The sequence below is a fragment of the Micromonospora sp. NPDC047740 genome, from assembly GCF_043204735.1.
In the GTDB taxonomy this organism is placed as follows: Bacteria; Actinomycetota; Actinomycetes; order Mycobacteriales; family Micromonosporaceae; genus Micromonospora.
Genome location: NZ_JBIDCT010000001.1, coordinates 571,027 through 1,032,399 on the forward strand (window position 1 = coordinate 571,027; position 461,373 = coordinate 1,032,399).

General features: G+C 70.9%; 345 protein-coding genes and 5 pseudogenes (2 of these 350 cut by a window edge). 198 read left to right on the forward strand and 152 right to left on the reverse strand.

Features of this window, described 5'->3' with window-relative positions; all coding sequences use genetic code 11:
- Positions 1 to 482, reverse strand: partial view of an extracellular solute-binding protein gene (locus ACGF4F_RS02510; protein WP_393074108.1) — the start only. It extends 838 nt beyond the left edge of the window; the window shows 482 of its 1,320 coding nt (coding positions 1-482); it begins with the start codon at positions 480 to 482; its stop codon lies off the left edge, out of view.
- Positions 483 to 600: 118 nt separating this feature from the next.
- Here ACGF4F_RS02510 and ACGF4F_RS02515 point away from each other — a divergent pair, with 118 nt between their 5' ends.
- Complete coding sequence (locus ACGF4F_RS02515; RefSeq protein ID WP_357435339.1) at positions 601 to 1,773, forward strand: ROK family transcriptional regulator; 1,173 nt, start codon at positions 601 to 603, stop codon at positions 1,771 to 1,773.
- A gap of 93 nt (positions 1,774 to 1,866) precedes the next feature.
- Here the strand turns inward: ACGF4F_RS02515 and ACGF4F_RS02520 are convergent, their stop codons facing one another.
- A complete protein-coding gene (locus ACGF4F_RS02520; protein WP_357435336.1) occupies positions 1,867 to 2,898 on the reverse strand; it encodes a hypothetical protein in 1,032 nt (343 codons plus the stop codon).
- Between the two features lie 163 nt (positions 2,899 to 3,061).
- Positions 3,062 to 4,393 (reverse strand): MFS transporter, encoded by a 1,332-nt coding sequence (locus ACGF4F_RS02525; protein WP_393074113.1) that lies wholly within the window; start codon positions 4,391 to 4,393, stop codon positions 3,062 to 3,064.
- Between the two features lie 338 nt (positions 4,394 to 4,731).
- On the opposite strand from ACGF4F_RS02525, the gene ACGF4F_RS02530 reads away from it, so the two are divergent.
- Entirely contained in the window at positions 4,732 to 5,523 is a 792-nt protein-coding gene (locus ACGF4F_RS02530) for a serine protease (protein ID WP_357435333.1), read from the forward strand.
- A gap of 114 nt (positions 5,524 to 5,637) precedes the next feature.
- On the opposite strand, the gene ACGF4F_RS02535 is transcribed toward ACGF4F_RS02530, so the two are convergent.
- Both ACGF4F_RS02535 and ACGF4F_RS02540 read right to left on the reverse strand, forming a co-directional pair.
- Complete coding sequence (locus ACGF4F_RS02535; protein WP_393074116.1) at positions 5,638 to 6,294, reverse strand: DUF305 domain-containing protein; 657 nt, start codon at positions 6,292 to 6,294, stop codon at positions 5,638 to 5,640.
- A gap of 290 nt (positions 6,295 to 6,584) precedes the next feature.
- The gene (locus ACGF4F_RS02540) at positions 6,585 to 8,354 is read right to left on the reverse strand and encodes an LVIVD repeat-containing protein (RefSeq protein WP_393074119.1); all 1,770 of its coding nucleotides are present in this window, start codon (positions 8,352 to 8,354) and stop codon (positions 6,585 to 6,587) included.
- A 571-nt stretch (positions 8,355 to 8,925) separates the two neighbouring features.
- Between ACGF4F_RS02540 and ACGF4F_RS02545 the strand changes: the two genes are divergently transcribed.
- Complete coding sequence (locus ACGF4F_RS02545) at positions 8,926 to 11,568, forward strand: M36 family metallopeptidase (protein WP_393074122.1); 2,643 nt, start codon at positions 8,926 to 8,928, stop codon at positions 11,566 to 11,568.
- 75 nt (positions 11,569 to 11,643) lie between these two features.
- On the opposite strand, the gene ACGF4F_RS02550 is transcribed toward ACGF4F_RS02545, so the two are convergent.
- The 3 genes from ACGF4F_RS02550 to ACGF4F_RS02560 form a co-directional block, all read right to left on the reverse strand.
- Positions 11,644 to 12,669, reverse strand: a complete 1,026-nt coding sequence (locus ACGF4F_RS02550; RefSeq protein ID WP_393074124.1) for an alpha/beta hydrolase — start codon at positions 12,667 to 12,669, stop codon at positions 11,644 to 11,646.
- A 226-nt stretch (positions 12,670 to 12,895) separates the two neighbouring features.
- Positions 12,896 to 13,339, reverse strand: coding sequence for an MmcQ/YjbR family DNA-binding protein (locus tag ACGF4F_RS02555; RefSeq protein ID WP_357442808.1), 444 nt, complete (start codon positions 13,337 to 13,339; stop codon positions 12,896 to 12,898).
- 48 nt (positions 13,340 to 13,387) lie between these two features.
- Entirely contained in the window at positions 13,388 to 13,777 is a 390-nt protein-coding gene (locus ACGF4F_RS02560) for an MmcQ/YjbR family DNA-binding protein (RefSeq protein ID WP_357442811.1), read from the reverse strand.
- A 553-nt stretch (positions 13,778 to 14,330) separates the two neighbouring features.
- Between ACGF4F_RS02560 and ACGF4F_RS02565 the strand changes: the two genes are divergently transcribed.
- From ACGF4F_RS02565 to ACGF4F_RS02610, 10 genes are all read left to right on the forward strand, one after another.
- Positions 14,331 to 15,968, forward strand: a complete 1,638-nt coding sequence (locus tag ACGF4F_RS02565; protein WP_393074128.1) for a TIGR04028 family ABC transporter substrate-binding protein — start codon at positions 14,331 to 14,333, stop codon at positions 15,966 to 15,968.
- A 15-nt stretch (positions 15,969 to 15,983) separates the two neighbouring features.
- Positions 15,984 to 16,928: an ABC transporter permease gene (locus ACGF4F_RS02570; protein ID WP_393074131.1), complete on the forward strand. Its 945-nt coding sequence runs from the start codon at positions 15,984 to 15,986 to the stop codon at positions 16,926 to 16,928.
- A complete protein-coding gene (locus tag ACGF4F_RS02575; RefSeq protein ID WP_357442821.1) occupies positions 16,925 to 17,776 on the forward strand; it encodes an ABC transporter permease in 852 nt (283 codons plus the stop codon). Before ACGF4F_RS02570 ends, ACGF4F_RS02575 begins: the two co-directional genes overlap by 4 nt.
- A complete protein-coding gene (locus ACGF4F_RS02580; protein ID WP_393074135.1) occupies positions 17,773 to 19,392 on the forward strand; it encodes a dipeptide ABC transporter ATP-binding protein in 1,620 nt (539 codons plus the stop codon). The genes ACGF4F_RS02575 and ACGF4F_RS02580 overlap by 4 nt, the downstream gene beginning before the upstream one ends.
- Positions 19,389 to 20,423: a putative FMN-dependent luciferase-like monooxygenase gene (locus ACGF4F_RS02585; RefSeq protein WP_393074138.1), complete on the forward strand. Its 1,035-nt coding sequence runs from the start codon at positions 19,389 to 19,391 to the stop codon at positions 20,421 to 20,423. Before ACGF4F_RS02580 ends, ACGF4F_RS02585 begins: the two co-directional genes overlap by 4 nt.
- The gene (locus ACGF4F_RS02590) at positions 20,420 to 20,935 is read left to right on the forward strand and encodes a CMD domain protein (RefSeq protein WP_393074141.1); all 516 of its coding nucleotides are present in this window, start codon (positions 20,420 to 20,422) and stop codon (positions 20,933 to 20,935) included. The genes ACGF4F_RS02585 and ACGF4F_RS02590 overlap by 4 nt, the downstream gene beginning before the upstream one ends.
- 83 nt (positions 20,936 to 21,018) lie before the next feature.
- Positions 21,019 to 21,627: an alkylhydroperoxidase domain protein gene (locus tag ACGF4F_RS02595; RefSeq protein ID WP_357442833.1), complete on the forward strand. Its 609-nt coding sequence runs from the start codon at positions 21,019 to 21,021 to the stop codon at positions 21,625 to 21,627.
- Positions 21,628 to 21,649: 22 nt separating this feature from the next.
- On the forward strand, positions 21,650 to 22,276 hold the full coding sequence (locus ACGF4F_RS02600) for a VOC family protein (RefSeq protein WP_357442835.1): 627 nt from the start codon (positions 21,650 to 21,652) through the stop codon (positions 22,274 to 22,276).
- Positions 22,277 to 22,290: 14 nt separating this feature from the next.
- Complete coding sequence (locus ACGF4F_RS02605) at positions 22,291 to 22,830, forward strand: OsmC family protein (protein ID WP_357442837.1); 540 nt, start codon at positions 22,291 to 22,293, stop codon at positions 22,828 to 22,830.
- A gap of 134 nt (positions 22,831 to 22,964) precedes the next feature.
- Positions 22,965 to 23,339 (forward strand): VOC family protein, encoded by a 375-nt coding sequence (locus ACGF4F_RS02610; RefSeq protein WP_357442839.1) that lies wholly within the window; start codon positions 22,965 to 22,967, stop codon positions 23,337 to 23,339.
- 61 nt (positions 23,340 to 23,400) lie between these two features.
- On the opposite strand, the gene ACGF4F_RS02615 is transcribed toward ACGF4F_RS02610, so the two are convergent.
- The gene (locus tag ACGF4F_RS02615; protein ID WP_393074146.1) at positions 23,401 to 24,687 is read right to left on the reverse strand and encodes an MFS transporter; all 1,287 of its coding nucleotides are present in this window, start codon (positions 24,685 to 24,687) and stop codon (positions 23,401 to 23,403) included.
- Between the two features lie 41 nt (positions 24,688 to 24,728).
- Positions 24,729 to 24,887: a hypothetical protein gene (locus ACGF4F_RS02620; protein WP_357442843.1), complete on the reverse strand. Its 159-nt coding sequence runs from the start codon at positions 24,885 to 24,887 to the stop codon at positions 24,729 to 24,731.
- A 74-nt stretch (positions 24,888 to 24,961) separates the two neighbouring features.
- Here ACGF4F_RS02620 and ACGF4F_RS02625 point away from each other — a divergent pair, with 74 nt between their 5' ends.
- A complete protein-coding gene (locus ACGF4F_RS02625) occupies positions 24,962 to 26,623 on the forward strand; it encodes a carboxylesterase/lipase family protein (protein ID WP_393074150.1) in 1,662 nt (553 codons plus the stop codon).
- Positions 26,624 to 26,790: 167 nt separating this feature from the next.
- Here the strand turns inward: ACGF4F_RS02625 and ACGF4F_RS02630 are convergent, their stop codons facing one another.
- On the reverse strand, positions 26,791 to 28,083 hold the full coding sequence (locus tag ACGF4F_RS02630) for an exo-beta-N-acetylmuramidase NamZ domain-containing protein (RefSeq protein WP_393074153.1): 1,293 nt from the start codon (positions 28,081 to 28,083) through the stop codon (positions 26,791 to 26,793).
- A gap of 151 nt (positions 28,084 to 28,234) precedes the next feature.
- On the opposite strand from ACGF4F_RS02630, the gene ACGF4F_RS02635 reads away from it, so the two are divergent.
- On the forward strand, positions 28,235 to 29,878 hold the full coding sequence (locus ACGF4F_RS02635; RefSeq protein WP_393074156.1) for a RecQ family ATP-dependent DNA helicase: 1,644 nt from the start codon (positions 28,235 to 28,237) through the stop codon (positions 29,876 to 29,878).
- A 53-nt stretch (positions 29,879 to 29,931) separates the two neighbouring features.
- Here ACGF4F_RS02635 and ACGF4F_RS02640 read toward each other — a convergent pair whose 3' ends face one another.
- Both ACGF4F_RS02640 and ACGF4F_RS02645 read right to left on the reverse strand, forming a co-directional pair.
- Positions 29,932 to 30,567, reverse strand: a complete 636-nt coding sequence (locus ACGF4F_RS02640; RefSeq protein WP_393074159.1) for a hypothetical protein — start codon at positions 30,565 to 30,567, stop codon at positions 29,932 to 29,934.
- Positions 30,568 to 30,695: 128 nt separating this feature from the next.
- Positions 30,696 to 30,992 carry a hypothetical protein gene (locus tag ACGF4F_RS02645; protein WP_393074162.1) on the reverse strand — a complete coding sequence of 99 codons (297 nt, stop codon included), beginning with the start codon at positions 30,990 to 30,992 and terminating at the stop codon, positions 30,696 to 30,698.
- A gap of 201 nt (positions 30,993 to 31,193) precedes the next feature.
- Here ACGF4F_RS02645 and ACGF4F_RS02650 point away from each other — a divergent pair, with 201 nt between their 5' ends.
- Together ACGF4F_RS02650 and ACGF4F_RS02655 are read left to right on the forward strand one after the other, a co-directional pair.
- Positions 31,194 to 31,847 carry a GNAT family N-acetyltransferase gene (locus ACGF4F_RS02650; protein ID WP_393074165.1) on the forward strand — a complete coding sequence of 218 codons (654 nt, stop codon included), beginning with the start codon at positions 31,194 to 31,196 and terminating at the stop codon, positions 31,845 to 31,847.
- 364 nt (positions 31,848 to 32,211) lie between these two features.
- Positions 32,212 to 33,006, forward strand: a complete 795-nt coding sequence (locus tag ACGF4F_RS02655; RefSeq protein WP_357442858.1) for an SCO2525 family SAM-dependent methyltransferase — start codon at positions 32,212 to 32,214, stop codon at positions 33,004 to 33,006.
- A gap of 47 nt (positions 33,007 to 33,053) precedes the next feature.
- Here the strand turns inward: ACGF4F_RS02655 and ACGF4F_RS02660 are convergent, their stop codons facing one another.
- A complete protein-coding gene (locus ACGF4F_RS02660; protein WP_393074169.1) occupies positions 33,054 to 35,060 on the reverse strand; it encodes a beta-propeller domain-containing protein in 2,007 nt (668 codons plus the stop codon).
- Positions 35,061 to 35,453: 393 nt separating this feature from the next.
- Positions 35,454 to 38,849, reverse strand: coding sequence for a family 43 glycosylhydrolase (locus tag ACGF4F_RS02665; protein ID WP_393074778.1), 3,396 nt, complete (start codon positions 38,847 to 38,849; stop codon positions 35,454 to 35,456).
- A gap of 538 nt (positions 38,850 to 39,387) precedes the next feature.
- On the opposite strand from ACGF4F_RS02665, the gene ACGF4F_RS02670 reads away from it, so the two are divergent.
- The 12 genes from ACGF4F_RS02670 (at position 39,388) to ACGF4F_RS02725 (ending at position 60,192) form a co-directional block, all read left to right on the forward strand.
- On the forward strand, positions 39,388 to 40,419 hold the full coding sequence (locus ACGF4F_RS02670; RefSeq protein WP_393074172.1) for a LacI family DNA-binding transcriptional regulator: 1,032 nt from the start codon (positions 39,388 to 39,390) through the stop codon (positions 40,417 to 40,419).
- A 134-nt stretch (positions 40,420 to 40,553) separates the two neighbouring features.
- Positions 40,554 to 40,751, forward strand: a complete 198-nt coding sequence (locus ACGF4F_RS02675; RefSeq protein ID WP_357442866.1) for a hypothetical protein — start codon at positions 40,554 to 40,556, stop codon at positions 40,749 to 40,751.
- Positions 40,745 to 41,785 carry a LacI family DNA-binding transcriptional regulator gene (locus ACGF4F_RS02680; protein WP_357442869.1) on the forward strand — a complete coding sequence of 347 codons (1,041 nt, stop codon included), beginning with the start codon at positions 40,745 to 40,747 and terminating at the stop codon, positions 41,783 to 41,785. The genes ACGF4F_RS02675 and ACGF4F_RS02680 overlap by 7 nt, the downstream gene beginning before the upstream one ends.
- A 144-nt stretch (positions 41,786 to 41,929) precedes the next feature.
- On the forward strand, positions 41,930 to 43,612 hold the full coding sequence (araB, locus tag ACGF4F_RS02685; protein ID WP_393074177.1) for a ribulokinase: 1,683 nt from the start codon (positions 41,930 to 41,932) through the stop codon (positions 43,610 to 43,612).
- Positions 43,609 to 44,310, forward strand: coding sequence for an L-ribulose-5-phosphate 4-epimerase (locus ACGF4F_RS02690; RefSeq protein ID WP_357442875.1), 702 nt, complete (start codon positions 43,609 to 43,611; stop codon positions 44,308 to 44,310). The genes araB (ACGF4F_RS02685) and ACGF4F_RS02690 overlap by 4 nt, the downstream gene beginning before the upstream one ends.
- A 5-nt stretch (positions 44,311 to 44,315) precedes the next feature.
- Positions 44,316 to 45,824: an L-arabinose isomerase gene (gene araA, locus ACGF4F_RS02695; protein ID WP_357442878.1), complete on the forward strand. Its 1,509-nt coding sequence runs from the start codon at positions 44,316 to 44,318 to the stop codon at positions 45,822 to 45,824.
- Positions 45,825 to 45,976: 152 nt separating this feature from the next.
- Positions 45,977 to 47,275 (forward strand): sugar ABC transporter substrate-binding protein, encoded by a 1,299-nt coding sequence (locus ACGF4F_RS02700; protein ID WP_357442881.1) that lies wholly within the window; start codon positions 45,977 to 45,979, stop codon positions 47,273 to 47,275.
- A gap of 107 nt (positions 47,276 to 47,382) precedes the next feature.
- Positions 47,383 to 48,294, forward strand: coding sequence for a sugar ABC transporter permease (locus tag ACGF4F_RS02705; protein ID WP_357442883.1), 912 nt, complete (start codon positions 47,383 to 47,385; stop codon positions 48,292 to 48,294).
- A gap of 4 nt (positions 48,295 to 48,298) precedes the next feature.
- Positions 48,299 to 49,219, forward strand: a complete 921-nt coding sequence (locus ACGF4F_RS02710; RefSeq protein ID WP_393074183.1) for a carbohydrate ABC transporter permease — start codon at positions 48,299 to 48,301, stop codon at positions 49,217 to 49,219.
- Between the two features lie 2 nt (positions 49,220 to 49,221).
- On the forward strand, positions 49,222 to 51,144 hold the full coding sequence (locus ACGF4F_RS02715; protein WP_393074186.1) for a glycoside hydrolase family 127 protein: 1,923 nt from the start codon (positions 49,222 to 49,224) through the stop codon (positions 51,142 to 51,144).
- A 506-nt stretch (positions 51,145 to 51,650) separates the two neighbouring features.
- Positions 51,651 to 56,915: a PxKF domain-containing protein gene (locus tag ACGF4F_RS02720; RefSeq protein WP_393074189.1), complete on the forward strand. Its 5,265-nt coding sequence runs from the start codon at positions 51,651 to 51,653 to the stop codon at positions 56,913 to 56,915.
- Positions 56,916 to 57,270: 355 nt separating this feature from the next.
- Positions 57,271 to 60,192 (forward strand): beta-L-arabinofuranosidase domain-containing protein, encoded by a 2,922-nt coding sequence (locus ACGF4F_RS02725; protein ID WP_393074192.1) that lies wholly within the window; start codon positions 57,271 to 57,273, stop codon positions 60,190 to 60,192.
- 145 nt (positions 60,193 to 60,337) lie between these two features.
- On the opposite strand, the gene ACGF4F_RS02730 is transcribed toward ACGF4F_RS02725, so the two are convergent.
- The 9 genes from ACGF4F_RS02730 to ACGF4F_RS02770 form a co-directional block, all read right to left on the reverse strand.
- Positions 60,338 to 61,357, reverse strand: a complete 1,020-nt coding sequence (locus ACGF4F_RS02730) for a LacI family DNA-binding transcriptional regulator (RefSeq protein WP_357442898.1) — start codon at positions 61,355 to 61,357, stop codon at positions 60,338 to 60,340.
- A gap of 181 nt (positions 61,358 to 61,538) precedes the next feature.
- A complete protein-coding gene (gene araA, locus ACGF4F_RS02735; protein ID WP_357442901.1) occupies positions 61,539 to 63,044 on the reverse strand; it encodes an L-arabinose isomerase in 1,506 nt (501 codons plus the stop codon).
- 32 nt (positions 63,045 to 63,076) lie between these two features.
- A complete protein-coding gene (gene yjfF / locus ACGF4F_RS02740; protein ID WP_357442904.1) occupies positions 63,077 to 64,072 on the reverse strand; it encodes a galactofuranose ABC transporter, permease protein YjfF in 996 nt (331 codons plus the stop codon).
- The gene (locus ACGF4F_RS02745; RefSeq protein ID WP_357442907.1) at positions 64,072 to 65,142 is read right to left on the reverse strand and encodes an ABC transporter permease; all 1,071 of its coding nucleotides are present in this window, start codon (positions 65,140 to 65,142) and stop codon (positions 64,072 to 64,074) included. The genes yjfF and ACGF4F_RS02745 overlap by 1 nt, the downstream gene beginning before the upstream one ends.
- Positions 65,139 to 66,686 carry a sugar ABC transporter ATP-binding protein gene (locus tag ACGF4F_RS02750; RefSeq protein ID WP_393074198.1) on the reverse strand — a complete coding sequence of 516 codons (1,548 nt, stop codon included), beginning with the start codon at positions 66,684 to 66,686 and terminating at the stop codon, positions 65,139 to 65,141. Before ACGF4F_RS02750 ends, ACGF4F_RS02745 begins: the two co-directional genes overlap by 4 nt.
- A 180-nt stretch (positions 66,687 to 66,866) precedes the next feature.
- Positions 66,867 to 67,871 carry an ABC transporter substrate-binding protein gene (locus tag ACGF4F_RS02755; RefSeq protein ID WP_393074200.1) on the reverse strand — a complete coding sequence of 335 codons (1,005 nt, stop codon included), beginning with the start codon at positions 67,869 to 67,871 and terminating at the stop codon, positions 66,867 to 66,869.
- A gap of 132 nt (positions 67,872 to 68,003) precedes the next feature.
- On the reverse strand, positions 68,004 to 68,702 hold the full coding sequence (locus ACGF4F_RS02760) for an L-ribulose-5-phosphate 4-epimerase (protein WP_393074203.1): 699 nt from the start codon (positions 68,700 to 68,702) through the stop codon (positions 68,004 to 68,006).
- Positions 68,699 to 70,396, reverse strand: coding sequence for a ribulokinase (gene araB, locus ACGF4F_RS02765; protein ID WP_393074205.1), 1,698 nt, complete (start codon positions 70,394 to 70,396; stop codon positions 68,699 to 68,701). The genes ACGF4F_RS02760 and araB (ACGF4F_RS02765) overlap by 4 nt, the downstream gene beginning before the upstream one ends.
- 391 nt (positions 70,397 to 70,787) lie before the next feature.
- Positions 70,788 to 73,823, reverse strand: a complete 3,036-nt coding sequence (locus ACGF4F_RS02770; protein WP_393074208.1) for a beta-L-arabinofuranosidase domain-containing protein — start codon at positions 73,821 to 73,823, stop codon at positions 70,788 to 70,790.
- Positions 73,824 to 74,546: 723 nt separating this feature from the next.
- Here ACGF4F_RS02770 and ACGF4F_RS02775 point away from each other — a divergent pair.
- The 3 genes from ACGF4F_RS02775 (at position 74,547) to ACGF4F_RS02785 (ending at position 80,542) form a co-directional block, all read left to right on the forward strand.
- Positions 74,547 to 75,731: a cytochrome P450 gene (locus ACGF4F_RS02775; protein WP_393074211.1), complete on the forward strand. Its 1,185-nt coding sequence runs from the start codon at positions 74,547 to 74,549 to the stop codon at positions 75,729 to 75,731.
- A gap of 296 nt (positions 75,732 to 76,027) precedes the next feature.
- Positions 76,028 to 78,115, forward strand: a complete 2,088-nt coding sequence (locus tag ACGF4F_RS02780) for an OmpL47-type beta-barrel domain-containing protein (protein ID WP_357442925.1) — start codon at positions 76,028 to 76,030, stop codon at positions 78,113 to 78,115.
- 300 nt (positions 78,116 to 78,415) lie between these two features.
- Positions 78,416 to 80,542, forward strand: coding sequence for a peptidase M6 (locus tag ACGF4F_RS02785; protein ID WP_357442926.1), 2,127 nt, complete (start codon positions 78,416 to 78,418; stop codon positions 80,540 to 80,542).
- A 124-nt stretch (positions 80,543 to 80,666) separates the two neighbouring features.
- On the opposite strand, the gene ACGF4F_RS02790 is transcribed toward ACGF4F_RS02785, so the two are convergent.
- The 3 genes from ACGF4F_RS02790 to ACGF4F_RS02800 all read right to left on the reverse strand — a co-directional run bounded on the left by ACGF4F_RS02790 (position 80,667) and on the right by ACGF4F_RS02800 (position 83,838).
- On the reverse strand, positions 80,667 to 81,227 hold the full coding sequence (locus ACGF4F_RS02790; RefSeq protein ID WP_393074215.1) for a TlpA family protein disulfide reductase: 561 nt from the start codon (positions 81,225 to 81,227) through the stop codon (positions 80,667 to 80,669).
- Positions 81,224 to 81,664 (reverse strand): hypothetical protein, encoded by a 441-nt coding sequence (locus ACGF4F_RS02795; protein WP_393074218.1) that lies wholly within the window; start codon positions 81,662 to 81,664, stop codon positions 81,224 to 81,226. The genes ACGF4F_RS02790 and ACGF4F_RS02795 overlap by 4 nt, the downstream gene beginning before the upstream one ends.
- A gap of 74 nt (positions 81,665 to 81,738) precedes the next feature.
- Positions 81,739 to 83,838, reverse strand: a complete 2,100-nt coding sequence (locus ACGF4F_RS02800; protein ID WP_393074221.1) for an immune inhibitor A domain-containing protein — start codon at positions 83,836 to 83,838, stop codon at positions 81,739 to 81,741.
- Between the two features lie 402 nt (positions 83,839 to 84,240).
- Here ACGF4F_RS02800 and ACGF4F_RS02805 point away from each other — a divergent pair, with 402 nt between their 5' ends.
- From ACGF4F_RS02805 to ACGF4F_RS02855, 11 genes are all read left to right on the forward strand, one after another.
- The gene (locus ACGF4F_RS02805) at positions 84,241 to 85,899 is read left to right on the forward strand and encodes an ABC transporter substrate-binding protein (RefSeq protein WP_393074224.1); all 1,659 of its coding nucleotides are present in this window, start codon (positions 84,241 to 84,243) and stop codon (positions 85,897 to 85,899) included.
- Positions 85,900 to 85,906: 7 nt separating this feature from the next.
- A complete protein-coding gene (locus ACGF4F_RS02810; RefSeq protein WP_357442938.1) occupies positions 85,907 to 86,911 on the forward strand; it encodes an ABC transporter permease in 1,005 nt (334 codons plus the stop codon).
- Positions 86,908 to 87,849, forward strand: coding sequence for an ABC transporter permease (locus ACGF4F_RS02815; protein ID WP_393074228.1), 942 nt, complete (start codon positions 86,908 to 86,910; stop codon positions 87,847 to 87,849). Before ACGF4F_RS02810 ends, ACGF4F_RS02815 begins: the two co-directional genes overlap by 4 nt.
- Before the next feature lie 5 nt (positions 87,850 to 87,854).
- Complete coding sequence (locus ACGF4F_RS02820; RefSeq protein ID WP_393074231.1) at positions 87,855 to 88,877, forward strand: ABC transporter ATP-binding protein; 1,023 nt, start codon at positions 87,855 to 87,857, stop codon at positions 88,875 to 88,877.
- The gene (locus tag ACGF4F_RS02825) at positions 88,874 to 89,983 is read left to right on the forward strand and encodes an ABC transporter ATP-binding protein (protein WP_393074234.1); all 1,110 of its coding nucleotides are present in this window, start codon (positions 88,874 to 88,876) and stop codon (positions 89,981 to 89,983) included. The genes ACGF4F_RS02820 and ACGF4F_RS02825 overlap by 4 nt, the downstream gene beginning before the upstream one ends.
- Positions 89,973 to 92,129, forward strand: a complete 2,157-nt coding sequence (locus tag ACGF4F_RS02830) for an alpha-galactosidase (protein WP_393074237.1) — start codon at positions 89,973 to 89,975, stop codon at positions 92,127 to 92,129. The genes ACGF4F_RS02825 and ACGF4F_RS02830 overlap by 11 nt, the downstream gene beginning before the upstream one ends.
- Before the next feature lie 604 nt (positions 92,130 to 92,733).
- Positions 92,734 to 93,630 carry a dihydrodipicolinate synthase family protein gene (locus ACGF4F_RS02835; protein WP_393074240.1) on the forward strand — a complete coding sequence of 299 codons (897 nt, stop codon included), beginning with the start codon at positions 92,734 to 92,736 and terminating at the stop codon, positions 93,628 to 93,630.
- Positions 93,631 to 93,923: 293 nt separating this feature from the next.
- Positions 93,924 to 94,619 (forward strand): GntR family transcriptional regulator, encoded by a 696-nt coding sequence (locus ACGF4F_RS02840; RefSeq protein ID WP_357442951.1) that lies wholly within the window; start codon positions 93,924 to 93,926, stop codon positions 94,617 to 94,619.
- Between the two features lie 373 nt (positions 94,620 to 94,992).
- Positions 94,993 to 96,834, forward strand: coding sequence for an SCO2524 family protein (locus ACGF4F_RS02845; RefSeq protein WP_357442953.1), 1,842 nt, complete (start codon positions 94,993 to 94,995; stop codon positions 96,832 to 96,834).
- Positions 96,835 to 97,764 carry an SCO2523 family variant P-loop protein gene (locus ACGF4F_RS02850; RefSeq protein ID WP_073837225.1) on the forward strand — a complete coding sequence of 310 codons (930 nt, stop codon included), beginning with the start codon at positions 96,835 to 96,837 and terminating at the stop codon, positions 97,762 to 97,764.
- A complete protein-coding gene (locus ACGF4F_RS02855; RefSeq protein ID WP_393074245.1) occupies positions 97,761 to 98,726 on the forward strand; it encodes an SCO2522 family protein in 966 nt (321 codons plus the stop codon). The genes ACGF4F_RS02850 and ACGF4F_RS02855 overlap by 4 nt, the downstream gene beginning before the upstream one ends.
- 6 nt (positions 98,727 to 98,732) lie before the next feature.
- Here ACGF4F_RS02855 and ACGF4F_RS02860 read toward each other — a convergent pair whose 3' ends face one another.
- A complete protein-coding gene (locus ACGF4F_RS02860; protein ID WP_357442959.1) occupies positions 98,733 to 99,689 on the reverse strand; it encodes an SCO2521 family protein in 957 nt (318 codons plus the stop codon).
- A 302-nt stretch (positions 99,690 to 99,991) separates the two neighbouring features.
- Here ACGF4F_RS02860 and ACGF4F_RS02865 point away from each other — a divergent pair, with 302 nt between their 5' ends.
- From ACGF4F_RS02865 to ACGF4F_RS02880, 4 genes and pseudogenes are all read left to right on the forward strand, one after another.
- Complete coding sequence (locus ACGF4F_RS02865) at positions 99,992 to 104,206, forward strand: HEAT repeat domain-containing protein (protein WP_393074249.1); 4,215 nt, start codon at positions 99,992 to 99,994, stop codon at positions 104,204 to 104,206.
- A 288-nt stretch (positions 104,207 to 104,494) separates the two neighbouring features.
- On the forward strand, positions 104,495 to 105,934 hold the full coding sequence (locus tag ACGF4F_RS02870; RefSeq protein WP_393074251.1) for a glycosyl hydrolase family 28 protein: 1,440 nt from the start codon (positions 104,495 to 104,497) through the stop codon (positions 105,932 to 105,934).
- A 39-nt stretch (positions 105,935 to 105,973) separates the two neighbouring features.
- Positions 105,974 to 106,990: a LacI family DNA-binding transcriptional regulator gene (locus ACGF4F_RS02875; protein ID WP_393074254.1), complete on the forward strand. Its 1,017-nt coding sequence runs from the start codon at positions 105,974 to 105,976 to the stop codon at positions 106,988 to 106,990.
- Between the two features lie 41 nt (positions 106,991 to 107,031).
- Positions 107,032 to 107,180, forward strand: a pseudogene (locus tag ACGF4F_RS02880) (transposase); the annotation flags it as partial.
- Between the two features lie 45 nt (positions 107,181 to 107,225).
- On the opposite strand, the gene ACGF4F_RS02885 reads toward ACGF4F_RS02880, so the two are convergent.
- Both ACGF4F_RS02885 and ACGF4F_RS02890 read right to left on the reverse strand, forming a co-directional pair.
- A complete protein-coding gene (locus ACGF4F_RS02885) occupies positions 107,226 to 107,801 on the reverse strand; it encodes a DinB family protein (RefSeq protein ID WP_393074257.1) in 576 nt (191 codons plus the stop codon).
- A gap of 83 nt (positions 107,802 to 107,884) precedes the next feature.
- On the reverse strand, positions 107,885 to 108,931 hold the full coding sequence (locus ACGF4F_RS02890) for a LacI family DNA-binding transcriptional regulator (protein WP_357442971.1): 1,047 nt from the start codon (positions 108,929 to 108,931) through the stop codon (positions 107,885 to 107,887).
- A gap of 364 nt (positions 108,932 to 109,295) precedes the next feature.
- On the opposite strand from ACGF4F_RS02890, the gene ACGF4F_RS02895 reads away from it, so the two are divergent.
- Positions 109,296 to 110,723: a glycoside hydrolase family 28 protein gene (locus ACGF4F_RS02895; RefSeq protein WP_393074261.1), complete on the forward strand. Its 1,428-nt coding sequence runs from the start codon at positions 109,296 to 109,298 to the stop codon at positions 110,721 to 110,723.
- Positions 110,724 to 110,930: 207 nt separating this feature from the next.
- Here the strand turns inward: ACGF4F_RS02895 and ACGF4F_RS02900 are convergent, their stop codons facing one another.
- From ACGF4F_RS02900 to ACGF4F_RS02910, 3 genes and pseudogenes are all read right to left on the reverse strand, one after another.
- Entirely contained in the window at positions 110,931 to 111,689 is a 759-nt protein-coding gene (locus ACGF4F_RS02900) for an SGNH/GDSL hydrolase family protein (protein WP_393074264.1), read from the reverse strand.
- Positions 111,689 to 112,921: a phosphatidylglycerol lysyltransferase domain-containing protein gene (locus ACGF4F_RS02905; protein WP_393074267.1), complete on the reverse strand. Its 1,233-nt coding sequence runs from the start codon at positions 112,919 to 112,921 to the stop codon at positions 111,689 to 111,691. The genes ACGF4F_RS02900 and ACGF4F_RS02905 overlap by 1 nt, the downstream gene beginning before the upstream one ends.
- Positions 112,843 to 113,463: pseudogene (locus ACGF4F_RS02910) on the reverse strand (hypothetical protein); the annotation flags it as partial. The pseudogene ACGF4F_RS02910 and the gene ACGF4F_RS02905, both read right to left, overlap by 79 nt.
- A 145-nt stretch (positions 113,464 to 113,608) precedes the next feature.
- On the opposite strand from ACGF4F_RS02910, the gene ACGF4F_RS02915 reads away from it, so the two are divergent.
- Positions 113,609 to 114,652 carry a hypothetical protein gene (locus ACGF4F_RS02915; protein WP_393074270.1) on the forward strand — a complete coding sequence of 348 codons (1,044 nt, stop codon included), beginning with the start codon at positions 113,609 to 113,611 and terminating at the stop codon, positions 114,650 to 114,652.
- A gap of 9 nt (positions 114,653 to 114,661) precedes the next feature.
- Positions 114,662 to 115,699 carry an alpha/beta hydrolase-fold protein gene (locus ACGF4F_RS02920; protein ID WP_357442983.1) on the forward strand — a complete coding sequence of 346 codons (1,038 nt, stop codon included), beginning with the start codon at positions 114,662 to 114,664 and terminating at the stop codon, positions 115,697 to 115,699.
- 85 nt (positions 115,700 to 115,784) lie between these two features.
- On the opposite strand, the gene ACGF4F_RS02925 is transcribed toward ACGF4F_RS02920, so the two are convergent.
- On the reverse strand, positions 115,785 to 118,205 hold the full coding sequence (locus tag ACGF4F_RS02925) for a beta-galactosidase (RefSeq protein WP_393074274.1): 2,421 nt from the start codon (positions 118,203 to 118,205) through the stop codon (positions 115,785 to 115,787).
- A 119-nt stretch (positions 118,206 to 118,324) separates the two neighbouring features.
- Here ACGF4F_RS02925 and ACGF4F_RS02930 point away from each other — a divergent pair, with 119 nt between their 5' ends.
- The 5 genes from ACGF4F_RS02930 to ACGF4F_RS02950 are packed head-to-tail and all read left to right on the forward strand — an operon-like array spanning position 118,325 to position 124,057.
- On the forward strand, positions 118,325 to 119,356 hold the full coding sequence (locus ACGF4F_RS02930) for a LacI family DNA-binding transcriptional regulator (protein WP_393074277.1): 1,032 nt from the start codon (positions 118,325 to 118,327) through the stop codon (positions 119,354 to 119,356).
- A 43-nt stretch (positions 119,357 to 119,399) separates the two neighbouring features.
- Complete coding sequence (locus ACGF4F_RS02935) at positions 119,400 to 120,668, forward strand: sugar ABC transporter substrate-binding protein (RefSeq protein WP_393074280.1); 1,269 nt, start codon at positions 119,400 to 119,402, stop codon at positions 120,666 to 120,668.
- A 1-nt stretch (position 120,669) separates the two neighbouring features.
- Positions 120,670 to 121,632, forward strand: a complete 963-nt coding sequence (locus tag ACGF4F_RS02940) for a sugar ABC transporter permease (RefSeq protein WP_357442994.1) — start codon at positions 120,670 to 120,672, stop codon at positions 121,630 to 121,632.
- A gap of 2 nt (positions 121,633 to 121,634) precedes the next feature.
- Positions 121,635 to 122,483 carry a carbohydrate ABC transporter permease gene (locus ACGF4F_RS02945; protein ID WP_357442996.1) on the forward strand — a complete coding sequence of 283 codons (849 nt, stop codon included), beginning with the start codon at positions 121,635 to 121,637 and terminating at the stop codon, positions 122,481 to 122,483.
- Between the two features lie 29 nt (positions 122,484 to 122,512).
- The gene (locus ACGF4F_RS02950; RefSeq protein ID WP_357442999.1) at positions 122,513 to 124,057 is read left to right on the forward strand and encodes a glucoamylase family protein; all 1,545 of its coding nucleotides are present in this window, start codon (positions 122,513 to 122,515) and stop codon (positions 124,055 to 124,057) included.
- A gap of 155 nt (positions 124,058 to 124,212) precedes the next feature.
- Here the strand turns inward: ACGF4F_RS02950 and ACGF4F_RS02955 are convergent, their stop codons facing one another.
- The 10 genes from ACGF4F_RS02955 to ACGF4F_RS03000 all read right to left on the reverse strand — a co-directional run bounded on the left by ACGF4F_RS02955 (position 124,213) and on the right by ACGF4F_RS03000 (position 136,153).
- Positions 124,213 to 126,066: a xylan 1,4-beta-xylosidase gene (locus tag ACGF4F_RS02955; RefSeq protein WP_393074286.1), complete on the reverse strand. Its 1,854-nt coding sequence runs from the start codon at positions 126,064 to 126,066 to the stop codon at positions 124,213 to 124,215.
- Positions 126,067 to 126,280: 214 nt separating this feature from the next.
- Positions 126,281 to 127,774, reverse strand: coding sequence for a mannitol dehydrogenase family protein (locus tag ACGF4F_RS02960; protein ID WP_393074289.1), 1,494 nt, complete (start codon positions 127,772 to 127,774; stop codon positions 126,281 to 126,283).
- Positions 127,771 to 129,291, reverse strand: coding sequence for an altronate dehydratase family protein (locus tag ACGF4F_RS02965; RefSeq protein WP_357443006.1), 1,521 nt, complete (start codon positions 129,289 to 129,291; stop codon positions 127,771 to 127,773). Before ACGF4F_RS02965 ends, ACGF4F_RS02960 begins: the two co-directional genes overlap by 4 nt.
- The gene (locus ACGF4F_RS02970) at positions 129,288 to 130,241 is read right to left on the reverse strand and encodes a sugar kinase (protein WP_357443009.1); all 954 of its coding nucleotides are present in this window, start codon (positions 130,239 to 130,241) and stop codon (positions 129,288 to 129,290) included. The genes ACGF4F_RS02965 and ACGF4F_RS02970 overlap by 4 nt, the downstream gene beginning before the upstream one ends.
- A 67-nt stretch (positions 130,242 to 130,308) precedes the next feature.
- Entirely contained in the window at positions 130,309 to 130,923 is a 615-nt protein-coding gene (locus tag ACGF4F_RS02975) for an aldolase (RefSeq protein ID WP_357443012.1), read from the reverse strand.
- Positions 130,920 to 131,813, reverse strand: coding sequence for an ABC transporter permease subunit (locus tag ACGF4F_RS02980; protein WP_357443014.1), 894 nt, complete (start codon positions 131,811 to 131,813; stop codon positions 130,920 to 130,922). Before ACGF4F_RS02980 ends, ACGF4F_RS02975 begins: the two co-directional genes overlap by 4 nt.
- Positions 131,813 to 132,739: a sugar ABC transporter permease gene (locus ACGF4F_RS02985; RefSeq protein WP_357443016.1), complete on the reverse strand. Its 927-nt coding sequence runs from the start codon at positions 132,737 to 132,739 to the stop codon at positions 131,813 to 131,815. The genes ACGF4F_RS02980 and ACGF4F_RS02985 overlap by 1 nt, the downstream gene beginning before the upstream one ends.
- On the reverse strand, positions 132,736 to 133,881 hold the full coding sequence (locus ACGF4F_RS02990; RefSeq protein WP_393074296.1) for an ABC transporter ATP-binding protein: 1,146 nt from the start codon (positions 133,879 to 133,881) through the stop codon (positions 132,736 to 132,738). Before ACGF4F_RS02990 ends, ACGF4F_RS02985 begins: the two co-directional genes overlap by 4 nt.
- Positions 133,878 to 135,098: an ABC transporter substrate-binding protein gene (locus tag ACGF4F_RS02995; protein WP_393074299.1), complete on the reverse strand. Its 1,221-nt coding sequence runs from the start codon at positions 135,096 to 135,098 to the stop codon at positions 133,878 to 133,880. Before ACGF4F_RS02995 ends, ACGF4F_RS02990 begins: the two co-directional genes overlap by 4 nt.
- A gap of 65 nt (positions 135,099 to 135,163) precedes the next feature.
- Complete coding sequence (locus tag ACGF4F_RS03000) at positions 135,164 to 136,153, reverse strand: LacI family DNA-binding transcriptional regulator (protein WP_357443024.1); 990 nt, start codon at positions 136,151 to 136,153, stop codon at positions 135,164 to 135,166.
- A gap of 176 nt (positions 136,154 to 136,329) precedes the next feature.
- On the opposite strand from ACGF4F_RS03000, the gene uxaC reads away from it, so the two are divergent.
- From uxaC to ACGF4F_RS03015, 3 genes are all read left to right on the forward strand, one after another.
- Positions 136,330 to 137,751, forward strand: a complete 1,422-nt coding sequence (gene uxaC / locus ACGF4F_RS03005; RefSeq protein WP_393074302.1) for a glucuronate isomerase — start codon at positions 136,330 to 136,332, stop codon at positions 137,749 to 137,751.
- A gap of 143 nt (positions 137,752 to 137,894) precedes the next feature.
- Positions 137,895 to 138,179 (forward strand): hypothetical protein, encoded by a 285-nt coding sequence (locus tag ACGF4F_RS03010; RefSeq protein ID WP_357443030.1) that lies wholly within the window; start codon positions 137,895 to 137,897, stop codon positions 138,177 to 138,179.
- Positions 138,180 to 138,435: 256 nt separating this feature from the next.
- Positions 138,436 to 138,990: a hypothetical protein gene (locus ACGF4F_RS03015; RefSeq protein ID WP_357443033.1), complete on the forward strand. Its 555-nt coding sequence runs from the start codon at positions 138,436 to 138,438 to the stop codon at positions 138,988 to 138,990.
- A 25-nt stretch (positions 138,991 to 139,015) separates the two neighbouring features.
- Here ACGF4F_RS03015 and ACGF4F_RS03020 read toward each other — a convergent pair whose 3' ends face one another.
- The 3 genes from ACGF4F_RS03020 to ACGF4F_RS03030 all read right to left on the reverse strand — a co-directional run bounded on the left by ACGF4F_RS03020 (position 139,016) and on the right by ACGF4F_RS03030 (position 141,309).
- A complete protein-coding gene (locus tag ACGF4F_RS03020) occupies positions 139,016 to 140,059 on the reverse strand; it encodes a winged helix DNA-binding domain-containing protein (protein WP_393074307.1) in 1,044 nt (347 codons plus the stop codon).
- Positions 140,060 to 140,217: 158 nt separating this feature from the next.
- On the reverse strand, positions 140,218 to 140,526 hold the full coding sequence (locus ACGF4F_RS03025; RefSeq protein WP_357443038.1) for a hypothetical protein: 309 nt from the start codon (positions 140,524 to 140,526) through the stop codon (positions 140,218 to 140,220).
- Between the two features lie 180 nt (positions 140,527 to 140,706).
- Positions 140,707 to 141,309, reverse strand: a complete 603-nt coding sequence (locus ACGF4F_RS03030; protein ID WP_393074310.1) for a dihydrofolate reductase family protein — start codon at positions 141,307 to 141,309, stop codon at positions 140,707 to 140,709.
- A gap of 139 nt (positions 141,310 to 141,448) precedes the next feature.
- Between ACGF4F_RS03030 and ACGF4F_RS03035 the strand changes: the two genes are divergently transcribed.
- The 6 genes from ACGF4F_RS03035 (at position 141,449) to ACGF4F_RS03060 (ending at position 145,429) form a co-directional block, all read left to right on the forward strand.
- A complete protein-coding gene (locus ACGF4F_RS03035; protein WP_393074313.1) occupies positions 141,449 to 142,312 on the forward strand; it encodes a protein phosphatase 2C domain-containing protein in 864 nt (287 codons plus the stop codon).
- A 150-nt stretch (positions 142,313 to 142,462) separates the two neighbouring features.
- On the forward strand, positions 142,463 to 142,837 hold the full coding sequence (locus tag ACGF4F_RS03040) for an MmcQ/YjbR family DNA-binding protein (protein WP_357435990.1): 375 nt from the start codon (positions 142,463 to 142,465) through the stop codon (positions 142,835 to 142,837).
- Between the two features lie 149 nt (positions 142,838 to 142,986).
- Positions 142,987 to 143,448 carry an SRPBCC family protein gene (locus tag ACGF4F_RS03045; RefSeq protein WP_357435991.1) on the forward strand — a complete coding sequence of 154 codons (462 nt, stop codon included), beginning with the start codon at positions 142,987 to 142,989 and terminating at the stop codon, positions 143,446 to 143,448.
- Complete coding sequence (locus tag ACGF4F_RS03050) at positions 143,445 to 143,795, forward strand: metalloregulator ArsR/SmtB family transcription factor (RefSeq protein WP_357435993.1); 351 nt, start codon at positions 143,445 to 143,447, stop codon at positions 143,793 to 143,795. Before ACGF4F_RS03045 ends, ACGF4F_RS03050 begins: the two co-directional genes overlap by 4 nt.
- 32 nt (positions 143,796 to 143,827) lie before the next feature.
- Positions 143,828 to 144,271, forward strand: a complete 444-nt coding sequence (locus ACGF4F_RS03055; RefSeq protein WP_357435994.1) for an SRPBCC domain-containing protein — start codon at positions 143,828 to 143,830, stop codon at positions 144,269 to 144,271.
- Between the two features lie 207 nt (positions 144,272 to 144,478).
- Complete coding sequence (locus tag ACGF4F_RS03060; RefSeq protein ID WP_393074319.1) at positions 144,479 to 145,429, forward strand: methyltransferase; 951 nt, start codon at positions 144,479 to 144,481, stop codon at positions 145,427 to 145,429.
- Here ACGF4F_RS03060 and ACGF4F_RS03065 read toward each other — a convergent pair.
- Both ACGF4F_RS03065 and ACGF4F_RS03070 read right to left on the reverse strand, forming a co-directional pair.
- A complete protein-coding gene (locus ACGF4F_RS03065; protein ID WP_393074322.1) occupies positions 145,404 to 146,486 on the reverse strand; it encodes a PQQ-binding-like beta-propeller repeat protein in 1,083 nt (360 codons plus the stop codon). The two genes, ACGF4F_RS03060 and ACGF4F_RS03065, sit on opposite strands and share 26 nt — an antisense overlap.
- Positions 146,483 to 147,481: a LysR family transcriptional regulator gene (locus tag ACGF4F_RS03070; protein WP_393074325.1), complete on the reverse strand. Its 999-nt coding sequence runs from the start codon at positions 147,479 to 147,481 to the stop codon at positions 146,483 to 146,485. Before ACGF4F_RS03070 ends, ACGF4F_RS03065 begins: the two co-directional genes overlap by 4 nt.
- Positions 147,482 to 147,576: 95 nt before the next feature.
- Here ACGF4F_RS03070 and ACGF4F_RS03075 point away from each other — a divergent pair, with 95 nt between their 5' ends.
- The 3 genes from ACGF4F_RS03075 to ACGF4F_RS03085 all read left to right on the forward strand — a co-directional run bounded on the left by ACGF4F_RS03075 (position 147,577) and on the right by ACGF4F_RS03085 (position 153,599).
- Positions 147,577 to 150,909: a S8 family serine peptidase gene (locus ACGF4F_RS03075; protein ID WP_393074328.1), complete on the forward strand. Its 3,333-nt coding sequence runs from the start codon at positions 147,577 to 147,579 to the stop codon at positions 150,907 to 150,909.
- A gap of 251 nt (positions 150,910 to 151,160) precedes the next feature.
- A complete protein-coding gene (locus ACGF4F_RS03080) occupies positions 151,161 to 151,733 on the forward strand; it encodes a LemA family protein (RefSeq protein WP_357436480.1) in 573 nt (190 codons plus the stop codon).
- Positions 151,734 to 151,736: 3 nt separating this feature from the next.
- Positions 151,737 to 153,599: a DUF2207 family protein gene (locus ACGF4F_RS03085; protein WP_393074331.1), complete on the forward strand. Its 1,863-nt coding sequence runs from the start codon at positions 151,737 to 151,739 to the stop codon at positions 153,597 to 153,599.
- 130 nt (positions 153,600 to 153,729) lie between these two features.
- Here ACGF4F_RS03085 and ACGF4F_RS03090 read toward each other — a convergent pair whose 3' ends face one another.
- A complete protein-coding gene (locus ACGF4F_RS03090; protein ID WP_393074334.1) occupies positions 153,730 to 155,133 on the reverse strand; it encodes a PQQ-dependent sugar dehydrogenase in 1,404 nt (467 codons plus the stop codon).
- 653 nt (positions 155,134 to 155,786) lie between these two features.
- Between ACGF4F_RS03090 and ACGF4F_RS03095 the strand changes: the two genes are divergently transcribed.
- Positions 155,787 to 156,302: a hypothetical protein gene (locus ACGF4F_RS03095; protein WP_357436008.1), complete on the forward strand. Its 516-nt coding sequence runs from the start codon at positions 155,787 to 155,789 to the stop codon at positions 156,300 to 156,302.
- A 26-nt stretch (positions 156,303 to 156,328) separates the two neighbouring features.
- On the opposite strand, the gene ACGF4F_RS03100 is transcribed toward ACGF4F_RS03095, so the two are convergent.
- Both ACGF4F_RS03100 and ACGF4F_RS03105 read right to left on the reverse strand, forming a co-directional pair.
- The gene (locus ACGF4F_RS03100; protein ID WP_073834032.1) at positions 156,329 to 156,979 is read right to left on the reverse strand and encodes a response regulator transcription factor; all 651 of its coding nucleotides are present in this window, start codon (positions 156,977 to 156,979) and stop codon (positions 156,329 to 156,331) included.
- On the reverse strand, positions 156,976 to 158,088 hold the full coding sequence (locus tag ACGF4F_RS03105) for a sensor histidine kinase (protein WP_393074339.1): 1,113 nt from the start codon (positions 158,086 to 158,088) through the stop codon (positions 156,976 to 156,978). Before ACGF4F_RS03105 ends, ACGF4F_RS03100 begins: the two co-directional genes overlap by 4 nt.
- A gap of 154 nt (positions 158,089 to 158,242) precedes the next feature.
- Here ACGF4F_RS03105 and ACGF4F_RS03110 point away from each other — a divergent pair, with 154 nt between their 5' ends.
- On the forward strand, positions 158,243 to 159,187 hold the full coding sequence (locus ACGF4F_RS03110; protein ID WP_357436011.1) for a hypothetical protein: 945 nt from the start codon (positions 158,243 to 158,245) through the stop codon (positions 159,185 to 159,187).
- Between the two features lie 150 nt (positions 159,188 to 159,337).
- Here ACGF4F_RS03110 and ACGF4F_RS03115 read toward each other — a convergent pair whose 3' ends face one another.
- From ACGF4F_RS03115 to ACGF4F_RS03140, 6 genes are all read right to left on the reverse strand, one after another.
- Complete coding sequence (locus tag ACGF4F_RS03115; RefSeq protein WP_357436013.1) at positions 159,338 to 159,733, reverse strand: DUF1232 domain-containing protein; 396 nt, start codon at positions 159,731 to 159,733, stop codon at positions 159,338 to 159,340.
- On the reverse strand, positions 159,726 to 160,295 hold the full coding sequence (locus ACGF4F_RS03120) for a Chromate resistance protein ChrB (protein ID WP_393074343.1): 570 nt from the start codon (positions 160,293 to 160,295) through the stop codon (positions 159,726 to 159,728). Before ACGF4F_RS03120 ends, ACGF4F_RS03115 begins: the two co-directional genes overlap by 8 nt.
- 52 nt (positions 160,296 to 160,347) lie before the next feature.
- Positions 160,348 to 160,692 (reverse strand): DUF3703 domain-containing protein, encoded by a 345-nt coding sequence (locus tag ACGF4F_RS03125; RefSeq protein ID WP_393074346.1) that lies wholly within the window; start codon positions 160,690 to 160,692, stop codon positions 160,348 to 160,350.
- Positions 160,689 to 161,423 carry a cation transporter gene (locus ACGF4F_RS03130; protein WP_357436015.1) on the reverse strand — a complete coding sequence of 245 codons (735 nt, stop codon included), beginning with the start codon at positions 161,421 to 161,423 and terminating at the stop codon, positions 160,689 to 160,691. The genes ACGF4F_RS03125 and ACGF4F_RS03130 overlap by 4 nt, the downstream gene beginning before the upstream one ends.
- The gene (locus tag ACGF4F_RS03135; RefSeq protein WP_393074353.1) at positions 161,423 to 161,752 is read right to left on the reverse strand and encodes an ArsR/SmtB family transcription factor; all 330 of its coding nucleotides are present in this window, start codon (positions 161,750 to 161,752) and stop codon (positions 161,423 to 161,425) included. Before ACGF4F_RS03135 ends, ACGF4F_RS03130 begins: the two co-directional genes overlap by 1 nt.
- Positions 161,753 to 162,312: 560 nt before the next feature.
- Positions 162,313 to 163,584, reverse strand: coding sequence for an FAD-dependent oxidoreductase (locus ACGF4F_RS03140; RefSeq protein WP_393074356.1), 1,272 nt, complete (start codon positions 163,582 to 163,584; stop codon positions 162,313 to 162,315).
- Between the two features lie 65 nt (positions 163,585 to 163,649).
- Here ACGF4F_RS03140 and ACGF4F_RS03145 point away from each other — a divergent pair, with 65 nt between their 5' ends.
- Complete coding sequence (locus ACGF4F_RS03145; RefSeq protein ID WP_393074359.1) at positions 163,650 to 164,264, forward strand: TetR/AcrR family transcriptional regulator; 615 nt, start codon at positions 163,650 to 163,652, stop codon at positions 164,262 to 164,264.
- 39 nt (positions 164,265 to 164,303) lie between these two features.
- Positions 164,304 to 164,951 carry a CatB-related O-acetyltransferase gene (locus ACGF4F_RS03150; RefSeq protein ID WP_357436019.1) on the forward strand — a complete coding sequence of 216 codons (648 nt, stop codon included), beginning with the start codon at positions 164,304 to 164,306 and terminating at the stop codon, positions 164,949 to 164,951.
- A 103-nt stretch (positions 164,952 to 165,054) separates the two neighbouring features.
- On the opposite strand, the gene ACGF4F_RS03155 is transcribed toward ACGF4F_RS03150, so the two are convergent.
- On the reverse strand, positions 165,055 to 167,205 hold the full coding sequence (locus tag ACGF4F_RS03155) for a sialate O-acetylesterase (RefSeq protein WP_393074362.1): 2,151 nt from the start codon (positions 167,203 to 167,205) through the stop codon (positions 165,055 to 165,057).
- Between the two features lie 361 nt (positions 167,206 to 167,566).
- Between ACGF4F_RS03155 and ACGF4F_RS03160 the strand changes: the two genes are divergently transcribed.
- On the forward strand, positions 167,567 to 168,943 hold the full coding sequence (locus ACGF4F_RS03160) for an FAD-dependent oxidoreductase (RefSeq protein WP_393074365.1): 1,377 nt from the start codon (positions 167,567 to 167,569) through the stop codon (positions 168,941 to 168,943).
- A gap of 10 nt (positions 168,944 to 168,953) precedes the next feature.
- On the opposite strand, the gene ACGF4F_RS03165 is transcribed toward ACGF4F_RS03160, so the two are convergent.
- From ACGF4F_RS03165 to ACGF4F_RS03190, 6 genes are all read right to left on the reverse strand, one after another.
- Positions 168,954 to 170,129, reverse strand: a complete 1,176-nt coding sequence (locus tag ACGF4F_RS03165; RefSeq protein WP_393074368.1) for a trans-sulfuration enzyme family protein — start codon at positions 170,127 to 170,129, stop codon at positions 168,954 to 168,956.
- Positions 170,130 to 170,203: 74 nt separating this feature from the next.
- Positions 170,204 to 175,510, reverse strand: a complete 5,307-nt coding sequence (locus ACGF4F_RS03170; protein WP_393074371.1) for an amino acid adenylation domain-containing protein — start codon at positions 175,508 to 175,510, stop codon at positions 170,204 to 170,206.
- Positions 175,507 to 176,523 carry a TauD/TfdA family dioxygenase gene (locus ACGF4F_RS03175; RefSeq protein ID WP_393074374.1) on the reverse strand — a complete coding sequence of 339 codons (1,017 nt, stop codon included), beginning with the start codon at positions 176,521 to 176,523 and terminating at the stop codon, positions 175,507 to 175,509. The genes ACGF4F_RS03170 and ACGF4F_RS03175 overlap by 4 nt, the downstream gene beginning before the upstream one ends.
- A gap of 163 nt (positions 176,524 to 176,686) precedes the next feature.
- On the reverse strand, positions 176,687 to 177,766 hold the full coding sequence (locus tag ACGF4F_RS03180; protein WP_393074377.1) for a TauD/TfdA family dioxygenase: 1,080 nt from the start codon (positions 177,764 to 177,766) through the stop codon (positions 176,687 to 176,689).
- The gene (locus tag ACGF4F_RS03185; protein ID WP_393074380.1) at positions 177,759 to 180,932 is read right to left on the reverse strand and encodes an amino acid adenylation domain-containing protein; all 3,174 of its coding nucleotides are present in this window, start codon (positions 180,930 to 180,932) and stop codon (positions 177,759 to 177,761) included. The genes ACGF4F_RS03180 and ACGF4F_RS03185 overlap by 8 nt, the downstream gene beginning before the upstream one ends.
- Entirely contained in the window at positions 180,929 to 192,907 is an 11,979-nt protein-coding gene (locus ACGF4F_RS03190; RefSeq protein ID WP_393074383.1) for an amino acid adenylation domain-containing protein, read from the reverse strand. The genes ACGF4F_RS03185 and ACGF4F_RS03190 overlap by 4 nt, the downstream gene beginning before the upstream one ends.
- A gap of 421 nt (positions 192,908 to 193,328) precedes the next feature.
- Here ACGF4F_RS03190 and ACGF4F_RS03195 point away from each other — a divergent pair, with 421 nt between their 5' ends.
- Both ACGF4F_RS03195 and ACGF4F_RS03200 read left to right on the forward strand, forming a co-directional pair.
- Positions 193,329 to 194,987 carry an FAD-dependent oxidoreductase gene (locus ACGF4F_RS03195; protein WP_357436031.1) on the forward strand — a complete coding sequence of 553 codons (1,659 nt, stop codon included), beginning with the start codon at positions 193,329 to 193,331 and terminating at the stop codon, positions 194,985 to 194,987.
- Positions 194,984 to 196,408: an ATP-binding protein gene (locus ACGF4F_RS03200; RefSeq protein ID WP_393074387.1), complete on the forward strand. Its 1,425-nt coding sequence runs from the start codon at positions 194,984 to 194,986 to the stop codon at positions 196,406 to 196,408. The genes ACGF4F_RS03195 and ACGF4F_RS03200 overlap by 4 nt, the downstream gene beginning before the upstream one ends.
- A 90-nt stretch (positions 196,409 to 196,498) precedes the next feature.
- Here the strand turns inward: ACGF4F_RS03200 and ACGF4F_RS03205 are convergent, their stop codons facing one another.
- The 8 genes from ACGF4F_RS03205 to ACGF4F_RS03240 form a co-directional block, all read right to left on the reverse strand.
- Positions 196,499 to 200,245 (reverse strand): NPCBM/NEW2 domain-containing protein, encoded by a 3,747-nt coding sequence (locus ACGF4F_RS03205; RefSeq protein WP_393074390.1) that lies wholly within the window; start codon positions 200,243 to 200,245, stop codon positions 196,499 to 196,501.
- A gap of 195 nt (positions 200,246 to 200,440) precedes the next feature.
- The gene (locus tag ACGF4F_RS03210) at positions 200,441 to 201,274 is read right to left on the reverse strand and encodes a DeoR/GlpR family DNA-binding transcription regulator (protein ID WP_357436034.1); all 834 of its coding nucleotides are present in this window, start codon (positions 201,272 to 201,274) and stop codon (positions 200,441 to 200,443) included.
- On the reverse strand, positions 201,271 to 202,179 hold the full coding sequence (locus ACGF4F_RS03215; RefSeq protein WP_393074393.1) for a carbohydrate ABC transporter permease: 909 nt from the start codon (positions 202,177 to 202,179) through the stop codon (positions 201,271 to 201,273). The genes ACGF4F_RS03210 and ACGF4F_RS03215 overlap by 4 nt, the downstream gene beginning before the upstream one ends.
- A 2-nt stretch (positions 202,180 to 202,181) precedes the next feature.
- A complete protein-coding gene (locus ACGF4F_RS03220; protein WP_357436037.1) occupies positions 202,182 to 203,108 on the reverse strand; it encodes a sugar ABC transporter permease in 927 nt (308 codons plus the stop codon).
- A gap of 33 nt (positions 203,109 to 203,141) precedes the next feature.
- Positions 203,142 to 204,374, reverse strand: coding sequence for an extracellular solute-binding protein (locus tag ACGF4F_RS03225; protein WP_357436039.1), 1,233 nt, complete (start codon positions 204,372 to 204,374; stop codon positions 203,142 to 203,144).
- Between the two features lie 149 nt (positions 204,375 to 204,523).
- Positions 204,524 to 205,414: a class II fructose-bisphosphate aldolase gene (locus tag ACGF4F_RS03230; protein WP_357436040.1), complete on the reverse strand. Its 891-nt coding sequence runs from the start codon at positions 205,412 to 205,414 to the stop codon at positions 204,524 to 204,526.
- Positions 205,414 to 206,328 carry a 1-phosphofructokinase family hexose kinase gene (locus ACGF4F_RS03235; RefSeq protein WP_393074397.1) on the reverse strand — a complete coding sequence of 305 codons (915 nt, stop codon included), beginning with the start codon at positions 206,326 to 206,328 and terminating at the stop codon, positions 205,414 to 205,416. Before ACGF4F_RS03235 ends, ACGF4F_RS03230 begins: the two co-directional genes overlap by 1 nt.
- Positions 206,325 to 207,236, reverse strand: a complete 912-nt coding sequence (locus tag ACGF4F_RS03240) for an SIS domain-containing protein (RefSeq protein WP_393074400.1) — start codon at positions 207,234 to 207,236, stop codon at positions 206,325 to 206,327. Before ACGF4F_RS03240 ends, ACGF4F_RS03235 begins: the two co-directional genes overlap by 4 nt.
- A gap of 238 nt (positions 207,237 to 207,474) precedes the next feature.
- Between ACGF4F_RS03240 and ACGF4F_RS03245 the strand changes: the two genes are divergently transcribed.
- Entirely contained in the window at positions 207,475 to 208,926 is a 1,452-nt protein-coding gene (locus ACGF4F_RS03245; protein WP_393074403.1) for a Gfo/Idh/MocA family oxidoreductase, read from the forward strand.
- Positions 208,927 to 208,991: 65 nt separating this feature from the next.
- Here the strand turns inward: ACGF4F_RS03245 and ACGF4F_RS03250 are convergent, their stop codons facing one another.
- Positions 208,992 to 210,980 carry an NPCBM/NEW2 domain-containing protein gene (locus tag ACGF4F_RS03250; RefSeq protein WP_393074406.1) on the reverse strand — a complete coding sequence of 663 codons (1,989 nt, stop codon included), beginning with the start codon at positions 210,978 to 210,980 and terminating at the stop codon, positions 208,992 to 208,994.
- Positions 210,981 to 211,235: 255 nt separating this feature from the next.
- Positions 211,236 to 211,763 carry a CGNR zinc finger domain-containing protein gene (locus ACGF4F_RS03255; RefSeq protein ID WP_357436046.1) on the reverse strand — a complete coding sequence of 176 codons (528 nt, stop codon included), beginning with the start codon at positions 211,761 to 211,763 and terminating at the stop codon, positions 211,236 to 211,238.
- Positions 211,764 to 211,788: 25 nt separating this feature from the next.
- Between ACGF4F_RS03255 and ACGF4F_RS03260 the strand changes: the two genes are divergently transcribed.
- From ACGF4F_RS03260 to ACGF4F_RS03330, 15 genes are all read left to right on the forward strand, one after another.
- Positions 211,789 to 211,959, forward strand: a complete 171-nt coding sequence (locus ACGF4F_RS03260) for a hypothetical protein (protein ID WP_357436047.1) — start codon at positions 211,789 to 211,791, stop codon at positions 211,957 to 211,959.
- A 386-nt stretch (positions 211,960 to 212,345) separates the two neighbouring features.
- Positions 212,346 to 214,472, forward strand: a complete 2,127-nt coding sequence (locus tag ACGF4F_RS03265) for a Xaa-Pro dipeptidyl-peptidase (RefSeq protein ID WP_393074411.1) — start codon at positions 212,346 to 212,348, stop codon at positions 214,470 to 214,472.
- Between the two features lie 159 nt (positions 214,473 to 214,631).
- A complete protein-coding gene (locus ACGF4F_RS03270; RefSeq protein WP_393074414.1) occupies positions 214,632 to 217,229 on the forward strand; it encodes a M64 family metallopeptidase in 2,598 nt (865 codons plus the stop codon).
- A gap of 389 nt (positions 217,230 to 217,618) precedes the next feature.
- The gene (locus tag ACGF4F_RS03275; protein ID WP_393074417.1) at positions 217,619 to 218,983 is read left to right on the forward strand and encodes an alpha/beta fold hydrolase; all 1,365 of its coding nucleotides are present in this window, start codon (positions 217,619 to 217,621) and stop codon (positions 218,981 to 218,983) included.
- The gene (locus ACGF4F_RS03280) at positions 218,976 to 220,301 is read left to right on the forward strand and encodes an aminopeptidase P family protein (RefSeq protein WP_393074420.1); all 1,326 of its coding nucleotides are present in this window, start codon (positions 218,976 to 218,978) and stop codon (positions 220,299 to 220,301) included. The genes ACGF4F_RS03275 and ACGF4F_RS03280 overlap by 8 nt, the downstream gene beginning before the upstream one ends.
- Positions 220,302 to 220,348: 47 nt before the next feature.
- Positions 220,349 to 221,254: a dihydrodipicolinate synthase family protein gene (locus ACGF4F_RS03285; RefSeq protein WP_393074423.1), complete on the forward strand. Its 906-nt coding sequence runs from the start codon at positions 220,349 to 220,351 to the stop codon at positions 221,252 to 221,254.
- Positions 221,251 to 222,252, forward strand: coding sequence for a proline racemase family protein (locus tag ACGF4F_RS03290; RefSeq protein WP_393074426.1), 1,002 nt, complete (start codon positions 221,251 to 221,253; stop codon positions 222,250 to 222,252). The genes ACGF4F_RS03285 and ACGF4F_RS03290 overlap by 4 nt, the downstream gene beginning before the upstream one ends.
- Positions 222,249 to 222,932 carry a GntR family transcriptional regulator gene (locus tag ACGF4F_RS03295; RefSeq protein WP_393074429.1) on the forward strand — a complete coding sequence of 228 codons (684 nt, stop codon included), beginning with the start codon at positions 222,249 to 222,251 and terminating at the stop codon, positions 222,930 to 222,932. The genes ACGF4F_RS03290 and ACGF4F_RS03295 overlap by 4 nt, the downstream gene beginning before the upstream one ends.
- Entirely contained in the window at positions 222,929 to 224,089 is a 1,161-nt protein-coding gene (locus ACGF4F_RS03300; protein WP_393074432.1) for an NAD(P)/FAD-dependent oxidoreductase, read from the forward strand. The genes ACGF4F_RS03295 and ACGF4F_RS03300 overlap by 4 nt, the downstream gene beginning before the upstream one ends.
- Positions 224,086 to 224,391 carry a (2Fe-2S)-binding protein gene (locus ACGF4F_RS03305; protein WP_357436062.1) on the forward strand — a complete coding sequence of 102 codons (306 nt, stop codon included), beginning with the start codon at positions 224,086 to 224,088 and terminating at the stop codon, positions 224,389 to 224,391. Before ACGF4F_RS03300 ends, ACGF4F_RS03305 begins: the two co-directional genes overlap by 4 nt.
- On the forward strand, positions 224,375 to 225,868 hold the full coding sequence (locus ACGF4F_RS03310; protein WP_393074434.1) for an NAD(P)/FAD-dependent oxidoreductase: 1,494 nt from the start codon (positions 224,375 to 224,377) through the stop codon (positions 225,866 to 225,868). The genes ACGF4F_RS03305 and ACGF4F_RS03310 overlap by 17 nt, the downstream gene beginning before the upstream one ends.
- A complete protein-coding gene (locus ACGF4F_RS03315) occupies positions 225,861 to 227,390 on the forward strand; it encodes an aldehyde dehydrogenase (NADP(+)) (protein WP_357436064.1) in 1,530 nt (509 codons plus the stop codon). Before ACGF4F_RS03310 ends, ACGF4F_RS03315 begins: the two co-directional genes overlap by 8 nt.
- A 341-nt stretch (positions 227,391 to 227,731) precedes the next feature.
- Complete coding sequence (locus tag ACGF4F_RS03320) at positions 227,732 to 228,274, forward strand: 2'-5' RNA ligase family protein (RefSeq protein ID WP_357436066.1); 543 nt, start codon at positions 227,732 to 227,734, stop codon at positions 228,272 to 228,274.
- Positions 228,275 to 228,436: 162 nt separating this feature from the next.
- On the forward strand, positions 228,437 to 228,715 hold the full coding sequence (locus ACGF4F_RS03325) for a TIM-barrel domain-containing protein (protein ID WP_357436067.1): 279 nt from the start codon (positions 228,437 to 228,439) through the stop codon (positions 228,713 to 228,715).
- The gene (locus ACGF4F_RS03330) at positions 228,715 to 229,014 is read left to right on the forward strand and encodes a hypothetical protein (protein ID WP_357436068.1); all 300 of its coding nucleotides are present in this window, start codon (positions 228,715 to 228,717) and stop codon (positions 229,012 to 229,014) included. The genes ACGF4F_RS03325 and ACGF4F_RS03330 overlap by 1 nt, the downstream gene beginning before the upstream one ends.
- 102 nt (positions 229,015 to 229,116) lie before the next feature.
- Here the strand turns inward: ACGF4F_RS03330 and ACGF4F_RS03335 are convergent, their stop codons facing one another.
- Complete coding sequence (locus ACGF4F_RS03335; RefSeq protein WP_357436070.1) at positions 229,117 to 230,487, reverse strand: DNRLRE domain-containing protein; 1,371 nt, start codon at positions 230,485 to 230,487, stop codon at positions 229,117 to 229,119.
- 336 nt (positions 230,488 to 230,823) lie between these two features.
- On the opposite strand from ACGF4F_RS03335, the gene ACGF4F_RS03340 reads away from it, so the two are divergent.
- Positions 230,824 to 231,669, forward strand: coding sequence for an SGNH/GDSL hydrolase family protein (locus tag ACGF4F_RS03340; RefSeq protein WP_357436072.1), 846 nt, complete (start codon positions 230,824 to 230,826; stop codon positions 231,667 to 231,669).
- Between the two features lie 156 nt (positions 231,670 to 231,825).
- Entirely contained in the window at positions 231,826 to 232,833 is a 1,008-nt protein-coding gene (locus ACGF4F_RS03345) for a serine hydrolase (RefSeq protein ID WP_393074441.1), read from the forward strand.
- Between the two features lie 54 nt (positions 232,834 to 232,887).
- Here the strand turns inward: ACGF4F_RS03345 and ACGF4F_RS03350 are convergent, their stop codons facing one another.
- Positions 232,888 to 234,060: an ROK family transcriptional regulator gene (locus ACGF4F_RS03350; RefSeq protein ID WP_357436076.1), complete on the reverse strand. Its 1,173-nt coding sequence runs from the start codon at positions 234,058 to 234,060 to the stop codon at positions 232,888 to 232,890.
- A 132-nt stretch (positions 234,061 to 234,192) separates the two neighbouring features.
- On the opposite strand from ACGF4F_RS03350, the gene ACGF4F_RS03355 reads away from it, so the two are divergent.
- From ACGF4F_RS03355 to ACGF4F_RS03385, 7 genes are all read left to right on the forward strand, one after another.
- Positions 234,193 to 235,323 carry a Gfo/Idh/MocA family protein gene (locus ACGF4F_RS03355; protein ID WP_393074444.1) on the forward strand — a complete coding sequence of 377 codons (1,131 nt, stop codon included), beginning with the start codon at positions 234,193 to 234,195 and terminating at the stop codon, positions 235,321 to 235,323.
- Positions 235,320 to 236,822, forward strand: coding sequence for a sugar ABC transporter ATP-binding protein (locus ACGF4F_RS03360; protein WP_393074447.1), 1,503 nt, complete (start codon positions 235,320 to 235,322; stop codon positions 236,820 to 236,822). The genes ACGF4F_RS03355 and ACGF4F_RS03360 overlap by 4 nt, the downstream gene beginning before the upstream one ends.
- A complete protein-coding gene (locus tag ACGF4F_RS03365) occupies positions 236,819 to 237,844 on the forward strand; it encodes an ABC transporter permease (protein WP_357436082.1) in 1,026 nt (341 codons plus the stop codon). Before ACGF4F_RS03360 ends, ACGF4F_RS03365 begins: the two co-directional genes overlap by 4 nt.
- Entirely contained in the window at positions 237,841 to 238,854 is a 1,014-nt protein-coding gene (locus ACGF4F_RS03370) for an ABC transporter permease (protein WP_393074450.1), read from the forward strand. The genes ACGF4F_RS03365 and ACGF4F_RS03370 overlap by 4 nt, the downstream gene beginning before the upstream one ends.
- Before the next feature lie 32 nt (positions 238,855 to 238,886).
- Positions 238,887 to 240,062 (forward strand): substrate-binding domain-containing protein, encoded by a 1,176-nt coding sequence (locus tag ACGF4F_RS03375; protein ID WP_387422161.1) that lies wholly within the window; start codon positions 238,887 to 238,889, stop codon positions 240,060 to 240,062.
- Complete coding sequence (locus tag ACGF4F_RS03380) at positions 240,059 to 240,910, forward strand: sugar phosphate isomerase/epimerase family protein (RefSeq protein ID WP_393074454.1); 852 nt, start codon at positions 240,059 to 240,061, stop codon at positions 240,908 to 240,910. The genes ACGF4F_RS03375 and ACGF4F_RS03380 overlap by 4 nt, the downstream gene beginning before the upstream one ends.
- 99 nt (positions 240,911 to 241,009) lie before the next feature.
- Complete coding sequence (locus ACGF4F_RS03385) at positions 241,010 to 247,021, forward strand: ThuA domain-containing protein (RefSeq protein WP_393074458.1); 6,012 nt, start codon at positions 241,010 to 241,012, stop codon at positions 247,019 to 247,021.
- An 80-nt stretch (positions 247,022 to 247,101) separates the two neighbouring features.
- Here the strand turns inward: ACGF4F_RS03385 and ACGF4F_RS03390 are convergent, their stop codons facing one another.
- Together ACGF4F_RS03390 and ACGF4F_RS03395 are read right to left on the reverse strand one after the other, a co-directional pair.
- The gene (locus tag ACGF4F_RS03390; protein ID WP_357436092.1) at positions 247,102 to 247,461 is read right to left on the reverse strand and encodes a VOC family protein; all 360 of its coding nucleotides are present in this window, start codon (positions 247,459 to 247,461) and stop codon (positions 247,102 to 247,104) included.
- A 64-nt stretch (positions 247,462 to 247,525) separates the two neighbouring features.
- Complete coding sequence (locus ACGF4F_RS03395; protein ID WP_393074461.1) at positions 247,526 to 248,560, reverse strand: sigma-70 family RNA polymerase sigma factor; 1,035 nt, start codon at positions 248,558 to 248,560, stop codon at positions 247,526 to 247,528.
- 117 nt (positions 248,561 to 248,677) lie between these two features.
- On the opposite strand from ACGF4F_RS03395, the gene ACGF4F_RS03400 reads away from it, so the two are divergent.
- The 4 genes from ACGF4F_RS03400 (at position 248,678) to ACGF4F_RS03415 (ending at position 253,401) form a co-directional block, all read left to right on the forward strand.
- The gene (locus tag ACGF4F_RS03400) at positions 248,678 to 249,298 is read left to right on the forward strand and encodes a maleylpyruvate isomerase family mycothiol-dependent enzyme (RefSeq protein ID WP_357436096.1); all 621 of its coding nucleotides are present in this window, start codon (positions 248,678 to 248,680) and stop codon (positions 249,296 to 249,298) included.
- Between the two features lie 101 nt (positions 249,299 to 249,399).
- A complete protein-coding gene (locus tag ACGF4F_RS03405) occupies positions 249,400 to 250,527 on the forward strand; it encodes an SPFH domain-containing protein (protein ID WP_393074464.1) in 1,128 nt (375 codons plus the stop codon).
- 51 nt (positions 250,528 to 250,578) lie between these two features.
- Positions 250,579 to 251,673 (forward strand): hypothetical protein, encoded by a 1,095-nt coding sequence (locus ACGF4F_RS03410; RefSeq protein WP_357436100.1) that lies wholly within the window; start codon positions 250,579 to 250,581, stop codon positions 251,671 to 251,673.
- Positions 251,674 to 251,853: 180 nt separating this feature from the next.
- Positions 251,854 to 253,401: an alkaline phosphatase D family protein gene (locus ACGF4F_RS03415; RefSeq protein WP_357436101.1), complete on the forward strand. Its 1,548-nt coding sequence runs from the start codon at positions 251,854 to 251,856 to the stop codon at positions 253,399 to 253,401.
- Between the two features lie 94 nt (positions 253,402 to 253,495).
- Here ACGF4F_RS03415 and katG read toward each other — a convergent pair whose 3' ends face one another.
- The 3 genes from katG to ACGF4F_RS03430 form a co-directional block, all read right to left on the reverse strand.
- The gene (katG, locus tag ACGF4F_RS03420) at positions 253,496 to 255,691 is read right to left on the reverse strand and encodes a catalase/peroxidase HPI (RefSeq protein ID WP_357436102.1); all 2,196 of its coding nucleotides are present in this window, start codon (positions 255,689 to 255,691) and stop codon (positions 253,496 to 253,498) included.
- Between the two features lie 388 nt (positions 255,692 to 256,079).
- Positions 256,080 to 257,585 (reverse strand): sugar ABC transporter ATP-binding protein, encoded by a 1,506-nt coding sequence (locus tag ACGF4F_RS03425; RefSeq protein WP_393074469.1) that lies wholly within the window; start codon positions 257,583 to 257,585, stop codon positions 256,080 to 256,082.
- Between the two features lie 73 nt (positions 257,586 to 257,658).
- Positions 257,659 to 258,495 (reverse strand): DeoR/GlpR family DNA-binding transcription regulator, encoded by an 837-nt coding sequence (locus ACGF4F_RS03430; RefSeq protein WP_357436105.1) that lies wholly within the window; start codon positions 258,493 to 258,495, stop codon positions 257,659 to 257,661.
- Between the two features lie 259 nt (positions 258,496 to 258,754).
- Here ACGF4F_RS03430 and ACGF4F_RS03435 point away from each other — a divergent pair, with 259 nt between their 5' ends.
- The 6 genes from ACGF4F_RS03435 (at position 258,755) to ACGF4F_RS03460 (ending at position 268,398) form a co-directional block, all read left to right on the forward strand.
- Complete coding sequence (locus ACGF4F_RS03435) at positions 258,755 to 261,241, forward strand: LamG-like jellyroll fold domain-containing protein (protein ID WP_357436106.1); 2,487 nt, start codon at positions 258,755 to 258,757, stop codon at positions 261,239 to 261,241.
- A 106-nt stretch (positions 261,242 to 261,347) separates the two neighbouring features.
- The gene (locus ACGF4F_RS03440; RefSeq protein WP_357436108.1) at positions 261,348 to 262,412 is read left to right on the forward strand and encodes an ABC transporter substrate-binding protein; all 1,065 of its coding nucleotides are present in this window, start codon (positions 261,348 to 261,350) and stop codon (positions 262,410 to 262,412) included.
- Positions 262,412 to 263,938 carry a sugar ABC transporter ATP-binding protein gene (locus ACGF4F_RS03445; protein WP_357436109.1) on the forward strand — a complete coding sequence of 509 codons (1,527 nt, stop codon included), beginning with the start codon at positions 262,412 to 262,414 and terminating at the stop codon, positions 263,936 to 263,938. The genes ACGF4F_RS03440 and ACGF4F_RS03445 overlap by 1 nt, the downstream gene beginning before the upstream one ends.
- Positions 263,931 to 264,893, forward strand: coding sequence for an ABC transporter permease (locus ACGF4F_RS03450; protein ID WP_357436110.1), 963 nt, complete (start codon positions 263,931 to 263,933; stop codon positions 264,891 to 264,893). Before ACGF4F_RS03445 ends, ACGF4F_RS03450 begins: the two co-directional genes overlap by 8 nt.
- Positions 264,890 to 265,915, forward strand: coding sequence for an ABC transporter permease (locus tag ACGF4F_RS03455; protein WP_393074475.1), 1,026 nt, complete (start codon positions 264,890 to 264,892; stop codon positions 265,913 to 265,915). The genes ACGF4F_RS03450 and ACGF4F_RS03455 overlap by 4 nt, the downstream gene beginning before the upstream one ends.
- Positions 265,916 to 266,151: 236 nt before the next feature.
- Positions 266,152 to 268,398 (forward strand): penicillin acylase family protein, encoded by a 2,247-nt coding sequence (locus ACGF4F_RS03460; protein WP_357436114.1) that lies wholly within the window; start codon positions 266,152 to 266,154, stop codon positions 268,396 to 268,398.
- On the opposite strand, the gene ACGF4F_RS03465 is transcribed toward ACGF4F_RS03460, so the two are convergent.
- Positions 268,380 to 268,601, reverse strand: a complete 222-nt coding sequence (locus ACGF4F_RS03465) for a hypothetical protein (RefSeq protein WP_357436116.1) — start codon at positions 268,599 to 268,601, stop codon at positions 268,380 to 268,382. The two genes, ACGF4F_RS03460 and ACGF4F_RS03465, sit on opposite strands and share 19 nt — an antisense overlap.
- A gap of 99 nt (positions 268,602 to 268,700) precedes the next feature.
- Between ACGF4F_RS03465 and pdxY the strand changes: the two genes are divergently transcribed.
- From pdxY to ACGF4F_RS03480, 3 genes are all read left to right on the forward strand, one after another.
- Positions 268,701 to 269,552, forward strand: coding sequence for a pyridoxal kinase PdxY (pdxY, locus tag ACGF4F_RS03470; protein WP_357436118.1), 852 nt, complete (start codon positions 268,701 to 268,703; stop codon positions 269,550 to 269,552).
- Positions 269,553 to 269,652: 100 nt separating this feature from the next.
- Complete coding sequence (locus ACGF4F_RS03475) at positions 269,653 to 271,161, forward strand: pyridoxal phosphate-dependent decarboxylase family protein (RefSeq protein ID WP_393074478.1); 1,509 nt, start codon at positions 269,653 to 269,655, stop codon at positions 271,159 to 271,161.
- Positions 271,162 to 271,458: 297 nt separating this feature from the next.
- Positions 271,459 to 272,784, forward strand: coding sequence for a phospholipase D-like domain-containing protein (locus ACGF4F_RS03480; RefSeq protein ID WP_357436122.1), 1,326 nt, complete (start codon positions 271,459 to 271,461; stop codon positions 272,782 to 272,784).
- A 417-nt stretch (positions 272,785 to 273,201) separates the two neighbouring features.
- Here ACGF4F_RS03480 and ACGF4F_RS03485 read toward each other — a convergent pair whose 3' ends face one another.
- Positions 273,202 to 274,203: a WYL domain-containing protein gene (locus ACGF4F_RS03485; protein ID WP_357436124.1), complete on the reverse strand. Its 1,002-nt coding sequence runs from the start codon at positions 274,201 to 274,203 to the stop codon at positions 273,202 to 273,204.
- Between the two features lie 70 nt (positions 274,204 to 274,273).
- On the opposite strand from ACGF4F_RS03485, the gene ACGF4F_RS03490 reads away from it, so the two are divergent.
- The 7 genes from ACGF4F_RS03490 (at position 274,274) to ACGF4F_RS03520 (ending at position 279,443) form a co-directional block, all read left to right on the forward strand.
- Positions 274,274 to 275,074 (forward strand): DinB family protein, encoded by an 801-nt coding sequence (locus ACGF4F_RS03490; protein ID WP_357436126.1) that lies wholly within the window; start codon positions 274,274 to 274,276, stop codon positions 275,072 to 275,074.
- A 2-nt stretch (positions 275,075 to 275,076) separates the two neighbouring features.
- Positions 275,077 to 275,763, forward strand: coding sequence for an alpha/beta hydrolase (locus ACGF4F_RS03495; protein ID WP_357436128.1), 687 nt, complete (start codon positions 275,077 to 275,079; stop codon positions 275,761 to 275,763).
- Between the two features lie 152 nt (positions 275,764 to 275,915).
- On the forward strand, positions 275,916 to 276,482 hold the full coding sequence (locus ACGF4F_RS03500) for a GNAT family N-acetyltransferase (protein ID WP_357436130.1): 567 nt from the start codon (positions 275,916 to 275,918) through the stop codon (positions 276,480 to 276,482).
- Between the two features lie 178 nt (positions 276,483 to 276,660).
- A complete protein-coding gene (locus ACGF4F_RS03505; RefSeq protein WP_357436131.1) occupies positions 276,661 to 277,308 on the forward strand; it encodes a hypothetical protein in 648 nt (215 codons plus the stop codon).
- Between the two features lie 244 nt (positions 277,309 to 277,552).
- A complete protein-coding gene (locus ACGF4F_RS03510; RefSeq protein ID WP_357436132.1) occupies positions 277,553 to 278,413 on the forward strand; it encodes an aldo/keto reductase family oxidoreductase in 861 nt (286 codons plus the stop codon).
- 170 nt (positions 278,414 to 278,583) lie between these two features.
- Positions 278,584 to 278,871 (forward strand): DUF2277 domain-containing protein, encoded by a 288-nt coding sequence (locus ACGF4F_RS03515; RefSeq protein WP_073838320.1) that lies wholly within the window; start codon positions 278,584 to 278,586, stop codon positions 278,869 to 278,871.
- Between the two features lie 107 nt (positions 278,872 to 278,978).
- The gene (locus ACGF4F_RS03520; RefSeq protein ID WP_357436134.1) at positions 278,979 to 279,443 is read left to right on the forward strand and encodes a hypothetical protein; all 465 of its coding nucleotides are present in this window, start codon (positions 278,979 to 278,981) and stop codon (positions 279,441 to 279,443) included.
- Positions 279,444 to 279,532: 89 nt separating this feature from the next.
- Here ACGF4F_RS03520 and ACGF4F_RS03525 read toward each other — a convergent pair whose 3' ends face one another.
- From ACGF4F_RS03525 to ACGF4F_RS03550, 6 genes and pseudogenes are all read right to left on the reverse strand, one after another.
- Complete coding sequence (locus tag ACGF4F_RS03525) at positions 279,533 to 281,344, reverse strand: glycoside hydrolase family 15 protein (protein ID WP_357436136.1); 1,812 nt, start codon at positions 281,342 to 281,344, stop codon at positions 279,533 to 279,535.
- Between the two features lies 1 nt (position 281,345).
- The gene (locus ACGF4F_RS03530; protein WP_357436137.1) at positions 281,346 to 281,822 is read right to left on the reverse strand and encodes a hypothetical protein; all 477 of its coding nucleotides are present in this window, start codon (positions 281,820 to 281,822) and stop codon (positions 281,346 to 281,348) included.
- Positions 281,823 to 282,190: 368 nt separating this feature from the next.
- The gene (locus tag ACGF4F_RS03535) at positions 282,191 to 282,925 is read right to left on the reverse strand and encodes a M20/M25/M40 family metallo-hydrolase (RefSeq protein WP_393074781.1); all 735 of its coding nucleotides are present in this window, start codon (positions 282,923 to 282,925) and stop codon (positions 282,191 to 282,193) included.
- Positions 282,922 to 283,374 (reverse strand): annotated as a pseudogene (locus tag ACGF4F_RS03540) (M20/M25/M40 family metallo-hydrolase); the annotation flags it as partial. The gene ACGF4F_RS03535 and the pseudogene ACGF4F_RS03540, both read right to left, overlap by 4 nt.
- Positions 283,375 to 283,507: 133 nt before the next feature.
- Entirely contained in the window at positions 283,508 to 284,782 is a 1,275-nt protein-coding gene (locus ACGF4F_RS03545; protein WP_357436139.1) for a Zn-dependent hydrolase, read from the reverse strand.
- An 81-nt stretch (positions 284,783 to 284,863) separates the two neighbouring features.
- Positions 284,864 to 285,979: a diaminopropionate ammonia-lyase gene (locus tag ACGF4F_RS03550; protein ID WP_357436140.1), complete on the reverse strand. Its 1,116-nt coding sequence runs from the start codon at positions 285,977 to 285,979 to the stop codon at positions 284,864 to 284,866.
- A 111-nt stretch (positions 285,980 to 286,090) separates the two neighbouring features.
- Between ACGF4F_RS03550 and ACGF4F_RS03555 the strand changes: the two genes are divergently transcribed.
- Positions 286,091 to 287,017 carry a LysR family transcriptional regulator gene (locus tag ACGF4F_RS03555; protein ID WP_357436143.1) on the forward strand — a complete coding sequence of 309 codons (927 nt, stop codon included), beginning with the start codon at positions 286,091 to 286,093 and terminating at the stop codon, positions 287,015 to 287,017.
- A 148-nt stretch (positions 287,018 to 287,165) separates the two neighbouring features.
- Here the strand turns inward: ACGF4F_RS03555 and ACGF4F_RS03560 are convergent, their stop codons facing one another.
- From ACGF4F_RS03560 to ACGF4F_RS03570, 3 genes are read right to left on the reverse strand one after another with little or no spacing between them, the layout of a single operon-like run.
- The gene (locus ACGF4F_RS03560) at positions 287,166 to 288,131 is read right to left on the reverse strand and encodes an ROK family protein (RefSeq protein WP_357436145.1); all 966 of its coding nucleotides are present in this window, start codon (positions 288,129 to 288,131) and stop codon (positions 287,166 to 287,168) included.
- 4 nt (positions 288,132 to 288,135) lie between these two features.
- Positions 288,136 to 289,605, reverse strand: a complete 1,470-nt coding sequence (locus tag ACGF4F_RS03565; RefSeq protein WP_357436146.1) for a M81 family metallopeptidase — start codon at positions 289,603 to 289,605, stop codon at positions 288,136 to 288,138.
- Positions 289,606 to 289,617: 12 nt separating this feature from the next.
- Positions 289,618 to 290,763, reverse strand: coding sequence for an ROK family transcriptional regulator (locus tag ACGF4F_RS03570; protein ID WP_393074489.1), 1,146 nt, complete (start codon positions 290,761 to 290,763; stop codon positions 289,618 to 289,620).
- A 294-nt stretch (positions 290,764 to 291,057) separates the two neighbouring features.
- Between ACGF4F_RS03570 and ACGF4F_RS03575 the strand changes: the two genes are divergently transcribed.
- From ACGF4F_RS03575 to ACGF4F_RS03595, 5 genes are all read left to right on the forward strand, one after another.
- A complete protein-coding gene (locus ACGF4F_RS03575; protein ID WP_357436150.1) occupies positions 291,058 to 292,863 on the forward strand; it encodes a peptide ABC transporter substrate-binding protein in 1,806 nt (601 codons plus the stop codon).
- A gap of 77 nt (positions 292,864 to 292,940) precedes the next feature.
- Positions 292,941 to 293,900 (forward strand): ABC transporter permease, encoded by a 960-nt coding sequence (locus ACGF4F_RS03580; RefSeq protein WP_357436151.1) that lies wholly within the window; start codon positions 292,941 to 292,943, stop codon positions 293,898 to 293,900.
- Positions 293,897 to 294,820, forward strand: coding sequence for an ABC transporter permease (locus ACGF4F_RS03585; RefSeq protein WP_357436153.1), 924 nt, complete (start codon positions 293,897 to 293,899; stop codon positions 294,818 to 294,820). Before ACGF4F_RS03580 ends, ACGF4F_RS03585 begins: the two co-directional genes overlap by 4 nt.
- Before the next feature lie 12 nt (positions 294,821 to 294,832).
- Entirely contained in the window at positions 294,833 to 296,953 is a 2,121-nt protein-coding gene (locus ACGF4F_RS03590; protein WP_357436154.1) for an ABC transporter ATP-binding protein, read from the forward strand.
- 22 nt (positions 296,954 to 296,975) lie between these two features.
- Positions 296,976 to 297,689 (forward strand): copper homeostasis protein CutC, encoded by a 714-nt coding sequence (locus ACGF4F_RS03595; RefSeq protein WP_357436156.1) that lies wholly within the window; start codon positions 296,976 to 296,978, stop codon positions 297,687 to 297,689.
- Positions 297,690 to 297,706: 17 nt separating this feature from the next.
- On the opposite strand, the gene ACGF4F_RS03600 is transcribed toward ACGF4F_RS03595, so the two are convergent.
- The 5 genes from ACGF4F_RS03600 to ACGF4F_RS03620 all read right to left on the reverse strand — a co-directional run bounded on the left by ACGF4F_RS03600 (position 297,707) and on the right by ACGF4F_RS03620 (position 304,242).
- Positions 297,707 to 299,758 carry a glycogen debranching N-terminal domain-containing protein gene (locus ACGF4F_RS03600; RefSeq protein ID WP_357436158.1) on the reverse strand — a complete coding sequence of 684 codons (2,052 nt, stop codon included), beginning with the start codon at positions 299,756 to 299,758 and terminating at the stop codon, positions 297,707 to 297,709.
- 2 nt (positions 299,759 to 299,760) lie between these two features.
- Positions 299,761 to 300,123, reverse strand: a complete 363-nt coding sequence (locus ACGF4F_RS03605; RefSeq protein ID WP_357436160.1) for an SCP2 sterol-binding domain-containing protein — start codon at positions 300,121 to 300,123, stop codon at positions 299,761 to 299,763.
- A gap of 105 nt (positions 300,124 to 300,228) precedes the next feature.
- Positions 300,229 to 302,682 carry a pyruvate dehydrogenase gene (locus ACGF4F_RS03610; RefSeq protein ID WP_393074496.1) on the reverse strand — a complete coding sequence of 818 codons (2,454 nt, stop codon included), beginning with the start codon at positions 302,680 to 302,682 and terminating at the stop codon, positions 300,229 to 300,231.
- Positions 302,679 to 303,356, reverse strand: a complete 678-nt coding sequence (locus ACGF4F_RS03615; protein ID WP_357436164.1) for a phosphoribosylanthranilate isomerase — start codon at positions 303,354 to 303,356, stop codon at positions 302,679 to 302,681. Before ACGF4F_RS03615 ends, ACGF4F_RS03610 begins: the two co-directional genes overlap by 4 nt.
- Positions 303,357 to 303,384: 28 nt before the next feature.
- Positions 303,385 to 304,242 (reverse strand): MurR/RpiR family transcriptional regulator, encoded by an 858-nt coding sequence (locus ACGF4F_RS03620; protein ID WP_357436166.1) that lies wholly within the window; start codon positions 304,240 to 304,242, stop codon positions 303,385 to 303,387.
- Between the two features lie 106 nt (positions 304,243 to 304,348).
- Between ACGF4F_RS03620 and ACGF4F_RS03625 the strand changes: the two genes are divergently transcribed.
- The 12 genes from ACGF4F_RS03625 to ACGF4F_RS03680 all read left to right on the forward strand — a co-directional run bounded on the left by ACGF4F_RS03625 (position 304,349) and on the right by ACGF4F_RS03680 (position 315,879).
- The gene (locus ACGF4F_RS03625) at positions 304,349 to 305,644 is read left to right on the forward strand and encodes an extracellular solute-binding protein (RefSeq protein ID WP_357436168.1); all 1,296 of its coding nucleotides are present in this window, start codon (positions 304,349 to 304,351) and stop codon (positions 305,642 to 305,644) included.
- Positions 305,645 to 305,712: 68 nt separating this feature from the next.
- Entirely contained in the window at positions 305,713 to 306,618 is a 906-nt protein-coding gene (locus ACGF4F_RS03630; protein ID WP_073838336.1) for a carbohydrate ABC transporter permease, read from the forward strand.
- Positions 306,615 to 307,511 (forward strand): carbohydrate ABC transporter permease, encoded by an 897-nt coding sequence (locus ACGF4F_RS03635; RefSeq protein ID WP_357436170.1) that lies wholly within the window; start codon positions 306,615 to 306,617, stop codon positions 307,509 to 307,511. The genes ACGF4F_RS03630 and ACGF4F_RS03635 overlap by 4 nt, the downstream gene beginning before the upstream one ends.
- 38 nt (positions 307,512 to 307,549) lie before the next feature.
- Complete coding sequence (locus tag ACGF4F_RS03640) at positions 307,550 to 308,728, forward strand: aminotransferase class I/II-fold pyridoxal phosphate-dependent enzyme (protein WP_357436171.1); 1,179 nt, start codon at positions 307,550 to 307,552, stop codon at positions 308,726 to 308,728.
- Between the two features lie 76 nt (positions 308,729 to 308,804).
- On the forward strand, positions 308,805 to 309,743 hold the full coding sequence (locus ACGF4F_RS03645; protein ID WP_357436173.1) for a pseudouridine-5'-phosphate glycosidase: 939 nt from the start codon (positions 308,805 to 308,807) through the stop codon (positions 309,741 to 309,743).
- A 14-nt stretch (positions 309,744 to 309,757) separates the two neighbouring features.
- A complete protein-coding gene (locus tag ACGF4F_RS03650) occupies positions 309,758 to 310,738 on the forward strand; it encodes a carbohydrate kinase family protein (protein ID WP_357436174.1) in 981 nt (326 codons plus the stop codon).
- Between the two features lie 223 nt (positions 310,739 to 310,961).
- Entirely contained in the window at positions 310,962 to 311,360 is a 399-nt protein-coding gene (locus tag ACGF4F_RS03655; RefSeq protein ID WP_357436175.1) for a hypothetical protein, read from the forward strand.
- Between the two features lie 127 nt (positions 311,361 to 311,487).
- Positions 311,488 to 312,429, forward strand: a complete 942-nt coding sequence (locus tag ACGF4F_RS03660) for a DUF817 domain-containing protein (protein WP_393074784.1) — start codon at positions 311,488 to 311,490, stop codon at positions 312,427 to 312,429.
- Between the two features lie 131 nt (positions 312,430 to 312,560).
- Positions 312,561 to 312,803: a hypothetical protein gene (locus ACGF4F_RS03665; protein ID WP_357436176.1), complete on the forward strand. Its 243-nt coding sequence runs from the start codon at positions 312,561 to 312,563 to the stop codon at positions 312,801 to 312,803.
- 123 nt (positions 312,804 to 312,926) lie between these two features.
- On the forward strand, positions 312,927 to 313,733 hold the full coding sequence (locus ACGF4F_RS03670; protein ID WP_393074503.1) for a tryptophan 2,3-dioxygenase family protein: 807 nt from the start codon (positions 312,927 to 312,929) through the stop codon (positions 313,731 to 313,733).
- Positions 313,730 to 314,860: an aminotransferase class V-fold PLP-dependent enzyme gene (locus ACGF4F_RS03675; RefSeq protein WP_393074505.1), complete on the forward strand. Its 1,131-nt coding sequence runs from the start codon at positions 313,730 to 313,732 to the stop codon at positions 314,858 to 314,860. Before ACGF4F_RS03670 ends, ACGF4F_RS03675 begins: the two co-directional genes overlap by 4 nt.
- Positions 314,857 to 315,879, forward strand: a complete 1,023-nt coding sequence (locus ACGF4F_RS03680; protein WP_357436181.1) for a methyltransferase — start codon at positions 314,857 to 314,859, stop codon at positions 315,877 to 315,879. Before ACGF4F_RS03675 ends, ACGF4F_RS03680 begins: the two co-directional genes overlap by 4 nt.
- A gap of 7 nt (positions 315,880 to 315,886) precedes the next feature.
- On the opposite strand, the gene ACGF4F_RS03685 is transcribed toward ACGF4F_RS03680, so the two are convergent.
- From ACGF4F_RS03685 to ACGF4F_RS03720, 8 genes are read right to left on the reverse strand one after another with little or no spacing between them, the layout of a single operon-like run.
- A complete protein-coding gene (locus ACGF4F_RS03685) occupies positions 315,887 to 316,612 on the reverse strand; it encodes an aspartate/glutamate racemase family protein (protein WP_393074508.1) in 726 nt (241 codons plus the stop codon).
- Positions 316,609 to 317,886, reverse strand: coding sequence for an NAD(P)/FAD-dependent oxidoreductase (locus ACGF4F_RS03690; protein ID WP_393074511.1), 1,278 nt, complete (start codon positions 317,884 to 317,886; stop codon positions 316,609 to 316,611). The genes ACGF4F_RS03685 and ACGF4F_RS03690 overlap by 4 nt, the downstream gene beginning before the upstream one ends.
- A gap of 15 nt (positions 317,887 to 317,901) precedes the next feature.
- Entirely contained in the window at positions 317,902 to 318,777 is an 876-nt protein-coding gene (locus tag ACGF4F_RS03695; RefSeq protein WP_393074514.1) for a family 3 encapsulin nanocompartment shell protein, read from the reverse strand.
- Positions 318,778 to 318,795: 18 nt separating this feature from the next.
- On the reverse strand, positions 318,796 to 319,635 hold the full coding sequence (locus tag ACGF4F_RS03700) for a class I SAM-dependent methyltransferase (RefSeq protein WP_393074517.1): 840 nt from the start codon (positions 319,633 to 319,635) through the stop codon (positions 318,796 to 318,798).
- 22 nt (positions 319,636 to 319,657) lie between these two features.
- Positions 319,658 to 320,488, reverse strand: coding sequence for an SDR family oxidoreductase (locus tag ACGF4F_RS03705; RefSeq protein ID WP_357436192.1), 831 nt, complete (start codon positions 320,486 to 320,488; stop codon positions 319,658 to 319,660).
- 5 nt (positions 320,489 to 320,493) lie between these two features.
- Positions 320,494 to 321,468 (reverse strand): sulfotransferase, encoded by a 975-nt coding sequence (locus ACGF4F_RS03710; RefSeq protein WP_393074520.1) that lies wholly within the window; start codon positions 321,466 to 321,468, stop codon positions 320,494 to 320,496.
- A complete protein-coding gene (locus tag ACGF4F_RS03715; RefSeq protein ID WP_393074523.1) occupies positions 321,465 to 322,637 on the reverse strand; it encodes an MFS transporter in 1,173 nt (390 codons plus the stop codon). Before ACGF4F_RS03715 ends, ACGF4F_RS03710 begins: the two co-directional genes overlap by 4 nt.
- Positions 322,634 to 323,959, reverse strand: coding sequence for a DegT/DnrJ/EryC1/StrS family aminotransferase (locus tag ACGF4F_RS03720; RefSeq protein WP_393074526.1), 1,326 nt, complete (start codon positions 323,957 to 323,959; stop codon positions 322,634 to 322,636). The genes ACGF4F_RS03715 and ACGF4F_RS03720 overlap by 4 nt, the downstream gene beginning before the upstream one ends.
- A 640-nt stretch (positions 323,960 to 324,599) precedes the next feature.
- Here ACGF4F_RS03720 and ACGF4F_RS03725 point away from each other — a divergent pair.
- Entirely contained in the window at positions 324,600 to 327,842 is a 3,243-nt protein-coding gene (locus ACGF4F_RS03725) for a S8 family serine peptidase (RefSeq protein ID WP_393074528.1), read from the forward strand.
- Positions 327,843 to 327,904: 62 nt separating this feature from the next.
- Here the strand turns inward: ACGF4F_RS03725 and ACGF4F_RS03730 are convergent, their stop codons facing one another.
- Both ACGF4F_RS03730 and ACGF4F_RS03735 read right to left on the reverse strand, forming a co-directional pair.
- Complete coding sequence (locus tag ACGF4F_RS03730; RefSeq protein WP_393074530.1) at positions 327,905 to 328,960, reverse strand: S8 family peptidase; 1,056 nt, start codon at positions 328,958 to 328,960, stop codon at positions 327,905 to 327,907.
- Positions 328,961 to 329,375: 415 nt separating this feature from the next.
- Positions 329,376 to 329,948, reverse strand: coding sequence for a histidine phosphatase family protein (locus ACGF4F_RS03735; protein WP_357436203.1), 573 nt, complete (start codon positions 329,946 to 329,948; stop codon positions 329,376 to 329,378).
- Positions 329,949 to 330,116: 168 nt separating this feature from the next.
- Between ACGF4F_RS03735 and ACGF4F_RS03740 the strand changes: the two genes are divergently transcribed.
- Positions 330,117 to 330,848: a hypothetical protein gene (locus ACGF4F_RS03740; RefSeq protein WP_393074534.1), complete on the forward strand. Its 732-nt coding sequence runs from the start codon at positions 330,117 to 330,119 to the stop codon at positions 330,846 to 330,848.
- Here ACGF4F_RS03740 and ACGF4F_RS03745 read toward each other — a convergent pair.
- The 4 genes from ACGF4F_RS03745 to ACGF4F_RS03760 form a co-directional block, all read right to left on the reverse strand.
- Complete coding sequence (locus ACGF4F_RS03745) at positions 330,845 to 331,570, reverse strand: phosphotransferase (RefSeq protein ID WP_357436206.1); 726 nt, start codon at positions 331,568 to 331,570, stop codon at positions 330,845 to 330,847. The genes ACGF4F_RS03740 and ACGF4F_RS03745 overlap by 4 nt on opposite strands.
- A 75-nt stretch (positions 331,571 to 331,645) precedes the next feature.
- Positions 331,646 to 332,548, reverse strand: a complete 903-nt coding sequence (locus tag ACGF4F_RS03750; RefSeq protein WP_393074538.1) for a carbohydrate ABC transporter permease — start codon at positions 332,546 to 332,548, stop codon at positions 331,646 to 331,648.
- Positions 332,545 to 333,387: a carbohydrate ABC transporter permease gene (locus ACGF4F_RS03755; RefSeq protein ID WP_393074787.1), complete on the reverse strand. Its 843-nt coding sequence runs from the start codon at positions 333,385 to 333,387 to the stop codon at positions 332,545 to 332,547. Before ACGF4F_RS03755 ends, ACGF4F_RS03750 begins: the two co-directional genes overlap by 4 nt.
- Positions 333,388 to 333,569: 182 nt before the next feature.
- Positions 333,570 to 334,835 (reverse strand): ABC transporter substrate-binding protein, encoded by a 1,266-nt coding sequence (locus tag ACGF4F_RS03760; RefSeq protein ID WP_393074541.1) that lies wholly within the window; start codon positions 334,833 to 334,835, stop codon positions 333,570 to 333,572.
- Between the two features lie 273 nt (positions 334,836 to 335,108).
- On the opposite strand from ACGF4F_RS03760, the gene ACGF4F_RS03765 reads away from it, so the two are divergent.
- On the forward strand, positions 335,109 to 336,275 hold the full coding sequence (locus tag ACGF4F_RS03765; RefSeq protein ID WP_393074544.1) for an ROK family protein: 1,167 nt from the start codon (positions 335,109 to 335,111) through the stop codon (positions 336,273 to 336,275).
- Between the two features lie 6 nt (positions 336,276 to 336,281).
- Here ACGF4F_RS03765 and msrB read toward each other — a convergent pair whose 3' ends face one another.
- Complete coding sequence (msrB, locus tag ACGF4F_RS03770; protein WP_357436214.1) at positions 336,282 to 336,725, reverse strand: peptide-methionine (R)-S-oxide reductase MsrB; 444 nt, start codon at positions 336,723 to 336,725, stop codon at positions 336,282 to 336,284.
- A gap of 250 nt (positions 336,726 to 336,975) precedes the next feature.
- Between msrB and ACGF4F_RS03775 the strand changes: the two genes are divergently transcribed.
- Both ACGF4F_RS03775 and ACGF4F_RS03780 read left to right on the forward strand, forming a co-directional pair.
- Positions 336,976 to 337,638 carry a class I SAM-dependent methyltransferase gene (locus ACGF4F_RS03775; RefSeq protein WP_393074547.1) on the forward strand — a complete coding sequence of 221 codons (663 nt, stop codon included), beginning with the start codon at positions 336,976 to 336,978 and terminating at the stop codon, positions 337,636 to 337,638.
- A gap of 212 nt (positions 337,639 to 337,850) precedes the next feature.
- The gene (locus ACGF4F_RS03780; RefSeq protein WP_393074550.1) at positions 337,851 to 339,017 is read left to right on the forward strand and encodes a hypothetical protein; all 1,167 of its coding nucleotides are present in this window, start codon (positions 337,851 to 337,853) and stop codon (positions 339,015 to 339,017) included.
- A gap of 103 nt (positions 339,018 to 339,120) precedes the next feature.
- Here the strand turns inward: ACGF4F_RS03780 and ACGF4F_RS03785 are convergent, their stop codons facing one another.
- From ACGF4F_RS03785 to ACGF4F_RS03805, 5 genes are all read right to left on the reverse strand, one after another.
- A complete protein-coding gene (locus ACGF4F_RS03785; protein ID WP_393074553.1) occupies positions 339,121 to 339,696 on the reverse strand; it encodes a hypothetical protein in 576 nt (191 codons plus the stop codon).
- A gap of 56 nt (positions 339,697 to 339,752) precedes the next feature.
- On the reverse strand, positions 339,753 to 340,409 hold the full coding sequence (locus ACGF4F_RS03790; protein ID WP_393074556.1) for a response regulator: 657 nt from the start codon (positions 340,407 to 340,409) through the stop codon (positions 339,753 to 339,755).
- Positions 340,406 to 341,488 (reverse strand): sensor histidine kinase, encoded by a 1,083-nt coding sequence (locus ACGF4F_RS03795; protein ID WP_393074559.1) that lies wholly within the window; start codon positions 341,486 to 341,488, stop codon positions 340,406 to 340,408. Before ACGF4F_RS03795 ends, ACGF4F_RS03790 begins: the two co-directional genes overlap by 4 nt.
- A gap of 55 nt (positions 341,489 to 341,543) precedes the next feature.
- Positions 341,544 to 344,735 carry a patatin-like protein gene (locus ACGF4F_RS03800; RefSeq protein ID WP_393074562.1) on the reverse strand — a complete coding sequence of 1,064 codons (3,192 nt, stop codon included), beginning with the start codon at positions 344,733 to 344,735 and terminating at the stop codon, positions 341,544 to 341,546.
- Between the two features lie 126 nt (positions 344,736 to 344,861).
- Complete coding sequence (locus tag ACGF4F_RS03805; protein WP_393074565.1) at positions 344,862 to 346,838, reverse strand: BTAD domain-containing putative transcriptional regulator; 1,977 nt, start codon at positions 346,836 to 346,838, stop codon at positions 344,862 to 344,864.
- Positions 346,839 to 346,936: 98 nt separating this feature from the next.
- Here ACGF4F_RS03805 and ACGF4F_RS03810 point away from each other — a divergent pair, with 98 nt between their 5' ends.
- The 5 genes from ACGF4F_RS03810 to ACGF4F_RS03830 all read left to right on the forward strand — a co-directional run bounded on the left by ACGF4F_RS03810 (position 346,937) and on the right by ACGF4F_RS03830 (position 351,627).
- On the forward strand, positions 346,937 to 347,815 hold the full coding sequence (locus ACGF4F_RS03810; RefSeq protein WP_357436223.1) for an alpha/beta fold hydrolase: 879 nt from the start codon (positions 346,937 to 346,939) through the stop codon (positions 347,813 to 347,815).
- A 65-nt stretch (positions 347,816 to 347,880) separates the two neighbouring features.
- Positions 347,881 to 348,330: a helix-turn-helix transcriptional regulator gene (locus tag ACGF4F_RS03815; protein ID WP_073838364.1), complete on the forward strand. Its 450-nt coding sequence runs from the start codon at positions 347,881 to 347,883 to the stop codon at positions 348,328 to 348,330.
- A gap of 33 nt (positions 348,331 to 348,363) precedes the next feature.
- Complete coding sequence (locus ACGF4F_RS03820) at positions 348,364 to 348,714, forward strand: VOC family protein (protein WP_357436226.1); 351 nt, start codon at positions 348,364 to 348,366, stop codon at positions 348,712 to 348,714.
- The gene (locus ACGF4F_RS03825) at positions 348,711 to 349,163 is read left to right on the forward strand and encodes a pyridoxamine 5'-phosphate oxidase family protein (RefSeq protein WP_393074570.1); all 453 of its coding nucleotides are present in this window, start codon (positions 348,711 to 348,713) and stop codon (positions 349,161 to 349,163) included. The genes ACGF4F_RS03820 and ACGF4F_RS03825 overlap by 4 nt, the downstream gene beginning before the upstream one ends.
- A gap of 64 nt (positions 349,164 to 349,227) precedes the next feature.
- A complete protein-coding gene (locus ACGF4F_RS03830) occupies positions 349,228 to 351,627 on the forward strand; it encodes an ATP-binding cassette domain-containing protein (RefSeq protein ID WP_393074573.1) in 2,400 nt (799 codons plus the stop codon).
- A 63-nt stretch (positions 351,628 to 351,690) separates the two neighbouring features.
- Here the strand turns inward: ACGF4F_RS03830 and ACGF4F_RS03835 are convergent, their stop codons facing one another.
- Positions 351,691 to 352,821 (reverse strand): FAD-dependent oxidoreductase, encoded by a 1,131-nt coding sequence (locus tag ACGF4F_RS03835; RefSeq protein WP_393074576.1) that lies wholly within the window; start codon positions 352,819 to 352,821, stop codon positions 351,691 to 351,693.
- 24 nt (positions 352,822 to 352,845) lie between these two features.
- Here ACGF4F_RS03835 and ACGF4F_RS03840 point away from each other — a divergent pair, with 24 nt between their 5' ends.
- From ACGF4F_RS03840 to ACGF4F_RS03850, 3 genes are all read left to right on the forward strand, one after another.
- On the forward strand, positions 352,846 to 353,571 hold the full coding sequence (locus tag ACGF4F_RS03840) for a TetR/AcrR family transcriptional regulator (protein ID WP_357436234.1): 726 nt from the start codon (positions 352,846 to 352,848) through the stop codon (positions 353,569 to 353,571).
- Positions 353,572 to 353,985: 414 nt separating this feature from the next.
- Positions 353,986 to 355,410, forward strand: coding sequence for a rifampin monooxygenase (rox, locus tag ACGF4F_RS03845; RefSeq protein WP_357436484.1), 1,425 nt, complete (start codon positions 353,986 to 353,988; stop codon positions 355,408 to 355,410).
- Between the two features lie 184 nt (positions 355,411 to 355,594).
- A complete protein-coding gene (locus ACGF4F_RS03850) occupies positions 355,595 to 356,443 on the forward strand; it encodes a GNAT family N-acetyltransferase (protein ID WP_357436236.1) in 849 nt (282 codons plus the stop codon).
- Between the two features lie 13 nt (positions 356,444 to 356,456).
- Here the strand turns inward: ACGF4F_RS03850 and ACGF4F_RS03855 are convergent, their stop codons facing one another.
- Positions 356,457 to 359,063: an AMP-binding protein gene (locus tag ACGF4F_RS03855; protein ID WP_393074580.1), complete on the reverse strand. Its 2,607-nt coding sequence runs from the start codon at positions 359,061 to 359,063 to the stop codon at positions 356,457 to 356,459.
- Positions 359,064 to 359,146: 83 nt separating this feature from the next.
- Here ACGF4F_RS03855 and ACGF4F_RS03860 point away from each other — a divergent pair, with 83 nt between their 5' ends.
- From ACGF4F_RS03860 to ACGF4F_RS03870, 3 genes are read left to right on the forward strand one after another with little or no spacing between them, the layout of a single operon-like run.
- A complete protein-coding gene (locus ACGF4F_RS03860) occupies positions 359,147 to 360,184 on the forward strand; it encodes an iron ABC transporter substrate-binding protein (RefSeq protein WP_393074583.1) in 1,038 nt (345 codons plus the stop codon).
- A gap of 53 nt (positions 360,185 to 360,237) precedes the next feature.
- Positions 360,238 to 361,758 carry an iron ABC transporter permease gene (locus tag ACGF4F_RS03865; RefSeq protein WP_357436488.1) on the forward strand — a complete coding sequence of 507 codons (1,521 nt, stop codon included), beginning with the start codon at positions 360,238 to 360,240 and terminating at the stop codon, positions 361,756 to 361,758.
- Complete coding sequence (locus ACGF4F_RS03870; protein ID WP_357436239.1) at positions 361,755 to 362,783, forward strand: ABC transporter ATP-binding protein; 1,029 nt, start codon at positions 361,755 to 361,757, stop codon at positions 362,781 to 362,783. The genes ACGF4F_RS03865 and ACGF4F_RS03870 overlap by 4 nt, the downstream gene beginning before the upstream one ends.
- Positions 362,784 to 362,810: 27 nt before the next feature.
- Here the strand turns inward: ACGF4F_RS03870 and ACGF4F_RS03875 are convergent, their stop codons facing one another.
- Together ACGF4F_RS03875 and ACGF4F_RS03880 are read right to left on the reverse strand one after the other, a co-directional pair.
- A complete protein-coding gene (locus ACGF4F_RS03875; protein WP_357436241.1) occupies positions 362,811 to 362,963 on the reverse strand; it encodes a contact-dependent growth inhibition system immunity protein in 153 nt (50 codons plus the stop codon).
- 140 nt (positions 362,964 to 363,103) lie between these two features.
- A complete protein-coding gene (locus tag ACGF4F_RS03880; RefSeq protein ID WP_393074587.1) occupies positions 363,104 to 368,641 on the reverse strand; it encodes a carboxyl transferase domain-containing protein in 5,538 nt (1,845 codons plus the stop codon).
- A 329-nt stretch (positions 368,642 to 368,970) separates the two neighbouring features.
- On the opposite strand from ACGF4F_RS03880, the gene ACGF4F_RS03885 reads away from it, so the two are divergent.
- Positions 368,971 to 369,531: a GNAT family N-acetyltransferase gene (locus ACGF4F_RS03885; RefSeq protein WP_357436245.1), complete on the forward strand. Its 561-nt coding sequence runs from the start codon at positions 368,971 to 368,973 to the stop codon at positions 369,529 to 369,531.
- A 13-nt stretch (positions 369,532 to 369,544) separates the two neighbouring features.
- On the opposite strand, the gene ACGF4F_RS03890 is transcribed toward ACGF4F_RS03885, so the two are convergent.
- Entirely contained in the window at positions 369,545 to 370,402 is an 858-nt protein-coding gene (locus ACGF4F_RS03890; protein ID WP_357436246.1) for a hypothetical protein, read from the reverse strand.
- 142 nt (positions 370,403 to 370,544) lie between these two features.
- Here ACGF4F_RS03890 and ACGF4F_RS03895 point away from each other — a divergent pair.
- From ACGF4F_RS03895 to ACGF4F_RS03915, 5 genes and pseudogenes are all read left to right on the forward strand, one after another.
- Positions 370,545 to 371,321, forward strand: a pseudogene (locus ACGF4F_RS03895) (ThuA domain-containing protein); the annotation flags it as partial.
- 199 nt (positions 371,322 to 371,520) lie between these two features.
- On the forward strand, positions 371,521 to 371,871 hold the full coding sequence (locus ACGF4F_RS03900) for a YciI family protein (RefSeq protein WP_393074591.1): 351 nt from the start codon (positions 371,521 to 371,523) through the stop codon (positions 371,869 to 371,871).
- 23 nt (positions 371,872 to 371,894) lie between these two features.
- Positions 371,895 to 373,148 (forward strand): RNA polymerase sigma factor, encoded by a 1,254-nt coding sequence (locus tag ACGF4F_RS03905; protein ID WP_393074791.1) that lies wholly within the window; start codon positions 371,895 to 371,897, stop codon positions 373,146 to 373,148.
- Positions 373,149 to 373,152: 4 nt separating this feature from the next.
- A complete protein-coding gene (locus ACGF4F_RS03910) occupies positions 373,153 to 374,286 on the forward strand; it encodes a P1 family peptidase (RefSeq protein ID WP_357436250.1) in 1,134 nt (377 codons plus the stop codon).
- A 117-nt stretch (positions 374,287 to 374,403) separates the two neighbouring features.
- A complete protein-coding gene (locus tag ACGF4F_RS03915; protein ID WP_393074594.1) occupies positions 374,404 to 375,156 on the forward strand; it encodes an alpha/beta hydrolase in 753 nt (250 codons plus the stop codon).
- Between the two features lie 79 nt (positions 375,157 to 375,235).
- On the opposite strand, the gene ACGF4F_RS03920 is transcribed toward ACGF4F_RS03915, so the two are convergent.
- On the reverse strand, positions 375,236 to 375,784 hold the full coding sequence (locus tag ACGF4F_RS03920) for an alpha/beta hydrolase (RefSeq protein ID WP_357436254.1): 549 nt from the start codon (positions 375,782 to 375,784) through the stop codon (positions 375,236 to 375,238).
- A gap of 255 nt (positions 375,785 to 376,039) precedes the next feature.
- On the opposite strand from ACGF4F_RS03920, the gene ACGF4F_RS03925 reads away from it, so the two are divergent.
- On the forward strand, positions 376,040 to 377,443 hold the full coding sequence (locus ACGF4F_RS03925; RefSeq protein WP_357436255.1) for an N-acetylmuramoyl-L-alanine amidase: 1,404 nt from the start codon (positions 376,040 to 376,042) through the stop codon (positions 377,441 to 377,443).
- Positions 377,444 to 377,522: 79 nt separating this feature from the next.
- Here the strand turns inward: ACGF4F_RS03925 and rho are convergent.
- Both rho and ACGF4F_RS03935 read right to left on the reverse strand, forming a co-directional pair.
- Positions 377,523 to 378,707: pseudogene (gene rho, locus ACGF4F_RS03930) on the reverse strand (transcription termination factor Rho); the annotation flags it as partial.
- Positions 378,708 to 379,377: 670 nt separating this feature from the next.
- The gene (locus ACGF4F_RS03935; protein WP_357436257.1) at positions 379,378 to 380,082 is read right to left on the reverse strand and encodes an SH3 domain-containing protein; all 705 of its coding nucleotides are present in this window, start codon (positions 380,080 to 380,082) and stop codon (positions 379,378 to 379,380) included.
- 109 nt (positions 380,083 to 380,191) lie between these two features.
- Between ACGF4F_RS03935 and ACGF4F_RS03940 the strand changes: the two genes are divergently transcribed.
- The 3 genes from ACGF4F_RS03940 to ACGF4F_RS03950 all read left to right on the forward strand — a co-directional run bounded on the left by ACGF4F_RS03940 (position 380,192) and on the right by ACGF4F_RS03950 (position 384,775).
- Positions 380,192 to 380,920, forward strand: a complete 729-nt coding sequence (locus ACGF4F_RS03940; RefSeq protein WP_357436492.1) for an NBR1-Ig-like domain-containing protein — start codon at positions 380,192 to 380,194, stop codon at positions 380,918 to 380,920.
- 383 nt (positions 380,921 to 381,303) lie between these two features.
- Positions 381,304 to 382,689 (forward strand): FAD-dependent oxidoreductase, encoded by a 1,386-nt coding sequence (locus ACGF4F_RS03945; protein ID WP_393074599.1) that lies wholly within the window; start codon positions 381,304 to 381,306, stop codon positions 382,687 to 382,689.
- A 226-nt stretch (positions 382,690 to 382,915) separates the two neighbouring features.
- Positions 382,916 to 384,775 carry a potassium transporter Kup gene (locus ACGF4F_RS03950; RefSeq protein ID WP_357436260.1) on the forward strand — a complete coding sequence of 620 codons (1,860 nt, stop codon included), beginning with the start codon at positions 382,916 to 382,918 and terminating at the stop codon, positions 384,773 to 384,775.
- A gap of 122 nt (positions 384,776 to 384,897) precedes the next feature.
- Here ACGF4F_RS03950 and ACGF4F_RS03955 read toward each other — a convergent pair whose 3' ends face one another.
- The gene (locus ACGF4F_RS03955) at positions 384,898 to 385,986 is read right to left on the reverse strand and encodes a trypsin-like serine peptidase (protein WP_393074602.1); all 1,089 of its coding nucleotides are present in this window, start codon (positions 385,984 to 385,986) and stop codon (positions 384,898 to 384,900) included.
- Positions 385,987 to 386,441: 455 nt separating this feature from the next.
- Here ACGF4F_RS03955 and ACGF4F_RS03960 point away from each other — a divergent pair, with 455 nt between their 5' ends.
- From ACGF4F_RS03960 to ACGF4F_RS03970, 3 genes are all read left to right on the forward strand, one after another.
- Positions 386,442 to 386,780 (forward strand): hypothetical protein, encoded by a 339-nt coding sequence (locus ACGF4F_RS03960; protein ID WP_393074605.1) that lies wholly within the window; start codon positions 386,442 to 386,444, stop codon positions 386,778 to 386,780.
- Positions 386,777 to 388,417, forward strand: a complete 1,641-nt coding sequence (locus ACGF4F_RS03965; RefSeq protein WP_393074608.1) for an amidase — start codon at positions 386,777 to 386,779, stop codon at positions 388,415 to 388,417. The genes ACGF4F_RS03960 and ACGF4F_RS03965 overlap by 4 nt, the downstream gene beginning before the upstream one ends.
- Positions 388,418 to 388,882: 465 nt before the next feature.
- Positions 388,883 to 391,366, forward strand: coding sequence for a M14 metallopeptidase family protein (locus tag ACGF4F_RS03970; RefSeq protein WP_357436267.1), 2,484 nt, complete (start codon positions 388,883 to 388,885; stop codon positions 391,364 to 391,366).
- Between the two features lie 70 nt (positions 391,367 to 391,436).
- On the opposite strand, the gene ACGF4F_RS03975 is transcribed toward ACGF4F_RS03970, so the two are convergent.
- Positions 391,437 to 391,871 (reverse strand): methyltransferase domain-containing protein, encoded by a 435-nt coding sequence (locus ACGF4F_RS03975; RefSeq protein WP_357436268.1) that lies wholly within the window; start codon positions 391,869 to 391,871, stop codon positions 391,437 to 391,439.
- A gap of 97 nt (positions 391,872 to 391,968) precedes the next feature.
- Complete coding sequence (locus tag ACGF4F_RS03980) at positions 391,969 to 392,841, reverse strand: LLM class F420-dependent oxidoreductase (RefSeq protein ID WP_357436270.1); 873 nt, start codon at positions 392,839 to 392,841, stop codon at positions 391,969 to 391,971.
- Between the two features lie 166 nt (positions 392,842 to 393,007).
- Here ACGF4F_RS03980 and ACGF4F_RS03985 point away from each other — a divergent pair, with 166 nt between their 5' ends.
- Positions 393,008 to 394,384, forward strand: coding sequence for a transaminase (locus tag ACGF4F_RS03985; RefSeq protein WP_393074612.1), 1,377 nt, complete (start codon positions 393,008 to 393,010; stop codon positions 394,382 to 394,384).
- Between the two features lie 112 nt (positions 394,385 to 394,496).
- A complete protein-coding gene (locus tag ACGF4F_RS03990; protein ID WP_357436272.1) occupies positions 394,497 to 394,859 on the forward strand; it encodes a nuclear transport factor 2 family protein in 363 nt (120 codons plus the stop codon).
- A 51-nt stretch (positions 394,860 to 394,910) separates the two neighbouring features.
- On the opposite strand, the gene ACGF4F_RS03995 is transcribed toward ACGF4F_RS03990, so the two are convergent.
- The 3 genes from ACGF4F_RS03995 to ACGF4F_RS04005 all read right to left on the reverse strand — a co-directional run bounded on the left by ACGF4F_RS03995 (position 394,911) and on the right by ACGF4F_RS04005 (position 399,084).
- Positions 394,911 to 396,257 (reverse strand): epoxide hydrolase family protein, encoded by a 1,347-nt coding sequence (locus tag ACGF4F_RS03995; RefSeq protein WP_393074615.1) that lies wholly within the window; start codon positions 396,255 to 396,257, stop codon positions 394,911 to 394,913.
- A gap of 168 nt (positions 396,258 to 396,425) precedes the next feature.
- Positions 396,426 to 397,337 (reverse strand): GNAT family N-acetyltransferase, encoded by a 912-nt coding sequence (locus ACGF4F_RS04000; protein WP_357436276.1) that lies wholly within the window; start codon positions 397,335 to 397,337, stop codon positions 396,426 to 396,428.
- Between the two features lie 55 nt (positions 397,338 to 397,392).
- Positions 397,393 to 399,084 carry a right-handed parallel beta-helix repeat-containing protein gene (locus ACGF4F_RS04005; protein WP_357436277.1) on the reverse strand — a complete coding sequence of 564 codons (1,692 nt, stop codon included), beginning with the start codon at positions 399,082 to 399,084 and terminating at the stop codon, positions 397,393 to 397,395.
- 356 nt (positions 399,085 to 399,440) lie between these two features.
- On the opposite strand from ACGF4F_RS04005, the gene ACGF4F_RS04010 reads away from it, so the two are divergent.
- The 3 genes from ACGF4F_RS04010 (at position 399,441) to ACGF4F_RS04020 (ending at position 404,734) form a co-directional block, all read left to right on the forward strand.
- The gene (locus ACGF4F_RS04010) at positions 399,441 to 399,623 is read left to right on the forward strand and encodes a hypothetical protein (RefSeq protein WP_393074618.1); all 183 of its coding nucleotides are present in this window, start codon (positions 399,441 to 399,443) and stop codon (positions 399,621 to 399,623) included.
- 246 nt (positions 399,624 to 399,869) lie between these two features.
- The gene (locus ACGF4F_RS04015; RefSeq protein ID WP_357436281.1) at positions 399,870 to 401,639 is read left to right on the forward strand and encodes a thiamine pyrophosphate-dependent enzyme; all 1,770 of its coding nucleotides are present in this window, start codon (positions 399,870 to 399,872) and stop codon (positions 401,637 to 401,639) included.
- Positions 401,636 to 404,734: an FAD-binding and (Fe-S)-binding domain-containing protein gene (locus ACGF4F_RS04020; protein WP_393074621.1), complete on the forward strand. Its 3,099-nt coding sequence runs from the start codon at positions 401,636 to 401,638 to the stop codon at positions 404,732 to 404,734. The genes ACGF4F_RS04015 and ACGF4F_RS04020 overlap by 4 nt, the downstream gene beginning before the upstream one ends.
- A 43-nt stretch (positions 404,735 to 404,777) precedes the next feature.
- On the opposite strand, the gene ACGF4F_RS04025 is transcribed toward ACGF4F_RS04020, so the two are convergent.
- A complete protein-coding gene (locus ACGF4F_RS04025) occupies positions 404,778 to 406,571 on the reverse strand; it encodes a glycoside hydrolase family 15 protein (protein ID WP_357436285.1) in 1,794 nt (597 codons plus the stop codon).
- A 130-nt stretch (positions 406,572 to 406,701) separates the two neighbouring features.
- Here ACGF4F_RS04025 and ACGF4F_RS04030 point away from each other — a divergent pair, with 130 nt between their 5' ends.
- The gene (locus tag ACGF4F_RS04030; protein WP_357436286.1) at positions 406,702 to 407,721 is read left to right on the forward strand and encodes an SDR family oxidoreductase; all 1,020 of its coding nucleotides are present in this window, start codon (positions 406,702 to 406,704) and stop codon (positions 407,719 to 407,721) included.
- Between the two features lie 252 nt (positions 407,722 to 407,973).
- Here the strand turns inward: ACGF4F_RS04030 and ACGF4F_RS04035 are convergent, their stop codons facing one another.
- On the reverse strand, positions 407,974 to 408,705 hold the full coding sequence (locus tag ACGF4F_RS04035; protein ID WP_357436288.1) for a methyltransferase domain-containing protein: 732 nt from the start codon (positions 408,703 to 408,705) through the stop codon (positions 407,974 to 407,976).
- Between the two features lie 185 nt (positions 408,706 to 408,890).
- On the opposite strand from ACGF4F_RS04035, the gene ACGF4F_RS04040 reads away from it, so the two are divergent.
- The gene (locus ACGF4F_RS04040) at positions 408,891 to 410,012 is read left to right on the forward strand and encodes a DUF3103 family protein (protein WP_357436289.1); all 1,122 of its coding nucleotides are present in this window, start codon (positions 408,891 to 408,893) and stop codon (positions 410,010 to 410,012) included.
- Between the two features lie 171 nt (positions 410,013 to 410,183).
- Here the strand turns inward: ACGF4F_RS04040 and ACGF4F_RS04045 are convergent, their stop codons facing one another.
- Together ACGF4F_RS04045 and ACGF4F_RS04050 are read right to left on the reverse strand one after the other, a co-directional pair.
- Positions 410,184 to 410,744 carry a snapalysin family zinc-dependent metalloprotease gene (locus ACGF4F_RS04045; RefSeq protein ID WP_357436291.1) on the reverse strand — a complete coding sequence of 187 codons (561 nt, stop codon included), beginning with the start codon at positions 410,742 to 410,744 and terminating at the stop codon, positions 410,184 to 410,186.
- A gap of 66 nt (positions 410,745 to 410,810) precedes the next feature.
- Complete coding sequence (locus ACGF4F_RS04050; protein ID WP_393074627.1) at positions 410,811 to 411,734, reverse strand: phosphotransferase family protein; 924 nt, start codon at positions 411,732 to 411,734, stop codon at positions 410,811 to 410,813.
- A 218-nt stretch (positions 411,735 to 411,952) separates the two neighbouring features.
- Between ACGF4F_RS04050 and ACGF4F_RS04055 the strand changes: the two genes are divergently transcribed.
- Genes ACGF4F_RS04055 through ACGF4F_RS04065 form a run of 3 tightly spaced genes read left to right on the forward strand, consistent with a single transcriptional unit; the run spans position 411,953 to position 413,561 of the window.
- Entirely contained in the window at positions 411,953 to 412,381 is a 429-nt protein-coding gene (locus tag ACGF4F_RS04055) for a hypothetical protein (protein WP_357436295.1), read from the forward strand.
- A gap of 11 nt (positions 412,382 to 412,392) precedes the next feature.
- On the forward strand, positions 412,393 to 412,599 hold the full coding sequence (locus ACGF4F_RS04060) for a helix-turn-helix transcriptional regulator (RefSeq protein WP_357436493.1): 207 nt from the start codon (positions 412,393 to 412,395) through the stop codon (positions 412,597 to 412,599).
- Complete coding sequence (locus ACGF4F_RS04065) at positions 412,596 to 413,561, forward strand: NAD(P)-dependent alcohol dehydrogenase (RefSeq protein ID WP_393074630.1); 966 nt, start codon at positions 412,596 to 412,598, stop codon at positions 413,559 to 413,561. Before ACGF4F_RS04060 ends, ACGF4F_RS04065 begins: the two co-directional genes overlap by 4 nt.
- Positions 413,562 to 413,606: 45 nt before the next feature.
- Here ACGF4F_RS04065 and ACGF4F_RS04070 read toward each other — a convergent pair whose 3' ends face one another.
- A complete protein-coding gene (locus tag ACGF4F_RS04070; protein WP_357436298.1) occupies positions 413,607 to 414,227 on the reverse strand; it encodes a maleylpyruvate isomerase family mycothiol-dependent enzyme in 621 nt (206 codons plus the stop codon).
- Between the two features lie 222 nt (positions 414,228 to 414,449).
- Between ACGF4F_RS04070 and ACGF4F_RS04075 the strand changes: the two genes are divergently transcribed.
- From ACGF4F_RS04075 to ACGF4F_RS04085, 3 genes are read left to right on the forward strand one after another with little or no spacing between them, the layout of a single operon-like run.
- Positions 414,450 to 414,764 carry a hypothetical protein gene (locus ACGF4F_RS04075; RefSeq protein ID WP_393074633.1) on the forward strand — a complete coding sequence of 105 codons (315 nt, stop codon included), beginning with the start codon at positions 414,450 to 414,452 and terminating at the stop codon, positions 414,762 to 414,764.
- A gap of 10 nt (positions 414,765 to 414,774) precedes the next feature.
- Positions 414,775 to 414,978, forward strand: coding sequence for a rhodanese-like domain-containing protein (locus ACGF4F_RS04080; RefSeq protein WP_357436301.1), 204 nt, complete (start codon positions 414,775 to 414,777; stop codon positions 414,976 to 414,978).
- A gap of 3 nt (positions 414,979 to 414,981) precedes the next feature.
- Positions 414,982 to 415,470 carry a CBS domain-containing protein gene (locus ACGF4F_RS04085; RefSeq protein ID WP_357436303.1) on the forward strand — a complete coding sequence of 163 codons (489 nt, stop codon included), beginning with the start codon at positions 414,982 to 414,984 and terminating at the stop codon, positions 415,468 to 415,470.
- A gap of 41 nt (positions 415,471 to 415,511) precedes the next feature.
- Here the strand turns inward: ACGF4F_RS04085 and ACGF4F_RS04090 are convergent, their stop codons facing one another.
- The gene (locus ACGF4F_RS04090; protein ID WP_357436305.1) at positions 415,512 to 415,847 is read right to left on the reverse strand and encodes a TraR/DksA C4-type zinc finger protein; all 336 of its coding nucleotides are present in this window, start codon (positions 415,845 to 415,847) and stop codon (positions 415,512 to 415,514) included.
- Positions 415,848 to 416,037: 190 nt separating this feature from the next.
- Positions 416,038 to 417,300 carry an FAD-dependent oxidoreductase gene (locus tag ACGF4F_RS04095; RefSeq protein ID WP_357436307.1) on the reverse strand — a complete coding sequence of 421 codons (1,263 nt, stop codon included), beginning with the start codon at positions 417,298 to 417,300 and terminating at the stop codon, positions 416,038 to 416,040.
- A 134-nt stretch (positions 417,301 to 417,434) separates the two neighbouring features.
- On the opposite strand from ACGF4F_RS04095, the gene ACGF4F_RS04100 reads away from it, so the two are divergent.
- The gene (locus tag ACGF4F_RS04100; protein WP_357436308.1) at positions 417,435 to 418,991 is read left to right on the forward strand and encodes a helix-turn-helix domain-containing protein; all 1,557 of its coding nucleotides are present in this window, start codon (positions 417,435 to 417,437) and stop codon (positions 418,989 to 418,991) included.
- A gap of 115 nt (positions 418,992 to 419,106) precedes the next feature.
- Here ACGF4F_RS04100 and ACGF4F_RS04105 read toward each other — a convergent pair whose 3' ends face one another.
- From ACGF4F_RS04105 to ACGF4F_RS04140, 8 genes are all read right to left on the reverse strand, one after another.
- Positions 419,107 to 419,916 (reverse strand): rod shape-determining protein, encoded by an 810-nt coding sequence (locus tag ACGF4F_RS04105; protein ID WP_357436310.1) that lies wholly within the window; start codon positions 419,914 to 419,916, stop codon positions 419,107 to 419,109.
- Between the two features lie 232 nt (positions 419,917 to 420,148).
- The gene (locus ACGF4F_RS04110) at positions 420,149 to 420,463 is read right to left on the reverse strand and encodes a hypothetical protein (protein WP_357436311.1); all 315 of its coding nucleotides are present in this window, start codon (positions 420,461 to 420,463) and stop codon (positions 420,149 to 420,151) included.
- A gap of 9 nt (positions 420,464 to 420,472) precedes the next feature.
- The gene (locus ACGF4F_RS04115; RefSeq protein ID WP_393074639.1) at positions 420,473 to 421,924 is read right to left on the reverse strand and encodes an alpha/beta hydrolase; all 1,452 of its coding nucleotides are present in this window, start codon (positions 421,922 to 421,924) and stop codon (positions 420,473 to 420,475) included.
- 155 nt (positions 421,925 to 422,079) lie between these two features.
- On the reverse strand, positions 422,080 to 422,433 hold the full coding sequence (locus ACGF4F_RS04120; protein ID WP_357436312.1) for a hypothetical protein: 354 nt from the start codon (positions 422,431 to 422,433) through the stop codon (positions 422,080 to 422,082).
- Between the two features lie 26 nt (positions 422,434 to 422,459).
- Positions 422,460 to 423,695 carry a Cmx/CmrA family chloramphenicol efflux MFS transporter gene (locus ACGF4F_RS04125; protein WP_357436314.1) on the reverse strand — a complete coding sequence of 412 codons (1,236 nt, stop codon included), beginning with the start codon at positions 423,693 to 423,695 and terminating at the stop codon, positions 422,460 to 422,462.
- A gap of 283 nt (positions 423,696 to 423,978) precedes the next feature.
- Complete coding sequence (locus ACGF4F_RS04130) at positions 423,979 to 425,385, reverse strand: aminobutyraldehyde dehydrogenase (protein WP_357436316.1); 1,407 nt, start codon at positions 425,383 to 425,385, stop codon at positions 423,979 to 423,981.
- A 9-nt stretch (positions 425,386 to 425,394) separates the two neighbouring features.
- Positions 425,395 to 426,834 carry an NAD(P)/FAD-dependent oxidoreductase gene (locus tag ACGF4F_RS04135; RefSeq protein ID WP_393074644.1) on the reverse strand — a complete coding sequence of 480 codons (1,440 nt, stop codon included), beginning with the start codon at positions 426,832 to 426,834 and terminating at the stop codon, positions 425,395 to 425,397.
- Positions 426,831 to 428,126, reverse strand: coding sequence for a glycosyltransferase (locus tag ACGF4F_RS04140; protein WP_393074647.1), 1,296 nt, complete (start codon positions 428,124 to 428,126; stop codon positions 426,831 to 426,833). The genes ACGF4F_RS04135 and ACGF4F_RS04140 overlap by 4 nt, the downstream gene beginning before the upstream one ends.
- 117 nt (positions 428,127 to 428,243) lie before the next feature.
- Between ACGF4F_RS04140 and ACGF4F_RS04145 the strand changes: the two genes are divergently transcribed.
- On the forward strand, positions 428,244 to 428,894 hold the full coding sequence (locus ACGF4F_RS04145; RefSeq protein WP_357436495.1) for a TetR family transcriptional regulator: 651 nt from the start codon (positions 428,244 to 428,246) through the stop codon (positions 428,892 to 428,894).
- 24 nt (positions 428,895 to 428,918) lie between these two features.
- On the opposite strand, the gene ACGF4F_RS04150 is transcribed toward ACGF4F_RS04145, so the two are convergent.
- The 4 genes from ACGF4F_RS04150 to ACGF4F_RS04165 are packed head-to-tail and all read right to left on the reverse strand — an operon-like array spanning position 428,919 to position 432,781.
- Positions 428,919 to 429,986, reverse strand: coding sequence for an ABC transporter ATP-binding protein (locus tag ACGF4F_RS04150; RefSeq protein ID WP_393074650.1), 1,068 nt, complete (start codon positions 429,984 to 429,986; stop codon positions 428,919 to 428,921).
- On the reverse strand, positions 429,983 to 430,753 hold the full coding sequence (locus tag ACGF4F_RS04155) for an ABC transporter permease (protein ID WP_357436324.1): 771 nt from the start codon (positions 430,751 to 430,753) through the stop codon (positions 429,983 to 429,985). The genes ACGF4F_RS04150 and ACGF4F_RS04155 overlap by 4 nt, the downstream gene beginning before the upstream one ends.
- On the reverse strand, positions 430,746 to 431,669 hold the full coding sequence (locus tag ACGF4F_RS04160; protein WP_393074653.1) for an ABC transporter permease: 924 nt from the start codon (positions 431,667 to 431,669) through the stop codon (positions 430,746 to 430,748). The genes ACGF4F_RS04155 and ACGF4F_RS04160 overlap by 8 nt, the downstream gene beginning before the upstream one ends.
- A complete protein-coding gene (locus ACGF4F_RS04165) occupies positions 431,666 to 432,781 on the reverse strand; it encodes a spermidine/putrescine ABC transporter substrate-binding protein (RefSeq protein WP_393074656.1) in 1,116 nt (371 codons plus the stop codon). Before ACGF4F_RS04165 ends, ACGF4F_RS04160 begins: the two co-directional genes overlap by 4 nt.
- A gap of 112 nt (positions 432,782 to 432,893) precedes the next feature.
- On the opposite strand from ACGF4F_RS04165, the gene ACGF4F_RS04170 reads away from it, so the two are divergent.
- The 6 genes from ACGF4F_RS04170 (at position 432,894) to ACGF4F_RS04195 (ending at position 448,389) form a co-directional block, all read left to right on the forward strand.
- Positions 432,894 to 433,982 carry a hypothetical protein gene (locus ACGF4F_RS04170; protein ID WP_393074659.1) on the forward strand — a complete coding sequence of 363 codons (1,089 nt, stop codon included), beginning with the start codon at positions 432,894 to 432,896 and terminating at the stop codon, positions 433,980 to 433,982.
- 14 nt (positions 433,983 to 433,996) lie between these two features.
- On the forward strand, positions 433,997 to 434,974 hold the full coding sequence (locus ACGF4F_RS04175; protein ID WP_357436330.1) for an SIS domain-containing protein: 978 nt from the start codon (positions 433,997 to 433,999) through the stop codon (positions 434,972 to 434,974).
- 121 nt (positions 434,975 to 435,095) lie between these two features.
- Entirely contained in the window at positions 435,096 to 436,706 is a 1,611-nt protein-coding gene (locus ACGF4F_RS04180; protein ID WP_357436332.1) for an FAD-dependent oxidoreductase, read from the forward strand.
- Between the two features lie 269 nt (positions 436,707 to 436,975).
- Complete coding sequence (locus tag ACGF4F_RS04185; RefSeq protein WP_357436334.1) at positions 436,976 to 439,783, forward strand: family 78 glycoside hydrolase catalytic domain; 2,808 nt, start codon at positions 436,976 to 436,978, stop codon at positions 439,781 to 439,783.
- 77 nt (positions 439,784 to 439,860) lie between these two features.
- Positions 439,861 to 444,519, forward strand: coding sequence for a family 78 glycoside hydrolase catalytic domain (locus tag ACGF4F_RS04190; RefSeq protein WP_393074663.1), 4,659 nt, complete (start codon positions 439,861 to 439,863; stop codon positions 444,517 to 444,519).
- Positions 444,520 to 444,540: 21 nt separating this feature from the next.
- Entirely contained in the window at positions 444,541 to 448,389 is a 3,849-nt protein-coding gene (locus ACGF4F_RS04195) for a family 78 glycoside hydrolase catalytic domain (protein WP_357436338.1), read from the forward strand.
- 136 nt (positions 448,390 to 448,525) lie between these two features.
- Here ACGF4F_RS04195 and ACGF4F_RS04200 read toward each other — a convergent pair whose 3' ends face one another.
- Positions 448,526 to 449,554, reverse strand: a complete 1,029-nt coding sequence (locus tag ACGF4F_RS04200; protein ID WP_357436339.1) for a LacI family DNA-binding transcriptional regulator — start codon at positions 449,552 to 449,554, stop codon at positions 448,526 to 448,528.
- Between the two features lie 326 nt (positions 449,555 to 449,880).
- On the opposite strand from ACGF4F_RS04200, the gene ACGF4F_RS04205 reads away from it, so the two are divergent.
- The 11 genes from ACGF4F_RS04205 to ACGF4F_RS04255 form a co-directional block, all read left to right on the forward strand.
- A complete protein-coding gene (locus ACGF4F_RS04205; protein ID WP_357436341.1) occupies positions 449,881 to 451,404 on the forward strand; it encodes a sugar ABC transporter ATP-binding protein in 1,524 nt (507 codons plus the stop codon).
- Complete coding sequence (locus ACGF4F_RS04210; RefSeq protein WP_357436343.1) at positions 451,401 to 452,462, forward strand: ABC transporter permease; 1,062 nt, start codon at positions 451,401 to 451,403, stop codon at positions 452,460 to 452,462. The genes ACGF4F_RS04205 and ACGF4F_RS04210 overlap by 4 nt, the downstream gene beginning before the upstream one ends.
- Positions 452,452 to 453,513, forward strand: coding sequence for an ABC transporter permease (locus ACGF4F_RS04215; protein WP_357436345.1), 1,062 nt, complete (start codon positions 452,452 to 452,454; stop codon positions 453,511 to 453,513). The genes ACGF4F_RS04210 and ACGF4F_RS04215 overlap by 11 nt, the downstream gene beginning before the upstream one ends.
- 35 nt (positions 453,514 to 453,548) lie before the next feature.
- Positions 453,549 to 454,631: a rhamnose ABC transporter substrate-binding protein gene (gene rhaS / locus ACGF4F_RS04220; RefSeq protein ID WP_073838427.1), complete on the forward strand. Its 1,083-nt coding sequence runs from the start codon at positions 453,549 to 453,551 to the stop codon at positions 454,629 to 454,631.
- A gap of 64 nt (positions 454,632 to 454,695) precedes the next feature.
- Positions 454,696 to 455,049, forward strand: coding sequence for an L-rhamnose mutarotase (locus tag ACGF4F_RS04225; protein WP_357436346.1), 354 nt, complete (start codon positions 454,696 to 454,698; stop codon positions 455,047 to 455,049).
- On the forward strand, positions 455,046 to 456,227 hold the full coding sequence (gene rhaI, locus ACGF4F_RS04230) for an L-rhamnose isomerase (RefSeq protein ID WP_357436347.1): 1,182 nt from the start codon (positions 455,046 to 455,048) through the stop codon (positions 456,225 to 456,227). Before ACGF4F_RS04225 ends, rhaI begins: the two co-directional genes overlap by 4 nt.
- 27 nt (positions 456,228 to 456,254) lie before the next feature.
- Positions 456,255 to 458,297, forward strand: coding sequence for a bifunctional aldolase/short-chain dehydrogenase (locus ACGF4F_RS04235; protein WP_393074669.1), 2,043 nt, complete (start codon positions 456,255 to 456,257; stop codon positions 458,295 to 458,297).
- Positions 458,298 to 458,314: 17 nt separating this feature from the next.
- Positions 458,315 to 458,533, forward strand: coding sequence for a helix-turn-helix domain-containing protein (locus ACGF4F_RS04240; RefSeq protein WP_393074672.1), 219 nt, complete (start codon positions 458,315 to 458,317; stop codon positions 458,531 to 458,533).
- A complete protein-coding gene (locus ACGF4F_RS04245; protein ID WP_357436352.1) occupies positions 458,530 to 459,960 on the forward strand; it encodes a rhamnulokinase family protein in 1,431 nt (476 codons plus the stop codon). Before ACGF4F_RS04240 ends, ACGF4F_RS04245 begins: the two co-directional genes overlap by 4 nt.
- Positions 459,961 to 459,962: 2 nt before the next feature.
- A complete protein-coding gene (locus tag ACGF4F_RS04250; protein ID WP_357436497.1) occupies positions 459,963 to 460,736 on the forward strand; it encodes a (Fe-S)-binding protein in 774 nt (257 codons plus the stop codon).
- A 17-nt stretch (positions 460,737 to 460,753) separates the two neighbouring features.
- Positions 460,754 to 461,373: the start of a lactate utilization protein B gene (locus tag ACGF4F_RS04255; RefSeq protein WP_357436498.1), read on the forward strand. The gene runs 781 nt beyond the window's last position; 620 of the gene's 1,401 nt are visible here — the first part of the coding sequence; the start codon lies at positions 460,754 to 460,756; the stop codon falls past the right edge of the window.

A 461,373-nucleotide genomic window follows, 5' to 3' on the forward strand; every position in this document is an offset into this window, starting at 1 on the left:
ATCCACGGCACGCCGTAGTAGCGGTCGCGGTAGGCGGCGGTGGCGAGGGCGCCGCCGAGCATGTCGCTCTTCCACTCCGCCGGGAACTGGTCGGTCACGTCGGTGACGATGCGTTTGCTGCCGAACTCGGCCGGCCAGATCACGTCGATCAGCACCACGTCGAAGGTGCTGGCGGGGGCCGCCGCGACGATCTTGTCGTGCAGCGCCTCGTAGGCGACGAAGGACGGCTCGACCTTGATCTTCGGATACTTCTTCTGGAACTCGTCGGTCATCGCACGGATGTCGTCTTCGGAGTAGCCGGCCTGCTTCATGAACAGGGCCTTGATCTGGCCTTCGCCGTTGCCTGCCGCGCCGCTGTCAGCGCCGCTGCCGGTGTCGCTGCCTCCGCCCACGTCGCAGGCGGCGAGAAGGAGGCCCGCGCCGGTGACAGCCGTCAGTTGGAGAAGTCTTCGCCTGGACAGCTCGCTCATGTTCTCCGACATGATCGCCCTCCTGGGGCATTAGGTAGGCTGCTTAACAAAAACTTGTACTCGGTTCGCGATCACCGGTCAAGACCGTCGTCGCAGCATCCGGGTCAACCGGCGAAGGGGTGGTTTCCCGTTGGTCTCCGTCGACCCGTCCGGCCGGGCGGTACTGGCCGCGCTGCTCGACAGTGTGCCGATGACCCGGCCGGAACTCGCCCGCCTGACCAGCCTGTCCCGGCCCACCATCTCCGAGGTGGTCCGTCGGCTGGTCGACAGTGGCCTGATCGTCGACGCCGGCGTGCGGCGCGGCCGACCCGGCCGGGTGCCGACCTACTACCGGCTGGCGCCGACCGCCGGATACGTGGTGGCAGTCGACGTCGGTGGGGACAACCTCCGCGTCGCGGCGGCGGACATGAGCGGGGCGCTCTGCTACGAACAGCGGCAGCCGACCCGAGCCACCGGGGCGAGCCGGGTCGCCGCGAAGGTGGCCCGGATGATCGGATCCGCGACGGAGGCGGTGGGCGACCAGCTCGGGCCGCTTCGCCGGGTCGGGGTGTCGGCACCGGGGGTCATCCACGCCGACGGCCGCACCATGTCGGTCGCCCGCAACCTCGGTGAGGAGGGTTCCTTCGACCTGATCACGCCGATCGAGGCGCGCGTCGACGCGCCCGTCGTCCTGGAGAACAACGTCAACCTCGCGGCGCTCGGCGAGCGCTGGCGAGGGCACGCCCGCGACGTCGCCACTTTCGCGTTCCTGGCCGTCGGTGCCGGCATCGGCATGGGGCTGGTTCACAACGGTGAGCTGGTCCGCGGGGCGCACGGCGCCGCCGGTGAGGTGGCCTACCTGCCGCTGCCGGGCTCCGTCCCACCCGAGCAGCGGGGCGGGCGGGGCAGAGAGCAGTTGGCGGACGAGGCGGGGGCCTACGGCGTACTCGCGGCACTGAAGGCCCGCCCGACCTGGCCGGGAACCCGTCCGTCGTCGGTGGAGGAGCTGTTCGCCCAGGCCGCCACGGGAGTGCCCGCCGCGCGGGACCTGGTGGAGGCGGAGGCGCGGCAACTCGGCCTCACGATCGCCAGCGCCTGCGCGGTCTTCGACCCCGAACTCGTCGTACTCGGTGGGGGTGTGGGCCGCAACCCGCTGCTGCTGCCGACGGTCCGGGAGACGGTCAACGCGTACGCGCCGTTCCCGCCGCGGATCGAGACCAGCGCGCTGGGCGAGGCGGCATCGCTCACGGGGGCGCTGTTCGTCGCACTGGAGGCCGCGCGTGCCGAACTGCTGCGCAGCGTCAGCGGCGCCGACGGTGGCTGACCGGGGGCCGGTCGGCGTATCCGGTGGCGGGACCGGCCACCGGATACGCCGGGATCAGGGAGACGCTGTGCCGCGACGCCCGCGCGGCACGGCCTAACCGCAGGTGCCGCCGACGACGAACCAGCAGGCCGTGTGGGGTGAGGTCTTGAAGAAGCGCAGCAAGAGGCTCGCCACCTTCTGCCGCCCCGAGTTGGACGGATGCGTACCGTCCGAGCCGAAGTCCGACCGGTCCCAGACGAGCCCGTCGGAGCGGGGCTGCAGGCCGTTGGCCCAGAGGTAGGGGCCCCAGGCCGCCCACGCGGTGGTGTTGTTGTAGTCCAGGTTGCCGGCCCGAGGATCGGTGCCACCGCCCGACATCTGGGTGATCTGCGCCTGGATCACCCACTTGACGCCGAAGCCCGTCTCGTAGGCGTACGGCTCGGGGTTCAGGCTGGTGGTGGCGTACCCGGCGTAGATCCGGCTGGAGAAGAAGACCTGCTGCAGGTTGGGATAGCGCTTCTTCAACGCCCGGAGGATGTTGCCCTGCTGGGTCACGAGTTGGTAGGCGTCGGCGTTGGTCGCGGGCAGGGACACCGACGGATTGGCGTTGGCGACCTTGACCCAGGCGACTTGGACCTGCCGTTCGGTCAGGCCGAGAGGCGCCAGTCTGGTGTCCCGGACCCGGTCGTAGTTGGCGTCGGTCGGCGCGTCCCAGGTGCCGGCGGTCTGGCCGCCCGCGGCGCCGTCGACAATGACCAGCTTGTCGTGGTTGACCTGCGGGTCTGCGGCGGCCTGACCGATGAGGGAGAACGGCGCGCACTTTCCGCTGGCATCTCCCGAGCAGAACTCCTGGGTGGTGTTGGACATGCCGATGGAGAGCAGGACGTACTTGCCGTTGGCGCTCGGCGCGCCGGTGGTGTCGAGCGGGCGTACGCGCAGGGCTCTGGTGACTCCGGCCGTGCGATGAGCGTCCGGCATGGTGTTCCGGCCCGCCGGATACAGGCCGCCTTGGAAGCCGAGGTAGCTGCCGGTGCCGAGGTCGTTGATGGGCTGGACGGCGGCGGCGACCGCATCGGGCATGCCGACGACAGTGGCCATCACGAAGGCGGCCAGCATCGCCAGAAGTCGCCGAACATTGATAATCATGACGATCAACCTAGGAAATAAAGCGATGATCGTCAATTCCGACCGCGTCGGCTTTTCCTGGACCGACGGCTCCCTGATCGGCTTCTCAAAATCCGGTGTGGATTCTCAAGGACGAACCACGCCACGGCATCCCTGCCGAGCGCCGGGGCAGCTACGGCTGGGCTCAGTAGCGGGTCTCCGCGCCCCGGGTGGCGCCGCCGTCAGAGGCGACGCCATCCGGAGGGCCTGCCGAGGGCGGATCGCCACCAGGTGGGAGCGGTTTGCGGGCCCGGATGGTGAGCCCTGCGGCGACGAGGCCGAGGACGATGGTCGCCACGGCGCACACGAGCAGTGCCTGCCGGGCTCCGACGGCGGTCGTCAGCGGGCCGCCGAGCATGGTGCCCAGCGGCACCGCCAGGACGGTGACGGCGCCGTTGGCCGCCAGGACCTGCGGGAGTGTGGTCGTGGTGGTGCTGCGTTGGAACAGCGCCATCGACGTGGACCGGTACGGAGCCCAGATGAGGCCGGCGAGGGCGAAGGCCGGTAGCGACAGGCCGATCGGTGCGTTCAGGCCGAGGGGCAGCATGGCGGCGCCGAAGCCGATGACGATGCCGACTGTGGTGGGCCACAACGACCAGCGGTGCAGGTATCCGGTGGCGAGCCCGCCGACGAGGGCGCCGACTCCGAACGCGGTGTAGTAGATCCCGAGCGTCGGGGCGGCGGCGTGCAGATCCTCCACGACATGGATCGGCATGGCCACGTAGAACGGCCCGAAGAGGAAGAAGAACCCGAAGGTCAGGGCCAGCAGGCCGAGCAGCGCCCGGTCGTGGCGGATGACGGCGAACCCGGCGGTGCGGGAGGAGCCACGGTCTTCCGGAGCTGCCCGGCCGGTGGGCGAAATCGCGAGGCGGTACGTGAGGGCCAGGACGGCGAAGCTCACCGCGTCGATGGCGATGACCCACACCGGACCGGCCCAGCTGATGAGGATGGCCGCCAGTGGCGGTCCGGCGATGGTCGCGACCTGGCCGATGATCGAGAGCACCGCGTTGGCGGGCAGGTGGTGCCGTCGGGGGAGCAGTTCGGCGATCAGGGTGAAGCGCCCGGCGGAGCCCCACGAGTGCAGCAGCGACGACGCGGCGAGCAGCATCACGTACCACCCGATGCTGAGCACCCCGAACAGGTGGGCGGCGGGGATGGCCGCGAGTGCGGCGGCGCGCAGGATCGCGTCCCAGCCGGCGAGCTGGGCGCCGTTTCGGCCGCTCAGCAGCTGGCCGAAGATCACGGTTCCGGCCGCGCTGGGCAGGGTGTAGGCCGCCACCGCGACCGCAACCCAGGTCCCGCGCTGCCCGTGCGGCGCGAGCTGGATCGCCAACCAGGTCACCGCGATCAACGACATGCCGTCGCCGAGGGCGGACACCGCCAGCCCGGGCAGGACGCGTCGCAGCAGGGGATGGCTGAGCACCGGCCAGTACGGCGACGACCGGAGAAGCCGGGGCGGCACGGTGTGGGGCGGCATGCTGCTACCTGACCCGGTGCAGGGCGCTCGTGCCAAGGAAATCGGCTGTGGGCAGAAGGCCGGGTGCCCCGGAGGCTGGCGGGATCAGTCGGCCATCGGGCATGCTGCCCAGCGCATGATGCAGGCCGTCACCGGGGTGACGTTGTTGTGCCTCGGGGTGGCCGTCGCAGCCAGTGCCTGACCCGCCAACCGGACGGTGCCGGCGCGGGTCTGGTTCCATAACGCGCGGATAGGACCCAGAGGGTATGTCGCGGCTCATCCATTGATCTCAATATGATGTCCGCAATCTCGAATCAGGTGCGCTCACGAGGCGTGCCAGTCCTGATGCGGAGGAACACATGGTTCGCTGGCGCACCCTCACCGGCCTGCTGGCCGCCGCGCTCGCCGCGGTGACCGCAGGCAGCCTCACTCTCGCGGCACCCGCCGCGGCCGACCGCACCGTCTCGCCGTACGTCGTCGGCGGCACCCGGGCCGCCCAGGGCGAGTTCCCGTTCATGGTGCGGCTCTCGATGGGCTGCGGCGGCGCCCTCTACAGCCCGCGGCTGGTGCTCACCGCCGCGCACTGCGTCGGTGCTACGGGCACCAACACCAGCATCACCGCGACCCTCGGCGTGGTCGATCTCCAGTCACCGAGCCGGATCACCGTGAAGTCGAACTACGTCTACCGCGCCCCGGGATACAACGGCAACGGTAAGGACTGGGCCCTGATCCGACTGGCCACGCCGGTCACCGGGCTGAGCACGCTGAAGATCGCCAACACCACCGCGTACGACAACGGCACCTTCACGGTAGCCGGCTGGGGCGCCCCGTACGAGGGCGGCCCGCAGCAGCGGTACCTGCTCAAGGCGACCGTGCCGTTCGTCAGCGACTCCACCTGCAACTCCTACTACGGCGGCCAGATCATCGCCGCCGAGGAGATCTGCGCCGGCTACGCCAGCGGCGGCGTGGACACCTGTCAAGGCGACTCGGGCGGCCCGATGTTCCGTCGCGACGCCAGCAACGCCTGGATCCAGGTCGGCATCGTCAGCTGGGGCAACGGCTGCGCCCGGCCCAACTACCCGGGCGTCTACACCCAGGTGAGCTACTTCGCCTCGGCGATCGCCTCGGCCGCCGCGAGCCTCGGCGGCTAACTGTACGACCCGATCGGGCGGCCCGGCTGGTGACCAGCCGGGCCGCCGTCTTTTCGGCGCGTGGCGGCGACCAGGGGCGGCCGGCGGATGCCCGCCAGCCAGGTCGCAGGGATATCAACCCATCTTGGCCAACATCTCCTGCATTCGCTGGATCTCGATGCTCTGGTCGGCGTTGACCTCACGGGCGAACTGGTCGCTCGCCGGTTCGAGCCCGCCGCCGGTCGCGTAGAGCTCCTCCACCATCGCCAACGCGCCCTGATGGTGGCGGATCATGAAGGTGAGGAAGAGACGGTCGAACTCCGCGCCGCGCGCCTGCTTGAGCTGGTCGAGCTGCTCGGCGGTGAGCATCCCCGGCATGAGCTTGTCGTGCCCGGCGTGGCCTCCGTTCGGCCCCGTGCTCGGCACGTTCCGCTCCGTGAGCCACCGCTGCATCCGCGCGATCTCGTCCGTCTGCGACACGTCGATCCGCTTGGCGAGCAGGGTCACGTCCGGGTTGGTGGTGCGTCCCTGCAGGAGGGCGGTCATCTCCAGGGCCTGTGCGTGGTGCGGGATCATCCCCTGGATGAAGAGGCTGTCCGCCGCGGTGAATCCCGGCGGCGAGACCTGCGACAGGTCGGTCCCGGACAGCGACTTGCCCGGTTGGCCCGGTGCCCCCGGCTGCACCACGTGCGCGCTCGGCGGACGGTACCCCGGATCATCGCCATTCGCCCAGAGGGCGGCACCCACCCCCGAGCCGACGACGACCGTGGCGATCACGGCGGAGATGACCACGCGACGAGAGAGGTGCATGATTCACGTACCAATCCGGGCTTGAGCTGCGCATAAGTGAAGGCCATGGTGCCTCATGTCGGTCGCCCTCACCAGATCACGAAACGGCTACCGGTACCAAGGGCCGATCATTACGAGTGACGTTGGGAGGCGCTTTCCACGGCCGAGGGTGGGTCGAGACATCGGAGCTGGGATGGCTGGTGTGCGCCTCCAGCGTGTCGTCGATGCACGACTGGTGAAGGGCACCTCGGCTCGAAGGCTTCGAGCCGAGGTGCCCTTCGGTCAGGGACCGGTCAGAGCGAGCCCGCCAGGTCCAGGATCGCCTGCTTCAGCTTCTGCTGGTCCGAAGCGGTCAGCTTGCCGGCGATCTCCTGCAGCTGGGACACCGCGGCGTCCCGCTGGCCGTTGGCGGAGAACCGCTCGGCCCGCTGGAGGAACATGTCGACCTGGGACTTCAGCGGGTGACCGAGGGCCTCGGCACGGACGAGCTGGTCGTAGTGCGCGCGGGCGACCGCGAAGCTCGGCGTCCAGCTGACCTTCGGCTGACCCTGGGCGTTGAACTGGCCGAGCCGCACCTCGGAGGCCGCCTGGATCTCCGCCTTCGACAGGTGCTGGCTGGGGGTCAGCTTGAACGCGTCGAAGCCACGGGCGATCTCGTTGCCGTAGAGGCTGCCGTTGTACCAGTACGCCGACCAGAACCCACCGAGCACGAGCGAGTTCGGGTTGACCGGACCCCGGTCGAAGAACGCGATCTCGTGCGGGTTCTTCGAGTCGGTGAAGTCGAACACCGAGATGCCGCCCTGGTACCAGGCCTGCATCATGATGTCGCGGCCCGGCACCGGGATCAGCGACCCGTTGTGCGCGACGCAGTTCTCCTGCAGCGTCTGCGGAACCGGCAGCTTGTAGTAGCTGGCGAACTTCATCTTCTTGTCGACGATGTCGAAGATGGCGTTGGCGCCCCACTCCGGCAGGTCGGTGTCGCGGCAGCGGGCACCGCTACCGCCACCCCACTCGTCGGTGAAGATCACCTTGGTGCCGTCGTTGTTGAACGTCGCCGAGTGCCAGTACGCGAAGTTCGGGTCGGACACCTCATCGATCCGGCGGGGGTTCGCCGGGTCCGAGATGTCGATCAGGATGCCGTTGCCCTGGCAGGCGCCGGCGGCCAGCCCGATCTCCGGGTACGCGGTGATGTCGTGGCAGGCGTTGGTGTTCGGCGACGGCGACCAGGTGCTGCCGGACGGGTGCCGAGGCGTCTGCGGACCGTTCTGCAGGCCGTCGATCCGGCCCGTCTGCGGGTCCTGGAACAGCCGCGGCTGGTTCACGACGGCGGCCTGCTGAGGCGCCGCGAGCGGCACCTTGATGACGTCGATCCGCCACCGCGACGGGTTCTCACCGTCCGCGGCGTTGTTGTTGCACCCCTCCATCGTCGTAGCCGGCCGCACCGAGGTGGTGCCGGAGACGTAGATGTAGATGTTGTTGGGGTCCTTGGGGTCGGTCACCACGGTGTGCGTGTGCGAGCCGCGGCAGAGCTGAACGCCCGCGACCTGCACCGGGTTGCGCACGTCGCTGATGTCGAAGATCCGGACGCCCTGGAACCGGGTGCCGACGCTGGCGTTGGTGCCACAGTCGACCCGCCCGCGCGACTCCTCCACCGACATGAAGACCAGGTTGCCGTAGGCGGACAGGTCGCCCTGCCCGCCGGGGCACACCACGCTGGTGACCACAGTCGGGTCGGTGGGCTTGGAGACGTCGATGATGTTGAACCCGTTGTAGTTGCCCGACAACGCGTACTTGCCGCTGAAGGCGAGGTCCGAGTTGTAGAACCCGCCGTTACCCGGGTTCGCCGGGTCGACGAAGCCCGCCGGCTTGTCGCGGTGCGCGACGTGCTCCAGGTTGCTGATCGCCGACTGCGCGTCGAGCCAGCCGGCGCCGAGGCCGACGCGCGGATCGGGCTCCGCTGCCGACGCCGTGCCGGGCACCGAGGCGGCCATGAGCAGCCCCGCGGCCATGAGGCCGAGCGCCTGCCGGCCTCTGCGTGATCTAGTGGTTGGTTGGTGGGTCATGTGCCGCCTTCCGATCGAAGGACCTGACGCGCGACGTCCAAATGCTGGGAGGACGCGTCGTGTGAGTAAGGACCGTACCGTCGATCAGTCGTTGGTCAAGGAGCCCGCGCGAGGTATGGGCATATTTGCGCCCACGACTTTGAGTCTTTACCTTCGCGTGATCCTGCAGGTCACGACAGGCGTAGGACCTGCCGCTCCAATATTTCGCCACTCGTCGGATGATCGGCTGGTAAAGGGCACCGTAGCGTCGATGCAATTCACCTCGCACGGGTCTGGTTACTGAACGTGAAGGCCGGGCGAGCGCCGCGGATGGGCGTGGCGGGCCGCCCGGTGGCGGTGGTGGATCGGCGCTCCGTGCTGTCTTTTCCAACCCCCGAAAGGAGCAGCGGTGCCTCTGCATTGGCGTCCGTCCCGTGGTCGTCGCAACGCCGCGTTGTTGCTGTCCACGACCCTGGTCGCGGCTACGACGTCGTTGACCGCGGGACCGGCTTGGGCTGAGCCTGATGGGCCTGGTCCGAAGAATCCGATTTTCCTGACCGGCCCGAACGAAGGCGCGGCGAAGGACATCGCCATGGCCTATCTGCGGGCTCATCCCGACGACTTCAAGGTCGCCGCCGGTGACCTGTCCGACCTCGTGGTGGCGTCGAGCTCCACCAGCCGCCACAACGGGGTCACCCACGTCAACCTGGCTCAGCGGTACAAGGACCTCGACGTGTTCGGGGCCGTGACGACGGTGAGCATCGCCCGGGACGGCAGTGTCGTCTTCGTCGGTGGCGCTGGCACTCTGGTGTCCGGCCTGTCGGAAAAGGCCTCCGGCGCCGTCTCCCTGGACGCGGTCGAGGCCGTGCAGGCCGCGGCCGACGGCCTCGATCTCGCGGATCCGGCCAACCCGAAGGTGATGAGCAGCAGCGGCGGCGCGGCGCAGCGGACGGTGGTGTCCGGCAGCGGCATCTCCGACCAGCCGATCCCGGCCAAGCTCGGTTGGCAGCCGACCGACGAGGGGTTGCGCCTGGCCTGGCAGCTGGTCATCGACGACTCCTCCGACACCCACCTGTGGAACGCCAGCGTCGACGCCCAGACCGGCAAACTGCTCGACGCCGAGGACTGGACCACCCACGAGGACACGGCGGAGATCGCCAACAACCTGGGCCGCACCGCGACGTCGGCGCCGCCGCTCAGCGCCGCGAACCCCAGCTCGCCGAACCCCGTCCAGGACGGGTCGAGCTACCGGGTGTTCAACGCCCCGAAGGAGAGCCCGAACGACGGCCCGCGGACCCTGGTGACCAACCCGGCGGACGGCGACGCGTCCCCGCACGGCTGGCACGACACCAACGGCGCCGCCGGCGCCGAGCACACCACCACCCAGGGCAACAACGTCCACGCCTACCAGGACCAGGACAACAACAACGCGCCGGACGCCGGCAGCAGCCCGGACGGCGGGGCGAACCTGACCTTCGACTTCCCGCTGGACCTGGGCGAGCACGCGCAGAACTACCGGGAGGCGGCGACCGCCAACCTCTTCTACTGGAACAACATCGTCCACGACATCTCCCACCGCTACGGCTTCGACGAGGCGTCGGGGAACTTCCAGGCCAACAACTACGGCCGGGGCGGCACGGGCGGCGACTACGTCCGCGCCGAGGCGGCCGACGGCGGCGGCACCAACAACGCCAACTTCTCCACCCCGGCCATGGACGGCGGCACCCCCCGGATGCAGATGTACCTGTGGCCGGGCACCCAGTTCGGCAGCCCGAACCAGGTCGTCGTGGACGGTGTGGGCTCGTTCGACGCGTCGTGGTCGCGGTTCACGCCGGCGCCCACCAAGGCTGGCCTGGCCGGGCACCAGCTCGTCTACGCCGGCACCGGCTGCACCGCCGCGGCGTACCCCGCCACGCTGCCTTCCGGCGGCTGGATCAGCGTGGTCGACGGCGGCACCACCGCCTGCACCTACCTCCAGCGCGCCCAGGTCGCCCAGGCCGCCGGAGCCAAGGCGCTCGTCGTCGCCCACAACGCGACGGGTACCGCGCCGGTGCTCACCGGCGCCATGACGACCGCGCCGGTCACCATCCCGGCGGTCGCCGTGACCCAGGCCGACGGCGCCACCATCAAGGCCGCCATCGCCGCCGGCACCGCCACCGGTTCGGTGCGTATGCACCCGAACCACCCGGGCATCCGGGACGGCGACCTCGACGCCGGGGTCATCATCCACGAGTACACCCACGGCATCTCCAACCGGCTCACCGGTGGCCCGACGGTCAACTGCCTGACCGGCAACGAGCAGATGGGCGAGGGCTGGAGCGACTACGTCGCGCTCACCATGCTGCTCGACCCGAAGTTCGACACGGCCGACGGGCAGCGCGGCATGGGCCCGTACGTGCTGTTCCAGGACGACCGGCACGGCGGCGGCATCCGGCCGCGGCCGTACTCGCGGAACATGGACATCCAGCCGTTCACCTACGACAGCATCAAGACCGGCGGCTGGCTCAACGGCACCTCGCTGGCCGCGCCGCACGGCATCGGCCACGGCTGGACCTCCGTCCTGTGGGACATGACCTGGAACCTGATCGACCGCCACGGCTTCAACCCGAACATCTACGACGGGTGGAACACCGGCGGTAACAACCTGGCGCTGCAGCTGGTCATCGACGGGCTGAAGCTCCAGGGTTGCGGCCCGGGCTTCGTGACCGGCCGCAACGCGATCATCGCCGCCGACGCCGCCCTCACCGGCGGGGAGAACGCCTGCATCCTCTGGGGCTCCTTCGCCCGCCGTGGCCTGGGCTACAGCGCGGTGCAGGGCACCACCGCCCGGGACGACAACAGCGAGGCGTTCGACACCCACCCGTCCTGCCGCGGTGACTTCGTCGGCCGCTCGGCGCAGCCGGCGCTGAACACCGTCGTCGCCGGCGACGCGGCACCGATGAAGTTCAAGCTCGCCGCCGACCGGGGCCTGAACATCCTCGCCAGCGGCTCGCCGTACTCGCGGCTGGTCGACTGCGACACCCTCAAGACCGTCAACCCGAGCGGGGCGACCACCCCGCGGCCGACCCCGGTCGCGGCCCGCAACCCCGGCGGATCCTCGCTGTCGGTCAGCACGCCCGGTCAGTACAACTACCCGTGGAAGACCGACCCGTCCTGGGCCGGCACCTGCCGCGAGTTCGTCCTGACCCTCGACAACGGATTCCAGTACCGCGCCTACTTCAAGTTCATCAGCTAGCCGGTAACACCCGCTGAAACCGGAGGGAGCGTTCCGATCGGAACGCTCCCTCCGGCCGTTGCAGGCCGACCGACCTCAGTGCTGAGGGGCGTGGGTCAGCACGCCGCGCCCCGTCTCCAGCGCGGCGAGCAGCATCGGGAGCGACCGGTGCAGCTCCCGCTGCCAGTACGGCCAGCTGTGGCTGCCGGGACCGTAGAAGTCGGTCGTGACGGAGACACCCTGCTCGCGTAGCTGCTCGACGAAGTCGACGTTCTCCTGGTGGATCAGCGCCTCCAGGCCGTCGGTCCGCTCCGGCGCGTCGAACGGCCCGCCCGCGGTGCCGTCGCCGGTGGCCACGAAGAGCGCCGTGTGCCGCAGCCGCTTGGCCAGGTAGTACGGGTCGTGGTCCTGCCAGATGTCCAGCTGCGCCACCGGGTCGCCCCAGAGCGCGTACGGGTCCAGCCCGGTGCGCGCGAAGAACGGCAGCCAGGACGACACGTCGCGCAACGGGTGCACGACGCCGCTGAAGGACGCCGCCGCCCGGAACATGCCCGGGTTGCGGGCGGCGTAGGACATCGCCCCGAAGCCGCCCATCGACAGGCCCGCCACCACCCGCTTCGGGCCCGCCCCGTAGCCGCGCTCGATGATCTGGCGCACCTCGCTCAGGTGGAACGTCTCCCACGCCGGGGAGCCGCCGCGGCCTCCGTTCCACCAGTCGCTGTACCAGCCGGCGGCACCGGCTTCCGGCATGACGACCAGGACGTCCCTGAGCTCGGGGATGCTGGCGACATCCGTGGAGCGGGTCCAGCTGACGTACGAGTCGCAGCAGCCGTGCAAGAGGTAGAGCACGGGCCAGTGGTCCCCGCGCGCCCGTTGCTCCCAGCCGTCGGGCGTCAGCAGGCGCACGGTGGCGGCCCGGCCGAGCGCCGGCGACTGGATCGTGAGATCGACCAGGCGCGGGCCGACGACCATCTCCTGCGCCACGTACGCGCCGTCGGAGGCCTGGGCAGGGGCGGCGACGGCGGGTGTCGCCGCCGCGACCGCCGGGTTTGCCGGCACGGACAGCCCGGCGAGCGCGAGCCCGACCGCGACGGCGATGCCGAGAGCCGATGATCTCTTCATTGGTTGTCCTCCTGACCGTGACAGGTCCGCGAACGTTCCTGCTCGACGCGGAACGATCCTGATCGTTGCCTGTCGATGGCGTGGGGCGAAGGACTTCACCGCGGACGAGCGGTCAGGGCGCAGGCGCGAGCGGTGACCGGCCGATCTCGCGCGACGAGTGGCCCTGGAGAACCGGGGGAGACCCGCCCGGGCGTACCCCGGGATGGGTGATCGCCGGGCGCCTCGGTCAGCCGCGAGCGGGTCGGCCGGGAGCCGGCTGTTCGGCCGGAGCGGCCACCTGGGCCACCAGTTTCTTGGGCGCCAGCAGGCAGTAGCTCTCGGTGAGCAACTCGCCGACCTCGTCCCAGTCGGTCGCCTCCTCGACGACCATGCCGAGGACGTCGGCGCCCCAGTCGGGCTTGAAGAACGGGTCGCCGTGGGCGACGAGGGCGTGCACCTCGTCGACCGGCGACCGGAAGGTCAGGACGCAGACGGGCTCGTCGGTGCCCGCCGCTCGGGCGTAGGCCATCTGGTGGTCGGGGTCGACGGTGAGCACGTGGGCGAAGGTGCGCTGGCGGATGCGCCAGCGCACGCCCACCCAGGCCGGCTCCTCGTAGGCCTGCGGCAGCGCGAGACAGATGGGCCGCAGCCGGTCGAGGAGTTCGGACGGTACGTCGCCAGGGCTGGTCACGGGAGAAACGGTAGCGGCGCCCTCCGACATTTCCCGCCGCGAGCGTCGCTAGCCGGTCGCCGGGCGATTGTCCAGCTCGGCGAGCAGTCGCTTGGGCGCTGTCGCCCGGTACGCCTCCTCGCAGGCCTCCGCCACCTCGGCCCAGTCCACGTCCTGGTCCAGCCGCACCCCGATCCAGCCGCGGTGCCCCACGTAGGGCGGCCGGAAGTAGACCTGCGGGTTGGCGGCCATGAGTTCCTGTTGGGCGCCGGGCGGCGCGGCGCACCACAGGTGGGGGAAGACGTTGTGGTGATGCCCGTCCGCCCACAGCATGACGAAGGACGTCTTGTCGCGGATGAACCAGGTCGGCGCGCCGTGGCTGGGGCGCTCGGTCACGCTCGGGAAGGCCGCGCAGATCCGGCGGATCTCATCGAGCAGGCTTTCCTCGTCGATGGCCACGATGCCTCCGGAGCGGTCGGATGGGGTGGCTTCAGCTTACGAGAGCACGGCCGGGCGGCGGGGGATGCGGGATCCGGTGGTGCGTCGGCGGTGCGGGCTCGCGGATACGGGGAGCTGCCCGGCTGAGGCGGGGCTCAGTGGCGGGGCCGGTTACCTGGAGTTTCCCGCGTCTCAGGATGCGAGCAGGACTTGTTTCCTACTAACCCTATGGGATAACTTCCTGACCGTGATCCGTAGCAGCCACCAGGTGACCGGGAAGCACACCGTGACTTCCCTGGTCGCGCGGCGCTACGTCGACCATCAGCGCACCTGCAGCGCGCTGTGTCCGCGCTGATCGCCTAGCCAGCAAGCCGCTCGCGCAGTCGGTCCCGCCGGTCCCTGCATGAGCGGCAGTCGCCGCGCCCGTCGCCCGGCGGCTGCCAGCTCCTGGTCTCTGCCGGCTTTCCCCCAGGGCACACCACACCGGGCGGCCCCGGTGCGAGCCGTTGCCCAGCGTCTGAATCCGCCATCCCGCTCCGCGCATCCTCTCTGCCTGCACGAAAGGCCATTACGCATGTCACGATCCAGGTTCCGGTCCGTCACGGCGGCCGGGGCTGCCGCCCTCGCCGTGGCCGGGCTGCTCACCGCCTGCTCCGACCGGGGCCCGCTCGGCGATGTGAATGCCGCCGGCGACCCCGTCCACGGTGGCACGCTCGTCTACCTCGAACACCAGCCGCCGAGTTGCCTCTACCTGCCGGCCGCGGGCTTCTACCCGAACGGGGGCGTGCTCAATCAGCTCACCGACAAACTCACCTGGCAGGACCCGAAGACGCTCAAGATCGAGCCGTGGATCGCGAAGTCGTGGGAGATCAACACCGACGCGACCGAATACACCTTCCACCTGCGTGAGGGGGTGACCTTCAGCGACGGCAGCCCGCTGGACGCGGAGACCGTGGCGGCGAACTACGACGTCTACGGCCTCGGTGACCAGGAACGGAAGCTTCCAGTGGCCGAGTTCGTCAACAACTACGAGCGCAGCGAGGTCGTCGACAAGGGCACGGTGAAGTTCCACTTCAACAAGCCGTCGCCCGGATTCCTGCAGGGCACCTCGGTGATCGGCGCGGGCCTGGTGTCGAAGAAGACCATCTCACTGCCGTACGAGGAGCAGTGCCAGCTCAAGAACGTCATCGGCTCGGGACCGTTCACCGTGGCGAACCAGGTCATCGACAAGGAGATCGACCTGGTCGCCCGCCCGGACTACAACTGGGCGCCCCCGTCCTTCCCGCATCAGGGCCGCGCCTACCTCGACCGGATCAAGATCGTCGTGACGCCGGAGGACAACGTCCGGGTGGGGGCGCTGACCTCGGGGCAGGCCGACTACGTGCGCTACGTGCAGGCGTACGACGAGGCGACGGTGAAGGCCGCCGGCTACCGCATCTACGCCGAACCGACCCGTGGCGTCAACAACGGGCTCTACCTGCGGCCGGCCAACAGCATCTTGCAGGACGTCAACGTCCGTAAGGCGCTGCAGGCGGGCACCAGCGCCAAGGAGGTCGTCGAGACGCTGTTCACCGACAGCTACCCGGTGGCGACCTCCGTGCTCAGCCACCTCGCCGCGGGGTACGTGGACCTGTCCGCGCAGCTCGCCTACGACCCTGCCAAGGCCAACGCGCTGCTCGACCAGGCGGGCTGGGTCCGGGGCGGCGACGGCGTCCGCGCGAAGAACGGCCGCAAGCTCGAGCTGAGCGTCTTCGTCTCCGGCCCGCAGCCGCTGTCGAAGCAGACCCTCGAACTGGTCGCCCAGCAGTGGACCCGGATCGGGGTGAAGCTCGACGTCCGACCGGCGGACTCCGGCACCCAGGCGGCGGAGCTCAAGAACGCCGAGAAGACCCCGATCACCCACTCGATGGTGGGCCGGGCGGACCAGGACGTCATCAAGAGCCACTTCCACACCAAGAACCGGGACGTGCTGCTGTCCAACGACGCGAAGCTCGACCGGCTGCTGGAGGAGGAGTCCGCCCTCGTCGACGAGAACGCGCGCAACGCGAAGGTCGCCGAGATCCAGCGGTACGTGGTGGAGCAGGGCTACGCGATCCCGCTGTTCGAGGAGCCGCAGGTGTACGGTGCCGCGCCGTACGTGCACGGCGTCAGCTTCGAGGCGGTCGCGCGGCCCAGCTTCTACAACGTGTGGCTGTCGAAGAAGGACAAGTAGGGCGGACGGCGGCTCATGACCAAGTATCTCGCCCTCCGGGTCGGGCAGGCGGTGCTCGTGCTGTGGGCCGCCTTCACCGCGGGCTTCGTGCTGCTGCAACTACTGCCGGGCGACGCGATCCTGATCAAGTTCCAGAACCCCGAACTGGGGCTCTCGCCCGAGCAGATCGCGCAGATCCGCCAGCTGTACGGCAGCGACGAGCCGGCCCTCGCCCGGTACCTGCACACGCTGCACGGCTTCCTGCACGCTGACTTCGGCTTCTCGATCGACATCGGCACCCCGGTGCTCGACCGACTGGCCGAGGGCCTGCCGGCGACGGCCAAGCTCGCCACTCTCGGCTTCGCCGTCGCCGTGCTGCTCGCCGTCACGGTCGCCTTCGTGTCGAGCCACAGCCGGCTCGCCTGGATCCGTGGCGCGCTGCTGGCGCTGCCGCCCCTGTTCATCTCGATCCCCACCTTCTGGCTGGGCATCGTGCTGATCCAGGTGTTCTCGTTCCAGCTCAAACTCGTGCCCGTCATCGGCGGCACCGAGTTCGAGCAGCTGATCCTGCCCGTGCTGACCCTCGCCGTACCGATCTCGGCGCCGCTGGCCCAGGTGCTGGCCCGCAGCCTCGATCAGGTGCAGGCGCAGCCGTTCGTCGCGGTGGTGGCCGCCAAGGGCGCATCGCGGCGGTGGATCCTCTGGCGGCACGTCGCCCGCCACGCGCTGCTGCCCACGCTCACCATCGCCGGGGTCACCTTCGGCGAACTCATCGCCGGGTCGGTCGTGACCGAGACCGTCTTCGGCCGCAACGGCATCGGCCGCCTCACCGAGCAGGCGGTCGCCGCCCAGGACACTCCGGTGATGCTGGCCGTCGTGGTGCTCTCGGCGACCGTATTCGTGCTGGTCAACCTCGTGGTCGACCTGCTGTACCCGGTCCTGGACCCGCGGCTGACGGCGAAGGTCGGGGTCACCGGATGACCGCCGAACCCGCCGTTCTCCGGCCCGCCGCAGCCCGTGCCCGCCGGACTGTGCCGCTGCCTCCCGCGGGGCTGGCGCTCGCCTGGCTCGCCATCGCCGTCGTCGTGCTGTGGGCGATCGTGCCGGACCTGTTCACCGGGCACGACCCGATCAACGGGGTACCGGTGGAGAAGCTGCAGGCGCCGAGCGCGGCGCACCTGTTCGGCACCGACGCGCTGGGCCGGGACCTGTTCGCCCGCGTCGTGCACGGCTCCGCCCGCTCCCTGTCCGGCGGGTTCGTCGCCGTCGCGGTGGGGCTCGTGGTGGGCACGCTGCTCGGTCTGCTCGCAGGCTCGGTCGGCGGCCTCCTCGACGAGCTGGTGATGCGGGTGGTCGACGTGCTGCTCGCGGTCCCGGGGCTGCTGCTCGCGTTGACGGCCATCATCCTGCTCGGCTCCGGCACCATCAACGTGGCGATCGCCGTCGGTATCGGCTCGGTGGCGGCCTTCGCCCGGCTGGCCCGAGCAGAGGTGGTACGGGTCCGGCGCACCGACTACGTCGAGGCCGCCTTCGGCAGCGGCGGCCGCTTCTCCAGCGTCCTGTGGCGGCACGTGCTCCCCAACTCGCTCGGTCCCGTCGTGGCGCTCGCCGCGGTGCAGTTCGGCTCCGCGATCCTGGCCATCTCCACGTTCAGCTTCCTCGGCTACGGCGCGAAGCCACCGGACCCGGAGTGGGGACTGCTCATCTCGGAGGGCCGCAACTACCTGGCCACCTCGTGGTGGCTGACCACCCTGCCGGGCGTGGTCGTCGTCCTGGTCGTGCTCGCCGCCGGCCGGATCAGCCGCTCGATCGGCCGGGAGGACAGATGAGTCTGCTTGAGGTACGCGGCCTGACCGTCTCCTACCGGACCCACAACCAGGTCCACCGGGCGGTCAACGGCATCTCCCTCACTGTCGAGCCGGGCCAGGTGCTCGCGATCGTCGGCGAGTCCGGGTCCGGCAAGTCGACCACCGCACACGCGATCATCGGGCTGCTGCCGGCGAACGGGTCCGTCGACACCGGCCAGATCCTGCTCAACGGCACCGACATCGCCGGCTGGTCGTCGAAGCGTCTGGAGTCGGTCCGCGGCGCTCAGGTCGGCCTGATCCCGCAGGATCCGACGAGTTCGCTGAACCCGGTCAAGACGATCGGCGCGCAGGTCGGCGAGGTGCTGCGCATCCACCGGCACGGCGACCGGCGCACGATCTCGCGGCGGGTCGTCGAACTGCTCACCCGGGTCGGGCTGCCCGATCCCGAGCTACGCGCCCGGCAGTATCCGCACGAGCTGTCCGGAGGGATGCGCCAGCGGGTGCTCATCGCCATCGCCGTCGCCAGGCAACCGCAGCTGATCATCGCGGACGAGCCGACCAGCGCGCTCGACGTCACCGTGCAGCGGCGCATCCTCGACCTCATCGACGACCTTCGGGCGGAGTTCGGCACCGCCTTGCTCCTCGTGACCCACGACCTCGGTGTCGCCGCCGAGCGGTCGAACCGGCTCGTCGTCATGCGCGGCGGGCGCATCGAGGAGCAGGGCGAGACCCGCGCCGTGCTGGCCCACCCCGAAGCCGAATACACCCGGCAGCTGCTCCGGGACGCCCCGTCGCTGACGCCCCGGCCCTTCCGTTCGCCGGCCCGGGCCGCCGACGCCGGCAGCTCCACCGCCACGTCGTACGCCATCATCGTCCGGGACCTCGTCAAGGAGTTCCAGATCGGACGCACACCGTTCCGGGCCGTCGACGGGGTGTCGTTCGAGGTACAGCGGGGGAGCACGCACGCCCTGGTCGGCGAGTCGGGGTCCGGGAAGACGACGACGGCGCGCATGGTCGCCCGCTTCGCCACGCCGACCTCCGGGTCGGTGACCATCGACGGCACCGACGTGGCGCGGCCGCGCGGCGAGGAACTCCGCCAGCTGCGCCGCCGCGTGCAGCTGGTGTACCAGAACCCGGCCGGCTCGCTCGATCCCCGGCAGTCGATCGAGGACATCGTGGCCGAGCCGCTGCGCAACTTCCGGCTCACCGACCGGGCCGGCCGCGGCAGACGGGTACGCGACCTCATCGACCGGGTGGCCCTGCCGCAGACGGTGCTCGACCGCAAGCCTCGTGAGCTGTCCGGCGGTCAACGCCAACGCGTCGCGATCGCCCGGGCGCTGGCCGTGGACCCGCAGGTGCTGGTGCTCGACGAGGCGGTGTCCGCGCTCGACGTGACCGTGCAGGCGCAGATCCTCGACCTGCTCGACGGGCTGCAGCGCGAACTCGGGCTGACCTACCTGTTCATCTCGCACGACCTCTCGGTGGTGCGGCAGGTCTCCGACACCGTGTCGGTCATGAGGAAAGGGCACATCGTGGAAACCGGAACCACCCAGCAGGTCTTCCAGACCCCGCGGCACGACTACACCCGCGAACTGCTGGCCGCCGTACCCGGCATCGTCGCGGACCTCGTGGCATGAGCCGGCCCCGACTCGGGTTTTTCACCCGGCTGCTCGACGACGCTCCCGCGGACGCGCGCTACCGGCTGGCCGCCGAGCAGATCAGGCACGCCGAGGCGTACGGATTCGACTCGGCCTGGGTGGCCCAGCACCACTTCGACGAGGCCGAAGGTGGGCTGCCGGCGCCGCTGGTGTTCCTCAGCCACATCGCCGCACAGACCCACCGGATCCGCCTCGGCACCGGCATCATCACCCTGCCGCTGGAGAACCCGGTACGCGTCGCCGAGGACGCCGCGGTGCTCGACCTGCTCAGCGGCGGCCGGCTCGAAGTCGGCGTCGGCAACGGCGGCACCCCGTCGTCGTTCAGCGCCTTCGGACAGGACAGCGCCAACCGCTCCGCCGTCTACGCCGAGCACCTCGGGGTGCTCGTCGACGCCTGGTCGGGGCGCCCCCTCAGCGACGGAGCCAACCACCTCTACCCGGCGGCGCCGCGCCTGCTCGGCGCCATCTGGGAAGCGACCTTCTCGGTGAGTGGAGGAGCGCGCGCCGGGAAGGCCGGCAACGGGCTCATGCTCTCGCGGACCCAGCCACGGACCGAGGACGCCCCGCACGCGACGCTCGCGGAGATCCAGCGCCCGATCGTCGACGCCTACCACGAAAACCTGCCCCCGGGCGTGCTGCCACGGATCATGGCGTCGCGTACGGCGTTCGTCGCCGACAGCCGCGCCGAGGCGCTGCGCCTGGCCGAGGCCGGACTCGGCCGCGCCGCTCGGCAGTTCAAGGCGAAGGGCCACCCGGTACCCGACGGAGGCGTCGAGCAGCTCATCGCCGCGTTCGACGTGCACGTCGGCACCCCGGACGACGTTCTCGCCAGCCTGCAGGCCGACCCGACCCTCCAACGGGCGACCGACCTGGTCTTCCAGGTGCACTCAGTCGACCCGCCGCACCCATTCGTCCTCCGCTCCATCGAGCTGCTCGCGACCGAGGTCGCGCCCGCACTCGGCTGGGCACCATCCATCCCGGACCCGTCAACAGAACTGAGCAGAACATGAGCCCTACCGACGTCATCGACCACCTCGCCGGCATCGAGCCCGGATCCCACCTCGACCAGATACGCCACCAGCGGCCCGAAGCCCGCACGAACGCGCAGGCGAGCTACGAGGCACTCTTCTCGCCGCGCCTGCCCGGCGACGTCAGCACCACCGAACGGCTCGCCGTCGCCGCGTTCGTCACCGGCCTGCACCAGGACGCCCCGACCGCCGACTTCTACGCCACCAGACTCGCGGAGCACACCCCGAGCCTGGCCGCGGTGATCGCCAACGAGATCGACGCCGCCCGCACCAGCGGCCCGTACGGCGCCTATCCCGCGCCAGGTCCGCACGCCGCGGAGAGCGTGGCAGGGCCCGTCTACCAAGCGGTGGACCGCGAGGGACTCGACGCGCGCCTCGCCGCCGCGCTGGAACACGCCCACCTGCTCGTGTTCCGACCACGCGAGGCGAGCCGCGAGGCATTGCAGGCACTCCTCGACGCCGGCTGGAGCACCACCGACGTGGTGACGTTGTAGCAGCTCATCGCCTTCCTCAGCTTCCAGGTACGCGTGGTCACCGGCCTCCGGCTGCTGGCCGCGCCCGGGAAAGGACCCCAATCGTGACCGACACCGTGCTCGACCGTCCCACCACCGAGCAGCCACTCGCCTTCACCCAGGACCAGCTCGGCTGGACCCCGTGGCTCGCCCCGCTCACCGAAGCCGAGCTCACCGACGTCCACCGGGCGGCCCTGGTCGACAAGGCCCGTGCCCGCTCGCCGTACTTCCTGCTGCTCGCCCGGGACCCGGAGATCCTGCAGGCCCGGACGAAGACCGACCAGGACATCTTCTACAACGCCAGCGGCGGACTGCCGCGGGCGGAGCGGGAACTCGCCGCGACGGCCACCTCGCGCCGCAACGGCTGCGTCTTCTGCGCCTCCGTGCACGCCCGGTTCGCCTCCCACTACTCGCACCGCCCGCAGGACGTGCAGCGCCTGCTCGACCAGGGCGTCGACGCACCCCAGGACGAGCGCTGGCGGGCACTCGTCGATGCCGCGGCGGCGCTCACGGCCACACCGAGCGCGCTGGGTGTCGAGCACATCGAGGCGCTGCGCGCGGTCGGCCTCGACGACCTGGCGATCAGCGATCTGCTGCACGCGGCCGCCTTCTTCAACTGGGCCAACCGGCTCATGCTCTCCCTCGGGGAGCCCACTCCACCGCCGACCGCGTGACAGCGACCTGAGAGGCAACGACATGACCGAACCCCTGCTCGACCATCTCGTCTACGCGGTGCCCGACCTCGCCGCCGGCGTCGCCCAGTTCACGGCACGCACCGGAATCTCCCCGGTGCCTGGCGGCCGGCACCCCAGCGGCACCGCCAACTACCTCGTCGGGTTCGGACCGACCTCGTACCTCGAGATCATCGGCCCGGACCCGGACGCCGACCCTGCCGAACCGCCCCGATCCTTCGGCTTGGACCGGCTGACCGAGCCGCGTCTCGTGACCTGGGCGGTGCACCCGGACGACCTCGACAAGACCGTCACCGAGGCCCGCGAACGGGGGTACGACCCGGGGGAGATCCACCCGCTGTCGCGCCGCCGGCCCGACGGGGTCCTGCTGTCCTGGCGGCTCACCCGGCAGGCGGCCCCAGCCGCGGACGGGCTGGTGCCGTTCCTGATCGACTGGACCGGCACCGAGCACCCCGCCCGGGCCGCGCTGCCGCAACTGCGCCTCACCTCATTCACCGCCACCCATCCGGACCCACCGGCCGTCCAGCGTGACCTCGCCGCCCTCAGCGTCACCCTCGAGGTGACCGCCGGGCCCGAGAACGGGCTGCGGGCCCTGCTGGACACACCGCGCGGTCCCGTGACACTGCGCTGACAAGAAAGCAGACCATGAGCAACCTGCGTGAGTACCTGTCCCAGAAGCGGGCGGCGTTGACCGCCCGACGCGAGTCCGCGAACACCGGCCCGGTCCCACTGCGGGCGCGAGTCACCGCCGAAGGACGCAGCGGCGTGCGCCGCATCCGGATCCGTGACTTCCAGATCATCAGCGACAGTCGCCCCGACCTCGCCGGATACGACCTCGGCCCCGGCTCGCCGGAACTGCAGGCCGGCGTGCTCGGCAGCTGCGTCACCCACATCTTCCTCATCAAGGCGGCCGAGCTGAAGATCCCCCTCGACTCGCTCGCCGTCGACGTGCAGGCCGAGTACGACCCACGTGGCCAGGCGCCCGACAACGTCGACGCGCCCGTCTATCCCTACAACTTCCGCTACCAGGTGCAGGTCGCCTCGCCCGCCACGGACGAGGACCTGGCCCGGCTGCACGCCGAGGTGCAACGGGTGTGCCCGATTCTCAACCTGCTCCGCAACCCGCAGGAGATCAACGGCTCGGTGGCCCGGGTGAGTCCGGCCGCCGAGGAACTCGCCGCCTGAGCTAGGGATAGCTTCACGAGCACCGCGGGGTCAGCCGACCGTGCCCGGCCTTGGACATCCCCGGGGCCGGGCACATCCGTCGTCGTCAACTCGGGCAACTCACCTGCTATGCCTGCCCAGCTAAGGTTGGCGGCATGATCCTCCGCCATGTGACCGTCGACTGTGCCGAGCCGTATGGCCTCGCGACGTTCTGGAGCGACGTCACCGGGTGGCCGGTGTCGGACCTGGACGAGCCGGGTGACGCCGAGGTCCTCATCGAGGCGCCCTCACCCGTTCCCGGCCTCCTGTTCATCCAGGTGCCCGAGGGCAAGACAGCGAAGAATCGGATCCACTTCGACTGGATGCCGACCGAGCGGACCCGCGACGACGAGGTGGAGCGCATCGTCGCCCTCGGGGCGAAGATCTACGAGGACCACCGCACCGCTGATGGACGCGGCTGGGTCACTCTGCTCGACCCTGAGGGCAACGAGTTCTGCATCGAACGGGGCGAGGCCGAGCGCGGCACCTAGCTGACCGGCCGCACCATGCCGGATGCCGAACGCCCTCCGGCGGCGGCTTTCGCCGGACCATTCAACCGGCAGCTTTCTCGGGCCAGCTCACGGCCTCCCCGCCCACCGTTTCCCGTTGCCCCGCAACCGCCACCTCAGTCATGACGCGGGACGGTAGTAGCCGCACGGCCACTACCGCGCTGACGGCGAGAACGACGATGACCAGCCAGACCGCCAGGGTGAGGGGTAGCTGTTGCCCGGCCACACTGCCGATCGCGCCGCCGGCCACCGTCGCGGCCATCTCCGCCGCGGAGAAGGCCGAACTGACCCGGCCGAGCTGCCGGTCTGGTGTCTGCCGTTGCACCTGCACCTGAGCCAGCATCAGCAGTGCACCACCGGGCACACCGGCCAGCGCGATGAACACCACCGCGGCAGCGAAGTGGGGGACGAGGAACAGCCCGGCGAAGCAGCCGGCGATCGCCAGCAGGCACCCCGTGACCGATGCCCGGAGCCGCCCGCTGCGCGACAGGACGTTCCCGGCGTACGCACTGGCCAGGAAGCCCGCACCCAGCGCGGCCATGAGGACACCGACATCACCGGCGTCGCCGCCGAGCACGCTGATGACGTACGGCACGAGGAGCACATTCAGAGCGGCGTTGGCCAGCAGGAACAGGCTGGAGACGACCAGCGTCCCGCGAAGCACACGGTGTCCGAGGAGAAAGGCCAGACCGTCCCGGACCTGGCCCCGGAACGTAACCAGCCAGGACGAGACCGCCTTCTGCTCGTGGTCTCGCTCGTCCGCCCGCAGGCGACCCATGCCGAAGATCAACACGGCGGAGACCACGTACGTCGCGGAGTCGATCAGCACCAGCCCGTCGAAGCCCACGATCGCGTAGAGCGCGCCGCCGACAGGCGCGCCGGCGAGGCGGACGATCCCACCCGCGACGGTGTTCCAGGCGTTTGCCGCCTCGAGGTCCCGGCCCCGGCCCACGATGGTGGGGACGACGGCCCGGGCTGCGGGCTGGAAGAAGTGCCCGACGGCGCTCTCAGCGAACATCGCCGCGTAGAGCAGCCAGAGCATGCCGGGATCGTCGACCAGGAGCAGCGCCAGGACGATGACCATGCGCAGCAGGTCCGCGCCGACCATGACGAAGCGACGGTCCCACCGGTCGACCAGCACCCCGGCCAGCGGGGCGAAGGCGACCGCGGGCAGCGTCTGGGCAACGAAGGCCAGGCCGCTGCTCATCGTCGAGCCGGTCATCGTGTATGCGTAGACCGGCACCGCGACGACCATCAGCCAGTTACCCAGGTTGGACAGCAGAGTGCTGCACCACAGCAGGCCGAACCGACGATTCCTGGCAACGATCATCCGCCTCGCCCCTCACCCCTCGTGCCACGGCGCTTGCTGGATCACACCACCCCGACCGGGCGCTGGTGGGCCCCGGTGATGTCGGTGCCGGCGAGGTAGGGCGTGGACCCGGTAACGAAGAGCCGGTATGCGTCGTGGTAGCCGAGGTAGGAGCCGCGCGGCCAGTGGTGCTGGCACCACCAGTGCTGAGGTGCTGACACTCCTGAGCGGCCGGCCGGCGCCGGGTTGGATCGACGGTATGACGAACATGATCCACTCGCCTGAGCCGGTTTGGGTGCGACGTCGGTCATCGCGGCTGGCGCGCGGCGCGCTGATCGCGGTCACCGCTCTCAGCGCACTGGCCGCCGCTGCCATCGCGCTCGCGCCGCCTTCGACCGCAGGCCCCACGACGGGCAGCGGCGCCTCCGCCGTCGTCGTGACAGACAGCGGCCCGATCAGGGGCGTGGTCACCGGCGGTTACCGGTCTTTCCAGGGGATTCCGTACGCGGCGGCGCCGGTCGGCGAGCTGCGTTGGGCCTCACCGCAGCCTCCCACGCCGTGGACGGAGGTGCGCGACGCCACGAATCCGGGCAACGCGTGCGCCCAGCCCGCCGGCATACCGATGGGCCGGCCGAGCACCACAGAGGACTGCCTGTTCCTGAACGTGACCACACCACGTGGCGGTGGCGCCCGGCTGCGGCCGGTGATGGTGTGGCTGCACGGCGGCAGCCTCACCTACGGAGCAGGCGACATCTACACCCCGACGGCTCTGGTGACCCGCGGCGATGTCGTCGTCGTGACCGTCAACTACCGGCTCGGCGCACTCGGTTTCCTCGCCCATCAGGCCTTCGACGCCGGCGCGGCCAGATCGGGCAACTTCGGCCTGGAGGACCAGCAGGCCGCCCTTCGCTGGGTGCGCCACAACGCCGCGGCCTTCGGTGGCGACCCGCGCAACGTGACCCTGTTCGGGCAGTCCGCTGGCAGCTTCAGCAGCTGCGCGCACCTGGCCTCACCGGCGTCGGCGGGACTGTTCGACAAGGTGATCATGCAGAGCGGGCCGTGCACCGCAGGGTGGACCCCGGCCACCACGTCATCGCCGCGACCGCGGGCGGTGGCACAGCAGGAAGGGCTGGCACTGGCAAGGTCGCTCGGCTGCTCAGACGTGGCCACCGCCGCGGCGTGCCTGCGGGCAACGCCGGTCGACGAGCTGCTGACGGCGACGGCGTCGCTACCCGACCTCGGACCCGTGCTGGGCGGCCCGATCCTGCCGACCGACCCGGCCGAGGCGCTGGCCACGGGCCGGTTCCACCGGGTACCCGTGATCCACGGCTACAACCGGGACGAGGAGCGGCTACGCGTGTGGGGCCTGGAGGTGTCCGGGGCGAGCTGCGGCCCGGGGGTGCCGACCCTGCCCGGCCGGCCGCAGGAGTGCCCGCTGACCGACACCCAGTACCTCGACCAGCTCCGTCAGGAGTGGCACCGCAATGCGGGAAAGGTCGCGGCCCGCTATCCGAGCGGCAGGTACCCGTCACCGAGGGAGGCTCTGGGCGCCGCGCTCACCGATGCCGTCTGGGTCCGGTCCACCCTGGACACCGCTGCCGCGTTGGCCCGTCATACCCCGACATACGTGTACGAGTTCGGCGACGGGCACGCGCCGTTCTTCGTCGGTGCGAACCCGCCCAGCTTTCCGCTCGGCGCCTTCCACACCGCGGAACTGCCGTACCTGTTCACCGTCGGCTACGCCCAGCCGCTGTCCGTCGCCCAGCAGGCGCTGGCCGAGCAGATGATCGCCTACTGGACGCGATTCGCGTACACCGGCGACCCGACGACTCCGGGCGCACCGATCTGGGCTCGGTATGACGGGCGGCATGTGCTGTCCCTGAGCCCGGATGCCGTCCGGCCCATCGACGCCAAAGGCACCCACCACTACGACTTCTGGCAGTCGCTGTACGGCTGAGGATCTGGAAGCGCGGGGTTGGCGCAGATCTCGCCGACCCCGCGCCACCCGCGCCCGCCAGCGGTTGCGCCAGGTCATTGCGCGCGACATCCACGGCGATTGCCCTGCTGCCGGGTGGAGACCTGTCTCCCGTCGATCAATCGGGGCGACGATCGTGACTGGCTCGATCAGTAGAGCAGGTAGGGCCGGCGCTGCCGGTCGAAGGCGGCCAGCTCGTCGGCCCACGCGCCCACCACGTCGTCCACGTCAGCACCCGCGTCGATCATCGTGCGCAGCCGGGGCGATCCGGTGAGCTTGTCGATCCAGTACGGCCGTTGTGCGTCCCACGCGTCCTGCCGCCAGGCGAAGGCCGGATACTTCCGCGCCTCGACCAGCAGCGCCACCCCGGTGCGAATCGGGTCGTAGGCGGCCCGGTCCACGACCTTCACCTCAACGCCGGCGCAGAGCTTGTTGAGCAGCGCCGGCTTCTGGCCGGCGGCCGTCGGCGAGAAGTACGCCTCCCGGAACTCGACTCCGGGCAGGTCACGAGCGTTGAGGCGGTCACTCCAGTGGTAGTCGAAGTCGGTGGCGAGCCCGCCGATCAGCTCGAACGGCCGGCAGGTGCCCCGGCCTTCGGTGATCGACGCGACGCCCTCGAAGAGGCAGGTGCCCGGGTAGACGAGCGCCGTGTCCGTGGTGGGCATGTTGGGGCTGGGCATGACCCAGGGCAGGTCGGTGTCGGCCGCCAGCATGCTCCGCTTCCAGTGCCGGCACTGCACCACGTGCAGGTCGACCTGCCGTCCCACCTCGGCGGGCAGGAACTCGGCGTTGAAGAAGCGGGCCAGTTCGCCGACGGTCATGCCGTGCTGCTGAACGATTTCCTTCAGCCCCACACCAGAGGTGTAGCTGGGGGTCATCATCGGGCCGTACGCCCGGCCGCCGATCGGGTTGGGCCGGTCGAGCACGACGTACCGCTTGCCGACGCGAGCCGCGGCGAGCATGGAGGTGTACATGGTCCAGATGTAGGTGTAGAAACGCGCGCCGACATCCTGGATGTCGAACACCACGGTGTCCATCCCGGACTGGGTGAACATGGCCTCCCACTTGGCCTGCGAGGCGCCGTACGCGTCATAGACAGTGATGCCGGTCCGCGCGTCGGTGCCGGTGCCCTCACTACCGCCTGCCTGGGCCGAGCCCCGAAAGCCGTGCTCCGGGCCGAACGCCGCGACCACGTCGACCTGGCCCGAGCCGTGCATCAGGTCGACGAGGTGACGGTAGGCGGAGTCGACGCCCGTCGGGTTGGAGATCACTCCCACCTGCTGCCCGCGCAGCTCCGCAAAGCCGGAGCGCACCAGCACGTCCAGGCCCGTCTCGATCCGGCGGATCCCCGGGTCGGCGCTGCCGGGTGCGCTGGCCAAGGTCCCGGCGAGGGCGCCACCGGCGACCGCCCCGGCTCCGGTGAGGAAGGTCCTGCGCTCCATAGGGTGCCTCCAAGCAGCTCAGTTCATCGAAACTTAGCTACAGCACCACGGTCAGTCAAGGAAGGATACCTACAATCCTGCGCCGCGGTGGTGTAGCCGGATGTGCACCCGCCACCAGCCGCAGCGGATCGACGACCTAACATGCGCGGCAATGATGTTCATGTTTCGCGCCCTGCGGCTACGCCGCGCCGCCCGCAGGCACTTCGGCTGGCAGAAGCTACGCCCGGCGCAGCTACGCGCGATGCGGGCGCTGCTGGCGGGCCGCGACGCGCTCGTCGTCCTGCCCACCGGCGGCGGAAAGTCGGCCATCTACCAAGTTCCGGCGACGCTGCTGCGCGGTCCCACCGTGGTGATCTCACCGCTGCTGGCGCTGCAACAGGACCAGATCGGCAACCTCAACGAGCGCGACGATCCGGCGTTGCGCGCGGTTCGAATCAGCTCCGCGGAGAGCCCCGGCAAACAGGCCGCCGCCCTGGCGGAGCTGCGCTCGGGTGCCGCGACCTTCCTGTTCATCACCCCGGAGCAGCTCAGCTCGCCGGAGCGGCTGGCCGAGGTCCGCGCGCTGCGTCCGGCACTGGTGGCGGTGGACGAGGCGCACTGCATCTCGTCGTGGGGGCACGACTTCCGCCCCGACTACCTGAGCATCGGCCACCTCATCCGCGAGCTGGGGCGACCGCCGGTCGTGGCGTTGACCGCCACCGCGTCGCCGCCGGTACGCGACGACATCACCGCGCGCCTCGGCATGCGCAAGCCGCGAGTTGTTCTCGGCGGGCTGGACCGGCCGAACCTTTTCGTGACCGCCACGCACTGCCCCAGCGAGGACTACCGCTGGCGCAGGCTTCTCGCCTTCCTCAAGGAGACCGACCCGCCGGGCATCGTGTACGTGCCGACCCGGCGCGCCGCCGAGGAACTCGCCGAGCGGCTCTCCGACGCGGGTTTCCCCGCCGAGGCGTACCACGGGGGGATGGCGGCGGGAGTGCGTCACCGCCGCCACGAGGACTTCCTCGCCGACCGGGTGCCGATCATGGTCGCCACGTCGGCGTTCGGTATGGGCATCGACAAGCAGAACATCCGTTGGGTGGCGCACGTGGCGCTGCCCGACTCACCCGACAGCTACCTGCAGGAGATCGGCCGGGCAGGGCGGGACGGCGAAGCAGCCCGGGCGCTGCTGCTCTACCGGCCACCTGAGGACGTCGCCCTGCAGCGCTTCTTCACCGGCGGCGCACCCGACCTGCCCGAGCTACGAGCGGTCGCAGCAGCCCTGCACGGCGGCCCGATGACGCGCACCGCGCTGGCGGCGGCAACCGGCCTGGGCGCCCGCAAGCTCGCCAGCCACCTCAGTCTGCTGGAGCAGGTCGGCGCGGTGGCGACCGGCCTCAGGGGACAGCTCACCGTCCCTCGGTACGCGCCCCTGCCCGATGAGGCGGCGCGGCAGGCGGTGGCCGAATACGCCCGCTATCAGGTCGGGCAGCGTTCCCGCACCGACATGATGCGCCGCTTCGCGGAGATTCCCGGCTGCCGGATGCAATCGCTGCTGGGCTACTTCGGGGAGCAGTTGAGCCTGCCCTGCGGGCATTGCGACAACTGTGCCGGCGGCACGTCCGAGGTGATCCCGGACGACGGCCCGTACCCGCTGCACAGCACGGTGCGGCACGCCAAGTGGGGACCCGGCGTGGTGCTCGGGTACGAGAAGGACCGCATGACCGTGCTCTTCGACGATGTCGGCTACAAGACTCTGTCGGTGTCGGTCGTGCAGACCCAGGGCCTGCTCGAGCTCGAGGTGAGCCGCCGCTGAGTCCACTGGCTGTTCGCCGCGGCGAACCGGGTTGACCGTTGGGTGGACCCGCCTCAGCGCGGCCTGACGGACGGCGCCAGAATCCCACGACGACCCCTCGCTCGGATGATCAACACAGTGGCTACCGCCGCCGATGCCCAAACGGTCAGCCGCACCGGCTGAGCCATCAAGCTCTCCGGCGGAGGCGGCAGTATCACCATCTGCAGAGCGGCGCCGGCCGGCGCCAGTAGGGCGGCGAGCGTCCCGGCCGGACCGGGTCGCCCGATCAACGCGCCGGCAACCCCGAGCGCAGGGCCGAGCACCACCCTGCTGATCAGCCAGTACCGGGTCGCCATGCCCCACCAGGGGTCGCCGTCGAAGAGCACGTCCATGCCGTAGTAAGCGGTGGTGGCGAACGCCAACGTGAGGCCCCCGGCTACCGCCCCACGCAGCAACCCCGCAACGGGTCGGGTGTGCCCGCTCACCAACCAGCCCACCAGCACCGCCGTCGCGGCCCACGCCCATCCGGCGTCGAGAACGAGACTCGCGAACTCTGCGGTCTGCGACCAGCCACCACGCTCGGCGCGCGCAGTGCCGACTTCGCCAAGCCAGATCGGCACATGGTTCACCACCGAGTCGACGGCACCCAACGCCATCCCGACGACCGGTCCAGCCGCCACCCACCACACGCGATCATGCCCCCGCACCATGGCAAGCATTGTGCGCGATGCCAGTCGATCAACCCGGCTGCCTGGTCGGCGGATCGGAGCCACGACGAGACCGCTCGGTCTTCCCCGGCGTGCGAGCGCTTGCCGCGGTGGTGCCCAGTTCAGGGCAACTACCGAGGACTATCGATGGCCAGTGGGGTGCGTGGGAACACCCGATTGACGGCGATGCGAGCGAGCCAACCGAGAGCGGCGGTGAAGAGCGGCGGCCACACGATCGGCCCGAAGGTGTAGGCGACCAGCACCACGAGCGGAATCCACACCCGGTGCACGGCCTGGTAGAGCAGCCCGGGCGCACGAAGGCCGGCGAGCCGCGCCAGGTCGGGCAGCGCGAAGAACGCCAGGGCAGCGGCTGTGGTCGCCAGGCCGTACTTGAGGCTTTCGAAGATTGCGAACGCGACGAGGAACACCGCGAGCGCCGCCCAGCCAACCCGTCTCGGTCCACTGCGGGCTCTGGGGAGGGACTGCGAAACCGGACGGCGAGTTCCCTCAGTAGTCACCTGCGAAGCGTAGCTTCGGAATTATCACTGGCCCCTTACGCCGGTACCGCGGTCCGGAGGATCGTCCACTGGCCTGCGGACACTCGGTAGCGTGGCGTCGGCCCAGTCGTCATGATCGGGTCCGTGCTTGCTGACCTGTGGCCCCAGTACGGCCTGACCATCTACACGCCACGACTCGAACTCCGCCTGCCCCATGAGGAGGAACTCGCGGCACTCGCTCGGCTGGCAGCCGACGGCGTGCACCGGGCCGACGAGCGTCCGTTCCTGACCCCGTGGACCGACGGCAGTCCCGAGGATCGGGCGCGGTTCGTGCTGCAGGGACATTGGGACCAGCTCGCCGGGTGGAGCGTGGCAGCGTGGCGCCTCGGGCTCGCCGTCTTTCACGACGGGAACCCGCTCGGCGTGGTCACCCTTCGAGCACGCGATTTCGTGGTTGTTCGGGAGGTCACCACGTCCTCGTGGCTGGGGATCGAACACCAGGGCAAGGGTTACGGAACCGAGGCTCGGGTCGGTCTGCTTACGCTGGCCTTCGATCACCTCGACGCACGTGCGGCGCTGACCGAGGTGTTCCAGGACAACCACGCCTCACAACGAGTGTCCCGCAAGCTCGGCTACGAGGCCGACGGCATCTCGGTCGACGCCCGCGGCGGCGAGGCCGTCGTGTCGGACCGCCTACGGCTCACCAGGCAGAGGTGGCTTCAGCAGGAGCGGCCCGAGGTAAGAGTTGACGGCATGGCAGCTTGTCGCCCCATGTTCGGCCTTTGATGGCATCCGCTCAGAGCCGCCGCCCGCGTGCTCGACGTCGGTCGGCCGGACGAAGGCCTGGATTGTCGGACGACCTGTCGGACAAGCACTGCCGCGAACGGCCGGCGGCGGCCCGTGCGAGCCGGGACCGGGGGAGCAGGGTTGGGATCGGCGCTGTCGCCGTCGCGGCGGTGCTCGCGCTGTCGGTAATCTGACCGATTCCCGTGGACCGGCAATCGGATTCCTAGTCGGATGTCGCCCCCCGGTGGGTGATGTCGTCCGTCCACTTGCCAGTCGGTACCACCTTCGATACACAATGGGCGGTGGGCTGAGCGCGCCGGGGCGACGACCAGAGTGATCCGCCGACACCGATGGAGGCATATCCATGGCGTTGACGCCGGCAGTTGGCAGTGGCTGCGGCGCGTCGTCAACCCCACCGCCACCAACCCAGTCCGAGCGGCCGGCCAATTCCGAGGTCGAGTGGGACAGCTTCGATTCCCACGCCTATCTTCGGCACAACTATTCGGCGCTGCGCGCCGATGACCGCGAAATTCTCTGCCGTACCAGAGATTTCTTTGCCGATGCGGAACTCTCCGACGTGCGCTGCGTGGATGTGGGGTCGGGGGCCAATCTCTACCCGGCGCTGTCGCTTCTGCCGTTCGCGCGTGTCATGGACCTGTGTGAATGGTCGGCGTCGAACGTGGGCTGGCTGCGCACGCAGATCGACGGCTACGACGAGCTGTGGGATCCGTACTGGCAGGTCTGCGCGGAGCACCCGACGTATTCCGCGCTGGCCGACCCGCGGGGCCGCCTGGCGCAGGTGGGCCGGGTACGGAAAACGAGCGTCTTCGACCTGCCGAGGCGCACCTGGGACGCGGGCACCATGTTCTTCGTGGCCTGCTCGATATCGGCCGACCGGGCGGAATTCCAGCACGCCGTGGGCCGATTTCTCAGTGCCCTGCAGCCCGGCTCGCCGTTCGCCGTGGCGTTCATGCTCGGCTCCCGCGGCTACCACGTCGGCCAACGCTGGTTCCCGGCCGTGGAACTGCAGCGCGTCGACGTGGTGGCGAGCATCGCCGCCGGCGCGTACGACCTGAACGTCCACGAGGTGCCGCCCACGCCGCCGCTGCGGGACGGGTACCTGAGCATGCTGCTGGCCACGGGTCGTACCCGCGGCTGAAGCAGTGCGGAGCTTCGGATGAGGTAGCGCGTGGGCCGCGGCGACCGTCACGCCGTCCGCAGCCAGCCGAGGGTCTTCATCGTGGAGATGTCGGTGGCCTTGAGGCCGGCGTCGGAGACGGTCCAGAGCGCTCCGTCGACCATCAGTGACCGACGGATCGGCATCAGATCCTCGGGGCGCCCCGTGCCCAGCGGGTGGTCGACCGTGCCGACCTCGGTGAATCCGCCGTCGCCGACCCGCAGCGCCAGCGCCACGTTGGTCGGCGGACCCGGCCTTCCGGCGGCACTCTGGCCGTTGGCCGTGCCAGGCCGCACGGCGCCTCCGTAGACGGTCAGTGGGACCACGACCAGGCGTTCGGGCGGCCAGTAGAGGAACGCGTGCGGGTCGAACTCCGCCTCGGAGTTCCCCTGCTTGACGTGGTACTGGGCGGTTCGGGTCGGCTTGGCCGGATCGGAGACGTCGAAGAGTGACAGCTGGGTGCCCTGGACCCGGCCCTGGTCCGTCGCCTCCTGCCCGACGCCGAGGAGTTGCCCTTCGCCGGCCGGGTGCAGGTACGCCGAATACCCGTTAATCTTCAGTTCGCCGCTCACCTTCGGCGCTGTCGGATCCCGCAGGTCGACGGTGTAGAGCGGGTCGGTCTGCCGGAAGGTGACGACGTACCCGGCGTCGCCGACGAACCTCACCGCGTGGATACGTTCGCCCTTGCCCAGTCCGGTGACCTTGCCGACCTGGGTCAACGTCGTGCCGTCCGTGCGCAGGACGTACACGCTGGAGGTCGAGTCTGGCTTGTCGCCCCAGGTGCGGCCGTTGGTGGTGGCCACCCGCAGGTGCCCGTCCCACTCCGACATGGCGTACTGGTTGATCAGCCAGCCTGGCACGGTCGCGGCGGCGAGGTACCGCGGGGCGCCCTCGCCCGAGGTGTCGAACTGGTAGATCTCGGTGGTCTCGTCCTTGGGATCGGGGGCGGTGTTCCGCCTGGTCAGCATCGGCAGCACGCGCCAGCGCTGATCGTTGGCGACGTACAGCCGCTGCTCGTTGCTGTAGACGGTGTCGCCATCGGCCAGCACGGTGACCGGGTCGCCGGCGCCGAGCGTGGCCGCACCCAGGTCGAAGCTGAGCACGGTCACCAGCGACGTGCCGGAGTAGCTGGCCGGCCGGCTCACCCGATCGCAGCCGACCCGCCCGGTGCTGGTCCGCCCGCCGGCGGTGATCTCGTACCGGGGCAGCCAGTCGTCGGCGGTGGCGTTGTCGATGGTCTCTCGGTTGGCGGCGGTGCGCTGCGCGTCGGTGACCTTTTCGCGGTACGGGAAGGCCAGCCGAGGCGCGGAGCGGACCACGACACGAACCGTCGTGCCCACCTGGCGGGCGTCCACCAGGCTCCCGTCGATCCGGTATTCGCCGATGATCTTCGGCGCGCCGGAGAGGTCAACCATGATCAGCCGTGGGCCGACGAGGTCCTCCGACGTCGGGACGGGACGCCCGTCCGCTGGCGCCGTGCGGCCGCCCGCAGCGGCGGCGGGTTTCGCCGTCCAGGCCCACCCCTCGCGGAGCAGTACCAGCGCCCGGTCGCCCTGGAGCAGCAGGCTGTCCTCGGCGCCACCGAACCCGTCGGCGCCGGGCACCAGTTCCAGTTCGCCGGTCAGCCGGCGGGCGGCCGGATCGATCACGTACAGCTTGCCCCGGTTGACGGTGACGATCCGCTTGCCGTCGGTCTTGACCAGGTCCGGCTCGTCGACTCCGGCCTCGTGGGTGTTGGTGCCCGAGTAGCCGGGGGCGCCAGCCCCGGGCGCCGGGTTCGCCTGCTTCGCTGTGGCGGGCGCCCCGGCCCGTTCCGCACCGTTCGCGGCACGCAGGTCCCCGTTCGGGCCGAACCCCCAGGGCCCGACGTACGCCTTGGCAGCTGTCTTGAGCTGCCGCAGCGCCTCCGCGCAGGAGTCGAAGGCAACGAGCCGGAAACCGCCGGCCGGCACTGCCCGGTCACGTGGTGGCGCGGCGGCCGGTTCCGCCGTGCAGCCGGCGACCAGGGACAGGCTGACGACCAGGATCGCTCGCATGGCCCGGGCTTGAGCCATGCCTCGGAGGACGCCGGTGGCGGCGGTTCGATGGGGGACGTGGACGCTGCTACCCGTCATGTGGCCTATGACGTGTCCGCCCCGGGCCGGGTTCCTAGCGAACCGCCCGCGCGTGGAGGTTTACCCGATCGATGACGCCGGGGAGCCTCGACTCACCGTCGGGCCGCGCGGGACTTGAGGTCGATCAGGGCGGCTCGGCTAGGGGCGGCCCGGCTGAGCTCGACGGCCATGCGTCAGCCCCGTGACCTTCAGGGCGCCCGTCTGACCAAGGCCGCCCCTCGATGTCCACTCCGACGGCTCGGCGTTCGGTCGGTGGTTCGGGGCGGCGCCGGTGGGTCCTGCGCCGCCCCGAGCCGAGGCGGGACTGTTTTCCGTTTAGCGTGTGGCGAGGAATTCGTTGATGGCGATGGTGACCTGCTGGCCGGTGGTGTGGCTGCGCACGATCGACATCACGTGGTCGTGTAGGTCGGTGGTGCCGGTGCGGTCGTAGGTGTCGGAGATGACCAGGTCGAGCCAGGGTCGTTTGATCGGTTCCGGTTTGCCTTGGATGGGTGTGGCGAAGAAGTCGGCGAGGGCGTCGGCGAGGCGGCGTTTCGCTGTGGCGAGTTGCTGTGGCAGGTCGCCCTGCCGGTCGGTGGGTATCTGTTCCAGGGTCGCGGTGGCGTCGGTGAGATCGGTGACGGCGGCGTCGAGTTGTGCGGGGGTGGTGAGTTCGGTTGCGGCGATGCGGTTGAGCAGGTCGCGGGTGTGGACGAGGTGTTTCACGACGGTCAGTCGTTGGTTCAGGGCGGTGACCTGGGTGGCGTCGGTGACCTTGGCGATGGCCGTTTCGGCGGTCGTGATCGTGTCCGCCGACGGGTTGGTCTCGGCGGCGGCGACCGCGTCCTGCGCCGCCTTCAGCAACTGGGCCGCGACCCCCGGGTCGTCGGCGAAGATCCGCCACTCGGTGATCGCCACCGCGGAGTAGGTGGTGCCGTTGCCGTTGGCCTGGACCGTGGCCCGTACCCGGGGCGTGGTGACGGGGTCGAAGGTGACGGTGTTGAACGCGGTGGTGCTGGTGCCGTAGGCGGCAGCGCCGGTCACGTCGCGCCAGGCGGAGGCCGCCTCGTCCCAGTATTGCAGCACCCACCCGTCGGGCTGGGCCACCCCGTCGCCGGTGCCGCGGTTGGAGTCCCGCCAGAACTTCAGCTCCGTGCCGACGAGCCGTACCGGGCGAGACCAGTCGTACTGGACCCACTGGGTGGCCGGGCGGGTGCCGGACCAGGTGCCCCAGATCTGCGCCTGGCTCGGGCTGGGCGGATCGGCGTTGTCATTGAGCGCGGTGAGGCTGTTCCAGCTCGCGGTGTAGGAGGCGGACGGGGTCGCGATCGGTCCGATGTTGTCGGTGAGCGGCCCGTACAGGTCCGCCGGGATGGTGACCGTCTTGGCGGTCTCCAGGTTCCCGGCCAGGTCGATCGCGCGGAACGACACGGTGTGCTTGTTCGCGTCGGGTGCCGCGATCGCGTCGCTGTAGGTGGTCCACGCCCCGGTGTCGATGGCGTACTCGATGCGGGCGACTCCGGAGGTCGTGTCCCTCGCGGTCACCGTGACCCCTCGGGTGGTGCCGTCCACGGTGGCGGCGCTGACCGGTGCTGTCGCGTCGATGCGTACGGCGAGGCTCGCGGGTGCCGATGCGTTGCCCGCCCGGTCGGTCGCGGTCGCCGTGACGGTGTGCTGCCCGTCCCCGGAGACGTTGACGTCCACGTGCCGTACGTCGGTGGCGACCACCGGCTGGCCGGCGTTCACCCGCGACTCGATGGTGAGCCGGCCGCCGCGGTCGTCGACACCGGCGACACGCACCCGCACGGCGGACCGGAACCAGCCGGCGGCGCCGGCGCTGCCGCTGGGCGTGAGCGTCACGGTCGGCGGGGTCACATCGCCCTCGGTGTCGTCGGGTGAAATGACGTTGACCTGCGCGGAGACCCGGCCGCCGGCGTAGCCGAGCACGGTGCCCTGGATCGTGACCGTGCCCGGCTTGGTGACCTGCTCCGGCGTGAGTGGGTCCCAGAAGACCGGAATCTGCAGCGTTTCGTCGCCGAACGCCACGGGGAGGGTGTCGGGCAGCTCGACCTCACCCACTTCGACCGTCATGGACGGCGCGGTGACGGATGCCGGCTGCGCGGCGAGGATCTTCCACTCCTCGACCGCCACCGCCGAGTAGGTGCTGCCGTTGGTCGACGCGTCGAACAGCGCGCGGACCTGGGTGGTGGTCACCGGGTCGAACGTGGTGTTCTGGAAGCCCTGCGTGCCGGTTGGGTAACCGCTCGGGTTCGGCACGTCCGTCCATTGGCCGGTGGCGAGGTTCCAGTACTGGATGCGCCAGCGGGCAGGCGCGGCGACGCCGACGCCGGTGCCCTGCGGCTGGTCGTTCCAGAAGTCGATCTGCGAACCGGAGATCCGCATCGGCTGGTTCCACGTGTACTGCACCCACTGCTGGGGCGGGTTGTTGCCGGTCCAGGTGCCCCACATGTCCGGGGGCAGGGGGTTCGACCGGACGATCTCGTCGTTGAGCGCCTTGACCCAGTACTGCGTGGGCACCGGCTCGTTGGAGACGGTCACCTTCGCCTCCTGGGCGATGTTCGCCCGGGGCGTGAGGTCGCGTCCCTTGACCGGGGTCGGCGTGACCGTCTTCATCCGTGGCGGGGTCTGGGTGTCGTCCCACTCGACCCGGTCGAGCGCCACGGAACGGCGGAAGTGCCCGCCGCCTACGGCGTCGGCGGTGTGGTACGCGATGTACCACTGGCCGTTGAACTCCAGGATGCCCGGGTGGCTCGTGGTCGATGACACCGGCGGGAGCACCGTGCCCCGGTAGGTCCACGGTCCGGTGGGCGACGACGCGGTCGCGTAGGCGATGCAGGCGTGGTAGTTCGCCGGGGTGCACGACGAGGTCGGGCCGGCGTTGTTCCCGGCGTACGCCAGGTAGTAGGTGCTGTTGCGCTTGAAGATCCAAGGTGCCTCGAAGTAGCCGGTCAGGCCGGTGATGGTGCGCTGGGTGCCGACGGGCGTTTTCATGTCCTGCTGGTACTCGAGCATCCGCAGCTGGCCGAACGTGCCCCAGTAGACGTACACCCGCTGGTTGGGGGCTTCGCCGTCGATGAGGATCGTCGGGTCGATGTTCTGGATGGTGTTCGTCGTGGGCACCCGCTGGGAGATCAGCGGTCCGCCCACGTAGTCGCTCCACGGCCCGGTCGGCGTGTCGGAGACGGCCAACCCGATGGCGAACTTGTCCGACGCCGTGCTGTTCCGCTCGGAGACCGGAACGTACCAGTAGTAGCGGCCGTCCACGCCCTGGATCATCTGGCCCGCGTACGCGCGTCCTGGCGTCGCCCAGGCGAAGACCGTCTCCGGGCGCATCAGCGACGGGTAGTGGGTCCACTGCCCCGACGCGACGTCGGTGGTCCGGAACGCGCCCCACTCGTTCATGATGAAGTCGTTGGTGGACGGCCCGGCCTGATCGCGGCCGGTGTAGATGTAGAGCTGGTCCCGGCCGCTGTCGTTGCCGGGGGCGCCGGCCGGCACGACGACCGGCGCCGGGTCGGCCGAGTAGTAGCTGCCGTCGCCGAGGATGGGATTGCGGGTGTTGGTGAAGGTGTACGAGTCGGCGGCGTAGGCGGGTGCGGCGACCCCGACCAGGCCGCCGGCGACGAGCCCGGCGACCGCCACCGCGGCGGCCGCCCGACGGAACCGCCGCAACGGCCGGCGGGTTGGTGGCGCGGCACCGCGCCCCAGCATGGTGTTCACGGTTCGGATCTCCTCACTGTTGGTGTGGGGGAGCGGTGTCGGCGCCGATGGGGCTAGGGCCGCCGGACCGAGCGGACGAATCGTGGCGTCAGGAGCGCACCCCACTCGCCGGTCGCTCGGCGGCCCGGATCGCAAAGGGTTTCGGAGGGGCCTGTCACGCCGGCTCCTAGCCCACGATCAAGGGAGGCGCCGATGTTAGCGCTAACATTCGAGGCCCCGCCGATGGAAGTTATGGATCTTCACGTGCTCTCCCTGGAGCTGGTAAGACCGGCGGACCAGCGCGCCGACGCCGTGAGTAGCGCGTCGGGACGCGGGTCGCGGTCGCTTCCTTGGCGCGTGGGGTGGCTGACTTTGCGGTGTAATGTTCAGCGCGACCGACGCTGGCGGAGGTCGCCGGGCTGTGCTCGTGCCGAAACATTGACGAAAAGGTTTAAGGAATGTACTGCCGCCCGGAAGTGGCCGTCAAGGCACCTTCGGCGGTCCGTCATGGTGCGGCGCGCAGGTGCCGATCGCGCGGAGGGAGCGTGAGATGACCACTGAGCGCGAGGCCCTCGCCAACCGCGCGCCGACGCTGACCGATGTCGCCAAGCTCGCCGGGGTGTCGGTCGCCACCGCGTCCAAGGCGATCAACGGGCGAGGCGAGGTGAAGGCGGCCACGAGGGCGCGTGTGCTGGAGGCCGCGGAGGTGCTGTCCTTCGCGCCGAACGCCCTCGCCCGTGGACTGCTCAGTGGTCGGACCGGCACCGTCGGACTGCTGACCAGCGACCTGGAGGGTCGCTTCTCGATTCCCATTCTGATGGGAGCGGAGGACGCCTTCGGCGCGGGGCAGGTCTCGGTCTTCCTGTGTGACGCGCGCGGCGACGCGATCCGGGAGCTGCACCACGTCCGGGCGCTGCTGTCTCGGCGCGTGGACGGCCTGATCGTGGTGGGATCCCGCACCGATCCCCGCCCCCCGCTGACCGGCAACATCCCGGTCCCGGTCGTCTACGTCTACGCCCCCTCCGCGAACCCGGACGACATCTCGATCACCGTCGACAACGTGGGTGGTGGGCGGCTCGCCGTCGACCACCTGCTGTCCTGCGGCCGGCGCAACATCGCCCAGATCACGGGTGAAGCCAGCTTCCAGGCGGCCCGGGACCGTGCCGAGGGCGCCGTCGCGGCGCTCGCCGCCGCCGGCCTGGCCCTGGTCGGCGACCGGCCGTACTTCGGGTCGTGGGATGAGTCCTGGGGGCGCGCCGCGGCACGCCTGGTCGTCGGGCAGCACCCCGAGGTCGACGCGATATTCTGCGGCAGCGATCAGATCGCGCGCGGTGTCCTGGACACCCTGCGCGACCTCGGTCGCGACGTGCCGGGCAGCATCTCGGTGATCGGCTTTGACAACTGGGAAGCCATCGCCGCGCACTCCCGCCCCCGCCTGACCAGCATCGACATGAATCTCCAACGCCTCGGTGCGGTCGCCGGCCAGCGGCTCTTCGCGGCCATCGACGGCGTCGCCATGGCCAGCTCGGAGGAATTCCCCGGCCGCGTCGTGTTGCGCGAGTCGACCGTGCCCTTCGGCTGAGGCGCACGGGCGGGTCGGGCGCGACGCCGCCGTGCGGGCACCGGAGCGGGGTTGCGGAGTGTCACTGGACGAGGCAACATTTCGGTCCTCCGCCAAAATGTTACCGTTAACGTTCCGCGTCGGGGAGGGGTTCCATGGCCGACTCGACCATGAAGGTGGCCAGGCTGCACGGGCCGGGTGAGGTCCGGCTGCATGATGAGGTCCTGCCGGGCGTGGTGGGGGTCGACGACTCGTTGGTCAAGTTGACCGCTGCGTCCGATCGAGCTGGCCACCCGCGGGAAGGCTTCCCTGGCGCCGCTCGGAAATCGAGGATGATGAGCCTCAAATGGTGAAGGAACCATCAGAAGTGAATGCGCCGAGGGGCCGCCGGTTGCCGGTCATGGGGGACGTCGCGCGCCTGGCAGGCGTGTCGCACATGACCGTGTCCCGCGTCCTCAACGAGCCCGAGTCGGTGCGCCCGAAGACCCGCGAGCGGGTTCTGCTGGCCATCGAGCAGCTCGGCTACCGACGCAACAGCGCCGCGCGGAGCCTGGTCACCCGGCGTTCGCAGACGCTCGGCGTCGTCTGCTTCGACACCACGCTCTATGGTCCGGCTTCGATGCTCAACGGCATCGAGCATGCCGCCGAGGACGCGGGATACGCGGTGAGCGTGGCGAGCCTGCGCCGGCCCACTGCTGAGGCGGCGACCCAGGCCGTCCAGCGTCTCGTGGGCCAGTCGGTGGACGGGCTCGTCCTGATCGCTCCGCAGGCTGCCGAGGCGATGGCGTTCGTCCGCGCGTTGCCGACTGACGTTCCGGTCGTGGCGGTGGAGAACGCGTTGCCGAACGTCACCAGTGTCTCGGTCGACCAGGTCCTGGGTGCCCGCATGCTCACCGAGCACCTGCTGTCCCTGGGCCATGAGACCGTTCACCACGTGCGGGGGCCGTCGGACTGGAGCGAGGCGAACGGGCGTGTCGACGGCTGGTTGGCCGCGCTCGAGGAGAACGGGCGAACGGTGCCGCGAGAGCTCGTTGGCGACTGGAGCGCCAAGTCCGGGTACGTTGCCGGCCAGAAGTTGGCCCGGGATCGTCGGGCCACCGCGGTGTTCGCGGCCAACGACTCGATGGCCCTGGGCGTGCTGCGGGGGCTGCACGAGGCAGGGGTGCGGGTGCCGGAGGACGTCAGCGTGGTGGGGTTTGACGACATCCCCGAAGCCGCGTTCATGACGCCGCCGCTGACCACGGTCAGCCAGCCGTTCCGGGATGTCGGGCGGCGCAGCATCGAGATCCTGTTGAGCGAGATCGAGGGGGGCGAGGAGCCTGGGGCTTCGTCGCTCATCCCACCTGAGCTCGTGGTTCGCAACAGCACGTCGCACCGTCGCCGGTAGGGCGCCCTCGACGACCGCGCGCAACCTGCTCGAAACAATCTCTTCTTCGAGTCTTGACGCCGCCGAAGTTAACGCTAACATCTCGGGTGACTCCGCTCACACGCCTACGCCGCGATTGCGCACGTACCTGGTTGGAGGAACCCGATGTTGCCGCGCTCCGTTATCGCTCACGCCTCCGGGTACGTGGTGGGTGTCGACTTTGGCACGTTGTCCGGCCGGGCAGTGGTGGTCCGCGTCCGCGACGGCGCGGTGGTCGGCTCCGCGGTCCACGAGTACGCGCACGGCGTCATGGACGAGTTCCTGGCTGCCAGCGGTGAGCGGCTGCCGCCCGACTGGGCGCTCCAGGTCCCCGCGGACTACCTCGACGTGCTGCGCCACGCGGTGCCCGAGGCGGTCAACGCAGCCGGCATCGCCGCCGACGAGGTCATCGGCATCGGCACCGACTTCACGTCCTGCACCGTGCTGCCCACCCTCGCGGACGGCACACCGCTGTGCGAGCTGCCCGAGCTGACGGGCCGGCCGCACGCGTACGTCAAGCTCTGGAAGCACCACGCGGCCCAGCGCCACGCCGACCGGATCAACCAGTTGGCCCACGAGCGCGGTGAGCCCTGGATCAGTCGCTACGGCGGTCGGATCTCCTCGGAGTGGGAGTTCGCCAAGGGCCTTCAGCTCCTCGCGGAGGACCCCGAGGTCTATGCCCGGACCGACCGCTGGGTCGAGGCCGCCGACTGGATCGTCTGGCAGCTGACCGGCACCTACGTCCGCAACGCCTGCGCGACCGGCTACAAGGCGATCTACCAGGACGGCCGCTACCCCGCCGAGGACTTCCTCGCGGCGCTGCACCCGGGCTTCACCGACTTCGTCAGCCGCAAGCTCGCCGGCCCGATCGCGGCGCTCGGCACCCGAGCCGGCAGCCTGACGCCCGCGGCCGCGGCGCTGACCGGTCTCCCGGCGGGAATCGCCGTCTGCACCGGCAACGTCGACGCCCACGTGACCGCGCCCGCGGCCGGGGCCGTCGAGCCCGGCCAGCTCGTCGCCATCATGGGCACCTCGACCTGCCACGTGGTCAGTGCCGAGGTGCTGACCGAGGTGCCCGGCATCTGCGGGGTGGTCCATGGCGGAATCGTCGCGGGGCTCTGGGGGTACGAGGCCGGCCAGAGCGGCGTCGGGGACATCTTCGCCTGGTTCACCGAGCGGAACACCCCTCCGGCTTACGTCGACGAGGCACGCGCCCGAGGCATCTCGGTGCACGACCTGCTCACCGAGAAGGCAGCCCTGCAACCGGTCGGCGCGCACGGCCTGGTCGCGCTCGACTGGCACAGCGGGAACCGGTCCGTCCTGGTCGACCATGAACTCTCCGGTCTCGTCGTCGGGCTGACCCTGGCGACCCGGCCCGAGGACATCTACCGGGCGCTGCTGGAGGCGACCGCGTTCGGCACCCGCGCCATCGTCGACGCCCTGCGCGCGGGACGCGTGCCGGTCACCGAACTCGTCGTCGCGGGAGGCCTGGTCAAGAACCGGTTCCTGATGCAGCTCTACAGCGATGTGACCAGGCTGCCCATCAGCATCGTGGGTTCCGTGCACGCACCCGCGGTCGGCTCGGCGATCCACGCCGCGGTCGCCGCCGGCGCGTACCCGAGCGTGCCGGACGCGGCGGCGGCCATGGGCCGGCGCGACGTCGCGGTCTACCAGCCGGACGAGAAGCGCGCCGCGGCCTACGACGCGCTCTACGCGCAGTACCTGAGGCTGCATGACTACTTCGGCCGCGGCGGCAACGACGTGATGCACGAGCTGCGCCGGATCCGGCGGGAGGCGGAGACCCGATGACGATGTACGAGACGACGCTCACCGAAGCGGTGCGAACGATCCGGGAGGCGGTTGCGGCGCTTCATGCGCAGCTGACCGCGTACCGCCTCGTGGCCTGGACGGCGGGCAACGTGTCCGGCCGGGTGCCGGGTCGCGATCTGATGGTCATCAAGCCGAGCGGGGTGGACTACGCCGACCTGACGGCGGACTCGATCGTCGTCTGCGACCTGGACGGCAACCTGGTCGAGGGTGACCTCAACCCGTCGAGCGACACCGCGGCCCACGCGTACGTCTACCGGCACCGGCCCGACGTCGGCGGTGTCGTCCACACCCACTCGACGTACGCCTCGGCGTGGGCAGCTCGCGGCGAGCCCATCCCGTGCGTGCTCACCGCGATGGCCGACGAGTTCGGCGGCGAGATCCCGGTCGGACCGTTCGCCATGATCGGCGATGACTCCATCGGCCGGGGCATTGTGGAGACGCTCTCCGGGCACCGATCGCCCGCCGTGCTCATGCGCAACCACGGCGTGTTCACGATCGGGTCGACGCCCCGCGACGCGGTGAAGGCGGCGGTCATGTGCGAGGACGTCGCGCGGACCGTCCACCTCGCACGGCAGCTCGGCACACCGCGGGCGATCGATCCGGTCGACGTGGACCGGCTCTACGCGCGCTACCAGAACGTGTACGGCCAGCCCGGCCGGTCCGATGGAACGGAGTGACACTCGTGCCGACAGTAGATGAACCCGGTGAGATCTGGTTCCTGACGGGAAGCCAGGCACTGTACGGCGAGAGCGTGCTCGAACAGGTCGCGGCGCAGTCCCGCGAGGTGTGCCAGGCGCTCGCCGGCGGCCTGCGCGTTAACGCTCGCCTGGTGTGGAAGCCCGTGCTGACGACCGCCGACGCGATCCGCCGCACCTGCCTGGACGCCACAGCCGACGATGCCGTGGTCGGCGTCATCGCCTGGATGCACACGTTCTCACCGGCGAAGGCCTGGATCGCCGGCCTGTCCGCGCTGGGCAAGCCGCTGCTGCACCTGCACACCCAGGCCAACCGGTCGCTGCCGTGGGCCGAGCTGGACATGGACTTCATGAACCTCAACCAGGCCGCACACGGCGACCGCGAGTTTGGGTACGTGCAGTCGCGGCTGGGGGTGGCCCGCAAGACCGTCGCGGGCTATGCCGGCGATCCGGGCGTCGCGGACCGGGTCAGCGCGTGGGCCCGCGCGGCGACCGGCTGGCGGGCGGCTCGGTCGCTGCGGATGGCCCGCTTCGGCGACAACATGCGCGACGTCGCCGTCACCGAAGGCGACAAGGTCGGGGCGCAGGCGACCCTGGGTGTCTCGGTCAACGCCTACGGGGTGAACGCGCTCGTCGCGGCCGTCGACGAGGCGGGTGACGCTGACGTCGACAAGCTCGTCGTCGAGTACGAGGAGCGCTACGACGTGGCACTTGAGCTGCGTCGCGGCGGCGAGCGGCACGAGTCCCTGCGCTACGGCGCCCGGATCGAACTCGGCCTCCGCCAGTTCCTCGAGGCCGGTGGCTTTGACGCCTTCACGACGAACTTCGAGGACCTTGGCGGTCTGCGGCAACTCCCCGGTCTCGCCGTGCAGCGCCTGATGGCCGACGGCTACGGGTTCGGCGGTGAGGGGGACTGGAAGACGGCGGCGCTGCTGCGCATCCTGAAGGTGGTGGCCGGAGACGAGCCCGGCGGCACCTCGTTCATGGAGGACTACACGTACCACTGGGGGCCGGGCGAGCCGAAGATCCTGGGCGCGCACATGCTTGAGGTCTGCCCGAGCATCGCCGACGGCCGGCCGAGCCTGCAGATCCACCCGTTGTCGATCGGAGATCGCGAGGACCCGGTTCGCCTGGTCTTCACCGCCGCGCCCGGCCCCGGTCTCGTGGTCGGCCTGGCCGATCTGGGTGGCCGGCTCCGACTGACCGCCAACGAGATCGACCTGGTGGAGCCGGATGAGCCGCTGCCGCGGCTGCCGGTCGCCCGTGCGGTATGGAAACCACACCCCGATCTCGCCACGTCGGCCGAGTGCTGGCTGCTCGCGGGGGGTCCGCACCACACCGTGCTCAGCACCGCGGTCGGCCGGGAAGCCCTTGCCGATTTCGCCGACATGGCCGGTGTCGAGCTGCTCATGATCGACGCCGCGACCGACCCCCGGTCGTTCGCCGATCGAATCCGCTGGAACAGCACGTACCACCGCCTGGCCCAGCGACCGTAATCCCGCCTGCCGGCCGGCCGGGCGGACCGGGCCCGTGGGATCTCCGACGCCAACGGAGTCCTGCGGGCGTGCGGACCGACGCACCACACGTAGAAATTTCCAGCCTCGCCGGGACCGCGGCGCGGATCGAACGATGAGCCTAGGAGAAGGATATGAGACGAACCTCGCGCGGGCGAGTTGGCCTGCGCTCGCTGGCAGGAGTCCTCGTGGCGGCGCTGGCCCTCGGCGCGGCCGCGTGCGGCAAGGACGACTCGAAGGGGTCGGCAGCGGTGCAGGCCGGGCCCGATGGCACCGATGACGGCAGTGAGCTGACCCTCTGGACCCGCGCACCGCTGGAGAAGCAGGCGAAGCTCCTCGTCGAGGCGTACAACTCCAGCCACAAGAACAAGGTCAAGCTGACCGTCGTCCCGAACGACGACTACGTGGCGAAGGTGGGTGCGGCGGCCGGCTCGGGCGGGCTTCCCGACCTGTTCGCCGCGGACATCGTCTACGTGCCGAACTGGGTGCAGCAGGGGCTGTTCAAGGACCTCAGCTCGAACATCAACGGCCTCGGCTTCAAGGACTCCATCAACAAGGGGCACCTCGCGGCCGGCACGCGCGAGGGCAAGTCGTACGTGCTGCCCTTCGTGCTGGACCTGTCGATGATGTTCTGGAACAAGCAGCTGTTCAAGGACGCCGGCCTGGACCCGGAGAAGGCCCCGGCGACGCTGGAGGAGTACGCCGCCGCCGCCAAGGCGATCCAGGCGTTGAAGAAGGATGGCGTCTACGGCACGGCAACCGGTCTGAACTGCGGCGGGTGCCTGGTCTTCACCTGGTTCCCCACCATCTGGGCCAGCGGCGGTGAGGTGCTCAGCGAGGACGGCGCCAAGTCCAAGCTCGCGGACGACACCGCCCAGAAGGTCTACAGCACCTGGCGGGACCTGTGGAAGTCCGGTGCCGTGCTCCCGTCGTCGAAGGACGAGGCGGGCCCGACCTGGACGGCCGGGTTCACCCAGGGCAAGGTGGGCCTGATGTTCTACCCGGCGACGCTGCTCTCCTCGACGCCGTTCGATGTCGGGGTCGCCGGCATCCCCGGCCCGAACGGTGGCGCCTCCACCTTCGTCGGTGGCGACGGCATCGGTGTCTCCAAAGACTCGAAGAAGGCCGCGCAGGCCTGGAACTTCCTGAACTGGATGATGTCCGAGGAGGCCCAGGTCGAGGTCCTGGCCAAGAACAAGGACGTGGTGTCGCGCTCCGACCTGGCGAACAACAAGTACGCCGCCCAGGACCCGCGGCTGGTCACCATCAACGAGGTGGCCGGCAAGGGTGACACGCCGGTCGCGTTGAACTTCCAGCAGGCGTTCAACGCGCCGAACAGCCCGTGGCTGACCCTCGTGCGCAACCAGGTGCTGGGTGAGGGCGGCAATCTCCAGAAGGACAACGACGAGATCTCTGCCGTGCTAGGGCAGTAGCCGTTCGCCGTGGGCGTGTGCCGGGCCGCCGGTCCGGCACACCCTCGCGGCACGACACCGACCCGGCACGCGGCAGCTGCCCGCCGGCCAATGAACGAGAGGTTTCCATGAGAGTCAACGCACCTCCATCCGGTGCGGCGATTCGACGCGTCGCCCGTCGCAGCAGCCGTCGAGCCCTGCTCGGCTGGCTCTACGCCACACCGACCGCGGTCTTCGTGGCGGCGCTGTTCGCTGTTCCGCTGCTGCTTGTGATCCGGATGTCGGCGTCGAGATGGCCGCTGCTGGCCGGCGACCAGGGAATCAACTTCCCCGACAACTTCGTGAAGGCGGTGAACCACCGGTTCTTCACCTCATCGGTGGTGTTCACCATCAAGTACACGGTGCTCGCGACCGTGTTGCTGCTGCTGCTCGGGCTGGGCCTAGCCCTGCTCGTGCAGGAGTCGAGCCGATGGAACAACCTGGTCCGCGCCTCGTTCCTGGTGCCCAGCGCGCTCGGGCTGGCCTCCGCATCGCTGCTGTTCTACGTGCTCTACTCGCCGTACGCCAGCCCGGTGGCACCCCTGATGGAGCGCTGGGGCTTCACCTTCCTCGGTTCACCGAACGCGGCGCTCTTCTCCACGATCTTCCTCATCGTCTGGCGCTACGCCGGCTTCTACATGGTGCTCATGCTCGTCGGCTTGCAGGGCATCTCGGCGGACGTGTACGAAGCTGCGCGGATGGACGGCGCCAGCCGTTGGCAGACGTTCTGGAAGGTCACCCTGCCGCTGCTGCGTCCGACACTGGCGCTGACCACCGTGCTCTGCGTGACCGGCTCCCTGCTCGCCTTCGAGCAGTTCTACATCCTCACCAAGGGCGGCCCGGACAACAGCACGATCTCCGTGGTTCAGCTCATCTACTCGGTGGCGTTCCAGGGCCAGAACGACCTCGGGGTGGCGGCGGCCCTCTCCATCATCGCGCTGGTGGCCCTGGTCATCATCAACGCGCTGCAGATGCGCGCCTTCCGGTCCGAGGAGAGCTGACGCGATGCCCACCGGTTCCCCGTCCACCGCCACCGCGATCAGCGAACGGCCGTCGACGCCTACGACGGCCCCGGCCGCACCAGGCAGTTCGGGTGGTACCACCACCCTCGCCGGCGTCGCACTGCGGACGCCCTACTGGGTACTGACCGGGGCGTTGGCCCTGATCTTCCTGTTTCCGCTCGTCTGGACGGCCGTCGCCTCCGTCGCGCCGCAGGCCGGCACGAACCAGACGCACGGCTGGGGGTTCGGCAACTACGAGACGTTGACCAACTACCAGGCCGGCATCTGGCGCTACCTCGCGAACTCGGCGTTCGTGTCCGCGCTGACGGTCGCCCTGACCCTGCTGATCTCCCTGCTCGGCGGGTACGCGTTCGCGCGGTTCCGGTTCCCCGGCAAGAACGTGCTGTTCCTGATCACGCTGGCCATCCTCATGGTCCCGTACGCGACGTTGCTCATCCCGCTGTACGTGCTGCTCAACGAGGTGGGACTGCAGAACTCCCTGGTCGGCGTGGCCCTCGTGCTCACGGTGTTCCAGCTGCCGTTCTCCACCTTCCTGATGCGCATCTCTTTCGAGGCGGTGCCGCGGGAGCTCGACGAGGCCGCACTGGTCGACGGATGCTCGTCCTTCGGCGCGCTCTGGCGCGTACTCGTGCCCGCGGTGAAGCCGGGCATGATCACTGTCGCGCTCTTCGCGTTCCTCGCCGCGTGGAACGACTTCATGGCGCCGCTGATCCTCATCAACGACTCCGAGCGGATGACCCTGCCCCTCGCCGTGTCCAACCTTCGTGGCCAGGTCCAGGGCGTCGTCGACTACGGCGCGACCGAGGCGGGCGTGGTCGTCCTCGCGCTTCCGTGCATGGTCCTGTTCCTGCTGCTTCAACGACACTACGTGCGCGGCTTCATGTCCGGCGCCCTGAAAGGATGACCATGATCGGCACCGCACCCACGGCCGCACCTGTCATGGCGAGCCGCGGCCGGCTCCGGCCGCTCGGACTGGGCGACGTCCGGATCACGGGCGGATTCTGGGCCGAGCGCCAATCGGTCAACGCTGCGGCGACCCTCGAGCACATCCAGCACTGGCTCGAGCGGGAAGGCTGGATCCGAAACTTCGACCTCGCCGCCGAGAAGGGCGACCTGGCTCGCGAGCGGCGCGGACGTGAGTTCTCCGACTCTGAGGTCTACAAGTTCCTCGAAGCGATGGCGTGGGAGATCGGCCGGACGGGCGACGCGGGCCTGGAGTCGCGGTTCCGCGCCGTCGTTCGGCGGGTGGCCGAGGCGCAGGAGCCGGACGGGTACCTCAACACCAAGTTCGGCCGGCCGGGCCAGGCGCCCCGCTGGTCCGACCTGGAGTGGGGGCATGAGCTCTACTGCACCGGTCACCTCCTGCAGGCGGCGGTCGCCCGCGCGCGGACCCGTCCGGACGCCGACGACGGGCTGCTCGCGGTCGCTCGCCGTGCCGCCGACAACGTCTGCGAAACGTTCGGACCGGACGGCATCGACGGCGTCTGCGGCCACCCGGAGATCGAGACGGCGCTGGTCGAGTTCGCCCGGGTCACCGGCGATGACCGTTACCTCGCCCAGGCCGCTCTCTTCGTCGAACGGAGGGGCCACGGCCGGCTCCGCGACGTGGAATGGGGCCGGGAGTACTTCCAGGACGAGATCCCGGTGCGCCAGGCGACAGTGCTGCGCGGGCACGCGGTGCGGGCGAACTACCTCTCCGCCGGCGCCGTCGACGTCGCGGTCGAGACGGACGACGCGAGCCTGCTGGCGGCGGTGCGTCGGCAGTGGCAGAACACGGTAGCGCGGCGCACGTACCTCACGGGCGGGCAGGGCTCCCGCCACCAGGATGAGGCGTTCGGCGACGACTGGGTGCTGCCGCCCGACCGCGCGTACTCCGAGACCTGCGCCGGCGTCGGCTCGGTGATGCTCGCCTGGCGGCTGCTGCTCGCCTCCGGCGACCCCCGGTACGCCGACCTCATCGAACGGACGCTGTTCAACGTGGTGTCGACGTCGCCGTCGGCCGACGGCCGGAGCTTCTTCTACACCAACACCCTGCACCGCCGGGAACTCGGCACCGTCCCGGACACCGACCGGCCCAGCCTTCGGGCCGCCGCCTCGCTGCGCGCGCCCTGGTTCGAGGTGTCCTGCTGCCCGACCAACGTGGCACGGACCATGGCCAGCCTGGCGGCGTACGTCGCCACTGCGGACGACGAGGGTCTGCAGCTCCACCAGTACCTGCCCGGCACCGTCACGCACCGCCTGGCCGACGGGCGTGACCTGTGCGTCACCGTCGCGACCGACTACCCCCACGACGGCCATGTCCGGGTGCGGGTCGACAGCGACGACGACCGCCCCTGGTCGCTGTCGTTGCGCGTTCCTAGCTGGGCCGTCGAGGGCGCGACGCTGACCGTTGACGGAACCACCCTCCCGGTCGGCCCGGGCGTCTTCACCGAGCGACGGACGTGGCGACGCGGCGACAAGGTCGTCCTGTACCTGCCGATGGCACCCCGCTTCACGTACCCGGATGCCCGCATCGACGCGGTCCGCGGCTGTGTCGCGGTGGAGCGCGGCCCGCTCGTGCTGGCCCTGGAATCCGTCGACGTGACCGGCGTCGAGACCGTTGACGAGCTGCGCGTCGACCCGAGCGAGCCGCCTCGCCTGGTCGACGGCAGGGTCGTCGTGCGCTGCCGGCGCGTGCGCCCGCAGGACCACGACTGGCCCTACCGGAGCGCCGGGGCCGAGTCGGCACCCGGAGCGGGGGAGGAGTTCGCCGAGGTGGCCCTGGTGGAGTACCACGCCTGGGCCAACCGGGGGCCCTCCACGATGCGCGTCTGGCTTCCCACGGGCTGACGGTCGGCGGTGCCCGAGATGGACCGGAGGAGACCAGCGGGTCGGCCCCGGCGTGTCTGCTCGTGCGACGGGCGGCCGCCGGGTCGGCTCGTCCCCGGATCCGATCCAGCTCGGGCCGCCGCTTCAGCGCGAGCCTCGGCCCTGGCCGGTGACCAGCCCTCAGCCCGGCCCGCCGAAGTGAGCGCTAACGCTGTGCCCCGCCGGTGTGGACTTCGAGAAAGAAAAGCCAGGTCGAGGATTGACGGCACTAATGTTAGCGCTCACACTCGGGTCTCATGTGGCCTCGCTCACAGGAGCGCACCTCGGGCGGCCGCGACGGGCGACCGCCCCAGCGCTGCCGTTCATTCGCGACGAGGCCGGTGTCGAGGCCCGAAAGGCCACCGCGGGTTCGGGATACCCGGCAGCCGCACGCAATGCCCCGAAACACCACCACCACCACCACCAAGGTGCGGACCTGGTAGCGCCCCCGATGGCCAGCCGCACCGATATCAAGGAGGAAACGCACGATGACTAGACGCGTGAGGAGGACGCCCCTCTGGGCGGCGCTGGCCGCGCTGGTCGTGGGCGGGGTCGTCGGCCTGCCGTCCCCGGCCCACGCCGCCAGCCCGATCCTGCCCGGCAACGAGGGCGACGTGGGGGTCTACACCAACGGGCAGAATCACGTCATGGAGATCGGGGACCCGGTCTACAACAACGTCGCCGAGGTCGCCGCGCAGCTCAAGCCCGGCGTGCCCTTCACCGCCTCGAACATGCACCAGTCGATCTTCGACAAGGACCTCGCCGCCGGCGGCACGGACTACTACCTCGACCGCGTGCTGGGCGTCCGTGGGACGCTCGGGTCCGCGGTGCTGATGACCAGGGGCCGCTCCCTCTACATGCGCGGCGCGAGCACCAACAACTTCACCACCATGGGCTTTGCCGGCAGCACCTACGTCGGCGGTCCCAACAACCTCGGCAACCTCTACACCGTCACCGTGCCCGGGCAGACCGTCACCGAGGTCAGCGCGAACCGGTTCAACGCGCCGAGCCACGCCAAGGGCCGCTACACGATCGGCACCACCGGCGTCACCGCCGACCTGACCAAGTTCATCACCTACGACAACGTCGCCGTCACGGCCATCGACTTCACCAACCCCGGCGGCTCGCCGGCGACTTTCACCGTCCGCGCCGCCTCGCCGCTGGCCACCCAGGCCGGCAAGAGCGCCGCCGAGCTCACCGGCACCCGCACCATCACCAGCGGCGCCAACAACGGGCTCGTCGACACCCCGTGGAACACCGTCACGATCGACCTCACCGGTGCCGGCTTCACCCGTAGCGGCACCAACCTCGACCGGCAGATCACCGTGCCCGCCGGCGGCGCGGTGTCGCTGTCGGTCGTCGGCGCCGTCTCCTCGGCCACGCTGCCAAAGACGGTGGAGAGCTACCAGGAGTACGCCGCGATGGCACCGGCCCAGGCCGTGCGCACCGGCATCACCGAGTTCAACCGCCGCTGGGCCCAGGACGTCCCCTACATCAACGTCCCCGACCCCGCCCTCGAAAAGGCCATCGTCTACCGCTGGTGGGGCGAGCGCTACAACAGCCTCGACGCCAACGCGCCCGGCTACGCCTACCAGTACCCCACCACGGTCGAGGGGTCGAACCTCTACCAGAACGCCATCGCGCTGACCCAGCCGATGCACCTGCAGGACACCAAGTGGCTGCGTACGCCCTACCTGCCGTACGGCCAGATCCTCAACATCGGCGAGCTGTCCGGCTCCTCCGCCTTCCTGGACAGCCCCGGTCACACCAGCTGGAACAACCACTACTCGCAGTACATCGGCACGGCCGGCCTCGAGGCGTACAACGTGCACGGCGGCGGCAAGGACATCGCACGCAAGTTCGCCCAGTACTTCGAGGGCGACGGCGTCGGCCAGCTCGAGCACTACGACGGCAACAAGAACAAGCTCATCGCCTACGACACCAACTACATGCCGGGCAACGACGCCGACGCCATCTCCTTCGGCTTCCCGAAGTCCAACGCCGGCGCTCCCGGCGCGCGCACGATCGAACGCCCCGAATCGGCGTACGTGTGGGGCGCCCTCGACGCCGCCAGGCAGCTCTACCAGATCTCCGGCGCCGACCAGGCCAAGGTCAACGAGATGGCAACCGCCGCCAACGGCACCCGCGACGCGATCCTCAGCCAGCTGTGGAGCCCCGACATGCGGATGTTCCTGGCCCGCACGTCGTACGGAGCCACCAGCGCGGCCAGCTCCAACGGCAAGGCCAACCCGCTGCCCGCGTCCGCCCGTGCCCTGATCCCGGCCAAGGAGTCGAACCTCTACGACGTCTACGCCGAGAACCTCATCCCGTTCGACCAGTGGCAGAACTACGTCGACGGGTACCGCTTCCTGACCTACGGCGACAACTTCCCGATCTTCCCGTTCTACACCGCCAACCAGTACGACCGGGCGGCCTACGGGATCGGCGGCTCGAACAACTTCTCCAACATCAACTTCACCGTGCAGTACCGCGGTGTCCGCTCGGCGCTGCGCCACTACGACCCGCAGCAGAAGTACGTCACCCCCGAGTACGCCAAGCGGCTGCTGGACTGGATGGCCTGGAGCATCTACCCGGGTGCGGACGTGCGGGCCCCGAACCAGGCGGAGTACTACTCCAACTGGAACGCGACCGCGAAGACCTACAACCGCAACAACCCGAACCACGTGATGCTCGGGAACATGAACTACATCTTCGTCGAGGACATGGCGGGCCTCCAGCCACGGTCCGACGACAAGATCGAGCTGTGGCCGATCAAGTTCGGCTACGACCACTTCATGGCCAACAACCTGCGCTACCACGGGCACGACGTGACGATCGTCTGGGACCCCGACGGCAGCAAGTACGGCCTGGGCGCCGGCTACAGCCTGTTCCTGGACGGCGAGAAGAAGGTCAGCACCGACAAGCTCGGCAAGCTCACTTACGACCCGAACACCAACCAGGTCCAGGCCGAGGACGGCGTGACGGTCACCTTCACCGCGGGGAGCCGGAGTAACTTCCCGAGCGCGGTGAACACCACGATCAAGGACGACCGCGTCGTCGAGTACCTCAAGACGGCCGGCATCGACCTCAGCCAGAACGCGCCGAACCTGGCGACGGGCGCCGCGCTGAGCTCGTCGTACACCCAGCAGGGCGCGCGGCCGACGCCGTGGCGGCAGTTCCACACGCCGGGCTGGAGCACCACCTCGATGAACTACACGCCCGGGGCGATCGCGGAGCCCGAGCGGCCGGTGTCGCTGGCCGCCGTGACCGACGGCGTCACCGCGAACGAGCCGTTCTGGGGCAACTACGGCACCACCGAGAAGAACGGCTACGTCGAGCTCGACCTGGGGTCGGCCAAGTCCTTCGACAACGTGAAGGTGACCTTCGTCAGCGACCGGCAGGCCGGCGGCTACCACGAGCCCGCGCGCTGGTGGGTCCAGGTGCCCAACGACAGCGGCGGCTGGAAGGAGGTGTCGGACCAGTTCAAGAACCCGACGGTCCCGGCGGCCAAGTTCAACGAGGCGCTCTTCAAGACCGTCACGTCGAACAAGGTGCGCATCGCGTTCACGAACAGCCCGACCTACTACACGGCGATCGCCGAGGTCCAGGTGTTCAACTCCGGGCGCGACGTGCCCGCCGTCTCCAACCAGGCGCCCGTCGTCACCGCCACGCGCGACGGCTCGGCGGACGGCAACCTGTCCACCAAACTGGTCGGCACGGCGTCCGACGACGGCATCCCGTACGACAACGAGCTCAGCTTCGGCTGGGAGACCGTCTCCGCGCCGCAGGGTGCGGGCGTCATCTTCGCCGACCCAAAGGCGCTGGCGACTCGGGTGACCGGCACGATCGCCGGTGACTACGTGTTCCGGTTCGTCGCCGACGACGGCGCCAAGCAGTCCGAGGCAACCGTTGCGGTGACCCTCGCCAAGCGGGCGGTGACCGCGGAGTTCGGCTCCTCGGCGACGGTCACCACCAGCGGTACGGCGTCGTGGGAGAACCACCAGCGGGTCAACGAAGCCAGCAACCCGAGCAGCTCGAACCCGGGCGCCGGCAACGGCTGGGGCAACTGGGGCCAGACACAGAACGGCACCAGCACCGCCCGGGAGGCGTGGATCCAGTACAGCTGGACCTCGCCGGTGCGGCTGTCGTCGACCGACATCTACTGGTACGACGACAATGGCGGCACCCGCCGGCCCAACGGCACGACCTACGCCATCGAGACCTCCTCGGACGGCACCACGTGGACGCCCGTCACCCTCACCAAGGGGTCGACGTACGCCAACGGGGTGGCCATCAACGCCTACAACCACTTCGACTTCGAACCGATCACGACGAGCCGGTTGCGCATCCGCATCTGGGGCGTTCAGGGCAGCGGCGCGGGCACAGGCGTGCTGCGCTGGCGCGCCAACGGCGAGACGGTCGACTCGGTGCGTTCGCCGGTGCTGATCCGGACCGGCGTGGGCGAGGTGCCCATCCTGCCGAGTGAGCTCGACGGGATCTACGCCAGCGGCGCCCGCGGCAAGGTCGGATTCAAGTGGCAGGAGATCACGCCGGCGATGGTCGCGGAGCCCAACGTCGACCCGTTCGTGGTCTACGGCACGAACGACGCCTACGGCCTGATCGCTGAGGCCCGCATCTACGTGCGGCCCGAGATGTCCCAGGGCGGCATCTCGATCCAGGGTGCCGAGACGTTCGAACAGACCGTGGACGTGGGTGAGCAGCCCTACCTGCCCAACAAGGTGGAGGTGTCCTACAACGACGGATCCCGGGACAACCAGGCCATCGGCGTCGACTGGCGCTTTGACGGGAACATCGTCAACACCCCGGGCCGGTACGTGGTCATCGGCGATCTGATCCTGCCCGACTACGTCAGCCAGGCCGGTGCCACGCAGACCACGCTGACCCTCACCGTCGGCACGGACACGGTGGCCCCGACGACGACGCTGACCTGGTCGCCGGCGGAGCCGAACGGCGACAACGGGTGGTACAAGGCGGTCCCGTCCTTCACGCTTCAGGCGAAGGACGCGTTCGCCGTGGCCAGTACGCAGTACCGGCTCGACGGCGGGGACTGGACGGCCTACGGGGACGGACCGGTCCTCGTCGACCAGCAGGGGACCCACCGGGTGGAGTTCCGTTCGACCGACACCAGCGGCAACGTCGAGGAATTGAAGGCGGCCACGGTCAAGGTCGACACGGTCGCGCCGAGGGCGGAGTTCTCCGCCACGGTCGGCATCGTGTACTTCGGCGCGGTGCCGGCCGCCCCCGCGTGCACCGCGAGCGACGCCACCTCTGGTCCGGCGGGTTGCGTCGTCAGTGGCTACCGCACCGATGTGGGCACGCACACCCTCACCGCGACGGCGACCGACGCCGCGGGCAACGTGGGTACCGCCACCCAGACGTACACCGTGCTGCCGTGGACGGTGAAGGGCTTCTCCAGCCCGGTCGACATGGGCGGGGTGCTCAACACCGTCAAGGGTGGCAGCACCGTGCCCATGAAGTTCCAGGTCTTCTCGGGTGACACCGAGTTGACCGACACCGCACTGGTCACGATGGACGCCAAGCAGGTCACCTGCGCGGCTGGCGCCCCGACGGCCGACATCGAGGTGCTCGGCAGTGGTGCCACCTCGTTGAAGTACGCGGACGGCCAGTTCCAGTACAACTGGAAGACGCCGGCCACCCCCGGCGCCTGCTACGCGGTCACCGCGACGACCCGTGACGGGTCGAGCCTGACCGCGCTGTTCAAGCTCCGATGACGGGGAACTGAGGTACGCGGAGGGGCTGCTGTCAGGCAGCCCCTCCGCTGCTTTATCGGCAGTGGGCGTGTCGGCCGGAAACGGTGGGCGGGTCGCGCCGGACTGCGCAGCTCCATTGACAACGCTGATGTGAGCGGTAACACTTGAACCGCCTTAACCTGCGCGGTTACCTGCAGGTTGTACTCAGGCAACGGCCTTGAGCGCGCTCACATGCCCGGCTCGCCCGCGACGGTGGACGACCACGTGCCGAGGCCACCACCTCCGGACACCCGCCTGCGCCTGTCCTGCGATGGCGGCTTCCGGTGAATCCCTCGTCAGCGGGCCCCGACCACGGGCCAAACCAAGGGAGTGAGAAGTGGGCAAGCAGTTCTCCCGCCGAAATCTGCTCCGGGTGGGCGTGTTGGCCTCCGCCGCCCCCGCCGCGATGACCATCGCGTCGGCCACGGGAGTCTCGGCGGCCAGCGCCAACGGCGGCGGCGCCGGAACCGGGAATACTCCCGTGCAGCTCGGCCGCACCACAGCCAAGCCGTTCGACCTCGGCCAGGTGGCCCTACACGAGGGGATCTTCCAGCAGAAGCGCGACCGGATGCTCAACTACGCCAGGAACTACCCGGGCACGGCCAACATCCTTGACGGACCGGACCGGATGCTGCACCTGTTCCGGGCCAACGCCGGCCTGCCTGCCCCCGGCACCTGGCCGGGCGGCTGGGACACGCCGAACCACCTGCTACGCGGGCACTTCACCGGGCACTACATGACGCTCCTGTCCCAGGCCTACGCCGCCACCGGCGAGGAGGTCTTCCTCGACAAGCTCGACTACCTGGTCGAGGAGCTGGGCAAGTGCCAGCGCGCGCTGGACGGGCGGGAGGTCGGCCGGGTCGCCGGCCGGTCCGGCAGGGCGGTACGGCTCAGCGACCCGCACCCGAACCAGTACGTCCTGCTGCCCGCGGGGCTTCTCGCCGGCGTCAGCGACGTGACGATCGCGGTCTGGATCAAGCTCGCCACCACCCAGACCAACGCCAAGATCTTCACCTTCGGCGCCAGTTCGAGCACCTACATGACGCTGTCGCCGTGGGTCTCGGCCAACCTGGGCCCGCGGTTCGCGATCACCACCAGCGGCAGCGGCAACGAGCAGCGTATCGACGGCGCGAGCAACTCGGTCCCGGTCGGCGAGTGGGCCCACGTGGCGGTGACGATCTCCACCGCGGACGCCACTGGCCGGCTCTACGTCAACGGGATCGAGGTCGGGGCGAACACGATCCGACTGACCCCGGCCAACCTGGGCTCGACCACCAACAACTGGATCGGGCGGTCGCAGAGCGCCAACGACCCCTATCTCAACGCGACGGTGGACGACTTCCGGGTCTACGGCCGCGCCCTGACCTCAGCCGAGGTGCAGGCACTCGCCAATGACCCGGCGCCGGAGTCGCCGGACCGCACCGGCATGGTGGCCTGGTACCGCTTCGAGGAGGAGGGAGAGACCGCCGTCGACCACTCGGGCAACGGCCGCGACGCCACCATCATCGGCACGAGCTATCCCGGCTTCCTCGCCGCCTTCCCCGAGGGGCAGTTCAGCCGGCTCGAACCACCGACACTCCAGCCGAACAGCGGCGCCAACGCGGTCTGGGCGCCGTGGTACACCTGCCACAAGATCATGAGGGGGCTGCTCAACGCCTACCACCTGACCGGAAACGAGGAGGCGCTGGACATCGCCTTCCGCATGGGGGACTGGGCCTACCACCGGCTCAGCCGGTACAGCCAGGCCGAGCTGGATCGGATGTGGAACATCTACAGCGCTGGCGAGGCCGGCTCGATGAACGAGGTCATGGCCGAACTCTCGGCGCTCGCCCCGGACGCCGAAGCGTCGGCTCGGTACCTTCAAGCCGCCAAGGCGTTCACCTTCACCACGCTGTTCGACGCCTCGCTCGCCGAGCGCGACGAGTTGAACGGGCGGCACGCCAACCAGTACATGGCCCCGAACATCGGCTACCTGCGGATCTTCGAGCAGACCGGCGTCGAGGAGTACCACACCGCCGCCAGGAACTTCTGGGCGATGGTCGTCCCACACCGCACCTTCAGCAACGGCGGCGCCGGCCGCAGCGAGCACTTCGGGGTACGCGGGATCATCACCTCCGGATTCACCTCGTCCTCGGACCCGCGGCACGCCGAAACCTGCTGCGCCTACAACATGCTCCGGCTGACGCGGAATCTGTTCTTCCACGATCAGAATCCGGCCTACATGGACTTCTACGAGAAGGCGCTGCACAACCAGATCCTCAGCTCACGCCGGGACGTTGACAGCGTCACCGCCACCGAGGTGACCTACCACCAGAACATGTGGCCCGGCCGCTCGCGGAGGATCGGCAGCACCATCGAATACAGCCGGTACGGCGGAAACGGTAGCTGTTGCAACGGCACCGGCCTAGAGAGCCACACCAAGTACCAGGAGTCGATCTACTTCCAGTCGGCGGACGAGTCGACGCTTTACGTCAACCTCTTCATCGCCTCGACGTTGACCTGGCCCGGCCGCGGGTTCGTCATCACCCAGGAGACGCAGTACCCGACCGAAGGGGCCAGCCGGCTACGGATCGACCAGGGCAGCGGCCGGCTGAAGATCAGCCTCCGGGTGCCGTCGTGGGCCGTGAAGGGCTACACGGTCCGGATCAACGGCCTTCGCCAGCAGTTGACCGCGGCACCCGGCAGCTACGTGACCCTCGACCGGCACTGGTCCCGCGGCGACACGATCGACATCTCGATGCCGTTCAGCTTCCGCGTGGAAAAGGCGCTCGACAACAAGTCGATCCAGTCCATTCTCTACGGCCCCACCCTCATGGTCGTCCGCGACGACACGCCCAGCTACCGGGAGTTCACCTTCTTCAAGGACCTGAAGCTGGACGGCGACCTGGCCGGTGCCATCCAGCCGACGAATGTCCCGATGCATTTCACGACGCACGGATACACCCTGGCGCCGTACTACATCTCCGACCCGGTGCCTGGGCAGTTCAATGCCTACCATCCGTATGTCAAGCGGGTCGAACCCGAGGTCGTCTTCGGGTCGGCCGCCACCGGCGTACCGAACGACGGCATTCGGGACGAGGGCGGCGAGACGTTCCTCGACCGGGTCTGGGAGACGGCGCCCTTCCGCAACCACGGACAGTTCCTTCAGCGGGTGATGGTGGTCTCGGACGAATGGGTCACCGCCGGGCGGCACACCGAATCGCAGCGGCAGGCCATCTTCCTCGCGGCCGCCAAGTCCGAGCGGGATCTGGCCCCGTGACCGTTCCTGTCTGCCGGGGGTCGATCGGGGCCGGGCCGCGCCGGGCCATGGATGGCTGGCGAGCCCTCCGGTAGGTGGCTCAAGCGGCGTGTGGAACGGACGGCCCGGCGGAGAACGATTCCGCCGGGCCGTTCGGGGTCTTTGCTCAGGACTTCCGGCTGCCGCTGCTGTCCCGGACCACGAGCGTGGGTGCCACCGGGGGTGGGTTCGCCTGTCCGAGGGACGGGTCGGCGGTCATCAGCTCCAGCAGTGCGGCGACGCACCGGCGGCCGACTTCGTCGAAGTCCTGGCGGATGGTGGTCAGCGGCGGGGAGAAGTACGCGGCCTCCGGAATGTCGTCGAATCCGACCACGCTGACGTCGTCCGGAACCCGCACGCCCCGCTGGTGCAGGGCGCGGAGCAGGCCGAGCGCCTGGTGGTCGTTGGCGCAGAAGATCGCGGTGATGTCCGGGCGGTCGACCAGGGTCTGGCCGATCTCGTAGCCGGACCGCGGGCTCCAGTCTCCGGCGATGACGGGCGGGACGCGGCGGCCGGCCGTCTCCAGGGCAAGCCGCCACCCGTCGGTGCGGTCGCGGGCCTCCAGCCAGTCGCGCGGCCCGGCGATGTGCCACACGGTCTCGTGCCCGAGCTCGAGGAGGTGCTCGACGGCGAGGCGGGCGCCGGCAACCTGGTCGACCGCGACGTTGGGCAACTCGCCGTCGCCGCCGGGCTCGACCACCACCGCGGGTACGCCGGTGGGCAGGCCGTGCACCGCGGCACTGACCATCGGGGCGATGAGCACGACCCCGGCCACGGACTGCTCGGCCAGGGCGTCGATCGCGGAGGTCACCCCGGACCGGTCGAGCCGTTCCAGGGTGACGATGCTGATGCCGTAGCCGGCGGCGCGGGCTGCGCGCTCGATGCCGAGCAGGGTGGCGGCCGGGCCGTAGAGGATCGTGTCGAAGCTGACCACGCCGATGACGTGGGAGCGCCGTGAGGCCAGCCCGCGGGCCAGGGCGTTGGGTCGGTAGTTGAGCTGATGCACGGCCCGGAGCACCCGTTCCCGGGTTTCCTGCCGGACGCTCGGATGATTGTTCAGCACTCGGGAGACGGTTTGATGGGAGACGCCGGCAAGACGTGCGACATCGCTCATGACTGCGGCGCGCACGGCCGGCTGTTGAATCATGGCACCTCCCTGTCGAGGTCATCGTAGTCCTGCCGCTTTCGGCGGGGAGAGGCGCACGCCCTCCCCGGCGATAGCGGTGGGGAGGGCCGTGCGGCGCTCGGTTGCGGATGGGCGTGCCGGTGCGTTTCCGGCACCGGGTCGCGTCGATTGTTAGTCGATTCTCGCCAATTGTGATTCCGGCTCAGAATCCTCTGGCCAGTCGGAAATAGGCCTGATTCGAGCGGATCTCGTGGGCGAACCGCCGAGGGGTGGTTTCGGCGTCGATGACGACAAGTTCGGTGCCGGTCATTTCGGCGAGGTCGTGCAGTTCCTCGGTCCCGACGGCCTGGGACAGGACCGTGTGGTGCGGTGCGCCCGCGGTGAGCCAGGCCTCCGCGGAGGCGGCGAGGTTCGGGCGGGGCCGCCACACCGCCCGGGCGACCGGCAGCTTGGGCAGCGGCTGCGGTGGGGCGACCACGTCGATCTCGTTGGCCACCAGCCGGAACCGCTCGCCGATGTCCGCCAGCCCCAGGACCACCGCCGGACCGGGCCGGGCGTCGAAAACCAACCGCACGGGGTCCTCGCGCCCGCCGATGCTCAACGGGTGGATCTCCACGGTCGGCGTCGCGTCGGCGATGCTCGGGCAGACCTCCAGCATGTGCGCGCCGAGGACGAGTTCCCGCCCAGGGGTGAGGTCGTAGGTGTAGTCCTCCATGAAGGACGTGCCGCCGCCGCTCCCCACCGACATGGCCTTGAGCGTGCGCACCAGTACGGAGGTCTTCCAGTCGCCTTCCCCGCCGAAGCCGTAGCCGTCGGCCATCAGCCGCTGCACGGCGATGCCGGGCAGTTGCCGCAGCCCGCCGAGGTCCTCGAAATTCGTGGTGAAGGCGCCGAACCCGCCGGCCTCGAGGAAGTCCCGCAACCCGGCCTCGATACGGGCGGCGTAGCGCAGGGAGTCGTGGCGCTCACCGTCGGGGCGCAGCGTCGGGTCCAGCCGGTAGCTGTCGTCGTACTCCTTGACCAGCTCGTCGATCCGTGAGTCGGCGACGGCGTCGACGGACTGGACCAGGTCGTTCACCCCGTAGGTGTTGACGGAGACCCCGAACCTCAGCTCAGCCTCGACCTTGTCGCCCTCGGTGACGGCCACGTCGCGCATGTTGTCGCCGAAGCGGACCAGCCGCAGCGACCGCATCTCCGAGTAGCCGATCGCGGCTTGGGTCCACGCCGCGATTCGGGCGGTGACCTGCGGGTTGCTGACGTGCCCGGCGACCGTCTTGCGGGCGACGCCGAGGCGGGTCTGCGCGTATCCGAACTCCCGGTCGCCGTGGGCGGCCTGGTTGAGGTTCATGAAGTCCATGTCGATCTCGGACCACGGCAGCGCCACGTTCGCCTGGGTGTGCAGGTGCAGCAGCGGGGTACGCAACGCGTCCAGGCCGGAGATCCACATCTTCGCCGGGGAGAAGGTGTGCATCCACGCGATGATCCCCACGACCCCCTGTACGGCGGCGTCGCGGCAGACGGCCAGGATCTCGGAGCTGGAGGTGAGTACGGGCTTCCAGACCACCCGGGCGGGGATGGCGGGATCGGCATCGAGTCGCGCGGCGATCTGCTGGGACTGATCGGCCACCTGACGCAGGGTCTCGGGGCCGTAGAGGCCCTGGCTGCCGGTGAGGAACCAGACCTCGGCGGCCGGGGATGGGCTAGTCATGGGGGGTTGCCTTCCGATGTGCGGGTCGTGGGTTACTTCTTGCCGATGGCGATGAGGCGTTGGAGCAGGATGAACGCGAACAGCAGCCCGCCGATTACGATCTTGGTCCACCAGGAGTTGAGCGTGCCGTCGAAGGTGATCAGTGTCTGGATGACGCCGAGCACGAGCACACCCAGCACGGTGCCCAGGATGTAGCCGGCTCCGCCGGTGAGCAGGGTGCCGCCGATGACCACTGCGGCGATCGCGTCCAGCTCCATGCCCACGGCGATCAGTGGGGCGCCCGACAGGGTGTAGAAGGACAGCAGAATGCCCCCGATCGCCGAGCAGAGACCGCTGATCGTGTAGACGGCGATCCGGGTGCGGCCGACCGGCAGGCCCATCAACAGCGCCGACTGCGGGTTGCCGCCGATGGCGTACACGTCGCGGCCCAGTCGGGTGTAGGCCAGCGTGTACGCGGCCAGGCCGACCACCACGACCGTGACGAGGACGCTGACGGTCACGAAGTTGTCGCCGATCCTGATCCGCTCCTGTGCCGCAGCGGTCCAGAAGCCGTCGGAGATGGGAACGGATACCGAACTGATCCAGGTGCACAGGCCGCGGGCGAAGAACATTCCGGCCAGGGTGACGATGAACGGCTGGATGTCGAAGAAATGGATGATGCAGCCCATCACGAACCCGAGCGTGGGGCCGATCAACAGCGCGATCAGCAGCACCAGCGCGGACGGCAGGCCCTCACGCAGCAGTGCGGCCGACACCATCGCGGTCATCGCGACCACCGAGCCGACCGACAGGTCGATGCCGCCGGTGAGGATCACGAAGGTCATCCCGACTGCGACGACGAGCAGGAACCCGTTGTCGATGAAGACGTTGAAGATGACCTGGATGTTGGAGAAGGCACGGTACTGCGAGACGCCGATGCCGTACATGACGAGCAGCAGACCGAGGCTGACCAGTACCGGGACCTGCCGCCGGGGCAGGCGCCACCACGTCGGTCGGCCCAGCCGCGCGGTCAATTGCGTGGTGCTCATCAGGCTGCCACCTGCTCCTTCTTCTGCTCGACCGGGACCGACGGTGGCGCCCCGGCCACTCGCCGCCGGCGGAACCTGGCGCGGAACGCCGGTGCCTGGATGAGGCAGACCGCGATCACCACCATCGCCTTGAACAGCAGGGAGGTCTGCGGGTCGATGTTCATGGCGTACACGGAAGTGGTCAGGGTCTGGATGATCAGCGCGCCGACGACGGTGCCGCTGAGGTAGAAACGGCCGCCGGTCAGCGCCGTGCCGCCGATGACCACGGCGAGAATCGCGTCGAGTTCCACCCACAGGCCGGCGGAGTTGCCGTCGGCGCTGGACACGTTCGCGGTCATCATGAACCCGGCCACGGCGGCGCAGGCAGCGCTGACGATGTAGACGAGGAGCTTGATGCGTCGCGCACGGATGCCCGCCAGCCGGCTGGCCTCGGCGTTGCCGCCGACCGCCTCGATGATCATCCCGAGTGCGGTGCGGCGGGTGAGTACCGCCACGATCAGGGTCACGGCCAGGGCGATGATGATCGCGAACGGCAGGGTGAGGAGGTGTCCGACCCCGATCATCCGGTAGGGACTGCTGTTGATGGTGATGATCTGGCCGGAGGTGATCAACTGGGCCAGGCCGCGTCCGGCGACCATCAGGATCAGGGTGGCGATGATCGGCTGGATGCCGATCACGGCGACCAGCACCCCGTTCCAGGCGCCGAGGAGCAGCGCGACCCCGCACGCGATGAGCAGGGCGGCCAGTACGGTGCCGACGCTGCTCTGGTCCGGCTGGCGACTGATGTAGAGGCAGGCCACGGCGCCGCTGACGGCTACCACGGACCCCACGGAGAGGTCGATCCCACCGGTGGCGATCACGAGGGTCATGCCCAGGGCGACCAGGATCAGCGGGGCGCTGAGCCGGACGATGTCGATCAGGCTGCCGTACAGGTGCCCGTCCTTGACCTCGACGGCCAGGAAACTCGGCCGATAGACGGCGTTCGCCGCCAGCAACGCCACGAGCACCACGACCGGCCAGAACAGCCGGTGACCGGTGGCACCCGACAGGCGTGTCTTCCAGGTGGTCATGCGGCGTCCTGCCCTTTCTGCTGCTCGGCTCCGCTGGCGATGACGCGCATGACGCGTTCGGCATCGAGGCTGTCGTCGTTGGCCAGCTGGGTGACCAGCTGCCGGTCGCGCATCACGGCGACCTTGTGGCTGAGCCGCAGCACCTCCTCCAGTTCGGCGGAGATGAACAGCACCGCCATCCCGCCGTCGGAGAGTTGCACCACGAGGCGCTGGATCTCGGTCTTCGCGCCGATGTCGATTCCGCGGGTCGGCTCGTCGAGGATCAGCAGCCGCGGCTCGGTGATCAGCCAGCGGGCGAGCAGGACCTTCTGCTGGTTGCCCCCGGAAAGGTTGCGCACCGGCATGTCCGGGTCGGCCGGGCGGATGCTCAGCGTCTCGATGTAGCGGCGGACCAGCTCGTCCTGGCGGCGTCGGGGCACCTGCCGCAGCCAGCCGCGGGCCGCCTGCATGGCCAGGATGATGTTCTCCCGCACCGACAGGTCGCCCACCAGGCCCTCGGTGCGGCGGTTTTCGGAACAGAACGCGATGTTCTGTTCGATGGCGGCGACCGGTCCCCGGATGGTGACGGGGCGGCCGTCCATGGCGAGCTGGCCCCGGTCGGCCCGATCGGCTCCGAAGAACAGCCGGGCGACCTCGGTGCGGCCCGATCCGAGCAGGCCTGCCATGCCGACCACCTCACCCTGGTGGATGGTGAGGCTGAACGGGGCCACGGAGCCGGTTCGGGCAAGCCCGGTCGCCTCGACGACCGGGGTGCCCGTCTCGACGGCCGCCAGGTCGCGCCCGGCCTGCTCGTCGAGCCGCTCCAGGGTGTCGAGTTCCTTGCCGATCATCTTTTCCACCAGGGCGAACTGCGGTAGCTCCGGGGTCGGGTACTCGCCGACGAGGCGGCCGTTTCGCAGGACGGTGATGCGGTCGGCGATCTCGTAGACCTGGTCGAGGAAGTGCGTGACGAAGAGGATCGCGATGCCCTCGTCACGCAGCTGGCGCATGATGCGCATCAGCTGCGTCACCTCGTCGGCGTCGAGACTGGATGTGGGTTCGTCGAGGATCAGGACCCGGGCGCGTACGTCGACGGCGCGGGCGATCGCCACCATCTGCTGTACGGCCAGGGAGTAGCTGCCCAGCAGCTCGCTGACGTCGATGTCCAGGTCGAGGCGGGCCAGCAGAGCCGTCGCGCGGCGGCGCATCTCGCGCCAGTTCACGGTCCCGAACCGCCGCGGCTGGCGCCCGATGAAGATGTTCTCCGCCACGGACAGGTTCGGGCAGAGGTTCACCTCCTGGTAGACGGTGCTCACCCCGGCTGCCGTGGCCTGCCTGGGGCCGGTGAAGGCGACCGGGGCGCCGTCGAGCGTGATGGTTCCGGCGTCGCTGGCGTACACCCCGGTCAACACCTTGATCAAGGTGGACTTGCCGGCGCCGTTCTCGCCCATCAGGGCGTGCACCTCGCCAGGGAACATCCGGAAGTCGACGCCGTCGAGGGCGCGGACTCCGGGGAAGAACTTGCTGATCGCGGTCATCGTCAGGACCGGATGCCTATCCGACATCCCACCAGACCTTTCGTGATTGTCGTCAGGTGCCCTGCCGCCGCGACCGTGCACGGCGGTCCCGGCCCGTCGGCTCACGGTGCGGGAGAGTGGTCGGGGCCGGCGGTGTGGTCCACCGCCGGCCCGTTCGGTGCGCCGACGGGCATCGCGGCGCAGGCGCTGTGCCGGTGCCCCGGCCCGTCAGTACTTGCGGTTCGGCAGGGCCTCCTTGGCCTGCTCCTGGGTGAAGGTGGTCTCCTCGGTCTCGATCCGGGTCGGCACCGTCTCGCCGGCGTGGACCTTCTTCGCCAGGTCCATCAGCTGGGGACCGAGCAGCGGGCTGCACTCGGCGATGAAGTTGAACTTCCCGTCGGCCAAGGCCTGCATGCCGTCCTTGACCGCGTCGACGGTGATGATGGTGATGTCCTTGCCCGGCACCTTGCCCGCGGCGGTGATGGCTTCCAGCGCGCCCAGGCCCATGTCGTCGTTGTGCGCGAACAGCACGTCGATCTTCGGGTTGGCCTTGAGGAACTGCTCCATGACCTGCTTGCCGCCGGCGCGGGTGAAGTCACCGCTCTGCGACGCGATGATCTTCAGGTTGGGGTTGGAGGCGATCGCCTCCGCGAAGCCCTTCTTGCGGTCGTTGGCGGGTGCCGATCCGGTGGTGCCCTGCAGCTCCACGATGTTCACCGGTCCGGTCGCGGACTTGGTCTGCTCGACCAGCCACTCGCCGGAGAGTCGGCCCTCCTTGACGAAGTCGGAGCCGAGGAAGGTCTTGTAGAGCGACTTGTCGGCCGAGTCGACGGCCCGGTCGGTCAGGATCACCGGGATCCCGGCGTCCTTGGCCTCCTTGAGCACGGTGTCCCAGCCCGACTCCACGACCGGCGAGAAGGCGATGACGTCGACCTTCTGCTGGATGTAGTTGCGGATCGCCTTGATCTGGTTCTCCTGCTTCTGCTGGGCGTCGTCGAACTTCAGCTCGATGCCCGCGGCGCCGGCGGCCTCCTTGATGGAGTTGGTGTTCGCGGTACGCCAGCCGCTCTCGGCACCGACCTGCGAGAACCCGAGCACGATCTTGCCGTCGGCCTTCTTGCCGCCGTCGCCACCGGTGTCGCTGTTGGAGCAGGCGGTCAGCCCGGTGGCGAGCAGCCCGGCCGCCAGCATGGTGGCGAACCCGCGGCGGCTGATCGAATTGCCGGTGTTCATGTGATGACTCCTTACGGGGTGTGGTGGGGTACCTGGCTTTGCCTGGCCGCGCCGGAAGGCCTGGCCATGGACGATGCGCGCTGTTCAGGTTGGCGAGTTCAGTCGTGAGATGCCGGCAGGCACCGGCTTGCGCTACCGGTTGGTGGACGGAACCGGGGCCTGCCCGTAGACGTTCTGGTAGCGCTCGTAGAGCGAGTCGATGTCCTCGGCGGCGATGGGTACCGGCTGGCCGAGCGCCCTGGCCAGGTGTGCGGTGCGGGCCACGTCCTCGCACATCACCGCGGCCTTGACCGCCGCCCTCGCGTCCGGGCCGATGGTGAAGACCCCGTGGTTGGCCATCAGCACCGCGGGGGAGCGGTGCCCGGAGAGGGTGGCGACGATGCCCTTGCCGATGTCGTCACCGCCGATGCGGGCGAACGGGCCGACCGGGATCTCACCGCCGAACTCGTCGGCCTGTGCGGTGAGGTGGCAGGGGATGGGCTCGCCCCGCGCGGCCCACGCCGTCGCGTAGCTGCTGTGGGTGTGCACGACGCCACCGACGTCGGGCATCGACCGGTAGACGTAGGCGTGCGCGGCGGTGTCGCTCGACGGCGAGAGGTCACCCTCCACCACGATCCCGTCGAGGTCACAGACGACCATGTTGTCGGGCCGCAGGTCGTCGTAGGACACCCCGCTCGGTTTGATCACCATCAGGTTCCGTCCCGGCACCCTGGCCGAGACGTTGCCGGCGGTCCAGGCCACCAGGCCGTACCGGACGAGTTCGGCGTGCAGGGCGGCCACCGTCTCGCACAGCTGTGCCACCTCGGCGCCTGTGCTGAACTGCTTGCTCATGCCATGACCTTCGCGGGGAGCGGGGCCTCGTCGGCCCGCGTGTGGTTGACCGCCGACCGGGCAGCGTTACGAATGGCGCGTAGGCGCAGCAGCACGTCGTCGCCGCCGCGGCCGAAGTGATCGTGTAGCCGCCGGTACTCGGCGTACAGCGCGTCGTAGGCACGGGCCCGTCCGGGATCGGGCAGATAGGCGTCGCGGTCGACCCGGCCCATCGCCGTGGCGGCCGCGAACACGTCGGGGTAGGCGCCCGCCGCGACCGCCGCGTGGATCGCCGAGCCCAGCGCTGGCCCTTGGGCCGAGCCGATGATGCCCAGCGGCCGGTTGGTGACGTCGGCGTAGATCTGCATCAGCAGCGGGTTGCTGGTCAGTCCACCGGCGACGATCAGCTCGTTCACCGGCACCCGCGCATCGGCGAACGCCTCGATGATCATGCGGGTCCCGTACGCGGTGGATTCCAGCAGCGCGCGGTAGATGTCGGCCGGCCGGGTGGCCAGGGTCAGCCCGACGATCACCCCGCTCAGGTCGTGGTTGACCAGCAGCGACCGGTTGCCGTTCCACCAGTCCAGCGCCACCAGCCCGTGGGCGCCCACGGGCTGGGCGGCCGCCTGTTCGGTCAGCAGCTCGTGGGAGGCGAACCCGTCGGGCGCGGCGTGCTCGACGTACCAGCCGAAGATGTCGCCGACCCCGCTCTGGCCGGCTTCGTACCCCCAGAGGCCGGCGCTGATGCCCCCGTCGACCACGCCGCACATGCCAGCCACCTCGGCCAACTCCGTGCCGTTGACGACGTGGCAGGTGGAGGTGCCCATGATGGCGACCAGCCGGCCCGGTTCGAGGGCCTGCGCGGCGGCGGCGGTGACATGGGCGTCCACGTTGCCGACCGCCACGGCGATGCCCGCGGGCAGGCCGGTCCACGCCGCGGCCTGGGCGGTCAGTCCGCCGGCGCGCGCACCCAGGGCGGCCAGCGGGCCGTCGATCTTCTCGACGAAGTCGGCGAACCCCGGGTTCAGCGCGGCCAGGTAGTCCCGGGACGGGTAGCGGCCGTCCTGGCGGATGCCCTTGTACCCGGCGGTGCACACGTTGCGGGTTTCGGCGCCGCACAACTGCCAGACGATCCAGTCGGCGGCCTCGATCCACCGCTCGGCCCGGGCGTAGATCTCGGGGTCTTCCTCCAGCAGTTGCAGGGCCTTGGCGTACTGCCACTCGGCGGAGATCTTGCCGCCGTAGCGGCCGATCCAGGCCTCCCCGCGCTCGTGGGCCAGGGCGTTGATGCGGTCGGCCTGCTGCTGGGCGGCGTGGTGCTTCCACAGCTTCACGTAGGCGTGCGGGCGGGTACGCAGGTCGGGCAGCTCGCACAGCGGGGTGCCGTCGGCCAGGGTGGGCAGCACGGTGCAGGCCGTGAAGTCGATGCCGATACCGATGACCTGCTGCGCGGCGACACCGCTCGCGGCGAGTGCGGCGGGCACCGCGTGTCGCAGCACGTCCCGGTAGTCGTCGGGGTCCTGTAGGGCCCAGTCGGCCGGCAGCGGCTGCCCGTCGGCGGCCAGCACGGAGTCCATGACGCCGTGCCGGTAGGCGTGGACGGCCGTGCCCAGTTCGGCGCCGTCGCGAACCCGTACCACCAGTGCCCGCCCGGACAACGTGCCGAAGTCGACGCCGACGACGACCTGGTCGCCGGGCCCAGCCGAAGCAGTCATGACATCCTCCCCGTTCACCTTCTCGCCACAGTGTTAGCGCTCACATTGGATCCGTCAAGAGCTCTCCGGAAACCTGCTCGCAATGCTGTTCCCGCGCCTGTGGGGCTTCGGACCTTCATCGGATGCGTGCCCGCTGGACCCGCATGGGAGTGCCGCCCTGTGCACGCTCACATTCACGGTGGTGGCACGTCGTGTCGTCCGCCGCCTCCGTGGCACCGGCCCTTCGGCAAGGAGCCGGCCGATGCGTGGTTCGGCGGACCAGATCGGCAGCGACACGCGTTTCCTGCTCAGCTGACGGTCGGCGCACCCATCGGAACCGCCGCGGCCCGGTCGACTCAACTCGGCCGGGCCGCGGCCGTTCACTCGGTGGGCGGACAGCCGCCGGCGTCACCTACGGGGCGAGTTCGTTCTTCGCGTGGGCCGCGCTCGAGACGACGAGGTCCTTCTCCGCTTGGGTGAAGATGCCGGCCGCGAGGAACGCGTCGGCGGTACGGGCGACCGCCGACTGGAAGCCGCCGTGGTTGGTGAAGGGCGCCTGGTCCCACACCAGGTCGAGGAACGTCAGGCCGTCGGTGCCCGGTGAGGGGATGCCCGTCACCGGAACGTCGTAGTTCGGCAGGCCGTCGTTGCGCTTGTAGTTGGGCACACCGGTGTCGATGGACCCGAACACGATCGTCGGCTCGACCCGACGGAAGTACGACGAGGCGGCCTGCGAGTCGCTGATGTAGTACGGCCGCAGGGTGAAGCCGTGGGTGGTGAAGAGCATGTCACCCGCCGCGGTGGTGCTCGCGTGGGTGATGGCCGAGCGGGCGTAGTCACCGTCCCGCTTCAGGTGGCGGTAGAGGGACAACTCGCGGTAGGTGCCACCGCCCGGGTTGCCGAGGATCTGCATGAGCAGGGGACCCCAGAAGATCGCCTGGGTGTCGGGGCGGTCCAGCGCCCGCTCGATCCGGATGCTGAACGGCATCCTGATCTCGATGGTGTCGCCCGGCTGCCAGGTCCGGCTCAGCGTGACGTAGGTCCCCGGCTTGGCGTTGACCTGGGCGTCGGCTCCGTTGATCGTGACGAAGAAGCCCCGCTGCACCCAGCCCGGTACCCGCAGCTTGATGTCGAGCTGGCCGCTGCCGTCGACGACCAGCTTCGTCCGGTCGTCGCGGGGGTAGCTCGTCTCCTGGGTGATGGTGAAGCCCTTCTCGGCCCAGGTCAGCGTGGACGGTACGAACAGGTTGACCCACAGCGTGCTGCCGTCGGCCGACTTGAAGTAGATCGTCTCCTGGTACTTGGTGTGGTTCTCCACTCCCGTCCCGCCGCAGCAGGTGCCGGTGTTGCCGTAGCTGCGGCTGGTGCCCGGGGTCAACGGCTGGAAGTAGGTGACCTGCGGGTTGCTGACGCTCGTGCTGTCGGCGCGCGAGCCGACGATCATGTTGAGCAGGCCCCGCTCGTAGTAGTCCAGGTACGCCGGGTCGTGCTCGTGCAGGAACAGGTTCCGGGCCAGCTTGATCATGTTGTAGGTGGTGCATGTCTCCGCGCCGCCCTGGGCGATCGCGTTCGCGATGTTGTCCCGGTTCTGGAACATCTCGATGTTGTTGTTGGAACCGGGGTAGTTGCCGCCCGTCCCGCCGTGGGCGAACATGCGGTGCGGGACGACCATGCCGAAGAAGTTCTTCGCGGCCTGGAAGTACTCCCGGTCGCCGCTGTGCTCGTAGACGCGCAGGTACCCGACGAACTGCGGCACGTGCGAGTTGGCGTGCAGCCGGTCCGGGCGGCGCCGGCCGGGCCGGTTCTGCGGCGTCACCACGAGGATGTCCCGGTTCTCGACGCAGGCGTCGAACAACGACTCGCGGTTGTCGAAGAACTTGGCGGTCTCCAGGTGCTTTCCGTCGCCGGTCAGCGCGTAGATCTCGGGGAAGACCTCGCCTGCCCCGCCCGTCTCGCCGGCGATGTAGAGGTCCCACATGTAGTTCAGGTTGTCCCGCGTGATGGGGCCCGTGTAGTTGGGGTGGTTCTTGTCCCCGACGGTCAGCGCGAGGTGCGCCCAGTTCGCCATCTTGACGACGACGTCGCGCGCCTGCTCGTTGTCGGTGTGGTAGTAGGCGTCGAGCAGGCCGCGCATGATCTTGTGCTGGGTGTACCAGGGAGCCCAGGTGTTGGTGTTCGCGTTGCCGCCGTAGACGGCCCAGCGCGGCGGCCCGAGCCGGAGCACCGCGTCCTCCGGGATCGCGCCGAGGTAGCCGGGGTGGGTCGGGGTCCACAGGGTGCTGCCGCTGTCCTGGGCCGGCACGATGCCGGCGTCGCGGCCGTTGGGCGAGGCGTCCTTGAGGGTGGTGCCGCCGTCCTCGTCGAACCGGTACCAGGCGATGGTCCCGCCGTTGGTGCTCCCGGCCGGCGAGTCGAGCAGGGACTGGACCTCCTGCTGGCTCAGGGCGCGGTCGAAGATGTGGAACTCGTCGATGGTCGCGTCGAGGAATGGGTCGCCGTACTGCGATCGCCCGATCCACCGGTTCCCGGGGTTTCCGAGGTTGGCCGGGCTGAGGGTCATGTTCGTGTTCTGGCCGGCCTGCTGACCGTTCACGTACAGCGTGCCGGTGTTCTGCGACAGCGTGACGGCCAGGTGCACCCACTGGTTGGTCGGCAGCGCCGCGTTGCCGTTGATCTGCTGTTCCTGTCCCGAACCGCCGACCGTGATGGCGAATCTCGGCGCGTTGCCGGTGACGCCGGCGCGCGGGGTGAGGAACATGTTGACCGTGGTGTTCTGACCGAAGTCGAACAGCCGGCTCCAGTTCTGGGTGGAGGCGAGGTTCACCCAGGTGGCGATGGTGAAGCTGGTGAGCTGACTGATGGCTTCCTGAGGAAGGGTGATGTGCTGCGCCTTGCTCGGTCCATTCAGGCGCAGCCCGTTGCCGAAGCGGCCGGACACCCGGCCGATCTGCGGTTGCTGCGGATCCCCGCCGCCGGGGCCGCCGGTGCCCATCCGCGCGGTGATCGCTGCCTGGCACGCCGCGAGCTCGTTGACCATCCAGTCGAGCTTGCTCTTGAAGATCGGCTCGCCCTGGTCGGCGTAGCTCTGCGCGAGAGCCGTCATGAAGTGGCCGGCCCAGTGGCCGCTGAGCAGTCCGCCGTCCTCCCAGCCGCCGGGGACCGAGACGCCCGCCGGGTTCGGCCGACCGGCCTGGTTGTTGAACAGGACGAGGAAGCGCCGCTCGTCGAACTGGCGAAGGTAGTTCTTCGTGCGGTCGCGCTTCTCCTGCAACAGGCCGTTGCCCAGCTTCACCTCCCGCAGCTGGAAGGGCCTGACCGGCGCGGTCCCGCCGGGACCGAGGTCCGGTGGGGTCGAGCCGAGCGCGGTCGGGCCGGTTACCGGCTCGGTGGTTGTCGCCGCCGCGGCAGCGGTCGCCGGGAGAACGCTGGCGCCGGCGACCGCAGCCACACCGATGGCTGATGCCTGAAGAATCTGACGTCGATTGACGGAGGGCTTGTCGGATTGAGTCACTGAGGATCGTCCTTCCATGTGGGTGTGGGCTGACCGCACGGCCAGGCTCCTGCTCGCTGTATCTGGATCGAGAACCGCTGGATGGAATCGCCCCGGCCAGGTGGACGCTGCTCCTCCCGTACCGCCCGTGACCAGCAGAGACCGGGCACGCCGGACGCCGCCCCGTCCGCAGGCGGGGATGACCGGCGTTCGGACGGCGACGGGTGCGTCCGTCGGCGCCACGGCATGCCACCGCGCCGGCAGGTGCACGGAGCGGTTCGCTGTCCCGTGAGGTGCGCGGTCCAGTGCGTGCCGGTTGCCCTCAGGCCGGGACGAGGCTCATCGTCAGGTCGGACCTAATTCATCGATCGTCCTCCATTGCGCCGGACCGCGGGAGTCGGTGTCCGTGGCCGCCACGAAAGGGGGCTGGGGCATCGGCTGCGGAGCCCCTGATGACAGGCAGTGTGAGCGCTAACTCACGGCGTCGTCAATCCCTACGTACCAGTAAACCCAACGATTGACACCTGCCGGAAACCTATCTATGTTAGCGCTCAACTTGAATTGGCCCGGCACCGGCAGCCGTGCCGCAGCGGGGCTCACGACGTGGCGGCCAGGTGGGCGTCGGCGGGGTGCGCAGGGGCGACGGCAGCGCACAGTGGACTTCCTGCTCGAGGAGGCAGCGTGGCCGCCGAGTTCGGCATCTCGGAGCTGTGGGATCCGGCGGTTCGCCGTGACCCGCACCGGTTCTACGACCGGGTACGCGACAGTGGTGGGCCGGTGCTGCAGGTCGATCCCGCGGGCAACCGCTTCTGGGTGATCGCCGGACACGCCGACGTGCTGGCGGGGCTGCGTCACCCGGCGATCGGACACGAGGTTCACCGGCTGTGCCCCGGCATGCAGCAGCCAGCCCCACGACAACTGTCGGAGGCGGCGAGAATCGAGGCTCGCCAGCTCATCAACCTCGACCCGCCCGACCACACCCGCCTGCGAGGGCTGGTCAGCGGCGGCTTCACGGCGCGAGCGGTGGCCCGGTTGGAGCCCTGGATCACCGACCTCGCGGATCAGCTGGTCGCGCGGGCACGCGAGCGGGGACACATCGACGGGGTGAGCGACCTCGCTGACCCGGTGCCGGTCAACGTCATCGCGGAGCTGGTCGGCATCCCCGAGCCGGACCGACCACGGTTCCGGGCCTGGTCGGCCGCGATCGTGTCAGCCAGCATCGACGGCCCGGCGGCGACGGTCGAATTCGCGGCCTACCTCGACAAGCTGGCGGCCCAGCGCCGGGCGGCTCCGGCCGACGACCTGATGTCGCAGCTGGTGGCGGAGCGAGGTGAACCACTCGACCGCGATGAGCTGGTGGCGCTGGTGCAGCTGCTGCTCGTCGCCGGTCAGGAGACCACGGTCGACCTGATCGTCAACGGCATTCGTCTCCTGCTCACCCACCCCGAACAGTGGCAGGCGCTACGAGACGACCCGTCGCTGGCGGCGGCGGTGGTCGAGGAGACCCTCAGGTACCGGGGCCCGGTCGAGATCGTGCCACCCCGATTCGCCCTCCAGGAGCTGGAGATAGCCGGTGGTCGGATCCCCGCGTTCGATCGGGTGGCGATGTCGTTGTGGGGAGCCAACCGTGACCCCGCGGTGTTCGACCGGCCGCACGTGTTCGACATCCACCGACCCGACGTTCGCAAGCACATCGCCTTCGGGCACGGGATCCACTTCTGTCTCGGCGCTCACCTGGCCCGGCTGGAGAGCCGAATCATGTTCGAACGGATCGCGCAACAGCTTCCCGGCCTCCGCCTCGCGGTCGATCCTGCCGACCTCGACGGTTTCCGTCTTCATCAGGACGGACTGCCGCTGCAGGTTTGACGGGGGCGTTCAATCTGGCCGGACGCCAGATGGGGCAACGGCACAGCCCCGACAGCCGACACCAATATGCGTGCCAAGCCCTGGTCGCACCATGCCAGAAATCGTTTTGCGAGACAGCGGAGAACGGTTCGTTGCGACATCGGTTCGATCCACAGTCGAGAACACGCGACGATTGTAGATAGTTACCGCAGTGAATGAGCAAATACAGTTCTGGACAAGATTCCTGTCGCGGTGGCGGCCGTCATGCGGCGGGCACCATCGCAGGTCTACAGCGTCCAGAAACGGAGGAAGTCGCTATGGTCAGGCGTTTCTCGGCCGCCATCGCGCTCGGTGCACTCGTCGTGCCCGGCGCCTTGGCCGTCGAGCCAGCGTACGCGAACGAGTCGGTAGCAGGGCGGGTCGACCTCGCCGTCGGGCTGTCCGACCACATCAATTTGGCCGGAACCGGGTTGGTGCCGGCGATCGTGCGGAGTACCCCAACTTTCGACGCCACCGCCGTCGACGCCGACAGCGTCCTGCTCGGTGCGCCCGGGGTCAGTGGTGCATCGCCCGCGAAATGGGCGGACGGTGCGGCGATGGCGACGAAAAGAGATGCCGACGGCGACGGCCGTACGGATCTCGTGCTGCATTTCGACAAGGCGGACCTCACCAGCTCCGGCGGGCTCGGCCCGGACAGTACCGAATTGAACTTGTCCGGTCGAATGTCCGACGGCCGCGAGATCACCGGGACCGACCAGGTCGACACCGAGTTCGCATTCGAGATCAAGTTTGCCGAGTCGCTGGCGATCCGCGGTGCGAACGCCGGCCTGCACAGCGCACGCGGCCAGAGCCTGAGGCGGGTCGAGAGCGTGCTCGACCGGCACGGCCAAGTCCGGGACCTCGTGCCCATGCTGCAGAGCGTCTCGTCCGCCGAGCTGACCGAACTCGCCGGTGAGGCGGAGGAGCGCACCGGCGGGGAGGTGCCCGACATGTCGTCGTGGTACCGCCTCACCATGCCGTCCGGGGTGAACGCCGAGGCCGTCATGGCCGAGCTCGCGGCGCTGCCAGAGGTCGCGCACGTCTATCCGGTACCGGAGCCGGTGCCACCGCCGTCGACCACGCCGGACTTCACCGGCCGGCAGGGATACCTCCGCCCGGCACCGACCGGGATCGACGCCGACTTCAGCCGGCGAGACCCGCGACTGCGCGGCGCGGGGATCAAGGTCGCCGACCTTGAGTACGACTGGAACCCGTTCCACGAGGATCTGCAGTTGGACTGGTCGAGCGACCTGGGCGGCGACGCCTTCCCGCGCTACACGGGCTTCGCCGACCAGCACGGCACGGCCGTTTTCGGCATCATGGCCGGTCGTGACAACGAGTACGGGGTCACCGGTGGGGTTCCCGACGCCCAGTTCTACGGCATCTCGCCGAACGAGCGGCTGCCCTCCGGTCGCACCTCGTGGAACCCCGGGCCGGCGCTGGTCTACCTGGCCGCCAACGGCGGCCTGCGACCCGGCGATGTCGTGCTGCTGGAGCAGCAGACCTCCAGCCCACTCGGCGGCACCCGGTACGCACCGCTGGAATGGATCCCGGCGGTGTTCGACGCGATCAAGCTGCTGACCGCGCTGGGCGTCACCGTGGTCTCGACCGGCGGTAACGGCAACACCAACTCCGACGACCCGATGTACACCCGCAACGGCATCCGCTGGTTCGACCCGGCCGTGCAGCACTCCGGCTCGATCATGGTCGGCGCGGGTAGCAGCACCGACCACGAGCGGCTCAGCTTCTCCAACTACGGCACCCGGTTCGACCTGCAGGGCTGGGGGCAGAACATCACCACCACGGGGAGTAACGGAAACCTGCAGGGTGGCACGAACCCCGCCAACCTCAACGTCCGCTACACGCAGTCGTTCGGCGGCACGTCGGGCGCCGGGCCGATCGTGACGAACGCCGTCGTGGCCATCCAGTCGTACCTCAAGGCCACCGGCCAGAAGCCCTGGACCGCCCAGCAGATCGTCGAGGTCCTGAGGGCCACCGGCACGCCGCAGGGTGCGAACACGGCGGGTCAGCAGATCGGGCCGCTGCCCAACCTGGAGGCCGCCCTCAAGATGATCGAGGTCGACGCGCCGGTTTCGACCATCGCCCTGAGCCATCACGCCAACAGCGACGTGGACCCGGTGGCCAACCCGCTGGTGACCCTGAGGGCCGACGACGGTTGGGGCGTCGGTGTCGCTCGCATCGAGTACCGCATCGACGGCGGGCCGTGGACGGCGTACCAGGCGCCGTTCCGGGTGAAGGGACCGGGCCAACGCACGATCGAGTACCGGGCAACCGACACCAAGGGCAACGTCGAGAAGGCCAACACGCTGACCTTCAACAACCCGCAGGTGCCGGTGCAACAGTAGTCACCTCCCGGCCCACCTCGGTCAGCTTGCCGAGGTGGGCCCGGCTGCTGACCGCATCCATCGCGCTGCCCGCCGGCCATTATGGACGCGATTCGAGGGTCTGGGGAGTTAAGTTCTTGACCACCTCGCCCTGCTGCGGTGTGATAGTGCAATAGCACTCTGCTTGCTTGCTCGGGTCCCACAACGTCCACAGGTCGTCGTGGCCCGGCTCTCGGGTGCCCGACCGGGTTGTACCTCCGGCGCAATGATCCGAAGTTCTCCCGGATGTCACGCACGAGCGTCACACAGAAAGGGGACGTTGTGACAGAACAGCTCATCCCAAGACGAACGCCCTGGCGGCGGAAATGGCGGCACCTGGTCGCCGCGGCGGGTGCCGTCGTCCTCCTGCTCGCCACCCCGATCCAGCCCGGGTACGCCGCACCCACCGCGGACGGCTCGGGCAAACTCCAGCCCGTCGACCCGCAGAACTGGAAAAACCAGTACGACATGACGTGGGCGGACTGGAAGGACATCCCGAACACGAAGTGGAACGACCCGAACGTCAAGCCGTCCGTGCGGGGACTGAAGATCGCCCTGGTCGCGGTCGACTTCCCCGACCAACCCTTCGTGATCACCCAGCCGAAGAAGAGCGACCTGTTCGGCAACCCCCAGATCGACCCGATCAGCCGCGATGAGGTCCCCGAGTTCTACCGCCAGTACTACATGGAGCCCAACGAGCTCAATCACGGGCGCACCATTCACGAGTACTGGATGGAGCAGAGCCGTGGTCAGTTCGGGGTCGCCCAGCTCGACGCGTTCGGCCCCTACAAGATGCCGCGCAACCTCTTCGAGTACGGGCTGAACGAGTTCAACCAGCAGCCCGCCTGCCCGAAGGGCTACACGTGTAACGGCAACCTCAACAACGACGCGGCCAACGCGTGGCGGACCGCGCGCGGCTGCACGGGCAACTGCGGGTACGACGTGATCCTGCGCGTCTACGCCGGTTACGACGAGACCAGCATCTGGCAGGAATTCGGCGAGATGATGTTCCAGAACAAGGAGGACATCCCCGACGAGTGGGGCCCGCCGGCCGAGTTCAACAAGGACGGCAGCCTCCCGAACTGGGCGCCGACCCGCTACGTCGAATGGACCTCGTGGAAGGCGGCGGCCCAGCAGTGGGGCCAGTCGTCGATCCGCCAGGGCGAGAGCTCCGGCACCATCACCCACGAAATGGGCCACTTCTTCTTCAGCATCGGCGACAACAACAACAACCCGTTCTCCCACCGGGAGAACCCCCCGTCGCCCTTCCACCGGGTCGGCTCAGCCCCGTGGGACATGATGGACCGCGGCTCGTTCAACGGCCCCGGCGGCCATCACATGCGCTGGGTCGTACCGCCGAACCAGGGCGGCTGGAGCCCGGCCGGCCTCATGCTGCGGAACAAGATAGCGATGAACATCGTGCCGGCGGACAACGTGCTCCGGATCAGCCGGCAGGCACTGGCGGACTCCGGCGTCGTCGTCGCCAAGGTGACCGCGCGGGCGGTCGATCCGGGGGCGCAGGGCATCTCGGGCATCCGGGTCGCGCTGGACGGTCCGGGGCGTCCTGACCGGACCCCTGACTGCAGCATCAACACGGATCCGTTCTGCCACGGCAACACCGGCTGGGACGATTACACCGTCGAGGTCGTGGACCGGATGGGCTTCGACTCGTTCACGCCGGACAACGGGGTGCTGATCGCGAAGAACAAGACCCGTGAGGGCAACACCTGCGGCTACAACTGTTTCGACTGGGTGATCGACGCCAACCCGCAGGACATCGAAATGGTCGACTACTACTCGCCGGACGGCACTCCGGTGATGGCCACCATCGCCGATCACCGGCAGCTCAACGATGCCCTGTTCCACGCGGGGACCGACTCGGGTTCCAAGTACGAGTACGTCGACCAGGCCAACCGGCTGCACATCTACGTGCTGGACGTGCAGCGCGACGCCGAGGGCATCCTGTCGTACACGGTGGCCATCCGGTCGCTGGACGGGTCCGGGCCCAACGCCCGCGGTGTGGCGCTGGGACAGCCGGTGAAGCAGGGTGTCGAGCCGTCGCGGACCGCGCAGTGCACGTTCCCGCTGAGCAACACCGGCGCGGCGGGCGTCACGGCGGGCCACCCGCGTGACGTGACGACGTTCGTCGGCTCCGACGTCTACCGTCTCTCGGCGGACTCCGCAGGCGCGGGCTGGACGACCTGGATGCCGTACGAGGTCGTCGCGGCGAACGCGGGCGGCACGGTCGAGGTGCCGGTCTACGCGTCCCGCACGCCGGGATCGGCCAACCAGGCCACGGTCACCCTCACCGCGACCTCGGAGAGCGACCCGAGCAAGTCGACGAGCGTGACCTGCCAGGTCCACGTCAAGGACACCACCCCCGGCGCCGGCCAGGGCGAGGGACGATGATCTAGAGGTAGCTCGCTAGACGCGACCGGCGGCAGCCCGAACGGGCTGCCGCCGGTCGCGTTACCAGAATCGTGGCGGGTGCGTCGGGAACCGCCAGGGAGATCTCGGCACCTGCGGGGACGGGCTACCTGGCCACGAGGTCGTTGATCTGCGCGCCCAGCGTGTCGGTTCCGCCGGGCCAGCCGCGCAGCAGCTTGCCTCCCTTGCTCACCAGCGCGACCAGCGGTGGCTCTTCCACCCGGTACGTCCGCCAGACCTGTCCGGTTCGATCGATGCCCACCGGATGTTTGATCTTGTTGTCGCGGACGTACTGGCTCATGCGCTCGACGGTCGAGTCGGTGCCTACGCCGACGAAGAGGACCACGTCCCGGTACTCCTCAGCGAGCCGGTTGATCTCCTTCTGCTGGTCGGCGCAGAGCGTGCACCAGGGTTCGAGGAAGACCAGGACGACCGGCCGGCGGTCCCACTGTTCGGCCATGTTCAGGACCGTGCCGTCGAGCAGTTCCACGGTGAACCCGGGTGCCCGCGGGGCGTTGGTCGGCGGGGCGACGAAGGTGACGCCCTTGGGTACCGGGCCGGGGAGGGCCGCCGGCGGGGGCTGGTCGGCCTGGTCCGTCGAGCCGGTGCAGCCGGCGAGGGCCATGGCGAGGACGAGCAACGCCGGAAGACAATTGCGGAGCCTCATGACACCACCACCTCGCCCGCGATGTCCGCGGCGTCGCTCTTCTTGATGGGTACGCCCGGGCGATCCTCGAGGACCAGGACGTGTCCCTCGACTTGTTCCTTCGCCTCGACCTTGAGCAGCATCACGCAGAGCGTCGGCTCGCGCTTGACCTTGCTGAAGTCGACGTCCATCGCCTTTTCGGAAGTCCCAGTGGGGAGCTTGCCCCGCGCGACCTCGCGGCCGTTGCCGTCCTTGATGACGAACGGCGCCTCGGCGTGGGCGAAGCGGTAGGGCCCGGCCCCGGCGCAACTGGTGCCGGGCGGGCGCAGGTTCCAGTCGGGCACGGTCAGGCGGATGACCTGGGTCTTGACGGACGCGGCGGGCGGGTCGGAGCAACCGCCGGCGAATGTTGCGGTCAGTATGGCGGTGCCGAGCAGGAGCGCTCGTGGTGGGTTCATCGGTTCCCTCTCAGTGCCGGGGCCGGCCGACGGGTGGGTGGCAGGCCCGCCACCCACCCGTCAGCTTCCGGCGGTCAGGCGTGGCGGCCGGTGTCCGCGGGGGTGACTGTGCAGGTGCTGGTCGACCGAGCGGTCGGATCGCTTTCGGATACGGCGCTCAGTGTCACGGTGGTGTTGTTCGCCGCCCCCGGGACGCGGGTGACGTAGACCGGCACGGTCACGCTCTGCCCGAACTGCGCGGTGGCGAGTTCGTTGTAGAGTTCCGCGCGCCAGCCTGACGCGGACGACTCGACCGACAGCCGGTAGACGTCGCCGCGCACCTTGTCGCTGACGTCGCTGGGGTGCACCGTGCGGTCGATGTCGGCTGCCTGGCCGGTGTTGTTCAGCTGGAAGGTGCAGGTGGCGGCCTTTCCGGGGGTGTGCCGTCCGGCCTCGCCGGCGTCGATTCGGACGCCTCGCTGGTGCGGCCCGGCGCCGTCGAGGGAGCGTATGCCCACGGTGTAGGTCCGGATGCCGTCGGCGTCGACCGAGAGGTCGATGATGTAGAAGTGCAGCCGGTTGTCCCGGTCGACCCACTCGTACTCGGTTCCGGAGTTGGTTCCCGCGTTGAAGGTGGCGTCGTTGAGCTGTCGCGGGTCACCCGGCACCACCATGCGTGGCGTGCCGTCCGGTTGATAGAAGTCCACCATGTTGATGTCCTCGGGCCTGGGGTCGACGGTCCAGGCGAAGCACGTGGCGGTGCCGCAGCTGGTGGCCTGCGGCTTCGTCTTGTTGATGATCACCCCGTTGCCGGGGATGAAGGAGTCGACGCCGATCTGCTGCACCGTCTCGATGGTGTAGGCGGTGTAGTCGCTGTTTCCTGCGCAGTTCAGCCCGCCCGTGGACGGGTGACATGAGGGTGTCCGGTCGACCGGACGCGCACCGTCGAGCGTGATCCGTACGCCGAGTAGTTCGTCGGCCAGTGGGCCGACGGCCCGGGCCCTGACCTTGGCGATCACGACTCCCGACTTCGCCAGTCCGTCCCGGCTGAGGTCGACGATGTCCTTCGTGGTGATCATGCCAAGTTGCAGCTTGTTGCGGAGGTTGTGGTGGGGGCCGACGGTTGATCCTCCGTCGGCGGGCACCTTCCAGCGGGTGTGCATGCCGGTGGGGCCGTTCCAGGACCCCTGGCTCATCATGTCCCATTGTCCCGTGAAGGTCCGCTGCGCGGGTACCGCGAACGCGCCGTTGTAGTTGTCGCCGATGCCGAGCAGGTGGCTGAACTCGTGCGCGTAACCGGCGGTGCCGGACGACTCCGCCATGTTGGCGGACCGGTTGCCGGCGCTGGCCCAGGTGAACGAGCCGGCCGCCCAGGAGGTCCACGGGATGTACCGGGTCGGCATCCAGTTCTTCATGGTGCCGTCCGGGTCGAACTCCCGCGGTGGCCCGAACTCGTCCGGCACGTCCTCGGGGGACTGGAACATCATTTCGCCGAACACCTGCCAGGCGGTCGACTCGTCGAGGCCGGCACCCATGTAGAAGACCTGGTCGTAGGAGTTGGCGACGGCCCGGCCGACGTCGGCGATCCAGGCGTTGCGGGCGTCCTGGGTGAAGTTTCCGTTGCAGGTGAACTTGGGCGGGCAGCTGCTCGCGTTGCCGTACGGGGAGTTGCCGTACTCGAAGTGGTTGCGGGGCAGCCGGTAGGAGCCGAAGGCGTCGAGGTCGATGCCGTACTTGCCGTACGAGACTTCCATCCAGTAGGAGTTCAGCGTCTGCCCGTGGTTCAGTGGTCCGGGCTTGTTGAGCAGGTCGCGGTAGAACTCCGCGACGTCGTCGCGTGGCACGTTGCCGACGCCGATCGGGTTGCCGAAGACCGTCGAGCCCGGTGCCTGGCTGATCTGGAACGGCATGTTGGGGTAGTCGAGGACGACGAGTGCGGCCTTCCACCTCTTTACCGAGGGCTGGCGGGCGGGATCGCTCCAGTCCGTCCCGGGGACGGGGACGAAGTCGTCCCAGGTGAGGTCGTACTGGTTGTCCCAGTTCTGCGGGTCGAGCGGAACGATCGCCGGCGCGCCGGCTGCAGCCGGTGGTGGCGTGGCGCCGGCCGTCTGCGGCGCGACAAGGGTGCCGGCAGTGAGTGCGGCCAGGACGATAGTCGTCCAGCGCCGTCGGGTTGGTCGTGGTCTCCAGGACACGGCGGTCCTCCCTGCGGTGGCTCGGTGGGTCCCGGCGCACCAGCGTTGGCGGCCGGGGTCGCTCATGGACGGGAGTGGTCGCACGGGGGGCTTGTCGCTTGTGGCGATCGACGGGGGTGCGACCCCGGAGTTCGGGGTCACGATTGAGAAACGAGGTTGCAATTGTACATTGCACCAGCCGGATTCGGTGACTAGTCTCCGTGGCAAAGCTCAGCCCCAGAAGGTGCTCCGCACCCTCGACATGTTCGCGGTGACCACCCGTCCGCCACGCCTCACGCCCGCCCGGACCTCGGGATCCCGCGTCGGGCGACAACCGTCCCGGCACGAGCGCTCTCTGCTGTTCCACAGGGGAGGTCCGAGCGTGCCCAGCGGCCCGCGCGACGGACAGCCAAGGAGGAGATAATGCGTGTGTACGGCAAGGTCGGGCGGATAGTCGCCCTGTCGGCAAGCGTGGGGCTGCTCGCCGCAGTCACCGCGTGCAATGGGGCCAAATCGACCGGGGACGGAGCTCGCAAGACCTTCGTCTTCGGCGCTTCCGAGGACCCCAAGACCCTGGACGCGGCGTACGTGTCCGACGGCGAGTCCTTCCGCGTCATCTTCCAGGTCTACGAGACGCTGGTGGCTCTGAAGCCGGGCACGACCGAGGTCGTCCCGTCGCTGGCCACCGACTGGAAGGTCAGCGACGACGGGTTGAGCTACACCTTCAACCTGGCCAAGGGCGTCACGTTCCACGATGGTGAGCCGTTCAACGCCAAGGCGGTCTGTTACAACTTCGACCGCTGGTACCACTTCAAGGGCGCCCAGCAGAACGGCGACATCTCGTACTACTGGCAGACGATCTTCGGCGGCTTCGCCACCCAGGACAACGAAGCCGCGCCGAAGACCAGCCGCTACGGCTCCTGCGAGGCCACCGAGGACTCGGTGGCGACGCTGCGCCTGAAGGAGCCGTCCTCGGCACTGCTGTCCGGCCTGGTGCTGCCGGCCTTCTCCATCGCCAGCCCCAAGGCGATCGAGCAGGGCGGGACCGACCTCGCCGTCAGCGGTGACTCGATCGCCTACACCGGCGGCTTCGGCACCAAGGTGGTCGCCGGTACCGGACCGTTCAAGTTCGTGAGCTGGGACCGTGGCGAGCGGCTGGTCCTGGCGGCCAACGAGAACTACCGCGAGGGCAAGCCGGCGCTGGACGAGATCATCTTCCGGCCGATCGCCGACGCCACCGCGCGGATGCAGGCGCTGCAGGCTGGCGAGATCGACGCCTACGAGGGCGTCGCGGCGGCCGACATCCAGGCGGTCAAGGACGTCGGCCAGGTGGTCGAGCGCCCGGCCTTCAACGTCGGGTACATCGGCATGAGCCAAAAGGTGCCGCTGCTGAAGAACCACAAAATCCGCGAGGCGATCGCGCACGCCGTGAACCGCCAGGGACTGCTGTCCGCGGCGTACCCCGAGGGCGCCGAGGTGGCCAACCAGTTCCTGCCGCCGTCGCAGTGGGGCTACAACAAGAGCATCAAGGGCTACGAGTACGACCCGGACAAGGCCAAGCAGCTCATCGCCGAGTCGGGGGAGAAGGACCTGAAGCTGGAGTTCTGGTACCCGGCCAACGTGTCGCGTCCGTACATGCCGAACCCGCAGGCGGTCTACGAGTCATTCGCCGCGGACCTGGAGAAGGTCGGCTTCACGATCGTCCCGAAGACGGTCCCGTGGACGCCGGACTACCTGCAGAACATTCAGGCGGACGGGAAGGGGCAGCTCTTCCTGCTCGGTTGGAGCGGCGACTACGCCGACCCGGACAACTTTGTGGGCACCTTCTTCCGCGAGACCACCCCGCAGTTCAACCTGACCGAGCCCAACATCCAGGGGCTGCTCAAGAAGGCGTTGACGGAGACCGACCAGGCCGCTCGCCAGAAGCTGTACGAGGAGGCCAACCAGCTCATCTTCGACTACATCCCCGGTGTGCCGTTCGTGCACAACCGGCCGCTGCTGGCCCTGGGCAAGAACGTGACCGGCTACCAGCCGTCACCGGTGAGCCTCGAGTACTTCAAGCTCGTGAAGATCGAAGGCTGATGATCTCGTGCTTCGCTTTGTCGTTCGACGGCTGCTTCAGCTGATCCCGATCCTGCTGGGGTTGTCGATCCTGCTGTTCGCCTGGGTCCGCGCGCTCCCGGGTGGGCCTGCCCAGGCCCTGCTCGGGGAGAAGGCGACACCGGCGGCCATCGAACAGATCGAGGCGCAGCTCGGCCTGGACCGCCCGCTCTGGGAACAGTACCTCCAGTTCCTCGGGCGGGCGGTCCGGCTGGACTTCGGCGCGTCCCTGCAGACCGGGCGGCCGGTCATCGAGGAGATGGCGCGCCGATTCCCGGCCACGATCGAGCTCGCCGTCGCCGCGCTCGTCATCGCCGTCGCGGTGGGCATTCCGCTGGGCTACATGGCCGCTCGCCGGTACGGGACCTGGCTGGACAACGTGCTGGTCTCGGGGTCGCTGCTCGGGGTGACCGTCCCGATTTTCTTCCTGGCGTACCTGCTCAAGCTCGTCTTCGCCGTCCAGCTCGGCTGGCTGCCGACGGCGGGCCGGGCGGATCCGCGCGCCAGCGCTGATCATCCCACCGGCTTCTACGTCCTTGACGGCATCCTCACCGGCAACCTGCCGGCGAGCGGGGATGCCCTGATCCACCTGATCCTGCCAGCGATCGCGTTGGCCTCGATCCCGCTCGCCGTGATCGTCCGGATGACCCGCGCCTCGGTGGTCAACGTCCTGCACGAGGACTACGTGCGCACGGCCGAGGCGAAGGGCCTGCTGCCCGGCACGGTGACCCGCCGGCACGTCCTGCGGAACTCGATGCTGCCGGTGACCACCGTCATCGGCCTGCAGATGGGTGTCCTGCTCGCCGGAGCCGTCCTCACCGAGACGGTGTTCGCCTTCTCCGGCGTCGGGAAGTTCATGGCTGACGGCATCGTCGCACGCGATTTCCCGACCATTCAGGGTTTCATCTTGGTGATTGCCGTGAGTTACGTACTCATCAACATGATCGTTGATCTTGTTTACGGACTGCTCGATCCGCGGGTGAGGGTGTCGTGAGCGTCGTGGAGCAAGCTCGCCCCGGGGATCCGGCCGGGCCGGCGGGCGTGGACGCGGTGGTCGGCGAGCCCACCCCGGCGCGTGGCCTGCGCGGTGAGGCCCTGCGCCGGCTGGTGCGGAATCCGATGGCGATGGTCGGGTTCGCGCTGATCCTGGTGTTTGTCGCGGTCGCCGTCTTCGCGCCGTGGATCGCGCCGTACTCGCCGAAGGACAACTCGTGGCTGTCCCAGGTCCGGCCCGGCGCATACCCCGGGCCCTCGGCCGAGCACTGGCTGGGCATCGACCCGCTGGGCCGGGACGTCTTCTCCCGGCTCGTCCACGGGGCTCGACAGTCGCTGCTGATCGGCGTGGTGTCACTGGCGATCGGCGCCACCGTCGGGGTGTTCCTGGGGCTGCTCGCGGGCGCCTTCGGCGGCTGGGTCGACGTGCTGGTCATGCGGCTGGTCGACATCATGCTCTCCGTACCGGGCCTGCTCTTCGCCATCGCGGTCGCCGCGCTGCTCGGGCAGAGCCTGACCTCGGTGATGATCGCCATCGCGGTGGTCAACGTGCCGATCTTCGCGCGGCTGCTGCGCGGTGAGATGCTCGGGCAACGCGCCGCCGACTACGTGCTGGCGGCGCGCTCACTCGGCATCTCCCGGGCCGGCATCGTCTTCCGCCACGTGCTGCCGAACTCGTTCACCCCGGTGATCGTCCAGGGCACCCTGACCCTCGCGTTGGCCATCGTCGAGGCAGCGGGCCTGGCCTTCCTCGGTCTGTCCGGCAGCGACCCGTCGGCGCCGGAATGGGGACGCATGTTGACCGACGCCCAGGTCGCGCTGACCTCCGCCCCGCAACTGGCGCTGTACCCGGGGCTGGCGATCGTATTCGCCGCGCTCGGCTTCACTCTCGTCGGCGAGTCGCTGCGCGAAGCACTCGACCCCAAGCTACGGCGGTGAACAGGATGAGCTTCCTGCGCGTACGGGACCTCACGGTCACCTTCACCCGGCCCGGACATCCGCCGGTGCGGGCCGTCGACGGCGTGACCTTCGACGTCGAGGCGGGGCAGTCGGTGGGGATCGTCGGCGAGTCCGGCTCCGGCAAGTCCGTCACGTCACTGGCCATCATGCGGTTGCTGCCGGCGCGGAACGTGCGGGTGACCGGCAGCATCATGCTCGGTGACCAGGACCTGCTGTCCCTGTCCGCCTGGCAGATGCGCGACGTCCGGGGCCGGGACGTGGCCATGATCTTCCAGGACCCGATGACGTCGCTCAACCCGGTGGTCACCGTGGGGCGGCAACTCGTCGAGGTGATCGTCCGGCACGGTGACAGGTCGGCCGCCGAGGCCAGAGAAGATGCCCAGGCCCTGTTCGACCGGGTCGGCATCCCGGACCCGGCGCGCCGGCTTCGGGAGTACCCACACCAACTGTCCGGCGGGATGCGGCAGCGGGTCATGATCGCTATGGCGATCGCCTGCCGACCTCGGCTGCTCATCGCCGACGAGCCCACCACGGCGCTCGACGTGACCATCCAGGCGCAGATCCTCGACCTGCTGCGTGACCTCGTCGAGGAGAGCGGCTCGGCGCTGGTGATGATCACGCATGACCTGGGGGTCGTGGCCGGACTGTGCGAGCGGGTGCACGTGATGTACTCGGGCCGGATCGTGGAATCCGCCCCGGCCGGCGGCCTGTTCGGGCAGCCCGCCCACCCGTACACCGACGGTCTGCTGCGCTCGATACCCCGGATGGACGGCGAGCGGGGCGGCCTGTTGCACACCATCCGCGGCTCGGTGCGGGACGTCGTGCCCTGGGATCGCGGTTGCGCGTTCCAACCCCGCTGCGACCATGCCGTCGACGCGTGCCTGGGCGCGGCACCGCCGGTGCAGGAGCTCAGCCTCTTCCCGCCGCGCGAGGTCCGCTGTCCACGCCCGCTGCAGCCGGCGGCACACCCCGCCGCCGCGGGACGTCACGAGGGAGGCGCCGAATGAGCCTGCTTCAGGTACGCGATCTCAAGGTCCACTTCCCGATCCGCGGCGGAACACTTTTCCGCCGCCAGCACGGCTCCGTGAAGGCCGTGGACGGCGTGGACCTGGACGTAGCGGCCGGGACCACGTTCGGCCTGGTGGGAGAGTCCGGCTGCGGCAAGTCCACCCTCGCACGCGCCGTCACCCGGCTCATCGAACCGACCAGCGGCACCGTCACCCTCGACGGCGAGGACCTCCTCGGGCTCAGCGAACGGCGGCTGCGCTCGTCACGGCGGAACTTCCAGCTGGTCTTCCAGGATCCGATGGCCAGTCTGGACCCTCGGCAGAGCGTCGAGTCACTGCTCACCGAGCCGCTGCGCGCCCACAAGATCCCAGGCGGATCAACGGAACACGCGCGACGCATCCGGCACCTGCTGGACGTGGTGGGACTGCCGGCGACCGCACTCAACCGCTACCCGCACGAGTTCTCCGGCGGTCAGCGCCAGCGGATCGGGATCGCCCGGGCCCTGGCGCTGAACCCCAAGCTGGTCGTCGCCGACGAGCCGGTGTCCGCGCTGGACGTCTCCGTCCAGGCACAGGTGATCAACCTGCTCAAGCAACTGCAGGAGACGTTCTCGCTGACCTATCTGGTCATCGCCCACGACCTCGCAGTGGTCAGGCACATCAGCGACACGGTGGCGGTGATGTACCTGGGATCGATCATCGAGCAAGCGCCGTCCGAGGCGCTCTACCGGAAGCCGACCCACCCCTACACCAAGGCCCTCATGGGCGCGGTGCCGGTGCCGGACCCAGCGGTCGAAGTGGCCCGCACCCGGATCCTGCTGCGGGGCGACCTGCCGTCGCCGGCCAATCCGCCCGCCGGGTGCCGATTTCACACCCGCTGCCCGTGGCGCCAGCCCACTCGCTGCGCCGACGAGCGGCCGGCCCTGCACATGGTCGCGCCGGGGCATCAGGTTGCCTGCCACTACGCGAAGGACATCGAGGCCGGCCGGATCCAGCCGGCGGCGACCGCCACGCCGAGGTCCGGGGCGACAGCCCCGAAACAGCCGCAGCCCGCTGCGGCGCGCACCGCGGAGCTCCTGACTGGCCGGCAGTCCCATGGGCGGTGACCTCAAGCCGGAGGTCGTGCACCTGCGCGGCGGCGCCGTCAGCATTGTCATCGACGCCAGCGGACCGGGGCTGCCGGTGCTGCGGTACTGGGGTCCGGAGCTGAGCGAGGCGGACGCGCGCAGCCTCGGTCTCGGCTTCGGCGAGGCACTGCCGGTGAACTCGCCCGACCCGGTGGTGCCGCTGGCGATGCTGCCCGAGGCGGCCACCGGACACATGGGTCGCCCCGGTCTGCGCGGGCACCGCACGGGAACATGCTGGTCGTCGGCCTTCGCACTGACCGACGTTGCGGTCACCGGCGGTACGAGCCGGTTCACCGCAGTCGATCACCGCGCCGACCTGGAGCTGGTGACCGAGGTGGAGTTGGCGCCGTCGGGGTTGGCGCGGGTGCGTCACGAGCTGACCAACCGCGGCACCACGGCGTACGTGTTGGAGGGGCTGGAGGTTGCCCTTCCGGTGCCGCCGCACGCCGACGAGCTGCTCGACTTCACCGGCCGGTGGGCACGCGAACGCCACCCGCAGCGTCGGGCGTTCGACCGGGGTGCGTGGGTTCGGGAGAGCCGACACGGCCGTACCGGCCACGACGCGACCATCGGCCTGGTGGCCGGCACCCGAGGCTTCGGGTTCCGCAGCGGCGAGGTGTGGGGCATCCATGTTGCGTGGAGCGGCAACCATCTCACCTACGCACAGCGTCTGCCCGACGGCCGATCCACGCTCGGCGGCGGTGAGTTGCTGCTCAGCGGCGAGGTGATCCTGGCCGCGGGGGAGGCGTACCGGTCACCCTGGATCTACGCCGCCTACAGCCCCTCCGGTCTCGACGGCCTGAGCGCGGTGTTTCATCGGTGGCTACGGTCGCGGCCGCAGCACCCGGTGCCGGACCGGCCGCGACCGGTCGTGCTGAACACCTGGGAGGCCGTCTACTTCGATCATGACCACGCCCGGCTGCGCGCGCTGGCGGAGGCGGCCGCCGACGTCGGCGTGGAACGGTTCGTCCTCGACGACGGCTGGTTCGCCGGGCGCCGGCACAGCAGCGCCGGCCTGGGGGACTGGTTCGTCGATCCGGACGTCTGGCCCGACGGCCTGGGGCCGTTGATCGACCACGTCGAGGCGTTGGGCATGGAGTTCGGGCTCTGGGTCGAACCGGAGATGATCAACCCGGACTCCGACCTGTTCCGGTCGCACCCGGACTGGGTCCTCGGCCCGGCGCCGGGCGTGCTGCCGGTCACGATTCGCCGACAGCAGGTCCTCAACCTGGCGCATCCGGCGGCGTACCGGTACATCCTCGACCGGCTCGACAGCTTGTTGCGGGACCACAACATCAGGTATCTCAAATGGGATCACAACCGCGACCTGGTCGACGCCGGCCAGGACGGCCTGGCATCGGTACACGACCAGACGCTCGCCGTGTACCGGTTGCTCGCCGAGTTGCGCCGGCGACACCCCGGGGTGGAGATAGAGAGTTGCTCCTCGGGCGGGGCACGGATCGACCTGCAGATGCTGGAGTACACCGACCGGGTGTGGGCGAGCGACTGCAACGACGCGCTGGAGCGCCAGGCGATCCAGCGTTGGACGGGGCTGTTCCTGCCCCCGGAACTGATCGGTTCGCACGTCGGACCGTCGCGTTCACACACCACCTCGCGTACCCACGACCTGTCCTTCCGCCTGGCGACCGCGATCTTCGGCCATCTCGGCCTGGAATGGGACGTCTCCACCGCCACCGACGAGGAGCGACGGCAGTTGCGCCGGGCGATCGTCACCTATCGGGGGCTCCGCCCGCTGCTGCACGGGGGAACCGTCGTCCGCGTCGACCACCCGGACCCGTCAGCCTGGGTGCACGGGGTGGTGTCGGCGGACCGCTCGGCCGCGGTGTTCGCCTACGTGCAGCTGGCCACGTCCGTGGACGCCGTGCCCGCCCCTTGGCGGATGCCGGACCTTGATCCGGACCGCTCGTACCGGGTCACCCTCCTCGATCAGATCGGCCCGCCCGCCACGGCTGGTCGATCCGACCCTGCCTGGTTCGAATCGGGTTCGGTCGACGTGGGCGGTCGGGTGCTCGGGGTGCTGGGGCTGCCGCCACCACTGCTGGCACCCGAGCAGGCCGTGCTGGTGCGGCTCGACGCCGTCGGGGAGCCGCACCGCCAACGGTGAAGCGCCGGCGCGACGTGGGGCGGGCGTACGCGAACCGGCCACGATCGTGGGCGCCCGGGCACGACGGACGGCGCGCTGGTCGTCCACCACGCGGCCGAACGTCGTGTCGTCGCGCGGCTGGTCGGCCAGGACGCGCCGCTGCTGATCGGACAGCAGCGCGAGGTCGTTCCGGGCCGGGCCCCTCGGGTCGGAGACGAGGAGGTTCTCGCTGCCGGCTCCGATGGGCCCGCCGGTGATCGGAGATCGGTCCAGGCCGGTGACCGGCAAACCGGTTCGGGTGGCGTCATCGGCGTTGGCGGTGTCTGCGATTCGCGCTCTTGATGACGACCAGGTCGGGGTGGCGGCGTTGGTCGTGCGGCGGTCGGGTCCGGTCACGAGGCGGCTGCCGGTGCTCCGCCGGCGCGGCAGCGTACCGTCACGCCGCCGGGTGCGGGGAGGCGGTCGGGCAGGTGCACCTTATGCGACGTTACGGCTGGAGTCTTTCTTCTGCGCTGTTGTACTGTGACATTGTACGCTCCTCCGTTGTGGTGGTGCCTTCAGCGACGGCGACGGGATCCAGGCCGGGTTCGGTCGGACGGATGCGACACAAGACAGGGAGTACGGGATGCACGCGCGATTGAAGCCATGGCACGGGGTGCTGGTCGCCACGGCGCTGCCCTTCGACGACCGGCTGCAGGTCGATCTCGATCGGTTCGCGGAGCACGTCCGGTGGCTGGCCGCCGAGGGCTGCGACGGCGTGACCCCGAACGGGTCGCTGGGGGAGTACCAGACGTTGACCGAGCAGGAGCGACGCGCCGTGGTGCGTACGGCGGTCGACGCCGCTCCGGACGGCTTCACCGTGATGCCCGGCATCGCCGCGTACGGTGCGTTGGAGGCGCGCAGATGGGCCGAGGACGCCGCTGAGGCCGGTTGCGCGGCGGTCATGCTGCTGCCCCCGAACGCCTACCGGGCCGACGAGCAGGCCGTCGTCGAGCACTACCGCGAGGTGGCGAAGGTCGGCATACCTGTGGTGGCGTACAACAATCCGATCGACACCAAGGTCAATCTCACCCCGGCCCTGCTCGCCCAACTGTGCGGCGAGGGCCTGATCGTGGGCGTCAAGGAGTTCTCCGGCGACGTCCGGCGCAGCTACGAGATCGCCGAGCTGGCCCCGGACCTCGACGTGTTGGTCGGCGCTGACGATGTGGCATTGGAGATGTGCCTCGCCGGAGCGCGGGGCTGGGTCGCGGGCTACGTCAACGCGCTGCCGCGGGCGAGTGTGCAGCTGTTCAACGCCGCCGCCAACGGCGACCTGGCCACCGCCCTGCCGCTCTATCGGATGCTGCATCAGCTGCTGCGCTGGGATTCCAAGACGGAGTTCGTCCAGGCGATCAAGCTGTCGATGGACGTCGTCGGGCGGTATGGCGGGCCGTGCCGGCCGCCGCGGGTTCCGCTCACCGCCGAGCAGCAGCGCGCCGTGCGGGAGGCCACCGAGAAGTCGACCGCCGCCGGGTGCCGGTAGCGGAAGGGCGGTAGAGACGTGCGCGGCAAGCGGCTGTTCCACGCGATCTGCTCACACACCGGGGGCATGCCGAACGACGTCCTCCCGCTCGGTGGACAGCGGGCTTCCCGCATCGGCCACCGGGAGCAGGGGCGGGCCGCGCCGGGGTTCTACACTGCGCTGCACCCGGTCCCCATGGCGGTCGCACCGAGATGGGGATGCGACACGATCCGGGTGGTGCGAGGCGGTGGATCCGGTCCAACTATCCTCCAAGCGGAGGGGGTGCAGTAATGGCGCAGTCGTTACATTTGCCGATGCTCGAGGCGCGGCGCAGCGTGCGGGGCCAGGTCGCCCACGCCCTGCGTGCGGCCCTCGTGGCCGGTGAAATGCGCCCCGGGGAGATCTACTCCGCGCCCGCCCTCGCCGCGCAGTTCGGCGTGTCGCCCACGCCGGTGCGGGAGGCGATGCTGGACCTGGTCAAGGAGGGCCTGGTCGAGACGGTGCCCAACAAGGGTTTCCGGCCGACCGAACTCTCCGACGAGGAACTGGACAACATCACCGAGATCCGGCAGCTTCTCGAGGTTCCGATGACCATCCGGGCGGCTGGCGTCGCAGGCGCCGATGACCTGGCCCGCCTGCGGCCGATCGCGCAACGGATCGTCGAGGCGGCGCAGGAGAAAGATCTGATCGCGTACATCGAGCAGGATCGGGTGTTCCACCTGGAGCTGCTCGCACTGGCGGGCAACGCGAACCTGGTCTCGCTCGTCGGCGAGTTGCGCTCCCGGACGAGGTTGTACGGCCTCACCCGGCTCGCCGCCAACGGCGAGTTGGCCTCGTCGGCCGCGGAACACCTCCAGATGCTCGATCTCATCGCCGCGAACGACCGGCGTGGCCTCGAGCGCCTGATCAAGGCGCACATCGGCCACGTGCGCGGCAGTTGGGCCGGCCGGGAGGAACGCCCGCGCAGGCAGCGGTCACGAGCTGCGGCAGCCGAGAAGAACGGGCACTGATCTCGGCCGGGCTGGCCGAGGGCTTGATCCACGTCCGCGGCGGCGTGATCGTTGCGGTGCCGCGTGGCTGGGTCGATGCGCTGCGTTGCGCCGTTCAGGGCCACTTCCGATGAAGACGGCTCGCTTTCATCTCGGGTCCAACGGGGATGGCGCCGAAAGTGGACTCACATCTTGCCGTGGACTGTTCCGCCGGATCAGGGCGCGAGTCGCACCTGGACGACCGGTTCCCGTTGCCGACACGCGGCCATCGAAGCCGCTCTAGCGGTACTCGACGCGACCGATACGATGTGGTGGCACACACCATCGTGGATCTTCGTGCGCACGGCAACACCAGCAGTTTCGAGTCGACGACTACAGCAGACGGCGGTGGATCATGCGGATACAGCCGCGCCAGGAGATCCTCGACATCTGGCGGGCCACGGTACGCAGTTGCTGGCAGGACGGTGAATGGCACTGGGGTGGCCGCAGCGGCAGCAACTCCATCAGCGACGCGGAGCAACTGCTGACTCTGCTGCTCCCGGCGGCCAAGGTCCCGGTGCTGTCGCTGGACGACCCGGACCGCACCGACGAAGAGGTCATCGAGGCACTCGGCCCGATCGGCGGTGCGATCGAGATTCCCCGTCGGCTGGTCGGCGTGATGATCGACTACTACACCCGGTACACCGACGACACCGGGACCCCGCTGTTCGATGGTGGCAGCTACCTCAACCCGTTGGAGGGTGGCCCGGACCTCACCGACGAGCAGCGCTCCCAGGACATCGTCGACTCGTTCGCGGTGTCTGTCACGCTCACCCTGGCGACGATCGGTTTCGTCAAGGTCTACCGGGGCTCCACCCAGCGGCGCGACCTGCTGGCGCAACTGGACAACCTCGAGGCGATGGCCAGCGCACGCCTCACGGCGGCCATGGTGGGGCTGCTGCGCAGCTTCAGTACCTTCGTCTTCACCGCCACCGACGAGTACGGCGTTCGGCTGTGCGACATGGTCAACCAGGACGAGCTGCCCCGCCGCGAACTCGTGGCGGCGCTGCGCGAGCAGCTGCGGGACACCATGGCCAGCCTGCGCAGCGTGGTGATCGGGTCCGGTCGGGTGACCGAGGACCTGGACAACAGCGAGATGCTGTTCGAGTGCGGCTGGTCGTGGGGGACCATCGCCGGTGCCGAGGAGGTCCCGACCACCGAACCGATCGGCCAGCAGCGCGAGGGTTCGGCGGAGAACGCTCCCTACCTCTACTTCACGGTCATCGCGATGGACGCCATCGAAGACCTGAACTCCGAGCGCACCCGCCTGCTCGGGTTGCTCAACGAGGAGCAGCAGCGGCTGTCCCGGGCACTGCAACTGCGCTGGGAGCTGACCCGCACCTACTGGGCGACGGTGGCGACCTTCGGCAACCGGCGGCGGTGGCCCATCGAGGACATCCCGTGGCGGACGACTGACGGTGACCGCACCGACTACTACACCCTGCAGGCCACGTCGCTGGCGGTGAAGGGACTGCTCGCCGGTGGGCGCGGCGCCGACGAGGAGCTCGGGCGGATCGCCGCGGTGCTCGTGGAGCTGGCGCAGCGGTCGCGGATCACCCGGCGTGCCTCGCCCGACGAGCCGGCGTTGATCGTGCATGCGCCGGGCAAGCGGGTGACGCTGAACGACGACACGTCGAAGCCGATCATGACGTGGAACGTCAACGAGTTCTCCACGGTGCTGCTGCAGCGGGCGGCCACCGTCGCCGGTCTGCTGAGCAACGCCCGGCAGCGCAGCGAGCTGCTCGAACTTGCCGACGAGGTGTGGGAGCACCTGCTGCTGCGGCGTATCCCGGACGGCCGTCACCGCGGGCTGTGGGACCACGCCGGCGGTGCCTTCCCCGGGCTGGCGCCGAAGCCGGACGCACCCTCCTGGTATCTGACCGAGCGGGTGGTGCAGGCCCTGGTCAGCGCCGGTCAGCTGCTCTGGGAGCGGCCGTTCCCACGAGCCGGCCGGCTCGCCGCGTACGCGCAGGATCTCATCGACGAGGCCGAGTACCTGTTCGACCGCGAGTTGATGCGCGGCACGTTCGCCGGTGAGGCGATGCAGCGCAGCATGCGCAGCATCCGGGCCAGCCTGCGCCGGGCGCAGACGCTGGTGGACGAACGGCCCGGCACGGCGGCCGCTCTGGCGAACACCCTGCTGCTGCTGCTCAACGACATCACCACCGGGCAGCAGAAAGCCAGCGAGGGGATCTGAATGCTGGTCTTCGTCACGTCGCACAAGGGCGGCACCGGGCGTTCGGTGACCGCGGCGAACATCGCCTACCGCAGTGCGTTGTCCGGCCGCCCCACCTGCTACCTGGACTACGACTTCGGTTCGCCGACGGCCGGCATCACGTTCCAGATCCCGCAGGCGGTCAACGGGGTGGAGGGCGCCGGGCCGAACGGCGGCGGCCTGCATCGGTACCTGCGCGGGGAGATCCCGTCGCCGGAGCAGCTGGACGTGTGGGGCACCTCGGAGCGGGCCAGCCTGCGGCAGCGGCCCATCGGGTCCGGTCCGCTGGTGCTGCTGCCCGGACAGCGCAACGGCAGCGAGTTCGGCTTCACCAACGACATCGCCAAGCGCTGCGCCGAGCTCTTCCTCCGGTTGGAGGAGGAGTTCGACCTGACGCTGGTGGACCTCAGCGCCGGCCGGTCCTACGCCAGCCAGATCGCGCTGGCGGCCACCGCCACGCCCACCCTGCGGAAGGTGACCGTTCGTTGGTTGGTCTTCCACCGGTGGACCCCCCAGCACGTCACGGCGGCCGCGGACCTGGCCTTCGAGGCCGGCGGGATCCTGGCCATGGGCAAGGAGTACGGCCACGAGCCGGAGCGGCTGCGTGAGTCGTTGCGGTTCATCCGCACCGCGGTGATCGATTCGCGCGGTCCCGAGGTCGGGCACCTCGACCTCGCGCAGCAGGCCTTTCTGCGCAAGTGCGACGCGGAACTGTCGGAGCTGGCCCGACGGCGGGGCGTCGGGCGCACCACACTGCTCGGTGCGGTGCCGCTGGATCCCCTGCTGCAGTGGCGTGAGCAGCTCATCTCGGACCACGACGTGCAGACCAAGATCGCGAACGCCAAGACCGTGGACGCCTTCGTGGATCTGACCGAGAAGCTCTTCGACGAAACGGCATGGGAGACCGCGTGATCGGCGTGGATGTCAGGTTCCAGGAGGCGGCTGCGGTGCGTCGTACGGAGAGCGTGGCGTACTCGCATCTGTCGGTGGAGTTGGGGCACTTCTACGCGGAGGACTTCGGCGACGGGTGCCACGAGCTGCGGCGCAAGTTCGAGCGGATCGCGGACTGGGCGGGGGCGATCCCGGCGCTGGCCCGACGAGGACTGCCGCCGAACCGGCAGCCCCGGATCAGCACCTGCTTCCTGGTGGACGACTACTTCCACCGGTTCGGCACCCCGCGCGAGGTGATCCCGCAGGTGCAGAGCGCCGCGGCGGAGCACGGCCTGACGGTGGACTACGTGGCCCGGGAGTCCAGCTTCGCCCGGCACGACGGAGTCGAGCTGGCCCAACTGGTGGTCGACACCCTGGTGGTGGAGCCGCCCCGGCACACCAACGGGAGCCGCCCGCCGCTGAGCGAGTCGGGCTGGCTGTCCAACGGTAAGCGCTCGCCCGGGCACGTCGACGCGCCGGCGATGACCCTGCCACTGCCGTGGTCCCCGCCGGTGCAGTCCGGCGACCCCCAGCACTCCATCTTCGTCGACGTCGAGCTGTGGTCCGACGAGCCGAACACGCGGGTGTGGGCCTGCGCGCTGCTCGCCTCGGTCTGGCAGATGACTCGGCTGGGCGTGCTACGGCACCGGGGTGAGACGATCACGCAGCCGTGCCGGCTTGCCGGCGAACTGCCCACCGACTGGGACGAGCTGCCGTCGGTCGTCCAGCTGAACCCGGTCGCCGCGCCGTTCTGCGCGTATCGCACGCTGACCCTGATGGACACCCGGTACCTGCCGGTGGAGCTCGCCGTGCGGACCATCCTCGGTCAGGTCGCGGTGCCCCCGCCGGTCGCCCGGCAGATCGCCAAGCGGGCCGGCGGGGAGGGCCTGCAGCTGCCCAGCGAGCTGGTCGACCGGTTGAGCTACGTGTTCATCGGCGAGTGAGCGCCGTCAGCGTGGGCACGGCTGGTTGACCGCCACCCGGCCGGCCAGGTCGCGCAGCAGGGCCTGGTTGCTCACGCTGATCTGATCCCGGATCCAGTTGACCGACGACTTCCACTGCCGGCTGAACCCGGGCACCTGCTCCAGCCGGTCCCAGATCGGCCGTAGCCGCGGGTCCACCCGTGCGCCGGGCAGCCACAGGTGCAGCAGGTGCTCCAGCACCGGCCGCAGCCGCTCGATGTGCTCCTGCCCGGAGACCGATCGGGTCACCGCGGCCTCCACGACGGCGGACAGCATGGTGAGCAGCCAGTCGTGCAGGGCGAGATCCTCGCAGAGGCCGGCCACGGCGGCCGGCACATCCTGCGGGCCGACCACGAGTTCGACCGTGCGCAGCGTCGGGGAGTCCACGGTGACCACCGCCGAGGAGACCTGGTCCGGTCGTTCGGCGACCCGCGCGGTCCAGCGCAGCCGGGTGCGCGCCGCGCGCAGGGGCGGGCGCCGGTCCAGCAGGTCGGACATCTGTACGCCGTCGAGCACCCGGCCGGTGATCGCCTCCAGGTTCAGCACGTCGGCGGCGTTGCCGTGCAGGAAGCCCGCCGCCAGGTCCGCGGCGTCCAGCTTCCCGACCGTCTCCAGGACGCCGGGACTGGCCAGGTAGTGCGACCACGGTTGGCGGCGCTCCCCGGGGACGACCTGGATGACCGAGGACGCCTGCCCGATCCGGCCGCCGGTGATGATGGCCCGGGTGACCACCGCGCCCACGCCGCGTAGCTGGCGCTTCTTGGCGCTGGGCAGCCAACAGTCCACGCCGGTGCGCACGTCGGGCGACACCGCGTAGAGCGACGGGCGCCGCGACGTCAGCACGGCCTCGCCCTCGACCAGGCTGAGCACCTCGGCGCTCTGCTCCTGTGCCAGCGCAGTGCTGTGCTGCAGCAGGCTGGTGTGCACCTCACCCACCGTGAGCATGGCTTCCTCCGCATCGCCGCCACCGGTCCGCGGTCGCCCGCGGAATGCGGTCCCATGGTGATTGACGTACGCCGCCGTGACCCGCACCGACACGGACCCGTGCGGGAAATGCCGAAACACCCGTGGGCACGGGATTCCGCCCGTTCCGGGCCCGTATCTGTCCAGTGGCCATCATAAGCCCCCCGCTGGCGGGAATCCCATGTGTGGCGGGGGTTGCCGGGCGTTCGCGGGTCGGAGGGATGTGACGTCGGCTGATATTTTCAATGGTGCGGTCCCCAGCCACCCCCTGGAGTTTGCCGTTCATGAAGGTTTACATTTCGGCCACCCAAAAGGACCTGCTGGAATATCGCGCTGCCGTGCACGCCGTGGCACGTCGCCTCGAGATCGAGGACGTGGCCATGGAGGCGTACGGCGCCGACATCAGGCCACCCCTGGAACGCTGCCTGGCCGACGTACGCCGCTGCGACCTCTACGTGGGGCTGTTCGCCTGGCGGTACGGGTTCCGGCCGCCCGGCCAGGAATCCTCCATCACCGAACTGGAATACCGCGAGGCCCTCGCGGCCGGGAAACCCTGCCTGATCTTCCTGCTCGCCGAGGACACGCCGTGGCCGGTGGACATGATCGACCGGGACGCCGACTGGCAGCAGGTCGTCGCGCTGCGCCGGGAACTCAAGGAACGCCACCTGTGCGCCTTCTTCTCCAGTGTGGACGACCTGTCCGCCAAGGTCACCGTGGCGCTGGCCGACGTGCGCAGCGGCCGCTCCCCGGCCCGCGAACCCGCCGACCCCGACACCCACCTGCCAGAGGCCGTACGCAACCACTACTACAAGCAGTTGGCGTTGCGCTACCAGGCGGTGCCCCTGGACGGGGTGTCGCCACGACCCACCATCGGATACCTCACGGTCGGCCTGCCGAAGGTGTTCGTGGAACCGCGGGTACACGAGGACGCCCGACCGGAAATGCCTCTCGCGTGGTGGCGCTGGGCCGGCTCCACACCGGACGGTGACCCGGGCGGCCTGCCTGGCGTGGTGGACCCGGAGGAAGTGGAGCGGCTCTGGGAGGAGTACGCGGCCAAGGACGCACTCGCCCTGTTTGACGTGGTGTGCGATCCGAGCCGGCGGGCCATCGTGCTGCTCGGCGACCCCGGCTCCGGCAAGTCAGCGACCGCACGCTATCTGGCGCTGGCACTGGCCGGCGCTTGCGTCGAGCCCCGACTGGCCGCGCTGGACCGCTACCTGCCAGTCCTGATCGAGCTGCGCTCGTACGCCGTGCACTGCGGGGACGGCCGGTGCGACGGCCTGCTCGACTACGTCGGCCACCGCCACCAGCAGGGACTCGCCGGGATCGACCAGGACGTGCTGGAGTCGTACCTGCGCCAGGGCGGCCAGGCACTGTTCCTGTTCGACGGCCTCGACGAGGTGTTCGACCCGGCCCAGCGCGAGGAGGTCGCCGCACAGATCGCCACGTTCGCCAACGAATACCCCGGCGTCCGGACGGTGGTCACCTCACGGGCAGCCGGATACCTGCGACACACCTTCGCCAACGCCGGCTTCGACCACTTCACCCTTGAGGACCTCGACGACGAACGGATCGCCCGCTTCCTCGGCAACTGGTACCGCTACGTCATGCCCACCCCGCCGGCCGAGGCGGACCGGCAGCGGCGGCAGATCCTCGACGTGGTGCGCAGATCCCGAGCCATGCACGAGATCGCCGGCAACCCGCTGTTGCTGATGCTCATGGCGATCGTCGGCCGGGGCCACCCACTGCCACGCAACCGGCGCCGGCTCTACGCCCACGTCACCGACGTGCTGATCTCCGAATGGGACGTGACCAAACAACTGCGGGAAAGCCACGGCGACGTACCGCCGCTGGACCCGCAGGCGAAGCGGCGGCTGCTGCGCCACCTGGCGTTCCGGATGCAGTTCCGGGAGTCCGGACCGGCAGGAAACTACATCGAATCCGACGAACTGGCGCGCATCTTCCGGGACCACCTGGTCGACTTCTACGGATTCGAGAACGAGCGGGCGCTCGCCATGGCCTACTCGATGATCGACAAGTTGCGCCAGCGAAGCTTCATCCTGGAACGGTACGGCCTGCGACTTTTCGGGTTCGTGCACCGCACGTTCCTGGAGTTCTTCTGTGCCGAGGAGATCGTGGACAGGTTCGAGCACGATCCGGACGCCTGGGGCCTCGACCAGCTGCGCGCGCTGTTCCGCGAGCACTGGGCCGACCCGTCCTGGCGGGAGGTGCTCCGACTGGTCGCCAGCGCGCTGCCCGCCCCGACCGCCAACGAGCTGGTCACCCTCCTCGCCACCGAGGTCAACCAACCCTGGCCGCCGCTGAACCTCACCGGCCCACCATGGAACCTGGTGCTGGCCGCGCAGTGCGTGGCGGAAGCGCCACAGCCGGCCGAGCTGGCCGGCGCGGGTGACGCCGTGCTGGGCCAGATCGTGCTGCTGGTCGAACACGGCATCTCCGCCGACGACCCCAACCTGGTGGAACTCACCGAACAGGAACTGCTGTCCTCCATCCGGGCGCTCGGCCCGCACTGGCCCGGCCGGGCTGCCTTCCTGCACTGGTACCGCCGCCGCGGAGTGCGCACCAGCTGGCGCTCCGGCTCCGCGTTCGCGACCCGGATCGCCGCGGTGCTGTCCACCGCCGAGGAACAGCTGGAGGAACTGCTGGTCCGGGAACTCGGGCAGGGCCGCGAACGGCAGGCCCACCTCACCATGGTCGCCGGGCTGGCCGAGGCCGCCGGCCGGCTGGACACCACCAGCCCCAGCCGCCGCCGCTGCCGGGACCTGCTCCTCGCCCAGGCACAGGCGGAAGTGTCGACCGCCGTACGGCAGGCCGCCGTCCGGGCTCTGGTCGCACACTTCAGCGCCGACCCCGAGCTCGTCGACGTGCTGCGCGACCTCACCGAATCACCCGACCCCGCGGTACGCGCGCTCGCCGTGCAGTCCCTCGGCGGCCGGGCCGAGCTGTCCGAGGACGTCCGCCAGATGCTGGCGAGGACCACCGAAGACCCCGCCACCACCGTGCGGCGCGCCGCCGTGGGAGTCCTCGCCGCCCGCTGCGCCGACCTGCCCGACGTACCCGCGACGCTGCAGCGACTACTGGACACCGACACCGACCCCGCAGTGGTCCAGTCCGCGCTGGAAGGCCTGCTCGCACTGCCCGAGCACGCCGACACGGCCCGCACACGGGCGCTGGAGCGGGTCGCCAGCGACGCCCCGGACGAGGTGCGGCGCAGCCTGGTCACCGAACTGCTGCCCGGCGGGCCCAGCCCCGACGGCACCGAACTGCTGCTGAAACTGGCCTGCTCGGCCTCCTCCGCACGGCTGCGCGCGGTTGCCGTGCAGCGACTGGCGCTCGTACCCGATCCGGAGGGGCGCTGCCGAGCCCGGCTGGTCGACCAGATCGAGCAGGACGAGGACGCGTCCGTGCGGGCCGCAGCGGTCACCGCACTGCTCGACCAGGACCGCGCGGACGACACCGGATGGACCGTAGCGGCGTACGCCGCGCGCGCCGACGACGACGCGACCGTGCGCCTCGCCGCGGTGCGTGCCCTGGCCGAGGCCTACCCGGACCACCGCACCGGGGAACTGCTGCTGGAACGAGCCCGCCGGGACCCGACCGCGAGCGTCCGGCTCGCCGCGGTCGACCTGCTCACCGGCCGGCCGCTGTTCGGCCACGCCACTCGCGACCTGCTCATCAGCCGGGCCTCCCAGGAGCGGGACCCGATCGTCCGGCTGCGGGTCACCCGCAGCCTGACCCACCTCGGCGAGCCACCGGACCCCGAGGTGCGCGAATGCCTCGCCGAGCAGGTCAGCCGCGACCCCGACCCGAACGTGCTGCGCGCCGCCGCGCAGGCACTCGCCCGTCACGGCCAAGCCGACGGCCTGCTGGAGACGCTGTGCCGGCGGGCCCGCCGAGACAGCTACGCCGGCATCCGGCTGGCCGCCGTGCAGGCCCTGTGCGCGTACGGCAGCCCCGACGTGGTGACCGACGTGCTGCTGGAATGCGTCGAGTCGGACACCGACCCGGCCGTGTTCGACGCGGCGGTGCGCTGCCTGACCGAACGGGGCTCGGCGTCCATGGCGGTGACGCTGCGGCTGATGCGCCGCCTGGCCGACCAGGACCCGGCGATCCGCGCCCGCATCGCCGCTGCGCTCGGCGAGCACTTCGGGGCCGATCCGGAGGTCCGGGTACTGCTGGTGGGGCTGGTCCGCGACGACCCGGACCTGGAGGTCCGGCGCCGGGCCGTGGAACAGCTGGGAGCCACGCTGGCCGACCGGATGGGGGTACGGGAACTGCTGCTGCGGCTGGCGGACGACGACGACTGGGAGATCCGCCGCACCGCGCTGCTCGCGTTGACCCGTCACTACCGGGGGGACAGCCGGACCCGGGAGGTGCTCGTCCGGCTCGCCCACCAGGAGGACGACGGCACGGTGCGGCGGCTGGCCGCCCAGCTGCTGGCTTCGCTGCCGGACACCAAGCCCGACGACTTCCCGTGACTCGCGGCTGGACTGGGCCCCGCCCGGTGCCCAATGGCCGGCGGAAGCCTCGTACCTGACCCGGCAGGGCGGCGGTGACCGGCAAGGTTCCGGTGCGCGCCAGGGCACTCCTTGGTCGTAGGTGGCGGGGTGGTGATGTCCGGGCGCACGTGGCAGCCGAACGTTAGGCGAAGCACTCCCGCACCATCGTCGCAGAGCCAGTCCCATCCGCCAATCCGTTGACGCCGATGCGTTTGGCCGGTAGGAAAAGCTTTACCTACCGGTTCCGGCCAGACCAGGAGAGCTTTCATGACGACCGAGCACAGCAGACGTGACTTCCTCCGATGGGCCGGGGTGACCGCCTCCGCCGCAGCCTTCGCGCCGCTGGTCGCCGGCCGGGCAAGCGCCGATCCCACGCCTCCCGGCAACCCCTGGGCCCGCGCCGAGTACATCAGCGCGAAGGTACGCCGCCCGCACTTCCCCAACCGCTGGTTCGACATCCGGCAGTACGGCGCCGTCGGTGACGGCGCTACCGACTGCACGGAGGCGATCAGGCAGGCGATCGCCGCCTGTCACGTCGCCGGGGGAGGGCACGTGCTGGTTCCGGCCGGCCGGTTCCTCACCGGGCCGATCCACCTGCTCAGCAACGTCGACCTGCACGTCACCGCCGAGGCGGTGGTGCTGTTCAGCCAACGCCCCGCCGACTACCTGCCAGCCGTGCTGACCCGGTTCGAGGGCGTCGAGCTTTACAACTATTCACCGCTGATCTACGCCTTCGAGCAGGAGAACATCGGGATCACCGGTGCAGGGGTGCTCGACGGTCAGGCGGACAACGAGCACTGGTGGCCGTGGAAGGGCAAGGCCGAGTACGGCTGGAAGAAGGGCGACCCGAAGCAGGATGCCGCCCGGGCCCGGCTGTTCGCCATGGCCGAGCAGGGCGTGCCGGTCGAGCAGCGGGTGTTCGGCGAGGGCGACTGTCTGCGCTCGTCCTTCATCGAACCCTACCGTTGCCGCAATGTGCTCATCGAGGGGGTCACGATCGTCCGCTCCCCGATGTGGGAGATCCACCCGACCCTGTCCGAGAACGTGCTGGTGCAGAACGTCACCGTCAACTCCCACGGCCCGAACAACGACGGCTGCGACCCCGAATCCAGCCGCATGGTCGTCATCCGCGGCTGCACCTTTGACACCGGCGACGACTGCATCGCGATCAAGGCCGGGCGAAACGCCGACGGGCGCCGGGTCAACGTCCCGAGCGAGGACATCCTCATCGAGGACTGCCTGATGCGCGACGGCCACGGCGGAGTGACCATCGGCAGCGAGATGTCCGGCGGGGTGCGCAACGTCTTCGCCCGCAACTGCGAAATGTCCAGCCCCAACCTGGACATCGCCCTGCGGTTCAAGACGAACTCCGTCCGCGGCGGGTTCATCACCGACGTCTACGCGCGCGACATCCGCATCGGCGAGGTCGCCGGCGCCGTCATCGACGTCAACTTCTACTACGAGGAGGGCCCCGGCTACGGGTTCAACCCGGTGGTGCGCAACATCGACGTGCGGGACCTGACCGTCGGCCAGGCCGGGCGCGCCCTCAACCTTCGCGGCTACGCCGACGACCACATCACCGACGTGACCCTCACGAACGTGGACTTCGGCACCACGGGTAAGCCGGGCGTCGTGGAGTACGTCGACAACCTCGTGCTACGCAACGTCGTCGAGAACGGGCAACCGCTCGTGCTCGCCACGGCCTGAGTGTCCGAAGCCCCGGCGGCCGCATGGTCAAATGTGGCGGTGCAGCGAACGCCCCGCAGCTCACCGACCCGGTCGACCATCCACGACGTGGCCCGACTCGCGCAGGTGTCCACCGCGACCGTCTCCCGGGTGCTGACCGGCGCCAAGCCGGTCTCGGCCGACCTGGCCCAACGGGTACGCGACGCCGCGGCGCACCTGGACTACCGGCCAAACCCCGCGGCGCAGGTATTGCTCAGCGGACGCTCGCACACCGTCGGCGTCGTCGTCCCGGACCTCGCGAATCCCTACTTCGCCGAGGTCCTCAAGGGCGCGACGCCGGCGGCCGCCGAGCGCGGCTGGCGCACTCTGGTCGCCGACACCGACGAGGATCCCGAGGTCGAATACCGGGCCGCCGCCGAACTGGGCCGCTGGGTGGACGGCGTCATGCTGTGCTCACCCCGCATGAGCACGCTCCGACTCCGGGAGCTGGCCACCAAGCTCCCAGCCCTCGTCCTGGTCAACCGACTGGTACGACACCCGTCGGTGGCGGCGGTGCTGGTGGACTACCACCAGGGGATGACACAGCTGTGCGCCCACCTCGCGTCGCTCGGGCACCGCCGTCTCGTCTACCTGCAGGGGCCGCCCCACGCCTGGTCCGACGGGCAGCGCCGGCGCGCCCTGCGCACCGCCGCCGGCCGAGGACTCGACGTCGTGCAGATCCCGTGCGGCTCGACGGCGCCGGACGGCCACCGGGCGGCCGAGGAGGCACTGGGACACAAGCCGACCGCGATCGTCGCCTTCAACGACTACGTCGCGCTGGGCGTCCTGAGCCGGCTCACCGAACTCGGCGTCGCGGTGCCGGGCGACGTCTCGGTGACCGGTTTCGACGACATCCCGCTCAGCGCCCTCACCCCGCCCGGGCTCACTACGGTAGCCGTGCCCAAGCGGGCGGTCGGCCGGCTGGCCTGGCAGCGGCTCGCCACCGAGGGAACCGGACCGTCGCTGACAGCGACCAGGGTGCCGGTCGAGCTCGCCGTCCGCGGCTCCACCGCCCCACCCCGTCAGGAGCGTAGCTAGGGCATGTCCTGCCGATCTTCTAGTGGTTGATCGTTGACGATGTGCCAGAGGTACGTCGTGGTGGGTTGACCGATGAGGCGCGGGCGGTGATCGCGTTGCTGCTGCCCGAGCGGGCAGTGCGCGGGGGCGGTGGCGGGATCACCGCCAGGTCATCAACGGGATCCTGTGGAAGCTGCGCACGGGTGCGCCGGTACTCATCGCCGCCATCATCTGGCTTCCATGATCGACAGAAAACCTAGTTGCTGCGTTTGTGGGCGTCGAGGGCGGCCTGCTCCACTCGCTGGCGGTAGTCCAGCCACCATGACTCGTCGGCGGCGGGCTGGTTGTCGTTGCTGGGCAGCAGCCCGGCCGCGCCGTCGATGAGTTCGCGCACGATGTCAACGTGGCCGGCGTGCCGTTGCGTTTCCGCGATGACGTGGACCAGGACGTGGTGCAACGTGACCGCTGCATCGCCCCACCACGGCACACGGCCGACCTCATCCAGTGCAAGGGCTTCAATGGTGGTGTCGGCGTGGGCGATCGCGCGACGGTAAAGAGCGACGATCTCCTCGCGGGTCTCATCGGCAGTCGCCCACATGTCGGCATTGGTCTCCGCTCCGTCGCCGACGTACGGCAGCTCCTGCTCGAACGGTCGGCCGAACACGACGCCGAAGTAGAGGATCTCCATGGCCGCCGAGTGCTTCACCAGACCGAGCAAGTTGGTGGCGGTCCGGGTCAACGGACGTCGAATATCGTATTCGCTGAGCCCGTCGAGCTTCCACAGCAGCGCGTCACGGCCGCCCTTCAAGTAGCTGTATAGGTCTGCCTTCATGGCGGCACTATGGCATCCGGTTGGGTGTCGGCGCTGCCCCGGACGACCCACGGAGCCCATGATCGGCAGGACACGCCCTGGTCTCAGGCGGGATCGGCCTCGCCGTTCTCCAAGGGGCGCCCGGTGCTGGCGCGGACGATCAGCGTCGGGGTGAGCATGACCGGCTGTGGCCACTGGTCACCGGCCAGGCGCGCCGACAGGTGATCCCAGGCCAGCCGGCCGAGCTGTGCGCGCTGGTTGCGCAGCGAGGTCAGCGGCGGTCGCGCGTACGCCGCGATGGGGATGTCGTCGTACGAGGTCACCGACACCGCGCCGGGCACCTCGACGCCGGTGTCGTGCAACCAGCTCAGCAGCCCGATCGCGACCAGGTCGTTGAAGGTGATCACCGCCGTGGCGCCGATGCCCAGCACCTCCGGCCCGGCGTCGTACCCGTGGTCGCCGGACCAGCCCCCGGTGATCTCCGCCAGTTGCATGCCCATCTTCCGGGTCAGGGTGCGCAACGTGCGGCGACGCTGCCCGTCCGACCAGGAAGCAGGTGGCCCACCCACGTACGCGATCCGCCGGTGGCCGAGGTTCGCGAGGTGGTCCAGCAGTTGCCGGCTGCCGGAGCGGTAATCGACGCAGACCACCCCCGCCTGTTTCGCCGTTCGGTTGACGCAGACGACCGGGATCGGCCCGTCGAGGATCCTGGCGAGGTGTTTTGGTCGCAGCCGCGAGCTGCACAGCACCAGGGCACTCGCGTGGCTGGTCAACTCCTCCGCCAGCCGCAGTTCCTCGTCAGGGTCCTCCCCACTCTCGCTGATCAGCAGTCGGTGGCCCGCCGCGCGCGCCCCGGCGCCGAGGCCCTTGAGCACCTCGGGAAAGAACGGGTTGGCCAGATCGGGCACAGTCACCCCGATGGTGCGGACCTGGCCGAGCTTGAGCTCCTTCGCCGCGCCGTCGGCCCGGTAACCCAGTCGCGCGGCGACCGAGCGGACGTGGTTGCTCACCTCGAACGAGATCTGCTCCGAGCCGTTGAGGACCCGGGAGACTGTCGACACCGACGTGCCCGCTTCGCGTGCGACGTCGACGAGACGAACCCGCCTTCCGCCCGTCACACCGCACCTCCTGATCCGATTGCTGGTCGCCACTGTACGACCGGGGCGATCGATGCGCGGACCACCTCAGCCGCCATTCGGTGCAAACGTTTGATCGGAGCAGCTCGGGCGTCCGACGCGGGTCTGGAGCGTCGCATGCCTCAGCACCGGGGCGGTCGACCCTGATCTGCGCTTACCGGCGGATCTGTTGCCTCAGGGCCGTTGACAAGGAGCGGTGATGGTCGAAATAATCCATGCAAACGTTTGCATGGCTGATCGTCGGTGGACGGTCACCTCCGGGCTTCCGACGCCCCACAATGCGCAGACCCCGACCGGGTTTCTGCGGGGGACCGACGCCGTACGAGCCAACGCACCACCGTCACCACCTGTCCGTTCCCCCGAACCGAAAGGGAATGCCGTGACGACGCAACTGCCGGAACCGAAGCGAGCATCACGAGGCCGACGCCGTCCCCGTGCCGTCCTCGTCCTGCTGGCCCTGGCTCTCGCTTCGACAGTCACCGCGGCCGCCGGAGCCGACGCGAGCCCCAGAGCCAGCGCCAACGCCGACTCGGCGATGATCCAGCGGATCGTCGACAAGATCGAGACGCCCGCCATCCCGAAGCGGGACTATGTGGTCACCGACTTTGGTGCCGTGGGCGACGGCAGCGCCGACGCGCGTCCGGCCATCATGGCCGCCATCAAGCGCGCCTCCCAGGATGGTGGTGGGCGGGTGATCCTGCCCGCCGGCCGCTGGTTCAGCAAGGGGCCGATCCATCTGGCCAGCCGAATCGACCTGCACGTGTCCGAGGGAGCCACGCTGCTGTTCAGTCCGGCCGCCAAGGACTACCTGCCCGTCGTGCGCACCCGCTGGGAGGGCACCGAGCTGTTCGGCTACTCACCGCTGATTTACGCCAATGACGTGCACGACGTGGCAATCACCGGCAAGGGCGTCATCGACGGCAACGAGCAGCACGAGTTCCACAGCTGGACGGGAAAGCAGCAGGGCGACCAGCTGCGGCTGCGTCAGATGGGTTTCACCGGCGTGCCGGTCGAGCAGCGGATCTTTGGAGCCGGCACCTACCTGCGGCCCAGCGCTGTCCAGTTCTTCCACGCCACGCGGGTGCTCCTGCAGGACTACACGATCCACAACTCCCCGTTCTGGATCAACCACCTCGTCTACACGGACGACGCCATCGTGCGCAACCTCGTGGTGGACAGCCACCGGGCGAACAACGACGGCGTGGACGTCGACTCGAGCACCCACGTGCTCATCGAGAAGAACACCTTCCGCACCGGCGACGACTCCGTGGTGGTGAAGTCGGGCCGAGACCTCGACGGGCGGACCATCGGCCGGCCGAGTGAATACATCGTCGTGCGCAACAACGACATGGGTGGCGAGGACGGCATCGCCCTCGGCAGTGAGATGTCGGGCGACATCCGCCACGTCTACTTCACCGACAACGTGCTGCGCACCGGCGCCTCCGCCATCCGGTTCAAGGGCAACCTCGACCGGGGCGGCACGGTCGAGCATATCCGCGTGCGGAACATGACAGTCGAGTCCTTCGACACCTTCATCTGGTTCCAGCTGAACTACCCCGGTGAACTGGGCGGCAACTTCCCGCCGGTGTATCGCGACATCGTGTTCTCCGACATCACCGTCGAGGCCGCCGGTCAGGTGCTCGAAGTCCACGGTTCGCAGGCCGCGCCGCTGCGGGACGTCCTGCTCAAGGACATCGTGGTGAAGAAGGCGGACAAGCCGTTCGTCCTCGAGAACGTCGAGCGACTCCGCTTCGACAACCTCATGATCAACGGCGACCGGGTCGACGGCGATCTCGACTGGAAGTAGGCGCCGCACTTTGCTCACCACCTCCGCCGTCGGGACCTGCTGGCCGTGACCGGCCTCGCCCTGACGGCAGGCACACCCATGGAGGGGTAGGTCTCGGTCAGCAGGTGGCGGAGCGTCCGCGAGCGAACGCCTACGCGGAAAGGTTGGTCCGCACCGTCGTCCTGGGCCACGTGTTCGTCGGCCCGGCGATGGCGGTGGCGGCCATGGCTATCTGGTGGCAGCTACGGCGGCGTTCGCCGCGCGGGCAATGAGTTCGTGGCCCACCGCGTTGGGGTGATCGCCGTCGTCAGCGAGCAGGTCGGTGGGGTCCTGGTCGCCGGCGACGCCCTTGAACGCCGGGTAGGTGGGCACGTAGAGTGCGGCCGTCTCAGCGGCCGCGTCGTGCAGAGCCTGGTTGACGTACCGGGTGGCGGTAGCCGACTGCGCCATGCCGGCATCACCGTACTCGACAAGCCCCACGGAGCCGTCCTTGACGACGTTCCAGTAGCCGAGCACGAGCACCGTGACGGGACCGTCGTGCAACTCGCGGATCCGGACAATCGTGGCGGCCACGTTGGCGCCGACTCGCGCCGCGACTCGCCGATAGGTTGCGTCGTCGCCGTCGGCGTCGAACGCGGCGGCCAGATCGTTCGCGCCAACCATGATCATGATGACGCCAGCCTCGCGCAGGTCCTCGTCCGTATCAGGGGACTCGAGCTGCGCCCACACATCGTCGGAGCTGAAGCCGCCGCGCGCGAGGTTGACGGAGGGGACGGCGGGCACCTGCATGCGGGCGTACAGGTCCGGGAAGGGCACGCAGTCGCAGGCCGACCCGGCCGGCACGGAGTCGCCGAGCGCGACCACCGCACCCGCGGCGGGCCCGGCTGCGGGCGGCGGCGGTTCGCCGCCGCTGATCGCAGTCGACAGGAGCATGGCGATCGCAGCGGCGCGTCGCAGGGCGGTGCGTCGCCGCGCCCCTTCTGCCATCACCTCACCCCGAGCGGTTCGAGGGATGGCGCGCAGGCGTCGCCGTCTGCGCGCCGCGCCCGGCGCCACCCGGTCGGCAGGAACGCCTCCGCCTTCAGTACGGCCATGGCGATCCGGGGCAGGTCGCGGGCAGTGGGGAAGCACAGGTAACGCGGCTGCCACGCCGGCTGGTACTTGGCGTTCGCCCGGTACAGCGACTCGATCTGCCAGAACCGGGAGGCCAGCCGCAGTAGCCGGTGCCAGATCCGCAGGATCGGCCCGGCCCCCAGCCCCTCGGCGCGGGCGAAGACCGAGCGCAGCACGGCGAAGTTCAGCGAGAGCCGTCCCACGCCCAGGCCGGGCGCTGCTTCGATCGCGCTGACCACCATGAGTTCCATCACGCCGTTGACCGCCGAGCGGTCGCCACGCATGAGGTCCAGCGACAGCCCGTCGTTTCCCCATGGTACGAACTGCAGCACGCCACGCAGCCGAGCGGTGCCGTCGCGGCAGAGCACGAGCACGCAGTCGCCGTCCTGCGGTTCGCCGAGGCGGGACAGTGCCATCGAAAAGCCGCGCTCCACCGGTCCGTCCCGGAACTGGCTGGCCGCACGTACCGCCTCCGCCAGTGCGGCCGGCGACAGGTCGCGCTGGCGGATCACCTCGCTGGTGTACCCGGCGCGCTTCGCGCGAGCAACCGCCTGGCGCACGGCGCGCATCGGCCGGCCCTCGAGGCTGAATCCGGCTGCGTCCACCACGGCCTCGTCGCCGAGCTCCACCACGTCCAGGCCGCTGCGGCGGTACGACCGTCCGCCGGACGGGCCGCAGCCGAGCACCGCCGGGGTCCACCCATGCCGGGCGCTGTCGGCCAGCCACGCGTCGATCGCCTGCGACCACGCATCCTGGTCCCCGATCGGGTCACCGGTGGCGAGGCTGACCCCGTCGATGACGCGATACGGCACGGCAGCTTTCCCGATGGCGCCCACATCAGCAGCTTGTCCCGACGCAGGGCGAAGTAGCCCAGCGAGTCGGCCGCGCTGTACCCGCGCAGCAGCTCGCGTAGCCGGTGGTCCTGTTCCGCGGTCCGCTCGTCGGCATCGCGCCGGGCGTGGCGCAGCAGCAGCACCGTGGCGGCGCCGACCGCGAGCAGCCCGAACGCGCCGGTGGTGAGACTGACCGCCTCGGCGCCCAGCGGGTGCCGGAATCGCAGCGGGCCGGGTGCGCCGACCAGACCGAGCGCGGCGTGCTCCGCCCACAGCCGCACGCCCGGCGTGCCGACCAGGCGGTTCGGCCGTAGGGCTATCTCCAGCATGCCGAGCGTGAAGCCGGCGCCCGCAAAGCCGGCGAACGCCGCCAGCGCGCGCCACGGACTGCGCGGATCGGCGACCACCCGGAACTGGCCGTGCACCGCGACCAGCATGGCCAGCAGTGCGCCCGAGACCGCCGCCGCGTCAAAATCGAGCCCCTTGGCGATGTGCAGGACCATGCCGACGCTGGCCAGGAAGACGGCCAACCGCCAGGCGCTGCGCTTGCCTCGCCGCAGCCCCGCACCCAGGTAGACCAGCAGCACCCCGCTGACCGCCGTGGCTGCGCGGGCGGTGAGGACGCCGGTCATCGGCAGGTACTCCGCCAGGACCTCCAGCCCGCCACGACGCGGCGGCAGGAGCCAGGTGAGGATGGTGAACACGCCGGCCACCTGCACAAGCCGGGCCACGCCGGCCCGCGTCAGCGGCGGGCGTGGCCGCCAGGGCTCGCCGACGAATGCTGTGCCTCCTTGCGGCGCCATGCGGGTCATCATCGGCCGCCTCGCTGAGCCCCATCAGCGTGCGCGCTGTGAGTGAGCTGAGCAGCCCACACCGCCGCGTTCAGCGATCCTCCAGCAAATGTTGCAGCCTCTCTCAGCGACCGGGTGGACCATCAGCCCTACCGGCACGGTTCAGGGCGTGGAGGTGCACATGGCACTGACCGGCATTTCGTTGCTCGTCCTGGCGGGGCTGGCTGCCGTAGGGGCGGCCGCCGCAACCGTTGTCGGCTGGCGGCGGTTCGGCCGGCTCCGCATCCCGGTACGGGTGGTGGGCGTGCTGCTGACCCAGGCCCTGGTGCTGTTGGCCGTGGGGCTGGCGGTGAACCGTTCCGCGCAGTTCTACACGAACTGGGACGACCTGCTGACTCAGGCCATCGCTGGCGGCCGTCACAATGCCAGCACGCCGGGCCAGCTGGACCAGTGGGTGCGCCAGCACGACCACAGCGACTCCGCGCAGCCGTTCGCCTTCGAGTGGCGACCGGACGGGTGGGCGGACTGGCACCTGGCCGCCCCACCGACCGTCACCGTACCCGCCGACTACCTGCGCAACCCCGGCTGGCGATACCCGGCGGTGCTGGTCCTCAGCAGCGCGGGGGACGGGTGGGGCAATGCGGCCGCGACTGGTTTGGCCCGCTCGGCGCAGACGGCGGCAGGACCGGCCGTGCTGATCTTCGCCCACACCACCCCGGCAGCGTCGGTACCGGCGCTGGCCATGACGTTGCCCGCCCAACTGAGCCGGGACCTGCGCGTCACCGGGCACAGCTGGGCCCTGGTGTCGTCAGCGGGGCAGGAGCCGCTGGCCCGCCAGGTGGTGCTGGCCGCGCCCGGCCGCTATCCGGCGCTGGCGGTGGTTCCCGTCGGGGCGGGGCGCGGCCGGCCCGCTGGCGCGGCCGCACCGAAAGGGCTGCCGGTGGGCGTGACGGTGGCCGTGCTGGGCACTCCGGCGCGTACCGCCACCGGCGGCCCGGCCGTAGTGCCCCATGCCGGCTCCACCCGGCCGTCCAGCTTGGACGCGCTGCGGGCGGCGCTGATCTGGGCGATCCGGCAGCTGCCCGCCCCGCTGCCCGAGCCCGCGCCACTGGTGCGGCAGGTGCGTACCCCGCACGGCCAGCCCAGCCTGGTGCCGCCGCGCCGCATCGCCCCGGTGCAGCCGCCCGTCGGCACTGCCAACACGTCCGCTTAGGAGGGGAAGATGGCGCCGGACAGCCTCGCGCTCCTGTTGCTCGCCGTCGCGGCGGCCGTCGTCGCCGCCGTCGCGTTGGCGCTGGCCTGGGAGCGTGGCAGCGGATGGTGGCGGGTGGCGCTGCGGGCCGGCAGCGCCAGCCTCTGCGTGGCGACCGCCCTCGCCGCCGCCCTGGTATGGGTCAACCGTCAGGTCGAGACCTACACCTCGTGGTCCGATCTGACGGGCGCACCACCGGCCGCAGCTGCGCTTTCGGATCCGCCGCCGCCCGGCAGCGGATCCGGCGGACGCCTGGTCAACCTCACCGTCCCCGGTAAGGCCAGCGGCCTCTCGCTGCCGATGATGGCGTACCTGCCGGCCGCCTACGACGCGCGCCCCGCCGCCCGCTTCCCGGTCATCGAGGCCCTGCACGGCTACCCGTCGTCACCGATGGGATGGACAAAAACCCTGCACGCGCCCGAGTACCTGGACCGGGAGATTGCCGCCGGTCGGATGGCACCGACCGTGGTGCTGTTCCCGTACATAACGCCGGACCGGCTGCTAGACACCGAGTGCACCAACCTCAGCCACGGACCGCAGGCCGAGACGTACCTGACCGTCGACGTGCCGGCGGCCGTCAAGAGCCAACTGCGCGTACGGACCGACCGGGCCGGCTGGGGACTGATCGGCTATTCGGCCGGCGCCTTCTGTGCGGCCAACCTGGCCCTGCGCCACCCGACCGGATACGCAGCCGCAGCCAGCCTCTCCGGCTACACCACCCCAGGCATCACCGTCGGGGACGGCTCCGAGAACACGCTGAACAACGATGCCTGGCGCTTGCAGCACCTACCGCCACCCGCCATCGCTCTTTATCTTGGCTCCGCCCGCGCGGACCACTCGTCGCTGCGCAGCACCACCACCCTGGCCCGGCTGGCCCGCGCGCCGATGAGCGTCACCACCGCGTACATCAACGGCGGCGGCCACAACGCCGGTACCTGGCTGGCGATGGAGCCAACCGCGTTCGACTGGCTCTCCAGTTGGCTGGCCCGACCACTGGCGGCGGGCTGACGCCACGTGCCCACCCGCCGGGGTGTTGCAGCGGCCGCTGCGCACGTCGATCGGGATCGACGCCCTGACCACCGGGGAGCGGCGGTCAGCCGATTCTGACCCGGACCGGTTCGCCATCCGTGGCCCGGACGGTCAGGGTGGTTCGACCCTCGGCGACGGTCACCTCGCCCCGGTCGGCGTGTACCGGCCGGTCGGTGGCGAAGACCGCGACATCCTCGGTCTGGGTCGGCCGGAGCAGTACCTCCGAGCCGTTGCGGGCCACCAGTTCGCAACTGCTCTCCAGCAGAGTGGCCGGTCCGACGCGGACCCCGGCGGGCAGCATCAGCCCGGCGCGGGCGCCGATCCGCAGCCGCCGGCCGGACAGTACCGGCTCGTCCCGGTGCCACAGGCTGAACTCGATCGCCGACGGCGCGACGTTGATCAGGTGACGCAGCCGCTGGCCGGATCGGTCCACGGTCGAGGTGAGGAGCAGCCCGGGTTCGCCCGCGTCGTGCCGGAGCCGGGGCCGCACCCCGAGCCGGTCCAGCGCTGACCGCCAGAAGTCCAGGTGGCACGGGTAGTCGGTGGCGATCAGCACGGCCCGGCCGGCGCCCACGGTAACCTCGACGCCGCACGCCCGGCCGGAGCCGACCTCGGTGAGCAGCCGGTCACCCGACCCGGTGAGCAGTTGGGCGTAGCCGACCCGGACCTCGGCGGGGCGGGCCGCCCAGGCGTGGCCCACCACCGATGGGAAGTAGTGTGGGCCGCCCTCCAGCCAGCCGTCCGTCCGCACCCCGAGCGCGTCGGCCAGCAGGGTGCACGGCGCGCCGTCGTGGTCGCGGGTGGGCAGGGGTCCGTGCAGCAACAGCCGGCCGCCGGCCCGCAGATGGTCGACCAGCCGCTGCTGGACGTCCGAGCCGAGGGTGGGGGCGGTGGCCAGCACCAGCACGGGCGGTGTGCCGCCCGGGCCCTGTGCTGCGCCGCCCGCCGGAGCCTGCAGGTTCACTGCGGGGAACGAGTAGCCGGCGAGCAGCAGCGCCCGCGCCAATACGTCCCGCGCGCCCATGCCGCGGAACCGTTCCAGCTCGGCGACCTGCTCGGACCGGTTGGTGGACGCCGGGTGGTGGTACTCGGTCAGGTAGTGGTCGGGTACGAAACCGAGGGCGAGTTCGTCGTGTTCCTCGTCGCCGTCGGCGAGCAGGTCGGCCACCCCGCGTACGGCGTGCAGCGCCCGCCGGGCCGCGGGATACGTCGGGTTTAGCTGCCCCTCCGGGCCGACCGGGGCGGCGAAGCCGTGCCGCTCGCCGGTGAACGCGATCCGGTCGTTGCCGTCGCCGACCGGTTCGGCCAGCGGCGGGTTGTGGCCGCCGGCGAACAGGTAGAGGTTGAGCAGCCGGTTGCCTTGCGCCACGCAGATGCGGGTCTTCAGGTCGATCGCCTCGGGCGGGTAACGCGTCGACAGGTCCTCGCCGTAGTCGCCGTTGCCGGCCTCGAACTCCAGGCAGGTCAGTGGCTGGTCGCTGTCGTGCGCGGCGGCCAGGAAGGCGTTGGACACGTACAGGTCGGCGACGTTGGTGACGGTGAGGTCGCCGAGGTAGTAGTCCGAGCCGGAGGTGAGCTGCGGCTGCCCGCGGTACGACTCCATGAGCTGGCTGATCCCGATCGGGAAGGTGCGTCCCCTCCCGCCGCCGGTGCCGTGCACGTTGACCAGGAACGGCACCCCGGTCACTCCGTATCGCTCGGCGCTGGCTCGCAGCGCCGCCACGTACCGGCGGTAGCGGTCCCGCATGTAGCGCCCGAGGTCGTCGTGCAGTGCCAGGGAGCGTTCCTCGACCGGGGTGCGCAGGGTGGCCGCCCATGCCGGCGGGTCGGCCGGGTCGGCGCCGGTGCGCGCCGCGGCGGTGTCCTTGCCGTACCGTTCGACGGCCCAGCGTGCCAGGTCGGCGCAGAGGGCGTCGGTGAGGTCGGGGGAGTTGGTCACCCAGGACAGCATCCCGATCTCGTTGTCGAGTTGGACCGCCACCACGGGGCCGCCGCGCGGCGCGAGGCGCTCCGCGATCAGTGGCATCACCTGGGCGTACCAGCCGTCGGCCGCGGCGAGGAACTCCGGCGCCAGGTAGTCGATGGTGCGGGTGCTGATCGGCGCGCCGTCCCAGGTGGTGGGCAGCAGGTGCGGGTGTTCGTCGTACACCCGGTAGGGGATGCCCTCGTTCTTGACCTCGGCCATGATGAACGGGCCGGGGCGGACCACGGCCCGCAGCCCATGCTGGTGTGCGAGGTCGAGGAAGCCGGCCAGGTCGCGTTGCTCGTGGGTACGTCCGGTCAGGTCGACCGAGCCGTCGGGGAGTTCGTGCCACAGCCACGGCACGTAGGTGGCGACGGTGTCGGCGCCGCAGTCGCGGAGCAGGTCGAGCCGGTCCGCCCAGTCGACCCGGGCGAGGCGGAAGTAGTGCACCTCACCGGCGAGCAGCAGCTCGGGCCGGCCGTTGATGAGGATCCTGCGATCCCGGAGCAGCACTTCTGTCATATGGGGCAGAGCTCCTCACACGGGAGATTGTGGATCAGAGACTTGTGAACTTCGTCTCGGCTGCCTATGGTCGGCTGAAACCGGTTTCTGTTAACCGCACGTTACGGATCGAGGGAGCGATGAGCAACAGCCGCATGACGGTTCGCGAGATCGCAAAGCTCGTCGGCGTCTCCGTGGCCACCGTCTCCCGGGTCTCCAACGGCACCGGCCAGGTCTCCGAGGAGATGCGCCGCCGGGTGCTGGACGCGATCGAGAAGCACGGATATCGCCCCGACCACCTCGGTCGGGCCCTGGCCGCGGGCCGGCACGGCGCCCTCGGCCTGGTCTTCCCCGGCCTGTCCGGCCCCTACTTCACCGAACTGATCCAAGGCTTCGAGTCCGAGGCGGTGCCGTCCCGGGCCAGCGTCCACATCCTCTGCACGCACCTGCGCTCCGACTCCGACGACCAGGTGCTGGAGATGGGCCGCCGGGTGGACGGTGTCGCCGTCATGGGCGGCACCATCTCCGACGAGGCGCTGCTCCGGCTCGCCAAGATGGTCCCCGTGGTGGTGGTCGCCGGCGAGGGTCCCGGCGACATTCCCTCGGTACGCGCCGACAACGCCGGCAGCATGCTGGCGCTCACCCGACACCTGCTCGCCGACCACGACCTGCGCGATCTGGTCTTCGTCGGCAACCCGGCGGGCTCGCCCGACGTCAGTGAACGCTGGGCCGCCTTCCGGCAGGCGCACCACGACCTCGGCATCGAGCCGCCCGCCGAGCCGGTCGCGGTCAGTATGCAGCAGGCCGACGGGGTGCTCGCCGCCGACCAGTTGCTGGGCGGCGAAACACCCCGGCCCGCCGGGGTGGTCTGCGCCAACGACGAGACCGCCCTCGGCGTGCTGGTCGGCGCCCTCGGCCGGGGCCTGCGGGTGCCGCAGGACCTGATCATCACCGGCTTCGACGACATGCCGGCCGCCGCTCTCGTCACCCCCGCCCTGACCACCGTCCGGCAACCCGTCCGCGAGCTCACCGCCGAAGCGGCCCGGCTGATCCTGCGTGCCGCCGGCCAGCCCGGCGACGCCCCTGCGGGCGGTCTCGTGCTGCCCACCGAACTCGTCCTGCGCCGCAGTTGCGGCTGCCCGGCGCCCCCGACCGGAGGCACCGGCAGGTGAACAGCTCACCCCCTGGAAACCACCAACCCCCTGGAGGTACGACATGAGAAGTAGGCGGTTAGCCGCCGCGGCTGGGGTCGTCTTGGCCGCGTCGGTCGCGTTGGCCGGTTGTGGCCGTGACTCGGGCGGCGGCCAGGAAGAGGCGAAGTCGGTCGGCGCGGGCAAGGCGAGCGGGGACATCACCGTCTGGGCGATGGGCACCGAAGGCGAGAAGCTTGCCGAGTTCGCGAAGGAGTTCTCCACCGAGAACCCCGACGCCAAGGTCTCCGTGACGGCGGTGCCCTGGGACGCGGCGCACCAGAAGATCGCGAGCGCCATCGCCGCGAAGCAGACGCCGGACGTGTCGATGATCGGTACCACCTGGCAGGGCGAGTTCGCCAAGACCGGCGCGCTCGACCCGACCCCGTCGGATCTGATCAAGAAAGACGACTTCTTCCCCGGCGCCTGGGACACCACGATCGTCGACAGCACCTCGTACGGCGTCCCGTGGTACGTCGAGACCCGGCTGATCTACTACCGCAAGGACCTGGCCGCCAAGGCCGGGTTCCCGGACGGCCCGAAGACGTGGGACGACCTCAAGGCCATGGCCAAGGGCATGAAGGAGAAGTCCGGCGCCAAGTGGGGCCTCAACCTCCAGCCCGGCAAGACCGGCAGTTGGCAGTCGGTCCTGCCGTTCGCCTGGTCCAACGGCGCCGACGTGGCCAGCGCGGACAAGCTGAGCTTCGACACCCCGGAGATGACCGAGGCGCTTGCCTACTACCAGTCCTTCTTCAAGGAGGGCCTGTCCCCGACCGCGCTGCCGGAGGGCTCGCTCGAGCCCGGCTTCGTCAAGGGTGAGATCGGCGCGTTCATCTCCGGCCCGTGGCACATGGGCATCGTCGAGGAGCAGGGCGGCGCCGGCTTCAAGGACAAGTACGCGGTCGCGCAGATGCCGACGAAGAAGTCGTCGACCTCGTTCATCGGCGGCAGCAACCTCGCGGTCTTCAAGGACGCCAAGAACCGTGACGGTGGCTGGAAGTTCGTGCAGTGGCTGAGCAAGCCCGAGGTGCAGGTCAAGTGGTACCAGGCGGTCAAGGACCTGCCCGCCGTGCAGTCGGCCTGGAACGATTCGGCACTTACCGGCGACACGTTCCTGACCGCGTTCGGCCAGCAGCTCAAGAGTGCCAAGGCGCCGCCGGCGATCACGACCTGGGAGCAGATCGCGGCCGCGTTCGACCTCGAGGTCGAGAAGCTGTGCAAGCAGAACGTCGACCCGGCCGCGACGGCGAAGGCGATCCAGCAGCAGGCGAGCGCCATCGGGACCGGGAGCTGACATGACCGGCGCCTCCGCGGCGACGGCACCGGCGCGACCGGCCGGGGCGACCAGCCCCGACCGGCCCGCCGGGTCGGTCCGGCGGCGTCAACGCCTGCGGCGGGCGCTGACCGGCTGGGCCTTCTCCGCGCCCTTCACCGTGTTGTTCCTCGTGTTCATGGCGCTGCCGGTGGTGGCGTCGCTGGTCATGAGCTTCACCGATCTGCGCTCCACCGATCTGCGCAACCCGCTCGCCGTCAACGCCGTCGGCATCGACAACTACACCCGCCTGTTCTCCGACGACCTGTTCCTGCGGTCGTCGGTCAACACGCTGGCCTTCGTCGTCGTCGGGGTGCCGCTGACCATGGTGCTGGCACTGGCCGCGGCGACGGCGCTCAACTCCGGGCTCGTACGCTTCCGCGCGCTGTTCCGGGTCGGTTTCTACCTGCCGGTCGTAACCAGCATCGTGGCGATCGCGGTGGTCTGGCGCTTCCTGCTCGACCCCGAGATCGGGCTGGTCAACAACCTGCTGCGACTGGTCGGGGTCGACGGGCCGAGCTGGCTGTTCGACACCAGGCTCGCGCTGCCGTCACTGATCGTCATGGCGGCGTGGCGCAACTTCGGCTTCCTGATGGTGATCTTCCTGGCCGGGCTCCAAGCGGTGCCGGCCGACCTCTACGAGGCGGCGACGCTCGACGGCGCGACGCGGTGGCAGCAGTTCCGCAACGTCACCCTGCCGATGCTGCGGCCGACGCTGCTCTTCGGCGGGGTGATCACCGGCATCGGCTACCTCCAGCTCTTCGAGGAGCCGTTCGTCATGACGCAGGGCGGTCCGCTCTCCTCGACATTGTCGGTGTCGTTCCACATCTACAACCAGTTCGGCTTCGGCAACTACGGCTACGCGGCCGCCGCCAGCTACGTGCTCTTCCTGGCGATCGTGGCGCTGTCGGTCGTGCAGTTCCGCCTGCTGGGGGAGAGGAACTGACGATGGTCGCAAAGGACACCGCCTTGCGTACCCGTGACCGGGTCGCCAAGACCGTGCTCTACGTCGTCCTGGTCCTCGGGCTGCTTGCCGTGGCCGGACCGTTCGTCTGGATGGCGCTCTCGTCGGTCAAGCCGGAACGGGAGATCCGCCAGGTGCCGCCGACCTGGTGGCCCGAGACGTTCACGCTCGACAACTTCCGCGAGCTGTTCTCCCGGCTGGACTTCCCGCTCTACTTCTTCAACTCGGCCCTGGTCGCGGCGCTGGTCACGGTCGGTAACCTGCTGTTCTGCTCGCTCGTCGGGTACGCGCTGGCGAAGCTGCGGTATCCCGGTAAGCGAGTGCTCTTCCTGGCCGTGCTCGGCATGCTCATGGTGCCTGGCATGGTGACCTTCGTCCCGCAGTTCGTGCTGGTCAGCAACATGGGCCTGACCAACACGTACGCCGGCCTGATCCTGCCGTTCCTCGTCGGACCGTTCGGCGTGTTCCTCATGCGGCAGTTTCTCCAGTCGATCCCCGACGACCTCATCGAGGCGGCCCGGGTCGACGGTGCCGGCGAGTTCCGGATCTTCTGGCGGGTGGTGCTTCCGCTGTGCCGGCCGGCACTGGCCACCCTCGGGATCCTGACGTTCCTCGGTTCCTGGAACAACTTCCTGTGGCCCCTCGTGGTCGCCACCACGGAGGACAAGTACACGTTGCCGGTCGCCCTCGCGCTCTACAGCGTCGGCCAGAACCGCACCGACTACGGTCTGCTTCTCTCGGGAGCGGTCGTCGTCGTGCTTCCGGTGCTCATCGTGTTCCTGCTCCTCCAGCGGCATTTCCTGCGCGGCATCGCGACCACTGGAATCAAATAGTCCATCCCCGGAACGAGACAAGGAGACCCATGCGACGTCTTTTCGCACCGCTCCTCGCGCTGGCGCTCGTGCTGGCAGGCGGCTCGGCCGCCGTCGCGGCGCCCGACGAGCGCGGCGCCGACCGGGCCCTGCTCGGCTATGCCAAGGACACATGGCGGTCGATGGTCGCCATGACCGATCCCGGCACCGGCCTGGTCGCCGACAACATCACCGGTGACCTGGCCGCCGGCGGCCGCTCCACCTACACGTCCCCCACCAACATCGGCGGCTACATGTGGTCCGCGGTGGTCGCCCGCGAGCTCGGCATCATCTCCAAGGCGGAAGCCCGCGACCGGATCGCCAAGACCCTCGACACGCTCGCCCGGCTCAAGCACCACACCGCGTCGGGCATGTACTACAACTGGTACGACCCGCGGGACGGCTCGGTCGTCACGGTCTGGCCCGACAACGGCAGCACCGTCTACCCGTTCCTGTCCAGCGTGGACAACGGCTGGCTCGCGGCCGCGCTCAACGTGGTCAAGGGCGCCGTGCCGGAGCTGCGCGGCAAGGCCGACGCGATCCTGCGGAAGATGAACTTCGGCTTCTACTACAACCCGGCGGCGGCGACCCCGTTCGGGGCCAGCGGCCTGATCGCCGGCGGCTTCTGGGACGCGCCGCCCCCGGGATGCTCACGGCAGCGCGACGGCGTCTGGTTCACCTGCAACCACTACGACATCACGGTCACCGAACCGCGCATCGCGACGTACCTCGGCATCGCGATGGGCCAGATCCCGCCAAAGGCCTACTACAACACGATGCGCACCCTGCCGGCCACCTGCGACTGGAGCTGGCACGAGATGCAGCCGGTCGGCTTCAACACCACCTACGAGGGCGTTCCGGTGTACGAGGGCGCGTACCAGTACCGCGGCATCCAGTTCGTACCCAGCTGGGGCGGCGACATGTTCGAGGCGCTGATGCCCGACCTGTTCGTGCCCGAAGCACGGTGGGCACCCAACAGCTGGGGCCGCAACCACCCCGCGACGGTCGCCGGCCAGATCGAGCACGGGATGAATGACGCCGGGTACGGCTACTGGGGCTTCTCCCCAGCCAGCGACCCGGCCGGCGGTTACATGGCCTGGGGTGTCGACGCGATGGGCATGGACACCGACGGCTACCCGTCCGACATGGAGCGCTCGAAGTACGACGCGGGGTTCGGCGACTGCCGCCCGGCCGGCCCGGACCCCGACTACGGCGACGGCGTGGTGACCCCGCACGCGGCGTTCCTCGCTCTCCCGTACGCCAAGGCAGCGGTCGTCGACAACCTCGCCCGGCTCAAGGCCAACTTCGACTCGTACGGCCCCGGCGGCTTCTACGACGCGATCGCGGTCGGCAGCGGCACCGTGGCCAAGCGGCACCTCTCGCTCGACCAGGCCATGATCATGGGGGCGCTCGGCAACGAGCTCGCCGACGACCTCGTCCGCCGCGCGTTCGTCTCGCCGCAGTTCGAAGGCCGGATCCGTCCACTGATCGCACAGGAGACGTTCAACGTTCCGGCCAACCAGGACCTTCCGCAGCTGCGCCGGGCCGCTTCCTGACGACGAGTGACATCGCGGCACAGGTGTAGCACCTGTCCAACCCGTGGATCGTGCCAAAGGGGCGTGCGTCGTTCGGTTAGCAAATGCCCTGGTCACGCTTGATCCAGGAAGTAGGCCCTCAGCCACCGGCTGAGGGCCTACTTCCCGGGCCCGCCTCAGGCCTCGAAGACCTCGACCAGCACCGCCCCGGGCTGCGGCAGGTCCAGCTCGATCACCGCGGCCCCGGCCTCGGCGACCGGCTGCACCTTCTCCACCGGGAGCTGGTCAGCGGCGTGCAGCGCGGCCCACTGCTCGTCGGTCGGCCAGTCGGCGACGCCCAACCGGTCCGCGAGGGTGGTGATGTCGCCGTGCTCCCGGTCGAGCCGGGAGACCACGGCGGGCCGGCCGGCAGCGTGGTCGATGACCAGCCGGATCCGCCGGGCCAGGGCCGGATCACCATCCCGCTTGTCCTGGTCGAGGGTGGCCACCCAGACCAGGATCGCCAGGCTGCCGTCAGCGCGCCGGCTGGCCCAGGTCTGCACCAGGCCGTCGGCGCCGTCGCCGGCGGCCCGCACCGGCAGTTCGGTCTCGCCGAGCTGGGCGAGCATGTGCAGGGCGTGGTAGCGCGGCTTGGCGATGCCGCCGACGGTGAGCAGGCCGAACCCGCCGTGCAGCAGCCTCGGCGGCCGGCCGAGTTCCTCGAAGTGGTCGCTGGCTACCCAGTAGGACAGTGCGTCGACCCGGCCGGCGGCCGACCGCATGCCGGTGAGCAGGAAGGTGGCGGCTGCGGTGCCGTCGTTGATCGGGTGGAAGTGGGTGGGGGTGACGCCCCACTCGGTCCACAGGATCCGCGCGTCGGGGAAGCCGAGCCGGGCCAGGGTGGGCCGCAGGTCCAGCGGCGGGCTGCCGTACGTGTGGGTGGAGACGAAGTCCACCGGCGCCCCGGACCGGGCGGCGTGCTCCAGCAACGCGTCCACCCAACCGGCGGCGGCCGACGAGGGGCCGCCCACCGGGATCCGCGGGTCGACGTCCTTGACCGCGCGGGCGGTCACGTCGTACAGCCGCATCCATTCTTCGCGGCTGCCGGACCAGAAGACCTCCAGGTTGGCCTCGTTCCACACCTCGAAGTCCCAACCGAGCACCTGCTCGCCGTACCGGTTCAGCAGGTGGGCCACCAGCGCCCGGACCAGCCCGGACCACCGGTCCCAGTCGCGCGGCGGGGAGATGATGCCGCGGTAGGTGAAGACGGTGCGGTCCGGGTCGCTGGCCAGGTCGCGGGGCATGAACCCGATCTCCACCACCGGCGTCATGCCGATGCCCAGCAGCAGGTCGTAGACCTGGTCCACCCGGCTGAAGTCGTACACCGGCTCGCCGTCGACCTCGCGATAGACGCCGAGGTCGTCGTGCAGGATCGAGTGCGCCCGCACGGTGGTCACACCGATCTCGTCGCGTACCCGGCGGAGCGCGGCCAGCAGTTCGGCGCCGATCTCCCGGCCGCCGGAGCGGTCCCGGCAGAGCAGTTGGGACAGCCGCTCGCTGCCGATCATCGGCTGCCAGGGCCGGTGCAGGGTGGTGCCCGCGGCGTCCGCGTCGAGGTGCAGCGTGACGGTGGGCGGCTCACCGCCGGCCGGCAGGGCGGCCGCCGGGACCGGGCCGCTCAGCGCGCCGGTCACGGTCACCTCGGGTACGGCGGCCACCGCATACGCGTACCGCTCGCCCGGGATACCGGTGGTGTCGACGTACCAGGTGTCGGGCACGGAGAGCACGTCTCCGCCGAGGTGGTCCACCGGGGTGAACGGCCCGGACACCCGGTCGCCGTCCAGCGGTGCACGGTGCACCAGGTAGCCGACCGCGCCGTCGACGGGCTGCCAGGAGAGGCGGACGTGTCCGTGGCCCGGGGTGGCGGTGAGCCCGGCAGGCGGGGGCAGGTCGGGTAGCGCGGCCGTGCCGCCTTCGTCGCTGCGGCGCGCTATGCGGGCTTCCCAATCGGTCCGGGCGTCGGACGGCCGGGTTCCGCTGGCGTTCGTCACCGGGTGCCTCCTGGCGGTCGTGGTTGATCCGGTTTCGAGGACTGTAACCGGTTACCGTTGTCCGCGCGATCCCGCCGACGTACGGATGTGGTCCCCTCGCAGGCTGCGGCGGCGGCCGCTGCTCACCCCACGAGGGCTTCCTCCCCGCCAGCTCCTTGATGGCCTGGACAACCGACGGCGGCGCTGACCCGCAGGGGACAGCGCCGCCGTCGGGTCAGACCGGCTCGCCCTTCAGCAACCGCGCGACGTGGTCGATCAGCGCCGCCCGGAAGCCGTCGTGCTCGGCAAGGTCCGCGCCGAAGATCTCCGGTACACCCAGCAGCGAGTCGACGAGACGGTGCGGGTCACCGTCGGCCGGCGCCGCCGCGGCACGCAGCCGGTCAGCCAGGGGATCGTCCAGCGGCAGCTCTCGCCCCCGCATGTCGCGGCCCCGCGCGACGTACACCATCCAGGCCGCGACCGCGAGCGTCGCGTGCCGTGGCACCTCCCCGGCGGACAGGCGGTCCCGAACCGTGCCGAGCAGCCGCACCGGCAGTTTCTGCGACCCGTCCATCGCGACCTGCACCGTGCGGTGCCGCAGCGCCGGGTTGGCGAAGCGGGTCAGCACCTGACGGCGGTAGTCGTCGAGATCAAGCCCGTCCGGCACCCGCAGGGTGGGCGCCACGTCCTGCACCATCAGCGCTTCGGCAGCCGCCACGAGCCGGTCGTCGGACAGCGCGCCCGCGATCGTGTCGTGTCCCGACAGGGCGCCCAGGTAGGCGAGCAGCGAGTGGCTCGCGTTGAGCATGCGCAGCTTCACTGCCTCCCACCCGGCGACGTCCCTGGTCAGGACCGCGCCGGCGCGTTCCCAGGCGGGTCGGTCGGCGGCGAAGTCGTCCTCGATGACCCACTGGCTGAACGGTTCGGCGACCACCACGCCCCGGTCCTCGAGGCCGAGCATCCGGCGGACGTCCGCGCGGTCCTGCTCCGTGGTGGCCGGCACGATCCGGTCGACCATGCAGGACGGGAACCGTACCGACGTCGCGATCCAGTCGGCGAGCCCCGCCGCCTGCGACGGCGGCAGCCCGTCCACGAAATCGTCCACCAGTGCGCGCAGCACCTGCCCGTTTCCGGTCAGGTTGTCGCAGGACAGGATGGTGATCGGTGCACCGCTTCGCGACCAGCGGTGCTGCAGCCCGCGCACCAGCTGGCCGACGGCCGTTGCGGGCGGCTGGCCGGCGAGATCGGCCGCGACCTGCGGATCGGCGCGGTCCAGGCCGCCGGCACCGTCGCGCCGGTATCCCTTCTCGGTCACGGTCAGCGTGACCACGCGGACGGCCGGGTCGGCGATCCGGTCGACCACCGCCGCCGGGTCGGCGCCGCCGAAGACGACCTCCCGCACGCTGCCGATGACGCGCAGCGATGCCGCGTCGGCGGCCCGTTCGAGCACCGAGTAGAGGCCGTCCTGCGGCGTCAGTTGCTCCCGCACGGACGCCGACCGCTGGGTGACGCCGGTGATGCCCCAGTCGTCGCGGCCCGTCGCCGCGGCGGCCAGTTCGGTGAAGACGGCCTGGTGGGCCCGGTGGAACGCGCCGATCCCCAGGTGCACGATCCCGACGCGCAGCGCGCGCGGATCGACCTGCGGGCCGCGCCAGCCCTGGCCTGGCCCGGTGATCCGCTCCAGCGTGTCGAGGCGCAGCCGCTGCCCGGTTCCCGTCCCGTCGGTCACAGCACCGCTCCCAGCTGCCACGGCACGATCTCCTCGCCGCCCAGGCCCAGCTCCTCGCTGGCCGTGCGCCGGCCCGACGCCACGTCGAGCAGCAGGTCGTACACCCGGCGGCCCATCTCCGGCAGCGGTACGCCCTGCTCGACCACCGCCGAGCAGTCCAGGTCGATGTCGCCGGCCATCCGGGTGGCCAGCTCAGCGTTGGTGGCCAGCTTGACCGTCGGCACGGGGCGGCTGCCGAAGACGGAACCGCGGCCGGTGGTGAAGCAGATCAGATTCGCCCCGCCGGCGACCATGCCGGTCACCGAGACCGGGTCGTAGCCGGGGGTGTCCATGAACACCAGGCCCGGCCGGGGAATCTGCTCGCCGTACTCCCGGACGGCCGCCAGCGGGCTGTGGCCTGCCTTGGCGACCGCGCCCAGCGACTTCTCGAGGATGGTGGTGATGCCACCGGCCTTGTTACCCGGTGAGGGATTCGCGTCCAGCGTCGTGCCCTGCTGCCGGGTGTACTCCTCCCACCAGCGGATGCGCGCCATCAGCGCGTCGGCCACCGCCGGGTCGGTGGCCCGGGCGGCCAGCAGATGCTCCGCGCCGTACACCTCCGGCGTCTCACCCAGGACGCTGGTCGCGCCGGCGGCGACCAGCAGGTCCGAGGCGACGCCCAGGGCCGGGTTCGCGGTCAGGCCGGACCAGCCGTCGGACCCCCCGCACTGCAGGCCGAGGACGAGCTCCGCCACGTCGACCTGGGTGCGGGCCGCGCCGGCCAGGTCGTCGATCATGCCCCGGACCAGTTCCACGCCGCGTCGCACCGCCGACGACGTGCCGCCCAGATCCTGGATGGTGTACGACGACACCGGTACGTGGTCGGGCACGCCGAGGTCCGCCATCAGGCCGGTCACCGTGTTGACCTCGCAGCCGAGCCCGACGACGACCAGCCCACTGATGTTCGGGTTGCGTGCGTAGCCGGCCAGGGTGCGGCGCAGCAGTTCCCAGCCGTCACCCTGCGCGGCCATGCCGCACCCGGTGCCGTGGGTCAGGGCGACCACCCCGTCGACTCCGTCGACCTCCTCGGCCAGGTCCTCGGTGAGCCGGGCGACCTTGCGCGCCACGGTCGCCGAACAGTTGACGGTGGTCAGGACCCCGACGTAGTTGCGGGTGGCCACCCGGCCGTCCGGCCGGCGGTAGCCGTGGAATGTCCGCCGCAGGTCGGCGGGCAGCGGCGGGGCCGGCGCCGGTTGTCCCTGCGCCGTCCGGGCGGCGGTGTCCTGCGGCATGCCGAGGTTGTGCCCGTGCACGTGCTCCCCGGCACGGACCTCGGCGAGGGTACGCCCGATCACCTGGCCGTACTTGCGCACCAGCGCCCCGACGGGCAGGTCCCGCAGGGCGACCTTGTGCCCGGCGGGCAGGTCACCGTGCAGCGTCACCTCACCCGCCCCGCGGACCGCGACGGACGTCCCGTCCGGCATCGCGGTGGTCGCCACCGCGACGTCGTCGCCCTCGTGCAACACCACCAGGCTCATCCCGGCACCTCCACTTCGGTTTGCGCGACCAGTCGGCGGGTCTCGTCGAGCGCCGGCAGGTATCCCGTGCCGCCGTGGCCGCGCAGCGACAGCGCCGCCGCGGCCGCGCCCAGCCGTATCGCCTCGGGCAGGGTGTCGCCGAGGGCGAGCCGGGCGGCGACGGTGCCGGCCAGCACGTCCCCGGCGCCGGTCTGGTCGACGATCCGTTCGGCGGGATACGCGGGCACCTCGGTCTGCTGCCGGCCGTCGTCCAGCAGCACGCCGTCGGTGCCCCGGGTGAGGGCGACCGCTGCCGCCCCGAGCGCGCGGAACGCGGCGCACGCCGCCGCGGGGTCCGTTACCGCGGCGCCGAGCAGCGCCGCGGCCTCGCGGGGCCACGCCGGTGTGACCAGCCGGGCGTGCGGGGCCAGTGCCCGCAGGTGGCCGGCGGCGGTGTCCGCATCGACGAGTCGTGGCCGCCAGTTCGGGTCGTAGACGAAGCAGTTCGCCGCGCGTGCGGCCACCTGCACCGCCTCGAACGTCGTGGTCGAGATCGCGCAGGCGACGCCGCTGGAGAGCACCACGCCCGCGCGTTCGGCGAGGTCGGGCGGCACGTCGGCGGGGGACAGGCAGGAGCCGGCGCTGCCGCGTCGGACGTAGACGAACTCCCGTTGCCCGGACGGGTCGGCGTGCTGCAGGTAGAGGCCGTGCTGCCCGGGGGTGCGGATCAGGCACGACGGGTCGATGCCGAGCGCGCCCACCCGGGCCACCAACTCGTCGCCGAGTTCGTCGTCGGGCACCCGGGCGAGCAGGCAGGTGTGCGCGCCGGCCGCGGCGGCCGCGGCGGCGGCGTTCAGCGCGTCTCCGGAGAATCCCAAACGCAGCGCCGCGCCGTCGCGCAGCGGTTCCAGCGCGGTCAGTTCGACGAGGATCTCGCCGAGGACGAGGACGTCCGGGGCGGTCCTCACCATGGGTGCACCGTGCCGTCCTCGAGCCGGTTCACCGGCAGGTACGCGATCACCCGAGCGTCGGCGATCTTCATCGGGTCTCCTCTGTCGGGTCCTCGAACGCTGCCAGCAGCGACCGCAGCCGGTCCGCCGCGCCCGGGCGCAGCAGGTCGCTGCCGACGCCCACCGCACACGCGCCCGCCCGTAGCCACTCCGGCACCGCCCCGAGCGCGACCCCACCGGTCGGTACGAGGTCCGCGTCCGGAAGCAGTTGCCGCAGGCTGGCCAGGAAGACCGGGCCACCCACATGGGCCGGGAACACCTTCACCGGCCCCCGCGCGGCGGCGGCCGCCACCTCACCGGGAGTGAAGGCGCCCTCCAGGAACGGCAGCCCGGCGCTCGCCGCGACCGCCCGCACGTCGGGCGCCGGCCACGGGCTGACCAGGAACTGTGCGCCCGCCTCCACCGCCTGCGCCGCCAGCGCCCCACTGGTGACGGTGCCGAGGCCGACCAGCGTGCCGTCGGGCGCCCCGCGGCGCGCGTCGCGCACCGCGCTGGCCCAGTCCGGTGTCGTCGCGGTCAACTCGACCACGCGCAGGCCGTGACCGAACATGGCGGCGGTGGCGGCCGTGGCCTCGGCCGCCGTCGGCAGCCGCAGCACCGGCAGGACCCGCTGCCCGCGCAGCAGCGTGATCAGGTCGCTCACGAGTCCGGCTCCTCCTTGACCCGGGCGACCAGCTGCGTCGGGTTGACGTAGCGCAGGCTGACCACGAGCAGCACCAACATCATGGACGTGTAGATCACGGCCATGGCGTCCACCGACTGCTGCGCCCGGATACCCGCCGCGGACATGGAGTAGTACAGGGCGACCACCAGCGTCTGCGAGTCCGGGCCGGCGGTGAGGAACGTCAGCTCGAACATCCCGACGGTGCGCACCAGGACGAGGATGGCCGAGGCGAGCATCCCGGGCAGCAGCAGCGGCGACAGCACCCGGAGGAACACCGACCACAGCCCGGCGCCGCACATCCGGGCGGCACTTTCGATCCGCGGGTCGATCTGCTCGATGAACGGCGTCATTGTGAGGATCACGAACGGCACCGACGGCACGAGGTTCGCCAGCACGACGCCGGAGAGGTGACCGGCCAGGCCGAACTTGTAGAGCACCGTCGCCAGTGGAATGCCGTAGGTGATCGGCGGCATCAGGATCGGCAGCAGGAAGACCAGCAACGCCAGCCGTTTGCCGGGGAAGTTGCGCCGGGCCAGCACGTACGCTGCCGGCACCCCGACCACCAGCGACAGCGCCACGACCAGCAGGGAGACCTGCAGGGTGACCACGATGACGTCGAAGAGCGCGAACTCGTGCCACGCCTCCCCGTACCACTTGGCGGTGTAGCCGTCGGGGAGCCAGGTGTCGAACCAGCGCTGGCCGAAGGAGCTGACCAGGACCGATCCGACGACACCGAGCAGGTTGAGGAAGAAGAAAACCACCACGCCCCAGACCAGCCAGGCGGCGGGGCGCGCGACGATCCGCCGTCGCGGTCGAGGGTCGCCGGCGGCGATGGCGTCGCCGCGGCGGATGCCGGTGACGGTGCTCATCAGCCCTTTCCTCCCGTCGATCCGGTGTAGAGGCGGGTGCGGGCCAGCAGCACCACCGAGATGACGACCAGCTCGATCAGGCCCATGATCATGGCGATCGCGGACGCGTACGGGTAGTCGTACTGCTCGTAGGCCGCCTGGTACGCGGCGATGGAGATGACCCGGGTTTCGCCGGCCGGGTTGCCGACCAGCACGGCGGACGGGAACACGCTGAAGGCCAGCACGAACGTCAGACAGAACGTGGTGGCGAGCCCCGGCGCCAGCAGCGGCAGGGTGACCATGCGGAACCGCTGCCACCAACCCGCGCCGAGCGTGGCCGCCGCGCGTTCCAGCGTCGGGTCGATGCCGGTGAGGTAGGAGAGCACGAGCAGGAAGGCGAACGGGAACCCGGTGATGACCAGGGAGAAGAAGACGCCCCAGTAGTTGTGCACCAGCCGTACCGGCTCATCGGTGAGGTGCAGCGCGAGCAGCACGCGGTTGAACCAGCCGGTGGGACCGAGGAAGTTGAGCAGGCCCTGGGCGGTCAGCACGGTCCCGAGCGTGATGGGTACGACCAGCAGGATGGTGACCAACCGCTTGCCCCGGAACCGCCCCCGCATCCGGTAGGCGATGGGCACCGAGGCGAGCACGTTCAGCAGGGCCGCCGGCAGGGCGAGGCGCAGCGTGATCCACATGGTGTCCCGCTGGTAGGCGTCGCCGAAAAACCGCGCGTAGTCGCTGAACGGGCCACCCTCGGTGGGTTGGAAGGACAGGCCGAGCCCGTAGAAGAACGGGTACAGGAACAGCAGGACGACGAAGAGCACTGCCGGCGCGAGCAGCCACAACTGCGCATCGACGCCCCGTTCGGCCAGGCGGTGCCGCCAGTGTGCCCGAGGAGACTGGGGCGCACCGGCGGGCGGCGCGGGGCGGGTTGCCGTGGCACTCATCCGACGAGCCTCGATTCCTCGACCACCGCGTCCGCCGGATCGATGGGGGCGGATGGGGCCTGCTCGGATGAGTCGGTTGGGAAGACCAGCAGCCGGTGCGGTGTCACGCGCAACGAGACCGCGTCGCCGGGGGCGAGGCGCTGCTCGGTGCGGACGTGGACCTGCAGGCCGGAGGCGGTGCGGGCTTCGGCCGCGAGTTCCCGGCCCTGGTACTCGACCACCTCGATCTCGGCGGGCACGCCGTCCGGCGCGCCCGGCTCGGCGACCCGGACGTCCTCCGGGCGGACCCCAGCGATCACCGCGTCACCCGGCGAGATGTCACCGACCGGGTCGCCGACCAGCCGCAGGCCGTCGGCCTCCACCGTGACCAGGCCGTCCCGTACGGACTGGGCCCGCATCGGCCACAGGTTGCGGTAGCCCATGAAGTCCGCGACGTGCCAGTTGCCCGGTCGGGTGTGCAGCTGCTCGGGCGACCCGATCTGCTGCACCCGGCCGCCCCGGAGCACGACCAGGCGGTCGGCCAGTGACAGCGCCTCCTCCTGGTCGTGCGTCACGTAGACGGTGGTCAGTCCCAGCGACAGGTGCAGTCGGCGGATCTCGGTACGCATCTCCAGGCGCAGCTTCGCGTCCAGGTTGCTCAGCGGCTCGTCCATGAGCACCAGCGACGGTTCGAGCACGACGGCGCGGGCGATCGCCACCCGCTGCTGCTGTCCGCCGGACAGTTGCCCGGGCAGCTTGTCGGCGTGCTCCTCCAGACGGACGAGGCGGATCGCCTCCGCCGTACGTCGCCGGATTTCGTCCTTCGGCAGCCGCCGCATCCGCAGACCGAAGGCGATGTTGCCGCGGACGGACATGTGCGGGAACAGCGCGTAGCTCTGGAACACCATCCCGAACCCGCGGCGTTCCGGCGGCAGGGTGTCGACCCGGCGCTCGTCCTGCCAGATGCTGCCCGCGGTCAACGGCAGCAACCCGGCGAGACAGTTCAGCGCGGTGGACTTGCCGCAGCCGGAGGGGCCGAGCAGGGCGATGAACTCGCCCGCCCGGATGGTCAGGTCGAGGTCGCTGAGCGCGTCCTGGCTTCCGAAGCGGCGGGACACACCGTCCAGCCGCAGCTCGGAGAAGCCTGAGGTCGCGGTGCTCATCCCTGCTTCACCTTTCCGCTGCCGATCTCGCGGTCCCAGCGGTCGAACGCCGCGACGAGCGCCTTCGCGTCCAGCGGAACCTCGGTCGGGTTGTTGGCGATGAGCTGCTCGTACTCCGGGCGGCCGAACTCCTTGATGGCGTCCTGGCTCTTCTGCGGCGCCATCGACAGGTCGACGCCCTTCACGGCCGGCCCGGGGTAGAAGTAGCCCTGGTCGAACGCCTTGGCCTGCTGCTCGGGGGTGAGCATGAACTTCAGCAGGGCCAGTACGGCGGCCTGGGTGTCGGTGGAGACACCCTTGGGGACGACGGCGTAGTGGGCGTCGGTCACCCAGTGGAAGCCCTGCAGCGAGCTGACCTTCGCCTCCTTGGGCACCGTGCCGAGCACCCGCGGGTTGATGTCCCACCCGGTGGTCGAGGCGATCACCTCGACGGACCCGTTGGCGAGGTTCTTCATCGTCTCGGTCGTGCCGCTGGGGTAGTACTCGACGTACTGGTTGAGCTCCTTGAGGTAGGCCCAGGTCTTGTCCCACCCGTTCACCGGGTCCTTGGGGTCCTTGTCGCCGAGGATGTAGGGCAGTCCCATCAGGAAGGTCCGGGCCGGGCCGGAGTTGGCCGGGCGGGCGTACTGGACCTTGCCCGGGTGCGCCTTCGCGAACGCGAGAAGCTGCTCGGCGCTGGTCGGCGGGTTGGACACCTTCGCCGGCAGGTATTCCAGCAGGGGACCGGACGGGTAGTAGGTGACCGTCACGCCCGCGTTGCCGGCCAACTTCTGCATCGCGGCGGCCGGTTCCTGGTAGTCCTTCATCCCCGGCAGCCGGTCCGCGTAGGTGGGCAGCAGGTCCGTCCACAGATTCTGGTCGATGCCGGCGGCGAGGCCGTCGACGCCGGTCAGGACCAGGCCGATGTCGACGCGGTTGGCGTTCTGCTGCGCCTTGATCTTGCCGGCCAGCTCCGGGGCGGGCGACTTGGAGTAGGTGACCCGCGAGATGATGTCGGGGTTCTTCTGCACGAACTCGTCGATCATCCCCTGCGTCAGCTGCAGGTTGCCCGCCACGTCCAGGACGTTGAGCGTGACGGCCTTCTTCGGCTTGTCGGGCACGGGTCCGCTGCTGTCGCCGCTGTCCGAGCCGGGGCTGCTCGGCGCCCCGCAGCCGACGGCGAACGTGAGTACGGATGATGCGGTGGCAATCAAGGCACTGCGCCGGGTGATACCCATGGAACATCCCTTCCTCGGTCACCCCGAAGGTCGCGGCCGTGGGCCGGCGGTGGGGGAGGTGGTGGTCAGGTGGTTCGCGCAACTCCGGTGGAGCCGCGCACGAGAAGTTGAGCGGGCAGTTCCCGACGCGTGTTGCGCACGCTGTCGGGCTGCAACAGCAGGGCGAGCAACAGGTCGACTGCGGCTCGGCCCGCTTGTTCCTTGACGAGCGAGACGGTGGTGAGGGCCGGCGAGGACATCGCCGACATCTGGATGTTGTCGATGCCGATCACGCTGATGTCGTGCGGCACGTCGACGCCACGGTCCCGCAGCCGGCTGAGCAGACCGAGTGCCATGACGTCGTTGTAGGCGATGACCGACGTGACGCCGGAGGCGATGACGAGGTCGGCCGCCGCGACCCCGCCCTCGAAGTAGGGCGGGAAGTGACCGGCCACGTACAGTTCCATGCCGGCGGCTCCGGTCGCGGCGCGCATGGCGCGCATCCGGTCCCGGGTGGACCACGAGGTCCGCGGCCCGCCGACCCAGGCGACCCGCTGGTGACCGAGCGCCTGGAGATGGGCGATCGCCTGCCGCACGCCCTCCGCGTTGTCGAAGACGACGGACGGAAGGTTGCCGAAGCGGCGGTTGACCATGACGAGTGTCGTGTGCTCGGTCAGCTCGCGGATCTCCTCCTCCGGGGCCCGGGGGGAGCAGAGGATGAGGCCGTCCACCTGCTTGGCGAGGACCCGCACGAGTCCGATCTCGGCGGCCGGGTCCTCGTCGGTGTCGGCGAGGAAGACGGCGTAGTCCGCTTCCCGCGCCTTGGCCTGCACCCCCTTGACCACGCTGGGGAAGAAGGGGTTGGTCAGGTCCGGGACGATCAGTCCCAGGTTGCCGGTGCGGCCGGTGATCAGACCACGGGCAGCGCGGTTGGGCGCGTAGCCCAGTCGTTCGGCTGCTCGTAGGACCCGCTCCCGGGTGGCGTCGTTGACCATCTCGGGCGTCGACAACGCCCGCGACACCGTCGACGCCGAGACACCCGCCTCGCGGGCCACCTCGCGGATCGTCGCTCGCACGGCTCACCTCCCTGCTCCGTGGCGTGCCTCGCAGTCTGAAACCGATTGCAGTTCTGTGTCAATACTCGGTTACGTGAATGTTTCCGGGAGACGGACGCAGCTTCCCCTTGTAGGCGGGCGAGGTCGATGCAATCCTTTGCAGGAGTTGTTCAGCCCTAGCCGGCAAGGAGATTTGCGTGGCCCAGCTGCGTCTGCACCCCGACCGAGCCCTGCCAGCCGGAGACGACATCCGCACCGTCGCCCGCCGGATCTACCAGGCGACGCAGGCGCTGCCGCTGCTGTGCATGCACGGACACGTCGACGCCGCCGTCTTCGCCGACGACAACCGGTTCGCCGACCCGGCGCAGCTGCTGGTGGTGCCGGACCACTACGTGACCCGGATGCTCGTGTCCCAGGGCGTTCCGCTGGAGAGCCTCGGCGTCCCCAGGGCCGACGGGGGTGCGGTCGAGACCGACCCTCGACAGATCTGGCGGCGCTTCTGCGCCCACTGGCACCTCTTCCGCGGCACGCCCAGCCGCTACTGGCTCGAACACGAGATCGTCGAGATCCTCAAGATCGACGTAGCTCCCGGCCCGGACACCGCCGACCTGCTGTACGACCTGATCGAGGCCCGCCTGGCCGAACCCGGTTTCCGGCCGCAGGCGCTGCTCGACACCTTCAACATCGAGCTGATCTCCACTACCGATCCGGCCACCTCGACGCTCGAGGACCACGCCCGGCTCGCGGCGGCGGGCCTCGGCGCCCGGGTGATACCGACGTTCCGTCCGGACGCCCTGACCCACGTCGGCTCCACCGGCTGGGCCCGGCGGCTCCAGCAGCTGCAGGAGCTCTCCGGAGTGGACACCGGCGACTACGACGGCTTCCTCGCCGCACTGCGCAACCGCCGCGAAGCCTTCGCGCAGGCCGGAGCGCGGGCCACCGACCACGGTCACCTCACCGCCGCCGCCGAGCCCCTGCCGCAGGCGGAGGCGAGGCGGATCTACGCCGAGGCGCGCGACGGCGGCGTGCGCGACGACGACGCGGCCGCCTTCGCCGGTCACATGCTGTTCGAGATGGCGCGAATGTCGTGCGACGACGGCCTGGTCATGCAGATTCACCCCGGGGTGCTTCGCGACCACGACACCGCCATCCACACCGCCTTCGGCGCAGACAAGGGATTCGACATCCCGGTCAGCGCCGAGTTCACCCGCGCGCTGCGGCCGGTACTCAACGCGTTCGGGCGCGACCCGAACTTCCGGCTCATCCTGTTCACCGTCGACGAAACCGTCTACTCCCGCGAACTCGCCCCGATCGCCGGCGTCTACCCCTCCGTGCGGCTCGGGGCGCCATGGTGGTTCCTGGACAGCCCCGACGGGATGCGCCGCTTCCGTGAGCTGGTGACCGAGACCGCGGGCTTCTACAACACCTCCGGCTTCGTCGACGACACCCGCGCGTTCCTCTCGATCCCCGCCCGCCACGACCTCGCCCGCCGCATCGACGCCGGCTACCTGGCCCGGCTCGTGCTGGAGCACCGGCTGTCGGAGGACGAGGCCGTGGAGACCGCGATCGACCTGGCATACCGGCTGCCGCAGCAGGCGTACGCCCCCGCCGCCGGCTGAGCCCCGGGGAATAGCCACCCGCGCCCTGACAGCCACTCAACGACGCGCGGCCCGGCTCATGCGAATCCCGTGAGCCGGGCGGTGCGCGGCACCGCGAGCGAAGGGGCGGCGGCAGACTGGGCGTCCTACCCGCCCGTGACCCGATGCAGACCCTGTACGCCAACCTGATGGGATCGGTCGTGGTCGTCTGGGCCCTCCTGCGCATCGTCCAGGCGCAGCCCGTACACGGACTGCTCGACGGCGTCGCGCGCACCCTGTTCGCGACGTGGCAGACGTACGCGCTGGCTCACGGTGCCACCCGGCTGCTGTGGCTGTTCCTCGTCGTCGAGGTGGCATTCGGCCCCGTTCAACTCCTGCCCTGGTGGCGGAATGGACGCACCAACCGCCGGAACGAGGTCACGACCAGCCGCTGGCCGCTGATGACGTGACTGGGCGGCCACCGCCTCCCGGATGCGTGGCGGGCAGGGTCGGACTGGAGATGCGCAGCGCCGCCGACGGCGGGCCACCTACGCCAGGTAGGCCGACGCCGGCGCCCCGCAGTCCCAGACATCAAATAGAGTGTGGCTAATGGAACAAACCGTCGCAGGTGCGGCCAGGCGTGCGCCAGAACGCGGCCGCCACCGGGCTCACAGTTCAGCCCCGTCCGGCCGGCACCGCAGGCGTTTGCCCACCTACTTTTGGCTGGTGTTGATCGGCGTCCTCGGCGGCGGCCTGCTCTTCACCTTCCTGCCCGGCTCGTCCGGCACCGACCCGAGCCAGCAGGCCATCGCCCCGGGCCCGGCGATCGGCCTGCCGCAGGAGACCTTCCCGATCGAACTGACCGAACAGCGACCGACTCCGACGGCAGCGCCTCCAACGGACGAACCCGAGGCGTCGGCATCACCGTCTCCGACGCCCACACCGACCCTCTCCCCGACACCTACCCCCACTCCCACCGCATCGTCGCCGCCCAGCCGGTCGCCGACCCCTGGAGCCACCGCCCGGCCGGAGCTGCTCGGCCCTGCCAACGACGGCGAACTGGCGAACATGGTGCAACGCTATTGCGACCGGCACGTCTCCGGGTCCGGCTCAGCCAGCGCACGGTCGGACGGCCGGTGGGAATGCCGCCGGTTTCTGGCGTCACCGCGGATCGTCAACATGGACACCGCCTGCCGCGACCGGTACGGAGCCGACGCGTACGCGCAGAACTCGACCAGCGACGCGTATGGCTGGCGCTGCTACCGCATCCAGTCCGGGTGACCCCAGCACTGCCCAGGTTCGATGGTCACTCGATGAAGGCGACCTTGGCCAGTTGGACCTGCCGGTGCGCCGCCAACCGGTCGGCCTGCTCTGCTATCGCCGCCCGGGTGCGGGCCGGCACGCTCGACCATAGTTGCACCTGCACGGTCAGCTTCTTTCCGGACTGGCGGGGGCGCCAGTTGCCGGCGATCTCGCCGTTCGCAACCACCGCACCAGGCCGGCCGAGCACCGGCCAGAGGGCCTTGGCCTGGGCCGGGGCTTCGACCAGCAGCGGACGGTCCTTTGCCTGCAGGAACAGGTCGAACGGCCCGAGCAGCCGGACGAGCCGTGGTCGCGGCGCATCGAACCGGTCGGCGTCGCTGGAGAGCACCCACCGGGTCTCGCCGGCGACGGACACCTCGACGCTGTCGGACGGCCAGTGGGCCTTGACGTCCTTGACCGGTGCGTCAAGGTAGTCGGCGACGTGCTTCGGGGTGGCCGGGCCGAGCAGCCGCAGGTAGGCGCGGATCAGGTCAAACCTCGGTGGAACGTCATGCGCCGGCCGGTGGCCGGGGATGGGTTGCAGCACCGGCGGAGAGGTGCCGGCCCGCAGTTCCAGACCGGCGCGCAGCGCCGCGAGCCGGAACGGCATCTCGTAGAGGTGCGTGGCGTTGCACGGCCGGCAGAACCGCAGGTAGGGGGAATCCATCTGACCGGCCACCACGGCGGAAACCTCGCCCTTGACCAGCGGCGTGGTCACCACTGACCGCATGACGGCCGCGATGGCGTCCAACGCGGCGAGGTTGCCGATGCCAGCCGCCTTCAACGGCTTGGCCGCGTCATAGATGCGCTTGCCGGCGTCCGCATCGGAGAACGGTTCGACGGCGGCGGCGACCTGCGGCACGTCCTCGCGACGGTACAGGTGTGGGGCGCCGCGCACAGTCCAGAGCGTGGCCAGGTCGCGCTCGCGGAGCGCCGAGCCGTCAAGGCCGCGGTTGCGCAGGGCCCACAATCCGCCATCTGGCCCGGTGTCCTGCACACCGATGTCGAGCACGGCGGTGTCGGCCAACGCGCCGGCTGGGCGGTCCAACTGCTGGGCACACACCCGAAACCCAAGCACTTGGAGGCGATCGATCGAAGCCACCACGGGCGCCAGCCTACGACCCGCCACCGACATGGTGGGCGGAATGACGGGCGGCGCGAGACAGGCGGGATCAGGGACGGTGGTGACCGCCCAACGGCCTGCGCTCAGAGGGCGAATCCTTGGACGGGGTGTCGGGAGCCGTCGGGGAGGAGGATGTGTGCGGAGTTGGCGGCCCAGCCGATGGCGGCCGTCCACGCCCGTCGTGCCGGTCCGTGACCGCGGAGGTTGACCTGGGAGCCGGTGCCGAACACGACCGATCTCTGGAATGGGCGGTGGTCTACTTGCTCTCGCTGTCGTACTTCGACCTGCCAGCCGGTGCAGTCGGCGTCGCTGTCATCGATGATCAGGTGACGCACGCCGTCGGCGTCGCTGGCGAAGTGGTATGTCGGCAGTGGGCGTGCGGGCCAGTCCACCCGGCGAGTCTGGCGCACCTGCTGTGGTGGGGCAGCTGCGGGGTCCGTTGTCGCATGCGACCACTGCCGCGCGATGTGCCGGCCGCTGGCCGGTGTGATCCGCCGACACGAATGATGTGAATGCCGGTGCCCCAGGTCGCCGTCACACCCGGAGCACCGGCACTGATCGCAGGCGGAGGGTCACCCTGCCTGGCGTACGCGGTAGGCGAGGTGGGTGACGCCGTTGCCCTCGACGACACTCGTCGGCCCGCCCAGCTGGACCGGAGTGATCTTCAGACCGGCGAAGAAGGGGATGCCGTCGCCGAGCAGGACCGGTACGAGGTCGACATGGACCTCGTCGAGCAGGCCGGCCTCGAGGACCTGCGCCGCGATCGTGCCGCCGTTGACGCCGACCTGCTTGTCGCCGGCGATGGCCTTGGCGGTGTCGATCGCGTGCTCGATGCCGTCGGTGACGAACACGAACGAGTCGTTCTCGCGCTCCCAGCCGTCGGGGACGGTGTGGGTGACGACGACCACGGGTACGTCCATGGGGTGTCGGCCGCCCCAGCCGTGGGTCATGTCGAACAGCCGTCGGCCGACCACCAGCGCTCCCGTCCGTTCGGTCAGGTCGCGCAGGTGCTTGGCGCTCGCCGCGGAGGTGCGCAGCGTCATGCCGGGTGTGGCCGTCGGCGTCTCGACGTCGCCGTTGTTGTACCACTGGAAGAGGTACTCGAACCCGCCGTGCGACGCGTCGGCGATGTAGCCGTCCAACGACATGGTCGCCCCGGTCGTAACCTTCGTCATCGATCCGCTCCTTGGTCCTCGCCAGCCTGCCCGTAACCGGGCCTGTCTTTCACCCAGGGGTCGATCCTGGCGACGCCAGTTCGACATCCCCCCAAAGAAAATTTCGCGCCGTACGGCTCGAAGAGGAGACCCGCCCAGCGTGGGCTCAGGGCATCGGCGGTTGTTAAAGTCGACGCCTCGATCGGCGGGAGGGCTGCGGCACGGCATGCGGGTGACGATGACGAGCGCCGCGGCAGGGACCGGCCGAGCAAACGAGGACTTCGTCGGCGCCGTACCGACGGCGGCGGTGCTGATCGACGGAGCCGGCGGCATCTCCGGCAGCGAATCGGTCTGCCGGCACGGCGTGGCCTGGTACGCCAGCCGCCTGGGCAGCAGGCTCCTCAGCGTCTTGTCACTCGTGTCGGACCGCAGCCTTTCGGCGCTGCTCGCCGAGGCCATCGAGCAGGTGACGGATGATCACCGGCACACCTGCGACGTCGCCGATCCCATCAGTCCGTCGGCGACCGTAGCCATCCTGCGCCGGTCCGAGGGCTTGATCGAGCACCTGGTGCTCGGTGACTCGGTCCTCGTGCTCGACCGTGCAGACGATGCGCCGCTCGTCGTCTCCGATCCCCGGGAGGTGGTCATCAGCCGGTCGTACCAGTCCGCACTCGCGGCCGTCGCCGAGGGTAGCGAGGAGTACCACCGGCTCCTCCGAGACCTGCGCGCCAACCGGAACCGGCCGGGCGGCTTCTGGGTGGCCAAGGACGACCCGCGGGCGGCGGACGAGGCGATCACCGGAAGTTGTCCGGTCTCCGAGCTGGCCGGTGCCGTCCTGCTCAGCAATGGAGCCAGCCGCGTCGTGGACCGGTTCCGGCTCACCGACTGGCCAGGGGTCATGGCCGTCCTGGCATCGAGCGGACCCGCCGAGATCATCCATCGCGTCCGGCAGGCGGAGGTGCGCCACGCGGTGGTGGCGGACGACGCGACGATCGCACACTGCACCGACCTCGGCGAGGCCTGACCGTCGCCAGGCCCGCCCGGTCGCCTGGCCTGGCAGGACCACAGTGGCAGGTGTCGCTGTCGCCACCAGCGGGCCGTCTCGCCGGCGAGGCGGAGCTGCGGGGTGGTTAAGCTGTACGGATGCGCAGGGCGGTCTGCTGGAGCGACCTCGATGGCTGACGCCGACGATGTCCGTCAGCTGGCGCTGGCGCTGCCGCACGTGGTCGAGATCGACAGTGAAGGCTTCGACTTCCGGGTCGCCGGCAAGGGATTCGTCTGGTCCTACCCAGAGCGCAGACCTGGTGCGTCGCGCCTCATCCGGACCGACATCGCGGTGCTGTACGTCGGCGACGAGGCGGAGAAGCAGGCGTTGCTCCTCGGCGAGCCCGGGGCTTTCTTCACCACGCCCGCATATGACGGGATGCCCCTGGTCATGTTGCGGCTGACGCAGGTGAGCGTCGATCGCCTGAAGGAACTCGTCACCGACGCGTGGCGCATGCGTGCCCCGGACTCGCTCGTCGGTGACCTCGACGGCACCGGCTCGTGAGCCCAGATCTGAGCAGAGCTGATCAGTAGGCCGATGTAGCGCTCCTCCCTGCCACGGGTGTACGCGATGCTTTCGAGGCGCAACCGATGGTTGCGAAACGTCGGCCTCCCGGCTAGCCTGACATGCAACCAAACGTTGCGGGAGGGGCCATGGAGTTCGGAACCATCGAGCGGGAGATCTACGTCGAGGCGTCGCCCGAGATCGTCTTCGAGGTGGTGAGCAGTCCCGACCACCTCAAGGAGTGGTGGCCGGACGACGCCCGGTACGAGCCGACGCCCGGGTCGACGGGCGAGATCGTCTTCGGCGACCCCGACGCCGGCGGGGCAGTCGTGCCGTTCACCGTCGTCGACGCGCGACCGCCGCGGAGGTTCTCGTTCCGCTGGACGTACCCGGCCGACCAGGTCGCGGCGGAGGGCAACTCGCTGCTGGTCACCTTCGAGCTGACCCCGTCAGGCGGCGGGACGCTGCTCAAGATGACCGAGACCGGCTTCCGCGAGATGGGCTGGGAGATCGCCGTCCTCGAGCAGCAGTACCAGGAGCACGTCACCGGCTGGAACTTCTATCTACCGCGGCTCGCGCCGTACGTCGCGACGCTGCGGGTGCGGCCGTGAGCGCCGCTGTGGCCGAGAAAGTCGACGACGACCTCTGGTCCGCGATCGGGGACCCGACCCGGCGCCGGATGCTCGACCTGCTGCTCATCGAGGGCGACGGCACCGCGACCACACTGAGTCAGCAGCTGCCGGTCACCCGTCAGGCGGTGGCCAAGCACCTCGGCATCCTCGACCGGGTCGGCCTGGTCCGGGCGACGCCGGCGGGCCGGGAGAAGCGGTACCGGGTGGACGACGCCCAACTCGCCCGCGCGGTGGCCCAACTCGCATCCGTCGGCTCGGCATGGGACGCCCGGCTGCAGCGGATCAAGCGGATCGCCGAGGCGATCCAGCGCACCCGACAGGACTGACATCGAGTCTGACGAGACCAAGGAGAGTCGAGATGGTGGACATTCTGCACCGGGTCGGGGTCAAGACCCCGACACCGGAAAAGGTGTACGACGCACTGACGACCGTCGAGGGCCTCGCCGGCTGGTGGACCGACGACACGAAGGGCAGCGGCGACCTCGGCGGTGTCCTCGAGTTCCGGTTCCCTGTCGGTGGCTTCGACATGGAGGTCGTCGAGCTACGGCCGTCCGAGCGGGTGGCCTGGCGGGTGGTCGACGGCCCCGAGGAGTGGATCGGGACCACGATCGACTGGGACCTCCGCCAGGACGGCGACTACACGATCGTGCTGTTCAAGCACCAGGGCTGGCAGGAGCCGGTGGAGTTCATGCACCACTGCAGCACCAAGTGGGGCTCATTCCTGATGAGCCTGAAGTCGCTGGTGGAGACCGGCGAGGGTGCACCGGCGCCGCGGGACGTGCAGATCAGCGACTGGCACTGAGCCGGCCGGCGGCCGGCCCTGTGCGGCGAGCGGCGAGGCCGCTGGCGGTTCCGGGGTGACCCAGCCCGGGCGCCGGAGATAGCGTTCCGGGGGGCGATGTTGTCCGACCGGGCGAGCCAGGCAACCGACGAGCAAGGAGGCGCCATGGCAGAGGAGGCGACCGGCTGGGGCGGGAGGTTGTGGGCGGCCGCTGACCTGGTCACCCCGATGGCCATCCGGGTGGCGGCGACGCTGCGGTTGGCCGACCACATCGCCGCTGGCACGCGGACGATCGAGGCGCTGGCCGCAGCGGTGGACGCTGACCGGGACGCGCTGGGCCGACTGTTGCGCCATCTGGTGACCGCCGGTGTGCTGTCTCATGCGGGGACCGGCACCTACCACCTGACGGCCCTGGGTGAGCAGCTCCGTGACGATGATCCAGAAGGCGTGCGGCCCTGGCTCGATCTGGAGGGTGCTGTCGGGCGCGCCGATCTGTGCTTTGTCCAGCTCTTGCACACCGTGCGTACCGGCGAGCCCGCGTTTGCGCGCCAGTTCGGCCGCTCGTTCTGGGACGACCTGTCGGCCGACGCCCGGCTGGGAGCGTCGTTTGACGCGCTGATGGGAGCCCGGCTGGTGGCGGACGCGCCCGCGGTAGCTGCTGCCTACCCGTGGGGCACACTTGGTCACGTCGTCGACGTGGGTGGCGGCAACGCCAGCTTGCTGATCGCCATCCTTCGTGCCCATCCCGACCTGCTCGGGACGGTGATCGACCTGGCCGGCCCGGTGGCCCGCGCCGCACAAGCCATCGCCTCAGCGGGCCTGGGCCCCCGGGCCGGCACTCAGGTCGGCAGCTTCTTCGATGCCCTTCCCGCCGGCGCGGGCGGCTACCTGCTCTCGGGTGTCCTCCACGACTGGGATGACGAGGACGCCGTCCGCATCCTGCAACGGTGCGCCGACGCAGCCTCCGAGAGGGGAAAGATATTCGTCGTCGACCACATCGGCGATGCCCAAGGCGACACCTCGGACACCGAGGGAGACCTGCGCATGCTCTGCTACGTCCGCGGACGGGAACGCACCCTCGACCAGTTGGGCGAGCTGGCCAGGTCAACCGGCCTGCGGGTCAGCTCGGTCCGGCCAGCCGGCTCACGCTCGATCATCGAGTTGCGTCCGCCTCACTGAGCCATCCGCTTGCCGGCGGGATATCGAGCGTGACGAGATGGCCTTCGCCGATCGCGTGCATCAAATTGTTGGCGCCGGGGACCAGCCGGTCAATGCGCGCCGACAGCCGGAGTCGAGCGCCGACGTTGCCAGCACGGTCGATGGTGACCAGCGATCTGTCCGCAAAGGCGAACAGCACACCGCCGGACACCAGGGCCGCGGCGCGGACGGCGCCGTGCGGTAGGGGCCGTATCGCGGTGACCACACGTCGGCTCAGGTCGATGACCGCAATGCCCGCGTCCTCGACGAGCCACAGCGTATCGCCGCGGAGGATCGCCGCTTGTGGGCGCAGATCGCGCTCGTGTTGCCACAGCACCTGCACACCGTTCACCGGATGGAAGGTCATGACCGTACGCCGACCACTGAGGAAGGTCAGCCGGCCATCGCTGCTGACCCCGTAGCCGCCGCCGGTATCAGTGATGACCACCGGCGCCGGCAGTGACCACTCCGCGAGAACGGCCCCGGAGGTGGCGATCACCAGTAGTTTTGGCAGATCGGTGCCCGTGATGAGCAGCCCATCGGCCGTCGAGTCGCGTTCGGGCTTCCAACGAACCGGCTGCGGCCAGGCAAGTGGACCGGCTCCGGCGAACGCAGCGCCGTCGAACGGCAGGCACTTGCCGTCGGCAAGGGCTACCCGCATCAGAGGGTGGTAACCGCGCCACCCTCCCAGCAGCACATCAGAGCCGCTGACGCTGACGTGATGTCTCAGTCTCATGCCCGGCGTCGACCACAACCGTTGCCCGTTGTCCAGGTCGAAGCAGTGCAGAACTCCTGCTCGGCTCAGGTAAAGGCAGTGCCCGCCCGCGATTACGGTCGTGCCCCAGCAATCCTCGACGCGTTGTTCCCAGCGCTGCAGCCCGCTGCGCGGGTCCAGCCGGACCAGGCGCGAGTGCCGCTCCGCAACGACGAGGGAACCGGGCGCCACGGCCATCGCCAGCGAGCCCGACCTCAGATGCAAAGGCCGCGACCACAATACGCGGACCGGCTGACCCACCACGCCAGCATGATCCGTCGTCATCGCGGATGAGGGCTCGCGGCCGTGCCCCGGACGCCAGGCCCGCCCGGCATCGGGGTGCGGCGGTCGAGCCAGTCGCGGTAAACCGGGGATCTCCGCGCTTCCGCCCAGTACGCCTCGGTGAGCGCGTCCCGTAGCGGGTGCGCGTGCGGTGCGAGCGGCCCGTGGGAGGGCCAGATGAGTCGTTGGCGTGCCCACATCGGATCGCCGGCCAGCGGTCGGATCAGGACGCCTGGGCGGGCCGGGGTCAACGCGTGGGTGAGCGCTACCCCGTGGCCCTGGCCGATGAGCGGGAAGATGACGGCGGCGTTCATCCGCTGTACCCGACGCGGGGTGAAGCCGGCACGCCGGCAGGCGGCCCGGAACAGGCTGCGCATCCGCACGTCCTTGCCCTCGCCGGCGAGCCATTGCTCGGTGGCGAGGTCGGCGAGTGCCACCTCTGGCTGCCCGGCCAACGAGTGTCCTGCGGAGAGCAGGACGAAAATGGGCTCCACTGCGAGTACGGCGTCGTCGAGCTCGGGCGGCAACGCGAGCTCGTATCCGGGATAGTCCAGGCCCAGCCCGAATTCCAGGCGCCCGCCGGCCAGCAGGTCGAGGAGTTCCTCCTCGGTGTCGGCCACGTGCAGGGAGGTGTCGGCCCGGGGGAACAGCGTCCGGGCGGCGGTCATCAGCAGCGCGGTGAGCGGACCGGGTATCGAGCCGAGTCGCAGCGTGTCGAGGTCGGTGTCGCCGGGCCCGCGCTGGCGTACGTCGCGGAGCAGGTCGTCGTAGAGGGTCAGGACACCGGTGGAGTGGTTCAGGACGATGCTGCCGAGCGTGGTGGGCCGGGTGCCGCGGCGACCGCGCTCGAACAGCGGGCCGCCCAGGGCGCGTTCGATCCGTTGCAGCTGCGCGGTGAGCGCCGGTTGGGTGTACCCGAGAGCGGCGGCGGCCCGGCTGATGCTGCCGGCCTCGGCGATCGCAGTCACCATGCGCAGATGACGGATCTCCAGGTCCATAACCCGATGCTATGACCGGCTGGGATTTCCCGGTAGTTCATGCCGGTCGGGACAGTAACCCGGGCCTGATCAGCAGTGTTCGGCAGGAGGCGCAGGTGCGGGAGAGACGGTTCTACAAGCTGGCAACATTGATGTCGGCGGTGCTGGTCGCGGGTGCCGTCTCGGCGCTGCCGGCGGCCGCCGCGCCGGTGCCATCCGGCACGTCCGGCAGGTCCGACTGGAAGGTGGGCGTTTCCGCCCGTCCCGATGATGGGCACTGGGTCACGCTGGTGACCGGCGACCGCGTCTACCTGGCCGACAAGCGGGTCGCGATGACTGCGGGTGCCGGGCGGGAAAACATCGGCTTCAGTCAGTTCACTGAGGACGGCCACCAGTACGTTGTGCCGAACGATGCCCTGCGGCTGGTCTCCGCCGGGCAGGTGGACCGCCGGCTGTTCGACATCACCGGCCTGGTCGCGGCGGGCTACGACGACGCGCAGGTGAGCGAGGTGCCGACCATCGTCGCGTACCCCGCCGGGGCCGCCGGCCGGGCGCGGCAGCGCGCGGACGGTGCATCCCGGGTGACTCGGACGCTGCCCAGCGTGCGCGGCTCGGCGGTACGGGTGAACAAGCAGCGGGCCGCGACCTTCTGGGCCGATGTCACCGACAAGGGCTCGGGGATCGGCAAGCTCTGGCTGGACGCCAAGCGCGCGGTCAGCCTCGATCAGAGCGTGCCGCAGATCGGCGCGCCGCAGGCATGGTCGGCCGGGTACGACGGAACCGGGGTCACCGTCGCTGTCCTGGACACCGGGGTCGACGACACCCACCCGGACCTGGTCGGCCGGATCGCGGAGAAGCAGAATTTCACCACTGCCGCCGACGCCAGCGACCCGGTCGGACACGGTACCCACGTGGCGGCCACCATCGCGGGCACCGGGGCGGGCTCCAACGGCAAGTACCGCGGTGTCGCGCCCGGCGTCTCGCTGCTGATCGGCAAGGTCTGCGAGACCAGGAACTGCGCCGAGTCGGCGATTCTCGCCGGCATGGAGTGGGCGGCGCCACGCGCGAAGGTCATCAACATGAGTCTCGGCGGGCCGGACGAGGGCGACGACCCGTTGAAGGCGGCGGTGAACACGCTGACCGCCCAGACCGGGGCCTTGTTCGTCATCGCGGCCGGCAACGACGGCCGCGACGGAGGCGTCTCCTCGCCGGCCACCGCCGACGCCGCGCTCGCCGTCGGTGCGGTGGACAAGCAGGAGAATCTGGCGTCCTTCTCCAACCGGGGACCGCGCTCCGACGGTGCCATCAAGCCGGAGATCACCGCGCCCGGCGTCGGGATCGTCGCGGCGCTTTCCAAGGACAGCGACTATCCGGAGTACGCCCCCGGGTACACCCAGCTGAACGGCACTTCGATGGCCACCCCACACGTGGCCGGGGCCGCCGCGTTGCTGGCCGAGCAGCACCCGGGTTGGACCGCCGGCGCACTGAAGGCGCAGCTGATCGCGTCGGCCAAGCCGAACCCCGCGCTGAACGCGTTCCAGCAGGGCGCCGGCCGGGTGGATGTGGGCCGCGCCATCAAGCAGGCGGTGCTGCCCAGCCCGACCAGTCTGGCACTGGGCACCCAGGCGTACCCAGCTGACGACGACGTCCCGGTGGAGCGGACCGTGCGCTACCGCAACGACGGTCCGGCCGCGGTAACCCTGAACCTGACCGCACCGGCGACCGGGCCGGACGGCTCGGCGGCGCCGGACGGCATGTTCACGGTGAACCCGAGCCAGCTGACCATACCGGCCGGCGGCACCGCCGAGGCTACGCTGACCGCCAACACCCGGGTGAACAGCGCGACCGGCCTGTTCAGCGGCGCTGTGGTGGCCAGTTCCCCGGACGGTACGGTGTCGGCCCGGGTGCCGGTGGCCATCACCAAGGAACACGAGTCGCGCAAGCTCACCGTCAAGCTCATCGACCGCAACGGCGCGCCGGCCAGCGACTACTCGCTCAGCGTCGTGGGCGTCGACTTCGCCGTCTACAAGGTGCCCTACCACGCCTCGGGCACCGTCACGACCTCGGTTCGGGTCGGCCGGTACGCCGTACAGGCGACGATCCTCACGGACGAGCCCGACGGTGCCAGCTCGACGCTGCTGACCCAGCCGGTCTACCCGGTCACCTCCGGCGGCGACGCCGAACTGATGCTGGACGCCCGCAAGGGAACCTCGGCCTCGGTCACCGTGCCGCGTGAGGGGGCCGCCAGCCGCAGCGCCCACCTCGGCTTCTTCCGGACGCTGCCGTCCGGGTACGTGCTGGACAACCGGGTCAGCGGGACCAGCTTCGCCAAACTCTACGCGGCGAACCTGGGCGGCCCGGTCCCGGCGGACGCGGGCACGCTCACCGGCGAGGTGCGTACGGTCTGGGCGCAGCAGAATGCCGACGGCAGCTTCAACAACTCGCCCTACGAGTACGACCTCGTCTGGTTCCGGCGCGGCGACCTGTTCACCAACTTCCGACACACCGTCCGACAGGGTGAGCTGGCCACCGTGGTCAACCGGTTCCACTCGGTCGGCCCGGTCGACCGGACCGGGTACATGCACAACTGGGGCTTCCCGGCGGACGGCGGCAGCGCGATCTCCGCGCCCATCCCGTTCACCATCCCCGGCGAGCGCATCATCTACTACTCGGCCGACGGAGTGATGTGGCGGAACAGATGGGAACCGCAGGGGCCGTACGGGGCGCAGTTCTGGACGGGTGACCTGACGTACGAGCCGGGCCGGCGGTACGTGGTGGACTGGCAGAAGGGGCCGTCCGCGCCCATCTTCAACGGGGACCGGGTGTTCTTCACCCGGCAGGGCAACCACATGGCCCTCAACGTGCCGGTGTTCGGGGACCAGGCCGGGCACACCGGGTACTCGTGGCTGGACACCGGCCGGATGGCGCTCTACAAGGATGATCAGCTGCTCGCCAACATGCCCACGTACTTCTACGACGCGAGCGGCTCCGTTCCCGCGGCGGAAAGCACCTACCGGCTGGAGTACGCGGTGACCCGCGGCGCGAACGGTTCGATGGACAACAGCACGTCGATCAGCGGCAAGTGGACGTTCCGCTCCGCCGAGACGCCCGGCGACAAGCCGACCGCCCTGCCGCTCGCTTCGGTCGCGTTCCGGCCGGAGCTGGACGTCGACAACAGCGCGCGCGGCGGACGCGTGTTCCCGGTCCCGCTCAGCATCGAGCGCCAGCCGGGTGCGGCCGCCTCCGACCTGAAGACGGTCGACGTCGAGGTGTCGTACGACGAGGGCGCGACCTGGCAGCGGGTGTCCCTGCAGAAGACCGGCAAGGACGCCTTCCTGGCTCTGCTTCACCAGCCGGCGCAGGGGTACGTGTCGCTGCGCGCCAGCGCGGCGTACGCGGACGGTGCCACCGTCGACTACACCGTCATCAAGGCGTACCGGTTGCGGTAGCCGCGACTGCGCTCAGCGCCTGATGGCCAGCCGGGCCGCCGCCATCCGCGGCGGCCCGGCGTGTTCCTCCTGCGGTACTTGCCGTCCAGATCAGGCCTGCGACCGGCGACGGCGGTGGCCTCGTCAGCGCCGAGGTCCGCCCGGTCCGCGGCGGCGACCACACCGAACGTTCGATGCCGCGGTTGCGCGGGGATGACACACTCCCGGCGATGCCCCATGGACCTTCGTGGAAGGGAGTCCCCGTGGCGGAGATGGGCGGACTCATCGCGATCATGGGCGGCCTGGTGTGCCTGCTGGTCGTCGGCGTACTCGCGTGGCTGATCATGACCTACAACCGCCTCGTGCGACTGCGCAATCAGGTCGCCGCTTCGTGGGCGCAGATCGATGTGCAGCTCAAGCGGCGTTCGGACCTGATCCCGAACCTGGTGGAGACCGTCAAGGGCTATGCCGCACACGAGAGCGCCACGCTCGCGGCGGTGACCGCGGCGCGTACCGGGGTGGTCGCGGCGGCGGGTGCCGAACCGGCCGCGCGGGCCCAGGCGGAGAACGCGCTCACCCAGAGCCTCGGCCGGCTCTTCGCCGTCGCGGAGGCGTACCCGGACCTCAAAGCCAGCCAGAACTTCGCGGCCCTGCAGGCCGAGCTCGCCACGACCGAGAACAAGATCGCGTACGCGCGGCAGTTCTACAACTCGGCCGTCCAGACGCACAACAACGCCGGGCAGACCTTCCCGACCATGCTGATCGCCGGCCTCGCCGGATTCAGGGCGCGGGAGTTCTTCGAGACGGCCGAGGGTGAGCGCGGCCCGGTGCAGGTGCGGTTCTGAGCCATGAGCCCCGCCGTCCTCGAGTTGGGTGCCGTCGGCGCGTCCCTCGCGCTCTTCTTCGGCGCGTACGCGTTGCTGCTGTCGATCACCAGGCCGCGCGGCATCCACGCCGCGCCGCCCTCGCCGGATCTGCCCGAGGAACCGCCCGCCGTGGCGAGCCTGCTCGGCACCGGCTGGCAGGTCACCGAGGACGCCGCCGAGGCGACGCTGCTGGATCTGGGGGCTCGCGGCTACCTCGAATTCCGCCAGCCCGACAACGACCCGCACCACACGACGGTCCACCTGACGGGCACCGTCCCGACCGGGCTGACCGCGTACGAGAAGCGGGTCTACGAGCGCGTCGTGAAGCTGGCCGTGGACGGCGTGGTGCCCCTGACCGCCATGACGTTCCGCGACGAGAAGGCGGCGAAGTCCTGGTGGAAGGCGCTGCGCAGGGAGGTCGTCGCGGACAGTCGGGCGCGTGGCCTGTCGCGCCGCCGCTTCGGTCCGGCGATCGTCGTCCTCCTGGTGATCGTGGCGGCTGTCGCCGCGGCCGGGATCACCTACGGCTTCGGTCATTTCGCCATCCGCACGCCGGACAAGCGCGGCAACGACATCGGGGCGACCATCGGGGCGTACGTGATCAGCTTCGCGTTGCTGGCGACGTTCGCCGGCCGCTACAACGGGGAGCGGGACACCGCCACGGGACGGCAGGCCGCGAGCCGATGGATGGGCGTGCGTGACTGGCTGCGCGGGCACGAGGCGTTCGCCGATCTGCCCCCGGCCGCCGTTGGACTCTGGGATCGCTACCTCGCCTATGGCGCCGCGCTCGGGGCGACCCGCACGGCGAGCACCGTCATCGACATGGGCATGGGCGACCGCACCCGGGTCTGGTCCACCTTCGGCGGCTCGTGGCACCGGGTACGGGTGCGGTATCCGCGCAGCGGACGGTACGGGGAGACCGCGCCGAGGCTGCTGTTGCGCGGCGTCCTGCTGGCCGTCATCGGCTACGCCATCGCCCGCTATGGTCACGTCGTCGTGGACATCGCGATGCAGATCGACGCGGTGTCGGCCAGCGCCTTCGCCTCGTTCGCCGGCCTCACCTCGGCCCTCATCACCCTCACCGGTGCGCTGCTGGTCGTCAACGGCTGCTACACCGTCGTGCGTACGATCATCGACCTCGCCACACCGAAGACGATCACCGGTCAGGTCCTCTGGATCGACCTGTGGCGGACGCAGAACTCCAGCAGCGACAACAGCAGCCCACAGCCGATTCTGTACTACCTCGCTGTCGATGACGGCACCAGCGACCGCACCGTGGCGTGGGGGTTGCCGCTGGCGCTGGCGAACAGTTGCGCGACCGGCGACACCATCCAGCTGACCGTCCGGCCCTGGTCCCGGCGCGTCACGGCGATAGGCGTCGTCGAGCGGGGGAGTGGGCACGGTCCTCAGCCGGAGGTACCGACCGACAACCTGGTGCTCGCGGCGCTCAACCAGCCCCGCCAGGGCGGCGGCGCGGCCCCGGCCTTGATCCGCAACCGCTCGTTGCTGCAAGCCGAGGAGGTCGCCAGCGCCCTGCAGTGGCCGTCGCCGGTCACCGCCAGGGCAATGATGGGGCCGGGCGGGATCATCGAGTTCTGCGCTCCGGAGGGCCCGATCCTCATGCTGGTCACGGCGCACGGTGTGCTCGGCTCGATGGCGTGGCGGACGGCGAGCCAGGGAACACCACTGCCCGGCGTCGGCGATGCCGCGTTCACCCGCGGGCCGGCGGCGGCCGCCCGCGTCGACGGCAGCACGGTGCAGGTGGCCCTGCTCCCAGCCGCCAGCGGCCGCGATGCCGCACTGCCCGGCCTGCTCAAGCTCGCGGTGGGACGGTTGCGGGCATGAGCGAACCGCGTTCCGCGCGCCGACTTCCTTGATCGCGTTCTCGGCCAGGTCGAAGGCCTCGGCACGACGAGAGGGTGACCCGCCCGTCCGGCACGGCGGACAGGCGGGCCACCGTCGGGTTTGCTGATCGTCAGCGCCGGTAGATCGTGTAGACCGCGCCGTTGGTCAGCGAAAGGACGGCCAGATTGCCGTCCGGGCTGGTCTCGATGTCCGTGACGACGCCGAAGTCCCGGCCGATCAGGAGGCTTTCGCTTTCCGTGATCTCGTGCTTGGCGAGGTTGTCCGCCACCCGGTCTTCCAGCCGAGGATCGTCGACGGCGATCTTCTGACGGTTGCCGGTCAGGTTGAAGTGGAAGAGGTAGCCCCCGTTGAGGGCGGCCGTCGCGGCACCCATGAACAGATCACCCTGGAACTCCGGCCCGAGCGCACGGCTGTTGAGGAAGCCCATTCCGCCAGGGGCGACCTCCCACCTCCAGCTGAACTCGGGATCGCTGTAGTGCGCCCCGGGAAGCATGAAGAGCCTGCCGAGCGCCTCCTGCGGGCTGTCCGCGATGTTGCTCGGCGGCCACCGCAGTTGCTGCAGGTTCCGCCCGCCGAACGTCGTCTCGATCTCCTTGAACTGGGCGACCCGCTGCACCGGCCCGGCGATCTGGACCCAGCCGCCGTTCATGCCCGGCTCGAGCCGGTTGATCTCGCTGAAGCTGTCGTCGCCGTTCTCCTGCATCCACACACTTCCGGAGGCGGGATCGACGGCCATACCGAATCCGTTGCGGTGGCCGTACGAGAAGATCTTCTGCACGGTGGTGCCGACCTCGCCGCCCATGGCCGCGCCAGGCCCGAAGAAGGGGTTGTCGGTCGGCGCCGTGCCGTCGTCGTTGAGGCGCAGGACGACGCCGCTGAGGTGGGCGTCGTCCGGTGCCGGCCCGCCGAACTGGTCGTCGGGCACGGTCGGCCCCGGGCAGGCGGCGGTCGGGCCGCAGGTGAGGTTTTGCAGCTGGCCACGCCGACCAAGGTCGCCCGTGAAGGTGTACAGCTTCCCGTCACGGCCAAAGCTGATCACTCCGCCGTTGTGGTTGGCGCGGGCGGGCTGGCCGGCGTCCTCTTGACGGGCGCGGATCCGGATCAGGTTGCGGTCGAAGGTGAGTGTGCTGCCGTTCCACACGAACCGGTCGACCCGGTTGCCGAGCAGCGGGGTTTCGCTGAGGACGGTGGAATCGCCGCCGGTCGTGCTCTCCGTCCAGTACAGGTAGACCCCAGGATTGGCCGGGAAGTCCGGGTGCAGCGCGATCCCGAGCAGGCCTCGCTCGGAGCCGGAATTGACGGCGAGGTCCAGTGGCGTGCTGGTGATGGCTCCGTTGACGACGCGCTGGACCCGCCCGGTCGTCTTCTCGAGCACGAACATGTCGTCGTCGCCGATGAAAGCCAGGCCGGTGGGGCTGACCAACCCCGTGGCGGCCGTGCGCACCGCCAGCTTCCGGTCGAGCATCGTCGGTCCACCCGGCTCGGCGTTCGCTGGGGCACCGACCGCGGTCATGGACAGTCCTGATGCGGCCAGGGTCAGCATGGCGATGATCGCTCGCGGTTGGCGGCGGGCGCGTGCCGGTGCCATTGCCCCGCCGGGTGATCCATTCGGTGCTTCCATGGTCTGGCGACGTGGGACGACGGTGCGACGAGGTCGTGCGTGCATGCCAGGTTCCCTTCTTGCCCGAGTGGCGAAGACTGTTCCGCGACGGCGTCGGCCGGCCGCGAAGCCCGACTGCCGCCGCATGGTGTCGTTCGGTGCAGTGACCCCCTTTGGCCAACGGCGGTGCGGGCGGGCCGTTACGTCTGGACGAACCCGCTGGTGACGACCAGGCTTCGCGACCACTGGACGCCCGGCTCGGCCCGAGGCCGGCACTGCTCACCGACAGGTCGCCGGAGAAGCCCATGCCGGGACCTCGGGTCCCACCGGAATGCACGCGCCCCGGGTGCGCTCGGTTCACTCTCAATCGAAAAATTGAAGTTTGGCTGCTGAGGCACACAAGTCGCGGCCTTGCCCGTCCTGTGCTTCACTTCGACCGTGCCCCAGGGCAGCCGGGTGGCTCATTCGACCGGGGGAGGCGGCCGGCGTACCCGCCGTCGTTGGTCGCATCCGGCGGCGCTCGGCGAGCGATGTGCCACTGCGCCATGCCGCCTAGCGTCGTTCCCATGACTGGTAACGATTTTGACCGAAGGCACCTCCTCCGGCGTACGGCCGGCATGACCGCCGGCGTTGGGGCGCTGGCCATCGGCGGAGCCCTGGGCATCACTGACGCGGCTGTCGCGGGTGAACGGCCGTCCGTCCACCAGCCGGGCCACCACCCGGTCGTCGGCACCTGGCGCGGCCTGGTGACGCTGCCGCACGAGGTCGAAGTGGGGCTGTTCACCTTCCTCCCGGGCGGCTTCTTCCTGTCGTTCGCCGACGGTGTCCACGTCGCGACCGGCCGTTGGGTGGCCGCCGGACGGAGTACCGCAAGGTTCGCCCTGTGGCAGGTGCTGCCGGAAGATCTGACCGGGCCGCCACATGGATACCACGGGGAGGTCCAGGCAAAGCACGAGGCTCATGTGAACGGTGACACGCTGACTAGCGCCGGTACGTGGCGAGGCCTCGACATCGACGGGAACGAGACCGGGCGCGGGCCGGTCTACACCAGGGCAACCCGCTTCGGGGTCGAGCCCTTCTGACGGCAACGCGCCGTCGTCGGGTGCGGTCAGCGCACCAGGCCAGCGTGGTGCGCCAGGATCGCCGCCTGGACCCGGTTTGTCAGTTGCAGCTTGGCCAGCACCCGGCTGACGTGGCTCTTTACGGTGGCCTCACTGAGGTGCAGCCGCTTGCCAATGTCACCGTTCGACAACCCTTCGCCGACGGCGGCCAGGACGTCCCGTTCCCGGTCCGTGAGGACGTCGATGCGGCGCAGCGCGTCGCGCCGGTGTGGGCTGCTCGGTTCCGCGAAACGGTGCAACAGGCGGCGGGTGACCCGGGGCGACAGCATCGCCTCGCCTGCGGCGGCGCTGCGTATCGCTGCGGCCATCTGGTCCGCGGTGGCGTCCTTGAGCAGAAAGCCCACCGCGCCGTGGCGCAGCGCCGTCTCCACGTACTCGTCCAGTTCGAACGTGGTCAGCACGACCACCTTCGGCGGGTCCGGGAAGCGGGCGAGCGCCGCGGCGGCGGCGAGGCCGTCGGCGCGCGGCATTCGGATGTCCATCAACACCACATCCGGCTGGTGGATTCGTGCCTCGCGGACCGCCTGGTCGCCGTCCTCGGCTTCGCCGACGACCTCGATGTCGTCGTAGGCCGAAAAGATGGTCAGCAGCGCGGCCCGGACCAGCCATTCGTCGTCGACGACCAGCAGGCGGATCACCGCTCCATCTCCCATGCCTCCCTCGCGACCGGGATCCGGACCAGCACCTCGAAGCCGCCGTCCGGCTGCCGACGGGTGCTCAGCGTGCCACCGACCAGCCGAACCCGCTCGCTGATCCCGAGCAGGCCGTGCCCGCCGCGGGGGGCGGCAGTGGCGGCCACCGCACTGGCGCCGTTACGGACGGCGAGGGTGACGCCGTCATCGTCGGATGCCACGACCACCGTGGTCCGCGCGGTGCGCGCGTGCCTGTGCACGTTCGTCAAGGCCTCCTGCACCACCCGGTACACCGCCTGCTCGACCAGCGCTGGTGCACGTAGGCCGTCCTCGACCGACAGCTCGACCGTCAGCCCGAGGGCACGGGACGCGTCCACCAGCTCCGCCAGGTCCGCGACTCCCGGCTGCGGTCGCAACGGCGCGTCGCCGCCGTCGCGGAGCACACCCACCAATGTACGGAGTTCCTCCAGCGCGGCCCGGCCGATGATCTGGATCTGGCCCGCGACCTCCACCGCGCCCCGTCCCTCCGCCGACGCCAACGCGGTGGCGTGCAACACCATGAGCGACACCCGATGGGTGACGACGTCGTGCATGTCCCGTGCGATCTGTGCCCGCTCCTCGGCGCGCGCCTGGTCGACGAGCAGCTGCTCCTGCGCTCGCCGCGAGGCCAAGAACAGGCCGGCCAGGGTCGGCAGGATGCACATGGCCAGACTGATCGGAAGGCTGGCGTCGGCCCCGTACGCCAGCCACATCGGCATCGACACGGCCGCCACCATCGCGACGGTGAGCACCACCCGTAGCCGCAGCGATCGGAGGTATGCCCCCACCGCGTATTGCGCCACAGGCACGGCCGGCCAGGCGCCCGCGACGAGCCAGCACGCCACGGCACCGGCGTACAGCAGTAGCGGTCGGCTCCGGCGGTCGAACACGGCCACGCCGGTGGCCAAGCCCAACGTCACCGTGATCCCCAGCGGTGCCGGGCGATTGACGATCGGGGAGCCGTTGAACAGGCCGGACTGCAGGTCTTGCCACACCCCTGGCAGGACACACGCCGTGGCGAGCACACCGTCCACCGCCCGGCCCGGACGCAGCCATGGGGCCCGGCGGATGACCATCGCCTGAGTCTATCCAGGACAGCCGATTCGGGCTTCCGCCGATCGATGTAGTCGAAAGGTGTGTCCCCGCTGGGGAGCCCGTCGACCATCGGTGCGCGACTCCGGGCACATCGCGCGATGCCGACCTGATCAGCCAAACCTAGCGTCGGGGGGCATGGAACCCAGATACCGCGACCTCGCCCGCCCGCTGCAGTGGGCCTTCGTCGCCTTCGCCACCCTGAACATCGGATTGCTCCTCCACGGCTCGGACGCGGGCGTCTTCCGACTGATGGCGTTCGTCGGATATGGCGTCGGGGCGATCCTCTCCGTCGTCGCCGCGCTGCGGTGGCACCGCCTGGGCCGTCGGCTGGCGATCGGCTTGCACCTGGCGCTGGCGCCGCTGCAGTTCGTCTTCAGCATCGCCGAGTCGGTCGCGCTTGTCGGCATCCTGCTCTCGCTAGTGATCCTCGCCCGATGCAGGCCGCGCTTCCCGCTGCTGTCGCCGCGGGCCCGCCGGGTCTGGTTGACCCTGCATGTGGGGTTCAGCGTGGGGTGGCTCGGCGTCGCGCTCACGATGACCGCCCTGGCCGTCATCGGTTGGGCCGCGGACTCCCACCCCATGCGACACGGCGCGTACGAGGTGTTGCATGTGATCGACCTGGCCGTCGCGATTCCGTCGATGGCGCTGTCGATCATCACGGGCCTGGTCGTGTCGCTCGGCACCAAGTGGGGGCTCGTCCGGTACCGGTGGGTGTTGACCAAGTTCGCCATCGCGGTGACCATCCCGCTGGTTGCCGGCACCGTCGAGAGCGCGCTGGCCGACGAACTCGCCCTTCGTACCATCGATCCGGCCGGCCAGCCCGGTGCCACCGGCATCGCACTGACGGCCTGCCTGGGCAGCTTCACTGTCGCGCTGTGGATCTCGACCGTGCTGTCGGTCGTCAAGCCCTGGGGCCGAACCCGCTGGGGGCGGCGGGCAGTGGCCGTGCGGGCGGACTCTCCATCCTCGCCACGTCGCCCACTGACGCTTCCGCCACCCCCGAGGCCCGATGCCGGCACCGACCGAATCGCCGGCGCGATGGCGACCGCCCAGCCAGCGCCGACGGTCATCAGGCGGTGACGACCATCGACCTGACGGGCCGGTATCGGCCGTTCTTCGACTTCCAGGTCGACGGGAGGGTGCACATCAACTTCTCCGGCTGGCCTCGCTCGCGTGGTGGGCCGCCGACAGCGCGGGCTCGTGTGGCGAGTCGTGAAGGACTGCTCCGGGTCAGGCAGACTGCTGGCCGAGAAGTCGTTCGATGAGTCGTGGTTCGCCGGGCCAGGCGGCCAGGAGCACGTCGCGGGGGACCTGCCGGCCCGCGTAGCGCAGGGCCAGAGCGACTACGACGATGTCGTCGAGGGGGCCGATGACGGGCAGGAACTCGGGAATGAGGTCGATGGGGCTGGCCACCCAGAGCCCGGCGATCAGGATGGCAATCTTCGCCCGGCGGGGGACGCGCGGATCCTTGCGGAGTCGTCGGACGGTGGTGATGCAGTCGGGGATGAAGGCGGCGAGGTCGCGCAGCGTGCCCGGTGGGAGCCGGCGGGCCAGCAGGATGAGCAGCGCCCACGAGGCGAGCAGGAGCGCGATCGCGGTGGCCAGGGCGAGCAGCCAGTCATGCACGGGGGGATTCCTGTCCGAGCGGGGCGTGTACGGCTTGGTAGACGTCGGCGGCGTAGCTGTCGAGCGCCTCGGCGCAGCGTTTGAGGCCATCTTCGGCCTGGACGCCGGCGGCGACGCCGAAGATGTCGCGGGCCTTGAGTTCGCGGAACCAGCGGCGTAGCCGGTCCAGGCTCTGCTCTTCCTCGTCGAGTTCGGCGACGGTGAGCTTGCCGATGCGTCTCTCCTTGGCGATCTCGGCTTCGTACTTGTCGCACTCGGAGGTGAATTCGGTCCACTCGTCGGCGCGCGCGGTGTTGAACTCGTCGGACAGGCTGCTCCGGCTGTCATCGTCGTGCGGGGTGGTGTCGAGCATGAGCATCCGGCCGTCCGCCCGGCGGACCAACTCGGCGACGCGGTCCAGGCCGGTCGCGAACACGGGAGCCGCCGGTGCTGCCCAGACGCCGCCGCTGACCGGGACGGCGCCGACCCGGCGCAGCTCTCGCCAGACCGCTACCCGGTGTCGGGACGGGCCGGCCGGTAGCCGGATCACGGCGACCAGCCAGCCAAGAGAATCGCTCGCCACGCCGGCGAGTGTAACAGCCGCTACATCAACCGAGTCGCCCTCGGTCGCGTGCTCACCTCGCGAGCAGCGCGGCCAGGTCGTCGGGCACCGGCATGGGCTGGGTCAGCGGCACTCGGGCTCGGCCCGTGTTGCCCTCCGGGTAACGGCCGGTGGCGGACCCGGGGCCGGCGACGGCGAGCCGGATGACCTGACCGACCGCCTCTACCACGTCGCGCTCGCGCAGCGCGCGGCGCAGCATGACGGCGTGCACGACCGTGTGCGGCCAGGGCCACGGCTGGGAGAGGATGTGCGCCCGTTCCGCCGCCCGCCACGCGACCGCCTGGTCGGTGGCGGTGCGGGCCGTGGCCAGTTCGGCGTCGAAGGCGGCCCGGACCGCCGCCGGCATCGTCCGCCTCACCGGTCGCCGCCAGAGCAGCAGGAGCAGCCGGGCCGGCAGCCGCAGGCATCGCCATCCTCGGAAGGCGCGGCAGCCGCGGACGCGGCGGCCCCCGGGATGGCGCAGCAGGTGTCCCCGCGCCAGGCTTCGCGGCCTTCCTTGAGGGCGACGGCGGCGATGACGAGTGCGGCGACCGGGTCGGCCCAGGACCAGCCGAGCAGGCTGTTGAGGGCGAGTCCGACGAGCAGGACCGCGGACAGGTAGGTGCACAGCAGGGTCTGTTTGGAGTCGGCGACCGCGGTGCGGGAGCCGAGTTCCCGGCCGGCGCGGCGCTGGGCGTACGACAGGCCGGGCATGACGGCCAGGGACAGCGCGGCCAGCACGAGGCCGACGGGGGAGTGGTCGGCGTCGGCGCCGCCGAGCAGGGCGCGGACCGACTCGACGGTGACGTACGCGGCGAGGGCGAAGAACGACACCGCGATGATGCGCAGGGCGGTCTTCTCCCGGGCCTCGGGGTCGCGGCCGGCGAACTGCCAGGCCACTGCCGCGGCGGAGGAGACCTCGATGACCGAGTCGAGGCCGAAGCCGATCAGCGCGGTCGACGAGGCGACCGTGCCGGCGCTGATCGCCACGACCGCCTCGACCACGTTGTAGGTGATGGTGGCGGCGACGAGCAGTCGCACGCGGCGGGCCAGGACCGCCCGCCGGGCCGGCGAGGGGACGGCCGGGGTCTGGATCAGCGGCAGGGTCATCAGCAGCAGCCCGTCGCGTCGGCGTCGGGGCAGGCGGCCGGATCCACGGCGAGCACCAGACCAAGGAGGTCGCCGAAGGCGTGCGCGAGCCGGGGGTCCGCAAGCTCATATCGGGTACGCCGGCCCTCGGGAGCGGCCACGACCAGGCCGCAGCCGCGCAGGCAGGCCAGGTGGTTGGACAGATTCTGCCGGGTCGTGCCGAGCAGGTCGGCGAGCTGGGCCGGGTAGCCGGGGCCATCGCGCAGGGCCAGCAGCAGCCGTGCCCGGGTCGGATCGGACAGGGCGTGGCCGAACCGCGCCAGCACCTGCCCGTGGGTCAGTGTCTCCACGCCACCGATAGTACATCCAACGCTGTATCAAATGGCTGGGTCACCGGGCCAGCATCACGGGGCCGTACCCGGGTGGCGGGTCACCCGGACGATCTGTGCGGGGCGCCGTGTACCGCTGTGGTGGACGCGGTATGCGCGGGCTTGCCGCTGACGGTCACGACCAGCACGGCGAGGCAGCCGATGAGTAGGGTGAACCCGCCGACCAGCAGGTAGGCCCACCGCCGATCGGCGCGGCGTGGCTCGACGGATGGGCGGCGGGGGAGGCTCCCTTCCCGCACTCGTCTGGGCACCGAGGGGGAGTTCAGCACCGGCCATTTCGGTGGTGGATTCTGCGATCGGGACGCCATGCTGCCTCCGCGTAAGTCGCCGCCGAGACCGGACGACTCGTCGGGGAAGGGATCGACGAGCCGTCCGGGCGGAAAGACGCGTCGGCCGCGGCCCTCCACTCCTACCAGGCGATGCATCACCGGGCCGCATTACATGGAGCGTCGGCTGCCCACCTTGCGACGCGTGCTGCGATGCGACCACGGGTATTCGCCGCTCCCGGGAACGCGGCGAGGTCAGCGGCCCAGGCTGGCGGCCATGCGGCGGCGCATGGGTGCGATCGCCGCGGTCAGACGCAGGATCGTGCGGAAGGTTGCCCGGCCGAGCGGGGTCGAGTTCGCGGCGTTCTGGGCGTTGCGCAGGGACTGCTTGACGGCGGCGAAGCCGTAGCGCAGCATCTCGCGCTCGTACCCGGAGATCGCGGCCAGAAGTGGGAGCTCGCCGGCGCGGGCGGCGATCAGCTTGCGTCGGAGCAGGTCGGCGTCGCGCAGCGCGGTGTTCGCGCCGATGCCGGCCATCGGGGTCATGTTGTGGATGGCGTCGCCGAGCAGCGTGACGCGGCCGGTCGTCCAGGGTGTGACCGGGGTGGCGCTCTTCACCCGGATCGCGTGGAGGGTGGCCGGGTCGCTTCCGGCGATGAGCCGGTGGAACGCGGGCGACCAGCCGCGGATCCGGTCGGTGACGACCTGCTGCAGCGATGCGCCGTCCTGCTGCTCCACGTCCGGTGGGAACCGGTCGGTAGCGTCGGCGAAACCCCAGAACGCGTAGTCGGTGTCGTCGTACGGCGGCGTGCCGGAGCGCCCGGCGGCCGCCCGATCGATGCGATCGTGCTGCCAGACGGCGGTGAAGAGCGAGCCGCGGCCACGGGGGACGACGATGTTGGCCCGGGTACGCAGGGCGGGCGGCAGGTCGGACGCCCGTTCGGGGGTCAACGGATACTTGCCGGCCACCGCGAGCACGCCGGTGTCAAGGCGCTGCGCGTGCGGGAGGAGCTGGCCGCGTACGCGGGAATTGGCGCCGTCCGCGCCGATCAGGAGATCGGCGGTCGCGGTGGTGCCGTCGGCGAAGTGGGCGGTGACCCGGTCGCCGTCGAGCCTATAGCGGTGGAAGTTCCTGCCCAGGTGTACGACGTCGTCGAGCTGGTCGAGCAGGATCTCGCGGAGCCGGATCCGGCTGACGCCGTAGTGGCGGCTGGTGGGGCCGGTGGACGGGTTGATCTCGGCCTCGGTCAACCCGAGTAGCTCCGTGCATTGGTCGGTGAGAAAGCCGAAGCCGCTGTCCCCGGTCGAGACGGTGGCCAGGAACGACCGCCACGCGTCCGGGGGAAGGCAGTTGTGCAGGGCGTGCGCGCCGGCCGGGTTGATGTGGATCCGGTAGCCCTGCAGCCAGTCCGTGCGTTCGAGGGTGCGCTCGTAGACGTTGACCTCGATGCCGGCTCGGCGCAGGCCGTGGGCCAGGGCCAGTCCGCCGATCCCGCCGCCGATGATCATCACCGAAAAGCTCGTCATGCCTCCCAGAGTCACCCTTGCGTCTGACTCTGTCAACCATCCGTTTGATTGATAGGATCAGGAGCATGCCTGAGGAGTCGAGACCTCGTCGTTCCCCGTCCGGTCCGGAGCGGAAACGCGACGCCGAGCGCACCCGGGAGCGGATTCTCGACGCCGCGCTGGTGGAGTTCGGTGAGCACGGCTACGCCGGCGCGCGGGTCACCGCCATCGCCCGCCGGGCCGGCGTCAACCAGCAGTTGATCTCGTACTACTTCGACGGCAAGGAAGGGCTGTATCGCGCCCTCATCGAACGCTGGCGTGCGTTGAGCGGTGAGCTGAACCGACCGGACGCTCCGCTGGACGAGGTGGTTGCCGCGTTCCTCCACGCCGGAACGGCACAGCGGCACTGGGTCCGGCTATTGATCTGGCAGGCCCTGGAAGGCGACCGCGAAGAGGGCGCGGAGCAGTATCGCCGGTCCATGGTCGACGACCTGCGCCAACGTCAGGCCGCCGGTGAGATCGCCCAGGACCTCGATCCGGCCTACCTGCAACTGGCCCTCTTCGGCGCAGCGCTCGCGCCCACACTGCTGGCCCACTTCGCCGAAGACTTCACCGGTCTGCCCGTCGACTCTCCCGAGTTTCTCGCCGGGTACGGCGAAGAGCTCAAACGCCTCGTCGCGCGGCTGGCCAAGCCCCTGTGACCGATCCGCAAAAGGCCGTAGCCGATGAGGAAGCGAACCATGGCTGACACCCTTCCCGATCCGAGCGTTGTGCATCCGATCCCCGAGCAGCCGCGTGTGGTGCTGCTGAAGCCGTTGGTGACGTCTCCGCTGATCGAGGTCGGAGAGTTCTCCTACTACGACGACCCGGAGGACCCGACCGCCTTCGAGACCCGTAACGTGCTGTATCACTACGGGCCGGAGAAGCTGGTCATCGGGAAGTTCTGCGCGCTGGGCACGGGCGTGCGGTTCATCATGAACGGCGCCAACCACCGGATGGACGGTGCGTCGACCTTTCCTTTCCCCATCATGGGCGGTTCCTGGGCCGAGCACTTCGACCTGATCACCGGCCTGCCCGGACGGGGCGACACCGTGGTGGGCAACGACGTGTGGTTCGGCTACCGCGCCACGGTGATGCCCGGCGTCCGGATCGGCAACGGAGCGATCATCGCCTCCGGTTCGGTGGTGGTGGACGACGTGCCCGACTACGGCATCGTCGGCGGCAACCCGGCCAGGCTCATCCGTCGCCGCTATGCCGAGGAGGACGTCGCCCGCCTGCTGGCCCTGGCCTGGTGGGACTGGCCGATCGAGCACATCACCGAGCACCTCCGCACGATCATGGCCGGCAGCCTCGACGATCTGGAAGCCGCGAACCCCGGACAGCGGTAGCGGCACGCCGAGGAGGTCAGCTCGACCGGCGCCTATGGTTCCACGGTGGCAAGCAGGCGGGACGCGGTCGCCGGCGGCCACGTCCCGCCCGCCTGGCGGCCGGTCAGGTGATCGGCAGGTTGTGGAAGGTCAGCAGACCACTGCCGGTCGCGTTGACGATCCAGGGTCCGGCCCGCAGATGGCTGAGGTAGCTCACGCCCGTCGCGCCGTCGGCGGGCGCGGAGAGGGTCAGCCTCAGCTGGCCGCCGGCGACGTACTCGACATCGGTCACGGTGACCGCGGTCCCGTTGACCCGGAAGTCCGCCGCCGCACCCGGCTCGACCGTCAGCGGGTCGTCGCTGCGCAACTGGATGGTGATCTCCGTGCGCTCGGGGTTCGAGAACGCCGCGGTGCTCGGATTCGGCGGGGCGACCCCCTCACCAGGTCCGTGGTAGAGGTCGCGCGCCACCACCGCGAACGTGTGGTCGCCCATCTCCCGGTAGCCCTGCTCCCAGGCGTAGTGGCAGCCGTCGTGACCCGAGAGGCCGTTGGTCGACAGCAAGGTCACGCCGAGCGTGTCGCCCATCTGCCGCTGCGCCTCCCGCAGCGCGCCGGTGGTGCTGTTGCTGCACGGCGAGGTGCGCACCTGATACACGAAGTACCGGGTCCCCTCGGCGATGTCGGCTCCCAGCTCAGCTCGCCAGTCGTCGAGCAGCGCGGTGAAGCCGGTGACGTGTACGGCCGCTTGGTCGTTGTCGGATTCGCCCTGATACCAGAGCAGCCCGCGGACGTCGCCCAGCACCCCGGCGCCCACCAGGCGTTGCCGCAGCCGGCCGTAGTTGGTGCGGATGTCGTCCGGGTCCGCGTCATTGCGCTGGAAGAACGAGATCGGCTGGCCGCCGTGGGCGCCGTTGAGGATGGCCACCGGGACCTGATAGGTGTCCACGATGCGCCGGGCCATGCGGATGCCCCACTGCCCGATCGAGCCGGGCTGGTTGGTGACCTCACTGCCGGCGTAGTTCCAGCGGCGGTCCGCCGCCGACAGGACAGGATCGGCCGTGGGAGACCCGTAGCTGCGGATGAACGGCGACTCCTCGCCGGCGGAGGAGCCCTTGTAGGTCGCCGCCACGGCATTGGACTGGCCCTGGATGACGTAGACGTCGCCGGCCAGGATGCCTTCCCATACGGCCACCCGGCGGGTCACCTGGGCGCCCAGCGCGCGCAGCGCGAACCGGTAGTCGCGCAAGGTGGCGTCGATGCGGGGGCGGAACGAGAAGTCGCGCCGGTCGGTGACCGGGGCCGTGTAGGTCCACTCGTCTTCGCCGCTGGTCACCGTGAGCTGAACCGCCTTGACCCGCGGGTCGGTGACTGCGCCGGACACCGGCACGGTGGCGCCGTTCGCGGCGTCCCGGGGATACAACTGGCGGTCCTGCGGGTGCTGATCCAGGGTCAGCACGGAGGAACGGGCGTACACGGTCAGCCGCCGTTGGGTGAACGTGCCGGCGTTCCCGGCGAACGTCCAGTCCGGGTGACCGGTTGGCGCGGAGCCGATGCCGAGCGAGAGCGCCGCGCCGGTGGACGTGAAGGTGTTGACCGCCAGTACCGTACGCGGCGCGTCCGGCGAGGGGCGGCTGGCGCCGACCTGGTGCACCTGGAATGAACCGTACCCGCCGGAGGCGTTGACGGTGTCGTCGGCGTCGTAGTTGGTGGACGAGGCACCGGAGATCTGCCGGGACGAGCCCGTGCTGTAGGTGTTGGGCCACATCTCCAGATAGCCGGCCTGGCCGGTGCCCGTGGTGACGCCAGGAACGTTGGAGGCCACGTCCAGGTCGTTCACCCGCTGACGGGTGATCTCCCCGGTGCGGGTCGGCAGGCCGAGGCGGTGCGCGTCCGCGGTGAAGGGCTCCATGGCCGTCCAGACCCACTGCGGGCCCGTCACGCCGTCCAGCTCGAGGCAGTAGCCGACCCGGTCGAAGCCGGCGGCCACCGCGTCGGTGCGGTCGAAGGTGTACGGCGGGGTCTGGTTGAGCCAGGTCGCCCGGGTCGGCAGGTCGATCGAGAGGACCGGGGTGAAAGCGGCCATGCCGTCGACGTTCGCGGCGCAGGCCGTGTCGTCGACCGGCCGGTCGACAGCGAGCGTCGGGCTGGCGGCGGCCGCCGGCCCGGACACCACCGCGATCGAGGACAGCAGCAGCAGGCCGGCCGCAGCGAGGGCGACGCCGCGCAGTCGTGGCGCCGCATCGCGGAGCCCGGGGGAGAAGTGTGGACGGGGCATGACTCGTACCTCCAGCAAGGTCGTAGTTCGCGCCGCCGGAACGACGTGCCCCATGACTAACAGTGGACATTCACGCATCACAATGTGATTGCGGCGAATGGTCGGATCCTCGCGACGGAGGCACGCTCTGGGGCGACCAGCGGGCGACCGGCTACGTCCACAGGGGCCCGGCTTGCCCGGATGGCGCTATCCCGAGAGCGTTCCCGCGATCTGCTGCCGCTTTGGACGCGATGGCCGCTGCCTCGGCGCTTGTGCAACGATCGTCGGGCGTCATGCCGACCGGCCGTCCGGCCGGTTGGCCCACGTGCGGCCTTCCGCTGGCACGGGAAGGTGCCACATCTCGTATCCCTTGGAGAGCTTGATGTTCCGCTCCCCGGCTCGGGTGTTCGCCGCGCTGAACGCGGCGCGACCACCCGATCAGGTGGTCCCGATCATGGGCAAGGCGGTCGTGCTCGGTGGCAGTGTCGCCGGGTTGCTGGCCGCCCGGGTGTTGTCCGATCATGCGGAGAGCGTCGTCATCATCGACCGGGACGACCTGCAGGTGTCCGGCGAGCGGCCCGGTGTGCCGCAGGGGACGCAACTGCACGCGCTGCTGCCCGGCGGCTTCCTCCAGCTCGAGCGCCTGTTCCCGGGATTCCGCGAACAGGCGCTGGCCCAAGGCGCGATCGAGGCTCCACCCGCGGCCAGGCGCAACTACCTCGACGGCCGCCGGAAGGTTGTCGTACCCGACGACGCCGACAGCTTGGCGGGGAGCAGGCCGCTGCTGGAAGGGCTGATCCGCCAGCAGGTGCTGCGACTGCCCAACGTCAAGACGGTCACCGCCCGCGCCACGGGCCTCGTCTGCGACGGTGCCGTGACCACCGGGGTCCATTGCGACGTCGGCGGGCTGGCGGGTGTCGAGTCCGGTGATCTCGTGGTGGACGCCATGGGGCGGTCGAGCAGGCTGTCCGATTGGCTGGAGCAGGCCGGCTGGGAACGGCCCGTCGCGCGGCGGATGCCCGTGCACCTGAACTACGCCACCGCCCTGTTCCGACGCCGGGAGACGAACCCGGAACTCGCGGTCGTCCTGGCGCTGCACAGTCCGGGGATGTCGTCGGACGTGGCCGGCGCGGCGTTCTTCGCGGTCGAGGATGGCCGGTGGATGGCCATGATGGCCGGTTACGGGGAGAACCGTCCGGGGCGGACCGCGGACGACTTCGTACACCGGCTGCGAGAGCAGTTCCCACCGGAGTTCGGCGAGGTCGCCGGGGGCGAACTGCTCGGCGACGTCCAGACCTACCGTCATGCGGACAGCCGGCGACGGGACTTTCACACGCTGAAGCGGTTTCCGGCCGGGCTCGTCAGCGTCGGCGACGCGGTCGCGTCGTTCAACCCGGTGTACGGGCAGGGGATGACGGCGGCGGCCCTGCACGCTGCCTGCCTGTCGGCGTACCTGCGGTCTGGCCCGGATCTGGGCGCTCCCGCGCGCCGGTTCTTCGCCCTGCAGAAGGTGGTGGTCGACGCCGCCTGGTCGACGTCGACCTCCGCCGACCTGGCGCTGCCGCACGTCAACGGGCCCTACCCGCGCGGGTACCGGGTCGCCAGCTGGGTGAGCCGGCAGATCGTCGCGGCGACCGTCACGGACGTGACGACCGCGCGGCGGTTCAACGAGGTCGTGTCCATGCGGGCACACCCACGGTCGCTGGCCACACCCGGCGTGATACTCGGTGCCCTGCGCGCCAACCGGCGGGCACGTTGATCCGGTCCGGCTAAAGCTCGGCCGCCTTGTCCAACGCCGTCAGGAAGTCGTCCACCAGGTCGGCCGTGTCCTCGATGCCGGTGGAGACGCGGACCAGCCCGTCCCCGATACCGCTGGCGGCCAACTGCTCGGCGTCCACGATTCCCGCCCACATCGACCTCGGGTGCACCAGCAGGGTGCTGACGCTGCCCAGGCTGGCCGCGCGCTTGGCCAGCCCCAGCCCGGCCAGCAGCGCGGCGGCGCCCGCCCGGCCAGCCTTCAGGTCGACGCTGAGCACCCCGCCGAAGCCGGTCATCTGCCGGCGGGCCAGCGCGTGCTGGGGATGCGACGGCAGTCCCGGGTAGCGGACCCGGGCCACCGCCGGGTGACCCTCCAGGGCCCGGGCCAGGGCGGCGGCGTTGCTGTTGTGCCGCTCCACCCGCAGCGGCAGCGTACGGATGCCGCGTAGCAGGAGCCAGGCGTCGACCGGGCCGAGGGTGCTGCCCGTGACGATCGCGGTCTGCCACACCCGCTCGATCAGTTCGGCGGCACCGACGACCACCCCCGCCGAGACGTCGGAGTGGCCGCCGAGGAACTTGGTGCCGCTGTGCCAGACCAGGTCCGCTCCGGCGCTCATCGGACGCTGGTTCACCGGCGTGGCGAAGGTGTTGTCGACCACCACGAGCGCGCCCGCCGCATGGGCCAACTCCGCGACGGCCGTCAGGTCGGTCAGCTCCAGCAGCGGATTGCTGGGCGTCTCCACCAGCACCAGCCGGGTCTGCGGGCGCATGGCTCGTTCGAACGCCCCGAGGTCGGTCTGGTCGACCTGGGTGCAGGAGACCCCGAAGCGGGGCAGCAGTCCGGTGGCGAGTGAGGTGGTGCCGCCGTATGTGCTGCGCTGCACCACCACGTGGTCGCCGGCGGAGAGCAGGGCCAGCGCGACGGTGCTGATCGCGCCCATTCCCGAGGCGGTGACCAGGCCCGTCTCCGCGCCTTCCAGTTCGGCGACCACGGCGGCCACCTGGGCGTGGTTGGGGTTGCCGTACCGGGTGTAGAAGGTGCTGCCCCGGGTCTCGGTGGCGATCGCGGTGAACCGCTCGTCGGACTCGGCGCTGAAGGTCGCGCTCTGCACGATCGGCGGCGCCACCGCCCCACCAGGGTTCAGGCCGTCGTCGCCGTGCACGGCGGTGGTGCTGAGGCCGGTCAACGCTGCTCCTCTCGATAGCTGAGAACGGCCGACCGGGCCGGCGCGGGCCGGCCCGGTCGGCCGCTGGTCAGGGGTCAGGCGGAACGGGCCACCCGGTCCACCAGCGCACCGTAGCTGCCCAGCGTCACGAACTCGGGCAGGGTGAGGTCGCTGCCGTGGCGCTGCCGCAGCATGGTGACCAGCCGCAGGGCGCGCAGCGAGTCCCCACCGGCGGCCAGGAAGTCGGTCCCCGGGTCGCTCGGCGCGACGCCGAGCACCTCCTGCCAGGCCGCCGCCACCCGGGCCGCCCACCTGGTCCGCGCGTCGTCGTCGAGCGCTGGCCCGAGCGGGGCGACGGCGGGTAGCGGTGCGATCGGGTCCGCGGCCAGCAGCCGGCGGAAGCCGTCGGCGAAGGCGTCGACACGGTCCGCGGGGACGTGCCGGTGGTCGTACTGGACGGTGAGAGCGAGGCGGCCGGTGTCGGCGTCCAGTTCGGCGTCGACGGCGAGGCTGAACGCCACGTCCACCGTGATGCCCCGACTGTCCACGATGCGGCTGCCGCCGTCGGCCGGCCCGTTCGGGAAGTGGGTCCAGTTGAAGAAGTGGTCGAAGCGGGGGCCGGCCCCGCCGGCGCGGACTATCTCGGCGAGCGGGAAGCGGTGGTGCGCCATCAGCTCCCGCTCGGCCCGCCACACCTCGGCGGCCAGGTCGGCCAGGGACCGGGCGCCCAGCTGCACGCTCACCGGCAGGGTGTTGAGGAACAGGCCGAGGGTGGCGTCGCTGCCGTCCCCCTCCGGCCGGCCACCGACCACCAGGCCGCTGACCACGTCGTTGCGGCCGGACAGCTCGCCGATCAGGCGCAGGTGGATGGCGAGCAGCCAGGACTTCACCGGCACGCCGGCCGCCCGCGAGGCCTCGGTGACCACGTCGGTCGTGCCGGCCCTGACCGGCACCCGCCGGGTGGTGGTGGTCCGCGGATCCGGGCCGCCGAGCAGCAGCGGCGGCACCGCGCCGGGGCCGTCCAGCCAGAACCGGCGGGTGACCGGGTCCGCCAGGGCGTCCCGCTCGGCCGCCACGTACTCCCGGAACGGCAGGCCGGGGCGGGCCGGTCGGGCGCTGCCGGCCCGCTCCCGGTCGTACGCGGCGAGCAGGTCGGTGAGGAACAGGTGCAGGCTCCAGCCGTCGAGGATGGCGTGGTACTCGGCGACGATCAGGGTGAACCCGTCGGCGTCCTCGCGGACGGCGTGCAGCCGCAGCAGCGGCGGGCGGGCCCAGTCGAAGGGGCGTACCCGCTCTTCCGCCACCAGCTTGTCGACCCGCTCGCGGCGGGCCTGCGGGTCGGCGTCGGCCAGGTCCGTCACCGGCACCTCGACCGGCACGTCCGCGTGTACGAGCTGCAACGGCTCCGAGTACGCGCCCAGCGCGAACCCGGTCCGCAGCACCGGGTGGGCGGCCACCAGGCCGGCCAGCGCGCGGCGCAGTGCCGCCGCGTCCAGCGGCGCCGCGATCCGGTGCGCGGTGACGTTGTGGTACATCGCCGGGTCGCCGGTCAGCTCGCAGTGGTAGACCATGCCCTGCTGCAGGGCGGTCATCGGGTACGCGTCGGTGAGCCCGGCGGGCAGCAGCTCCCGGTCGGCGGCGGAGACCAGTGCGAAGCGCTCCGCTTCCTCGGCCCCGCCGGAAGCCGTGGGCTCGGCGGAAGCACCGTCGAGGGTGATCTGCCCGTGCGTGACGAGCTCCCGGATCGACTGGTAGGTGAAGATGTCGCCGAGCCGGAAGGACAGCCCCCGCTTGTTCGCCGCGACCTGCATCTGGATGCTGCGGATGGAGTCGCCGCCGAGAGCGAAGAAACTGTCGGTCACGCCGAAGCTCGCCACCCCGAGGACCTCACGCCACGCCTCGACCAGGATCTCCTCGGCCCGGTTGGCGGGCGTCACCGCCGCGCTGTCGCGAGGCCGGTCGAGGCGGGGCGCGGGCAGCGCTGCCCGGTCGAGCTTGCCGTTGCGGGTCAGCGGTAGCTCGTCGAGGAGCACCACGGCGGTCGGGAGCAGGTGGGTCGGCAGCCGGTCGGCCAGCCAGCCGGTCAGGCGCTCCGCCAGCGGGCCGGCCGCCGGCCCAGCCGGGACGACCACCGGCGGGCGCGGATCGGCGGCGTACTCCGGGCGCACGGCGTGCAGGGTGTGCCGGTCGGTGCCGACGAGCAGGTCGTCCTGCCGGGTGACCACGTCGAAGCCGTGGCCCTCGAAGAACGCGACCAGCTCGGCCAGCCGGCCGTCGGTCTCGGTGCCGGCCGCGTCGTGGACCTCCATGGCGACCTGCGCGATCAGCGGCCAGTGCCGGTCCGCCAGCCCGGCGAGCACGTCCGCCTCGGCGCGCTGCACGTCGATCTTCAGCAGGTCGATCCGCTGCGGGCCGATCTCGTCGAGCACGGCCGACAGCGGCCGGACCGGCACGGTGAGCTCCCGGCCGGCGAAGCGTTCCGCCAGCAGTTCGTCGACCCGGCCGAGCAAGACGTCCCGCTCGTCGGCGCCGGCGTCCCGCTCGTTGGCGAGGTACCGCTTGATCACCGACACCTCGGCGGCCGGGTCGGCGTACGCGGCGTGGCCGGACATCATCGAGTAGCCCGGGTAGTAGGTGAAGGACACCTCCCCGGCCGTCCGGGACAGTCCGAACCCGTGCACCGTGGCCGGTACGCCGAACTCGGCGACGTTGCGCCGCAGCACGTCGGCGACCGACGGCACCGGTTCGAACGCGTGGATCGTCGCGTCCGGGCAGACAGCGTGGACGAACAGCGAGAACATGCCGATGTTCGCGCCCACGTCGAGCACGGTCGCCCCGGGCCGCAGCACGATGCCGTCGCGCAGGTAGACCTGCTGGACGAAGATCTCGTCGTACAGGTAGCGAGTCTCGTGCGGATTGATCCCGGCGATCCGCTCGACGTCGACGGCAGCGGTCCCGGCGGTGCGGCCCGGCCGGACGTAGGCGACGAGCCGGTGGCCGTGCCCGTCGTCGTCGCGGGCGACCACGGCGGCGTCGGCGACCTCCGGGTGCTCGCGCAGGACGGTGGCGATCTCGCCCGGCTCCACCCGGAAACCGTGGATCTTCACCTGGTCGTCCAGGCGGCCCAGGTAGCGCAGCCGCCGGTCGGCGTCGAAGCGGACCCGGTCGCCGGTGCGGTACACCCGTTCGGTCCGGCCGGACGGCAGCGCCACCGGCACGAACCGCTGCGCGGTGGTGTCCGCGTCGCCGAGGTACCCGTCGGCGAGCTGCGGCCCGCTGACGCAGAGTTCCCCGGCCGCGCCCGGCGGCACCGGCCGCAGCTGCCCGTCGAGCACCCAGACCGCGACGCCGGGCAGCGGCCGGCCGATGGTCGGGGCGTCCCCGGCGCGGATCTGCGCCGCGCTGGTGTCCACCGTGCACTCGGTCGGGCCGTACAGGTTGACCGCGCGGACGTCGGGCAGCGCCGCCACCGTCTCCCACAGGTCCGGTGCGATGGCCTCCCCACCGAGCAGCAGCAGGCCGGGCAGTCGGGTGTCGCCCGCCCCGGCGAGCAGGATGCGCAGCTGGGCGGGGGTCAGGTCGAGCACGTCGACGTGGTGGTCGGCAAGCGCGGCGGCCAGCGCCGCCCCGTCCCGCCGGACGTCCTCGGGGACCAGGTAGAGGCTGCGGCCGTGGCCGAGCTGCACGAGCTGCTTGATCGAGGCGTCGAAGGTGAGCGGAGCGTTCACCGCCACCCGCAGCCCCGGGCGGCTGCCCGCGTACACCGTCAGCTCGAGGGCATCGGCCAGGTGCGCGCCAGCGCCGTGCGAGACCTGCACCGGGCGGGGCGTGCCGGTGGAGCCGGAGGTGAAGATCACGTACGCCGGGTCGGCCGGGGCCGGCACGGTGGTGGGCGGCTGGCCGCCGGCCGCGACGAGCTCGTCGACCGGCACGGTGGCCGGGCTGCCGACGCCGACGACGACCTGTGCGCCGACCGCGCGGACCTGGGCGGCGAGGCGCTGCGCCGGGGCGTCCGGGTCCAGCGGGACGAACACCGCCCCGGCCCGCAGCACGCCGAGGAACGCCACGACGGTGTCCCGCGACCGGGCGGCCAGCACCCCGACCGGGGTGCCGGACAGTCCCCGAGCGGCCAGCGCGCCGGCCACCCGCGTGGCCCGTTCGTGCAGCTCACCGACGGTGTACGCGCCGTCCGCGGCGACCACCGCCACGGCGTCGGGGTCCATGCCAGCCAGGCCCGCGTCGAGCAGGTCGACGAGGGTTCGTCCCGGCGTCTCGGCGGTGCTCCCGGCCGCTTCGGCCAGCCAGCGGGCCTCCCCGTCGCCGAGCACGGCCAGTGGGGCGGCGGCGGTGAGCGCGGCGGGCAGGGTCCGCAGGATCGCCAGCAGTGCGTCGAGCAGCCACTGCCCGCCGACCACCCGCAGGGTGACCTGGTCGCCGTCGGTCCGGGCGGTGAGCTGCGGGCCGCCGGCCGGCGGCGGGTCGGCCACCGCCACGGCGGCGCCGTCGAGGCCGGCCACGGTGGCCGGGTCCACGGTGGGCAGCACCGCGAACCCGGCGACCGCCTCGGACTGCTCGTCCACCGGTTCGACCAGGTGGAACGCGTCGTCGGCGGCGGTCTCGGCGGCGTGGACGCAGGTCAGCAGGTCGGCGGGGGCGGCGGGCAGCGGCAGGGCCAGCCGGAGCGGGCCGTAGCCGCCCAGCGGTCCGACCACTTCGGCAGTGCCGGCGGCCTGGCGGCCGTCGCTCCACCGGGCCAGCACCAGGTCCGCCTCATCGGCCCCGTCCGGCGCCTCGGCACGGCGGGAGACCGCCAGGGCCCAGGCGGCGAGGAGCGCGGTGGCCGGCTCGACATTCGCGGACCGGGCGGCGTCGGCCAGGGTGGCGGCGGGCACCGTCGCGGTGACCACTGCGGTCGGGTCGTCGCCGTGCGGGGTGACCAGCCGCGCGGCCGGGGTGGTGGGCGCGGCGGCCGGGTTCTGCTCCCGTTCCTCGAGTTGCCACTCGGCGACGTCGAGGAACTGCAGGGCCTCCGGGTCGTCCGGCAGCGTCTCGCCGGCGTAGGCCCGGGCCAGGTCGGCGAGGACCAGGCGAAGGCTGGCCGGGTCGGCGATCAGCGGGGTAGCGGTCAACTCCAGGGCGTCGTCGGTGAGGGTGACCGACAGCTCGCCCTGGGCGCCGATCACCACGGAGCGGTTGTCGTCCACGTCCTGCAACGGCACCCGCAGGCCGGGGTGGTGCATCAGGGTCAGCCGTAGCGCCTCGTGCCGGGCCACCACCGTGTCGACGGCGGCCTGCAACCGCGCCCGGTCCAGCGGCCGGTGCAGCCGGACCCGGGCCCGGATCAGGTCCTGCTTCCCGGACCAGGCCAGGCGCTGGATCGGCGACAGACGGTATCCGTTCACAACTCGCTCCGGTTGACGTAGAGGTCGGACATGGCGACGAGGATCTCCCGGTCGCCGCTGAAGGATTCCCGGCCGTGGGTGGCCAGGAAGTTGTCCACGACCAGCACGTCGCCGCGCTGCCAGGGCACCGAGACGGCGTGCTGCCGGTACAGCTCGCGGATGCCGGTGACCACCTCGTCGGGGATCGGCTCGCCGTCGCCGTAGTACGCGTTGCGGGGCAGCCCGTCCGGGCCGTACTCGCGCAGCAGCGCGCCCGACACCTCCGCCGGCATGTTGGACACGTGGAACAGGTGGGCGTGGTTGAACCAGACCGTCTCCCCGGTACGCGGATGCGTGGCGACCGCCTGCCGCCGGGCCCGGGTGCGCAGCCCGTCCCCACCCAGCCAGGTGAACTCCGTCGCCGAGGCGGTGCAGTACGCCTCCACCTCCGCCCGGTCGGTGGTCTGGAACGCCTCCTGCCAGGGCAGGTCCAGGTGCGGGCCGTAGTTGCGCACGTAGCAGACGCCGGAGCGCAGGAACCGCTCCCGCACGTCGGCCGGGATCAGCGGGGTGATGACCCGCTCGCTGGCCAGCGGGGTGGCCCCGCCGTCGCAGGTGGCCGGCTGCGCGCACCAGAAGTAGAGGTAGGTGGGCCAGTTGTGCGAGTACGACATCTCGTGGTGCAGCGGGATCCACTGCTCGGCGTTGAACTCGGTGGAGGTGAACACCCGGTCGGCGACCTCGTGGCGGGGGGCGGCCCGCTCCAGGTAGCCGAGCAGGTCCGGGCTGACCGCCCGTGCGGCCTGACTGAATTCGTCGGCGGTGCCCACCTCGAAGCCGCGGAAGAACACGGCCCCGTAGCGGTCCAGGTCCTGCAGCAGCTCCTCGCGCCGGCCGGCAAGCCAGCCGGCCAGGTCGAGGTCGGGCACGGTGGCCTCGACGAGCAGCACGAACTCCTCGTCCACGAGCACCCGCCGGGACACCGGCGAGGTGACCGGACCGGTACCGCGCCGACGCGGCCCCGGCCCGCTCACAGCAGCACCTTTCGTTCGCGGCTGCGGGGCTCGCAGGCCCGGCTCACTCTTCGCGCTCACGGCGCCACCTTTCGTTCGCGGCTGCGGGGCTCCCAGGCCCGGCTCACTCCTCGCGCTCACGGCGCCACCTTTCGTTCGCGACTGCGGGGCTCGCAGACCCGGCTCACTCCTCGCGCTCACGGCCGGTCTCCGTCGGGGCTGTGCCGGAGCGGAGCGCCTCGGTCAGCTCGGGCGCGGCGACCGGGTCGGACATCGCGGTGAGGATCCGTCGGGGCGGGGTGAACGGCTCCCGGGCGTGCGCGGCGAGCATGTTCTCCACTAGCAGCACGTCGCCGCGCCGCCACTCGAAGGAGCGGGTCTCGGCGGCGTACGCCGCCCGCAGCTCGGCCAGCACCTCGTCGGGGATGGGCGTGCCGTCCCCGTACGCGGTCTGGTAGGGCAGGTCCTCCTCGTCGAGGGCGGCCCGCAGGCCGGCGCTGACGTCCTCGGGCAGGGAGGTGACGTGGAAGAACAGCGCGTGGTTGAACCAGGTCCGCTCTCCGGTGACCGGGTGGCGGCGTATCGCCGGGCGGACCTGCCGGGTGCGCAGCTGCTGGTCGCTGACCCATTCCACGTCGATCAGCGCCCGGGCGCAGTACGCCTCGACGTCCTCGCGCCGCTCGGTCTGGAACGCGGTCTGCCAGGAGAGGCTGATGCCGGGCAGGTAGTTGCGCCGGTAGAGCACCCCGCGCCGCTCGAACTCGGCGACCGTCTCCGGACGGAGCCGGGCGAGCACCCGGCGGCTGTCGGCCAGCGGAGTGCGCCCGCCGGCGGCCGGCGCCACCTCGCAGTGGAAGACGATGCGCAGCGGCCAGTTCACCGTGTACGACTGCTCGTTGTGCAGCACGATCGGCTGGTCGGCGGGGTGCTCGGTGGAGGTGTACACCCCCTCGGTGACCTGGCTGCGCGGCGAGGAGCGTTCGCCGTAGGAGAGCACGTCGCCGGAGACGGCGGCCATCACGGTGCGGAAGTCGTCCGGGCCGGCCACGGCGAAGCCGCGGAACAGCACGGCTCCGGCCCGGCGGGCCAGTTCGTCGACGTCGTCGCGGTGGCCGGCCAGCCAGCCGGCCAGGTCGATGTCGGGCACGTTGGCCTGCACCAGCGCCGGCAGCGGGCCACCGGGCCAGTCGGGCCGCACGTCCACCAGGTTCCGGTCGCGGCCGCGACGGGGGATGGTCCGCGCGACCCGGGTCTGCTCACTCATCTTTCGCTCCAAAGGTGTCGGCGCAGTCGGCCAGACTGCGCCGGGGGTCGGCGGCGGCGGTACGCAGCAGCGCGGTGAACCGCCGGTGCCACGCGACCACTCCGTCGTGGTCGAACAGGTCGGTGCGGTAGGTCCAGAGCGCCTCCAGCCCGTCCCGCCGCTCGTCGAGCCAGAGGGTCAGGTCGAGCCGGGCGGTGTCCGGGGTCAGTTCCACGCCGGTGAACTCCCCGGCCGCGCCGTGATGCCGGGCCGGCGGGGCGTTCTGCACGCCGAAGGCGACCTGGACGAGGGGGTTGCGGTGCGGCCGGCGGGTGGGCCGCAGCCGCTCCACCAGCAGGTCGAACGGGACGTCCTGGTGGGCCGCGGCGAACAGGGTGACCCGGCGGGCCTCGTCGAGCAGGTCGGCGAAGCGGCGGTCGAGGGCGGGCCGCAGCCGCAGCGGCAGGGTGTTGACGTAGCAGCCGACGCTCTGCTCGGCGGCGACGCTGGTCCGGCCGGCGAACGCGACGCCGACCAGCAGGTCGTGCCGGCCGGTGGCGGTGCCGAGCAGGGCGGCGAAGGCGGCCAGCCCGACCATGTGCAGGCTGACCCGCTCGGCCCGGGCCAGGTCCCGCGCGGCCGCGGCGGTGTCGGCGTCCACCCGGGTCCGCAGCGCGGCACCGGACGCGGCGTGCTGGCCCGGACGCGCGACGGGCGGCGCGGGCTGACCCGGCCGGGGCGGGGCCGCGGGCAGGTCGAGCAGGTCGGGCGCGCCGCGCAGCTCGTCGAGCACGTCGGCCACCGCCTGCCGTCCGGCCGGCCCGGCCAGCCAGTTCCGTTCGGCCAGGGCGAGCGCCGCCGGGCCGACCGCCGGGGGTTGCCGGACCGCCGCGTCGGCTGCCTCGGCGTCGTACGCGCGGGCCAGGTCCCGCACGATCACGCCGAAGGACCAGTCGTCGCAGACGATGTGGTGGACGACCAGCAGCAGCGCCACCGCGTGGCCGGTGTCGTCCGATACCAGCTGGGCGCGCAGCAGCGGGCCGCTGGCCAGGTCCATCGGTGACCGGGTGGCTGCGGCGGCGAGCCGGGTGAGCCGGTCGTCGAGCGGCGTGCCCGCCTCGGGCGGCGTGACGACCGGTGCCACGTCCGGGGTGGGGTGGAGGTGCTGCACCGGCCCGTCGGGTCCGGAGGGGAACGTCGTGCGCAGGGCCGGATGCCGGTCGACCACTCGACGCAGCGCCCGGGCCAGCCGGTCCGGGTCCAGCGGCGTGGCGAACCGGATCGCGAAGGCGAGCAGGTAGGAGGTGTCGTCCGGGTCGAGTTGGTGCAGGAACCAGAGCCGGGTCTGCGCGGCGGACAGCGGGGCGGGGCCGGCCGGCGCCGGGGCGGGCGGCGCGCTGACCGGCGGCGGGTCGGTGGTCAGCCCGTCGAGGTGGGCGGCCAGCGCGGCGAGGGTCGGGTGGGTGAAGAGGTCGGCGGGTCGGACCGGCCGGCCGGTCGCGGCGGCGAGCCGGGTGGCGCAGCGGACCGCGAGCAGGGAGTCGCCGCCGAGGGCGAGGAAGTCGCTGTCGGCGCCGGGGACGGGTACGCCGAGCACCTCGCGCCACACGGCGGCCACCGCGCCGGCCGTCCCGGGCAGCGGTCCGGCGTCGGGTGCGGTGTCGTTGCCGAGGGTGGGGGCGGGCAGGGCTGCGCGGTTCACCTTGCCGTTGGGCAGGGTGGGCAGCCGGTCCAGCCAGACCAGGGTTGCGGGGACCAGGGGCGCGGGCAGCACCTCGGCCAGCCGGGCGCGTACGTCGTCGCGTCGCTCACCGACCAGGTAGCCGACGAGCAGCGGATCACCGCTCGGTCCCTCCCGTACGGCGGCGGTCGCTTCGCGGACCCCGGGCAGGCCGGCGAGGCGGGCGGAGACCTCGCCCAGCTCGATCCGGTAGCCCCGCAGCTTCACCTGGTCGTCGAGCCGACCCAGGTAGGCCAGCTGCCCGTCCGGTCGCAGCCGGACCCGGTCGCCGGTGCGGTACATCCGCTCGCCGGGCCGGAACGGGTCGGGCAGGAACCGGGCCTGGGTCTCCTCCGGCCGGTCGAGGTAGCCGCGGGCCAGGCCCGCCCCGGCCAGGTAGAGCTCGCCCGGATCGCCCGGCGGGACCGGCTGCCCGTCCGGGTCGAGGACGTAGGCGCGGGTCTGCGGCAGGGGGCGGCCGATCGGCGGGTCTCCGCTGTCCGGTGGCACCTCCGCCCAGGTGGAGTAGGTGGTGTCCTCGGACGGGCCGTAGAGGTTGCACAACCGGCGTACGTGCGGGCGGGACCACACCCGGGCGGCCAGCGCGGCGGTGAGCGGCTCGCCGGCCAGGCAGACGGTGCGCACGCTCCGCGGTAGGGCGCCGGCGGTGAGCAGTTCGCCCATCGCGGAGGGGACGGTGTTGACCAGGGTGACGGGCAGCCGGTCCGCCCCGGGGGCGGCGAGGGCCAGCACGTTGTCGACGAGCAGCACCCGGCCGCCCCAGCAGAGCGGGGCGAAGATCTCGAAGATGGACAGGTCGAAGCAGACGGAGGTGGCGGCGAGCAAGCCGCCCAGTTCGGCGTCGTCGAAGGCCTGCCGGGCCCAGTGCATGAGCAGCGAGGCCGACCGGTGTTCGATGGCCACGCCCTTGGGTCGCCCGGTGGAGCCGGAGGTGTAGATGACGTACGCCAGGTCCGCCGGCGTGGCCGGCACCGCCGGGTCGGTGCTGTCCTCGGCCGGGTCGAGCCGGTCGACCAGGATCGCGGTGTCGGGGAACCGGTCGGCGAGGTCGGAGTGGGTCAGCACCAGCCGCACGCCGGAGTCGGCGGTCATGAACGCCACCCGGGCCGGCGGGTAGGCCGGGTCCAGCGGGACGTAGCAGGCGCCGGCCTTGAGCACGGCGAGCAGGGCGACCACCAGCTCGGGCGTGCGCGGCAGGCAGACGCCGACGCGTTCCTCCCGGGTCACCCCGCGCTGCAGCAGCACCCGGGCCAGCCGGTTCGCGGTGTCGTCGAGCTCCCGGCAGGACAGCGTACGGTCGGTGTGCCGTACCGCCTCCGCGTCGGGGGTGCGTGCGGCCTGCGCCGCCACCATCCGGTGCAGGCAGTCCGCGGCAGGCGCCGCGCCGCTCGGGCGCCGGCCCGCGGCCCGGCGGGTGGGGCCGGCGGGTCGGGTGGGTGCGCTCACCGGCGTGGACCTCCGCTCTGGTGCAGCGCGAGCTGGCGGTCGGCGGCCTCCTGCAGGCGGTCCTTGTCGGCGAGGATGACGGCGCCGGGGTCGTTGTCGGGCAGTTCGTCCTCGACGTTGCGGATCGGTCGGTAGGCGATGCCGACGGCGGCGAGGGCGAGGGAACAGAGTCCGGCCACGATTGCCGCGACGGCCATGCCGCGACCCGGTCCGGTGCCGACCACGGCGGCCAGCGCACCGTCGGGCGACACCATCGGGGCGAAGACGTGCTCCGCGAGCGGGCCGGCGGTGAGGAAACCGGCCGGCACCATCAGCCAGGACAGCATCTGGCCCATGGACAGGACCCGTCCCTGCAGCTCCAGCCCCACCTTGGCCTGCACGATGGCCAGCCAGTGCGTGTTCACCAGCGCGGTGGCCAGGCCCATGCCGAACAGGCCGAGGGTCGGGAACAGTGGGCTCGGGTGCAGGCCGACGGTGAGCAGTGACGCGCCGAGAAGCACGACGCTGGCCAGGATGCCGGTGGTACGCCGAGCCGTGCCGCCCCACACGCCCATGAGGACCGAGCCGACGAGCATGCCGACCCCGCTCGCGGCGAGTACCCGGCCCAGTACGGCCGGGTCGCCGAACGACAGGGTCAGCGGGGTGACCAGGACCTCGACCATCGAGAAGAAGTAGTTCAGCGACGCGGTCAGCACGACCAGCGCCACCAGGCCGTGCCGGCGGATGATGAACCGCCAGCCGCCGAGGATCTCCCGCAGGAACGGCTCCTCGCGCCGGACGAAGAGGGTGTCCGGGAAGCGGACCGACAGGGTGACGGTGACCGCGACGGCGAAGGTGAGCAGGTCGATGACGACGATCCCGCGCAGCCCGACGGCGATCACCAGCGCGCCGCCGACCAGCGGCGCCAGCACGGTGCTCGTCGCCGTGCCGAGGGAGACGATGCCGTTGGCGCGCCCGTAGTACCGCTTCGGTACGAGTTGGGTGACGGCCGCCAGGTAGGCGGGTTGCTGGAAGGCGGTCGCCACCGCGGTGACGGTGATGGCGGTGAACACGTGCCACAGCTGGAGTTGCCCCAACCACAGCAGGAGGGCGAGGCTCACGGTGCCGGCGGCGGCCAGGGAATCCGCGAGGACCATGATCCGCCGTCGGTCCCACCGGTCCGCCAGCGCGCCGGCGATGGGGGAGAGGACCACGGCGGGCAGCAGCGCCAGGACGGTGGCCGTGGCGAACAGCGAGACCGACCGGGTGTGCTGGTAGACCCACAGGCTCATGCCGAAGCCGGTCAGTCCGCTGCCGATGAGCGAGACGAGTTGACCGATCGCGATCAGGTAGAACACCGTCAGGCTGGGCATCGTCCGGCGCGCGACGGGCCGGTGGGCGGGCGGTGCGGCCGAGACAGCAGCGACGTGTTCCGGCTGCTCGGGTAGCGGCGGGGGCGCGGCGTCGGTTTCCGGGGCGTCGCCCCGCGGCGGAGCTGCCGCGGTCGACGCGTCGCAGCTCGCCAGGATGATGCTCGCCAGCTCACCGGGCTGGTGCTTGGCGAAGTAGTGGCCGGCGCCGTCGATGACCTCCAGCGACACCCGGTCGGAGAAGAACTCCCACTCCAGGTACCGCTCCTGGTACAGCTCGGTGGCGCGGTCGCCGCTGCCGACGACGCAGACGAGCGGGGCCGACAGTTTCCGGGGCAGGCCGTTGGCGTAGACGTCGGTGTAGTAGTCCTCGCCGGCCGCGGAGTCGGCCAGGACCACGCGCATGACGAAGTCCTTCTCGTTCTCGTCGAAGACCTCGGTGAAGAAGCCCATGGCGCGCAGCGCTTCCAGGGTCCGCCGCTTCGACGTCCAGCGTTCCAGCGGGAACCACCGGCGCAGCCAGGTGAACAGCCGGCCGGGCAGTCTCGGGGCGGGGAAGTGGGCGCCGATGACCACCCCGGTCAGGTCGACGCCGGCTGCTTCGAGCCGGCGGGCCAGCTCCACCGCTTCGGCGCCGCCTACGCAGTGCCCGTACACCGCCACCGGGCCCTTGATGCCGTCGAGGACCTCGGTTACGCAGCGGTCCACCAGTTCGTCCAGGCCCAGCAGGGGTTCGTCCGGGCGGTTCAGGTCGTGGCCGGGCCGTTCCAGCGCGTACAGGGACACCCCCGGTGGGAGGGCGTCGGCGAGGGGCTGGAAGGTGATCGCGCTGCCGCCGCCGAACGGTACGCACAGCAGCGTCAGCTGCGTCGGCGTCGCCGGTCGGGACGGGGTCAGCTCGTGCAGCAGCCGCCCGGCGGAGCCGCCGGTCGCGTCCAGGTGCTCGGTCAGCGACCGGATCGTCGGGTAGCGGAACAGGTCGAGGACGCTGATCGCCGGGTCGTTCCCCGCCAGCGCCTTGATGGCCTTGAAGGAGTCGCCGCCGAGGTCGAAGAAGTCGTCGTCGATGCCGACGCTGTCGTAGCCGAGCACCGCCGCCCACCGTTCGGCCAGGGCCTTCCGCAGCGGGGTGTCCGGTGGGGTGGCGCCGACGGTGGCGCTGCCGCGTCGGGGCGCGGGCAGGGCCGCGCGGTCGACCTTGCGGTTGGCGTTGAGCGGCATGCGGTCGAGCACCACGAAGGCGGACGGCACCATGTAGTCCGGCAGGTAGGTGCGGGCGAAGGCCCGCCACGGCGCCGGGTCGGCGTCGAAGTCGGCGGTGACGTCCGACGTCGCCCCCTGAGTCGCGTCCGGGTCGGGTTCCGCTGCGGTGGTCAGGGTCAGGTAGGCCGTGATCGTCTTCTCACCCTCGTCCTCGCGGACCACGACGGCGGTGTCGCGTACCGACGGGTGGCGGCGCAGCACCGCCTCGATCTCGCCGAGTTCGATGCGGAATCCGCGCACCTTAACCTGCGAGTCGCTGCGACCGACGAACTCGATGCGGCCGTCGGCCAGGTAGCGGCCGAGGTCGCCGGTGCGGTACAGCCGGCCGCCGCCGTTCGGGTCCGGCACGAACCGCTGCGCGGTCAGCGCCGGGTCGCCGTGGTAGTCGCGGGCCAGTCCCGTCCCGCCGAGGTACAGCTCACCGAGGACGCCCACGGGGGCGGGGGACAGCTGCGGGTCGAGTACGTAGATCCGCATGTTGCCGATCGGGCGGCCGATGGTGAGGTGCGTGCAGCCGGGCTCGATGCGTTCCATGGTGGACCAGACGGCGGCCTCGGTCGGACCGTAGAGGTTCCACAGCGCGCCGACCCGTTCGGCCAGTTGTCGGGCCAGCGGCGCGGACACCGCCTCGCCGCCGCACCCGGCCGTCAGGCCGGGCAGTCCGGTCCAGCCGGACTCGATCAGCAGCCGCCAGGTGGCCGGGGTGCCCTGAGCCAGGGTGACCCGTTCCGTGGCGAGCAGCTCGGCCAGTCGGGTCGCGTCGTAGGCGACGTCGCGGCCCACCATCAGCATCCGGGCGCCGACCACGAGGGGCAGGAACAGCTCCGGCACGGACATGTCGAAGGCGAAGCTGGCCATCGCGAGCATGGTGCCGTCGGCGGTCAGACCCGGCCGTTCACGCATGGCGGCCAGCGTGTTGACGACGGCGCCGTGCGTCACCCGTACGCCCTTGGGGCGCCCCGTCGACCCGGACGTGTAGATCACGTACGCGAGGTCGTCCGGACCGGCGAGGGGCTCGGGGTCGGTGTCCGGCTCGGTGGCCAGGGACGCTTGGCCGCTGGGCAGCACCTCGCCGGCGTACCCGGCGAACCGGTCGGCGAGGTCCGCCTCGGTGACCAGGACCGGGGCGGAGCTGTGCGTCAGCACGTACCGCTGCCGCTCGATCGGGTAGTCGGGGTCCACCGGGACGTACGCGCCGCCGGCCTTGAGCACGCCGACCAGGGTGACCGGCAGCTCGGGCGTGCGATTGAGGCAGACGGCGACGGTGACGTCCGGGCCGACGCCGGCGCGGCGCAGCCGGTGGGCGAGCCGGTTGGCCCGGGCGTTGAGTTCGGCGTAGGTGAGCGTGGTCGTCCCGAACGTCACGGCGGGCCGGTCGGGGTTCGCCGCGGCCTGGTGTTCGATCAGCTCGACGAGGGTCGGTGTCTTCCCGTCGCGCCCCCGCGTGGCCCAGCCGAGCGGGGTGGCCGTGTCGTTCCATTCGGCGACGCGGGCCAGCTCGGCGGGGGTGAGGACGGCCATTTCCGCGAGCCGGACGCCGGGGTCGGCGACGGCGGCGGCGAGCAGCATCTCCAGGTGCCCCATCATCCGCTCGGCGGTCGCCGCGTCGAACAGGTCGGTGTTGTACTCCAGCCGGAACCGCAGCCCCTCGGCCACCTCGTACGCGTACAGGGCGAGGTCCTGCTGGGCGATGCCCGGCTCGACAGCGAACTGGACGATCCGCAGCCCGGTGGTCCGCAGGTCCTGTTCGGGCACGTTCAGCATGTTGAACATCACCTGGAACAGGGGATTCCGGCTGAGGTCGCGGGGCGCGTCGACGAGGTCGACGAGGCGCTCGAACGGCACCTCCTGGTGGTCGTACGCGCCCAGCGCCGTGCGCCGCACCTGCGTGAGCAGCTCGTCGAAGGTCCAGTCGCCGTCGACGACGGTGCGCAACGGCAGCATGTTGACGAAGAAGCCCACCATCGGTTCGAGCTCGGCGCGGACCCGCCCGGCGACCGGGGTGCCGACACAGATGTCGGCTTGACCGGTGTAGCGCCAGAGCAGGGCCTTCAGCGCGGCCAGCACGGTCATCGCCAGCGTGGCGCCTCGGGCCTGGCTGAAGCGGCGCAGTTCGTCGGCCGTCTGCGGGGGCAGGATGAGGGTGCTGACCGCGCCGTCGAACGTCTGCACGGGCGGCCGCGGCCGGTCGGTGGGCACCTCCAGGACGCTGGCCACGCCGTCGAGTTGCCGGCGCCAGTACCGCATGTCGTCGCTGTCGGTGTCCGCCATCCGGTTGCGCTGCCAGCGCGCGTAGTCGCCGTACTGGATGGCCAGTTCGGGCAGCGGCGAGGGGCGGCCGTCGAGGACGGCGTCGTAGAGCGTGGCCAGCTCGCCGGCGATGATGCCGAGGGACCACCCGTCGGAGACGTTGTGGTGCATGGTCAGCGACAGCACGTGCCGGTCGTCGGCGATGCGGAGCAGCACGGCCCGGAACAGCGGCCCGCGGGCCAGCTCGAACGGACGTCTGACGTCGGCGGCGAGAGCCTGGTGCACCCACGGCGGCACCGCGTCGGCGACCGCGGACTCCACGATGCTGCGGGTACCCCCGAGCGGGTCCGTCTCCGCGCCGGCCGGCGCGGACCTGATCGGCAGCTCGACCGGGCCGGGCGGCAGCACCTCCTGAACCGGGTCGCCGTCGGGGCCGAGCGGGAAGACGGTACGCAGCGACTCGTGCCGCCGGACCAGCTCCGCGAGGGCGCCGCGCAGCGCGCCGACGTCGAGGGTGCCGTCCAGCAGCAGCGTGGTGCTGACGGTGTAGGCGTTCTGGTGGTACGCCTGGTCGAGGAACCACAGCCGGTGCTGCCCGGAGGACAGCGGCGCCGGACCGGTGCCGGGGTCGGTGCGGGGGATGGCCGGCGGGGCCGGCGCGGCGGCGGGCTGCTCGGCGGGAACGTCCACGGGACGGGCGGGTGCGGTGCCGGTCGCCGGCAGCGCCGCCGCGAGCTGCGCGACGGTCGGCTGCGCGAAGACCGTCTCGAGCGGCAGCGCCACGCCGAGCTGGGCCCGCAACCGTACGACGAGTTGGGTGGCGAGCAGCGAATGCCCGCCCAGCTCGAAGAAGTTGTCGAGCGCCCCGACCGGCCGGATGCCGAGCAGCTCGCTCCAGATCTCCGCCACGCACTCCTGCGTGGGCGTGTTCGGGGCGACGTAGGCAGTGCTGAGGACCGGCCGGTTGCCGGCATCGACGGGCTCGGGCGCGTCCGGCGTGGCCGGGGCGGTGGCCACCAGGGCAGGTGCGGGGTCCGCAGCGATCGTGCGCGGCACGGCGTCCACCCAGTGCCGGTGCCGTTCGAACGGGTAGCCGGGCAGGGCCAGCCGCCGGCGCGGGCCGTGGAACCGGCTCCAGTCGACCGGTACGCTGGCCAGCCACATCCGGCCGACCGCGTCGAGCATGGTGGTGACGTCGTCGGCGTCGCTGCGCGGATGCCGCATCGCCGCCACCACCTGACCGGGCTTCAGGCCCGCCAACCGGGCCAGCCCACCGAGGGCGTGCCCGGGGCCCAGCTCGGCGAGGACCACGTCCTGCTCGGCGAGCAGCGCGGCCGACTCGGCGAACCGCACCGGTTCCCGCAGGTGCCGCACCCAGTAGCCGGGATCGGTGACCTGGCCGGGGGTGACCGGGCCGCCGGTCAGGTTGGCCAGGTAGGGGTGCTCGGGTTCGGCGTAGGTGACCCGGCGGGCGTGGTCGGCGAACTCGTCGAGCACCGGGTCGAGCAGGGCGGAGTGGTAGCCGCGGGTGACCCGCAGCGGCCGGCAGTCGATGCCGTCAGCCGTCAGCCGCAGGCGAAGCTGCCCGATCGCCTCCGGGGCGCCGGACAGCACGCACAGCTCGGGGGCGTTGACGGCGGCGAGCGACACCCGGTCGTCGAGCAGCCCGGCCACCGCCGTCTCGGGCAGGCTCACCGCGAGCATCGCCCCGGCCGGGGTCCGCTCGACCAGCTCACCGCGGGCGGCCACCAGGCGCAACGCGTCGGCCAGGGAGAAGACGCCGGCGAGGCACGCGGCGACGTACTCGCCGAGGCTGTGCCCCACCATCAGGTCCCGGGTCACGCCCCGGGCGAGCAGCGCCCGGGCGAGGGCGTACTCGGTGACGAACAGCGCGGGCTGGATGAGCCGGGGCTGCGCGAGCAGCCGCTCGGCCTGCTCGGGTGCGTCGGGCGCCGGGTAGAGCAGGGTACGCAGGTCCAGCCGCAGGTCATCGCGGAGCAGCTCGGCGCACTCGTCCACCACGGCCCGGTAGGTCGGCTCCGCGCGGTACAGGCCGGCGCCCATCGCCACGTGCTGGGCGCCGTGGCCCGGGAAGGCGAACACCAGCGGTCGCCGCCCGCCCGCGTGGACGCCGGTGAACTGCCGCTGCGGCGAGTCGAGCGCGGCCAGCGCGTCGGCGCGGTCCGCCGCGACGAGGAAGCGCCGCTGACTCATCGACTGCCGCCGGCCCAGGTTGGCCGCCACGTCGGCGAGGTCCACCGCCGGGTGTGCGTCCAGCCAGTCGCGGACCTGCCCCGTCTGCCGGTCCAGCGACTCCGTCGTACGGGCCGACACAACCAGCAGCTGCGGCCCAGCGGCCGGCGTCTCCGGCGGCCCGGCGGGCGGCGTGGCGGGCGGCTCCTCCAGCACGACGTGGGCGTTCGTGCCGCCCATGCCGAACGAGCTGACCCCCGCCCGGCGAGGGCCGTCGCCGGGCCATGGGCGGGCGGTGTCGTTGAGGTAGAACGGGCTGCTCGCGAAGTCGATCGCCGGGTTGGGTCGGCTGACGTTGATCGTCGGGGGGAGCGTCCGGCGGTACAGCGCCATGACCGTCTTGATCAGGCCGGCGACACCGGCGGCGGCGTCGGTGTGCCCGATGTTGGCCTTGACGGAGCCGAGGGCGCAGAAGCCGCGGTCGTCGGTGCCGGCCCGGAACGCCTCGGTCAGCGCGGTCACCTCGATGGGGTCGCCGAGGCTGGTGCCCGTCCCGTGGGCCTCCACGTAGCTCAGCGAACGGGGGTCCACGCCGGCCGTCGCGAGGGCGCTGCTGATCACCTCGACCTGGCCGTCGACTGCCGGCGCCGTGTACCCGGTGCGGCGCGCCCCGTCGTTGTTGATGGCGGAACCGCGGATCACCGCGTAGACGGTGTCGTTGTCCGCGACGGCGTCCTCGAGTCGCTTGAGTGCGACGATCCCGACGCCACTGGATTCGATGCTGCCGCGCGCGTCCGCGCTGAACGGGCGGCAGTGCCCGTCGGGGGAGTAGATCCCACCGTCGTGGTAGAGGTAGCCGCGTCGCTGCGCGGGGAAGATGCTGACGCCACCGGCCAGGACCAGGTCGGATTCGCCGGTCAGCAGGCTCTGCCGGCCGAGGTGCACGGCCACCAGCGAGGTCGAGCAGGCGGTGGCGACGGTGACGGCGGGACCGGTGAGGTCGAGCTTGTAGGCGACCCGGCTGAGCAGGAAGTCCTTGTCGTTGCCGAGGGACAGTTGGTGCTCGCCGAGAGCGCTCATCAGCTCGGGGTGGCTGCTCAGATGGTCGAGCAGGTAGCTGCTGCGACCCGACCCGGCGAACAGGCCGATCCGGCCGGGGTGGCCGGATGGGTCGTAGCCGGCGTGCTCCAGCGCGTGCCAGGCGCATTCCAGCAGGAGCCGGTGTTGCGGGTCGAGGGTCTGCGCCTCGCGGGGCGTGATGCCGAAGAAGGCCGCGTCGAACTGGTCGATGCCGGGCAGGTAGGTGCCGGCCCGGACGTACGCCGGGTCGTCGAGCCGGGTCGGGTCCGCGCCGTCGGCCAGCATCTCCTCGACGGTGAACTCCTGGACCGACTCCACGCCGGTCCGGATGTTGTGCCAGTACTCGTCGAGGCTCCGGGCGCCGGGGAAGCGGCAGGCCATGCCGACGACGGCGATCAGGCCGCTGGGCTGCCCGGTGTCGTCGCTCGCGCCGGCGTGTGCGACGCGGGCCGGCGCGGGGCGTGGGGCGGCCGGGGCGGTCGCCGTCCCGGTGGTGGCGTTGGTGAGGAACACCGCCAGCGACTCGACGGTGGGGTTCCGGAACAGGTCGGTGACCGTGACGACGTCGCCGAGCCGTGCGCGCAGCCGCTCGAGGACGGCCAGCAGGCGCATCGAGTGGCCGCCGAGGTCGAAGAAGTTGTCCCGCACCCCGACCCGGTCGACCCCGAGCACGTCGCGCCACACGTCCACGACCAGCCGTTCGAGGCGGATCCGGGTGGCGTCCCACTGGACCGGGCCGGGGCCGGCAGGCGCAGGTCGTTCGGCTGTGCCCGGCTGGTCCTGCTGAGGCGCGAGGCGCTGTCGCGGCAGGTCCGGTGCGCGACCGGGGGCGGGCAGTGCGGCCGTGTCCACCTTGCCGTTGCCCGTCAGCGGCAGCGCGTCGAGGAAGACGAACGCGGCGGGAACCATGTATGACGGCAGGTCGGCGGCGAGGGCCGCCCGGAGGACCCCGGTGTCGTGGCCGGTGTTCGCGACGCCCGCCACGTACGCGACGAGCTGCGGGTCGTCGGGGTCGTCCCGGCGCAGCTGCACCGTCACGTCGCTGTCCGGCAGGTGCCGCCGGACGGCCGCCTCGATCTCGCCGCACTCGATGCGGTAGCCACGCAGCTTGACCTGGTTGTCGGTGCGGCCCAGGTATTCGAGGTTCCCGTCCGGGCGCATGCGCACCAGGTCGCCGGTGCGGTACAGCCGCGCGCCCGGGACGGACGAGTACGGGTCCGGGACGAACCGCTCGGCGGTCAGCTTCGGCTGGTGCAGGTAGCCGCGCGCCACGCCGGCTCCGCCGACGTGCAGCTCGCCGACCACGCCCGCCGGGACCGGGTTCCCCCACGTGTCGAGCACGTACAGCTCGGTGTTGGCGATCGGCCGGCCGATGGGGACCGAGCCGTCGCCCGGGGTGGCCGGGTCGACCTCGTACGCGGCGCAGCCAACCACGGTCTCCGTCGGCCCGTACTCGTTGACCAGCGCGGTGCCGGGGGCGTGGGCCCGCCAGGGCGCCACCTGGTCGGCGCGCAGGTTCTCCCCGCCGATGACGAAGCACCGGGTGCGGCCGGCCAGCTCGGCGGGGCGGAGCTGGTGGTTGACCAGGTCGAGCTGCGCCGGGGTGATCTTGACCAGCCCGAACGGCGTCCGCTGCCGGCGCAGCGCCTCGCCCAGCGCCTCCGGGCCGAGGTGTTCGCCGATCATCAGGACGGTGGCGCCGCTGGTCAGCGGGACCAGCAGGCTCGTGACGGTCAGGTCGAACCCGATCGACGAGTGCAGCGGCACGGTGTCCCCGGGCTGCAGCCGGTAGGCCTGGGCCGCCCAGCGTACGTAGTTGCAGACGCCGCGGTGGGTGACCATGACGCCCTTGGGGCGGCCGGTGGACCCGGAGGTGTAGATGACGTACGCGAGGTCGTCCGCCGACTGCTTCGGCCGTCGCCGCGGCCGCCGCTTCGGCCCACCGCCCGACCTGCCGTTGCCACGACCAGGCTCGGGCTGCGTAGCCGGGGTGTCCAGAGCCGGCACCAGCAGCGCCGTGTCGTCGGGCACCAGGTGCGCCAGCTCGGCGCAGGTGAGGACGACCGGGGCGGCCGTGTCGGCGAGCAGATAGCGCAGCCGGGCGGGCGGGTTGCCCGGATCCATGGGCACGTAGGCCGCGCCGGTCTTCAGCACGGCGAGGACCGCCACGGCGAACGGGACCGCGCGTGGCAGCAGCACGCCCACCAGGCCGCCGATGCCGACGCCCCGCTGGCGCAACGTCTCCGCCAGTGCCTCGGCCCGCGTGTGCAGCTCGTGATAGGTCAGCGCGGTGTCGCCGTCGGTCACCGCCACGCCGTCGGGGGTCCGGCGCGCCTGCTGCTCGATCAGCACGTGGACCAGGTCGTCCGGCTCGGCGGGGGTGGCGGTGCGGTTCCACTCCGCGACGAGCTGCCGGGACTCGCCCGGGGTGAGCATCGCGGCCGCGCCGACCGGCGCGCCCGGGTCGGCCACCAGCGACCGCAGCAGCGTCTGGAAGTGTCCGGCGAGGCGGACCATGGCGTCGTCGTCGAACAGCTCGGTGCGGTACTCCAGCACGGTCCGCACGCCGTCGGCGTTCTCCCGTACCGAGACGGTGAGGTCGAACTTGGCCGTCGTGCCGGGCACCTCGAGCGGGGTGACCTCGAGGCCGTCGAGGCGCGGGGGTGCGGCCTCGCGGCCGTACACGAACATCACCTGGAACAGCGGGGTGAAGCCGGGCCGGCGGGCCGGTCGCAGCGACTCGAGCAGCGCCTCGAAGGGAAGCGCCTCGTTGCTCAGGCCCTCGAGGACCGCGGTACGCACCCGGTCGAGCAGCGTCTCGAACGACGGGTTGTCGTCCAGCCGGGCGCGGATGGCGACGGTGTTCAGCAGCAGCCCGACGAGTTTCTGCGCCTCGGGCCGCTGCCGGTTGGCCGTCGGCGTGCCCACCACGATGTCGCGCTGCCCCGTCCAGCGGGCCAGCAGCACCTGCACCACGGCGAGCATGACCATGTACGGGGAGACGCCCAGCCGGTGGCACAGCGCCATCAGCGCCTCGGTGGGCACGTCCAGCGGGACCGACAGGGTGGACCCCGCGCTGGACGGCACGGCGGGCCGTGGCCCGCGGGTGGGCAGTTCGAGGACGGCGGGCGCGTCCGCGAGCTGGTCGCGCCAGTATGCGCGCTGGGCGGCCGCCTCCGCACCGCCGAGCCAGTCGTGCTGCCACGCCGCGTGGTCGTGGTAGTCGACGTCGACCGGGTCGAGGTCCGCCGGCTGCCCGGTGCGGTGTGCGGTGTAGAGCCGTTCCCACTCGTCGTGGAGGATGCTCACCGACCACTCGTCGACGGCGACGTGGTGCAGCGTCAGCAGGAGCACGTGCTCCTCCGGCGCGCAGCGCAGCAGGCTGGCCCGCAGTACCGGACCGTGTTCCAGGTCGAGCGGGATGCGCGCCTCGGCGTCGAGCCGGGCCCGCAGCTCCTGGTCGCGTTGCCACGTGGGCAGCCCGCTCAGGTCGTGCACCCGCAACAGCCCCGGGCGCGGGTCGTGGACCACCTGGCGCACGCGCTGCACGGCATCGTCCGGACCCGGCGACGCGGCCGCCGCCGGCGTGAGAGTGGTGCGCAGCGCGGCGTGCCGGGCCACCAACCCGTCGAGCGTTGCCGACAGAGCCGCCACGTCCAGCGCCCCGTGCAGCCGGTACGCCAGCGGCACCAGGTAGGTGGCCGCCTCCGGGTCGAGCCGGCTCAGATACCACATCTGGCGTTGCGCGTACGAGGCCGCGATCGGGCCAACGGGGCGCTCGGAGTCGACCCGGGGCCGCGCGACGTGCGTCGCTTGCCGGGACCTCAGGACGTCGGTCATCGAGTGTGCCTTCTCTGTGCCAGCACCGGCCGGAGGAGCGCCGCCAACGCGCCGGCCCGTTCCACCAGTTGCTCGTAGTCGGGTAGGGCGAACCTGTCCATGCCGGCCGGTTGACGTGGGATGCCAGCCCTCGTGATCAGCATGTTCATGTGACAGATGTAGATCCTTGATAGGAGAAGCCCGTTTGACATCATGGCACTGATGATCTTGATTGGGGGATCCCCGGATTGTGTCGGCTGTCGATGCTTTCGGTGCCGAGGCCGTTGCACGTTCGTCTATTTTTTCGCCGGCGGCAAAGTCTCTGACTCAGAAGCTGTCGCGCGGACGATTGACCGAGTCGGGCGGCGGCCGCGGACGCGGGCAGATCGACGCCGGGCTTCCCGCTCAGGCCTACCTCGCGAGAAGTGCTTTAGTTGGGGCCATGCCCAACCCCGCGATCCTCACCGTCGACGACGACCCGGCCGTCTCCCGGGCGGTCGCCCGCGACATCCGCCGCCGCTACGGCGACCGCTACCGGGTGGTACGAGCCGACTCCGCGGAGACGGCGCTGGAGGCGCTGCGCGAGCTGAAACTGCGCGGTGAGCAGGTCGCCGTGCTGATCGCCGACTACCGGATGCCCCAGCTGACCGGCATCGAGTTCCTCGAGGCCGCCATGGATCTCTTCCCGGCGGCGCGCCGGGTGCTGCTGACCGCGTACGCCGACACCGACGCGGCGATCAACGCGATCAACGTGGTCGACCTCGATCATTACCTGCTCAAGCCCTGGCATCCGCCGGAAGAGAAGCTCTATCCGGTGCTGGACTCGCTGCTCGAGGCGTGGCAGGCCACCGCAGCGGCGCCCACCACCGACCTGCGGGTGGTCGGGCACCGCTGGTCGGCCCCCTCGTTCAAGGCGCGCGATTTCCTGGCCCGCAACCTGGTGCCGTTCCGCTGGGTGCTCGCCGACGAACCCGAGGGCGCCGAATTGCTGGCGGCGGCGGGGGTGACCGCGAACGACGTACCCCTGATCGTCACGACCGATGGCAAGTCGCTGGTGCAGCCAACCGAGGCCGACCTGGCCGCGCACGTGGGGCTGACCACGGCGCCGGCCGCGGACTTCTACGACCTGGTGGTCGTCGGGGCCGGCCCGGCCGGGCTCGGCGCCGCCGTCTACGGCGCCTCGGAGGGGCTGCGGACCGTGCTGGTCGAGCGGCGGGCCACCGGCGGGCAGGCCGGGCAGAGCAGCCGGATCGAGAACTACCTCGGTTTCCCCGATGGCGTCTCCGGTGCCCAACTGACCGACCGGGCCCGCCGGCAGGCGCTGCGGTTCGGCGCCGAACTGCTCAGCGCCCGCGAGGTGGTGGCCCTGGAGGACGCCGGGGCGGCACGCGTGCTGCGGTTCGCCGACGGCAGCAGCATCGCCACCCACACCGTCGTGCTCGCCACCGGTGTCTCGTACCGGATGCTCCCCGCGCCCGGGCTGGCGGAGCTGACCGGCCGCGGCTGCTTCTACGGCTCCGTGGCGAGCGAGGCGCCGAGCTGCTCCGGGCAGGACGTCTACATCGTGGGCGGGGCGAACTCCGCCGGCCAGGCCGCCGTGCACTTCTCCCGGTACGCCCGACGGGTGCACCTGCTGATCCGTGGCGCCGACCTGACCCGGTCGATGTCCAGCTACCTGATCGAGCAGATCGCACAGATCGACAACATCGAAGTCCACCCGAACACGGAGGTGGTCGGCGGGGCCGGCCAGGAACACCTCGAGGAGGTGACCCTGCGCGACATCCGCAGCGGCGAGGTCCGCCGTGTCGACACCTCGTGGCTGTTCGTGTTCATCGGCGCGGAGCCCCGCACCGACTGGCTCGACGGCGCGGTGGCCCGTGACCCGCGCGGGTTCGTCCTCACCGGCCCCGACCTGACGAGGGGTGGCCGCCGGCCGTCAGGCTGGAGCCTGCCGCGCGACCCGTACCACCTGGAGTCCAGCATGCCCGGGGTCTTCGCCGCCGGCGACGTACGGGCCGAATCGGTGAAGCGGGTGGCCTCGGCTGTCGGCGAGGGTGCGATGGCCGTGTCGCTCGTGCACCGCTACCTGGAGGCACAGTGACCAGCGAACCCGGGCGGCTCACCCCCGACGAGCTTCGTGGCCTCTTCCTCTTCGAGGCGCTCACCCCGCAGCAGTTGGCGCACCTGGCCGAACACGGCCGGGTCGAACAGCGCCCCGCCGGCGAGGCTGTTTACGTCGAGGGCGAGCCGGCGAGCTGCTTCTACGTGCTGCTCGCCGGCACGGTGGCGATGCGCCGCCGGGTGCAGGGCGACGACGTCGAGGTCAGCCGGACCAGCCAGCGCGGCGTGTACGGCGGGGCGATGCAGGCGTACGTCGGTGACCTGGCCGAGCAGCGGTACGCCAACAGCCTCGTCGCGGTGACCGACTGCGAGGTGTTCGCGCTGCCCGCCGAGATCATCGCCGAGGCGATGCGTACCTGGTTCCCGATGGCCACCCATCTCCTGGAGGGGCTGTTCATCGGGATGCGCAACACGCAGACCATCGTCGGCGAACGGGAGCGGCTGCTGGCGCTGGGCGCCCTCTCGGCGGGGCTGACCCACGAGCTCAACAATCCGGCGGCGGCTGCGGTCCGGGCCACTTCCGCGCTGCGCGGCCGGGTCGCGAAGATGCGCCACAAGCTCGCGCTGATCGCCGACGGTCGACTCGACGGCCGGCGCCTGCACGACCTCGTCGCCCTGCAGGAGGAGGCGGTGAAGCGGGCCGCCACCGCGCCGCCGCTGACCCCCCTCGCGGCCAGCGACGCCGAGGACGAGCTCGCCGACTGGCTCGACGACCACGGCGTCCGGGGGGCCTGGGAGGTCGCCCCGACGCTGGTCGCCGGCGGCATCGACGCGGGGTGGTTGAGCCAGGTCGACGCCGCCGTCGGCGCCGACGACCTGGAGTCGGCGATCCACTGGATCACGTACACCATCGACACCGAGCTGCTGATGGGCGAGATCGACGACGCCGTCGGCCGGATCTCCGGGCTCGTCGGGGCCGCGAAGCAGTACTCCCAGCTGGACCGCGCGCCCTACCAGACGGTCGACGTCCACGACCTGCTCGACGCCACCCTGGTCATGCTCCAGGCCAAGATCCCGTCCGGGGTGCAGGTGGTGAAGGAGTACGACGAGAACCTGCCGGCCATCCCGGCGTACGCCGCCGAGCTGAACCAGGTGTGGACCAACCTGGTCGACAACGCGCTCGGCGCGATGGGCGAAACCGGCACGCTGACGGTCAGGACCGGCCGGAAGGAGGACCGGCTGATCGTCGAGATCCGCGACACCGGCAGCGGTATTCCGCCGGAGATCCGGCCGCGCATCTTCGAACCGTTCTACACGACGAAGCCGGTCGGCGAAGGCACCGGCCTCGGCTTGGACATCTCCTACCGGATCATCGTCAACAAACACCACGGGGACATCCGGGTGCAGTCCCAGCCCGGCGACACCCGGTTCATCGTGCTGCTACCGATGAACCCGGCATAGCGTGACGTGCCGCGCGCCGCCGGCACCCATCGAAACGTGGTGCCGGCGGCGTAGCGGTTGCGGGAATCAACCCGGGAACGGCCCGGCGGCTTACGGATTGCAGGACAGCTTGGCCTCGGCCCAGTCGCCGTGGTCGCTGCCGACGCCGTCGCCACCGTCGGTGATCAGCAGGTCGAGCGCCTTCCCCGCGGTCACGTCGACGTCGACGCTCGCGGTCTCGGCGGTTCCAGTCAGGACCAGAGAGTCGTACTTCGCCGTACCGTCGACCAGCACGTGGAAGGCGATTGAGCCGCGGTTTGCCATCTCGTCGTCCACGCCCACCTTCGCGGTGAATCGGGTGCACCGGCCGTCGAGGTTGACCTTGACCGACGAGGGTGCGTGGGCGCCGAGGCCCTTGGCATAGACGACCCCGTTCAGGGTGATCGGGTTGCCGTCGCCGGCCGCGCTCTCGCCGTTGCTGTGGTCGCGCTCGACGGGTCCCCAGCCGTTCGTCGAATCGATCCACTCCAGGTCGCTGACCCACGCCTCGCCCTTCGGCGCCGGCGGCAACGGCTTGTCCGCCACGGTGGCGGCGAAGAACCCGAACGGGCCACCCGGCAGGCGGATCGCGCGGACCGTCTTGCCCGGCGTGATTGGCAGCGCGTTGTAGGACACCCGGTAGTCCGTCGTGGTGTTGGCCAGGCCCGCCGGGGTGTAACGACCCTTGACCGTGACCGCGGGCTTGGCTCCGCCGGTGGCCGGATCCTGGCAGCACCAGTTCGGCAACTCCAGCGGATGCTGGGACTGGGTGCCGTCGGTGTAGAGGACTGTCACGGTTCCACGGGCATTCAGGCTGGCGCCGGCGCCGAGCAGGTGAAGGTGACTGCCTCTGCCGCTCACCAGGATCGGCGCGGTGATGTCCTTCGCCACGTTCGGTGTGCCGGGGGCGCCAGCCGGCAGGCTGAACTCGACCCCGTTGACGGTGATCGTCGTGCCGGAGCGGAATCCCGCGGCGGCCAGCGCCTCCCCGTGGAAGCTGTTACCGGCGCCGTCGAAGTTGCCCTTTGCGAATGTCTGGGCGTCGGTGATGCCGACCACGTTCGCCGCGGCGGATATCGAGGCGTGGGGAAGCTCCGCTGTGGTGACGGCGCTGGAGCGGTACGGCGTGTTCCGGGCGGTGTAGGCGGCGGCAAGCTGGAGCGTGTACGAGGCCGGCCGGATGTCGTGTCCCGGGGTGACGCTCAGCGGTGCGGTGACGGTCTCGCCGGGTTCGACCCGTGGGAAGTCGATGTGGCCGCTCGATGTCCAGCCGGCCACCGGGGCGACGGACAGCCGCACGTTCGTCATCGCGTGCGTGCCGTCGTTACGGAAGGTCGCGGTGAGCTCGGTCGGCTGGCCCGGCGGGTTCCACAGCTTCGGGCCGGTCAGTTCGACCGTGCCGAGCGCGTCGGCCGGCTTGGCGCCGCCTACGGAGCTGCTGCCGGCGAGGGTGACCGTGGTGCTGGCGCTGGTAGAGATCGCGGGGGTCTTCACCCACACCATGCCAGCGCGGTCGCCGGGCGCGTAGTACCAGCCGGTGGTTGCCGAGTCGTACGCCGCCTTGTCGCCCAGTTCTCGCAGCGGCTGGTCGCCGACCTTGACCACCTGCGGCTTGGTGCTGGTGTGCGCGGTCACCTGGTAGGGCCGCTGCGCGGGCTTGCCGGTGTAGGAGCCGGTGCTCGCGCCGATGGTGAGGACGACATCGCCGCGGTCGTCGACCGGCGCCTTGACGTCGAACCGCTGGGTCGCGGACCTGCCGGTGCGGTGCTCGCGTGTGACCCGGTCGTCCTCGTAGAGCAGGAACGAGGAGCTGCCATGGGGGTAGACGTCGAGCGTCAGCCGGTCGCCCGGTGCCTGCTCGGCTTGCCGGTTGATGCCAGCCTTCCACATCGGCACGACGGCACCGGCCTTGACGAACAGCGGCAACGTGTCGAGCGGCGCGTGGTAGCCGTTCAGCGTGGTGGGCCCGCGGTGGATTTGGCCGGTCCAGTAGTCGACCCAGGTGCCCGTCGGCAGGTAGATGCCGCTCTTGGTCTCGTCCGCGCCCCACATCGGCGCGACGAGGAACTCTCGACCGGCGAGAAATTCGTACCTGGCGGCGTCGGTGTACGCGGTCGGGTCGTCCGGGTACTCGATCGGCAGTGACCGGTTGATCGGCGTGCCGGTGCGGTGAGCCTCCGCGGCGTACGAGTAGAGGAACGGCAGGAGCCGCTCGCGCAGCTGCAGGTACCGGCGGTTGATCGAGGTGTACGGTTCGCCGTACGCCCATGGTTGCTTGAACGCCGGTGTGGCCCAGCCGCTCATCGTCATGAGTGCCGGCGTGAAGACCTTCCACTGCATGTCCCGCACGTAGCTTCGGGCGGAGCCACCGAAGATTCCGTCGACGTCACCGGCGGTGTAGGCGATACCGGAGTTGCCGGATCCGTGGATCGCCGGGATCTGCCAGCGGATCGCGTCGAGGCTGCCGCTGTGGTCGCCGGTCCACTGCACCGCGCAGCGCTGCGCGCCGGCCCAGCCCTCGACCATCCAGGCGTAGCCGCGGGCGTTGCTGTACTGCTCGATGCCGTCATGCGCGGTGTCGCAGGCGGTGAGCGCGTGCCGGTAGCCCGGGCCGACCCAGGCCACGTCCAGCTTGCGGACGCGGACACCGGCCTCACCGACCTCCGCGGGTTGCCGGTCGAGCGCGGACTGGGTCCACAGCCCCATCTCGATGTTGCGGTTGCGTAGCTCGTCACCGGTCTGCCGCAACGGGCTGATCTCTCGCTTGCCCCAGTACGTGCCGTCGACGAGCTCGTGGCCCAGGTCGTCGGAGTAGCCACAACCGTAGTCGTCATTGACTAGCATCCAGCCACCCGGCATGTCGTCGTCAACGAACTTCTGCGCGATCTTTACCGCGTCCGGCGTGGTCTGCTTGTCGGGGTGGTTCTTCCAGTCGTTGCCCGGGTCGGGGTCCACTCCGTAGTGGCCGCGGTTGTAGCAGTCCGAGTCGCCGTATTCGAGGCCGTAGATCGGCGGCAGGAACGGCCGCCCGGTGAGTTCGGTGTACCGGTTGAGCGCGGCCTTGAAGTCACCGACGAAGTAGTAGGCGTCGAAGCGCTTCTCGGTGTGGGTGGAAACCACGGGGTCGTTGAAGGCGTACGTACCTGGTGTAAAGGTGTTGCGTAGCACCCCGTAGCCGGCGGAGCTCATGTAGTACGGCGAGGAGTTCGGGTTGCCGCCGTCCTCCCAGTTGAAATTCCGGGCGACCTGGATCGTTGTGCCGCGGTGGCTGAACCGGCCGTTCTGCATGCCGCCGCCGAGGAACTGCTCGGTCGCGCCGCGGCTCAACGTCTGGGACGTGGTGGTGTCGGTCCACCGGAGCGGCTGGGTCTCCGACCACACGGTGCTGCCGTCGGCCCGGTGCAGAGCGAAACGCAACGGCGACTTGTACGCCCGGACCTCGATCGTCCTGGTGCGTAGCGAGTAGTAGCCGCCGGCGTCGGACCACGTCGTCTGCCGAGTCGGGTAGTCGGTCTTCACCACGATGTTGGCGTCAGGTGCCTTTGGGTCGTCGGGTGGGGTGTTGGCCGGGTCGGTGAACTGTCCGTCCGGCGCGAGCCAGATCCGGAACACGTCGTCGGCGAGGAACGCCACCCGGACCCGGGCGTCGCCCGCGGTGAGCGTGTAGGTCGTCTGGTCGGCGTGGAAGCCGGTCACCGCCCCGAGCTCCTGAGGCCCGGCGGCCATCGCCGGCGTGTTGGCCAGGACGCTGGCGGCAAGCATCAGCGCGGCCGTGATCGCGGCAGCTGAACGTCGGATCGAGCGAACAGATATGAGCATTTGCCCCTCATCTCGATCAGGAATGGTCAGGCATGATATTCATATCCCACGATGGCCTGTCTGTCACGAGGGTGGCCGCGCCGCTTCGAAGTGACCGGCGAATCCGGGTTTGAGCTGGGCAGACAGCTGCGTACCCCCGGTGACCCCGGCGGGTCACTGGGCCGTGATGTTTGGTGCTGGTCGGTCAGCGGGCAGTCAGGCCAGGAGCACCGTTACGCCGGCGGCCCGCAGATCGGCGACAACTTTCTCGTCGGCGGCGTCGTCGGTGACCAGGGTGTGCACGGCCGACGCGGCACAGATCTTGGCGAAGGAGTGGCGGCCGAGCTTCTCCGAGCCGGCCACCACGACCACCTGGCGGGCCCGGCTGACCATCAAGGCGTCGATGCCCGCCTCGCTCTCGTCGTGGCACGACGTTCCCTCGATGGAGAATCCGTCGACGCCGAGAATGAGGGTGTCCAGCCACAGGGACTGCATGACCATGCTGGTCAGCGGCCCGGTCAGCTCGTACGACTGGGGCAGGGCGACCCCGCCGAGGATGACCGTGCGCAGCGACGGTCGCAGCACCATCTCGGTGGCGATGTTCAGCGCGTTCGTCACTACCGTCAGGGCCGGCCGGTGGGTGGCCTGCGCCAGGTCGGGTCGCGCCGCGATGTGCCGGGCGGTGGCCGAGGTGGTGGTGCCTCCGTTCAACCCCACCACGCTGCCCGGTTCGATGAGCCCGGCGGCGGTGGCGGCGATGCGTTCCTTGGTGCTGTGGTCGCCGCGGTGGCGGTAGCGGACCGGCAGATCGTAGGCGACCGAGCTGGCCACGATGCCACCATGGGTGCGGGTCACCAGGTGCTGTTCGGCCAGGGCGGTGAAATCACGGCGGACGGTCGCTTCGGAAACCTGCAAGGCGGTGGCGGCCTCGAGGACGGAGAGCCGGCCGCCCCGCTCGGCCAGGATCTCCAGCAGAGCCTGTAGCCGGCGAGCGCGATCGGCCAACCCGCCGCCCGCGGCGGCCCCCGTCGCGGTCTCGGTCGAGGTCATTTCACGGCTCCCGCCGTCAGACCCGCAACCAGGCGCTTCTCTACCAGCGCGAAGAGGATGACCACGGGCACGATGCTAACTATTGAGACGGCGAACACGTAATGCCAGGCGGAGTCGTACTGGCCGACGAACTTCGTGATCGCCACCGACAGCGGTTGGTTTTCCGCGGTGGTGAGGATGACCAGGCTCGCCGCGAACTCGTTCCAGCAGGCGATGAAGGTGAAGATGATGGCGGTGACGATGCCGGGCCAGACCAGCGGCAGGGTCACATGGCGTAGCGTCTGGAGCTTGCTGGCGCCGTCGACCAGCGCTGCCTCGTCGATCTCCTTCGGCAGGCCGGCGAAGAAGCTGTGCATGATCCACACGGCGAAGCTGAGGTTGAAGGCGGCGTTGACGAGAGTCATCGCCAGCCAGGTGTCGTCGATGCCGAGCGCCAGGAACTGCCGGAACAGTCCGGGTGCCAGCACGGTCGGCTGGAGCATCTGGGTGGCCAGCACGAGCAGCAGGAACACCCCGCGGCCGGGAAACCGGTGCTTGGCCGTGTAGTAGGCGGCGGGTACGGCGACCGCGAGCACCAGCACGGTCCCGCAGAGCGAGATGATCAGGGTGGAGGCCAGGTTGTACGGCAGTGGCGCCTCGGGCGTGGACCACATGGTGAGGTAGTTGGACGGGATCCACTCCGTCGGCAGGTACGTGGGCGGAATGCGCAGGATCTCCGCGTGCTTCTTGAAGGACCCGATGAGCATCACCAGGTACGGCGCCAGGAACACCAGCGCCACCACCACGCCGGCGGCCGTCTTCGTCCAGCGCCGGCCGTGGCGGCTGCCCAGTCGGGGGCCTCGCTGGCCGTACGCCGCGCTCGCGCCTACCCGCCCGCCGGTCGTCTCGGGGGTCGTCGTAACCACTGCTACTCGTCTCTCATCGGTCGGAGAGCCGCCAGGTAGATCCCGATCACCGCGAGAACGATCAGGAAGTTCACCACGCTGAGCGCGCTGGCGAGATCGACCTGCCGGTCCTGCTGGACGTACTTGAAGATCAACGTGGTCGTGGTGTCGGCGTCGTACCCGGGGATGCTGCCGGTCATCGTGCGCAGGATGGGCAGGGAGTTGAAGACGTTGATGATGTTGATGAGGACCGCGACGGCGATCGCAGGCCGCAGGATGGGCAGCACGATTCTGCGATAGATGCGCCCGGGCCCGGCGCCGTCCATCCGGGCCGCCTCGACGATGTCGTCCGGCACCGTCTGCAGGCCCGCGAGGATGGTGTAGGTGGTGAACGGAAGGGACACGAACACCGCCACCACCATGGACACCACGAACGCGGGCACCGGTCGGCGGGTGAAGCCGAACCCGGCGTCGAGGATGCCGAGGTCGACCAGGAACTGGTTGAACACGCCGTAGAAGGGGTCGAGCGCGTAGTAGAAGACGGTCGAGGTCATCACGACGCTGGCTGCCCATGGCACGATCACCGCCAGCCGGACCAGGCGCCGGCCGGGGAAGGCCTGGTTCAGCAACTGCGCCAGAGCCAGGGAGATCAGCAGCGTCACGAGGACCACGCCGACGACCCAGATGATCGTGTTGGTGAACACCCTGCCCAGCGCGGGGAAGTTCAGCAGTGCCACGAAGTTGTCGAGTCCCGCCGAGCCGCGGTCGACGCCGGCCTGTGACACGTCCCGGGAGGATGTCCACACCATGTAGGCGGCGGGAAACAGGACGATCGTGAGGATCAGGGTCAGCGCTGGCAGCAGCCAGGGCAGGGCCCGCACCAGCTCCCGGCGCGCCGGTGGTGCGGACCTGCCGGGCGGCAGCTGCACCTGGGTGGTCTGCTCGCTCATCGTGTCCTCGATGGGTGAGTGCGACGGCCGCTGCTAAGCGTCGGCCTTGGCCTGGATGCCGGCGAGCACCGCCTTGGGTTGCTTGCCCTGCCCGATCTGGCCGATCTGCCCCTGGAGCGCGCCCTGAGTGGCCGCCCAGCGGGGGTTGGTGCTCGGGTAGAACTTGGCGCCCGGCAGGACCTCCAGGAAGCTGGCGATCTCCTTCTTGTCCTTCAGCGCCTCCGCCCCGGACTTCGTGGTGGGCAGGAAGCCCTCCGTGTCGACGAACTTCCGGTAGACCTCGGCGCTGAAGAAGTAGTCCAGGAAGGCCTTGATCGCCTCCTGCTTGCTGCCGTCGTTCTTGAACGCCATGAGATGGTCGGCCACCCCGAGGGTCATCGGCTGCCCGTCCTTGGTGGGAATCGGGGCGGTCCCGTACTTGAGCTGGGGGTTCTTCTGCGCGATCTGCCCCACCGTCGGAGGCAGGCCAACAGCCATGGCGATCTTGCCCTGGATGAACACGTCCAGCATGGGCGTGCGGTCGCTCGCTCCCGGGTCGGGCTGGGTCAGCCCGGCGTCGATCATCCGCTTCATGAACTGCACCGCTTCGACGTTGCGCGGGTTGTCGACGGTGATCTTGTCGCCCTCGTGCCAGGAGCCGCCGTTGCCAAAGATCCAGATCGAGGTCTCCGCCTGGGCCTCCTCGCTGCCCAGCGGCATGCCGTAGCCGTAGACACCCGCGTTGAGGTTCTTGATCTTCTGTGCGGCGTCGTACAGCTCCTGCCAGGTTGCCGGGGGCTTGGTCACGCCCGCCTTGTCGAGCAGCTCCTGGTTGTAGAAGAGGGTGCGGGCCGAGGCGATCATCGGCAGGCCGTACATCGTGCCGTCGATCGAGGCGTTCTTGGCGAAGGAATCCTGGAAGTCGGCCAGGGTGTCGCGGGAGACCACGTCGGCGGCGGGGTAGAGCAGGTCGTCGGAGGCGAAGCCGGAGAAGGCGTCGATGTTGAGGATGTCCGGCGTCGCCTTCGCCTGCACCTTGGTGCGGATGACGTCGTTGATGTTGTCCCAGGACTGGATCTCGAGGTTGACGGTGATGTCCGAGTGCTTCGCCTGGAAGTCGGCGATGATGCCCTCCCAGAGGGCCTTGGTGCCGTTGCTGTAGCTGGGGACCAGCAGCGACAGCTTCCTGCTGTCGCCGCTCGCGTTGTCGCCGCCACTGAATCCGCAGGCGGTGAGGGTCAGGCTGGCGATCACGAACGCCGCCGACCAGCGCAGGAACCGTTTCATCTTCGCCTCCATCATGGATGGACCATGAACAGCCGTGATCAGATCCGGGTTTCGCTGATTGTTCTTGACCGACTAATGCGCTAATCATTCATGATCGCGCCGCTCTTGCGATTCTGTGATGCCGGTCGATCGACGTCAAGACCAACCGCTCACGATTCGGTCACGGTCGGCGCTCGTCCGGCCATCGATGCCTGCGGGTTGGCCTCGCCGGACACGAGTCGGCAGAAATGGGCCACCCTCTCGGCCATCGCCTCCCGGGCCGGCGCCAGATACCGGCGCGGGTCGACCAGCTCGGGGTGCGTGGCCAGGGTGCCGCGGACGGTGCCGGTGAAGGCCACGTTCAGCGCCGTACCGATGTTCACCTTGGCGATGCCACCGCGCACGGCCCGGCCCAGCTCCTCGTCGGGCACGCCGGACGAGCCGTGCAGCACCAGCGGCACCGCGATCTCGGCCCGCAGCCGCCCGATCAGGGTGTGGTCCAGCACGGCGCTGCGGGTGGTCATGGCGTGTGTGGAGCCGACCGCGACGGCGAGGGCGTCCACACCGGTCCGCGCCACGTACGACGCCGCCTCCGTCGGATCGGTGCGGGAACCGGGGGCGTGCGGGTCCACCGGCGGCTCGCCGTCCTTCCCACCGATCGTGCCCAACTCGGCCTCGACCCACAGTCCCCGGGCGTGGGCGAATTCGGCAACCGCCCGGGTCGTCGCGACGTTCTCCCGGTACGGCAGCCTCGACGCGTCGACCATGATCGAGCCGAAGCCGTGCTCCGCGGCCTGGCGCCACAGGTCGGGGGAGACGACATGGTCGAGGTGCAGTGCCACGTCGACCGTGGCCGCCGCCGCGACGGCCCGGGTCGCGGCGGCGATCGGGGCGAGCCGAGAGTCGTGGAACCGTACGGCGTTCTCGCTGATCTGGAGGATCACCGGTCGCGCCGCGGCCTCCGCGCCGGCGACGATCGCCTCGGCATGCTCCAGGCTGATCACGTTGAACGCGCAGACCGGCCCGGCGGCGACGATCTGCTCGGTCGGTACCAGCGCCATCACAGCTCCTTGAGGGTCACAGCCCGGCGCAGCCGCCGGTAGTCGAACAGGTCCACGCTTCCCGCCACCGGCGCCCGCACCGCCGCTGCGGACAGCGCCACCGCGTCGGTGAGCCGGTCCGGCCAGGGCCGACGGTGGATCATGCCGTGGGCCAGGGCGGCGACGCAGGCGTCCCCCGCCCCGGTCGGGTTGCCGGCGACTGGATGCGGCAGGAACGCGTGCCAGTTGCCCTGTCCGGTCCGAGCGAGTAGTCCCGCCGGGCCGAACGAGGCCACGACGGTACGCGCTTCGAGCGCGTGTACCGCGGTGACGGCCGCAGCCGGTCGGGGGAGCGCCTGCCCGACGAGGTCGGCCAGCTCCTCGGCATTCGGCTTGACCAGATCGGGCCGCGCGCTCAGGCCGTGCCGCAACGGCTCACCGCTGCTGTCCAGCACCGTCCGGGCGTTGGCGTCGCGGGCCGCCCCGATCAGCGCACGGTACGCATCGGCTGGTACCCCTGGCGGCAGGGAGCCGGAGAGCACGACCACCGCCGCGCCGCGTACCAGATCGGCGAACTGGCTGAGGAAGGCGCTCCACTCGTCCGGGGCGACCCTCGGCCCGGGTTCCCACAGCCCGGTCGCCGCGTCCGGTTCGGCCACGACCACCGTGCGCCGGGACTCGGCCGCGATCGGCACGAACGCCTCCCGTACTCCTTCGGCGGCGAGCAGGGACCGGATCCGCGCGCCGCAGGCACCGCCGGCCAGCCCGGTCGCGACGACCGGGTCGCCGAGGGCACGCAGTACACGGGCCACGTTGACGCCTTTGCCGCCCGCCCGCTCGGCGACCTCCGCGACCCGGTGGGTGCTGCCCGGCACGAGGGCGGGGACGCGGTACGTCACGTCGAGCGCGGCGTTCAGCGTGACGGTGAGGATCATCCGTCGAGCCCCGCACCGGCGGTCTCGCCACCGGTCAGGATCACCGAGCGGTTCAGGTGGCGTGGCGCGTCCGGGTCGAGTCGCCGGTGGCGGGCCAGGGCGACGGCCAGCCGCTGCGCGAGGATCAGCTCGGCCATCGGGTCGCGTACGGAGTGGACGAAGGTGGCGCCGGTGCCGGCCACCTCCTCCGGCAGCCCCGCCGGCACGGCCCCGAACGCCCACACCGCCCGGTCAGGGCCGGCAACGGCGATCGGGCCATGCCGGTAGTCCATGGCCGGGTACGCCTCCGCCCAGAAGCGGGCGGCTTCACGGCACTTGAGCGCTGCCTCGTGGGCGAGGCCGACCGTCCAGTCCCGGCCGACGAACGTGACCTGTTCCAGCGTTGTGGGGTCCAGCGGGAGCGGTGCCGTCAGGGCCTCCGCCGCGTCGCGGACCGCCTGGTCGAGGCTCTCACCGAGAGGCGCGCGGAGCACCGCCAGCGCGGTCGTGGCGAACCGGGTCTGCACCACGGACTTCTCGTCGGCGAACGGCAGGCAGACCGGATCGTCCACAAGGGCCACGGCCGGGGAACTCGGGTCGCCGATGATGCCCGTGCTGCGGGTGTCGCCGGCGATGGCGCGCAGGACGTCGAGCACCTCGCTCGTCGTGCCGGACCGGCTGATCACCACCACCCGGTCGTAGCGGCGCTGCCGCGGGAACTCCGACGCCGCGAACGCGTCCGTCTCGCCGAGGCCGGCCCGTTCGCGCAGTCCGGCGTACGCCATCGCCATGAACCAGGACGTGCCGCAGCCGACGACGGCGACCCGCTCGCCGCGCCGGGGCAACTGTTCAGCGAGTGAGCCCGCGAGCGCGATGGCTCGTTGCCAGCACTCGGGCTGGCTGGCGATTTCCTCATCGACGTGTGTCATGACACTCCGACCTGCTGCTCACGACGGACTCCTCGGAGCGCGCGAAACCGCGCGGTTCGGCAGCGATCCGAGCGTAAATCGACGACAGCCACTTGGGCAATCCGTCACGCGGCATTCCCCAGTGGCCGAGGCTCTTGCGGCGCAGGCTCTTGTCATCGATGAGCTTTTGAACGACACTGCTCGATATCAAGAGCAACTTGGCAGGTTCGATCAGTCTCCGTCACAGAGGAGTGATCACATGGCCCCATCCGCTCACTTCAATCCGTCCCGTCGTGACCTGCTCCGGTCCGGTGTCGTGCTGGGGGCCGCCGCCGGCCTGAGCGGCGCGGTGGGCGCCCCCGCAGCCGCCGACGACTCCACCGGCACCGAACCGCGCCGCGGCAGCGACGAGAAGAGCATGACCAACGTGCCGTTCGAAGGCTTCGATCGAGTCCGCATCGGGCTCATCGGCCTCGGCAACCGCGGCGGCGACCAGGACCGACGGTTCGGCGCGGTCGGCACGGTCACCGCGGTCTGCGACATCCGGCCCGAACGGGTAAACCGCACCATCGGCCGGATCATGCAGCAGGGCTTCCAGGACACACCGCCGGCCGGCTACTCGGCGGGGGAGGAGGACTACCTCAACCTGGTCCGCCGCGACGACATCGACCTCATCTACATCGCCACCCCCTGGGAGTGGCACTACCCCATGGCCAAGGCCGCCATGGAGCACGGCAAGCACGTCGCCGTGGAGTTGCCGATCGCGCCGTACCTCGATCAGATCTGGGATCTGGTGCGCACCTCGGAGCGGACCAGGAAGCACTGCCTGCTGCTGGAGAACGTCAACTACTTCCGCCCCGAGATGGCGATGTTCAACATGGCCCGGCAGGGGATCTTCGGCGACCTGCAGCACGCCTCCGGCGGCTACGTCCACGACCTGCGCTGGCCGTACACGTTCGGCGGCGCCTACTACCCCGAGCATTGGCGGCGCCGCTGGCAGACCAGGATGAACGCCTCGCACTACCCCACCCACGGCCTGGGGCCGGTGTCGGCCACCCTGGGCATCAACCGCGGCGACCGGTTCGAGGAACTGATCTCCGTAGCGTCCCTGCCCAAGGCGCTGGCGCTCTTCCGCGCCGAGGACCCCCGGGTCGGCGCCGACCACCCGTCCTGGGATGACGAGCCCTACATCTCCGGCGACCGGCACACCTGCTTCGTCACCACGACCAGCGGCCGGTTCATCCGGGTCGAGCACGACGTGAACTCCCCGCACCCGTACAGCAGGGAGACCACGCTCACCGGCACCCGAGGGACGATCGAGCTCGACAACGCCCGGGTCTACCTCGAGTCGCTCGGGCACAGCAACCACAGCTGGCGGACCGGCAACGAGTACAACACGATCCTGCGGCAGCACGACCACTGGTTGTGGCCGACGCTGGAGAGCCTGGCCGGCCAGTACGGCGGCCACGGCGGCGGGGACTTCATCGCCATCTGGCGTCTCGTCCAGACCATGCGCCTCGGGATGACCCCCGACATCGACGTCTACGACTCGGCCGCGTGGTGCTCGGTGATCCCGCTCAGCCACGAGTCGTTGAAGACCGGCCGGATGCATCCGGTCAAGGTGCCCGACTTCACCCGCGGCCACTGGCAGGCGGCGCGACCCACGTTCGACCGGCCGAAGCCCGCGGACCCGGTGTTGGACAACAACTGAGGCAGGCCGGGCAAGCACGTGCCGACGGCAGGCTCCCCGGCGTGCGGAGCCTGCCGTCGGACCGATCAAGGGGTGCAGGTGATCATCGGGGCCGTCCAGTCGGCGTGGTCGTAGTTGGGGCCGTCGAGGGTGTCCGTCCGAAGTTCGATGACGTCCACCCCGCTGACCGCGAGGTCCAGCGGTACGCCGGCGCCCGCTCCGGTGGCCTCGGCACCGGCGAGCTTGACGCCGTCGCCCCACACCTCGAAGCCGACCCGGCCCCGGTCACCGACCTCGTCGTCGATCCCGACGGTGACGGTGAACCGGCTGCAGCGCGAGCCGAGGAAGTAGCCGATCCGGCCCGGCGCGTGGGTGCCGAGGCCCTTCGGGTAGACGGTGCCCGCGATCGTCAACGGCTTACCGTCCCCGGGGGCCGTCTCGCCGTTGCTCCGGTCCTTCTCGACCGGGCCCCAGCCGTTCTCGGCGTACAGCCAGGCCAGGTCGGACAGGTGCGACGAGCCGGCCGGGGGTGCGGTCGCCACGGTGAACCGTCCGGCTGCCGTGCCGCTGTACACCTGGTTGCGCGAGGTCCAACTGGCGCTTGCGGTCAGGTCCACCGGACCGAGGTCGGGTCGGTCCGCGGTGAGCGACCAGGTGGCCGTACCGGTCGTGCCGGGACCGATCGAGCCGACCTGGGTCGGCCCGGTCGCCGTCGCGGCCCACCCCTCCGGCGCGGTCAGCAGCAGCCGGGCCCTCGTGACGGCGGTCGTGCCGTCGTTGTGGACCTTCACCGTGACCGGGTTCGCCTCGGCGCCGTCGACGTACGGCTTCCCCGGCGTGGCCTCGACCACGACCATCGGCGGCAGGCCCTTCCCGCCGGGGTTGACCCGCAGCATCACCGCATCGTGCCCCGGCACCTGGGCGCGGATCGTGCCTCCGGAGACGGACGTGGTGTTGGTCCACAGGTTCCGCACCGCGTACCCGGTGTCGGCCGGCGGCAGCCCGAGCTCGGCCGCGGTGGTGCCGAGCACGGCCGGCGTCGAGGCCCGGTTGAGCAGGACGACGGCGACCGAACCGTCCGACATCTTCTTGGTCCACACCTCGGTGTCGCCGGAGTCCCGCAGCTTCGCGCCCTGGCGCCCGCTCCAGTCCTGGTTGACCGCGAGCACGTCCGGGTCGGTCAGCTGGTTGCGCGCCCACGCCGGCATCGAGCGGATGTCGTTGCCTGCGATCAGCGGCGCGTTCAGCAACGCCCAGAGGCTCATGTGCGCGCGGCTCTCGCCCTGCGTCAGGCCAGGATTGCCCACCTCGAGCATGTCCGGGTCGTTCCAGGCGCCCGGACCGGAGTACGCCTCCAGCCCGACCTGTTGGTCGAGGATCGACATCACGCTCGGCCAGGAGTCGGTGATGTCGCCGGTGGTCCGCCACAGGTCGCCACCGACCGAGTCACCCCACAGCCACGGCTGGTTGGCGCCCCACTCGCAGATGCTGTACACGATCGGCCGGCCGGTCTTCTTCAGCGCGTCACCCATCGCCTGGTACCGCTGTTGCGCGGGGACGCCCTGGTTGTTGCAGTTGTCGTACTTGAGGTAGTCGACGCCCCAGTCGGCGAACGTCTGGGCGTCCAGTTCCTCGTGACCGAGGCTGCCCGGCATCGTGCGGGCGCAGGTCTCGGTGCCGGCGCTGGTGTAGATGCCGAGCTTGAGCCCCTTGGCATGGACATAGTCCGCCAGCGCCTTGATGCCGCTGGGGAACCGTTCGTGATGGGCGACGTACTTCCCGGTCGCCGGGTCGCGCTCCTTCTCGGCCCAGCAGTCGTCGATGTTGACGTACCGGTAGCCGGCCGCGGCCATCCCGGACGAGACCATCGCGTCGGCGGTGTCGCGGATCAGCTTCTCGTTGATGTCGCAGGCGAAGGTGTTCCAGCTGTTCCAACCGAGCGGTGGCGTCGCCGCCAGGATCGGCTCGGCCGCCGGCGCTGCGGTCACGTCGTGGACCGACGTTGCGGCGGACGCCGGGACGGTGACGGTCAGGGCGAGGGTGAGAGCGAGGGTGGTGGTGGCAACTGTTCGCATGGCGGCTCCTGAGGGGCGGCTGGTGCGATGCAGATCTATGTAAGAACGTAAATGTATCTGTGCGGTTACGTCAACACGTGTGCGAAAATGTTTGACGCCCCGACGAGTGCCCCGGCGCCCAGTCGCAGACTTGCGGGGATCCCGCACAGCGGACACTGGCCGATGTACGCCAACCCGGTCGCGATGTGGGACCGGATCGCCGCGTTCCTGCCTCAGGGCCACGCCCGTTGAGGTCGATTGGGCGGGACGCCCGGCTCAACGCACCGGACCGCTCCGGGCCCGGTGGCGGCGTACCGCGTCACGGTTGGCGCACCGGGGCGAGCAGTAGCGCTGCTTGCCGGTCCGGGACAGGTCGGCGTAGATCGTCCGGCATCCATCCCGGGCGCATCGGCCCAGCCGGTCCATGCCGCGACCGGTCAGGTGCAGGGCGGTGCCGACACTGATCAGGGCGCGGAGGACGGCCGACAACGGCACGCCGTCGTCCCGGTAGTGCAGGTGCCAGAGCCCGTCCGTGTGGTTGGTGAGCCGGGGGTATGTCGAGGCGCTGGCCAGCATCCGGTTGAGCAGCTCCGCCCGCTCGTCCGCCGAGGCGGCGTCGACGATCTCGGACCACTCCTCGATTAACCGGACGGTGACCGTGAGGTCGTCGTCCCGCACCGCCATGTCCATCACCACCCCGGCCGTCCGGCATCGGCGGGCCAGCTCCAACACCGATCGGGGCGGGTCGTTGGCCAGTTCGACGGCCAGCCGTACCGGGTCGGCGCCGTAAGGGTTGAGATGCATAATGCCATTACAGCAGGCTGTGACCATGAGCGACAGCGACGGGCATGTCTGGCGGACCCGGTCCCGGCACCGGACGAGCGACGGGATCATCTACTACCAGTCCTGCCACTGCGGGCGGTGGCGGATCCGTGCCGGTCGACAGGCCGGAATCCCGGTCGAGACCCGGCCCCTCTCGACGTACCGGCCACATCGCTGAGCCCGATCCGGCGACGGGGCTGCCCCACCCCGTTGCGACGTTGGATGGCTGGAACCCCACAGAAGTTTCGTCAGCTGTCTGGTGATCCCACTCCGAGCTGCCAGCTACGGTCTTGTGGCCGGCAGAGAGATCGGTGAATGAAGGCGGCGGAGGCGGTCGCCTGCCGGCAGGCGACCGACGGGTTCCGGCGATGCCTGGGGAGCGGTATGCCCCGGCAAGGAGGGACGGCGTTGGTCGGACGGCTGGCTACCTCAGCCATGGCACGAAACCGGATCAGACCGAGCACGCCTCACTGCTCACGTCGACACGAGCCGGGTCGAACTACCGACTGTGGCGGGCGGCCCGGGCCCTTCGGGATCGCCGGCTGACGATAGAAGGGACTCTTGATGGCGCGACGAAAGCTGCGCCCGCGGGCGGTCGGCCTCACTGCCGTGGCCGCCGCGGTGACGCTGGCTCTTTCGCTAGGGGTTGCGGGACCGGCCGCGGCCAGCCCGGACGAGGTCGGGCCGGTCTTCGTCGACGGGCAGGCTCAGATCGTCCCGGAGTTTGCGAACTCCAGCAGCTGGATCCGGCAGCGGTTGTGGGTGGAGACCGAGTTTGACTCTGACGGCGACGGCAAGCTCGACCGCATGCACGTGGACGTCACCAGGCCGGCGCAGACCGAGCAGGGGTTGAAGGTCCCGGTTGTCTACGAGAGCAGCCCTTACTACGCCGGTACGGCGTCCAGCCAGTCGCAGTACTTCTGGAACGTGCGACACGAGCTCGGTGAGCAACCGCCGGCCCGGCTCTCACCGCCACTGATCGCCCACCAGCCGGGTCGGACCTCGGTGTCCACCAGCGAGGTCAGCACCTGGGTGCCGCGCGGGTTCGCCGTGGTCCACTCCGATTCTCCGGGTACCGGGCTGTCGCAGGGCTGCCCGACGGTCGGCGGACCCAACGAGTCGCTGGCGCCGAAGGCGGTGATCGACTGGTTGAACGGTCGCGCGAAGGGCTACACCAGTGTCACCGGGGATCAGGAGGTCTCGGCGACCGGTTGGGCGACCGGCAAGGTCGGCATGACCGGCACGTCGTACAACGGGACTCTGCCGCTCGCCGCCGCGACCACCGGAGTCGACGGTCTTGAGGCGATCATCCCGATCGCGCCGAACACCTCGTACTACCACTACTACCGCTCCAACGGGCTGGTCCGGAATCCCGGCGGTTGGGTCGGCGAGGACATCGACTACCTGTTCGACTACATCAACAGCGGCTATCCGGAGCGCCGGGCGTACTGCATCGACACGATCCGGGTCGGCGAGATGAACCGCAACCAGGACCGGGCGAACGGAGACTACAACGACTTCTGGGCCGGTCGGGACTATCTCCACGCCGTCGGGACCGTCAAGGCCGCCACCCTGATGGCGCACGGGTTCAACGACTGGAACGTGGTGCCTGAGCACAGCGTGCGGATCCTCGAGGCGCTGAAGGCGCAGGGGACGCCGGTGCAGGCGTACTACCACCAGGGCGGGCACGGCGGTGCCCCGCCGCTGGACATGCGCAACCGGTGGTTCACCCGCTACCTGTACGGCGTCCAGAACGGGGTCGAGAACGATGCCCGGGCCTGGGTGGTGCGTAACGAGACCGGTGCCAGCCAGCTCACCCCGTACGCGGACTACCCCAACCCGGCCGCGGCGCCTGTCACCCTGGTGCTGAAGCCGGGCGGTAACACCACCGGCGAGCTGACCTCGTTGGCTCGGCCCGGCAAGGGTGTGGAGTCGCTGGTTGATGCCGGCAACACCGCGTGCAATGCCGGCGCGCTGGCTACCACGGTGTCCGACCATCGGCTGCTCTACGTGACGCCGGAACTCACCGCGCCGGTGCACATCTCCGGTACGGCGCAGGTGACGCTCCGGATGAGCGCGAGCAAGCCGGCGGCCAACCTGTCGGTGGCGCTGGTGCGGCTGCCGTGGACCGGCGGATCGGGTTGCGAGTCGAGCACCCGGGGCACCACGACGAGCATCATCACCCGGGGCTGGGCGGACCCGCAGAACCGCCACTCGCTCACCCGGAGCGAGCCGCTCGTGCCCGGCGAGTTCGTCGACGTGACCGTACCGCTGCAGCCGGATGACCAGGTCATCCCGGCCGGCTACCGGATCGGCCTGATGGTCTTCTCCACCGACCACGAGTTCACGCTGCACCCGGCCCCGGGCACCGTGCTCAACGTCGACCTGGCCGCAACGGCCCTGCGGCTGCCCGTGGTCGGCGGCCCGCTGGCGATGCCGGTCTGCGCGAGCACCGACGCCCGGACGACGGTGGTGGTCGGCGGCGTCGACAGCGGTGTGTCCAACCACCCGCTGGCCGGCAACTGCACGATCAACGACCACCTCCTCGACGGGGAGCAGTGGTCGAACCACGGCCAGTTCGTGACCCACGTCAACCAGGTCGCGGACCAGCTGGTCGCGGCTGGGGTGGTCACCTCGGGGCAGCGCGGGTCCATCGTGTCGGCGGCCGCCCGGTCGCGCGTCGGCAAGTGACGAAGTAGCACGGAGGCTTCCGTGGGCGCCGCATGTAGACGTTGGACGGGCGGCGCCCACGGAAGTTCTGTCAGGTGTCCGGTGATTCTCGCTCGGTGCCGGAGGCAGCTTCCGGTGGCCGGAGGGAACGCCGGCGGATGAAGGTGAGGTGGAGAGCGAGTGAGACTGAAGGTCGCGACCCTCGCGGCGCTAGCCTTGGTGGCCGGCTTGCTGACCGGCGCCGGCCCGGCGAGCGGCGCTCCGGCGGACGGCCCGCCGATGCCATTGCCCAGCCCGAAGGTCCATCCGATTCAAGTCACCGGCCCGGCGGCCGAGCGGTTGAATCTGATCATCCTCGGCGACGGCTACCAGTGGGACCAGCAGGGGATTTTCCTGAAGGATGTGGACCGCAACCTGGCCATCATGTGGGCCACGGAGCCGTTCCGGACCTACCGCGACTACATCAACGTGTACGCGGTGGAGATCGCCTCGATCGACTACGGCGTCCGGTGCGACCCGGACGGCCGGGTACGCAACCCGGACGGCACGATCCGGGACACCGGCCAGCGTGAGGGCCCGATCGACGCCAAGAACACCGCGCTGCGCATGATCTACCAGAACGGCTGTAATGACCCGCTGTCGCGCGGCACCGTCTACGGTGGGGCTCCGGTGAACTGTCAGAACTACGCCGCCTACTACCCAGCGGGTGTGAACCCGTGCGAGACCGGGAACCAGGCGCACAACCGGATCATCGACAACTACGTCGCGCCGGTCCTGGGTATCCCGCGCACGGCGCAGAACCTGCAGACCCTGGCGATCTTCAACACGTTCACCTACGGCGGGATCGGCGGCACCCAGGCGACGACCTCGGGCGGCTCCCCGCAGGGCCCGCTGATCTCGCTGCACGAGATCGGCCACTCGCTCGGCACGTTGGTCGACGAGTACCCGTACTCCTCCCGTGACGTGGTGCGGCCCTGCTACACCGGCGGCGAGCCCAGCAGCTTCCACCACACCATCTACAGCGACCCCCAGAAGATGGTCGAGGACCAGAAGAAGTGGTGGCGCTGGGTCGGCGAGGAGAGCCTGTCCGGCGGCACGATCGGGACGCACGAGGGCGGCGGCATGTACCCGTGCGGCCAGCGCCGGCCGAGCGAGCACTCGATGATGCGCTGGATCGGGTTCGACTTCGACCAGATCGGCCTTGAGCACATGGTCGCCCGGGTGACCGGCATGCGGAACTCCGGGCAGATGAACGTCCGGCACACCCCGTTGGGCACGGTGGCCTCCGACAGCGTGCTGTGGGTCGAGCCCGGCCAGCCGCGCTACCACGAGCTGCAGGTCACGTGGCGCGTCGGCGGCCCGAACGGCACCGTGCTCGACACCCACAACAGCAGCAACCTCGACCTCGGCGAGCTGGACCTGCCCGCCGGGACGGTGGTGCACGTCGAGGTGCGGGATCCGGTGGGGCCGGACGGTGTCGACTGGGTCCGTAACCCGTCGACCAACAACACGGCCACCGATTCGGGCTACAACGGCGCGCGGTTCGTGCAGACCCGGCAGTGGACGGTGGGCGCCACCAAGGCCACGCTGTCGTCGCCCGCCGCGACCGTCACCGGCTCCACGCCGAACACCCAGCCGGTCGCCGGCGACGAGGTGGTCTACGTGCGGACCAACCACCCGGCCGACCGGATCCTCGACGTGGTCTGGTCGCTGGACGGCAAGACGCTGCCGAACCCGCACAACAGCCGCAACCTCGACCTCGGCGCGTTGAAGCTGGCGCCGGGCACCCACCAGCTGGCCGCCACGGTGACCGACCCGACGGATCCGGGTGGCGTCTCCGACCGGATCGAGTGGACCGTCGACAACGCGATGCCGACCGCGCCGCGTACCCTGTCGGAGCCGCTGACCCGGCTCGCCGGCAGCATGGAGCACCCGGTGTACTTCAACGGTTGGGACATGTGGCTGGACCCGCAGGACGACCACACCGGCTATGCCGAGGACCGCTACGTCGTCGGTCAGCTCCGGCTGGACAAGGACGGGTGGTTCAACTACTTCGGGTTCCCCGAGCAGCCGATGCCCGAGTCGCCGTTCCAGTTCCGTCACTCGGGCACGAACATCAAGGCCCTGACGTACGGCAACCTCGGTACCGGCGGCCTGTCAAAGGCGGCGTTCGAGCAGACCCTGCCCGACGACCACCCGGGCGGCGGGTTCGTGCCGGGGTTCGGCACGCACCTGGTCGAGCACCGGGCCATCGACGCGGCCGGCAACGTCGGCGAGCCGAGCGCCTACCGGGCCACGGTGCTGCCGGGCTCGTCGCCCGACTGCACGAGGACCCTGACCGGCCAGCAGCCACGGGTCGTGGTCAGCGAGGGGGTGACCTGCCTCAAGGGTGCTCAGGTGAACGGTGGGGTGTCGGTGCGTCCGGGCGCTTCGCTGGTGGTCAGTGACAGCTCGATCGACGGCGGGTTGACGGCGACCGGCGCTCAGGCGGTGCAGCTGTTCGGCAGCACGGTGAACGGCCTCGCCCGGATCACCGGAGCCACCCGGGACGTGACCGTCGCGGGCAGCACCTTCAACGGCTCGCTCACCCTGTCGGACAACGTCCAGATGACGGCCAACGACCGGTTCAGCCGGCTGGCCGGCGCCTACGGGCCGATCCTGGTCGGTAGCCGGGTCAACGGCCCGTTGAGCTGCACCGGCAACAGCGCGGCGGTGAAGGACTTCGGCGCGCCGAACACGGTGACCGGTGCCAAGGGCGGTGACTGCGCGGCTCTGTAGCGCGCCGTTGCTGCGGACAGGAACATCTGGTGGGCCGGCAGTCGCCGGCCCACCAGTCTCTTACCGTTGCTGCCCTGCGCTGGATCGACCGGCCGAGTGCAATGTTACTGGGGAGGCGTTCGGTGCCTCTTATGGCTATCTACCCGCTTTCGGGGCCGAGGCGCTCCGGCGAGCGGGGCCAGCCTGGGCGTCACGTCACCCCGCCCACGGCGATTCCCGGTCGGGGTTGCGGCGGCCAGCCTTCGCTTGGCGGGCCGCGCTCGGTTGCCCCCTCTATGCAGTGTTCGCGGCTGCGTCTAGGATCAGTGCAATGGCACACCTTACTGGGGGGCGTTGATGGCATCTGGGCGGCGCAGCCCCGAGCGCATCCGGCAGGAGAAGTGGGCCCGATGACCGTTACCGCGAGTTACACGATCCCCGGCATGCGGGTCCGCGATCACGTGACCGACGTGCCGCTGGACTGGTCCGACCCGGCGCGCGGCACCATCCAGCTCTTCGCCCGTGAGATCGTCGATCCGGTACGGGCCGGTGAGGATCTGCCGTGCCTGGTCTACCTGCAGGGCGGACCGGGCGGGAAGGGCCCCCGTCCGCTCGACCGGTCCGGCTGGCTCGGCCAGGCACTGCGCGACTACCGCGTCGTCCTGGTGGATCAGCGCGGCACCGGCCGCAGCACCCGCGTCGACGGTCGCCGGATGAGCGGGTTCGCGTCGGCCGAGGAGGCCGCCGGCTTTCTCGCGTGCTTCCGGGCCGACTCGATCGTCGCCGACCACGAGCACCTGCGGAAGACCGTCTTCGGCGGCCGGCGCTGGTCCACCGTCGGGCAGTCCTACGGCGGCTTCCTCACGCTGACCTACCTGTCGAAGGCCCCGGAAGGCCTGAGTGCCTGCTACGTCACCGGCGGACTGCCCGGTCTCGACCCGTCGGCGGCCGAGGTCTACCGGCGCACCTATCCCCGCGTCGAGGCGAAGAACCGGGCGTTCTACCGGCGCTACCCGCACCAGGTGGCACAGGTGAGCCGGATCGCCGACCGGCTGGCCGAGGGCGATGTGCTGCTGCCCGACGGCGACGTGCTCACGGTCCGGCGGTTGCAGTCGCTCGGCATCGACTTTGGTATGAAGCCCGGATACGAGCGCATGCACTGGCTGCTCGACGAGGCGTTCTCGGGGACCGAGCTGTCGACGACCTTTCTGCACCAGGTGCTGGCCAGGACCTCGTACAGCGAGAACCCCCTGTTCGCGGCCCTGCAGGAGAGCATCTACGGCCACGGCTCTGCCGCCACCGCCTGGGCGGCGCAGGCCGAACGGGTGCGGCACCCGCAGTTCGCCGAGGAAGCCAGGCCGCTGCTGTTCACCGGCGAGATGATCTATCCCTGGATGTTCGAGGAGATCGCCGAACTGCGCCCGTTCCGCGGCGCCGTCGAGCTGCTGGCCGCCCGAGCGCAGTGGCCGCAGCTCTACGACCTCGACCGGCTGGCCGGCAACGAGATCCCGGTGGCCGCCGCCGTCTACTACGACGACATGTACGTGGACGCCGGCCTGCAACTGGACACCGCGTCCCGGGTCGGCAACGTCCAGACCTGGGTCACCAACGAGTACGAGCACGACGGCATCGGCGACGACCGGGTCTTCACCCGGCTGACCGAGCTGGTCCGGGAACTGGGCGGAGGAGTCACCGAAGCGTACGGACCCGCGACCCGAGCCGACGGAGGACCGGGCCGGCCGGTCGGCCAGACAGGAGGAGTCGCAGTTGCGTGAAGGTAAGCCGCCGAAGCTGTCCGAGATCGCGGCGTTCGCGGAATACATGAACACCGGATGGGGCGTGCCGGACCGCACCCCGTCGGTCGTCCCCGGCGCCGCCGACGCAGCCGCCGCCCACCGGGCCCGGCTGGCCGAGGCGCTCCCGGGCCGGACGATCGTGCTGGCGGCGGGGGAGGCGCCCGTGCGCAGCAACGACACGACGTACGACTTCCGCCCGGACAGCGACTTCGTCTGGGTGACCGGCTGCGGGATCGAGCACGCCGTGGTGGTGCTGCGCGAAGGCGACGCCACGCTCTACCTGCCACCGCCCGCTGTCCCCGGCGACTCCGGGTTCTGGACCGACGCCCGTTACGGCGAGCTGTGGGTCGGGGCCGCTCCGGGACCGGCCGACTGGGCGCGAGCGCTGGGCGTCGAGGTCCGGCCGCTCGCGGAGCTCACCGAGGACGTGACCCGGGACGAGGAGGTGGGCCGGACCATCGCCGAACTGCGCATGTACAAGGACGAGTGGGAGATCGGGCAGCTCCGCGAGGCCGTGGACCGCACGGTCGAGGGCTTCGCCGCGGTCGTCCGCGAGATCCCCACCGCGATCGCCGGGCCCGGGGAGCGGTGGCTGCAGGGCACCTTCGACCGGTACGCCAGGGCGTACGGCAATGCCCCCGGCTACGCCACGATCGTCGGCAGTGGCCGCCACGCGCCCACGTTGCACTGGGTGCGCTGCGACGGCCCGGTGCTGCCCGACGAGGTGCTCCTGCTCGACATGGGCGTCGAGGCCAGGAGCTTCTACACCGCCGACGTCACCCGCACGTTCCCCGCCTCCGGCCAGTTCTCTCCCGCCCAGCGGCAGGTGCACGACCTGGTGGAACAGGCCCACCGGGCCGGGCTGGCGGCGGTCGGCCCCGGCCGCCGGTTCACCGATTTCCACCATGCAGCGATGGAGGTGATCGCGCGGGGACTGGCGGACTGGGGACTGCTGCCGGTCTCCGTGGACGAGGCGCTCTCCGACACCGGCCAGCACCACCGGCGCTATCTGGTGTGCGGCATCGGCCATCACCTGGGGCTGGACGTGCACGACTGCGGCCGGGCCGCGGCGGAGGCCTATCAGGACGCCGTCATGGCACCCGGCATGGTGCTCACCGTCGAGCCCGGCCTGTACTTCCACGCGCACGACCTGACCGTGCCTCCGGAGCTGCGCGGGATCGGCGTGCGCATCGAGGACGACCTCCTCGTCACGCCGGACGGCATGGAGGTGCTGTCCCGCGCGTTGCCGCTGGAGGCCGACGGTCTGGAGAAGTGGATGGCGGCTCAGATCATGTGAGATAGCGCGCTGTCAGACTTCTCGATCCGACCACCAAGGAGACCCCAATGACCACCCCTGCCAAGCCGTGGCGCGGCGTCAACGTCGCGACGGCACTGCCCTTCCATGACGACCTGTCCGTCGACTACGACTCGTTCGCCGAGCACGTGCGGTTCCTCGCCGCCGGCGGCTGCGACGGGGTGACGCCCAACGGCTCGCTCGGCGAATACCAGACGCTGACCCCGGAGGAACGGGCCCGCGTTGTCGAGGTGGCCGTCCAGGCCGCCCCCGCCGGCTTCGGTGTGATGCCCGGCGTCGCCGCCTACGGCGCGCTCGAGGCCCGCCGCTGGACCGAGCAGGCCGCCGCGGCCGGGGCCACCTCCGTCCTGCTGCTGCCGCCGAACGCCTACCGCGCCGACCGGGCGGCCGTCGTCGAGCACTACCGCGAGGTCGCCCGGGCCGGGCTGCCGGTCGTCGCCTACAACAACCCCATCGACACCAAGGTCGACCTCACTCCCTCGCTGCTCGCCGAACTGTTCCACGAGGGCCTGATCGTCGGCGTGAAGGAGTTCACCGGCGACGTCCGCAGGGCGTACGAGATCGCGGAGCTGGCACCTGGCCTGGACCTCCTGGTCGGTGCCGACGACGTGTTGCTCGAGTTGGGCCTCGCCGGAGCCGTCGGCTGGATCGCCGGCTATCCGAACGCGATCCCGGAGAGCACCGTGGAGCTCTACCGGCTGGCCACCTCGGGCGACCCCGCCGACATCGCCAAGGCGGTGCCGATCTACCGCGACCTGCATCCGCTGCTGCGCTGGGACTCCAAGACCGAGTTCGTCCAGTCGATCAAGCTGTCGATGGACGTCGCCGGCCGCAAGGGCGGGGTCTGCCGTCCGCCGCGACTGCCGCTTCCGTCCGAGCTGGCGGCCCGGATCACCGCCGACACCGAAGCCGTCCTGAGCAAGGGCTACCGATGAGGTCCCGCCGCACGTTCCATGCCGTCGACTCGCACACGGAGGGCATGCCCACCCGAGTCGTCGTCGGCGGCATGGGCACGATCCCCGGGGCGACCATGGCCGAGCGCAGGCTGTGGTTCATGGAGCACAGCGACGACATCCGCACCCTGCTGATGTACGAGCCGCGCGGCCACAGCGCGATGAGCGGAGCGATCCTGCAGCCGCCGACCCGTCCCGACGCCGACTACGGCGTGCTCTTCATCGAGGTCTCCGGGCTGCTGCCGATGTGCGGCCACGGCACCATCGGGGTGGCGACGGTGCTCGTCGAGACCGGGATGGTGCCCGTCGTCGAACCGGTGACCACGATCCGGCTCGACACCCCCGCCGGGCTCGTCGTCGCGTCCGTGGCGGTGCGCAACGGCGCGGCCGAGTCGGTCACCATCCAGAACGTCCCGTCGTTCTCGTACGCGCTGGACCGGAAGGTGCAGGTGCCGGGCTTCGGGAACGTCGGGTACGACATGGCCTTCGGCGGGAACTTCTACGCGATCGTCGAGCTGGCGGAGCTGGGGTTGCCCTTCGACCGGTCCCGCGCCGGTGACCTGCTGGCCGCCGGCTTGGCGATCATGGAGGCGGTGAACGAGCAGGACCCGCCGATCCACCCCGAACGCGACGACATCAGGGGCTGTCACCACGTCTATCTGAAGGCCCCCGGCTCCACCGCCTCGTTGTCCCGGCACGCCATGGCCATCCATCCCGGTTGGTTCGACCGTTCCCCCTGCGGCACGGGCACGAGCGCCCGGATGGCCCAGCTGCACGCGCGCGGCGAACTGGGCCTCGGTGCGGACTTCGTCAACGAGTCGTTCATCGGCACCCGCTTCACCGGCCGGCTGCTCGGCGAGACCACGGTCGGGTCGCTGCCCGCCGTGCTGCCCTCGATCACCGGGCGGGCGTGGGTCACCGCGACCTCGCAGTTCCACCTCGACCCCACCGACCCGTTCCCGGCGGGGTTCCTGCTGTGAGCCCCGCGCGCGTCCCGGATCTGCCCGGCGTCGGCCGCAGGGAGAATCTCCGCGACCGGATCAGGGAGGCCCTGCGCGCCGCGATCATCTCCGGCAAGCTCGAGCCCGGCGTGGTCTACTCGGCGCCCGCGCTGGGCGCGCAGCTCGGCGTCTCGCCCACCCCGGTACGGGAGGCGATGCTCGACCTGGTGAAGGGAGGCCTGGTCGTCCCCCACCCGAACAAGGGCTTCCGGATCACCGAGGTGTCCGAGGAGGACCTCGACAACCTGGCGGCCGTGCGGCTGCTCATCGAGCCGCCGACCGTGCGGGACGTGGTGGCGGTGATCCCGAAGGAGGACATCCCCGAACTCCGGACGCTCGCGCAGGCCATCGTCGACGCGGCGGAGCGGGGCGATCTGGTCGGCTACATCGAGGCCGACCACGTCTTCCACCTGACCCTGCTCGGCTACAGCCGCAACCGGTTCCTGGTCGACGTCGTCGCCGACCTGCGCTCGCAGACCCGGCTGCTCGGCCTGACCCCGCTGCTGGAGAGCGGCAGCCTGGGCCGCTCAGCCGCCGAGCACCACGAGATCCTGGACTTCATCGAAGCCCGCGACCCGTCCGGGGCCGAGTTGCTGATGCACCGGCACATCGGGCACGTGCGAGGTCTGTGGGCAGGTGGCGCCAAGGACGCCACATGACCAGCGCGGATCTTGTGGTGGTCGGGGCGGGGGTCGTGGGCGCTGCCAGCGCTTACTTCGCGTCGCTGGCCGGGGTGCGGGTGGTCGTCGTCGATCGCGGCGCGATCGCCGGGGGCACCTCCAGCGCCGGCGAGGGCAACGTGCTGGTGTCCGACAAGGAGGCCGGCCCCGAGCTCGACCTGGCGTTGTACTCGCAGCGGGTCTGGCGCGAGGAGCTCGCGGAACACGCCGACCTGTGGGAGTTCGAGGCCAAGGGCGGCCTGATCGTCGCGGCGTCGGAGCAGAGCGTCGCATCGCTGCGCGAACTCGCCGTCCGGCAGCGCCGGTGCGGTGTCGAGGTCCGCGACGTCGCGCGGACCGAGTTGCGCGACTACGAGCCGCACCTTTCCCCGGCGCTCGCCGGCGGCGCCTTCTATCCGCAGGACGCCCAGGTTCAGCCCATGCTGGTCGCGGCGCAGCTGCTGCGGCTGGCTCGCGAGCGAGGGGCACAGGTGCATACCCGCACCGAGGTGACGGCGTTCCTGCGCGACCGTACCCGGGTGACGGGCGTGCGGACCACCGGGGGCGACATCTCCGCCGGGGCGGTGCTCAACGCCGCCGGCACGTGGGCCGGCGGGGTCGCCGGCCTCGCCGGGGTGCGCGTCCCGGTGCTGCCCCGCCGAGGCTTCGTCCTGGTCACCCAGCCGATGCCGCCCCGCACGATCCGCCACAAGGTGTACGCCGCCGAGTACGTCGGCGACGTGGCCAGCTCCGACGCGGCCCTGCAGACCTCGCCCGTCGTCGAGGGGACCGCCAGCGGCACTATCCTCGTCGGCGCGTCGCGCGAGCGCGTCGGGTTCGACCGGACCGTTTCCGTCACCGCGATCAGCACGCTCGCGGCCAAGGCGATCGCGCTGTTTCCGATGCTTCGCGAGGTCCGCGCGATGCGCACCTACCTCGGCTTCCGCCCTTACTGCCCCGATCACCTGCCCGTCATCGGTCCCGACCCCCGCGTGCCCGGTCTCTGGCACGCGTGCGGCCACGAGGGCGCCGGCATCGGCCTGTCCGCCGGCACCGGCAGGCTGATCGCGCAGGCGCTCGTGGGGGAGCGGCCGGACCTGGACCTCACGCCGTTCGCCCCGGACCGATTCGCGGACGCCGAGGAGGAACCCCGATGACTCACCAGATGACCTTCCGCGGCGTCACCGTTGCGGCGGAGCCCGGCCAGAGCGTCGCCGCCGCGCTGGTCGCCGCCGGAATCCACGACTGGCGCACCACCCGTAAGGGCGGCCGGCGGCGAGGACTGTTCTGCGGCATCGGCGTCTGCTTCGACTGCCTGATCACCGTCGACGGCGTCCCCGACCAGCGCGCCTGCCTGGTCGCCGCCGCCGAGGGCATGACCCTCGGCGACGAAGGCGAGGCCGGCGCCGACCGCGAGGACGACGGAGACCGGAGGAACGCCGATGCCGCAGGTGCCTGACGTCGCCGTGGTCGGCGCGGGCCCGGCCGGCCTCGCCGCCGCCGTCGAGGCCGCCGAGGCCGGGCTCGGCGTCGCCCTGATCGACACCGCCGGGCAGCCCGGCGGGCAGTACTGGCGGCACTACGACGAGAAGCATGCCCGCCCCGACGATTCCGCCGGCCATCACGGCTGGGCGGTCTTCACCCGGCTGCGGGACCGCATGTACGCCCTCCGGGCCGCCGGCCGGATCCGCTACCTCCCCAGCCACCAGGTCTGGCTCGTCACCCGCGACGACAGCGGCGCGTTCACCCTCCGGATGACGGCCACCACCGCCACGGCCGGCGGGACGGACCGCACACTCGTCACGCGGGCACTGATCCTGTGCGCCGGGGGATACGACCGGCAGCTGCCCATCCCCGGCTGGGACCTGCCCGGCGTGATGACCGCGGGCGGGGTGCAGGCCCTGCTCAAGGGGCACCGCACCACGGCGGGACGGCGAGCTGTCGTCGCCGGCACCGGCCCGTTCCTGCTTCCGGTGGCCACCGGCCTCGCGCGGGCCGGGGTGACCGTCGCGGCCGTCGTCGAGGCCAACGCCACGCTCGGTTGGCTGCGCGACCCGGTCGGCGCGATCTCCGCGCCGGGCAAGGGCGTCGAGGCACTGCAGTACGCGGCACTCATGGCCCGACACCGCATCCCGTACAAGACCAGAACGGTGATCCGGGAGATCCTCGGAAGTGACCGGGTCGAGGCGGTCCGGCTCGCCAGGGTGGACCGTGACGGCCGCCCGACCGGCCCGGACGAGGAGCTGCCCGCCGACGTCGTGGCCCTCGGCTGGGGCTTCACCCCGTCGCTCGAGCTGCCGCTCATGCTCGGCGCGCAGACGGGGAAGGACGTCGACGGATCTCTCGTCGTGGTCGTTGACGACCGCCAGCGCAGCAGCGTTGAAGGGCTGTACGTCGCCGGCGAGGCGACCGGCGTGGGCGGCGCGGCCCTGGCTGTCCAGGAAGGACGGTTGAGTGCGTTGGCTCTCGCCGACGCACTGGGCCGTTCGGCCGATCCGGCCGCGATAAGGCGACTCGGCCGCGCCGTCCGGCGCGGGCGCCGCTTCGCCATTGCCATGCACCGGACCTATCCGGTGCCGCCCGCGTGGCCGCAGTGGCTGTCGGAGACGACCCCGGTCTGCCGCTGCGAGGAGGTCTCGTACGGTGACCTGCGGCGGGCGCACGACGACCTCGGCGCGGAGGACGCGCGCACCTTGAAGATGCTCGCCCGGCCGGGGATGGGCTGGTGCCAGGGGCGGGTGTGCGGCTTCGCCACGGCCGGGATCGCGGCCTGCCTGAGCAGGCGCGAGACCACGTCCGAGGACCTGCGCAGCCTGGCCACGCGCAGCCTCGCCGTACCGGTGCCCCTGGGCGAGCTCGCCGCCCTGACCGAAGACACGAGGCCCATCGAGGCGGCCGGAGAACCGACGGAACAGAGAGGACGAGACGGTGAGTGACGTGCTGAGCATCGACCCGCGTACCGGAGCCCCGCGAGGACGCGCGGCGACCGAGTCGACGGCGGAGGACGTGGACGAGGCGGTGCGGGCCGCTGCCGCTGCCGCCCCGGCACTCAGGGACCGCGCCGCGCGGGCCGACCTGCTACGCACAGCGGCCGCGCTCCTGGAGAAGAACGGTGAGGAGATCATCGCGGCCGCCGATGCGGAGTCGGCGCTCGGCCGGGTACGGCTCACCGGCGAGCTCGCCCGCACCTGCTACCAGCTCCGCGCGTTCGGGGACGTGGTCGAGGAGGGCGGCTACCTGGACGTGATCATCGACCACGCCGACCCGCAGGCCGCGCCCGCGCCCCGCCCCGACCTGCGGCGCTACAAGGTGCCGTTGGGCGTGGTCGCGGTCTTCGCGGCGAGCAACTTCCCGCTGGCCTTCAGCGTGCCGGGCGGCGACACCGCGAGTGCGCTGGCCGCGGGATGCCCGGTCGTGGTCAAGGCGCACCCGGACCATCCGGCCACCTCCGTCCTGTGTGCCCAGATCCTCCGCTCCGCGGCGGCCGAGGTCGGGCTGCCCGAGGACGTTGTCCGCCTGGTCCACGGTTTCGACGCGGGCCCGGAACTCGTCCGCCACCCACTGACCGCGGCCGTCGGGTTCACCGGCTCGGTGCGCGGCGGCCGCGCGTTGTTCGACATCGCGTCCTCCCGGCCGCGGCCGATCCCGTTCCACGGCGAGTTGGGCAGCCTCAACCCGGTCGTGGTGACCACGCGGGCGGCCGAGACCAGAGCGGACGAGATCGGAGCGGGGCTTGCCGCCTCGTACACCCAGGGTCTGGGCCAGTTCTGTGTCAAGCCGGGCCTCGTCCTGCTCCCGGCGGGACCGGCGGGCGACGCGGTCATCCGGGCGGTCGTCGCGGCGGCGGTCCCGTCCGGGCCGCTGCTCGACCCGCGCATGCGTGAGGCGTTCCTCGCCGGAGTCCGCTCCCGCGCGGCGCTCCCAGGCGTCGCGGAGCCGCTCGGGGCGGGGGAGGCCGGCGACGACGAGACGCCTCTGGCGGTCCGGCCGGGGTTGCTGACCGTCGCGGCGTCGCGGCTCGCCGAGGGCGGGCCGTACCGGGAACTGCTGGAGGAGTGCTTCGGGCCGGTGACCGTGCTGGTCCGCTACGGCTCGACGGTCGAGCGGGACGCGGTGCTCGGCGCCCTGCCGGGCAACCTCACCGCGACCGTGCACCTGGCCGCCGACGAGCGGGACGCCGGGGCGGCGGAACTGGTCGCCGGGCTGAGCGGGATCGCGGGGCGGGTCGTCGTGGACGGCTGGCCCACCGGGGTGACGGTCGCCCCCGCCATGCAGCACGGCGGTCCGTACCCCGCCTCCACCAGCGGCTCGACCTCGGTGGGAAGCACTGCGATCGAGCGCTGGCTGCGCCCGGTCTGCTACCAGAACACTCCGGACCCGCTGCTCCCACCGGAGCTGCGCGAGGCCAACCCGCTCGGCCTTCCCCGCCTGGTCGACGGGATCCGTACGACCTCGTAGCGGCTCGGGTGCGGGCGCGGTGGGCCGCAGGTTCGCGTGATGATGAGGAGAGCTAGTCGCCGGAGGGCGGAGTGAACGTGGCAGGTGACGACGACATCTCCGGGTGAGATCCCGGATCGGCCGCGGGCGGGCGCGTGATCGCGCCCGTCGCCGCGGCCATCTCGTCGTCCCCTGTTCCCGCCGGGCGTCCGCCGTGTGTGCTCCCGGGAGCACCTGCAAAGGAAAGACGATGCCGTGGGCGCCGGTGTCGAGGTAGGCCAGCCAGCAGGGCTGGTCGAGGGTGTGGGTGATGCCGCTATGTCGAGTCGCAGGATCCGCGTGACGAGATCTAGGATCGCGCCATGGGGGCGGTGTTGCGTCGAAGTGCCCTGGTGGTCGAGGTCCCGGAGGCCGAAGCGGCGGTGGGGTGCCACCGTGATGTCCTCGACGCCAGCGCCCGGTTAGGAGTCCCGGCGCACATCACCGTGCTGTTTCCGTTTGTGCCTCCAGCTCAGATCGACGCGATGGTCGTAGCTGAGCTGCAACGGATCTTCGCCGGTACGGCCGCGTTCGACTTCCGGCTGACCCGTACCGCATGGTTTGGCGACGAGGTCCTGTGGCTCGCGCCGGAGGATTCCCAGCCGTTCCGGATGCTCACCGGGCTCGTGCATGCGGCCTTCCCGGCTTTCCCGCCGTACGAGGGGCAGTTTGACGACGTCGTTCCGCACCTGACGGTGGCTGATGGCTGCGACCTGGCGGACATGCAAGCTGCAGAACGGGCTGTCGAGCAGCATCTGCCACTCCGGGGACTTGCCCGGAGGGTGTCGCTCCTGGCTCAGATCGATGACAGCGGCACGTGGACCAGACATACCAGCTTCCCGTTGGCCGAGCCAGGCAGGAGTTGAAGGTCCTTGCATGCCGCTCGGCCCGGTCCCGCCCGGTCCCGACCGGCATACCGCTCATCCACCGCCGGAACACCCAGGACGGCGGCACGGTGGGCGGCCCGGTCTCGCCGAGGAACTGCCGGACCACCGCCGCCGGCTCTCCGGCGTAAAGCCGGTCGGACTGTGACCGCCACCCCGGAGGTGACCGCTGTCGACGTCGAGCACGGCGACGGCACCCGGGTGAGCGCCGACCGGGTCGACCCGGCCACCGTGACCCTCGACTTCGGCTGGTGGTTCCCCGGCGCGCTGCTGCCCGACTGGACCGACCCGCAGACCCGGCAGTGGTGGCAGGACAAGCGCCGCTACCTGGTCGAGGACCTCGGTGTCGACGGCTTCAAGACCGACGGCGGCACGCCGAGCTCTACCTGCGCTCGGCCGCCACCGCGTGTTTCGCCCCGCTGATGCAGTACCACTCGGAGTTCAACCACCACCGCGAGCCGTCGGTGGACCGCACGCCGTGGAACATCGCCGAGCGGACCGGCGAGCCGCGCGTGCTGGAGGTGTTCCGGCGCTTCGCCCGGCTGCGCGAGGACCTCGTGCCCTACCTGGTGGAGCAGGCGGAACGGTCGGTACGGACCGGCAAGCCGCTGATGCGGCCACTGTTCTTCGATCACCCCGGCGACGAGCGGGTGTGGAACTGGCCGCAGCAGTGGCACCTCGGCGGCGACCTGCTGGTGTCACCGGTACCGAGCCGGGCGTGACGACCTGGCCGGTGTGGCTGCCGGCGGGGGAGTGGGAGGACTTCTTCACCGGCGAGCGGCACGTGGGTCCGGTCGAGGTGCACCGGAGCGATCGGGTGGCTGTCAGTGGCAGTTGTTGGTGCCCCGGTCGGCGTAGCTCTTACCGGCCTCCGGCACGAACTCCCAGTCGTAGCTGTTGGTGTGCAGGGTGAACTTGAGCACCCCGTAGGTGTCGCTGTTGCGCGCCTCGCTGTTCGGCTGGATGGTGCCGAAGCCGTAGTGGCCGGCGCCGCCCATGCCGGCGACGAACGCCCGGATGCCGCGGGCGTTGTCCAGGCCGCCGCTGGGGTTCTGCGGGGCGAACCGCTCGTACTGGTGGTTGTGCCCCCACACCACGACGTCGGCGTTGTGGTCGTACAGCGCCTGGTAGAGCGGCCGGGTCGAGGTGGACGGGCCGTGGTTGGCGCCCGAGGTGAACAGCGGGTGGTGCCAGTACGCGAGGGTGCACGGCTTCGTGCTGGCCGTCAGGTCCGCCCGCAGCCATTGCTCCTGTGCGGAGCCGGCGGACATGCTGACGTTGGAGTTCAGCGACACCACGTGCCAGTTGCCCACGTCGTAGGAGTAGTAGCCCCGCCCGGACGGGCCGGCGTTGGTGCCGAAGTAGCCGTAGTAGCCGGTGGCGCCGGCGGTGTTGTAGTCGTGGTTGCCCGGCGAGGGACGGGTGCGGGCCTTGTGCCGGCCCCAGGTCGGCTCGTAGTAGGTGTTGAACTCGGCTGCCGTGCCGTTGGTGTAGACGTTGTCGCCGGTGGTGAAGACGCTTCCGGAGATGTTGTCCAGCAGGGCGGCGGTGGCGGTGTCTCCCGAGCCGGAATCCGCGATGTCGCCCGCGCCCACCAGCACCGGGTCGCTGCTCGACGTGCCGGTGGTCACGACCAACTGGGGTGCCGTGCTGCCGGACTCGCGGGAGTCGTAGTCGGCGCCGTCGCTGTTCGACGAGGTCACGCCGATGCTGACGGTGCCGTTGCCGGTGACCAGCCGGGTCACGTCCACCTCGTACCACGTGTTCCGGGCGACGCTGCCGAGGGAACCGAGGGTCACCCCGTCGATGGCGGGCTGGTTGCTCCAGGTGACCCCGGTCTCCGACCAGGTGGTGTTGGTCATGGCCTTGAAGGTGCCGCCGCTGGGGCTCTCGGCACCTGCCACGTCGTCGGTGTGGATGCGGAGCCGGGCGCTGCTCACCGGCGCGGTCAGGCCGTTGACCGAGAAGCGCAGGAACATCCGCTTGATCGGCGAGTTGTCGATGCCGAGCTGCGACCTCGTGCCGTAGTTGGTCGAGGTGGCGCTGTTGTCCACATAGGTGTCGGCGGCGGAGGTGAAGGTGGTGGTGGCGGCCATTGCCGGGCCGGCCACGGTCACCACCGCCCCGGTGGTGACTGTGGTCAGCGCGGCCATCGTTGCGACGGCCGTGGCAAGCCGGATTCGGCGGGTACCCATGGTGATCCCTTCTCCCCGGGGCGGCTGTCCCGGGACCAGTGATCGACGAATGTAAGGATCCGCCGAAACGGCAGGGGCACGGCCGGGTGAACGGTGAGCATGCCGAGGGTTAGCTCTTTCGTCCGGGCGCCGGACATGCCGCCGGCGTTTGCCGGGTGCGTTGTTAGGGAGGGACGGCTCCGGCTCCGTGCCAAGGGCCACCGCCCACTTGTTCGATTGAAGGAAACTTCCGCTCGATCTCTTGCGCGTGTCAGTGCTTGCCGCCGACAGTCTGGATCACCACCGGCCTTCGACATCCGTCGATGCGCTCTCCCGGTGGGCAGCTGAGGAGGAAGCATGGCACCCGTCGCCCCCCGCCACAGAAGCCGCCTCGTCACACTCGCGGTCGCCGTCCTCGCCGGCTTGGCGCCGGCCGTGCTGTGGGCGCTGCCCGCGCAGGCGGCTGCGCCGCTCTACACCGCCCTCGGCGACTCGTACGCCTCCGGCGTCGGCACCCGCTCGTACTACTCCGACGGCACCAGTTGCTCCCGCTCGCCGTACGCCTACCCGGTCCTCGACGCGAACCAGATCGGCGCCAGCCTCACATTCGCCGCCTGCTCCGGCGCGAAGGTCGCCGACGTGTCCAACAACCAGCTCGCCAGCCTCAGCTCGTCGACCAGCTACGTCACGCTGACCGTCGGCGGCAACGACGCCGGGTTCTCCTCCGTCATCACGCAGTGCGCCAAGCCTTGGCCGTACACCTGCTGGGGTGACATCGACAACGCCAACACCTACATCCGGAACACCCTGCCCGGCACCCTGGACGCGCTCTACAACAAGATCCGCTCAAAGGCACCGTCCGCCCGGGTGGTGATCGTCGGGTATCCGCGCCTGTTCAACGAGAGCGACTGCCAGTCGCTGTCCCGGATCAGCCCGGGGGAGCAGGCGGCGCTGAACGACACCGCCGATCTGCTGAACGAGACGATCAAGGCCCGGGCCGTCGCGCACTCGTTCCCGTTCGTGGACCCCCGAGCCGCCTTCACCGGGCACGCCGTCTGCGACGCCGTCGAGTGGATCAACGGCCTGTCGAACCCTGTCTCGGAGTCGTACCACCCGAACCGCACCGGCCAGTCGGGCGGATACGCGCCGCTGGTAAAGAGCGCCATGGTCGGCACCACGACGGCGGCCGCCGGCAAGGCGTAGCCACCGCCGGCCGGTGCAGGCGGTGCCAAGGGCAGCGCGGCGCCGCGGGTTCGCCTAGGGTGGTCGGGCGGGATCGGTGATCACGTCCCGCGCCGGCCATCTGCCGGTGGCCGCCGACGGTTCACGTTGGACGGGAGTAGAGGCGTGGCGAGCAGGGTGAATCGTAGGACCGTGCTGGGCGTCGGCACCATGGCCACCGCCGGTGCGGTCCTCGGGCTGGCTAGCCCGGCCGCGGGGGCGCCGCGCGATGCGTTCACTTCGCACGGCGGAGAAGGCGGATCCCCGGTGAACCAGGTGGCGGCTGCCTACCAGCGGGAGCGGACCCGGGCCGGCGGAAACTGGTACTCGTACCTCAGTGTCGCCGGTGTCGGCGGCGCGCCCCGGGTCGCGGTGCAGGAGAACGCCGACGCGGTGGTAGAGGCCTACAGCGTCAACAAGGTCGCGGTGGCCGTGGCGGTACTGGACAAGGTCGATCGGGGCCGGCTCACGCTGGACCAGCGGGTGGAGGTCACGGCGGCGATCGTGGTGCCGGGCGGTGACGGCATCTTCGGCCTCGACACGGGATACCCCAGCTCGGTGACCCTGGGTCATGCGCTCGCCGCGCTGCTGACGGTCTCGGACGACACCGCCGTGCGGCTCTGTGGGCTGGTCTGCCCGGCCGCCGAGCTCAACCAGATCCTGATCGCCAAGGGGTTCCCCCACACGCAGGTTCAACCGGTCGCCAACCCGAACCGGTTCTTCCTCGGCACCAGCACCGCTCGTGAGACGCACGATCTGCTGCAGGCGCTGGTCGCCGGCACGCTGCTCTCGCCCGCCTCGACCACCTTCCTGATCAACCTGCTGCGTTCCCCGATCGCCTTCACCGACGGGATCCGGCGCACCATGTCCTCGGCGGAGCGGGCCCGGGTGGCCACGAAGGCGGGCTGGTTCGCCGACGCCCGCCACGAGGCGGGGATCGTCTTCGACGCGGCCGGCGCCCCAGTGCTGACCTACGTGCTGTTCGCCGACGGGCAGGCGGATTCCGACAACTTCGGCGCCACCCATCCGGCGGTGCAGGCCCGGGCAGCGATGGGCCCGAAGTTCCTGACGGCGGTCAGTGGGGTGACCTATCCGGCCGCACCCGCCCGCCGACCGCGTACCTACCGGCCGACCAACGGCGGCTGACCCGGCCCGGCCCGGTGCAGCCGCACCGCCCGGTAAGGGCTCGCCCGGTGTGGCTCAGGCCAGCTCGCGGTCGAGCACGGTGGGGGAGAGGACATGTTGGACGACCATCGCCGCGGCGCCGACCACGCCCGCGTTCGCGCCGGCCTGTGAGGTGACGATGCGCAGGCGCTCGGTGGCCAGCGGCAGCGAACGGCGGTAGATCGACTCCCGGACGCCCGCCAGCAGCATCTCGCCGGCCTGTGCGACCGCCCCGCCGATCACGATCAGCGACGGGTTGAACAGGCTGACGCCGGCGGCCAGCACCTCGCCGATGTCCCGGCCGGCCTGCCGTACGGCTTGGCCGGCGATCGGGCTGCCGGCCTGCACGAGGGCCACGACGTCGGCGTTGTTCGTCGCGTCGAGCCCGGCGGCGCGGAGCTTCGCGGCGATGGCGGGGCCGCTGGCCACGGCCTCCAGGCACCCGCTGTTGCCGCAGCGGCACTGCACGTCGTCCGCGTGTGGGGCCAGGATGTGTCCGAGGTCGCCGGCCGCGCCGACGTCGCCGCGGTGCAGTTGGCCGTTGCTGATGAGGCCGGAGCCGATGCCGGTCGCGACCTTGACGAAGACCATGTGCGCCTCGTCCGGGAAGCAGCGGACGTGCTCCCCGAGCGCCATCAGGTTGACCTCGTTGTCCACCAGGACCGGCACGGCGAAGTCGACCGCGATCCGCGCGGGCACGTCGTATCCGTTCCATCCGGGCATGATCGGCGGGTGGGTCGGCTTGCCGGTCGAGTGCTCGACCGGGCCGGGCAGTCCGATGCCGACGCCGGCGATGGGGGCGGTGGGGTCGTGGTTGGCGCACAGCCGTCGCCAGGTGTCGATGAGCAGGCTGAGCACCGCGTCGGGCCCGTCGGCGATGTCCAGGGTGAGCCTCTCGACGGCCAGCGGCTCACCGGTCAGGTCGGCGATGGCGACGGTGGCGTGGGTGGCCCCGACGTCGGCTGCCAGCACCGCCCGGGCGCGGGCGTTGAACACGAACCTGCTGGCGGGCCGGCCGCCGGTGACGGCGTCGCTGCCCCAGTCGGTCACCAGTCCGGCATCCGTGAGCGCGTCGAGGCGCAGGCGCACGGTCGACCGGGCGAGTCCGGTTTCGGTTGCCAGCTCGGCTCGGGTGCGTGCCTGCCCGTCGCGCAGCAGCTGAAGCAACTCGCCGGGCGATGTCGGGGCTGCGCTGTGCCCATTGTTCATCCCCCAATTAAACCGAAGTGGCGGCGTTACGTCGGCTGGCGCGAGGGTTCGAGATGTTGATCATCTAGGTACGGTCGATGTAGACATATCTTTTGATTGACGATCGTCATAAGTGGACGTTACCGTCGTCACATGTCTGTGACCGATGTCATTACGGCGTCTGGTGGTGGCCTCGAATCCGACCAGCAGACGCTACGCGTGGCGGTGGTCGGCGCGGGGTTCATGGGCCAGGTGCACGCGGAGGCGGCCCGGCGCGCCGGAGCGACCGTCGTGGCCGCGATGGCGTCGCGCCCCGAGGGCGCCGCCGCTGCGGCTCGCGCCGTCGGCGCGGACGAGGGCTACCCGAACCTGGCGGCCCTGCTCGACGGCGCCGAGATCGACGTGCTGCACGTGTGCACTCCCAACGCGTCGCACGCCCCCGTGGTCGCCGCCGCGCTCGCCGCCGGCGTGCACGTCATCTGCGAAAAGCCCCTCGCCACGGGCAGCGTCGAGGCCACGGCGCTGATGGAGGCGGCCGGCGATCGGGTAGCCACGGTGCCATTCGTCTACCGCTTCCATCCGATGGTGCGCGAGTTGCGCGCCCGGCTGGCCGCCGGCGAGGCGGGCGTCGTCGCCAGCGTGACCGGCGGCTACCTCCAGGACTGGCTGTCCCGCCCGTCCGACGACGACTGGCGGGTCGACGCCGCGCTCGGCGGGCCGTCGCGAGCGTTCGCCGACATCGGCTCGCACTGGTGCGACCTGTTCGAGTTCGTCACGGGCGACCGGATCGCCCGGCTGTCCGCGCGCACCGCGGTCGTGCACGAGCGCGCCCGCAGCGCCGGGGAGCCCACCGAGGACCTGGCCACCGTGCACTTCACCACGGCCGCCGGCATGGTTGGCACGCTGGTGGTGTCGCAGGTCGCCGCGGGCCGCAAGAACCGGCTGCACCTGGAGCTTTCCGGCACGGAGGCGAGCTTCGGCTTCGACCAGGAGGACCCGGAGCGGCTGTGGGTCGGCCGGCGCGAGGGCGGCCAGACGCTGCTGCGCGACCCTGGCACGCTGCACCCCTCCGCCGCGCGCTACGTCCGGCTGCCCGCCGGGCACGCGCAGGGCTACCAGGACTGCTTCGACGCGTTCGTCGCCGACACCTACCGGGCGGTGCGTGGCGCGGACGTCCCGGACGGGCTGCCCACGTTCGCGGACGGCCTGCGCGCCGTCCGGATCACCGAATCGGTGCTGGCCTCCGCGGCGGCGGACGGCGCGTGGACAGAGGTGCCGGCATGACGCCCGGCCCAACGACGAGCGTGCGCCTGACCGGGATCACCAAGTCCTTCCTCGGCGTGCCGGTGCTGCGCGGGGTGGACCTGGAGCTGCGGGGCGGCGAGGTGCACGCCGTGATGGGCGAGAACGGTGCGGGCAAGTCCACGCTGCTCAAGGTGCTGGCCGGGGTGCACCGGCCGGACGGCGGCACCATCGAGGTCGACGGCGCCGAGATGTCGTTCGCCGGTCCCACCGACGCGCAGCGGGCCGGCATCGCCATCATCCACCAGGAATTCACCCTGCTGCCGCACCGCAGCGTCGCCGAGAACGTCTACCTTGGCCGCGAGCCGGTGCGGCGGATGCAGGTTGACCGCCGGCGCATGGTGGCCGACACCCGCGAGCTGCTGGACTGGCTCGGCGAGGACGGGATCGATCCGGCCGACAGCGTGTCGTCACTGTCGGTCGCCCAACGACAGGTCGTGGAGATCGTCAAGGCGCTGTCGACCGACGCGCGGGTGCTGGGCATGGACGAGCCGACCGCCGCGCTCGCCGATCACGAGGTCGAGCTGCTCTACGACCTGGTGCGCCGGCTGCGCGAGCGGGGCATCGCGATCCTCTACGTCTCGCACCGGATGCGCGAGGTGTTCGACCTCTCCGACCGGATCACCGTGCTCAAGGACGGCCAGTTCGTGACCTGCGCCCCGACCAGCGAGCTGACCTCGGAGGACCTGGTCCGTCACATGGTGGGCCGTGACCTGGGCGAGTACTACCCGGACCGGGCGGTCCCCGACGACCTCGGAGCGGTCCGCCTCGCGCTGCGCGGCGCCGGCAACGACCGCCTCCGCGGCCTGAACCTCGAGGTACGCGCCGGGGAGATCGTCGGGCTGGCCGGGCTGCAAGGGTCTGGCCGCTCGGCGGTCGCGCGCGCCGTGTTCGGCGTCGAGCCGTTCACCCGCGGCTCGTTGGAGGTCGACGGAGCGGCCCAGCGGGTGACCCGGCCCCGCACCGCCGTGCGCCTCGGGATCGCGCTGGTCACCGAGGACCGCAAGGGGGACGGGCTGGCGCTTGGGCAGTCCGTGCGGGACAACACGCTGCTGGTGCGCCGCGCCGCGCTGCGCGGCGGGCGCTCCCGCGAGAAGTCGGATGTGGCGCAGCTGCTCGACCTGGTGACCGTGGTGGCCCGCGGGGAGCACCAGGAGGTGCGCTTCCTGTCCGGCGGCAACCAGCAGAAGGTCGTGCTCGCCAAGTGGCTGGCGGTCGAGCCGAGGGTGCTGGTGGTCGACGAGCCGACGCGCGGCATCGACGTCGGCGCGAAGCGGGCCGTGCACGAGCTGCTGCGCGACCTCGCGAGGCGTGGGGTGGCGGTGCTGATGATCTCCTCGGAGCTCCCCGAGCTGATCGGGATGAGCGACCGGATCCTCGTCATGCACGACGGTGCGCTGGCCGGTGAGCTGCCCGCCGGCGCGAGTGAGGGGGCTGTGATGGCGCTGGCCACCGGACACGGGATCGGTGAGGCGGCGTGAGCATTCTTCAGGAGAACACGGTTCCGGTCGAGCGGAAGGCCATGCGGCCGGCGCTGCGCCGGCGGCTCACCCCGACGGTCATCGTCTACCTCGCTCTCGTCGCTCTGCTGGTCGTCGGCAGCGTGCTCGTCGGGCTGCGCGGCGAGGTCCTGCTCGACCAGGGCGGCATCCTCAACATCCTCACCCGGGCCACCGCACTCGGTCTGGTGGCGATAGGACAGACGATGGTGATCCTCACCGGATCCCTCGACCTGTCCGTCGCCTACCTGGTCGGCCTCACCTCACTGATCGCCGCGGAGACGATGGCCGGTCGGGACGGCATGCTCGTGCCCGGCGTGCTGCTGGCGCTCGCGGTCGCCGCCGGTGTCGGCCTGGTCAACGGGCTGGTCATCACCGTCCTCAAGGCCAACGCGTTCATCGCCACGCTCGGTGTGGCACTGATCCTGCGCGGCTATCTTGAGGACAACTACACCGGCCCGGCCGGCGATGTGCCGCGCGGCTTCCAGCACCTCGGCTACGACCGGATCGGCCCGATACCGGTCGCGGCGCTGCTCATGCTGGCTGCCGCCGCACTGGCCTGGTGGTACCTGTCGCGGACCCGCCCCGGCTACCACATGTACGCCGTCGGCGGTGACATCGAGGTGGCCCGGCTGTCCGGGGTGCCCACCCGCCGGGTCATCGTCACCGCGCACGTGCTGTGCTCGGTTGCCGCCGGTCTCACCGGGATCTACCTCGCCAGCCGGCTCGGGTCGGGGGCACCGTACGTTGGCACCGACGCCGGGTACGACCTGGAGTCGATTGCCGCCGTCGTGCTCGGCGGGACGCTGCTCGCCGGTGGCCGGGGCGGCGTCGTCGGGACCATCGGCGGCGTCCTCATCCTCGCCACCCTGGACACCATCTTCGACGACCTCGAGGTCGATCCGTTCTTCAAGGACGTGGTGCGCGGCGTCGTACTCGTGACCGCGGTCGCGCTCTACGCCCGCCGCATGATCGCCAGCCGCGGTCGTGGGAGGTTGGCATGACCTGGCGTCCCCGCCTTGCCGAGGGCACCGCGCCCGTGCTCGTCGTCCTGTTCCTGCTGCTCCTCGGGCTCGCGATCGCCGGCCCGGCCTACGCTGAGCCGTCCGGCTACCTGGCGCTGCTCAAGCGGGCCGCGCCGCTGATGATCCTCGCGATCGGGCAGTACTTCGTCATCGTCTCCGGCGGGTTCGACCTGTCGGTCGGCGCGCTGGTGACCGCCGGGGTGGTCATCGCGGCTCGGCTGATCAACGGCAGCGAGTCCGCGACACCGCGGGTGATCCTGCTCGTGCTCGGGTTCGGCCTGCTGGTCGGCCTGGTCAACGGGCTGGTCACGACGAAGCTCCTGGTGCCGTCGTTCATCGTCACGCTCGGCATGCTGCTGGTGCTCGACGGCGCGATATTCCTGTGGACCGGCGGTGCCCCACGCGGCGCGCTGTCGGCCGGGTTCCGGACGTTCGGGCGCGGCGCCGTGGAGGTCCCCGCGCTCGGCGAGGTTCCCTGGTCGGTGCTCATCCTGCTGGCGATCCTGGTGGCCGCGGCGCTGTTCATGCGCGGCGGCACCGGCCGGGCGCTGGTCGCGGTCGGCGACAACGAGGCCGCCGTGCGGCTGTCCGGCGGCCAGGTCGACCGGCTCCGGTTGCTCGCGTTCGTCCTGTCCGGGCTGCTCGCGGCGGTCGCCGCGATCCTGCTGGGCGGGTTCGCCGGCGTATCGGCGCAGGTCGGCGATGGCCTGGAGTTCCGGGCGATCACCGCCGTCGTGCTGGGTGGCGTGCTGCTCGGCGGCGGACGCGGGTCGGTGGTGGCGGCCGCCGCCGGCGCGCTCTCGCTGGAATCCCTGTTCACGCTGCTGAACCTGCTCGGCGTGAGCGGTGCCCTCGAGTCGGCCGTGCAGGGCGTGATCATCATCGCCGCCGTCGCCTACGCCTCCCTCGGCAGCGGCGTACGGCAGCGGCTGCGGTGGTGGCCGAAACAGCGGAGCAGCGCGGCACCCGCGCAACCCGCCTCCTCCTGAAGTCCCCAAGGTTAGTAAGGAGATCGACGATAATGACCAAGAAATGGGCCACGGTGGTCGTGGCGGGCGCACTGGCGCTCGCCGGATGCTCGAGCGACCTGCCCGACGACAAGGCCACTGCCGGCGGATCACCCAGTTCCGACGCGAACAAGTCGAAGTTCTTCGACCAGGCGGAGTACGACCGCCAGTTGGCGTTCCGCGGCGCCACGCCGCAGGGCCCGGACGGCAAGCCGTGGGAGCAGATGCTCGAGCCGGAAATGGTGGACACGGCGAAGTTCGCCAAGCCCGGCGGAAAATACACCCTCTGCTTCTCCAACGCCGCCGTGAACAACCCGTGGCGACAGGTGGGCTTCAAGACCATGCAGCAGGAGGTCAAGCAGCACCCGGAGATCACCACGTTCACGGTGCTGGATGCGGAGGCCAAGGACGACAAGCAGATCAGCGACATCCAGTCGCTGTCCGGCAAGAACTGCTCCGCGATCATCATCTCGCCGAACACCACCGCCACGCTGACGCCGGCGGTGGAGCAGGCGTGCCAGACTGGCGTGCCGGTGATCGTGTTCGACCGAGGCGTCAACACCAGCTGCCCGGTCACCTTCATCCACCCCATCGGCGGCTTCGCCTTCGGCGCCGACGGCGCGGAGTTCCTGAAGGAGAAGGTCAAGCCGGGCGGCAAGGTTCTCGCTCTGCGCATCCTGCCCGGTGTGGACGTGCTTGAGCAGCGCTGGGCGGCCGCCAACGAGATCTTCGGCGGCAGCGAGCTGAAGGTGGTCGGGGTGGAGTTCACCGACGGCGACGCGGCGAAGACCAAGAGCATCGTGGCCGACTACATCCAGCGCGAGGGCCGGATCGACGGCGTGTGGATGGATGCCGGCGCGACCGCCGTCGCCGCGGCCGAGGCGTTCCAGGACGCCGGGGTCGACGTCCCGGCCATCGTCGGCGAGGACCAGCAGGACTTCCTGCGGCTGTGGGTCGACGAGGGCCTCACCGCGGTCGCGCCGACCTATCCGACCTACCAGTGGCGCACGCCGATCATCGCCGCGCTGAAGATCCTCAAGGGCGAGCAGGTGCCGAAGGAGTGGGTGCTGCCGCAGCCGCGGATCACCGGCGACAACGTCAAGGACTACGTCAAGCAGGACATGCCGCCACTGCACTACGCCATGTGCGGCTGCGAGGGCATGCCGGGCTACCCGGGGCCGTGGCGGTGACCAGTCATCCCCTCGGGGTCAACACCTGGGTGTGGGCCTCGCCGCTCACCGACGCGACCTTGGCCGCCCTCGCGGCCAGGGTCGCGGGGTGGGGCTTCGACGTGCTCGAGCTGCCGGTGGAGAACCCGGGCGACTGGGAGCCGAGGCAGGCCGCCCAGGTGCTCGCCGACCACGGCCTGGGCGCCACCGTGTGCCTCGTGATGCCTCCCGGTCGTGAGCTGGTCGCGGCGGACCCGGCCACCATCCGGTCCACCCAGGCTTACCTGTTCCGCGTGGTCGACGCCGCCGCGACCGTCGGATCGCCGGTGATCGCCGGACCGGCGTACGCCTCGGTCGGCCGGACCTGGCGGCTGTCACCGGCCGAGCGGGCCGCGGCGTACGCGCAACTGCGGGAGAGCCTCGCCCCCGTTGTCGAGTACGCGGGCGCGGCCGGCGTCACGGTGGCCGTCGAGCCGCTCAACCGCTACGAGACGAGCCTGCTCAACACCGTCGGCCAGACCCTCGAGGCGATCGGCGACCTGCCGCACTGCGGCGTCGCGCTCGACCTCTACCACTTGAACATCGAGGAGACGGACATCCCGGCGGCGATCCGCTCGGCCGCCGGCCGGGTGGCACACGTCCAGGTGTGCGGCAACGACCGCGGCACGCCCGGCGCCGATCACCTGGACTGGCCGGCGATCCTCGCCTCGATCGACGCGGCGGGCTACGGCGGCCCCCTGTGCATCGAGTCGTTCACCGCGGAGAACGCGACGATCGCGACCGCCGCCTCCATCTGGCGTCCGCTCGCCGCGAGCCAGGACGCGATCGCCATCGACGGCCTGAAGTTCCTGCGGGCGGTGATGCCCTAGCACCGACGGCCAGCTCCACCCCCACTCCGACGGCGCCGGCACGCCGCACGGTCATGACCCCACCAGTAGTTCCTCGCGTCCCAGGAGGTACCGCATCTCATGAACGTGACCTGGCGTCCCCGGTGGGGACGACTGTTAGCGATACCCGTCGTCGGCGCGCTCGCGCTGTCCATGATCAGCCCAGCGCCGGCGGCCGCCCACGAGGGCACGCACGGCCAAGCCCACGTGCTGATCTTCACCAAGACCACGCAGTTCCGGCACACCGAGGCGATCGAGCAGGGCGTTCCCGTGCTGCAGGCCGCCTTCGCCGACGCCGGGATCACCTCCCAGCACACCGAGGACTCGTCGATCTTCAACGACCAGGACCTCGCGCACTTCGACGCCCTGGTGATGTTCCAGGCTTCCGGCGACCCGTGGACCGCCGACCAGAAGGCGGCGATGGAGCGCTACATGAAGGCCGGGCACGGCATCGTCGCCATCCACAACGCCACCGACATGCGCGGGAACTACGCGTGGTGGGACAACATGATCGGCTCGCTGATGCCCGGCCACGCCGCCACCGGCACCAGCCCCGGCCTGCCCGGCACCGTCCGCGTCGAGGACCACAGCCACCCGTCGACCGCGCACCTGCCGCAGCGGTGGGAACGCGCCGACGAGTGGTACAACTACGCGCTCAACGTCCGCGGCAACGCGCACGTGCTCGCCACGATGGACGAGACGACGTACAACCCGGGCAACAACGCCATGGGCTACGACCACCCGATCTCGTGGTGCAAGCCGTACGACGGCGGCCGTGCCTGGATGACCGGCATGGGCCACTTCGGCGCGCACTACACCGGCGAGCCGGGGCTGGTGCAGCACATCGTCGGCGGCGTGAAGTGGGCGGCCGGCATGGTCGAGGGCGACTGCGGCGGCACGGTGTGGGACCAGTTCGAACGGGTCCCGCTGGACCAGAACACCAGCGCCCCGTTCGCCATGGACGTCGCACCGGACGGCCGGGTCTTCTTCACCGAGTTGGTACGCGGCCAGATCCGGGTGTACGACCCGCGGACGAAGACCACCTCCACCGCGATCACGATCCCGGTGTACTCCGGCGGTGAGGACGGCCTGCTCGGCATCGCGCTCGACCCGAAGTTCGCCCAGAACGGCTACCTCTACATCTACTACGCGCCGGCGAGCACGAACGACAGCGACCCGGCGAACTTCTTCAGCCGCCTGTCCCGGCTCACCGTCGGGCCGGGCTCGCAGATCGACCGGGCCACGGAGAAGGTCCTGCTCGAGGTGCCGGCGCGCCGGCTCCCCGATGAGCCCGGGCACACCGGCGGCGGCCTCGCGTTCGGCCCGGACGGGAACCTCTACCTGAGCGTTGGCGACGACGTGAACCCACACTCCGAGCCGTCCGGCGGCTACGCGCCGCTGTCTGAGCGGGACGGCACGTTCCACGACGCGCGGGCGACCTCGGCCAACACCAACGACCTGCGCGGCAAGCTGCTGCGGATCCGCCCCGAGGCGGACGGCACCTACTCCATCCCCGCGGGCAACATGTTCCCGCCAGGCACCGCGAAGACCCGGCCGGAGATCTACGCGATGGGCTTCCGCAACCCGTTCCGGTTCTCGATCGACTCGCAGACCGGGGCCATCGGGCTGGCGGACTACTCGCCGGACAACAGCAACGACAACCCGGACCGCGGGCCCGCCGGCATCGCCGAGTGGAACCTCATCACCGAGCCCGGCTTCTACGGCTGGCCGTTGTGCATGGGCAACAACGAGCCGTTCCGGGACGTGGACTACCGGACGAACCCGGTGACGGTCGGGGCGTACTTCGACTGCAACAAGCCGATCAACGACTCGGTGCGCAACACCGGCCTGACCGAGTTGCCGGCGGCCAAGGCACCCAAGATGTGGTACGGCTACAAGCGTTCCTCGGTGCCGTCGGTCATCCCGCAGGGTGGCGGCCTGGCTCCGATGGGCGGCCCGTTCTACAACTACGACCCGAACCTGCAGTCGGACACCAAGTTCCCGGCGTCCTACGACGGCAAGCCGTTCTTCTACGAGTGGTCGCGGAACAAGATGTACTCGATCATCCCGAACGGGCAGGGCGGGGTCGAGAAGGTCAACCCGTTCCTGCCGCAGCAGCAGTTCCTCGCCCCGATCGACTCCAAGTTCGGTCCCGACGGCTCGATGTACGTCCTCGACTGGGGTGGCGGCTTCGGCCGTGACAACCCGAACTCGGGGCTGTACCGGGTCGACTACATCTCCGGCTCACGCTCGCCGACGGCGAAGATCAACGCGACGCCGGACTCCGGCCAGGCGCCGCTGCAGGTCCGCTTCGACGGCTCGGGCAGCACCGACCCGGAAAACGAGCAGCTACGGTACGAGTGGGACTTCACCGGTGACGGCTCCGCCGACTCCACCGAGCTGAAGCCGACCTTCACCTACACCGCGAACGGCGTCTACAACGCCCGGCTCACGGTGACCGACCCGGCCGGCAAGACCGGGACGGCGACGGTGCCGATCACGGTCGGCAACACCCGGCCGCAGGTGAAGTTCAACCTGCCGCCCAACGGCGCGTTCTTCGACTTCGGCGACGAGGTGAGCTGGGACCTGTCGGTCAGCGACGCTGAGGACACCCAGATCGACGACGCCGACGTGGTGATCCAGCCGGCGATGGGCCACGACGAGCACGCGCACCCGGCCGATCCGTTGCACGGACGCACCGGCAAGGTGGTCACCGCCCTCGGCGGCGGGCACGGCGAGGACATGAACGTCTTCTACGCGATCGACGGCCGCTACGCCGACTCCGGCGGCGCGGGTGGCATCCCGAGCCTGACCGGCTCCGACACCACCCTGATGTTCCCGAAGCAGCGGGAGGCGGAGTTCTTCGACAACTCGTCGAACATGACGGTCGGCTCGTCGCGGGACGTCGAGGGCCATGGAAGCTCCATCGCCGGCCAGAACGGCGCCTGGGCCTCGTACGACCCGGTCAACCTGCACAACGTCGACCGGTTGATCCTGCGCGCGTCGGCCGCCAGCGCGAGCAAGATCGAGCTGCGGCGGGGCGCGCCGGACGGCGCACTGCTGGGCACCGCGCAGGTGCCGGCGACCAGCGGCGGCGGCTACGTGGACGTTCCGGTCGAGGTGGCCGACCCCGGCGAGACGTTCACCCTGTACGCGGTGTTCCCGGGTGCCGGTGAGCGGCGCTTGAACTTCATCGAGGCCGACGGCAAGGGCGTCTCGCCGACGAGCAAGCCGAAGGTCGCGGTGACCTCCCCGAAGCCGACCGACGAGCTGGAGCCGGGCGAGATCCACGTGACCGCAGCCGCGAGCGACGCGGAGAACACGATCACCAAGGTCGAGTTCTTCGTCGACGGCACGTCGATCGGCGTCGACACCACGGCGCCGTACTCGATGAAGTGGAACGCGTCCACCCAGAAGCGCTACCAGCTGACCGCGGTCGCGACCAACGACAAGGGCTACCACGCCAAGTCCCGCGTCGTGCAGGTCGAGGTCGGTGACCTCTACGGAGCCTGGCAGACCTACAGCAACACCACCGCCGCGTTCGACCGGCCGGACCAGGACACCTGGATCATCAACGCCGGCGGCGAGAACATGTGGCAGGGCACCGACCAGTACGGCTCGGTGTACCTGCCGGCGGCGGCCGGCAACACGTGGACCGCCACGGTGAAGATCGAGAGCCAGACGAACACGAACAACTCCGCCAAGGCCGGCCTGATCGTCCGCAACGACGTCACCCAGCCCGGCAGGTCGCCCGGGTACGCGGCGATGACGATGCGGGCGGGCCTCGGCTTCGAGTGGCTGCGCGACACCGACGGAAACGGCCAGCTCGACGCCAGCACCGGCGCCAGCAACACGAGCTACCCGTCCTGGGTGCGGATCGTACGCGACGGCGGGAAGTACTACGGGTACTGGAGCAAGGACGGGAAGGCGTTCACCCTGGTCGGCGACCCGGTGACGCTGCCCGGCGCGGCCAGCCCGCAGGACATCGGCCTCGCGGTCACCGCGCACAACGCGTCGGCCACCAGTGAGGTGAAGTTCACCGGCTTCACCCTGGTCGACAAGGCCATCCACCCGGCACCGCCGGAGACCGCTCCGGGCTGCGCGATCCGCGGCTCGGACACCTTCGACGGTGACACGCTGAACACCAACCGGTGGACCACCGTGCGCAACGCCCCGAACCTGCCGGTGCGGGTCACCAACGGCGGGCTGGTGCTGCCGGTCACCAACGGCGACATCAACGAGGCGAACACCGGACCGATCAGCTACGCCGGCCAGCGCGCCAAGGTCGGACCGTGGACGATCACCACGAAGGTGACCATCCCACACGACCGCGAGTGGCAGCACGCCGGTCTGCTCATGCACGGCACCGACAACGACTACGTCAAACTGGCGTTCACCCGCTCCTCGTCCGGCGGTCGGATCCTGGAGTTCCAGACCGAGGCCGGCGGGACGCGGACCTGGCACGCCAACGTGGGTCTGCCGGCGAACTTCCCGGCCACCGCGCACCTGCGACTCGTCAGCGACGGTCAGAAGCTGACCGCGGCGTACTCCGCCGACGGTCAGAGCTGGACGGCGCTCGCCGGCTCCGCGACCGTCATCCCGAACGCGACCGTCGGCCCCATGGCCGCCGGTGACACCGGGGCGGCACGGGTCAACGCGGTGTTCGACCACTTCACCATCACGCCGGACGGCACGGACGACGGGGTCCGCGCGCCCAGCGACGAGTTCGACGGCAGCACGCTCGACGGCTGCCGGTGGAACTCGGTGGTGCGGTACGACTCGACCAAGGCCGCGGTGAACGGCGGTGCGCTGCGCATCGAGACCCAGCCGGGCGACATCAACGGCACCAACAACGACTCGCCGCGGAACTTCATCCTGCAGAAGATCCCCGCGCAGGTCGCGGCCGGCGACTGGACGATCGAGACCAGGCTGACGCCGTCGATGCTGCACAAGTGGCAGCTGGCCGGCTTCCTGGTCTACAACAACGACGACAACTACGTGAAGTTCGACGTCGTGGCGAACAACAACGCCGGAACGCCGACCAACCTGCGCGCCGAGCTCGTCTCGGAACGCAACGCGCAGTTCGGCAACGGCGGCAACCGGTCGATCGACATCGCCGACTCGTCCGAGAGCGGCTGGTACTACCTGCGGCTGAGCCGGAGTGGGAACACCTACTCGGCCCAGATCAGCGACGGCGGGGTCAACTGGACCTCGCTCGGCCAGCCGGTCACCAACGACGCCGTGATGACCTCGTTCGGTCTGATGGCGTTGGGTCCGGAGCAGGCGCAGCCGGTCACGGTCGGCTTCGACTACTTCCGGGTTCTCGACACGACGGCGCCGAGCCTGACCGTGGCGGTCGACCCGGCGCAGCCGAACGGCAAGCGCGGTTGGTACACCTCGCCGGTGACGGTCACCGCCTCGGCGAGCGATGACCGCGGCGGGCCGGTACGCATCGAGTTCGTCGAGGGCGACGGCGCCTGGACCGAGTACCGCGAGCCGATCAAGGTGACCGAGGACGGCCGGTGGGAGCTGCGGCTCCGGGCGATCGACGAGGCCGGCAACATCTCCGCGCTGAAAGCGGTGTCCCTGGCCGTGGACACCACGGACCCGGTCGTGACCGTCGACGGCGTGGCGAACGGCGGCAAGTACGACCTCGGCAGGTCACTGCCGATCGCCGCCACGGCCCGGGACGCCGCGTCGGGCATCGACTCGGTTGCCCTCCGCCTGGACGGGGTGGCGATCGAGAGCGGGGCGGGGGTCCAGCCCACGGCCGGCGGTCACGAACTGACCGTCGTGGCGACCGACCTGGCCGGCAACGCCACGGAGGTGACCGTCTCGTTCGAGATCGTCGCCACCTACGACAACGCCCAGGCGCTGGTGCGGCGATACCAGGCGGACGGCCTGATCAGCGAGGATCTCGCCGACCACCTGTTCGGCCAGCTCCAGGCGGCCAAGAGCACGGCGGCGGCGGGCCGGCCGGAGCAGGCCAAGGCTGCGCTGGACCGGTTCGCGGCGGCGGCCAGGACCGCCACCGACGAGTCGGCCCGCACGCAACTGCTCGCGGCCGGCGCCTACCTGAAGGCCCGTCTGTGAGGAGATGACGGCGAGCCGGTGCCGGCCGGCTCCCCGACCGGTGCCGGAGCACGCCACGCGTGCTCCGGCACCTGGTCTTCTCAGATCACCTGGGTCAGGTTGATCAGGTTGCCGTCAGGGTCGTGCACGTGCGCCACCCGCTGGCCCCACGGCATGTCGTTGGGTGGGCCGAGCACCCGCCCGCCGGCTGTCACCACCTCGTCCAGCAGCGCGTCCACATCCTCGACGTCCACGCTGAGCAGGATCCGCGGCGGCGTGGACAGGTCGGTGTCGGGCTGGCTGACCAGGCCGACCTCCGAGTCGCCCAGCATGAGGCTGACGAAGAACGGCGGGCCGTCAGCGGGGAACCGTCGCACCTGCACGGCGTTGAACAAGCGTTCGTAGAACGCCTGCAGGCGGCCCAGGTCGGGCGTGCTGATGACGGGCTGGACCGTTGTCATTGACTGCTCCTCCGATTGGCGTGGCTGTCACCACCGGGGGTTATACGTACCGGAGCCGCCGGACTCATCGGTGCGCCGCGCGGCGGCCCGCGATCGGCCCGGTGACCCGTGGCGGGCCGGCCGGCAAGGCCCCGACCGGCGGCCGGGGCTGGGCCGGCGGGCCGAACAGTTGGACCAGCCGGCCGGGGTCGAGGTAGGTGGTGCTGCCGGTGACCAGACCCTGCCACACGTCGAGGACGACCAGCCCGAACGGCACGTGCACGCCGTCCTGATCCGGCCGGGTCTGCCAGTACGCCGGCGATCCGTTCGCCGCCACCGGCACCAGCCGGGCTCCTTCGCACGTTCCCGGTGCCAGCAGAGCCTGTCGGATCTCCGCCCGGCCGCGGATCCACCAGCGGAACGGTGGCATCGATATGGTGGCATCCTCGTGCAGCATCGCCACCAGCGCGGTCACGTCATGTCGCTCGAATGCGTCGCAGTATCGGGCGAGCAGGTCGCGTTGGGCTCGGTCGTCCGGCCGCAGTGGCTCGCCCGGCGTCACCCCGGCGGCCCTGAGCGTCGTTCTGGCTCGTTGCAGGGCGCTGGTCACCGCCGCCACGGTGGTGCCCAGCAGATCCGCGACCTCCTCGGCCCGCCAGCACAGCACGTCGCGCAGGATCAGCACGGCCCGCTGGCGGGGCGGCAGATGCTGGAGGACGGCGACGAACGCCAGCCGGATCGTCTCCCGGCGCACGGCCTGCTCCTCCGGGCCGCCGTCCGCCGGCAGCACCAGATCGTCCGGCACGGGCTGCACCCAGGCTCGTTCGGTGGCCGGCGCGCCGATCTCCGCACCAGCCCTCGACGGGCCGCTGAGATCCATCGCGAGGGCACGGCGCCGCGCGCCGCGCAGCATGTCGAGACAGACGTTCGTCGCGATGCGGTACAGCCAGGTCCGCAGGGAGGCCCGCCGCTCGTCGTACCGGTCGAGCGACCGCCAGCCGCGCAACAGCGTTTCCTGCACCGCGTCCTCGGCTTCGAACCCGGACCCGAGCATCCGGTAGCAGTAGCCGGTCAGCTCCACCCGGTACGGCTCCAGCCGGTCCACCGTCGTGTCCACCACGCCCCCGACCATACGGATACCGGCCGACGTACGGCGGCAGCGATGAGTTCGGAACGCCTCCGTCGTATCCCATGGTGCGGATCCGGACGGGTCCGCGCAACGGACGGGAGGCGGATGATGGTAGATCGGCTTCGAGCCGCGGTGGCGGCGGAACGGCGCGAGTTGGCGGACCTGCTCGCCACCCTGCCGACCGAGCGATGGGATTCGGTCACCCTGTGTGATGGCTGGCGGGTGCGGGAGGTCGTCGCGCACATGACGATGCCGTTCCGGACCTCCCTCCGGCGGATCCTCATCGACCTGATGAAGGCGCGCGGCAGCTTTGATCGGATGGCCGATCGCGCCGCCCGCCGCGACGCGGCAGGCATGCCGACCGAGCGGCTGATCGCGGCGCTGCGGGACAACATCGACCACCCCTGGACCCCGCCCGGCGGCGGGGTCGCCGGAGCGCTGTCGCACGACGTCATCCACGGCCTCGACATCACCGTGGGCCTCGGGCTGTCTCGCCGCATCCCGCCGGACCGGGTGGCGCTGGTGCTGGCCGGCATGCGGCCACGGAACATCGCGTACTTCGGCACCGACCTCACCGGGGTCAGCCTGCAGGCGACCGACCTCGACTGGGTGTACGGATCCGGAGCACCCCTGCGTGGGCTCGCTCAGGACCTGCTGCTCGTGATCTGCGGCCGCCGCCTACCCCCGGGACATCTCGACGGTGAGCCCGCGGCACGGTTCTCCCGGTGACCGGGGGAGGGGGAACCGGCGCGGCGGCCGCGGGTGGCGGGCACTTGTTATCGTCGCCGCGACGCCGATGACCTCGGCAGCGACAGGGGGAGGGGGCCGCGGTGGGGTTGATGGAAAAGCTCCGGGGCGAGTTCGTCGACATCGTGGAATGGCTGGACGACAGCCGGGACACGATCGTCTGGCGCTTCCCCCGTTACCACAACGAGATCAAGATGGGCGCCCAGCTGGTCGTCCGGGAGTCCCAGACGGCGGTGTTCGTCAACGAGGGGCAGATCGCCGACGCCTTCCCACCCGGCACGTACACGCTGGAGACCCGGAACCTGCCCATCCTGTCCACCCTCAAGGGCTGGAAGTATGGCTTCAACTCGCCGTTCAAGGCCGAGGTGTACTTCGTCAACACCCGGCAGTTCACCGACATGAAGTGGGGCACCCAGAACCCGGTGATCCTGCGGGACGCCGAGTTCGGCGTGGTCCGGCTGCGGGCGTTCGGGGCTTACGCGGCGCGGGTGGTGGACGCACAGCAGCTCCTGCGGGAGTTGGTCGGCACGGATCCGCAGTTCCGCACCGAGGAGGTGCAGGAGTACCTGCGTCAGCTCATCGTGGGGCGGCTCGGCGGCGCGCTGGCCACGGCGGGGGTGCCGCTGCTGGACCTGGCGGCGCACCAGGACGCGATCGGCCGGCGGCTGGCCGCCGTGCTGACCGAGGAGTTGGCCGAGGTCGGCATCGCCATCCCCAAGTTCGTCATCGAGAACGTCTCCGTGCCGCCGGAGGTCGAGCGGGCGCTGGACAAACGGACCGGCATGGGCGCGGTCGAGGACCTGGACCGGTTCACCCGCTACCAGGCGGCCACCGCGCTGGAGGACGCGGCGAAGAACCCAGGCGGCGGCGCCGGGGCCGGCCTCGGGCTGGGCATGGGCATGGCGGTGGGTCAGCAGGTGGCCAGGTCCATGTCGGGCGGCGCAGGGATGCAGCCGGCGCCGGTGCCCACGCCGCCAGGGGCCACCGAGCCGCCGCCGCTGCCGAACCAGACGCAGTGGTTTATCGGTGTCGCCGGGCAGCGACAGGGCCCGTTCGACCTCGGTGGGCTGGCCGAGCAGGTGGGCGCGGGCACGCTGGGCCCAGACACGCTGGTCTGGCGGGCCGGCATGGCGCAGTGGCAGCCGGCCGGGCAGCTGCCGGAGCTCGCGTCGGTGCTGGCCAGCGTCCCACCGCCGCTGCCGCCGCAGTGAGCGCGCGGTATCGGAGGGGGCCGCGATGAGCGAGCGTCAGCGAGTGCCGGCATGAGCGACACGGCAGTCTCCCCGCCGTCGTACCAGTGTGGCGGCTGCGGTGCCCGGGTCGAGTACGCGCCGGGCACGGCGGTGCTGCGCTGCCCGTACTGCGGGCACCGGCAGCAGATCGCCGGTGCCGGCCGGGAGGTGCGCGAGCACGCGTACGCGGAGCTGGCAACCTTGCCGCGTAAGCCGGCGGCCAGCGTCGGCGCGTACACGTTCGTCTGCCCGGGTTGCGGCGCCCGGACCGAGAGCGACGCGCTCGCCCAGCGCTGCCAGTTCTGCGCCACGCCGCTGGTGGTGGACGCCGCGGCGGTCGAGCTGATCGCTCCCGAGGCGGTGCTGCCGTTCGCGGTGGACCAGGCGGGCGTGCGCACCGCGCTGGGCCAGTGGTGCCGCAGCCGGTGGTTCGCGCCGAACAGCCTGAAGAAGGTCAGCGAGGCGGAGACGCTCAAGGGCACCTACCTGCCGCACTGGACGTTCGACGCGCGGACCGTCTCGGACTACCGGGGCCAGCGCGGCGAGTACTACTACGTCACCGAGACGTACACGGTGACGGTGGACGGCAGGCAGGAGACGCGCACCCGGCAGGTGCGGCACACCCGGTGGTATCCGGCGAGCGGCATCGTCCGCCGGGACTTCGACGACGTGCTGGTGCCCGCCACGACCCACCTGCCGGAGAAGCAGCTGGACCAGCTGACCCCGTGGCCGCTGGCCGAGGCGGTCGCCTACCACGGGGACTACCTGGCCGGCTATCACGCGCTGCGGTACGACACCGAGCCCGAGGCGGGCCTGGCGGCGGCGAAGGCCCGGATGGCGCCGGTCATCGAGCGGGACTGCCGGTCGGACATCGGCGGCGACGAGCAGCGGGTCACCTCCGTCCGCACCACCTACTCGGACGTCACGTACAAGCTGCTCCTGCTGCCGGTGTGGATCGCCGCGTACCTGCACGCCGGTCGGTCGTACCAGATCCTGGTCAACGCCCGGACCGGCGAGGTCATCGGCGAACGCCCGTACAGCGCCGCCAAGATCACCGCTGCGGTGCTGGCCGCGCTGGCGCTGGTCGCGGCGATCGTGGTGGCGTACCTGATGACCCGCCAGTAGTGGTCGCTGCGGACTCCTTCACACAGATCCCCACGGCCTGCCCGGCTCGACGCTGGCTGGCGATACGAGGCGTCTGATGTCCACGGAGGCGTCCGGCCGCGGCCTTCGTAAGGCCATTCGCCGGCAATGTCGGTCCCAAGAATCGGTGGTGATCATCTACCACCTCTGGAGGGACGTCGAATGCCTCAACTCCACCGGCGTGCATTCCTCGGGCTGGCCGGCGCGGCCGGAGCGGGTGCCGCCGCCGCCATCGCCGGCTTCTCCGCAGCACCGGCGTGGGCCGACCCCACCTTCGCCGACAACCCGTTCACCCTGGGCGTCGCCTCCGGCGACCCGCATCCCGACGGCGTCGTCCTGTGGACCCGCCTGGCACCGGACCCGCTCGCCGTCGACGGGATGGGCGGAATGCCGCCGCGGGTCGTCCCGGTGGCCTGGCAGATCGCCGAGGACGAGCACTTCCGGCGGGTGGTCCGCGCCGGCGCGGAGCGGGCCACGCCGGAGCTTGGTCACTCGGTACACGCCGAGGTCACCGGACTGCGCCCCGACCGCGAGTACTACTACCAGTTCCGGGTGGGCACGCACCTCAGCCCCGTCGGGCGGACCCGGACGGCACCCGCGTACGACGCGGACCGGCGGCGTCTCGCCTTCGGCTTCGTGTCCTGCCAGAACCTGCCCGCAGGGCACTTCACCGCCTACCGGCACCTGGCGGAGGAGGACCTGGACCTGGTCCTGCACCTGGGCGACTACATCTACGAGGGCCCGGGCGCCGGCTCGATCGGTCGCCCGCACCTGCCCGCCACCGAGATCTTCTCGCTCAGCGACTACCGGATCCGGCACGCCCAGTACAAGACGGACCCGGACCTTCAGCTCGCCCACGCCCGGTTCCCGTGGGCGGTCACGTGGGATGACCACGAGGTGGAGAACAACTACGCCGACGGGACCTCCGAGGATCCGAAGCAGTCGCAGGAGAGCTTCCGCCAGCGCCGGGCGCTTGCCTACCAGGCGTATTACGAGCACATGCCGCTGCGCCGGCTCAGCATCCCGCAGGGACCGGACATGCGGTTGTACCGGCGGCTCCGTTACGGCAACCTCGCCGAGTTCAACATCCTCGACGGCCGGCAGTACCGCTCGGACCAGGTGCCGGCCGGGATGGACGACCCGTCGCGGACCATGCTCGGCAGCGCCCAGGAGCAGTGGCTGCTCGACGGCCTGGCCGCCTCGACCGCCCGGTGGAACGTGCTGGGCAACCAGACCGTGATCGCCCAAGCCGACCGGGACCCCGGTCCCGGCAAGCGGCTGTCGGACGACAACTGGAACGGCTACGCGGCGGCCCGGCAGCGCCTCTTCGACGGGGTGGTCGAGCGTGGCGTGGAGAACATGGTGGTGGTCACCGGCGACGCGCACTGCAGCATGGTCGCCGACCTGAAGCAGAACTTCGACGACCAGTCGTCCCGTACGGTCGGCGTCGAGTTCCTCGGCACCTCGATCACCTCCGGCGGCAACGGCGCGGAGCTGGACACCCGGGGTACCGAATGGCTGGCCAGTAACCCGCACATGCGGTTCTACAACGGCCGGCGAGGGTACGTCCGCTGCCAGCTCGACGAGCAGCAGTGGCGCACCGACTACCGCGTCCTGCCGTACGTCACCGAGCCCGGAGCCCCGGTGTCCACCAGGGCCAGCTTCGTGGTGGAGAGCGGCCGGCCGGGCGCCCAGGTGGACGTCGCCTGACGAGCTCCGACGCCGCCCCGGGCCGCGCGAGCGCCGTGCTGCATCGACGTCGACGGGCCCCGGTCACCGTTCTCGGCGACCGGGGCCCGTCGGGTCAGGCGAGGTCGTACCGGTCCAGGTTCATGACCTTGACCCACGCCGTGACGAAGTCCTGGACGAACTTCTCCTGCGCGTCGCGGCTGCCGTAGACCTCCGCGATGGCTCGCAGCTGGGAGTTCGAGCCGAAGACGAGGTCAACGGCGGTGGCGGTCCACCTGACCTCGCCCGTGGCGCGATCCCGCCCCTCGAACACGTTCTCGGCCGAGGTGGCTGCCGTCCACTCCGTGCCGGTGTCGAGCAGGTTCACGAAGAAGTCGTTCGTCAACGCCTCGGGCCGGTCGGTGAAGACGCCGTGTCGTGCGTTCCCGGTGTTGGCCTGCAAGGCCCGCATGCCGCCGAGCAGCACCGTCATCTCGGGAGCGGTCAGGGTCAGCAGGTTGGCCCGGTCCAGCAGCAGCGTCTCCGGCGGCAACTTCTGTCCGGCTCGCAGGTAGTTGCGGAATCCGTCTGCCCTCGGCTCGAGCACGGCGAACGACGCCACGTCGGTCTGCTCCTGCGAGGCGTCCGTACGGCCCGGCCGGAACGGCACGGTGATCTCGTGGCCGGCGTTCCTCGCCGCCTGCTCGACCGCCGCGCATCCGCCGAGGACGATCAGGTCGGCAAGCGACACCTTCGTGCCGCCGGACTGGGTGTTGTTGAACTCCTGCTGGATCCGCTCCAGGGCCCGCAGCACCGTGGCCAGTTCGGCCGGGTCGTTGACCTCCCAGTTCCGCTGCGGCTCGAGGCGGATCCGGGCCCCGTTGGCGCCGCCACGCATGTCGGTACCGCGGAAGCTGGCCGCCGACGCCCACGCGGCGCGGACCAGTTGAGCGATGGACAGCCCGGATTCCAGGATCATGCCCTTGAGGGCAGCGATGCCGTCAGCCCCGATGAGCTGGTGATCGACCGCGGGGACGGGATCCTGCCACAGTTGCGGCTCGGGAACCCACGGGCCCAGGTAGCGCGTGACGGGCCCCATGTCGCGGTGCAGCAACTTGTACCACGCCTTGGCGAACGCGTCCGCGAGCTGATCCGGGTTCTCCAGGAAACGCCGCGAGATCGGCTCGTAGATCGGGTCCACGCGCAGCGCGAGGTCGGTCGTCGCCATCATCGGGGCGTGCCTGACCGCCGGGTCGTGCGCGTCGGGCACGGCGTCCGCCCCGGCGCCGCCCTTCGGCTTCCACTGCTTCGCGCCGGCCGGGCTCTCGGTCACCTCCCACTCGTAACCGAAGAGGGTCTCGAAGAAGCTGTTGTCCCACGTGATCGGGGTGGGCGTCCACGCACCCTCGAGCCCGCTGGTGATCGTGTCCCGGCCCTTGCCGCTACCGAAGGTGTTCTTCCAGCCAAGGCCCTGGCTCTCGACGGGAGCGCCCTCGGGCTCCGGGCCGACGTATTCGGCGGAGGCGGCACCATGGGTCTTGCCGAACGTGTGGCCGCCGGCGATCAGCGCCACCGTCTCCTCGTCGTTCATGGCCATGCGGCGGAAGGTCTCGCGGATGTCCCGGGCCGCGGTCAGCGGATCCGGGTTGCCGTTGGGGCCCTCCGGATTCACGTAGATGAGGCCCATCTGCACGGCACCGAGCGGGCCGGCGAGCTCCCGGTCACCGCTGTAGCGCTCGTCCCCGAGCCAGGTGTCCTCCGGCCCCCAGAAGATCTCCTCGGGCTCCCAGACGTCCTCCCGCCCGAAGCCGAAGCCGAAGGTCTTGAAGCCCATCGACTCCAGGGCGACGTTGCCGGTGAAGACCAGGAGATCTGCCCACGAGATCTTCCGCCCGTACTTCTGCTTGACCGGCCACAACAGCCGGCGGGCCTTGTCGAGGTTCGCGTTGTCGGGCCAGCTGTTGAGCGGCGCGAATCGCTGGGCGCCGTCGCCGGCGCCGCCACGGCCGTCCTCGATGCGGTACGTGCCGGCGGCGTGCCAGCTCATCCGGATGAAGAGCGGCCCGTAGTGGCCGTAGTCGGCCGGCCACCAGTCCTGCGACGCCGTCATCACGTCGAGGATGTCCTGCTTGAGCTCGTCCACGTTGAGGGTCTTGAACTCCTCGGCGTAGTCGAAGTCCGCGCCCATCGGATTGGCTCGCGGCGAGTGCTGGTGCAGAACCTGCAGGTTCAGCTGATTCGGCCACCAGTCCTGGTTGGTCCGGGGCCGGTGCGGGGTCGGAGTGGGGGATGGGATTACCGGGTTTTCACTCTCGCTGCCGCGCTCGGACACGTCGCTCCTTCTCCTGTCGTGGTTCTCGTTCGTTCAACTGTTGGCGTTTGCCGCGAGACACTCGCGGCAAACACCCCAGTAGATGACGTCGGTCAGCGCGCACAGCACGTCGTACCCGGCCTGGTGAAACACCTCGGGCAGTTCCTACGCACGGCACCGAAGATGGAGACGGTGTCGGCGTGCGGATGCGCGTGCACCGCGGCCAGCACCGCCCGCCGCGGACGGGTCACGCGGAGCGCGGCACCGCGCAGCATGCGCTCGAAGTCCGAGGATCGCGACCACAGTGCGCAGTATGCTCCATTTTATTCTGGAATGCACCAAATCCAGCGGTGCGCGGCGGGGAGCCTGAGCCGGCCCGGCTGACCCAGGCGCGGCGGCATCGCGGTGGTCAACTCGCCGCGAGCAACGCCATGATGTTCTTCTCGGTGACGCTGGGGCCGGTCAGTTGCCCCACGACGGCGCCGTCGCGCAGCACCAGGACCCGGTCGCAGGAACCGACGAGTTCCTCCAGATCGGAGGAGATCAGCATGACCGCCAGCCCGTCCACCGCGAGATCGTCGATGAGCGCCTGCACCTCGGACTTGGTGCCGATGTCGATGCCGCGGGTGGGCTCGTCGAGCATCAGCACCCGCGGGTGCGTGGCGAGCCAGCGGGCCAGCAGCACCTTCTGCTGGTTGCCGCCGGAGAGTTCCCCGACCGGCTGGTGCGGGCCGGTTGCCTTGATCCGGAGCCGGCGCACGAAGGTCTCGACGATCCGGTCGAGGCGGGCCTCGGAGACGATGCCGGCGCGGGAGAGCCGGGGGAGCGCGGCGAGCGCGATGTTGTCGCGCACCGACAGCGAGGCGATGATGCCCTCGGTCGTACGGTTCTGTGGCAGCAGTCCCACGCCGGCGCGGACTGCGCCGGCGATCGAGCGCCGGGGCAGGCGGGCGCCGGAGACGGTCACCTGCCCGGCGTCCAGCGGCATGGCGCCGGCGATCGCCTTCGCCGTCTCGCTCCGGCCCGCACCCAGCAGCCCGCTGAGGCCGACGACCTCGCCCGGCCGGAGGTTGATCGACACGCCGCCGAGAACGTGGCGGCGGGTGAGTCCGGTGGCCTGCAGGATCGGCGGGTCGGCGGGCTCCGCGGCCACGCCGCCGGGGGCCGGCGCCCCGCGCGCCACCCGCCGGCCGAGCATCAGCGACACGAGCCGCATCCGGTCGAGGCCGGCGAGCGGACCCGTGTGCACCAGCCGGCCGTCGCGCAAAACGGTGGCCCGGTCGCAGATCCGCTCGATCTCGGCGAGGCGGTGGCTGACGTAGACGATCGACCGGCCCTGGGCCCGCAGCGCGTCGAGCATGGCGAGCAGTCGTTCGACCTGATCGTCGTCCAGGCCGGCCGTGGGCTCGTCGAGGACGATCACCGAGGTGCCGATGGCGACCGCGCGGGCCACCGCGACCAACTGCTGGATCCCGGCGTCGAACGACTCGACGGGCTGGCGTACGTCGATCCGTAGGCCGCAGCCGGCCATGATGTCGCTCGCCCGGGTGTTCATCGCCGCGACGTCGATGAGGCCGAGCCGGTGGCGCGGTTCGCGGCCCAGGAACAGGTTGCGGGCGACGCTCATCTGGGGGACGAGGTTGGCCTCCTGGTGGACAGCGCCAATCCCGGCGCGCTCGGCGTCGCGCGACGAGGAGAACCGCACCGGCGTGCCGCGCAGCCGCAGCACGCCCGCGTCCGGTCGGTCGATGCCGCAGAGCACCTTGACCAGGGTCGACTTGCCGGCGCCGTTCTCGCCGAGGATGGCGTGCACCTCGCCCTGTCCGAGGGTGAAGGAGACGTGGTCGAGCGCGCGGGTGCCGGGGAAGTTCCGGACCACGCCCGCGGCTTCGATCACGGTGCTGCTGCCTACCACGGTGCCTCCTCGCAGCGGCCGGCGAGCCGGCTGAGGCGAATGATCGCGCACGGCGAGTGGAATGGTAAAGATGTCAGGGCCGGGCGACGTGCAGCCGGATGGCCCGGTTGGCCAGTTCGTCGAGCACGTCGCGGGGGGCGGCGTCGTCGGTCACGAGGTGGTCGATCTCGTCCGTGGGGATGGTCTGCACCATGGTGTCGACTCCGATCTTGGTGTGGTCGGCGAGTACGACGATCTCCTCGGCCGCCGCGGCGAGCGCCCGGTCGACGCTGGCGACCTGCATGTTCGGCGTGGAGACGCCGCGTTCGGCGGTGAGGCCGTTGCCTGAGATGAAGGCGCGGCGGACCCGCAGACCCGCGAGCGAGCGTTCGGCGGCGCTGCCGACCAGCGCGAGGATGGCGCCGCGCAGCGTACCGCCGGTGAGGACGACCTCGACCCGCGGCGCGTTGGCGAGCGCCTGGGCGACCAGCAGCGAGTTGGTCACGACGGCGAGTTCGGCATACCGGGTGAGCTGTTGGGCGAAGAGTTGGGTGGTGGTGCCGGCGCCGATGACGATGGCGTCGCCGTCCTCGACGAGCGATGCCGCGAGCTCGGCGATGGCGGCCTTCTCGGCGGCGGCGACCTGGGCCTTTTGGGCGTACGTGGGTTCCCGGGACAACGCACCGGGCAGGGTGGCCAGCGCGCCGGGCAGGGTGGCGCCGCCGTGATGGCGGTTGAGCAGCCCGTCGGCCTCCAGGATCCGCAGGTCACGTCGGACGGTGACCTCGGAGGACTGCACGGCCTGGGCGATGTCCCGCAGCGAGACCGCGCCGTTGGCGTGCATCAGTTCGAGGATGCGTTGCCGGCGCTCGGCGGCGAACATGGTCCGCCGGCCCTCGGTCGCCGTCCGGGAGTCGTCGCCAGGTGCCACGTTGTCCTCTCTTCGTGAACGGGTCGGTCTGGTTTTGATCGTACTCCGCACGGTCGGAGGGCCAGGTGAGAGCGCTCCCGGATCGTTTCTGATCGGATCTGATCGAATGCTATTGACTTGAGATCGTGACGATGATTGATTGTTTCCCAACGATTTCAGGCAGGCCTCCACCCGGTCCGGCCGGCTCAGCTCCGGCCCGCTGCCCGGGCGCTCCGGCCTGCCCTCTCACGCCATGCTCGTGAGAAAGGGGCCCTGAACGATGAGAAGAGCAGCCACCGTGCTGGCCGCCGTGGCCTGCGTGCTCGGCGGCGTGCCAGGGGTCGCGCGCGCCGAGGCGACCTGGCATCCGGGCACACCACCGATCGCCACGCCGTGGACCGGCCAGGTGTCGCCGGACAACGCGCTTCCCGACTACCCCCGTCCGCAGCTGGTCCGTAAGAGGTGGGAGAGCCTCAACGGGGTCTGGCAGTTCGCGGGGGCGCACGAAGGCGAAGCTCCGCCGATCGGCGAGCAGCTCAGCGAGCGGGTGCTCGTGCCGTACCCGATCGAGTCGGCGCTGTCCGGCATCCAGCGGCACGAGGACCGGATGTGGTACCGGCGCACGTTCGGCGTGCCGGCGAACTGGCGGATCGGCGGCGACGAGCGGCTGCGGCTCAACTTCGGCGCCGTCGACTACGACGCCACGGTCTGGGTAAACGGCGTCAAGGTCGCCACCCACCGCGGCGGCTACGACGCCTTCAGCGTCGATGTCACCGACGCCCTGCACGGCCGGGGAGCCCAGGAGTTGGTGGTCGGCGTCGAGGACCGCACCGACCAGACCTGGCAGCCGGTCGGCAAGCAGCGCAACCGGCCCGACCGCGGCATCTTCTACACCTCGTCCTCCGGCATCTGGCAGAGCGTGTGGATGGAGCCGGTGTCGGCGAGCCACGTCGAGCGGCTGCGGATGACCCCGGACGTCGACGACGCCAGCCTCCGACTCACCGCGCAGGTCGCCGGCGGCAGCGGCCGCACGGTCGAGGCCGTCGCCTACGCCGGCAACAAGGTCGTCGGCCGCGCGTCCGGGCCGGCCGGCGCCGAGCTGCGCGTCCCGGTGCCGAACCCGCAGCTGTGGTCGCCCGACTCTCCGTACCTCTACGACCTGCAGGTGCGGGTGCTGGACGGCCGGAAGGAGGCCGACCGGGTCGAGTCCTACTTCGGCATGCGCGAGGTGACCAAGGTCAAGGGCGCCGACGGCAAGCTTCACCTGGCCCTCAACGGCAAGATCCTGTTCAACATGTCCACCCTGGACCAGGGCTTCTGGCCGGACGGCATCTACACGGCACCGACGGACGAGGCGCTGCGCTTCGACATCGCCGAGACCAAGCGGCTCGGCTTCAACACGATCCGCAAGCACATCAAGGTGGAGCCGGACCGCTGGTACTACTGGGCCGACCGGCTGGGCCTCATGGTGTGGCAGGACATGCCGGCCATGCGTACGGGGGGTATCCCGCCGGTCGACGCGCAGCAGGAGTTCGAGCGGCAGCTGAAGGAGATCGTCGCCGAGCACCAGAGCTGGACCTCGATCACCGTCTGGGTACCGTTCAACGAGGGCTGGGGCGAGTGGGACCGCTCGGCGACCGGGCGGATCGCCGACGAGCTGCGGGCCCAGGACCCGAGCCGGATGGTCAACGCGCACAGCGGCGTGAACTGCTGCGACTCCAAGGGTGATTCGGGGCGCGGCGACATCGTCGACTTCCACCAGTACGTCGGACCGGCCTCGCCGGTGCCCGGCGGGGACCGGGTCGCCGTGGACGGCGAGCACGGCGGCTTCGGTCTGAAGGTCGACGGCCACATGTGGTTCGGCGACGGCCACGCCTATGAGATGACACCGGACAGCGCCACGCTCACCCGACGCTACGTGGAGAACCAACGTGACCTGCTGACCGTGGCCAACCGGTGCGGGCTCTCCGGCGCCGTCTACACCCAGACCACCGACGTGGAGCACGAGGTCAACGGCTTCTACACCTATGACCGCCAGGTCCAGAAGATGGACTTCGACCGCGTCCGGGACGTCAACCGGGCCATCGTCCGCTCGGTCGACGGCACCGGCGCGAACGCCCCGCAGCTGCCGCCGGGCACGCCCGGGCTGACCGGGGTGGGCTGGTGGCCGCTGGACGAGGGCGCCGGCACGGTGACCGACGACAAGGCCGGCAACCACGACGGGACGTTGGTGAACGGCGCGACCTGGACCACCGGCCACTCCGGCGCCGCGGTGCAGCTCAACGGCGTGAACCAGTACGTCGACACGGGTGCCGCGATCCTCGACACCACCGGCAACTACTCCGCGTCGGCATGGGTCAAGCTGGACAGCCGCGGCGGGTTCGCCACCGCGGTCAGCCAGGACGGCGGCAGCCACAGCGCCTTCTTCCTGCAGTATTCGGGCGCGGACAACCGGTTCGCGTTCAGCTTCGCCGGGGTCCGGGCGCTCGCTCCGGCCGCACCCGAGACCGGCCGCTGGTACCACCTGGTCGGCGTGCGGGATGCCGCTGCCGGCACGTTGACGCTCTACGTCGACGGTCAGCAGGCTGGCACGGCCAGTTCCTGCCTGGGCGAGGCGTCCAGCGGACCGACCGTCATCGGGCGGGCCAGGTTCAACGGCGGCCCGGTCGACTACTGGCGCGGCGCGATCGACCAGGTTCGGATCTACGACCGCGCGCTGTCCGCCACCGAGGTCGGTCAACTGTACGCCTCCGGAGGCCTGCGGTGAGGCGAATCCGCCTCCTCGCCGTCGCCGCCGCGGTGCCCACCGCGGCGGCGACGGCCCCCGACCCCATCCCCGCTGAGTGAGAACCGCCTCGGGAAAGGAAGCCTTCATGTCCAGGACATCCGGATTGGCGGCGGTCGCGCTGGCCGCCCTGCTCGCCACCGCGGCGTGCGCCAAGGGCGAGGACAGCGGCGATACGCCCGCACCGGCCGGCAGCGCAGGCCAGCAGGTCGTGCAGAGCCAGGGCGCCGCCGGCCCGACCTGCACCTTGCAGAGCTTCGGCGGGCAGAAGTTCGACCTGAAGAAGGACGTGGTCGGCTTCTCCCAGTCGGAGAAGGAAGCCAACCCGTTCCGGATCGCCGAGACCAGGTCCATCAAGGACGAGGCCGCAAAGCTCGGCATCGCCAACCTGCGGGTCACCAACGCGCAGTCCCAGTTCTCCAAGCAGATCTCGGACGTGCAGCAGCTCATCGCCCAGGGCGCCAAGCTGCTGGTCATCGCGCCGTTGAACTCCGACGGCTGGGAGCCGGTGCTGAGGCAGGCGGCGGAGAAGAAGGTCCCGATCATCACCATCGACCGCAAGATCAACGCTCAGCCGTGCACCGACTACCTCACCTTCATCGGGTCGGACTTCTATCAGCAGGGCGAGCGGGCGGCCGACCAGATGATCCAGGCCCTCGGCGGCCAGGGTGAGGTCGCCATCCTGCTCGGCGCGCCCGGCAACAACGTCACCACCGACCGGACCAAGGGCTTCAAGGACCGGATCCAGGAGAAGGCACCGGGCATCACCATCTCCTTCGAGCAGACCGGCGAGTTCACCCGGGAGAAGGGCCAGCAGGTCACCGAGCAGCTGATCCAGTCCCGCCCGGGCACCAAGGGGATCTACGCCGAGAACGACGAGATGGCGCTCGGGGCGGTGACGGCGCTCAAGGGCGCGGGTAAGTCGCCCGGCCAGGTCAAGATCGTGTCGGTGGACGGCACCCGCGCCGCCGTGCAGGGCATCGTCGACGGCTGGCTGTCCGCGGTCGTCGAGTCGAACCCACGCTTCGGGCCGCTCGCCTTCTCCACCACGCAGAAGTTCCTGGACGGGGAGGGGATCCCGGCCACGGTGATCATCAGCGACCAGGAGTACACGACGGCGAATGCCAAGGAGAGCCTGGGAAACGCGTACTGATGGCGACCGCGGTTCTGGAGGCCCGGGGAATCTCGAAGGGGTTCCCCGGGGTCCTCGCCCTGGACGACGTGTCCTTCCGGCTGGATGCGGGGCAGGTACATGCCCTGGTCGGCGAGAACGGCGCCGGCAAGTCGACCCTCATCAAGGTCCTCACCGGCGTGTACCGGCCGGACCGGGGGACGCTCCTGCTGGGCGGCGAGCCGGTCACCTTCGACCACCCCCTTGCCGCCCAACGGGCCGGGATCTCGACCATCTACCAGGAGGTCAACCTCGTCCCGCAGATGAGCCTCGCGCACAACCTGCTGCTCGGGCGGGAACCGCGCAGCCGGCTCGGGGTCATCGACATGACGCAGCTGTACGTCGAGGCCGAGCGCGTGATGACCCGGTACGGCATCCGCATCGACGTGCGCCGGCCGCTGCGCTCGCTCGGCATGGGCACCCAGCAGATGGTGGCGCTCGCCCGCGCGGTCTCCATCGACGCCCGCGTGGTGATCATGGACGAACCAACCTCGGCCCTGGAACCGCGGGAGGTGGACACCCTCTTCGGCGTCATCGCCGGCCTGCGGGCGCAGGGCATCTCGCTGATCTACGTGAGCCACCGCCTCGACGAGCTGTACCGGATCTGCGACCGGGTCACCGTGCTGCGCGACGGCAGGGTGGCGCACGCCGGACCGCTCGACGAGCTGCCGCGGGTGGATCTCGTCGCGCTGATGCTCGGCCGCGACCCCGCCGAGATCCGGCGGGAGGGGGCGACGAAGTTCTCCGGCGAGCACACCGCCGCAGCCAGCGGGCCGCTGCTGGAGGCCCGATCGCTGTCCCGCCGACCAGCCCTGCGTGACGTGTCCGTGCAGGTCCGTCCCGGCGAGGTGGTGGGCCTGGGCGGGCTGCTGGGCGCCGGGCGCAGCGAGACGGCCAAGGCGATCGCGGGTGCCCTCCCGCTCGACGGCGGTACGGTGCTGGTGGCTGGGCAGGAGGTGCGCCGCGGTTCTCCGGCGGCCGCGATCCGGGCCGGCGTCAGCCTCGTCCCCGAGGACCGCAAGGCCGAGGGCATCGTGCCGACCCTGTCGGTAAAGGACAACATCGCGCTGGCCGCCCTGCCCCAGCTGTCCCGGTCCGGAGTGGTGTCCGACGCCCGGGTTGACCGGATCGTCGACAGCTTCATCCGGCGGCTCCGTATCAAGGCCGCCTCCCCAGACCAGAAGGTCGCCGAGCTGTCCGGCGGCAACCAGCAGAAGGTCCTGCTGGCCCGCTCGCTGGCGACCGGCGCGAAGGTGCTGCTGCTCGACGAGCCGACCCGGGGCATCGACGTCGGGGCCAAGGCCGAGGTGCAGGCACTCATCGACGAGTTGGCGGCCGAGGGGCTCGGGGTGCTGCTGATCTCCTCCGACCTGGAGGAACTCGTCGAGGGGGCGGACCGGGTCGTGGTCCTGCGCGACGGCGCGGTCGCGGGCGAGCTGAGCGGGGATCAGGTTACGGAAGAAGCGATCATGGCAACGATTGCCGCGACAGGAGAGACCGATGGCTGACCTCGCGGTCGCGCCGCGCGCCTGGGGCGGGCGGGTACGCCTGCTCGCGTGGCTGCAGGAGTACGGCGTCTACGTGTCGGTGCTCGCGCTCCTGCTCTTCAACGTGGTGTTCACGCCGCACTTCCTCGAGGTGGCGAACTTCCGGACCCAGCTGATCCAGGTGGCGCCCGTCGTGATCACCTCGCTCGGGATGGCGCTGGTGATCGGCACCGAGGGTATCGACCTGTCCGTAGGTTCGGTGATGGCGCTCGCCTCGGCGGTGGTGGTGCTCTACCTCGGGTACGGCGCTCCGGTCGCGATCGTCGCGGCCCTGATCGGCGGCGCCGCCGTCGGCGCCGGCGGCGGCGCGCTGGTGGCGTACGTGGGGGTGCAGCCCATCGTGGCGACGCTGGCACTGCTGGTGGGCGTACGCGGCCTGGCGAACGTGCTGGTGCCGCAGCTCACCGAGTTCCGCAACCCCACGCTGATCACCCTCGGCAGCCGGTCCGTGCTCGGCCTGCCGCTGGTGGTCATCATCGCGGCGGCGCTCACCGTGCTGGTCGCTTTCCTGGTCAAGCGCACCACCTTCGGCCGCCAGCTGGTCGCCGTGGGTGGCAACCGGGCCGCGAGCCGGCTGTCCGGCCTGCCGGTACGACGCGTCCTGGTCACCGTCTACCTCATCTCCGGTCTACTCGCCGCGGTGGCCGGGGTGCTGGCCACGTCCCGGCTGCAGGCCAGCGACCCCACCTCGCTGGGCCTGCTCATGGAACTGTCCGCGATCACCGCCGTGGTCGTCGGCGGGACCCCGCTCACCGGCGGCCGGGTCCGGGTGCTCGGCACCGTGCTGGGCGCCCTGCTCATCCAGCTCCTCCAGGCCACGCTCATCAAGCACAACCTGCCGCAGTCCTGGACCCAGATGGTCCAGGCGGTCATCATCCTGGCCGCCGTCTACGCCGCCCGAGGGAGGCGCGCATGACCACCACCATCGCCGACGCGGACGCGGACGCGGACGCCGGCGCCGAGGCGCGGCGCCGGCCGGGCGCACTGCGCCGTGAACGGGTCGGTCACCTTCTCCAGCATCACGGCGCGCTCATGGTGCTGGCGGTCACCGTCGTGGTCGGGGCCGTCGCCTTCGACTCGTTCGCCACCCCACAGAACGCCGCGAACATCGTGGTGTCGTCGTCGTTCCTGGCGATCGTCGCGATCGGGATGACCTTCGTCATCATCAGCGGCGGCATCGACCTCTCCGTCGGCTCCTCCTTCGTGCTCGCCGGGGTGCTGGCCGCCTACGGCTCCCGGTACGGGCTGCTCGTCGCGTTGCTGCTGCCGCTCGCGGTGTGTGGCGCGATCGGGCTGGTGCAAGGGCTGATCGTGGCGCGCACCGGCATGGCGCCGTTCATCGTGACCCTGGCGGGCCTGCTCGGCATGCGTGGCCTCATGCTCGCGGTCTCCGACGAGGGGGCGAACACCTACCTGGTGCAGAACGACGCCTTCAGCGCGCTGGGCCAGGCGTCCGTCCTCGGCCTCACCGCGCCGGTCTGGATCACGCTAGGTCTGGTCCTGCTCGGCGGCGTGCTGCTGCAGCGCACCGGCTTCGGGCAGAAGGTGTATGCGATCGGCGGCAGCGAGGAGGCCGCGGTGCTCATGGGCGTGCCGGTCGCCCGGGTCAAGGTCCTCGTCTATCTCATCTCCGGACTGCTGGCCGGGTTGGCGGGCGCCCTCAACGCCGCCCGCCTGTCCTCCGGCGTCACCATCCTCGGCGCCGGCATGGAACTCGACGTCATCGCCGCCGTGGTGATCGGCGGCACGCTGCTCACCGGCGGCGCCGGCGGGCTCACCGGGACGATGGCCGGCGTGCTGCTGCTCGGCGTGATCCAGAGCCTGATCAATCAGATCGGCGTGCTCACCTCGTCGTTCCAGCAGGTCGTCAGCGGCGCGTTTCTCGCTCTGGTGGTGGTCCTGCAGCGGATCCTGCACCGGGCGCAGCGACTGTCCTGAAGGCGGTATGCGTCGCTGGTCCACTCGCGATCGGCCGCGACTCCACTCGCGACGGATCTCGATTGTCACGAGCATGTCTCGCAGGTCAAATAGCTGTTGATCTCTATTGCCACGCCGCCCGAGCGAGTGGTACGCAGTTTGGGCCAGGTTGATCCCCAAGCGGTCAGGAGGCGGCGATGACCGTTGTCCTTCGCTGGCCGAACGGCGGCTGCTGCCCCAGAAAGGTGGACCCATTCATGAACCACGCGCAGAACGAAGGGCTGAGCCGACGCCGCATCCTGGGCGGGGCTGCCGGGCTGGCGGCGGGAGCCGCGGCCGTCGCGGCGGGCCTGCCATCCGGCAGCGCGTCCGCCGCCCCCGCGCAGAACGCGCCCGACCTCGCCCGCTGGCGTAGGCAAGCTGCGCACGTGACGATCACGCGCGACGACTGGGGCGTCCCGCACGTGGTGGGCAAGACCGACGCCGATGCCGTGTTCGGGATGATGTACGCCCAGGCCGAGGACGACTTCAACCGGATCGAACGCAACTACCTGGTGAGCCTCGGCCGCCTCGCCGAGGCCGAGGGCGAGAGCGCGATCTGGCAGGACCTGCGCCAGCGGCTGTTCATCGACCCCGAGGCGCTGAAGGGGGACTACGCGAAGAGCCCGGCCTGGTTACGCGAGCTGATGCAGGCCTGGGCGGACGGCCTGAACTACTACCTCGCGACCCACCCCGAGGTGCAGCCACGCGTGATCAACCGGTTCGAGCCGTGGATGCCGCTGAGCTTCTCCGAAGGCAGCATCGGCGGCGACATCGAGCGGGTGCCACTCACCCAGCTCGAAGCCTTCTACGGCAGGCGCGCGGTGCCGATGACCGATGAGGAGCGCGGGCTGCTGTTCCGCGAACCGAGCGGCTCGAACGGCATGGCGATCGCGCCGAGCCACACCCGTGACGGCCATGCGCTGCTGCTGATCAACCCGCACACCAGCTTCTTCTTCCGCTCCGAGCAACATGTGACGAGCGGCGACGGGCTCAATGTCTACGGCGCCGCCACCTGGGGGCAGTTCTTCATCTACCAGGGCTTCAACGCGAACACGGGCTGGATGCACACGTCGAGCGGCGTCGACAACGTCGATGAGTTCGCCGAGACGATCGTGACCGGAGCGGACGGCAGCCGCTCCTACCGCTACGGCAACGAGCTGCGGCCGTTGACGACGAAGACGATCACATTGTCGTACCGCACCGCGGAGGGCGGGCGGGCGCAGCGCAGCTTCACCACCTTCGCCACCCACCACGGCCCGATCGTGCGTGAGGCGGACGGCAAGTGGATCGCGTTCGCGCTGATGAACAAGCCCGTCGAGGCGCTGCAACAGAGCTTCCTGCGCACCAAGACGCGGGACTACGAGGACTTCATCCAGGTGGCGGGCCTCAAGGCCAACAGCTCGAACAACACGCTCTTCGCGGACTCGACGGGCGAGATCGCCTTCCTGGTGCCGCAGTTCATGCCGGTCCGAGACGATCGCTTCGACTACCGCAAGCCCGTCGACGGCAGCGATCCGGCAACCGACTGGCGCGGGCTGCACAGCCTCGGCAGCCTGCCACAGGCGGTGAATCCGGAGAATGGCTGGGCGTTCAACACGAACAACTGGCCCTGGACCGCGGCCGGCGCGGACAGCCCCAAGGCCGCCGACTATCCACGCTACTTCGACCAGGCCGGCGAGAACCCGCGTGGGCCGCAGGCCATCCGGGTGCTGAGTGCCCGGCGGGACTTCACCCCGCAGACGCTGATCGCAGCCGCCTTCGATACGTATCTCACCGCGTTCGCCCGGCTGGTGCCGGGGCTCGCCGCAGCGTGGGACAAGCTGCCGGAGGGCGACCAGCAGAAGGCGAAGCTCGCCGCGCCGATCGGCCTGCTGCGCGGCTGGGACTATCGCTGGGGTGCGCAGTCAACCGCGACGTCGTTGGCCGTGTTCTGGGCCGAGGCGCTCTGGGCGCCCCTGGCCCAGGCGGCGCGAGATGCCGGTATGTCGATGTGGGACTACCTCGCCGAGCGCGCCACCGATGCGCAGCGGCTCGCGGCGCTCGAGGCGGCGGTGGGGCGGCTGACCCAGGATTTCGGCAACTGGCAGGTGCCCTGGGGCGAGGTCAACCGGTTCCAGCGCAACGACGGGGCGATCGTCCAGACGTTCGACGACGCCAAGCCGAGCAGCCCGGTGCCCTTCACCTCCGCGCAGTGGGGCTCCCTCGCCTCGTTCGGGGCACGGCGCTACCCGGGCACGAAGCGCTACTACGGCACCAGCGGCAACAGCTTCGTGGCGGTCGTGGAGTTCGGGCCGCGGCTGCGCGCCTGGGCGGTGACGGCGGGGGGCGCGAGCGGGCATCCCGACTCGCCGCACTTCAACGACCAGGCCGAACGGTACGCGAGTGGCGACCTCCGGCCCGTCTACTTCTATCCCGAGGAGCTCAAGGGGCATGTCGAGCGGAGCTACAAGCCGGGCAAGTGATCAGTCGCCAGCGAGGAGTTGATCGGCAAGCCGCTCCGCCGCGCTGACCCGCCCCTATGGTCTTCGTCGATGCCGATGCGCGTGCTGGCCACCCGGTCCGTGCGCGCGTCGGCGTCGGCGCTGATCCGGGCCACGACCGTGGCGAGGGAGGTGTCGTCCGGCCGCCAGGGCTCCGCCGCGCCGACCTGCTCGGCCTCGGACACGTCACGCAGGGCGCGGTGTCTCGGCGGCCCGGAGTGGGTCAGCCGACAGAAAGCCCGGGTAGCGCGTAGCGGACCGGCGGGAACCGCCATGATGAGCAGGTGAAGATCCTCTCCATCCAGTCGTCGGTCGCCTACGGCCACGTCGGCAACTCGGCGGCCGTCTTCCCCCTTCAGCGGCTCGGGCACGAGGTCTGGCCGGTACTGACCGTCCACTTCTCCAACCACACCGGGTACGGCGCGTGGCGCGGGCCGCTGCTCGCGCCGGTCGACGTGGCCGAGGTGATCGCGGGCATCGCCGATCGCGGGGTCCTCGGCAGCGCCGACGCGGTGCTGTCGGGCTACCAGGGCGACCCGGCGATGGGCGCGGTGATCCTCGACGCGGTGGACAGGGTCAAGGCGGCCAACTCGGACGCGGTGTACTGCTGCGACCCGGTGATGGGCGACGTGGGCCGCGGCCTGTTCGTCCGGCCGGGCATCCCGGAGTACCTGCGGGACGTCGTCGTCCCGCGCGCGGACATCATCACCCCGAACCAGTTCGAGCTGGACTTCCTCGCCAGCCGGAGGACGAACTCGCTCACCGAGTTGCTGGCGGCGGTCGACGTGGTCCGCGAGACGGGGCCACGGCACGTCCTGGTCACCAGCGTGCTCCACGGCGACGTGCCGGCGGGGTCGCTGGAGGTGGTGGCCGTCTCCGACGAGGGCGCCTGGGCGGTGACCACACCGCTGCTGCCGATCAACCCGAACGGCGGCGGCGACGTCACCGCGGCGCTGTACCTGGCGCATCTGTGGACGACGGGCTCGCCCGCGACAGCACTGGAACGCACCATCGCCTCCGTCTTCGCCGTACTCGAGGCGACCCTCGCGGCGGGCACCCGGGAGCTCCAGCTGATCGCCGCCCAGGACGCGATCGCCGAGTCGCCAACCACGTTCACCGCCCGGCGGCTGCGCTGACGACGTCCATCGGCGCCACGGGTGCCGTGCGGCGCGGTCAGGGCTCTCGCGCTCCGGAGTGGGCGACCGCCAGGAGGTGATCCGAACTACTCTCCAGCCCATGACTTCGATCTCACCGGACAGGCGCGGCGTCGACTCCGCCCTGGACCCCTCGGCGGAGCAGATCCGGGACATGGGTGCGCGCGCCGTCGAGTGGATCGCCGCCCACCACGACTCGATCCGGGACCTGCCCATCGCCCCGCGCACCTCCGCCGCCGCGCTGAAGGAGCTGCTCGCCGAGCCGCTGCCCGTCGAGGGTCGGGACTTCACCGACCTGCTCACCGTCTTCCGTGAGGTGGTCGTCCCCGGCAGCCGGCACAACGGGCATCCCCGCTTTTTCGGGTACGTCTCGGCACCAGGCACCGCGGTCGCCGCAGTGGCCGACCTCCTCGCGTCGGCGCTGAACCCGAACCTCACCGCGTGGCGGTCGGCGCCGGCTCCCGTCGAGCTGGAGCACGTGGCCATCGACTGGATCAAGGAGGCCCTGGGCTGCGACCCGGGCGCCGGGGGCCTGTTCATGAGCGGCGGCTCGATGGCCAACTTCACCGCGCTCGCCGCCGCACGACACCGGCACTGCGGCGAGGCGGTCGCCACCCACGGCGCGGCCGCCCACCCCGCGCCGCTGCGCGTCTACGCCTCCACCGAGACCCACCACTCGATCCACAAGGCCGCCGCGCTGCTCGGCATCGGCCGCGCGAACGTCCGCGAGATCCCGGTGGACGCCCGCTTCCGGATGGACGTCGACGCCCTGGTCCGCGCCATCGAGGAGGACCGGGCCGCCGGGGCGGAACCGCTCTGCGTGGTGGCGAACGCCGGCACCGTCGTCACCGGCGCGGTCGATCCGCTCGCCGAGATCGCGGCGGTCGCCCGGCGCTACCGGCTGTGGATGCACGTCGACGCCTGCTATGGCGGATTCGCGCGGCTCGCTCCCTCGGCCCGTCCGCTCTTCGACGGCATGTCGGAGGCCGACTCGATCGCCCTCGACCCGCACAAGTGGCTCTACCTACCCGCCGACTGCGGCTGCCTCATCTACCGCGACCCGGAGGGGGCGCGGCCGGCCTTCAGCCTGGACGCCGACTACACCCGCGTCATGCAGACCGAGCCCGCCGAGGCCTTCGCCTTCTGGGACTACGGACCCGACCTGTCCCGGCGATTCCGGGCGCTCAAGGTCTGGATGGCGCTGGCGCACGCCGGTTCGCGAGCCGTCGGCGACGCGATCGAGGGCAACCTCGACTGCGCCCGCCACCTGGCCGACCTTGTCGACGCCAGCGCCGACTTCGAGCTGCTCGCCCCGGTCGAGCTCTCCATCTTCTGCTTCCGCTACCTGCCGCGCACCGCACCTGCCGGCCCACGGTCCGAGGCCGACGAGGAGGAACTCGACCGCCTCAACGAACGGATCATGGTGGCGTTGCAGCAGGCCGGCAGCTCGTACCTGTCCAACGCGACCATCAACGGCCGCTTCGCGCTGCGCGGCTGCGTGCTCAACTACCGCACCACCCGCCGGGACATGGAGATCCTGCTCGACGACGTACGCCGCGCTGCCGAGCAGGTGATCGAGGAGACACGCTGACGAATCACGGAGTTGCCGGCGGCGTGACGGCTCGCCACTCTCGCCGAGGCCTCCGGTGCCGCCGCGCAGATCACCGATCGTGCCGGCGACTCCCGCACCTTTTCACGCTCCTTCCACAGTGCTTCCACCATCCGCCGGCACATTCGAAGTCAGTCAATGTCAACGGCCGTTTCCGGCGGCGGGGTGACCGGGTCCCGGTGGCAGGTGATGCCCGCCGCGACCCCTGGATCACGGGGAAGGACTGATCACCGTGCAATCGACATCGTGGATGGCCCGGACGAGGGAGTTGAGTGCCGCATGACCAGAAAACCGTATCTGCGCGGCCTCGCCATGGCCGCCGCCGTGCTGACGGCGGTCTCGCTGCCGGCGGCCCCGGTCGCGGCGGGAACCGCCGCCGAGGCAGCCGCTCCCGCCGCGGCGGCGGTGGTCCCCATCGCCGCCGGCGAGGTCCACAACTACGCCTGGTTCAACAGCAAGCAGGAATTCCCCGACATGCACAAGGGGGTCGGCGCCCACGTGGCCCGGCTCATCAACGCGACGCCGACCGGGGCGACCCTTTCGCTCACCCTCTACTTCTTCAATCGTCAGGAGGTCCTCGACGCGCTCAAGGCCGCCGCGGCGCGTGGGGTGCGGGTACGCATCGTCATCAACGGCAGCCAGGTCTGGGCCGGGGACGCCTTCTACCAGGCCCTCAAGGCGACCCCGTCGATAAGGGTCGTGGAGTGTGGCACGAGGCGCCCCGACAAGCAGTCGACCCGCGGCTGCATGACCGACCGTACGGGGTCCCCGTTGAACAACCCGCCGCTGCTGCACGACAAGTTCATGACGATCTCCAGCGTGCGGCTGGCGGGAGGTGGAACGGCGAGGAACGTCCTCTACGTCTCGTCGGCCAACCTCGACTACTACGCGGCGTACGAGGATGCCATCACCATCAGCCACGCCGGCCTGTACGCGGACTACCTGCGCTACTTCAACGACCTGATGGCGCACGGCAGGTCAGGGGCGAGCGACGACAACGCGGGCCGGACCTACGCCGCCGGCGCACACCGCCTCTACACCTTCCCGCGCCGGGAGGCCGCCGGCAGCACCGCGCGCAGCGGGAGCAACGACCCGGTCGTACGCATTCTCAAGGGCCTCAGCTGCTCCAGTTCGACGAAGGTCGACCTGGCGAACTTCCGGATCCAGCGCCGGGCCGTGGTGAACGAACTCATCGCCGCACGTAAGCGCGGGTGCCAGGTCCGGATCGTCACCGGCGCCAAGTCCGGGGCCCCGCACGACAAGGGTAAACCCATGGCCGCGTTGGTGGACCTCGCCAGGGCCATGCCCGTCCACCTCTGCGGCTACACGGAGAACGAGAAGGGCGAACAGCAGGGCATCCCGATGCACGAGAAGTTCATGATCATCCGTCAGGGTGCCCAGTCGACGCTCTACCTGGGCAGCCACAACCTGACGTACCGGGCGCTGCGGCAGAACGACGAGAACATCCTGGCGCTGCGTAACCACCCGCTCGCCACGCCGTTCCAGCGGCGGTTCGAGTCCCACCACAGCACCTGCTGGGTCTACAACCCGCCGGCGGGCGTCGCCTTGACGCCGAGCGACGCCGACGACGAACCCACCGCCTGAACACGAGGAGCCGGCGGCTGAAGCCTCCCGGCGTCCGGCGGGGGTGGCCGGCCGGGTGCCTGATGCCCACTCCGCCGGCACCGCCGCGCCAGGGCCGACCGTCCGCGGTCGGCCCTGGCGCCGCTGACCGCTGATCGTTCCCCGGGTAGCGCTGTCGGCCGGCCCTTCGGGCGTGATCTTCGACGTGGTACAGGTGGACGTCAAGCTGACGGGGTCTCTTCTTGGGCCGGGTCAGCCGCCGTGGTTGTATGGCGCGCCGACGGTGTAGAGCAGGGTGGCGAGCGCGGCCAACGCAAGAGCGATTCTCAGCTTCATGGCACTCGATGCTATGCATTGACGGACATCGACCGCTTCGGCGGTATCGGTGGCGGCCTGGCGCTGTTCGTATGCCGATGCCGGATGATCAGGTAGCTGGATTCATCGATCAGTGGTCGGCGTATCCTCCGACATCGCTGTCGAGGGTCGGTCCGCCAGGGCGGCAGCGAAACGCGCCGCGAGCGTCGCGATCGCGGCACGGAGCTCTTGTCCGCCAACAACGCGGAAGGCGAACGGCACACTCGCCAACCACTCCTGGGCATACATCACCGGATTGCTCGTGCTGCCGACAAGCACGCACCCGTCTCCTGATGGTTCCAGCCGTCCCATGGGAGGCCGGATCCACGGGGCCACCTCAGCCGGTGGAGCGTCGAACACCACATGGGTGGGGAACTCCCACCCCATGCCCAGGTTCTCCTCCAGCGCGGCAACCGGGTCGAGGTCGTCGGGCGGCTCGAACTCGCGCGTGGTCTGCTGGACCGCGCGGACCCGGTCAACGCGGTAGGTGCGGATCGCGTCCGCCCGATGGGAATGACACAAGAGGTACCAGCGCCCGTGGCGGACGACGACCGCCCAGGGGTCCACCTCGGCGTCCCACTGGTTGCCGGTCTCGCTCCGATACGTGACCAGCACGCGGCGTCGGGCCGCGACGGCAGCGACGAGTGCGCTGGTGGTGGCGGGATCTGGACGGGCCGAGTACCGGTCGGGCGCGGCCGACGCATGCTGCCGCAGCGCGGCCGCTTGCCGGCCGACGCTCTCGGGCAGGGCCTGGATGACCTTGCTGAGGGCAGCACCTACGAGGTCGTCGACGTCGGCGGCGGCCGGCTGGCCGTCGAGCACCGCCATGACCAGACCAAGCGCCTCGGCCTGCGTGAAGATCACCGGGGGCAGCCTCGTCCCGCGCCGGAGCCGGTACCCGCCGTGAGGGCCCCGAGCCGACTCGACGGGGATGCCCGCCTCCCGGAGGATCCCGACGTACCGGCGCGCGGCCCGCTCCGTGACACCGAGCCGCTCGGCGAGTTGGTCGGCGGTCGTGCCGGGGCGGGTCTGGAGGATCTCGAGGGCACGTAGTGCTCTTGCGGTGGGGCTGGGATCGGTCGGCACACGAGCAGGCTAGGAAATCACGAGATGAACCGGAAGTGGATCGTCCGGAACTGGCCCTAGCGTGATGTCCGTGACCGAGTTCCGCGAGCAGGACCTCACCGGAGCGCGCTTCGAGCGCGTGAGCCTCCGAGGCGCCACGTTCACCCAGGTGGCACTGAACGACGCCAGCATACGCGCAGTCGACCTCACCGGGGTGCAGGTCCGCGGAGCCCTGTTCAACCGCTGCCGAATGCGCGGCGTCGAGCTGGTCGACGTCGAGATCAGCGGCGAGCTACAGAACGTCGTCGTGAACGGCGTCGACATCGCGCCGCTCGTCGACGCCGAACTGAACCGTCGCATGCCAGACCGGATGCGGATGCGCCCCGACGACAGCGACGGGTTCCGTGCGGCGTGGGCAATCCTGGAGCGGCTGTGGGAGGGCACCGTCGCGCGGGCGAGCGCGTTCCCCGAAGCGGCGCTCCACCGTAGCGTCGACGACGAGTGGTCCTTCATCCAGACCCTGCGGCACCTCAACTTCGCCAGCGCTGCCTGGGTGGACCGGATGATCCTCGGCAACGCATCGCCATGGCACCCGTTGGACCTGCCGTGGGACGAGGCGCCCGGTTGGGACGGCATCCCCTGGGACCGGGAGGCACGACCCTCGCTCGACGAGGTGCTCACGGTCCGACGCGAACGCCTGGACAGAGTCGGTCGCGTCATGGCGTCGCTCACCGACGAGCAGCTCGCCGCCGAGGTGACTTGCACCGAGCCGGGATGGCCCCGGTTTGACCGCTTTCCCGTCAAGGAATGTCTCCGCATCGTCCTCACGGAGGAATGGGAGCACCGGCGCTATGCCGAACGTGATCTGACCGCACTGGAAGAAGGGAACTGATCATGGAGATCGTGCTCGCCGCTGGCCTGTGGCTCGACGGATCCGTCTGGGACGACGTCGCTTCCGCACTCGAGTCACTCGGCCATCGCCCCGTACCGCTCACCCTCCCCGGCCAGGGTGACGGATCCGCGTCCGCCACGCTCGACGACCAGGTGGCAGCGGTCGTCGCCGCCGTGGACTCGGCATCGGGAAAGCCGATGGCGGTGGGGCATTCCGCCGCTTGCACCCTGGCTTGGCTGGCCGCTGAGGCGCGACCGGAGCAGGTCGGCAAGGTCGTCCTCATCGGGGGCTTCCCGTCCACCGACGGGGAGGCCTATGCGAACTTCTTCGAGCTGAAGGATGGCGTCATGCCCTTCCCCGGCTGGGGACCATTCGAGGGGCCAGATTCTGCGGACCTCGACGAGGAGGCCAGGCGAGCCATCGCGTCCGCGGCGATTCCGGTCCCCGAGGGAGTGGCCAAGGGCGTCGTGCGGTTGGCCGACGAGCGGCGGTTCGATGTCCCGGTCGTGCTCGTGTGCCCCGAGTTCACCCCTGCCCAAGCCAAGGAGTGGATCGAGGCCGGTGACGTGCCCGAGCTCGCGAAGGCCAAGCACCTCGACTTCGTCGACATCGACTCCGGCCATTGGCCCATGGTGACCAAGCCGGTCGAACTCGCCCGGCTCCTTGCCGCAGCGGCTGCCGAGGTCTGACCGCCGCGGCGCGGTGGCTGGACACCCGACCTGCCCTGGCTTTGGCCACGTTGCTCGAAGTCACGGCAGTGCATCGACCGACCCGGCAGCCAGCGGTTGTCGGCGTTCAGGTCGCGAGCCGGGACGATGTGACGCGCGAGAGGATCCACCCGATGTCATACACGATCCGACCCCTGGACGCCTCGACGTGGGACGCATTCGCGGAGCTTGTCGAGCGCAACAACGGCATCTTCGGTGGGTGCTGGTGCATTGGCTACCACCCGGAGTGCGGCCAGAAAGGGATCAGCTACCGCGCGGCCAAGGAGGACCGGGTCCGGACAGGCCGGGCTCACGCCGCGCTCGTCCTCGACGAAGACGGCACCGCGCAGGGGTGGTGCCAGTACGGCAGCCCCGAGGAACTACCGGGCATCAAACACAGGCGCGAATACGACAAGGATGCACCGCCGCGCCCGGACTGGCGGATCACCTGCTTCTACGTCGACAAGAAACATCGCCGCCAAGGCATCGCCCGGGCGGCGCTGGAAGGCGCCCTCGACCACATCGCCCATGCCGGCGGTGGCCTCGTCGAGGCCATCTCCGAGGTGACCACCGGCCGTGAAGCGCCAGGCCGTTTCCTGTTCAGCGCGACCGTCGAACTGTTCGAGCAGTTCGGATTCACCCGCGGCCGGCAGGTTGGCAAGCACGCGTGGGTCGTGAGCACAGTGGTCGATGCGGTGTGAACTTCCGCTTCCCTAGCCTGCTCGAAAACTCGTGATCATCACCGCCGCCGCCCGGCTACCATCCCCGGTGATGGCGGAGTTCGTGCATATCACCACGGCGCGATCGGCTCGACGCATCGCGCGTTCGGGAGTCGCCGCGCGCAGCCGCGGGCGGGCCGGCGGACGGGGCGTGTACTGCATGCCCGTACTGCCGTCGTTCACTCTCACCTACCAGTGGGTGCGCGAGCTGCGGCGTTGGCACTCGGGCGTCCTGGTTGCGGTGCAGCTGCGGCTGCCCGACGACGAGCCGGTCACCGTCGGGCGCTACACTGCCCCACCCCGCGAGGCCACCGCCGCACAGGCGGTCGCGGCGGTGCGCGAGTTCGACGATCCGCGCGGCTACGAGGTGTTCGTGCCCCGCGCGATCGTCGTCGCCGAGGTGCGCCGGATCCGTGACGTTCCGCAGGGAGTCGGTTGGCGGTACCTGCCGGCGGCCCACGGCCGGCGGCCCTGCCCGTGTCCCGTCTGTCTGCCGCGCGGGGGGTACAAGGTGGCCAACCTGCGCCGCCGGTTCCCCTACGACGAGCCGCCCAGACCGAAGAGCGAGCTGATGACGCGGCTGCGGGGGGCGTCCACCGCCGACGAGATCATCGACGTGCTCGGCGAACTGGGCCGCGGCCGGCGCGGCGGTGCCGAGGAGCTGGCGTACCTGGCCGATCATCCCGATCCGGACGTACGCGACACGCTCGAAGACATCCTGCGGGCGTACCGCGGCCGCGAAGCGCGGCGACTACGCGAGCGGTTGCAGCTCAGCGGCTCATCGGGGTCAGATCAGAACAGCTGCTGATCTCCGTGCCGCCCAGTCGGGGCTCATAGCATGTCAGCCAATGGCTAACCGGGGTCGAGTGTCGCCCGGAGCCGCCTGGCACCGGCCAGGAGGGGAACCGCATCAATATGTGACTCCGAGACCGATCATGTCGGCGCCGGCGCCAGCGACCGCGCCGAGGATCGCCGGCTGGACAAGCGCCGCGGTTTGGTGGCGGCGTCGGCGGGAAGCTCACGAATTTGCGACCACATGGAGAGGGATTCTCGTGACATCGACGCTTCCCGGCGGGACGTTCCCGCTGGGGGATTTGACGGTCGCCCGGATGGGGTACGGCGCGATGCAGTTGGCCGGCCCGCACGTCTTCGGCCCGCCGGCCGACCGCGACGCGGCCGTGGCCGTGCTGCGCGAGGCCGTCGAGCTGGGTATCAACCACATCGACACTGCCGACTTCTACGGCCCGTACGTCACCAACGAGATCATCAGGGAAGCCCTGCACCCATACCCGGACGATCTACGCATCGTGACGAAGGTCGGATCATTGCGTGACGCCGAGGGAAACTGGCCCCGAGCGCTCGCTCCCGAGCAGCTGCGCCAAGCCGTGCACGACAACCTGGACCACCTCGGGCTCGACGTGCTCGACGTTGTCAACCTGCGCGTCGGCGGGTTCGACCGGCCCGCTCCCGGCTCGATCGCCGAGCCGTTCACAGCCCTCGCGCAGCTGCAGCAGGAGGGCCTGATCAAGCATCTCGGTCTCAGCACGGTCAACTCTGAACAGCTCGCCGAGGCACAGTCCATCGCGCCGGTCGTGTGCGTGCAGAACTACTACAACATCGCAAACCGGGACGACGACACCCTGATCGGCTCCCTGGCCGCGCAGGGTATCGCCTACGTGCCCTACTTCCCGCTCGGCGGCTTCTCCCCACTGCAGTCGGAGGAACTGAACGCTGTCGCCGCCCGCCTCGACGCCACACCGATGGCCGTCGCGCTGGCTTGGCTGCTCAAGCGCTCCCCGAACATCCTGCTCATCCCCGGCACCTCATCCGTCGCGCACCTGCGCGAAAACGTCTCCGCTGCCGCGCTGCCCCTTCCCGAGGACGCGCTGACCGAACTCGACCGGATAGGTTGACACTCAGTGGCCGATCTCGGTCAACGCCGCGCTGCGCGAGATCACCGCGAGCCAGCTGGCGATTTCCTGCGGTCAGCGTGGCAGCTCAGGCAGTAGCCGCACAGCGACGCAGACCCGAAACGAAGCTCCAGGGAAGCTCGCGGTGGCCAAGGCCGTGGCATCGTGGAGGCATGTGCCGGAACATTCGAGTGCTCCACAACTTCGAGCCGCCTGCGACCGATGACGAGATCGAGGCGGCCGCCATCCAGTACGTGCGCAAGGTCAGCGGCGCGACGCGGCCGTCCGCGGCCAACGAGGAGGCGTTCGACGAGGCGGTCCGCGCGGTCACCGCGGCCACCCGGACCCTGCTGGACAGCCTCGTGACGAAGGCGCCTCCCCGCGACCGCGAGGTGGAGGCCGCGAAGGCCAAGGCGCGCGCGGCTGAACGGTACGGGGTTCGAGCGACGGCCTCGGGCTGACGGCCAGGGCGGGCGGATCAGGGTCAGCTTCAATCTGGTCCGGCCGCCATCGATACAGCCAAGGGCAGCCGAAGCCAATGTCGCACCCGCGTGGTGGAGTACTCGCCATGGGCGTGCTGTTTGACTACTTCCGGGCAGAGGATGACGCTGCGGCTGTCCGAATGATGGCGGATCTCGGTGGCGGGCCGGCCGCCTTCAGCGGAGACGGCGCAGCTGTCGATGCGATTGACCTCAAGGGCATCGAGCCGGCAGTGACCCTCGGCAAGCTCGTGAGCTTCGTTCGAGGTGTCGACTGGGAGGTGAACCTGGTTGATCTCAACCTGCTGTGGAGCGTGGACGACCAGGAAGGACCGTGGCTGATGTCTCTCGACCGCGCCACGCGGGACGCCCTGGCCTCGATCAACGACGGGCAAGTGCGTGAGTTGTCGGCGCGATGGGGCCGGATCGAAGAGCTGGCGTGGAGCGGCCCGTTGCCTGAGGACGAGATGGTGCCCGTCATCAAGGAGGTCGCCGCCCTTGCCCGGCGTGCGCGAGACGCGGGCGAGGACCTGTACTGCTGGTGCTGCCTGTGACTCGTGCAAATGAGCCGCTCGCCGCCTCATCGGAGGAGTCGCGGACGTAGTCGCTCTGGTCTCGCGCTGGCGAAGGGCGTTTCCAGCGGTCAGCCGGATCCAGGCACATTTGCGGGGGCGTCTCGAATTGCCAGTGCGGCCTGGACGAGCGCCGCGTGGGTCAGCGTCTGGGGGTAGTTGCCGAGGTGGGCGCCGGTCGCGGGGTCCAACTCCTCGGCGTAGAGGCCGAGTGGACTGGCGTGGTGGAGCATGGTCTGGAACAGTTCCTCCGCCTCGATGCGGCGTCCGGTACGGGCGAGGGCTTGAACGAGCCAGAACGAGCACGGCAGGAACGCGCCCTCGTTGCCGGGGAAGCCGTCACGCCCCGGCGGGTAGCGGTAGAGGAGCGGACCGCCGGCGGAGAGCCGGTCCCGAATGGCGTCGATGGTGCCCCGGACGCGGGGTGAGTCGATGCTGTCCATGTCCAGCAGCGGCAGGACGAGCAGGGCCGCGTCGAGGTCCTGGGAGCCGTAGCTGCGGACGTAGCTGCCCATCGTCGGGTCGAAGCCGTGCGTCCGGACCTCGGCGGCGATGGCATCTCGTGCCTTCTGCCAGCGTCGACGTTGGCGGTCCGGCAGCGGGTGGGTGTCGGCGATGCGCAGTGCCCGGTCCAGGGCGAGCCAGCCCATCAGCTTGGAATGCACGTGTTGGGCGGGCGAGCGGACCTCCCAGATCCCGGCGTCGGGCTCCTGCCAGCACCGGGCGACCAGGTCGGCGAAGCCGCGCACCGCCCGCCACGTCTCCGGGTAGAGGAGGTGCCCGGCCTGCGCGAACGCCCAGGCGGCGTCGATCACCCAGCCGTAGCCGTCGAGTTGGTGTTGGCCGGTGGCGCCGTTGCCGATCCGCACCGGGGCGCTGTCGAGATAGCCGGGCCAGCCGGGCATTTCCCGTTCCGCTGGTACGTGGCGGCCGTGCAGGGTGAACACTGCCGGCAGGCGTGGCCGCTGCAGTCGGCTGGCGTGCAGCAACCAGGCGAGGAAACCGTGGGCCTCCTCGGGTTTGCCGACGCTGAGGAACGCGCTGACGCCGATGCTGGCGTCCCGGGGCCAGACATAGCGGTAGTCCCAGTTCCGTATCCCGCCGGGATCCTCGGGCAGTGATGTCGTGGGTGCGGCCACCGGGGCTTGCGACGGCGAGTAGGTCAACAGCCGCAGGATCAGCAGGCTTCGTGCGACGTGGTCCCGGAAAGGCAGCGATTCGTCGATTTCGGCGGTCCAGGCCCGCCATCGGTTCTCGTCCTCGAGGAGCAGTTTCCAGGCTGCTGCCGGCTCGACGTGGATCAGCGGTTCGCGGTGGGCCACGGCCAGCACGAGAGTGACCGGACGGCCTGGCCCGACCGTGATCGAGGCAGACCGACCCGGTTCGATGGTGAGCCTGGGTGCGCTGCCCAGCGAGACCGCCAGCGACCCCCACTCACACACCAGGGCCTGGCGCCGCTGGTGGACTCGGGGCCGGCGGTGCCGTACGCCGAGGCGGGGATCGAACTCGATGACGGCGTCGACCGTTTCCTCCTCGGCCGACAGGCGCCGCACGATCAGTGTCGTGGGCAGCAGGTGGCCTCTGATCTCGGCCACCATGCCCTCGGTGAGGGTGAGGCGGCCGTTGCCGACCGCCCAGGTCGTCTCCAGGGTGGCGGTGTTCGGCCGGTAGCGCCGTTTGACGACTGCGGCCGGCCGGGCCGGCCCGACCCGGAACGTGCCCGCCTCCGGGCCCCCGACCAGCCGGCCGAACAGGGGCTCACCGTCGAAGCGGGGCACGCAGAGCCAGTCGAGTCGGCCGTCACTGGCGACGAGGGCGGCGGTGCGGGTGTCGCCCAGCAGGCCGTAGTCGCTGATCGGCGCCGAGGGCGGAGGGCTCGTCACGTCAATCGGCCTTGAGGAGCAGTCCGAGGACGATCCCGAACATGACGTGGACGACAGCCGTGACCGCGGGAGTCTGGATGCCGTAGTTGAGAGCGAACAGCCCGGGTGGCTCCAGCACCGCGGTGCTGGCCAGGCCGGCCCGCTGCGAGGCCATGCGTGGGTGGACACCCGGAAGCAGCGGCAGGAGCACCGTCAGGGCGATCCCGACGTGGAGGAGCCCGAGCAGCGCGCCGATCCACCAGGTGGCGCGGTGCAGCAGGGCGAACGTGGCCGCGTAGCCGAGGGCGAAGCCCTGGCCGGCACCGAGGTGGAGGAAGAACCCGGCGACCCGGGCCCGGTCGGGATCCTCGGTGACGAGGGTCCCGAGCACCAGGGGAAGGTCGAGGCGAGTGAGGCCGGCGAGTTGTGCGGTGATCAGCGCCGCGGTGAGCGCCGTGGTGGCGACCAGCCCGAACAACGCCCATCCGGCCCAGTCCATCTCAGCAGTGGTCGACGCCGCGGGCGTTCGGCGCGACGACGTGGGCGGCACTTGCGCTGGCGATGCCGGGTCGCCCGGCGTCGGTCATGGCGACGCCGGCACCGGTCGGCCGCGCAGATGGCCGGGTCCGAAGTGCCGAGCAGCGGCTGCACGCCGCGGGCACCCGGCTCGGCGACGTCCTCACAGTCATCGGTCCACCCTTCGGCTGGACAACGTGAAGGTTCTATTGGCTTGATCGGGACGCCCGCGTCGCCCGCAGCTGCGACTACAGTGGCCATTCCGGCTTTTCACCATAAGCCACCGCACCTGTGACACCGGCCCGCTTGCCGAGATACCCCTGGGAGGCGCAGCCGGGGTCTGTCGACGGCTCAGGAGCAGAAGTCGGCGATGGTGCTGGTGAGGATGTCGGTGAGGTGGTCCAGGGAGGCGAGGTCGACGTATTCGGTGGCGGCGTGGGCACCGGCGCCGTCGACGCCGAAGAGCAGGCAGGGGATGCCGGCGCGGTCCAGGAGGGCGCAGTCGGTCCAGAAGGCCTCGGCGCGCACCACGGGCGGGTGCCCGAGAATCCCTTCCGCGTGGCGGACCAGGGTGCGGACGACGGGTGCCTCCGGGTCGGCCTCGAAGGGCTCGCGGTGCAGGCCGCGGGTCAGCCGGTAGCGGAAGTCGGGGACCGTGGCGGCCAGGCGGTCGAGCACGGCGGTCAGTTCGCGCTCGACGCGGTCGGGACTCTCGCCCGGGACGGTGCGGCGCTCCAGGGTGATGCGGCAGTGCGCCGGGTAGGTGGAGGCCTCCTCGCCGCCCTGGATGACGGAGGCGTGCACGGTGCCGGTGCCCAGGCGGGGGTGGGCCGGGCCCGTCATGAGGCGCTGGCCCAGTTCCTCCAGCGCGACCAGGAAGTGCCCGGCTTTGGCGATGGCGTCGATGCCGAGTTCGGGCCGCGAACCGTGGGCGGCGCGGCCCTCGATCTCCACCTCGAACCAGACGAAGCCCTTGTGGGCGAGCGTGACTTCGAGTTGGCTCGGCTCGGTGACGATTGCCGCGTCGGCGGTGACGGACTCCAGCACCTCCGCGGTGCCGGAACTGCCGTTTCGTCGGCGACGCAGGCGAGCATGACGTCACCGCGCAGTGGACCGCGGGCGGCGCGGGCCGCGGCGACCATCATGGCCGCGAGGCCGCCCTTCATGTCGAAGGCGCCGCGGCCGAACATCTTGCCGTCGCGGATCTGCGGGTCGAACGGGTCGCCGTCGTAGTCGGCCGCGCCTACCGTGTCGAGATGGCCGTTGAGCATGAGTGACCGGCCGCCGCCGGTGCCGCGGGCGATCGCGACGAGCGAGGGCCGGCCGGGGCGCTTCTCGAGTCGATGCACTTCGAAGCCGCGAGCGCCCAGCCATGCGCCGCAGAAGTCGGCGATCTCGGTCTCGCCGGCGCCACCGGGGACGAGGTCAGGATTGACGGAGTTGATGGCGATCAGCCTGGCCAGCAGGCGGCCGGGATGCTCATCCGGGTCCAGGGCATCGGGGGCCGCGGGAGTGGTGGGAGTCTCGAAGAGCATCGGGGACCTTCCATGGTCATCAGGTTCCGGACGGGCGCTCGGACCTGCAGGCCCGGAGGAAGTCGGAAAGCGTCCGGCGGCTCTTCCCGGACCAGACGCGCACTGCTCGGGTCGTTGCCGGGGTGGCGGGCGGTCAATCTTGGTTGGCGAGCCGCAGGAGAGTGGTGGCCAGGACGTCGATGCCGTGGGTGCAGGCCTCGGGGGTGGAGTATTCCCGGGGGTTGTGGCTGATGCCGTCGTACTCGCCGCGGACGAAGATCATGGCGGTGGGGCAGAGCGCGGCGATCTCCTGGGCGTCGTGCCCCGCGCCGGAGAGCAGGGAGACGTGCGCCAGGTCGTGGTCGTCGGCGGCCTGCGCGATGACCTTCTGCACCCCGTCGTCGAAGGGGACGTAGGCGGTCCTGGCCATCCGCCGGGTGGTCAGCGACAGGCCCGGCTGGCTGCCCTCCAGGTCGTGCAGGAACGCGGCCAGGGCCTCCTCGGCGCGGGTCATCTGGGCGTCGTCGGGGTTGCGCAGGTCCACGGTCATCTCGGCGCGGGCCGGGACGATGTTGGTCAGGTCCGGGTGGACGATGAGATGGCCGACGGTGGCCCGCAGGTCGCCGTAGTCGCCGGAGTCGACCAGGGACCGCAGGTGGACGATGATCTGGGCAGCGGCGAGCCCGGCGTCGGCGCGCAGGTGGGTCGGGGTGGTGCCGGCGTGGGCGGCGCGACCGTGGATGGTGATCTCCTGCCAGGAGATGCCCTGGACGCCGGTGACGACGCCGATCTCGACCCCGTGCTCGGCGAGGACGGGGCCCTGTTCGATGTGGCATTCGACGTAGGCGTGCGGCGCGTCGAGGCGTACCTCGACGGGGCCGTCGAAGCCCGTGCGGGCGAGTTCACCGCCGAGGGTGCGGCCGTCGCGGTCCGTCAGCGCGTGGGCGTACGCCATTGTCAGGCGACCGGCGGCGACGGCGCTGCCGAGCATGTCGGTGCCGAAGCGGACGCCCTCCTCCTCGGTGAAGATGCCGACCTCGATGGGGCGGCGGGTGGTGATGCCGCGTTCGTTGAGGATGCGGATGACTTCGATGCCGCCCAGGACGCCGAGACAGCCGTCGAAGGCGCCAGCGGTGGCGACGCTGTCGATGTGTGAGCCGGTCAGTACGGGGGCCGCGGTGGGGTCGGTGCCCTCGCGGCGGCCGTAGATGTTGCCCATCTGGTCGATGCGGACGGCCAGGCCGGCCTGTTCCATCCAGGCGATCACCTGGCGGCGGCCGGCCGCGTCGGTGTCGGTCAGGGCGAGGCGGTTGACGCCGCGCAGGCCGGTGCGCTCGTCGTGGTACGCGCCGATCTCGGCGAGGTCCATCAGCGACTGCCAGAGGCGTCCGCCGTTGACGGTGATCTTGCTGGGGGTGAGGCTCGTCAAGGTCTGTCTCCCAGGAGCTGTCGGTGACGGTGGAGTTGGGGGCGAGCGGGTCAACCGGTGGCGGTCGCGGGCTGCGGATGATCAGTGATCGAGCGTGGAGTGCGGGTTGGCGGCCGGGCCCTCGGTGCTCAACAGCACGACCACCGAGGTCGAATCGAGTCCCAGTGCCGTTCGGCGTTCCCCGGCCCCCACGCCGGTGAGCACCGCACGGAGGCCGGCGAGCGCTGCCGCCCCGCAGGGGCCCGCGTGGACACCGAGAGCGGCGAGGTCAACGGCCGCGCGGGCGCTGTCGGGGTCGGGGATGGCGACGGCGGCGTCCAGCCCGCTGTGCAGGTAGGGCCAGGCGATGCTGGACGGGGTGCCGCAGTTGAGCCCGGCCATCGTGGTGTCGCCGGTGGTGACGCTGACCGGTGCGCCGTGGGTGAGGCTTTCCAGGACGCAGGCGGCGGCCGCCGGCTCCACCGACAACAGTGCGGGCGCCCGTCCGGACGGGCGGCTGCGGTAGTGGGTGATGACGGCCTGGGCCAGTGACCCGACGCCCACCGGTACCGCGACGAGGTCAGGCCCCGCGGCGATTTCCTCGGCGGTCAGCTGCTCGTCGATCTCGACGCAGAGGGTGGAGTAGCCCTCGACGATCCAGCCCGGGATCTGCTCATAGCCCGGCCAGGCGGTGTCCTGGACCAGGACCGCCGCCGGCGCGGCAGCGGCCTCCGCCGCCAGGCGGACGGCCTCGTCGTACGGCCCGGCGACCTCGGTCACCGCCGCCTGCTCGGCGACGATGGCCGCCACCGCCTGCGGATGCACACCCTGCGGCACGAACGCGTGGGCGTGGTGCCCGAGCAGGCGCGCCGTACGGGCCACCGCCCGGCCGTGGTTGCCATCGGTGGCGGTCACCAGGGTGACCGGTTCGTCACCGCTCACGGCCCGCTCGGAGAGTACGCGGTGGACCGCCCAGGACGAACCCAGCGCCTTGAACGCGGGCAGCCCCAGCCGGCACGACTCGTCCTTGACGAAGACGCGGCCCACCCCCAGCTCCGCTGCCAGCGGCGGGAGTTCGGTCAGCGGCGTGGGCGAGTAGTCGGGCAGGGTGGTGTGGAAGTTCCGCACCTCGGCAGGTGCGGGTGTGCACCTCCAGGCGCGGGCGCCGGGCCGCGCAAGCCACGGCATCAGCCCGGGGGAGGAGACATTCTCGGTCACAGCTCCAGGGTGCGACGGACTCCTATGATCGGTCCAGCGAATGTTTCCGACCTATACTCATCGAGAAAACCGACCGTTACGGGTTGCTGCGCGACGGCGAGGAGAGCGTGCATGTTCGACCTGCATCGCCTGCGCCTGCTGCGCGAACTCAAGCACCGCGGCACGCTGGCCGCGGTCGCCGCCGCCCTGTCCTACGCCCCGTCATCCGTCTCCCAGCAGCTCTCGCAGTTGGAAGCGGAGGTCGGCGTCCGATTGCTGGAACCGGTCGGGCGGCGCGTGAAGCTGACCGAGCAAGCCGAGATCCTCGTCGCCCACACCGAAGCGGTTCTCGAACGCCTGGAGCGTGCGGAGGCGGAGATCGCCGCCTCCCTGACCGAGCTGACCGGGACACTGCGCATCGCCTCGTTCCAGACCGCCGCCCTGGCCCTGGTCCCGGCCGCGCTCGGCCTGCTGCGCGACCAACACCCGCACCTGCGCGTCCACGTCACGCAGCTGGAACCCGAAAAGGCCCTACCCGCCCTGCAGGCCCGCGACTTCGACCTGGTCGTGGCCGAGGAGTATCCCGGCAACCCCAACCTGCGCCCCGCCGAACTCGAACAGGAAGACCTGCTCGACGACCCCCTGCACCTCGCCCTGCCCGATGCCGGCCCGGACACTCACGACCCCATGGCGGCGCTGCGCTCACTCGCGGACCACCCGTGGGTGATGGAACCCGAAGGCACCACCGCGCGGCACTGGGCCGTGACCCTGTGCCGCAACGCGGGCTTCGAACCCGACGTACGGTTCGAAACCACCGACCTCCTGCTGCACCTTCGCCTCGTCGAGCAGGGGCACGCTGCCGCCTTCCTGCCCGACCTCGTCTGGAGCGGACAACCCCCAACCGTCACACTGCGACAACTCCCCCGGGATCAGCGCACCCGCCGGGTCTTCACCGTCGTACGCCGCGGCCGCAGCCGGCACCCCGCCGTCCAGGCGTGCCGGGGCGCCCTCCGCCAGGCGGTCACCCTCCGCCCGAGTCAGGCACCGGGACGGAGCTGACCGCTGTGCGCTCCGTGGCGACCACACCGGGGAGCGGGACGAGGCGAGGCTGCGGGTCCGGCTGCCGCCCGGGCCGGACCCGGGAGTCAGTCGGTCCGGGTTGGCGTCGCCCCCGGCCTCCACGGCGCCGGCTAGCGGTCGGCCGCAGTCACGCAACAGGCGGCACGAGCTCGGGTGCGCCCCAGCCGTCAGGAACGGGCAGGCCGGCCTCCCGTCGGGCCATGGCGGCCGCGCCGACCTGTGCGGCCTGGGCGCCGAAGGCGGAGCGCAGCACCGGGGGCGGGGTCCGCCAGGCGAGAGCCGCCCGGAGGGCGTCGCGTACCGGGTCGAAGAACAGCGCGCCCGCGTCGGCGAGCCCACCGCCGAGAACGATGCGGGCCGGGTCGAGGGTCAGGGTCAGGGTGGCCAGGGCCGTCCCCAGAGCCTGGGTCGCGTCGTCCCAGACGGCGCGGGCCACCCGATCGGTGGCCACCGCGTCGGCGATGCCCCGGCTGTCCAACCCCCGGGTTCCGCCGAGCCGGGCATAGCGGCGGGCCAGCCCGCCGGCGGAGGCGTACACCTCCAGGCATCCCCGCTGCCCGCAACTGCACGGCTCCCCGCCGGGGTAGACCGGCATGTGGCCGACCTCGCCGGCCGAGCCGGTCGCGCCCGGCACCGGCGCACCATGCACCACCACCGCCGCGGCGATGCCGGTGCCCAGCGGTAGCAGCAGGAAGTTGTCCAGTCCGCGGGCTGCTCCGGCCACCGCCTCGGCGACGCCGGCCGCCCGTGCGTCGTGCCCGACCGCCACCGGCAGTCCGAGATCGTCCCCGACGAGGGCGCGTAGCGGCACGTCGCGGAACCGGATGTTGGCGGCGTACCGCACCACCCCGTCGATCTCGTCGACGAGGCCCGGTGTGACCACGCCGATCGCGGCGGGTGTGGCGCCGAGGGCGAGCGCGTCGTCGCGCAGCTGGAGGCACAGGGACCGGACGGCCTTGACCGGGTCGTCGTCCGCCCGCGACGGCACGGTCAGCGAGTGCCGGAACTGGCCGTCCTCGCCGACCACGGCCCCCTTGATGGTCGTTCCACCGACGTCGACGGCGAGGACGCACTGGCCTTCGGGCTGCGTCACGCGATCACCCGGTCACCACGGTGAGGTCCGCGGTGAAGTCGCGGTCCAGGGGAAACACCGGTCGCACCACACGCTGGTACGGCAGCCGCGCGAGGTCCTGGTCGACGCCGCCCGGGGTCAGCGCGAGCAGCCAGTCGCCGGCCGCGTCGAACAGTTCGGGTTCCAGGTAGCCGATCTTCACCACGACGAGATCCAGCTCGTCGACCGCGATCCCCAGCCGTGCGTAGGAGTCCAGCAGGCGGTACTGCATCCGGCGGGACGTGACGAAGACGCTCAGCCCGCCGACCCGTACGCTGGCGCACCGCCCACCGTCGGGATCCTCGGCGACCGCCTCAAGGATCCCGTCGAGCGGCAGCGGGCCCGGGTCCCGGGAGTCGATTCGCCCGCCGACCGCCACCCGGACCGGTGAGCCGAGCGGCTGGTCGGCGATCTGCGCTACGGCCTGCGGGTCGACCAGCGAGGCGAACACGGCGCGGCGGGAGCCGTCGCGGATCTCGGGGCGGGCCAGCAGCCGGTCGAGGGCGAAGGTGACGTCGTCGGCACCGCCGGCGCCGGGGTTGTCGCCCGAGTCGCTGATGAAGAAGGGTCGCCGGGCCGGATCCGCGACCGCGGCCAGGGCCGTGTCGAGGCACTCGTCCATCGAGCCGGTGGGCGCGACGAAGGCGAAGTCGTCGCGGGCCGCCCAGAAGTGCCCGCCGAGCTCGCGGGCCGCCTCGGCGGTGGCGGTGGCGTCGGTGCCGGTGACGACGACCGCGCCCCGGCAGCGCGGCTGGTCGGCCCAAGCGAACCCGATCCAGATCGCGGCGTCGACGATGCCGTCCCGGGCCTCGACCTCGGGGATCCTCGCGTAGAGCCCCCGGGCCGGCTCCTCGCGGGTGCTGGTCATCTCGCCGGGCAGCAGGATCGGCACGTGGACCAGGGCCTTGTGCGGGCGCCGCTGCCGGCGCAGCGCCTCGACCAGGTTCCGGGCGGCGCGCTCACGGGTCTCCCACACGTCGATGTGCGGGGCGGTGCGATAGCAGGTGAGCAGGTCGCAGGCGTCGAACAGCACCTGCGAGACGTTGCCGTGCAGGTCCATCGCCGCGGAGACGAACGGCTCCGGCCCGAGCACCGACCGGATGGCGGTGACCAGGTCGCCCTCCGCGTCGTCGCGTCCGACGACGCTCATCGCACCGTGGATGTCCAGCAGCATGCCGTCCACCGGGCCGGCGGCAGCGAGCTGCTCCACCATCTCGGTGGCCCAGGCCTCGTACGTCGCCGGGTCCACCGCCCCGCCGGGCAGGGCCCGGGCGTGCACGAGCGGTATCCATTCGACGTCAGCGGCCCAGGGCTGGGCGGGGGAGAGCCAGCCGTAACGCGCCAGCAGCGCATCGCCCCGGGTGACCTCGAAGTCGTGGGCGGTGCTGAGGTGGGGCGAGAAGGTGCTGGATTCGATGTGGATGCCGCCGATGGCGATGCGGAGGGGACGGGGCACGGGTGTTGCTCCTCAGGAGGGTCGTACGTCGGCCGTCATGCGCAGCAGGTGCCCGAGGCCGACCAGGGCCGCATCGGGGCCCGCGACGCTGGCTTCGATGGTCAGGGACTGGGTCATGGACGGTAGGCAGCGCTCGTAGAGCATCCCCCGGGTCGCGGCCACGTAGACGTCGAGGCTGGACAGCGCGCCGCCGATGACGACGGCGTCGGGGTTGAGGAAGTTGACCAGGCCGGAGAGCGCCACGCCGAGCAGCCTGCCGGCGTGACGCACCATGGTCACCACGGTCGGGTCGGCGTCGCTGACCGCTGCCATGATGTCCCGGACGGTGGTCGCCGATGAGCCCCGCTCGGCCAACTGGCGGGCCAGGGCGGCGCCGCTGGCGACGGTCTCCAGGCAGCCCCGGCTGCCGCAGGAGCACTCCCGCTCGCCACTGTCCGCCACGCGTACGTGGGTGACATCGCCGCTGAGGCCGCGACCGCCCCGGTAGACCTGTCCACCGCTGACCAGACAGGCACCGATGCCGGTGCCGGCCTTGACGTAGATCATGTCGCCGAACTCGTTTCTCCGGGTGACGTACTCGCCGATCGCCGCCGCCTTGGCGTCGTTGTCGACGGCCACCGGCACCTGGAACCGCGCGGCGAGGTGGTCCCGCGCATCGACACCGCTCCAGCCGGGCATCCGGGCCGGGCCGACCAGCCGGCCGCCGGGGAACTCGACCGGGCCCGGTAGGGCGACGCCGACCCCGAGCAGCTCCTGGCCCGGCGCGGCCGTCGCCTGGAGCCGCGCGAATGTCGCCGCGACAACGTCGAACACCTCTTCGGGCCCGGCGGCGATGTCGAGGGCCACCTCCTCGGTGGTGCGCAGCCCGCCGTCGGGCGCGCACAACCCCACCCGAGCGTGCCGGCCACCCAGCTCGGCGACGGCGAGGACCCCCTTGGTCTCCCGCAGGCGCAGGATCCGGGGGCGCCGCCCCCCGGTGGACCGGCCCACCCCCTCCTCCAGGATGACGCCCTCCTCGAGCAGGCGGCGTACCACGCTGGTGACGGTCGAGGGGGCGACCTGCAACGCCTCGATGAGGTCGGCGCGCGAGGTGGCCGCGCCGCTGGCCAGCAGGTCGAGGGTCTGGTCGCGCAGGGTGGCGGAGATCGATGGTTCCAAGGTGCTTCTCCTTGTTTGGGCGGTCCTCCGGCGCCGCCTCAGTGTGTCGCAGTGCCACGGCAGGGTGCGCTCCGGAGCCCACGCGAAGAGTATCGGTCGATGCTTCGCCGACTTCGATCGTACCCTGGCCAAAGTTGCCGAATAAAGAGGGTAACTTTCGTTGACTCGGCACTTCGGCGCGGTTACATTCTCCGCGTCGAACGTCGAGGAGCAGCAGCGCCAGGCGGCGGGACGCATGCCGACGCCGCCGGCGCCCGGAGACACGGGGCACGTGCACATCAATCGAGGAGACTCATGAGGAGCAGATTTCCCGGGCGCGCCCTCCGCGGCGCCGTGGCGGTAGCCAGCGCGGTCGCCCTCGGGGCGGGCCTGGTCGCCTGCGGTGGCGGCAGCGGTTCGTCGAAGGCGGGCGGGAGTCAGGGCAAGGACACCGTGACTGTCGCCTTCCGTACCCCCAACTGGATCCTGCCGATCTCGGCACCCGGCTTCACCCAGGGCGAGAACGCCATCTTCGGGCAGGCGCTGTACCGGTCGCTGTACCAGTACAAGCTGGACGGCACCGCGCAGTACAACATCGACCCGCAGCGCTCGATGGCCGAGCCGCCGGTGGTGAGCGACGGCGGCAGGACGCTGACCATCACGCTGAAGGACAACACCTGGTCCGACGGCAAGCCCGTCACCACCAAGGACATCCAGTTCTGGTACGACCTGGTCACGGCGAACAAGGACAAGTGGGCGTCCTACCGGGCCGGCGGCCTCCCGGACAACATCGCGCAGTGGTCGGTCAAGGACGACAAGACCTTCTCGATCACCACGAAGGAGGTGTACAACACCGCCTGGTTCGTGGACAACCAGCTCAACAAGATCACCCCGATGCCGGAGCACGCCTGGGACAAGGACTCCGCCACCGCGGCCGTGAGCAACCTGGCCAGCACGCCGGAGGGCGCGAAGAAGGTCTTCGACTTCCTCACCGCGGCCTCGAAGGACCCCAAGACGTACGACTCCAACGAGCTGTGGAAGGTCAACAGCGGCCCGTGGAAGCTGGCGAAGTACGTGCCGAACGGCGAGGTCACCCTCGCCGCCCAGCCGAACTACTCCGGAGTGGACAAGCCGAAGCTCGCCAAGGTCGTGCTCCGGCCGTTCACCGGCGACGACGCCGAGTTCAACGTGCTGCGCGCCGGTGACATCGACTACGGGTACGTGCCGGCGGCCAACCTGTCCCAGGAGGCCTACCTCAAGTCCAAGGGCTACACGGTCTCCCCCTGGTACGGCTGGTCCGTCACCTACCTGCAGCTGAACTTCAACAACCCGAAGACCGGGGTGCTGTTCAAGCAGCCGTACCTGCGGCAGTCGATGCAGATGCTCATCGACCAGCCGACGATCAGCAAGGTGATCTGGTCGGGCACGGCCGCGCCGACCTGCGGCCCGGTGCCCGCCAAGCCGGGCACCAACGGCACCGACGCCGCCGGCTGTGTGTACTCGTTCGACCCGGCCAAGGCCAAGGAGCTGCTCGAGAGCCACGGCTGGCAGGTGACCCCGGACGGGCAGACCACCTGCCAGACGCCGGGCACCGGACCGAACCAGTGCGGCGACGGCATCGCCGCCGGCACGGCGCTGAACCTCACCGTGACCAGCCAGACCGGCTTCGCCGCCACGACCAAGATGTTCGCCGAGATCAAGTCGCAGATGGCCAAGCTCGGCATCCAGCTGACCATCAAGGAGGTGCCCGATTCGGTCGCGGTCACCCCGGCCTGCAAGCCGACGGACGCGACCTGCTCGTGGGACATGTCCTTCTTCGGCTCGCAGGGCAGCTGGTACTACCCGGCCTTCGCCAGCGGCGAGCGGCTCTTCGCCACCGACGCCCCGGTGAACCTGGGCAGCTACAGCAACCCCGAGGCCGACAAGCTCATCGAGGCCACGCAGTTCTCCGGCGACGAGAGCGCGCTCAAGGCGTACAACGACTTCCTCGCCAAGGACCTGCCGGTGCTCTGGATGCCGAACCCGGTGTTCCAGGTCTCGGCGTACCGGGCCGGTCTGCAGGGCGTCGAGCCGCAGGACCCGATGAACTTCATGTACTTCCAGGACTGGTCCTGGAAGTAATCGATCACTGATCGTCCCGGCTCCGGCGGCGCCCACCGCGCCGCCGGAGCCCCGACCGGGGAGGAGGAACCGCCCAGGTGGTCCGGTACCTCATCACGCGCTTGGGCCAGGCCCTCATCGTCGTCGTGCTCGTCACGGTGATCGCGTTCCTCATCCTGCACCTGCTGCCCGGGGGCGCGGCGCGGGCCACCCTCGGCAAGGAGGCCACGCTGGAGCAGTTGGCGGCGTTCAACCACGAGATGGGCTACGACCGGCCCTGGATCCAGCAGTACGGCATGTACGTGCAGCGCCTGCTGCACGGCGATCTCGGCTACTCGTACCAGCTCAACCAGCCGGTCGTCGAGGCGATCAGCCAGCGGCTGCCGAAGACCATGGTGTTGTCGCTGCTGTCGACCCTGCTCGCCATCGTGCTGGCGATCCCGCTCGGGGTGATCCAGGCGGTGCGCCGCAACCGCTGGCCCGACTACGCCATCACCTCGCTGTCGCTGCTGGCGTACGCCACGCCCATCTTCTTCATGGGCCTCATGATGATCATCCTCTTCTCGCAGGTCTGGCCGATCCTGCCGCCGGAGGCACCGCAAGGGTTCACGGTGGCGGAGGTGCTCGCCGATCCGGCCGGGCTGGTCCTGCCCACGGTCACACTCGCCATCGTCACCATCGCGGTCTACTCGCGGTACGTACGCTCCGCCATGGTCGACAACCTCAACGAGAACTACGTCCGCACCGCCCGCAGCAAGGGTCTCTCCGAGCGGCGGGTCGTCCTGCGGCACACGCTGCGCAACGGGTTGTTCCCAGTCATCACGCTGCTCGGGATGTACCTGCCCGCGCTGTTCAGCGGGGCGTTGGTCGTCGAGTCGCTGTTCAACTTCCCCGGCATGGGGCAGTTGTTCTGGCAGGCGGCGCTGAAGCGTGACTTCCCGATCCTGCTCGGGGTCACCGTCATCATCTCGATCGCGACGGTCGTCGGCGCGCTCGTCGCCGACCTGCTCTACGCCGCCGTCGATCCCCGGGTCCGACTCCGCGGGAGCGCGTCATGACCACCCTCTCCCAGGCGGTCCGCCCAGGCACCGCCCCCGACCAGCCGGCGGACGCGGCCGAGGCGCCGGTGCGCGGCCTCTGGCGGCAGGGGCTGGTCGTCTTCTGCGAGAACCGGCTCGCCCTGGTGGGCCTGGGCCTGTTCGTCCTGCTGGCCGGGATCTGCTTCCTCGGCCCGCTCTTCTACCACACCGACCAGGTGCATACGGACCTCACCGCCGTACACCTGGCCCCGGGTGAGCAGGGGCATCCGCTCGGCACCGACGGGGTCGGCTACGACCAGTTGGGGCGGCTCATGCTCGGCGGTCAGACCTCGATCATCGTCGGGCTCGCGGCCGGGATCCTCGCCACCGCCCTGGGCACGCTCTGGGGCGCCGTCGCCGGGTTCGTCGGGGGGTGGCCGGATTCGGCGATGATGCGGGTGGTCGACGCGATGATGTCGATCCCGTCGCTGTTCCTGTTCATGCTGCTCGCCGCCATCGTCACCCCGAGCGTGTCGATGCTCATCCTCATCATCGGCGCCTTCGCCTGGCTGGGGCCGGCCCGGCTGGTCCGGGGTGAGGCACTGACCCTGCGCTCCCGCGAGTACGTCCAGGCCATGCGGGCGATGGGCGGCACGGGCGGCCGGGCCGTGCGCCGGCACATCGTGCCGAACGCCATCGGGACCGTGATCGTCAACGCGACCTTCCAGGTCGCCGACGCGATCCTCTACGTCGCGTACCTGTCGTTCCTCGGCCTCGGTGTCCCCCCGCCGGCGGCGAACTGGGGCGGGATGCTCTCCGACGGCCTCGCGGACACCTACAGCGGCCACTGGTGGCTGCTGTATCCGCCCGGAATCGCCATCATCCTCATCGTCCTCGCCTTCAACTTCATCGGCGACGGGCTGAGGGACGCCTTCGAGGTCCGCCTCCGGCGGCGGTAGCAGGAGCAGGGAATGAGCGAATCGACCGACCTTCGGCACTCCTCGGCGGCCGGGCAGCCGGCAGGGGCCCAGCCCCTGCTGGAACTGCGCGATCTCGACACCGACATCGCGCTGCGCCGCGGCACGGTACACGCCCTCGACGGGGTCAATCTCGAGGTCATGCCGGGGGAGACCCTCGGCGTCGTGGGTGAGTCCGGCAGCGGCAAGACGATGACGGCGCTGTCGATCATGGGGCTGCTGCCGCCCGGCGGCCGGGTGTCCGGCGGGCAGATCCTCTTCGAAGGCCGGGACCTGCGATCGCTGCCAGCAGACGAGGTACGCCGGATCCGTGGTGTCCGGATGGGCATGGTCTTCCAGGACCCGCTCACCTCGCTCAACCCGACCATGCGGATCGGCGTCCAGGTCGCCGAACCGCTGCGGGTGCACGAGCGAGTCGGCAGGGCGGAGGCCCGGGAGCGGGCCATCGAGATCCTGCGCCGGGTCGGGATGCCACGCCCGGACCGGATCGTCGACAACTACCCGCACGAGTTGTCCGGCGGGATGCGGCAACGGGTCGCCATCGCGATGGCACTGGTCTGCTCCCCGCGCCTGCTCATCGCCGACGAGCCGACAACGGCGCTCGACGTCACCACGCAGCGGCAGATCCTCGAACTCATCGACGACCTGCGGGAAGAGTTCGGGATGGCCGTCATCCTGGTCACCCATGACCTGGGGGTGATCGCCGGCCGCGCCGACCGGGTCGCCGTCATGTACGCCGGACGGGTGGTGGAGACCGCGGCGACCGAGCAACTGTTCCGCTCGCCTCGGCACCGCTACACGGAGGCGCTGATGGAGGCGCTCCCCGAGTCGGCGATCCGGGAGAGCGGTGCACACGCCCGGCTCTACAGTATCCCGGGACTGCCGCCGGACCTGTCCCGGCCCCTGGCCGGCTGCCGGTTCGCGCCACGCTGCCGGCACGTCACCGACGAGTGCCGGACCACCGAGGTGGCCCTGTCGGTCGGCGAGCACCGGCACGCCTGTCTGCACCCGGTGCCCGCCGCACCGGTCACCCTGCCGCCTCGGGTGCGGGTCGAGCAGGCGCCCGAACCGGCCGACTCGACGGCCGGAGCAGACCAGCCGGCGGCGACCCCGGTCCTGTCGGTGCAGGCGCTGGTCAAGAACTACGCGGCACACGGCCGCGGGCTGCTGCGCCGGTCCGCCGGGCAGGTGAGCGCCGTGGCGGGTGTCTCCTTCGACGTCGGCCCGGGGGAGACCTTCGGGCTGGTCGGCGAGTCGGGCTGCGGCAAGTCCACCGTGGGACGGCTGGCCGTCGGGCTGGAGCGGCCGACCGCCGGGCAGATCCTGCTGGACGGCACGGACATCGCCAGCCTGGCCGGGCGGGAGCGCCGCCGGATGCACCGGCAGGTCCAACTGATGTTCCAGGACAGCTACGCCGCGATGAACCCGCGGATGCGTGTCGACGCCATCCTCGCCGAGCCGCTCGAGATCCAGAAGGTGGGCGACGGGGCAGCGCGGCGGGCGCGGATCGCGACGCTGCTCGACCAGGTGGGGCTGTCGCGGCGGGTCCTGGAGCGCTACCCCCACGAGTTCTCCGGCGGCCAGCTGCAGCGCATCGGGCTGGCCCGGTCGCTGGCCCTGCAGCCCCGGCTGATCGTCGGCGACGAGCCGGTCAGCGCGCTTGACGTGTCGATCCAGGCGCAGGTGCTCAACCTCATGCGGGACCTGCAGCGCGAGCTCGGCCTGGCGTACGTCTTCATCAGCCACGACCTGTCCGTCGTCGACTACATGGCGGACCGGATCGGCGTCATGTACCTCGGCAAGCTCGTCGAGGTCGGTCCCGCCCGGGACGTGGTCCGGGCCGCCCGGCATCCGTACACGCAGGCGCTCATCGACGCCGTCCCCTCGATCACGCCGAACGCCGCGACCGCTCGCGACGGCGTCACCATCCGAGGCGAGCTGCCCAGCGCGTTGAACCCGCCCACCGGGTGCCGGTTCCGGACCCGCTGCCCGCTGGCGCAGGAGATCTGCGCGACGGAGCCGCCGCTGGCCGGCGACGGGCACCAGGTGGCCTGCCACTTCCCGCTGCGTCCGGAGTCGAGCAAGGCGGCCGCAGGGGCCGGGGCGGCCGGATGACCAAGCGAAGCGAGGAGGCGGCATGACCACGGTGGAGATCTGCGTGAGTGACGTGCCGACCGCACTGGTGGCCGAGGCCGCCGGGGCCGACCGGCTGGAGCTCTGCGCCGATCTCGGCCAGGGCGGCACCACCCCCAGCCTGGGCACCGTCGAGGTCGCCCTGCGGACGTTGCGCCGGGTGGGGGTACGCGTCATGGTCCGTCCCCGGGGCGGTGACTTCCGGTTGAGCGAGATCGAGGAGCAGGTGATGCTCGCCGACATCGCGGCCATCCGGAGCCTGCCCAATCCGCACGGCCTCGCGGTCGGGGTGGTGGTCGGCGCGGTCACCGCCGACGGCGGCCTCGACCTGGCCGTGCTCCGGCGCCTGATCGAGGCGGCGGGGCCGCTGCCGGTGACGGTGCACAAGTCCTTCGACGAGGTCGGCGACCAGCTGGAGGCGATCGAGGAGATCATCGACCTCGGAGCCGACGCGGTGCTCACCTCCGGCGCGGCGCCCACCGCGCTGGCCGGCGCCGCGCGGATCGCTGCGCTACGGCAGCGGGCCGGCGACCGGTTGCGGGTCATCGCCGGCGGCGGCATCCGGTCGCACAACGTCCGGCAGGTGCTCGCGGAGACCGGGGCGCGGGAGGTGCACCTGCGGGCACCGGTGCGGCGCGACGGACGCGAGGCCACCGACGGCGACGAGGTACGCCGGGTCGTCGCCGCCACACGCACCCAGTCCGACACAGGGGAGTGAGCGCTCCGATCCTCGGGTCAGCCGGGCACCGGCAATCGGCCGTGGGCGACGGCGTCCAGCCGTCCCCACGGGCCGGGCACGCCGAGCAGTTCGACGAGCCCGATCGTCTCCGGGACCGCCGGTTCGACCGACAGGTGCCCTTCGCAAGGTTCCACGCCCAGCAGGGTGCGTAGCAGCATGAGCGGGGCTGAGGCAGAGATGGCCTGCGGGGAGCCGATTCGTGGCAGGGTGACCGGGTACCTGGTCAGGCTCCGGCCGTATCCGGCGAACGCGCCGGGTAGTCGTCCGTCGAAACAGCTCGCCGCCGTCAGGATTCCTTCCGCGACCCGGGCGGCCTCCCGGTCATGCCCGTACCGGCGTAGGCCGTAGGCGATCAGCGCGTTGTCGAACGGCCACACCATCCCGGTGTGGGTGCCGATCGGGTTGTAACGGTGGTTGTCGGTGGCCAGTGTCCGGATTCCCCAGCCCGAATACAGCCGGTCGCTCATCAGGTGCTCGGCCACCTGGGCCGCTTTCTCCTCGGTGGCGATCCCGCTCCACAGCAGGTGGCCGATGTTCGAGGTGAGCCCGTCCACCTGGGTACCGTCGGCCTCCAGAGCGACCGCGTAGTAACCGCGATCGGCGATCCAGAAGTCCCGGTTGAACCGGTCCTTCAGGTCTGCGGCCTCCCGCTCCAGGCGATCGGCGTACGCCGGGTCGTCCCAGACCTGCCGGGCCAGCCGGGCACCGCGTAGTTTCGCGTCGTACGCGTAGCCCTGCAGCTCACAGGTGGCGAGGGGATAGCCGGGCAGCCGCCCGTCGCGGTAGGAGATGCCGTCCGGGGTGTTCTTCCAACCCTGGTTGATGACGCCGCACCGCTGGTTGCGCCGCTGGTACGCCACGTATCCTCGGCCGGTCAGGTCGGCGTACTGGTCGATCCAGGCCAGCGCCATGCGCGTCTCGTACTCAAGCTCGCGCACCAGGCTCTCGTCGCTGGTCCACCGTTCGTACTCGTCGAGCAGCACCACGAACAGCAGGGTCGTGTCGGCCGCGCTGAAGTCGGCGGCCTGTGGCTGCTCCTCGAAGGCCGCGCTCTCGCCGTACCGGACCTCGTAGAAGACCTTGCCCGGATCCTCTTCCCGGAAGTCGTTCGGCAGGGTGCCGTGCCCGACCGCGCACAACCGCAGGGTGGGCACGCTCAGCTGCGGGGTGAACGAGATCGCCTGCAGGCAGGAGATGAGAGCGTCCCGGGCGATCAGGGTCATGTACCAGGGCATCCCGGCCATGGGCAGCCGCTCCCGGTAGGTCCACGTGGAATAACGCAGCGCACCCAGGTCGATCAAGCTGCGGCGGTAGGTGACGGCCAGCGAGGCCGAGTCGGTGCGCAGGTCTGGTGCCGAGTCGAGCCATTCCTCGAGCTCGCGGCGCATCTCCGGTCGTTTCCGTCCGCGGTGGGAAGCGAGGTTGGCCCGAACGTCCCGGCCGTGCGCGCCGCGCAGCACCGCGTCCACCCGCAAGGTGGTTCGCCAGCTGCCGTGCGGTCCGATGGTCACCTCGAACGTCATGCCCCGTTCGTCGACCGCCGCCGGCTCGGACGACGTCACGATCGTCTCCCGGACGAACGACTCCCGCTCGTAGGTCAGCCGCAGGCCGTCGTTGTCGACCCGGACCGAGGTGCGGCCTTGCCGTGGTCCGCCGCCATCGCGGCGCAGCTCCACCGTGTCTGCGAAGTCGTTGCCGATGTCTATCCTGACCCGCATGGTCACGGGTGACTTGTCGTGATTGAGCACGATCAGCTGCTCGTTGAAGGTGCCCTCGATCGAACGGTGCCGGATCACCGACACCGTCGCGTCCACGTAGTGCGTCGCCGCCCCGGGAACCAGGAAGAACCGCGTCTCGAAGAAGTTCAGCTCGTCCACGGCAAGCAGGTTCAGGCGTTTCCCGTCGACGCTCAGGGCCCACTGATTCAGAAACCGGGTGTCGAAGGAGTACAGCCCGGTCGCAACACCCGCATCGGCGGACATGTCGCCGCGGTTGTCGCTCAGGATGTAGGTGTTGCCGTCCACGGTGCTGACCAGCTTCGGATCCACGTTCAGCCCTCCGGTGTCCGAGCCGCGGTCCGGCCGGCTCGCCGAGCCGCCGGCAGCAGTTCGCGCAGCGTGGCCAGCAGGCTGATGTCGCCTTCGACGCTGAGCAGGTTCCGCCACACGGCGGCGTACACCCCCTGCTCACCGGTCAGTATCCGGGCGAACACGTCCCGCCTGGCCCGGATGACTGAGTCCGCCTCCCGGCTGTCCCTGGCGACCTGCACGTCTCCCGAGTCGAAGATCAGCACCCAGTGCTCCAGCACGTGGTCGACGGTCAGATCGAACCGCATCGTCCCGGCGTACTTCTCGGGAAGATGCGGCCTGCTCCGTTCGATGTCGGCGAAGAACTCCTTGATCGGGTCGGTCATTCGTCCCCCCAGCCGTACGCCGGCAGGGACAGACTCACGGACGCGAGGGCGAGCCGGCGTCACCCGGATCGGGTGATTTCCGTTGTCGGCCACACCCTGGCGCCATCAGGTTCCCAGGGTCAGGGCGGCCAGTGCCGCGTTCGTGATCGATCCAGGAAGCAGGTCGTGGATCTCGTAGAGGTCGGCGACCCTGCCCGATTGTCCGAACTCGTCGACCCCGAGCGGCACCGCGGGCACGCCGAGCGCGGAGCCGAGCCACGCGAGCGCGTGACTGGAGGCGTCGTGGACGGTCACGAGGGGCGCCCGCGTCGCGAACGCGGTGCGCAACGCGCCGGGGCTGGCCGGCGCGGTCGCGGTCCGGATGCCTTGCCGCAGTGCTCGCTGCCAGGCGGTGAAGAGGCGGTCGGCGCAGGTGATGTCCACGACGTGTGCGGCGATGCCTTCCTCGGCCAGCTCGGTCGCCGCCGCGACCGTCTCGGGCAGGACGGCGCCGCTGGCGGCCAGGTAGACCTGCGGTGCGCCGGCGGCGGCCAACTCGGACGCGTCGACCAGCCGGTACGCACCGGCCAGAACCTGCCGGCGCAGGACCACGTCGCCCAGCCGGCTCCGGGCCGCTTCGAACGGTGCCTGGTCGATCGGGCGGGTCGACAGCCGCAGGTAGTACGCCCCGTGGTCGCCGGCGGCGCCCGCCGAGCCCGGGTCACCGGCGGCGATGCGCGACAGGGCGTCGCACATGAGCCAGTCCAGGGCGGTGGCGTATGCGGGCTCCAGGAAGGTCACGCCAGGCAGCTCGATGCCGATGGACGCGGTGATCGTGGACTGATGAGCCCCGCCCTCAGGTGCCAGGGTCACCCCGGAAGGCGTGCCGGCCACCAGGAACCGTGAGCCGGAATAGGCGCCGTGGATGAAGGCGTCCAGCCCCCGGCACACGAACGGGTCATAGACGGTGCCGACCGGCAGGAGCGGTTGGTCGGAGTGGTCCCAGGCCAGGCCAAGCTGCCCGAGCAGCAGGAACAGGTTCATCTCGCTGACGCCGAGCTCGATGTGCTGCCCGGTCGGTCCTTCCGCCCACCTCAGCACCGGGTCGGCGTTCCAGGATCGCCGCTCTGTGGGCGCGAACACGCCGGCCCGGTTGATGAACCCCGCCAGGTTGGTCGATGTCGCGACGTCCGGCGCGGTGGTCACCAGATACGGGGCGACTGCTTCGTCGCGCGAGAGGTCCACCAGGATCCGGCCGAAGGCCTCCTGGGTGGACACCGGCCGGGAGACCCGTACCCCGGTGGCGGTCGGCACGGTGACGCCCAGCCGAGCGTTTCGCGGCTGCCGGGCCAGTTGCCGCGCGCGTTCCTCGATCCACCGGCCCTCGGCCGAGTCGGGATCGAAGCGATCCCATTCCCGGTCGGCGGGGACGCCGGTCTGGGCCCGCAGCGCATCGATCTGCTCACCGGAGAGCAGGGCCGAGTGGTTGCGCGGATTCCCCGCGATGGGCAGGCCCCAGCCCTTGATGGTGTAGGCGAACAGCACGGTCGGTCGGTCCGTGGCGTCGCACTCGGCCAGCCCGTCCAGCACCGCGCCCAGGTCGTGGCCGCCCAGGTCGGTGACCAGTTCGCCCAGGTCGTCGTCGGTGACGTCGGCGACGAGTTCCGCCAGGCCCGCGGGAGCCCCGTCCAGGAGCCGTTCCCGCAGTGCCGGGCCGCTGAGGCCGAACAGCGACTGGTACTGCTCGTTCGGCATCGCGTCGATCCACTCCCGCAGCAGCGGACCGTTGGGGCGGGAGAAGAACGCCTGGAGTCGTCGCCCGTACTTGACCTCGACCACGTGCCAGCCGTTGGCCTCGAACGAGGCCCGCCACTGGTCGATCCGGATTCCGGGGACCACCCGGTCCAGCGACTGCCGGTTGAAGTCCACGATCCAGGTGACCCTGCCCAGCCCGTGGGTGGCAGGATCGGCGACCGCTTCCCAGACGTTCCCCTCGTCCAGTTCGGCGTCGCCGAGCAGCGCGATGAACCGTGACCGGGGGCGCGCCCCGAAGTGGGCGTCCACGTAGCGGCGCACGGCCGCCGCGAAGAGCGGCGCCGCCGCGCCGAGCCCGACCGAGCCGGTCGAGAAGTCGACCTCGTCGGGATCCTTGGTCCGCGAGGGGTACGACTGCAGCCCGCCCCGTGCGCGCAGCTTCGTCAAGTAGGAACGGTCCAGCTTGCCGAGCAGGTACTGGATCGCATGGAAGACCGGCGCGGCGTGCGGCTTGACCGCCACCCGGTCCGCCCCGTCCAGGTGCGCGAACCACAGCGCGGTCATCATCGTCACCATCGACGCCGATGACGCCTGGTGACCCCCGACCTTGACCCCGTCGCCGGTGTCCCGCTCACGGTTGGCCGCATCCACGATCCGCGTCGCGAGCCACAGCACCCGACGCTGGACGGCGTCGAGGACGTCCAGGTCGACGTGCGGTTCGGCGTCCGGACCAGGCGGTTGTGCGGACACCGCGGGGGAGGCGGGGGAGATGTCCGGAGGCTGACCAGGCAATCGGGGGATGGGGTGGTTGACCGTGGTGCTCATGCCGGGACCCGGGCGGCACGCGAGTTGCCGACGAACTCGGCGACGCGGGCGAGGTCCTTCTCGAAGCCACCTCCGGGCAGCGCCCGGTTGGTCAGCGTGAGCGAGTCCACGCCCCAGGGCTGCACGGTCGCGATCGCCGCCGCCACGTTCTCGGGCGACAGGCCCCCGGCGAGGATGACCGGGATGCCGACGGACGCGACGATTCGCGCGCTGATGTCCCAGTCGTGCACCACCCCGGCGGCGCCGACGCCTGCGACCTCGTCGGTGTGGGAGTCGAGGATGAGCAGGTCACTGACATCGGCGTAGGCGCGGGCGGTGTCCACCGCCGCGGACCCGGTGACGGCGATGGCCTGCATGATCTTGCAGTCGGGCAGCCGGCGCCGGAGCGACGCGACGGCGGCCGGCGGCACGGCGCCGGGCTCGCCGCACAGGTGCAGGATGTCGGGCTGGACCCGCGTGGTCATGCGGACGATCTCGTCGAGGTCACTGGAGACGGACAGGGCCACCGAGACCGCCTTCCCGCGCAGCGCACGGACGGCTTCCGCTGCGGTGTCTTCATCGATCTCTCCCGGCAGGCCGAGCTTGGCCGGGGTGAGGCCGACGTGGTCGACTCCTACCTCCGCGAGGGCGAGGGCCTCGCGAGCGGACTGCGCGGTGTAGATCTGGACGATCACTCGGTTCTCCAACTGGTGTCCGAAATAGTCAATAGGAACGCTGTGCGATGGCTTGGTTGAGTCGCTTCTCGTTCTCCAGCACGTCGTCGACGTGCCGCAGCGAGTACGCGACATAGAGGGCGTCGAGGAGTGCCATCTGGCAGGCCCGGGCGGCCAGGGGCTCGCTGCGGGTCTCGTGGGAGACGCTGACCAGCACGACGTCTCCCTGCCGCGCGACGTGGGAGTCCCGGTTGCCGGTCACGACGAGGGTGGACGCCCCGGCCCGGCGCGCCTGGGCCAGCATGTCGGCCACGTCCTTCGTGGCGCCTGAGTAGGAGATGCCGATCGCGAGATCCCCGGGGCGCAGCAGGGAGGCGTGCATGATCTGCAACTGCGAGTCGACCGGGGCGTCGCAGCGGATCCCCAGCCGGTGACACCGCTGGTAGAAAGACTGCGCGACGACCCCGGACGTGCCCACGCCGCCGACCAGGACGTGGTCGGCGGCTTCGAGAAGGTCCAGCGCCCGTGCCATGTCCTGGCCGGTCAGCAGGTGGTGCGTGTCGCGCAGGGACTGGATGGTGCTGGCGAAGACCTTGGCCGCGACCGTCGCCGCGTCGTCGTCCGGCGTGACGTCGTCGTGGATCAGTTGGGTCGGCGAGGCGAGGTCCTGGGCCAGGCCGAGCTTCAGGTCGGTGAACCCGGCGAAGCCGCTGTTGCGGCACATCCGCAGCACCGTCGTGTCGCTGACGTTGCATGCCCGGGCGACATCCAGCATCGAGCTCTCCAGCAATCCTGCCGGCTGCTCGAGGATCCAGTCCGCGACCTTCCGTTCGGTGTCGGACAGTGCTGGCCTGGCTGCCCTCAGTCGCGCCAGGGCGCTGGTGCCGTTGGTGGTGGAGTTGGTCATTCCCTCGCCCCGTCTCGAATTGAGCAACACCCTAGACCAGGCTGACTCGTGGTGGTAGTACTACTACCCACCAAGTTTTCAAGCAGTGGAACCACGGGAGTCTGGGATGCGAATCAGATCTGCATGGCGAGCGGCACTGGCTGCCGGTGCCGCGCTCGTGATGCTGTCGGCGTGCGCAGGCGCCGGTGGCTCGGCTGACACCTCTGGCGGCGGGAAGACCCTGGAGATCTGGCACGCCTACGCAGGCCAGAAGGACAAGGTCGAGTTCATCGAGTACGCGCTGGACACCTTCAAGAAGGCGCATCCCGACATCAAGGTGAAGGAGGTGTCGGCCGAGCAGTCCTCCTACAAGACGAAACTGCAGACGGCCATGGCCTCGGGCAACGCGCCGGATGTCTTCTACACGCTGCCGGGTGGCTACCTGAAGGCCTTCGTCGACAGCGGCCAGGTCCTTCGGCTGGACGACGAGCTCGCCAAGCAGGGCTGGCGCGACAGCTTCCTGGAAAGCTCGCTGCCGTCGGTCACCTTCGGCGGCTCGACGTACGCGGTGCCGATCGACATCGACGCCGCGCTGGTCTGGTACAACAAGGCACTGTTCGACGCCAAGGGATGGCAGGTCCCCACCACCTGGCCGGAGTTCCTCGACCTGGCCGAGAAGATCAAGTCGGCCGGCGTGGTGCCGGTCGCGCTCGGCAACAAGGACAGCTGGCCCGCGACCTTCTGGTTCCAGTACGCCGAGATGCGCATGCACGGCAGTGGGGTCATGTCCGGCTTCGGCGCCGGAGACAAGAACGCCACCTTCGGACCCGAGGCCAAGGACGCGGCCGGCGTCCTGCAGACGCTCGCCCAGAAGGGATACCTGCCGAAGGGCGCGAACGGCATGTCCGACGCGGAGGCCAACATCCTCTTCCTCAACGGCAAGGCGGCCATGGTCCTCAACGGCACCTGGCAGATCGGTATGTCCGCGGAGGCCCCGGCCGGCTTCGAGCTCGGCTACTTCCCGTTCCCGACCTTCGCGGCGGGCAAGGGGAACCAGAGTGACGTCCTGGCCGGCGTCGCCGCCAGCTTCGCCGTGTCCGAGAAGGCCAAGGACAAGGAGGCGGCCCTGGCGTTCCTCCGCCACATCACCAGCCCCGAGGTGATGACCAAGTACGTCCAGATCCGCAAGACCATGGTCGCCCGCAAGGGGGCGACCACGCCGGAGGCGGCCGGCCCGCTGCTGGCCGGGGTGGTCCAGGACGTGATCGGCAAGGCCGAGACCCTCGACCCGTTCTACGACACCGCGATGGCCCCCAAGACCACCGAGACGTACTACTCCACCCTCCAAGGGTTGATCGACGGCTCGATCCCGCCGGCGGCGGCGTCCGAGGCCATCGAGAACGCCGCCAAGGCCGGCAAGTAACCACTGCGATCCGTTGCCCGAGCGCCCGCCCCGGCTACGGGCGCTCGGGCGGCGACCCAGGAGGTCTCGTGTCCACATCCACGCGGTCCGTCGCCGCCCGCCGCGACGCTCGGGCAGCACTGCTGTTCCTCGCGCCCGCGGTGCTGTTCCTGGCGGTCTTCGTCGCCTACCCGCTGCTCACGGCCGGGGTCCTGTCGTTCCACTCATGGGACGGCGTCTCGCCCCGGCAGTGGACCGGCCTGACCAACTACGAGCGGCTGCTCGGCGACCGGATCTTCTGGGGGTCACTTCGTAACAACGTCCTGGTCGCGCTCACCGCGATCGTGTTCCAGGTCGGCGTCGGCATGGTCATCGCGTACTGGCTGGTGCGGGTGGTGCCCCGGATCAAGCGGTTCGCCATGTTCGTCTACGTCGTGCCGGTGGTGATCAGCGAGATCTGCATCGGGTTGCTCTGGGGTTTCGTCTACAACCCCTACTTCGGGCTGCTGAACGGCTTCCTCAACGCCGTCGGGCTCGACGAACTCGCACGCGGGTGGCTGGGCGACCGGTCGACCGCGATGCCCGCGGTGCTGGTGGTCATGAACCTGACCTACCTGGGGCTGTACATCCTGCTCTTCGTCGCCGCGTTCGAGAACGTCGACGAAGCGGTGTACGACGCGGCGGCCATCGACGGCGCCGGCCACTACCGGACCTTCTTCTCCGTCAGCGTCCCGATGGTCTGGTCGAACGTCCAGGCGACGACCCTGCTGGCGGTCGTCTCCTCCTTCAAGACGTTCTCCCTCGTCTACGTGCTCACCCGAGGGGGACCGAGCAACGCCACCGATGTGGTGTCCACGTACCTCTTCCAGACCGGCTTCGGGAACTTCGAAGCCGGCTACGCGTCCACCATCGGATTCGCCCAGATCCTGCTGACCGCCGCGGTCGGCGTCTTCGTCCTCGGCCTGATGCGCCGCGGGAAGCGAGGAGAGGCGTGAGTTCCTCGACCATCCACGTCACCAGGCAGCACCCGGCGGCCGTACCGGCAACGACCGGCCGCGGGCGGCCCCGCCTCAGCACCGGCACCGCGATCGTGTACCTCATCCTGGCGGTGCACCTGACCGTGGTCATCTTCCCCTTCCTCTGGATGGCCTACAGCTCGCTGAAGAGCAACCAGGACTTCCTGGCGTCCGTCTGGTCGCTGCCCACCGACCCGCAGTGGGCCAACTACGGCAAGGCGCTCGGCGAAGGGAAACTGCTCGTCTACGCCGGAAACTCCCTCGCGGTGACGGTGGTGTCGGTCGCGTTGACCGTCGCCATGGCCACCGCCGCCGGCTACGCCTTCGTCATCTACCGCACCCGTTGGATGCCGTGGGTGGAGATCGCGATGCTGGTCGCGATGGCCATCCCGGCGTACGTCGCACTGGTGCCGCTGGTCGCGACGCTGCGCGACGCGGGCCTCCTGGACACCCGTACCGGAGTGGTCCTGCCCACCGTGGCCTTCAACCTGCCGGTGTCCGTCCTCATCATGCGGGCGTTCTTCAGCACGGTCCCACGGTCCCTGGTCGAGGCAGCCCGGGTCGACGGCGCGTCCGAACTGCGGGCCTTCCTGCGCGTCATGGTGCCGATCGCGCGACCGGCAATGTTCACCACCGCCATCGTCAACACCATCTGGGTCTGGAACGACTTCCTCTTCCCGCTGGTGCTGCTCAACACCCCCAGCAAGAAGACCTTGCCGCTGGGACTCACCGACTACGTGGGCGAGCGGGTCACCGACTACCCCGTGCTGCTGGCGGCGGTTCTGCTCGCCGCGCTCGGTTCGTTCGTGGTGTACGTCGCCCTCCAGAAGCAGGTCATCGGCGGGCTGACCAGCGGCGCCATCAAGCAGTGACGGCCAGCCCGGCCCGCCCCAACCCAAGGAGACACCCCATGGACGACCTCGACTTCGCCAGCCGCGCCGTCTACTACGAGCCCGAGGCCAGCACGCAGTCGATCAGCTACCCGATCTACATGTCGGCCAACTACCAGTACGCCGACGACATCTACGACCAGATCGTCGACGGGGCTCGCAAGGAGGTGAACATCTACAGCCGCTGCGGCAACCCCAGTGAGTACAAGCTCGAGGAGCACGTCGCCCAGCTCGCCGGCGCGACGGCGTGCCTGGCCACCGCCTCCGGGATGGCGGCGATCTCCCACGCCCTGCTCGGCCTGCTCAAGGCCGGGGACCACATCGTCGCCGACCTCACCACCTACAGCTCCACGCACGAGTTCTTCGACCACCGCATCCAGGACTTCGGCATCGAGGTCACGTTCGTCGACGCCAGTGACATCGCGGCGGTGGAGGCGGCGATCACCGACCGCACCCGCGTCCTCTACGTGGAGACCATCGCCAACCCGACGATGAAGATCGCGCCCCTTCGCGCCCTCGCGGACCTCGCCCACTCGCGGGGAATCGTCGTCTTCTGCGACAACACCTTCGCCAGCCCGGCGGTCTGCCGGCCCCACGAGCACGGCGTCGACGTGGTGCTCGAGAGCGCCACCAAGTTCATGGGCGGCCACAATGACGCGGTGGGTGGGGTCATCACCCTGCGCTCGGACATCCTCCCCGCGGACTGGCTGGAGCAGGTTCGCTGGAACACCCTCACCAAGCTCGGCGGGGCGCTGTCCCCGTTCAACGCGTGGCTGCTGCTGCGGGGGCTGCAGACCCTTCCGCTGCGGGTCGAACGGCAGACCCAGAACGCGCTTGCCCTCGCCGAATGGCTGGAGAAGCAGCCTCAGGTCCGCAAGGTGTTCTACCCGGGCCTGCCCAGCCATCCGCAGCACGAACTGACCCAGCGGCAGTTCGACATGCCGGGTGCGATGCTGGCGTTCAGCCTGGACACCGAGGACCAGGCGGTGCGCGTCCTCAAGGGCCTCAAGCTGGGCTCTTTCGCGGCGAGCCTGGGTGGGGTGCGGACCGTGACCCAGGTACCCGGGACGATGGCCTTCCTCGACATCCCGCCAGCGGAGCGGGAGCAGATGGGCATCACCGACGGCATGATCCGGGTATCCGTCGGCATCGAGTCCGCCCGCGACATCATCCGTGACTTCGAGCAGGCCATGCGGTAGCTCCCCGGCCGGCCCGGTCGTTCCGCCCGGGCCGCGGTGTCCCCACCCACCACGAGATCATCAGGACGATCGAGACATGACAACCCCAGCATCCGACCGGTGGGGCGGCCTGCCCGTCGAGGTTCATCCAGAGGTGGCCGAGGCCCTCCGTCACGGCGGGCCCGTCGTCGCGCTGGAGTCCACCATCATCAGCCATGGCCTGCCCCGCGACAGCAACATGCAGGTGGCGCGCGACATCGAGCAGTCGGTGCGAGCCGCGGGCGCCGTGCCCGCCACCATCGCCGTCCTGGACGGTCGCGTCCGGGTCGGCCTCGATGAGGATGCCCTCCACCAGATCGCGAGCCGCGACGACGTCAACAAGGCGAGCATCCGTGATGTCGCGGTCACCCTTGCCCGTCGGGTTCCGGGCGCCACGACGGTGGCCTCCACGGCCTGGCTGGCCAGCCTGGTGGGCATCGAGGTCTTCGCCACCGGCGGTCTTGGCGGCGTGCACCGAGGCGCGGCGACATCGTGGGACGAGTCCGCCGACCTCATGGGGCTCGCGACCGCACCGATCGTCGTGGTCTGCGCCGGGGTGAAGTCGATCCTCGACGTGCCGGCGACCCTGGAACGGCTCGAGAGCCTGTCGGTGGGCGTCGTCGGATACCGCACCGACATCTTCCCCGGCTTCTACGTCCGGCAGACCGAGATGGCGGTGCCGTGGCGGGTGGAGACCCCCGAGGAGGTGGCCCGGATCCACGCCGCCAACCGGGCCCTCGGCAACAGCCGGGCCCTGGTTGTCGCGAACCCGATCGAGCCGGAGAGCGAGATGGATCCGGACCTGCACGACGAAGTCCTGGCGGCAGGGCTCGCGGCGTTGCGGGAGCAGGACGTGCGAGGCAAGGATGTGACTCCGTTCCTGCTGGCCTTCTTCCATGAGCGGACCGGCGGCGCCAGCCTCCAGGCCAACGTCGACCTGGTGCTGGCGAACGCACGCCTTGCCGGCCGGATCGCAGTGGCCGGGACCGGCGGCTGAGAGGTGACAGCGCAGTGACCGCGAGCCAACTCGTGGCAGAGGTCAGTGGGCAGCGGGACGCCGTCGTCCTACTGCTCGGTGACATCAACGTCGACCTGATTCTCGAGCTCGCCGAGTACCCACGGCCCGGTGGCGACGGTGTCGCCTCGTCCCAGCGGATCGGGCTGGGCGGCTCCGCGGCCAACAGCGCCATCATGCTCCGCCGGTTGGGCCTGCGGCCCAGCATGCTCAGCGCGATCGGCGAGGACCGCTGGGCCGAGGTCGCGGTCGAGGCGCTGCGCGCCGAAGGGGTCGGCTTGGAGTACGTCGTCCGCGACCCGCACGAGCCGACGTCGCTCAACGTGATCGGCGTGACGCCGGACGGGGAGCGCACGATGATGGCCTACCGCGGAGCGAACCCTCGGTATTCGCCGGCCCACCTGCCGGAAGAGGCGATCGCCGCCTGCGATTTCCTGCACGTGTCCGGTTACGCCTTCCTGCAGGCGCCGCAGTCGCTCGCCGCGGTCCGGGCGATCGAGGTGGCCACCGCGAACGGCGTGCCGGTCTCCCTCGACATCCCGGTGGATCCGGCCCGTCGTGAGCCGGCCACCATCCGGCGGTTGTTGAGGTTCACCGATCTGCTGGTCGTCGGCGTTCCGGAGGCCCGGCAACTGGTCGGGACGGCCGAGCCGGCGGAGGCCTGCCGCCGGCTGTGCGACCTGGGGGCCAAGACCGTCGCGCTCAAGGTCGGCCGCGACGGCACCATCATCGCCACCGCCGACGAGTTGGTCGAGCTGCCCGGGCTGTCGGTGCGGACGGTCGACACGACCGGCGCGGGTGACTCGTTCTGCGCCGGCGCCATCGCGGCGACGCTGGCCGCCCTGCCGCTGGCGAAGATCGGAGCGTGCGCCAACCTGCTCGGCGCCGCCGCCGTCGAGAAACCGGGGGCCGGACGCTCGTTGCCGACCCTCGACGAGGTACGAACCGTCGAGCGGCGCCAGCCGACCCGTCGGTGAACGAGCACGGCGAGCCCGACCGGCATGCCTTGCCGTCGATGTGACCGGCCGCGTGTGCGGTGCCGCCGCTGGCCAGGTTGCTGCGCTGTGTAATGTTGATCATCCGATAAGGACCAATGGCGCCTGACCCGTGCGTGATCTTCGCGCCAGAGCTTTGGAGGACTGTGTGCGCGTGCTAGCGCGACGACTGTCGATCTCGGCACTCTCAGTGGCTGTTGCGGTGGTGACGTTCGGTTCGCCGGCCCACGCCGCGACGAACCCGTTCACCCCGGCACAAGCCTGCAACAACGACTTCGGCGGCTCGTGGGCCCAGGCTTCCGACGGTCACCGGTCGATCTACTCCGGCAGCACCAAGGTGGGCGACGTCTACCTGATGTACAACAGCGCGACCGGGTACAACTGTGTCGCCACCCTCAAGGCGGTGGCCATCGGATCGACGACCGGGGTTGCCGCCAGTTTGCGAGTTGAGGGCAGCTCCTGGGCCACCGACTCGGGCAACTACAAGTACTACGCCGCGAAGCAGCGCGCTGCGCGGGACACCTGCGTCCAGTACGAGGGAGAAGTCCTGTACGGCACGATGTGGGCAGGCAACGGTAGGTACACCTGGGGTAACTGCGGCTGAGCGGCCGCGAGACTGCGGGTACGCGTATGCGTACCCGCAGTCACCCCCGACGCGGGGAGCGGCCGCGCGCGTGAAGCTGGCCGAGACCAAGGCCGCTGACCTGCGCCGGCACGATAGCGTCGGGGCGATGCACACCCCTTCCGAACCAGCCGCCATGACCACCGCCGAACGCGCGATCGATGCGCGCTTCCGCGCGATCCTGGCGCGGCTGCCCCAGCGTGGTCCGATCGGCTGGCTGATCGAGCTCGCGGTCTTCGGACTCAAACAGGCCTGGGCGTGCGTGTTCGGTGGGGCGATGCTGGCGGTCATCTTCGCGGCGCACCTCTGGTACCCGAGGGATGCGGTGTTCGCCCGCAACGACTTCCTGACTCTTGCCGCGGTCGCCATCCAGATCGCCATGGTGGCCGGACGCCTGGAAACCCTGCGGGAACTGCGGGTAGTGCTCCTGTTCCACCTGGTCGGTACAGCAATGGAGCTGTTCAAGACCCACATCGGCTCGTGGTCCTACGCGCCCGACGGGATGCTGCGGCTCGGTGCGGTGCCCCTTTTCAGTGGCTTCATGTATGCCGCGGTCGGCTCCTACCTGGTCCGCGTCAACCGGCTGTTCGACCTGCGTTTCGCGCGCTACCCGAAACGATGGGTGACGGCTGCCGTGGCCGTCGCGATCTATGCCAACTTCTTCACCAACCACTACGTCTTGGACGTCCGGTGGCTGCTCATCGCCGTCGTCGCCCTCGTGTTCGGGCGCTGTGTCATGCAGTTCCGCATCTTCCGGTTCCGTTGGCGCATGCCGCTCCTGCTCGCCTTCGTCCTCGTCGCCTTCTTCATCTGGCTCGCGGAGAACATCGCCACCTGGTCGCATGCCTGGCTCTACCCCAGCCAGCTGGGCGGTTGGCAGCCGGTTTCGCCGGCGAAGCTGGCATCGTGGTTCCTCCTCATGATCATCTCGGTCGTGATGGTCACCTGGATCTCACCGCCGCAGCCGCCCGACGACCGGCAGTCGACCACAGCGGTGGGCGCGGACGCGGCGGAGCTTCCTCCTGTCTCAGCGTCCCGGTCGCCGCGGTGATCCGGTTCGATCGAGGGGCTGACTCGGACAGGAAGGCGAGGTGATCTGGGGGAGCAGAGCGTACGCCGTGAGACCGGCCGCCCCGCGAGGCCGCGCCGGCGTTGACACCTCGTGACACGATCATCGTGCCGGTGGCCGTACGGCCGCCGGGGCGGAGGGGGGACGCGGTGGCCGGCTTCTTCGGTGCGGCGCTCAACTTCCCCACTGTGCTGTTCAGCTTCCTACTGCTGGTCGTGGTCGGCTACTGGCTCCTGGTGCCGACCGGAGTGCTGGATCTCGGGGACGACCTCGACGTCGAGGCGTTACGCACGGGCGCGACGCCCTGCGGCAATTGTCCGCCGATCGATCAACGCATAGTAGATCGTCAATGTTAAATGGGCAATGCGGTGAGCTTGTGAATCACCTCGCTCGGTGAGGGCTGGTAGCCGAAACTGTTATTTGCTTGACTGTGCGGCGGTGCCGCAGAGGAGCAGCGGCATGACTGGAGGCTGTGCCGCGTGAGCAAATCGGATCCGGAAAAGACAGTCGGCAACGTGCACGAGGCACTCAGCCGGCCGCTGTTCAACCCCGTGTTGAAAGTGACGGTCGGCGAAGGAAAGCTCGACTACGAGATCTACCTGCGCACCGCCGATCTGCTGCGGCTGCAGACACCCAGGTCTGAGCTCGTCGACGCGGACGAGCTCATGTTTCAGGTCGTGCATCAGGCGCAGGAACTGTGGCTGAAACTACTCGCCCACGAGGTGGCCGAGGTCGTCGGCGATCTCGATGGTGATCGCCTGTGGGAGGTGACCGCCCGGCTGGACCGAGCTGTGCGGATCACGCACTGCCTGTCGCATGAGCTTCGCGTGCTGGAGACCCTCACACCCGACACCTACCAGGTGATACGCCGGCATCTCGGTAACGGCAGCGGGCAGGAATCCCCCGGCTACAACGCCGTACGGGTGGCCGCGTCGTACGCCGCCGAGGCCCTGGACCGGCTCCTCGCGCGGCACGAGGTCACGCTTGCCGACGTCTACTCCGGTCTCCGAACCGAACTGAAGCGGGTCTGCGAGCTCCTCGTCGACCTCGACGAGGGCTACCAGACGTGGCTGTTCACCCACTACCTGCTGGTGCGCCGGACGATCGGGGTGGGCCGGGACGTCGCGGCGCTGGACGGAGTGCCCACCCAGATTCTCGTCGGGCGGATGACCCAGCCACTGTTCCGAGCACTCTGGGCGGTCCGCAACCAGCTCACCGCCGAGTGGAGCCGGGAGGGCGGTCTGCCGCCCGGGGCCGACCGCCGGGAAGCGCGGGTGCCGGCGTGACCACCCGGCTACGGCACCACTTCCCTCTGCTCGAGACCTGCGTGTACCTGAACAGCAACTCCACCGGCGCGGTGCCGCGCGGGGCCGAGCCCGTCCTCCAGCGTTACTGGGAGACGCTGTGCGGCTGGCGCGACGACGTGTGGGACGGGTGGCTCAACGAGCTGCGGGCCTACGGCGACGCCGTCGCACGGTTCATCGGCGGTTCCCCGGGCAGCGTGGTCACCGACGCCAACGTCAGCACCCTCCTGGGCCGCATCGCCTCCTGTTTCGACTATCGTCCGTCCCGCAACCGGGTGGTTACGACGCACCTGGAGTTCCCCACGGTGCCGTTCATCTGGCGGGCGTTCGGCCGCTACGGCGCCCGACTCGACGTCGTCGACGCCGGTGGGCCCGGGTTCGACGAGGATGCCCTGGAGCGGCGGATCGACGAACGCACGCTGCTGGTGTGCGTGCCGCACGCCAGCTACGCCACCGGCGCGGTGATCGACCTGCCCCGTCTCGTCAAACGCGCACACGACGTCGGCGCACTCGTTGTCGTCGACGCCTTCCAGACCATCGGCACGGTCCCGTTCGACGTGACAGCGCTGGACGTCGACTTCGTCCTCGGCGGCGCACACAAGTGGCTGTGCGGCGTCGGGACGGCGTTCCTGTACGTCCGGCCCGAGCTGCTGCCGACCCTGCGGCCAGCGGCGACGGGATGGTTCGCCGGCGACGCCGCGCTGACCTTCCGCCCTTCGTCGGACTGGGCCGGCGACGCCCGCCGGTTCGCCGGTGGAACCCCGTTCCCGCTCAGCGCCCAGATCTCCCGAGTCGGACTGGACCTGCTGGCCGGCGTGGGCATCGACGCCATCCGCGAGCACTCACTGAACTGCACCGAGCGGGTGGTGCACCGGGCCGCGACCGCCGGCATCCCCGTGCTCGGCCCCACCGCGCCCGCGCAACGGGGCGGTGTCGTCTGCCTGGCCGTCCCGGACGGTGAGGCAATCAAGCGCAGCCTCGCCCGGCGGCAGATGATCTGCAGCTGGCGAGGGGCCCTGCGGGTGGCCCCGCACATCTACAACACCATCGACGAGGTCGACGCGTTCATGGACGCCCTCGAACTGGAGCTCCGGCAGGTCAGATCATGACCGGCGCACCACTGTCCCCGAGGGCACTCATGAGCCTGCTCGCCAACGGCGCCAAGGCCATCGACGTGCTGGAGACCGCCCTGAACATCGGGCTGCTCGACGCGCTGGAACCGGGCCCGATGCGCCTCGGGCAGCTCAGCGCCCGCTTCGACCTGCGCCCGGGGCGGCTCTACAAGCTCCTTGACTGCCTGGAAAGCCTCGGTTTCGTGCACCGCGACGAGCGGACCGACGACATCAACGACACCGAGTACCGCGCCGTCCCGGGGCTCAAGGACGCCGTCGTCGAGGTGGTCGGGCCGGACGCGATCGAACGCGACCGCGACAAATACCCGTGGCGGCAGCTGCACGGCAGGCTGGCGGACACCCTCCGCGGGCAGCTCAGCATCACCGAGAACGACTTCGCCTGGCCACCGAGGACGGCAGCCCAGATCGCCGACTTCGAGAAGAGCATGGCGGCCGGCCTGGGCCCGATCATCGAGGCGTTCCGCACCCACGCACCGCGGCTCTGGCCCGACCGCCACCGGCTGCTGGACGTGGGAGGCGGCGACGGCACCCTCGCCACGTACCTGCTCGCCGATACGCCCGGCCTGACCGTCGACGTCTACAACCTGCCCCCGGTCCAGCCCCTCGTCGACGAGACCCGGGTACGGTCCGGCCACGGAACCCGGCTCGGGTTCGTCGGCGGGGACTTCCTCACCGAAGCGCTGCCCACCGGCTACGACACCATGGCGTTCGTCCGCGTCCTGCACGACTGGCCGGCGCGCGTCGCCCACCGCCTGATCGAGAACGCCTACCAGGCGTTACCGCCCCGCGGCCGCCTGCTCATCTGCGAGGAGTTCCGCACCTCGGAGCGGCTGGCCATGCAGTTCTTCTGGTCCTACTTCCTGATCGGCGTCGACAGTTGCGCCAGCCGCCTGCGGGAAACCACCTTCTACATCGGCGCGCTGCGGCAGGCCGGCTTCGACGGGATCGAGGTGTTGCCCGGCCGGTTCGAACTGATCTCGGCACGTAAGCCGTGACCGGGCATCACCGCTGGGGCTCGAGGTCGAGGCGGCGGGTGAACGGCTGGCGGGTGAGGCTGTCGTACAGCATCCGGGTGAGGGTGACGATGTCGAAGACCGGCACCCCGAGCCGGGCCTGGATCCGGTGCGCGAACGGCACCAGATCCGTGCACTCGATCACCAGCGCGCCGAGACCCGGGTGGGCCCGGGCGAGGGCGTCCACCTGTTTCTCCACCTCGGCGGCCAGCCGGTCGACGTCGAGGGTGTCGCGGCGTCCCTCCAGCATCACCTCGCGGAACTCGCGTTGACCGGCCATGCCGGTGATTGCGAGCGGCACCTCCCGCGCCCCGACCGCGGCGAGGTGTCGGGGGGTCAGCGCCGCCTCGTCGGCGACCAGCAGCCCGACGATGCGGCCCGGCCCGATCATCTGGTGCACCAGGGGTAGCTGGATCAGGCTGGAGGACCACACCGGCACGTCCACTGCGGCGGCCAACTCCGCCTGGAAGAGCACGAGGAAACCGCACGCCCCGGTGATCCCCGCGACGCCGGCGGCCTGCAGGTCCCGGGCGGCCTGGAGGAACGGTTCCAACAGCGTCGGGTCGGCCTCGCGGACCAGCCGGCGGGGGGTGGCGCCCCGGACCACCCGGTAGTGGACCGGGAAGTCGAAGGTGGCCGGGTTGCGGATGTGGCCGGGAATCTTGTCGAAGCTGGTGTCGAGGCAGAGCACCCCGATCGCCGGCCCATCGGTCATCGCGTCCTCCCGAACCGGTCCAAGGCGAACGTCTCCAGCGGCAGGTCGGGCCGCACGCCGCCGATGAGCTGGGCGAGCAGTTGGCCGCCGGCGGGGGCGAGACCCATCCCGATGTGCCCGTGCCCGGTCGCCACGCTGACGTTGCGGTACGCCCCGGCCCGGCCGATCAGCGGCAGGCTGTCCGGGGTGCACGGCCGCAGCCCGCTCCACACGTGCAGCCGCCGATCGGTGTCCAGCCCCGGCAGATACGACCGCACGGTGCGCAGGATCCCGTCGACCCGTCGCGGCGACACCGAGGTGTCCAGGCCGGACAGTTCCAGGGTGCCGCCGACGCGTACCCGGTCGCCCAGCGGCATCACCGCCACCTTGCCCTCGCTGAGCAGCAGGGGCCGGGTCGGCGTGCCCGGCCCGGCGGCGACGGTGACGGTGTAGCCCTTCGCGGGTTGCAGCATCAGCCCGACGCCGAGCGTACGGGCGCACGCCCGCGACCACACCCCGGCGGCGATCACCACCTCGGCCGGGCGCAGGTTGCCCCGGCTGGTGCGGACGGCGCGTACCCGCCGCCCGGTCACCTCGAAGCCGCGAACCTCGGCGCCGGTGATGATCTCCACGCCCCGCTCCCGCAGGGCGCGGGCGAAGCCGACCAGGAAGGCGGGGATGCGCAGCGCGGCGCCCTCCTCGTTGAGCAGCGCCCCGGCGATGGCGAAGTCCACCCCGGGTTCCAGCCGGGCCAGCTCCGCCCGGTCCAGTTCGCGCAGCGGCACCCCGCGCTCGACCGCCGCGGGGATGCCGTGCCGGGCCTGCCCGTACCCCTGCTCGGTCTTGCAGGCCAGCACCATGCCACGGGCGGTGAGGGTGTCGGCGAGGTCGCCGGCGCAGACCTCGTGGAGGATGGCCAGGCTGCGCTGCTTGAGCGCGAGCAGCACCTCGAACCCGGCGCGGGCGTGGCGCTCGGTGCAGTACCGCCGGAAGTGCCACAGCCAGGCGAGCAGCCCGACGTCCGGGCGCGGCCGGACGTGGAACGGGCTTTCCGGGTCGAGCAGCCAGCGCAGCCCTTTCGCCGGTACGCCCGGCTCGGCCAGCGGCGCGGAGCCCTGGGTGCCGACGAAGCCGGTGTTCCCGGCCGAGCAGGCCGTCGGATCGCCGACCTCGCCCCGGTCGACGACCGTGACGGTGTGCCCGGCGGCCCGCAGGAACCAGGCGCAGAACAGGCCGACGACACCCGCGCCGATGACCAGGACGTCAGGGTCGTGCCGGGCGGGCGTCGCTGTCATCGCGCTTCTCGCCCGTCAGATGGTGACAACGAAGAAGCAGGTGGGCAGGTTGACCACGACCCGCTCCCAGATCTGTGCGCACAGCGCCACCCCGGGCTCGGCGAACGTGCCGGGCGGCGGCTCGGCGAACCGGATCACCGACCGGCCGGCGTCGAACAACAGCGCACCGTGGCCGAAGTCGCCGACGATCGCGGTGCCCGGGTCGACCAGCCGGGTACGCACGATGAAGACCCCGTTGTCCTCCACGTCCCGCAGCAGGGTCCCGGAACCGAGCAGCCGGTAGTAGTCGGCCGGGTTGATGATCAGCCCGTCGGCGGTGCTGCCCATCTGCTCGACCTCGTTGCAGGCGGCCAGGATGGTGGAGGCGAACGGGCCGGGGTCGGTGAGCCGGCCGATGTCCGGCATGTTCAGCAGCCCGCCCTCGCCGCGGAGGATGGTGTGGTTCTCGGCGGTGGCCAGCCGCACGACGAGCCGGTAGTTGATGAACTGCTCGAAGCTGGCCGGGTCGTCCCAGAGCGTGTCGGGCACCTGCACCCAGGCGGTGGTGGTGAGCAGCGGGGGGATGGGGGAGCGGTGGAAGTGGTTGGCCGCCTCGCGGCGCAGGTCCGCGCCGTCGACGGTGGGGTCACCGGCCCGGGGTGGGCTCTCGTGCCAGTAGTGCTCCTGCGGCTCCCGGGACAGGTCCACCACCTTGAGCATGTTCCGCGACGGGTAGCGGGGCTTGCGCCGTGAGCTGGTCAGCGAGTCGGTGATGGTGACGTCGTAATCGACGCGGGTGTCGAAGCCGTCCTTGGCGAACGCCTCGACGAACATCCCGCCGGGCGACATCTGGGTCTTCCGTTCGGCGACGACCTCGGCGATCGTCCGCTTGATCGTGTCGGTGCGTTGCATAATTCGGCTTCCCTCCCGTCAGGCCGGCTTGCGGGCGACGAACATGCCCCAGCCGAACTCGTCCCGGTCGATCGCGGCCTGGATCTCGTCGCAGGATTCCGCGAAGTTGCGGATCCAGGTCCGCGCCGCCTCGTCGTCGGTCGCGGCGGCCCGCTCCCGTGCGGTCCGGCCCAGCACCCGGTACGTCTGTCGGATGTGGGTGTCGAGGCTGCGCGCGACCACGTCGACAAAGCCGGCCCGCTGCAGCGCCTCCCGGTAGCCGTCCAGCGAGTAGCCGCTGTTCCAGCGCACCCGGTCGTAGACGTGCCGCCGGGCTGCCTCGCCGATCTCCGGCTTCGGCTGCAGGAAGTCGGCGATGGCCAGCACCCCGCCCGGAGCGAGCACTCGGAACATCTCGGCGTGGCTGCGCGGCTTGTCCGGCACCAGGAACAGCGCGTCCTGGCTGACCACGTGGGTGAAGGCCCCGTCGGCGTACGGCAGGGCGGTGGCCGAGCCGTGCCGGAACGCGACGGGCAGCCCGTCGCCCCGCTCGGCGAGCTTGCCCTGGGCGAAGCGGACCCGCTCGATGCTCAGGTCCAGGCCCGCGCTGCGGCATCCGGTCCGCTCGGCGAGGCGCAGCAGGAAGTTCCCGCAGCCGCAGCCGACGTCGAGCACGTTCGCCGCGGCGTCGATGCCGGCGTCGGCGGCGAGGATGTCGGAGGTCCGGTCGGCGGCCGCCGCGTAGTCGGCGTCGGCGTCGTCGGTGAAGTAGCCGGTGTGCAGCACGCCCTCGCTGTCCCAGAAGCTGAGGTACGTCTGCGTGGTCTGGTCGAAGAACTCGGAGACGTCCCGCTCGGTGAACCGGCTGGTCGTGGACATGGGCACTCCTTGCTGCGGCGGGTCAGGCGTAGGTGTCCCTGCGAACCCCGGTCAGGTGGGGCAGCTCGGGACCGGTGGCGGCGGCGCCGCCGTCGATCAGGTGCACTCCGGCGGTCACGTAGGACGCCCGTTCGCTGGCCAGGAAGGCGGCCAGCGCCGCCACCTCCTCGGGGTGGGCCAGCCGGCCCAGCGCGCTGTGGTGCCCCATCGCACGCAGCCGGGCCTCGACGTCGCCGCCCTCACCGGCCAGCCGCGCCGCCGCGCGTTCCATCGGCGGCGTGCGCACCCCGCCGGGGGCGAGCACGTTGACGGTGACCCCGCTGCGGCCGACGTCGACGGCGAGGCCCTGGGCGAACCGCACCAGCGCCGCCCGGGTCACCCCGGACAACGTCAGTGGACCGATCGGCACGCAGGCGGTCTCCGAGGCGACGAGCAGCAGCCGACCCCAGCCGGCGGCGCGCATGTGTGGCAGCGCGGCCAGCGAGACCCGGACCGCGGGCAGGAGTACCCGGTCCACGGCGTCGCGGTAGTCCGCCGCCTCGAACGCGGTGGCGGTGCCGATCGGCGGGCTGCCGCCGCTGACCAGCAGCACGTGCAGGCCGCCGAGGTCCGTGGCGACCTGGTCGACCCAGCGCGCGGCGGCGTCGGCGTCGGTCAGGTCCACCCGGCTGGCGCTGACCCGCCCGGTGGCGATCGCGACCAGTTCCCGTTCCGCGGCGGCGAGCCGGTCCGGGTCGCGGCCGCAGACGGCCACGTGGGCGCCCTCGGCGGCGAACTCCCTGGCGCACGCCAGCCCGATGCCGCTGGTGCCGCCGGCGACGAGGGCCACCCGCCCCTTCAGCCCGAGATCCATGTCGGTCACCTCTCCGTCGCGTCGGCCGCCGATGACACCCCGCCGGCGTGCCGGGGCCTCCGGCCCGTCCCGCCGGCCTGGTAGCCGTACCGGGTGAACAGCGGCCAGGCCAGCGCAGTCACCGCCAGCCGTTGGCCGCGGGTCAGCGTCCGCCGCCACCCGTCGTCGGCGTCCCGCACAGTGGTGGGGCCGGTGCGGAACCGGTCCGGGTTGCCGGTCACCGTGTGGTTGCCGTGCAGCTCGACGGTGCGGCCGCGGACCGGGTTGCCGGCCGGGTCGGCCCCGACGAGCCGTAGCAGCGCGTCGACGGTGCCGGCCGGGTCGGCGATGAACTCCTCGTACCGCAGGAACATCGACCGCTGCGGGTGCCGGCGGGTGATCGCCGCCGAGGCCAGGTTGAACCCGTGCCAGTACGCGGTGCTGCGGGCGGCCGACATGGCGTAGACGTACTCTTTCGGCTCGCGCCATGAGTGCGCCACCGCGCGGGGGTCGCGCACCAGGTGCAGGTAGTACGTGGTGATCCCGGGGACGTGCGGCAGCAGCGCCGCCTCGCCGGGGATCTTGGTGCTGTCCACGATGACGCGCGCGCCGGTCCGCTCGGCGACCGCCCGGTAGACGCTGCTCATCAGCGCCGCGTGCGTCCGGGTCGGTTCGTCGTACGCGCCCCGGCGCAACAGCCGCCAGGTGTGTCGGGTGCGGACCCGGGTGCGCTGGCGCCGGATGACCTCGGCGGCGTGCGCCTCCAGCGAGCCGCCGGCGGGCATGCCGATCGGCAGGATCTCCGACCACAGCGGGCAGTCGGTCAGTCGGCCACCGCAGCCGCAGCGGTCGTTCACCCCTCGGCCGGTGGCGTTCTTCCACAGAAAGTGCAGTTCGCCGACGTGAAGGAAACCGGGCACCTCGCCCAGGACGTTGCCGATGATGGTGCTGCCGTTGCGGCACCATCCAGTGATGCTGAGCACGGTCAGCGACTCGTTCATGCGACCACCTCCGCTGTTGGCGCCGGGGCCGGGCGGCCGATCCGTACCGCCATCACCGCCGCCACCGCGGCACACGCCGCCCCGGCGGCGAAGACCGCTGGATAACCGAGCCCGGCGGCGACCAGGCCGGTCAACGGACCCCACACCGCCAGGCCGAGGTCCCAGAAGGACGTGTACGCCCCGATCGCGGCGCCCTGCCGGGCCGGGTCGGTCCGGTTCAGCACCATCAGCGCCAGCGACGGGTGCAGCAGGGAGAACCCGATGCCCATGACCACGCTGCCGGCCACGGCGACGGGCAGGTTCGGCGCAACCGCGATGACCAGCAGGCCGGCCGCCTCGCCGACACCGCACCACGCGGCCACCCGCCGGGGGCCGAGCCGGTCGGGCAGGTGGCCGATGACCAGACGGGTGCCGGCGTACACGGCGCTGAAACAGCTCAGCACCACCACGCCGTGCCCGACGCCCCGGGACTGCAGATGCAGCACCACGAACGCGGCCAGGCCGGCGTATCCGGCGGCGCCGAAGGTGAGCGCGACGCCGGGCAGCAGCGCCGGCCGCACGAGCAGCCCGCCGCCCCCGCCCGTCGGAGCGGTCCGCGGCGCCGGCGCCAGGGCGACCAGTCCGGCGGCGAGCAGCGGCGCGGCGGCGCTGAGCGCCCACACCGCCGGGTAGCCGGCCGGCTGCACGCTGGCGCCGAGGAAGGTGCCGGCGGCGATGCCGCCCCACATGCTCACCCCGTACAGGCCGATGAGCTGTCCGCGCCGGCTGTGCGGGGCGAGGGAGACGGTCCACACCGCCCCCGCGGTGAACAGCGCGGCCTCGCCGGCACCGAGCAGCAACCGGACCGTCACCAGTGCCGGCACGTTGAGCGGTGCCAGGTAGAGCAGGCCGCCGGCGGCCAGCACGAGCGCTCCGACCAGCATCACGGTGCGGTGCCCGAACCGGTCGGCGAACGCCCCGGCAACCGGACGCACCAGCAGCGCGGTCACCGCGGTGCCGGTGACGACCAGCCCGACGACGAGATCACCGGCCTGGTGGCGCTCGCGCAGGAAGTCGGGGAGCACCGGGATCACCGCGGTCAGCCCGAGGTAGCCGGCGAACAGCCCCCCGAAGATGCCGACCAGGGCCAGCCGGGGCAGGCGGCCCTCCCGGGTGTCTGCGGCGGTCATGGGCGTAGCGGCCGGGCCGGCGCGGCGTCGCGGGCGGCGGCGGCCACCTTGCGGACCGCCCGCACCAGGTCGTCGCAGTCGTCGAGGGTGAGGTTGGAGGACAGCGGCACGTCAACGGTCTCCGCCAGCAGCCGGGCGGTGCACGGCAGCAGCGCCCGGACATCGGCCGGGTCGGCGCCGCCGTACAGGAAGCGCCAGTTCCAGAAGGCGCGGACGTTGAGGTCGTCGTCGGCGCCGATGTTGCGGGCGTCGACACCCTCCGCCCGCAGCGCGCGGGCGAACCAACCCGCGTCGCCGCCGGGCACCCGGAACACGAACGCCTCGCCAAGGTACGCACCGGGCGCGACCGGCCGGCGGACCGCGATGCCGGGCAGGTCGGCCAGGGCAGTGGCGACGTGGGCGTAGTTGCGGTGGAACAGGGCCAGCCGTTGGGGCAGCCTGGCCAGTTCGGCGCGGAGCAGGGCGGCCCGGATCTCGTCCATCCGCATGCTGAGCAGGGGCAGGTCGAGGCCGGTGAGCGGCGGTTCGGCGTCCGGGAAATGCCGCCGCAGGCGCCCCTCGTACGCCCCGGACAGGGCGACCGCGCGGGCGAACAGGGTGCTGTCGTCGGTGACCAGGAACCCACCCTCGCCGCAGTTGAGCGCCTTGTCGGACTGGGTGCTGAACGCTCCGGCGGCGCCGAACGTGCCGAGCTTGCGGCCGTTGAGTTCCGCCCCGAGCGCCGGAACGGCGTCCTCGATCAGCGGCACCCCCATCTCGGCGGCGAAGGCCGCGAGAGCCTCGACGTCTGCGGCGAAGCCGCGCATGTGTACCGCCACGATGGCTCGGATCTCCGGCCGCCACCGCCGGCGCAGGTCATCGAGATCCATCCGCAGGTCCTCGTCGACCTCGACGAGAAATGGCCGGCAGCCGGCCAGCACAATCGCGCTGGGCGTGGCGACGAAAGTGAACCCCGGGCAGGCGACCAATGATCCGTTCGGCACCGTCGCGCCCATGATGGCCAGCGCCAGGGCAGCGGTGCCGCTCGAAACCGCGAGAGCGTGCCGGGTGCCGAAATAGCGGCACAACTCGTCCTCGAACCGGCCGCATTCGGTTTCGTTCTGCGGGCGATGGTCGTATCGGAAGTAGAGATGACTTCGGACGGCACGAAAAGCGGCTTCCTCATCCTCCGGGTGAACGAAGACAGCGCCCTTGTCGTACGTGGGCCAGGCGGTGTGACGGACCGGGCTGCCGCCGTGGAGGGCGAGCTGTCTGCCTGGTTCAGCGCTGTGTGACGCCGGCATCGGCCGGGTCGGCGCGGGAGCTTCGTTGTTCCCGTTCACCAGCGGCTCCTCGGGGCAGCGGCGGCTTTCCGATTCGCGGGACCGGACTTGCCCGCCGCGTCAGGGGGCGGGACGACCCGGGTGGTCGCGGCCGGAGACGCAATCCCGTCGAGGACCAGGAAGCCGCCGGATCCGACATTGACCGGGTCGCAGATCCAGTGACCAATATGATTGCCCTCCGAGCCCGACACGTCAACCACGCATTCACAAAGATGCGCGGCCGTCCGCTCGTCGGCCCGCTGTGATGTGGATACTCGATCGGCCGTGGCGGCGACAAATGCGAATTGTCGCCTGTGGATGCCAAACGCGACCGACGCAGCGCCGGCGCCGCTCCGCTGCCGGCTCTCGACCCGGGCCCTCGCCTGACTGGACGCGGCCGACGTCACCCGACCAGCCGGTACTGGCCTCGCGGTCGGATCCACCGGCTTCCGGCAGCGGCACGTCGTAGCTCGAGATGCGTTGTCGCAGTGACCGGTGGATGGACCGGCGGAGAGCCATGCCGCGCCCCCCGCACATAGACGCTCGGCGGCCTGTCAGGCACCTTCCAAATTGCTCACCTGGTTTCAGCAACTTATCGACGCGGCCGAGCGTCTCTACAAGCGACAGTCAAGGCGGACTGCTCGAATGAACGGGGAGGCCTATGCGTTCCAGCAGAAGCACAAGAGCATTGCTGGCCGGGGGGATCGTCGCTGCGTTGCTGGCGGGCGCGCCCGGCATCGCGGGTGCCAAGCAGGCGGCCGCACCTCAAGCGGCCAAGTCCGCGCCGGCCACTGGAGAGGCCCGGACCGTGACGCTGATCAGCGGTGACCGGGTGACCGTGCTCGGCAACGGCCGCGTCAGCGCCACTCCGCGAAAGGGCGTCACGTTCCACAGCTACCGGACCGGGGGACACCAGTACCTCATCCCGTCCGACGCCGTGCCGCTGCTCCGGGCAGACCGGCTCGACCAGCGGCTGTTCGACCTGACCGAACTGCTCGCGGCGCAGGCCACAAGCCCGTCGTCGCTGCGGCTGATCGTCTCCGGCGCCACCACCGCACCCGGCCTGTCCGCCCAGCGGCGACTCCCCGCGGTGCAGGGCTTCACCGCCGAGACGCCCATCGCGTCGCTCGCCGACCGCTGGCAGGCGACCCGCACCGGCCTGACCAGGGGCAAGATCTGGCTCGACGCCGTACGCAAACCCGCGCTGGACCAGAGTGTCCCGCTGATCGGCGCGCCCACGGCCTGGTCCGCCGGCTTCGACGGCACCGGCGTCCGCGTCGCCGTACTCGACACTGGCATCGACACCGCGCACCCTGACCTGGCCGGGAAGATCTCCGCACGGCAGAACTTCACCGAGGGCGAGGAGGACGACCGCGACCACGTCGGCCACGGCACCCACGTCGCGTCCACCATCGCGGGCAGCGGCGCCGGCTCCGGCGGGAAGTACAAGGGCGCCGCTCCCGGCGTGTCCCTGCTCGACGGCAAGGTCTGCGTCGAGTTCGGCTGCCTGGAGTCATGGATCGTGGCCGGCATGCAGTGGGCCGCCGAGTCCGGGGCGGACGTGGTCAACATGAGCCTCGGCGGACCGAACACCCCCGAGGTCGACCCGCTCGAGCAGGCCGTCAACAGCCTGACCGCGCAGCACGGCACGCTGTTCGTCATCGCGGCGGGCAACGACGGCGCGGACGACACCGTGGGCTCCCCGGCCACCGCCGACGCGGCGCTGGCCGTCGCGGCCTTCACCAAGTCCGACGAACTCGCCGAGTTCTCCAGCCGGGGCCCCAGCGCTGACGGCTGGGCCGTCAAGCCCGAGATCGCCGCGCCCGGCGTCGACATCGTCGCAGCGCGCAGCAAGGACGGCTTCCTCGGTGAACCGGGTCAGCTCTACATGCCGCTGGACGGCACCTCGATGGCCACCCCGCACGTCGCGGGCGCGGCCGCACTGCTGAGCCAGGCGCACCCGCAGTGGACGCCCGCCCAGCTCAAGGCGGCGCTCATGGCCTCCGCCAAGCCGGCCAGCGGCGTCGGCGTGTTCGCGCAGGGAGCGGGTCGGGTGGACGTGGCCCGAGCGATCACCCAACAGGTCACGACCACGCCGACGTCGGTGACGTTCGGGTTGCAGGAGTGGCCGCACGCCGACGACGACGTGCGCAGCAGCGTCGTCACCTACCACAACGGCGGCAACTCCGCGGTGACCCTGCAGCTCGCGCTGACCACCGCCGCGCCGTCCGGAATCTTCTCACTCAGCGCCGACACGGTGACCGTGCCGGCCGGCGGGCAGGCCTCGGTGACGCTCACCGCCGACACCCGCCAGGGCGGCGACGTGACCGGCGGCCTCGGCGGCCAGGTCACCGCGACCGCGGCAGGCGTCTCGGTGCAGACGCCCTTCGGCGTGGTACGCGAGGAGCTCAAGCACCCGGTGAAGGTCACCGCGACCGAGCGTGACGGCGACCCGGCCGAAGGCGCGTTCACGGTGATCCTGAGCAAGAACGACCGCCGGGAGTACCTGGCCTTCGGCGCGAGCGCCGACCTGCGCCTGCCGCCCGGCGAGTACTTCGCGTTCAGCTGGGTCAGCGAGCAGAACGGGGACAGCTACAGCACCTCGCAGCTGGTGTATCCGAAACTCTCGGTCAGCGGGCCGGTCACGGTGGCGATGGACGCCCGCGGCGCGAAGGGCTTCGAGGTCACGGTGCCCGACCCGAAGGCGGTGCCCCTGCTGACGTCGTACGGCGCGAGGTATGTCGAAGGCGCGAACTTCGACCTGGAAGTCGGGGTCTTGGGCAGCGACTTCACCTCGATGTTCACCAAACTGGTCGGACCCAAGCCGGCGAAGGGCCTGAGCTCCCAGCTCACCGGCGTCCTGGCCGAGGTGGACGAGCAGGGCTACCCGACCCGTTCGCCGTACGTCTACAACGTCGGCTGGCACCGCAAGAACGACCTGCTCGGCGGGCTGGTCAAGCACCTGCGGCCGCAGGACCTGGCCACGGTGAAGGCCTCGTACGCGGCGGCGGCGGCGGGCACCAACGGCGTGAAGCTGTCCTTCCTCGCCCCACCGGACGGCAGCGGCGGCTGGGCGACCGGCTGGCCCACCCCGCTCCCGTTCACCCGCACGGAGCTCTACGCGGGTGACGCGCCATGGCAGAACGAGTTGATGGTGGAGCTGCCGGCCGAGGGTGAGGATTGGCCGGAACTGCTGACCGACCAGGGCGGGCTGGCCACGTACCGCGCGGGGGTCACCTATCAGGAGCAGTGGAACAAGGGTGTGTTCGGGCCGAGCGTGGCACCGTTCTTCCCCGGCGCCGTGCCGGCGCTGCGCGAAGGCGACGTCATGTTCATCTCGCCCGCGCTGCTCGGCGACGGCCAGGGACGCGCCGGCTTCGGGAGGATCACCTCGGGGCACGGGGCGCTCTACCGCAACGGCACGCTGATCGCCGAGTCCGACCAGGCTCCGAGGGTGTTCGCCGAGGACGTTGCGCCGGGCGGGGCGACGTTCCGCTTCGACGGCAGCCTGGAGCGCGACACGCGCCTGACCACCAAGCTGTCGGTCAGCTGGACGTTCCGCTCAGCGCACACCGACAGGCTCAAGGCGCTGCCGCTGACCGCGGTCAGCTTCGCGCCGCTGCTTGACGACCACAACGTCGGCAAGGCCGGCAACCTGGGCGTCTACCCGGCGACGATCACCCAGACCGAAGGCTCGGGACGTGTGGTCAAGCTGGCCGTGCAGGTGTCGTACGACGACGGGAAAACCTGGAAGAAGGTGCCGGTGCTGAACCACGGCGGGTCGTGGCAGGTGTCGGTGCCGCACCCGAAGGCGGGCGGCTTCGTGTCGCTCAAGGCCTCGGGCTCGGACGCGATGGGCAACACCTTCGACCAGACCGTCATCCGGGCGTACGAGCTGCGCTGATCATCCGTACGAAGCGGCCCCGGCGACCATCACCGGTCGCCGGGGCCGCTTCCTCTGCTGGATCAGAAGTTGAGCGTGTAGAGCAGCCGGTTGGGGGTACCGCTGCCCGGCGACGACACCACACCGGTCGTGGCGTTGCTGTTGATTGCCGATGCCACCGTCGCCGGTGACGCCGACGGGTTGTTGGCCAGGTAGAGCGCCGCCGCGCCCGCCACGTGCGGCGTTGCCATCGAGGTGCCGCTGATCGTGTTGGTGCCGCTGTCGCCCGAGTTCCAGGACGACGTGATGTCCACACCCGGCGCGAACAGGTCGACGCAGGTGCCGTAGTTCGCCCACGACGCCTTCTTGTCGGTGCTGTCGGTCGCCGAGACCGTCACCGCCTCAAGGACCCGGGCCGGGGAGGAATTGCAGGCGTTCTGCGGCAGGCCGAGGAAGTTGCCGTTGCCGGCCGCGATCGCGTACGTCACGCCCGCCGCGATCGACCTCCGGACGGCGTTGTCCAGCGTGGTGTCCGCACCGCCACCGAGAGACATGTTCGCGACCATCGGCTGGCTCGGGTTGCTGTTCTTCTGTGCGGTCACCCAGTCGATACCCGCCACCACACCGGAGGTGCTTCCACTGCCCGAGCAGTTGAGCACCTTGACGGCGATGAGGCTGACACCCTTGGCCACGCCGTGGGACGCGCCGCCGACCGTACCGGCGACGTGCGTGCCGTGCCCGTTGCAGTCGGTGTTGTTGCCGTCCCCGGTCGTGTTCGTACCCCAGGCCGCCCGGCCGCCGAAGTCGGTGTGGGAGGTCCGGATACCGGTGTCGATGATGTACACCTTCACGTTGCTCGCCGTGGTGTTGTAGGTGTAGGAGCCGCTCAACGGCCGGGTGCGCTGGTCGATGCGGTCCAGACCCCACGACGGCGGGCTGGTCTGGGTCGCGGTGCTGGTGAAGACGCCGTCCTGCTGCACGTACGCCACCCGCGGGTCGGCGGCGAGCCGGCGTGCCTGCCGCTCCGACATGCGGCCGGAAAAGCCGTTCAGCACGCTGTGGTACTGGTGTGTGACGGACGCGCCGTGCTTACCGGCGACGGCGGTCGCCTGGTCACCCGCGCCATCTTTCAGCACCACGATGTAGCTACCCGCTACCGACGCACCGACCGCAGCCCTGATCGTGCCTTCCGCCGGAGCGGCGCTTGCCGCCGTGCCAACGCCGATCGCGGCGGTCGTGACCACCGCGGCGAATCCGGCTGCCAGAAACCTCCTGGCGCATGCGGAATCTGCCATCTGCTTCCTCCCCTTCCGGTCCCCTCTGGAGCACCGACCGGCTGATCAGCTACTCAACCAATCGATGGAAGGAAGTTAGCTGTTTGGTTAACGGATCGGAAGACTTGCATGTTGCCGGAGGTGGTCCCACGCGAGGACGGGGGTACATGTCCTGGGGCGCGCTGGCCCAGGGCGAGCGGACGGGGCGCCTGCTTGTCGAGGTGCACACCGCCGGCAATCAGCTACCGACCGAACCGCGCGCTGCCCCGGCGGGATCGGATCAGAGGTGCCCGGTGTCGTTGAAGCAGACCAGGGTCGGTGGTCGGTCGGTGTCCCACTGCACGATGGTCAGCCCGCAGTTCTCCTGGTTGAGGCCCATCCACCGCCACGTCGGAGCGTCGAGGACGTGCCGGACGAACCACCCGATGACGAAGTTGTGCGTGATCACGAGCTCCTGCCGGTCCTCGGCATCGGCGGCACCGAAGTGCTCGACGGCGGCCTGCAATCCGGCGGCGTCCTCGTCGCGCTCCTCGCTCGGCACCCGGTCCAGCCAGGGGAGAAAGCGTTCGGGGTACTCGCTGCGGTGTTCGACGGAGGGCACCGGCGTTCGATCCATGGCGAAGTCGCAGCCATGCCGTGGGACGTCTGGCAGGTAGTCAGCGATCACGTCAGCGGTCTGGACCGCCCGGGGAAGCTGGCTGTAGTGGATCGCCGAGAACGGCACGCCCTTCAGCCGTCGGCCGAGCCGATCTGCCTGATGGCGGCCCAGTTCGGAGAGGCCGCCGTCGGCCGTATGGCCGAGCGTTGGGTCCTGCTCGCCGTGACGGACCAGGTACAAAAGCGTGCGAGCCATCGTTGCTGTCCCTTCGGTCGGGCCGACGTTCCAGATGATCATGGCAGACGTCAGGTGGGACGCGGATCAAGCAGCGTTGGGAGGCGGGCCCCCGTTTGGGGGCGCCGGTCGTCGACGGCGGCCGGCCCTGCCTGACGGAGTGCCGCGTCGGCAGGCGATGATCGTGCTATGGGCATTCCAGTACCCCTGGGCGAGTCGTTGCACGATCCCGCATTCTGGGCGCGGTACACCTTCGCAGCGGAGGACGGCCCCGGCGCCGATCGGCTCGGCGTCCTAGCGGAGTTGCTCGATGACGATGACGATGACGAGCGGGACACCGCGCTCAACGTCACCTTCGACGTCGGTGGCGGTCATCTCATCCTGCTCGACGTCGACACCCGGCTCGGCTCATACGAGCTGGGCATCACCGGACCTGGTTTCGCCGAGCCTGCTGAGCTGGGCTGGGACGACTTGGCGCACTGGCACCCGTACGCGCTGCGCTGGTCGGAGCTGGATGTGATCTGCCGGGCAGTCGCCGTGCGGGATCCGCTGCTGCCGCACCCCGGAGCGCCGATGGCCTTGCTCTGCCGGTTCGCCGCGGTCTTCGAGGACGACGACGTGGACGCCGCCGTTGCCAGCGTGGACGCGGCGTATGCCGCGCTGCGGCCCCAGGGCTGGGACGGCTACTGGCCCAGTGGCGCCGACTGGCTCGAACGCGCCGACTTCCGCGGCCAACGGGTGGTGTGGCACCGCGACGAGGCAGGCAACCTGTGGGCTGAGCAAGACGACGAAAACGACGCCGACTTCTACAGCACCCGGGTAGCACCGCCGGCGGAGGCCGAGGAGCGGTTTCCGTATACCCGGCTCAGGAAGCTGCTGGCCGCCGCCGCGACCACGATAGCGGCCGGATCGCGACCCTAACCCACGGAGTTCAGCGCGGCGGCGAACGTCTCCTGGTTGGCCTCGAAGTAGGCGAGTTCGCGTTGGGTCCAGGCGAGCACTTCGGCAGAGCGTGCATTCGAGGCCGCTCCGTCCTCGAGGATGTCTCGCCAGAATGCCTCATTGCGGCGCAACCGCCCGCAGATGGCGGCCGGCAGCCGGCCACGGTCGGTCGGACATAGGCCGTAGGCGTCTGCCAGGGTCCGCACCTGGCGGGCCTGTTCTATCGCGGGCCCCCGGCCGGGGCGCGACGAGATGCACCACGCCCACGCCATGTATCCCACGTCCTCCAACGGCTGGCCGGGCGCCGCGAAGTCGAAGTCGATGAACGCGACCGGCTGATCGTCGCGGAAAACCGTGTTGTTCGGACCGGGGTCGTGATGGCAAACCACCTCACCCCCGAGGCTGGACGCCAAGTCTCGCGTGGCGTCGTGCATCTGCCGCAGCAGCGTCGCTGCCTGTCTGACCTGGTCGTCGACGAAGTGCTGCCATCGTGGCGGGACATGACCGGGCACGAACGACAACCTGTCCCGACCATGTTGGTCCCACCCCAGGTGCTGAGGGCAGCCGTCGAAACCTGCCTTGGCGAGATGAGCCAGCAGCCGCGCCACGAAGGGCGACGCGGGCGAGGCGGGACGGCGCACCGTGTCTCCAACCCGGACCACACCCGCCGTCAAGCGCCCGCCGGCCAGGGGTTGCTCCATGTCCTGCTCGCTGCCTGGGCCCATTCCGCGACCCTAACGGCCGCGAACACTGAATCATCTTCTCGACCGGTGGGTTCAGCTCTTGACCGAGCCTGCCATGAGCCCGCCGATGAACCAGCGGCCCAGCACGATGTACACGAGCAGGGTCGGCAGTGACGTGATGAGCGCCCCTGCCATCGAAGCCGCGTAGTCCGGGGACTGAGCGCCGGCCAGCGCGTTCAGCGCGATGGTGATGGGTCCGTTGCGGGTGTTCGACATGAAGATGGCGAACAGGTAGTCGTTCCAGGCCGAGGTGAACTGCCAGATGATGGTCACCACGAAGCCGGGCGCGGACAGCGGCAGGATCACCGAGGCGAACGTGCGCAGCATCCCGGCCCCGTCGACCCGGCTCGCCTCGATGAGCTCGACCGGCACGGTGGTGGCGTAGTAGTTGCGGAAGATCAGCGTGCAGATCGGGATGCCGTACACGCAGTGGACGAACACCAGTGTCGGGATGCCGGGCGGGAGTCCGATCTCGTGCACGATCTGACGCAGCGGGATCATGACCGCCTGGTAGGGAATGAACATGCCGAACAGGATGAGCGTGAACACCACGTCGGCACCCGGGAACCGCCACCGCGACAGCACGAAGCCGTTGGCCGCGCCGAGCGCCGAGGAGATGAGCGCCACCGGGATCGCCAGCTCGAAGGTCCGGATGAACGACGGCCGCAGCGCGCTCCACGCCTTCTCCCAGGACGCGAACGTCCACTCCGTCGGCAGGTTCCACTGGCCGTTGACGCCGATCTCCCGCCCCGACTTGAGGCTGGTGACCAGCAGTACGTAGGCGGGCATCAGGACGATGACCAGGAAAATGGCCAGGAGCGCGTACGTCGCGGCGCGGCCCAGCGGTGAGCGTCGGTTGATTCCGCCGTGCGGCCGGCGGGCCAGCGGCTTGCTGGTCGACGCCTCCGGCGCGGGCGTGATGGTGCTGGCGCTCATGAACGACGCTCCACCCGGTTGTTGTAGATGAGGTAGGGCACGATCACCACGGCGACGAGCAGCAGCAGGATGATCGAGATCGCGGCGGCCTTGGCGTAGTCGCTGGTGAGCAGCGTCTGCCAGACGTAGACCGCGGGGACCTCGGTGATCCACTGAGCGCCCGAGACCGACATGATGAGGTCGAACATCTTCATCGACATGTGACCGAGGATGATCATGGCGGAAAGGGCGGTCGGCGTCAGCTGCGGGAAGATCACGTGCCGGTACAACTGGTAGGTGCTCGCTCCGTCCATCGCCGCCGCCTCGCGCAGGTCGGCCGGGATGCCGCGGAACCCGGACAGGAACAGCGCCATCACGTAGCCCGACAGCTGCCAGATCGCCGGCAGCGCCATGGCCGCCATGCCCCAGTCGGGGTCGGTCCACCATGGGTTCTCCAGGAAGCCCAGGTGCAGGTCGTGGAAGATCCGGTTGAGGCCACCGGCCTGGTCGCCCGTGCCGGAGTTCATCAGCCAGCGCCACACCACGCCGGACGCGACGAACGACACCGCCATCGGAAACAGGTACACGGCGCGGAAGAAACCTTCGCCCCGCACGCCCCGCTCCAGCAGGAACGCCCACAGCACGCCCATCAGCAGGGCCCCGACAATGAACACGACGGTGAAGATCAGCAGGTTCTTCAGCGAGTGGGTGAAGCGGCCGTTGATGTCCTCGGTGAACAGAGCGACGAAGTTCGACAAGCCGACGAAGCCCTTGTTGCCCAGGGCGTCGTGCTCGTCGGACAGTGACAGCTTCACGGTCCAGCCGATCAGCCCGTAAACGAAGACGGCCAGCACGATCAGCGACGGGGAGAGCAGCAGCAGACCCGGCAACCAACGGCGCAGCCGGGCCCGCCGTGCTCCCGGGCTCGGGCTGGGTCGGGTCTGTGGCAGCGTCGGGGTGGCGGTTCTCGTGGTCACCGGTCCTCCATCATGGACGACGCGTTGGGACAGGTCAGCGACCTGTCCCAACGCCGCCGTCGGTTCTACTTGCTCGCGTACTGCTTCGCAGCGGCGACGAGCGCACTCTGCAGCGCCGCGACGTCACCGTCGCTGGAGAACTTGCCCTGCGCCGAGGCCACCGCGCCCTGCCAGCCCTGCGAGCAGGCCGAGCCGTGCGGGCAGGACGGGACGGGCTTGCCCTTGGCCCAGTCGGCGATCGCGGCCTGCTGGTAGGCGGGGTAGTCCGTGGCGTTGGCGTCGGTCCGGGCCGGGATCGAGCCCTTCTTGGTGTTGAAGGCCTTCTGTCCAGCAGCGCTGCCCAGCGTCTTCAGCCAGCACTTGGTGCCCTCGGGGTTCTTCGCGTTCTTGGGCAGCACGAACGAGTCGGCCAGCCATTGGTAGGCGTCGCCGTTGCCCGGGAACACCGAGTAGTTGTAGTCCTTGAAGCCCTTGGCGTCGAGGTCGGCGGCCTCCCAGTCGCCCATGAGCTGGTAGGCGGCCTTGCCCTCCATGACGAGCTTCTCGGCGTCGGTCCAGTCGAAGGTGTCGCGGTCCTTGTTGCTGTACGACAGCAGCTTCTTGTAGTCGTTGATGGCGTCGGTGATGTCCGCGCCGGCCCAGTCGGTCTGGCCGGTCCAGAGGCCGCTGAACTTCTCCGGCCCCAGCTTCGAGATCAGCACCGCCTCGAAGAGCATCTGCTGCGTCCAGTCCTTGCCGAGCGCGAGCGGCGCCGCGACCCCCTTGGCCTTGAGCGTGTCGAGCTGGGAGAAGAACTCCGGCAGCGTCGTCGCCGGGGCGGTGATGCCGGCCTGGGCCAGCACGGTCTTGTTTCCCCACAGCACATTGGCACGGTGGATGTTGGCCGGCACCGAGTAGATCTTGCCGTCGACGGTCAGGCTGTCGACGAGTCCCTTGGGAAACGCCGAGTCCAGGCCCCACTCCTTGTACTCCGCGCTGAGGTCCTCGATCTGGCCGGCCTTGATGTAGTCGGTCAACTCGGCGCCGGCATGGGCCTGGAAGGTGTCCGGCGGGTCGTTCTGTTGCAGCCGTGAGGCCAGGACCTGCTTGGCGTTGGACCCCGCACCGCCCGCGACCGCGCCGTTGACGAACTCGTACTGCGCGCAGTCGGTCTTGAACTGGGCGACCAGGCCGTCGAGGCCGGCCTTCTCGCCGCCGTCGGCCCACCAGGTGAAGACCTCGACCTTCTTGCTGCCGGCTCCGCCGTCGCCGTCGTCGGCGCCGCAGCCGCTCGCCAGCAGGGCGAGCGCCGTGCCGGCCGCGGCGACGGCCGTGCGAGTGCGCAAGCGCATACGTCCTCCATCAGGTTCTCGTGGGTGTGGGGCTGTGATGGAACATGTCCAAGCTTGGTAGAAACGTCTACTGTGACCCTCGCGCTGTCGCCTGAGTTGTGTCAACTGTTGGCAATCAAAATGTGATCCCGGGGCAATGCTCCGGCCAGCTCGGCTGGTTTTGTCGATTCTTGACAGAACTCTGGCGCGGACAGGAAGATTCGCGCCGTGGCCAGGCAGCGGATCGACCCGCGGACCCTGTGGCGTCCCGGCGCCCCCGCGATCGTGCGTCGCGTGGCCACGACTCTGCGGGTGTACGGACCGAGCACCCGGGCCCAGCTGGTCGCGCTCAGCGGTCTGTCCCGGACCACCGTCTCGGCCGCCCTGGCCGACCTCGGCGCCGCCGGTCTCATCGGCGAGCGCACCAGCACGCACGGCCCCTCCGGCGGCGGCCGGCCCGCCTCGGTCGTCCGGCTGACCCGTCGCGCCGGGCTCGCCGCCGGCATCGACATCGGCCGGCGCCACGTCCGGCTCGCCCTCGCCGACCTCGCGCATGAGGTGCTCAGCGAGTACGAGACCCGCACCGACTTCGACCTCGACGACCGGCCGGACGACGCGCTCGCGACAGCCGTCGGCCTATTCGACGCCGCCCTGGCCGGGATCGGCGCCGGCCGCGACGACATCGTCGCCGTCGGTCTCGGCGTGCCGGCCCCGATCACCCGCGATCGGCGTATCGGCTCTCCACCGATGCTGCCCGGCTGGGCCGGCCTGCGTCCGGCCGACGCGTTCGCCGACCTGCTCGGCCGGCCCGTCCGGGCCGAGAACGACGCCAACCTCGGCGCGCTCGGCGAGTACGTCTGGGGTGCCGGTCGCGGCTGCAGTGATCTCGTCTACGTGAAGCTGGCCACCGGGGTCGGCGCCGGCATCGTGCTGGACGGCCGGCTGTATCGCGGCGCCGCCGGCACGGCCGGGGAGCTCGGTCACGTCACCCTCGACGCCCGGGGCGCGGTCTGCCGCTGCGGCAACCGCGGCTGCGTCGAGCTCGCCGTCGGGGGCCGGGCGCTGCTCGCCCACGCCCGGCAGGCCAAGCCCGAGCTGGCCGACCTCGCCGCGCTCATCGCCGCCGCCCGGGACGGCGACCCCGGCTGCCGCCGGCTCGTCGCCGACGCCGGGACGCAGCTCGGCTACGCCCTGGGCAATCTGGTCAACCTCATCAACCCGCAGCGCGTCGTCCTCGGCGACGAACTCGGCGCCGCCACCGACCTGCTTCGCGAGCCGTTGCAGCGTGGTCTCGCCGAGACCGCGTTCGCTGCCGCGGCCGAGGCGGTCGAGGTGGTGCAGAGCGACCTGGCGCTGCGGGCGGCGGCGTACGGTGGGATCGCGCTCGCCCTCGGGGTCGACACCGTTCCGTTCGCCACCCTTCGCCTGGCAGAGCCGGCTGACCGGCCGGGGGTGCCGTAGCGGTGCTCAGGCAAACAACGCACGGTACTCGCCGTAGCCTTCACGCTCGAGGTCGTCGCGCGGTATGAATCGAAGCGCCGCCGAGTTCATGCAGTAGCGCAACCCGCCCGCCTCCGGGGGGCCATCGTCGAACACGTGGCCGAGGTGGCTGTCCCCGTGCGCCGACCGGACCTCCGTGCGAGCCATGCCCAGGCTCGACTCCTGTGCTTCGACCACATTCTTCGGTTCAATGGGCCTGGTGAAACTCGGCCAGCCGGTACCACTGTCAAACTTGTCGACGGAGGCGAACAGCGGTTCACCGGAGACGACGTCGACGTATATGCCCGGCTCCTTGTTGTCCCAATAGGCGTTGTCGAAGGCCGGCTCTGTCCCAGCTTCCTGAGTGACCCGGTACTGCTCCGGCGACAGCCTGGAAATTGCCTCGGCGCTCTTGCGGTACTCGTGCGGCACGGCGCTTCCTCCGGATATCGGTAAGCGGCAAGAAAGTCTGTTCAACCGCCCCGACAGGGCGCGGCCCGAATGCCTACCCGGCGTGCCGTCGAGTAACCACCAATCCCGCCGCCGCGTCTCGGCTCCGGTCGGCTGCCACCGCCCACCTCGGCGTTTGCCGAAACGGCAAGATTTCTTGCCGTTTCGTTTCCCGGCGGCGCACCATCGCCCGGTCGGGGGCGGCGGGCGTCCGCCCGGCGAGGAGGGCAACATGATCGAGCACGACGCGGACCCGGTGGACCCGGCGGTGGACGACGCCACCGCCCGGTTCTGGGACGAGCTGTACCAACAGCGCGAGCGGGTGTGGAGCGGCCGGGCAAACGCCGTTCTGGCCGAGGTGGTCGAGCCGCTGCCGCCCGGCACCGCGCTCGACCTGGGCTGCGGTGAGGGCGGCGACGCGATCTGGCTGGCCGGCCAGGGCTGGCAGGTCACCGCCGTCGATATCTCGACCACCGCCCTGGACCGGCTCACCGCCGAGGCGGCCCGGGCCGGCGTGGCGTCCCGGATCACCGTGGCCCGGCACGACCTGACCCGGGCCTTCCCGGCGGGCCGGTACGACCTGGTCTCGGCGCAGTTCCTCCAGTCCCCGCTGGAACTGCCCCGGGAGGCGGTGCTGCGTGCGGCGGCGCGCGCGGTCGCGCCCGGCGGTCGGCTCCTGGTCGTGGAGCACGGCGCGCCGCCGCCGTGGGCCCGCGACAGCCACCCGCACGCCCGCTTCGCCAGCCCCCAGGAGATCCTCGCCGCCCTCGACCTCGAGCCGGAGGGCTGGCACACCGAACGGCTCGGGGCCGCGCACCGGACGGGCACGGGCCCGGACGGCGAGACGGGCAACCTCGTCGACCACGTCGTCCTGGTCCGCCGCGAGCAGCGCTGAACCACGCCAGCGAATTCGGACGAAAAACAGATCGTTGCCTGGGGAGCGGCCTACCCGAAAGAGTGCGGTCGCAGTTCTGGGCGTACGAGCACTATTCTTGCCCGCCGTACCGGTAAGGCCGGCGCCCAGCGCGAAAATATGGCTGGAAGCGCCGGCCAGGACAAAGTCGTCCGAGACTGCCCCCCAATGCGACCAACGCGGCGTGGAGAGACATGACGAAGAAGATGCGAGGTTTGGCCGCTGTCCTGCTCGTTGCCGTTTCCGCCGCGACAATCGTCGGCCGTGCCGCCGACGCGAGCCCGTTCGAAACGGACGTCGCGACAGCGTGGCCCCACAGCGGCGCGCCGGACCCGGATGTGACGAACAACGACGGGCCGACGGCCGAGCCGGCCGATCTGTTCAACGGGACGGCAACCCTGAACCAGGCGAGCCGGTCCCCGTTCCCGGAGGCCATCGGCAGTCACGCCGAGAGCACCTCGATCATCTGGAACGGGCAGTACCTGATGTACTACCGGACCTTCATCAGCCCGACCGGGACCACCTGCTCCATTCCGCAAGGCGTGGCGATGGCGACCTCGAACGACCGCGGAGCCACCTGGACACCGGTCAACGGAGGACGTCCGTTGTCGGCCCTGCAGACGGTCCAGCAGGGCCAGAGCTGCCGCTTCGACGACAACGTCACGAGCACCTGGGTGTACTCGCCCGACGTCATCGCCGACGGATCCCGCTTGGTCATGGTGTTTGAGCAGCGTGACCACGACCCGAACTACGTCGCTCCAGGGCAGGGACGGAGCCTGCACTCCGTTCGATATGTCACCAGCACCGACGGGCGTAACTGGTCGAACAGCGCCCTGCTGCTTCGGCCCGGGGCGGTCGGTGCGTGGGACGACGAGGTCGGCACGCCCGATATCGAGAAGGACGGAACCGGCTACCTCCTGACGTTCCACGGGCACGACGCGACCGGGCGCCTGAAGCAGACGCGCGGGGTGGCCCGGCTCGACACGCTGGCCAGTGAATACACCGGCGTCCGTCAGAAGATCGACCTGTCGCCGACCCCGGACTGGGCCAACTTCGGCGTAGGTATGGCGGACATGACCAGGGGGCGCGACGGCTACTGGTACATCGTCTTCGAGGCCTTCTCGGGCGCGAGCGGAGCGTGCGGCCGGACGGACACCCGGACGGTGGTCGGCATCGCGCGTAGCGCTGACGCCGTGATCTGGTCGGTGGCCCCGACGCCGTTGATCTACGGCCGCGACGGGCTCAGCTGCGGTTACGACATGCCTGCCTGGCAGCTCCTCGGCGATGTTCGAGGCATCGTCACGCCCAACGACCCGCCGGAGGGCGGCAGCCTGGTGCGCTGGGACATTCTCGCCAGGTAGTGCTGGGCAAGCCGCCCGCCTGCTCAAGCGGCCACCAGCAGGCGAAGCCCCTTGAGCAGGCAGGCGGGCGGTGTGCGGCCCGGCAGGGAGCAGCTGAACCCTGCTATGCCGTCGCCGGAAGCTGCTGCGCCGCCCCGCGTCGGCGCCGCATCAACTCCCGCACCCCGAGATATACGAATGGCAGCATCAGCAGCACGTCGGCGAGGTGCGCGATCCACACCTCCCGACTGATTCGGCTCAGCGGGAAGGCGATGGCGCCCAGGCTGATCAGCAGACCGACGGCGACCGGGGCGGCCCGCGTCCACGCCAGGACGAGGCCCAGCGCGAACAGACTGAGCGGAAACAGCGGCCCAGCGGTCCAGAACAGCGTGTACGCGGCGAACGCGGACCGCTCGTCGAGCAGTTCGACCGCCGTCGCGTGCGAGACGTCGAACAGGCCCTCGTGCACGCTCTGCACGCCGAACGCGACACCGCCGACCGCTCCGAACACCGCCACCGGCAGCGCGACCGCCACGAACCGAGGAGCGGCCGGCCGCAGCCGCTCGTACAGGCCGAACAGGCCGATCAACCAGCACGCGGTCGAGAGCGCGACGAGCGCGCCGGCGGTGATGCCCTGTCGGTCGTCCTCCCAGAAGAAGCTGGCGAGGAAATTCAGGGTGGAACCGAGGATGAGAAACATGCCCGAACGCTACGAACGCGTCGCCGGCATCGAATTCGCCGAGCGCTGATGGCGGCCTACCGCAGTCGCGGTACACCGGCCAGCCCGCTGTGGTAGGCGAACACGACCAGCTGGGCCCGGTCCCGCGCGCCAAGCTTCGCCATCGCCCGGTTGGCGTGCGTCTTGGCGGTGGCCGGGCTGATTCCCAGCCGAGTCCCGACCTCCCCGTCGGACAGGCCCGCCGCGACCAGCCCGACCACCTCACGTTCCCGCACGGTCAGCGTCTCCGTGCCCGGCACCGACGGGCCGGCCGCGAACGCCGCAATGAGCCGGCGGGTCACCGCCGGAGCCAGCAGCGCGTCCCCGGCCGCCACCACCCGTACCGCACGGCGTAGCTCGTCCGGCTCCACGTCCTTCAGCAGGAAACCACTCGCGCCCGCCTGCAACGCCGCGTACACGTACTCGTCCAGCTCGAACGTGGTCAGCACGACAACCCGAACGCCCGGCAGCCGGCCGTCGGCGAGAATCCGCCGGGTCGCGGTCAGCCCGTCCGTACCCGGCATGCGGATGTCCATCAGTGCCACGTCCGGCCGGTGCGCCCGGGTCAGCGCGATGGCCTCGTCGCCATCGGCCGCCTCGGCGACCACCTCGATGTCCGGCGCCCGTTCCAGCAGGACCCGGAAGCCGGCGCGCACCAGCCGTTGGTCGTCGGCGAGCAGCACCTTCACGGTCATCGCGGCAACCACCCCTGCACCTCGAAACCGCCACCGTCGGACGGGCCCGCACGCAGCCAACCGCCGAGGCCCACGGCCCGTTCCGTCATCCCGCGCAGTCCGTTCCCTGGTGGCCCGGCGGGATTACGTCCGTCGTCGCGCACCGTCAGGGACAGCCCGTCAGGTCGGTACCCCAACCCGATCTCGATCCGTCCGGCACGGGCATGCCGTATCGCGTTGGCCACCGCCTCCTGCACGATGCGGTAGGCCGCCGCCTCCACGGCGCGCGGCAACGCCCGCGGCTCGCCGTCACATACCAGCACGGCGCCGGTCTCTGCCGCCAACAGCGGCAGCCGGTCAAGTCCGGGGGCCAGCGGTTGCGGTTGCGCCGGCAGGCCGTCGCGCAGCACGCCTACCGCGGCGCGCAACTCCACCATCGCCTCCCGGCTGGCCCGGCGTACCGCGTCCAGCGCCGCGCGGGCCTGCGCCGGGTCGTCGTCGAGCACGTCGCGGGCCACGCTCGCCTGCACACCGACCACGGCGAGCGTGTGCGCGGTGACGTCGTGCAGCTCACGGGCGATGCGCAGCCGCTCGTCGGCGAGTTGCCGCTCGGCGGCCCGGTCCCGTTCGGCGGCCAGCAACGCCAGCCGGGCCCGCCGCCCCCGAACCACCTCACCCAACAGCAGCGCCGCCACGAACACCACCGTCGAACTGTCCAGCGTCGCGTCCAGGACGCCCACCCCGGCGACCGCTGTGCGCCCCTGCGCATCCAGCGCGATGAACAGCGCCGCCACCGCCAGACCGACGCGGCGACGAGGCGCCACGGCCACCGAGTACAGCGCCACCCAGACCGGAACGGCCGGGGCCCCACCGGGATAACGAAGGACGTGGTACAGGAGAAAGAGGCCGCCCACCACGGACAGGACGACAGCCGGCCACCGCCCCCGAGCCGACAGCGCCAGGACCATGGCAGCGCAGAGCACGTATGCCACCGCGTCGGCTCCCCGGTCGTCCGGCGCTACCGCCGTCGACGTGAGCCGCAGCCAGGTGAGGGCACCACTGACTGCCACGACGCCCGCGTCGATCGTCCACCGCCGCATCCGGTCACTGTACGAAGGCAGCACATCGGACGCGTACCGCAAGCGCGGTATCCGCCTATCGCCGGCCGCGTCCGGGCCGGCGGGGCTGTGCACGGGCGACCCACCAGCCGAGCAGGACGACGAGCACCGAAACCCCGAGCTTGATCGACAGGCTCCAGATCAGCGCCGCAGAGCCGTTGCGGGCCCAGTCCCACCACAGCACGCCACCGAGAGCGAGGAGGACGACGAGCACCGCCGCTGCCAGGCGCACACCGACCGGCCTGGCCCGGGGCGAGAGCAGGGCAGCAGCCGAGAAGCCGGCCAGGAGAAGGAGAACAGCGAGCAGGGTCAGGGCGACCGGTACCGCAGGCACCAGCAGTGTGACGGCAAGGAGGACTCCGCCGGCCGCGACCGCGATCTCCACCGCACGCGTACCCACGGCGCTGCCGCGGGTGAGCATGGCCACCATCGCCCAGACGGCGAGGGCGTAGCCGCGGAAGGCGGAGAGGACCGCGGTCACCGGCCTGATGCGAGCCGAGTCCCCGGCGACATTGGCGAGGACGGTGGCGGTGTGCGACACGGTTCGCGCGAACGTGTCACTTCCGACGTCGCCCTCGATGCGTTCCCTGCCGATCTTCGCGGCCTCGTCCCACAGCCGCCACAGTTCCTCGGCCGGCAGGTTCTGACCGGCCTTGCGGTCGGCGGCGTCAAAGGACTCCAACCAGCTGCTGCTCGTCCGGGACCGGTCGGTGCCCTCGCCGCGCACCGCGATGGCGAGGCTGGGGAGGTCTTCCCTGAGCACTGCGGTCTGGATCGGTCGGGCCATGGCTCGGGGGCAGGCGCACAAGGACGGTGCATCCGGGCCAGCAATGATCTGTTCCACCTCGCGTTCGCATGCCGCCCGGTCCTGTGCCCACTGCTCGGCCAGCCACCGTCGGTCCGGTGACTGGTCGGGAACCGCGCAACGCTCCAGTGCCGCCATGAGCTGGGCCACGGCCTCCGAGGGAGCCGGCCGAGGCTCGGCGGCGGCCGCCGAGCCGGGTGTCAGCAGGCACTGCCGCAGTCGCTCCGGTGCCAGCAGGATCCGGATGAGCTGTTCGACCGCGTCCATCCGGCCGTGCAGCCAGTCGTTCATTCGCCAGGAGCCGCGGTAGAAGGCGCCGAAATGGTGCAGCTGGATGCCGGTCAACCGGTCCGGGTTCACCGAGGAGACCTTGGCCAGTTCCACCTCCTGCTCCGGCTCGGGGCTGGCGCTGGTGAACGCCAGCTGTACGACGTCGAGGCGCAGCATGTTCTGCAGCACGGTCTCGTCGCTCGGCCGTTCCGCACTGCTGGCAGGGCCCGCATCGGCCGTCGCCGTCGGCTGCTCCGCCTCGCTCGCGGCCTGGGTGGATTGCGCCGGGACGAGGAACCGGTGGAGTGCGGCAAGCTGCTGCGCCCACTCGCCGTCCGGATCGAGGACGTCGTTTCCTGCCTCGCTCACGGCCCGTACGGCCGGGGCGACCTCGCGGAGGCGCCGGGCCAGTTCGAGGGCCTGTCGGTACAGACGAGCCCGCCGGGCGGCGTCGTCGGGCGCGGGTAGGGCATCCCACGCCACCAACGCAGCTGCGAGCCATCGTTCCAGTTCTGGGAGGTTTTCGGCGGTCTCGTTCAGCGAGCCCCGGCGTGCCGGCATCGGGCCGATGCCGTATCGCGTCGGTCCGGTCGGCGCGGTGGACCAGTAGCGGTTGAGATCTTCCCGGTCGGCGTGGATCTCCTTCAGCGTGGCAGCCACCTCTTCGCGGCAGCGCACGATGGCCGCGCGCTCCGGCGATCCGAGGTGGGCCAGCCACACCGCTCGTTTGAGCAGGTCGACGGTCATGTCTGCCAGCCGTTGGACGGTGGTCTGCCCCCAGTCCCAGCTCACCCCGACTCTGCCGAGCGCCTCCGGGAACGCGCCCTGCGGGATGAACGACATCGGCTGTCGCCGTAGCGCGGTAAGGAGTTCCTGCCCGCTCCACTGCCCGGCGGGCCGGCCGCGTTGCCCGGCCGCCAGCAGCGGGGCCAGCGTTCGGGCCGCGTGCTCGGCGCGAACCTCCAGATAGGCCGGCCACGCCCGTTCGGAAAGCTGGTCGGCGACGTCCGTCATGGTCATCGCGAACCGGTCACGTGCCCGGCGGCGCTGCCGCGCATTGGCGTTGCGGTTGCGAATCTCCGTGAGCTCCCGGGAAACGGAGTCTGTCGCCCGCAGGCGGGTGAGGACTCCCAGCAGCACCTCGCGGGCCGACGGCAGCGGCGACGCCGGCCGGTCGGCCACATCCGGTTCAAGCATCGCGTCGGCTGTGGGGGAGTAGACCTCGCCCGGATCCGGAGCGACGTAAGCAAGCACTCGACGCACCTGAAAGCCGGCCGTCTGCCGGTACACCGCCTCCAGCGCGGGCCTGATCGGCTTGTTGAGCAGGACTCCGCCGTCCACCACGTACTGTGCTTCGCAGAAGTTGGCTCGACCCGCCGCGGACTCCCACCGCAGGTCCCCGGCCGGGGCTCCGGGGTCCACCCGAACGAAATGCGGCTCGAACGCGCCGGGGAAGGAGGAGGTGCATCGCGCTGCGGCGGCCAACTCCCCGAGTACGGCGTCGGCGGCCAGGTCACCGCTGACGGGCCGACCATCGCGGTAGCCGGCCCGTAGGTCGGCGAACCGGAAGGTGGCGTCGTGGTCGGTTTCGGTGATGGCGACGCCCAGGTCGTCGGTGAAGGTCGTGGACCTGCCCTGCCAGAGCGTCCCGGTCAGGACCAACTCGATCGGCACCCGGTCGTCGTCGGTTCGGCTGGCGGGGCGCCGGGCATCCGAGATCACCTTCTCCAGCGCTTCCCTCACCTTGGGCAGGAAGTAGTCGTCGCCCTTGAGCAGGGACTTCGGGTTGCGGGTCAAGGGATCGCGCAACAGTCGGTCCAGGCTGCCGTGCTCGTGCCACAGGTCGCGCATGACGGACAGGTCCCCGCCCCGGGCGAGCCCGAGCGCCAGGAAAGCCCCGTTGAGACCGCCCGCCGACGTCCCTGAGATCACATCAACGCGGACGTCGGCCCGAAGCAGATCCAGCAGCGATGCGTACGCCGATCCCGCGCCTGTGCGGGCCGTGGCCAGCCGAAAGAGTTCAAGAGTGACGCCGCTGATCCAGACTGCCAGGCTGACTCCACCGGTCATGACCGCGGCAAGTCGAATGTCCTGTCGGTCGGCGTCCTGGGCAGGGGACGGCGCCCACTCCTGATCCTCCACGGTCTCCGCCATGTACTACCCGGCAGTGACCGAGTGCGCGGGAGCCCGCCCGATTCGTGGAGCCATGTCCGGTATGGTACGGCTGCCTCGCAGCTTTCGAAATCCTGTCCCAGCCGACACGCCGCGCAGCTGGGCGGGTCATGGGCCCGGCGTACCGCCGAGCGCGGCAGCGAGATCGTCGAGGTGGCCTGAGACGGGGCCGACGGTGAGCATGCCGCTGCCGGCTCCGGCCAGCTCCCTCGCCGCCGGCGCGAGTTCCGTCTGGGCGCGTCGCATCATCGCCCGGTCGTCCAGCGCGATCGCGGCCTGGGCGGTCAGGCACCACAGGGCCTCGAAGAGCAGGTCGGGTGGCGGGTTCGGAGTCTGACGCAGGGCCGTGGCGGCGTCGGGTCGACGGTCCCGGGCCAGCAGGAGCAGCGGGCGGGCCCACGGGGCGTACGGGCCCCAGTCGGTGTCTTCACCGAAACCGATCGGGAGACCGCGCCACACCCGCAGGCACAACAGGGCCAGCGGCAGGAGACCCTGCTCGACCCCGGGCATGCCGGCGCCGGGGAGCTGCGCCCCCGCCTCCCGGTAGGCGGCTTCCGCGTCCGGCGGTGACGCCCCGGTCGCGGCCAGCCGCAGCGCGCGGTACCACTGGGTGAACACTCCCACGAGGGGGCGCTCGTGCCGCGCGGCGAGCCGGTCGGCGGCGGCGGCGTGCTGGTCGGCCGTGCGGAAGTCCGCGAGTGCGCCGCGGGCCTGCAGGCGGATGAGGTGCCCGAGGATCTCGAACGAGGCCAGGCCGTGCCGCGCGGAGAGGGCGACGAGGCCGGCGCCGATCTCGTCGCGCTCGGGGGCGAGACCCGCGCGGTGGAAGGTCTGCATGAAGGCGCCGTTGAGGGCGAAGGCCAGCAGTGCCGGGTCGCCCAGGCGGCGGGCGATCCGTTCCGCTTCCCGGGCCGCCTCGGGTCCGCGCGCCGACCGCGTGCCCCGGGACTCGACCGCGATGGTGGCCAGCAGGCCGGCGCGAGTGGCCTCGGGAGAGGTGGGGTGAAGGGTGGCGAGGGCCCGCTCGGCCGCCGCCACGATCCGCGCCGCCTGGTCCGGATCATCCGAGCGGGTCCAGATCGCCGGTACGTCGTACCCACCGATCACCCGCGCGGTGAGTTCGGGATCGCCCAGCTGCTCAGCCGCGGCGATGGCCGCGACCCGTTGTTCCCGCGCCGCCTCCAGCCCGCCCGGCCCGGCCACCGCGAGGCTGCGCAGCAGGCCGACCGTCGACTCGAGCCGAGTCCGCGAGCCGGACGCGACGGCACGGTCGTAGGCCGCCGCGGCGTCCGCCCACACCCGCTCCGGACCCAGCGCGTCGAGCGCGTCAACCGCTCGTTCGGACTGACGGAGGATGTCGACTTCCAGGCGACGCAGACGGGGGCCCGGATCGACACCGAGCTGCGCCAGGAGCAGGCCGCGGGCTCGGCGCAGCACCGCGAGCGCGTCGCCCTGGCGTCCCGCCCGATACAGGGCCAGCGCAAGCAGCCGCCACGCCTCCTCCCGCCACGGATGCTCCGCCACGTGCGCGTCAAGATCGGGTACGACGTCGGCGGCTCGCCCGAGCGCCAGGAGCGCCTCGGCCCGCCGCTCGACCGCGTTCAGCCGTAGCTGGTCAAGCCGGGAACGCTCCGCGCGCGCCCATGGCTCGTCGTCGAAGCCCGCATAGGCGGGCCCCCGCCACCAGCTCAGGGCCCGGTCGAGGCGCTCGAGCGCCTCCTGCGCCGACGCGCCGGCAGCGGCGGCGACCTCGTCCTCGAACCGCCAGGCGTCCACCGTCTCCGGGGCCGCCCGCAGCACGTAGCCCGGCCCCTCGGTGATCAACAGCTTGGCCGGCTCCCGCGGCGGCCGCTGCGGCTCCAGCGCGCGCCGCAACGCGGCCACGAACGTGCGGACGGCGCTCACCGCTCCGACGGGCGGCTCCGCCCACAGGTCATCGACGAGGCGGCTGACCGGGACGACCCGGCCGCGCGCGACGATCAGCCGCGCAAGCACCGCCCGGTGGCGGGGCCCCTTCAGATCGATCGGCGTGCCGGCTTGGTCCCAGGCGTCCACCGGCCCGAGAACACCGAACCTGACCTGCACCGATCGACCACCCTCCCGCGCCTGAGAGCAACGTATCGCGCTCATCGGTTGCTCATCCGCAGCCGGCACGCTGAACGAGCCAACGAGAAAGGACAACCATGACAAGTGTCATCCCCGGTTTCGAGTACCAGCGCGTCGCGGTCGCCGACGACGTGACGCTGAACCTGGCGGTGGGCGGCGCCGGCAGCCCGATCGTGCTGCTGCACGGCTTCCCGCAGACCCACCTCATGTGGCGGCACGTCGCCGTCGACCTAGCCACCGATCACACCGTGATCTGCCCCGACCTGCGCGGCTACGGAGCCAGCGACAAACCCGCCGCGCACCGCCCCGACACGTACGCCAAGCGGACGATGGCCGCCGACGTCGTCGCCCTCGCCCGCCGGCTCGGGCACGACCGCTTCGCCCTCGCCGGACACGACCGCGGTGCCCTCGTGGCCATCCGCGCCGGCCTGGACCACCCGGACGCGATCACTCACCTGGCCGCGCTCGACGTCCTCCCCACCCTGGACATGTGGGACATCCTGCACGGTGCGCCCGCCGCGGTCGCCTTCCACCTCTACCTGATGGCCCAGCCGCCGGGCCTGCCCGAACAGATGATCAGCGCGAGCGCGGATGCCTTCTTCGGCTACTTCCTCGACCTGTGGGCGCAGAACCCGCAGGCCATCCCGGCGGACGTGCGCGCCGAGTACCTGGCCGCCTCCCGCGCGGCGGTCGACTCCATCGTCGCCGACTACCGCGCCTCGGCCGGCATCGATATCGAGCACGACCAGGCCGACCGGGCCGCCGGGAACCGGCTGGCCATGCCGGTGGCCGTCGTTCAGCAGGACTGGGGTGCCGCGCTCGGTTACGACGCCGCCGCACTGTGGCGGGCCTGGGCCCCGGACCTGGAGCACCACACCACGTCCGCGGGGCACTTCATGGCGGAGGAGGCGCCGGCAGAGATCGTCAAGAAGCTGCGCTCCCTCCTCACCCGGTAGGCGCTGACACGGAGTGGGGCCACCGGTGTTGGGCAACTCCGGCGAGGCGTGGCACGATTTCGCGGGTGACCAGCAGATCCGCCGCGGCCCAGCGGCTGTTTGACCTTGCGCGGCTGCGTCGCGTGCGTGATCGGATCGACCGGGAGTACGCGCGGCCGTTGGATGTCGAGGCGCTGGCGCGGGGTGTGAACATGTCCGCCGGGCATCTCAGCCGTGAGTTCCGGGCTGCGTACGGCGAGTCGCCGTACGCGTATCTGATGACGCGGCGTATCGAGCGTGCGATGGCGCTGCTGCGTCGTGGTGACCTGAGTGTCACCGAGGTCTGTTTCACGGTCGGTTGCGCGTCGCTGGGTACCTTCAGTAGTCGGTTCACCGAGCTGGTCGGTGTGCCGCCGAGCGTGTACCGGCGGCAGGCGGCGGGGGCGGCGGCGGGGATGCCGTCGTGCGTGGCGAAACAGGTGACCAGACCGATCAGGAATCAAGAAGCGGGGGGTCACGGGCCGCAACTAGCCTGATCGACGTTGCGATCCACGACCCCAGGAGTGACCATGACTGCCACGCAGGGAATCATGACCGTGCTGCATCCCGTGTCCGACCTGGCGGCGGCCAAGGCGGTGTACACCGCCCTGCTCGGCGTACCGCCGCAGACCGACTCGTCCTACTACGTCGGCTTCGAGGCCGCGGGTCAGCAGATCGGGCTGGTGCCGGGCGGTGGACCGCAGGGCATGACCTCACCGGTGGCCTACTGGCACGTGCCGGACATCGAGGCGAAGCTGGCCGAGGTGACCGCGGCGGGTGCCACCGTGAAGGAGCCCGCACACGACGTCGGTGGGGGCCGCCTGGTGGCCACCGTCACCGACCCCGACGGAAACGTCCTCGGCCTGCTTCAGGACCGATGAGCGCCGCCCCCCGCTCCCGCGCTCAGCGTCGTCACGACACCGAGCATCGGCTCACCCACGACATCGATCTCTGGGTGGCCAGCGCCTCGGCGGACGGCGGGCCGTACCTGGTGCCGCTGTCCTTCGACTGGGACGGCGAGGTGCTGCTGATGGCCACGCCGACGGACAGCCCGACCGGGAGGAACCTGGCCGCCACCCGGGCAGTTCGGCTGGGGCTGGGCCACACCCGCGACGTGTCCATGATCGAGGGGGAGGTAGAGGTCCTCGAGATCGACGCGCTGCCGCGGGAGCTGGGCGACCGGTTCGCCGCGCGCACCGGCTTCGACCCGCGTGCGCTGGCCACGCCGTACCGCTGGTTCCGCGTCTCCCCGCGCCGCATCCAGGCGTGGCGCGAAGTGAACGAGCTGCCCGACCGCGACCTGATGCGCGACGGCCGCTGGTTGGTCTGACGCCTCGCCAGGCGGCGCCGACGGGAGCCGCGAAGGCGGTCCCCGCCCAACAGATGGAGACACAATGAGCATTGCCACGAGGACGGACTCGCAGTCGCCTGCGCTGAACGTTGCCGACAGCCACGACCTGATCCGCGTGCACGGCGCGCGCGAGAACAACCTCAAGGACGTCACCGTCGAAATCCCGAAGCGCCGGCTGACGGTGTTCACCGGCGTCTCCGGCTCGGGCAAGAGCTCGCTGGTGTTCGCCACGATCGCCGCCGAGTCGCAGCGGATGATCAACGAGACCTACAGCTCCTTCGTGCAGGGCTTCATGCCGACGCTGTCGCGGCCGGAGGTCGACCTGCTGGAGGGCCTGACGACGGCGATCATCGTCGACCAGGAGCGGATGGGCGCCAACCCCCGCTCCACCGTCGGTACCGCCACCGACGCCAATGCGATGCTGCGGATCCTGTTCAGCAGGCTCGGGCAGCCGCACATCGGCTCGCCCAACGCGTACTCGTTCAACGTCCCGTCGGTGACGGCCAGCGGTGCGATCACCGTCGAGCGCGGTGCCGGCAAGACGAAGACCGAGAAGGCGACCTTCCACCGGCTGGGCGGCATGTGTCCGCGCTGCGAGGGCATGGGCTCGGTCAACGACATCGACCTGACCCAGCTCTACGACGACAGCAAGTCGCTCAACGAGGGCGCGCTCACCATCCCCGGCTACAGCATGGACGGCTGGTACGGCCGCATCTTCCGCGGCTGCGGCTTCTTCGACCCGGACAAGCCGATCCGCAAGTACAACAAGCGGGAGCTGCACGACCTTCTCTACAAGGAGCCCACCAAGATCAAGGTCGAGGGGATCAACCTGACGTACGCGGGGCTCATCCCGCAGATTCAGAAGTCGTTCCTGTCCAAGGACGTCGACGCGCTGCAGCCGCACATCCGCGCCTTCGTGGAGCGGGCGGTGACGTTCACGACCTGCCCCGAGTGCGACGGCACCCGGCTCAGCAAGGAGGCCCGGTCGTCGAAGATCAAGGGCAAGAGCATCGCCGACGTCTGCGCGATGCAGATCAGCGATCTGGCCGACTGGATCCGGGGCCTCGACGAGCCGTCCGTCGCCCCGCTGCTCACCGGGCTGCAGCACCTCCTTGACTCGTTCGCGGAGATCGGGTTGGGATACCTCTCGCTCGACCGTCCGGCGGGCACCCTGTCCGGGGGAGAGGCCCAGCGCACCAAGATGATCCGGCACCTCGGCTCGTCGCTGACCGACGTGACCTACGTCTTCGACGAGCCGACGATCGGCCTGCACCCTCATGACATCGAGCGGATGAACAACCTGCTGCTGCGGCTGCGGGACAAGGGCAACACGGTGCTCGTCGTGGAGCACAAGCCCGAGACGATCGCGATCGCCGACCACGTCGTCGACCTCGGTCCCGGCGCCGGCACGGCGGGTGGCACGGTCTGCTTCGAGGGCACCGTCGAGGGGCTGCGGGGGAGCGACACCACCACCGGCCGCCATCTCGACGACCGGGCGGCTCTCAAGAAGTCGGTGCGGTCGTCGTCGGGCGCGCTGGAGGTCCGCGGCGCGTCGACGCACAACCTTCAGGGCGTGAACGTCGACATCCCGCTCAGGGTGCTCTGCGTGGTCACCGGCGTGGCCGGCTCCGGCAAGAGCTCCCTGATCCACGGCTCGGTCGCCGACCGCGACGGCGTGGTGGTGATCGACCAGGGCGCGATCCGCGGTTCGCGGCGCAGCAACCCGGCGACGTACACCGGGCTGCTCGACCCGATCCGCAAGGCGTTCGCGAAGGCCAACGGGGTCAAGCCGGCGCTGTTCAGCTCCAACTCCGAGGGTGCGTGCCCCACCTGCAATGGCGCCGGCGTCATCTACACCGACCTGGGCGTCATGGCCACCGTCGAATCCACCTGCGAGGAGTGCGAGGGCAAGCGCTTCCAGGCGTCGGTGCTGGAGTACACGCTGGGCGGCCGGAACATCGCGGAAGTGCTCGCGATGTCGGTGACCGAGGCCGAGGAGTTCTTCAAGGGCGGCGAGGCGCGTACCCCGGCCGCGCACAAGATCCTCGACCGGCTCGTCGACGTCGGGCTCGGCTACCTCACCCTCGGCCAGCCGCTCACCACGCTGTCCGGCGGCGAGCGGCAGCGGCTCAAGCTGGCCACCCAGATGGCCGAGAAGGGTGACGTCTACGTCCTCGACGAGCCGACCACCGGCCTGCACCTCGCCGACGTCGAACAGCTGCTCGGCCTGCTCGACCGGCTCGTCGACTCCGGCAAGTCGGTCATCGTCATCGAGCACCACCAGGCGGTCATGGCGCACGCCGACTGGATCATCGACCTCGGCCCCGGCGCCGGCCATGACGGCGGCCGGGTCGTCTTCGAGGGCACCCCGGCCGACCTCGTCGCCGCCCGCTCCACCCTCACTGGCGAGCACCTCGCGGCCTACGTCGGCGCCAACGATTGAGGCGTCAGGAGCGAGAGCTCGCTCTCGCTCCTGACCCGATCGAGCCGGCTGCGTTGCGCGTTGTCAGTCTGCGGGTGCCGGCTCGGTGGGCCGCGGCGTGAAGAAGCGGATGATGTCGTCGGCTGCGGTGGGGGACAGCATCATTGCTTGGACTCGTGCGGACATTTCGGCGATCGGGTGGATCCTCGTGAACATCGCCTCCTCGTACGTCCGGATCGCCGAGTCGGGGTCGGCGGGTTTGGTGGCGAGTTCGGCGGCGAGCTCGGCGGCGTCGAGCATGGCTTGGTTGGCGCCCTCGCCGACCGGCGGCATGAGGTGCGCGGCGTCACCGATGAGGGTGATGCCCGGCTGATGGGCCCAGCGTGTACCGGTGGGCATCGCCTCGATCCTGCGTGGGGTCGGCGGGCTGTCGGCGGCTTCGATGAGTGCGGTGAGGCTGGGGTCCCAGCCATCGAACATGTCCAGCAGAGCGCGCTTGCTGCCGTAGGTGTCCAGGTGGCGATCGTTCGCGGGTAAGGAGACGCCGACTCGGATGCTGCCGTCGCCGAGGCGTTGCGCTGCCAGGATCTGGCTCACGCCGATGCACCAGAGGTTTCCCGGGCCGACCAGTTCGGCGAGATCCGGGTGGCGCCGGTCGGCGTCGCTGATGCTGAACTCTACCAATGTGGCCACGGAGGACAGTGGCGCGTCGGTCAGCAGCGACCGGACGACCGAGCGTGCGCCGTCCGCGCCGATGAGGATGTCGCAGTCGGCGCTGTGGCCGCCATCGAACGTCAGCCCGAAGCCTCCGTCGGGTCGTGGCGTCGCCGCGACGAGCCGGTGCTGCCAGGCCACCGCGTCGCCGGGGAGCGAATCGAGCAGAAGATCACGCAGTGCGCTGCGGTCGATCTCGGGGCGTCCGGAGAATGAGTCGGGTTGTGGCTTGTGGTGCACGAGGGTGCGTCCGGCCGGGTCGAGGATGCGATGTTCCTCGCCCTCCGGCCGTGCCTCGGACCGGAATCGGCCGGCGAGGCCCGCATCGGCCAGGGCCCGTTGCCCGGACTCCGGGTGCAGGTCGAGCGATCCGCCCTGTGATCGCGCGGATCGGCTTGCCTCGCGTTCGTACACCACCGCGCCGATGCCGTGCCGGTGCAGGATTCGGGCCAGCGTCAGGCCGCCGAGGCCGCCACCGGCGATCGCAACTCGCATCATCATCTCCGTTACCGTACGCTGTACCTTATGGATACGCCGTACGGTAGCGCACCGCTGCCCGTCTGGGAACGGCCCGAGCCTCAGCCGCGGGCGGCGCCGGTGCCGCTGAGCCGCGCGAAGATCGCCGCCACGGCGATCCGGATCGCCGACGCACACGGCCTCGACGGGCTATCGGTACGCAAGATCGCCAAAGAGCTCGGTGTCGGTCCGATGCGGCTCTACGACTACTTGATCAACAGATCCGAACTGCTCGATCTGATGGTCGACGCCGTGTACGCCCAGATCGCCGAGGCCGACCAGCACTCCGAGTGGCGCGCCACGCTGCTGGCCATCGTTCACCGGACCCGCGACGCCGCTCTTGATCATGAGTGGTTCGTCGACCTGCTCGGCGCACGGCCACACTTAGGACCGCACGCGCTCGCCGTGGGCGAATCGACCGCGGCGGCGCTCAGCCAGGCCCCTGGCGTGCGCGGTATCGACGATCTCCAGCGGGCTGTGGGCGCCCTCAACGCGTTCATCGTCGGAGCGCTCCGCAGGGAGATCACCGAGCGCCGCACCGCCCGTTTGACCGGCACTGACGTGTCCGCTTGGCAGGCCGCCCTCGGGCCCTACCTGACCCGCATGCTCGAAACAGGCCGCTACCCCACCATCGCCCGGCTCGTCATCGACGGCGCCCACCTCAACGCCGAGGAAACCTTCCACCACAACCTGATCACCATCCTGGACGGCATCGCCAGCCATCCCCACGCGTGACCTACTGATGGACGGCGCCGAGCGGTTGGATGATCCGTTGCTACCCTCGCCACCCCGGATTCGCCCGGCAACCGCACCGGCCCGTTCGGAGTCGTGATCACGTGGCGGGGAAAGGACTGGACGGGATGATGCTCAGGCTTGTAACTTGCAGTTGCCCGTGACACCGCCCGAGGAGGTGAGACCCATGAACACTGTATCGATGTGGGTGCTCCCCCTTCCCGTCACGGTCGGGCGATTGACGTAGGTGTCGCCGGGAGCGCCTCGCCAACAAGGCACTCCCGAAAGGCAACATCTATGCACTCTCTGCAGTTCACCACCGAGCCGTCGTCGAACGATACGGTCGAGCGCGACTCCACCGCGGGCAACGTCCCCGGACTCCCATCGCCGGCCTCCGGCACCGATCACGCGCCCCTCATGTTCGACGTGATCATTGCGGGGTGCGGGCCGACTGGTGCGATGCTGGCCGCCGAACTGCGGCTGCACGACGTGCGGGTACTCGTCCTGGAGAAGGAAACCGAGCCCAAGTCGTTCGTCCGGATAGTCGGTCTGCATATTCGCAGTCTCGAGCTGATGGCAATGCGCGGACTGCTGGAGCGCATTCGCGAACACGGAAGACAGCGTCCGGCCGGCGGTTTCTTCGCCGCCATCAACAAACCCGCGCCCAAGGGCCTGGATTCCGCGCACGCCTATCTGCTGGGCATCCCGCAGCCGGTCATCGAACATCTGCTCGAAGAACATGCGATCGCACTGGGTGCGCAGGTTCGGCGCGGTTGCGCGGTGGCCGACTTCGAGCAGGACGACGACGGGGTGACCGTCGAGCTGGCCGACGGGGAACGGCTGCGTTCGCGCTATCTCGTCGGCTGTGACGGCGGGCGCAGTACGGTGCGCAAACTGCTCGGCGTCGGCTTCCCCGGCGAGCCCTCGCGGACCGAGACGCTGATGGGCGAGATGGAAGTGGGCGTGCCACAGGAGGAGATCGCCGCCAAGGTGACCGAAATCCACGGGACCCATCAACGATTCTGGCTCAGGCCCTTCGGCGCAGGGGTCTACAGCGTCGTCGTCCCCGCCGCGGGAATCAGCGATCGCGCGGAACCGCCCACCCTCGACGATTTCAAACAACAGCTGCGCGCCATTGCCGGAACCGATTTCGGCGTGCACTCCCCACGCTGGTTGTCCCGCTTCGGGGATGCCACCCGGCTGGCCGAACGTTATCGGGTCGGGCGGGTGCTGCTGGCCGGCGATGCGGCACACATCCATCCACCCACCGGCGGACAGGGCCTCAACCTGGGCGTTCAGGACGCATTCAACCTCGGCTGGAAACTGGCCGCACAGATCCGCGGCTGGGCGCCGGAAACACTGCTGGACACCTACCAGGCCGAACGTCATCCGGTCGCCGAGGACGTGCTGGACAACACCCGCGCCCAGATGGAACTGTCGTCCACCGAACCGGGCCCGCAGGCCGTGCGTAGGCTGCTCACCGAACTGATGGACTTCGACGAGGTGAACCGCTATCTGATCGAGAAGATCACCGCGATCGGCGTCCGCTACGACTTCGGCGCAGGCCCCGACCTGCTCGGCCGCCGCCTGCGCGACATCGACGTGAAACAGGGCCACCTCTACGGTCTGCTGCATCGCGGCCGCGGCCTGCTGCTGGACCGCACCGAACGACTGACCGTCGGCGGCTGGTCGGACCGGGTCGACTACCTCGGGGATCCCACCGCGGTACTGGATGTTCCATGCGTCCTGCTACGCCCCGACGGCCACGTCGCCTGGATCGGCGACGATCAGCAGGACCTGGACAACCACCTCTCCCGCTGGTTCGGCAAGCCCGCCAGCTGATCTCACGCATGCCAGCGTCGGTAGCCGGTCGTGCTGTCCCTGAACACCGGAGACCTCGTGGCCACCTTGGCGATGACGAGGCGACCGATACTTACCTTCTCGACTCGTACCGCATCACCACCGCCCCTGAACGCCTACGCGCTGGTCGGGCAGGATGTGGCGGATGAGGAGAGATCCTGTCCTGATGGTTCGCGGTGCCACCGTTGGTGATCTCGATGCCATCGCGCGTGTCGCGGAGACGGCGGGTCAGCGAGGCGAATGGACCGGCGCAGACCCCGCGTACGTCAGGCACCTGCTGCGGTACGGGCAAGTCGTTGTCGCGATCGATGACGACCGGGTTGCCGGATTCGGTGCGACCCGGGACATCGCCGGACGCGCTGGGGTGACCTCGATGCTGTGCGATCTGTTCGTCGACCCGTCGCACCATGGCCGCGGCCATGGCAGGGCGCTGCTCGCCGAGCTGTGGCCCGAGCGAAACACCCTGCGGATGACGTTCAGCAGCCAGCACCCACATGCGCTGCCGCTCTACACGAGTTTCGGTCTGGACGCCTGGTGGCCGCTGCTGTATCTGACCGGTGATGCCCGTACCGTGCGGTCGCCTGCTGGTTGGACTGTCGAGCCGTCCTCGCCGGATGCGGTCGCAGCGTTCGAGGCGGGCTGGACGGGCCTGGACCGCACCGACGACCATCACGCATGGGCCCGGCGGCCGAATGGACTAGCGCTGGTCGCGGCGCTTGACGGCCAGCCACGGGCCGCCGGGACCGCGGCGGGGGAGGGCGCGGGCTACGGCCTGGTGCATCTGGCGTCGGACGCGCGTCTCACCGACGGCCAGGTTGCCGACAGCGTGCTGGCGGTCCTCGCTTCGCTCGACAGCGTGGACGGGTACGCGCAGGTGTGCCTGCCGGCGCCGCACCCCGCAGTCCGCCCCCTGCTCGCAGCCGGTTGGCGGGTGGCCGAGCTGGACGTGTTCATGGCGACCCGCGTCGACCTGCTGGACGCGCGCCGTGCCGTGCCGTCGCCCGCGCTGGCCTGACGCCCTTGCTGACTCATCCCACCGGGGTGCGTCGGGCTGCCGAGGGCGGATGGGCCATCGATCGTGCCGCGGCGCGGGGCGGCAGGGCGTGGCCGCGCACTGATCGGGCCCGCTGTGCGCGGTGGGACGCGCGTAGCCGGCGGGCCGCCAGCCGGGCGAGCGCCGCGCAACCGACCCCGACGGCCAGGGACACGACCAGCGCCGCGCCTCGCGACCACGGGCTGACCAGTGGCATCACCTGCCAGTGGATGAGGTAGATGTACAGCGAACTGCTGGCCAGTAACCCCGCCACCCGGTTGACGGACCGACTGCTCGGCAGCCTGGGTACCCAGATCAGCAGCGCGAACCCGGCTGCGATGAACGCTTCCCGCAGCGGCTGTCCGAAGAAGCCGGGCACCGTGAGCAGCGCGGTGGCGGTGACCACCACTCGCTGGCCGGTCGTGCGGGCCCGGGCCGCCGCCCAGCCGAGGGCGAACAGCCAGAACACCAGGATCGCGGACGGGACGTGGCCGTGGGAGGTCAGCCCCGGCAGGTCGTACCGGGTGACGAGGCCGAGCGCGGCCAGCGCGAGTGGGAGCCCGAACGGCAGCCGTCGTTCCAACCGGTCCAGCGCCGGGACCGCCAGGAGCGCTGTCGCGGCGAGCAGGATGTACACCAACGCCTCGATGAACCAGAACTGCCACTCGGTGGCCCCGTCGTGCGGGCCGAGGACGCTGTTGAGCAGCAGCACGTTGGTCAGCGTGTAGTCGCCGGTGACGGCGCCGGCCGCGGCGATCCAGGCCACCGACGGCAGCACGATCCGGCCGACCGTGCGCAGGGCGGCGCGTACCCGCTCCTGCCGGGGCGCGGCGGTGAGCTGGAAGCGGGCGAAGTTGAACCCGGCGACGGCGAGCAGCAGGTGCGCGCCGCCCTTGACGGTGAAGAGCGGGATGTGCGAGCCGACGATGACGACGATCGCCAGGGCCCGCAGCGCCACGCCGGTCTCCAGCACCCGACGTGGAGCCGGCCGGTCCGGCATCGGGCGGGCCAGGTCCCGGATGGGGACGGTGTGCCAGTCGGCGGGCAGGTCTCCGAGAAGTTCCTGCAGCCGGATGGACGCCTCCACGTAGGACAGCGAATCGCCGCCGAGGTCGACGAAGCTCTGGTCGGGGCTGACCTCGGGCTGGTCGAGCAGCTCGGCGTAGAGCCGGCAGAGCTGCTCCGGGCCGGTCCCGGTGGGTACGGTGGCGGCCGCCGGCGGCGCGGCGAGGGCACGGACGGCCGCCAGGTCCGGCTTACCGTTGGCCAGCCGGGGCAGCTCGGCCAGCAGGTGCGCGCGGACCACGCGGGCCGGCAGGCCCGCCGCGGCGGCGGCCAGGCGCCGCACCCGGTCGGGGTGGTGGGCGCCGGTCGCGGCGACGACCAGCTCGCGGTCCGTGCCGGCGCAGTACGCCTCGACGCCGGCCTGCCGCAGGTGCTCCGCCACGCGGCGCAGGTCGACCCGCAGGCCGAAGATCTTCGCGAAGTCGGCGACCCGTCCGACGATCTCGTAGAGCCCGTCCGGCCCGCGTCGGGCCACGTCCCCGGTGTGCAGCTCCGCCACGGTGCGCCCGAGGGCCAGGTCGCTCGGCCGCTCGGCGTAGCCGAGCATGACGTTGGGTCCGGCGTAGACCAGCTCGCCGATGTCCGGTTCGGGGCGGTCCGGCAGGGGACGCAGCCGGAACGAGCCACCTGGGATCGGCACGCCGATCGCCTCGGGCCGGTGCTCGGCCAGTTCCGGCGGCAGGTATGCCATCCGGGCGGTGGCCTCGGTCTGGCCGTACATGACGAAGAACCGCCAGCCGCGGCGGCGGCCGAGGGCGGCGTACCGGGCCACCCGTTCCGGGTCGAGCCGGCCGCCGGCCTGGGTGAGGTGGCGCAGGTGGGGCAGGTGCATCCGGTCAAAGTCGACCCGGTCCAGCAGGTCGAAGGTGTACGGCACGCCGGCCAGGCTGGTGCCCTGCTCGGCGCGGAACAGCTCCCAGAAGCAGCGGTCGGTGACCGAGAGCCCGGTGAGGATCACTGCCGCCCCGCGCAGCAGGTGACTGTTCACCACCGACAGGCCGTAGCAGTAGTGCAGCGGCAGGGTGGTGGCGGCCCGGTCGGTGTCCCGGATGTCGAGGTACTCGGCGATCGCTTCGGCGTTGGCCTGCAGATTCGCCGACGACAGCCGGACCAGCTTGGGGGAGCCGGTCGACCCGGAGGTGCTGAGCAGCAGCGCCAGCTCGGGATGCAGCTCGTGCCGGCTGCCGGGACGGCGCTCGTCGAGGACGACTTCCCCGTCGACGCGGCGGATCACGACGTCCGGGTCGTACGCCCGGGTCAGTTCGGTGGCCGCGGCGTCGTGGTCCCCGGGCACCAGCAGCAGGGGGTGCCCGCCGGCCAGCGCCGCCAGGTACGCGACCAGCTCGTCGACCCGGTTCGCGCCGGCGAGCAGCACCAGCCGGCGGACCGGCCCGAGCCGGGCGGCCAGCGCGTCGACCCGCTCGGCCAGCTCGGCGTAGCTGAGCCGACCGTCGGCGGTGATCACTGCCGGCCGGTCGCCGTGCTCGGCCAGGGCGCGGACGAACGGCGCCGGCCCGGTGTCGGGGAGGACGCGCATGGCCGACAGGTTAGGGGAGCCTCACCTAAATTCCAACGGGGGGTGGGTTGCATCGAAGCGGCTGAGTAAGGTAAGCCTTACCTGTGCGAAAGCGTCTCAGTCTCGTCCTGGCCGGCACCCTCGCCGGCCTGTTGTCCCTGACCGCGTGCGGCGGCTCCGACAGCGACCCGGGCAAGCCCGGCGACAAGCGGCTCACCGTCTACAGCGGCCGCAGCGAAGCCCTCGTCAAGCCGGTGCTGGAGAAGTTCGAAAAGGCCACCGGCATCACCGTCGACGTCCGCTACGGCACCACCTCACAGATGGCCGCCCAGCTGCTGGAGGAGGGCAAGCGCAGCCCCGCCGACGCGTTCTTCGCCCAGGACGCCGGCGCGCTCGGCGCGGTCAGCAAGGCCGGACTCTTCGCCGTGTTGCCCGCCGAGCAGCTCGACCGGGTCCCGGCCACCTACCGCGACGCCAACGGCCGGTGGGTCGGCGTCAGCGGCCGGTCCCGCGTCCTGGCCTACAACGCCGACCAGGTCCGCGCCGCCGAGCTGCCGAAGAGCGTGTTCGAGCTGACCGATCCGAAGTGGCAGGGCAAGATCGGCCTCGCGCCCACCAACGGCTCCTTCCAGGCCTTCGTCACCGCCCTACGGGTGCAGCACGGCGACGCCAAGGCCCGCGAGTTCCTCACCGGCCTCAAGGCCAACCAGCCGCAGGTCCGGGAGAGCAACGTCCAGATCGTCGCCGACATCGACGCCGGCACCCTCGCCGTCGGCCTGGTCAACCACTACTACGTGTACGAGTTGGCCAAGGAGCGCGGCGGCAGCCCCGACGTGCTGAAGGCGAAGCTGCACTTCTTCCCGGACGGCGACACCGGCGGCCTGGTCAACGCCGCCGGCGTCGGCCTGCTCGAGCGGGCCGGCACGGACCCGGACGCCCGGGCGCTGGTCGACTACCTGCTCGGCGCCGAGGCGCAGACCTACTTCGCCACCCAGACCTTCGAGTACCCCCTGGCGGCCGGGGTACCCGCCGCGCCGGGCCTGCCGCAGCTCGCCGCCCTCGAGGCCCCGAAGATCGACCTCAACGACCTCGACACGCTCGACGCCACCGTCACCATGATCAAGGAAGCGGGGCTGGCCTGAGCACCATCCTGGCCGGCGACCGTCGGGGCGCCACCCGACGGTCGCCGCGCCGGCTGATCCGCCGCCCGGCGCTCACCGCCGCCTCGGCCGCCGCCGTCGCGGTCGCCCTGCTACCGCTGGTCTACCTCGCCGTACGGACCGCCGAGGCGGGTGGTGAGCGAATCGTCGCCGAGCTGTTCACCGCCCGGGTCGCCGTGCTCGCCGGCCGCAGCCTCGCCCTCGCCGCCGTGGTCACCGCCGCCTGCGCCGTCCTCGGCGTCGGTACCGCCCTCCTGGTGACCCGCACCGACCTGCCCGGCCGGCGGCTCTTCGGCGTCCTCGCCGCGCTGCCGCTGGCCGTCCCCACCTACGTGGCCGGCTTCGCCTGGACCGCCACCGTCACCGGATTCGAAGGCTTCTGGGCCGCCGCCCTGCTGCTCACCGTCTGCTCCTACCCGTACGTGTTCCTGCCCGCCGTCGCCGCTCTCAACCGGACCGACCCGGGCCAGGAAGAGGTGTCCCGGTCACTGGGGAAGGGACCGTGGGCCACCCTGTTCGGGGTCACCCTGCGCCAGATCCGCCCGGCCGTCGCCGCAGGCTCGCTGCTGGTCGCCCTGTACGTGCTCAGCGACTTCGGCGCCGTCTCCATCGTCCGGGTCGACACCTTCACCCGGGCCATCTTCACCGCGTTCAATCTCGGCTTCGACCGCACCGGCGCGCTGGTGCTGTCCACCGTGCTGGTGCTGCTCACCGTCCTGCTGATCGGCGCCGAGCTCACCACCCGCACCCGCGACGCCCGCTACGCCAGCACCGCCGTCCGACCCCCCGTACGGCTGCGGCTGGCCCGGTGGCGCGGGCCGGCGCTGGCCGGCCTGCTCGCGGTGAACGGGCTCGCCCTCGGCGTGCCGGCCGCCGGCCTGGCCCGGTGGCTCGCGGCCGGGGTGTCCCGCCCCGGCTCCGTCGCCGAGATCGCCGCCGCCGCCGGCGCGTCCCTGTCGGTCTCGCTCGCCGGCGCCGCGCTGACCATGCTTCTCGCCCTGCCCCTGGGCCTGCTCACCGCCCGAGCCCCGGGACCGGTCGCCACCGCCCTCGACCGGCTCACCTACCTGGCCCACGCCCTGCCCGGCGTGGTGATCGGCCTGTCCCTGGTGTTCTTCGCGGTCAACGTGGCGTACCCGCTCTACCAGAGCGCCTGGCTGCTCGCCCTGGCGTACGCGACGCTCTTCCTGCCGCTGGCCGTCGGCGCGGTAGCCTCCGCCGCCGCACAGAGCCCGCCCGCCGTCGAGGAGGCCGCCCGGTCCCTCGGGAGCGGCCCGTTCACGGTGTTCCGCACCGTCACCCTGCCGCTCACCCTGCCCGGCATCGGCGCCGGGGCGGCGCTGACCTTCCTCACCTGCATGAAGGAACTCCCCGCCACCCTGCTGCTGCGCCCGACCGGGATGGACACCCTGGCCACCGAGCTGTGGACCCACACGTCCACCGCCGCGTACGCCGCCGCAGCCCCGTACGCTGCCATCCTCGTCGCGCTCGCCGCCGTGCCCACCTGGCTGCTCGCAGCCCGTACCGGACTCACCCAAACCGGAGCCACCCGATGACCGACAGCATGCTGACCGTAACCGGCCTGGCCAAGTCCTACGGCCCGGTGCCCGCCCTGGCCGGCGTCGACCTCGACGTCACCCGCGGCACGCTGCTGGCGGTGCTGGGACCGTCCGGCTGCGGCAAGACCACCCTGCTGCGCTGCGTGGCAGGATTCGAGCGCGCCGATGCGGGCACGATTGCCGTGGCCGGCCGGACGGTCGCGGGCAACCGGCTGCATGTGCCGCCGCACCGGCGCGGCGTGGCCGTTGTTCCACAGGAGGGGGCACTGTTCCCACACCTGTCCGTCGCCGACAACGTCGGCTACGGGCTGGACCGGGCGGCCCGCCGCTCCGGCCGGGTCGAGGAAACGCTCGAACTGGTCGGCCTCGCCGCGTACGGCGGGCGGATGCCGCACCAGCTGTCGGGCGGCCAGCAGCAACGGGTCGCCATCGCCCGGGCGCTGGCTCCCCGGCCAGCGCTGGTGCTGTTGGACGAGCCGTTCAGCGCCCTGGACGCCCGGCTGCGCGCCGAACTGCGCGCTGACGTGCGACAGGCGCTGCACGCCGACGGCGCCACCGGCGTGCTGGTCACCCACGACCAGGGCGAGGCGCTGTCCATGGCGGACGCGGTCGCGGTCATGGACGCCGGGCTGATCGTCCAGTGCGGCGCTCCCGCAGCGGTCTACCGGGACCCGGCCACTCCGTGGGTCGCCCGGTTCGTGGGGGAGGCCGTGCTGCTCCCGGCCACCGTCGACGCCGACGTGGCGACCACCCCGCTCGGCCGGCTGCCGTTGCGCGGGTCCGCCGCCCGCGGCGCGGCGACCGTCCTTGTCCGGCCCGAGCAGATCCGGCTCACCCCGTCCGGCGGGGCGCCGGCAACCGTGGTTCGACAGGACTTCCACGGCCACGACGCGCTGACCACGGTCCGCCTCGACGACGGCACGGTGCTGACCGCGCGGATGCTGGACGAGGACAACGGCCTGACCGCCGGCACGCGGGTCGCCATCACCGTCCGGGGGCAGGTGCGGGCGTACGCGGAATAGCGGCAACATGCGGGGGCACCAGTACCTCTACGTCGCCTGACCGAGCATGATGCGCAGGTCTTCGACCGTGAACTCGGCCAACGGCTTGCGTCGTAGCTCGAGGCATCGTCTCACGAGAAAGGTGTCGTCCGGGCCAGGATCCGGCCAGACGTCCCGTTCAAGCTCCTCGATCGTGGTCACGGCGATCAGGGTAGTTGGCGCCGTAACTCTGCGTCGCCCGCCAGGTTGGCGGGCCACCCATGGACGAGCCGCCAGCGGCCGCCGCCACGAAGCGGCCCGGCGCGATGATGCGCCGGGCCGCTTGGCGGTGGTTACGCCGATCAGGCCCGCTGATGGCGAGGCCGGTTGCCGTCGGCGGCGCTGGCGAGGCCGCGCTCGACGGCCGCGATGATCTGCGGGCGCAGCTCCTCCGGCCGGATGATGGCATCCACCGAGCCGACCTCGACCGCGCGCTGAATGCTGTGCACGCCGTCGAACTCGGCGGCCACCTCGCCCAGCTTCTCCGCCCGGACCGTGGCCCGGACGTCCATGAGCTGTGTGACCAGCGCCGCCCGCTCCCCACCGGTCGCCGCGGCGATGCGCGCCTCCAGTTCGGCCACTCGCGGATCCTTTGCCGTACGGGCGTTGACGTCACCGGCGAACACCACGGCCGCCGCGGGCGCCCCGCCGATGACGGACGCGAACGAGCCCTCCACCGCGAGCACGGTCATGTTCGGGTTGAGGGCCTTGGAGAACACCACGAACGCGCCGCCGTGATACCGCGAGATCACGCAGAACACGATCGGCCCTTCGAAGTTCACGATCGCCCGGCCGATCTCCGCGCCGTACTCCAGCTGCAGCTGCCGCATCGACTCCGGCGAGCCGTCGAACCCGGACAGGTTCGCCAGCACGACCAGCGGCCGGTTCCCGCTCGCCGCGTTGATCGCCCGCGCGGCCTTCTTCGACGAGCGCGGGAACAGGGTGCCCGCGGTGTAGGTGTCCGGGCCGTCGGTGGGCGGGAATCCGCGCCGCGGCACCGACCGGGACTCGATGCCGAGCAGGCACACCGGGATGCCGCCGAGGTGCACGTCCTGCACCACCGCGGTCTCGGCGTCGGCCATGCCCGCCCAGCGCTCCAGGACCGCGTGATCCTGGTCGGCCAGGGCCCGCATCAGCGTACGGATGTCGAATGCCTTCTTCCGGTCGGGGTTGCGCTCACGGGAGAAGATCTCGCCGACGGTCGTGAAATCGCTGTCCGGCACCGCGTGCGGGTAGTCGGAGATGTCGCGGTTGACCGGGTCGGACGTGACCGCCCGCCGCGGCCGGGTCTCGCCGGGCGCGATGTAGGTGTGGTCGTGGTGGGTCATCAGCAGGTTGCGGGCGGCCCGCAGGTCCGGCGCCCAGTACTGGGCCTGGCCGTTGGGGCCCATCACTCGGTCGTAGCCGCCGATGCCGAAGTTGTCCTCGGCCGACACCCCGCCGGAGAAGTCCAGCGACTGCTTGCCGGTCAGCACCATCGCCGAGTCCGGCGTCATCACCAGGATGCCCTTGGTGTGCATGAGCATCGTGGCTTCGGCGTTCCAGTACGGCTGGGCGCCCACGGTGATCCCGGCGACCACGATATTGATCTCGCCGCCCTGCTGGGTGAACTCCACGATCCGCTTGAGCGCGGCGGCCACCCAGTCCATGTTCTCGGTGCCCGAGCTCATCGAGATCCGCGCGCCCGCCGACAGCGCGAACCAGTCGACCGGTACGCGCATCCGCTCGGCCAGGTCGAGTGCGGCGATCACCCGCGCGCATTCCGGCTCGGCCAGCGCGCCCAGCGCCTTGGTCGGATCGCCGAGCAGCACCACCCGCGTGACGCCTTCGGGATACCGCTCGGTCGGCGTGCTCACCACACCGGCGACGATGCCCGCCTTGTTGTGCCCCTTCGGCCGGTCGACCGGGGCCAGCGCGCCGGTGTCGTCCAGGTCGTACTCGGTGAAGGTGCCGCGCTGACCGGCCAGCATCTCGGTCAGCTCGTACGGGTACGTCGTGCCGCGGCGCCGCGCCGAGAGCACCTTCTGCCGGTAGTCGTCCAGCGGCTGGATCGGCTCGTCCGTCGGCTCGGTGACCGACACCCGCATGCCCGCGTCGTAGGAGATCTGGACCGCGATGTCGGTCAGCTCGCCGGTGACCCCGTCGCGCTGGCGGCCGAGGAACAGCACCTCCTCCAGGCCCGCGCCGGCCGTGATCGGCAGCACGCGCTGGGCGACGGCGTTCAGTTCCTCCATGGTCAGCTCGTTCGGCGGCCAGACGTAGATGGTGATCCGGTTGGTGTCGAACCGCTTCTTCGCCGGCCGCTGCGCCTGGACCTTGCGGATCGCGTCGAGACACGCGTCCAGCGCGCCCTCGACCGCGGGCAGTGCGAGGATCCGGCCGTCGGCGTCGCGCAGCGGCGTCAGGTCACGGACCTGGGCCATCGCCGCCAGCCGCTCGTCGGCCGGGTTGTCGGGGGCGACGCAATGGAAGAGGTAGACCTCCTCGTCCGCGGACGGCAGCCGGGTCAGGTCGAAGTTCCGCAGCCGCGGCAGCTGCAGGCGCTCGGCGATCAGCGGGTGCAGCCCGCGGATGACCCGGTCCTCGCCCACGCCCGGCCGGAACGTGAACTGGTGGTGCATCGGCGTGCCGTTGCGCCCGGCCACCGACACCGTCACCCGCTGGAGCACGTCCAGCAGCCCGGCGCGGTCGACGATCTCCCGCAGCGTCGCGGCCATCGCCTCCGTCTCGGGCTGGTCGGCCCAGGTCAGGTACACATCGGCGACCGACGGCTCCGGGTCGCGGCGCGGCGTCGGAGACGCCGGGCCAGAGCCGTCGCTGGAGTCCGAGCCGGACAGTTCGGCGACCTTTGCCAGGGTCGCCGGCAGCTCGGCGAAGTCCGTGGCCGCCGCGATCAGCCGGAAGCGCTCGCCGTCGCGGTCGTACTCCGCGGTGAAGAACGAGCGCCCCGTCACCTCGACCGTTCGCGCGTCGCTCGCGCCGCGGTTGCCGTAGTAGCGCCGGCTGAGCACTTCGAGCATCGGGCCGTGGTCGGCGTCCGGCTTGCCGATGCGCTGACCGAGCAGCCGGACCAGCGGCTCGGGCGAGGCGACCATCTTCGTGATCCGCTCGGCGCGGTCGGCCGCGTCCGGGTGCTGGTCGAGGTAGCGCAGGTGGCTACGGACGCCCGCGTACACCTCGGCACGCTTGCGGCGCAGCATCGGCTGGGCCGCCCACCGGAACACGACGCTGCGGGCCAGGTCGCCGACCACCGGGAACCGGAGCTGGGTGGCGAAGATCAGGTGCTCCAGCGCCTGCCCGACCAGCTCGCGCAGCCCGTCGCCGGGCAGCGGCTCGGTCAGCCACTGCTGCAGGAACGTCACGATCACCGAGACATCGGCCGACGCCCGCCGCTGCGCAAGGAAGATCCGGAACACGGCTTCCTCCAGCGCGGGCGTGCGCTCGAAGTCCTTGACGCCGTAGTGGGCGAGCACCCGGGCCAGCCGGTTGCGGAAGGTGTCCGGCAGCGCGGCCCGCTCGACGTCAAGGCACTGCAGGTAGGCGTGGAAGTACTCGCGCGGGCTGTGCACCCGGGTATCGGCCCTGGTCTCCTCGCCGACCGGCCGGTTGCGGCTGAGCTCGGACAGGTCGGCGAACACCTGCAGCAGCTCGACCTCTTCCTCCAGCGGACGCCGGCTGAGCTCCGATCGCGCGACAAGGTAGTGGGACAGCGCCCGACGCTCGTCGCGGGGATCGAGGTCGTAGCCGAGCAGCAGGCTGCGCAGGTCGGCGATGCCGCGGGCGACCCGGGCCTCGGCGGACAGACCGGTCGGCTCGGACGGCAACTCCAGGTCGACGGCCTCGCCCTCCGCGGCCTCGCCCGGGGCTTCGTCGCCGACCGGTTCCAGGCGTAGCAGCGGGGCACCGGCCTCCACCTGGCTGCCGACGGAGACCTGGCACTCGCGCAGCTTCGCCCGGAACGGCGCGCGCAGCACGGTCTCCATCTTCATGCTCTCCAGGACGAGCACGGGCGCGCCCGCCTCGACCTCGTCCCCCACTTCGAGCGGGGTGGCGACGACCAGCGCGGGCGCGGGGGAGCGCAGCACGCCGCCCTCGTCGCGGCTGACGCGGTGCGTGATGCCGTCCACCTCGACCAGGTGGACGGGCCCGTGCGTGTGGGTGACGAGCCGGAACTGCCGGCCGTTCACCAGGATCCGGCCGGTGTGCTCGTCGTACCGATCGAGTTCGGCATCCATCGCGGATGCCTCCCCGATGCCGACCCGGAACCGGTGCGGCCCGGTCTGCGCGACGGTCACCCGGTAGCTCGCGCCGCGGAGCTTGAGGTCGACCGGCCGGCCGCTCTCGTGCTGGACCTGCGGGCGGCCGCCGTGGGCGGTGGACAGCAGCCGCTGCCGCTCGACGAGTGCTTCGTCCTCGTACGCCTCGATCGCGGCCGCGGCCAGCGCGATGCCGGAGTGCTTGGTGGAGACCAGGCGGCCCTGCGCCCGGACCCGGTCGATCCAGCCGGTGTCCGCGCTGGCGTCGATCACCTCGGGCTGGTCGAGCAGATCGAGCAGGAAACTCTTGTTGGTGGCGCCACCCTCGATGATCACCGTGGTCTCGGCCACCGCGCGGCGCAGCCGGCCCAGCGCTTCGTCGCGGGTGCGGCCGTAGGCGATGATCTTGGCGATCATCGAGTCGAAGTCCGCCGGGATCACGTCGCCCTCGCTGACCCCGGTGTCCACCCGGATGCCGGGGCCGCTGGGCAGCGCCAGCCGGACGATCCGGCCGGGCGACGGCGCGAAGTCCCGGTCGGGGTCCTCGGCGTTGAGCCGAGCCTCGACGGCATGGCCGGCCTCGGCCGGGATCCGTTCCCCGAGCCGGCCGCCGGCGGCCACGTGGATCTGGGCCTTGACCAGGTCGAAGTCGGTGGTGGCCTCGGTGATCGGGTGCTCGACCTGCAGCCGGGTGTTGACCTCGAGGAAGGCGAACAGTTGGTCGCCGGGGTGGTAGAGAAACTCGACGGTGCCAGCACCGCGATAGTTCACGGCCAGCGCGAGCCGCTCGGCCGCCGCCTTCAGCTCGCGGGTCTGGTCGGGGGTGAGAACGGGGGAGGCGGACTCCTCGATGACCTTCTGGTTGCGCCGCTGCACCGAGCAGTCCCGGACCCCCAGCGCCCACGCGGTGCCCTGACCGTCGGCGATCACCTGCACCTCGACGTGCCGTGCACCGGTGACCAGGCGTTCCAGGAACACTACCCCGCTACCGAACGCGCGCTCAGCCTCCAGGCTCGTGCGCTCGTAGGCGTCGGTGAGCTCCTCCTCGCTGCGGACGACCCGGATGCCCCGGCCGCCACCACCCGCGGTCGCCTTGAGCATCAGCGGGTAGCCGATGTCGGCCGCCGCGCGCTTGGCCGCGTCCAGGCTCTCCACCGCGCCGCGGCTCCACGGCGCCACCGGGACGCCGACCTCCTCGGCGATCAGCTTCGCGCCGATCTTGTCACCGAGCTCACGCATCGCGCCCGCGCTCGGACCGATGAAGGTGACACCGATTTTCTCGCAGAGTTCGGCGAACGCCGGGTCCTCGGCGACGAAGCCCCAGCCCACCCACGCCGCGTCCGCGCGCGTCTCGACCAGCGCACGTTCGAGGATGCTGTGGTTCAGGTACGGGCGCGCCGACGCGGGCCCGAGGCAGTAGCTGTCGTCCGCTTCGCGGACGAAGGTGGCGGTGCGCTCGGCGTCGGTGTAGAGCGCGATGGTCTCGATTGGCGGGGCCCCGGTCTCGGCGTTGAGCTCGCGAACGGCGTGGATCAGCCGCATGGCGGCCTCTCCCCGGTTGACGATGGCGATGCGGCTGAACACCGAGTAAGCCTCCCAAAAGTGCGTTCACAACATGACGGGGACTCCCTCGGGGCAGGGGTCCCCGTCACAACTTTGTCTGCTACCGGCCGGTAGGCAAATCGTCGGACCCGCCACCGGGGGACGGCGAAAGTTGTGGACACCCGCCAACTGCAGTTGTGGACTCCCGCCAACTTCTAGACATTTCGGTTTCAACACCTGAACAGCTGCCAGGCCCGGCAAGTCAGTCACCAGACCTGCGCGGGCCGGCCAGATCAGCCCACGCCCCGAGCTTTCTGACGAAACGCCAATATCCGGTGGCGGGCCCGCCTCACGCCCGTGAAGATCGCGGCGTGAGTGCCTTCCTGGAAACCGAGCGGCTCGTGCTGCGCCCGTTCACCGACGCCGACGTCGACCACCTGGTCGCCCTGGACAACGACCCCGATGTCATGCGTTTCATCAACGGTGGCCGGCCGACGAGTCGCGACACCGTCCAGGAGCGGACCCTGCAGCGCCTCCTGCACGACTACCCGTGCTTGGGCACCCGTGGCTACTGGGCCGCCGAGGAGAAGGCCACCGGCACCTTCCTGGGATGGTTCGAGTTCCGTCCCCTCGACGAGCACAACCCCGAGGTGGTCGAACTCGGCTACCGGCTGAACCAGGCCGCCTGGGGCAAGGGCTACGCCACGGAGGGATCGCGGGCCCTGATCAGCAAAGGGTTCACCGACCTCGGCGTGGAGCGGGTCACCGCGAACACCATGGCGGTCAACAGCCGGTCCCGGCGGGTGATGGAGAAGGCGGGTCTGTCGTTCCTGCGTAGCTTCACGGGGGACTGGCCCGACGCGATCGAAGGCTCCGAGCACGGTGAGGTCGAGTACGTACTCACCCGCGCCGACTGGGAGCAGCGCCGATAGCCGCCAGCCGTGCCTACGCCCGGCTGGCGGTGAGCAGCAGCGGGGTGGTGACCCCGTGCCAAGCGCCCAGGTCGGCGAGGAAGCCGCCCAGCCAGCCGAGCGCATCCAGTGACCACTCGGCGAGCGTCCCGTGAAAGGTCACGCGGTGCAGCGGCGGGCCGTTCCAGAACTCGTCGTCGAACGGGGCCGTCATGGCCAGCGGATCGTGATCGGCCAGGGACTGCGACTCGCACACGAACACGTCCTGGTCCAGCCCGCTCATCCGCTCCCGCATCACCGACGCCGCCGAGAGGATGGACGTCGCCTGGCCGCTGTCCAGCGTGACCCGCACCGGCGTCCTCGACCGCGGGTCACCGCCGCCGAACCATCCGGCGGTGCGGACCGAAGGTATCGGGGCGTACGCCGGGCGCGACCCGGGGTCGAGGCCCTGGACGGGTAACAACACCTGCACCGCCCGCAGCTGCAAGGTGCCGATCCGCGCCACCGCGTCGCCCGCGCAGCGGAGGAACGGCTGCATCGGCAGCGGCCGATCGCCGGGCACCGCCTCGACCCCCACCTGAAACCATGCGGCCAGTGACGCCTCTGAAGCGGCGCGCGGGTGAGCTTGCCCGGCGTCGTTCATGCCCCACAGGCCCGCCGCCCCGACCTGTCGCTCCTCGATGCCCCAGGCGGTCTTTCGAAGCACCCCGCCGATGTCGTCGAGCCAGCCCATCGCGAGCGACCTGTCGTGGAACAGCAGGTACGCATCCGGGTCGGCGTCCGGGTCCCGCCACGGATGCGGCGCCAGCTCGCCGTAGAACGCCGCGAACATGGTGCCCACCGGGGAGCGGGCACCCGGTGCCAGGCCAGGGCGGGCTTCCTCGCTGGTCATCGGTTGCCTCTCAAGCTGGCAGGCACCCCGGCCTGCCTCACTCCCACAAGGGTGATCTCCCCAGCGTAACGGCGCGCGGAGCCGCGCGGCGCATACTGACGACGTCCCGGCCCGGCACCCCGTACGGCCCCTGGAGAGCGAGATGAGACACCTCCGACCGGCCCTCGGCGCGGCCACCGCTGTCCTCGCCACCCTCGCCTGCACCACCCCGGTCACCCCGACAGCGGCCACCGACGCACCCTACGACGTGCTGGTGTTCACCAAGACCGCCGGCTTCCGGCACGACTCCATCCCGGCCGGCATCCAGGCCATCCGCGACCTCGGCGCGGCCAACAACTTCACCGTCACCGCCACCGAGGACGCCGCGCAGTTCACCGCCGACAACCTCGCCAGATACGAGGCGGTGGTCTTCCTCAACACCACCGGCGACGTGCTCGACCCCACCCGGCAGGCCGCCTTCGAGTCGTACATCGGCGCCGGCGGCGGCTTCGTCGGGGTGCACTCCGCCGCCGACACCGAGTACGACTGGCCGTTCTACGGCAACCTCGTCGGCGCCTGGTTCGCCTCCCACCCCGCCGTCCAACCGGCCACCATCACCGTCGAGGACCGGACGCACCCCGCCACCGCCCACCTGCCGACGGCCTGGCTCCGCACCGACGAGTGGTACGACTACCGCACCAACGCCCGCACCACGGCGCACGTGCTCGCCAGCCTCGACGAGTCGTCGTACTCCGGCGGCTCGATGGGCGGGGACCACCCACACGCCTGGTGCAAGTCGTACGCCGGCGGCCGCGCCTTCTACACCGGCGGCGGGCACACCCAGGACTCCTACGGTGAGGCGGCGTTCCGGGCCCACCTGCTCGGCGGCATCCGCTACGCGGCCGGCCGGACGAAGGCCGACTGCCGCCCCGAGACCGGCTGAGCGCCGCTGGTGAACCGGGACGGACGGGATGCTGGCGTGCCTGACCGGGCAGCCAGCTCGGTGACTTCGCCCAAGGAAGCGGAGCGCCACCGCGAGAAAATTCCTACCGGGTGTGTCCATCAGGCCATGTCCCGTCCGTGGTTATGGCGTACGGCGGCCCGCCGTACCCGACAACGGGATAGCGAGGAGTTTGGACATGAAGTACATGCTGCTGATCAACGCCGGCGCGGTCGACGGGGACGGGCAGGCCGCCGGCTGTGATTTCCAGGACTGGATCGCCTTTGACAAGCAGGTGCGGGACGCGGGGATCTTCGTCTCCGGGGAGTCGCTGGCGGACCTGGTCACCGCCACGGCGGTGCGGGTCGGGCAGGACGGCCGGCAGATCGTGACCGACGGCCCGTTCGCCGAGAGCCGAGAGGTGCTTGGCGGCTTCTACGTCATCGACGTACCGGACCTTGACGTCGCTCTCGACTGGGCCGCCCGCTGCCCGGGCGCGCGCGGGGGCGGATCCGTCGTGGTGCGGCCGGTCGCCGAGTTCGGGGTCTGAGGGTGGCGCCTGCTGACTCCGGGATGGCGGGCGAGGCGTCGCCGGCGTCGGTGGCGGCGGTGTTCCGCGAGGAACACGGCCGGCTGCTGGCGGCGCTCGTCCGCCGGTTCGGCGACCTCGACCTGGCCGAGGAGGCGGCCGCCGAGGCGGTCGAGGCGGCGCTGGCGCACTGGCCGGTTGACGGCGTCCCGCCGAAGCCGGGGGCCTGGTTGATGACCACGGCACGGCGCAGGGCCGTCGATCGGCTGCGGCGCGATCGCGCGTACGCGGCACGGCTCGCGCTGCTGCAGGTGGACGCGGACCGGGCCGATCCCGCCCCACCCGCGGACGCCGGCGGCGAGCTACCGGACGAGCGGCTGCAGCTGTTCTTCACCTGCGCCCACCCGGCCCTTCCCGCCGAGGACCGGGTGGCGTTGACCCTGCGCTGTCTGGCCGGGCTGAGTACGCCCGAGGTGGCGCGGGCCTTCCTCGTGCCGATCGAGACGATGGCGAAGCGGATCACCCGGGCGAAGAAGAAGATCCGCGAGGCCCGTATCCCGTTCCGGGTGCCGGCCGTGGACGAGCTGCCCGCGCGGATGCCGGTGGTGCTCCAGGCCATCTATTCGATCTTCACTGAGGGGTACGCGGCGAGCTCCGGCCCGAGCCTGCAGCGGCTGGGCCTGGCCGAGGAAGCCATCCGGCTGGCGCGGATCCTGCGCCGGCTGCTGCCCGGCGAGCGGGAGGCCGCCGGGCTGCTCGGGCTGATGCTGCTGGTCCATGCGCGGCGGGCGTCGCGCAGCGGCCCGGACGGCGCGCTGGTGCTGCTGGAGGAGCAGGACCGCGGCCGGTGGGACCGCGCGATGATCGAGGAGGGTCGCGGGCTGGTCGAGGTGGCGCTGACCGGCGGGCCGCCCGGGCCGTACGGGGTGCAGGCCGCGATCGCCGCGCTGCACGACGAGGCGGTCGACTTCGCCAGCACGGACTGGCCGCAGATCGTCGCGCTGTACGAGGTGCTGCACGCGTTGACGCCGTCACCGGTCGTCGCGCTGAACCGGGCCGTCGCGGTGGCCATGCGGGATGGCCCGCAGGCCGGACTGGCGCTGCTCGATGCGCTGGTCGGCGAGCCCCAGCTGCGCAGCTACCATCCCTATCCGGCCGCCCGTGCGGAGCTGCTGCACCGGCTGGGACGCGACGCCGAGGCCGCCGCGGCGTACGCCGAGGCGCTCGCGCTGGCCGGCACCGAACCCGAACGCGCCCTCCTCCGGCGCAAGCTCGACGCGGTCGGGCTGAGAGACTGACCGCGTGGAGCAGCAGGCCGGGCAGCGGAGGGCGGGAGCGCGAGCCGGGGCGATCGGGTTCCCCCGTCAGGGCACGAGCGGGCCGTTCGGCGCCATCACCGACGTGCCCGGCGTCGAGGTGGGGATGCGGACCCTCATCTCCGGTGACGGGCCGCTGCGGGTCGGGCACGGACCCGTACGCACCGGCGTGACCGCCATCCTGCCCCGCGGGCGCTCCGGCGTCCGGGACGGGTGCGCCGCCGGCGTGCACGTCCTCAACGGCAACGGAGAGATGACCGGCACCGCGTGGATCGCCGAGAGCGGCATCCTGGCCACGCCCGTCATCCTGACCAACACGCATGCGGTCGGCGCCGGCCACCGGGGCGCGATCGACTGGATGCTGCGCGAGCGTCCCGACACCGACGCCTGGCTGCTGCCCGTGGTCGCCGAGACCTTCGACGGTCGCCTCAACGACATCAACGGCGACCACGTCAGGCCGGCGACCGTCGTCGCGGCACTCGATGCCGCCACCGGCGGCCCCGTACCGGAGGGATCGGTCGGCGGCGGCACCGGAATGACGTGCTACGACTTCAAGGGCGGCACCGGCACCGCCTCACGGATCGTCCGCTTCGCCGGCGTCACGTACACCGTCGGCGTGCTCGTGCAGGCGAACTTCGGCGCACGTCCCGAGCTGACGCTCGCCGGCGTGCCCGTCGGGCGGCTGCTCGGCGGCGAGGTGCCCATGCCGGGCGGCGCCCCGCCGCCGGGAGCGGGCTCCGTGATCGTCGTCGTCGCCACCGACGCGCCGCTGCTGCCCGGTCAGTGCACCGCCCTCGCCCGGCGGGTCCCGCTGGGCCTGGCCCGTACCGGCACCAGCGGCTCGCACTTCTCCGGGGATCTGTTCCTGGCCTTCTCCACCGCGAACCCCGGCGCGCTCGTCAGCCGCTACCCCGGCCCGTCGACGGAACGGCTCGAGCAGCTCGCCTTCGTCCCGTGGGGACACCTGGATCCGTTCTACGAGGCGGGTGTCCAGGCGGTCGAGGAAGCCGTCGTCAACGCCCTCGTCGCGGGCACCGACATGACCGGCCGCGACGGGCATTTCGTACCCGGGCTCCCACACCGGCGAGTGGCGGAACTGCTGCGCACCGCCGCCCGCTGACCGGCCCCAGGTCCCGCGACTGACCGCAGTGGGGAACTGCCAGGCCGAGGTGCTCCTGGCCGGCCGCTCGCCCAATGGGGACAGCGTCCACCGGCCCCTATGTGCCAGACTCTGATCATGGAAGAGGTGCCCGGTTACCTTCGCCCCTTCGTGCTGAGCCCGGCCGATTGTCGACACGAGCGCGAGTCGAACCTCGACTGGTACCTACCGGAGAGCGGCGAGCCGCAGCCCGCCGTGATCCTCGTCCATGGCGGCCCGCTCCCGCCCGAGCTTCATGCGACACCGCGCGACTGGCCCGTCTATCGCGGCTACGGCAACCTGCTCGCCTCGCTCGGCCTGGTCGCGGTCACCGTGGAGCACCGGATGCGGGTGGTTGCCACCGCGCAGGGCCCGGCCACTGATTGCGCTACCGCTGTCCTCGACGTCGCCTCGGCCGTGGAGCGGATACGTGCCGACCCGCGCGTCGACCCCGAACGCATCGCCCTCTGGTTCTTCTCCGGCGGGGGTCTGCTGAGCACGGACTGGCTCCGCGAGCGGCCCGCGTGGTTGCGGACCGTCGCGCTGACGTACCCGGTCCTCGCGCCGATGCCGGGCTGGGGCGTCGACCCGCGATTCGAGCCGTCCGCCGCGATCACCGAGCCGGGTACGCCCGTACCGCCGCTGCTGCTCACCCGGGTCGGCCTGGAGGCGGACGCGGTGGCCGGGACGGTCGCGGTGTTCCTCAAGGCGGCGGCCGACACCGGCGTGCCGGTGGAGGTGATCGACGTACCGAACGGGCACCACGCGTTCGACATGCTGGACCACACCGACGAGTCTCGGCGGGCGGTCGAGCAGGCGGCCAACTGGGTCTCGGCGAGACTGACCCGGTGAGTGCTCCTGCCGGCCCGGTCCAGGACGGACCGACCGGCGGGGCAGCCGCTGTCGGTTGAGCGCGGGAGCGATGCCGCGGCTACCGCCGCTCGTCGGGCCAGAGAACCCGGTCGAGGAAGCCCTCCACCGCCGTGGCCAGCTCGCCCAGCACCGCTGCCGACCGCGCAAGTGGTCCCGGTACGCGCAGCCCGTGATCCGCACCGTCTGCTTCGAACACGTGCGGGGACAGTTCGCGGGCGAGACCCGGACGCCAACTGCTGTCGGCCGTGCCGCCGATCAGCAGGCAGGGTGCGCTGGCCCGGCGAAGGCCCTCGACGACCTCCGGGCGGTGCAGCAACGGCGTGATCCAGATCGCGGGCAGTCCTTGGTCGGCGGCGAGACCGGCGGCAACGGTGCCCAGCGAGCTGGCGATGATCAACGGTCTCGGTAGTCCACGCAGCGCCGCTGCTATCTGTTCGGCCGCCCATGGTCCCCGCGCCTCCGGCGCGGTCGGCACCTCGCCGCGCCACGACACGTGCTGCAGCTGCGCACCACGAAGCCGCGCCGCATCGGCCGCGAACAGCTGGTGGGGCAGGTGCCAGCAGCCACCGCTGCCCGGGATGACCAACACCGCGCGCTGTGCCGGCACGACATCCTCCCGCCTGTTGAACCGTTGGCCACAAGCCGTCCTGGCAGGCCGTGGAACGCCTCGCCAACGGCAACCTACCCGTCGGGCGGCCGGTGGGTTGTCCCTCGCGTCGAGGTACAACCGGGCCTGATGGAAGTTTTCGCCGGGATGATCGACATGATCGCAAGAACTATACATCGACGACCGTCACAGTGTACGGTGCGGCCACCCGGCTTTCCCGGCCGGAAACGTCCGGTCATCCGGAAAGGAGCTACTGTGCGCCTTCGGTTCCCGCTGCGCCGACCGAATCGCCTGGTCGGCACCATGCTGATCCTGACCCTCGGTCTGTCCGCCCCGCCCGTCCTGGCCGCCGGGCCCGCCTTCGCCGCACCGGGCGGCGCCGCGGCCAGCCCGCTGAGCGCCGCCTTCGCCACCGCCGCCGCCCGCTACGACGTGCCACGGGATCTGCTCGTCGCGCTCGGCTACGCCGAGACCCGGCTGGACGGGCATGGCGGCACCCCGAGCGCGTCGGGTGGCTACGGCCCGATGCACCTCACCACCAACCCGTCCGTGCACACCCTCGACGAAGCAGCCACGCTGACGGGACTCGAACGCGCGGCACTGCGCACCGACCCGGCCGCGAACATCACCGGCGCCGCCGCCGTGCTGCGGTCGTACGCCGACCGCGCCGGCCTGACCGCCGCCGACCGCAAGGACATCGGCCGGTGGTACGGCTCCGTCGCCCGGTACGGCGGCGCGACCGACCCGGCAGTCGCCCGGCTCTACGCGGACACCGTCTACGACCTGCTCGCCGCCGGATTCACGCCCACCAGGGAGGGCACGGTGACGGTCACCGGCCGGCGGGTCGTGCCGCAGCGGGGCGAACTGGCCCGGGTGCCGGCCCTCGGCACGGGCGGCGTCGGCACCATGAGCACCGACTACGGGCCCGCCGCCTGGGCGCCCGCCTACTCCGGCAACTACACCGTGGCGAACCGCCCCTCCGACTACCGGATCAACTACGTGGTCATCCACGTCACCCAGGGCTCCTACGCCGGGTCGATCAGCTGGTTCCAGAACCCGTCGGCCAAGGTGAGCGCGCACTACACGTTCCGGTCCTCCGACGGGGCCGTCACCCAGTCGGTCCGGGAGAAGGACATCGCCTGGCACGCCGGCAACTGGACCTACAACACCCAGTCCATCGGCATCGAGCACGAGGGTTACGTCGACGACCCCAGCTGGTTCACGGACGCCATGTACCGCGCCTCGGCGGCGCTGACCCGCAACGTGGCGAACAAGTACGGCATCCCGAAGGACCGGGCGCACATCATCGGCCACATCGAGGTGCCCGGCGCGACGCACACCGATCCCGGCCCGAACTGGAACTGGACGTACTACATGCAGCTGGTGAACGGCGTGACCGGCATCGGCACCGGCACGGTGAACACCGGCGGGGGCGGGACCCTCAACGTCCGCTCCGGACCCGGGACCAGCTACGCCATCGTCGGCTCCGTCGCCAACGGCGCGAGTGTCAGCATCTACTGCCAGACCACCGGCACCACCGTGACCGGCACCTACGGCACGAGCAACATCTGGAACCGCATCGGCACCAACCGGTACATCGCCGACGCGTACGTGCTCACCGGGTACAACGGCTTCATCCCCAACGTGCCACGCTGCTAGACCGGCCTGCCCGTCCGTCGCCTCGGCAGCGAAGCGCCGAGGCGACGGCCACGCCCGCCACCACTCGGGCTGCTGAGCTCTAGCCACGAACGACGGTGCCCAGCCGGCCGAGGAAGGCCAGGTTGTCAGGAGTAGCGGCCAGTTGATGAAGCAGTTGGTCGAGGGCCGGCTGGCGATCCAGTTGGGACAGCGCGGACCGCAGGCCGCGCAGCACGTGCCGCTCGCCGTCGCCCAGCAGCAACTCGTCGCGTCGGGTACCGGAGGCGCGGACGTCGACGGCCGGATACGTACGCCGGTCGGCGAGCGTCCGATCCAACCGCAGCTCGGCGTTGCCGGTGCTCTTGAACTCCTCGTAGATGAGCGTGTCGGCGGCGGAGCCGGTCTCCACCAGCGCGGACGCGAGCATGGTCAGCGAGCCGCCTTCTTCGGCCTTGCGGGCAGCGGCGAGCAGCCTTTTCGGCGGGTTGAGCGCGGCGACGTCGACTCCACCCGAGAGCGTACGGCCGGCCGAGCGCACGGAGAGGTTGTAGGCGCGGCCCAGCCGGGTCAGTGAGTCGAGCAGCACGACCACGTCGTGCCCCAGCTCGACCAGGCGCTTCGCCCGCTCGATCGCCAGCTCCGCCACCGTGGTGTGGTCCTGCGGCGGACGGTCGAACGTGGCCGCGATGACCTCGCCCTTCACCGACCGCTGCATGTCGGTGACCTCTTCCGGCCGCTCGTCGACCAGCACCACCATCAGGTGGCACTCCGGGTTGTTGCGGGTGATCGCATTCGCGATCGCCTGCAGCACCATCGTCTTACCGGCCTTCGGCGGCGAGACGATCAACGCCCGCTGACCCTTGCCGATCGGCATCACCAGGTCGATCACCCGGGTCGTCAGGATGTGCGGCTCGGTCTCCAGCCGCAGCCGCTCCTGCGGGTACAGCGAAGTGAGCTTGTAGAACTCCGGCCGGCGCTTCGCCTCGTCCGGCTCCATCCCGTTGATGGTGTCCAGCCGGACCAACGGGGCATGTCGGCCCCGGTGTGGTGCGGTGGCGGCCGCGCCGGTGATCAGGTCCCCGCGACGTAGGCCGTAGCGGCGCAGTTGGGCGGCCGTGACGTACGCGTCGGCGGCGGAGGGCAGGTAGCCGTCGACCCGGAGCAGGGCGTGGTCGTCGACGGTGTCGAGGATGCCGCTTACCGGGACCGGTGAGGTTGACACGGTGTTCATCGGGTGCCTTTCGGTGTGGTGGGTCCGGTCGCCCGCCGGAGACTGGCGGCGACGGGCTGAAACGCCGGGTTCCGGGCGTGCCGGTGCCAAGGACGGCGCGACGGTCCCGGCGGTTGGTGAGGGTGAGCAGCCGGGAGCGGAAATGGATGCTGTGCGAGCGGGGAGCGCACCGGCGGACGCTGGCGGGAGCGGGGCTCCGGCCACACCTGGTCGCCACCTCGCCGGCCCGCGGTCAGCCGCCTGATCCGCGAGATGCGGGCGCTGCCCGCCTGCTTCGCCACTAGCGGGCGTTATGCACAGCGACGAATCGCTGGGGCTCCCGGATCGGCTGCGGCTCAGAAGTTCGGGCCGAGGCGTCCGCGGTGTGGCGGGCGGTGCGCCGGCGGGAAAGTGCGGAGATCAGACTCCGGGTGGCGCTGCGCGCCGGCATCCGGGCCCGTCGGAAGGCTAACCCAGGGCCGCCGGGCTGGGCAAGCAGGTTGCCCAGGTGGACGATCCCTGCAGTGCGGGACGCGCCGACGGGGACACGAGCTCCGTTGGCTGGACGCGGCGTCCGCGCTGGGGCGCGCCGCACCCGTCCGTCGCTGGTCGAGCGCGGGTCGGCTACCGGCCCGGCGCCGCTACCTCGAGGCGTCGGCGAGGCAGAACAGGCCGCCGTTCCCCAGGGATCTGGTGGGACGGCGACGGGACGGGCGGCGGTTCGGCCCGCCGCCCGTCCACCAGGTCAGAAGTTCGGCCAGCTCCAGCCGAGGTAGTTGGCGTAGTAGGGCAGCCGGGCGGAGCCGATCCGCCCGTTCACGCTGGTCGCCACGAAGCTGCCGTCACCACGGGAGATGCCGACGTGCCCGTACGGGGCGCTGATGTTCCAGAAGACCAGGGCGCCGCGGGGCGCGTTCAGGTCGCCCCGGTGGGCGGTGCCGCGAGCCACGGCGTCGTTCCAGTCCGCCATCGCGGAGGCGTAGATGCCGGTCCGGCCGTACGCGTTCTCGGCTGCCATCTCGCAGTAGCCCTCGTACGCGGTCGACCCGAACCGGGCTTCGTACCAGGCGACCGCGTTGTCAGCCCGACTGCTGGTACAACTTGGCGCGACCTGGCCGTTGCTGCCGGTGTAGACGAAGCCGTCGGAGACGTACCCGCCGTTGTCCAGCCGGTCCCAGATGTTCGTGGCGCCCCAGTTGCCGTTGATCCACTCGCCGGTCGTCTGGCAGGTGATGTTTACCGTGGCGCCGTTGGCCACGCTGCCGACGACCGAGTAGCCGGTGCCCGGACCGGAGCGGACGTAGAGGCCGCCGGATGCCTGGACAGTGCCGGTGGCGGCGAGCGCCGGCGCGGCCAGGCCAAGCGTGGTGGCGGTGGTGACGACCAGTGCCAGGACGGTGCGGGCGAGCCAACGGGTGGTACGTCTTCTCGGCCTCTCCAGCAGTGTCATGCCCTTCCCCCAGATCCATTGATTCCTATATAACGGGCCTGTCTGCCGAGGATCGGGGACGGGTCGCCGGTTGGCGAGGTAGGCAACGGTCGGGGAGGGCGTGACGCACATGCGGGCGGCGCAGGCGCGTGAGGTGATCGGGGCGCGGATGCGGGAGCTGCGTGAGTCGGCGGAGACGTCCCTGACCCGGGCTGCGGACCTGTCCGGGTGGGGAAAGGGACACCTGTCCCGGGTGGAGCGAGGGCTGACCAAGCCCAGCCGTGGCCTGGTGGAGTGGTACGACGCGACGTTCGGGGCGGGGCAGGCCCTGCTCGGCCAGTTCCTGGATCTGGAGGCGGCGGTCCGGGTCGGCCGGGAGACGTCGCTGCGGGACGCCCGGCTACGCCAGTTGGGCGGCGTCGCCTGCTTTCCGGCGGTGGCCGGGGGCAGTGTGCCGGTCGACCACGATCCGGCCGACTGCTGCCTGCTCATGGCCGAGGATCCACCGGACGGCACGGTGTTGTCGGTCGGCCAGGCGTTCGACAAGACCTGGACGGTGCGCAACGTCGGCCCGGTGCCCTGGCGCGGGCGGTGGCTGACCCGGCAGGGCGCACCGGGGGTGGCCGGCTGGCTCCAGTCGCCGATCCGGGTGCGACTCGGCGAGGTGGATCCTGGCGCCGAGGCGGTGATCCGGGTTCGGCTGCGCGCACCGCACGTCGAGGCTGCCTGCACGGCATACTTCAAGATCACCGACGCGACGGGACGGCTCTACTATCCCGGTTCCCAGTCGCTGCCGCTGCACTGCACCATCTACGCCGTGCAACCGGACACCCGTCGCGACAGCCGATGGTCACCCTGACGACGACGGTGCTCGACGGCCGGTTCGAGAGGTCCTGCCAATTTGACGGGGTGCTGACCGTTCGTCTCCGCGGGCAGTTGCCTTTACGCCTTTTCGAGGTGCCTGATCGGCCGGGTCGCCCTCTCCTCCTTTCGGTGAGCTGATAGCCGGCAACTACTGACCGGTAGACGACTGAGATGTCGGTCACCACGCCCGCCGCGAGGTCCATCGTTGCGGGCTGAGCAGCGATTTTGTCCGCCGGAAATCGATCGGTCGACAGATCGGAAAAGGTGGGGCTGCTGACGGGAAATTCACTGTCAGCTAGCCGTCCGCCAATTCGCTTTCCCTGCGGCGACGCTGTGCCGCTGACTGTAGACATCCATTTGATTGAAACGGAGTCAACCGTGTCCACCACCAATGAGACCGGGCGGGCGGTCGTCCTCGGCGGCAGCATCGGCGGTCTGCTCACGGCGCGGGTGCTGAGCGAGTCGTACGCGAAGGTGACCGTCTTCGACCGGGACGAGTTGCCGGCGGAGGCCGCCGACCGCAAGGGTGTGCCGCAGAGCGGGCATTCGCACGGCCTGCTCGCCCGGGGCCGGCAGATCCTGGAGGAGCTCTTCCCCGGTCTGACCGTCGACCTGACCGCCCAGGGGGCCGTCGCCATCGACATCCAGCGGGACTGCCTCTGGATCAACGACGGCCACCGGATCCCGCGGGTCGCCTCCGGGCTGCAGGGACTCTGCGTCAGCCGGCGCGCCCTGGAGGCGTACGTCCGGGACCGGGTCCGTGCCCTGCCCAACGTGGAGATCCGGGACAGGTGCGAGGCGTTGGGGCTGCTCGTCGACGCCGACGGCGGCAGCGTCACCGGCGCCCGGATCCTGCCTCGAGGTGGGCGGGAGGAGCGCCACGCAGCCGACCTGGTCGTGGACGCGACCGGCCGCGGCAACCGCGGCCCCACCTGGCTCGCCGAGCTCGGCTACCAGCCGCCCGTCGAGGACCGGGTGGACCCCCACACGGTGTACGTCTCCCGCGACTACCGCCGCACCCCGGGCGAGGCCAACTTCGCCGCCTTCGTCAGCAGCCCGTCGCCGGCCGTCCCGTACGGCGGGGTGGCCATCTCGGCCGAGGGCGACCGGTGGATGGTCACGCTGTTCGGCGTCGGCCCGGACCAGGCCCCGCCGATCGATCCCGAGGGTTACCTCGCCTTCGCCGGGCGGCTGCCCACCCCGGAGCTGCACGCGCTGCTGAGCCGGGCGGAGCCGTTCGGCCCGCCGAAGCGGATGCGGCTGCCCACCAGCGTGCGCCGCCGCTACGAGCGCCTCGCCCGCCTGCCGGAGGGCTTCATCGCGTTCGCCGACGCGATCTGCAGCTTCAACCCCGCGTACGGGCAGGGCATGACGGTGGCCGCGGCGGAGGCGCTGGTGCTGCGCGACTGTCTCCGGCAGGGCCGGCGGGAACTGCCCCGCCGTTTCTTCGCCGGAGCGGCGAAGGTGGTGGACGTGCCGTGGGACATGGCCGTCGGCGCCGACCTGCGCTACCCGGCGGTCGTCGGACCGCGCAGCCGCCGGACCCGCTTCCTCAACGGGTACGTCACCCGGCTGCATGCCGCCGCAGCGCGGCACCCGGTCGTCGGTCGGCGCTTCCTGAGCGTGGCCAACCTGATGACGCCACCGCCGGGGCTCTTCGGGCCGGGCATCGTCGCCCGGGTGTTGTGGTCCGGCCGGCGCACCACGCCTCAGGTGGTCCACCGCGAACCGGCGGCGCAGGTCGAGGAGTTGGTCGCCGGGTGAACTGGCGTCCATCCCACCGAGTTCGGCGGGCGAAAGAAAATCACGTCCGTGCAGTTCCGGTTTCCCTGGTAGGCGGCGGCGTGCGGGTTGGTATGCCTGTGGGGTGTCGGAGCAAGCGAACAACGAGCAGCCTGCGGTAGGTGGCACCGAGCCGACGGAAGACGGTGGAACGGCGTCCCAGACATCGCTGGCGGGCCCGGCGACGGGAAAGGCGGCGGGGGCGACCTTGCTGCTAGGCGCGTTGGGTGTGGTGTACGGCGACATCGGCACCAGCCCGCTGTACGCGCTGAAGACCGTCTTCACGCTGGACCGGGGCCTGGACCCGGGCTCCCGCGACGTGTTCGGCGTGATCTCGCTGGTCTTCTGGTCGATCACCCTGATCGTGTCGATCAAGTATGTGATCTTCATTTTGCGAGCCGACAACCACGGCGAGGGCGGGGTGATGGCCCTGGCCGCCCTCGCCCGACAGGCGCTGCGCAACGCCAACGGAAGGCGCGCCGCCAGCGTGCTGGCGCTCGGGGCGCTCGGCGCCGCCCTGTTCTACGGCGACAGTGTGATCACTCCGGCGATCTCGGTGCTGTCGGCAGTGGAGGGGCTGGAGGTCACGTCCCCGCAGTTGGCGGTGGTCGTGCTGCCGGTGTCGGCGGCGATCCTCACCGTGCTGTTCGCCGGGCAGCGGTGGGGCACCGGACGGGTCGGGAACATCTTCGGGCCGGTCATGCTGCTCTGGTTCGCTTGCCTGGGCGTGGCCGGCGCGGCCGAGGTGTTCCGTCGCCCGAGCATCCTGGGCGGCCTGTCGCCGACGTATGCCGCTCTGTTCGTCGTCGATCACCCGATGATCGCGTTCGTCGCGATGGGCGCGGTGGTGCTGGCGATCACCGGCGCCGAGGCGCTCTACGCCGACATGGGCCACTTCGGGCGCGCCCCGATCCGCCGGGTTTGGTTCGCCATCGTGTTTCCCGCGCTGACCCTCAACTATCTGGGTCAGGGCGCGCTGATCTTACGAGCACCGGACAGCCGGGCCAATCCGTTCTTCCTCCTGATGCCGGAATGGGCGCGGCTGCCGATGGTCGTCCTGGCCACCGTGGCCACCGTGATCGCGTCCCAGGCGGTGATCTCCGGGGCCTTCTCGGTGTCCCGGGAGGCCATGCGGCTGGGGTTCCTGCCGCACCTGCGCATCCGGCAGACGTCCCAGCGCGAGTACGGACAGATCTACCTGCCCGGAGTGAACTGGAGCCTGTTCGCGGCGGTCCTGGTGGTGGTGTTCGCGTTCGGCTCCTCGACGAAACTCGCCGCGGCCTACGGAGTGGCGGTCACCGGCACCTTCCTGATCACCACGACCCTGGTCCTGGTCGTCGCGCGGGCGCTGTGGCGCTGGTCCGCTCGGCGGGTGGTGCTGTTCGGGGTCGTCTTCGGCAGCATCGAGCTGATCTTCTTCACCGCGAACCTGGCCAAGGTCAGCCACGGTGGCTGGCTGACGCTGCTCATCGCGGTAGCCCTGTTCACGATCCTGGTGACCTGGCGGCGCGGAGCCGCGCTGGTCACCCCGCGACGGACCGAACGGGAAGGACCACTGCCGGACTTCATCGACACCCTGCACGCCGCGGACATCCCGCGGGTGCCGGGCACCGCGGTCTTCCCCCACCCGAACAAGGACACCACCCCGCTGGCACTGCGCGCGAACGTCGCGCACAACCATGTCCGGCACGAGCGAATTGTGCTCATTACCGGCCGTACCGCGAACGTCCCGCACATTCCATGGGATCAGCGGCTGACCCTCGATGACCTCGGCGACCCGAACGACGGCATCATCCACATCACCGCCGTGTTCGGCTTCCAGGATCCCACCGACTTCCCCGAGGTCCTGCGCCGCGCCGCCACCCACCCCCTCGCCAGCGGGATAGACCTCGACGACGTCTCCTACTTCGTCTCGAGGATCACCTTGCGGTGCACTCCACATCCCGGGCTGGCCATCTGGCGGAAACGCCTGTTCATCGGCCTCGCCCACAACGCCGCCAGTCAGGCCGAGTTCCTCCACCTCCCGGAGGAGAAGACCATCGTCCTCAGCGCCGAAGTCCCCGTCTGAACCTGTGTCGATCAGGAGTCTGAGCCTGTGTGTCGATCAGGCGGCGCGGTGCGCCAGGATCCGAGCGACCTGGATGACGGATGGCGCCGGGTCCGAGGCGGACCCGGCGCCATTCGGTCGCACTAGCTGGAGATGTTCCGGACCGTGTTGTACAGGTCGGCCACCTGGTTGCCGTAGTACGGCGAGAACATGTACTGCGGCAGGGTGTTGTACTTGAAGTCGTTGTGCCCGTTGAGGTAACCCCAGTTGCCATCGAACGACATCAGCCAGCCCCCGCCGGATGAACCACCCGTCATGTAGTTCACCATGTAGATGGTGCCGCCGCCTCCGTCGTAGGTCGGGCCGTTCTCCGCGGTGAGCACCTCACCGTTGAACGGGGACGCGGCCGGGTAGCCGAAGGCGTAGTCGTACTGGCCGATCGGGTAGTTCCAGGCGATTCCCTGTCCGCCGAGGTAGTCGGTGATCCGCCAGCCGTTGCTGCGAGCCATCACCGCCGACCCGACGTCGTTGGCGAAGTCACCGTTGTTGTTGAACCAGGCCGTGGTCGTCCACAACTGGGTGGCGTACCAGTAGCCGTAGGGGGCCGATCCGTTGTTGTAGTTCGGGACGAAGGTCCAGTTGGTCGCCCACGCCCGGTTGCCGGTGAGGCAGTGACCGGCGGTCCACACCTCGGACTTGCCCTCGGTGTTCACGATGGTCGCCGAGCAGACGTAGTTGCCGCCGTTGAGGGTGAAGTAGACCTTGCCGGACGTGCGGGCCACCGGGTGACCGACCGGGTAGTTGGGGTAGTAGGCCTGCGTCGACATGCCGGGCGAGGTGACGGTGGATCCGCTGGCCTTCGGTTCGACGGCGGGCGAGGCCGGGGCCACGCTGCCGGACGGCCCCTGCGGGCGGGTGGTGCTGGTCGCCCGGTTCCCGGCGCTGTCGCGCGCGGCGAGCGCCGCCTTCACCGCGGGAATCTCGGTGTCCGGCTTGGCCGCCTTCATTCGGGTCGGGGTCCAGTACGCTGCCAGGGCCCGCTGCCGGGCGTCGGGGCCGTTGCCCGTGGCGGTACGGGCCACCTCCGGGCTGAGCTGTGCGTAGCTTCCGATGACGGCGCTATTCGACGTGCTGAGGGTGGCCGGGGCGGCGCCCGCGGTCCCCGCCGTGACCAGCGTAGCCGCGGTCGCCACCGCGAGAGCTGCCAGGCCGCGGAGCAGTCTTGTGGACATGTTCCCTACCTTTCGGATAGCGGGTCGGGAGCCCAAAGTACTGCCACAGAAGCATTGACGGTCATCACTTGAATATCAAGTAGGCAGATGAAGGAAAATGTAACGAATGTGGCGACGTCTTTCCTCTGGCATTGACCCATCTAGATGTGCGGGGCGTCGTGCCGCGTTCGTTGTAGCTCGCGGGAGAGCCGCGGCCGGGAATTGCGCGCAGATGGGTGCCGCCGGCTCGGGGTACGCCGGCGGCGGTGGTGGTCGTGGCATGGATGCGGCCAGCGCTCGGCGCGGCCAGAGCATCTCGACGTCGTGCCCTTGACTGCCCGGGCAACTCGTCACCCCCGGGGCTCGTCGCCGTGGCGGCCTTCGTCCACGTCGGACGGGCAGACTCAAGAGTCCCTCAATTTCCATGCCTGAGGTGCCTCCAGGCAGTGTGGCCAGCCTAGGTTCGGCTCACTTCGATGGAACACGGCGACGTGCATCACCAGAGGAGCACCATGGCCCCTACTCCGCCCACCGATGCTGAGCTGAACACCCTGATCCGAGCTCGGCTGGCCACGCTCGGTATCGATCTCGATCAACTTCCGCCCGGAAGCGCCGCCGACCCGGAGACCGGCTCGCCGGGCCGGGATTCGGTGCTCGCCTCGCTGCGCTCGTTTCTGCGCGGCACCGTGGCGACGCTGGCCGCGTACCAGTTGCCCGCCCCCGACGCCACGGATCCCGAGGTCGGGAGGGCGCTGTCGCAGCAACATGTGCCGATTCTGTACCCCTCGAACAGCACAGAATGGCGGAAGGCATGACTGCCGAACCACTCGACCGTTCGATCGACCGCCGGGTGTTCCTGGCCCGCGCCGCCGCCCTGGCCATCGCCTCCGCGGCAGGCGCCACCGTCGCCTCGCCGTCGTTGGCGCTGGCGGCCGGCCCGCTGTCCGTGGACCCCGCGGCGGCGACCAGGAACCGGGCCCTGGACCAGCCCAACGCCTACACCCGGCCCCGGCCGGAGGCGGTCGCCGATCCGACCGAGCTGACCATCGCCGAGGCGGCCTGGCTCATCCGCGCCAACAAGCTGACCCCCGAACAGCTGGTCGAGGCGTACCTGGCGCGCATCTCCACGTACGACGGCACCTACCAGGCGTTCAACCTGGTGCTCGCCGAAGCGGCCACCGCGGCGGCACGCGCTGCCGTCCGCGCGCCACGACTCGGCGCGCTCCATGGCATCCCCCTGGCCATCAAGGACAACTACTACACCGAAGGCGTCCTGACGACCGCGAACTCCTTCCTGTTCAAGGACTTCGTGCCGCCGTACGACGCGACGGCGGTGGCCCGGCTCAAGGCGGGCGGCGCGATCGTTCTCGGTAAGACGCAGATGGGTCCGCTGGCCACCACCCGTGCCACCACCCCCGCCGGCGTGATCACCACGGTGAACGCCTGGACGCCGACCAACCGCAGCACCGACCCCGGCGGATCATCCACCGGCACCGCCACTGCGGTGGCCGGCCGGATGGCCACCTCCGGCATCGGCACCCAGACCGGTGGCTCGATCACCGCACCCTCCAACGCCCAGAACCTGACCGGACTCAAGCCGACCATGGGCCGCGTCTCGGCGACCGGCGTCATCCCGCTCAGCTACACCCGGGACCATCCGGGCCCGCTGGCGCGCGATGCCAAGGACGCCGCCATCATGCTGACCGCGATGGCGGGCGAGGACCCGGCGGACCCGCGCAGCCAGGGACTGCCCGACGTGCCCGATCTCATCGACGCGGCCACCCCGGTCTACCAGAGGAACCGGGTCAGGTTGCGGTGGAACACCAGGATCGGTGTGCTGCCCGGCTTCACCAACGGCACCTCGGCCACCGCGGCGGCCCGCCAGGCGTACCTGGCCCAGCTCGCCGAGATACCCGGGGCGACGCTGGTGGACGTGTCCCTGCCGGACGGGTGGAGCCAACTGACCGGCAGTACCTTCAACAACATTCGGCTGCCGGAGCGCAGCGAGCCGTTCATGCCGTACCTGCGGGCAGACCTGCGCGGTTTCGGCGTGTCGGTGACCAGTTGGCTGCAGGGAGCGTTGCTGGGTGGCAACGAGTTCCTCACCGGTCAGCGGGCCAAACTGCTGCTGATGGAACGGGTGCTCAACGACCTGTTCGACGTGTGCGACGTGGTGGTGCAGACCGACCCGGTGCCCTTCGACATCCTGGGTCTGCCGGAGATCGCCTTCCCGATCGGGTTCAGCGCCGCGGGCGTACCGATCGGCACCATCCTCGGTGGACTGCCGTACGCCGAGGACCGGCTGTTGTCGGTGGTGGCCGCCTACCAGGCGACGACGGACTGGCATCTGCGGCGGCCCGCCGACCCGCCCGCGGCGGCCAGGATGCGCGCTGAAGCTCCTGCGGAGGCGCTTCGGCTGACGGCTGAGCAGGTCGCCGAGCTCACCCAGTAGCCCAGACGGAGGGCGGGAGAGTGTTCCCGCCCTCCGTCATTTTCGACGGGTCGCGGGGCGAATATGTGTGCGGTCGTTGTGGAAACCTCGACCGCAATTCTGCCATGCCATTGAAACGTCTGCCTTCGTTCAATACCTCACCCGCCGACGAGCCGGACCGCGGACGCGAGGCCAATCACCCCGGACCAGGCTGTCCGGGGTCGGGTTCGGCAACATCAGCAAGGCTCAAGATTTGCTCAATTGCCGCCGAGAGCGTTCCTGAAAATGATCGAAGCCTGTTGAATCGATCTCATCCGATCTGGCGCGGCCGCCCCTGTCGGTCCCTTTTCCGTCGTGCAATGTGCTGTGAAGGGGTGTCAGGTGAAACGAAGACTGTCTCGGACTGCGGTGCCACTCGCCTGCGTACTGACGTTGATCGGTACGCCGGTGCTGACGTCGGGAACCGTCGCCACCGCAGGAGACCGGGTGCCGAAGCCGGAGTCCGTGATCGGCTGGGTGCCCTGTGCGGACTACAAGCTGGCCACGTACGAGCAGATCGCCGACTACTACCGTGCGCTGGACAAGGCCAGCGACAGGATGAAGCTGGTCGAGATCGGCAAGACCAGCGAGGGCCGGCCGCAGCTGATGGCCATCGTCTCCTCGGAGAAGAACCTCAAGGACAAGGACCTCGAGCGCTACCGGAAGACCTCGGTACGGCTGTCCCAGGGCGACGCGCTCTCCGCACCGGAGGCGCGTGACCTGGCGAAGAACGGCAAGGCCATCGCCTGGGTCGACTTCGGCATCCACTCCACCGAGGTGGCCGGTCACCAGACCGCCCCGCAGTTCGCCTACGACCTGGTGACCAGCGAGACGCCCGAGGCGCGCGCGATCCGCGACAACGTCATCACCCTGCTGGTGCCGAACGTCAACCCGGACGGCGGGACCAAGGTCGCCGAGTGGTACCGCCAGAACCTCGGCGGTCCCTACCAGGACGCCGGCTATCCGGAGCTCTACCAGAAGTACGCCGGGCACGACAACAACCGTGACTGGTACATGTTCAACCTGCAGGAGACCCAGAACGTCGGGCGTCAACTGTTCCACGAGTGGATCCCGCAGGTCATGCACAACGTGCACCAGACGGCGGTCTTCCCGGCGCGGATCAGCATCCCGCCGTACGAGGACCCGCTGAACCCGAACATCCACCCCCAGGTGGTCCGCGGCGTCAACCTCGTCGGCGACGCGATGGGGCAGCGGTTGGAACGGGAGGACAAGGGCGGCGCGCTGGCGCGCCAGTCGTACGACATCTGGTGGAACGGCGGCGCGCGGACCGCGCCGTACTACCACAACCAGATCGGCATCCTGACCGAGACGGCGCACGCCTCGGCGACGCCCCGGGTGTACGACCCCGCGACGTTCCCGAAGACCTTCGCGGACGGCACCTCGACCAGCGAGCCGTCGGTGTTCTACCCCAGCCCCTGGAAGGGCGGTGAGTGGCACCTCTCGCAGAGCTGCGACTACATCAAGACTGCCTCGTGGGCGATGCTGCGCGTGGCCAGCGACGACCGGGAGTCCCTGCTCTACGGGGCGTCGCAGATGGCCCGGGACGGCGCGCGTGACGGCGCCCGCACGACCTACGTGATCCCGGCCGACCAGGCCGACTTCCCGACCGCCACGAAGCTGGTGGACAAGCTGCGGTGGAACAACATCCGGGTCGAGCAGGCGGTGAGCTCGTTCACCGTGGGCAACCGCACCTACCCGGCCGGCAGCTACCTTGTCCGGGAGGCCCAGCCCTACCGGGCGGCGGTCCTGGACCTGCTCAACGCGCAGAAGTACCCGGACCGTCGGCTCTACCCCGGCGGCCCGCTGGAGCCGCCGTACGACATCACCGGTTACACCCTGTCGTTCCAGATGGGCGTCACCGTCGACAAGCTCGACCAGCCGGTCCCGGCCACCACCCGCCAGGTCGACTGGCCGGCCGTGCCGGCCGGGGTGGTGGCGGGCGCACCGAAGTACGCGTACGCCCTCGACCCCCGCGTCAACGACAGCTCGGTCGCGGTCAACTCGCTGCTCGCGGCGGGGGAGAAGGTCTCCCGCAGCGGCGGCGAGGTGGCCACCCGAACCGGCACCCTGCCGGCCGGGACCTTCCTGGTCACGCCCGCGGCAGGCACGGACGAGCGGGTGACGTCGCTCGCCACCCGGCTCGGGCTCAGCATCGCGGCGGTGGATGTGAAACCGGCGAAGGTGACCGCTCTCGCCGCACCACGGATCGGCCTGTACGACGGGTTCAACAACTACGACGAGGGTTGGACCCGGCTGATCCTCGACCAGTTCGGCTTCCGCTACGAGAAGCTGACGAACGCGGCGGTTCGGGCCGGCGACCTGCGGGCGAAGTTCGACACGATCGTGCTGCCCGACGCCACGTACAACTCGATGCGCAACGGCCGGGCGGCGGGATCGCTGCCGCCGGAGTACACCGGCGGGATGACCGACGCGGGCGTGGCCAAGCTCAAGGCGTTCGTCGAGGCGGGCGGCACGCTGGTGACCCTGAACAAGGCGGCCCAGCTGCCGATCAAGGCGTTCGGGGTGCCGGTCAAGGACGTCACCGAAGGGGTGGCCGACACCCGGTACAACATCCCGGGATCGGTGTTGAACCTCAACGTCGACTCGACCGACCCGGTCGGCGCCGGGTTCGCCTCGACCGCCTCGGCGTTCGTCGCCAACGGCCCCGCGTTCGAGGTCGAGCAGGGAGCCACCGGCGTCACGGTGGCCGCCAGCTGGCCGAAGACGAACCTGCTGAAGAGCGGTTTCCTCCTCGGTGACGACGTCATCGGCGGGAAGGGGGCCGTGGTCACGGCCAAGGTGGGCGACGGGCAGGTGGTGATGATCGGGTTCAAGCCGCAGCACCGCGCCCAGTCGCACGGCACCTACCGCCTGCTGTTCAACGCGATGTACCTCGGGGGTCAGGGCTGACCTGACCTCGATCCTGGTGGCCGGGCGCGCTGACGCGCCCGGCCACCACCGGCACCGCCGGCAGGAGCTCTCACGACCGCGGGATGGGTAGCTCACGAAGCGGGTCGCCGCCGTCGACGAAGAGGCGGGCGTCGGCCCTGGTAGCCAGGGCGATCCGCGACAACACCCGCTGACCCGCCTGGGGATGCCGCCCGTCGAGGGCGCCGACGCGGACGGCGAACACGATGTCGAACGGTTCTTCGCCGTCCTGCAGGACGAAATCCTCGGCCGCGACCTGGCGGACACTCATCCGGCCGGACGCGATCTCGGGCGCCGCGCCGGCCTCCGCCTGTGCGACGGCGCGGGCGGATCGGTCGACGGCCAGGATGTGGCCGGTGGTGAGCCGGGCTGCCACGGCTCGTGCGGCGGCCCCGGGCCCGCATCCGATCTCCAGGACGCGGGAGTGCGGCTGGAGGGGAAGGGCGTTCACGATCGAGGCGAGGCGGGGCGACAGCGATGCCGGCACCTCCGGAAGGATAGTTGACGATCGGCCCGGACGCCGGGGGCCCACGCGAGGGGATGGGTCGTCAGCGTTGGTTCGCCGCTGATCGGCCAGGGGTGGCTCAGGGGAGTTCGGCCAGCAGCGTCGCGACCTGCTGCTCGGCCAACTGCTGCGCGAACTCGACCGGGTGGCGGTCGGGCATCGTCTGCACCTCCGTCACGCCGAGCGCGGCGTACTCGGCCACCTCGGCCACGAACGCGTCGACATCGGCCAGGGGCGGCCGCATGACCAGCACGGTCTTCTCGATGCTGTCGTAGTCCCGGCCCTCCACGGCGCAGTGTTGCCGCAGGACGTCGAGCTTGTGCGCGACCTGGGCGGCGCTCTCGCCGAACAGGTTGCAGGCGTCGGCGTAGCGGGCCACGAGCCGCAGGGTCTTCTTCTCGCCGCCCCCACCGATCATGATCGGTGGGTGGGGCCGGCTGATCGGCGCCGGCACGCACAGCGTCTCGGCCAGCTGATAGTGCTTGCCGTCGAACGGGCCGTTGTCGGCGCTCCACATCTGCCGGCAGATCTGCAACGTCTCCTCGAGCCGTTCGAAGCGCTCGCCGACCGGGACGACCGGTACGCCAAGACCGCGCTGCTCGCGTTCGTACCAGGACGCACCGATGCCGAGCTGGGCGCGTCCGCCGGAGAGCACGTCCAGAGTGGTGACGATCTTGGCGAGCAGGCCCGGGTGGCGGTACATCACCCCGGTGACGAGGACGCCGAGTGTCATCCGTTCCGTCTTCGCGGCCACGTAGCCCAGGGTTGTGTAGGCCTCGACCATCGGCTCGTCGGCCGCCGTCGTGAACTCCATCTGGAAGTAGTGGTCCATGACCGTGAATGTCGAGACGCCGGCCTGCTCCGCGATCCTCGCGGTCTCCGCCAGGGCCGGGGCGATCTCCGCCGGGTCGGCGGGCGTGGAGAAGTTCCAGTAGTGCAGGCCAAGCCTCATGCCTCATCCCTCCAGTTCCTGGCGGCTCCTCCCATCATGCCGGGTGGAGGGCCGGTCCTCCGCTCATCCCGCGGACGGAAGGGGCCGTTGGGCTGGCCGGCGTGAGAAGCGGGAATCGGTCGCGCAGCTACTGGTTCGATGAGCACTTCGTTGGTACTATCGCCCGATGCCGACGGATTTCGTAGCTGACGGGATTGACCGCGCGCGTCTCAACCGGCTCCTTGAGCGGGAACGGGCCGAGTTCGTCGACCGGCACCCCCGGTCGGCCGCCGCGTACGCCCGGGCCGAGCACCTGTTCGGCAGGGTGCCGATGACGTGGATGAACAAGAACGCCGCCGGCTTCCCGGTGTACGTGGACCGGGCCCGCGGGGCCCGACTCACCGACATCGACGGACACGACTACGTCGACTTCTGCCTCGGCGACACCGGCGCGATGGCCGGACACTCCCCGGCCCCGGTCGTCGCCGCGGTCACCCGTCGACTGGCCGAGCTAGGCGGAGCGAGCACCATGCTGCCCACCGAGGAGGCGGCGACGGTCGGGGCGGAGCTGAGCCGACGCTTCGGGCTGCCTGCCTGGAGCTTCACCCTGACCGCCACCGACGCCAACCGGTGGGCGATCCGGCTGCTGCGCGCCGTCACCGGCCGACCCCGCATCCTGGTCAACAGCTACTGCTACCACGGTTCCGTGGACGAATCGCTGATCGTGGTCGGGCCGGACGGGCGCCCGCGCAGCCGCGAGGGCAACGTCGGCGCCCCCTGCGACGTGACCATGACCAGCCGAGTCGCCGAATTCAACGACCTCGACGGCCTGGCCCGCGAACTCGCCCACGGCGACGTCGCCGCGGTGCTGATGGAGCCGGCGCTGACCAACATCGGCATCGTGCTGCCCGAGCCCGGTTACCTCGACGGGGTCCGCGCACTCACCCGGCAGCACGGCACCCACCTCATCAACGACGAGACGCACACCTTCTCCGCCGGGCCGGGCGGCGCGACGGCGGCCTGGGGGCTGACGCCGGACGTGGTCACGATCGGCAAGGCCATCGGTGGCGGCGTCCCGGTCGGCGCGTACGGCCTGTCCGCCGAGCTGGCCGCCGCGTTGACCGGCCGGGCGGACCTCGACCTGGTGGACATGGGCGGCGTCGGGGGCACCCTCGCCGGCAACCCGGTGTCGATCGCGGCCACCCGAGCCACCCTGCAGGAGGTACTCACCGACGACGCTTTCGCCGGCATGATCGACATGGCGACCGTCTTCGCCGAGGGCATCCGCAAGATCATCGAGGGGTACGCGCTGCCCTGGTCGGTGAGCCAACTCGGCGCGCGGGTGGAGTACCGCTTCGCCGCGCCGGCTCCCCGCACCGGCACCGAGTCAGCGGCGTGCGCCGACGCCGACCTGGAGGACTACCTGCACGTCTACCTGAGCAACCGGGGTGTCCTGCTGACCCCGTTCCACAACATGGCGCTGATGTGCCCGCAGACCACCGTCGAGGACGTCGCCCGGCACCACGAGGTTTTCGCCGACGCGCTCGCCGAGTTGCTGGCCTGACCGCTCGCCGCAGGGCCGGTCCGGCCGTGACGGCCGCGGACGGCGACAGCCTCGTGCGTGGTTTGGGCGGACCTCGCCACCTGACGTCGGTCAGCTGGCAAGCTGGGTACTTGTGGATCGGAAGCAGGTGACGGGCTGGCTCGCGGCCTACGAGCAGGCGTGGCGCACGCCGGGGACCGAGCTGCTCGCCACGCTCTTCACCGAAGCGGCGAGCTACCTGCAGGGGCCTTACCGGGCACCGCTCATCGGCCTGCCGGCGATAGCCCGGATGTGGGAGGTCGAGCGCGACGGCCCCGCCGAGGTGTTCCACCTGACCAGCGAGATCGTCGCGGTCGAGGGCGACACCGCGGTCGCCCGAGTGGAGGTCCGGTACGGCGACCCGGTCGAGCAGGAGTACCGCGACCTGTGGATCATGCGGTTCGCCGAGGACGGGCGCTGCCGATCGTTCGAGGAGTGGCCCTTCCAGCCGGCGTAGCCGACCGTCTCCGGTCCGGTGGACGCTGATGTCGCCGGTCGGCTCACCCGGTCATCGCAGCGACCGGAAGGCCGCTCGAAGCTCCTCCGCGAACAGCTGGGGCTGCTCCCATGCCGCGAAGTGACCGCCCCGGTCGACCTCGTTGAAGTAGTTGAGCTGCCGGTATGCCTGCTCCACCCAACTCCTCGGCGCACGGTAGATCTCGCCTGGAAACACGGTCACCCCCACGGGGAGCGAGATCTCCGCTGTCTGCTGTGACGCGGCGCTGAAGTAGTCGTACTTGTTCTCCCAGTAGAGCCGCGCGGAAGAGACGGCGGTGTTCGTCAGCCAGTAGAGCGAGATGTCGTCGAGGACATCGTCCCGGGTGAGGTCGCCCGCGGGTTTCCCTTCGAGCACCCGCTGGAACGCCCCGGCCGGCTGGCCATAACCGTCACCGTGGTCAAGAAGCCAGGCTGCCAGGCCGACGGGCGAATCCGTGATTCCGTAGCCCACGGTCTGTGGTCGGGTTTGCATCATGACCCCGTAGGCGGCGTTCTTCAGGAAGAAGCCGCTCAGCGTCTCGAAGGCCCGCTTCTCGTCAGCGGACAGCCCGGCCGGGGCCGGATCGCCACTCATGATTACCTTCGCCAGGTCGCCCGGCACCGTCGCCGGCATGTTCACATGGATGCCCAGAAGCCCTGGCGGCGCCTGGCGCGCCATCGCATGCGCGACAAGTGCTCCCCAGTCGCCGCCCTGGTGCACATAGCGTTCGTATCCCAGGCGCCCCATCAGCTCGGCCCAGGCGCGCGCGATTCGGTCGGGATCCCAGCCCGTATCCTGCGGTTTTTCCGAGAAGCCGTGTCCGGGCATCGAGGGTATGACGACGTCGAAGGCGTCCTCCGCCCGGCCACCATGAGCCGGCGGGTCGGTGAGCGGACCGATGGCCTTCAGGAACTCCAGGATCGAGCCGGGCCAGCCATGGGTGATGATCAGCGGAAGGGCGTTCGGATGGGGAGAGCGGACGTGGATGAAGTGGATGTCGAGGCCGTCGATGTTCGTCATGCACTGCGGCAGGGCGTTGAGCCTCGTCTCCACCTTGCGCCAGTCGTGGTCCGCCGCCCAGTACCGGGCGAGCTTCTGAAGGTGGCTCAGCTGCACGCCCTGTGATTGATCCGGAACCGTCTCCGGATCGGGCCACCGGGTCGTCGCCAGGCGTCGGCGAAGATCGACGAGATCCCCCGCTGGGACGTCAACGCGGAACGCGCGTACTTCTGTCGCCATCGTTGCTGTCGCCATCGGAATCCTCTTTCCGCCGACTACCTGGCGCGGTCCGGGCGGACGCCGACCTGCCTGCGACCGGAGGCGGTCGAGCGTGGCCACAACACGCAAGCCGGCCAATGCGCCGGCTGGCCAGAGCATGGGAATCTCCTTGGCGCCGACCGAGGCGCCAAGGTTCAGCCTAAGTTCCGGGCTGGGACGTGCGAGCCGGAACGCCAACTTGACGGCCGGCGCTCTCGCCGTGACGACGGGCTGCCGGTCGCGGTAGGCCGGGCTGGCACCCGACCGTACCGCCGAGCCGGTACCGCGTCAGCGCACGATGACGAGGTTGGCCATGTCGACCACCGGGCGGTAGCCGAGCCTCGCGTAGACCTTGTTCGAGGCCGGGTTCGCCTGGTCGGTGAACAGGCACACCCGCGCACCCTCGGCCTGGAGCCGCCGGGAAACCTCGGCGACCGCGTTGCTGGCCCAGCCGCGCCCACGCTGCGCCGGGGGCGTGTACACCGGACCCACCCGCGCGACCCCGAACGACGGTGGGTTGGCGCCCGTCAGGTGCACCGGCTGCCCTTCCTCGTCGACCCAGAACCACATCCGCCCGGCCCGGAGCCGGCGCAGCAACTCCGCACGCTCGGGCACCTCGTGCGCGCTGGCCCCCCGCGGACGGCCCGCCTGTTCGTCGGCATCGCCCATGAACGCGCCGAACCACTCCGTGACCAGGTCCACGTCGTCCTCGGTCGCGACCACCAGGCCGCCGGGCGCGGGCTCCGGCCAGACCAGCTCGCCGAGCTCGTGCAGCCGCGTGTGTTGGCTGACCTGCACCCGCCCCCCACCAAGCCGGGTCAGCTCGGCGGCGCACAGTTCGACGGCCGGAAGAGCCCCGTTGATCGCGAGCACCTCCTCCCCGCGCTCGTGCAACATGCGGGCCAAGGCCACGGCCGCCTCGTCGGGCATCGGCAGCAGGAACGGCGGGTAGGGCGCGAACGGAGCCGTGCGCATCCCGGCGCCGACCACGGCGCCGAACTCGTCTCTGACCACCAACCACCAGTCGCGGTCGGGCTGCGCGATCCCGTCGGCCTGCTGCGCCGACCGCCGGTGCGCGAAGCTGGCCACCACCGTACTGATCACCGGATCGGCGGCCAGGTGGTCACCGGCCGCGGCGAGGAACTCGCCGGGATCGGTGTGGAACTGCAGGTGCGAGGTGGCCATCGGGACAGCGGTCATCTGGGCAAACTACCCACCGTGGTGCCACACCGGCAGCGGAATTTCCACGCTGTGGTCAGGGCGCGGGGCAGTCAACCAGGCCGATGTTGTGGTACCAGCACCCGCCGGACGGGGCGGTGTCGAAGCGCACGGCCGCGACGGCGTTGCCTTCCAGGTGGTTGTCGTGGACCCACCCGGATTCGCAGGTGCCGACGGTGGTGATCTGGAGGCCGTGGGTCTGGGTCCGGTGGGGCTGGCTGTCCCAGACCCGGTTGTTGTGGATGGTGGGGTGGTACGTGGCGGCGGCCACGGTGATGCCGGCCCGGGTGGGCGGGGCGCCGGGTATCTCGTAGGGGGTCCCCGGCGGTGGGGTGCGGTCCGGCCAGGCGGTCATTGCGCCGGGGCGGCGCGGCGCGAGCACCAGCTTGGTCGCGGTGTTGCCCATGACGATGACCCGGTGCCCACCGGCGGTGATCCACTTGCCGCGGTGGCCGTCCGGCACCCAGTTCGCGGACGTGTCGGTGAGGGACCGTTCGGTGTAGGAGACGGTGTCGCCACTGCCGGACGAGGCGGGTGCGGTGCGCCGGCCGTTGTTGCGGATGCGGTTGCCGGCGATGGCGACGTCGGCCAGCGAGGAGTCGGCGAGGATGCCATCGAGGGCGTTGTCCCAGAACTCGTTGTCCTTGATGATCATGTCGGTGGCGGGCGCCTGGGGTCCGCCGGCGAGGTTGTGCTGCCAGTAGCCGTAGCGGCCGTTACGGCTGATGCGGTTGCCTTCGACGGTGTAGGGGCCCGGGGTGTTGCCGATGGCGACCCCGTCCCAGACGTTGTCCTCGATGACGCAGCCGGTCACGATGCCGCCCCGCCCGGCGACGCCCGTGGTGCCGAGCGAGGACACGTCGTAGCCGGCCTGGTGGTTGCCGATCAGGGTGCAGCCGGAGACGATGAGCCCGTCGGCGCCCCAGTCGGAGATGCCGAACCGGTTGCCCTCGGCGTGGCAGCCGATGACGCGGATCCCCCGAGGCGGGGTCCAGTCCCTGCCCTGCAGCTCGAAGAAGATGCCGTTGGTGCCGTTGCGGATCGTGGTGCACGCGCTGACCGTGCACCGCTCCACCGGCCCCCAGCCGCCGATGCCGATGCCGATGCCGGCGCCGCCCATCCACTCGCCGTTCTCCAGCCGGCCGCAGTGCTCGATCAACAGACTGTCGACGAACGTGTCCTGCAGGAAGTCGCAGCCGAAGCCGGTGGCCGCCGTGTCGTGGATATACAGGTCGTGGAAGCGGCCCCGCCACACGTACTGCATGCCCAGTCCCTTGGCGAGCACGTCGTACTCGGGCAGCCGCACCCCGGAGCCGTCGATCTCGAAGTACGCGAAGGTGCAGTCGGCGATGTGGTTGTCGCGGCTGGCGCCGTGTTCCCGGGCGGTGAAGTAGGCCAGCGGAGTGGGGGAGCGCGGATCGCCCGGATTGGCCAGCACGAACCGGGTGGCGGCAGCCCCCGCGCCGATCAGCGAGACACCGCTTCTCCACACGGTGCCCTTGTCCCTGATCGAGTACACCCCGGACGGGCAGTAGATGGTGCGCGGCTGACCGTCGTGGGCGTAGGCGGCGCCGAGGTGGTCGACCAACCGCTGGAGTGCCGGCTGGTCGTTGGTGGTTCCGTCGCCGGTCAGGCCGTGATCGCGGGCGTTGCAGACGAAGGGATCCGCCGCGGCGGGCCCAGTCGTGGTCCCGGCGCGGGGTGGACGCCTGCCTTGCGGCTGGTGCATCGGGCCTCCTGTCCGCGAGGCAGGCCGCCGCCGGCGGCGGGCCCGTGCCGTGGTGGGCGTACGCCGCAGCGCCGGCCAAGGGCGGATCGTGGTCGCGCGGGCGGCCGGAACGTCCGCGGCTCGCTGGCGCCAGCAGGAGGAGTATCCCACCGGCTCGGGCATTCTTGACCCCGCTTTGCCGTAGGGACGCGAGCTGGACAGCCGAGCAGCAGGGCTGTCAGCTCCCACCCGACAGCCACGTGGCCGACCGAGCCGCCCGGCGCGACCGGTTGGCCGCCCGGGCCGGAGCCGCCCGTTTGGCGCCCTGAACGGCGGGTACGGGCGGTAAGTGGAGCGGGCAGGAGAGGTGGCGGGCGATGAACAAGAGCCGGTTCAGTGACGTGGTCGTCGGCGCGGCCGGCAACGTGGCCGGTGCGATCGTCGACCCCCGCGAGGGATTCACCCGGCTCCGGGCGGTGGCCACCGGCCGCACCCTCGCCACCGTGGCCGCCGGGCTGGTCATCGGCTATCTGGCGGCGCGACTCGGTCGCCGCAGGTGACTTCCAGGCAACGCCGGGGTGGCCCGGCCGGGGAGCAGAGCGGCCATTTGCCGGTTCGCCGGCACGGGCCCGGGTAGCTGCCGGAGACTCGGGACATGCCGGTGACACCCCGGGACGCGAGCACCAGGCCCTGCCGCGGCCCAGCTGGCACGAGGGGCGGCGGCCGGCGCCGGGACTGCGCCGCGCTCCAGTGGCCGGCACCTGCGGGCGCCAGACCGCGACAACTCCAGGATCAGGAGGCGTGACGTGCAGGAGATCGTAGGCGAGAGCCTGGCGCGACGGCTGGTGGATTGGGGTGTCGACACGGTCTTCGGTCTGCCCGGGGACGGCATCAACGGGCTGATGGAGGGCTTCCGCCGGCAGCGGGACAAGCTGAGGTTCGTGCTGGTGCACCACGAGGAGGCGGCGGCCTTCATGGCCACCGGCTATGCGAAGGCGACGGGGCGAGTCGGGGTGTGTGTCGCGACATCCGGGCCGGGGGCGATTCACCTGCTCAACGGCCTCTACGACGCCAAGCTCGACCACGTGCCGGTGTTGGCTATCACCGGCATGCAGGAGACGTCGGTGCTGGGTTCGCACTATCAGCAGGAGGTGCACGCGGCGTTGCTGTATCAGGATGTGGCGGAGGCCTACAACCTGATGGTGACGAATCCACAGCAGGTGCCGGGGGTGGTGGACATCGCCATCCGGCACGCTCTGGCCCGGCGCAGCGTCGCACACCTGTCCTTCCCCAATGATGTGCAGGTCGCCGCGGCTGGGGAGGATCCGTATCGGCATGTCAGCCCGGGGAAGCCGCCGATGAGCAGCCCGGTGGTGTCGCAGCCGGCGGTGTCGGCCGCGCAGGCGGATCTGGCCCGGGCGGCTGAGGTGCTCAACGCCGGGAAGAAGGTCGCGATGCTGGTCGGCGTCGGCGCCCGCCGTGCGCGGGACGAGGTCCTCGCGGTGGCCGACGCGCTGGCCAGCCCGATCGTGAAGACATTGTCGGGCAAGATGGTGGTGCCGGATGACCATCCGCTCACCACCGGCGGGCTGGGCCTGCTCGGCACCAAGCCGAGCGAGGAGCTGATGGAGGAGTGCGACACCCTGCTGATGGTGGGCACTTCTTTTCCGTACGGGAAGTACCTGCCCTCGCCGGGGCAGGCGCGGGTGGTCCAGATCGACATCGACGCGAGCCTCATCGGTCTGCGCCTGCCGATCGACGCGGCCGTCACGGCGGACGCCAAGGTGGCCTTGCAGCAACTGCTGCCGATGCTCCAGGCCCGATCGGACCGGTCCTTCCTGACGAAGTACCAGCAGGCGCGGGACGCTTGGCGCGCGGACATGGAAGCGTTGGAGGACCCGGGCCGTGACCCGATCGCCCCGCAGTATCTGATCAGCTGCGTCGACGAGGCCGCCACTTCGGACGCCATCCTCACCTGCGACTCCGGCACCATCGCCACCTGGGCGGCGCGGCACTGGACCATCCGCGGCAACCGGGAGTTCTACCTGTCCGGCAACCTGGCCACCATGGCGCCGGGCCTGCCGTACGCGGTCGCCATGCAGCACGCGTTTCCGGGGCGGCAGGTGATCGCGTTCGTCGGTGACGGCGGGTTCGCCATGCTGATGGCCGAGTTCCTCACCGCCGTCCGCCACGAACTGCCGATCAAGGTGGTGATCAACAACAACAACGCGTACGGGCAGATCCTGTGGGAGCAGATCATTCTCGGCTACCCGGAGTACGAGGTGCGGCACGGGCAGCCGGAGCCGGACTTCGCGGCCTGGGCGCGGGCCTGCGGCGGATACGGCGTCAAGGTCACCGACCCGAAGTCGCTGTCCGGGGCGGTCCGGGAGGCCCTGGCGCATCCGGGGCCGGCGCTGGTGGACTGCGACGTCAACCCCAACGAGCCGCCCATGCCCGGCAAGGTCCGCTACGAGCAGGCCAAGCACTTCACCGAGGCGTTCCTGCGCGGTGAACCGCACAAGAAGGCGACGCTCGCTACCGTGGCCCGGGACAAGATCAACGAGCTGCGGTCATGACCCGGGTCGCCCCTGCGCCGGTCAGACTGCCCGACCCGGTGACCCGGGCTCCCGCTCCCGCCACCGACGTGGACCTGGCCGCCCTGGCCGCCCGGCTGCGCCCCGTGGTGGACGGCGAGGTCCGGTTTGACGCCGGGTCCCGGGGCGCCTATTCCACCGACGGCTCCAACTATCGTCAGGTCCCGCTCGGTGTGGTGGTGCCGCGCACCGTCGACGCGGCCGTCGCCACCATCGAGGTGTGTCGTCAGCTGGGCGTCCCCGTCCTGTCCCGCGGCGGCGGCACGAGCCTGGCCGGCGAGTGCACGAACACCGCTGTGGTGATCGACTGGTCGAAGTACTGCAACCGGCTGCTCGAGGTGGACGCCGAGGCGAAGACGTGCCTGGTGGAGCCGGGCATCGTGCTCGACACGCTCAATGAGCTGCTGGCCCCGTACCGGCTGGAGTTCGGCCCGAAGCCGTCGACCCACAACCACTGCACCATCGGCGGGATGATCGGCAACAACTCCTGCGGGTCGACCGCACAGCGCACCGGCAAGACGGTCGACAATATCGTCGAGATGGAGGTGCTGCTCTACGACGGCACCCGGATGTGGGTCGGCGAGACCAGCGACGAGGCGTACGCCGAGATCCAGCGCCGGGGCGGCCGGCCGGCCGAGATCTACCGCCAGTTGCGCGCGCTGCGCGACGAGTACCTGACCGACCTCCGCACCCGCTACCCGCACATCCCCCGGCGGGTCTCCGGCTACAACCTGGACAGCCTCCTGCCGGAGAAGAACTTCCACGTGGCGCAGGCCCTGACCGGCTCGGAGAGCACCCTGGTCACCGTGCTGCGGGCCCGGCTGAAGCTGGTCCCGGTGGTGCCTTGCAAAGCGATGGTGTTCCTTGGCTACCCGGACATCGCCGCCGCGGCCGACGACGTGCCGCGCATCCTGCCGCACAACCCGATCACGCTCGAAGGCCTCGACGACAAACTGATCAACTTCGAGAAGCGTAAGCACCTGCACCCCGCCGCGCTGCACCTGCTCCCGCAGGGCGGCGGCTGGCTGATGCTCCAGATGGGCGGCGACACGCCGGAGGAGGCGGAGGCCGCCCTCGCCCGGCTGCTCCACGCGCTGCGGCGGGAGAACGGGCCGACCGTGCACCGCTTCGACGACGAGGCCCACGAGGAGCAGATGTGGGGGGTCCGCGAGTCCGGCCTCGGTGCCACCGCCCGGGTACCGGGTGAGGCGGACACCTGGGAGGGCTGGGAGGACTCCGCGGTCCCACCGGAGCGACTCGGCGACTACCTGCGCGATCTCGACAACCTGTACCGGGAGTACGGCTTCGAGCAGGCGTCCCTGTACGGGCACTTCGGGCAGGGCTGCGTCCACACCCGCATCCCGTTCAAACTGACCACGGCCGAGGGCGTACGCCAGTACCGCTCCTTCATCGAGCGCGCCTCGGACCTGGTCGTCTCCTACGGCGGCTCCTTCTCCGGCGAGCACGGCGACGGCCAGGCCCGGGGCGAACTGCTGCCGAAGATGTTCGGCGAGCGACTGATCCGCGCGTTCGGGCAGTTCAAGGCCATCTTCGACCCCGCCGACTGGATGAACCCGGGCAAGATCGTCGCCCCCTATCCGCTGGACAGCCACCTCCGGCTGGGGGTCGACTACAACCACGGCGACGTGCAGACCCACTTCCGCTACCCCGACGACTCCGGCAGTTTCGGCCGGGCCGTGCTGCGCTGCGTGGGTGTCGGCGAATGCCGCCGACCGCACGGCGGGGTGATGTGCCCGTCGTACATGGCCACCCGGGAGGAGGAGCACTCCACCCGGGGCCGGGCGCGGCTGCTCTTCGAGATGCTCGACGGGACGGCCCGGGGTGGCGCCATCGCCGACGGGTGGCGGTCGAACGCCGTCCGGGACGCCCTCGACCTCTGCCTGGCCTGCAAGGGATGCAAGGCCGACTGCCCGGTCAACGTGGACATGGCGACGTACAAGGCGGAATTCCTGTCCCACCACTACCAGGGCCGGCTCCGCCCCCGCGCGCACTACTCGATGGGCTGGCTGCCCGCGGTGGCCACGGTCGCCGCGCGGGCACCACGCATGGTGAACGCGCTGGCCCAGGCGCCCGGGCTGAGCCAGCTCGCGAAGCTGGTCGGCGGGGTCGACCAGCGCCGGGAGATCCCGGTGTTCGCCACCGAGAGCTTCCAGCGCTGGTTCGCCCGGCGAACCCCGGGCGGCGACGGCTCGCGGGGCGAAGTCCTCCTGTGGCCGGACACCTTCACCAACCGCTTCCACCCCGGCATCGCCCAGGCCGCCGTCGAGGTGATGGAGGCGGCCGGCTGGCGGGTGCGGGTGCCCGACCAGGCGGTCTGCTGCGGCCTGACCTGGATTTCCACCGGGCAGCTCGGCGTCGCCAAACGGGTGCTCCGGCGGACCGTCGACGTGCTGCGCCCGCACCTGCGGGCCGGTACTCCCGTGGTGGGCCTGGAACCGAGCTGCACGGCGGTCTTCCGCAGCGACGCCCGCGAACTCTTCCCCGACGACGAGGACGTCTCCCGGCTGCGGAAGCAGACCGTCACCCTGGCCGAACTGCTGCACGACCACACCCCGGGGTGGCAGCCGCCGCAGCTGCCCGCGCACACCCTGATCCAGACCCACTGCCACCAGCACGCCATCCTCGGCACCGCCGCAGACCAGGCGGTGCTCGCCAAGGCTGGGGCCCAGCCGGAGTTCCTCGACTCCGGCTGCTGCGGCCTGGCCGGCAACTTCGGTTTCGAGGCAGGGCACTACGAGGTCTCCGAGGCGTGCGCCGAACGCGTGCTGCTACCGGCCGTCCGGGACGCCGCCGACACCGACGTCATCCTGGCCGACGGCTTCAGCTGCCGTACCCAGGTCGAGCAGGGCGCGTCCGCGGGCCGGACCGCGATCCACCTCGCCGAGTTGCTCCGGGCCGGCCTGCACGGCGACCCGGTGACCGCCCGTCCGGAACGACAGTGGGCACGGCGCCCGGAGCGGCCGTCCCGCGCCACCCGACTGCTCGCCACCGGAGTCGTCGGCCTGGCCGCGCTCGCTCCGGCCGTCGCGCTCGCCGCCTGGCGCCGGAGGCGGTGACGGCGGCGCGGCGCGCGGGCGACGGCGCGGGCACCACCGCCGGTCAGCCGGGCGGCGAACAGGGGATTGCCTGACCGAGCGTCACCGCGGTCTCCAGCATCAGCGCGTGCACGAACGCCTGCGGCAGGTTGCCGCGCAACTGTCGCTGCTGCACGTCGTACTCCTCGGTGTACAGCCCCGGTGGGCCGCAGGCCGCGCGGCTGCGTTCAAACCACCGGTTCGCCTCGACGACGTCACCGGCCTGCCACGCGGCCAGCGCCGCCCCGTAGCCGCAGAGCAGGAAGGCGCCTTCCGCGTCCCCGAGCGGCCGGAGGTCGGGGCGGAACCGGTACAGGTAGCCGTCACACTCCAACTCCCGCAACACCGCCCGGCGGGTCGCCTCGGTACGCGGATCCCCCTGCGGCAACGCACCCCGGATCCCGGGGAACAGCAGCGACGCGTCGACCCGCTCGTCGTCGTACGCCCGTTGCCAGCGCCCGGACTGGTGGCGGCCGTGCGCCGCCGCGTCGGCGAGGACGGCATCGGCGAGGGCCGCCCACCGCCCGGCCAGCCCGGCCGGCGCGACCCGGGCCGCCGCCCGCAGCCCGGCCACACACATCAACTTCGAGTGGGTCCACGGGCGCGGCGCCAGCTCCCAGATGCCCGAGTCCGGCTGGCTCCAGCGGTCGCCGATCACCCGCGCGGTCAGCTCCATCGCCCGCCGCGCGGCGTCGTCCAGCCGGTCGTGCCGCCCGGCGATCGCCAGCAGCAGCAGGACCTCCCCGAAGACGTCGAGCTGGAACTGCCCGCCGACCCAGTTGCCGACCCGGACCGGCGCGCCCGGATAGCCGGGCAGAAACGCCAGTTCCTCCTGTGGTGGCACCGGGCGGCCGTCGATCGTGTAGGCGGGGGCGAGCCGGTCCCCGTCCGTCAGCACCCGCTCGGTGACGAACGCCACCGCGTCGTCGAGCAGGTCGTACCGGCCGACCAGCGCACCGGCCCGGCCGGCGAAGGACTGGTCGCGGAGCCAGGCGTAGCGGTAGTCGTAGTTGCGGCCGGCCAGCGCCCGCTCCGGCAGCGACGCGGACGCCGCCGCCACCATCCCACCGTCCGGCTGGGTCAGGCCGCGCAGCACCGCGTACGCGAACACGGCGTCCCGCCGCGCGTGGCCGCCGGCCAGGCCCGGCACGGCCTGCCGCCAGGCCTGCTCGGTGGTCCGCCACAGCGCGGCGGGCTCGGGCGGCGCCTCGTCGAGCGGCCGTCCGGCGATCTCCAGCACCAGGTCGTGCCGGCCGCCGGCCGGCACGCTCAGCTCGCCGCACAGTAGGCCATCGCTGGTCTGCCCGAGCATCTCGCCACCGGAGTGCCGCAGGTACAGACCGCCGGTGCGGGCCAGCCAGTGCCGCCCCGCCCGGCGCACCTCGCGCACCGGCTCCCGGCCGAAGTCGGCCCGCGGATCCAGCCGGACGTGCACGACCGCGTCACCGTCCACGGCCTGGATCTGACGCAGCAGCACGATCCGGTGCCGCTCGCCGGGAAACAGCAGCGCCTCCCGGCACTGGATGATCCCGTCAGTGGTCACCCAACGGCTCACCCACACCAGCGAGGCCGCCTCGTAGTGGCCGCCCCACACGAACCGCCGGTTCGCCGGCGTTACCAGGTAGTCGCCCCGCCCGCCGACCAACCGGCTGAACACCGGGGGATCGGCCCAGCCGGGGGCGCACAGCCAGGTGACGTTCCCGTCCGGGCCGACCAGCGCGCCCCGGCGCCCGTCGGCGATCAGCGCGTACTCCCGCAGCACACTCGGGCCCCGAACATCCTCACCCGTCGGTCGGCCCGGCCCCACGTCCTGATCCACCGCCGCACCTCCCCGCAGCGTTGCACGGCACTACCCGCCCCACTCCGCCCTACACCTCACCCGCCGCGCGCGGTTATCTCGGCCGCCGCCGGGGTAGCCAGTACGGGACAGGCGACGCTGGGAGGGCGACATGCGGCGAACCAGACGGCAGGCACAGGTTGCGGTGATCACCGGCGCCAGTGCCGGAGTGGGCCGGGCCACCGCCCGGCTGCTCGCCCGGCGCGGCATCGCCATCGCGCTGCTGGCCCGGGGCCGCACCGGACTAGACGCCGCCGCCGCCGAGGTCCGCGCGGCCGGCAGCCGGGCCCTGCCCATCGAGGTGGACATGGCCGACTACGACCAGGTCGTCGCCGCCGGGCAGCGGGTGGCGGACGAACTCGGCCCGATCGACCTGTGGATCAACAACGCCTTCAGCTCCGTCTTCGCGCCCTTCCAGGAGACGAGGCCGGAGGAGTTCCGGCGCGCGATGGAGGTCACCTACCTGGGGTACGTGCACGGCACCCGGGTCGCGCTCGCCCACATGACGCCCCACGACCGCGGGACGATCGTGCAGGTCGGATCGGCGCTGGCGTACCGGGGGATCCCGCTCCAGGCCACCTACTGCGGGGCCAAGCACGCGATCGTCGGGTTCACCGAGTCGCTGCGGTGCGAGCTGATGCACGACAAGAGCAAGATCAGACTGACCATGGTCCACCTGCCCGCGGTCAACACACCCCAGTTCGACTGGCTGCTGTCCCGGCTGCCCCGCAACGCCCAGCCGGTACCGCCGATCTACGAGCCGGAGGTGGCGGCCCGGGCCATCGTGGGCGCCGCGGACCGGCCGGGCCGCCGCGAATACTGGGTCGGCGCCTCCACGGCCCTGACGATCCTGGGCAACCGCATCGCGCCGGGCCTGCTCGACCGCTACCTGGCCCGGACCGGCTACCGCTCCCAGCAGACCGACCAGTCGGCCGACCCGCACCGGCCGACGAACCTGTGGCAGCCGATCGACGGGCCGGGCGGACACGACTTCGGTGCCGAGGGCAGCTTCACCGGGCGCGCGCACAGCCACAGCGCCCAGGCGTGGCTGTCCCGGCATCGGCTGGTCGCCGCCGCCGGCCTGACCGTGGCGGCGGGTGCGGTCGGCGCCCTGGTCGCCGCCCGCGACTGACCATCCGTCAACCTGAGCGGCGGTCGTTGCCAGCGAGTCCGCCGGACGGCAGGGCAACCTCCGGCGTCCCGGCTACCACGTCACCGGCAACGCCGTCGGGCCGAGGATGGCGTGCCCGGGCTTCCACCGCACCTCGTTCTCATCCTGATCGTCGCCGTGCAATTAGTTGATCACCCCGCGTCATTTCCGTTCGGGCGGGTGATCCGGGAGTGGTGACCGTCCGACCAGGACGCAGACGAGTCGCGGGAGGCGTTAGCGAAGGACCAGCAGGTCCAGGGCGTCGATCACCGGGCCGTGCTCCGAGCGGGCGGCCCGGTGGAGCCGGGCCAACCCGGCGGCGTACTCGTCGTCAGTGATCAGTTGCAGCGGCGTGTGAGCCTCCCGGCGCAGACTGGTCGCGCACTCGCTCAGCGACGACGCGGTCGTCTGCGGGACCTGTTCGAAGGCGGTGACGGTGAACCCGCACGCGCCGAAGGCCGCCTCGACGTCAGCCACACTCGGAAACGTGTCCAGGACCCGGATGGTCTCCGGGAAGAACCGGAACAGCGTGATCGCCTCGTGTCGGCCGGCGAAAGCTGACCGGATCAACACCGAGCCGCCGCCGCGGACCACGCGACGCAGTTCCCGCGCCGCGGCCGCCAGATCCGGTACGTGGTGGATCACGGTCGACAGCCAGGCCGCGTCGACGCTGTGGTCGGGCAGGGGAATGTTGGCGGCGTCGCCCGGCAGCACCCGGGGATGAACGCAGCGGGCCCGCATCGCCGCGGACGGCTCGACGGCGATGACGTCCAGGTCGTCGTACCAGTCGGTGAAGGCCGCCGCCCACCTGCCCGTACCCGAACCGAGGTCGAGCACCCGCGCGCCGGGCCTGGGGTCCAGATGCCGGGTGACCGCCGCACGCCACGTGGCCAGCCCCTGATCAGGGACGTGGCGGGTGGCTTCGAACGCCGCGGCGGCCTCGTCGTCGTATGCGATGCGTGCCATGGTGTCGACCCAATCAGTCGCCTGACGTTGCGACAAGGATGGATGCCGTGAGTCACATCCGGGGCCCGCTTCCGATCTTTCCTGGCCGTTCGTCATTGACGAGTGCCTATATAAGGATGCGATCATCTGGCAAGAGCCGGCTGCGCCGGCCATCAGCCAACGCCGCGACCGCAGAGGAGTTGCCCGTGCATCCACGTACCTTCCGGCATGCCGTGTTGTCCCTGACCCTGGCGGCCGCCGCCGTGCTCGCCTCGACGGCGGCGCCTGCCCAGGCCCGTCCGGACGACGCACGGCAGACCACTCAGGCGGCTCCGTCCGGGGTGGGTCCTGTCTTCCCGGCCACCGACCGGCTCGCCCGCGAGGTCGCCGCCGCGCTCGCCGACCCGGTCAGCCGCAACCGGGTCGTCGCGGCCGTCACCGCCGGACCGGTGGACCTGCTGACGGCGAGACTCAACTCGCGGGCCGACCGTGCCGTCCAGTCGACAAACCGGGCGGTGCTGGGGGCGAAGGGGCTGCCGCCGGCCACCGGGTCGGTGCTGCAACTCCGGCTCGGGCACGAGGACATGGCGGCCGCGCTGAGCCGCGCCGAGATCCCCCTCGTGGCGGCGGCGTCCACCGACGACGCCGTGACCAGCGTGGTCGGCTACGACCCGGCCGGTGGACAGGTCCTCCTGGACCCGGTCCGGCTCCCCGACCGTCCGGTGCTCGTGGTCGAGGTCAACGTGGCCAAGGCGATGCGGTGGGGCCTGGCGCAGCTCCGGGAGGAACTGACCGTACGGGACTTGACCAGCGTGAAGGCCGCGGTCACGACGCAGGCCGGCTACTGGGCCACCAAGGTCAACGCCATCCGGCTGAACGATGACAAGGAGCCGTGGGTCAAGGGCGGCGCCGAGATCTTCAATGTCGTCGGCGGCTTCGGCCTCGACGGCAAGGCCACGGTCAACATCGTGGAGATGCCCTACCTCGACAACGACGGCACGGTCTACTACCCCAACCAACTGCTGGTCCACTTCAACAACTACAAGTACAACCTTGCCGACGTGGTGATGTGGGAGGACGACGGTGACACCAACTACCGCGACCTCGCCAAGGCGCTGATCACCGCGCTGCTGACCATCGTCGACTACGGCACCTACACCCCGCTGGTCAACGCGCTCATCGACGCGATGCCGGACAGTTGGTGGACCGACGACCCGGACTACGTGGACTCGTGGTACACGCTCAGCACCGGAAGCTCCGGCCGGCTCCACGGGGCGGCTGCCAACGGTTGGATGGACGTGGCACCGTACTGGGTGCAGCAGCTCTGAGCGGGTAGCCGGAGCGCCAGGGCTCGGTGCTCGCCCACCACATCAACGCGCCGATCTACGGCGTCGGGCCGAACAACTGACGGGCCCGCTGGCGGAGCTGGTTCTGATATCACCGGGCCGGCCGGGTCGGCGAACCGCCGACCCGGCCGGAGTGTCACCGTTGGCGCGGTGTCAGCGCAGCGCGCCAACGGGTGCCGGCCAGCTCCCGGTGAAGACCTGAGCCGTCGTCGCGCTCCGGACGGTGGTGCGGAAGTACGAGTCGACCGCGGCGGCCTCGCCGGCGCTCGGGTACGGGTTGGTGCAGCTGGTGCCGGCGCTGCCGCCGGACATCAGGATGGCGCAGTTGCCGTTGTAGTTGTCGGCCAGGCCGAGGATGTGCCCGATCTCGTGGGTCATGATCCGTAGCGGGGAGTACTGCTGGGCCTGGTAGTAGTCGATGACCACGTAGCCGTTGCCGAGGCTGTTGCGGACGGCGTAAGAGCCGCCGCCGTAGGTGTAGTAGATCATCAGGTTCGAGCCGCACTGGGCCATGTTGATGTTGTTCGTGGCGTTGTTCCAGATCGTGGCGGCCTGGTTGGCGTACCCGGCGAACGGCCCGGCCTGGCTGGTGTTGTAGCAGACGTTGCGGACGGCGGCGGAGGCCGGCGCGGAGCCGACGGTGACGGCGCCGAGCGCCGCCATCGTCGCGGCGGCGAGGGTGGCGAGGATCCGGGACATCCTGGGCAGACGCATCGTTCACGCTCCAGACTGGATGGGTCGAGCGGGGACCCCCAGCCTATAAATTGGCGCATGTCGATATCAAGGACTATCTATATGATTGCCCTGGGGGTGGCGTGGCGTCACGCCCGCGTCGGCCGAGAACCACCGTTGTGCGAGCTCGCGGGTTCTCCGGCGCACGCGGGCGATTCCCTCCGGGGTGTTGAACGCCGCGAAAGCCGGCCACAGAAAGACGAAGACGGCGAGTTCCTCCGCCAGAAGCGCGCGCTGCAGCGTCCGGCGGTCGCACGCCCGGGTGTCCAGGTATGCGTCGACCAGCGCCGGGGGGACGGTGGTGCCGGTGGGCGTGGCGCGGACGCTGAGAAAGGCCAGATCGGAGGCCGGTCGGCCGATGCCCGCCGCCTGCCAGTCGCAGAAGACGATGGCGCCGGCGGAGTGCACGAGGTTGGCCGTGTGGCAGTCGCCGTGGACGAAGGCTGGCGGCACTGCTCGGGTCTGCTCCATCAGTTCGACCCGCCGGGCCAGGAGTTCACCGAGGTGGGGGAGCGTTGGGGCCCAGAAGGAGTTGATCTCGTCCAGGTTCGGGTCGATGAGCGCTTCCTGCAGCGCATCGGGGTGCTGCCAGTCCGCACCCGTCGGGATCGCCATGCTGTGCAGGCCGGCCAGGTCTCGACCCAGGTCCGCCCACATGCCCGTGGTCCAGGCGGACGCCTGTCGGGTCTCGCCCGCCGCCTCCAGCAGCACCGCCACGCCGCTCTCGGCGTCGAGGTAGTCGAGCAATCGCGGGGCGCGTACCGGCGCGATCGGCGCGACCTCCGCGTAGAAGCGCAGCTCCCGCCGGGCGGCGGCGATCGCCGGCGCGCCCAGCGTGGCGGGAGTGACCTTGAGGTACGCGGCGTGCCCGTCGCTCGCGCGCACGGCACGGACGCCGGCGCCGGACCGGGATTCGAGCCGCGCGTCGGGCTCCTGGCCGGTCACCCGGAACGTGTCGAGAACCATCGTCATGAACTCATGTGGCACGAGAGCAGCCACCCTCCGTGACCCGGACCGGCCGGATGGCCGAGCCGTCATGATCGCATCGCCTTGACGGTGCGGCGTACGTCGGGCCCCGTTGGGAGCGGCCGGGGTCGACCTCCTTCGGAGGGGTAAAGAATCCTTGACATCATGTCGGCCGTGCTTGACACTCGACCGTGTCAAGAATTCTTTACCTCGGGGAGGGGTCGATGGCGTTCGAGGAGAAGCGCGCCTGGATCATGGGGCTGGTGGCGGTCGCCGCCTATGCCGCGTACGTGGTGATCGTGCTCGGGCGCGCGGACGGTGACCCACTCGCGGACGTCTCCTACGCGGGCCCGCTGCTGGCGACGGTGGCCGGGTCGATCGTGGCATCGATCGCGCTGCACATCGTCGTCTCCGCCGTCTCGCCCGAGGGCGCCAACGAGAAGGACCAGCGGGACCGGGAGATCCACCGGCTCGGTGACCACATCGGCCAGTCCTTCCTGATCGTCGGCGGCGTCGCGGCGCTGGCCATGGCCCTGGCCGACTGGGACCAGTTCTGGATCGCCAACGTCATCTACCTGGGCTTCGTGCTCTCCGCGGTGGTCGGCTCGGCCGCGAAGATCGTCGCCTACCGGCGGGGGTTCCAGTCGTGGTGAAGCCGACCCGGATCACCAACTCCATCCGGGCGTTGCGGTTCGCGCACGACGAGATGACCCAGGCCGAGCTGGCCCGCCGCATCGGCGTCACCCGGCAGACCGTCATCGCCATCGAGCAGGGCCGCTACTCGCCGTCGCTGGAGATGGCCTTCCAGATCGCCGCCGTGTTCGGCGTGCCCCTCACCGACGTGTTCGAGTATCCGCAGGAGGAATCGTGAAGGCGATCGTGCAGGACCGCTACGGCTCGGCCGGCATGCTCCGCCTCGCCGACATCGACGTACCGTCGGCCGGCGCCGGCCAGGTGCTGGTCCAGGTCCGCGCGGCCGGCGTCGACCCGGGCGTCTGGCACCTGATGACCGGCCTGCCCTACCTGGTACGCCTCGGCTACGGGCTGCGTCGACCCCGCAGCCGCGTCCGCGGCATGGACCTGGCCGGCGTGGTCACCGCCGTCGGACCCGGAGTCGCCGGGTTCACCCCCGGCGACGAGGTGTTCGGCACCGGCGCCGGCTCGTTCGCCGAGTACACCGTCGCGTCGGCCGGCCGGCTCGCCCCGAAGCCCGCCGCCCTCAGCTTCGCGCAGGCCGCCGCTGTCCCGGTCTCCGGGCAGACCGCACTCACCGCCGTCCGCGATGCCGCCCGGGTACGCCCTGGACAGCGCGTCCTGGTCATCGGCGCCGGCGGCGGCGTCGGCTCCTACGCCGTCCAGCTCGCCAAGGCCGCCGGCGCGCACGTCACCGGCGTCTGCGGCCCCGCCAAGCTCGACCTGGTACGCGGACTCGGTGCCGACGAGGTCGTCGACTACACCCGAGCCGACCTTCCCGACCGCCGCTACGACGCCGTCATCGACACCGCCGGCAACCGACCGCTGTCCCGGCTGCGCCGGGTGCTCGCCCCGAAGGGCTCACTGGTCCTCGTCGGCGGCGAGGCGCGCGCCGGGAAGTGGCTGCAGGGCTTCGACCGGCAGCTGCGGGCGCTGGCCCTGTCGCCGTGGGTCGGGCAGCGGCTGGTGCCGCTGGTCGCGAAGGAGAGCAGCGACAACCTGGCGGCCCTGACCGAGCTCGTCGACGCCGGCCGGCTCACCCCGCTCGTCGACCGGACCTGGCCGCTCGCCAGCGTTCCCGACGCCATCCGTCACCTCAAGGGCGGCCACGCGACCGGGAAGGCCGTGATCATCATCTGACCGCCGGCCGCTGCCAAGGCCGATCCCGACCGCTGGCCCTGTTGGTCAGTCGCGCTCGCGGAGAACGGCGACGCCGTCGCCGGTGAGGTCATTGAGTGCGGCCTTGCGGCCAGTCATGGCCATGAGCAGCGCGATGACCGGCCCGCTGACCTCGGGGCCGCTGCCGTGCTGCCAGTCGGTGTCGGTGGCCCGCAGGGTGACGCCGCTGATCCGGCTCTTCGCGCCGATGAGCAAATTGCTGCTCTTGTAGAAGTCGGCCACCGCCACCACATGCTCGGCCGGGTGTTGGTGTGCTATGCCGACGGCGCGGAAGATGTCCTCGCCGTGCACGATCGTCTCGCCGAGCCACGACAGGGTCGGGCCAGGTGGCGCCGTGCGCGCATCGACGCGTGAGCGCAGCAGGTCCACCAGTTCGGCGTTGGTCCTGCCGGCGGTGACCTGTGCGATGTCCTTGCGGACCATGTTCTGGAAGCTGAAGCCGTTGCCGACGAGCTTGGCGAAGAACTTCGGCGGTGTCATGTTCGCGGTGGCCACGAGATGAGCGACGACCTCGCGCACCGTCCAGTTCACGCACAACGACGGCTGGTCCCAGTCGGCATCGGAGAGCTTGTCCAGCGCGTCGACCAGCGACGCGCGTTCCGCCTTGATCATCTGCCAGGTGTCCATGGTTCCCCAATCGGTGATCGTCGCGGAAGCTGTAGCAGATCACAGTGACCGTCGCCATCAGGCGAAACGCTCAGGTTCACGCCCGGCCGGGGCGCGTCGCCGGACCCTGGTGACTGCGTCGCCGATCCGGTACGCGATGGGCGCGTTGCCACTAAAGTCGGGTCCGCGGGGCGATGCCGGCAGGCCGGCGAGAAGGGCGGGCACCTGAAGGGGAGGGCGAGCGTGATCGAGGTGTGGTACTTCGACGGCTGCCCGAGCCACGAGGCCCTCGTGCCGCGCCTGCGGGCGCTGCTCGACGCCGCTGGCATTGACGATCCGATCCACGAGCAGGCGGTGGAGACTGACGTCGACGCCCAGGCGCACCGGTTCCTCGGCTCGCCGACGCTGCGGATCGACGGCGTGGACGTCGACCCGACAGCCGCGCACCGCACGGACTACGGCCTGCAGTGCCGGCTCTATCCGACACCGGATGGTGTTCGTGGTACCCCGCCCGATGAGTGGATCCTGGCCGCCCTGCAGCGCCGGGGGCCGCGTTGACGGCCGACTGATGGTCACCCGGATCGAGTTGCCGCGGCTGCGTGCGCTGCTTGACGCGGGCGCCCAGCTCATCGAGGTGTTGCCCGCGGCCGAGTACGCCGACCAGCATCTGCCCGGGGCGCGCAACATCCCCCTCAAGACCATCAGCCCCCACACGACCGCAGGCCTCGACCGCGCCCGCCCGATCGTCGTCTACTGCTGGGACGGCCTTTGAGACGTGAGCCCACGAGCCGCGTGTCGGCTCGAGTCCCTCGGGTTCACCGACGTCTACGACTATGCGGCCGGCAAGGTGGACTGGCTTGCGCACAACCTGCCCATCGAGGGCGCTGCGGCCAGCTCACCTACCGCGGGTAGCTGCCTGCGCCAGGACGTGCCCACCGCCCGACCGGAGGAGGCGATCGCCGCCGTTCGTGCCCGCGTCGACGCCTCTCCGTACCGATTCGCCTTTGTTGTCGCCGGTGACCGTACTCTGCTCGGTCGACTCCGGCACGCCGCCCTCGAAGCCGCCCCCGGCACCGCGGCGGCCCACGAGGTGATGGAGTCCGGCCCCTCGACGCTGCGTCCCCAGGTACCCCTGGCCGCCGTCGAGTCCCACCTGCGCGACCACCACCTCACCTACGCGATCATCACCGATCCGGAAGGCCACTTGCTGGGTACGGTTCACCGAGATGACCTGACCGGAACGACCGGCTCACCCTCTCGCTGATGCGCGGAATCTGCCTCCGCCGCCCGCGAGCGACGCGCCTGCTACGGGCGGCCTTGGTGGTGAGGTTCGGGTTGGCACGTGGTGCAGAACCGGGTCGCCGGCCGGAGCGCGAGCCGCTCGATGGGGATGTCGCCGCGGCACTCCTCGCAGGTGCCGTAGCGGCCCTGTTCCAGGTAGTGCAGCGCCCGGGCGATGTCGCCCAGCGCCCGTCGCGACGCGGCGGTCAACGCGGACGCGGCCTCAAGGTCCGTCCGGTCACCGGGCAGCTGGCGGGCCTGCCGGGCCAGCAGTGCCAGCTGGGTGCTGTGCCGCTCATACTGCTCCTCGAGGACGATGCGCAGCACACCGAGCTCGTCCTGCCGGCTCACCACGTACACGATCGCTTCCTTTCAAAATGAAAGCGGGCGGAGCGCCGTGGCGCTCCGCCCGCTGGGGCCGGTCATCAGCTTGTCGGCCGTCGTGATGGCGGGCGGCGCCGGGCGCGCTGCCACCGGGTCGGCGGCGCGGCGATCGGCGTGACCGTGCCCCGGTGGCCGCGACCGACCGCCGACACGACGAGGTGACCCATCACCGCAGGGGGTCGAAGGGGTCCAGCTCGGCGGGCTGGCGGCCGGTGGTGATCTGCTCGGCGAGCAGGTCGCCGGTGAGCGGGCCGAGGGTGATGCCCCACATGCCGTGGCCTCCGGCGGCGAAGACCCGCGGTGACCGGGTCCGGCCGATCAGCGGCAGCCCGTCCGGGGTGCACGGGCGCGACCCGACCCACTCGTCGGTGCGGGCGTCCAGGTCGGCGCCGCGCAGCAGCGGTCGTGCCGCCTCCGCGATGGCCAGGACCCGGCGACGGTCCAGGGGCGCCTCGGCGCTGCGGAACTCCATCATCCCCGCGACGCGCAGCCGGTCGCCCAGCGGCGTGCACGCGACGCGCTGCGCCGGGAAGTACACCGGACCGGACGGAACGTGCTCGATCGGGATGCTGAAGCTGTAGCCGCGACCGGCCTGCACGACGGTCCGGACCCCGAACCGCCGGCCCAGCTCACCGAGCCAGGTGCCGGTTGCCAGCACCACCGCGTCATAGCGCTCGTCCGCGCCGGCGGAGGTCACCACCCGGACCCCCGACCCCTCGTCGTGCACGCCGACGACGGCCGACCCGGTCACCAGCGACGCTCCCCGAGCGCGAACGGAGTCGGCGAGCGCGTGCACGTACTCGCCGGGGTTGATGAACCGCTGGCCGTGCAGGCGGATCGCGGCGCCGATGGTGTCGGACAGCGAGGGCTCCACCTCACGCGCCTCGGCCCCGGTCAGGACGTCGAACTCGATCTCCTGCCCGGCGGAGTGGATGTGCCCCAGCTCGTCCAGCAGGACCGACCGTTCGGCCTCGGTCCGGTAGGCCGCGACGAACGACTTCGCCTCGTGCGTCATCGACTGGACCCCGCCGGCCGCCAGGGCGTCGAACGCCTCGAACGCGCGCCGGTTCATCGGAATGTAGGCCCGCATCGCGGTCCGCCACTTCGCGGCGGTGCTGTGCCGGGTGAAGCCCGCCAGGAACCGCAGGAGCCGGGCGTCCGCGCGCGGCGGCACGTAGACCGGCGACGACGGGCTCAGGACGGCGCGCAGCCCGTAGCGGAGTACCGCCGGCTCCGGCAGGGGAGTGGTGATGCCGGGGGTGAGCCAGCCTGCGTTGCCCCACGACGCGCCGGCCGCCACGCCCGTCCGGTCGAGCACGGTGACCTGGACCCCCCGTTCCTGCAGGAACCAGGCGGTGGCCAGCCCGACCATCCCCGCGCCGATGACGGCGACGCGTTGAGGGGCGGGCGTGGGCTCGATGGCGGGCATCGTTGTCTCCTTCACGGCAATGGGGGGGGCGGCGCCAATCCTGGCCGTGCCGCGCCGGGACGTCATTGTTCTGTCAGGCCAATGCCGGTCCTGACGATTGGGCGAAACGAACAACGCCGAGGCACAATCGGGTGATGATCACCGTGGCTGGCATCGTGGACGCGGTCGGCGCCGCGTTGCTCAAGGTCGTCATCCCCGCCGGCGAGGCGGAGGTGCGCGACGTGACCCTCGCCGAGCTCGACGAAACACCGACCGGCCAGAGCGGGGACCTCGTCCTCGGCGCGGGCGTCGCCACCCCGGACCAGGCGCTCGCCGTCATCGACCGCTGCGCGGACGCCGCGGCGGCCGGCCTCGTCCTCAAGCCTCCGCTGGCCGCACACCCCGACGTCACGTCGTCCGCCGCCGAGCGCAAGGTGACCCTGGTCGAGCTGCAGAGCCACGGATCGTGGGCCCAGCTGGTCTGGCTGCTCCGCGGGGTGATCGACAGGGCCGCCGCGCCGGGCTCGCCGGAGACCGGCGAAACCGGGGTGTACGACGAACTGTTCGCCCTCGCCGACGCGACCGCCGCCATCGTCGACGCGCCCGTGACGATCGAGGATGCCCAGTACCGGGTGCTCGCCTACTCGTCGCGGCAGGACCGCACCGACCCGGCGCGCGTGTCGACCATCGTCGGACGACGCGTCCCCGGCGATGTGATCGCGCACTTCCGGTCCCGGGGCGTCTTCCGCAAGCTCGCCACGGGCAGCCAGCTGGTCTTCGTGCCGCAGGGCCCGGACGGGACGCTGCCCCGGCTCGTGATCCCGATCCGCGCCGGAGGTGAGCTGCTGGGCTCGATCTGGGCCGTCGTGGAGGGGCCGCTGCCGGACGAGCGCCTCCGCGATCTCCAGGGCGCGGCGTCCGTGCTGGCGTTGCACCTGCTCCGCCTCCGGGTGCAGGCCGACGTCGCCCGCCGGGTGTCGGCCGACCGGCTCAGGGCCGCACTGCGGGCCCCGGCCCGGACGGGGCGGGAGGAAGTGGGCCTTCCCGCGGGGCCGTGGCGGGCGGTCGCGCTCGGGGCGCACGGCGGGACCGGGGAGATGGTGCACAACCTGGCCCTGTGGGAGTCGATCAGCCGCCGGCACGGGTGGCGCCAGCCACTGCTCGCGGACGTGGGAGACGTCCTGTTCGCGGTCGTGGTCGACCAGGGCGCGCTGCCCGGCTCCTGGCGGTGGCTGGAACGGCTGATCCGCGACATCGCCGTGCACGACCCAGGGCTGCGCGCGGCGTCCGGCGGCGTCGCCACGGAGCTGGCCGACCTGCCGCGATCACGCGCCGAGGCGGCGGAGCTGCTCGCCCTGCACGGCGCGACCCGGCAGCGAGGATCCGTGCTGCGGTTCGAGGACGTCTGGGCCGAGGTCGTCGTACACCGCGTGGTCAGCACCGTGCCGCAGGAGGACCTGCTGGTCGGCGGGCCGCTGCCCGACCTGGTGGCCCACGACCGCAAGCACGGCACCGACTACGTCGCCACGGTCGCCGCCTGGCTCGAACAACAGGGTGACCCGAGGAAGGCCGCCCAGCAGCTGCACGTACACCCCAACACGCTGCGGCACCGCCTGCGCCGCCTCGCCGAGGTCGTCCACCTCGACCTCGAGTCGCCACGAACCCGGCTGGCGCTGCAGATCCAGCTCGCGGCGCTGCGCCCCGGATCCTGACCGCCGGCTCCAGGCGCGGTGTCGTCACCCTGGCGGCCGGGAAACGAGTCGCCGCGCGCTGAGGTTCACCTCCCTCCCTGGCCCCGTCGCATCCGGTCCGGGCACAGCTGCGCCGTCACTGCCCGGGCGGGCCGGGTGTGCTGCCCGTTGGGTCCTGCCCGGTGGTCAGGAGCATCGTGAGCCCCTGGATGGTGGCCAGCCGAACGTTCGCCGGCATGGTGACGGACCGGTTGGTGAGGGCGGCGAGGCGGGCGGCCACGCCGGGGATCGCCCCGCCGCCGGTGATCAGCAGCCGTCGGGGACCAACCCGGTGCGCCCGTGGGGTGAACCGGCGGACCACCGCGGCGATGGCGGGCACCTGATCGACCGCGTTGGCGACGTCGACGCGCTCGGCGGCGGTCACCGTGCCGCAGGCGACACGGACGACTTCGGTACGGCCGTGGCCGATGTCGACGACGACCACGTCGTCGGTCCTGGCGAGGTCGACCCGGCAGGCGAGCGCCGCCGCCAGGGGTTCCTCCACCACGGTGACCCGGCCACCGGTCGCCCGGCGGACCGCTGCCCGGACCAGGTTCTGCTGCCGCAGCGTCGCCGTGGCCGGCACCCCCACCAGCACCGGCGTGTGGGGACGGCAGACCAGGTCGTTGGCGGTGACCAGGACGCGCAGCAGATGCACGCAGGCCGGGTAGTTGTCCATGACGCCGGCACGCACCGGCCATACGAGGGGAGCGTCGTCATGGGTGGCCCGGTCCAGGGCGGCACGCCCCACGGCTCGTCGCGAACCGGGCGGTCCCCAGGCCACCACCGTGGGCTCCTCGATCACCTGCCCGAGGGTGGGCGACCAGAGGCGTACGGTCGCCGTGCCCAGGTCGATGGCGAGCATGTGCCGCAGCCCGCGACGGGCGTATGCGCCCGGGGTCAACATGTCACCACCCCTCGAGAGTGGTGACGTCGCCCGCAGGCGCATGGCGACCGTCGAGCCGGTCCGGGCTCACGGCGAGGCGCCGGGTGACGGAGCTGGTCACCTGACGCCGCCGGAGCACCGGCGGACAGGCGCGGCGGATCGGGCGATCAGCCGTCAGACAGGCAGCGAGGGGCGCGGACATGGTGCCTTCCAGGAAAGGTGCCGGTCCCGGACCGGCAGGGTGTCGGGGAGATCAGGCGATGCCGAGCACGCGCGGCGGCGCCCGATCGGCCGACCACACCGGCACGCATCCCGGGACCGACCGCTTCGCCAGCCGGAAGACGATGCACATTCCGACGACGCGGTCGGTGGCAGACACCAACGCGGCGAGCACGGCGGCCACGACCAGGATCGGCAGCCTGCGCTGCTCGACCACCTGTCGCCCGTCATGGACCCGCATCGCGACACCATAGCCCAACACGCCACCGTGCCCGTCGGACCACGAGCGATCCCGAACGCCGTCGTGGCGGCTCCGCCCGTTGGTGCGCCGCCGGTTGGCGATCCGCACCGCCGCCGATCAGGGCGCGACCGCCGGGCAGGTCGTGCCGGGGGCCGGCGGACGCACCGAGATCAGGTAGTCGTCGACCACGCCGGTGGTGCAGGCGCTGCGGGTGTAGGCACCGTGGCCCCAGCCCTCGTACGTCACCAGCACGCCACGGTCACCGAGCTGCCGCTGCACGTGCAGCGCCCAGTTGTAGCCACTGGCCGGGTCGTGCCGGCTGTTGATCATCAGGAGCGGCGGGGTGCCGCGTGCCGTCAGCCGGTGCTGGGGATTGGCGACCGGCTGCGGCCAGCCCAGGCACGCGGCCACCGCCCACAGTGCCGCCGGATACCGCATGTCGGGCGCGACCCGGGCGGCCCGGCGCAACAGGTCGGCGTACTGCCGATAGTCGCGCACCGGGAGACTCCAGTCGGCGCAGAAGGCCGCGGTGGCCAGCGGCGGGAACCCGGCGACCGCCGCCGGACCGCCGGCGCTCATGACGGCGATCCGGCTTGCCAGGTCCGCCCAGGCCGGGCCGACGAACCCGCCGTGCGCGGTCACCACGAGATCGAACGGGGTCACCGGGACGGCCGGGTCGGCGGCGCTGCGCAGCTCGCCGCGCTCGGCACGTGCCATCAGATCGGCCCAGACCGCCCGCACGTCCCGGCCGTGCAGTGCACATGCGGCGACGCGGTCGCACCAGGCCACGAACTCGTCGAACGAGTCCTGCACCGCGGCCGCCTGGGTGGTCACGAAGCCCCGAGTACCGAGGCTGTGGTCAACGGCGCTCTCCAGCACCAGCGCCCGCACCCGGTGCGGGAACACCTCCGCGTACTGCTCGCCCAGCAGCGTGCCGTAGGAGCTGCCGTGGAACGTCAGCCGGTCCTCGCCCAGGGCGGCCCGGATCGCGTCCAGATCCCGCACCGTGCTGCGCGTGTCGGCGTGGTCGAAGACCGGCCCGGTCCGGGCCCGGTAGTCGTCCCGCAGCCGCCGGTTGTAGGCGAGCAGTAGGTCGAACTCGGCCTGGCTGGCCAGCGCGGGCGACGGTCGGCCGGCGAGCAGCTCCGGCGAACAGATCACTGGGTTGCTGCGGCCCACTCCGCGCGGGTCGAAGCTGACGATGTCGAACCGGCGACGCAGTTCCTCGCTGAACCGGCCGATGCCGGTCACCACCCGCGACACGCCGGAGTCCCCCGGTCCGCCCGGACCGAACACCAGCGTGCCGATCCGGGCCTGCGGGTCGGTGGCCGCGCGACGTGCCACGGCGAGATCGAACCTCGGCCCCGCCGGGTCGGCCCAGTCGACCGGTACCGACAGAGTGCCGCATTCGGCGGTGGCGTCCGGTGCGCACGGAGCCCAGGCGATGGCCGGCGTGCGGCCGGCGGCCGTGGCCGGCCGGGCCACGCCGGTGGCACCGGCCATGACGGACAGGACGCCAACGGCGAGGAACGCGCCCCAGCGGACGCGGCGGGTGGAGGACCGTGTCATCGAATTGCTCCCTGACTGGTTTGGGAAACAAGCCACTCGATGGTCGTTTGGTGCCGAGTTGGTCAACATCCGGGAACACCCGGAAACCTTCCCCTACCTGGCGTCCACTCTGTCCAACGGCGGTGATGACGGCCGGCCGTCGCCGCGTCGGCAGGTCAGGCGGTCTCGCCCGCGGTGAGGTGGCGATAGCCGGGAACGGTCTCGGTGAGCCAGCCGGTGACACTGGCCAGGCCGCGCTCGTTGATCTGGGCGTCGTGAATGGTGTACGCGTGGCGTGGCCGGATCGCCTGGGCGAACTCGATCGCCTCGCCGACTCGCATCCAGGATGCCTGCCCCGGGATCAGCAGGGTCTGCACCGGCTCGTCCGGCACGTGCAGCGCGTCGCCCGGGTGGTAGAGGCCGTCACCCACCAGGTAACCAAGGTTGGCGCAGCCGGGCTGGCCGTCGTGCACGGCCGCGTGCCGGCCGCCGACCGCCGTCACCGGTAAGCCGGCGGCGGTGAACCGCATTCGACGACCCTAGTCCGTCGCCCGACCTACTGATGGTCACAGCTCGCTTGCCGGTCGGGAGGAGTGGAGAGCGATGTTGCGCCGTCACCGGGCTGGCTCGTCGGTCGGCCACTCGCGATCACCCGCCGGAAGGGCAGAGCGAGGAGAAGTGCCACCGTGACCAGGACGCTGCTCGCCCAGAGCGGACCACGTTCGGCGAAACCGGTGTTCAGCGTGGCCGCGGCGATGAGTGGTCCTGCCGCGGCACCGACGTTGAGTGCTGCGGTGGCGTACGAGCCGGCCATGCTCGGGGCTCCGGCGGCCTCGTACAGCACGCGGGCGATGAGCGTGCTCCCGAGCGCGAACGAGAGCGCCCCCTGGACGAAGGCAAGGACGAGCAGGGCAGCTGGGTAGGTGGCGGAGACGGCCAGGGCGACCCAGCCGAGCAGCAGAAGGGGGCCTCCGACGGCAACGACGAGACCGGGCCGATGGTCCGACAACCGTCCGGCGGCGGTCACGCCGACGAAGGATCCGAGCCCGAACAGCACCAGCACGGCGGAGACCCAGAGGGATCCCAGTCCGGCGGCATCGGTGACGATGGGGGCGAGGAAGGTGAAGGTCCCGAATGTTGCCGCATTCACCAGCGCGCCGAGCAGCATGACGAGGGCCAGTCGCGGACGTCCCAGCTGAGCGAGTTCACCTCGAAGGACCGGTCCGGTCGGCCGGTCCGGCCGTCCCGCTTGTGCGGGGATTCCCCGCAGCACACCGAGGGTCGCGGGCAGGCACAGCAGGGCCACTGCCCAGAAGGTGGCGCGCCAGTCGAGCAAGGTGCCCAACAGGGCGCCGGCGGGGACTCCGGCGATGGTGGCGACGGTGGTGCCGGACAGCAGTACCGCCAGGGCGCGGCCCTTCCGGTCCGGTGGGACCAGCCCTGCGGCCGCCGTGAGTGCGACCGCCAGGAATCCCGCGTTGGCGAGCGCTGCGACGACCCGAGTCACCAACAGAACGGCGAAGCTGTTGGTGACGGCACCGAGGACGTGTGCCGTCAGGAACAGCCAGATGAATCCGAGCAGCGCCGAGCGTTGCGGCCACTGGCGGGCGAGCGCGGCCATCAACGGCGCGCCGACGATCATGCCGATCGCGAAGGTTGAGGTGAGCAGACCTGCCGTTCCGACGGGAACGTCGAGGTTTGCGGCGATGCTCGGCAGCAGGCCGGCGAGCATGAACTCTGAGGTGCCCATGGCGAAGATGGCCACGGCAAGCAGATAGAGAGGGAACGGCATCGAGTGACTCCGAGGTGTCGAGAAATCGGGTGAGACGTCTCGTCACCGCGGTCAGCGGCCCAAGGAACTCCTGACATCCCCCGACCAGCGCGGCGGGGGCAGGGCTATGGCTTCAGTGGTTCAGGGGGCTGACGGGTGACCGAAAGCCCCCACCCTGGATGCCTCTGGGCTCGACATGGCCCACACGATACTCAACCCACCCGACTCCGGGCACCTCGTTTCTTCGCAGGACGAGACGTGGCAGTCTCCTCCCCGCGCCGGCGTTGCCGTGGACGCTTGGCGGTCAGGCTGGCCGGAAGGAGTCGCGGGCGGCGGGCGCCGCGTGCTTGATCATCAGGTGTCGGGTGACCGAGTACTCGGCGACCGCCTCCTGGCTCATGTCCTTGCCGAAGCCGGAGCCCTTGACGCCGCCGTGTGGTGCCTCGGAGGCGATCGGCAGGTGGTCGTTGATCCAGGTGACGCCGACGTCGAGGCGGTGACTGACCCGCAGGGCCCGCGCGACGTCGCGGGTCCACACCGACGAGGCGAGGCCGTACTGGCTGTCGTTGGCCAGCCGTACCGCATCGTCCTCGTCGTCGAAGGGAAGCACCACGACGACCGGCCCGAACACCTCGCCCTGCACGATCTCGCTGCGCTGGTCGGCGTCGACGACGAGGGTGGGTGGGAAGAAGAACCCGGGCCCGTCCGCAGGGGCACCGCCGAGCGCGACGGTGGCGCCGTCGGCCGCGGCGCGGGTCACGAAGTCCGCCACCCGGCCGCGGTGGTCGGCGGAGATGAGCGGACCGATGTCGGTCTCGGCCGACCAGGGGTCGCCGGTGCGTACCGTGGCCAGCGCCGCCTCGAGCGCGTCGACCGCGTCCCGGTAGGCGGACCGCTGGACGTAGACCCGGGTGGCGGCGGTGCAGTCCTGGCCCGTGTTGTACGTCGCGCCCATGGCCACGCCGGCCGCCATCTCGGACAGGTCCGCGTCGTCGAAGACGACCGCCGGGGCCTTCCCGCCGAGTTCGAGGTGTACCCGTTTGAGCCCGGCCACCGCGCCGCGCATCACCTCCCGGCCGGTCCGGGTCGATCCGGTGACGCTGACCATGTCCACGCCCGGATCCGCGACCAGGGCGGTTCCCACCTCGGCGGCTCCGGTGACGACCTGCACCAGGCCGGCCGGCGCGCCCGCCTCCTCGATCAGTCGCGCCAAGGCGAGGGTGGTGCGGGGGGTCTGCGGTGCGGGCTTGATGACCACCGCGTTGCCGGCCGCGACGGCCGGAGCGATCTTCCAGATCGCCATGATGAGCGGGAAGTTCCACGGCGCGATCGAGCCGACGACGCCGACGGGCCGGCGTACCAGCAGGGACGTGTAGCCGGCGGACAGGGTGCCGGCGCCCGTCCCGTCCAGCGAGCGTGCCGCACCGGCGAAGAATCGCAGGTTGTCCACGCCGAACGGCAACTCGCCGTCGCGCATGACCGACGCCGGTTTCCCGGTCTCCTCCACCTCCAGGCGGGCAAGTTCGTCCGCGTCCCGTTCGACGAGGTCGGCCAGGCGCAGCAGGACCCGCGCGCGGTCCGCCGGGGTGGCGTCCCGCCAATGGTCGAACGCGGTCCGGGCGGTGGCCACCCGCTTCGCGACGTCTGCGGGATCGGTGTCCGCGATCTCGCCGATGACGGCGCCGGTCGCGGGGTTGGTCAGGATGGCCACGGTCGCTCCTCAGCTGTTGAAACCGACACCGAAGCGGTCCAGGAGCCGTAGCCACGGCCCCCGGCGCCCGTCGTGCGCGTCTGCCGCGGCGAGTGCGCGGCGGGTCAGCTCCACCACCGGGTACCGCAGTGGTTCGGGCGGGAACGGCACCGGCCGGCGCCGTACCATCTGCAGCCGGGTCCGGTCGGTGTCCCGGCCAGCCAGCAGGTCCAGCGCCACCTGCGCGCCGAAGCGGGATGCGGCCACGCCGAGTCCGGTGTAGCCGACGGCGTAGGCGATCCGCCGGTCGCGGGTGGTGCCGAAGATCGGGGTGAACCGGGTGGTGGAGTCGATCACCCCGCCCCAGCGGTGGGTGAACCGGATCCCGTCGAGCTGGGGGAAGGTCTGCGCGAAGTGCTCGGCGAGCAGCAGGTGGGTGGCGTCGCGCTGGTCGAGGGCCGGGTCCACCCGGTTGCCGAACCAGTAGATGGCGTCGTAGCCACCGAACAGGATCCGGTTGTCGTCGGTGAGGCGGTAGTAGTGGAACTGGTTACCGGCGTCGGTGAGGCCCTGCGCCTCGGGCCACCCCAGCTGCGTCCGCTGCGCGTCGCTGAGCGGTTCGGTGACGAGGACGTAGTCGTAGACCGGCAGGATCCAGTGCCGCAGTCGCCGCAGCGGCGGGGGATAGGCGTTGGTCCCGATGACCACCTGGCGACAGCTGACCGGTCCGCCGCTGGTCCGGACCACGACGCCGGCGCGGGAGCGGTCGAAGCCGGTGACCCGGGTGTCCTCGTGGATCGTCACCCCGAGCGACTCGGCGACCCGCGCCAACCCCCAGGCCAGTCGGGCCGGGTCGACCAGGCCGCCGGCGCCGCGCAGCCGTACGCCCGCGAGGTAGGTGGGTGAGGCCACGTCGGCGCGTACCTGGCCGGCGTCGAGCAGCGTCACGTCGTCCCCGTACGCCCGGTGCAGGTCGGCCAGCGCGGCGAGCTCGGCCACCTGGTGGGGGGCGACCGCGACGGTCGTCTTGCCGCACAGTCGCAGCCCGGCGTCGATGCCGAACTCCTGCACGGTCTCGGCGATCGCGGCGAGGTTGTCCCGGCCGAGGCGGACCAGCGAGTCCATCTCGGTGGGCCACCGCGACCGGCCGTGGGACAGGCCGTGCGTGAGCGAGTCCGCGACGAACCCGCCGTTGCGCCCGGAGGCGCCGAAGGCGATCCGTTCGGCCTCCACCAGCACCACGTCGGCGGCGGGGTTGTCCTGTTTGGCCAGGATGGCGGTCCACAGGCCGGTGAACCCGCCGCCGACCACCACCAGGTCGGCGGTGCCCGGGCCGGTCAGCCGCGCCCGCGGCACCGGCCGGTCCGGCCGGTCGGTCCAGAAGCTCGCCGGCGCCGCGTCGGTGATCGCCTGCCGGGCCCACGCCCGTGCCGCGGTGGCGGTGCGGGCCGGTGCGTACCAGTTCGTCAACGACGGGCCCCGGTGCTACCCAACCGCTCGATCGCGTCGGCGGCCTGGCGCAGGCCGTCGGCGGCCCGGATCGCCGCGCCGTGCGCCGCGAGCCGGCCGCGCAGGTCCTCGTCGCCGAGCAGGCGCTCGATGGCCTCGTGCAGCTGCTCGTCGGTGAACCGGTACGGGTCGAGGCGTACCCCGAAGCCGAGTTCGTCGACCCGCTGCGCGTTGTCGTACTGGTCCCAGAACAGCGGCAACACGATCATCGGCTTGCCGAAGTGGAACGCCTCGGTGGTGGTGTTGTTGCCGCCGTGGGTGATGACCAGGTCGGCCACCGGGATGATCTTCGTCTGCGGCACGAACTCCGCACCCCACATGTTCTCGGCGAGGTCGATCTCGGCGTGCAGCGGGCCCTTGGACACGATGTAGCGGTGCGGCGTCTTGGCCAGCGAGTCGATGACCCGGCGCATCAGCTCGACGTCGGCGGAGCCGAGCGAACCGAGGCTGAAGTAGATCAGCGCGCCGTCCCGGTCGGCGAGCTCGGCCGGCATGCTGAACTCCTCGTCGGTCTCGCGGACCGACGACTCGAGCCGTTGCCAGGTCGGGCCGAGCGGCCGGGTGTCGGTGTAGTCGGCGATGCCCGGGTAGACGTAGAGGTTGAGGTCGCCGTCGTGGATGAACTCGAGGTCGGGCAGGCCCGGTGCGCCCTGCTCACGTACCCAGGCGTCGAACTCCTCCCACACGGGACGGTGGACCCGGTCGTACTCGGCCCGGAACGCCGCCCAGCCCGACCGGTCCGCGGCGGGGTATCCGGAGAAGACCGGGGCGATGTCCTGGCCCTTCATCTCCAGCGGATTGCAGGAGACGATCCGTACGAAGGGCACCCCGGCGGTGTTGAGCGCGGGGAAGGCGACCACGTTGTCCTCGACGATGACGTCCGGCCGTACCCGGTCGATGATGTCCAGCAGCCGGGGCTGGCAGTACTTCGCGCCGTTGATGAGCTCGACCCACACCGGCTTGACCCAGGTCTCGAGCTGCTCGATCGTCGGCTTGCGGAACTCGGGCGCGGTGTCGCGGATGAAGTCCTTCCAGAACTGGCCGGCGTCCTGTTCCTCGGCGTTCTCCGGCGGCGGGGCGAGGTCGACCAGGTCCTCCTCGAAGCCGAGCGCGGTCAGCTTGCCCCGCCACGACGCCTCGGCCGCGAACACCACCCGGTGCCCGCGTCGGCGCAGCACGTCGCCGATGCCGATGCAGTTGTTGGTGGGGCCGTAGGCGCTCTCGGGCATGAACAGAACCGTCAGCTGAGACATCGACTCTCCCGGGGGTGACTGTTGAATCGAAATTCAACAAGGTCCTCGCTCGGCCGTCAATACGCAGGCACTATGGTGTTCGGGAGAGTGTTGACGTCGTACCTCGGATCGGTGCCCATGAAGACCCGCAAGTCCCGCGCCCAGCGCCGCCAGGACCTCATCGAGGCCGCGCGCCGGGCCATGATCCAGCATGGGACCGACACGGTGCTGCTCAACCAGGTGGCCGAACAGGCGGGCCTCACCTCCGGCGCGGTCCTCTACCACTATCCCGACCTGCGGGACCTGCTGCTCGAGGCGCACCACGCCGGCATGGAACGCTTCTATGAGCTGCGGGTGAAGCGGATCGCCGGCATTTCCGACCCGGTACGGAAGCTGGTGGTGACGATCCGCTCCGGGCTGCCCACCGACGCCGAGGACGCCGACGTGCGCCTGCTCTGTGAACTCGGCGGGGCGGCCGGCCGCAACCGGGTCTACGCCGCCCTGCTGACCACGCTCTACGACCGACAGGTCTCCATGTTCCAGACGATCCTCGAACTCGGCGCGGCCCACGGCGTGTTCACCCTCGCCGTGCCGTCGGAGGCCATCGCCCGCAACCTGGTGGCGCTCGAGGACGCCTACGGCTACCGGATCGTGGCCCGGCACCCGACCCTGCACGCCGCCGAGGCGGTCGAGCTGATCCTGTCGTACGCCCGGCTGGTCACCGGCAACCCGCTGGACGTGCCGGAGGAGCCGGCCAAGCCCCCGCGCGCCCGGAAGGCCACGGCGTAGCGCGGACGGCATGGCGCCCGGCGGTCAGGCCCGGTCGAGCAGCACGGCGTCGGTGCCCGACCAGTCCACCCGGGTCTTGTCGCCGAGTCCCACTGCGGCGGCGCCGGCGACCGTGGCCAGCAGCGGCCGGTCGAGCCCGGTCACGTCCACCGCCACCCGCGTGGTGCCACCGAAGAAGGTCACGTCGCGCACCACCCCGACCAGGCCGCCGTCGGCACCCAGCCGCACCCGCTCGGGACGCACCGCCAGGGTCGCGGTGGCCCCGACGGCGTCCGGGGCGGCGGGGCAGGGCAGCACCCCGACGTCCGGCACCCGCAGCCCGTCGGTGGTGACCACGCCGGTGATCAGATTGTTGGCCCCGATGAAGTCCGCCACGAACAGGTCGGCGGGCCGCTCGTACAGGGGCACCGGCGCGTCGATCTGGCGCACCCGGCCCTCGCTCATCACGGCGATCCGGTCGGCCAGCGACATCGCCTCCTCCTGGTCGTGGGTGACGACCACGAAGGTGATGCCCACCTCGTGCTGCAACCGCTTGAGTTCCAGCTGCATCTCGGCGCGTACCTTCTTGTCCAGCGCCGACAGGGGCTCGTCGAGCAGCAGCAGCCGGGGCCGCTTCACGATCGCCCGGGCCAGTGCGACGCGCTGCCGCTGGCCGCCGGAGAGCTGGTGCGGGCGACGGCGGGCCAGTCCGGTGAGGCCGACGGTGGCGAGCACCTCGTCCACCCGCTCGCGGATCTCCCGCCTCGGCACTCCTTCGCGCTCCAGCCCGTACGCGATGTTCTTTGCCACGCTCATGTGCGGGAACAGCGCGTAGGACTGGAACATCAGGTTGACCGGCCGCCGGTGCGGCGCCACGGCGAGCAGGTCGGCGCCGTCGAGGGTCACCGAGCCGCTGTCCGGGTGCTCGAAGCCGGCGAGGATCCGCAGCAGGGTCGTCTTGCCGCAGCCGCTCGGGCCGAGCAGGGCGAAGAACTCGCCCTGGCGGATCTCGAGACTGACCTGCTCCAGGGCGCGGACGTCGCCGAAGCGGCGGCTGACACCCTGGATGCTGACCAGGGGTTCGCCGGCTGGCGCACCACGATGCTCGCTCATAGGGACTCCGTGAGGCGGGACAGGCGCTGGGCCGCGATGACGAACGTGAAGCTGACCGCCAGCAGCAGCGTGGCCAGGGCGTTGATTTCGGGGGTGACGCCGAAACGCACCATCGAATAGATCACGATGGGCAGCGTCGGGTCCTGCGGGCCGGCGGTGAAGAAGGCGATGACGAACTCGTCGATGGACAGGGAGAAGGCCAGCAGCGCACCGGCGATGATGCCCGGGGCGAGCGACGGCAGCGTGATCCGGACGAAGGTCTGGACCGCCGTGGCGCCCAGGTCACGGGAGGCTTCCTCCAGGGACCCGTCGACGTGGGCCAGCCGGGTGCGGACCACCGCCGCGACGAAGGCCGTGCCGAACACCGTGTGCGCCAGCAGGATCGAGTGCAGGCCGAGCGTGAACTGAACGGCGGTGTAGAACGCGAGCAGCCCGATGGCGAGCACGATGTCGGGCAGCACCGCCGGCGCCACGGCGATCGCGTCGAGCAGCTTCGACCGCGTGTGCCGGGCGAGGCCGACCGCGAGCAGGGTACCGAGGACCGTGGACAGCGCGGTGGCGCCGGCCGCGACGACCAGCGTGTTGATCAGTCCCTCGCGCACCGCCCGGTCGTCGAACAGGCGCCCGTACCAGGCGGTGTCGAATCCGTCCCACCGGTACGGGGTTTCGGCGGCGTTGAACGACATGACCACGAGGACCACGATCGGCAGGTAGAGGAAGAGGTACGTCATGCCCGCCGGGACGTACAGCCAGCTGAATTTACGCACGGTTGCCACCTGCCAGCCGTCGCGCCGCCCACGCCTGGACCATGAGCAGCAGGACGAGCAGGGCGATCACGACGAGCGCCAGGGTCGAGCCGAACGGCCAGTCCCGCGCCTTCAGGAACTGGTCGCGGATGAGGTTGCCGACCATCACTGTGCGACCGCCGCCGAGCAGCTCGGGGACGACGAAGTTGCCCAGGCTGGGCACGAACACGAACACACAGCCGGTCAGCACACCGGGCAGGGTGAGCGGCAGGGTCACCGACCAGAAGGTCCGGGCCGGCCGGGCGCCCAGGTTGGCCGACGCCTCGCGGAGCTGGGGGTCGAGCCGTTCGATAGCCGAGTACAGCGGCAGGACCATCAGTGGCAGGTAGGCGTAGAGCAGGCCGCCGACGACGGCGCCGGGGGTGTAGAGCAGCTCCAACGGCCGGTCGATCGCCCCGATCCCGGTCAGCATCCGGTTGATCACGCCCTCGCTGTTGAGCAGGATGATCCACGCGTAGGTGCGGATGAGGAAGTTGGTCCAGAACGGCAGGACCACGAGGACGAGCGCCACCGTGCGCCAGCGGCGGGGGAGCCGGGCGATGAGGTACGCGGTCGGATAGCCGAGCAGCAGCGCGAGCAGTGTGGTGAGCCCGGCCAGCTTCACCGAGGTCCAGATGACGCCCAGGTAGAGGCCGTCGGCGACCCGGGTGAAGTTGTCCGTCGAGGCCTCGTGCACGATCCCGCCGAAGCGGCCCCGGTGGAACAGCGTGTAGCTGAGCACGAGCGCGAGCGGCACGAGCAGGAAGACCACCAGGTAGCCCAGCCCGGGTCCGAGGGTGGCCAGCCGCCCGGCGAGGCGCTCCCGTCGGGCGGCGCGCCGCCCGCGCGGACCGATGTCCGTGCGGGCGGCGCGCTGGGGGGTGAGAGTTGAGCTCACTTGCTGGCCGACACCTCGGTCGCGATCCGGGTGTACGCCGGCGCGGCGTCACCCAGGTCGACCGGAACCTCGCCCTTGAGCAACTCGGCCGGGGGCGTCTTGAGCTCCGGGTGGGTGTCCAGCAGCTTGGCGTCGACCTTGGCCATGGCCGCGGCGTTCGGCACCTTGTAGAGGATGTTCTCGACGGCCCAGGAGTGGTTGCCCGGGTCGAGGATGTAGTTGATGAAGGCGTGCGCCGCCTCCTTGTTCTTCGACGTCTTCAAGACCACCATGGTGTCCACCCAGAGGTCGCTGCCCTCCTTGGGCACCACGAACTTGATCTTCGGGTCGTCGGTGGGGCACCAGCCGTCCCACGCCTCGACCAGGGCGGCCTCGCCGGACTTGAGCCGGTCGCCGAAGGTGGTGTCGTCGTAGGCCAGCAACGTCTTCTTCGCGGTGAGCAGCTTCTGCTTCACCTGCTCCAGCTGCTCGGCGTCGGTGGTGTTCGCCGAGAAGCCGAGCACCTTCTGGGCCGGCAGCATGAGCCACCGTTCGGTGGCCATCATGGTCACCTTCTTGGCCAGCTGCGGCCTGGGTGAGAGCAGGTCGTCCCAGCTGTCGGGGGTGTAGCCGGTCAGGTCGGTGCGGTAGCACAGGCCGGTCGTGCCCCAGGTGTACGGCACGGAGAACTTGTTGCCCTTGTCGTACGCCAGTTGGCCGGCCTCCGGGTAGAGGTTCTTGAGGTTGGGCACGAGATCGGTGTGGATCGGCTCGAGCAGGCCCTGCTCGGCCAGCGCCTGGGCGAATTGTCCGGAGACGAACGCGACGTCGATGCCGCTGTCCGCGCCCGCGGTCAGCTTCGCCATGATCTCTTCGTTGGTGGCGTGCTTGGTGACGGTGACCGCCGGACCCTTCGCCGTCTTGAACTTCTCGGGAAGATCCTCCGGCATGTAGCCGTCCCAGTTGGAGACCGTGAGCTTCTGCTTGCTCAGGTCCGCGTTCGGGTCGAGGGCATCCGGGCCGGCGGCGCCGGCGTTGTCGGAGCCACCGCCGCACGCCGCCACGGCGAGCATGAGGCCCGCCGCGAGGGCGGCCGAAACGGCGGTACGCCGGGCACTTCTGAACGGCAACACTCGGCACTCCCGTCGAGAGTCGAGACAGTGCACCGGAGTGTTGCAATGCAAGTCAACGTACGCAAGACTCGTGCCGCCTTTTGTAGCCGACTTTTTACGCCGGAAACTGAACTTGGATTCAACACACGCCCGAGTGCCGCCCGGTGCCTCCGCCGCGCTCGTCGAGGCCCTCGCCACCGGAGGCGCGATCACCGGCCTACGGATGCGTCGCTTCGTCCCGCTCGCCCGAGGTCCCCTCGGGGAACGACTGATCACCGTCGACCAGACCAACACCTCGGTCGTGGTGGGCGAACGCGTCGTGGTCAAGTGGATGCGTCCCGCTGAGGCGCCCGACCGGGCTCCCGACCTGCTCGCCCACCTGGTGGCCGCAAACTTCACCCGTATGCCCACCCCGTACGCGGCCGTCTACCGGGACGAGCCGGACGGCGGCCTGGCGGCGGTCGTGACCGGCTTCCTGCCGGACGCCGCCGACGGGTGGGACTGGTGCGTCGACGCCCTGCTCCACCAGCTCGACGGGGGACCGCCCGCCGACCTGGCCGGCGACCTCGGGGTGCTGGCCGCCGAACTGCACTGCGCCCTGGCCACCCCGTCCGAGACCATCCCGGCACCCGTGGCGGTCAGCCACCGGGACTGGGCGGCCGACGGCCTGGCCGTCCTCGACCAGGCACGCCGGCTCGTCGCCGCGGCGGACGACGAGGACGCCCGGTGGTTCACCGCCCGGATGCCCCGGCTCGCCGCCGACATCTGGCGGTCCCGCGAGGTGGACCGGGCGTACGTCATCCAACCGCACGGCGACCTGCACGTGGGACAGGTGCTGCGCTGGCGTGACGGCCTCGCGGTGACCGACTTCGACGGCAACCCGACCCTCGCGGCACCCGCCGGCGGCATCCTCACCGAACCGGCCGCGCGGGACGTGGCGCAGCTGCGTACCAGCCTGCTGCACGTCGGCCAGATCGCCAACCGGCGGACCGAGGGCCGGCACCGGCCCGCCGTCGCCGACTGGTGCCGGCGCGGCGTCGACGACCTGCTCGCGGCCTACCTCCGCACCCTGCACGGTCGCGGCATGGCGCACCTGTTCGACGAGCGGCTGCTGCGACCGTTCGAGGTCGAGCAGGAGTGCCGCGAACTGTGCTACGCCGCCCGTTTCCTGCCCCGCTGGCGGTACGCCCCGATGGGCGTCCTGCGCAGCTGGTACGACTGACCCGAGGAGAAACCGTGGACCCCCGCCTGTTCCTGGCCGACCTGGAAGCCAAGCCGGAGTCGCTGCGCCGCCTGGCCGCGACGCTCACCGACGGCGACCCGTGGCACGGGCTGCCCGACCGGGTCGAGCGGGTCCTCCTGCTCGGGATGGGCAGTTCCCGCTACGCGGCCGAGATGGCCGCACTGCGGCTGCGTGCCGCGGGTGTCGACGCGGTCGCCGAGTACGCCTCGGCCGCCACCGGCTGTCCGCCCGGGCCGCGGACCCTGGTGGTCGCCATCTCCGCCACCGGGACCAGCCAGGAGACCCTCGACGCCACCAGCCGCTACCAGGGGGCGGCCCCACTCGTCGCGCTGACCAACGTGCCGGACTCGCCGCTGGCGAAGGTGGCCGACCTCGTCGTGCCGATGCACGCCGGCGTCGAGGCCGGCGGGGTGGCCTGCCGGAGTTTCCAACACACCCTGGTGCTGCTGCTGGATCTGGTGGCCCGACTGGCCGCGCAACGGGACATCCCGGGCGACCGCCGGCAGGACATCGCGGGCCTGGCCCGGCGCGCCGCGGACGCCACCGAGGATCTGCTGACCCGCCGGGACGAATGGCTGCCCGTGGCCGCCGAAGTCCTGGACGGCCCGCACGGCGTCTACACCCTCGCGCCGGCCGAGCGGCTCTCGTCGGCGATGCAGTCGGCGTTGATGGTCCGCGAGGGTCCCCGCCGTCCCGCCGACGGATGCGAGACGGGGGACTGGTCGCACGTCGACGTCTACCTCACCAAGACACTCGACTACCGCGCCCTGCTCTTTCCCGGCTCCCGCTACGACGCGCCGGCGCTGGACTGGCTGCGGCAGCGGGCAGCCACGGTGCTCGCCGTCGGCGCCGAGGTGACCGGTGCCGCGGCGACGGTCCGCTATCGCGGCGACGAGGAGCCCGCCGTACGCCTGCTCACCGAGACGCTGGTCGCCGAGCTGGTGGCCGCCCGGTGGTGGGCCGACTCCTGAAAGTGAGATCAGCTCCAACGGGCTGCGGTGTTCCAGGCCAGTGAACTTCTTGACTGTCTAACTGAATCCTGCTTTAAATGTCGGGCACGCCAGCTCAGGCGTTCGCGACCGGAGGTCAGTCATGAGATCCAGAGGTCGAACACCACTCACCAGCCGCCTGCGTGCCACGCTCGCCGCGCACGCCGAATCCGAACGGACCGGCATCCCGGTCGACGAAGTCATCGAGATGCAGGCCGCGGGGCTGTCCCGCCGCAAGCTGCTCGGCGGCGCCGCCGCCGTCGGGGCCGCCGCCGTCGCCGGGGCGGCCGGCCTGCCCCGCCCCGCCAGCGCGGCCGCCGCACCCGCCGCGCCACCGTCGGTGACCATCGTGGGAGCGGGTCTCGCCGGCATCCGCGCGGCCCACTGGCTCTACAAGGTCAAGGGGATCCGGGCCGCCGTCTACGAGGGCAGCTCCCGGATCGGCGGCCGCTGCTACACCCTGCGGAACTTCTTCGACGGCGGCGTCGTCGTCGAGCACGGCGGGGCATTCATCAACACCGAGCACAACACGATCCGCAACCTCGCCAACAGCCTCGGACTCAGCCTCCGGGACGTGGGTGGCGGCAACCAGCCACCCGGCGGGGACAAGTACTGGATCGACGGAGCGGACTACCCCTACAGCGCGGCGAACACCGACTGGGGTCAGGTCTACCAGGCGTTCAAGGCGGCACAGCAGGCGGCGCCGTGGCCGCAGCGGTACGACAGCTACACGGCGACCGGGCTGGCGCTGGACAACCAGACGGTCAACCAGTGGCTGGACGCCAACATCCCGGGTGGCCTCTCCAGCCGCTTCGCCAAGCTCATGCAGAGCAACGTCGTCGCCGAGTACGGCATGGACCCGGACCAGCAGTCCGCGCTCAACCTCATCTACCTGCTCGCCTGGAACTCGCAGAACTCGCTGAACCCGCTGACTGGGGGCGACGAGAAGTACACCATCATCGGCGGCAACGACCAGCTGCTGACCGCCATGGTCGGCCAGCTGCCGGCCGGCACCGTGACGCTGGACCGCAGACTGGTGGCGGTCAAGGCGAACACCAACGGGTCGGTGACCTGCACCTTCCAGGCCGGCAACAGGTACGTCGACGTGACCTCCGACAAGGTCATCCTCGCCCTGCCCTTCACCATGCTGCGCGAGTGCGACCTGTCCAGGGCCGGGTTCTCGACGGTCAAGATGCGCTCGATCAACGAGTTCGACCTGGGCAGCAACGCGAAGATCCACGTCCAGTTCACCAGGCGGCCCTGGGTGGCGCAGGGCTACGGCGGCGCCACCTACACCAACGTCACCGGATTCCAGTGCGCCTGGGACGACGCGGTCAACCAGGCGACCACCACCGGCGTGCTGTGCGAGTTCCCGGGCGGCAGCCAGACGAAGGTGTGGACGGGAGCGCCGTTCGGCGCGGCACCGGCCGCCGAGGTCACGTCGTTCCTGACCCAGCTGGAACCCATCTACCCGGGCATCACCGCCGCCTACAACGGCAAGGCGTACCGGGACGCCTGGCCGCTCAACCCCTGGTCGAAGGGCGCCTACTCGAGCCTCAAGCCGGGCCAGTACACCCGCTTCTTCGGCATCGAGGCCGCCCGCGAGGGCAACGTCCACTTCGCCGGCGAGCACACCTCGATCGAGTACTTCGGCTACCTCAACGGGGCGGTCGAGTCCGGCGAGCGCGCCGCCAAGGAGGTCACCGGCCCGTAGTCCGACGGGGCACCAGCGGCAGCGCGTGACGGTGCTGCCTCAACGGGGGTGCCGCCGGCGGGCATGAGGCAGCACCACACGCCTGGCTTCCGCTCAGCCGGATCTGCGCGCGAGTTCCGCGATCAGCGCTTGCGAACGATTCAATGGAACTGGCTTGCGCGAGGCGTCGCTGGACCTGCTGGATGGCCGGATCCGGCCATCGTGGATGTCTTCACAGGACGGACACGAGCACGTAGCCTGCCTGAAACGATTCATGGGCGGAGGCAGGCGTGACACCTCAGACTCCCGGATCCCCGCTGCTCGCCAGGCGCCGGACGGCGTTGACCCTGGCGGCGGCGACCGCCGTCGCCACGGTCGTCGCCGGGGCCCCACCGGCCTCGGCCGCCCGAGGTCACGCCCCGGGCGCACCGGCCGCGCTGGCGGTCGACGACCGGGCCCGCCCGCTCAACGTCGAGGGCAGCCCGCGCTTCGGATGGCTGCCACAGGACGCCGACCCGGGGGAGACGCAGACGGCCTACCGGATCACCGTCAGCGAGTCCGGCGGCGACCTGGTGTGGGACTCCGGCAAGGTCGCCTCGGACCAGCAGTCCTACGTGCCCTACGGCGGGCCCGCCCTGCGCGCCGGCGCGGCGTACCAGTGGTCGGTGCGCACCTGGGACCGCACCGACCAGCAGTCCCCGCCCGGCACCGGCGCCTTCGAGACCGGCATCTCCGACACCCAGTGGGAGGGCGCCGCCTGGATCCGCCGCACCACCACCGAGGCCGACGACTACACCCTGGCCCGCACCGAGGTGCGCCCCAGCGCCAGCCCGGTGGTCCGGGCCCGCTCCTACACCGCCGCCGACCACACCTACGAGCTCTACCTCAACGGCACCCGCGCCGACCGGGGCACCTCCTTCGGCTACCCGGGCGAGGACTACTACCAGGCCGCCGACGTCACCGACCTGGTGACCGCCGGCGAGCCGCTGGCCATCGGGGTGCGCTACCACTGGTACGGCAGCGGCCAGGGCCGCCCCGCCGGCGCCCGGGGCCTGCTGATGAAGCTGGTGGTCGAGCACGCGGACGGGACCCGGGAGGTGTTCGTCACCGACGGATCGTGGCGGGTCGCTCGGGACACCCAGTTCGTCGTGAACGCCGAGCGTCGCAACGGCGAGGGCGACCGGGTCGAGCGGCAGGACGGCCGCGCCGAGGTGACCGGCTGGACGCGGCCCGGCTACGACGACAGCGTCGCGCCGTTCACGGCCGCCGAGGTGGTCGGCGCGCACCCGAACGCGGCGTACCCGCGCCTGATCGGGCAGGAGACCCGGCTGGCCGAGACCACGGTCGCTCCGGTGGCGCTGCGTACCGCCGATGACGGCACGGTGGTCGCCGACTTCGGGGTGGTCATCCCGGCCCGCCCCGCCGTACGGTTCGACGCCGGCGTGGCCGGTCGCACAGTGACCGTGCGCGCCGGCTACACCCTCACCGACACCGGCCGGGTCGCCACGTCGACCCTGCAGTCGCAGGGCACCAACATGAGCTTCCCCTACCTGCAGAAGGACGGCCCGCAGCAGTTCCGCGCCTTCACCCACCTCGGCTTCCGCTACCTGGAGATCCCCGACGCGGGTGAGGAGATCGCGCTCGACGACATCTCCGCCGTGGTGGTGCACAGCGACGTCCCCGCCGGCCGAGAGGCCAGCTTCGCCAGCTCGGACGCCACCCTCGACGCGGTGTGGACGATGATGAAGCGCTCCGCGCTCTACTCCGTGCAGGAGGCGTTCGTCGACACGCCCACGCGGGAGAAGGGCCAGTTCCTCGGCGACGCCGCCAACATCTCCTACGCCACGATGGGTGCCTTCGGTGAGCGTGACGCCACCCAGCAGGCCATCCGCGAGTTCCTCCGCTCCGCCGCCCGCTACTGGAACGCCGGCAACGACCGGGGGCGGTACAACGCCGTCTACCCCAACGGCGACGGCAAGCGGGACATCCCCGACTACTCCCTGATGTTCGTCGACTGGGTGTGGCGGTACTGGACCGAGACCGGCGACCGGGCGCTGCTGGCCGAGGCGTACCCGGCGATCCGGGACACCGCCGACTACGTGCTGCGCCACATCCCGGCCACCGGCCCGACGGCCGGCCTGGTCACCGAACTGGCCGGCGGCAGCGGCGCCTACCGCTACGGCATCGTCGACTGGCCGGAGCCCGGCCGGTTCGGGTACGACATGTCCGCCGCCGCCCGCACCACCATCAACGCCCAGGGTGTCGACGTGCTGCGAACGACCGCCCGGATGGCCGAGGCGCTCGGCCGCCCCGCCGCGGAGGTCACCTCCTACGACAGCCGGGCCGCCGACCTCGCCGCGACGATGAACGCCAAGCTGCGCCGCGCCGACGGCAACTACGTCGACGGGCTGTCGGCCACCGGCGCGCAGAGCGGTCACGCCGGCCAGCACGCCACCTCGTACGCGATCGCCCACGGCGTGGCCCCGCAGGCCGACCTGCCGGCGCTCGCCGACCACCTCACGGCCATGGGCATGAAGCAGGGGCCGATGACCGCACACTGGCTGCTGGCCGCGCTCGCCGACGCCGGCCGGCCCGAAGCGGTGCTGCGGCTGCTGACCAGCCCCGACGACCTGGGCTGGGCGAACATCCTCGCCCAGGGCGGCAGCTTCACCTGGGAGGCCTGGACCCTCGACCCGGGCACCAACTTCAGCCAGTCCCACGGCTGGGGCGCGCAGGCCGTGGTCGACGTGCAGGAGACCCTGCTCGGCGTCCGCACCGCCGCCCCGGGCGCCGCCGTGGTGGACGTGGCGCCGCCCGCCGTCGGGCTCGACCACGCGTCCGGTGTCGTGCCCACCCAGCGCGGGCCGGTGCGCCTCGACTGGCGGCGCACCGGCGCCGGCCTGCTGGTCGACCTCGAGGTGCCGGTCAACGTCACCGCCCGGGTGGCCCTACCGGTCACCGAGGGTCGGTCCTACCGGGCCGCCGGTCCGAGCAAGGCCACCTTCATCGGGATCGAGAACGGCCGGGCCGTGTTCGAGGTGGGCTCCGGCCGGTCCAGCTTCCACCCGGTCGCCGACTCGGCCGCCCAGCCCCGCTGATCACCCGTCCGGCGCCCATCGGCCCGGACGTCGCCCACGAAAGTCGGTGCGGACCGCCGCACAGAAGGGTTTGGACCATGAAGCTCACGAAGCGGCGCCGACCCGTGCTCTCCGCGGTCGTCGCACTGCTCCTCGGGCTGACGCCGGCGGTGGTGACGGCGGCCCCGGCCGCCGCCGCACCGGAGGCTCCCCAGCTCACGGTGACCGGCCTGACCACTGAGCGGGCGACCGACCCGATCGGGCTCGACGTGGCGCAGCCCCGCCTCGGGTGGCGGATCGAATCCGCCGCCCGGGGCGTGCTCCAGGAGTCGTACCAGGTCCGCGTCGCCACCAGCCAGGCCCGCCTCGACGACGCCGACGTCTGGGACAGCGGCCGCGTGACGTCCCGGCGCAGCACCCTCGTCCCGTACACCGGCCCGGCACTGCAACCCCGCACCCGCTACCGCTGGCAGGTCCGGGTGTGGGACACCGCGGGCCGCGCCTCCGGGTGGAGCGCCCCGGCCTCGTGGGAGACCGGCTTGCGGGGCGCCGAGGGCTGGCGGGCCGACTGGATCGGGCTGCCCCCGCCCACCGAGTCGTGGCGCGACTACACCGTGCAGACCACGGTGCGCCTGGAGCGCGACGCGGCCGGGATCTATCTGCGCGCCCACGGCCCGACCAACGCCTACATGTGGCAGTTCTCCAGCACCGGCGGCACCGCCAAGCTGCGCCCGCACGTGCGGGTCAACGGCGCCTGGACGGTGCTCAAGGAGGTGCCGCTCGGCGCGGTCGTGCCGCCCGACAAGCTCACCGCCCCGCACACCCTGCGGATCACGGCGGCCGGCGACACCATCACCACCTGGGTCGACGGCACCCAGGTCGACGTCACCCGCGACACCCGGCACCAGGGCGGCTCGGTCGGCCTGCGCACCGACGGAGCGGAGACCGGCGTCTTCTCCGACTTCTCCGTGACCAGCGGCGCGGACACCCTCTTCGCGGCCGCGCTCACCGACGGCGAGAACCCGTTCGGCGGCGGCACCCCCACGTCGAGCGGGCTGCGGGTCACCGGCAACACCGAGGCCATGCTCACCGCCCTGGACGCGAACCCGCTGCTGCGCCGCGGCTTCCGGGTCGACGGGGAGGTCGCCCGCGCCCGGATCTACGCCACCGCCCTCGGCGTCTACCAACTGTCGCTCAACGGGCAGCGCGTCGGCGACCACGAGCTGGCACCCGGCTGGACCGACTACCGCAAGCGGGTGCAGTACCAGACGTACGACGTGACCCGCCAGCTCCGCCAGGGCGACAACGCGCTCGGCGCCCTGCTTGGCGACGGCTGGTACTCCGGCACCATCGCCTGGTTCGGCACCGACAACTACGGCTCCCGCCCGCACCTGGGCGCACAACTGGTCGTCGACTACGCCGACGGGCGCACCGAGACGGTGCGCACCGACGGCTCCTGGCGCGCCACGCCCGGGCCGTTCCTGCTGAGTGACCTGATCCACGGCGAGACCTACGACGCGCGCCGGCTGCCGGCCGGCTGGGACCGGCCCGGCTTCGACGACGCCGGCTGGTCGGCCGCCACCGTCGACGCCCCCGGCGCGACCGGCCCGATCGTCGCCCAGGTCGACCCGCCCGTGCGGGTCGCGCAGGAGCTGCCGGCGCGGGCGCTGACCCAGCCCACCCCCGGCACCTGGATCTTCGACCTCGGCCAGAACATGGTGGGCAAGGTGCGGCTCAAGGTCGACGGGCCCGCCGGCACCACCGTGCGGATCCGGCACGCCGAGGTGCTCAACCCCGACGGCACCGCCTACACCGCCAACCTGCGGTCGGCCCGGGCCACCGACCACTACACCCTCCGCGGCGGCGGCGCCGAGGTCTACGAACCCACCTTCACCTTCCACGGCTTCCGCTACGTCGAGCTGACCGGCTACCCGGGCACCCCCGACCGCTCCACCGTCACCGGCCTGGTCATGCACACCGACGGGGAGCTGACCAGCGAGTTCGAGACCTCCAACGCGATGGTGAACCAGTTGCACAGCAACATCACCTGGGGGCAGCGCGGCAACTTCCTGTCCATCCCCACCGACACGCCCGCCCGGGACGAGCGGCTCGGCTGGACCGGCGACATCAACGTCTTCGCCGAGACCGCGACGTTCAACATGGACAGCCTGACGTTCCTCACCAAGTGGCTGCAGGACCTGCGCGACGCGCAGTCCGCCAACGGGGCGTACCCCGACGTCGCACCCCGCGCCTGCTGCGGCGACGGCGCGACCGGCTGGGCCGACTCCGGCATCACGGTGCCGTACACGCTCTGGCAGCGCTACGGGGACACCCGGGTGATCGAGGAGCACTACGCGTCGATGGTGCGGTACGCCGCCTGGCTGCAGAGCACCAGCGCCGGCAACCGGCGCACCAACGCCGGCCCGTACCTCGACTGGCTCAACCTCGACGACCCGACGCCCGCCGGCGTCATCGGCACCGCGTACTACGCGTACAGCGTCCGGCTGCTCGGGGAGATGGCCGCGGCCATCGGCCGGGACGCCGACGCGGCCCGTTACGCGGCGCTGGCCAAGGACATCGGCAAGGCCTTCGTCGACGCGTACGTTTCGGCCGACGGCACCGTCCAGGGCGACAGCCAGACCGGGTACGTGCTGGCCATCGGCATGGACCTGCTGCCCGAGCCGCTGCGCGGCAAGGCCGCCGACCGGCTGGTCGACAACGTCCGCCGGCACGACTGGCACCTGTCCACCGGCTTCCTCGGCACCCCGGACCTGCTGCCGGCGCTGAGCGACACCGGGCACCTCGACGTCGCCTACCGGCTGCTGCTCAACGACACCTACCCGTCGTGGGGCTACGAGATCGCCAAGGGCGCGACCACGGTCTGGGAGCGCTGGAACTCGATCATGCCGGACGGCAGCTTCGGCGACGTGTCGATGAACTCGTTCAACCACTACGCCTACGGCGCCGTCGGCGACTGGATGTACCGGACCGTCGCCGGCATCCAGCCCGACTCCGGCAATCCCGGCTACACCCACCTCACCTTCGCGCCCCAGCCGGGCGGCGGCCTCACCTCGGCCCGGGCGTCGTACCGCGACGCGCAGGGCGTGATCGGCAGCGACTGGAACCTCGACGCCCGCGGCGACCTGCGGCTACGCGTCACCGTCCCGGCGAACACCACCGCGACCGTGCGCATCCCGGCACCCGGGCGGCACGCGGTGACCGAGGGCGGCCGGCCGGCGGACCAGGCCGACAGCGTGCGGTTCGTCCGGATGGACGGCGGGACCGCCGTCTACGAGATCGGTTCCGGCGCCTACTCCTTCGCCGTCGACCGGGTGCTGGGCGACCTGGGCGACACCGCCGACGCGGTGCAGGCGCTGTCGGCGCTGACCGACGAGCTTGCCGACGACCTGGGCCGACCGGTGGCCGCGCACCTGCGGGCCCAGCTGCGGAAGCTCGCCGACGAGACGACCGCGGCGCGGACCGCGTACCTGGCCGGCGACAGCGCTGCCGCCGCCGGCGAGGTGCACCACGCCCTGGCCACCGCCGCCGACCTGAACCGGTGGCTGTGTACCCAGGTCGGCGTCGGCCGCGTCGCCGCGGCCCACACCGACCGGTTCACCACCCTGCTCACCCGGGTCGACCAGCGGCTCTCCGCGGCGTCGTCGGCCCTGGTCGGCGCGGTGGTCAAGCTGGACCTGCCGGTGGGTGAGCGGCTGCCCGGCGACGTCGTCCGGGCCAGCGTCGTGATCGCCAACGGCGGCACCGCACCGATGACCGGGGTGACCTCCGACCTGCGCGTTCCCGCCGGGTGGACGGTGACCCCGGTCGGCGACCGGCCCACCACCGTCGCCCCGGGCGCCACCGTCAGCCACCGCTACGACCTGCGCATCCCCGTCGGCCAGTCGCCGGCCGACGTGGTCGTCGACGGTTCGGCCAGCTACCGCCTGCAGGGCGGCGCCGCCACCCTGCCCGTCGCGGGCACGATGACCACGGCACCGGCCGTGGTCATCGAGTCGGCGTCCGCCACCCCCGCCGCCGTGGCTCCCGGCGCCGCGACCACCGTCGGCGCCGTGCTGCGCAACCGGGCCGCCGTGCCGGTGACCGGGCAGCTCACCACCACGGCGCCCGACGGCTGGCGGGTGGCGTCGCCGACCGCCCGGTACGACCTCGCACCCGGCGCGGAGACCACCGTGTCGACCGTCGTCACCGCACCGGTGACGGTGACGGAAGGGCCGGCGGAGCTCACCATGGCCACCGGCGGCACGGACGCCGAACGGCGCACCCTCGCGGTCCCGGTCCGGTTCACCAACCCGCCGGCCGGCGCGTACGACCACGTCGACCTCGGCGACGCGGCCTCCGAACAGGCGCACCACCTGACCGCCTCGACCCACTCGGGCACCAACACCGAGGCCGGGCTGACCCGCCGCTACACCAACGTCAGCTACCCCGACGGCTGGTTCGAGTTCGACCTCGCCGTCGCACCCGGCGAACCGTTCGTGCTGCGCGCCGTCGAGACGTACGACCAGGCGCAGCTGAAGGACTACGAGATCGTCGTCGACGGGGTGGTGGCGCACGCCCGCTCCTGGCGGCGCACCGCGGGCGGGGCCGGCACGGTCAGTTACCAGTTCGTCGTCGACCTGCCGGCCGCGACCCGCGACGGGGTGGTGCGGGTGCGGTTCCGGGACACCGGTGACGGCTACGACCCGTCGATCGCCGACGTCTGGTCGGCACCCCTGCCCGCCGGCTCGCCGTCCTGACCCGACATCGAGGAGACACCCATGGCCCAGACACCACCGGTCCCGCCACCGGGGACCGAACTCAGCCGCCGATCCCTGCTCGGTTGGGGCGTCGCCGGCGCCGGAGCCGTCGCGCTCGGCGCGGGCATCGCCGAGCCGGCGGCGGCCGCACCGCCGGCCGGGGTTGGTGCCGGCCCGCTCTCGGTCGGCCGCCCCCGCACCGAGTACGCCGACCAGCTTCTCGGCACCGACGTCGCCCAGCCCCGCTTCTCCTGGACCGGCACCGCCCCCGGCCACGGTGCCACGCAGAGCGCGTACCAGGTGCTGGTGGCCAGCCGCGCCGACCGGCTCACCCCGGACGCGGCCGACGTCTGGGACTCGGGCCGGGTGGCCTCGGCGCGGTCGGTCGGCGTGCCGTACGCCGGCCCGCCCCTGGCCCCGCGTACCCGCTACCACTGGACGGTGCGGCTGTGGGACGGCGCCGGCCGGGAGACCGGGTGGAGCACGCCGACCTGGTTCGAGACCGGCCTGCTGGACGAGGGCTTCGGCGCGGCTCGCTGGGTCGGCGCGCAGCCGGACGTCGCGCAGGCACCGCTCGACTTCGCCGGGGCGTCGTGGATCTGGTCGCCCGGGGCCAGCTCGAGCAACGCGCCGGCCGGTACCCGCTGGTTCCGGGGCCGGCTCGCGGTGCCCGCCGGGGTCGAGATCGCCGCCGCGCACCTCGTCGTCACCGCCGACGATGACTACACCGCCTACCTCGACGGGCGTCAGGTGCTGCACGCCCCGCAGCAGACCGACGGCTGGAAGAGCGCCGAGCTCGCCGACGTCACCGAACTGGCCCGCACGGCCGTCGGCCGCACGCTGACCCTGGCCGCGGTGGCCACGAACCGGCCCGGCCCGTCGGTGAACCCGGCCGGCCTGCTCGCCAAGCTGGTGCTGGTGACCGCCGCCGGGCAGCGGCTCGTGCTGGTCACCGACGGCTCCTGGCGCAGCTCGGACACCGAACGGCCGGGCTGGCAGGAGGCCGGGTACGACGACGCCGGCTGGGCCGGCGTGGCCGTGCTCGCCCCCTACGGGCAGGGGCCGTGGGGCGGCAACGTCACCGTGCCCCAGCCCCGGTCCCTGGACCTGGCCGGCGCCTCCTGGGTGTGGGGGCCGGGCGCGACGGTGAACAACGCGCCCGTCGGCCCGCGCTGGTTCCGCGGCCGGCTGGCCCTGCCCGCGGGGCTCGACGTCGCCTCCGCCCGGCTGATCATGAGCGCCGACGACGACTTCACCGCGTACCTGGCCGGTCGGCTCACCCTGTCGGCGCCCCAGCAGACCGACGGCTGGCGCACCGCCCGGGTCGCGGACGTCACCGAGCTGGCCCGCCAGGCCGTCGGCGGTGACCTGGTGCTGGCCGCGATCGCCACCAACCGGGCGGGTGCGTCGGTCAACCCCGGTGGCCTCATCGTGAAGCTCGTCGTGCGCACCGCCGACAGCCGGGAACTGGTGCTGGTCACCGACGGCGGCTGGCGGACCACCGGCACCGTCGAGTCCGGCTGGGAGCAGCCGGGCCACGACGACTCGGCCTGGTCGCCGGTGGTCGTGCTCGCTCCGTACGGGCAGGGACCGTGGGGCAGCGGCATCGAGCCGCCGGTGGAGGAGCGACCCGCCCCGCTGCTGCGGCGCGCGTTCCGGCTGACCAAGCCGGTGGCCCGCGCGCGGCTGTACGCCAGCGGCCTCGCCTACCAGGTGCTGCACGTCAACGGGAAGCGGGTCGGCACCGCGGTGCTGGACCCGGGATTCACCGACTACGACGACACCGTCCTGTACGTGACGCACGACGTCACCGACCTGCTGGCCGAGGGGCAGAACGTCCTCGGCGCCGAGCTGGGCCGCGGCTTCTACGGCATGACCACCCGCAACGTGTGGCGCTGGCACCAGCCACCCTGGCACGGCGAGCCCCGGCTGCTCGCCCGGCTTGTCGTGGAGCACCCGGACGGGTCGCGCACCGAGATCGTCAGCGATGACGCCTGGCGGATCACCGCCGGCCCCACCCTGTCCAACTCGCTGTTCGCGGGGGAGACCTACGACGCCCGGCAGGAGCCGGCGGGCTGGTCGACCGCCGGGTTCGACGACGCCGGGTGGGCCCGGGCGAGCGTCCTGGACGCTCCGGCCGGCACGCTGCGCGCCCAGGAGCACGAGCCGATCCGGGTGGTCGAGTCCGTCGCCCCGGTCGCCCTCAACTCGCCGCGCGCCGGTGTCTGGGTGGCCGACTTCGGCCGGACCACCGCCGGCTGGGTCCGGCTGCGTGTCACCGCCCCGGCCGGCACCACGATCCGCATCCTGTACGGCGAGAAGCTGCGCGCCGACGGCACCGTCGAGGCGTCGAACGGCAACGTGCAGAGCGCCCGCTTCCAGCAGGACGAGTACGTCGCCCGGGGCGGCGGCGAGGAGGTGTGGGAGCCGCAGTTCTCGTACAAGGGCTTCCGCTATGTGCAGCTCGACGGCCTGCCCGGCGCGGCCACCACCGACACGGTCACCATGCGGGTGGTGCACTCCGACGTCCGGGACGTCGGCGAGTTCCGGTGCAGCGAACCGCTGTTCGAGCAGTTCGAACGGATGATGCGCCGCACGGTGCGCAACAACCTGCACGGCATCCCCACCGACACCCCGATGTACGAGAAGAACGGCTGGACCGGCGACGCGCAGGTGGCCGCGCCCACCATGGCGGGCCTGCTCGACCTGTCCCGGTTCTTCACCAAGTGGCTCGGCGACCTGCGCGACAGCCAGGTCACCTCCGGGCAGGTGCCGGTGATCGTGCCCAGCGGCGGCTGGGGCTACCAGGAGCTCGCCCCGGCGCCGGAGTGGACGACGGTCTACCCGTTCCTGCTGCGCGAGATGCACCGCTGGTACGGCGACGACCGGCTGCTGCGCCAGCACTGGCAGCCGGTGGTCGACTATCTGGACTGGGAACTGGGACGGCTGCGCGACGGGCTGGCCGTGACCGCGCTCGGGGACTACCTGTCGCCCGGCACCGGCGGCAACCCGCCCGAGGACACCCGGCTCACCGCGACCGCGTACCTGCACCGGGCGCTGGTGGCCACGGCCGAGGTCGGCGAGCTGACCGGGCAGGACGGGCCGGCGGCCCGGTTCCGCACCGCGGCCGCCGGGCTGCGGGACCGGCTGAACGAGACGTTCCTGGACCGGACGCGCGGGTTGTACCGCACCGACCGCGATCCCGGCTACCGGCAGACCTCCAACGCGGTGCCGCTGGCGTTCGGGCTGGTGCCCGACGACCTGGTCGGGAAGGTGGCGGACAACCTGGTCGCCGACATCCGGGAGCGGGGCTGGCACCTCAACACCGGCTGCCTCGGCACCAGCGTCCTGCTGCCGGTGCTGACCGAGCACGGCCACGCCGACGTGGCGGCCCGGGTGGCCCGGCAGCGGACCTACCCGAGCTGGGGCTACTGGGTGGACAACGGCGCCGACACCATGTGGGAGATGTGGCCGACGTCGACCCGCTCGCGCCAGCACTACTTCCACGGCACCGTCGTGCAGTGGCTCTACGAGCACGTGGCCGGCCTGCGGCCGGTCGCGGACGGCTGGGCGCGCATGGTGGTCCGACCGGACGCCCGGGCCGAGGTGTCCGCCGCATCGGCGGCGGTGGACACGGTCCGCGGCCGGGCGTCGTCGGCCTGGCGGCGCCGGGACGGCGGGTTCGAGCTGACCGTGCAGGTGCCGGTCGGCGCCACCGCCGAGGTGCACGTGCCCGCGGCGCGGGCCGAGGACGTCGAGGCGTCACCGGGTGGGCTGGTGACCGCCCGCCGGATGGTGGGCGGCTACCTGGTGCACACGGTGGGCGCGGGTACCTGGCGGTTCGTCAGCAGCTCCGCGTCGACCGGCTGAGGACGGCGACGGCGCCGGCCGCGCGGGGGAGCGCGGGCCGGCGCCGTCGCGCTGTGGCCGTCGTGGCACGCGATCCTGCCTCCAGGGCCCGGCGGGCGGGCGACCATTCGCCGGCGACGCCTGCGCGGGCCCGAGGTCAGCGCCGGGTACGCCGGGGCTGCTCGCTGGAGCGGCGGACGACCAGCTCCGGCTGGAACACCACGTGCCGGTGCCGGTGCGTCTCGCCGGACCGCGCCTCCTCCAGCAGCAGTTGGGCCGCCGTGCGGCCGAGCTGTTCGCGGGGTTGACGCACCGACGACAGCGGCACCGCCGCCGCGCCGGCGAACTCGATGTCGTCGTAGCCGACGATGGCCACGTCGGCGGGCACCCGCAGGCCGCGCTCGGTCACCTCCTGCAGCACGCCCAGCGCGATCAGGTCGTTGGCGCAGAACACGGCGGTGGGTCGCTGCCGGGCCGGCAGGGCCAGCAGGTCCTCGGCGGCGCGCCGCCCGGCGGCGACGGTCAGGTTGGTGGTGGTCGCCACCCGCAGCTCGGCGCCGCCGCGTTCCTCCAGCGCGGCCGCGGCCCCGGCGTGCCGTTCGGCGACCTGAGCGATGGAGAACGGGCCGCCGAGGTACGCGATGCGCCGGTGGCCCTGGTCCAGCAGGTGGTCCATGGCCAGCCGGCCGCCGAGCACGTCGTCGACGGCCACCGAGCAGCGGCTGGCCCGGCCGGAGCCGCGGTCGACGAGCACCACCGGGATGCCCCGGTCGATGAGCTTGTCCAGGTTGGGTTGGGGGCCGTGGCCGACCGGGGTGATGAGCACCCCGCGGACCCGCTGCTCCTCCAGCAGTTCCAGGTGCCGGCGTTCCCGGGCGCTGTCCTCGCCGCTGTTGCAGACGACGAGCATCGCGCCGGCCTCCTCGACCACCTGTTCGGCGCCGCGCACCACGTCGGTGAAGAACGGGTTCGCCACGTCCAGCACGACGATGGCGACGGTCCGGCTGTGCCCGGCGCGCAGTTGGCGGGCGGAGTCGTTGCGGACGTAGCCGAGTTCGGTGATGGCGTCGAGCACCCGCTGCCGGGTGGCCGGGGCGACCGTGTCGGGTCGGTTGAGCACGTTGCTCACCGTGCCGAGGGAGACGCCGGCGTGCCGGGCCACCTCCTTGATGTTCGCCGCTGCCATGGCTCCCCTGACGATCGGTGCGGTGGGTGGTTGCGGCCCGCTCTCGGGTGCGGGCGGGGGTCGCGGTGCTGCCGCGGCCGTACGGGGCGTGCCGGCCGGAACGGGCCGACCGGGCGACGACGGGGAGTCTATAGCGTCTAAAACGTTTCATCCAGTCGGCGGAGCCGGCCGGCGTGCCTCCGTCGCAGGCCTGGGACGTGTTGCCGCACGACGCGGCCGCCCCCGCTGGCAACAGTCTAGAAATCGCCGGGAAACCCTTGACGGTCACGAATGTCGACCCCTACCGTCCATGCAACAACACGTGAAACGATTCAGGAGGGGATCGGATGAGCCCCGGCGCACCGGGCGCGGAGAGCGCTCCGCTGCTGGAACTGGACGGCGTTACGAAGTCCTTCGGGGCCGTCGCCGCCCTGCGAGGGGTGCACCTGGCGCTGCACCCCGGAGAGGCCCACGCCCTGGTCGGGGAGAACGGGGCCGGCAAGTCCACCCTGGTCAAGACCCTCGCCGGAGCGCACGCCCCGGACGCCGGCCGGATGACCCTCGACGGCCGACCGCTGCAGCTGCGCGGCCCCGCCGACGCTCGCGCCGCCGGCATCGCCGTCATCTACCAGGAGCCGACCCTGTTCCCGGACCTGTCGGTCGCGGAGAACATCTTCATGGGCCGGCAACCGCTGCGGGGTCTGCGGCGCATCGACACCCGGGCGATGAACCGGGACGCCGAGCGGCTGTTCGAGCGCCTCGGTGTCCGGATCGACCCCGCCCGCCCCGCGCGCGGGCTGTCCATCGCCGACCAGCAGCTCGTCGAGATCGCCAAGGCGCTCTCCTTCGACGCCCGCATCCTGGTCATGGACGAGCCCACCGCCGCGCTCTCCGGCGTCGAGGTGGAACGCCTCTTCGGCGTCGCCCGGTCGCTGTGCGAGCGCGGCGCCGCCGTGCTGTTCATCTCGCACCGCTTCGACGAGGTCTTCGACCTGTGCCAGCGGATCACCGTGCTGCGCGACGGCGCGTGGGTCTCCAGCGACCGGGCCGCCGACCTTACCGTCGACGAGGTGGTGCGGCGCATGGTCGGCCGCGAGGTGTCCTCGCTCTACCCGAAACAGGACGCGCCGCTGCGCGACACCCTGCTGGAGGTGCGCGGGCTCAGCCGGGCCGGCGTCTTCTCCGACGTGTCCTTCTCGGTTCGCGGCGGCGAGATCGTCGCCCTGGCCGGGCTGGTCGGCGCCGGACGCAGCGAGGTCGCCCGCGCCGTCTTCGGCGTCGACCGCTACGACGCCGGTGAGGTACGCGTGGCCGGCCGGGCCCTCCCGCCCGGCAACGCGGGCCGGGCGATCGCCGCCGGCATGGCCCTGGTGCCCGAGGACCGCCGCCAGCAGGGCCTGGTCATGGAGCTGTCGGTGGAGCGCAACGCCACCCTCGCCCGCCGCCGGGCGCTGAGCCGGCTGGGCCTGCTCCTCGGTGGCGCCGAGCGGGCCGAGGCCCGCCGCTGGACCCGTCGGCTGCAGGTCAAGGCCTCCCGCCTCGCCGCGCCGGTGGCCACCCTCTCCGGCGGCAACCAGCAGAAGGTGGTGCTCGCCAAATGGCTCGCCACCGAACCCCGCATCCTGATCATCGACGAACCCACCCGCGGCATCGACGTCGGCACCAAGGCCGAGGTCCACCGGCTGCTGTCCGAACTGGCCGGCGAGGGGCTGGCCATCCTGATGATCAGCAGCGAGCTGCCCGAGGTGCTCGGCATGGCCGACCGGGTGCTGGTCATGCACGAGGGACGGGTGGTCCGCGAGCTGCCCCGGGCCGAGGCCGACGAAACCTCCGTGATGTTCGCCGCCACCGGCCAAGGAGCCGTCTCATGAGCCTCACCGACGCAGGGGCACCCACGCAGGCGGCCGAGAACCCGCCACCCGGCCCCGGCCGGCGGCGGCGCGGCCTCACCGAGCGGCTGCTCGCCGTACGCGAACTGAGCCTGCTGCTCGCCCTCGGCGCGCTGATCCTGGTCACCACGCTGCGCAACGACCGGTTCCTCAGCGGCCAGAGCATCAAGGACCTGCTGCTCGGCTGCGCCATCCTGGTCATCCTCGCGGTCGGCCAGACCCTGGTCATCGTCACCCGCAACGTCGACCTGTCCGTCGGATCGATCCTGGGGCTGGTCGCCTTCGCCACCGGCGAGCTCTTCCTCGCCGCACCCGGCACCCCCTGGCCGGTCGCCCTCCTGCTCGGCGTCGCCCTCGGCGCGGTCTGCGGAGTGGTCAACGGCGGGCTGATCGCGGTGGCCAAGGTTCCGGCCCTGGTCATCACCCTCGGCACCCTCTACGCCTTCCGCGGCGTCGACTACTACTGGGCGGCCGGCCGCCAGATCAACGCCGCCGACATGCCCCGCTCGTTCCTGCGGCTGGGCAACCAGACGGTGCTCGGCGTACCCGTGCTCTTCCTGGTCGCGCTCATCGTCGTCGCCGCCGTCGGCTTCTACCTGCGCTCCTACCGCAGCGGCCGCGAGCTGTACGCCATCGGCTCCGAGCCGGCCGCCGCCCGGCTGTCCGGCGTCCCGGTCGGCCGGCGCGTCTTCGCCGTCTTCGTCGCCAACGGCGCGCTCGCCGGCCTCGCCGGGGTGCTCTACGCCGCCCGGTTCGGCACCCTCGACGCGGCCGCCGGCACCGGCCTGGAACTGCAGGTCGTCGCCGCCGCGGTGGTCGGCGGGGTGGCCATCTTCGGCGGCAGCGGCAGCGCCTACGGCGCCGCGCTCGGCGCCGTCCTGCTCACCACGATCGGCAGCGCGCTGGCCGTCCTGCGCATCGACCCGTTCTGGCAGCAGGCCGTGGTCGGCGCGCTCATCCTCGCCGCCATCGGCCTGGACCGGCTCCTGGCCCTCCGGATGGCGGCCCGGCTCCGAGGGAGAAGCGCCCATGGCGCATGACAGCCTGTACGCCGCACCGCCGTCCGCCGCGGACCCCGAGCGGGAGGCGGGCCGCCTGGCGGGCCTGCGCGGTGCGCTCGGCTCCTGGGACGCGGCGATCGTGGCCGCCCTGGCGGTGGCCGTACTGCTGGCCGGCCTGTCGGTGCCGAACTTCGCCACCGGCCGCAACGCCCAGTTCCTGCTGCTCGACCTGGTGCCGCTGGCCCTGCTCGCGCTGCCCATGACGCTGATCGTCATCACCGGCGAGATCGACCTGTCGGTGGCCAGCATGGTCGGCCTGGGCAGCACGCTGATGGGGCAGCTGTGGCTGTCCAGCGGGCTGTCGCTGGAGCTGATCTGCGTGCTGGTGGTGCTGCTCGGCGCCGCGCTCGGCGCGGTCAACGGCCTGTTCGTCACCGGGTTCGGCCTGCCGTCGCTGGCGGTGACCATCGGCACCCTCGCCCTGTACCGGGGACTGTCCTTCGTCGTGCTCGGCGACCAGGCGGTGGCCGACTTCCCGGCCAGCTGGACCGCTGCCGCGGTGCAGACCATCCCGGGCACGTCGATCCCGGCCGCGGTCGTCCCGGTGCTGCTGCTGGCGCTGGTGTTCGGCGTCGTGCTGCACGCCACCCCGGCCGGCCGGGCGCTGTACGCCATGGGCAACAACGACGAGGCCGCCACGTTCGCCGGCGTGTCGGTGGCCCGGACCAAGTTCTGGCTGTTCGTGGTCTCCGGTGCGGTCTGCGGGCTGGCCGGGGTCTTCTGGACCCTGCGCTACGCCAGCGCCCGCGGCGACAACGCCACCGGCCTGGAGCTGACCGTGGTGACCGCGGTGCTGCTCGGCGGGGTGTCCATCTTCGGCGGCCGCGGCGGGCTGCTCGGCGTGGTGGCCGGTGTCCTGCTCCTCGGGGTCCTGCGCAACGCCCTGCAGCTCGCCGATGTGGACGCCAACGCGCTGACCATCGTCACCGGAACCCTGCTGATCGTCTCCGTGGTACTGCCCAACGCCGTCGCGGAACTCCGCGCCCGGCTGCACCGCCGACGGCGACGCGCGCACCTCACCGCGTCGTGACCGTCTCCGCACCCCACCTCCCTGGAAGGATAACGATGTCCACGTACAGACGGCTCCGCGTCGGGGCCACCGCCGTCACCCTCGCCGCGCTGCTGCTCGGCTCCGCCGCCTGTGGCGGCACCACCCGGGAGAACTCCGGCAACGACACCGGCGGCGGCGCGCAGGCCAGCGGCGCCGCCAACCCGGACGCCAAGCTCAAGGAAGGGCTCAAGATCGCCTTCCTGCCGAAGCAGGTGAACAACCCCTACTTCACCACCAGCGACAACGGTGGCAAGGAGGCGATCACCGAGATCAAGGGCGAGTACAAGGAGGTCGGCCCCTCCGAGGCCAGCGCCTCGTCCCAGGTCAGCTACATCAACACCCTGTCGCAGCAGGGCATGGACGTGATCGTCACCTCGGCCAACGACCCCAACGCGATCTGCGGCGCGCTGAACCAGGCGAAGGCGGCCGGTGCCAAGATCGTCACCTTCGACTCCGACACCAAGCCGGAGTGCCGCCAGATCTTCGTCAACCAGGTGACCGCCGAGGGCATCGCGGAGAACCAGGTCAAGCTCATCTCCGAGCAGATCGGCGGCGCGGGCGAGATCGCCATCCTGTCCGCCACCGCCAACGCGACCAACCAGAACGCCTGGATCGCGCTGATGAAGGAGGAGCTGAAGAAGCCCGAGTACAGCAAGCTCAAGCTGGTCACCGTGGCCTACGGCAACGACGACGACCAGAAGTCCTTCCAGGAGACCCAGGGCCTGCTGCAGTCCTACCCCAACCTGAAGGGCATCATCTCGCCGACCACGGTCGGCGTCGCCGCCGCCGCCCGCTACCTCAGCGGGTCGCAGTACAAGGGCAAGGTCAAGCTGACCGGCCTGGGCACCCCGAACCAGATGCGCGAGTACGTCAAGGACGGCACCGTCGACGGGTTCGCCCTGTGGAACCCCGCCGACCTCGGCTACCTCGCCGCGTACGCCGGCGCGGCCCTCGCCTCGGGCCAGATCACCGGCGCCGAGGGCGACAAGTTCAAGGCCGGCAAGCTCGGCGAGTTCACCGTCGGCAAGGACGGGGTGGTCGTCCTCGGCCCGCCCACCGTGTTCGACAAGAACAACATCGACCAGTTCCAGTTCTGACCGCCCTGGCGGTGCCGGCGCCGGTCGCGCCGGCACCGCCCCGGGGGCGCCCGACGGGAGAACCATGCCCCGCATCTGCTTCACCCTGCAGGTCGACCCGGCCCGCCTCGACGAGTACCGCGCCCGGCACGAGCGGGTCTGGCCGGAGATGCTCGCCGCCCTGGCCGAGTGCGGCTGGCACGACTATTCGCTGTTCCTGCGCGAGGACGGCCTGCTCGTGGGGTTCCTGGTGACCGACGACTTCGCGGCGGCCCAGGCCGCCATGCAGGCCCGTGACGTCAACGCCCGCTGGCAGGCGGAGATGGCGTCCTACTTCCTCGACCTCGACCAGGGCACGGCCGACCGGGCCATGCGGCCGCTGGACGAGGTCTTCAACCTCGAGGCGCAGCTCGCCGCCCAGACGGGAGAGTCACGATGACCCAGTCCGACGCGCAGACCCACGACCGGGTCAAGCAGGCCCTGCGCACCCAGCGCATCGAGACCCCGTCCTGGGCGTACGCGAACTCCGGCACCCGGTTCAAGGTCTTCCCGCAGGAGGGCGTGCCGCGCAACCCGTACGAGAAGATCGCCGACGCGGCGGTGGTGCACCGGCTCACCGGGGTGGCGCCCACGGTCGCCCTGCACATCCCGTGGGACCGGGTCGACGACTACGCCGACCTGGCAAAGTACGCCGCCGACCAGGGCGTCGCCCTCGGTGCGATCAACGCCAACGTGTTCCAGGACAACGACTACAAGCTCGGCAGCGTCACCAACCCGGACCCGGGCGTGCGCCGCAAGGCGATCGACCACCTGCTCGAGTGCGTGGACATCATGGACCGCACCGGCTCCCGCGACCTCAAGCTCTGGTTCTCCGACGGCACCAACTACCCCGGGCAGGACGACATCCGCGCCCGGCAGGACCGGCTCGCCGCCGCGCTGCGCGAGACGTACGACCGGCTCGGCGACCACCAGCGGCTGCTGCTGGAGTACAAGCTGTTCGAGCCGGCCTTCTACACCACCGACGTGCCGGACTGGGGCACCGCGTACGCGCACTGCCTCGAACTCGGGCCGAAGGCGCAGGTCGTCATCGACACCGGACACCACGCGCCCGGCACCAACATCGAGTTCATCGTGGCGTTCCTGCTGCGGGCCGGGAAGCTGGGAGCCTTCGACTTCAACTCCCGCTTCTACGCCGACGACGACCTGATGGTCGGCGCCGCGGACCCGTTCCAGCTGTTCCGCATCATGTACGAGATCATCCGCGGCGACGCGCTGCGCCCGGAGGCCGGGATCGCGTTCATGCTCGACCAGTGCCACAACATCGAGCCGAAGATCCCCGCGATCATCCGGTCCGTGCTGAACGTGCAGGAGGCCACCGCCAAGGCGCTGCTCGTCGACGCCGCCGCGCTGGCCGCCGCGCAGCAGGCCGGTGACGTGCTCGGCGCCAACGCGGTGCTGATGGACGCCTACCACACCGACGTGCGGCCGCTGCTCGCCGAGCTGCGCGCCGAGCTGGGCCTGGACCCCGATCCGATGGCGGCGTACGCCCGCTCCGGCTACTTCGACAAGATCCGCGCCGAACGCGTCGGCGGCCAGCAGGCCGGCTGGGGCGCCTGACCACCACCGAGAACGCAGACAGGGGACATGAGGACGATGCATTCCGAGGTTCAGGCGCTCATCGCCCGCAGCAACCGGCTCGGCGCCGACCCGACCACCACCAACTACGCCGGTGGCAACACCTCGGCCAAGGGGGAGGCCACCGACCCGGTGACCGGCGGCCCCGTCGAGCTGCTCTGGGTCAAGGGCTCCGGCGGCGACCTCGGCACCCTCACCGAGGCCGGCCTGGCCGTGCTCCGGCTCGACCGGCTGCGCGCCCTCGTCGACGTCTACCCCGGCGTCGAGCGGGAAGACGAGATGGTGGCCGCCTTCGACTACTGCCTGCACGGGCGGGGCGGGGCGGCACCCTCGATCGACACCGCCATGCACGGCCTGGTCGACGCCGCCCACGTCGACCACCTGCACCCCGACGCCGGCATCGCGATCGCCACCGCCGCCGACGGGCCCGAACTGACCAAGGAGATCTTCGGCGACCGGGTGCTGTGGGTGCCGTGGCGGCGCCCCGGCTTCCAGCTCGGGCTCGACATCGCCGCCGCCGCGTTGGCCAACCCGCAGGCCATCGGCGTCATCCTCGGCGGGCACGGCATCACCGCCTGGGGCTCAACCAGCGAGGAGTGCGAACGCCACTCGCGGGAGATCATCCGCACCGCCCAGGCGTACCTCGACGAGCACGGCCGTCCCGAGCCGTTCGGCCCGGTGATCCCCGGCTATGAGCCGCTGCCGCCGGAGGAACGGCGCGCCCGCGCGGCGGCGCTGGCGCCGATCATCCGGGGCCTGGCCTCCACCGACCGCCCCCAGGTGGGGCACTTCACCGACAGCGACGTGGTGCTCGACTTCGTCACCCGCGAGCGGCACCCCGCCCTCGCCGCGCTCGGCACCTCCTGCCCGGACCACTTCCTGCGCACCAAGGTCCGCCCGCTGGTGCTCGACCTGCCACCGACCGCCCCGCTGGCCGACACGGTCGCCCGGCTCCGGGAACTGCACGCCGCCTACCGCGACGACTACCGCGCCTACTACGAGCGGCACGCCACCGGCGACAGCCCGCCGATGCGCGGCGCCGACCCGGCCATCGTCCTGGTGCCGGGCGTGGGCATGTTCAGCTTCGGGGCCAACAAGCAGACCGCCCGGGTCGCCGGGGAGTTCTACGTCAACGCCATCAACGTCATGCGCGGCGCCGAAGCCGTGTCCCGGTACGCCCCGATCGACGAGGCCGAGAAGTTCCGCATCGAGTACTGGGCCCTCGAAGAGGCCAAGCTGGCCCGGATGCCCAAGCCGAAGCCCCTCGCCACCCGGATCGCCCTGGTCACCGGCGCCGGCTCCGGCATCGGCCGGGCCATCGCCCACCGGCTGGCCGCCGAGGGCGCCTGCGTGGTCGTCACCGACCGGGACACCGCCGCCGCCGAGACGGTCGCCGGTGAGCTGGGCGGCCCGGACGTCGCGGTGGCCGTACCGGTGGACGTCACCGACGCCGACGCGGTGGCCGACGCGGTCCGCGCGGCGGTCCTGGCCTTCGGAGGCCTGGACCTGGTGGTCAACAACGCCGGACTGTCGCTGTCGAAGTCGCTGCTGGAGACCACCGAGGCGGACTGGGACGTGCAGCACGACGTGATGGCCAAGGGCTCCTTCCTGGTCTCGCGGGAGGCCGCCCGGGTCCTCATCGACCAGCAGATGGGCGGCGACATCGTCTACATCGCCAGCAAGAACTCCCTGTTCGCCGGACCGAACAACGTCGCCTACGGCGCGGCCAAGGCCGACCAGGCGCACCAGGTCCGCCTGCTCGCCGCCGAACTGGGCGGCCACGGCATCCGGGTCAACGGCGTCAACCCCGACGGGGTGGTTCGCGGCTCCGGCATCTTCGCCGCCGGCTGGGGCGCCCAGCGCGCCGCCGTCTACGGCGTGCCGGAGGAGAAGCTGGGCGAGTTCTACGCCCAGCGCACCCTGCTCAAGCGGGAGGTGCTGCCCGAGCACGTCGCCAACGCCGTCTTCGTGCTCACCGGCGGCGACCTGTCACACACGACGGGTCTGCACATCCCGGTGGACGCCGGCGTCGCCGCGGCCTTCCTCCGCTGATCCGGCCCGGTGCGGGAATGAGGACGACGATGCTCGTGGAGAATCCGGTGCTCGACGAGGAGGACCTGCGGCTGCTGCGGTTGCTGGCCACGGGCGTGCCGCTGGAGACGGTGGCGCGGCGGTCCGGGCTGTCCGAGCGGACCGTGCGCCGCCGGATCCGGGCCATCTGCGACCGGCTCGGCGTCACCGCCCCGATCCAGGCGGTGGTGTGGGCGGCCCGGCGAGGGATGCTGTGACCGACCTCCACCTCGCCGCCGTCGACCTGGGTGCGTCCAGCGGCCGGGTCATGCTCGGCCGCGTCGCACCAGGCCGACTGGACCTGACCGAGGTGCACCGGTTCCCCAACGAACCGGTGCGCCTCGGCGACACCCTGCACTGGGACGTCCTCGCGCTGCACCGGGGCGTCCTCGACGGCCTGCGCGCCGCCGGCCCGGTGACCAGCATCGGCATCGACTCCTGGGCCGTCGACTACGGGCTGCTCGACGACACCGGGGCGCTGCTCGGCAACCCGGTGCACTACCGTGACGCCCGCACCGACGGCGTCGCCGAGCGGGTCATCAAGCAGCTCGGTGCGGAGCGGCTCTACCGCACCACCGGGCTGCAGCAGTTGCCGTTCAACACCCTCTACCAGCTCGTCGCGGCGGCCGGCACGCCGCAGCTGACCGCGGCGCGGTGGCTGCTGCTGATCCCCGACCTCATCGCGTACTGGCTCACCGGCGAGGTCACCGCCGAGGTCACCAACGCCTCCACCACCCAGCTGTACGACCTGCGCCGCCGGGCCTGGGCCACCGACCTGATGGCCGACGCGGGCATCCACGCCGACCTGTTTCCGCCGCTGCGTGAGCCAGGCACCAGGATCGGCCCGGTGCGGCCCAGCCTGAGCCTGCCCGGCACCCCCGAGGTGGTGGCGGTCGGCTCCCACGACACCGCATCGGCAGTGGTGGGCGTGCCGGCGGCGGGGGAGCGCTTCGCCTACGTCTCCTGCGGCACCTGGTCGCTGGTCGGCGTCGAGCTCGACGCCCCGGTGCTCACCGAGGCGAGCCGGCAGGCCAACTTCACCAACGAATCCGGCGTCGACGGGACGATCCGCTACCTGCGCAACGTCATGGGCCTGTGGCTGCTGCAGGAATCGCTGCGCACCTGGGGCGCCAGCGACCTGCCCGACCTGCTGCGCCGGGCGGCCCGGGAGCCGGCCTTCCGCTCGGTCGTGGACCCCGACGACCCGCGGTTCCTGCCGCCCGGCGACATGCCCACCCGCATCGCCGATGCCTGCCGCCGCGCCGGCGAACCGGTACCCGCCACCCCCGCCGCGACCGTCCGCTGCATCGTCGACAGCCTGGCCCTGGCCCACCGCCGCGCCGTACGCCAGGCGCAGCAGCTGTCCGGCCGGCACGTCGACGCCGTGCATGTCGTCGGCGGCGGCGCCCGCAACGAACTGCTCTGCCAGCTGACCGCGGACGCCTGCGGACTCCCGGTGTTCGCCGGGCCGGTCGAGGCCACCGCGCTCGGTAACATCCTGGTGCAGGCCCGTGCCGCCGGCGCCGTCACCGGCGATCTGGCGGCCCTGCGGTCCGTGCTGCGCGACACTCAGCGCATCGTGCGGTACGAACCGCGCGGCGACGAGGCGGCGTGGCGGGCCGCCGAGAATCGGATGGGCGGTTGAGGATGCGGATCGCGCTGTTCGTCACCTGCCTCGCCGACACGCTCTTTCCCGAGGCGGCGAAGGCGACGGTGCGGCTGTTGGAGCGCCTCGGCCACGAGGTGGTCTTCCCGGCGGACCAGACCTGTTGCGGGCAGATGCACGTCAACACCGGTTACCCGGACGACGCGCTGCGGCTGGTCCGCCGGCACGTCCGGGTCTTCGCCCCGTACGACGTGGTGGTCGCCCCCTCCGGTTCCTGCGTCGGCTCGGTTCGGCATCAGCACGCGATGGTGGCCCGCCGGGCGGGGGACGAGCGGCTGGCCAGCCGGGCGGAAGAGGTCGCCCGCCGCACCTACGAGCTGTCGGAGCTGCTGGTGGACGTGCTCGGGGTGACCGACGTGGGGGCGTACTTCCCGCACCGGGTGACCTACCACCCGACGTGCCATTCGCTGCGGATGCTCCGGGTGGCGGACAAGCCGCTGCGCCTGCTGCGGGAGGTCCGTGGCCTGGAGCTGGTGGAGCTGCCGCAGGCGGAGCAGTGCTGTGGGTTCGGTGGCACGTTCGCGGTGAAGAACGCGGACACCTCCACGGCGATGCTGGCGGACAAGATGCGCAACGTCCTCGCCACCCGTGCGGAAATGTGCACGGCGGGGGACTCGTCGTGTCTGATGCACATCGGCGGCGGGCTGTCCCGGCTCAGGGCCGGCGTGCGGACCGTGCACCTGGCGGAGATCCTGGCCAGCACCGAGGGGGCCGAGACCGCGGGGGAGCGGGACCGGTTGGAGGTGGGGTCGTGACGCGGACGTTCCTGGGCATGCCGGCCACCGCCCCGCGCGGGGTGGGCAATCTGCGCGGCGAGGAGTCCTTCCCGGCGGCGGCCCGCCGGGCGCTGGGGGACGCGCAGTTGCGCCGTAACCTGCGGCATGCCACCACCACGATCCGCGCCAAGTCGGCAGCGGTGATCGGCGAGCTGCCCGACTGGGCGCAGCTGCGCGCCGCCGGCTCCGCGATCAAGACCGACGTCATGGCCCGCCTGCCGGAACTGCTCGAGCAGCTCGAAGCCGCGGTTACCGCGGCCGGCGGCACCGTGCACTGGGCCGCCGACGCGCTGGAAGCCAACCGCATCGTGACCGACCTGGTCCGGGCCACCGGCGCGCAGCGGGTCATGAAGGTCAAGTCGATGGCCACCCAGGAGATCGGCCTGAACGAAGCCCTCGAGGCCGCCGGGATCGAACCGGTGGAGACCGATCTGGCGGAGCTGATCGTGCAGCTCGGCCGGGACCGGCCCAGCCACATCCTGGTTCCGGCCATCCACCGCAACCGGGCGGAGATCCGGGAGATCTTCCTGCGCGAGATGCCCGGCGTCGACCCCGCCCTCACCGACGAGCCGGCCGTCCTGGCCGCCGCGGCGCGCCGGCACCTGCGCGAGACCTT

Bases quoted from the DNA above. Each gene is read 5' to 3' on its own strand.
- ACGF4F_RS02520 (WP_357435336.1), bottom strand. From the start codon at position 2,898: ATGATTATCAATGTTCGGCGACTTCTGGCGATGCTGGCCGCCTTCGTG.
- ACGF4F_RS02525 (WP_393074113.1), bottom strand. From the start codon at position 4,393: ATGCCGCCCCACACCGTGCCGCCCCGGCTTCTCCGGTCGTCGCCGTAC.
- ACGF4F_RS02530 (WP_357435333.1), top strand. From the start codon at position 4,732: ATGGTTCGCTGGCGCACCCTCACCGGCCTGCTGGCCGCCGCGCTCGCC.
- ACGF4F_RS02540 (WP_393074119.1), bottom strand. From the start codon at position 8,354: ATGACCCACCAACCAACCACTAGATCACGCAGAGGCCGGCAGGCGCTC.
- ACGF4F_RS02545 (WP_393074122.1), top strand. From the start codon at position 8,926: ATGGCCTATCTGCGGGCTCATCCCGACGACTTCAAGGTCGCCGCCGGT.
- ACGF4F_RS02550 (WP_393074124.1), bottom strand. From the start codon at position 12,669: ATGAAGAGATCATCGGCTCTCGGCATCGCCGTCGCGGTCGGGCTCGCG.
- ACGF4F_RS02565 (WP_393074128.1), top strand. From the start codon at position 14,331: ATGTCACGATCCAGGTTCCGGTCCGTCACGGCGGCCGGGGCTGCCGCC.
- ACGF4F_RS02570 (WP_393074131.1), top strand. From the start codon at position 15,984: ATGACCAAGTATCTCGCCCTCCGGGTCGGGCAGGCGGTGCTCGTGCTG.
- ACGF4F_RS02575 (WP_357442821.1), top strand. From the start codon at position 16,925: ATGACCGCCGAACCCGCCGTTCTCCGGCCCGCCGCAGCCCGTGCCCGC.
- ACGF4F_RS02580 (WP_393074135.1), top strand. From the start codon at position 17,773: ATGAGTCTGCTTGAGGTACGCGGCCTGACCGTCTCCTACCGGACCCAC.
- ACGF4F_RS02585 (WP_393074138.1), top strand. From the start codon at position 19,389: ATGAGCCGGCCCCGACTCGGGTTTTTCACCCGGCTGCTCGACGACGCT.
- ACGF4F_RS02590 (WP_393074141.1), top strand. From the start codon at position 20,420: ATGAGCCCTACCGACGTCATCGACCACCTCGCCGGCATCGAGCCCGGA.
- ACGF4F_RS02600 (WP_357442835.1), top strand. From the start codon at position 21,650: ATGACCGAACCCCTGCTCGACCATCTCGTCTACGCGGTGCCCGACCTC.
- ACGF4F_RS02605 (WP_357442837.1), top strand. From the start codon at position 22,291: ATGAGCAACCTGCGTGAGTACCTGTCCCAGAAGCGGGCGGCGTTGACC.
- ACGF4F_RS02610 (WP_357442839.1), top strand. From the start codon at position 22,965: ATGATCCTCCGCCATGTGACCGTCGACTGTGCCGAGCCGTATGGCCTC.
- ACGF4F_RS02615 (WP_393074146.1), bottom strand. From the start codon at position 24,687: ATGATCGTTGCCAGGAATCGTCGGTTCGGCCTGCTGTGGTGCAGCACT.
- ACGF4F_RS02630 (WP_393074153.1), bottom strand. From the start codon at position 28,083: ATGGAGCGCAGGACCTTCCTCACCGGAGCCGGGGCGGTCGCCGGTGGC.
- ACGF4F_RS02635 (WP_393074156.1), top strand. From the start codon at position 28,235: ATGATGTTCATGTTTCGCGCCCTGCGGCTACGCCGCGCCGCCCGCAGG.
- ACGF4F_RS02640 (WP_393074159.1), bottom strand. From the start codon at position 30,567: ATGGTGCGGGGGCATGATCGCGTGTGGTGGGTGGCGGCTGGACCGGTC.
- ACGF4F_RS02650 (WP_393074165.1), top strand. From the start codon at position 31,194: ATGATCGGGTCCGTGCTTGCTGACCTGTGGCCCCAGTACGGCCTGACC.
- ACGF4F_RS02655 (WP_357442858.1), top strand. From the start codon at position 32,212: ATGGCGTTGACGCCGGCAGTTGGCAGTGGCTGCGGCGCGTCGTCAACC.
- ACGF4F_RS02660 (WP_393074169.1), bottom strand. From the start codon at position 35,060: ATGCGAGCGATCCTGGTCGTCAGCCTGTCCCTGGTCGCCGGCTGCACG.
- ACGF4F_RS02665 (WP_393074778.1), bottom strand. From the start codon at position 38,849: ATGCTGGGGCGCGGTGCCGCGCCACCAACCCGCCGGCCGTTGCGGCGG.
- ACGF4F_RS02670 (WP_393074172.1), top strand. From the start codon at position 39,388: ATGACCACTGAGCGCGAGGCCCTCGCCAACCGCGCGCCGACGCTGACC.
- ACGF4F_RS02675 (WP_357442866.1), top strand. From the start codon at position 40,554: ATGGCCGACTCGACCATGAAGGTGGCCAGGCTGCACGGGCCGGGTGAG.
- ACGF4F_RS02680 (WP_357442869.1), top strand. From the start codon at position 40,745: ATGGTGAAGGAACCATCAGAAGTGAATGCGCCGAGGGGCCGCCGGTTG.
- araB (WP_393074177.1), top strand. From the start codon at position 41,930: ATGTTGCCGCGCTCCGTTATCGCTCACGCCTCCGGGTACGTGGTGGGT.
- ACGF4F_RS02690 (WP_357442875.1), top strand. From the start codon at position 43,609: ATGACGATGTACGAGACGACGCTCACCGAAGCGGTGCGAACGATCCGG.
- ACGF4F_RS02700 (WP_357442881.1), top strand. From the start codon at position 45,977: ATGAGACGAACCTCGCGCGGGCGAGTTGGCCTGCGCTCGCTGGCAGGA.
- ACGF4F_RS02705 (WP_357442883.1), top strand. From the start codon at position 47,383: ATGAGAGTCAACGCACCTCCATCCGGTGCGGCGATTCGACGCGTCGCC.
- ACGF4F_RS02710 (WP_393074183.1), top strand. From the start codon at position 48,299: ATGCCCACCGGTTCCCCGTCCACCGCCACCGCGATCAGCGAACGGCCG.
- ACGF4F_RS02715 (WP_393074186.1), top strand. From the start codon at position 49,222: ATGATCGGCACCGCACCCACGGCCGCACCTGTCATGGCGAGCCGCGGC.
- ACGF4F_RS02720 (WP_393074189.1), top strand. From the start codon at position 51,651: ATGACTAGACGCGTGAGGAGGACGCCCCTCTGGGCGGCGCTGGCCGCG.
- ACGF4F_RS02730 (WP_357442898.1), bottom strand. From the start codon at position 61,357: ATGATTCAACAGCCGGCCGTGCGCGCCGCAGTCATGAGCGATGTCGCA.
- araA (WP_357442901.1), bottom strand. From the start codon at position 63,044: ATGACTAGCCCATCCCCGGCCGCCGAGGTCTGGTTCCTCACCGGCAGC.
- yjfF (WP_357442904.1), bottom strand. From the start codon at position 64,072: ATGAGCACCACGCAATTGACCGCGCGGCTGGGCCGACCGACGTGGTGG.
- ACGF4F_RS02745 (WP_357442907.1), bottom strand. From the start codon at position 65,142: ATGACCACCTGGAAGACACGCCTGTCGGGTGCCACCGGTCACCGGCTG.
- ACGF4F_RS02750 (WP_393074198.1), bottom strand. From the start codon at position 66,686: ATGTCGGATAGGCATCCGGTCCTGACGATGACCGCGATCAGCAAGTTC.
- ACGF4F_RS02755 (WP_393074200.1), bottom strand. From the start codon at position 67,871: ATGAACACCGGCAATTCGATCAGCCGCCGCGGGTTCGCCACCATGCTG.
- ACGF4F_RS02760 (WP_393074203.1), bottom strand. From the start codon at position 68,702: ATGAGCAAGCAGTTCAGCACAGGCGCCGAGGTGGCACAGCTGTGCGAG.
- araB (WP_393074205.1), bottom strand. From the start codon at position 70,396: ATGACTGCTTCGGCTGGGCCCGGCGACCAGGTCGTCGTCGGCGTCGAC.
- ACGF4F_RS02780 (WP_357442925.1), top strand. From the start codon at position 76,028: ATGGTCAGGCGTTTCTCGGCCGCCATCGCGCTCGGTGCACTCGTCGTG.
- ACGF4F_RS02790 (WP_393074215.1), bottom strand. From the start codon at position 81,227: ATGAGGCTCCGCAATTGTCTTCCGGCGTTGCTCGTCCTCGCCATGGCC.
- ACGF4F_RS02795 (WP_393074218.1), bottom strand. From the start codon at position 81,664: ATGAACCCACCACGAGCGCTCCTGCTCGGCACCGCCATACTGACCGCA.
- ACGF4F_RS02805 (WP_393074224.1), top strand. From the start codon at position 84,241: ATGCGTGTGTACGGCAAGGTCGGGCGGATAGTCGCCCTGTCGGCAAGC.
- ACGF4F_RS02820 (WP_393074231.1), top strand. From the start codon at position 87,855: ATGAGCTTCCTGCGCGTACGGGACCTCACGGTCACCTTCACCCGGCCC.
- ACGF4F_RS02825 (WP_393074234.1), top strand. From the start codon at position 88,874: ATGAGCCTGCTTCAGGTACGCGATCTCAAGGTCCACTTCCCGATCCGC.
- ACGF4F_RS02830 (WP_393074237.1), top strand. From the start codon at position 89,973: ATGGGCGGTGACCTCAAGCCGGAGGTCGTGCACCTGCGCGGCGGCGCC.
- ACGF4F_RS02835 (WP_393074240.1), top strand. From the start codon at position 92,734: ATGCACGCGCGATTGAAGCCATGGCACGGGGTGCTGGTCGCCACGGCG.
- ACGF4F_RS02840 (WP_357442951.1), top strand. From the start codon at position 93,924: ATGCTCGAGGCGCGGCGCAGCGTGCGGGGCCAGGTCGCCCACGCCCTG.
- ACGF4F_RS02845 (WP_357442953.1), top strand. From the start codon at position 94,993: ATGCGGATACAGCCGCGCCAGGAGATCCTCGACATCTGGCGGGCCACG.
- ACGF4F_RS02850 (WP_073837225.1), top strand. From the start codon at position 96,835: ATGCTGGTCTTCGTCACGTCGCACAAGGGCGGCACCGGGCGTTCGGTG.
- ACGF4F_RS02860 (WP_357442959.1), bottom strand. From the start codon at position 99,689: ATGCTCACGGTGGGTGAGGTGCACACCAGCCTGCTGCAGCACAGCACT.
- ACGF4F_RS02865 (WP_393074249.1), top strand. From the start codon at position 99,992: ATGAAGGTTTACATTTCGGCCACCCAAAAGGACCTGCTGGAATATCGC.
- ACGF4F_RS02870 (WP_393074251.1), top strand. From the start codon at position 104,495: ATGACGACCGAGCACAGCAGACGTGACTTCCTCCGATGGGCCGGGGTG.
- ACGF4F_RS02885 (WP_393074257.1), bottom strand. From the start codon at position 107,801: ATGAAGGCAGACCTATACAGCTACTTGAAGGGCGGCCGTGACGCGCTG.
- ACGF4F_RS02900 (WP_393074264.1), bottom strand. From the start codon at position 111,689: ATGGCAGAAGGGGCGCGGCGACGCACCGCCCTGCGACGCGCCGCTGCG.
- ACGF4F_RS02920 (WP_357442983.1), top strand. From the start codon at position 114,662: ATGGCGCCGGACAGCCTCGCGCTCCTGTTGCTCGCCGTCGCGGCGGCC.
- ACGF4F_RS02925 (WP_393074274.1), bottom strand. From the start codon at position 118,205: ATGACAGAAGTGCTGCTCCGGGATCGCAGGATCCTCATCAACGGCCGG.
- ACGF4F_RS02930 (WP_393074277.1), top strand. From the start codon at position 118,325: ATGAGCAACAGCCGCATGACGGTTCGCGAGATCGCAAAGCTCGTCGGC.
- ACGF4F_RS02935 (WP_393074280.1), top strand. From the start codon at position 119,400: ATGAGAAGTAGGCGGTTAGCCGCCGCGGCTGGGGTCGTCTTGGCCGCG.
- ACGF4F_RS02940 (WP_357442994.1), top strand. From the start codon at position 120,670: ATGACCGGCGCCTCCGCGGCGACGGCACCGGCGCGACCGGCCGGGGCG.
- ACGF4F_RS02945 (WP_357442996.1), top strand. From the start codon at position 121,635: ATGGTCGCAAAGGACACCGCCTTGCGTACCCGTGACCGGGTCGCCAAG.
- ACGF4F_RS02950 (WP_357442999.1), top strand. From the start codon at position 122,513: ATGCGACGTCTTTTCGCACCGCTCCTCGCGCTGGCGCTCGTGCTGGCA.
- ACGF4F_RS02965 (WP_357443006.1), bottom strand. From the start codon at position 129,291: ATGAGCCTGGTGGTGTTGCACGAGGGCGACGACGTCGCGGTGGCGACC.
- ACGF4F_RS02970 (WP_357443009.1), bottom strand. From the start codon at position 130,241: ATGGTGAGGACCGCCCCGGACGTCCTCGTCCTCGGCGAGATCCTCGTC.
- ACGF4F_RS02980 (WP_357443014.1), bottom strand. From the start codon at position 131,813: ATGAGCACCGTCACCGGCATCCGCCGCGGCGACGCCATCGCCGCCGGC.
- ACGF4F_RS02985 (WP_357443016.1), bottom strand. From the start codon at position 132,739: ATGAGTGCCACGGCAACCCGCCCCGCGCCGCCCGCCGGTGCGCCCCAG.
- ACGF4F_RS02990 (WP_393074296.1), bottom strand. From the start codon at position 133,881: ATGAGCACCGCGACCTCAGGCTTCTCCGAGCTGCGGCTGGACGGTGTG.
- ACGF4F_RS02995 (WP_393074299.1), bottom strand. From the start codon at position 135,098: ATGGGTATCACCCGGCGCAGTGCCTTGATTGCCACCGCATCATCCGTA.
- ACGF4F_RS03010 (WP_357443030.1), top strand. From the start codon at position 137,895: ATGCAGACCCTGTACGCCAACCTGATGGGATCGGTCGTGGTCGTCTGG.
- ACGF4F_RS03030 (WP_393074310.1), bottom strand. From the start codon at position 141,309: ATGACGAAGGTTACGACCGGGGCGACCATGTCGTTGGACGGCTACATC.
- ACGF4F_RS03040 (WP_357435990.1), top strand. From the start codon at position 142,463: ATGGCTGACGCCGACGATGTCCGTCAGCTGGCGCTGGCGCTGCCGCAC.
- ACGF4F_RS03045 (WP_357435991.1), top strand. From the start codon at position 142,987: ATGGAGTTCGGAACCATCGAGCGGGAGATCTACGTCGAGGCGTCGCCC.
- ACGF4F_RS03055 (WP_357435994.1), top strand. From the start codon at position 143,828: ATGGTGGACATTCTGCACCGGGTCGGGGTCAAGACCCCGACACCGGAA.
- ACGF4F_RS03060 (WP_393074319.1), top strand. From the start codon at position 144,479: ATGGCCATCCGGGTGGCGGCGACGCTGCGGTTGGCCGACCACATCGCC.
- ACGF4F_RS03065 (WP_393074322.1), bottom strand. From the start codon at position 146,486: ATGACGACGGATCATGCTGGCGTGGTGGGTCAGCCGGTCCGCGTATTG.
- ACGF4F_RS03070 (WP_393074325.1), bottom strand. From the start codon at position 147,481: ATGGACCTGGAGATCCGTCATCTGCGCATGGTGACTGCGATCGCCGAG.
- ACGF4F_RS03080 (WP_357436480.1), top strand. From the start codon at position 151,161: ATGGGCGGACTCATCGCGATCATGGGCGGCCTGGTGTGCCTGCTGGTC.
- ACGF4F_RS03085 (WP_393074331.1), top strand. From the start codon at position 151,737: ATGAGCCCCGCCGTCCTCGAGTTGGGTGCCGTCGGCGCGTCCCTCGCG.
- ACGF4F_RS03090 (WP_393074334.1), bottom strand. From the start codon at position 155,133: ATGACCGCGGTCGGTGCCCCAGCGAACGCCGAGCCGGGTGGACCGACG.
- ACGF4F_RS03095 (WP_357436008.1), top strand. From the start codon at position 155,787: ATGACTGGTAACGATTTTGACCGAAGGCACCTCCTCCGGCGTACGGCC.
- ACGF4F_RS03105 (WP_393074339.1), bottom strand. From the start codon at position 158,088: ATGGTCATCCGCCGGGCCCCATGGCTGCGTCCGGGCCGGGCGGTGGAC.
- ACGF4F_RS03110 (WP_357436011.1), top strand. From the start codon at position 158,243: ATGGAACCCAGATACCGCGACCTCGCCCGCCCGCTGCAGTGGGCCTTC.
- ACGF4F_RS03130 (WP_357436015.1), bottom strand. From the start codon at position 161,423: ATGACCCTGCCGCTGATCCAGACCCCGGCCGTCCCCTCGCCGGCCCGG.
- ACGF4F_RS03140 (WP_393074356.1), bottom strand. From the start codon at position 163,584: ATGACGAGCTTTTCGGTGATGATCATCGGCGGCGGGATCGGCGGACTG.
- ACGF4F_RS03145 (WP_393074359.1), top strand. From the start codon at position 163,650: ATGCCTGAGGAGTCGAGACCTCGTCGTTCCCCGTCCGGTCCGGAGCGG.
- ACGF4F_RS03150 (WP_357436019.1), top strand. From the start codon at position 164,304: ATGGCTGACACCCTTCCCGATCCGAGCGTTGTGCATCCGATCCCCGAG.
- ACGF4F_RS03155 (WP_393074362.1), bottom strand. From the start codon at position 167,205: ATGCCCCGTCCACACTTCTCCCCCGGGCTCCGCGATGCGGCGCCACGA.
- ACGF4F_RS03160 (WP_393074365.1), top strand. From the start codon at position 167,567: ATGTTCCGCTCCCCGGCTCGGGTGTTCGCCGCGCTGAACGCGGCGCGA.
- ACGF4F_RS03180 (WP_393074377.1), bottom strand. From the start codon at position 177,766: ATGAGTGAGCAGACCCGGGTCGCGCGGACCATCCCCCGTCGCGGCCGC.
- ACGF4F_RS03190 (WP_393074383.1), bottom strand. From the start codon at position 192,907: ATGACCGACGTCCTGAGGTCCCGGCAAGCGACGCACGTCGCGCGGCCC.
- ACGF4F_RS03195 (WP_357436031.1), top strand. From the start codon at position 193,329: ATGCCCAACCCCGCGATCCTCACCGTCGACGACGACCCGGCCGTCTCC.
- ACGF4F_RS03205 (WP_393074390.1), bottom strand. From the start codon at position 200,245: ATGCTCATATCTGTTCGCTCGATCCGACGTTCAGCTGCCGCGATCACG.
- ACGF4F_RS03210 (WP_357436034.1), bottom strand. From the start codon at position 201,274: ATGACCTCGACCGAGACCGCGACGGGGGCCGCCGCGGGCGGCGGGTTG.
- ACGF4F_RS03220 (WP_357436037.1), bottom strand. From the start codon at position 203,108: ATGAGCGAGCAGACCACCCAGGTGCAGCTGCCGCCCGGCAGGTCCGCA.
- ACGF4F_RS03225 (WP_357436039.1), bottom strand. From the start codon at position 204,374: ATGAAACGGTTCCTGCGCTGGTCGGCGGCGTTCGTGATCGCCAGCCTG.
- ACGF4F_RS03230 (WP_357436040.1), bottom strand. From the start codon at position 205,414: ATGGCGCTGGTACCGACCGAGCAGATCGTCGCCGCCGGGCCGGTCTGC.
- ACGF4F_RS03235 (WP_393074397.1), bottom strand. From the start codon at position 206,328: ATGATCCTCACCGTCACGCTGAACGCCGCGCTCGACGTGACGTACCGC.
- ACGF4F_RS03240 (WP_393074400.1), bottom strand. From the start codon at position 207,236: ATGACACACGTCGATGAGGAAATCGCCAGCCAGCCCGAGTGCTGGCAA.
- ACGF4F_RS03245 (WP_393074403.1), top strand. From the start codon at position 207,475: ATGGCCCCATCCGCTCACTTCAATCCGTCCCGTCGTGACCTGCTCCGG.
- ACGF4F_RS03250 (WP_393074406.1), bottom strand. From the start codon at position 210,980: ATGCGAACAGTTGCCACCACCACCCTCGCTCTCACCCTCGCCCTGACC.
- ACGF4F_RS03255 (WP_357436046.1), bottom strand. From the start codon at position 211,763: ATGCATCTCAACCCTTACGGCGCCGACCCGGTACGGCTGGCCGTCGAA.
- ACGF4F_RS03260 (WP_357436047.1), top strand. From the start codon at position 211,789: ATGAGCGACAGCGACGGGCATGTCTGGCGGACCCGGTCCCGGCACCGG.
- ACGF4F_RS03265 (WP_393074411.1), top strand. From the start codon at position 212,346: ATGGCGCGACGAAAGCTGCGCCCGCGGGCGGTCGGCCTCACTGCCGTG.
- ACGF4F_RS03275 (WP_393074417.1), top strand. From the start codon at position 217,619: ATGACCGTTACCGCGAGTTACACGATCCCCGGCATGCGGGTCCGCGAT.
- ACGF4F_RS03285 (WP_393074423.1), top strand. From the start codon at position 220,349: ATGACCACCCCTGCCAAGCCGTGGCGCGGCGTCAACGTCGCGACGGCA.
- ACGF4F_RS03290 (WP_393074426.1), top strand. From the start codon at position 221,251: ATGAGGTCCCGCCGCACGTTCCATGCCGTCGACTCGCACACGGAGGGC.
- ACGF4F_RS03300 (WP_393074432.1), top strand. From the start codon at position 222,929: ATGACCAGCGCGGATCTTGTGGTGGTCGGGGCGGGGGTCGTGGGCGCT.
- ACGF4F_RS03305 (WP_357436062.1), top strand. From the start codon at position 224,086: ATGACTCACCAGATGACCTTCCGCGGCGTCACCGTTGCGGCGGAGCCC.
- ACGF4F_RS03310 (WP_393074434.1), top strand. From the start codon at position 224,375: ATGCCGCAGGTGCCTGACGTCGCCGTGGTCGGCGCGGGCCCGGCCGGC.
- ACGF4F_RS03320 (WP_357436066.1), top strand. From the start codon at position 227,732: ATGGGGGCGGTGTTGCGTCGAAGTGCCCTGGTGGTCGAGGTCCCGGAG.
- ACGF4F_RS03330 (WP_357436068.1), top strand. From the start codon at position 228,715: ATGCAGTACCACTCGGAGTTCAACCACCACCGCGAGCCGTCGGTGGAC.
- ACGF4F_RS03335 (WP_357436070.1), bottom strand. From the start codon at position 230,487: ATGGGTACCCGCCGAATCCGGCTTGCCACGGCCGTCGCAACGATGGCC.
- ACGF4F_RS03340 (WP_357436072.1), top strand. From the start codon at position 230,824: ATGGCACCCGTCGCCCCCCGCCACAGAAGCCGCCTCGTCACACTCGCG.
- ACGF4F_RS03350 (WP_357436076.1), bottom strand. From the start codon at position 234,060: ATGAACAATGGGCACAGCGCAGCCCCGACATCGCCCGGCGAGTTGCTT.
- ACGF4F_RS03355 (WP_393074444.1), top strand. From the start codon at position 234,193: ATGTCTGTGACCGATGTCATTACGGCGTCTGGTGGTGGCCTCGAATCC.
- ACGF4F_RS03360 (WP_393074447.1), top strand. From the start codon at position 235,320: ATGACGCCCGGCCCAACGACGAGCGTGCGCCTGACCGGGATCACCAAG.
- ACGF4F_RS03370 (WP_393074450.1), top strand. From the start codon at position 237,841: ATGACCTGGCGTCCCCGCCTTGCCGAGGGCACCGCGCCCGTGCTCGTC.
- ACGF4F_RS03375 (WP_387422161.1), top strand. From the start codon at position 238,887: ATGACCAAGAAATGGGCCACGGTGGTCGTGGCGGGCGCACTGGCGCTC.
- ACGF4F_RS03385 (WP_393074458.1), top strand. From the start codon at position 241,010: ATGAACGTGACCTGGCGTCCCCGGTGGGGACGACTGTTAGCGATACCC.
- ACGF4F_RS03390 (WP_357436092.1), bottom strand. From the start codon at position 247,461: ATGACAACGGTCCAGCCCGTCATCAGCACGCCCGACCTGGGCCGCCTG.
- ACGF4F_RS03400 (WP_357436096.1), top strand. From the start codon at position 248,678: ATGGTAGATCGGCTTCGAGCCGCGGTGGCGGCGGAACGGCGCGAGTTG.
- ACGF4F_RS03410 (WP_357436100.1), top strand. From the start codon at position 250,579: ATGAGCGACACGGCAGTCTCCCCGCCGTCGTACCAGTGTGGCGGCTGC.
- ACGF4F_RS03415 (WP_357436101.1), top strand. From the start codon at position 251,854: ATGCCTCAACTCCACCGGCGTGCATTCCTCGGGCTGGCCGGCGCGGCC.
- ACGF4F_RS03435 (WP_357436106.1), top strand. From the start codon at position 258,755: ATGAGAAGAGCAGCCACCGTGCTGGCCGCCGTGGCCTGCGTGCTCGGC.
- ACGF4F_RS03440 (WP_357436108.1), top strand. From the start codon at position 261,348: ATGTCCAGGACATCCGGATTGGCGGCGGTCGCGCTGGCCGCCCTGCTC.
- ACGF4F_RS03445 (WP_357436109.1), top strand. From the start codon at position 262,412: ATGGCGACCGCGGTTCTGGAGGCCCGGGGAATCTCGAAGGGGTTCCCC.
- ACGF4F_RS03450 (WP_357436110.1), top strand. From the start codon at position 263,931: ATGGCTGACCTCGCGGTCGCGCCGCGCGCCTGGGGCGGGCGGGTACGC.
- ACGF4F_RS03455 (WP_393074475.1), top strand. From the start codon at position 264,890: ATGACCACCACCATCGCCGACGCGGACGCGGACGCGGACGCCGGCGCC.
- ACGF4F_RS03460 (WP_357436114.1), top strand. From the start codon at position 266,152: ATGAACCACGCGCAGAACGAAGGGCTGAGCCGACGCCGCATCCTGGGC.
- ACGF4F_RS03475 (WP_393074478.1), top strand. From the start codon at position 269,653: ATGACTTCGATCTCACCGGACAGGCGCGGCGTCGACTCCGCCCTGGAC.
- ACGF4F_RS03480 (WP_357436122.1), top strand. From the start codon at position 271,459: ATGACCAGAAAACCGTATCTGCGCGGCCTCGCCATGGCCGCCGCCGTG.
- ACGF4F_RS03495 (WP_357436128.1), top strand. From the start codon at position 275,077: ATGGAGATCGTGCTCGCCGCTGGCCTGTGGCTCGACGGATCCGTCTGG.
- ACGF4F_RS03500 (WP_357436130.1), top strand. From the start codon at position 275,916: ATGTCATACACGATCCGACCCCTGGACGCCTCGACGTGGGACGCATTC.
- ACGF4F_RS03505 (WP_357436131.1), top strand. From the start codon at position 276,661: ATGCCCGTACTGCCGTCGTTCACTCTCACCTACCAGTGGGTGCGCGAG.
- ACGF4F_RS03515 (WP_073838320.1), top strand. From the start codon at position 278,584: ATGTGCCGGAACATTCGAGTGCTCCACAACTTCGAGCCGCCTGCGACC.
- ACGF4F_RS03520 (WP_357436134.1), top strand. From the start codon at position 278,979: ATGGGCGTGCTGTTTGACTACTTCCGGGCAGAGGATGACGCTGCGGCT.
- ACGF4F_RS03530 (WP_357436137.1), bottom strand. From the start codon at position 281,822: ATGGACTGGGCCGGATGGGCGTTGTTCGGGCTGGTCGCCACCACGGCG.
- ACGF4F_RS03555 (WP_357436143.1), top strand. From the start codon at position 286,091: ATGTTCGACCTGCATCGCCTGCGCCTGCTGCGCGAACTCAAGCACCGC.
- ACGF4F_RS03575 (WP_357436150.1), top strand. From the start codon at position 291,058: ATGAGGAGCAGATTTCCCGGGCGCGCCCTCCGCGGCGCCGTGGCGGTA.
- ACGF4F_RS03585 (WP_357436153.1), top strand. From the start codon at position 293,897: ATGACCACCCTCTCCCAGGCGGTCCGCCCAGGCACCGCCCCCGACCAG.
- ACGF4F_RS03590 (WP_357436154.1), top strand. From the start codon at position 294,833: ATGAGCGAATCGACCGACCTTCGGCACTCCTCGGCGGCCGGGCAGCCG.
- ACGF4F_RS03595 (WP_357436156.1), top strand. From the start codon at position 296,976: ATGACCACGGTGGAGATCTGCGTGAGTGACGTGCCGACCGCACTGGTG.
- ACGF4F_RS03605 (WP_357436160.1), bottom strand. From the start codon at position 300,123: ATGACCGACCCGATCAAGGAGTTCTTCGCCGACATCGAACGGAGCAGG.
- ACGF4F_RS03610 (WP_393074496.1), bottom strand. From the start codon at position 302,682: ATGAGCACCACGGTCAACCACCCCATCCCCCGATTGCCTGGTCAGCCT.
- ACGF4F_RS03620 (WP_357436166.1), bottom strand. From the start codon at position 304,242: ATGACCAACTCCACCACCAACGGCACCAGCGCCCTGGCGCGACTGAGG.
- ACGF4F_RS03625 (WP_357436168.1), top strand. From the start codon at position 304,349: ATGCGAATCAGATCTGCATGGCGAGCGGCACTGGCTGCCGGTGCCGCG.
- ACGF4F_RS03640 (WP_357436171.1), top strand. From the start codon at position 307,550: ATGGACGACCTCGACTTCGCCAGCCGCGCCGTCTACTACGAGCCCGAG.
- ACGF4F_RS03645 (WP_357436173.1), top strand. From the start codon at position 308,805: ATGACAACCCCAGCATCCGACCGGTGGGGCGGCCTGCCCGTCGAGGTT.
- ACGF4F_RS03660 (WP_393074784.1), top strand. From the start codon at position 311,488: ATGCACACCCCTTCCGAACCAGCCGCCATGACCACCGCCGAACGCGCG.
- ACGF4F_RS03680 (WP_357436181.1), top strand. From the start codon at position 314,857: ATGACCGGCGCACCACTGTCCCCGAGGGCACTCATGAGCCTGCTCGCC.
- ACGF4F_RS03685 (WP_393074508.1), bottom strand. From the start codon at position 316,612: ATGACCGATGGGCCGGCGATCGGGGTGCTCTGCCTCGACACCAGCTTC.
- ACGF4F_RS03690 (WP_393074511.1), bottom strand. From the start codon at position 317,886: ATGACAGCGACGCCCGCCCGGCACGACCCTGACGTCCTGGTCATCGGC.
- ACGF4F_RS03695 (WP_393074514.1), bottom strand. From the start codon at position 318,777: ATGCAACGCACCGACACGATCAAGCGGACGATCGCCGAGGTCGTCGCC.
- ACGF4F_RS03700 (WP_393074517.1), bottom strand. From the start codon at position 319,635: ATGTCCACGACCAGCCGGTTCACCGAGCGGGACGTCTCCGAGTTCTTC.
- ACGF4F_RS03705 (WP_357436192.1), bottom strand. From the start codon at position 320,488: ATGGATCTCGGGCTGAAGGGGCGGGTGGCCCTCGTCGCCGGCGGCACC.
- ACGF4F_RS03710 (WP_393074520.1), bottom strand. From the start codon at position 321,468: ATGAACGAGTCGCTGACCGTGCTCAGCATCACTGGATGGTGCCGCAAC.
- ACGF4F_RS03715 (WP_393074523.1), bottom strand. From the start codon at position 322,637: ATGACCGCCGCAGACACCCGGGAGGGCCGCCTGCCCCGGCTGGCCCTG.
- ACGF4F_RS03725 (WP_393074528.1), top strand. From the start codon at position 324,600: ATGCGTTCCAGCAGAAGCACAAGAGCATTGCTGGCCGGGGGGATCGTC.
- ACGF4F_RS03735 (WP_357436203.1), bottom strand. From the start codon at position 329,948: ATGGCTCGCACGCTTTTGTACCTGGTCCGTCACGGCGAGCAGGACCCA.
- ACGF4F_RS03740 (WP_393074534.1), top strand. From the start codon at position 330,117: ATGGGCATTCCAGTACCCCTGGGCGAGTCGTTGCACGATCCCGCATTC.
- ACGF4F_RS03745 (WP_357436206.1), bottom strand. From the start codon at position 331,570: ATGGAGCAACCCCTGGCCGGCGGGCGCTTGACGGCGGGTGTGGTCCGG.
- ACGF4F_RS03750 (WP_393074538.1), bottom strand. From the start codon at position 332,548: ATGAGCGCCAGCACCATCACGCCCGCGCCGGAGGCGTCGACCAGCAAG.
- ACGF4F_RS03760 (WP_393074541.1), bottom strand. From the start codon at position 334,835: ATGCGCTTGCGCACTCGCACGGCCGTCGCCGCGGCCGGCACGGCGCTC.
- ACGF4F_RS03775 (WP_393074547.1), top strand. From the start codon at position 336,976: ATGATCGAGCACGACGCGGACCCGGTGGACCCGGCGGTGGACGACGCC.
- ACGF4F_RS03780 (WP_393074550.1), top strand. From the start codon at position 337,851: ATGACGAAGAAGATGCGAGGTTTGGCCGCTGTCCTGCTCGTTGCCGTT.
- ACGF4F_RS03785 (WP_393074553.1), bottom strand. From the start codon at position 339,696: ATGTTTCTCATCCTCGGTTCCACCCTGAATTTCCTCGCCAGCTTCTTC.
- ACGF4F_RS03790 (WP_393074556.1), bottom strand. From the start codon at position 340,409: ATGACCGTGAAGGTGCTGCTCGCCGACGACCAACGGCTGGTGCGCGCC.
- ACGF4F_RS03795 (WP_393074559.1), bottom strand. From the start codon at position 341,488: ATGCGGCGGTGGACGATCGACGCGGGCGTCGTGGCAGTCAGTGGTGCC.
- ACGF4F_RS03800 (WP_393074562.1), bottom strand. From the start codon at position 344,735: ATGGCGGAGACCGTGGAGGATCAGGAGTGGGCGCCGTCCCCTGCCCAG.
- ACGF4F_RS03810 (WP_357436223.1), top strand. From the start codon at position 346,937: ATGACAAGTGTCATCCCCGGTTTCGAGTACCAGCGCGTCGCGGTCGCC.
- ACGF4F_RS03820 (WP_357436226.1), top strand. From the start codon at position 348,364: ATGACTGCCACGCAGGGAATCATGACCGTGCTGCATCCCGTGTCCGAC.
- ACGF4F_RS03825 (WP_393074570.1), top strand. From the start codon at position 348,711: ATGAGCGCCGCCCCCCGCTCCCGCGCTCAGCGTCGTCACGACACCGAG.
- ACGF4F_RS03830 (WP_393074573.1), top strand. From the start codon at position 349,228: ATGAGCATTGCCACGAGGACGGACTCGCAGTCGCCTGCGCTGAACGTT.
- ACGF4F_RS03835 (WP_393074576.1), bottom strand. From the start codon at position 352,821: ATGATGATGCGAGTTGCGATCGCCGGTGGCGGCCTCGGCGGCCTGACG.
- ACGF4F_RS03840 (WP_357436234.1), top strand. From the start codon at position 352,846: ATGGATACGCCGTACGGTAGCGCACCGCTGCCCGTCTGGGAACGGCCC.
- rox (WP_357436484.1), top strand. From the start codon at position 353,986: ATGTTCGACGTGATCATTGCGGGGTGCGGGCCGACTGGTGCGATGCTG.
- ACGF4F_RS03850 (WP_357436236.1), top strand. From the start codon at position 355,595: ATGGTTCGCGGTGCCACCGTTGGTGATCTCGATGCCATCGCGCGTGTC.
- ACGF4F_RS03855 (WP_393074580.1), bottom strand. From the start codon at position 359,063: ATGCGCGTCCTCCCCGACACCGGGCCGGCGCCGTTCGTCCGCGCCCTG.
- ACGF4F_RS03870 (WP_357436239.1), top strand. From the start codon at position 361,755: ATGACCGACAGCATGCTGACCGTAACCGGCCTGGCCAAGTCCTACGGC.
- ACGF4F_RS03890 (WP_357436246.1), bottom strand. From the start codon at position 370,402: ATGACCAGCGAGGAAGCCCGCCCTGGCCTGGCACCGGGTGCCCGCTCC.
- ACGF4F_RS03900 (WP_393074591.1), top strand. From the start codon at position 371,521: ATGAAGTACATGCTGCTGATCAACGCCGGCGCGGTCGACGGGGACGGG.
- ACGF4F_RS03905 (WP_393074791.1), top strand. From the start codon at position 371,895: ATGGCGGGCGAGGCGTCGCCGGCGTCGGTGGCGGCGGTGTTCCGCGAG.
- ACGF4F_RS03915 (WP_393074594.1), top strand. From the start codon at position 374,404: ATGGAAGAGGTGCCCGGTTACCTTCGCCCCTTCGTGCTGAGCCCGGCC.
- ACGF4F_RS03935 (WP_357436257.1), bottom strand. From the start codon at position 380,082: ATGACACTGCTGGAGAGGCCGAGAAGACGTACCACCCGTTGGCTCGCC.
- ACGF4F_RS03940 (WP_357436492.1), top strand. From the start codon at position 380,192: ATGCGGGCGGCGCAGGCGCGTGAGGTGATCGGGGCGCGGATGCGGGAG.
- ACGF4F_RS03955 (WP_393074602.1), bottom strand. From the start codon at position 385,986: ATGTCCACAAGACTGCTCCGCGGCCTGGCAGCTCTCGCGGTGGCGACC.
- ACGF4F_RS03960 (WP_393074605.1), top strand. From the start codon at position 386,442: ATGGAACACGGCGACGTGCATCACCAGAGGAGCACCATGGCCCCTACT.
- ACGF4F_RS03965 (WP_393074608.1), top strand. From the start codon at position 386,777: ATGACTGCCGAACCACTCGACCGTTCGATCGACCGCCGGGTGTTCCTG.
- ACGF4F_RS03980 (WP_357436270.1), bottom strand. From the start codon at position 392,841: ATGAGGCTTGGCCTGCACTACTGGAACTTCTCCACGCCCGCCGACCCG.
- ACGF4F_RS03985 (WP_393074612.1), top strand. From the start codon at position 393,008: ATGCCGACGGATTTCGTAGCTGACGGGATTGACCGCGCGCGTCTCAAC.
- ACGF4F_RS03995 (WP_393074615.1), bottom strand. From the start codon at position 396,257: ATGCTCTGGCCAGCCGGCGCATTGGCCGGCTTGCGTGTTGTGGCCACG.
- ACGF4F_RS04000 (WP_357436276.1), bottom strand. From the start codon at position 397,337: ATGACCGCTGTCCCGATGGCCACCTCGCACCTGCAGTTCCACACCGAT.
- ACGF4F_RS04005 (WP_357436277.1), bottom strand. From the start codon at position 399,084: ATGCACCAGCCGCAAGGCAGGCGTCCACCCCGCGCCGGGACCACGACT.
- ACGF4F_RS04010 (WP_393074618.1), top strand. From the start codon at position 399,441: ATGAACAAGAGCCGGTTCAGTGACGTGGTCGTCGGCGCGGCCGGCAAC.
- ACGF4F_RS04020 (WP_393074621.1), top strand. From the start codon at position 401,636: ATGACCCGGGTCGCCCCTGCGCCGGTCAGACTGCCCGACCCGGTGACC.
- ACGF4F_RS04030 (WP_357436286.1), top strand. From the start codon at position 406,702: ATGCGGCGAACCAGACGGCAGGCACAGGTTGCGGTGATCACCGGCGCC.
- ACGF4F_RS04035 (WP_357436288.1), bottom strand. From the start codon at position 408,705: ATGGCACGCATCGCATACGACGACGAGGCCGCCGCGGCGTTCGAAGCC.
- ACGF4F_RS04045 (WP_357436291.1), bottom strand. From the start codon at position 410,744: ATGCGTCTGCCCAGGATGTCCCGGATCCTCGCCACCCTCGCCGCCGCG.
- ACGF4F_RS04050 (WP_393074627.1), bottom strand. From the start codon at position 411,734: ATGACGATGGTTCTCGACACGTTCCGGGTGACCGGCCAGGAGCCCGAC.
- ACGF4F_RS04055 (WP_357436295.1), top strand. From the start codon at position 411,953: ATGGCGTTCGAGGAGAAGCGCGCCTGGATCATGGGGCTGGTGGCGGTC.
- ACGF4F_RS04070 (WP_357436298.1), bottom strand. From the start codon at position 414,227: ATGGACACCTGGCAGATGATCAAGGCGGAACGCGCGTCGCTGGTCGAC.
- ACGF4F_RS04080 (WP_357436301.1), top strand. From the start codon at position 414,775: ATGGTCACCCGGATCGAGTTGCCGCGGCTGCGTGCGCTGCTTGACGCG.
- ACGF4F_RS04095 (WP_357436307.1), bottom strand. From the start codon at position 417,300: ATGCCCGCCATCGAGCCCACGCCCGCCCCTCAACGCGTCGCCGTCATC.
- ACGF4F_RS04100 (WP_357436308.1), top strand. From the start codon at position 417,435: ATGATCACCGTGGCTGGCATCGTGGACGCGGTCGGCGCCGCGTTGCTC.
- ACGF4F_RS04105 (WP_357436310.1), bottom strand. From the start codon at position 419,916: ATGTTGACCCCGGGCGCATACGCCCGTCGCGGGCTGCGGCACATGCTC.
- ACGF4F_RS04115 (WP_393074639.1), bottom strand. From the start codon at position 421,924: ATGACACGGTCCTCCACCCGCCGCGTCCGCTGGGGCGCGTTCCTCGCC.
- ACGF4F_RS04120 (WP_357436312.1), bottom strand. From the start codon at position 422,433: ATGCGGTTCACCGCCGCCGGCTTACCGGTGACGGCGGTCGGCGGCCGG.
- ACGF4F_RS04125 (WP_357436314.1), bottom strand. From the start codon at position 423,695: ATGCCGTTCCCTCTCTATCTGCTTGCCGTGGCCATCTTCGCCATGGGC.
- ACGF4F_RS04140 (WP_393074647.1), bottom strand. From the start codon at position 428,126: ATGTCTCAGCTGACGGTTCTGTTCATGCCCGAGAGCGCCTACGGCCCC.
- ACGF4F_RS04145 (WP_357436495.1), top strand. From the start codon at position 428,244: ATGAAGACCCGCAAGTCCCGCGCCCAGCGCCGCCAGGACCTCATCGAG.
- ACGF4F_RS04150 (WP_393074650.1), bottom strand. From the start codon at position 429,986: ATGAGCGAGCATCGTGGTGCGCCAGCCGGCGAACCCCTGGTCAGCATC.
- ACGF4F_RS04180 (WP_357436332.1), top strand. From the start codon at position 435,096: ATGAGATCCAGAGGTCGAACACCACTCACCAGCCGCCTGCGTGCCACG.
- ACGF4F_RS04190 (WP_393074663.1), top strand. From the start codon at position 439,861: ATGAAGCTCACGAAGCGGCGCCGACCCGTGCTCTCCGCGGTCGTCGCA.
- ACGF4F_RS04195 (WP_357436338.1), top strand. From the start codon at position 444,541: ATGGCCCAGACACCACCGGTCCCGCCACCGGGGACCGAACTCAGCCGC.
- ACGF4F_RS04200 (WP_357436339.1), bottom strand. From the start codon at position 449,554: ATGGCAGCGGCGAACATCAAGGAGGTGGCCCGGCACGCCGGCGTCTCC.
- ACGF4F_RS04205 (WP_357436341.1), top strand. From the start codon at position 449,881: ATGAGCCCCGGCGCACCGGGCGCGGAGAGCGCTCCGCTGCTGGAACTG.
- ACGF4F_RS04210 (WP_357436343.1), top strand. From the start codon at position 451,401: ATGAGCCTCACCGACGCAGGGGCACCCACGCAGGCGGCCGAGAACCCG.
- ACGF4F_RS04215 (WP_357436345.1), top strand. From the start codon at position 452,452: ATGGCGCATGACAGCCTGTACGCCGCACCGCCGTCCGCCGCGGACCCC.
- rhaS (WP_073838427.1), top strand. From the start codon at position 453,549: ATGTCCACGTACAGACGGCTCCGCGTCGGGGCCACCGCCGTCACCCTC.
- ACGF4F_RS04225 (WP_357436346.1), top strand. From the start codon at position 454,696: ATGCCCCGCATCTGCTTCACCCTGCAGGTCGACCCGGCCCGCCTCGAC.
- rhaI (WP_357436347.1), top strand. From the start codon at position 455,046: ATGACCCAGTCCGACGCGCAGACCCACGACCGGGTCAAGCAGGCCCTG.
- ACGF4F_RS04235 (WP_393074669.1), top strand. From the start codon at position 456,255: ATGAGGACGATGCATTCCGAGGTTCAGGCGCTCATCGCCCGCAGCAAC.
- ACGF4F_RS04240 (WP_393074672.1), top strand. From the start codon at position 458,315: ATGAGGACGACGATGCTCGTGGAGAATCCGGTGCTCGACGAGGAGGAC.
- ACGF4F_RS04250 (WP_357436497.1), top strand. From the start codon at position 459,963: ATGCGGATCGCGCTGTTCGTCACCTGCCTCGCCGACACGCTCTTTCCC.